General features: G+C 66.6%; 418 protein-coding genes, 7 tRNA genes and 13 pseudogenes (2 of these 438 running past the window's edge). 259 read left to right on the top strand and 179 right to left on the bottom strand.

The features are described 5' to 3' along the window. The 6 genes and pseudogenes from QP512_RS12530 to QP512_RS12505 all read left to right on the top strand — a co-directional run. A protein-coding gene (locus QP512_RS12530) for a type IV secretion system protein (protein WP_286072040.1) crosses the window boundary here: on the top strand, positions 1-127 show its 3' portion. Its footprint begins 1016 nt before the window's first position; the window shows 127 of its 1143 coding nt (coding positions 1017-1143); its start codon lies off the left edge, out of view; the stop codon is at positions 125-127. Between the two features lie 1056 nt (positions 128-1183). Then, positions 1184-1489: pseudogene (locus tag QP512_RS12525) on the top strand (type VI secretion protein); the annotation flags it as partial. Between the two features lie 760 nt (positions 1490-2249). Then, positions 2250-2783, top strand: a complete 534-nt coding sequence (locus tag QP512_RS12520) for a DUF4189 domain-containing protein (protein WP_345783087.1) — start codon at positions 2250-2252, stop codon at positions 2781-2783. A 591-nt stretch (positions 2784-3374) separates the two neighbouring features. After that, positions 3375-3911, top strand: a complete 537-nt coding sequence (locus tag QP512_RS12515; RefSeq protein WP_286068891.1) for a hypothetical protein — start codon at positions 3375-3377, stop codon at positions 3909-3911. Positions 3912-3968: 57 nt separating this feature from the next. Next, positions 3969-4976, top strand: a complete 1008-nt coding sequence (locus QP512_RS12510; RefSeq protein WP_286068890.1) for an XVIPCD domain-containing protein — start codon at positions 3969-3971, stop codon at positions 4974-4976. 466 nt (positions 4977-5442) lie between these two features. After that, positions 5443-6333, top strand: a complete 891-nt coding sequence (locus QP512_RS12505; protein ID WP_286068889.1) for a hypothetical protein — start codon at positions 5443-5445, stop codon at positions 6331-6333. A gap of 54 nt (positions 6334-6387) precedes the next feature. Here QP512_RS12505 and QP512_RS12500 read toward each other — a convergent pair whose 3' ends face one another. Genes QP512_RS12500 through QP512_RS12490 form a run of 3 tightly spaced genes read right to left on the bottom strand, consistent with a single transcriptional unit; the run spans position 6388 to position 9084 of the window. Continuing rightward, entirely contained in the window at positions 6388-7716 is a 1329-nt protein-coding gene (locus tag QP512_RS12500; protein ID WP_286068888.1) for an XVIPCD domain-containing protein, read from the bottom strand. Next, entirely contained in the window at positions 7713-8366 is a 654-nt protein-coding gene (locus QP512_RS12495; protein ID WP_286068887.1) for a hypothetical protein, read from the bottom strand. The genes QP512_RS12500 and QP512_RS12495 overlap by 4 nt, the downstream gene beginning before the upstream one ends. A 43-nt stretch (positions 8367-8409) precedes the next feature. Further along, entirely contained in the window at positions 8410-9084 is a 675-nt protein-coding gene (locus tag QP512_RS12490) for a hypothetical protein (protein WP_286068886.1), read from the bottom strand. A 259-nt stretch (positions 9085-9343) separates the two neighbouring features. On the opposite strand from QP512_RS12490, the gene QP512_RS12485 reads away from it, so the two are divergent. Further along, positions 9344-9850, top strand: coding sequence for an N-acetyltransferase (locus QP512_RS12485; protein ID WP_286068885.1), 507 nt, complete (start codon positions 9344-9346; stop codon positions 9848-9850). Positions 9851-9899: 49 nt separating this feature from the next. Here QP512_RS12485 and QP512_RS12480 read toward each other — a convergent pair whose 3' ends face one another. Further along, positions 9900-10337, bottom strand: a complete 438-nt coding sequence (locus QP512_RS12480; protein ID WP_286068883.1) for an acetyltransferase — start codon at positions 10335-10337, stop codon at positions 9900-9902. A 198-nt stretch (positions 10338-10535) separates the two neighbouring features. Between QP512_RS12480 and tadA the strand changes: the two genes are divergently transcribed. The 4 genes from tadA to QP512_RS12460 all read left to right on the top strand — a co-directional run bounded on the left by tadA (position 10536) and on the right by QP512_RS12460 (position 13969). Beyond that, positions 10536-11060 carry a tRNA adenosine(34) deaminase TadA gene (gene tadA, locus QP512_RS12475; protein WP_099551013.1) on the top strand — a complete coding sequence of 175 codons (525 nt, stop codon included), beginning with the start codon at positions 10536-10538 and terminating at the stop codon, positions 11058-11060. A gap of 75 nt (positions 11061-11135) precedes the next feature. After that, positions 11136-11708 (top strand): oligoribonuclease, encoded by a 573-nt coding sequence (gene orn, locus QP512_RS12470; RefSeq protein ID WP_106549108.1) that lies wholly within the window; start codon positions 11136-11138, stop codon positions 11706-11708. 65 nt (positions 11709-11773) lie between these two features. Then, positions 11774-12646: an EcsC family protein gene (locus QP512_RS12465; protein WP_014647556.1), complete on the top strand. Its 873-nt coding sequence runs from the start codon at positions 11774-11776 to the stop codon at positions 12644-12646. A 207-nt stretch (positions 12647-12853) separates the two neighbouring features. After that, on the top strand, positions 12854-13969 hold the full coding sequence (locus QP512_RS12460; protein WP_286068882.1) for an alkene reductase: 1116 nt from the start codon (positions 12854-12856) through the stop codon (positions 13967-13969). A 46-nt stretch (positions 13970-14015) separates the two neighbouring features. Here the strand turns inward: QP512_RS12460 and QP512_RS12455 are convergent, their stop codons facing one another. Together QP512_RS12455 and ppsA are read right to left on the bottom strand one after the other, a co-directional pair. Beyond that, positions 14016-14912, bottom strand: a complete 897-nt coding sequence (locus tag QP512_RS12455; RefSeq protein WP_286068880.1) for a mechanosensitive ion channel domain-containing protein — start codon at positions 14910-14912, stop codon at positions 14016-14018. A 137-nt stretch (positions 14913-15049) separates the two neighbouring features. Then, complete coding sequence (gene ppsA, locus QP512_RS12450) at positions 15050-17428, bottom strand: phosphoenolpyruvate synthase (protein WP_286068878.1); 2379 nt, start codon at positions 17426-17428, stop codon at positions 15050-15052. 144 nt (positions 17429-17572) lie between these two features. On the opposite strand from ppsA, the gene QP512_RS12445 reads away from it, so the two are divergent. The 5 genes from QP512_RS12445 (at position 17573) to QP512_RS12425 (ending at position 21912) form a co-directional block, all read left to right on the top strand. Further along, positions 17573-18394 carry a pyruvate, water dikinase regulatory protein gene (locus QP512_RS12445; protein WP_006452040.1) on the top strand — a complete coding sequence of 274 codons (822 nt, stop codon included), beginning with the start codon at positions 17573-17575 and terminating at the stop codon, positions 18392-18394. A gap of 206 nt (positions 18395-18600) precedes the next feature. After that, entirely contained in the window at positions 18601-19110 is a 510-nt protein-coding gene (locus QP512_RS12440) for a DUF1249 domain-containing protein (protein ID WP_286068876.1), read from the top strand. 42 nt (positions 19111-19152) lie between these two features. After that, positions 19153-19641 carry an 8-oxo-dGTP diphosphatase gene (locus QP512_RS12435; RefSeq protein WP_286068874.1) on the top strand — a complete coding sequence of 163 codons (489 nt, stop codon included), beginning with the start codon at positions 19153-19155 and terminating at the stop codon, positions 19639-19641. A 143-nt stretch (positions 19642-19784) separates the two neighbouring features. Further along, a complete protein-coding gene (locus QP512_RS12430; protein ID WP_286068873.1) occupies positions 19785-20411 on the top strand; it encodes a DUF2239 family protein in 627 nt (208 codons plus the stop codon). Positions 20412-20544: 133 nt separating this feature from the next. Beyond that, entirely contained in the window at positions 20545-21912 is a 1368-nt protein-coding gene (locus QP512_RS12425) for an MATE family efflux transporter (protein ID WP_286068872.1), read from the top strand. Positions 21913-21984: 72 nt separating this feature from the next. Here the strand turns inward: QP512_RS12425 and QP512_RS12420 are convergent, their stop codons facing one another. Next, entirely contained in the window at positions 21985-22635 is a 651-nt protein-coding gene (locus QP512_RS12420) for a class I SAM-dependent methyltransferase (protein WP_286072039.1), read from the bottom strand. 343 nt (positions 22636-22978) lie between these two features. Between QP512_RS12420 and QP512_RS12415 the strand changes: the two genes are divergently transcribed. The 15 genes from QP512_RS12415 to QP512_RS12345 all read left to right on the top strand — a co-directional run bounded on the left by QP512_RS12415 (position 22979) and on the right by QP512_RS12345 (position 41533). After that, positions 22979-23593 carry a phosphatidylcholine/phosphatidylserine synthase gene (locus tag QP512_RS12415; protein WP_100442258.1) on the top strand — a complete coding sequence of 205 codons (615 nt, stop codon included), beginning with the start codon at positions 22979-22981 and terminating at the stop codon, positions 23591-23593. A 22-nt stretch (positions 23594-23615) separates the two neighbouring features. Further along, positions 23616-24680, top strand: a complete 1065-nt coding sequence (phaE, locus tag QP512_RS12410) for a class III poly(R)-hydroxyalkanoic acid synthase subunit PhaE (protein WP_286068871.1) — start codon at positions 23616-23618, stop codon at positions 24678-24680. Beyond that, positions 24677-25744 carry a class III poly(R)-hydroxyalkanoic acid synthase subunit PhaC gene (gene phaC / locus QP512_RS12405; RefSeq protein WP_286068869.1) on the top strand — a complete coding sequence of 356 codons (1068 nt, stop codon included), beginning with the start codon at positions 24677-24679 and terminating at the stop codon, positions 25742-25744. The genes phaE and phaC overlap by 4 nt, the downstream gene beginning before the upstream one ends. A gap of 33 nt (positions 25745-25777) precedes the next feature. After that, positions 25778-26146, top strand: a complete 369-nt coding sequence (locus QP512_RS12400) for a YfeK family protein (protein ID WP_286068868.1) — start codon at positions 25778-25780, stop codon at positions 26144-26146. A gap of 65 nt (positions 26147-26211) precedes the next feature. Continuing rightward, entirely contained in the window at positions 26212-26415 is a 204-nt protein-coding gene (locus QP512_RS12395) for a PspC domain-containing protein (protein ID WP_286068867.1), read from the top strand. After that, positions 26412-26864: a hypothetical protein gene (locus QP512_RS12390; protein WP_286068866.1), complete on the top strand. Its 453-nt coding sequence runs from the start codon at positions 26412-26414 to the stop codon at positions 26862-26864. The genes QP512_RS12395 and QP512_RS12390 overlap by 4 nt, the downstream gene beginning before the upstream one ends. A gap of 599 nt (positions 26865-27463) precedes the next feature. Continuing rightward, positions 27464-27679 (top strand): hypothetical protein, encoded by a 216-nt coding sequence (locus tag QP512_RS12385; RefSeq protein ID WP_005417149.1) that lies wholly within the window; start codon positions 27464-27466, stop codon positions 27677-27679. Between the two features lie 206 nt (positions 27680-27885). After that, complete coding sequence (locus QP512_RS12380; protein WP_286068865.1) at positions 27886-30273, top strand: Tex family protein; 2388 nt, start codon at positions 27886-27888, stop codon at positions 30271-30273. A gap of 207 nt (positions 30274-30480) precedes the next feature. Further along, the gene (locus QP512_RS12375; RefSeq protein ID WP_286068864.1) at positions 30481-32664 is read left to right on the top strand and encodes a PAS domain S-box protein; all 2184 of its coding nucleotides are present in this window, start codon (positions 30481-30483) and stop codon (positions 32662-32664) included. Between the two features lie 96 nt (positions 32665-32760). Next, on the top strand, positions 32761-33444 hold the full coding sequence (locus QP512_RS12370) for a response regulator transcription factor (protein WP_286068863.1): 684 nt from the start codon (positions 32761-32763) through the stop codon (positions 33442-33444). Continuing rightward, positions 33422-34801, top strand: a complete 1380-nt coding sequence (locus tag QP512_RS12365; protein ID WP_286068862.1) for an ATP-binding protein — start codon at positions 33422-33424, stop codon at positions 34799-34801. The genes QP512_RS12370 and QP512_RS12365 overlap by 23 nt, the downstream gene beginning before the upstream one ends. A 598-nt stretch (positions 34802-35399) precedes the next feature. Continuing rightward, entirely contained in the window at positions 35400-38618 is a 3219-nt protein-coding gene (locus QP512_RS12360) for an efflux RND transporter permease subunit (RefSeq protein WP_286068861.1), read from the top strand. Further along, positions 38611-39774, top strand: a complete 1164-nt coding sequence (locus tag QP512_RS12355; RefSeq protein WP_286068860.1) for an efflux RND transporter periplasmic adaptor subunit — start codon at positions 38611-38613, stop codon at positions 39772-39774. Before QP512_RS12360 ends, QP512_RS12355 begins: the two co-directional genes overlap by 8 nt. Next, entirely contained in the window at positions 39761-41152 is a 1392-nt protein-coding gene (locus QP512_RS12350; RefSeq protein ID WP_286068859.1) for an efflux transporter outer membrane subunit, read from the top strand. Before QP512_RS12355 ends, QP512_RS12350 begins: the two co-directional genes overlap by 14 nt. Before the next feature lie 78 nt (positions 41153-41230). Continuing rightward, entirely contained in the window at positions 41231-41533 is a 303-nt protein-coding gene (locus tag QP512_RS12345; protein WP_286068858.1) for a hypothetical protein, read from the top strand. Here the strand turns inward: QP512_RS12345 and QP512_RS12340 are convergent. Further along, a complete protein-coding gene (locus QP512_RS12340; RefSeq protein ID WP_286068857.1) occupies positions 41475-41765 on the bottom strand; it encodes a putative quinol monooxygenase in 291 nt (96 codons plus the stop codon). The genes QP512_RS12345 and QP512_RS12340 overlap by 59 nt on opposite strands. Positions 41766-41819: 54 nt before the next feature. Beyond that, positions 41820-42513: pseudogene (locus QP512_RS12335) on the bottom strand (hypothetical protein). A gap of 444 nt (positions 42514-42957) precedes the next feature. Between QP512_RS12335 and QP512_RS12330 the strand changes: the two are divergent. Further along, positions 42958-44784, top strand: a complete 1827-nt coding sequence (locus tag QP512_RS12330) for a methyl-accepting chemotaxis protein (RefSeq protein WP_286068856.1) — start codon at positions 42958-42960, stop codon at positions 44782-44784. Here the strand turns inward: QP512_RS12330 and QP512_RS12325 are convergent. Then, the gene (locus QP512_RS12325) at positions 44781-46220 is read right to left on the bottom strand and encodes a GGDEF domain-containing protein (protein ID WP_286068855.1); all 1440 of its coding nucleotides are present in this window, start codon (positions 46218-46220) and stop codon (positions 44781-44783) included. The genes QP512_RS12330 and QP512_RS12325 overlap by 4 nt on opposite strands. Positions 46221-46621: 401 nt before the next feature. Between QP512_RS12325 and QP512_RS12320 the strand changes: the two genes are divergently transcribed. After that, positions 46622-47584 carry a site-specific integrase gene (locus QP512_RS12320; protein ID WP_286068854.1) on the top strand — a complete coding sequence of 321 codons (963 nt, stop codon included), beginning with the start codon at positions 46622-46624 and terminating at the stop codon, positions 47582-47584. Positions 47585-47779: 195 nt separating this feature from the next. Here QP512_RS12320 and QP512_RS12315 read toward each other — a convergent pair whose 3' ends face one another. The 13 genes from QP512_RS12315 to QP512_RS12255 all read right to left on the bottom strand — a co-directional run bounded on the left by QP512_RS12315 (position 47780) and on the right by QP512_RS12255 (position 55447). Further along, positions 47780-48088, bottom strand: coding sequence for a hypothetical protein (locus QP512_RS12315; RefSeq protein WP_286068852.1), 309 nt, complete (start codon positions 48086-48088; stop codon positions 47780-47782). 3 nt (positions 48089-48091) lie between these two features. After that, positions 48092-48631, bottom strand: coding sequence for a hypothetical protein (locus QP512_RS12310; protein ID WP_286068851.1), 540 nt, complete (start codon positions 48629-48631; stop codon positions 48092-48094). After that, positions 48628-48822, bottom strand: a complete 195-nt coding sequence (locus QP512_RS12305) for a hypothetical protein (protein WP_286068850.1) — start codon at positions 48820-48822, stop codon at positions 48628-48630. Before QP512_RS12305 ends, QP512_RS12310 begins: the two co-directional genes overlap by 4 nt. Continuing rightward, positions 48819-50912 carry a DNA cytosine methyltransferase gene (locus QP512_RS12300; protein ID WP_286068849.1) on the bottom strand — a complete coding sequence of 698 codons (2094 nt, stop codon included), beginning with the start codon at positions 50910-50912 and terminating at the stop codon, positions 48819-48821. The genes QP512_RS12305 and QP512_RS12300 overlap by 4 nt, the downstream gene beginning before the upstream one ends. Further along, on the bottom strand, positions 50905-51225 hold the full coding sequence (locus QP512_RS12295) for a hypothetical protein (RefSeq protein ID WP_286068848.1): 321 nt from the start codon (positions 51223-51225) through the stop codon (positions 50905-50907). The genes QP512_RS12300 and QP512_RS12295 overlap by 8 nt, the downstream gene beginning before the upstream one ends. Beyond that, positions 51218-52804, bottom strand: coding sequence for a hypothetical protein (locus QP512_RS12290; protein ID WP_286068846.1), 1587 nt, complete (start codon positions 52802-52804; stop codon positions 51218-51220). Before QP512_RS12290 ends, QP512_RS12295 begins: the two co-directional genes overlap by 8 nt. Then, positions 52801-53010 carry a hypothetical protein gene (locus QP512_RS12285; RefSeq protein ID WP_286068845.1) on the bottom strand — a complete coding sequence of 70 codons (210 nt, stop codon included), beginning with the start codon at positions 53008-53010 and terminating at the stop codon, positions 52801-52803. Before QP512_RS12285 ends, QP512_RS12290 begins: the two co-directional genes overlap by 4 nt. Before the next feature lie 77 nt (positions 53011-53087). Next, complete coding sequence (locus tag QP512_RS12280) at positions 53088-53330, bottom strand: hypothetical protein (protein WP_286068844.1); 243 nt, start codon at positions 53328-53330, stop codon at positions 53088-53090. Between the two features lie 109 nt (positions 53331-53439). After that, positions 53440-53679 carry a hypothetical protein gene (locus QP512_RS12275; RefSeq protein ID WP_286068842.1) on the bottom strand — a complete coding sequence of 80 codons (240 nt, stop codon included), beginning with the start codon at positions 53677-53679 and terminating at the stop codon, positions 53440-53442. Continuing rightward, positions 53676-53915 (bottom strand): hypothetical protein, encoded by a 240-nt coding sequence (locus QP512_RS12270; protein WP_286068841.1) that lies wholly within the window; start codon positions 53913-53915, stop codon positions 53676-53678. The genes QP512_RS12275 and QP512_RS12270 overlap by 4 nt, the downstream gene beginning before the upstream one ends. Further along, the gene (locus tag QP512_RS12265) at positions 53912-54148 is read right to left on the bottom strand and encodes a hypothetical protein (protein ID WP_286068840.1); all 237 of its coding nucleotides are present in this window, start codon (positions 54146-54148) and stop codon (positions 53912-53914) included. The genes QP512_RS12270 and QP512_RS12265 overlap by 4 nt, the downstream gene beginning before the upstream one ends. Before the next feature lie 271 nt (positions 54149-54419). After that, positions 54420-54875, bottom strand: coding sequence for a hypothetical protein (locus tag QP512_RS12260; protein WP_286068839.1), 456 nt, complete (start codon positions 54873-54875; stop codon positions 54420-54422). After that, positions 54875-55447 (bottom strand): S24 family peptidase, encoded by a 573-nt coding sequence (locus QP512_RS12255; protein ID WP_235650343.1) that lies wholly within the window; start codon positions 55445-55447, stop codon positions 54875-54877. The genes QP512_RS12260 and QP512_RS12255 overlap by 1 nt, the downstream gene beginning before the upstream one ends. A gap of 204 nt (positions 55448-55651) precedes the next feature. Between QP512_RS12255 and QP512_RS12250 the strand changes: the two are divergent. Beyond that, positions 55652-55792: pseudogene (locus QP512_RS12250) on the top strand (YdaS family helix-turn-helix protein); the annotation flags it as partial. Between the two features lie 108 nt (positions 55793-55900). Then, positions 55901-56125 (top strand): hypothetical protein, encoded by a 225-nt coding sequence (locus tag QP512_RS12245; protein WP_286072078.1) that lies wholly within the window; start codon positions 55901-55903, stop codon positions 56123-56125. Positions 56126-56322: 197 nt separating this feature from the next. On the opposite strand, the gene QP512_RS12240 is transcribed toward QP512_RS12245, so the two are convergent. Then, on the bottom strand, positions 56323-56580 hold the full coding sequence (locus QP512_RS12240; RefSeq protein WP_136638166.1) for a hypothetical protein: 258 nt from the start codon (positions 56578-56580) through the stop codon (positions 56323-56325). 122 nt (positions 56581-56702) lie between these two features. On the opposite strand from QP512_RS12240, the gene QP512_RS12235 reads away from it, so the two are divergent. From QP512_RS12235 to QP512_RS12070, 34 genes are all read left to right on the top strand, one after another. Continuing rightward, positions 56703-57290: a hypothetical protein gene (locus QP512_RS12235; protein ID WP_286068837.1), complete on the top strand. Its 588-nt coding sequence runs from the start codon at positions 56703-56705 to the stop codon at positions 57288-57290. A gap of 330 nt (positions 57291-57620) precedes the next feature. After that, positions 57621-58496, top strand: a complete 876-nt coding sequence (locus QP512_RS12230; RefSeq protein ID WP_286068835.1) for a helix-turn-helix domain-containing protein — start codon at positions 57621-57623, stop codon at positions 58494-58496. After that, positions 58462-59064, top strand: a complete 603-nt coding sequence (locus QP512_RS12225; RefSeq protein ID WP_286068834.1) for a hypothetical protein — start codon at positions 58462-58464, stop codon at positions 59062-59064. The genes QP512_RS12230 and QP512_RS12225 overlap by 35 nt, the downstream gene beginning before the upstream one ends. Before the next feature lie 189 nt (positions 59065-59253). Beyond that, positions 59254-59472, top strand: a complete 219-nt coding sequence (locus QP512_RS12220; RefSeq protein WP_286068833.1) for a hypothetical protein — start codon at positions 59254-59256, stop codon at positions 59470-59472. Between the two features lie 53 nt (positions 59473-59525). Continuing rightward, complete coding sequence (locus tag QP512_RS12215) at positions 59526-59855, top strand: Ref family recombination enhancement nuclease (protein WP_286068831.1); 330 nt, start codon at positions 59526-59528, stop codon at positions 59853-59855. Continuing rightward, the gene (locus QP512_RS12210) at positions 59848-60351 is read left to right on the top strand and encodes a hypothetical protein (RefSeq protein WP_286068830.1); all 504 of its coding nucleotides are present in this window, start codon (positions 59848-59850) and stop codon (positions 60349-60351) included. The genes QP512_RS12215 and QP512_RS12210 overlap by 8 nt, the downstream gene beginning before the upstream one ends. Continuing rightward, positions 60348-60725 carry a hypothetical protein gene (locus tag QP512_RS12205; RefSeq protein ID WP_286068829.1) on the top strand — a complete coding sequence of 126 codons (378 nt, stop codon included), beginning with the start codon at positions 60348-60350 and terminating at the stop codon, positions 60723-60725. Before QP512_RS12210 ends, QP512_RS12205 begins: the two co-directional genes overlap by 4 nt. Beyond that, complete coding sequence (locus tag QP512_RS12200) at positions 60725-60934, top strand: hypothetical protein (protein ID WP_164166349.1); 210 nt, start codon at positions 60725-60727, stop codon at positions 60932-60934. Before QP512_RS12205 ends, QP512_RS12200 begins: the two co-directional genes overlap by 1 nt. After that, positions 60934-61212, top strand: a complete 279-nt coding sequence (locus QP512_RS12195; protein WP_286068827.1) for a hypothetical protein — start codon at positions 60934-60936, stop codon at positions 61210-61212. Before QP512_RS12200 ends, QP512_RS12195 begins: the two co-directional genes overlap by 1 nt. Then, positions 61209-61442 carry a hypothetical protein gene (locus tag QP512_RS12190; RefSeq protein ID WP_286068826.1) on the top strand — a complete coding sequence of 78 codons (234 nt, stop codon included), beginning with the start codon at positions 61209-61211 and terminating at the stop codon, positions 61440-61442. The genes QP512_RS12195 and QP512_RS12190 overlap by 4 nt, the downstream gene beginning before the upstream one ends. Continuing rightward, a complete protein-coding gene (locus QP512_RS12185) occupies positions 61432-61845 on the top strand; it encodes a hypothetical protein (protein ID WP_286068825.1) in 414 nt (137 codons plus the stop codon). Before QP512_RS12190 ends, QP512_RS12185 begins: the two co-directional genes overlap by 11 nt. Next, on the top strand, positions 61842-62537 hold the full coding sequence (locus QP512_RS12180) for a hypothetical protein (protein WP_286068824.1): 696 nt from the start codon (positions 61842-61844) through the stop codon (positions 62535-62537). Before QP512_RS12185 ends, QP512_RS12180 begins: the two co-directional genes overlap by 4 nt. Before the next feature lie 62 nt (positions 62538-62599). Then, positions 62600-63133 carry a YfbU family protein gene (locus QP512_RS12175; protein WP_286068823.1) on the top strand — a complete coding sequence of 178 codons (534 nt, stop codon included), beginning with the start codon at positions 62600-62602 and terminating at the stop codon, positions 63131-63133. A 104-nt stretch (positions 63134-63237) separates the two neighbouring features. Beyond that, complete coding sequence (locus QP512_RS12170) at positions 63238-63903, top strand: glycoside hydrolase family 19 protein (RefSeq protein WP_286068821.1); 666 nt, start codon at positions 63238-63240, stop codon at positions 63901-63903. Then, the gene (locus tag QP512_RS12165) at positions 63900-64217 is read left to right on the top strand and encodes a hypothetical protein (RefSeq protein ID WP_286068819.1); all 318 of its coding nucleotides are present in this window, start codon (positions 63900-63902) and stop codon (positions 64215-64217) included. The genes QP512_RS12170 and QP512_RS12165 overlap by 4 nt, the downstream gene beginning before the upstream one ends. Beyond that, positions 64214-64453, top strand: coding sequence for a hypothetical protein (locus QP512_RS12160; protein WP_088497117.1), 240 nt, complete (start codon positions 64214-64216; stop codon positions 64451-64453). Before QP512_RS12165 ends, QP512_RS12160 begins: the two co-directional genes overlap by 4 nt. Beyond that, positions 64450-64830, top strand: a complete 381-nt coding sequence (locus tag QP512_RS12155) for a Gp49 family protein (RefSeq protein ID WP_286068818.1) — start codon at positions 64450-64452, stop codon at positions 64828-64830. The genes QP512_RS12160 and QP512_RS12155 overlap by 4 nt, the downstream gene beginning before the upstream one ends. Continuing rightward, complete coding sequence (locus QP512_RS12150) at positions 64817-65251, top strand: hypothetical protein (RefSeq protein WP_286068817.1); 435 nt, start codon at positions 64817-64819, stop codon at positions 65249-65251. Before QP512_RS12155 ends, QP512_RS12150 begins: the two co-directional genes overlap by 14 nt. After that, complete coding sequence (locus QP512_RS12145; protein ID WP_286068816.1) at positions 65227-65529, top strand: hypothetical protein; 303 nt, start codon at positions 65227-65229, stop codon at positions 65527-65529. Before QP512_RS12150 ends, QP512_RS12145 begins: the two co-directional genes overlap by 25 nt. Next, entirely contained in the window at positions 65526-65903 is a 378-nt protein-coding gene (locus QP512_RS12140; protein ID WP_147416494.1) for a hypothetical protein, read from the top strand. Before QP512_RS12145 ends, QP512_RS12140 begins: the two co-directional genes overlap by 4 nt. Beyond that, positions 65890-66090 carry a hypothetical protein gene (locus QP512_RS12135; protein WP_286068815.1) on the top strand — a complete coding sequence of 67 codons (201 nt, stop codon included), beginning with the start codon at positions 65890-65892 and terminating at the stop codon, positions 66088-66090. The genes QP512_RS12140 and QP512_RS12135 overlap by 14 nt, the downstream gene beginning before the upstream one ends. A 29-nt stretch (positions 66091-66119) precedes the next feature. Continuing rightward, positions 66120-66431, top strand: coding sequence for an HNH endonuclease signature motif containing protein (locus QP512_RS12130; protein WP_286068814.1), 312 nt, complete (start codon positions 66120-66122; stop codon positions 66429-66431). A 128-nt stretch (positions 66432-66559) separates the two neighbouring features. Continuing rightward, on the top strand, positions 66560-66985 hold the full coding sequence (locus QP512_RS12125; protein ID WP_286068812.1) for a hypothetical protein: 426 nt from the start codon (positions 66560-66562) through the stop codon (positions 66983-66985). Continuing rightward, positions 66918-68675, top strand: coding sequence for a terminase TerL endonuclease subunit (locus QP512_RS12120; protein ID WP_286068811.1), 1758 nt, complete (start codon positions 66918-66920; stop codon positions 68673-68675). Before QP512_RS12125 ends, QP512_RS12120 begins: the two co-directional genes overlap by 68 nt. After that, entirely contained in the window at positions 68672-69955 is a 1284-nt protein-coding gene (locus tag QP512_RS12115) for a phage portal protein (protein WP_286068810.1), read from the top strand. Before QP512_RS12120 ends, QP512_RS12115 begins: the two co-directional genes overlap by 4 nt. Positions 69956-69959: 4 nt before the next feature. Beyond that, positions 69960-70823 carry a head maturation protease, ClpP-related gene (locus QP512_RS12110; RefSeq protein WP_053092058.1) on the top strand — a complete coding sequence of 288 codons (864 nt, stop codon included), beginning with the start codon at positions 69960-69962 and terminating at the stop codon, positions 70821-70823. A gap of 11 nt (positions 70824-70834) precedes the next feature. Beyond that, the gene (locus QP512_RS12105) at positions 70835-72238 is read left to right on the top strand and encodes a phage major capsid protein (protein WP_286068809.1); all 1404 of its coding nucleotides are present in this window, start codon (positions 70835-70837) and stop codon (positions 72236-72238) included. Positions 72239-72295: 57 nt separating this feature from the next. Then, positions 72296-72538: a hypothetical protein gene (locus QP512_RS12100; protein ID WP_286068808.1), complete on the top strand. Its 243-nt coding sequence runs from the start codon at positions 72296-72298 to the stop codon at positions 72536-72538. Between the two features lie 2 nt (positions 72539-72540). After that, positions 72541-72885 (top strand): head-tail connector protein, encoded by a 345-nt coding sequence (locus QP512_RS12095; RefSeq protein WP_286068807.1) that lies wholly within the window; start codon positions 72541-72543, stop codon positions 72883-72885. 1 nt (position 72886) lies between these two features. Next, positions 72887-73225, top strand: a complete 339-nt coding sequence (locus QP512_RS12090; RefSeq protein WP_286068806.1) for a phage head closure protein — start codon at positions 72887-72889, stop codon at positions 73223-73225. Next, on the top strand, positions 73225-73719 hold the full coding sequence (locus QP512_RS12085) for a hypothetical protein (protein ID WP_286068805.1): 495 nt from the start codon (positions 73225-73227) through the stop codon (positions 73717-73719). The genes QP512_RS12090 and QP512_RS12085 overlap by 1 nt, the downstream gene beginning before the upstream one ends. Next, a complete protein-coding gene (locus QP512_RS12080) occupies positions 73719-74081 on the top strand; it encodes a DUF3168 domain-containing protein (RefSeq protein ID WP_286068804.1) in 363 nt (120 codons plus the stop codon). The genes QP512_RS12085 and QP512_RS12080 overlap by 1 nt, the downstream gene beginning before the upstream one ends. A 62-nt stretch (positions 74082-74143) precedes the next feature. After that, complete coding sequence (locus QP512_RS12075; RefSeq protein ID WP_286068803.1) at positions 74144-74647, top strand: phage tail tube protein; 504 nt, start codon at positions 74144-74146, stop codon at positions 74645-74647. Between the two features lie 83 nt (positions 74648-74730). Continuing rightward, positions 74731-75087 (top strand): hypothetical protein, encoded by a 357-nt coding sequence (locus QP512_RS12070; RefSeq protein WP_286068802.1) that lies wholly within the window; start codon positions 74731-74733, stop codon positions 75085-75087. On the opposite strand, the gene QP512_RS12065 is transcribed toward QP512_RS12070, so the two are convergent. Further along, positions 75084-75353 (bottom strand): hypothetical protein, encoded by a 270-nt coding sequence (locus QP512_RS12065; protein WP_286068801.1) that lies wholly within the window; start codon positions 75351-75353, stop codon positions 75084-75086. The two genes, QP512_RS12070 and QP512_RS12065, sit on opposite strands and share 4 nt — an antisense overlap. Between QP512_RS12065 and QP512_RS12060 the strand changes: the two genes are divergently transcribed. The 11 genes from QP512_RS12060 to QP512_RS12010 all read left to right on the top strand — a co-directional run bounded on the left by QP512_RS12060 (position 75352) and on the right by QP512_RS12010 (position 87275). Further along, positions 75352-77517: a phage tail tape measure protein gene (locus tag QP512_RS12060; protein WP_286068800.1), complete on the top strand. Its 2166-nt coding sequence runs from the start codon at positions 75352-75354 to the stop codon at positions 77515-77517. The genes QP512_RS12065 and QP512_RS12060 overlap by 2 nt on opposite strands. Continuing rightward, complete coding sequence (locus QP512_RS12055) at positions 77517-77852, top strand: phage tail protein (protein WP_286068799.1); 336 nt, start codon at positions 77517-77519, stop codon at positions 77850-77852. The genes QP512_RS12060 and QP512_RS12055 overlap by 1 nt, the downstream gene beginning before the upstream one ends. Positions 77853-77860: 8 nt before the next feature. Beyond that, the gene (locus tag QP512_RS12050) at positions 77861-78763 is read left to right on the top strand and encodes a hypothetical protein (RefSeq protein ID WP_286068798.1); all 903 of its coding nucleotides are present in this window, start codon (positions 77861-77863) and stop codon (positions 78761-78763) included. Position 78764: 1 nt separating this feature from the next. Beyond that, positions 78765-79241 (top strand): hypothetical protein, encoded by a 477-nt coding sequence (locus QP512_RS12045; RefSeq protein WP_286068797.1) that lies wholly within the window; start codon positions 78765-78767, stop codon positions 79239-79241. Beyond that, positions 79238-80479, top strand: coding sequence for a phage minor tail protein L (locus QP512_RS12040; protein WP_286068796.1), 1242 nt, complete (start codon positions 79238-79240; stop codon positions 80477-80479). The genes QP512_RS12045 and QP512_RS12040 overlap by 4 nt, the downstream gene beginning before the upstream one ends. A gap of 63 nt (positions 80480-80542) precedes the next feature. Then, positions 80543-81283, top strand: a complete 741-nt coding sequence (locus tag QP512_RS12035; protein ID WP_286068795.1) for a C40 family peptidase — start codon at positions 80543-80545, stop codon at positions 81281-81283. Continuing rightward, positions 81276-81887 carry a tail assembly protein gene (locus QP512_RS12030; RefSeq protein ID WP_286068793.1) on the top strand — a complete coding sequence of 204 codons (612 nt, stop codon included), beginning with the start codon at positions 81276-81278 and terminating at the stop codon, positions 81885-81887. The genes QP512_RS12035 and QP512_RS12030 overlap by 8 nt, the downstream gene beginning before the upstream one ends. Before the next feature lie 2 nt (positions 81888-81889). Beyond that, positions 81890-85450, top strand: coding sequence for a host specificity protein J (locus tag QP512_RS12025; RefSeq protein WP_286068792.1), 3561 nt, complete (start codon positions 81890-81892; stop codon positions 85448-85450). Next, positions 85450-85839 carry a hypothetical protein gene (locus QP512_RS12020; RefSeq protein WP_286068790.1) on the top strand — a complete coding sequence of 130 codons (390 nt, stop codon included), beginning with the start codon at positions 85450-85452 and terminating at the stop codon, positions 85837-85839. The genes QP512_RS12025 and QP512_RS12020 overlap by 1 nt, the downstream gene beginning before the upstream one ends. After that, positions 85839-86576: a hypothetical protein gene (locus tag QP512_RS12015; protein WP_286068789.1), complete on the top strand. Its 738-nt coding sequence runs from the start codon at positions 85839-85841 to the stop codon at positions 86574-86576. The genes QP512_RS12020 and QP512_RS12015 overlap by 1 nt, the downstream gene beginning before the upstream one ends. Before the next feature lie 123 nt (positions 86577-86699). Continuing rightward, on the top strand, positions 86700-87275 hold the full coding sequence (locus QP512_RS12010; protein WP_286068787.1) for a hypothetical protein: 576 nt from the start codon (positions 86700-86702) through the stop codon (positions 87273-87275). 32 nt (positions 87276-87307) lie between these two features. Here QP512_RS12010 and QP512_RS12005 read toward each other — a convergent pair whose 3' ends face one another. After that, positions 87308-87973 carry an SOS response-associated peptidase gene (locus tag QP512_RS12005; RefSeq protein ID WP_286068786.1) on the bottom strand — a complete coding sequence of 222 codons (666 nt, stop codon included), beginning with the start codon at positions 87971-87973 and terminating at the stop codon, positions 87308-87310. A gap of 444 nt (positions 87974-88417) precedes the next feature. Between QP512_RS12005 and QP512_RS12000 the strand changes: the two genes are divergently transcribed. The 3 genes from QP512_RS12000 to QP512_RS11990 all read left to right on the top strand — a co-directional run bounded on the left by QP512_RS12000 (position 88418) and on the right by QP512_RS11990 (position 89684). Beyond that, on the top strand, positions 88418-88783 hold the full coding sequence (locus QP512_RS12000; RefSeq protein ID WP_286068785.1) for a hypothetical protein: 366 nt from the start codon (positions 88418-88420) through the stop codon (positions 88781-88783). 42 nt (positions 88784-88825) lie between these two features. Beyond that, the gene (locus tag QP512_RS11995) at positions 88826-88993 is read left to right on the top strand and encodes a hypothetical protein (RefSeq protein ID WP_286068784.1); all 168 of its coding nucleotides are present in this window, start codon (positions 88826-88828) and stop codon (positions 88991-88993) included. A 178-nt stretch (positions 88994-89171) separates the two neighbouring features. Next, positions 89172-89684: a hypothetical protein gene (locus QP512_RS11990; protein ID WP_286068783.1), complete on the top strand. Its 513-nt coding sequence runs from the start codon at positions 89172-89174 to the stop codon at positions 89682-89684. Positions 89685-89773: 89 nt separating this feature from the next. Here QP512_RS11990 and QP512_RS11985 read toward each other — a convergent pair. Further along, a tRNA-Leu gene (locus QP512_RS11985) sits at positions 89774-89859 on the bottom strand. A gap of 132 nt (positions 89860-89991) precedes the next feature. Here QP512_RS11985 and QP512_RS11980 point away from each other — a divergent pair. Together QP512_RS11980 and QP512_RS11975 are read left to right on the top strand one after the other, a co-directional pair. Then, the gene (locus tag QP512_RS11980) at positions 89992-90372 is read left to right on the top strand and encodes a response regulator (RefSeq protein ID WP_286068782.1); all 381 of its coding nucleotides are present in this window, start codon (positions 89992-89994) and stop codon (positions 90370-90372) included. Positions 90373-90441: 69 nt separating this feature from the next. Further along, positions 90442-90639: a hypothetical protein gene (locus QP512_RS11975; RefSeq protein ID WP_006461763.1), complete on the top strand. Its 198-nt coding sequence runs from the start codon at positions 90442-90444 to the stop codon at positions 90637-90639. 45 nt (positions 90640-90684) lie between these two features. Here the strand turns inward: QP512_RS11975 and QP512_RS11970 are convergent, their stop codons facing one another. Further along, the gene (locus QP512_RS11970; RefSeq protein ID WP_286068780.1) at positions 90685-91641 is read right to left on the bottom strand and encodes an SOS response-associated peptidase family protein; all 957 of its coding nucleotides are present in this window, start codon (positions 91639-91641) and stop codon (positions 90685-90687) included. Positions 91642-91718: 77 nt separating this feature from the next. On the opposite strand from QP512_RS11970, the gene QP512_RS11965 reads away from it, so the two are divergent. After that, a complete protein-coding gene (locus tag QP512_RS11965) occupies positions 91719-92135 on the top strand; it encodes a GNAT family N-acetyltransferase (protein ID WP_286068778.1) in 417 nt (138 codons plus the stop codon). Positions 92136-92235: 100 nt separating this feature from the next. On the opposite strand, the gene QP512_RS11960 is transcribed toward QP512_RS11965, so the two are convergent. From QP512_RS11960 to QP512_RS11930, 7 genes are all read right to left on the bottom strand, one after another. Beyond that, positions 92236-92311 (bottom strand) — tRNA-Glu (locus tag QP512_RS11960). Between the two features lie 47 nt (positions 92312-92358). Continuing rightward, positions 92359-92434, bottom strand: a tRNA-Ala gene (locus QP512_RS11955). Between the two features lie 45 nt (positions 92435-92479). Next, positions 92480-92555: transfer RNA gene (locus QP512_RS11950), tRNA-Glu, on the bottom strand. A 49-nt stretch (positions 92556-92604) separates the two neighbouring features. Beyond that, positions 92605-92680, bottom strand: a tRNA-Ala gene (locus QP512_RS11945). Positions 92681-92864: 184 nt separating this feature from the next. Continuing rightward, a tRNA-Glu gene (locus QP512_RS11940) sits at positions 92865-92940 on the bottom strand. A 53-nt stretch (positions 92941-92993) separates the two neighbouring features. Further along, a tRNA-Ala gene (locus QP512_RS11935) sits at positions 92994-93069 on the bottom strand. A gap of 103 nt (positions 93070-93172) precedes the next feature. Continuing rightward, the gene (locus QP512_RS11930) at positions 93173-93571 is read right to left on the bottom strand and encodes a heavy metal-responsive transcriptional regulator (protein WP_286068777.1); all 399 of its coding nucleotides are present in this window, start codon (positions 93569-93571) and stop codon (positions 93173-93175) included. A gap of 187 nt (positions 93572-93758) precedes the next feature. Here QP512_RS11930 and QP512_RS11925 point away from each other — a divergent pair, with 187 nt between their 5' ends. The 7 genes from QP512_RS11925 (at position 93759) to QP512_RS11895 (ending at position 103208) form a co-directional block, all read left to right on the top strand. Continuing rightward, the gene (locus QP512_RS11925; RefSeq protein WP_286068776.1) at positions 93759-94826 is read left to right on the top strand and encodes a helix-turn-helix domain-containing protein; all 1068 of its coding nucleotides are present in this window, start codon (positions 93759-93761) and stop codon (positions 94824-94826) included. 80 nt (positions 94827-94906) lie between these two features. Next, on the top strand, positions 94907-95710 hold the full coding sequence (locus QP512_RS11920) for a TlpA disulfide reductase family protein (protein WP_286068774.1): 804 nt from the start codon (positions 94907-94909) through the stop codon (positions 95708-95710). Positions 95711-95740: 30 nt separating this feature from the next. Further along, positions 95741-96583 carry a thiol:disulfide interchange protein DsbG gene (dsbG, locus tag QP512_RS11915; protein WP_286068772.1) on the top strand — a complete coding sequence of 281 codons (843 nt, stop codon included), beginning with the start codon at positions 95741-95743 and terminating at the stop codon, positions 96581-96583. 513 nt (positions 96584-97096) lie between these two features. After that, positions 97097-98539: a DcaP family trimeric outer membrane transporter gene (locus tag QP512_RS11910; RefSeq protein ID WP_286068771.1), complete on the top strand. Its 1443-nt coding sequence runs from the start codon at positions 97097-97099 to the stop codon at positions 98537-98539. Positions 98540-98615: 76 nt separating this feature from the next. Next, positions 98616-99968 carry an arginine/agmatine antiporter gene (gene adiC / locus QP512_RS11905; RefSeq protein ID WP_049433663.1) on the top strand — a complete coding sequence of 451 codons (1353 nt, stop codon included), beginning with the start codon at positions 98616-98618 and terminating at the stop codon, positions 99966-99968. Positions 99969-99988: 20 nt separating this feature from the next. After that, complete coding sequence (locus tag QP512_RS11900; RefSeq protein WP_286068769.1) at positions 99989-102277, top strand: Orn/Lys/Arg decarboxylase N-terminal domain-containing protein; 2289 nt, start codon at positions 99989-99991, stop codon at positions 102275-102277. A 28-nt stretch (positions 102278-102305) separates the two neighbouring features. Further along, on the top strand, positions 102306-103208 hold the full coding sequence (locus QP512_RS11895) for a cation diffusion facilitator family transporter (RefSeq protein WP_286068767.1): 903 nt from the start codon (positions 102306-102308) through the stop codon (positions 103206-103208). A gap of 260 nt (positions 103209-103468) precedes the next feature. Here QP512_RS11895 and QP512_RS11890 read toward each other — a convergent pair whose 3' ends face one another. The 8 genes from QP512_RS11890 to QP512_RS11855 form a co-directional block, all read right to left on the bottom strand. Continuing rightward, positions 103469-104182: an energy transducer TonB gene (locus tag QP512_RS11890; protein ID WP_286068765.1), complete on the bottom strand. Its 714-nt coding sequence runs from the start codon at positions 104180-104182 to the stop codon at positions 103469-103471. Continuing rightward, positions 104175-104975, bottom strand: a complete 801-nt coding sequence (locus QP512_RS11885) for a ChaN family lipoprotein (protein ID WP_286068764.1) — start codon at positions 104973-104975, stop codon at positions 104175-104177. Before QP512_RS11885 ends, QP512_RS11890 begins: the two co-directional genes overlap by 8 nt. After that, the gene (locus QP512_RS11880) at positions 104962-107433 is read right to left on the bottom strand and encodes a TonB-dependent receptor (RefSeq protein ID WP_286068763.1); all 2472 of its coding nucleotides are present in this window, start codon (positions 107431-107433) and stop codon (positions 104962-104964) included. Before QP512_RS11880 ends, QP512_RS11885 begins: the two co-directional genes overlap by 14 nt. A 64-nt stretch (positions 107434-107497) precedes the next feature. Next, entirely contained in the window at positions 107498-108424 is a 927-nt protein-coding gene (locus QP512_RS11875) for a FecR domain-containing protein (protein WP_286068762.1), read from the bottom strand. Beyond that, positions 108421-108930: an RNA polymerase sigma factor gene (locus QP512_RS11870; protein ID WP_286068760.1), complete on the bottom strand. Its 510-nt coding sequence runs from the start codon at positions 108928-108930 to the stop codon at positions 108421-108423. The genes QP512_RS11875 and QP512_RS11870 overlap by 4 nt, the downstream gene beginning before the upstream one ends. Before the next feature lie 179 nt (positions 108931-109109). After that, the gene (locus QP512_RS11865; protein WP_286068759.1) at positions 109110-109334 is read right to left on the bottom strand and encodes a hypothetical protein; all 225 of its coding nucleotides are present in this window, start codon (positions 109332-109334) and stop codon (positions 109110-109112) included. Continuing rightward, positions 109331-110032, bottom strand: a complete 702-nt coding sequence (locus QP512_RS11860; protein ID WP_286068758.1) for a glutamine amidotransferase — start codon at positions 110030-110032, stop codon at positions 109331-109333. The genes QP512_RS11865 and QP512_RS11860 overlap by 4 nt, the downstream gene beginning before the upstream one ends. Next, positions 110029-110802 carry a YggS family pyridoxal phosphate-dependent enzyme gene (locus QP512_RS11855; RefSeq protein WP_286068757.1) on the bottom strand — a complete coding sequence of 258 codons (774 nt, stop codon included), beginning with the start codon at positions 110800-110802 and terminating at the stop codon, positions 110029-110031. The genes QP512_RS11860 and QP512_RS11855 overlap by 4 nt, the downstream gene beginning before the upstream one ends. Positions 110803-110878: 76 nt before the next feature. On the opposite strand from QP512_RS11855, the gene ptsJ reads away from it, so the two are divergent. Then, positions 110879-112165, top strand: coding sequence for a transcriptional regulator PtsJ (gene ptsJ, locus QP512_RS11850; RefSeq protein WP_286068756.1), 1287 nt, complete (start codon positions 110879-110881; stop codon positions 112163-112165). Between the two features lie 134 nt (positions 112166-112299). Here ptsJ and QP512_RS11845 read toward each other — a convergent pair whose 3' ends face one another. From QP512_RS11845 to QP512_RS11815, 7 genes are all read right to left on the bottom strand, one after another. After that, the gene (locus QP512_RS11845) at positions 112300-112806 is read right to left on the bottom strand and encodes a hypothetical protein (RefSeq protein WP_286068755.1); all 507 of its coding nucleotides are present in this window, start codon (positions 112804-112806) and stop codon (positions 112300-112302) included. A gap of 239 nt (positions 112807-113045) precedes the next feature. After that, positions 113046-116156, bottom strand: coding sequence for an error-prone DNA polymerase (locus QP512_RS11840; protein WP_286068754.1), 3111 nt, complete (start codon positions 116154-116156; stop codon positions 113046-113048). A 6-nt stretch (positions 116157-116162) separates the two neighbouring features. Then, positions 116163-117572 carry a DNA polymerase Y family protein gene (locus QP512_RS11835; RefSeq protein WP_286068753.1) on the bottom strand — a complete coding sequence of 470 codons (1410 nt, stop codon included), beginning with the start codon at positions 117570-117572 and terminating at the stop codon, positions 116163-116165. A gap of 9 nt (positions 117573-117581) precedes the next feature. Continuing rightward, positions 117582-118196: a translesion DNA synthesis-associated protein ImuA gene (imuA, locus tag QP512_RS11830; protein WP_286068752.1), complete on the bottom strand. Its 615-nt coding sequence runs from the start codon at positions 118194-118196 to the stop codon at positions 117582-117584. A 220-nt stretch (positions 118197-118416) separates the two neighbouring features. Next, on the bottom strand, positions 118417-119424 hold the full coding sequence (locus QP512_RS11825) for a cyclase family protein (protein ID WP_286068751.1): 1008 nt from the start codon (positions 119422-119424) through the stop codon (positions 118417-118419). A gap of 35 nt (positions 119425-119459) precedes the next feature. Then, entirely contained in the window at positions 119460-120110 is a 651-nt protein-coding gene (locus QP512_RS11820; protein ID WP_286068749.1) for a DsbA family protein, read from the bottom strand. 92 nt (positions 120111-120202) lie between these two features. Next, positions 120203-121108, bottom strand: coding sequence for a LysR family transcriptional regulator (locus QP512_RS11815; protein ID WP_286068747.1), 906 nt, complete (start codon positions 121106-121108; stop codon positions 120203-120205). 211 nt (positions 121109-121319) lie between these two features. On the opposite strand from QP512_RS11815, the gene QP512_RS11810 reads away from it, so the two are divergent. Then, on the top strand, positions 121320-122198 hold the full coding sequence (locus QP512_RS11810; RefSeq protein WP_286068746.1) for a sterol desaturase family protein: 879 nt from the start codon (positions 121320-121322) through the stop codon (positions 122196-122198). Positions 122199-122207: 9 nt separating this feature from the next. Here the strand turns inward: QP512_RS11810 and QP512_RS11805 are convergent, their stop codons facing one another. Beyond that, the gene (locus QP512_RS11805; RefSeq protein ID WP_345783086.1) at positions 122208-122912 is read right to left on the bottom strand and encodes an AraC family transcriptional regulator; all 705 of its coding nucleotides are present in this window, start codon (positions 122910-122912) and stop codon (positions 122208-122210) included. Positions 122913-123182: 270 nt separating this feature from the next. Further along, positions 123183-123617 carry a VOC family protein gene (locus QP512_RS11800; RefSeq protein ID WP_286068742.1) on the bottom strand — a complete coding sequence of 145 codons (435 nt, stop codon included), beginning with the start codon at positions 123615-123617 and terminating at the stop codon, positions 123183-123185. A gap of 336 nt (positions 123618-123953) precedes the next feature. Between QP512_RS11800 and QP512_RS11795 the strand changes: the two genes are divergently transcribed. Continuing rightward, positions 123954-126749, top strand: a complete 2796-nt coding sequence (locus QP512_RS11795) for a glycoside hydrolase family 3 C-terminal domain-containing protein (RefSeq protein WP_286068740.1) — start codon at positions 123954-123956, stop codon at positions 126747-126749. Between the two features lie 180 nt (positions 126750-126929). On the opposite strand, the gene QP512_RS11790 is transcribed toward QP512_RS11795, so the two are convergent. Continuing rightward, positions 126930-127835 carry a LysR family transcriptional regulator gene (locus QP512_RS11790; RefSeq protein ID WP_286068739.1) on the bottom strand — a complete coding sequence of 302 codons (906 nt, stop codon included), beginning with the start codon at positions 127833-127835 and terminating at the stop codon, positions 126930-126932. A 104-nt stretch (positions 127836-127939) separates the two neighbouring features. Here QP512_RS11790 and QP512_RS11785 point away from each other — a divergent pair, with 104 nt between their 5' ends. From QP512_RS11785 to QP512_RS11775, 3 genes are all read left to right on the top strand, one after another. Further along, on the top strand, positions 127940-129298 hold the full coding sequence (locus QP512_RS11785; RefSeq protein ID WP_286068738.1) for an MFS transporter: 1359 nt from the start codon (positions 127940-127942) through the stop codon (positions 129296-129298). After that, positions 129298-129684, top strand: coding sequence for a DUF4440 domain-containing protein (locus tag QP512_RS11780; protein ID WP_286068736.1), 387 nt, complete (start codon positions 129298-129300; stop codon positions 129682-129684). The genes QP512_RS11785 and QP512_RS11780 overlap by 1 nt, the downstream gene beginning before the upstream one ends. A 222-nt stretch (positions 129685-129906) precedes the next feature. Further along, positions 129907-131817 (top strand): CocE/NonD family hydrolase, encoded by a 1911-nt coding sequence (locus QP512_RS11775; RefSeq protein ID WP_286068734.1) that lies wholly within the window; start codon positions 129907-129909, stop codon positions 131815-131817. Between the two features lie 122 nt (positions 131818-131939). On the opposite strand, the gene QP512_RS11770 is transcribed toward QP512_RS11775, so the two are convergent. After that, complete coding sequence (locus tag QP512_RS11770) at positions 131940-132893, bottom strand: AraC family transcriptional regulator (protein WP_286068732.1); 954 nt, start codon at positions 132891-132893, stop codon at positions 131940-131942. A gap of 440 nt (positions 132894-133333) precedes the next feature. On the opposite strand from QP512_RS11770, the gene QP512_RS11765 reads away from it, so the two are divergent. The 7 genes from QP512_RS11765 to QP512_RS11735 all read left to right on the top strand — a co-directional run bounded on the left by QP512_RS11765 (position 133334) and on the right by QP512_RS11735 (position 141180). Then, positions 133334-134092 carry an SDR family NAD(P)-dependent oxidoreductase gene (locus tag QP512_RS11765; RefSeq protein ID WP_286068730.1) on the top strand — a complete coding sequence of 253 codons (759 nt, stop codon included), beginning with the start codon at positions 133334-133336 and terminating at the stop codon, positions 134090-134092. Positions 134093-134218: 126 nt separating this feature from the next. Beyond that, positions 134219-134671 carry an MgtC/SapB family protein gene (locus QP512_RS11760; RefSeq protein WP_005410036.1) on the top strand — a complete coding sequence of 151 codons (453 nt, stop codon included), beginning with the start codon at positions 134219-134221 and terminating at the stop codon, positions 134669-134671. Positions 134672-134866: 195 nt separating this feature from the next. Beyond that, positions 134867-136525 (top strand): L-lactate permease, encoded by a 1659-nt coding sequence (lldP, locus tag QP512_RS11755; RefSeq protein WP_286068723.1) that lies wholly within the window; start codon positions 134867-134869, stop codon positions 136523-136525. Between the two features lie 53 nt (positions 136526-136578). Beyond that, positions 136579-137343, top strand: coding sequence for a transcriptional regulator LldR (lldR, locus tag QP512_RS11750; protein ID WP_286068721.1), 765 nt, complete (start codon positions 136579-136581; stop codon positions 137341-137343). Positions 137344-137347: 4 nt separating this feature from the next. After that, positions 137348-138487, top strand: a complete 1140-nt coding sequence (gene lldD / locus QP512_RS11745; protein ID WP_088026305.1) for an FMN-dependent L-lactate dehydrogenase LldD — start codon at positions 137348-137350, stop codon at positions 138485-138487. Beyond that, positions 138484-140184, top strand: coding sequence for a D-lactate dehydrogenase (gene dld / locus QP512_RS11740; protein ID WP_286068717.1), 1701 nt, complete (start codon positions 138484-138486; stop codon positions 140182-140184). Before lldD ends, dld begins: the two co-directional genes overlap by 4 nt. A 111-nt stretch (positions 140185-140295) precedes the next feature. Beyond that, positions 140296-141180: a hypothetical protein gene (locus QP512_RS11735; protein ID WP_286068715.1), complete on the top strand. Its 885-nt coding sequence runs from the start codon at positions 140296-140298 to the stop codon at positions 141178-141180. A 116-nt stretch (positions 141181-141296) separates the two neighbouring features. Here the strand turns inward: QP512_RS11735 and QP512_RS11730 are convergent, their stop codons facing one another. Further along, positions 141297-141593 carry a hypothetical protein gene (locus tag QP512_RS11730; RefSeq protein WP_286068713.1) on the bottom strand — a complete coding sequence of 99 codons (297 nt, stop codon included), beginning with the start codon at positions 141591-141593 and terminating at the stop codon, positions 141297-141299. Positions 141594-141763: 170 nt separating this feature from the next. On the opposite strand from QP512_RS11730, the gene QP512_RS11725 reads away from it, so the two are divergent. Together QP512_RS11725 and QP512_RS11720 are read left to right on the top strand one after the other, a co-directional pair. Next, a complete protein-coding gene (locus QP512_RS11725; protein ID WP_286068711.1) occupies positions 141764-142420 on the top strand; it encodes a decarboxylase in 657 nt (218 codons plus the stop codon). 68 nt (positions 142421-142488) lie between these two features. After that, the gene (locus QP512_RS11720) at positions 142489-143265 is read left to right on the top strand and encodes a CDP-diacylglycerol diphosphatase (RefSeq protein ID WP_286068709.1); all 777 of its coding nucleotides are present in this window, start codon (positions 142489-142491) and stop codon (positions 143263-143265) included. Here QP512_RS11720 and QP512_RS11715 read toward each other — a convergent pair. Beyond that, on the bottom strand, positions 143262-143861 hold the full coding sequence (locus QP512_RS11715) for a GNAT family protein (protein WP_286068708.1): 600 nt from the start codon (positions 143859-143861) through the stop codon (positions 143262-143264). The genes QP512_RS11720 and QP512_RS11715 overlap by 4 nt on opposite strands. Before the next feature lie 216 nt (positions 143862-144077). Here QP512_RS11715 and QP512_RS11710 point away from each other — a divergent pair, with 216 nt between their 5' ends. Beyond that, complete coding sequence (locus tag QP512_RS11710) at positions 144078-146804, top strand: TonB-dependent receptor (protein ID WP_286068707.1); 2727 nt, start codon at positions 144078-144080, stop codon at positions 146802-146804. 57 nt (positions 146805-146861) lie between these two features. Here QP512_RS11710 and QP512_RS11705 read toward each other — a convergent pair whose 3' ends face one another. After that, positions 146862-148241: a GlcNAc-transferase family protein gene (locus QP512_RS11705; protein WP_286068705.1), complete on the bottom strand. Its 1380-nt coding sequence runs from the start codon at positions 148239-148241 to the stop codon at positions 146862-146864. Positions 148242-149025: 784 nt separating this feature from the next. Here QP512_RS11705 and QP512_RS11700 point away from each other — a divergent pair. Then, a complete protein-coding gene (locus QP512_RS11700; RefSeq protein WP_286068703.1) occupies positions 149026-149463 on the top strand; it encodes a hypothetical protein in 438 nt (145 codons plus the stop codon). Positions 149464-149510: 47 nt separating this feature from the next. Here QP512_RS11700 and QP512_RS11695 read toward each other — a convergent pair whose 3' ends face one another. Further along, positions 149511-150152 carry a hypothetical protein gene (locus QP512_RS11695; protein ID WP_295568818.1) on the bottom strand — a complete coding sequence of 214 codons (642 nt, stop codon included), beginning with the start codon at positions 150150-150152 and terminating at the stop codon, positions 149511-149513. A gap of 183 nt (positions 150153-150335) precedes the next feature. Between QP512_RS11695 and QP512_RS11690 the strand changes: the two genes are divergently transcribed. Then, positions 150336-151496 (top strand): amidohydrolase family protein, encoded by a 1161-nt coding sequence (locus QP512_RS11690; RefSeq protein ID WP_286068699.1) that lies wholly within the window; start codon positions 150336-150338, stop codon positions 151494-151496. Between the two features lie 49 nt (positions 151497-151545). Here QP512_RS11690 and QP512_RS11685 read toward each other — a convergent pair whose 3' ends face one another. Both QP512_RS11685 and QP512_RS11680 read right to left on the bottom strand, forming a co-directional pair. Beyond that, positions 151546-151983: a DUF3806 domain-containing protein gene (locus tag QP512_RS11685; RefSeq protein WP_286068698.1), complete on the bottom strand. Its 438-nt coding sequence runs from the start codon at positions 151981-151983 to the stop codon at positions 151546-151548. Between the two features lie 216 nt (positions 151984-152199). Then, entirely contained in the window at positions 152200-153081 is an 882-nt protein-coding gene (locus QP512_RS11680) for a LysR substrate-binding domain-containing protein (RefSeq protein WP_286068697.1), read from the bottom strand. A 122-nt stretch (positions 153082-153203) separates the two neighbouring features. On the opposite strand from QP512_RS11680, the gene QP512_RS11675 reads away from it, so the two are divergent. Further along, a complete protein-coding gene (locus QP512_RS11675; RefSeq protein ID WP_286068695.1) occupies positions 153204-153905 on the top strand; it encodes an ankyrin repeat domain-containing protein in 702 nt (233 codons plus the stop codon). Positions 153906-153956: 51 nt separating this feature from the next. Beyond that, the gene (locus QP512_RS11670; RefSeq protein WP_286068694.1) at positions 153957-155414 is read left to right on the top strand and encodes an amidohydrolase family protein; all 1458 of its coding nucleotides are present in this window, start codon (positions 153957-153959) and stop codon (positions 155412-155414) included. A 16-nt stretch (positions 155415-155430) separates the two neighbouring features. Here the strand turns inward: QP512_RS11670 and QP512_RS11665 are convergent, their stop codons facing one another. Next, positions 155431-156360: a LysR family transcriptional regulator gene (locus QP512_RS11665; RefSeq protein WP_286068693.1), complete on the bottom strand. Its 930-nt coding sequence runs from the start codon at positions 156358-156360 to the stop codon at positions 155431-155433. A gap of 92 nt (positions 156361-156452) precedes the next feature. Here QP512_RS11665 and QP512_RS11660 point away from each other — a divergent pair, with 92 nt between their 5' ends. Beyond that, a complete protein-coding gene (locus tag QP512_RS11660) occupies positions 156453-157646 on the top strand; it encodes an MFS transporter (protein WP_286068692.1) in 1194 nt (397 codons plus the stop codon). 227 nt (positions 157647-157873) lie between these two features. On the opposite strand, the gene QP512_RS11655 is transcribed toward QP512_RS11660, so the two are convergent. Both QP512_RS11655 and QP512_RS11650 read right to left on the bottom strand, forming a co-directional pair. Further along, positions 157874-158527 (bottom strand): response regulator transcription factor, encoded by a 654-nt coding sequence (locus QP512_RS11655; RefSeq protein WP_286068690.1) that lies wholly within the window; start codon positions 158525-158527, stop codon positions 157874-157876. Continuing rightward, a complete protein-coding gene (locus QP512_RS11650) occupies positions 158520-161555 on the bottom strand; it encodes a sensor histidine kinase (RefSeq protein ID WP_286068688.1) in 3036 nt (1011 codons plus the stop codon). The genes QP512_RS11655 and QP512_RS11650 overlap by 8 nt, the downstream gene beginning before the upstream one ends. A 96-nt stretch (positions 161556-161651) precedes the next feature. Between QP512_RS11650 and QP512_RS11645 the strand changes: the two genes are divergently transcribed. The 7 genes from QP512_RS11645 (at position 161652) to QP512_RS11615 (ending at position 168431) form a co-directional block, all read left to right on the top strand. Beyond that, positions 161652-161984, top strand: a complete 333-nt coding sequence (locus QP512_RS11645; protein WP_286068687.1) for a hypothetical protein — start codon at positions 161652-161654, stop codon at positions 161982-161984. 50 nt (positions 161985-162034) lie between these two features. Then, positions 162035-162478, top strand: a complete 444-nt coding sequence (locus QP512_RS11640) for an AraC family transcriptional regulator (RefSeq protein WP_286068686.1) — start codon at positions 162035-162037, stop codon at positions 162476-162478. Then, positions 162475-163131, top strand: a complete 657-nt coding sequence (locus QP512_RS11635) for a hydrolase (RefSeq protein ID WP_286068684.1) — start codon at positions 162475-162477, stop codon at positions 163129-163131. The genes QP512_RS11640 and QP512_RS11635 overlap by 4 nt, the downstream gene beginning before the upstream one ends. Positions 163132-163133: 2 nt before the next feature. Continuing rightward, the gene (locus tag QP512_RS11630; RefSeq protein WP_286068682.1) at positions 163134-163559 is read left to right on the top strand and encodes a DoxX family protein; all 426 of its coding nucleotides are present in this window, start codon (positions 163134-163136) and stop codon (positions 163557-163559) included. A gap of 119 nt (positions 163560-163678) precedes the next feature. Further along, entirely contained in the window at positions 163679-165526 is a 1848-nt protein-coding gene (locus tag QP512_RS11625) for an amidohydrolase (RefSeq protein WP_286072038.1), read from the top strand. Then, complete coding sequence (locus QP512_RS11620; RefSeq protein WP_286068680.1) at positions 165505-166788, top strand: alginate export family protein; 1284 nt, start codon at positions 165505-165507, stop codon at positions 166786-166788. The genes QP512_RS11625 and QP512_RS11620 overlap by 22 nt, the downstream gene beginning before the upstream one ends. Beyond that, entirely contained in the window at positions 166782-168431 is a 1650-nt protein-coding gene (locus QP512_RS11615; protein ID WP_286068678.1) for an MFS transporter, read from the top strand. The genes QP512_RS11620 and QP512_RS11615 overlap by 7 nt, the downstream gene beginning before the upstream one ends. 54 nt (positions 168432-168485) lie before the next feature. Here the strand turns inward: QP512_RS11615 and QP512_RS11610 are convergent, their stop codons facing one another. Then, on the bottom strand, positions 168486-169310 hold the full coding sequence (locus QP512_RS11610) for an alpha/beta hydrolase (protein WP_286068676.1): 825 nt from the start codon (positions 169308-169310) through the stop codon (positions 168486-168488). A 186-nt stretch (positions 169311-169496) separates the two neighbouring features. Between QP512_RS11610 and QP512_RS11605 the strand changes: the two genes are divergently transcribed. Then, entirely contained in the window at positions 169497-169892 is a 396-nt protein-coding gene (locus QP512_RS11605) for a hypothetical protein (RefSeq protein WP_286068674.1), read from the top strand. A 74-nt stretch (positions 169893-169966) separates the two neighbouring features. Here the strand turns inward: QP512_RS11605 and QP512_RS11600 are convergent, their stop codons facing one another. The 13 genes from QP512_RS11600 to QP512_RS11540 form a co-directional block, all read right to left on the bottom strand. Then, positions 169967-170680, bottom strand: a complete 714-nt coding sequence (locus QP512_RS11600; protein WP_286068672.1) for a DUF2968 domain-containing protein — start codon at positions 170678-170680, stop codon at positions 169967-169969. A gap of 99 nt (positions 170681-170779) precedes the next feature. Then, a complete protein-coding gene (locus QP512_RS11595) occupies positions 170780-172930 on the bottom strand; it encodes a TadG family pilus assembly protein (RefSeq protein WP_286068671.1) in 2151 nt (716 codons plus the stop codon). An 8-nt stretch (positions 172931-172938) separates the two neighbouring features. Then, positions 172939-173397 carry a DUF3613 domain-containing protein gene (locus QP512_RS11590; RefSeq protein WP_286068669.1) on the bottom strand — a complete coding sequence of 153 codons (459 nt, stop codon included), beginning with the start codon at positions 173395-173397 and terminating at the stop codon, positions 172939-172941. Beyond that, a complete protein-coding gene (locus tag QP512_RS11585) occupies positions 173394-174284 on the bottom strand; it encodes a Flp pilus assembly protein TadD (RefSeq protein WP_286068668.1) in 891 nt (296 codons plus the stop codon). Before QP512_RS11585 ends, QP512_RS11590 begins: the two co-directional genes overlap by 4 nt. Further along, the gene (locus QP512_RS11580; RefSeq protein WP_286068667.1) at positions 174284-175219 is read right to left on the bottom strand and encodes a type II secretion system F family protein; all 936 of its coding nucleotides are present in this window, start codon (positions 175217-175219) and stop codon (positions 174284-174286) included. Before QP512_RS11580 ends, QP512_RS11585 begins: the two co-directional genes overlap by 1 nt. Before the next feature lie 28 nt (positions 175220-175247). Next, on the bottom strand, positions 175248-176204 hold the full coding sequence (locus QP512_RS11575; RefSeq protein ID WP_286068666.1) for a type II secretion system F family protein: 957 nt from the start codon (positions 176202-176204) through the stop codon (positions 175248-175250). A 2-nt stretch (positions 176205-176206) separates the two neighbouring features. Next, positions 176207-177556, bottom strand: coding sequence for a CpaF family protein (locus QP512_RS11570; protein WP_286068665.1), 1350 nt, complete (start codon positions 177554-177556; stop codon positions 176207-176209). After that, on the bottom strand, positions 177541-178797 hold the full coding sequence (locus tag QP512_RS11565; RefSeq protein WP_343229537.1) for a fimbrial protein: 1257 nt from the start codon (positions 178795-178797) through the stop codon (positions 177541-177543). The genes QP512_RS11570 and QP512_RS11565 overlap by 16 nt, the downstream gene beginning before the upstream one ends. Before the next feature lie 27 nt (positions 178798-178824). After that, a complete protein-coding gene (locus tag QP512_RS11560) occupies positions 178825-180183 on the bottom strand; it encodes a type II and III secretion system protein family protein (protein ID WP_286068662.1) in 1359 nt (452 codons plus the stop codon). A gap of 18 nt (positions 180184-180201) precedes the next feature. Then, on the bottom strand, positions 180202-181239 hold the full coding sequence (cpaB, locus tag QP512_RS11555) for a Flp pilus assembly protein CpaB (protein WP_286068661.1): 1038 nt from the start codon (positions 181237-181239) through the stop codon (positions 180202-180204). Between the two features lie 23 nt (positions 181240-181262). Continuing rightward, entirely contained in the window at positions 181263-181739 is a 477-nt protein-coding gene (locus QP512_RS11550; RefSeq protein WP_286068659.1) for a TadE/TadG family type IV pilus assembly protein, read from the bottom strand. Continuing rightward, a complete protein-coding gene (locus tag QP512_RS11545; protein ID WP_286068658.1) occupies positions 181736-182281 on the bottom strand; it encodes a prepilin peptidase in 546 nt (181 codons plus the stop codon). Before QP512_RS11545 ends, QP512_RS11550 begins: the two co-directional genes overlap by 4 nt. An 88-nt stretch (positions 182282-182369) precedes the next feature. Continuing rightward, positions 182370-182570: a Flp family type IVb pilin gene (locus QP512_RS11540; RefSeq protein WP_049426692.1), complete on the bottom strand. Its 201-nt coding sequence runs from the start codon at positions 182568-182570 to the stop codon at positions 182370-182372. Between the two features lie 690 nt (positions 182571-183260). Between QP512_RS11540 and QP512_RS11535 the strand changes: the two genes are divergently transcribed. The 4 genes from QP512_RS11535 (at position 183261) to QP512_RS11520 (ending at position 191216) form a co-directional block, all read left to right on the top strand. Then, complete coding sequence (locus tag QP512_RS11535) at positions 183261-184241, top strand: helix-turn-helix domain-containing protein (RefSeq protein WP_343229543.1); 981 nt, start codon at positions 183261-183263, stop codon at positions 184239-184241. A 235-nt stretch (positions 184242-184476) separates the two neighbouring features. Further along, the gene (locus QP512_RS11530) at positions 184477-189900 is read left to right on the top strand and encodes an ESPR-type extended signal peptide-containing protein (protein WP_286068656.1); all 5424 of its coding nucleotides are present in this window, start codon (positions 184477-184479) and stop codon (positions 189898-189900) included. 61 nt (positions 189901-189961) lie between these two features. Next, complete coding sequence (locus tag QP512_RS11525) at positions 189962-190804, top strand: OmpA family protein (RefSeq protein WP_286068655.1); 843 nt, start codon at positions 189962-189964, stop codon at positions 190802-190804. A gap of 148 nt (positions 190805-190952) precedes the next feature. Further along, positions 190953-191216 (top strand): hypothetical protein, encoded by a 264-nt coding sequence (locus QP512_RS11520; protein WP_223224455.1) that lies wholly within the window; start codon positions 190953-190955, stop codon positions 191214-191216. Positions 191217-191306: 90 nt separating this feature from the next. Here the strand turns inward: QP512_RS11520 and QP512_RS11515 are convergent, their stop codons facing one another. Further along, positions 191307-192134, bottom strand: coding sequence for a class I SAM-dependent methyltransferase (locus QP512_RS11515; protein WP_286068654.1), 828 nt, complete (start codon positions 192132-192134; stop codon positions 191307-191309). A gap of 63 nt (positions 192135-192197) precedes the next feature. Between QP512_RS11515 and QP512_RS11510 the strand changes: the two genes are divergently transcribed. Continuing rightward, a complete protein-coding gene (locus tag QP512_RS11510; protein WP_286068653.1) occupies positions 192198-192602 on the top strand; it encodes a MerR family transcriptional regulator in 405 nt (134 codons plus the stop codon). 15 nt (positions 192603-192617) lie between these two features. Here QP512_RS11510 and QP512_RS11505 read toward each other — a convergent pair whose 3' ends face one another. The 3 genes from QP512_RS11505 to QP512_RS11495 form a co-directional block, all read right to left on the bottom strand. Continuing rightward, positions 192618-193334: an MgtC/SapB family protein gene (locus QP512_RS11505; protein WP_286068652.1), complete on the bottom strand. Its 717-nt coding sequence runs from the start codon at positions 193332-193334 to the stop codon at positions 192618-192620. Positions 193335-193433: 99 nt separating this feature from the next. After that, the gene (locus QP512_RS11500; RefSeq protein WP_286068651.1) at positions 193434-195206 is read right to left on the bottom strand and encodes a chloride channel protein; all 1773 of its coding nucleotides are present in this window, start codon (positions 195204-195206) and stop codon (positions 193434-193436) included. 62 nt (positions 195207-195268) lie between these two features. Then, positions 195269-197350, bottom strand: a complete 2082-nt coding sequence (locus tag QP512_RS11495) for a TonB-dependent siderophore receptor (RefSeq protein WP_286068650.1) — start codon at positions 197348-197350, stop codon at positions 195269-195271. Between the two features lie 131 nt (positions 197351-197481). Here QP512_RS11495 and QP512_RS11490 point away from each other — a divergent pair, with 131 nt between their 5' ends. After that, a complete protein-coding gene (locus QP512_RS11490) occupies positions 197482-198402 on the top strand; it encodes a M14 family metallocarboxypeptidase (protein WP_286068649.1) in 921 nt (306 codons plus the stop codon). Between the two features lie 38 nt (positions 198403-198440). Here QP512_RS11490 and QP512_RS11485 read toward each other — a convergent pair whose 3' ends face one another. Continuing rightward, positions 198441-199292, bottom strand: a complete 852-nt coding sequence (locus QP512_RS11485) for a LysR family transcriptional regulator (RefSeq protein WP_286068648.1) — start codon at positions 199290-199292, stop codon at positions 198441-198443. 161 nt (positions 199293-199453) lie between these two features. Here QP512_RS11485 and QP512_RS11480 point away from each other — a divergent pair, with 161 nt between their 5' ends. From QP512_RS11480 to betT, 4 genes are all read left to right on the top strand, one after another. Continuing rightward, on the top strand, positions 199454-199807 hold the full coding sequence (locus QP512_RS11480) for an SMR family transporter (protein WP_286068647.1): 354 nt from the start codon (positions 199454-199456) through the stop codon (positions 199805-199807). Continuing rightward, positions 199807-200130: an SMR family transporter gene (locus QP512_RS11475; protein ID WP_286068646.1), complete on the top strand. Its 324-nt coding sequence runs from the start codon at positions 199807-199809 to the stop codon at positions 200128-200130. Before QP512_RS11480 ends, QP512_RS11475 begins: the two co-directional genes overlap by 1 nt. Before the next feature lie 96 nt (positions 200131-200226). Further along, the gene (locus QP512_RS11470) at positions 200227-200607 is read left to right on the top strand and encodes a VOC family protein (RefSeq protein ID WP_286068645.1); all 381 of its coding nucleotides are present in this window, start codon (positions 200227-200229) and stop codon (positions 200605-200607) included. A gap of 183 nt (positions 200608-200790) precedes the next feature. Then, positions 200791-202770, top strand: a complete 1980-nt coding sequence (gene betT / locus QP512_RS11465; protein ID WP_286068643.1) for a choline BCCT transporter BetT — start codon at positions 200791-200793, stop codon at positions 202768-202770. Positions 202771-202842: 72 nt separating this feature from the next. Here the strand turns inward: betT and QP512_RS11460 are convergent, their stop codons facing one another. Then, entirely contained in the window at positions 202843-203820 is a 978-nt protein-coding gene (locus tag QP512_RS11460; RefSeq protein ID WP_286068642.1) for a zinc-binding dehydrogenase, read from the bottom strand. A gap of 433 nt (positions 203821-204253) precedes the next feature. On the opposite strand from QP512_RS11460, the gene QP512_RS11455 reads away from it, so the two are divergent. From QP512_RS11455 to QP512_RS11440, 4 genes are all read left to right on the top strand, one after another. Next, positions 204254-206617, top strand: coding sequence for a ribonucleoside-diphosphate reductase subunit alpha (locus QP512_RS11455; protein WP_286068641.1), 2364 nt, complete (start codon positions 204254-204256; stop codon positions 206615-206617). A 108-nt stretch (positions 206618-206725) separates the two neighbouring features. Then, positions 206726-207766: a ribonucleotide-diphosphate reductase subunit beta gene (locus QP512_RS11450; protein WP_286068640.1), complete on the top strand. Its 1041-nt coding sequence runs from the start codon at positions 206726-206728 to the stop codon at positions 207764-207766. A 10-nt stretch (positions 207767-207776) separates the two neighbouring features. Next, positions 207777-208259 carry a flavodoxin gene (locus QP512_RS11445; protein ID WP_286068639.1) on the top strand — a complete coding sequence of 161 codons (483 nt, stop codon included), beginning with the start codon at positions 207777-207779 and terminating at the stop codon, positions 208257-208259. Beyond that, positions 208231-208557 carry a thioredoxin family protein gene (locus tag QP512_RS11440; RefSeq protein WP_286068638.1) on the top strand — a complete coding sequence of 109 codons (327 nt, stop codon included), beginning with the start codon at positions 208231-208233 and terminating at the stop codon, positions 208555-208557. The genes QP512_RS11445 and QP512_RS11440 overlap by 29 nt, the downstream gene beginning before the upstream one ends. A gap of 127 nt (positions 208558-208684) precedes the next feature. Here QP512_RS11440 and QP512_RS11435 read toward each other — a convergent pair whose 3' ends face one another. Next, positions 208685-210016, bottom strand: a complete 1332-nt coding sequence (locus tag QP512_RS11435; protein WP_286068636.1) for an Nramp family divalent metal transporter — start codon at positions 210014-210016, stop codon at positions 208685-208687. A gap of 117 nt (positions 210017-210133) precedes the next feature. Between QP512_RS11435 and mntR the strand changes: the two genes are divergently transcribed. Further along, positions 210134-210598: a manganese-binding transcriptional regulator MntR gene (gene mntR / locus QP512_RS11430; protein WP_286068635.1), complete on the top strand. Its 465-nt coding sequence runs from the start codon at positions 210134-210136 to the stop codon at positions 210596-210598. Positions 210599-210725: 127 nt separating this feature from the next. On the opposite strand, the gene QP512_RS11425 is transcribed toward mntR, so the two are convergent. The 3 genes from QP512_RS11425 to fabR form a co-directional block, all read right to left on the bottom strand. Beyond that, complete coding sequence (locus tag QP512_RS11425) at positions 210726-211274, bottom strand: thioredoxin-like domain-containing protein (RefSeq protein WP_286068634.1); 549 nt, start codon at positions 211272-211274, stop codon at positions 210726-210728. Beyond that, a complete protein-coding gene (locus QP512_RS11420) occupies positions 211264-213417 on the bottom strand; it encodes a TonB-dependent receptor (protein WP_286068633.1) in 2154 nt (717 codons plus the stop codon). The genes QP512_RS11425 and QP512_RS11420 overlap by 11 nt, the downstream gene beginning before the upstream one ends. A 275-nt stretch (positions 213418-213692) precedes the next feature. Further along, the gene (gene fabR / locus QP512_RS11415) at positions 213693-214349 is read right to left on the bottom strand and encodes an HTH-type transcriptional repressor FabR (RefSeq protein ID WP_005409961.1); all 657 of its coding nucleotides are present in this window, start codon (positions 214347-214349) and stop codon (positions 213693-213695) included. 92 nt (positions 214350-214441) lie between these two features. Here fabR and QP512_RS11410 point away from each other — a divergent pair, with 92 nt between their 5' ends. Further along, positions 214442-215512, top strand: coding sequence for a ferredoxin reductase (locus QP512_RS11410; protein ID WP_286068631.1), 1071 nt, complete (start codon positions 214442-214444; stop codon positions 215510-215512). Between the two features lie 11 nt (positions 215513-215523). Beyond that, a complete protein-coding gene (locus tag QP512_RS11405; RefSeq protein ID WP_286068630.1) occupies positions 215524-216672 on the top strand; it encodes an acyl-CoA desaturase in 1149 nt (382 codons plus the stop codon). A gap of 5 nt (positions 216673-216677) precedes the next feature. Here the strand turns inward: QP512_RS11405 and QP512_RS11400 are convergent, their stop codons facing one another. From QP512_RS11400 to QP512_RS11380, 5 genes are all read right to left on the bottom strand, one after another. Further along, positions 216678-217013, bottom strand: a complete 336-nt coding sequence (locus QP512_RS11400; RefSeq protein ID WP_286068629.1) for a tetratricopeptide repeat protein — start codon at positions 217011-217013, stop codon at positions 216678-216680. After that, positions 217010-217588 (bottom strand): flavin reductase family protein, encoded by a 579-nt coding sequence (locus tag QP512_RS11395; RefSeq protein ID WP_286068628.1) that lies wholly within the window; start codon positions 217586-217588, stop codon positions 217010-217012. Before QP512_RS11395 ends, QP512_RS11400 begins: the two co-directional genes overlap by 4 nt. After that, complete coding sequence (locus QP512_RS11390) at positions 217585-218214, bottom strand: superoxide dismutase (RefSeq protein WP_286068627.1); 630 nt, start codon at positions 218212-218214, stop codon at positions 217585-217587. Before QP512_RS11390 ends, QP512_RS11395 begins: the two co-directional genes overlap by 4 nt. Before the next feature lie 394 nt (positions 218215-218608). Beyond that, positions 218609-220132 (bottom strand): thioredoxin family protein, encoded by a 1524-nt coding sequence (locus QP512_RS11385; RefSeq protein ID WP_286068625.1) that lies wholly within the window; start codon positions 220130-220132, stop codon positions 218609-218611. 106 nt (positions 220133-220238) lie between these two features. Beyond that, the gene (locus tag QP512_RS11380) at positions 220239-221213 is read right to left on the bottom strand and encodes a LysR family transcriptional regulator (RefSeq protein ID WP_286072037.1); all 975 of its coding nucleotides are present in this window, start codon (positions 221211-221213) and stop codon (positions 220239-220241) included. Positions 221214-221251: 38 nt separating this feature from the next. Between QP512_RS11380 and QP512_RS11375 the strand changes: the two genes are divergently transcribed. Continuing rightward, positions 221252-222013 carry an SDR family oxidoreductase gene (locus QP512_RS11375; protein ID WP_286068623.1) on the top strand — a complete coding sequence of 254 codons (762 nt, stop codon included), beginning with the start codon at positions 221252-221254 and terminating at the stop codon, positions 222011-222013. A gap of 12 nt (positions 222014-222025) precedes the next feature. On the opposite strand, the gene QP512_RS11370 is transcribed toward QP512_RS11375, so the two are convergent. Then, the gene (locus QP512_RS11370; RefSeq protein WP_286068622.1) at positions 222026-222475 is read right to left on the bottom strand and encodes a GNAT family N-acetyltransferase; all 450 of its coding nucleotides are present in this window, start codon (positions 222473-222475) and stop codon (positions 222026-222028) included. A gap of 66 nt (positions 222476-222541) precedes the next feature. Between QP512_RS11370 and QP512_RS11365 the strand changes: the two genes are divergently transcribed. The 9 genes from QP512_RS11365 (at position 222542) to QP512_RS11325 (ending at position 233625) form a co-directional block, all read left to right on the top strand. After that, positions 222542-223477: a TIGR03571 family LLM class oxidoreductase gene (locus QP512_RS11365; protein ID WP_286068620.1), complete on the top strand. Its 936-nt coding sequence runs from the start codon at positions 222542-222544 to the stop codon at positions 223475-223477. 125 nt (positions 223478-223602) lie between these two features. Continuing rightward, positions 223603-223914: a DUF3817 domain-containing protein gene (locus tag QP512_RS11360; protein WP_032129991.1), complete on the top strand. Its 312-nt coding sequence runs from the start codon at positions 223603-223605 to the stop codon at positions 223912-223914. A gap of 153 nt (positions 223915-224067) precedes the next feature. Then, positions 224068-225264 carry an MFS transporter gene (locus QP512_RS11355; protein WP_286068619.1) on the top strand — a complete coding sequence of 399 codons (1197 nt, stop codon included), beginning with the start codon at positions 224068-224070 and terminating at the stop codon, positions 225262-225264. Then, the gene (locus tag QP512_RS11350) at positions 225261-226454 is read left to right on the top strand and encodes an isochorismate synthase (RefSeq protein ID WP_286068618.1); all 1194 of its coding nucleotides are present in this window, start codon (positions 225261-225263) and stop codon (positions 226452-226454) included. The genes QP512_RS11355 and QP512_RS11350 overlap by 4 nt, the downstream gene beginning before the upstream one ends. Then, positions 226451-228103 (top strand): AMP-binding protein, encoded by a 1653-nt coding sequence (locus QP512_RS11345; RefSeq protein ID WP_286068617.1) that lies wholly within the window; start codon positions 226451-226453, stop codon positions 228101-228103. The genes QP512_RS11350 and QP512_RS11345 overlap by 4 nt, the downstream gene beginning before the upstream one ends. Continuing rightward, entirely contained in the window at positions 228103-228735 is a 633-nt protein-coding gene (locus QP512_RS11340; protein ID WP_286068616.1) for an isochorismatase family protein, read from the top strand. Before QP512_RS11345 ends, QP512_RS11340 begins: the two co-directional genes overlap by 1 nt. After that, positions 228735-228992 (top strand): phosphopantetheine-binding protein, encoded by a 258-nt coding sequence (locus QP512_RS11335; protein ID WP_286068615.1) that lies wholly within the window; start codon positions 228735-228737, stop codon positions 228990-228992. The genes QP512_RS11340 and QP512_RS11335 overlap by 1 nt, the downstream gene beginning before the upstream one ends. Next, on the top strand, positions 228989-232876 hold the full coding sequence (locus tag QP512_RS11330) for an amino acid adenylation domain-containing protein (RefSeq protein WP_286068614.1): 3888 nt from the start codon (positions 228989-228991) through the stop codon (positions 232874-232876). Before QP512_RS11335 ends, QP512_RS11330 begins: the two co-directional genes overlap by 4 nt. After that, positions 232867-233625 (top strand): 2,3-dihydro-2,3-dihydroxybenzoate dehydrogenase, encoded by a 759-nt coding sequence (locus QP512_RS11325; RefSeq protein WP_197599184.1) that lies wholly within the window; start codon positions 232867-232869, stop codon positions 233623-233625. The genes QP512_RS11330 and QP512_RS11325 overlap by 10 nt, the downstream gene beginning before the upstream one ends. Positions 233626-233726: 101 nt before the next feature. On the opposite strand, the gene QP512_RS11320 is transcribed toward QP512_RS11325, so the two are convergent. The 5 genes from QP512_RS11320 to QP512_RS11300 form a co-directional block, all read right to left on the bottom strand. Continuing rightward, positions 233727-234191: a YrhA family protein gene (locus QP512_RS11320; protein WP_286068612.1), complete on the bottom strand. Its 465-nt coding sequence runs from the start codon at positions 234189-234191 to the stop codon at positions 233727-233729. A 243-nt stretch (positions 234192-234434) separates the two neighbouring features. Then, positions 234435-234884: a DUF2894 domain-containing protein gene (locus QP512_RS11315; RefSeq protein WP_286068611.1), complete on the bottom strand. Its 450-nt coding sequence runs from the start codon at positions 234882-234884 to the stop codon at positions 234435-234437. Further along, on the bottom strand, positions 234802-235440 hold the full coding sequence (locus QP512_RS11310; RefSeq protein WP_286068610.1) for an OmpA family protein: 639 nt from the start codon (positions 235438-235440) through the stop codon (positions 234802-234804). The genes QP512_RS11315 and QP512_RS11310 overlap by 83 nt, the downstream gene beginning before the upstream one ends. Continuing rightward, entirely contained in the window at positions 235437-237701 is a 2265-nt protein-coding gene (locus QP512_RS11305) for a DUF802 domain-containing protein (protein ID WP_286068609.1), read from the bottom strand. The genes QP512_RS11310 and QP512_RS11305 overlap by 4 nt, the downstream gene beginning before the upstream one ends. 10 nt (positions 237702-237711) lie before the next feature. After that, entirely contained in the window at positions 237712-238365 is a 654-nt protein-coding gene (locus tag QP512_RS11300; protein WP_286068607.1) for a DUF3348 family protein, read from the bottom strand. Positions 238366-238510: 145 nt separating this feature from the next. Here QP512_RS11300 and QP512_RS11295 point away from each other — a divergent pair, with 145 nt between their 5' ends. After that, the gene (locus QP512_RS11295) at positions 238511-239434 is read left to right on the top strand and encodes a M14 family metallocarboxypeptidase (protein WP_286068606.1); all 924 of its coding nucleotides are present in this window, start codon (positions 238511-238513) and stop codon (positions 239432-239434) included. On the opposite strand, the gene eptA is transcribed toward QP512_RS11295, so the two are convergent. The 10 genes from eptA to QP512_RS11245 all read right to left on the bottom strand — a co-directional run bounded on the left by eptA (position 239338) and on the right by QP512_RS11245 (position 249263). Further along, positions 239338-241149 (bottom strand): phosphoethanolamine transferase EptA, encoded by a 1812-nt coding sequence (eptA, locus tag QP512_RS11290; protein ID WP_286068605.1) that lies wholly within the window; start codon positions 241147-241149, stop codon positions 239338-239340. The genes QP512_RS11295 and eptA overlap by 97 nt on opposite strands. Before the next feature lie 73 nt (positions 241150-241222). Then, the gene (locus QP512_RS11285; protein ID WP_286068604.1) at positions 241223-241609 is read right to left on the bottom strand and encodes a diacylglycerol kinase; all 387 of its coding nucleotides are present in this window, start codon (positions 241607-241609) and stop codon (positions 241223-241225) included. A gap of 58 nt (positions 241610-241667) precedes the next feature. Continuing rightward, positions 241668-242900: a HAMP domain-containing sensor histidine kinase gene (locus QP512_RS11280; protein WP_286068602.1), complete on the bottom strand. Its 1233-nt coding sequence runs from the start codon at positions 242898-242900 to the stop codon at positions 241668-241670. Continuing rightward, complete coding sequence (locus QP512_RS11275; protein ID WP_286068601.1) at positions 242897-243571, bottom strand: response regulator transcription factor; 675 nt, start codon at positions 243569-243571, stop codon at positions 242897-242899. Before QP512_RS11275 ends, QP512_RS11280 begins: the two co-directional genes overlap by 4 nt. 104 nt (positions 243572-243675) lie before the next feature. Further along, on the bottom strand, positions 243676-244206 hold the full coding sequence (locus QP512_RS11270) for a nuclear transport factor 2 family protein (protein WP_286068599.1): 531 nt from the start codon (positions 244204-244206) through the stop codon (positions 243676-243678). A gap of 72 nt (positions 244207-244278) precedes the next feature. After that, positions 244279-244626: an RcnB family protein gene (locus QP512_RS11265; protein WP_286068598.1), complete on the bottom strand. Its 348-nt coding sequence runs from the start codon at positions 244624-244626 to the stop codon at positions 244279-244281. A 133-nt stretch (positions 244627-244759) separates the two neighbouring features. Beyond that, the gene (locus QP512_RS11260; protein ID WP_286068597.1) at positions 244760-246196 is read right to left on the bottom strand and encodes an efflux transporter outer membrane subunit; all 1437 of its coding nucleotides are present in this window, start codon (positions 246194-246196) and stop codon (positions 244760-244762) included. Continuing rightward, a complete protein-coding gene (locus tag QP512_RS11255; RefSeq protein WP_286068596.1) occupies positions 246193-247077 on the bottom strand; it encodes a biotin/lipoyl-binding protein in 885 nt (294 codons plus the stop codon). The genes QP512_RS11260 and QP512_RS11255 overlap by 4 nt, the downstream gene beginning before the upstream one ends. A 1-nt stretch (position 247078) precedes the next feature. Further along, on the bottom strand, positions 247079-247288 hold the full coding sequence (locus QP512_RS11250; protein WP_286068595.1) for a DUF1656 domain-containing protein: 210 nt from the start codon (positions 247286-247288) through the stop codon (positions 247079-247081). A gap of 4 nt (positions 247289-247292) precedes the next feature. Continuing rightward, positions 247293-249263, bottom strand: a complete 1971-nt coding sequence (locus tag QP512_RS11245) for an FUSC family protein (RefSeq protein ID WP_286068594.1) — start codon at positions 249261-249263, stop codon at positions 247293-247295. 70 nt (positions 249264-249333) lie between these two features. On the opposite strand from QP512_RS11245, the gene QP512_RS11240 reads away from it, so the two are divergent. After that, positions 249334-250128, top strand: a complete 795-nt coding sequence (locus tag QP512_RS11240; RefSeq protein WP_071305333.1) for a helix-turn-helix transcriptional regulator — start codon at positions 249334-249336, stop codon at positions 250126-250128. A gap of 35 nt (positions 250129-250163) precedes the next feature. Here the strand turns inward: QP512_RS11240 and QP512_RS11235 are convergent. Then, positions 250164-250298 (bottom strand): annotated as a pseudogene (locus tag QP512_RS11235) (alpha/beta hydrolase); the annotation flags it as partial. 12 nt (positions 250299-250310) lie between these two features. On the opposite strand from QP512_RS11235, the pseudogene QP512_RS11230 reads away from it, so the two are divergent. Together QP512_RS11230 and QP512_RS11225 are read left to right on the top strand one after the other, a co-directional pair. Next, a pseudogene (locus QP512_RS11230) lies at positions 250311-250610 on the top strand (RHS repeat-associated core domain-containing protein); the annotation flags it as partial. A 777-nt stretch (positions 250611-251387) separates the two neighbouring features. Next, a complete protein-coding gene (locus tag QP512_RS11225) occupies positions 251388-251723 on the top strand; it encodes a hypothetical protein (protein WP_286068591.1) in 336 nt (111 codons plus the stop codon). Between the two features lie 45 nt (positions 251724-251768). Here the strand turns inward: QP512_RS11225 and QP512_RS11220 are convergent. After that, a pseudogene (locus QP512_RS11220) lies at positions 251769-252142 on the bottom strand (hypothetical protein). A gap of 525 nt (positions 252143-252667) precedes the next feature. Between QP512_RS11220 and moaA the strand changes: the two are divergent. From moaA to QP512_RS11165, 11 genes are all read left to right on the top strand, one after another. Continuing rightward, a complete protein-coding gene (gene moaA, locus QP512_RS11215) occupies positions 252668-253648 on the top strand; it encodes a GTP 3',8-cyclase MoaA (protein WP_286068588.1) in 981 nt (326 codons plus the stop codon). An 8-nt stretch (positions 253649-253656) separates the two neighbouring features. Beyond that, a complete protein-coding gene (gene moaCB, locus QP512_RS11210) occupies positions 253657-254655 on the top strand; it encodes a bifunctional molybdenum cofactor biosynthesis protein MoaC/MoaB (RefSeq protein ID WP_286072036.1) in 999 nt (332 codons plus the stop codon). Then, the gene (gene glp, locus QP512_RS11205; protein WP_286068587.1) at positions 254652-255905 is read left to right on the top strand and encodes a gephyrin-like molybdotransferase Glp; all 1254 of its coding nucleotides are present in this window, start codon (positions 254652-254654) and stop codon (positions 255903-255905) included. Before moaCB ends, glp begins: the two co-directional genes overlap by 4 nt. Continuing rightward, on the top strand, positions 255905-256165 hold the full coding sequence (locus QP512_RS11200) for a MoaD/ThiS family protein (RefSeq protein ID WP_286068585.1): 261 nt from the start codon (positions 255905-255907) through the stop codon (positions 256163-256165). The genes glp and QP512_RS11200 overlap by 1 nt, the downstream gene beginning before the upstream one ends. A 3-nt stretch (positions 256166-256168) precedes the next feature. Then, a complete protein-coding gene (locus QP512_RS11195) occupies positions 256169-256669 on the top strand; it encodes a molybdenum cofactor biosynthesis protein MoaE (protein ID WP_286068584.1) in 501 nt (166 codons plus the stop codon). 36 nt (positions 256670-256705) lie between these two features. Next, positions 256706-257248 (top strand): molybdenum cofactor guanylyltransferase, encoded by a 543-nt coding sequence (locus tag QP512_RS11190; RefSeq protein WP_286068583.1) that lies wholly within the window; start codon positions 256706-256708, stop codon positions 257246-257248. Beyond that, a complete protein-coding gene (locus QP512_RS11185; RefSeq protein WP_197592920.1) occupies positions 257245-257610 on the top strand; it encodes a hypothetical protein in 366 nt (121 codons plus the stop codon). The genes QP512_RS11190 and QP512_RS11185 overlap by 4 nt, the downstream gene beginning before the upstream one ends. Before the next feature lie 68 nt (positions 257611-257678). Continuing rightward, positions 257679-258455, top strand: a complete 777-nt coding sequence (locus QP512_RS11180) for a helix-turn-helix domain-containing protein (RefSeq protein ID WP_286068580.1) — start codon at positions 257679-257681, stop codon at positions 258453-258455. 23 nt (positions 258456-258478) lie between these two features. Beyond that, positions 258479-259222 carry a molybdate ABC transporter substrate-binding protein gene (gene modA / locus QP512_RS11175; RefSeq protein ID WP_286068578.1) on the top strand — a complete coding sequence of 248 codons (744 nt, stop codon included), beginning with the start codon at positions 258479-258481 and terminating at the stop codon, positions 259220-259222. 3 nt (positions 259223-259225) lie between these two features. Then, positions 259226-259909: a molybdate ABC transporter permease subunit gene (gene modB / locus QP512_RS11170; RefSeq protein ID WP_286068577.1), complete on the top strand. Its 684-nt coding sequence runs from the start codon at positions 259226-259228 to the stop codon at positions 259907-259909. Next, positions 259899-260567, top strand: coding sequence for an ATP-binding cassette domain-containing protein (locus tag QP512_RS11165; RefSeq protein WP_286068576.1), 669 nt, complete (start codon positions 259899-259901; stop codon positions 260565-260567). The genes modB and QP512_RS11165 overlap by 11 nt, the downstream gene beginning before the upstream one ends. A 92-nt stretch (positions 260568-260659) precedes the next feature. On the opposite strand, the gene QP512_RS11160 is transcribed toward QP512_RS11165, so the two are convergent. Both QP512_RS11160 and QP512_RS11155 read right to left on the bottom strand, forming a co-directional pair. Further along, positions 260660-262189, bottom strand: a complete 1530-nt coding sequence (locus QP512_RS11160; protein WP_286068574.1) for a sulfite reductase flavoprotein subunit alpha — start codon at positions 262187-262189, stop codon at positions 260660-260662. Next, positions 262186-262575: a PAS domain-containing protein gene (locus QP512_RS11155; RefSeq protein ID WP_286068573.1), complete on the bottom strand. Its 390-nt coding sequence runs from the start codon at positions 262573-262575 to the stop codon at positions 262186-262188. Before QP512_RS11155 ends, QP512_RS11160 begins: the two co-directional genes overlap by 4 nt. Before the next feature lie 411 nt (positions 262576-262986). On the opposite strand from QP512_RS11155, the gene glgA reads away from it, so the two are divergent. The 7 genes from glgA to glgX are packed head-to-tail and all read left to right on the top strand — an operon-like array spanning position 262987 to position 275116. Beyond that, entirely contained in the window at positions 262987-264513 is a 1527-nt protein-coding gene (glgA, locus tag QP512_RS11150; protein ID WP_286068571.1) for a glycogen synthase GlgA, read from the top strand. Further along, entirely contained in the window at positions 264510-266744 is a 2235-nt protein-coding gene (locus QP512_RS11145) for a 1,4-alpha-glucan branching enzyme (protein ID WP_286068569.1), read from the top strand. The genes glgA and QP512_RS11145 overlap by 4 nt, the downstream gene beginning before the upstream one ends. Then, positions 266741-268459 carry a malto-oligosyltrehalose trehalohydrolase gene (gene treZ, locus QP512_RS11140; protein WP_286068568.1) on the top strand — a complete coding sequence of 573 codons (1719 nt, stop codon included), beginning with the start codon at positions 266741-266743 and terminating at the stop codon, positions 268457-268459. The genes QP512_RS11145 and treZ overlap by 4 nt, the downstream gene beginning before the upstream one ends. Further along, entirely contained in the window at positions 268456-270300 is a 1845-nt protein-coding gene (locus tag QP512_RS11135) for a 4-alpha-glucanotransferase (protein ID WP_286068567.1), read from the top strand. The genes treZ and QP512_RS11135 overlap by 4 nt, the downstream gene beginning before the upstream one ends. Then, positions 270297-272870 (top strand): malto-oligosyltrehalose synthase, encoded by a 2574-nt coding sequence (gene treY / locus QP512_RS11130; RefSeq protein ID WP_286068566.1) that lies wholly within the window; start codon positions 270297-270299, stop codon positions 272868-272870. The genes QP512_RS11135 and treY overlap by 4 nt, the downstream gene beginning before the upstream one ends. After that, on the top strand, positions 272839-273009 hold the full coding sequence (locus QP512_RS11125) for a DUF2934 domain-containing protein (RefSeq protein WP_080352942.1): 171 nt from the start codon (positions 272839-272841) through the stop codon (positions 273007-273009). Before treY ends, QP512_RS11125 begins: the two co-directional genes overlap by 32 nt. Next, the gene (glgX, locus tag QP512_RS11120; RefSeq protein ID WP_286068565.1) at positions 272996-275116 is read left to right on the top strand and encodes a glycogen debranching protein GlgX; all 2121 of its coding nucleotides are present in this window, start codon (positions 272996-272998) and stop codon (positions 275114-275116) included. The genes QP512_RS11125 and glgX overlap by 14 nt, the downstream gene beginning before the upstream one ends. A 52-nt stretch (positions 275117-275168) precedes the next feature. Here glgX and QP512_RS11115 read toward each other — a convergent pair whose 3' ends face one another. Then, entirely contained in the window at positions 275169-275483 is a 315-nt protein-coding gene (locus tag QP512_RS11115; RefSeq protein WP_069138383.1) for an AzlD family protein, read from the bottom strand. Next, complete coding sequence (locus QP512_RS11110) at positions 275480-276211, bottom strand: AzlC family ABC transporter permease (RefSeq protein ID WP_286068564.1); 732 nt, start codon at positions 276209-276211, stop codon at positions 275480-275482. Before QP512_RS11110 ends, QP512_RS11115 begins: the two co-directional genes overlap by 4 nt. A gap of 74 nt (positions 276212-276285) precedes the next feature. Here QP512_RS11110 and QP512_RS11105 point away from each other — a divergent pair. The 15 genes and pseudogenes from QP512_RS11105 to QP512_RS11035 all read left to right on the top strand — a co-directional run. Continuing rightward, positions 276286-276489, top strand: a pseudogene (locus tag QP512_RS11105) (Lrp/AsnC ligand binding domain-containing protein); the annotation flags it as partial. 497 nt (positions 276490-276986) lie between these two features. After that, the gene (locus tag QP512_RS11100) at positions 276987-277667 is read left to right on the top strand and encodes a TonB C-terminal domain-containing protein (protein WP_286068562.1); all 681 of its coding nucleotides are present in this window, start codon (positions 276987-276989) and stop codon (positions 277665-277667) included. Positions 277668-277683: 16 nt separating this feature from the next. After that, entirely contained in the window at positions 277684-278214 is a 531-nt protein-coding gene (locus tag QP512_RS11095) for a sigma-70 family RNA polymerase sigma factor (RefSeq protein WP_286068561.1), read from the top strand. Positions 278215-278283: 69 nt separating this feature from the next. Continuing rightward, positions 278284-279264 carry a DUF4880 domain-containing protein gene (locus QP512_RS11090; protein WP_286068560.1) on the top strand — a complete coding sequence of 327 codons (981 nt, stop codon included), beginning with the start codon at positions 278284-278286 and terminating at the stop codon, positions 279262-279264. Between the two features lie 58 nt (positions 279265-279322). Further along, positions 279323-279874: a hypothetical protein gene (locus tag QP512_RS11085; RefSeq protein ID WP_286068558.1), complete on the top strand. Its 552-nt coding sequence runs from the start codon at positions 279323-279325 to the stop codon at positions 279872-279874. Between the two features lie 144 nt (positions 279875-280018). Then, complete coding sequence (locus QP512_RS11080) at positions 280019-280576, top strand: hypothetical protein (protein ID WP_286068556.1); 558 nt, start codon at positions 280019-280021, stop codon at positions 280574-280576. Positions 280577-280633: 57 nt separating this feature from the next. Then, complete coding sequence (gene gspG, locus QP512_RS11075; RefSeq protein ID WP_286068555.1) at positions 280634-281071, top strand: type II secretion system major pseudopilin GspG; 438 nt, start codon at positions 280634-280636, stop codon at positions 281069-281071. Between the two features lie 9 nt (positions 281072-281080). Then, the gene (gene gspK, locus QP512_RS11070) at positions 281081-281986 is read left to right on the top strand and encodes a type II secretion system minor pseudopilin GspK (protein ID WP_286068553.1); all 906 of its coding nucleotides are present in this window, start codon (positions 281081-281083) and stop codon (positions 281984-281986) included. Then, complete coding sequence (gspL, locus tag QP512_RS11065; protein WP_286068552.1) at positions 281983-283146, top strand: type II secretion system protein GspL; 1164 nt, start codon at positions 281983-281985, stop codon at positions 283144-283146. The genes gspK and gspL overlap by 4 nt, the downstream gene beginning before the upstream one ends. After that, the gene (gene gspM, locus QP512_RS11060; protein WP_286068551.1) at positions 283143-283670 is read left to right on the top strand and encodes a type II secretion system protein GspM; all 528 of its coding nucleotides are present in this window, start codon (positions 283143-283145) and stop codon (positions 283668-283670) included. Before gspL ends, gspM begins: the two co-directional genes overlap by 4 nt. Beyond that, positions 283667-286048: a type II secretion system secretin GspD gene (gene gspD, locus QP512_RS11055; protein ID WP_345783085.1), complete on the top strand. Its 2382-nt coding sequence runs from the start codon at positions 283667-283669 to the stop codon at positions 286046-286048. Before gspM ends, gspD begins: the two co-directional genes overlap by 4 nt. Then, positions 286045-287478 carry a type II secretion system ATPase GspE gene (gene gspE / locus QP512_RS11050; protein ID WP_286068549.1) on the top strand — a complete coding sequence of 478 codons (1434 nt, stop codon included), beginning with the start codon at positions 286045-286047 and terminating at the stop codon, positions 287476-287478. Before gspD ends, gspE begins: the two co-directional genes overlap by 4 nt. A gap of 7 nt (positions 287479-287485) precedes the next feature. Further along, on the top strand, positions 287486-288685 hold the full coding sequence (gene gspF / locus QP512_RS11045) for a type II secretion system inner membrane protein GspF (RefSeq protein WP_286068548.1): 1200 nt from the start codon (positions 287486-287488) through the stop codon (positions 288683-288685). 250 nt (positions 288686-288935) lie between these two features. Beyond that, positions 288936-290132: a substrate-binding domain-containing protein gene (locus tag QP512_RS11040; RefSeq protein WP_286068546.1), complete on the top strand. Its 1197-nt coding sequence runs from the start codon at positions 288936-288938 to the stop codon at positions 290130-290132. A 204-nt stretch (positions 290133-290336) separates the two neighbouring features. Continuing rightward, positions 290337-302720 carry a filamentous haemagglutinin family protein gene (locus QP512_RS11035; RefSeq protein ID WP_286068545.1) on the top strand — a complete coding sequence of 4128 codons (12384 nt, stop codon included), beginning with the start codon at positions 290337-290339 and terminating at the stop codon, positions 302718-302720. A gap of 274 nt (positions 302721-302994) precedes the next feature. On the opposite strand, the gene QP512_RS11030 is transcribed toward QP512_RS11035, so the two are convergent. Genes QP512_RS11030 through gspH form a run of 3 tightly spaced genes read right to left on the bottom strand, consistent with a single transcriptional unit; the run spans position 302995 to position 304411 of the window. Next, complete coding sequence (locus tag QP512_RS11030; protein ID WP_286068544.1) at positions 302995-303609, bottom strand: prepilin-type N-terminal cleavage/methylation domain-containing protein; 615 nt, start codon at positions 303607-303609, stop codon at positions 302995-302997. Beyond that, complete coding sequence (gene gspI / locus QP512_RS11025) at positions 303606-303968, bottom strand: type II secretion system minor pseudopilin GspI (protein ID WP_286068543.1); 363 nt, start codon at positions 303966-303968, stop codon at positions 303606-303608. Before gspI ends, QP512_RS11030 begins: the two co-directional genes overlap by 4 nt. Then, positions 303965-304411 carry a type II secretion system minor pseudopilin GspH gene (gene gspH / locus QP512_RS11020; protein WP_286068542.1) on the bottom strand — a complete coding sequence of 149 codons (447 nt, stop codon included), beginning with the start codon at positions 304409-304411 and terminating at the stop codon, positions 303965-303967. The genes gspI and gspH overlap by 4 nt, the downstream gene beginning before the upstream one ends. A gap of 103 nt (positions 304412-304514) precedes the next feature. On the opposite strand from gspH, the gene QP512_RS11015 reads away from it, so the two are divergent. Continuing rightward, positions 304515-304976 (top strand): general secretion pathway protein, encoded by a 462-nt coding sequence (locus QP512_RS11015; protein ID WP_286068541.1) that lies wholly within the window; start codon positions 304515-304517, stop codon positions 304974-304976. 90 nt (positions 304977-305066) lie between these two features. Here QP512_RS11015 and QP512_RS11010 read toward each other — a convergent pair whose 3' ends face one another. Beyond that, positions 305067-305402: a hypothetical protein gene (locus tag QP512_RS11010; RefSeq protein WP_286072035.1), complete on the bottom strand. Its 336-nt coding sequence runs from the start codon at positions 305400-305402 to the stop codon at positions 305067-305069. A 201-nt stretch (positions 305403-305603) separates the two neighbouring features. Here QP512_RS11010 and QP512_RS11005 point away from each other — a divergent pair, with 201 nt between their 5' ends. The 6 genes from QP512_RS11005 to QP512_RS10980 all read left to right on the top strand — a co-directional run bounded on the left by QP512_RS11005 (position 305604) and on the right by QP512_RS10980 (position 312388). Continuing rightward, positions 305604-307220: a ShlB/FhaC/HecB family hemolysin secretion/activation protein gene (locus QP512_RS11005; protein ID WP_286068539.1), complete on the top strand. Its 1617-nt coding sequence runs from the start codon at positions 305604-305606 to the stop codon at positions 307218-307220. Positions 307221-307258: 38 nt separating this feature from the next. Further along, positions 307259-309043, top strand: a complete 1785-nt coding sequence (locus QP512_RS11000) for a MotA/TolQ/ExbB proton channel family protein (protein WP_286068537.1) — start codon at positions 307259-307261, stop codon at positions 309041-309043. 10 nt (positions 309044-309053) lie between these two features. Then, positions 309054-309467: a biopolymer transporter ExbD gene (locus tag QP512_RS10995; protein ID WP_069138399.1), complete on the top strand. Its 414-nt coding sequence runs from the start codon at positions 309054-309056 to the stop codon at positions 309465-309467. 39 nt (positions 309468-309506) lie between these two features. Continuing rightward, entirely contained in the window at positions 309507-310172 is a 666-nt protein-coding gene (locus QP512_RS10990) for a cell envelope integrity protein TolA (protein WP_286068536.1), read from the top strand. A gap of 42 nt (positions 310173-310214) precedes the next feature. After that, complete coding sequence (locus tag QP512_RS10985) at positions 310215-311960, top strand: putative porin (RefSeq protein ID WP_286068535.1); 1746 nt, start codon at positions 310215-310217, stop codon at positions 311958-311960. 98 nt (positions 311961-312058) lie between these two features. Continuing rightward, positions 312059-312388, top strand: coding sequence for a hypothetical protein (locus QP512_RS10980; RefSeq protein ID WP_286068534.1), 330 nt, complete (start codon positions 312059-312061; stop codon positions 312386-312388). 94 nt (positions 312389-312482) lie between these two features. Here the strand turns inward: QP512_RS10980 and QP512_RS10975 are convergent, their stop codons facing one another. Continuing rightward, complete coding sequence (locus tag QP512_RS10975) at positions 312483-312881, bottom strand: OsmC family protein (protein WP_286068533.1); 399 nt, start codon at positions 312879-312881, stop codon at positions 312483-312485. Between the two features lie 277 nt (positions 312882-313158). Between QP512_RS10975 and QP512_RS10970 the strand changes: the two genes are divergently transcribed. The 9 genes from QP512_RS10970 (at position 313159) to QP512_RS10930 (ending at position 323549) form a co-directional block, all read left to right on the top strand. Further along, positions 313159-313662, top strand: coding sequence for an RNA polymerase sigma factor (locus QP512_RS10970; protein ID WP_286068532.1), 504 nt, complete (start codon positions 313159-313161; stop codon positions 313660-313662). An 82-nt stretch (positions 313663-313744) separates the two neighbouring features. After that, complete coding sequence (locus QP512_RS10965; RefSeq protein WP_286068531.1) at positions 313745-314701, top strand: FecR domain-containing protein; 957 nt, start codon at positions 313745-313747, stop codon at positions 314699-314701. A 182-nt stretch (positions 314702-314883) separates the two neighbouring features. Further along, on the top strand, positions 314884-318006 hold the full coding sequence (locus QP512_RS10960) for a TonB-dependent receptor (protein WP_286068529.1): 3123 nt from the start codon (positions 314884-314886) through the stop codon (positions 318004-318006). Between the two features lie 54 nt (positions 318007-318060). Next, the gene (locus QP512_RS10955) at positions 318061-318825 is read left to right on the top strand and encodes a Slam-dependent surface lipoprotein (protein WP_286068528.1); all 765 of its coding nucleotides are present in this window, start codon (positions 318061-318063) and stop codon (positions 318823-318825) included. 90 nt (positions 318826-318915) lie between these two features. After that, entirely contained in the window at positions 318916-320370 is a 1455-nt protein-coding gene (locus QP512_RS10950) for a surface lipoprotein assembly modifier (RefSeq protein WP_286068527.1), read from the top strand. Positions 320371-320506: 136 nt separating this feature from the next. Further along, the gene (locus tag QP512_RS10945) at positions 320507-320911 is read left to right on the top strand and encodes a response regulator (protein WP_019337750.1); all 405 of its coding nucleotides are present in this window, start codon (positions 320507-320509) and stop codon (positions 320909-320911) included. A 9-nt stretch (positions 320912-320920) separates the two neighbouring features. Further along, positions 320921-322507 carry a PAS domain-containing protein gene (locus tag QP512_RS10940; RefSeq protein WP_286068525.1) on the top strand — a complete coding sequence of 529 codons (1587 nt, stop codon included), beginning with the start codon at positions 320921-320923 and terminating at the stop codon, positions 322505-322507. 70 nt (positions 322508-322577) lie between these two features. Then, positions 322578-322919 carry a type II toxin-antitoxin system prevent-host-death family antitoxin gene (locus QP512_RS10935; RefSeq protein ID WP_286068523.1) on the top strand — a complete coding sequence of 114 codons (342 nt, stop codon included), beginning with the start codon at positions 322578-322580 and terminating at the stop codon, positions 322917-322919. A 3-nt stretch (positions 322920-322922) separates the two neighbouring features. Beyond that, on the top strand, positions 322923-323549 hold the full coding sequence (locus QP512_RS10930; protein ID WP_286068522.1) for an AAA family ATPase: 627 nt from the start codon (positions 322923-322925) through the stop codon (positions 323547-323549). A gap of 97 nt (positions 323550-323646) precedes the next feature. Here the strand turns inward: QP512_RS10930 and proP are convergent, their stop codons facing one another. Continuing rightward, positions 323647-325134 carry a glycine betaine/L-proline transporter ProP gene (gene proP / locus QP512_RS10925; protein WP_286068521.1) on the bottom strand — a complete coding sequence of 496 codons (1488 nt, stop codon included), beginning with the start codon at positions 325132-325134 and terminating at the stop codon, positions 323647-323649. Positions 325135-325744: 610 nt separating this feature from the next. Between proP and QP512_RS10920 the strand changes: the two genes are divergently transcribed. Beyond that, a complete protein-coding gene (locus QP512_RS10920; protein ID WP_286068519.1) occupies positions 325745-326161 on the top strand; it encodes a host attachment family protein in 417 nt (138 codons plus the stop codon). 5 nt (positions 326162-326166) lie between these two features. Continuing rightward, positions 326167-326490, top strand: a complete 324-nt coding sequence (locus QP512_RS10915; protein WP_286068517.1) for a thioredoxin family protein — start codon at positions 326167-326169, stop codon at positions 326488-326490. Between the two features lie 87 nt (positions 326491-326577). Here the strand turns inward: QP512_RS10915 and QP512_RS10910 are convergent, their stop codons facing one another. Continuing rightward, on the bottom strand, positions 326578-328932 hold the full coding sequence (locus QP512_RS10910) for an autotransporter outer membrane beta-barrel domain-containing protein (protein ID WP_286068515.1): 2355 nt from the start codon (positions 328930-328932) through the stop codon (positions 326578-326580). A 631-nt stretch (positions 328933-329563) separates the two neighbouring features. Here QP512_RS10910 and QP512_RS10905 point away from each other — a divergent pair. Next, positions 329564-331918 (top strand): GH92 family glycosyl hydrolase, encoded by a 2355-nt coding sequence (locus tag QP512_RS10905; RefSeq protein WP_286068514.1) that lies wholly within the window; start codon positions 329564-329566, stop codon positions 331916-331918. Between the two features lie 97 nt (positions 331919-332015). Here the strand turns inward: QP512_RS10905 and QP512_RS10900 are convergent, their stop codons facing one another. After that, entirely contained in the window at positions 332016-333395 is a 1380-nt protein-coding gene (locus QP512_RS10900) for a sensor histidine kinase (RefSeq protein ID WP_286068513.1), read from the bottom strand. Then, positions 333388-334062, bottom strand: a complete 675-nt coding sequence (locus QP512_RS10895; protein WP_286068511.1) for a response regulator — start codon at positions 334060-334062, stop codon at positions 333388-333390. The genes QP512_RS10900 and QP512_RS10895 overlap by 8 nt, the downstream gene beginning before the upstream one ends. Positions 334063-334124: 62 nt before the next feature. On the opposite strand from QP512_RS10895, the gene QP512_RS10890 reads away from it, so the two are divergent. Genes QP512_RS10890 through QP512_RS10880 form a run of 3 tightly spaced genes read left to right on the top strand, consistent with a single transcriptional unit; the run spans position 334125 to position 339615 of the window. Beyond that, positions 334125-335372: a TolC family protein gene (locus QP512_RS10890; protein ID WP_286068509.1), complete on the top strand. Its 1248-nt coding sequence runs from the start codon at positions 334125-334127 to the stop codon at positions 335370-335372. Next, positions 335369-336541 (top strand): efflux RND transporter periplasmic adaptor subunit, encoded by a 1173-nt coding sequence (locus QP512_RS10885; RefSeq protein ID WP_286068507.1) that lies wholly within the window; start codon positions 335369-335371, stop codon positions 336539-336541. The genes QP512_RS10890 and QP512_RS10885 overlap by 4 nt, the downstream gene beginning before the upstream one ends. After that, on the top strand, positions 336538-339615 hold the full coding sequence (locus QP512_RS10880) for a CusA/CzcA family heavy metal efflux RND transporter (protein ID WP_286068506.1): 3078 nt from the start codon (positions 336538-336540) through the stop codon (positions 339613-339615). Before QP512_RS10885 ends, QP512_RS10880 begins: the two co-directional genes overlap by 4 nt. Before the next feature lie 91 nt (positions 339616-339706). Here QP512_RS10880 and QP512_RS10875 read toward each other — a convergent pair whose 3' ends face one another. After that, positions 339707-340183, bottom strand: a complete 477-nt coding sequence (locus QP512_RS10875) for a MerC domain-containing protein (RefSeq protein ID WP_286068505.1) — start codon at positions 340181-340183, stop codon at positions 339707-339709. 33 nt (positions 340184-340216) lie between these two features. On the opposite strand from QP512_RS10875, the gene QP512_RS10870 reads away from it, so the two are divergent. The 8 genes from QP512_RS10870 to QP512_RS10835 all read left to right on the top strand — a co-directional run bounded on the left by QP512_RS10870 (position 340217) and on the right by QP512_RS10835 (position 346847). Continuing rightward, a complete protein-coding gene (locus QP512_RS10870) occupies positions 340217-340750 on the top strand; it encodes a DUF2796 domain-containing protein (RefSeq protein ID WP_286068504.1) in 534 nt (177 codons plus the stop codon). Next, positions 340747-341442, top strand: coding sequence for an ATP-binding cassette domain-containing protein (locus QP512_RS10865; RefSeq protein ID WP_286068502.1), 696 nt, complete (start codon positions 340747-340749; stop codon positions 341440-341442). Before QP512_RS10870 ends, QP512_RS10865 begins: the two co-directional genes overlap by 4 nt. Beyond that, positions 341435-342688, top strand: coding sequence for an FtsX-like permease family protein (locus QP512_RS10860; RefSeq protein WP_286068500.1), 1254 nt, complete (start codon positions 341435-341437; stop codon positions 342686-342688). The genes QP512_RS10865 and QP512_RS10860 overlap by 8 nt, the downstream gene beginning before the upstream one ends. Positions 342689-342690: 2 nt before the next feature. Beyond that, a complete protein-coding gene (locus QP512_RS10855; protein WP_286068498.1) occupies positions 342691-343242 on the top strand; it encodes a DUF3299 domain-containing protein in 552 nt (183 codons plus the stop codon). Further along, entirely contained in the window at positions 343232-343852 is a 621-nt protein-coding gene (locus QP512_RS10850) for a DUF3299 domain-containing protein (protein WP_286068496.1), read from the top strand. The genes QP512_RS10855 and QP512_RS10850 overlap by 11 nt, the downstream gene beginning before the upstream one ends. Beyond that, positions 343852-344598, top strand: a complete 747-nt coding sequence (locus QP512_RS10845; RefSeq protein WP_286068494.1) for a hypothetical protein — start codon at positions 343852-343854, stop codon at positions 344596-344598. The genes QP512_RS10850 and QP512_RS10845 overlap by 1 nt, the downstream gene beginning before the upstream one ends. A 151-nt stretch (positions 344599-344749) precedes the next feature. Further along, complete coding sequence (locus QP512_RS10840) at positions 344750-346282, top strand: MFS transporter (RefSeq protein WP_286068492.1); 1533 nt, start codon at positions 344750-344752, stop codon at positions 346280-346282. 4 nt (positions 346283-346286) lie between these two features. Next, positions 346287-346847: a TetR/AcrR family transcriptional regulator gene (locus tag QP512_RS10835; RefSeq protein ID WP_286068490.1), complete on the top strand. Its 561-nt coding sequence runs from the start codon at positions 346287-346289 to the stop codon at positions 346845-346847. 124 nt (positions 346848-346971) lie between these two features. Here QP512_RS10835 and fdhD read toward each other — a convergent pair whose 3' ends face one another. Then, positions 346972-347811 carry a formate dehydrogenase accessory sulfurtransferase FdhD gene (gene fdhD / locus QP512_RS10830; RefSeq protein ID WP_286068488.1) on the bottom strand — a complete coding sequence of 280 codons (840 nt, stop codon included), beginning with the start codon at positions 347809-347811 and terminating at the stop codon, positions 346972-346974. A 243-nt stretch (positions 347812-348054) separates the two neighbouring features. Between fdhD and QP512_RS10825 the strand changes: the two genes are divergently transcribed. The 3 genes from QP512_RS10825 to QP512_RS10815 all read left to right on the top strand — a co-directional run bounded on the left by QP512_RS10825 (position 348055) and on the right by QP512_RS10815 (position 351362). Then, positions 348055-350340, top strand: a complete 2286-nt coding sequence (locus QP512_RS10825; RefSeq protein WP_286068486.1) for an FdhF/YdeP family oxidoreductase — start codon at positions 348055-348057, stop codon at positions 350338-350340. A 225-nt stretch (positions 350341-350565) separates the two neighbouring features. Further along, the gene (locus QP512_RS10820) at positions 350566-350826 is read left to right on the top strand and encodes a hypothetical protein (protein WP_286068484.1); all 261 of its coding nucleotides are present in this window, start codon (positions 350566-350568) and stop codon (positions 350824-350826) included. Next, positions 350823-351362, top strand: a complete 540-nt coding sequence (locus QP512_RS10815; RefSeq protein WP_286068483.1) for a DUF411 domain-containing protein — start codon at positions 350823-350825, stop codon at positions 351360-351362. The genes QP512_RS10820 and QP512_RS10815 overlap by 4 nt, the downstream gene beginning before the upstream one ends. A 115-nt stretch (positions 351363-351477) precedes the next feature. Here the strand turns inward: QP512_RS10815 and blaL1 are convergent, their stop codons facing one another. Together blaL1 and QP512_RS10805 are read right to left on the bottom strand one after the other, a co-directional pair. Then, positions 351478-352350: a L1 family subclass B3 metallo-beta-lactamase gene (gene blaL1 / locus QP512_RS10810; RefSeq protein WP_286068482.1), complete on the bottom strand. Its 873-nt coding sequence runs from the start codon at positions 352348-352350 to the stop codon at positions 351478-351480. A 245-nt stretch (positions 352351-352595) separates the two neighbouring features. Beyond that, positions 352596-352718, bottom strand: a pseudogene (locus tag QP512_RS10805) (RNA polymerase sigma factor); the annotation flags it as partial. A 205-nt stretch (positions 352719-352923) separates the two neighbouring features. On the opposite strand from QP512_RS10805, the gene QP512_RS10800 reads away from it, so the two are divergent. The 3 genes and pseudogenes from QP512_RS10800 to QP512_RS10790 all read left to right on the top strand — a co-directional run bounded on the left by QP512_RS10800 (position 352924) and on the right by QP512_RS10790 (position 354894). Then, positions 352924-353190 carry a hypothetical protein gene (locus QP512_RS10800; RefSeq protein WP_286068481.1) on the top strand — a complete coding sequence of 89 codons (267 nt, stop codon included), beginning with the start codon at positions 352924-352926 and terminating at the stop codon, positions 353188-353190. A gap of 9 nt (positions 353191-353199) precedes the next feature. Next, positions 353200-354372 carry a low temperature requirement protein A gene (locus QP512_RS10795; protein WP_286068480.1) on the top strand — a complete coding sequence of 391 codons (1173 nt, stop codon included), beginning with the start codon at positions 353200-353202 and terminating at the stop codon, positions 354370-354372. Between the two features lie 88 nt (positions 354373-354460). After that, positions 354461-354894: pseudogene (locus tag QP512_RS10790) on the top strand (EamA family transporter). Between the two features lie 61 nt (positions 354895-354955). On the opposite strand, the gene QP512_RS10785 reads toward QP512_RS10790, so the two are convergent. The 7 genes from QP512_RS10785 to pip form a co-directional block, all read right to left on the bottom strand. Beyond that, on the bottom strand, positions 354956-355597 hold the full coding sequence (locus QP512_RS10785; protein WP_286068479.1) for a response regulator transcription factor: 642 nt from the start codon (positions 355595-355597) through the stop codon (positions 354956-354958). Then, positions 355590-356645: an ATP-binding protein gene (locus QP512_RS10780; protein WP_286068478.1), complete on the bottom strand. Its 1056-nt coding sequence runs from the start codon at positions 356643-356645 to the stop codon at positions 355590-355592. Before QP512_RS10780 ends, QP512_RS10785 begins: the two co-directional genes overlap by 8 nt. A gap of 72 nt (positions 356646-356717) precedes the next feature. After that, complete coding sequence (locus tag QP512_RS10775; RefSeq protein WP_286068477.1) at positions 356718-357455, bottom strand: MgtC/SapB family protein; 738 nt, start codon at positions 357453-357455, stop codon at positions 356718-356720. A gap of 30 nt (positions 357456-357485) precedes the next feature. Beyond that, on the bottom strand, positions 357486-360245 hold the full coding sequence (gene mgtA / locus QP512_RS10770; protein ID WP_286068476.1) for a magnesium-translocating P-type ATPase: 2760 nt from the start codon (positions 360243-360245) through the stop codon (positions 357486-357488). Between the two features lie 63 nt (positions 360246-360308). Then, positions 360309-360608 carry a hypothetical protein gene (locus QP512_RS10765; protein ID WP_005413574.1) on the bottom strand — a complete coding sequence of 100 codons (300 nt, stop codon included), beginning with the start codon at positions 360606-360608 and terminating at the stop codon, positions 360309-360311. A gap of 292 nt (positions 360609-360900) precedes the next feature. Next, entirely contained in the window at positions 360901-361200 is a 300-nt protein-coding gene (locus QP512_RS10760) for a hypothetical protein (RefSeq protein ID WP_019337231.1), read from the bottom strand. A gap of 206 nt (positions 361201-361406) precedes the next feature. Beyond that, positions 361407-362354: a prolyl aminopeptidase gene (pip, locus tag QP512_RS10755; protein ID WP_197601398.1), complete on the bottom strand. Its 948-nt coding sequence runs from the start codon at positions 362352-362354 to the stop codon at positions 361407-361409. A gap of 114 nt (positions 362355-362468) precedes the next feature. Here pip and QP512_RS10750 point away from each other — a divergent pair, with 114 nt between their 5' ends. Then, positions 362469-363134: a TraX family protein gene (locus tag QP512_RS10750; protein ID WP_049455156.1), complete on the top strand. Its 666-nt coding sequence runs from the start codon at positions 362469-362471 to the stop codon at positions 363132-363134. Positions 363135-363384: 250 nt separating this feature from the next. Here QP512_RS10750 and QP512_RS10745 read toward each other — a convergent pair whose 3' ends face one another. Beyond that, complete coding sequence (locus QP512_RS10745; RefSeq protein ID WP_286068470.1) at positions 363385-365580, bottom strand: TonB-dependent siderophore receptor; 2196 nt, start codon at positions 365578-365580, stop codon at positions 363385-363387. A gap of 229 nt (positions 365581-365809) precedes the next feature. On the opposite strand from QP512_RS10745, the gene QP512_RS10740 reads away from it, so the two are divergent. The 3 genes from QP512_RS10740 (at position 365810) to QP512_RS10730 (ending at position 368662) form a co-directional block, all read left to right on the top strand. Further along, the gene (locus QP512_RS10740) at positions 365810-366394 is read left to right on the top strand and encodes a TetR/AcrR family transcriptional regulator (protein ID WP_286068468.1); all 585 of its coding nucleotides are present in this window, start codon (positions 365810-365812) and stop codon (positions 366392-366394) included. 104 nt (positions 366395-366498) lie between these two features. Next, positions 366499-367587 (top strand): crosslink repair DNA glycosylase YcaQ family protein, encoded by a 1089-nt coding sequence (locus QP512_RS10735; RefSeq protein WP_286068467.1) that lies wholly within the window; start codon positions 366499-366501, stop codon positions 367585-367587. A 283-nt stretch (positions 367588-367870) separates the two neighbouring features. Continuing rightward, positions 367871-368662: an exodeoxyribonuclease III gene (locus QP512_RS10730; protein WP_286068465.1), complete on the top strand. Its 792-nt coding sequence runs from the start codon at positions 367871-367873 to the stop codon at positions 368660-368662. On the opposite strand, the gene QP512_RS10725 is transcribed toward QP512_RS10730, so the two are convergent. From QP512_RS10725 to QP512_RS10655, 15 genes are all read right to left on the bottom strand, one after another. Continuing rightward, positions 368663-370381 (bottom strand): PAS domain S-box protein, encoded by a 1719-nt coding sequence (locus QP512_RS10725; protein WP_286068464.1) that lies wholly within the window; start codon positions 370379-370381, stop codon positions 368663-368665. Between the two features lie 120 nt (positions 370382-370501). Further along, entirely contained in the window at positions 370502-370696 is a 195-nt protein-coding gene (locus QP512_RS10720) for a hypothetical protein (protein WP_286068462.1), read from the bottom strand. Further along, positions 370696-371331, bottom strand: coding sequence for a DNA-3-methyladenine glycosylase (locus tag QP512_RS10715; RefSeq protein WP_286072034.1), 636 nt, complete (start codon positions 371329-371331; stop codon positions 370696-370698). Before QP512_RS10715 ends, QP512_RS10720 begins: the two co-directional genes overlap by 1 nt. Before the next feature lie 72 nt (positions 371332-371403). Then, positions 371404-372363, bottom strand: coding sequence for a cation diffusion facilitator family transporter (locus QP512_RS10710; RefSeq protein WP_286068461.1), 960 nt, complete (start codon positions 372361-372363; stop codon positions 371404-371406). 69 nt (positions 372364-372432) lie between these two features. Beyond that, positions 372433-372861 carry an AprI/Inh family metalloprotease inhibitor gene (locus QP512_RS10705; protein WP_286068459.1) on the bottom strand — a complete coding sequence of 143 codons (429 nt, stop codon included), beginning with the start codon at positions 372859-372861 and terminating at the stop codon, positions 372433-372435. A gap of 362 nt (positions 372862-373223) precedes the next feature. Then, complete coding sequence (locus QP512_RS10700) at positions 373224-373481, bottom strand: hypothetical protein (RefSeq protein WP_286068458.1); 258 nt, start codon at positions 373479-373481, stop codon at positions 373224-373226. After that, positions 373478-374830 carry a TFIIB-type zinc ribbon-containing protein gene (locus QP512_RS10695; protein ID WP_286068457.1) on the bottom strand — a complete coding sequence of 451 codons (1353 nt, stop codon included), beginning with the start codon at positions 374828-374830 and terminating at the stop codon, positions 373478-373480. Before QP512_RS10695 ends, QP512_RS10700 begins: the two co-directional genes overlap by 4 nt. A gap of 20 nt (positions 374831-374850) precedes the next feature. Next, positions 374851-375990, bottom strand: a complete 1140-nt coding sequence (locus QP512_RS10690) for an SPFH domain-containing protein (protein ID WP_286068456.1) — start codon at positions 375988-375990, stop codon at positions 374851-374853. Positions 375991-376091: 101 nt separating this feature from the next. Continuing rightward, a complete protein-coding gene (locus tag QP512_RS10685; RefSeq protein WP_345783084.1) occupies positions 376092-376934 on the bottom strand; it encodes an NAD(P)-dependent oxidoreductase in 843 nt (280 codons plus the stop codon). A 93-nt stretch (positions 376935-377027) separates the two neighbouring features. Beyond that, positions 377028-378344, bottom strand: a complete 1317-nt coding sequence (locus QP512_RS10680) for a transporter (protein ID WP_286068455.1) — start codon at positions 378342-378344, stop codon at positions 377028-377030. Between the two features lie 48 nt (positions 378345-378392). After that, positions 378393-379142 (bottom strand): hypothetical protein, encoded by a 750-nt coding sequence (locus QP512_RS10675; protein WP_286068454.1) that lies wholly within the window; start codon positions 379140-379142, stop codon positions 378393-378395. Between the two features lie 13 nt (positions 379143-379155). After that, entirely contained in the window at positions 379156-379860 is a 705-nt protein-coding gene (locus QP512_RS10670) for a C39 family peptidase (RefSeq protein WP_286068452.1), read from the bottom strand. 98 nt (positions 379861-379958) lie between these two features. Continuing rightward, on the bottom strand, positions 379959-381275 hold the full coding sequence (locus QP512_RS10665; RefSeq protein ID WP_286068451.1) for an adhesin: 1317 nt from the start codon (positions 381273-381275) through the stop codon (positions 379959-379961). A 43-nt stretch (positions 381276-381318) separates the two neighbouring features. Next, on the bottom strand, positions 381319-381936 hold the full coding sequence (locus tag QP512_RS10660) for a hypothetical protein (RefSeq protein ID WP_286068450.1): 618 nt from the start codon (positions 381934-381936) through the stop codon (positions 381319-381321). Continuing rightward, positions 381933-382463 carry a hypothetical protein gene (locus QP512_RS10655; protein ID WP_286068449.1) on the bottom strand — a complete coding sequence of 177 codons (531 nt, stop codon included), beginning with the start codon at positions 382461-382463 and terminating at the stop codon, positions 381933-381935. Before QP512_RS10655 ends, QP512_RS10660 begins: the two co-directional genes overlap by 4 nt. A 396-nt stretch (positions 382464-382859) precedes the next feature. On the opposite strand from QP512_RS10655, the gene QP512_RS10650 reads away from it, so the two are divergent. Both QP512_RS10650 and QP512_RS10645 read left to right on the top strand, forming a co-directional pair. After that, the gene (locus tag QP512_RS10650) at positions 382860-384215 is read left to right on the top strand and encodes a sigma-54 dependent transcriptional regulator (protein WP_286068448.1); all 1356 of its coding nucleotides are present in this window, start codon (positions 382860-382862) and stop codon (positions 384213-384215) included. Positions 384216-384284: 69 nt separating this feature from the next. After that, a pseudogene (locus QP512_RS10645) lies at positions 384285-384458 on the top strand (helix-turn-helix transcriptional regulator); the annotation flags it as partial. A gap of 91 nt (positions 384459-384549) precedes the next feature. Here the strand turns inward: QP512_RS10645 and QP512_RS10640 are convergent. Beyond that, on the bottom strand, positions 384550-385245 hold the full coding sequence (locus tag QP512_RS10640) for an HAD family phosphatase (RefSeq protein ID WP_286068447.1): 696 nt from the start codon (positions 385243-385245) through the stop codon (positions 384550-384552). A 131-nt stretch (positions 385246-385376) separates the two neighbouring features. Between QP512_RS10640 and QP512_RS10635 the strand changes: the two genes are divergently transcribed. Further along, a complete protein-coding gene (locus QP512_RS10635; RefSeq protein WP_286068446.1) occupies positions 385377-386282 on the top strand; it encodes a hypothetical protein in 906 nt (301 codons plus the stop codon). An 18-nt stretch (positions 386283-386300) separates the two neighbouring features. Here the strand turns inward: QP512_RS10635 and QP512_RS10630 are convergent, their stop codons facing one another. Further along, the gene (locus QP512_RS10630; RefSeq protein ID WP_286068445.1) at positions 386301-387041 is read right to left on the bottom strand and encodes a DNA/RNA non-specific endonuclease; all 741 of its coding nucleotides are present in this window, start codon (positions 387039-387041) and stop codon (positions 386301-386303) included. A gap of 312 nt (positions 387042-387353) precedes the next feature. After that, entirely contained in the window at positions 387354-388367 is a 1014-nt protein-coding gene (locus QP512_RS10625; RefSeq protein ID WP_286068444.1) for a hypothetical protein, read from the bottom strand. Positions 388368-388529: 162 nt separating this feature from the next. Here QP512_RS10625 and QP512_RS10620 point away from each other — a divergent pair, with 162 nt between their 5' ends. Next, positions 388530-390104: an alpha/beta fold hydrolase gene (locus tag QP512_RS10620; protein ID WP_286068443.1), complete on the top strand. Its 1575-nt coding sequence runs from the start codon at positions 388530-388532 to the stop codon at positions 390102-390104. Positions 390105-390164: 60 nt separating this feature from the next. Here the strand turns inward: QP512_RS10620 and QP512_RS10615 are convergent, their stop codons facing one another. After that, positions 390165-390347, bottom strand: coding sequence for a hypothetical protein (locus tag QP512_RS10615; protein WP_286068442.1), 183 nt, complete (start codon positions 390345-390347; stop codon positions 390165-390167). A gap of 187 nt (positions 390348-390534) precedes the next feature. On the opposite strand from QP512_RS10615, the gene QP512_RS10610 reads away from it, so the two are divergent. Together QP512_RS10610 and QP512_RS10605 are read left to right on the top strand one after the other, a co-directional pair. Beyond that, positions 390535-391986, top strand: a complete 1452-nt coding sequence (locus tag QP512_RS10610) for a hypothetical protein (protein WP_286068441.1) — start codon at positions 390535-390537, stop codon at positions 391984-391986. 144 nt (positions 391987-392130) lie between these two features. Beyond that, a complete protein-coding gene (locus QP512_RS10605) occupies positions 392131-392940 on the top strand; it encodes a hypothetical protein (RefSeq protein WP_286068440.1) in 810 nt (269 codons plus the stop codon). A 135-nt stretch (positions 392941-393075) separates the two neighbouring features. Here QP512_RS10605 and QP512_RS10600 read toward each other — a convergent pair whose 3' ends face one another. Genes QP512_RS10600 through QP512_RS10575 form a run of 6 tightly spaced genes read right to left on the bottom strand, consistent with a single transcriptional unit; the run spans position 393076 to position 401028 of the window. Beyond that, positions 393076-394095, bottom strand: coding sequence for a sugar kinase (locus QP512_RS10600; protein WP_286068439.1), 1020 nt, complete (start codon positions 394093-394095; stop codon positions 393076-393078). A gap of 10 nt (positions 394096-394105) precedes the next feature. Then, positions 394106-395296, bottom strand: coding sequence for a GDSL-type esterase/lipase family protein (locus tag QP512_RS10595; RefSeq protein ID WP_286068438.1), 1191 nt, complete (start codon positions 395294-395296; stop codon positions 394106-394108). Between the two features lie 19 nt (positions 395297-395315). Beyond that, positions 395316-396068: a glucose 1-dehydrogenase gene (locus QP512_RS10590; RefSeq protein WP_286068437.1), complete on the bottom strand. Its 753-nt coding sequence runs from the start codon at positions 396066-396068 to the stop codon at positions 395316-395318. A 60-nt stretch (positions 396069-396128) separates the two neighbouring features. After that, entirely contained in the window at positions 396129-397433 is a 1305-nt protein-coding gene (locus tag QP512_RS10585) for an MFS transporter (RefSeq protein ID WP_286068436.1), read from the bottom strand. Next, positions 397430-399658, bottom strand: a complete 2229-nt coding sequence (locus tag QP512_RS10580; protein WP_286068435.1) for an oligoalginate lyase — start codon at positions 399656-399658, stop codon at positions 397430-397432. Before QP512_RS10580 ends, QP512_RS10585 begins: the two co-directional genes overlap by 4 nt. Beyond that, positions 399655-401028, bottom strand: coding sequence for a polysaccharide lyase 6 family protein (locus tag QP512_RS10575; protein ID WP_286068434.1), 1374 nt, complete (start codon positions 401026-401028; stop codon positions 399655-399657). Before QP512_RS10575 ends, QP512_RS10580 begins: the two co-directional genes overlap by 4 nt. A gap of 307 nt (positions 401029-401335) precedes the next feature. On the opposite strand from QP512_RS10575, the gene QP512_RS10570 reads away from it, so the two are divergent. From QP512_RS10570 to QP512_RS10560, 3 genes are all read left to right on the top strand, one after another. Next, positions 401336-404227, top strand: coding sequence for a TonB-dependent receptor (locus QP512_RS10570; RefSeq protein ID WP_345783083.1), 2892 nt, complete (start codon positions 401336-401338; stop codon positions 404225-404227). A 102-nt stretch (positions 404228-404329) separates the two neighbouring features. Further along, positions 404330-405073 carry a FadR/GntR family transcriptional regulator gene (locus QP512_RS10565; protein ID WP_286068432.1) on the top strand — a complete coding sequence of 248 codons (744 nt, stop codon included), beginning with the start codon at positions 404330-404332 and terminating at the stop codon, positions 405071-405073. 366 nt (positions 405074-405439) lie between these two features. Then, the gene (locus tag QP512_RS10560; protein ID WP_343229541.1) at positions 405440-405964 is read left to right on the top strand and encodes a hypothetical protein; all 525 of its coding nucleotides are present in this window, start codon (positions 405440-405442) and stop codon (positions 405962-405964) included. Here QP512_RS10560 and QP512_RS10555 read toward each other — a convergent pair. From QP512_RS10555 to msuE, 3 genes are read right to left on the bottom strand one after another with little or no spacing between them, the layout of a single operon-like run. Then, positions 405921-406955, bottom strand: a complete 1035-nt coding sequence (locus tag QP512_RS10555; RefSeq protein WP_286068430.1) for a methionine synthase — start codon at positions 406953-406955, stop codon at positions 405921-405923. The genes QP512_RS10560 and QP512_RS10555 overlap by 44 nt on opposite strands. A 37-nt stretch (positions 406956-406992) precedes the next feature. Then, a complete protein-coding gene (locus QP512_RS10550) occupies positions 406993-407970 on the bottom strand; it encodes a DUF1852 domain-containing protein (protein ID WP_286068428.1) in 978 nt (325 codons plus the stop codon). A 56-nt stretch (positions 407971-408026) separates the two neighbouring features. Next, positions 408027-408614, bottom strand: a complete 588-nt coding sequence (msuE, locus tag QP512_RS10545; RefSeq protein ID WP_286068427.1) for an FMN reductase — start codon at positions 408612-408614, stop codon at positions 408027-408029. 75 nt (positions 408615-408689) lie between these two features. Between msuE and QP512_RS10540 the strand changes: the two genes are divergently transcribed. From QP512_RS10540 to QP512_RS10530, 3 genes are read left to right on the top strand one after another with little or no spacing between them, the layout of a single operon-like run. Further along, on the top strand, positions 408690-409604 hold the full coding sequence (locus QP512_RS10540; protein WP_286068426.1) for a LysR family transcriptional regulator: 915 nt from the start codon (positions 408690-408692) through the stop codon (positions 409602-409604). Then, complete coding sequence (locus QP512_RS10535) at positions 409604-410488, top strand: methylenetetrahydrofolate reductase (protein ID WP_286068425.1); 885 nt, start codon at positions 409604-409606, stop codon at positions 410486-410488. The genes QP512_RS10540 and QP512_RS10535 overlap by 1 nt, the downstream gene beginning before the upstream one ends. A gap of 23 nt (positions 410489-410511) precedes the next feature. Continuing rightward, the gene (locus QP512_RS10530) at positions 410512-410805 is read left to right on the top strand and encodes a hypothetical protein (RefSeq protein ID WP_286068424.1); all 294 of its coding nucleotides are present in this window, start codon (positions 410512-410514) and stop codon (positions 410803-410805) included. Between the two features lie 35 nt (positions 410806-410840). Here the strand turns inward: QP512_RS10530 and QP512_RS10525 are convergent, their stop codons facing one another. Together QP512_RS10525 and QP512_RS10520 are read right to left on the bottom strand one after the other, a co-directional pair. After that, positions 410841-411092 carry a hypothetical protein gene (locus tag QP512_RS10525; protein ID WP_286068423.1) on the bottom strand — a complete coding sequence of 84 codons (252 nt, stop codon included), beginning with the start codon at positions 411090-411092 and terminating at the stop codon, positions 410841-410843. Positions 411093-411181: 89 nt separating this feature from the next. Next, complete coding sequence (locus tag QP512_RS10520) at positions 411182-411427, bottom strand: hypothetical protein (RefSeq protein ID WP_286068422.1); 246 nt, start codon at positions 411425-411427, stop codon at positions 411182-411184. Between the two features lie 171 nt (positions 411428-411598). Between QP512_RS10520 and QP512_RS10515 the strand changes: the two genes are divergently transcribed. The 3 genes from QP512_RS10515 to QP512_RS10505 all read left to right on the top strand — a co-directional run bounded on the left by QP512_RS10515 (position 411599) and on the right by QP512_RS10505 (position 415368). Beyond that, a complete protein-coding gene (locus tag QP512_RS10515; RefSeq protein ID WP_049430846.1) occupies positions 411599-412030 on the top strand; it encodes a BLUF domain-containing protein in 432 nt (143 codons plus the stop codon). A 40-nt stretch (positions 412031-412070) separates the two neighbouring features. Then, positions 412071-412586 carry a hypothetical protein gene (locus QP512_RS10510; protein WP_286068421.1) on the top strand — a complete coding sequence of 172 codons (516 nt, stop codon included), beginning with the start codon at positions 412071-412073 and terminating at the stop codon, positions 412584-412586. Between the two features lie 133 nt (positions 412587-412719). Next, a complete protein-coding gene (locus QP512_RS10505) occupies positions 412720-415368 on the top strand; it encodes an excinuclease ABC subunit UvrA (RefSeq protein WP_286068420.1) in 2649 nt (882 codons plus the stop codon). A gap of 65 nt (positions 415369-415433) precedes the next feature. On the opposite strand, the gene QP512_RS10500 is transcribed toward QP512_RS10505, so the two are convergent. Beyond that, a complete protein-coding gene (locus tag QP512_RS10500; protein ID WP_286068419.1) occupies positions 415434-416336 on the bottom strand; it encodes a LysR family transcriptional regulator in 903 nt (300 codons plus the stop codon). Positions 416337-416445: 109 nt separating this feature from the next. On the opposite strand from QP512_RS10500, the gene QP512_RS10495 reads away from it, so the two are divergent. The 5 genes from QP512_RS10495 to QP512_RS10475 all read left to right on the top strand — a co-directional run bounded on the left by QP512_RS10495 (position 416446) and on the right by QP512_RS10475 (position 421884). Beyond that, positions 416446-417567, top strand: a complete 1122-nt coding sequence (locus QP512_RS10495) for a 4-oxalomesaconate tautomerase (protein WP_286072031.1) — start codon at positions 416446-416448, stop codon at positions 417565-417567. A gap of 76 nt (positions 417568-417643) precedes the next feature. Further along, positions 417644-418702: an ABC transporter substrate-binding protein gene (locus tag QP512_RS10490; protein ID WP_286068418.1), complete on the top strand. Its 1059-nt coding sequence runs from the start codon at positions 417644-417646 to the stop codon at positions 418700-418702. A 14-nt stretch (positions 418703-418716) separates the two neighbouring features. Next, complete coding sequence (locus tag QP512_RS10485; protein WP_286068417.1) at positions 418717-419550, top strand: ABC transporter ATP-binding protein; 834 nt, start codon at positions 418717-418719, stop codon at positions 419548-419550. Next, a complete protein-coding gene (locus QP512_RS10480) occupies positions 419534-420310 on the top strand; it encodes an ABC transporter permease (protein ID WP_286068416.1) in 777 nt (258 codons plus the stop codon). The genes QP512_RS10485 and QP512_RS10480 overlap by 17 nt, the downstream gene beginning before the upstream one ends. A 134-nt stretch (positions 420311-420444) precedes the next feature. After that, the gene (locus QP512_RS10475; protein ID WP_286068415.1) at positions 420445-421884 is read left to right on the top strand and encodes a porin; all 1440 of its coding nucleotides are present in this window, start codon (positions 420445-420447) and stop codon (positions 421882-421884) included. 25 nt (positions 421885-421909) lie between these two features. Here the strand turns inward: QP512_RS10475 and QP512_RS10470 are convergent, their stop codons facing one another. Together QP512_RS10470 and QP512_RS10465 are read right to left on the bottom strand one after the other, a co-directional pair. Then, on the bottom strand, positions 421910-423157 hold the full coding sequence (locus QP512_RS10470; protein ID WP_286068414.1) for an arsenic transporter: 1248 nt from the start codon (positions 423155-423157) through the stop codon (positions 421910-421912). A 190-nt stretch (positions 423158-423347) separates the two neighbouring features. After that, entirely contained in the window at positions 423348-425924 is a 2577-nt protein-coding gene (locus tag QP512_RS10465; RefSeq protein WP_286068413.1) for a glycoside hydrolase family 3 protein, read from the bottom strand. Positions 425925-426140: 216 nt separating this feature from the next. Between QP512_RS10465 and QP512_RS10460 the strand changes: the two genes are divergently transcribed. Then, positions 426141-427187 (top strand): LacI family DNA-binding transcriptional regulator, encoded by a 1047-nt coding sequence (locus QP512_RS10460; RefSeq protein ID WP_286068411.1) that lies wholly within the window; start codon positions 426141-426143, stop codon positions 427185-427187. A gap of 61 nt (positions 427188-427248) precedes the next feature. On the opposite strand, the gene QP512_RS10455 is transcribed toward QP512_RS10460, so the two are convergent. Beyond that, positions 427249-428709 carry an MFS transporter gene (locus QP512_RS10455; RefSeq protein ID WP_286068410.1) on the bottom strand — a complete coding sequence of 487 codons (1461 nt, stop codon included), beginning with the start codon at positions 428707-428709 and terminating at the stop codon, positions 427249-427251. Between the two features lie 114 nt (positions 428710-428823). Next, positions 428824-431490 carry a TonB-dependent receptor gene (locus QP512_RS10450; protein ID WP_286068408.1) on the bottom strand — a complete coding sequence of 889 codons (2667 nt, stop codon included), beginning with the start codon at positions 431488-431490 and terminating at the stop codon, positions 428824-428826. A 415-nt stretch (positions 431491-431905) separates the two neighbouring features. Between QP512_RS10450 and QP512_RS10445 the strand changes: the two genes are divergently transcribed. Beyond that, positions 431906-433105, top strand: coding sequence for a serine hydrolase domain-containing protein (locus QP512_RS10445; RefSeq protein ID WP_286068407.1), 1200 nt, complete (start codon positions 431906-431908; stop codon positions 433103-433105). 263 nt (positions 433106-433368) lie between these two features. On the opposite strand, the gene QP512_RS10440 is transcribed toward QP512_RS10445, so the two are convergent. The 4 genes from QP512_RS10440 to ptsP all read right to left on the bottom strand — a co-directional run bounded on the left by QP512_RS10440 (position 433369) and on the right by ptsP (position 439960). Further along, a complete protein-coding gene (locus QP512_RS10440) occupies positions 433369-434622 on the bottom strand; it encodes a carbohydrate porin (RefSeq protein WP_286068406.1) in 1254 nt (417 codons plus the stop codon). An 83-nt stretch (positions 434623-434705) separates the two neighbouring features. After that, complete coding sequence (locus QP512_RS10435) at positions 434706-436409, bottom strand: fructose-specific PTS transporter subunit EIIC (protein ID WP_286068405.1); 1704 nt, start codon at positions 436407-436409, stop codon at positions 434706-434708. 87 nt (positions 436410-436496) lie between these two features. Then, positions 436497-437453 (bottom strand): 1-phosphofructokinase family hexose kinase, encoded by a 957-nt coding sequence (locus QP512_RS10430; RefSeq protein ID WP_286068404.1) that lies wholly within the window; start codon positions 437451-437453, stop codon positions 436497-436499. Then, a complete protein-coding gene (gene ptsP / locus QP512_RS10425) occupies positions 437450-439960 on the bottom strand; it encodes a phosphoenolpyruvate--protein phosphotransferase (RefSeq protein ID WP_286068403.1) in 2511 nt (836 codons plus the stop codon). Before ptsP ends, QP512_RS10430 begins: the two co-directional genes overlap by 4 nt. 156 nt (positions 439961-440116) lie before the next feature. On the opposite strand from ptsP, the gene QP512_RS10420 reads away from it, so the two are divergent. The 4 genes from QP512_RS10420 (at position 440117) to QP512_RS10405 (ending at position 442677) form a co-directional block, all read left to right on the top strand. After that, complete coding sequence (locus QP512_RS10420; protein WP_286068401.1) at positions 440117-441100, top strand: LacI family DNA-binding transcriptional regulator; 984 nt, start codon at positions 440117-440119, stop codon at positions 441098-441100. Between the two features lie 98 nt (positions 441101-441198). Continuing rightward, entirely contained in the window at positions 441199-441828 is a 630-nt protein-coding gene (locus tag QP512_RS10415; protein WP_286068400.1) for a hypothetical protein, read from the top strand. Positions 441829-441853: 25 nt separating this feature from the next. Continuing rightward, the gene (locus QP512_RS10410; protein WP_286068399.1) at positions 441854-442321 is read left to right on the top strand and encodes a Rap1a/Tai family immunity protein; all 468 of its coding nucleotides are present in this window, start codon (positions 441854-441856) and stop codon (positions 442319-442321) included. A gap of 122 nt (positions 442322-442443) precedes the next feature. Then, positions 442444-442677 carry a hypothetical protein gene (locus tag QP512_RS10405; protein WP_286068398.1) on the top strand — a complete coding sequence of 78 codons (234 nt, stop codon included), beginning with the start codon at positions 442444-442446 and terminating at the stop codon, positions 442675-442677. On the opposite strand, the gene QP512_RS10400 is transcribed toward QP512_RS10405, so the two are convergent. The 3 genes and pseudogenes from QP512_RS10400 to QP512_RS10395 form a co-directional block, all read right to left on the bottom strand. Further along, a complete protein-coding gene (locus QP512_RS10400) occupies positions 442660-443247 on the bottom strand; it encodes a cysteine hydrolase (protein WP_286068397.1) in 588 nt (195 codons plus the stop codon). The two genes, QP512_RS10405 and QP512_RS10400, sit on opposite strands and share 18 nt — an antisense overlap. Positions 443248-443250: 3 nt before the next feature. Then, positions 443251-443394: pseudogene (locus QP512_RS20345) on the bottom strand (DUF6766 family protein); the annotation flags it as partial. A 9-nt stretch (positions 443395-443403) separates the two neighbouring features. Further along, positions 443404-443592, bottom strand: coding sequence for a hypothetical protein (locus tag QP512_RS10395; protein ID WP_286068395.1), 189 nt, complete (start codon positions 443590-443592; stop codon positions 443404-443406). Between the two features lie 147 nt (positions 443593-443739). Here QP512_RS10395 and QP512_RS10390 point away from each other — a divergent pair. Further along, a pseudogene (locus tag QP512_RS10390) lies at positions 443740-444189 on the top strand (alcohol dehydrogenase catalytic domain-containing protein); the annotation flags it as partial. A gap of 96 nt (positions 444190-444285) precedes the next feature. On the opposite strand, the gene QP512_RS10385 reads toward QP512_RS10390, so the two are convergent. Further along, entirely contained in the window at positions 444286-444678 is a 393-nt protein-coding gene (locus tag QP512_RS10385) for a response regulator (RefSeq protein WP_286072030.1), read from the bottom strand. 205 nt (positions 444679-444883) lie between these two features. Here QP512_RS10385 and QP512_RS10380 point away from each other — a divergent pair, with 205 nt between their 5' ends. The 3 genes from QP512_RS10380 (at position 444884) to QP512_RS10370 (ending at position 446853) form a co-directional block, all read left to right on the top strand. Further along, entirely contained in the window at positions 444884-445228 is a 345-nt protein-coding gene (locus tag QP512_RS10380) for a hypothetical protein (protein WP_286068393.1), read from the top strand. Between the two features lie 157 nt (positions 445229-445385). Continuing rightward, positions 445386-445907, top strand: coding sequence for a ferritin-like domain-containing protein (locus tag QP512_RS10375; protein ID WP_286068391.1), 522 nt, complete (start codon positions 445386-445388; stop codon positions 445905-445907). A 61-nt stretch (positions 445908-445968) separates the two neighbouring features. Beyond that, positions 445969-446853, top strand: coding sequence for a manganese catalase family protein (locus QP512_RS10370; protein ID WP_286068389.1), 885 nt, complete (start codon positions 445969-445971; stop codon positions 446851-446853). Positions 446854-446974: 121 nt separating this feature from the next. Here QP512_RS10370 and QP512_RS10365 read toward each other — a convergent pair whose 3' ends face one another. Beyond that, the gene (locus QP512_RS10365) at positions 446975-447298 is read right to left on the bottom strand and encodes a KGG domain-containing protein (RefSeq protein WP_286068388.1); all 324 of its coding nucleotides are present in this window, start codon (positions 447296-447298) and stop codon (positions 446975-446977) included. Positions 447299-447600: 302 nt separating this feature from the next. Here QP512_RS10365 and QP512_RS10360 point away from each other — a divergent pair, with 302 nt between their 5' ends. From QP512_RS10360 to QP512_RS10350, 3 genes and pseudogenes are all read left to right on the top strand, one after another. Then, positions 447601-448068 carry a BLUF domain-containing protein gene (locus QP512_RS10360; protein ID WP_286068387.1) on the top strand — a complete coding sequence of 156 codons (468 nt, stop codon included), beginning with the start codon at positions 447601-447603 and terminating at the stop codon, positions 448066-448068. Beyond that, on the top strand, positions 448065-448832 hold the full coding sequence (locus tag QP512_RS10355; RefSeq protein WP_286068386.1) for a DUF72 domain-containing protein: 768 nt from the start codon (positions 448065-448067) through the stop codon (positions 448830-448832). The genes QP512_RS10360 and QP512_RS10355 overlap by 4 nt, the downstream gene beginning before the upstream one ends. Then, positions 448825-449060 (top strand): annotated as a pseudogene (locus QP512_RS10350) (DNA-formamidopyrimidine glycosylase family protein); its annotated part runs 276 nt beyond the window's last position; the annotation flags it as partial. The gene QP512_RS10355 and the pseudogene QP512_RS10350, both read left to right, overlap by 8 nt.

Raw genomic sequence — 449060 nt, 5'->3', positions numbered from 1 at the left:
TCCCACCAATTCGAGGGCCTCAAGTCAGGTTCCGGTTCAAGATACGATGCCTAGATTTGGAGGCGCGACCACTGAATCTCCGATTCAGAGTGGGCAGCGCGGCAATGCTGGAACAATGAATTCGTAACTCTTCGGGAATTGGAGGCCATGATGCGAACGACTTTGACCTACATAGTTCTCGTTGTATTGTTGTTATGCGTACACTCCGCATCAGGAGAAGGTGGGTGCCCCCCAGGGTCGTATCCGATTGGTGGGCAGGGTGTCCAGGGTTGCGCGCCAATTCCTGGTGCAGTTGGTGGAACGGCATCGCCCTCTGCTCCCGCTCCTGCTCAGCCGTTGGGGGAGTGGTTGACGAGATGGGGAGCCGTGGCTGAATCGCCTACGTCAAATCTCGTCGGCACCGCAGCCAATGAGTCCAGCGAGCGGCGTGCGGTGGATGTGGCGATCAAGAAGTGCGCCGCAGAGGGTGCAAAGGACTGCAAGTCTTCGGTCACCTATTACAACCAATGCGTTGCATTCGCTGTACCGTCCTCAGGAAAGGGGCAGGGCTCCTTGGATACGGCGGTAGATGCAGAGACCGTCGCTGGAAATGCAATTGGTCATTGTCGGGATACCGGAGGCGGAAAGTGCGCCGTCGTCTATTCCGAATGCTCCTTGCCCGTCTTCCGGAAGTACTGATAAGACTTCGGATAGGTCAACGGCGCAGAACGGGAAGCTGTGCAAGCGTGCGCCGCCTTTTGGGCGCGTGATCAGGGGCGGCATGACTTCCTTCAGTTGGTGCGCTTTCTGGATCACCCTGAGCGGGGGAAGTACATAGTCCCTGTCCGGCATGGATACGGTCTGGCGCAGGCGGAGGCTACGGGGGCGCCTCAAGGGAGGTGCTGGAACCAACCGTCGTGAGCACGTACAGCATCTTACGCAGATTGCACTGAGCCTCTGTTCAATGTTTAGAAGGTGCTGATCCATCGATGCTTCAGCTGGGTGTTCGGCATGCGAACCAGGATAGCCACGCTGTACAAGGTGTCCGTAGCGAATGCTCACGCGAACGACTAAGCAATCATTCACGATAACCGTGCTTTTTGTATGATCAAGTCCGTTTTTCGCTCTAGACCCCTTCGACGACCGAAATCTCCACGCAGTAAGCTGCGTGCGCGAAAGAAGTCCGGCGCATCGGGGCCATTGGCAGCAGGGCGGCATGGGCCTGATCCTGACGACACTGATCCTGACTGCGCCCCCAATGGCCGCGATGTTCTTCCAGGGCACCCTGGGTACCTTCATGGCATGTTCGCAGATAGGTGGTAGCCCGGTAGCGCAGGCGCCCAGCTCAAACGGCCAGCCGCCGGGTAGTTACATGCCGCCTCAGACTTCTAATGCGGAGAAGCATGTTTCACCACCAGTAACCTATGCAACCAGTGGAAGGTCTATAGGTGAAGGCGGGTCTAGCGGAAGTCTTGGGCCTGGTACGCATGGCAAGGCTGCTGGAAGTTAGTTGAGGCTTGATCAGCGCATGATTCAGGGATTGGAGTAAACACTATGATCAAGTTCTTTCTTGCGGCCGCGCTGCTGATAGCCCCTTTTTCCGCTCTGGCGGAGGGGAGATGTCCCCCTGGGCAGTACCCTGTTGGAGGGCAGGGCGTCGGCGGGTGTGCGCCTATTCCTGGCGGAAGCAGCTCTCCCTCCACTGGATCTTCTGCGCCGGTTCCGGCCGGGAAATGGGAGACGCGCTGGGGAGCCATCGCTGAGGACAAAAAACCAGCAACTGGTGGCTTGATGGCAACTGGTGTTTCCGTATCCCAGAAATCGAAGCGAGCTGCGGAAGCGGCGGCGATCGACGGATGTGTCCGGCGAGGAGGGAGCAAGTGTGAGATTCGTCTGAGCTATCACGATCAATGCGCCGCGATCGCCGATCCGTCGCCCCGCTCGGGCGGAGAGGCTGCCGGAAATTCAATCGTTGCCAGCGCTGAAACACTTGACGAAGCTCAATCGCTCGCGATGAAGGAATGCGCCTCTGTGAATGGTGGAGGCGCGTGCGAAGTGGCCTACTCGGCCTGCAGTATGTCGGAGTTCAGGGCGTATCGTTGATCGCCAGGTTCTGCATGATGGCTGTCAGCAGACATGCATGCCGCGTCGGAAGGGGGGCACTATGCGTGACAGCGTCTGATATGACTTGGGCTTTTTCCAGCGTGCCCCGGAGACTTCATGCATGTTCGCAGATGGTTGGAAATTGTATCGGACGCGAGTGAGTGACAATGACTAGTCGTTTGATTCAAGTGGTCGTAGCAGCAATGCTCTGGCTGGCATTCTCGTCCGCAAGCGCGGAGGGCAACTGCCCCCCTGGTATGTATCCGATCGGAGGACAGGGAGTACAGGGCTGTGCGCCTATCCCGGGAGCAAACAATGGCGGGATGACCGCTCCCGTTTCGTCGCCACAACCGTCTGGAGAATGGATCACCACCTGGGGTGCAATTGCCACATCCAAGCGAACTTCGGATGCAGGTGTGTCGACAGGGCAGCGAAGGAAGAGTGGAGCGGAGCAGGAAGCCCTTGGCAAATGTTCTTCCGCGGGTGCGAACGATTGCGAGGTTGTGCTTGCCTACTTCAATCAGTGTGCGGCATGGGTAGTTCCCAGCGGCCGGACAGGTCAGGGTGGCTCTGGCATTGGACGAGGGCCGACACTCGACGTGGCAGAGCGCGAAGCTCAGAAAGGCTGCACGAATGATCAAGCAGGGGCATGCGAGGTTTTCTACTCGGATTGCACAAAGCCGATCTTCAAGGCGTATTGATGCTGCGGCCTCTCCGCTGTGCCACTGAATCAGGAGGCTGGGATGATGAAATGCGGTCTGGCCGGGGTGTTGGTTGCTGCTGCCGCCGGGTTTGTTTGCGGTGTCAGTTCCGCACAGTCGCGTTGGGAGGGGTGAGGCTCGCGCTTTGGGTCCTACAGTGGGTGGGCTGCCAGGAGCCCATGCGGCGATGGTAGCGTGCGCCGAGCCGTGACCCACCTCGCCGGGTCCGCACGAACAATTGCCGGGCGCTGACGGATGGTGCATCCCGAACCGGGATCCATCAGCGCCACTCCCGCTTTTATGTGATCAAGTCCGCTTTTCGCTGCGTTCCCCCTTCGACGACTGAAGCCTCCTCGAAGTAAGCTGCGTGCGCGTCAAAATTCCGGCGCATCGGTGCCATCGAACGCAGGAGCTTTCCCGTCCATGAGGACGCTGACGACCCGCGGTGCGGGTGACGCACACCCAAAACACCACCACCGCAGGGCCGGGGCTATCATCCGCTCTGGCGGACACCGGGGCCTGCGGCGCATTGCGCGGTATCCCGGCCGGCGCACGCGTACTGGCAGGACGGGATTGAAGGAGTGGCAGCGGATGCAGAAGGGGAGCGGCACGAACATGGACAATGCCCTGGCGTTCGTGCCGTCCGGCGCGAACCTGCTGGAAGCCGTGCGCGGTGATCTGACCGGCAATGGCATCGACGACCAGTTGCTGGTCATCGATCAGCCCGCCCCCGATGGCCTGGTGCCCGGAGAGCACGGTCCCAACCGGGTGCTGTTGCTGCTGCTGGGCGATGCCGCGGGACAATGGCAGCTGGCGGCGCGCAACGACAAGCTGGTGCCGTGCTCTACCCGCGGCGGCATTGCCGGTGATCCCTTCGCCTACGTGACGATCGAGGATGGCGCTTTCAGCGTGATCACCAACGGCGGCAGCCGCGAGCGCTGGAGCAGCACCTATACGTTCCGCTACGCGCCGTCCGAGCAGGTCTGTTGGGTCCATGGCGTGCAGCGACGGGTGGTCGACACCGAGACCGAGGCAACCCACACCCGTGACTTCTCGGTGGCCGAACTGGGCAGGGTGCGGTTTGAGGACTTCGATCCGTCCGTGGTTGCCGACGTGAGCTTGCCTTGAGTGCCGCGCCTGTGAGGAGGCAGGAGGACCCCACGATGATCGAGCAGGAGTTTGACCGTGTCGCAGGATAGAGAGTCGCAGTTGTTGCGACAGGCCACGGAGGCCGGCATCACCTCGTCCCGGGAACTGGCCAACTTCATGGCGCAGGCCGGACACGAGTCGCGTGGCCTGAGCCGGCTCAATGAAAGCTTCAACTTCACCCGGGGCATCTCGCAGATCCCGGTCGAGGCCGCGTGGCGTAATGGCAATGGTGCGCTGGAGAGCGCCCGCCAGGAGGCGCTGCGTGGCCGGCCGGAGAACCTGGCCGAGCTGATGTACGGCGGGCGGATGGGCAATGACGCGCCGGGCGACGCTTTGAAGTATCACGGCCGCGGCTACCTGCCGCTGGTTGGCAAGGAGAATTACGAGCGTGCCGGCAAGGCGCTGGACCTGGACCTGGTGAACCATCCGGAACTGGCTGCGCAGCCCGAGCACGCCGGCCGCATCGCGGTCTGGCAATGGCAGACACGCGTGCCGGAGGCGGCGCGCGAGGATGTGCGCGAGGCCACGCGTGCGATCAATGGCGCGCTCAACGGCATCGAGGCCCGGCAGCAGCGCTTCGAGGTCTGGCAGCAGAAGCTGACGCCGGACGTGATGGTGCGGCTGGATAGAGGCGAAGTCGGGGCGCCGGCGCAGCAGGCCGGTGCACGGGACATGTCGCAGCCGGGCGAGCCGGGACACGTCCTGTTCCAGAACGCACGCCAGCACCTGCAGCAGATGGGGCCGCAGAGCGGGCTGCGCAGTGCGCAGGAACTGGACAATGCGGCCGGCGCACTGGCGCTGAGCGCACAGAAGGCCGGGATGTCGCGCATTGACCATCTGCTGGCGGGCAACGACGGACGCACGTTGTTTGCGGTGCAGGGCGCGTTGGGTGATCCGGCGATGCTGCGCGCGTCCATAGACAGGGAACAGGCCGCCCAGCAGCCGTTGGCGCAAAGCAGCCAGCAGATGGCGGCCAGTGTTTCGCAACAGGATCAGGCAGCTTCGGTTGCCCGTGAGCAGGAGCAGCGCTCGCGCTCAATATGATTCAAGGGGGGCGCTTGCGGGGTGGAGGCCCGCAGGCGCTGGACGCACGACGCGTGGCGCTTATCGGCGCCGATAGGGAAACCCAACGTAAGGACACCACATGCGAACCGTACTTCCAGTGTTCCGGCACGCCGTTGCCAGCTTCACGCCTGTCCGGCCGAGCCCGTCACCGGTCTGGCTCCTGTCATTGAGTCTGGCGGCCTCATTGGCGCAGGCCCAGGACGCGCCACCACCGCTGCCGGAGGCTCCGCCGGTGACCGAGCTGGCAGCCGCGCCTGCATTGGCCGCGCCGACGGTGGTTGATGCCACCGGAGTGCCGGATGCACCGGCTCCGGTGGCTCAGGCGTCGGCGATGCGCTCTCCTGCATCCGCTGCGGCGCAAGACCCGGCCCCTGCATCCGAGCCAACCCAGACCCAAGCGGCAGCGCCCACGTCCGCGCCGTCTGCGGCGTCCGAATCACCCTCCGTGGTGGGCGCCCCCAATCCGCCGCCGCCTCCTGCACTCGCCATCGTGCCGTTGCCGCCGGAACAGGCCACCGAGCGCGCGCTGGGCGCCCGCTGCCCGGTTGATCTGGCCGGACGTCTGGCCGCACAGGGTGATTTGCTGATCGGTGCCTGTGAGGGGCAGATGCCGGCGCACCTGGCGGCCGTGCTGGTCGCACTGCCTGAGCAGGACATTCACCTGCCGCGCAGCTGGCGCGAGCGTGAGGTGCGCCAGAAGGTGTGGTTCAAGGCGGTACCGGGCTTTGGCCAGCGTCCGGACTTCATTGCGCGGATGGGGGATGTCTGGGTGCGTTCGCTGGAGGGCCGTGACGCCGAAAGCACGTTCTATCTGGTGTCGGCGCCTTTCCTCTGCAGCAATCCGGCGGCCGGGACCACGGTGCAGGCGCAGGAGCCGGTGCGCGTGCCGGCCGGTGAGTGCCGCGAGGCTTACATCGCCCAGCGCGTATACCAGGTGCGCGGCGATGCTGCACCGAGGGAGGTAACGGCCGAGATCATGCCGGCCATGCCACCGTTGACGGAAGCCGATCGTGCGCGCCAGCTGGCTCGCGAAGGCAGGATCACGCTGGATCACAGCAAGCTGCAGTTCGGCCCGGCCATGCGCTGGTTCGTGCAGTACCCGGAAACCGCCCAGAAGGGTGGCCCGCGTGCGTTCAGTGACTGGAACCGCGAGCACCTCGCCTTCCTGGTCTGGACCGGTGATCGCTTCGAGCTGCGCGAGAAGATCCCGCGCAGCCAGTGGCCCTGCGACCCGGTGGCACCGGGAGATCGGGCCTGCGGCGGCTTCCCGGATTCCGGCCCGGATCTGTTTGTGACGGCCGGTACCTCCGCGCCGATGGCTGCCTCCGGTCCCTGAGCGGGAGTGCCGACGTGCAGCGGGAGCCGGGATGACCGGCTCCCGCGCCATCCATCAGGCCTGCATGCTGCGGGTCTGGTTCTGCTGCTGTTCCAGTTGCTGGTCGCGCTCCAGCGCAAGGCGCTGACCGGCGGCCTGCTGGTCGATGCGCTGGCTGCTCTGCTCCAGCGGCGTGTTCATCGCCACCGCGGTATCCACCGACACGCGCAGGTGTGCCGGGTCGCCGCCCTGGCCCTGCACCGCGAAGCTGCGCGATGCATCGGCATTCATCACGACTTCGTCGATGCGCTTGCCACCTGCGGCATGCATTTCGGCCGCCAGGCTGCCGGCCAGCTGCGTACTCATCACGTCCGGCACGCGCCCGACCCGCACGTCCTGCGCATGCACGCCGCGGATCGCGTCGTTGAACAATGGGTTGCCCAGGTGGTTGGCATCGTCCATGCGCAGCATGCTGGTGTGATGGCCGTTCTTCTCCGCCTCGCGGCGTGCCGGCTCACCGGGCTGCAGCGGGCCGCGGATGTGGTCGTACAGATCGATGGCGCCGCCCGGGATGCCTCGCGCTGCACGGGTAACGCCACGGCGCAGTGACTCTACGTCGTCGCGGTACTCCTCGATCATCTTGGCGTTGTCTTTGGCCAGCGTCTGCGTTTCCGGGTGCTTGAGTGCCGAGCCGTCGCCGAGGAAGTTGCCCAGTTTGTGCGCACCGAACGAGCTGCCTGCTGCAATGAGCGGGCTGTCCGGGATCAGGGCGCGCATCGGATGGTTGCTGAAGCCGTTTGCGGCGAGTGTCTTGATTTCATCCGGCTTCGCATAGATGCGCACCTGGCCGAAATGCGGCGACGCGGCGCTGACCGGATCGGAGGCCATGACGTGGTTGATCATGGTGTTGCCGCCTTCCGGGATGCGGTAGCTGAGGCTGACCGCGCCATAGGCATTGAAGGTCTCGCCCTTGACGTTGAAATGGTGCGAGGTGATCTGGGCGAGGGCGCCGCCGAGGGAGTGGCCAGTGACGGTGACTTCGGGTGGACGCTGCCCGAGATCCTGCCCCTCCTTCTTGGCGTAAGCGATGGCGCGTTGAGTCAGCGCGATGGCGTCTGGAGCCTGCACATTGGTGCGGGCAACGACCATGCCGCCATCGGTCAGAATCGCATCGCGTGCGATTTGTTCGGTTCCGCGATGTGCGACGACAATTTCATTGGTGTCGACTCGCTGGTAGATCGTTCCCTGATAACCGTTCAGTCGATTATCAACGTGCTCGAGAATCTTGTATTTGTGCCCGTTGATCGGGACGATTTCTTCTTGGCCAGGTGCACGACGACCGACTGCATAATCCTTGTATGCATCTTCGGATAGCGCAGCATAGTCTTGGCTGTTGAGGCTCATTGGCGGACCTCGCTGGCTTCAAGCGAAGCGGAGAACAGCGCATTCCGCAGTTCAGGGCGGAACTTGGTGGGATCTTCCTGGCCGCTTGCGCCGTAATCAGGAATCTCATTCACGCGCGGATAGTCTGCGCGAGGATAGTGGCGAGTCTCGGTCTCGCCTTTGACGAAGGGCGCTGCCTCAATGAACGACAGGAAGCGGGTCTCACCCTCGGCGCCGGTGGCTTTCAACATCGCGCCGGCGCCGCTGAATGCCCATTTGCAGACGCCACGACCGTAGTAGTCCTCATCCAGCATCCGGTCGAGGTACACGGTGCCGCGATACTCGCCCTCAGCGACCCTGCGCAGCTCCACAGGTTCCTGGCTTGTGATGCGGGCGGCGGTGCCGGTTGCCGGCTCGATGTGGCCGCACTGATCCTCGTTGGTGACGTCGTACTGCGCCACGCCTTCGACCACCGCGAAATCGCCGGGAGCGTCCTTCAGGCGCAATACCAGTTCATAAGCCTTGCGCGGGCTGGGGTTTAGCTTGGCGAGGCCGCGCCCACCCTGGGCGACATCGGCTTCGGCAGCGGCACGTTCCTGGTTCATGGCGGTCTCCGGGTTGCAGGCGGTCAATAGAAGCAGAGCAAGGCACGGGATCATCTTGTGGCGCAATGTCGGCCTCCTTGGGGGTAGAGGTGAATATGACCCTGGCAGTTCATGGCGCGAGCTTCTGCACAGTGGTGGTGGTTGAGAACAGCGCGTCGCGTAGATCTTCTTTGTAACCTGAAGGATCTTCTTTGCCACTTGCAGGATAGTTGGCAGCAAGTTCTGCGCGAGGATAGGCAATCTTCGGGTAGTAGAGAGTCAATGGCGATCCAGCGTTCACGCGTTCCTTTTTGAGGTACGTCAGGAATCTCGTATCTGCCTCGCCGTTCGTAGCGCGCAACATCGCACCGACACCCGTTAGCGTCCAATGGCAGGCGCCACGCCCGTAGTAGTCCTCGTCCTGCATGCGGTCGAGGTAGAACGTGCCGCGGTATTCGTTCTCACCGACCTTGCGTAGCTCGACGGGTTCCTGGCTGGTGATGCGCCCTGCAGTGCCGGTCGCGGACAGGATTCGGCCACAGCTTTCATGATTGCTGACGTCGTACTGCGCGACACCCTCCGCAACTACGAACGGGCCCGGCGCGTCCTTCAGTGTGAGCACCAGCTCATAGGCCTGCTTCGGTGCGGGATTGAGCTTGGCCAGGCCGCGTCCGCCCGCGGCGACATCGCGCTCTGCGTCTGCGTAAGGCGAGCACGCCGCCAGTGCCAGCAACAACAGGGTCGCCGGCAGCCAGCATCGTGCAGTGCGCGATGGCGTTGCCGTGCTCAAGGCGTGTTCCTGCATCGTGCATCCATGTCCATATATCCTTCCCTGGTGACAGGTTTCCCGATTATGGGGTGCCCGGGAAACCCGGCGCCACCCGAGAGCGGGCATGAGTGCCAGAAATTTGACGCATTCAGGATTGGGTGGTGTCGCGGAAGCGCTTGCGGCACAGTCGATCTGCCGGCATCGGAACGACCGCGTACCGCCTTCGACATTCTGCTGTCGTTCTGTGACATCGATCATTAATTCACGCGATCATCACCAGGCGAAGTCTTCCACCATGAACTACACGATCCGCCCCGAATCCGCTGCCGATCACGCCGTGATTCATGCGCTCACTGAAGCCGCCTTCCGCGAAGCCCCGCACAGCAGCCACACCGAGCAGTTCATCGTCGATGCGCTGCGTTCGCGTGGGGAACTGAGCATTTCGCTGGTCGCCGAAGCTCAGGGCCAGGTGGTGGGCCACATTGCGCTGTCGCCGGTCACCATCAGCGATGGAAGCACAGGCTGGTTCGGCCTTGGCCCGATCTCGGTGCTGCCCGCGTGGCAGGGGCAGGGTACTGGCGTGGCGCTGATGGGCGCGGCACTCGACGCGCTGCGTGGACTGGGCGCACAGGGTTGCGTGCTGCTGGGCGAGCCGGCGTATTACGGCCGCTTCGGCTTCCGTGCCGAGCCAGGCCTGGTGCTGCCGGGTGTGCCTGCGGAGTACTTCCAGGCGCTCTGCCTGCAGCCTCCGCTGGCGCAGGGCGAGGTGCAGTACTCGCCGGCCTTCGAGGCGACGGCCTGATCCACGGCGAGCGCGTGCCCGTCAGGGCGCGCGTCAGACCCGACAGATGTCAGCCGTTATGCCGAAGATGGATCAGCGGATACGGACGCCCCTGCGAATCGAGCGGTGAGCGACCGGTTTCGACGAAACCCATGCGCAGGTAGAAACCAACCGCCTGCGCGTTCTGTGCGTTGACGTCGGTGCTCAGCTGTGGGGACAGGGTCAACGCGTGCTGCAACAGCTGGCGACCAACCCCGGTGCCACGCACGTCCGGATCGATGAACAGTGCTTCCATGTGGGTGCCGTCGATCAGCATGAAGCCTACGGGCCGATCCTGCGCATCGACGGCAACGGTCATCTGCGCCTGCGGCAGGAAACCAGCCACTTCGGCATCGATGGCCTGGCGGTCTTCGGCACTGAGGAAATCGTGGGTGGCGTCGACGGCGCGACGCCAGAGGTCGACGAGGGCGGCGCCGTCGTCGGCGCGCGAGGGGCGCAGGGTGGTCATGGGTTCACCAAGGTGCTTCGGAAGAACACGAAGTATGAGGCTTTCCGGTAACGCCTGCAGGCGAAGATTCATCCCGCGTCGCGGTTGCAGGACGCGGCCCGCGAGCGCTTCGACGCACGCTGGCGCCGCCTGCACGACGCGGGGCGTACAATGCGACCCCGGCGGCCATCCTGGCCCAGTTGAAACGCGAGAACCGCCATGACCGATGTCCTGGGTGTACCGGTGCACGACGCCGATGAACACTGGATGCGCCATGCGCTGGCCTTGGCCGAGCGCGCACAGCGTGAGTTCGACGAGATTCCGGTCGGGGCCGTGCTGGTTAGCGCCGACGGCCAGCTGCTGGGCGAAGGCTGGAACCTCAACATTGCCTCGCATGATCCCAGCGCGCATGCCGAGATCGTGGCCATGCGGGCTGGGGGTAAGCTGCTGGCCAACCATCGCCTGCTGGGCAGCACCCTGTACGTGACGCTGGAACCGTGCGCGATGTGTGCGATGGCGGTCGTGCATGCACGGGTATCGCGCTTGGTCTACGGCGCCAGTGATCCAAAGACCGGAGCGTGCGGCAGTGTGTTCGACCTGCTCGGTGATGCCCGCCACAACCACCGGGTCGAGATCCACGGCGGAGTGCTGGCCAAGGAAGCCAGCACGCGCCTGACCAATTACTTCCGCGCCAAGCGCGGCAAGCCGCCGCTGCTGCTGGAAGACCACGTCGGCGAGGGCTGAGGGGCGAACGGGTATGATGGGCGCCTCTTTCCTTCACCGGTAGGCCGCGCGCCTGCCCAGCAACGAGGCGACACAATGGCGGACACCGGCGCGGCCAACGAGCGACTGATCTGGATCGACCTGGAGATGACCGGGTTGGACACCGACAACGATTCGATCATCGAGATCGCGACCGTGGTCACCGACGCCCAGCTCAACGTGCTGGCCGAAGGTCCGGAATTCGCCATCCACCATCCGCTGGAAACGCTGGAGGCGATGGATGAGTGGAACCGCAACCAGCACCGCCGCTCGGGCCTGTGGCAGCGCGTGGTGGACAGCACCACGACGCTCGGCCAGGCCGAGGCGCAGACAGTGAACTTCCTGGCCCAGTGGATTCCGGCCGGCCTGTCGCCGATGTGCGGCAACTCGATCTGCCAGGATCGTCGCTTCCTGCACCGCCAGATGCCGCGGCTGGAGAAGTACTTCCACTACCGCAACCTGGACGTGTCCACGGTGAAGGAACTGGCCAAGCGCTGGGCGCCGACTGTGGCTGCCGGTGTCGGCAAGAACAGCAACCATACTGCCCTCAGCGACGTGCACGATTCGATCGCCGAGCTGCGCCATTACCGCCAGTTCATGGGGGCGTTGTCGGGGTTGCCGGCTGCTTGAACGCCGCCGCCGGGCATGGACCGGCGCTACCCTCCGTTCAACTCCCGGGCGCTAAGATCGGCGCCATGAACGAGCCCATCCTGCTCCCCCGCGACATCGCCCACGACGCCCGCGACTGGTCCGACCTGCAGCGGGCGGTGGCCCTGCTGGAAGCGCCGACCCTGACCGCGCGCATGGCCAACCTGGTCGGCACGCCGCTGGAGTTCGCGGTGAAGGCGCTGCCCAGCTCGGTCTCCAATCGCATCCATGGCGCCGTGCAGGCGGCACTGTCCAAGTCCGCGCAGGCCGCGCTATGGAGCATGGACAACACCCCGGGCAAAGGCGCCTCCACCCGTTGGCACAAGCTGGCGGCGGCCACCTCCGGCGCGGTCGGTGGGGCGTTCGGCTTTGCGGCCTTGTTCATCGAGCTCCCGGTATCGACCACCATCATGATGCGCGCCGTGGCCGACGTGGCCCGCAGCGAGGGCTTCGACCTGTCCGAGTTCAGCACCCGCCAGGCTTGCCTGGAAGTGTTCGCGCTGGGCGGCAATTCGCCCCGTGATGACGCCAGCGAGACCGGCTACTACCTGGCCCGCGGTTTCACCACCGATGTGATGCGCCACCTGTCGGCCGAACTGGCCGGGCGCGTGGTGACCGGCCGTGACCTGACCCTGGGCGTGGCGCCGAAGGAGGCCGGCAAGCTGCTGGCGAAGATGGTGGAGAAGGTGGCGGCGCGGTTCGGCGTGGTGGTTACCGAGAAGTTCGCCGCGCAGGCGGTGCCGATTGTCGGTGCCGCTGCCGGTGCAACGCTCAATACCATGTTCACCGACTACTACCAGGACATGGCGCGTGGCCACTTCATCGTGCGCCGGCTGGAGTTGAAGTACGGGGAAGATGTGGTGCGCACCTGCTATGACCGGGTGGCGCATGGCGGGGTATTGATCGAGCCGACGCTGTAACCGGGTTTGGGGTCAGAGCCCTTTGCATTGCAAAGGGATCCGACCCGGCAGCGCGCGGTGTCGCATCCCGTTCCGGATGAAGGGGCTCTGGCCCTTGGCCACGCCATCCTTGCCTGCCGGGCACAACTGTTTTGCCACGGCACGCCTGTTGCCTTTCGCAGGCGGTCCCCATCCTTGCAGGTACTCCCCCCGCAAGAGATGTCCGCCATGTTGTTCACCTCCCACCGTCTGGGCCCGCTGACCCTGCCCAACCGCATCGTGATGCCACCGATGACCCGCTCGCGTGCCGCCGATGGCAACGTCGCCACCGCGGAGATGGCCGCCTACTACGCGCAGCGCGCCAGCGCGGGCCTGATCGTCAGCGAAGGTACCCAGATCAGCCCGCAGGGCCAGGGCTATGCCTGGACCCCGGGCATCCACAGCCCGGAACAGGTAAAGGGCTGGCGCCAGGTGACCGATGCGGTGCACGCCGCCGGTGGTCGCATCTACGCCCAGCTGTGGCATGTCGGCCGGGTCTCGCATGTGGCGCTGCAGCCGGGTGGTGCGGCGCCGGTGTCGTCGTCGGCGTTGTTGGCGGAAGGCGTGAAGGTATTCGTCGACCCGACCGGGGCAGGTCCCGAAGCCGGAGTGGGCGAAATGATCCAGCATTCGATGCCGCGCGCGCTGCGCGAGGACGAGATTCCGGGCATCGTCGCCGATTACGCGCAGGCCGCCCGCAATGCGCTGGCGGCGGGCTTCGACGGCGTTGAACTGCATGGTGCCAATGGCTACCTGATCAACCAGTTCATCGACTCGCAGGCCAACCAGCGTACCGATGGCTATGGCGGTTCGCTGCAGAACCGGCTGCGCTTCCTGCGCGAGGTGGTACAGGCGGTAGTGGCAGTGGCCGGCGGTGATCGCGTTGGCGTGCGCCTGGCGCCGCTGACCACGCTGCAGGGCGCGGTGGACGATACGCCGCAGGCGACCTATCTGGCGGCTGCACACCTGCTCGGTGAGCTGGGTGTGGGCTACCTGCACATTGCCGAGGCCGATTGGGATGATGCGCCGCTGATGCCGGTGGCCTTCAAGCAAGCGCTGCGCATGGTCTACCCGGGCACGCTGATCTACGCGGGCAAGTATACCGCCGAGCGCGCCGGGCAGGCGTTGGCTGAAGGTTGGGCCGACCTGATCGGGTTCGGCCGGCCGTTCATCGCAAACCCGGATCTGCCTGAGCGCCTGCGCACGGGTGCAGCGCTGAATCCGCCGGATCGCGCCACATTTTTCGGTGGTGGTGCCGAGGGTTTCACCGATTACCCGGCGCTGGAAGAGGCTGTCGAGGCCTGATGCCCCTCGGTGGGTGCCGACCGTTGGTCGGCACTACCGGGATGGATCAGGGCTTGTCGCGCACCAGCGCGTCGGCTTCGACCACGCCACCATCCTTGCCGTGCAGGTACAGGTGCATGTCCTGCTGCGGATACGGAATGTTGATACCGGCCTTGTCGTAGCCCAGCTTCAGCTGCTCCAGCAGCGTCACCTTGGTGCCGAACCAGTCGGCCGACTTCACGTAGCAGCGGATGCCGAGGTTGATCGCATGCGCGCCGAGTTCGTACACCACCACGTCCGGTGCTGGCGTCTGCAGCACGCGCGGGTCGGCCTTCATCAGCGCCAGTGCGGTATCGCGTGCCAGCTGGATGTTGTCCTCGTAGCCGATGCCGATCACCAGCTCGACGCGGCGCGTCGGTTCGGCGGTCAGGTTGATGATCGGCGCGGCGGTGATCAGCGTGTTGGGAAGGGTAGTGTGCTGGTTGTCGGCGCCGGTAAGCACCGTCTGGAAGATGCGGACTTCACGCACCGTGCCGGTCTGCCCGGCGATGGTGACCACGTCGCCGACACGGAATGGACGCAGCGTCACCAGCATCACGCCCGAGGCGATGTTGGACAGCGAATCCTTCAGGGCCAGGCCAACAGCGAGGCCAGCGGTGCCGAGTACAGCCAGCAGCGGCGAGATCGGCACGCCAAGCGTGGCGATCGCCAGCACCACCACGATCACCAGGGCCGCGGCGTAGACCACGTTGCGAAGGAAACTGCCCAGCATCGGATCCACGCCCATGCGCGAGGTTGCACGCGGCATTGCGTTGGAAATGCGGCGAGCGATCCACAGGCCGATCAGCAGTACGACGACCGCGGCCAGCAACGGGAGGCCGTAGGTTTCCAGCAGGCGTTCCCAGTCGAGTGAGTGGAACCAGGGGGGTGCGGCGGGAGTGGCGGGTGCTGCGGCGACGATCATGCGGACATCCTTTGCTGCGAAGGGCAGAGCGTCCTTGGACGCCAGAAACACGAAGCCCCGCAGCGGCGGGGCTTGCGTGCAGCAGCAGTATGGGCAGACGCCGATGAACACGACGTCAGCCCGCGGCCTTCACTGCATCAGCCGTTGGCCTTCAGCTTGGCCAGGCGCAGCCAGGTATCGACCACGGTGTCCGGGTTCAGCGACACCGACTCGATGCCTTCCTGCATCAGCCATTCGGCCAGATCCGGATGGTCGGACGGGCCCTGGCCGCAGATGCCGACGTACTTGCCCTTGGCACGTGCCGACTTGATCGCCATCGACAGCAGCTTCTTCACCGCCGGGTTACGTTCGTCGAACAGGTGGGCGACGATCGACGAGTCGCGATCCAGGCCCAGGCTCAGCTGGGTCAGGTCGTTGGAGCCGATCGAGAAGCCGTCGAAGATTTCCAGGAACTCATCGGCGAGCAGTGCGTTGGACGGCACTTCGCACATCATGATGATCTTCAGGCCGTTCTCGCCCTGCTTCAGGCCGTTCTGTTCCAGCACCTCGATGACCTTGCGGCCTTCTTCCAGCGTGCGCACGAACGGAATCATGACCCACAGGTTGTCCAGGCCCATTTCGTTGCGCACGCGCAGCACGGCCTTGCACTCCAGCGCGAAGGCGGCCGAGAAGCTCGGGTCGACGTAACGGCTGGCGCCGCGGAAGCCGATCATCGGGTTCTCTTCGTGCGGCTCGTAGTTGCTGCCGCCGATCAGGTTGGCGTACTCGTTGGACTTGAAGTCCGACAGGCGCACGATCACGGCATTCGGTGCGACCGAGGCGGTGAGGGTGGCGATGCCCTCGGCCAGGCGGTCCACGTAGAAGCTGACCGGATCACCGTAACCGGCGATCTTCTCGTCGATCTTCTTCTTGGTCGCCGCGTCCTGGCGGTCGTATTCCAGCAGCGCGTTCGGGTGGATGCCGATGTGGCTGGCGATGATCATTTCCAGGCGGGCCAGGCCGATGCCGGCGTTCGGCAGCTGGCCGAAGTCGAAGGCACGTTCCGGGTTGGCCACGTTCATCATGATCTTCAGCGGTGCCGGCGGCATGTTGCCCAGATCGGTGGTGGTGCGCTCGAAGCCGAGCTTGCCCTCGTAGATGAAACCGGTATCGCCTTCAGCGCAGCTGACGGTGACCAGCTGACCATCTTCGATGACCTTGGTGGCGTTGCCCGAACCGACCACGGCCGGCACGCCCAGCTCGCGCGCGATGATCGCAGCGTGGCAGGTACGGCCACCGCGGTTGGTGACGATGGCCGAGGCGCGCTTCATCACCGGTTCCCAGTCCGGGTCGGTCATGTCGGCGATCAGCACGTCGCCCGGCTGCACGCGGTTCATGTCGTCCAGCGTCTTCACCACGCGGGCCACGCCCGAGCCGATCTTGGCACCGACGGCACGGCCTTCGGCCAGTACGTTGCCGCCCTTTTCGGTCAGCGCGAAACGCTCGATCTGGGTGGCGTGGCTGCGCGACTTCACCGTTTCCGGGCGCGCCTGCACGATGAACAGCTTGCCGCTGACACCGTCCTTGGCCCACTCGATGTCCATCGGGCGGCCGTAGTGCTTTTCGATGACCAGCGCCTGCTTGGACAGTTCCTGCACGTCCTCGTCGCTGATCGAGAAGGTGTTGCGCAGTTCGGCCGGGGTGTCCTCGATCTTCACGCGCTCGCCGGGGACGTCCGAATACACCATGCGGATCGCCTTGCTGCCGAGCGAGCGGCGCAAGATCGCCGGCTTGCCGGCCTGCAGGGTGGGCTTGTAGACGTAGTACTCGTCCGGGTTGACCGCGCCCTGCACGACCATTTCGCCCAGGCCGAACGAGGAGGTGACGAACACCACGTCGCGGAAGCCGGATTCGGTGTCCAGGGTGAACAGCACGCCGGAGGAACCGACGCCCGAACGCACCATCAGCTGCACGCCGGCGGACAGGAACACGTCCTCGTGCTTGAAGCCGTGGTGCACGCGGTAGGCGATGGCGCGGTCGTTGTACAGCGAGGCAAACACTTCCTTGACCTTGTGCACGACGTCGTCGGCGCCGGTGACGTTGAGGAAGGTTTCCTGCTGGCCGGCGAAGGACGCGTCCGGCAGATCCTCGGCGGTGGCCGACGAACGCACGGCAACGGCCACGTCGCCACCGCCGTTGTCGGCGCTCAGCTTGGCGTAGGCGGTGCGGATGTCCTGGTCCAGCTGCGGCTGCAGCGGGGCATCGATCACCCAGGTGCGGATTTCCTTGCCGGCAACGGTCAGCGCGTTGACGTCTTCGACGTCCAGCGTGGCCAGCTTGTCGAAGATGCGCTTGGACAGGTCGTTGTGCGCGATGAAGTCCTTGAAGGCTTCAGCGGTGGTGGCATAACCGCCCGGCACCGAAACGCCCAGACCGGCCAGGTTGCCGATCATCTCGCCCAGCGACGAATTCTTGCCGCCTACGCGGGCCAGATCGGCCAGACGCAGTTCGTGCAACCACAGGATGTTCTCGTTCAAGCGCGATGCTCCGTTTGGCCATCGCCCGAGGCGGGCTGAGTGGCCGCGTCCGTAGGAAGAAGCCGATATGATGCCGGGCAGAGCACCGTCGGCACAAGCTTGTGCTGGCGGCCTTTTTAAGCTTCGTAGGGGGTAAAAGCGCGCATGTCGACCATCCGTCCGGTGTTCTACGTTTCCGATGGAACCGGTATCACCGCTGAAACCATTGGGCATAGCCTGTTGACCCAGTTCTCCGGGTTCAGCTTCATTACCGACCGGATGTCGTTTGTCGACGACCCCGAAAAAGCGCGTGAAGCCTGTGCCCGGATCCAGGCGGCGGGGGAGCGGTACCAGGTCCGGCCGATCGTGGTGAACTCCTGCGTGGACCAGAGCCTGAGCCTGATCCTGGCCGACAGCGGCGCGCTGATGCTGGATGTGTTTGCGCCGTTCATCGAGCCGCTGGAGCGTGAACTGGCCAGCCCGCGCCTGGCCCGGGTCGGCCAGGCCCACGGCATGGTTGATTTCGACACCTACCACCGCCGCATCAACGCGATGAACTTCGCCTTGACCCACGATGACGGCATCGCAGTGAACTACGACGACGCCGACGTGATCCTGGTGGCGGTGTCACGCGCCGGCAAGACGCCGACCTGCATCTACCTGGCCCTGCATTACGGGGTGCGCGCAGCCAATTACCCGTTGACTGACGAAGACCTGGAAAGCGACCGCCTGCCGCCGCGCCTGCGCAACTACCGGCGCAAGCTGTTCGGCCTGACCATCGATCCCGACCGCCTGCAGCAGATCCGCCAGGAGCGCCGCCCGAACTCGCGCTACGCCAACCTGGATACCTGCAAGCGCGAGGTGGCCGCGGCCGAGGTGATGTTCCAGATGGAGCGCATCCCGACCCTGAGCACCACCCATACCTCGATCGAGGAGATCTCCAGCAAAGTGCTGGCCACGCTGGGGCTGCAGCGCGAGCTGTATTGAGGCGCGCGCCACGTACGCCGGGCATCGCCCGGCGCTACCCGTGGATGCTGCGCCCTTTAGAGCCGAGCCCACGCTCGGCTGCTCTTCGGCCAGAACCCGGTGGCCCAGCCGAGCATGGGCTCGGCGCAACAGGGGGATCACAGTCGGTGGGTTGGCTGTGGCGCGGACCGCCCCCACGTTGAAGCACCAACGTGTAGGATCGACCCATGGCCCGAGCCTTGCCCCGTACCGAACGCATTCCCAGACTGAGCCGGCTGAGCTGGCTGATGGGTCTGTACGCGGAGAACTATCGCCATCTGGTACGCCTGTTCGAGCCGGCCGGACTGGTGGCGGGCAGCTACATTTCCTCGATCGGCGACGGCCTGGATGTGCGCCTGGACGTGATCGAATGCCACCGCTACACGGTGGAACTGCGCCTGACCTACGACCTGGCCGACCCGGTCACCGGCGAACCGGATCCGTCGGCCTATGTGCGCCTCTACCGTGACGCGCGCCAGGCCGAGACCACCCATTGCTACGTCGGCCGCCGCTGGCAGGACACCATGGGCCTGTACCCGCCGCCGGCGGAGCTGATCAGCCACCGCATGCGGATGAACACCTTCCTCGGCAAGTGGCTGGAATACCTGGCCGAGCGCGGCCACGGTGTCGCCACCCTGCGCCGCGCCCCTGAGGGTGCCGTCGCGCCTGCCGAACGCCGCCTGTCGCTGGTGCGCTGATCGGCCATAATCCATGGCTGACCTGCCGCTGGATGCTGCCCCATGCCGTATACCCCGATCGTCGCCACCCTGGGCTACGTGCTGTCGCCTGATCGTCGCCAGGTGCTGATGATCCATCGCAATACCCGCCCCGGTGACCATCACCTGGGCAAGTACAACGGACTGGGCGGCAAGATCGAAGCGGACGAGGACGTGGCCGCCAGCATGCGCCGCGAGATCCAGGAAGAGGCCGGCATCAACTGCACTGCCATGCGCCTGCGCGGCACCCTGAGCTGGCCGGGTTTCGGCAAGCACGGCGAGGACTGGCTGGGCTTCGTGTTCGTCATCGATACCTTCGAAGGCACCCCGCACGGTGGCAACCACGAAGGCACGCTGGAGTGGGTGGACCTGGACAAGCTGGACACGCTGCCGATGTGGGAGGGCGACCGCAACTTCCTGCCGCTGGTGTTCGACGCCGACCCGCGCCCGTTCCATGGGGTGATGCCGTACAAGGACGGGCGCATGGTGAGCTGGTCCTACAGCCGGCTGTGACCCGACGAATCGGATGGGTGCCAACCATTCCGGTGGGTGCCAACCTTGGTTGGCACGCTCTCCCGGTCAATTAATACCCGGGTGATATTGACGAGCGCAAATTACCCGGGCAATATTTGCACATCGCCCCCGATGCCGATGCCATGCCTGCGTTCCGACTGCCCCCCTTCAGCTGTTTCGACGGCCATCGCCTGGTCGTTTCCGGTACGCCGGAAGTGGCCGCGCTGGCGCTCAAACAGCTGCGCGCCGACAACGCCGCAGGTCCGTTGCTGGTATTCGACAATGCCACTGGCCGCACCCGCGATTTCGATACGCGAGGCAGCGACGCGGAACTGCTGGCGCGGGTCGCCGAAGCGTTTCCGGCGCCGCTGCAGACGGATGTTGAAACCCACGCCGATGACACCGAAGATGCACCGTCACCCCCACGTGGCCGCGGTCGCCCGAAGCTGGGCGTGGTTGCGCGCGAAGTGACGCTGCTGCCGCGCCATTGGGCGTGGCTGGCCGAACAGCCGGGCGGGGCCTCCGTGGTCCTGCGCAGGCTGGTGGAAGCGGCCAGCCGTGCGGGTGCCGACAAGGACCGGCAGCGCCGCGATACGGAGCGTGCCTATCACTTCCTGCAGGCCATTGCGGGTGATCTGCCCGGCTTCGAGGAAGCCATCCGCCTCCTGTTCGCGCATGACCGCGCGGGCTTGGAAGCGGCGTTGCACCGCTGGCCCGGGGACGTGCGCGATCACGCCCTGCGGCTGGCCTTCTATATCCCACCTGCTTAAGTACTGACGACCGACCCAGGGCGCCGTGGATGAACGACGGCGCCGCTTGATCGCGGGCGACTGCCCGCTTCCCACGTGCTTGCTTTGCTGGCGGAAACGCCGGGCAGGGCAGCGCCTTGCCCAGAGAAACCCCATGAGCCTTTCCGCACACGCGACACCTCCGGTTGCGCCGCCGCTGTCGCGCACCTACCTGGCCCTGCTGCTGCCCATGCTGATGACCAATGCACTGCAGCTGGCCGCCGGCACGCTGGACAACGTCTACCTGGGCCATCTGCTTGGCACGCAGGCGGTGGCTGCCGCCGCCGCGTTCTTTCCGGTGTTCTTCCTGCTGATGGCCTTGGTAATGGGCCTGGCGACGGGCGCGATGGTGTTGATCGGCCAGGCCTGGGGCGCGGGCCGACCGCAGCAGGCGCGCGCCGTGGCCGGCAGCGCCGTGGCCCTCGCGCTGCTGCTGTCGCTGCTGGTGATGGGCGTCGGTGGGGTGTTCGCGCCTCAGCTGCTGGCGGCGCTGGGGACGCCGGCGCCGGTCCTCGGCGAGGCCATCGTCTATGCGCGGGTGTTGCTGTTGAGTGCGCCGGCGTTCTTCCTGCTGTGGCTGGCGACGGCCGTAAGCCGCGCGGTGGGTGACGCAAAGACGCCGCTGCATGCACTGCTGCTGGCGACCGTGGTCGGCCTGCTGTGCACGCCGCTGCTGATCCTCGGCTGGGGCGGCCTGCCGCAGCTGGGCGCGACCAGTGCCGCGGTGTCGGCGGCATTTGCCTCGCTGCTGGCGCTGCTCTGGTTGCTGTGGCGCTGGCATCGGCTGGGGCATCCGCTGGCACCGGGCCATGAGCTGCTGCGGGCCATCCGTTTCGATGGCGCGATCATTCGTTCGATGCTGCGCATCGGTGTGCCGTCCTCGCTGCAGATGCTCAGCCTGGCCATTGCCGAGATCGTGTTGCTCGGCTGGATCAACCGCTACGGCTATACCGCCACGGCGGCCTACGGTGCGGTCAACCAGTTGATGAGCTGGGTTCAGTTGCCCGCGATGTCGTTGGGCATCACCGCCACCATCCTCGCCGCGCATGCGATGGGGGCAGGGCGTGCGGCACGATTGCCCGCCATTGCCCGCACCGGCGTGATGCTGGGTCTGGCGATGCTGACGGTCGTGGTGCTGCTGGTGTTGGCGCTGGCGCCATGGCTGACCGGCCTGATCCTGGCGGCGCCGGAGGTGCGTGAACTGGCCGCATTGCAGCTGCGCACGGTGGCGTGGGGCGTGCTGGCAATGGGAGGCACCGCGGTGCTGGTCGGGGTGATGCGTGGCAGCGGTACCGTGCTGCTGCCGGCCTTGCTGGGCATGGCGGCCGTGTTGCTGCTGGAGCTGCCGCTGGCGATGTGGCTGCAGGCGCGGCACGGACTGACTGGCCTGTGGTGGGCCTGGCCGCTGGGACTGGTGGCGATGCTGCTGTTGCAGATGATGTGTTTCGCCAGGTGGCGCAGCCGGTTGCCGGCGGCGGCCTGACCGCGGCGCCATTGCCGGGGCAGCCGGCCAGCGGCCGACGCTACCGATCGGTTGGATCGCGTCCGGCGAAAATCAACGCCGATGCGCCAGCAATAGATGGAAATGCTTCTCCCGCGCCTGCCCATCATTGCCGGGCGCGGTTTCCCGATGGCTGCGCCAGGCCGAGAGGCTGAACCCGGATAGACGCAGCGCCAGCTCCACGGCGTCCAGTTCATGCAGCTGGAAATCGGCGGCAAAGGGCAGGCTGCGCATGAAGGCCGCATCGCCAAAGGCCAAGCACAGGCGGCCACCGCGGCGCAGCACGCGTCCCAGTTCATCCAGCACCGGGGCCAGGTTCGGCCAGAAGTACAGGGTGTTGACCGCCAACGCTGCATCCATCGAGGCATCGCCGACGGGCAGGGCGTGGGCATCGCCGTGGCGCATCACGGCACGGTCGGACACGCCAGCGCCGGCCAGCCGCCGGTTGCCGGCTTCAACCATGGCAGGGGACAGCTCGATGCCGAGGTAGTGGCTGCCCGCGGCCCGCAGAAGTTCGGGCGCGAACGCCGCATTGCCGGGGCCGATCTCCAGAATCCCTTCGCCGGCCCTCACCGCCAGCAGCCCGATCGCGGCCAGGTTCAGGGCGCCGTTGCTGCGGTTCATCGAGTCGGCCACGGCCAGCGCGGCCTCGCCATGGGGCTGCCGCAGCTGCGCGGCCAGGGTGGAAGCATCCAGCATCGTCATCGTCCGTGGAAAAATTCGGACGTGGCGGCGGCGGGTCCGCCGGTGACCATAGCGCCGACCTGGTGGCTTGGGAAGTAGGGAAACCCCGCTGCGGGGTGATGAGGAAATGTCCAGCGTCGCAGTCGGTGAGATCTGGTTGTCCACAGGGGGTGTGGATTACGCGTGGGCAACTTTGTGGATAAGCCGCGACAGGCGCCATCCCCCTAGGCTGTCAAGATGGGTGGCGAAAAATTCACCGCTGGTGAGGACAGGTGAGGGAGCGGTGAAGAATCGTCTCGGCCGGCGCTGTCACCCACGGCAGCGCTCGCGGTAACCTGTGGGCCTTGATGCTCCGTGAGACCCCATGAAACGTCACTTCTCGATGCTGCGCGAATTCCAGCTGGCCGACTGGTTCACCCTGGCCAATGCGTTCTGCGGCACCGGTGCGGTCTTTGCCGCGATGCGCTTCCTGCAGGACGGCGAACGTGGCTACCTGCTGTTCGGCATGGCGCTGATCCCGCTCGCCTTCATTTTCGATGCCCTCGACGGGCGCATCGCGCGCTGGCGCAAGTCCAGCTCCACCCTGGGCCGCGAGCTGGATTCGCTGTCCGACGTGATCTCCTTCGGCGTGGCCCCGGCGGCGCTGGCCTACGCCTGCGGCATGCAGGGCGGCTGGGACTGGCTGGTGCTGAGCTACTTCGTCTGCTGCGGCGTCAGCCGCCTGGCCCGCTACAACGTCACCGCCGAGGCGCTGGCCGGCGACGAGGGTAAGGTCAAGTACTTCGAGGGCACTCCGATCCCGACCAGCCTGGTGCTGGTGATCGTGCTGGCGATCGCCGCCGGCACCGATGCCATCGGCCAGAACATCTGGTTCGGCCAGTGGCAGATCGGTCCCTGGCAGCTGCATCCGATGGTGCTGCTGTTCGCGTTGTCCGGATCACTGATGATCAGCAAGACCCTGCGCATCCCCAAGCCATGAGCCAGCCCAGCGGAGACCTGCGATGACCAGCTCGGCCCACGACGCCGGCAGCAGCGATTTCGAAGCCCTGGCCCGGCAGTACTTCGGTGCCTGGGGAGATGCCCTGCGCCATGCATCCACGCCGGGTGCACCGGCCGGTGACGCCCCCGGCAGCTGGCAACGGCTGTTCGACTGGTGGGGCCAACTGCTGCCCGAACAGGGGCAGGGCGCGCCGGAAGATGCCGTGCGCCGGTTCCGCGAACAGGCGGGCAGCTGGTACGGCACGATGCAGGAGGTGGCCGCACGTTTCGCTGGCCGCGACGCCAGCAGCGCCGAAGTCGCACAGGCCTGGCGAGAGGCGGTGCAGAGGCAGGGCGACGGCATGGTGCAGTGGATGCTGCAGGGCGCGCGGGGCAGCACCCACGCCGGCGCCGCCGTGCCCGAGTTCGCCGCCTGGCTGCAACAGTTCCAGCTGCAGGCCGGCCCCTGGCTGCAGAGCCCGGCGTTCGGGCCCGGCCGTGAGCATCAGGCGCGCTGGCAGGCCCTGCTGCGCGCGCAGGAGGACTACCAGCAACATTCGCGCGCCTACGTCGAGCAGATCAAGCAGGCGCTGGACGAAGCCTTCGCGCTGTTCGAGCAGCGCCTGGCCCAGCACGAGCAGCCCGGCAGCCAGCTGACCAGCGCCCGCGCGATGTTCGACCTGTGGATCGAAGTGGCCGAGGAGGCCTACGCCAAGGTCGCCATGTCCGAGCCGTTCCAGCAGGTGTATGCCTCGCTGGGCAACGCACAGATGCGCCTGCGTGCCGGCCTGCAGCGCGAGGTGGAACAGATGAGCGAACGCATCGGCCTGCCGACGCGCAGCGAGATGGACGCCGCACACCGACGCATCGCCGAGCTGGAGCGCAGCCTGCGCCGCCTGCAGGCGCAGGTGGCGGTGCTGGCGGGCACTGCTGCGGTGGATCCGGTGTCACAGCCGGCACCGGCGAAGGTGAAGCCGGCAGCGCGCAAAGCTGCGAAGAAGGCTGCGCCGGTGAAGAAACCGGCGGCGAAGAAGGCACCGGCGAAGAAAGCCGCCGCCCCCACCACCCCACGGGCGCGTGACCGATGAAAGGACCGCTGGGCTTCAACGCCGATGACCTGATGCAGGAAACCCTCGCCATGCAGCGCAAGCTGATGGAAGGGCTGAAGCTGCTGCCGCAGGTGGAAGACGTGGACTATGGCGTGACCGCCCGCGAGGAAGTCTGGCGCGACGGCAAGGTGGTGCTGTACCGCTTCGTCGGCGAGCAGGCCCCGACCCGGCGCACGCCATTGCTGATCGTCTACGCGCTGGTCAACCGGCCGTACATGGTCGACCTGCAGGCTGACCGTTCGCTGGTGCAGAAGCTGCTGGCGCTGGGCCAGGACGTCTACGTGCTGGACTGGGGCTACCCGGACCGCTCCGAGCGCTTCCAGACCCTGGAAGATTACCTGCTGCGCTACATCGATGGCGCGGTGGATGCGCTGCGCGCGCGCAGTGGTGGCCCGGTGGACCTGCTGGGCATCTGCCAGGGCGGTGTGTTCGCGCTGTGCTATGCGGCACTGCGCCGGCAGAAGCTGGGCAAGCTGATCACCATGGTCACGCCGGTTGATTTCCAGACCGCCGATAACATGCTCTCGCACTGGGCACGGCAGGTGGATGTGGATCTGCTGGTGGACACGCTGGGCAACATCCCGGCCGATCTGATGAATGCCAGCTACCTGATGCTCAAGCCGTTCCGGCTGAACGTGCAGAAGTACGTCGGCCTGCTCGACATCCTGGATGACAAGGCCGCGCTGGAGGATTTCCTGCGCATGGAGAAATGGATCTTCGATTCGCCGGATCTGGCGGGCGAGGCGTTCCGTGACTTCATCAAGCAGTTCTACCAAGGCAACGGGCTGATGAAGGGCACGGTGCGGATCGGTGAAGAAGCGGTGGACCTGTCGCAGGTGACCCTGCCGGTGCTGAACATCTATGCCGAGCAGGACCATCTGGTACCGCCGGATGCCTCGCGCGCGATGCGCGGGCGGCTGGGTACGGAGGACTACACCGAGTCCAGTTTCCGTGGCGGCCACATCGGCATTTACGTGTCCGGGCGCGCGCAGCGCGAAGTGCCGGCCACGATCGATGGCTGGCTGAAGGCACGCGACGTGTAGAGTCGAGCCACGCTCGACTACACGGACGCTCCGATGTTCCGACGAAATCTGCTCATCTTTGCCGCGCTGCTGACCGCGCCGCTCGCCCACGCCGCCCCCGGTCCGCAGGCACAGCGCGAGATTGCCCAGTTGATTGCCAGCCTGGACGGTTCGCAGTGCCGGTTTCAGCGCAATGGCAGCTGGTACGACGGCAGCGACGCGCGCGCGCACCTGCAGCGCAAGTACGACTACCTGCTGAAGAAGGACATGGTGGACAGCGCCGAGCAGTTCATCGAGCGCGCTGCCAGCCAGAGCAGCATGAGCGGCAAGCCGTACCGTATCCAGTGCCCGGGGCAGCCTGAACAGACTGCTGCCACCTGGTTCGGCGCACGCCTGAAGGCGCTGCGCCAACGCACGCCGTAGACACGAGCCCGGTGTAGAGTCGAGCCACGCTCGACCGCCTTTGCGCATTCCCAGGAGACACCGCCATGAACACCACGCCCAAGACGCTGTCGCGTTCGCTGAACGACCGCATGATCGCCGGCGTGATGGGGGGCATCGCCCATCGCTTCGGCTGGAATGCCGCCCTGGTGCGAATCGTGTTCGTGCTGGTATCGATCGGTTCGGCCGCCTTCCCGGGCATTCTGGTCTACCTGATCCTGTGGCTGCTGATGCCGAACGAGGCCGATTGAAGACTGCCTTGACGCCCTCGCCGATCTGGCTGCGCGCGCTGCAGGTGCTGGGCGCGGTGTGGACGTCACCCAATTCCCTGATCGGCGTGGTCGGCGGCTTGGCCGGCATGCTCGGCGGCGCGACATTGCGCTGGAGCGGCCGTGATTGCGCATTGGTGTTCGATCGCTGGCCGTGGGGGCCGGGTGGGGCGATCACGCTGGGCAATGTGATCCTGCATACCGGTCACGATCTGGGCATTTCGTGCCGGACCTATGCGCATCAGGCGGGGTGGGGCGTGGAGCCGCTGATCCGGCTGGATGATCACGAACGCGCACACATCTACCAGTACATGGTGCTGGGGCCGCTGTACCTGCCGGTGTACCTGCTGTGTGGCGGGGTGAGTGCGCGGAATCCATTCGAGCGCGCGGCGGATCATTACGCCCGGTTCGGGCACGGCTGGTGGCCGTAGTTTCCAGCCAACGCCGCAGCCCCTCGTGGGTGGTGATGCCTGGTCGCCAAATGCAAAACCCTCGCGCTGGTCGGTCGGGGTGGGTTCGCGGGGGACGCCGTGAACCCGTCCATGGGGGCTTGGCCGCGGCATCCATGCCGCGGACACCCCCGCGAACCCACCCCGACCGCCCTCTGACAGATGGCTGAGACCTGTACCACCCACGGAAAAGAAACAGAACAGCAGAAGCGGGTCGCGCGCTGCGCTTGCTCGTGTAGAGCCGAGCCCACGCTCGGCTGCTTTCAGGCCAGTCCGCGAAGCCCAGCGCAGGCTCGGCTCCACAACAGAAAGCAGCCAGCCCACAGGAAACCGGCTTTTCGCGACCAGCCAGTCCACCCACGAGCGGCTCCGCCGTCGGCTGGAATCGCCACGATTCGTTAGCTGGAAGTTAAGGATCCGTAAGCATTCTGCTGCGATCCCGCAGTCATCTGCACGCAACCGATCGTCATTAGCCTTCGTGACGTTCCAGTCAGGTTCGACGCGGTAAGCTCTCCCCCGATGAGCTCGCAGCATCGCTCATCGAGTGCAGTACGCAGTAGCAATTTGGAGGAAGACATCACATGGCAATCGTTCTTTATGTCGGTGGTAGCAAGGATGGCGAGAAGGGCGTGGTGCCCTACGGCTTCAGCAAATCCCGCGCCGACACCGCGCTGGGGCCGGAGTTCTACACGGAGCGGTTCATGGAACTGCAGGGTGTCGGCAAGGTTCGCCTGATGGCCCTGGAAGGCATGCGTGACGACATCGTCATGCAGCGCGCCGCCCGCCACTACCGCTGACCTTCGCAACACGCGGCAGGGCGCGCTCCACCATCGCGCGCCCGCGCCGGCATCCCAGCCGCGGGCCAGTCCGAGCCTATCCGCCAGGATGCCGGCGTCCAATCCGGCCGCCGCCGCTGAACCTCGCCCCGTGTCAATGCCTTGTCCGGCTCCGTCGTGGATTGCCAGAATGGGGTCTTCCCGTAACGCGGCACAGACCTGAAGCAATGCACGACGCCAAGAACGCCCAGAGCGCGCTCGCCCAGCAGATCGCCCAGACCATCGCCGACGAGATCGGTGCCCAGTCCGCCCAGGTACGTGCCGCCGTCGGCCTGCTCGACGAGGGCGCCAGCGTTCCGTTCATCGCGCGCTACCGCAAGGAAGTGACCGGCGGCCTGGATGACACCCAGCTGCGCAACCTGGAAGTGCGCCTGACCTACCTGCGCGAGCTGGAAGACCGCCGCGCCGCAGTGCTGGCCAGCATCGGCGAGCAGGGCAAGCTCAGCGACGAACTGCGCAACGACATCCTGGCCGCCGATACCAAGAGCCGCCTGGAAGACCTGTACCTGCCTTACAAGCCCAAGCGCCGCACCCGCGCCCAGATCGCCCGCGAGGCCGGCCTGGAGCCGCTGGCCGATGGCCTGCTGGCCGACCCGACGCAGGACCCGCAGGTCTTCGCCGCCACCTTTGTCGATACCGGCAAGGGCGTGGCCGACGCCAAGGCCGCGCTGGAAGGCGCGCGCGCGATCCTGATGGAGCGGTGGGGCGAAGACGCCGCGCTGGTCGGCGAACTGCGCACCTGGCTGGGCGACACCGGGGTCATCCGTGCCCGCGTCGTCGAGGGCAAGGAAACCGAAGGCGCCAAGTACCGCGACTATTTCGAGCACGCCGAAGCGCTGGCGAAGATTCCCTCGCATCGGCTGCTGGCACTGTTCCGTGCGCGCCGCGAGGAGATCCTGTTCCTGGAACTGGACCCGGGCAGCGATGCCGAAGCGGGCCACCAGTACGCCGAGGGGCGCGTGGCGCGCAAGGCTGGCATCGCCGACCAGGGGCGTGCCGCCGACCGCTGGCTGCTGGATGCCTGCCGTCTGACCTGGCGCGCCAAGCTGCACACCCATCTGCTGCTGGACCTGTTCAACCAGGCCCGCGAAAAGGCCGAAGCCGAAGCCATCGCGGTGTTCGGTGACAACCTGAAGGACCTGCTGCTGGCGGCACCCGCCGGCCCGAAGACCGTGCTGGGGCTCGACCCGGGCATCCGTACCGGCTGCAAGATCGCGGTGGTGGATGCCACCGGCAAGCTGGTGGCCACCGACACTATCTACCCGCACGAGCCGCGCCGACAGTGGGAGCAGTCGCTGCAGACGATCAAGCAGCTGTGTGCCAAGCACAACGTTGAGCTGATCGCGATCGGCAACGGTACCGCCAGCCGTGAAACCGACAAGCTGGCCGGTGAAGCGATCAAGGCCGCTGGCAACCCGAAGCTGCAGAAGGTGGTGGTCAGCGAGGCTGGCGCCTCTGTGTACTCGGCGTCCGAATTCGCGGCCAAGGAATTCCCGGGGCTGGACGTGTCGCTGCGAGGCGCGGTTTCGATCGCGCGCCGCCTGCAGGATCCGCTGGCCGAGCTGGTCAAGATCGAGCCCAAGGCGATCGGTGTGGGCCAGTACCAGCATGATGTTGACCAGTACCGCCTGGCGCGGGCGCTGGACGCACGGGTGGAGGACTGCGTGAACGCGGTGGGCGTCTACGTGAATACCGCGTCGGCCGCGCTGCTGTCGCGCGTGTCCGGCCTTTCGCCCACGGTGGCCGAGAACATCGTGCGCCACCGCGATGACAACGGCCCGTTCAAGCGCCGCAAGGACCTGCTGAAGGTCGCGCGCCTGGGCGAGAAGACCTTCGAGCAATGCGCCGGCTTCCTGCGCATCGCCGACGGTGACCAGCCGCTGGATGCCTCGGCCGTGCACCCGGAAGCCTACCCGGTGGTCGAGCGCATCGTCGCCAGCACCGCGCGCCCGATCAAGGCGCTGATCGGCGACGGCAGTTTCCTGCGCGGACTGAAGGCCGAACAGTTCACCGATGACACCTTCGGCGTGCCGACCGTGCGCGACATCCTGAAGGAGCTGGAGAAGCCGGGCCGCGACCCGCGTCCGGAGTTCAAGGCGGCGCGCTTCGCCGAGGGCGTAGAGGACATCAAGGACCTGCGCGAGGGCATGGTGCTGGAAGGCGTGGTGAGCAATGTGGCGGCGTTCGGCGCATTCGTCGATATCGGCGTGCACCAGGACGGCCTGATCCACATCTCGGCGCTGTCCGATACCTTCGTGAAGGACCCGCGTGACGTGGTCAAGGCCGGCGACATCGTCAAGGTGAAGGTGCTGGAGGTGGACGTGGCGCGCAAGCGCATTGCCCTGACCCGGCGCCTGGATGACACCCCGGGACAGGCCACCAGCCGCCCCGGCCAGCGGGAGGAGCGTGGCCAGGGCCAGGGGCCGCGCCGCGAGGCAGGTGGCCAGAACCGCGGACCGAACCGGGGCCCGGGCCATGGCGGCCGGGCCGGCCAGGCCGCGCCGCCGGCCAACAATGCCCTGGCCGAGGCCTTCGCCCGCGCCAAGCGCAGCTGAGGATCGTGCCCCCCGTCACGGTTGATCCGTAGCGGGGGACTTGTCGGTTTTCCCCGTGATTGCGCACACTTGCGCCTGAGGGGGGCGTTCGGCCTCCCCGCTGTCGCTGGGGAGGGCCATGACGCCAGCACGACCCGCCGTCTTCGTCGCAGGCTGCAGCGCTTCGCTGCGGTCGGCGCCTGCCCGTGCCGGCAGGGGACCGGAGTGATGGCGGGCCAGGGAAACAACGGCAACGGTCTGCTTGAACGGCGCCTGCAGGAGCTGGCCGAAGAGCGCCGCCGGCTGGCGATGATCATCGACGGCACCGCCGCCGGCACCTGGGAATGGAACGTGCAGACCGGCCAGATGCGGGTCAATGCGCGTTGGGCCGAAATTGTCGGCTATCGCCTGGACGAACTGGAGCCGGTCTGCCAGAAGACCTTCCTGAAGCTGGTCCATCCCGACGACATCGCAGTGTCCGATGCGGCACTGGATGAACATTTCGACGGGCGCACCGACAACTACGCCTGCCTGCTGCGGATGCGCCACAAGAACGGCCAGTGGATCTGGATCCAGGACCGTGGCCGGGTCTTCGAGTGGGATGGCCAGGGCCGTCCGCTGTGGATGGCCGGTGCGCATGCCGATGTGACCGAGCTGCAGCAGGCCCGCCACGATGCGGCCGAGACCCGTCAACGCCTGCAGGCGGTGGTCGATGCGTCCGATGAGGTGGCGGTGATCGCCACCGATACCGATGGCACCATCACCCTGTTCAATACCGGCGCGCAGCGCCTGCTGGGCTACAGCGCGGCCGAGGTGGTCGGGCAGCGCAGGCTCGATGCCTTCCACGACCCACAGGAACTCAATGCCTGGCTGCGACCGCTGGCCGATGCCGATGGCCATCTGCCAGGCGTGTTCGAGGCGCTCAGTGCGCGTGCCGACGGCCAGACCTATTCGCGGCAGTGGACCTTGCTGCGCAAGGACCGCCAGCCACGCCAGGTACGCTTGTCGATCAGCCGCATGGACGGTGCCGATGGGGCGCGCATCGGCTATGTCGGCATGGCCATCGACATCACCGAGATCCTGCAGGCGCGCGCCGAGGCACGCCTGTCGGCGGAGAAGTTCGCCGGTGCATTCACGTCGGCTGCGCTGGGCATGGCGCTGGTGTCGCTGGAGGGGCGCTGGCTGGACGTCAACGACGCGCTGTGCCGGATCCTTGGTTATCCGCGCGAGGAACTGCTGCAGGTCGATTTCCAGCGTCTGACCCACGCCGATGACCTGCAGGCCGATCTGGCCCTGGTACAGGACCTGCTGGCGGGCCGGCGCAGCCACTACCATCTGGAAAAGCGCTACCTGGACCGCGATGGCCGCATCATCTGGGCGCGCCTGTCGGTCTCGCTGGTGCGCAACGAGCATGGCGAACCGCTGCATTTCGTCTCGCAGATCCAGGACATCACCGCCCAGCGCAGCAGTGAGCAGCGCCTGTTCGAGAGCGAACAGCGCAGCCGCATCACGCTGGATGCGGTGGCCGACCTGGTGCTCAGTGTCAGCCTGGACGGCCGCATCGACTACGCCAATGCTGCAGCGGTACGCACGCTGGCCGGTGATGGCGCGTTGTCGCTGGCCGGGCACAAAGTGCAGGACGTGCTGGCGCTGACCACCGAGTACGCGCCAGGTTCGGTGCTGGACGTGTCGGTGCTGCTCGACCCGGAAAGCAATGCAGTGGACCTGCATGCCGATCTGCTGCTGCGGCTGGGCACCGCCACGGTGCCGGTGGATCTGACCCGCGCCTGGTTGCGCGATGACGAAGGCCACGTGCGCGGCGCGGTATGGGTGCTGCGCGACGATACCCAGCAGCGCGCACGCCAACGCGAGGCGCGGCACCTGGCCGAGATCGATCCGCTGACCGAACTGAGCAACCGCCGTGGCTTCGAGGCGCATCTGCAGCAGGCGATCACCCGTGTGGAACGCACCGGCCAGGCTGCATCGCTGATGTTCATCGACCTGGACCGTTTCAAGCCCATCAACGATACCTGGGGCCATCTGGCCGGCGACGCCGTGCTGTGGGCGGTGGCCAGTGTGCTGCGTCACGGCGTGCGCGATTCGGATGTGGTGGCGCGGCTGGGCGGCGATGAGTTCGCGGTAATCCTGTCGGGCTGCACGCCACGCCGCGCCGCCCGCATCGGTGGCGAGCTGCTGAACACCCTGGCTGCGCTGTCGATTCCGTGGGACCAGGGCCGGCTGCGGGTCGGCGCCAGCATCGGCATCGCGCCGCTGGCCGGCGGCATGAGCGTGGACCAGGCGGTGGCCGCAGCCGATGCCCAGTGCTACCGGGCCAAGGCGATGGGCCGCAACAACGTGCAGGTGCAGGGCGAGCTGTCCGAACTACCGACCGACGACGGCGAGCCGGCCTGAACCGGCCCGCACCCGCGGGCGCGGATGAAGGATGTTTCATTTGCCCGCGTCGGCCGATTTGGCGAGCATGGGCCAGCCTGGACTTCCGAAGTGCCCATGTCGCGCGTATTGACCATCGAGGATGACGCCATTACCGCTCAGGAAATCGTGGCGGAACTGGGCAGCCATGGACTGCAGGTGGACTGGGTGGCCGACGGCCGCGAAGGCTTGGTGCGCGCGGCCAGTGGCGACTACGACGCGATCACGCTGGACCGTATGTTGCCCGGGCTGGATGGTCTGGCCATCGTCACCACGCTGCGACGGATCGGCATCGACACGCCGGTGCTGATGCTCAGCGCGCTGTCGGACGTGGACGAGCGGGTACGCGGGCTGCGTGCCGGTGGCGATGACTACCTGACCAAGCCATTCGCCTCCGACGAGATGGCCGCGCGGGTGGAGGTGCTGCTGCGCCGCCGTCAGCGCCCGGCCAGCAACGAGACCCTGCTGTGCGTGGGCGACCTGCAGCTGGACCTGCTGGCACGCACGGCGCATCGTGGCGGCCGCAGCCTGAGCCTGCTGCCGACCGAATTCAAGCTGCTGGAGTACCTGATGCGCAACGCGGGCCAGGTGCTGACCAGGATGATGCTGTTCGAGGAAGTGTGGGGCTATCACTTCGATCCCGGCACCAACCTGATCGACGTTCACATCGGCCGCCTGCGGCGCAAACTGGACCAACCCGACACGCCCTCGTTGATCCGTACCGTACGCGGCAGCGGCTATGTCCTCAGCGAAACTGTCTGACGGCTGGCGTTCTTCCAGCAGCCGCCTGCTGGGCCTGTACAGCCTGCTGTTCGTGGCCTGGTCGTGCGTGCTGCTGGGCGTGCTGTACTGGCGGGTCTCGCTGTACCTGGACGAGCTGGCACAGTCGGCGGTGCTGCAACGCGCCCATCTGTTCGAGCATTTCAGCGGAGACGGGCTGACCGCCGCGCTGCGCGAGAACCGCCGCTACGACCTTCACGGCATCGATGCCTACGGGCTTTTTACGCCCGACGGAAAACCGCTCGCCGGCATGTTGAAGTCGTTGCCGGCGCAGCTGCCGCTTGATGGCAGCGCGCATCCGGTGTCTGGCCTGCCGATCACCGATGCCTATGCGCGCGGAAAGCGTGGTTTCGGCCTGGCGATGCCCACCCGCGATGGCCGCATCCTGGTACTGGTGCGTTACAGCGGGCCGCTGAACGAGGTGAACCATCTGATCCTTGATGCGCTGCTGTGGGGCGTGTCGCTGACCCTGCTGCCGGGCCTGCTGGGCTGGCATCTGCTGCGGCAACGCCCGTTGCGGCGCATCCAGGCAATCGAGCAGGCGACGGCCAATATCGTTGCTGGCGATCTTGGCCAGCGCCTGCCGCTGTCCAACCGCCGCGATGAGCTGGACATGCTGGCCGCCATCGTCAACGCCATGTTGGACCGCATCGAACAGTTGATGACCGAAGTCAAAGGTGTGTGTGACAACATCGCCCACGACCTGCGCACGCCCCTCACACGGATGCGCGCGCAGCTCTACCGCATGCGCCAGCAGCTGGTCGATGGCGATCCGCAGGCACTGGCACTGGAGCAGGTGCTGGAGGAAACCGATACGCTGATGGCGCGTTTCCGCGCACTGCTGCGCATTTCCGAGCTGGAAGACCATCAGCGCCGCTCCGGTTTCAGCACGCTGGCGCCGGACGCGCTGCTGCAGGAGATCCATGCCTTCTATGCGCCGCTGGCAGAAGAGAAGGGGCAGCTGTTGCTGCTTGAACTGGCCCCTGATCTGCCGGGCGTGATGGGGGATCGCGGCCTGATGTTCGAAGCGATCGGGAACCTGCTGGACAACGCGATCCGGTTTGCGCCGGAGGGAGGGCGTGTGCAGTTGTCTGCCCGGGTGGAGGAGGGCGCCACGTGCATCGTGGTGAAGGATTCCGGTCCGGGTATTCCCGAGGGCGAGCGCAGCCTGGTGTTCCAGCGTTTCCATCGCGCGGAGGCCAGCAAGGGTGGTGGCTTCGGGCTTGGCCTGTCGATCGTGGCGGCGATTGCCGGGTTGCACGGATTCCGCCTGCAGGTGGCGCAGTCCACGCTGGGTGGCGCCCGATTCAGCCTGCTGTGCCGGCCGCAGGTGCTGTAGGAGGGTGTTCTTTTGCAGGGCTTGCAGCCCTGCACCCGCCGAAGCAACGTCAATGTCGAAAGCCGGGTTTCCTGCGGGTAGGCGGGATGGATCCGGTTGCGGGGGGGCGCCGTGAATCCGTCCATGAAGTGACCCCCCGCAACCGGACCCACCCCGCCTTCGCAGATTCCCGCGATCTGCCGGAACTTCCATTTGGGTCGGATCCCGTTGCTGCGCAACGGGCTCTGACCCCCATGCTTGATTGTCGATACCGGATGGATTTCATCCACGCATGGCGTGGATCTACTGGCCACCGGGAAACTGTCAGAGGTGGGGCACTGTGGGTTTGCGGGGTGTCCGCGGCATGGATGCCGCGGCCAAGCCCCAATGGATGGGTTTACGGCGTCCCCGCAAACCCACAGTGCCCCGCCAACCCCCAGCAAACCGCTCTGGCTTTTGATGTTGACGTTGCTTCGGCGGGTGCAGGGCGCCGCCCTGCCGAACCCACCCCTTTCATGAAATATGTTTCATCCGCGGCACAGCGTTGTTTTAGCCGGCAGCGCCGATACTTGCCGGCCTGCGCTGCCCGCGGTGGGCAGTGGCATCGCTGGAGAGCCGCATGCTCGGGTTGGTCAGGACCGCGCTCAACAAGCCTTACACCTTCGTGGTGATGGCCATTTTCATCTGCATCGTCGGTCCGCTCAGCGCGCTGCGCACCCCCACCGATGTGTTTCCCGATATCGGCATCCCGGTCATCGCGGTGGTGTGGCAATACACCGGGCTGTCGCCCGATGCGATGGCCGGCCGCGTGATCTCGCCCTACGAGCGTGCGCTCAGCACCACCGTCAACGACATCGAGCACATCGAATCGCAGTCGCTGGCCGGCATGGGCGTGGTCAAGGTGTTCTTCCAGCCCGGCGTCGATATCCGTACCGCCAACGCACAGATCACCGCCATCTCGCAGACCATCGTCAAGCAGATGCCGGCCGGCATGACGCCGCCGCTGATCCTCAACTACAGCGCCTCCACCGTGCCGGTACTGCAGATGGCGTTCTCCAGCCCGACCCTGGGTGAATCACAGATCCGCGATCTGGCGCAGAACACCGTGCGGCCGCCACTGACCTCGATCCCGGGCCTGGCCATTCCCGCCCCCTACGGTGGCAAGCAGCGCCAGATCACCCTCGACCTTGATCCGCAGGCAATGGCGGCCAAGGGCCTGTCCGCGCAGGACGTCGGCAATGCGCTGGCCGCACAGAACCAGATCACCCCGGTCGGTACCGCCAAGCTGGGCAGCAACGAATTCACGGTGCTGCTCAACAACAGCCCCAGCGAGATTGAAGCCCTCAACGACCTGCCGATCCGTACCGTCAATGGCGCGGTGGTCACCATCGGCCAGGTCGCCCACGTCCGCGATGGTTCACCGCCGCAGACCAACATCGTGCGCGTCAATGGCGGTCATTCGGTGTTGATGGCCGCGCTGAAGAACGGCGATGCCTCCACGCTGACCCTGGTCAGCCGCATCCGCAGCATGCTGCCGCAGATCGGCGAGACGCTGCCGCCGTCGCTGAAGATCTCGCTGCTCGGCGATGCCTCCACCTTCGTGCGCGAATCGATCAGCAGCGTGGCCCGCGAGGGCATCATCGCCGCGCTGCTGACCAGCGTGATGATTCTGGTGTTCCTCGGCAGCTGGCGCTCGACGGTGATCATCGCAGCGTCGATTCCGCTGGCGGTGCTCTCGGCCATCGCGCTGCTGTCGGCTGCAGGGCAGACGCTCAATGTGATGACCCTCGGCGGCCTGGCACTGGCGGTGGGCATCCTGGTCGACGATGCCACCGTCACCATCGAGAACGTCAACTGGCACCTGGAGCAGGGCAAGGGCGTACGCGAGGCGATCCTCGATGGTGCCGCGCAGATCGTCGGCCCGGCGTTCGTGTCGTTGCTGTGCATCTGCATCGTGTTCGTACCAATGTTCCTGCTTGATGGCATTGCCGGTTATCTTTTCCGGCCGATGGCGCTGGCGGTGATCTTCGCCATGGCCAGTTCGTTCGTGCTCTCGCGCACGCTGGTGCCGACCATGGCGCTGTATCTGTTGAAGCCGCATCGTGTGGAGCGGGGCACCGGGCATCATCCCGAAGATGCCTTTCTCAACCATCATGAGGGCGATCATCCTCAGCCGCGCCGCGCACGCATTACCGCTACGCTGGTGCGCTGGCAGCAGCGCTTCGAGGCCGGTTTCTCCGCAACCCGCGACCGCTACCACGCGCTGCTCGGCCTGGCGCTGGCCCATCGCGGACGTTTCCTGGTCGGCTTCATGGCCTGCGTGCTGCTGTCCTTTGCGCTGTTGCCGACGCTGGGCCAGGACTTCTTCCCGGCCACCGAGGCCAGCGCGTTGTCGCTGCACGTGCGCCTGCCGCTGGGCACGCGCATCGAGGAAACCGCTGCGGCCTTCGATCGCATCGAGGCACGCATCCGCCAGGAGATCCCGCCGCACGAGATCGATGCCGTCGTCGATAACCTCGGCCTGCCGATGACCGGCATCAACATGGCCTACAGCGCCAGCGGCACCATCGGCCCGCAGGACGGCGACATCCAGGTCTCGCTGAAGCCGGGGCACGGCGATGCGGCCGAGTATGAGAAGCGCCTGCGCGAGGTGCTGGCGGCCGCATTCCCGGGCGCCACCTTCGCCTTCCTGCCGGCCGACACAAGCAGCCAGATCCTCAACTTCGGTTCACCGGCGCCGCTGGATATCCGCATCGCCGGACCGGACGCCGCCGGCAACCGCGCCTATGCGCAGGAGCTGCAGCGTCGCCTGCGCCACGTGCCGGGCCTGGTCGACCTGCGCCTGCAGCAGCCTGATGGTTATCCGACCCTGAAGGTGGATGTCGACCGCCTGCGCGCCAATGGCCTGGGTATCACCGAGCGCGATGTCACCAATAGCATGGTGGCGTCGCTGGCCGGCAGCGGCCAGGTTGCACCGACCTTCTGGCTGAGCCCGAAGAATGGCATTTCCTACAGCGTCGTGGCGGCCACGCCGCAATACCGCATGGACAGCCTGGCCGCACTGCAGGCGCTGCCGGTGACCGGCAGCAGCGGCACGCCGCAGGTGCTGGGCGGCCTGGCTGACATCCAGCGCGGCTCCAGTTCCGCGGTGGTCACCCACTACAACGTGCAGCCCACGCTGGATCTGTTTGCCAGCGTGCAGGGCCGCGACCTGGGCGCGGTGGCGGCGGACGTGCAGAAGGTCATCGACGGTATGGCGGGCCAGCGTCCGCGCGGCACCGAGGTCGGCCTGCACGGGCAGATCGACGCGCTGCATGTGGCGTTCACCGGCCTCGGCTACGGCCTGCTGGCGGCGATCGTGCTGATCTACCTGCTGATCGTCATCAACTTCCAGTCCTGGACCGACCCGTTCGTGATCATCACCGCGTTGCCGGCCGGGCTGGCCGGTGTGGTCTGGATGCTGTTCCTGACCCACACCACGCTGTCGGTGCCGGCGCTGACCGGCGCCATCCTGTGCATGGGCGTGGCCACCGCCAATTCGATCCTGGTGGTCAGCTTCTGCCGCGAGCGCCTGGCCGAACACGGAGATGCCCCCAAAGCCGCGCTGGAAGCCGGGTTCACCCGGTTCCGACCCGTGTGCATGACCGCGTTGGCGATGATCCTCGGCATGTTGCCGACCGCGCTGTCCACCGAGCAGAACGCGCCGCTGGGTCGCGCGGTGATTGGTGGTCTGCTGCTGGCGACCTGCGCCACGCTGATCTTTGTGCCTGTGGTGTTCGCGCTGGCCCATTCCCGTAAAACCCGTACTGCTCCTGCCGGAGAAGCCCTGCATGTCTGAGTCTTTGCTGCCGCAGCGTTCGCTGCGCCGTCCCCTGGTCCTGGCCGCTGCGGTGGCGCTGGCGCTGGTGGCCGCCGGTCTGGCCCTGCGCGCACAGCAGGCGCACGCGGTGGTCGACTGGACCGAACGCCAAGCGGTTCCTTCGGTGCAGGTGGTCACTGCTGGAGAGCAGGGCGCTGCCGGTACCTTGACCTTGCCGGCGCATCTGAGTGCCTGGACCGAAGCGCCGATCCATGCCCGCGTGGGCGGCTACCTGAAGTCCTGGAGTGCCGACATCGGCCAGCCAGTGAAGGCCGGGCAGGTATTGGCGGTGATCGACAGCCCAGAGCTGGACCAACAGATCGCCCAGGCTCACGCGCATCTGCTGCAGGTGCAGGCCGATGCAGCGTTGGCCAAGGTCAGCGCCGAGCGCTGGCAGGGCATGCTGGGCAGTCACTCGGTGTCGCGCCAGGAGGCCGACGAGAAGCAGGCCAATGCGGTGGCCGCGCAGGCCACCGTGGAAGCGGCGCAGGCCGACTATGCACGGCTGCAGGAACTGGGGCGCTACCGTACGTTGCGCGCGCCCTTCGACGGTACGGTCACCTCGCGGCAGACCGACGTCGGCCAGCTGATCCGCGCCGATGACAGCGGTCGCGAACTGTTCAACATTGCCGATACCCGGCGCTTGCGCCTGATGGTGCCGGTGCCGCAGAACAGCGCGGCCAGCATCCGCCCTGGCCTGCAGGCCACGCTGCAGGTGCCGGGGCAGGACGCGCGCCACTTCACTGCCACGTTGCAGGGCGATTCCAGCGCGATCGATCGCAGCTCGGGTACGTTGCTCGCGCAGTTCGTGGTCGACAATACCGACGGCGCATTGTTGCCCGGCAGCTATGCGGAAGTGACGTTGCCGCTGCAGGGCGGGGGGGCGGGTGTGAGCGTGCCAGCGGACGTGTTGATCTTCCGTGCCAAGGGCACGCAGGTGGCGGTGGTCGATGCCAACGACATCGTGCACCTGCGGGACATCCACATCGCCAGTGACCTCGGCAGCACCCTGCGGGTGGATCGTGGCCTGAAAGCGGGCGACAGGGTCATTCCCAATCCGCCGGACGCGTTGCGCGAGGGCGATCATGTGCGCGTGGTCGCTGGCAACGCGGAGCCTACGCATGTCCGCAGTTGAGCGCACAGCGACACTGGCGGTGATCGGCCTGCTGCTGGGGGGCTGCTCGCTGGCGCCGACTTACCAGACGCCGGTGGTGGCGATGCCCGCCCGCTATGAGCACGCGGAGGCAGCAACCCCAGCGCCCTTGCCTCAGGCGTGGTGGCGCGCCTTCCAGGATCCGGTACTGAACCAGTTGCAGCAGCGGTTGATCGCCGCCAGCCCGAGCCTGGCATTGGCCGTGGCGCACTACGATGCGGCGCGCGCGGCCGCCGGTGAGGTAGCGGCGGCACGCTTGCCGCAGATCGGCTTCAGCACCGGCCCGGTGCGTCAGCGCCAATCCGATGACAAGCCCCTGCGCAGTGCCACCCAGCCGGCGATCTATGACAGCAACACCGCGACGTTCTCGTTGTCGTTCGACCTCGATCTGTGGGGGCGCCTGCGCAACGCTGCTGCCGCGGGCAAGGCGCGCGCCGAGGCCAGTGGCGATGATCTGGCTGCCGCACGGCTGAGCCTGTCGCAGCAGTTGGCCGGGCTCTATCTGCAGCTGCGCGGTGCCCAGGCACAGCAGGCGACCCTGCGTGGCAGCATCGAGGATTACCGGCAAGCGTTGACGTTGACCGAGGACCGCTTCCGCGGCGAGATCGCTTCGGAACTGGACGTGTCCCGCGCGCGGCACCAGCTGGCCAGCGCGCAGGCCGACCTGGACGCGCTCGACGGACGCTGCGCGCTGCTGCGGCATGCCATCGCCGAGCTGGTCGGTGCGCCCGCCAGCGGCTTCGCCGTCGCCGATGCGGGCCTGCCGTCGCTGCCATCGGTGCCGGCCGATCTGCCCAGCAGCCTGCTGCGGCGACGGCCGGACATCGCCGCCGCCGAACGCCGGGTGTTCGCCGCCAACGCAGGTATCGGCGTGGCGCGTGCAGCGTGGTTTCCGCAGCTCAGCGTGAGCGGCCTGCTGGGGGGGCAGACCTCGGGTGGCAGCGCGCTGCTCGACGCAGGCAACCGCTATTGGGCCCTGGGCCCATTAGCGGCGCTGCCGGTGTTTGATGGCGGCCGGCGCAAGGCAGCCAAGGCCGAGGCTTATGCGGAGTTCGACGCAGCGTCGGCACAGTACCGCGCCACCGTGCTCGCTGCGATCCGCCAGGTGGAAGACCAATTGACCCTGCTGCGCCAGCTCGACGCCCAGCGCGGCCACGAGCAGGATGCGGTGGCCGCCGCGCGGCGTGCCGAGCAGATCGCACATGATCGCTATACCAGCGGCGCGATCAGCTATCTGGACGTGGTCAGTGCGCAGACCGATGCACGCCAGGCTCAGCTCGGTCTGCAGGACATCCAGAGCCGGCAGTTGCAGGCCAGCGCGGCCCTCATGGCCGCGCTCGGTGGTGGCTGGTCGCAGTAGCAGCGGCAGGCGGTCTCAGCCTGTGAGAGGGCGGGGCGGAACAATCGCCGCAACCCCATCTGGAAGCGAGAACGCAGGATGATCACCTGGAATCGGAATGCCGTTGCCGCCTACGCGCCGGCCATGGTGGGCTGGTGCCTGGCACTGGCCAGTGGCCTGCGTCTGGAACAATTGCGCGACGACCGGCTTGCCCAGGCGATGCTGCCGCTGCTGCACGGCGGCGTGGTGGCGTCGCTGCTATTGACGCTGGCCTGCACGGTGGCGGCCAGCGTGCTGCTGTGGCGAGGTGGCCACCGCAATCGTGGTGGCATCGATGCGGGCACTACAGCGGCGCGGCATCCATCAGCAGGAACCGGCACGGTGCACGCTGGAAGGCGTTGATCCGGGGCACAAGGCGCTGGAAATGTTCGCTGGCGCAGTGCAGGTCGAGCGCCGCGCGGTCCGGCCACCGTTCGATGAAGATGAAATGACCCGGATCCTTCTGGTCCACGAACAGTTCATAGCCGAGGCAGAGCGGCTCGCGCTGCGTGCACGCGACCAGCTCACGATACAGCGGCAGCACGGTGTCCACGGCATCGGGACGGATGAAATCCTCGGCGATCACTTTCAGCATGTCCGGCACCTGCAGATCGGGCCCTGCAGGATAGTGCCGGCGCGTGGCCGGCACCTATCCCCGTCGCCGCAATACTGCGTCCGCGTTGACCAGGTGCACATCGTGCATCTGGTTGAGGTAGGCCTCGTAGTAGCCCCTGTGCGAGGCACCGACGATGGTCAGCATGCGGCTACCCGGGTGCTGGCCCAGCACGTCGTGCGATGGAGCGCAAGCAGGTCATCGGGTTTGCTTAGGTTGGCCTTCATCGGCTCGTCCGCGGTGAAGCGCGCCGCACTTGCCGGGTTGTCCCAGGCTGCTTGCAGGGCCGCGCTGCAGGCATTTTTCTGTGCTTCCGGGATGGGAGCGTCGCCGGTGAGGTCATCGACCGACCGTAAGCGCTCCAGGTCTAGGCGTGGCGAGCACGCCGGCGATCATGCCCACCTCGTAACGCTTGGCCGTGCGCTTGTCGAGGAACGGCACCAGTTCCGGTGTCAGGCTGTCGGCGGTGCGACGTTCGTCCTTGGGCAGGCGCAGCCATTGCACCACCGCCGAAGCAGGGCCTCGAGCAGCGGCTGCAGAATGTCCGGCGTGAAGGTCTTCGGCAGCCCGGAAAGATGGGGCGTGCCGAGGACCAGAACTTCGTTAGGGCGCCCGGCGGGTGGCCCCTTCACTGGTCTGGCTGGAAGGCGGGGCGATAGCCGGCATCGGTGGCAAACGCGCAAGTGCTGCACAGGCCAAGGAGGATGAGGCCGTCCAACCGAACGAACATGTGATCTCCTTGTCGATGTACCTCCTGCAGATGGCTGCACGTCGCCATTTTCACGTGGCGGGGTATCTCCCGTGGGTCATGCAGACATCACCGGCTCGAACTGCACCCGCTTCCGCAGCGCGTGAGTACGCCGTGAAGTACACCGCAGCGTCGGCGGAAGTTGAGACGGAAGTCGCGGAATTCCGCTAAAGCCGCCGCCGGCATCGCCGATATCCCCTCTGGATCCCGCTCCAGTCGCCCGCTGCAGGACCCCAGGCTGCCCCCGATGGGCGGCCCGCGCTGTGTGTTCCGCCGCTCCCAGATGCCGATCGCACCCGCACCAGATGTTCTTGCCAGCCGCTCGAGGGGTGCCTGCCGGTACCTGTAGTCCTTAGCAACTGAAGTTGCCGCCGGGCATCCCGCCCGTCGGGTCGCAACCCTTTGTCGGACACCGAGGATCAGACAATGCTCATTCCAGGCTTCACGGCAGGCGCGCAGGCGCCAGCCGAGCTGCATACCCGTTGGTCGCCGTGGCGCGCGCTGCTGGGCGTCCTCGCCCCGCAGCACCGCGCCAGCGCCATGCCGGCAGCGAACGATCGCTCCGAACTTGAGGCCCAGGTTGCGGCGCTGCATCGGGTGCAGGCTGTCATCGAATTCGCGCTCGACGGCACCATCCTGCAGGCCAATGACAATTTCCTGCAGGCGGTGGGCTATCGGCTGGAGGAGATCCAGGGAAAGCACCATTCCCTTTTCGTCGATCCGGAGCAGGCGCGCAGCGTCGAATACCGCGATTTCTGGGCGCGGCTGGGGCGTGGCGAGTACGACGCCGGGCAGTATCGCCGCTTCGGCAAGGGCCAGCGCGAGATCTGGATACAGGCCTCGTACAACCCGGTGCTGGACCGCCAGGGGCGGCCATACAAAGTGGTCAAGTTCGCTACCGACATCACCGCGCAGAAGTTGCAGGCGGCTGATTCGGCCGGGCAGCTGGCGGCGATCGGCAAGTCGCAGGCGGTGATCGAGTTCAGCATGGACGGGCGCATTCTGTCGGCCAACGACAATTTCCTCGCCACCACCGGTTACAGCCTCGACGAGGTGCGCGGACAGCACCACTCGCTGTTCGTCGAGCCTGGCCATCGTGGCAGTGATGAGTACCGCCGGTTCTGGGAAAAGCTTGGCCGCGGCGAATACGACGCCGGGCAGTATCGGCGCCTGGGCAAGGGCGGCCGCGAGGTCTGGATCCAGGCGTCCTACAACCCCATCCTCGACCTCAACGGCAAGCCGTTCAAGGTCGTCAAGTACGCCACCGACATCACCGCGCAGGTGCATGAAAACCAGGCGATGCAGCGCGCCGTGGCGCAGACCCGCGAAGTCGTGGCCGCGGCCAAGCAGGGCGACCTGACCCGCCGCGTTGCCACGGCCGACAAGCAGGGCGCGATCGCCGAGCTGTGCGAAGGCGTGAATGCGCTGGTCGAGGCGATGGCAGCGATCATTGGTCAGATCAAGTTGGCTGCCGACACCATTGCGGTGGGGGCGACCGAGATCGCACAGGGCAACAGTGACCTGTCGCAGCGCACCGAGCAGCAGGCGGCCTCGCTGGAGGAAACCGCGGTATCGATGAAGGGGCTGGCCGAGACCGTGCAGCGCACTGCCACCAACGCGCGCCAGGCCAGCCAGCTGGCCGGCGGTGCCGCTGACGTCGCTGCGCGCGGCGGTAGCGTGGTGCATGAGGTGGTCGAGACGATGGCGGTGATCAATGCCTCCTCGCGGCGCATCGTCGACATCATCGGGGTAATCGACGGCATCGCGTTCCAGACCAACATCCTCGCACTGAACGCAGCGGTGGAAGCCGCACGCGCCGGCGAGCATGGGCGTGGATTTGCCGTGGTCGCCACCGAGATCCGCGAGCTGTCGCAGCGCTCGGCCAGCGCAGCGAAGGAGATCAAGCAGCTGATCGATGAGTCGGTGGCCAACGTCGGGGCCGGCACCGCCCAGGTCGAGAGCGCCGGCCGCACCATGGACGAGATCGTGACCAATGTCCGCCGGGTCAGCGACCTGATGACCGAGATCAGCACCGCCTCGCAGCAGCAGAGCGACGACATCCAGCAGATGAACCAGGCGGTCGACCTGATCGACCAGGGCACCCAGCAGAATGCTGCCCTGGTCGAAGAGGCGTCGGCAGCAGCGCGCAGCATGGAGGAGCAGTCGGCACAGCTGCTGCAGACCGTGGCCGGTTTCCGTGTCCAGGACGGGGCAGGGCATCCGCATGGCGGCGCAACCCTGCGGGTGGTCTAGGCGCGCGGGGCAGCGGGTGCGTCCCGGGCCTGCAGGGCCGGGGCAAGATGCACGCGGTTTCGCCCGGCATGCTTGGCGCGGTACAGGGCCTGGTCGGCACGGTCGACCAGGTCACCCGGCTCGTACGGATCACTGGCGGCCTGCCAGGCCACGCCCACGCTGATGGTCACATGGCCCTCGGCAGCGGGTAGTGCAGCGCTTTCGACCGCAGCACGCAGGCGTTCTCCCAGATGCAGCGCGTGCATCGCCTCGGGCGATGGCAGGGCCGCGATGAACTCCTCGCCCCCGTAGCGGGCCAGCAGGTCATCTCCTCGCTGCAGACAGCCATCGAGGATGCCGGCGACGGCACGCAGGCGGCGGTCACCTTCCGGGTGCCCGTAGGTGTCGTTGAGCCGCTTGAAGTGGTCGATGTCGATCATCAGCACGGCCAGGCCCTGCCCCTGGCGGCGCGCGCGGCGGTGGGCGGCACCCAGCGACTCATCGAAGCTGCGCCGGTTGCCCAGCCCGGTGAGGGGATCACGTCGTGCCAGTGTTTCCAGTTCATCGCGCTGGCGCTGGACCTCGACCTGGCTCAGCACGCTGCGCAGCGCGTAGGCGAGCATGGCGCCGATGAATCCGGCCATGGCCAGGCCCGGTTGCAGGCGGGCGACCAGCAGCGCCACCATCATCAGCAGCAAGGGCAGCATGAGTGGTACGCCGGCATCGACGATGCGCCGCAGGCTGCGGGATACTGCCACTGGCGGGCGGCGGCGGCGACTGCCTGCCATGACCGCCAGCAGCACGAACAGTGCACTGATCAGCAGGTCCGCCCAGCTGCCGTCAGGTATCTGCGGCTGGTAGGTATTGATGTAGAGCGCCAGCAGGAAGTATCCCAGCGCGTAGATCGAGAGCGTCCGGAAGAAATCGCGGCGGTCGGGATTGTCCTCGGCCAGGAAACGGATCAGCGCGAAACAGAACACCAGGCTGTTCTGTACGCTGCTCATCGTGTGCAGGCATTGCGTCCACAGCGCTGTGTTGAGGGGCGCCATGGCCCGCATATGCAGGTAGTACAGCAGCCACAGCAGGGCAATGACTGCAAGGTCCACCGTGCGGATGCTGCGGTTGCCACCTCCGGGGCTGGCGGCCACGTAGGTCAGGGGGACCCGGTAGAACACATACAGGATCAATGACGATGCCGTCATCTGCGCCGGCGCGAGGCCGGCCACGTTCCGGTACAGCAGTGCCAGCAGGGCGAGCGAGAACAAACCGACGGCCGCGCCGAGCAGCCGCCATTTGCAGGCTGCCTGTCTGCCGCGTGCCCGCCGCACGCACGCCAGTGCGGCCAGCGAGGGGGCGGTGATCAGCAACAGGTAGGAACCGACAGGGTCCTGCGGGCCGATCAAGGCAATGACGAGAGCGTGCGTGACCAGAAAAAACAGTGCAGCACGTAGCGTCATGCATTCCCCCGCCCCCGGATCCGGCGGGATCACGATAGGCAGATGTACGTGAGGCTGGCAAGAAAAGTGTGCGCTGCGTCTAGTGTCAACCTTGTCAGCAGTCGCGGTTGTGGCGCACTGGGCTCCGGAGCCCCTCGGCGCTGCCCAGGACGACCGCCTGGACGCGGCGTGCAGTTCAGCCCCGGAAATGCAAAAGGCCAGGTCGGGGACCTGGCCTTTGATGCAGTGGTGCCGGTGAAAGGCACTGCGGCAGGTTTTACGCTCAATCCCCATCAAGCCCGAACAGACTCTATATCCAACGGATTCAATGTCTTGCGCGCGCTGCAAAGATCACCTTAATCACGTGCTAGCCCGTGTCTGCCCGATAGCGTTACGCCAGAATTACGCCGAACATTGGCGGCATGGCATCTATCCAACGACGCGGCACCTCTTGGCGTGCCGAGATCTACAAGGACGGTCGACGCGAGTCGAACACGCTCCCCACTAAGGCCCAGGCCGTGCAGTGGGCGCTCATGCGCGAGGCGGAACTGACCGGCGCCCGCTTGCCTGAGAATACTGTCAAGGACGCCCTGCGGCGCTATGCAAGCGAGGTGGCGCCGAAGCACAAGGGCGTGCGGTGGGAGCTGGCGCGGCTGGGTTTGCTGGAGCGGGATCCACTGGCGCTCGTGCGCCTGCCCACTCTGCGGCCGATCCACCTGGCCGAATGGCGCGAGCGCCGCTTGGGCCAGGTCGCACCCGCCTCCGTCCGGCGCGAGATGAACCTGTTGCAGTCGGTTTTCAAATCCTGCCGGAAGGATTGGGGGTGGCTGAATGGTGACCCGATCAAGGACGTGGACCGGCCGCAGGCGCCGGCCAGCCGCAAGCGCAGAGTGGCCCAGGAGGAGATCGACAGGCTGACGCTTGCCCTCGGATACGACGGTGGCGTGCCAGAGACGGCTCAGCACCGGGTCGCGTTGTGCTTCCTGTTCGCCCTGGAGACGGCAATGCGCGCCGGCGAGATCCTGGGCATGACCTGGTCCGATGTGTCGGCCAAATCCGTGACCCTGCCGAAGACCAAGAATGGCGACGTGCGCCGTGTGCCAATGTCAGCTCGTGCGCGGGAGATCATCAGCCTGCTGCCGCAGGCCGCGGAATCCGTGTTCAACCTGGACCCGGGAACTCGCGACACCCTCTTCCGTAGGGCTCGGGATGCCGCTCAGATCGAGAACCTGCACTTCCACGACAGCCGCGCAGAGGCAATCTGGCGGCTTTCGAAGAAGCTGGACGTGATGGAGCTGGCCCGGGTTATTGGACACCGGGACCTGAAGAGCCTCTTGATTTACTACCAGACCGACGCCGACGAGCTGGCTGACCGGCTCGGTTAGCTTGGCGCCATGCCAGCACCTCTCCGGCAATCCACGTGGCCGGGCGCATGCTGATCCGGACGGGGAAGTCAGGTCGGCATGCAACGGTCTCCAGAACCGTTCGCGCGGCCAGGCCGAGCAAGGTGCCGACTTCTTCGGCACCGATGGCTCGCAGCTCAAACGGGATGTTCTCGGCGGCTCCCATGATTCCCTCCTTCAGATCGACGCCAGCGCCGCGCGCTGGGTCTTGGGTTTGCGCTCGGCCAGGCCGAGCTGGAACTGCAGGACGTTGTCGGCCGCCGCAGCAGCCGCGGCCGGCCGCGCGCTGCGCGCCGGGCGGTTGAGGCGGCGCCACGCTGCAATGGCTGCATCAGGATCGGAATGCTTGCTGGTCGACCTGCAGGCGCACTCGACCAGGTGGCCGCCGCCGGCAGACGCGCAGCGCTTGTCGTGGATGTGGCGCGCTCGGTGGCCGGCGGCGCAGCTCGGCAACCCTTCCGGGTGGCTGATATGTTCCTGGGTCATGTGTCAGCTCCGATGGAAATGCGGGGAATGGCTGGCGCTACACTGGGGTGCATGAGTCAATATGCGAATTCGACGCATGCGGAGTTGTGGCTCCGCGCCAAGGCTGAGGCGGGCGCTCTTCGACAGAGCGCTGACGTTCAGGACTTGGTATTGGCCAAGAGGCCGACGACGCATTGGCAGCGGCAGCAGATCCGAGCCGCCATGGCTCCTGGCGCTGACCGATCGCTGGCCGATCTCTTGGAGGCACTGGCCAGGCAGGTTCACCATGGTGAGCACCTGGAGGGCGATGCGGCGCAACAGCTTCTGGAGCCGGGCGCGACGCTGCTGACTGTGTTCGGCCCGCGGCTCGCGATTGGGCAGAGGAATGCTCGCCACCATGTAGTTCTGGAAGCGGCAAACCTGGTGCTTCGGACGCGAGCGAAGGAATGGCTCAATGCGGGAAAGCCCGGGGAGACCCGGCATGATCGAGCTATTGCCAGCAATCGCGGCCTGGCGGCCGTGCTGGGGGAGCTTGAGGCGGAGCGGAAGCGATAGAGCGGTCATGGGAATAGGTCCAGTTGGGCCGGCAGTGCCGGTGCGCGTGGCGATGCAGGCAGTGGTGCGGGAGCGGTCGCGCGCATGCGCGCGCGCTGTGCAGCGTTGAAGGCGAACCAGAAGCCGAGGCCGTGTCGGCGCGCCCGGCATTCGGTCAGCAGCACGCGGGCGACGTGCTTGGCCAAGGCAGCGCCGGTCATGCCGCCACCGCCATGTCGGCCGGGACCCGGTCAAGATTCGCCTCGGCCAGGGCACGCAGCGGTGGCGGGCTCACGCTGTTGCCGACCATGCGCACGGCGGCGCTGGTGCTGAGCGGCGTGCCGTTGGCCGTGCGATCGATGATGTAGCCGGGCGGGAAGCCCTGGGCGCGGTACAGCTCGTGCGGCTTGAGCATGCGCAGGCCGATATCCACGATCACGTATGGCGTGCCTTGAATGTGGACGGTCACCAGCGCCAAGCGATCCTTGGTGGTCACCGTGTCCACGGGGTCGTGCAGATCCACGGCGATCCCGCTGCCGTAGTACTTCACCAGGAAGGCTGCGACGCGCAGCGCGCCTTCCTGGTGCTCCGGCGACAGCTGCGCCAGGTCTGCGGTTACCAGCTGCTGCTGGCTGCCGGTGGCTGTGATCGTGCTGACCGGGTTGCGCGCATCGCGCCCGCCGCCCTCGTAGAAGCCACCGTTGGCTTGCTCCAGGAATGCAGTAGCCAGCGCGTGGTGCTCACCCTGCGCGGCAATGGTCGACAGCGGCTCTTGCGGGTCCGCGCCGGCCATGTTGTTGCGCAGGGTGACCAGCGTAGCGGCAGACACGCCCAACGCGTGCGCCGCGCCAGCCGGGCGCGCGGCACCGGCACCAGAGGTGATCGTCGGCACTGGCTCAGTTGCCGGCGTGCCGATGCTGTCGCCTCGGAACTTCACGAGGTGCGGCGCGGCGACCGCGTGCTTGACGCCACCGGCCACCACCGTGCCCAGCGGTCGCTGCAGGTCCAATGCGCGCGGTGCCTGGCCCTCGCGTTCGCCGTAGCCGGTCTGCACCAGGACCGGCGCGACCAGCGCGGTATCTGCCTTCGCGGTCATCGTATACAGCGGGTCGTCACCGGAGCGCGGCTCCGACTGGCCGGCCCGGCCTCCCACACCGGCAAGGATCGGAGTGACCACGGAGAAGTGGCCGCCCTTCACCTCGGCACAGAGCGTGCGCAGGGGTTCGTCCACAGCCATCGTGCGCTGGGTGCTGGCATTGGCGTGCTCGGTGATGAAGGGTGCCAGTTCCGGCGCTGCCAGCATCAGCTCGCCGCGGTTGGCGGCAGTGATCGTGCGCATCGGATCCCGCACGTCGTGCACGCGGTCGCCGCCCTGGTGCGTCACCGGGACAATGAACGGATCGGCCGAGTTGATGACGTGGCGCATGACGCCCTTTGCGATGCGGCGCATGGTGGCGTCGGCCAGCGGCCGGGAACGGGTGAAGATGGACGGGCAGGGGATGGAGAAGTCCAGGCAGTCGGCGGCGGTGACGCGCGGCGTCTGGCCGGGCGCGGGGCCGTGGCTGGCCTCTGGCCACACGATCTGCTCGCCATCGCGGCGGCCGAGCAGGAACAGGCGTTCGCGGCTGGTGCCGGCGCCATAGTCGCTGGCCACCAGCTTGCGCCATTCGACCGCGTAGCCCAGCGCCCGCAGTGCGGCCACGAACTGCTGCCAGGTGCGACCGCTGTGGCGTTTGTCCGGGACCAGCTGCTGGTTCTCGACCGGAACGCGCTCGCCGCGCGCTGCTACGGTGCCATCCATCTTGATGACGCGGCCGCTGGTCTTGCAGCGCTTGGCCACCAGCGGGCCCCAGGTCAGGATCTGCCAGACGTTCTCCATGGAGATGATGCGCGGCGCGGTGTTGGTGCCGTGCAGGCGATCCGCGCGAAGCAGCTGGCCAACCCACTTCAGCACCACCCACGACAGGGCACGGGTCTTCCGGCTGCGCGGCTGGCCGCCCTTGGCCTGGCTGAAGTGCGTGCAGTCCGGCGAGGCATGGAACCAGCCGATGGGCCGGCCGGCCACGTCCACGCGAGGGTCGGCGTGCCAGATATCCTCGCGGTGGTGTTGGGTCAGCGGGTGGTTGGCGGCGTGCATGCCGATGGCCAGCTCGTCGTGGTTGTAGGCCAGGGCGGGATCGATGCCAAGGGCCTGCTTGAGCCCTTCCGATGCCCCGCCACCGCCGGCGAACAGATCCACGACGATCTCGCCGGGGCGCAGGCGGGAGCGCTGCGGCATAGGGAAGTTGAAAGCGCGGGAGCCGTCAGCCATTGGAGGAATCCTTGGGTGCGATGGGGCCGGTGTGGCGGTAGTCACGCAGCGGGTCGGTCGTGAACCTGCCGCGCTCTTGGCGCTGCACGGTGTAGTCGGGGAAAGCCTCGGCGGGCAGGTGGGCGTGTGCTTCGTCCATCAGCGCGACGAAGCGCTGCTGCCATTCCAGCGGCATGGACTGGAGCGTTCTGCGAGGAACGACCAGGTATGCGGCGCGGGTCAGGCCGAAGGCATCCCACACCGGGCCATGGGCGTAGGCGGACTGGGGCGACTCAGCCCGATCCATTGCAGCGGTGAGCAGCTGGTCAGCCATTGCCCACCGCCTTGCCGTCGATCACGGCCAGAAGCTTTTTAAGTTCGGCATCGACCTCGCTTCCTGGCAGGGCAACGCTAAACGCCTTGCGAGCAATGTCACGAACCGCGCCCAGGTCCACGGCCTGCGCTGAGTCGATCATCGGCAGCCAGCCGACTGGCGTGCCCTTACCCTCAGTGAAGTGGTCGTGCGTCCAGCACCAGCCAGCGAACTGCCAGCCGATACGTTCATCCTCGCCCACGTTATCGTCGTTGCACGCGCCGATGGTCCACGTTGGTTCGGAGGTGTCCTCGGTGGCGTTCTCTTTGAACTGCACCAGCAGGCGCACCATGGTTCCGTCGTGAGGGGCCGTTGCCATCGGGCGCGGGGCCAGGTCCACGGCCTGCGCGGGCTGCTCAGCGAGCTGGTAGCGCACCATCTGCAGCACGGTAGTCGCGCCACTCTCGCCGTCCGACTCATGCCCGAACACTTGCGTATGCAGAGCCTCGGCCAGTTCTTCAATCTCGTTTACGCATGCAATCGCATCGGGGAACCCACCGGGGAACCGGTCGTCCACGGCCTGCGCGGGCTTGTACTCCTCAGCAGCCTCGATTGCGTTCCGCCAAGGGCAGTTGGCGCTGCTGTGCTCGCCGATATCTACGCCAGTGATGGTTGCGATGTGGCCGGCCAGGTCGTCGGCCATTTCGTGGTATCGGTCGCGCTCGTCGATGACACATCCCAGGGCACGATCCAAACTCTCCAGATATTCCTGATCGGCCTGCGCGGGCGGGGTGGCGGCATTGCCCGGCAGCGGCGTGTCGAAGTGAAGGGCGTTCTTCGCTTCCTGCTTGGCCCGGATCTTCGCCATCACCTCGGGCTGGGTGATCCGAGCCAGCTCAGCATCGCCAGCAGCGTGCATGTCCAGGCCCGCCACCCAGCAATAGCCGGCCAGGGTGACCATGACGCCGCCGACTTCCTGCGCAGGATCGCCGACCGGACGACCGAACACGTAATCGACCAGCGTGGGCACGCGCGCCTTGTCGTAGCCGTGGGCCTGCAGCAGCTCCAGCACCTCTTCCAGCAGGCGGTCGCCGCGCTCGGTCATGTTGCTGTAGAGCGATGGGAGGAAGCACTGGCCCATCCATTCGGCTACGCCGGACTGGAAGGTCTCCCCCACCGGCTGGCGGGCGGCGAGGGCGGCGCGTGCATAGCCCTGCATCTGCTCGGCGGTGTAGCCGTAGATTCGAACGCCTGTCGGAAGGTGCGTATCAACTACGTCCTTTGGCGGCAGCGGCGGCAGCGCCTCCCCCTGACCACCCGGGGAGGGCTCAGTATCGAGGTAGTCCAGATAGTCCGGAGAGCCGAAGCGCATTTCGGGCGGAAGGGTTTCGCCCGTGGAGGTCTGGGCGGAGAGGGCGGCTTCGGATTCTCGTGCAATATCCAGCGCATCCTCACGACTGATTCCGCGCTGCGCGAGTTCGCAGGGACTGGCTTCAACGTAGTAGCGCAGGTCGTCATATGCCTTCTGCAAAAGCCCATCCCCCAGCCTCACCCTCCCACCGGGCTGCACGTCCGCCAGGGTCTTGTTGTCGTTGCTCATGCCTGCATGTCCTTGCTGTTGGTGGAGCGCGCGCTGTGCGCGGCGAGGTGTTCCCAGCGTTCGGCTTCGCTCACGTAGTAGTCGTGGCGCTCCTGGCGCACGGCGGCGGTGAACTGCACATCGGTCAGGGCGTGCTCGGCTGCGGCGCGGTTTACCGCGGCCATGCGGGCTGGGTCGTGGTCGAAGATGTCGAGCTGGTTACGCACGCTGGACTCCTGGAATGGGTTGCCGACTTGTGGAAGTCCGGTCGGCACGGAGCCCGGTGCCGCGGGCGGGCGGTTGCTCAGTGGGTGTCGTCGGCGGCGAGCGGCGCGCGCTGTCGTTCATCGCTGCGGCGCTGCATCTCGGCCTTGAACGCCGGCCAGCTGGTGCGGAGGTCTTCCCAGCAGCGCCACGCGAAGAACACGGCGCCGATGGCGCAGGCCAGTGCGACCTGGTCGAGGTGGTTGCGCAGCGCCCAAGCGAGCAGGCCGAGGAGCAGGCCGACGACGACGGCGCAGAAGAAGGGCAGGGCCAGGTGGCGCATTACTCGGTCTCCTGTTCGGCAGTGGGCTCGGCCGGCGAGGGCGCCGGGCCGGCGGGCGGGGTGATGGGCGGGATGCCGACGGCCATGGCGGCGAAGAAGTCGTGGTCGGTCACGCCGCACCGCCTTTGACGCTCGCCAACTCGGAACGCAGCTCGGCGATGCGGCGACGGTCTTTCGCGGCGTCACCCTGGTAGCCGGCGGCGACGCGGGCAGATGCGGCGCGGTTCGGATTGCGGGGATTGTTTGCTCGGCGCTCGAAGTACCGAGCCCGGCGGCTGGCGCCGCGCTCCAGCCGCAAGTGCCAGGCAAGGGCGTCACGCAGGCGCTGCACATCGACAGGGGCGGTCACGCGGCACCGCCTTTGACGCGCATATGACGCATGGCGGCGCCGAGTTGGTCGACCATTTCGCTGACGGCGCGCGCGGCGCTGTATCGGCCGCTGAGGAAGTCCTTGCGGGCGATGGCGGCGGCTACATCGGCGTTGTGCGGGTGGTATCCGAAGCGCAGCGCGGCGAGGCGCACGGCGTCGGCTACTGCCTTGGCGCGGACGCGCCGGGTCGGGAACTGCAGGATGACGGCGCTCACGCGGCCACCGCCTGCCGGAGAGCCAGCGGCTGGGAGCGGGCAATGGTGGCGACTTCGGTCGCGCCTTCGTCGATCGCGTGGGCGCACACGGCCAGGTGCTCGGCCAGCTCGCGGGCCTCGGCCGATGTCAGGCTGAGCAGCGCGGTGCCACCGACCTTGACGACGATGGTTCCGGCGTGAGCCCGGGTTTCGGCGCTGGCTGCGCCACGGCTGGTGGTGGTGATCGCGGCCATGGCTCAGGCCTTCCTGCTGCTGACGCAGCTGCTGAAGGCCTCGCCGAACGCGGCCGCGAAGGCGGCGGCGATGGGGCGTAGGGTGGCCCAGAGGGGCCGGTTTGCGGTGCGCATGCTGGTCTCCGGCGCCCTGCCTCTGCTGAGAGGCTTCGTGGGCGGCTGGAGGCAAAATTAGGCCAAACCTAATATAGCGTCAATAGGTTGAGCCTAATATATTTATGAACTTGTTCATCAAGGTCCTTGCCGCTGAATGAGCCGTCTTAGCTGTGGCTCACTGGCTTTGCTTGACGCAGGTCAGAAACGCTTCGTTCTCGAAATCCCGTACCGCGGTCTCGCGGTTGCGTTCAACCGCCATCCTAGGCCTGTCGTATGCATCAACGACCATCTTGGTCAGTAGGGGTGCTATGGCCGGATCCGCTTCCTTAGCCAAGTCCATGACTCGTGACATTGCGACACCATGCTGCCGCCCATCCATGATGCTACGGGCGTAGTCTGCGGCAACCTTGCAGACTTCAGTCTTCTCAGTCTCTCGCGAGGCTTGGCCAGGCCCGACATCGTGCGCCTGGTCTTTACCGCGTGCCACCGAGGCATTCTCATCCACACGCAATGGCGTGCCCTGATCAGCCGCAGGTCTTGGCCAGATGGACGCAGCGCCTACCGCGGTTACGACAACGCCGGCTATGAATGAAATCAGGATCTTCCCGATGCTCGCAGGGTCGGTGCTCATCAGTCGGCCCAACCGCCAATCCAATGGACTCGCCCAACGACCGTGATCGGCTCGCGTTTTGAGTCCATTCTTCTAGGCTTTTGCCAATGGTGGTCGCCCTTGGGATTGTCGCTACTGAAGAAGACTGTGCCGTCTAGGACCAGCGCTCTTTTCACGTAGTACTCCGGGTTAGCCGCGCCGTGTACCTGGATAACGTACAGGCAACCGTCAACGACTCGGGTATCAGACACGTCGAACAAGATCGCATCGCCATCTTCGATGGTGGGTTCCATGGAGTCGCCCTTGCCATAGTAGATAGCAAGGTTGCGACCATAGATACCACGACGCCTGAGGCTGGTCTTTTTGAACTTGAGGCTATGGGTCTCGGCGTACTCCTCGGCCTCTGCGCCGGCGGCGCCCAAGCCAACAGCCTGAGAGTAGCCAACAACGTCGGTGTAGTCCTGATCGCTTGGTGCTGCCCTATCGGTGCCGAAGTAGAGTTCGTCGAAGTCAGCCCCATGGTCAACCGCGATCTGGCGGGCGGTATCAATCTCGGGGCGGAACTTTCCATTCAGCCAGTCGTTCGCGGTCACATTGGAAACACGATAGGTCCTCTGCAGGTACGCACCGGCGCCGCGGCGGGGGATTCCCCGCGCTGCAAGAAGCTGAACAAGTCGCCGACCGAACTCAGGCGCGTAGTTGTCAGGTGGTCTCTTAGGCATAGCCTAAATGATGCCTCTTAGAAAATTAGGTTTGCCCTGTTGACCGGCATATTAGGTTGGGCCTAATATGCGTCCATGGACGAGAACCAGCCCCTACTTAGAGCCATCGACGCTGCTGGTAGTCAGCAGCGTCTCGCCGAGTTTCTTGGGATCCGCTCCGCTTCAATCAGCGAGTGGAAGGCGAGGGGCAGAGTTCCCGCCGAAAGAGTCTTAGCGGTGGAGGAATGCACCGGCATTTCTCGGCACGACCTTCGGCCAGACGTTTATGGCCCAGCGCCATCGTCTCATTCGATCCGATCCTTGAGGTCGGAAATCGACAGCCGTATGAGCAAGCGCGCGCTGCGCGCCCGGCTGGGCCTGTCGACGGACAAGCTGCTGGCCAAGGTGCTGAAGCTGCCGATCGAGCAGGTTGAGGGCTGGCCGGAAGAGGGCGCCTTGCCGGCGCTGCCGGAGATCCAGCGGTTGCTGGGCGTCCAGGAACATCCGCAGGCGCAGCCGGCGCCGCACGACCCCGACGAGAACCGTTACGCCCCCCTGGAGGTGGCCTGATATGCGCGCGCTGTCCGATAGGTGGAATCCCCGGCTCTGGCTGCGCGATTGGCTGGCCAAGCCTTCCGAAGAGGAAGTGAGGCAGGCGGAGCGAATCAAAGCCGGTATGCGAGAAACCACCAGGCTTTGGCATGCGAATCGCAGTCGATCTGACGAAATCGCCCGAAGGATGATTGAGTCCAACTTGGACAGTTTTCTCAGTCCTGTGGCAGCACGCTCCGAGCGTAATCCATCCATCCCTGAGCCTTCTGATCGAACTTCGTGTGGGCAATGCGGCCCATCAGATCTGTCGCCCTTGTCGAGCTCAGTGAGCGAAGCAGTCCCAACTGCTGCTCCATTTCGGAAAGAAGTTTCTCCGGCTCTGGGTGCGCCCTGATGGCAGCCATACAGACCATCTCCAGCACTTGTACCTGTGCGAACAGGTCGGCGAAAGCCGGGTTGTCCTTGAGTTCCATGTCGCCCTCCTTGCGGGCTGTTCGTGTGGAAACGCCAGCGTAGCGCAAGGAGGGCGACGCCCGTCGCCCATGAGTTTCCGATGTCCATGGCGCACATGTTGTGCCGCCCCTGAGAGCCTGTCATGAAGCCCAAGCCCCATTTCCTGCCGAAGCGCCAGACGGTGATCTACGGATTCACCGAGCAGATGCTGCGCGACACCGGCTCCAATCGCCGCAGTTTTGCGATGGCCGTGGCCGACACGTACCTGTCGATGTATGCCCAGGACGACCGAGAGGTTCCGTTCCGAATCACGCTGGGCGGTGAGGGTGATGCGGACGGGGACAAGAAGCATAACGGCCAGATTCTGGGCCGCTATCTCGATGGCGTGGTCAAGACGCTTCCGGCAGATCTCGAAGATGCCTGGGTGATCAGCCTCCCCGAACCTTACCGCGGCAACTGCGAGCGTGAGCTTGCGCGCCGGCGCGGAATCCTGCCGATCCGGATGGATGCGATCGACACCGCGGCCGACACGGTTGGGGTGGGGCAGTTGATGAAGGACTTCGGCGACCTCTGCTCTGCAGTGAGCCCGGCGGTCGCGGACGGCGTGATTGACGAGCAAGACCGCCCCCACGGCCAGAAGATCATCAACGAGGCGACGGACCTGGTCATCAGCGTGCTGACGTTCCGCAAGGCGGTGGTCCGTGCGATGGGTCTGGAGCCGACTGTATGAGCGCTCTTGCTAGGACTACCGATCCTACGGGCAGCCATGTGGCGGCTGCCGATCTGCTTGCTAGTGGCCGGCTTCACGACCAGCAGTCGAAGGCTGAGGCCGCGGTGAGGCTTCATCCCGGGCATAGCAGCCTGCACCTGGCAACGTTGACCGGTCTTGACCGCCACATGCTTGGCCGTCGCCTGCCGGAACTGGCTCGACAGGGCCGCATCTGGCGAGGCCCGTCGGCACCGTGCGCTACGGCCGGGAAGCCGGCCTGCACCTGGTGGCCGGTCGCGCCGGGCCAGAACCTGGCATTGGGGATCTGACGTGAGCGCACGAGTTACAGGCATGGTCTTCGACCGCTACCCGAACGGCGGAGGCGAGATGCTGCTGGCGCTGGCGCTGGCTGACCACGCGCACGACGACGGCACGCACATCTTCCCGTCCATCGCCCGCCTGGCGGAGAAGACCCGGCAGTCCGAGCGTTCTGTGCAGTACCAGCTGCGCCGGATGGAGCAGTCCGGGTGGCTGGTGCTGGTCAACGCCGGCATCGGTGGCCGTCGCAGCGGGTTCGGTGAAGGCGGGCGCACCCGGCAGTACCGGATCAACCCCGAATGGATGAAGGGTGCAGAAATTGCACCCTTTGCAAAGGGTGCAAAAAAGGCCTCCGAAGGGTGCAAAACGACGCAGGAAAGGGTGCAAAACGGCGTCGAAAAGGGTGCAACAGCTATTGCACCCGAACCAAGAGCAACCAAAAGCAACCAAGAGCAACCCTCACACCGCGAGTGTGAGCGCGAGGCCGATCCGCTGGCGCTGACCGCCGAGCAGGTCGACCGCGAACTGGCCGGATTCGGCAGCACGCCGCCCGGCGTCGACCGTGAGCAGCTGGCCCGGTTCGTCCGGCACCGTGCCGCGATCCGCCGCCCGCTGTCTGTCCAGGGCTGGCTGCAGGTCCGACAGCAGCTGCTGGACCTGATCGCCGCCGGCCACGACCCCAACGAATCCCTGAAGCAGACCATGGCCGCCGGCTTGGCGCTGCCCGTGATCCCTGTCGCCCAGCCATCCGCAGGAGCAACCCATGCAAGCCCTCAACACGGTTCTGCCGACCGCACCGAGCAGCTCGAACAGCAGTTCTACGCCCAACGCCGAGGCGGTGGCCAGGGTGGCGGCGCTGGGTTCGAGCCAGGCGATGTCGTCGACGCCGAGTTCGCCGTCATCGGCTGAGCCGCTGAGCGAGTCGCAGTCGGCCTACCTGTGGGAGTTCTGGAAGCAGATGACGGCCATGTTCCCGGGGAAGTGGGAGCGCGAGAACGGGGCGGCGCCGTTCAAGAAGGACGGCAGCCTGACCATCGCCGCCGGCACGTGGTTCCAGGTGCTGAAGGGTCGCAGCCGGGCCCAGCACGCGCGCGGCATGGCCTGCTGCCTGACCGAGGGCCGGGAGTGGCCGCCGAACCCGCCGCGGTTCCTGACGATGTGCCTGGACATCCCGGTCATGGCGGCGGTCGAGCGGGAGATGGCACCGGGCCGGCCGCAGAGCGGCTTCACGGTGCTGGTGCGGTCGCTGCTGGACCTGCACGTCTACGCCTCGGCCGACCACGGATCGCAGCAGCGGCGGATGTTGGAGGAGGCCTACACGCGCGCTGTCCAGCACGTGGTCGACGGCAAGCCGTTGCCGCAGCCGGTGCTGGCGATCGAGCAGGAGAAGCACGGGGTGCGGCCGGTGCGTGACCGGGAGTCGGCGCGCGCTGCGATGGAGCGGGCAGCGGCCGAGCTGAACTTCGATGGTGACTGAAGCGGAGCTGGCCCAGGCCGAGCAGGCCGGACGCTGGGCGCGGGATGCCTGCCGCAACCGGGAATCAGCACCGAGGTACGAGATGGGGCAGGACGGTGTGACGCGGCGCCGCCGCTGGCAGGCCGGGTGGGACAGGCGGGACCAAGAACTGAGCGCGGCACGCCGCAGCACGACGAGGAACAGACGCTGATGGACTTCACCAAGTACAGCACGCGCAGCAAGTTCGCCAAGGAGATCAACGCCGGTTACTCGGCGCGGCTCACCGACGGGCAGTGGTGGGAAAACCCACACCTGGTCTGGATCGAATGCGAGACCGAGGACGGCGCCAACCGCAGGGCGGGGCCGCTGAGCGAGAAGGCGGAAGCCTGGCAGCACGGCTGGTGGCTGGCCGCCCAGGGCGCGCGCTGATGTGGTGGTCGCTTTCGCTTGGCCCGCCCCCTACCCAGGAGGAAAGGGCCCGGATGGAGCTGGCCAAGACGGGCCCGTGCATGGCCTGCCTGGTGCTACAGATGCAGGAGGTGCTGGACCCGGAGCTAGTGGTCTACGGCTGCGACTACAACCACGCCAAGAGCGGGAACCTGCGGCGCGGCCACATGTTCGGCTACGCCCTGTGCAAATGGCACCACATGCGGCATCCGATGGAGGGGAACACCTTCGCGACGATGCGCCAGATCTACGGTCCGAGCTTGTTGGACGGCTCGCGGACCTTCCACGAGACGTACGGCTCCGATGACGAGCTGATCGCAAACCAGACGTACATCAACGAACTGAGGAGTGGCACCAATGGCTAAGCCGACAGGCCTGTCCGACGAGGTCAGGACCATTTTCGAAGAGAGGAAGGGCCAGTCGCTCGGCCACCAGCAGGTGTTCGAGTTGATGGACGTGACCGGCGTCGACAAGACGAAGGAGCGCAACGGCGTCCGCGATGTGCTGACGTGGCTGGTGAGCTGCGGCTACCTGGTGAAGACCGGCGCCCGGGCCACCGCCGCGTACCGCTACAGCGGGCAGGGCATGCGCTTCCACAAGGCGACGGCGGAGGAACTCCGCGAGCGGCGCATCGAGCGCGGTCGAGCCTACCGTGCGCGCAACGGCGCACAGCCGAAGGCGCCACGCGTGGACAAGATGACCATCAACCGGGATCGGGTGGAGCGGCTGTCAGGCCTGGCGCCGGCGAAGGCGTGGGGCAAGGAGAAGGACGGCCAGCGTCCGGCCGAGACGGTGGAGCAGTTCGAGGCACGAGGCGGGCAGGTGCAGCGCCTGACGGCCAGCTGGGAGCAGCGAGTATGAGCAAGCGGAAGATCATCGCTGCCGCCAAACGCCGTGGCCTGTCTGTCGTCAACGCGGCGTGGGAATGGACGGTGGGTGGTGGCGAGCGCTATCCCCACTGGGTTGTCGACTTCGGACCGGAGATCGATCAGCTATACGGCGAAAGCGAGGAACAGTTCTTCGAGGACACCGACGCAGCCCTGCAGTGGCTGAAGGACCTGATCGCGCTTCCGCCGAGGCCCGAGTGGCTTCCTATCGCCGAGGCGCCGCAGGACGGCACGCGGCTGATGCTGTGGGACTGGGTAAGCAAGCGGCCGGTGTTCGGCAGCTGGCGGGGTGACAACCCGGCAATCACGCACTATGCGGCCGAGCCGGCCGGCCCGGAGGTGGCCTGATGGACACCGCTTTCCACGTAGGCCAGCTGGTCATGGTGAAGGAAGATCCGGACGTGTTCCCGTTTTGTGGCGAGATCGCGCGTGTTTCCGTTCTCGATGTCCCTTGTATGGATGGGATCGGAATGGAAGTGGTCAGCGATCATCTGGGCAGGTTCAAGGGCACCTACGAGCAGTTTGAGCCGATTCCTGAAATCAAAGGGAGGCACTGATGGACGCCATCGAGAAGCGGGCGCGTGAGCTGTTGGCTGTGGAATACGAGAGGTTCGACCTGCCCAGCACTGCGGCGGGGGCTCGGGCGGGCGCGTATGACCTCAACCCGTCTATGCGCGCCGTGGTCGCCGCCCTCACGCCGCCCGAGGGCTACGTCCTGGTGCCGGTGGATCTGTCGAGTTCGATGGCGGAAGCCGCCTGGGCGGCTTTGGCCGCGGACGGATCCTTTGAGGAGATATGGACGGCCATGCTCGCTGCCCGCCCGGAGGTGCCATGAATCGCCAGCCAACTGATAACCACCACAACCGCGAGCCCGGCTGGCCGAACTGGGGCCGCCAGAACCTGACGCTGACGGCAGCCCTGCGGATGGTCCGCATGTACGGCGACCGCCTCCCATCGGTTGCGCAGCTGCGGGCCGACTTCGGCGTCAGCCGGGCTACGGCGTTCCGGTGGCGCGCGGCCTTCCGCGATGCCATCGAGCAGAACGAGGCTGCCCATGCAGGTTGACCGCGCGCTGGAGCTGGTTCTGCCCTGGCCGAGCAAGGACCTGTCGCCGAATGGCCGGGTGCACTGGAGCAGGAAGGCCCGGGCCACGAAGCATGCCCGACAGACTGCCGTGGTGCTGGCGCACGAGGCGGGTTGGCGCGCGCTGCAGCTGCCGGCGGGGAAGCTGCACCTGTGGGTGAGCTTCCATCAAGCGCCTGGCAAGGCGCTTCCGGACGACGACAACATGCTGGGGCGGTTCAAGGCGTACCGGGACGGCATCGCCCAGGTGCTGGGCATCGACGACAAGCGGTTCATCAGCCACCCGCTCGTGAGTAGCGAGCGGCGGCCGGGCGGCCAGGTGGTGGTGCGGATTACGGGCGGGCCGGCGGCGGCCGGCCACTCAACGACAGGGGAACGGGCATGAATCCACGAGAGACGATGGCGCGGCTGGGGCCGAGCACGGTGAAGTTCGACATCGGGCGGGGAGGCGGCAAGCCCGACCTGACGAACCAGGACATTGCCGCGGCGCTGGGCATGGTGCCGGCCGGGCTGGGCCGGGAGCTGCTGGAGGCGTGCTGGTGGCCGGATGGCGCCGCGCTGCGCCGACACAAGCTGCGGGACGCGGTGATTGCGCTGGTGACGCCCGAGCTGCAGCGCCAGCAGCGCCGGCTTGCCGAGGCCCGGACGGATCTCGGCCTGGCCGAGGTGTGCATTGGCTGGGGCGGCGCGGCGACGGCGGAGCAGCGGGCGAACCGTGACGCCGCCCAGCAGCGGCTGGGCCGGGTGAAGGCTCAATGCTGGCCGATCAGCACGCTGGAGTCGCTGCCGACCCTAGCAGCGGCGGTGATCAGCGAGATCGCCAAGCGGCCGCACTGTGCGGCCTGCGAGGGCAGGGGTCAGGCGATGGTTGGGGAGCTGCTGGTGCCGTGCAAGGTGTGCGGCGGATCAGGCCTCGGCCCGGTCAGCGACCGGCGTCGGGCTGCCGCTATCGGGCGGGACGAGTCGACCTATCGGGCAAAGTGGCGCGGGGTCTACGAGTGGCTGTTGCAGAAGATGACCGAGGCGGAGCAGGAAGCGTGCTGGGCGCTCTCCAACGCGTTGAATCGGGCCGCCTGAAGGCTACAGGGCATAGAATCGGCGCAAGGCGTGCCAGGGGGCGCGCCAGTCACGGAGGAATAATGAAGTTCACTGATGAGCAACGCCTGATTGTCCTGATGCTCGCTGACATTCAGAAGGCGCTGAAGGTTCGAGGTGAGTTTGATCCAAGCTTCATCTCGAAGGTCACGGCTTACAAGGAAGAGTTCGCGATACCGTTCGAGCATGGGTTGCTTTTCGACGATCAGGACCTGCCGGACAGTTTTAAGTTCGTCATCGACGTTCTAGATATGTGGTCATTCATTGAGCGGGCCGTCAAGGACCTGGATGAGGGGCAGCGTCAGGAACTGATCGACCGTGTTGGACTGCGTGGGGATAATCCTCAGTTCCGCGGTTTTGACGGCAACAATGAAACAGAGTTGATGGCACATTGCCGCCTTCTGGTGAATGACCTGCATCGCTTCACTGAGTTCAAGGATAGAGACTTCAATTCGCATAGCCCAACGGCCGAGCTCTACCGAGAGATGTATGAGCTGTTTGAGCCAATGAGGCGCCAGCTGCTGGACCGCCGTCGGCTCAGCTTGGATGACCTGGAGGCGCTGCTTTCGACCCGATGAGGATGCGGGAGTGACACTCCCGCACATTCGGGGGTAGATTCACTACCATCGCGCACGATCTGACCCCGGCCAACCAGCCGGGGTTTTTCATTTCCGGACTCGTCATGATCCTGACCGCCTCGACAATCCAGCAGGTGGTTGGCTGCAGTGCCGCCGTTGCCGCCCAGTGGGCTCAGCCCCTGACCGACGCCTGCACTGCGTACGGCATCAGCACCCCGAAGCGGGTGGCCGCGTTCCTGGCGCAGGTCGGTCACGAGTCGGCGAGCCTGACCCGCACCGTCGAGAACCTGAACTACGGTGCGCAGGGCATGGCCGATACCTGGCCCAGCCGCTACGCCGTTGACCCCAGGGCCAAGCCGAGGAAGCCGAACGACCTGGCGCGCGCGCTGGAACGGAAGCCGGTTGCGATCGGCAACAACGCGTATGCCAACCGGCTGGGCAATGGCTCGGAGGCGAGCGGCGACGGATACCGCTACCGCGGCCGTGGTCCTATCCAGAACACCGGCCGGGCCAACTATGCCGCCATCCGCGACGCTCTGCGGGCGAAGGGCGTCAAGGGCGTCCCTGACTTCGAGGCCAAACCCGAGGAGCTGGAGCAGCCGAAGTGGGGCGCTTTGGCAGCAGCGACGTTCTGGGATTCTCGGAACCTCAGCAGGCTGGCGGATGCCGGCCGATTCGACGAGATCACGGCCCGGGTGAACGGCGGCCAGGTTGGAGCGGCGGACCGGCGTTCGCGCTACTACCGCGCGCTGAAGGTGCTTGGGGCATGACGATGGAAGCCCAGCCGAGCCAGGACGGCCGCACCCGCATTTCGCTAGGCCCCGTCGAGAAATGGATCGTGGGGGCCTTCGCTGGCTTCATGGTCGCCGGCGGTTACTGGCTGATCAGCTCCATGCAGGCGGTGCTGACCCAGCAGCAGGTCACCAACCAGCAGATGACCACGGTCCAGCAGCAGCTGCAGACCTTCAACACGCAGCTGGCCGACGTACCGGCGCTGAAGCTCGAACTGGCCAAGCAGGCCGTGCAGGTCGAGCAGAACAAGCAGGACATCAAGGAGCTGAAGCAGCTCAGGGGGCTGAAGTGAAGGACCGATTCAACTGGCAGGGAGTGGCCGGTCGCGCCAGCACATGGCTGGCCACCCTCGCAGCCGCTGCCGCCGCTGCACTCGGCGCCTACGCGCTGATGCCGGAGCGGGCGCAGAACCTGTTCCCCGAGTGGGGCCTGATCGTGCTGGGCGGCCTGGCCGTCGGCGGCGCCTTCCTGGTCCCCGTGGCCACCAGCTTCAAGCAGAAACCCAAGCGCCCGAAGGAGGGCCTGTGAACGACAAGACCATCGAGCAGGAAATCCAGTCCAAGGGCCTGAACGCCCCGCGCGTGACGCCGGATCAGGTAAGTGCCGAGATCGTTGGCGAGACCTTCACGGTGCTGCCCAACGGGCGCACGACCGTGTGCCAACTGACGCTGCGCAACGGCTTCACGGTGGAAGGGATCTCGGCCGCAGTCAGTATCGAGAACTTCGACGCTGAGATCGGGAACAAGGTTGCACGCCAGAACGCGGTCGGCAAGGTATGGGAGCTGCTGGGCTTCCGCCTGCGCGATGACCTGGTGCGCTCGGCGCTGACTGATGCCGATGCGCAGGCCGATCTGACTGGAACCAGCCGGCCGGATCACCCGAGACACTCCGTTGCTAATCCCTGACCCGCTGCGGCCCTACGTTGGCCTGATCCGCGCGGGGCTGTGGGTTGCCGCGGTGGTCGCTGTCCTGCTGATGGGCGCCCGGCTCGGGTCGGACTACCGGGCGAAGAAGGACCAGACACTGATCGCCGCCGCCGAGAAGCGGCGTGATAAGGCCCAGGCAGCCGCGGACGAGAACCTGCGCGCCGCCAACGCCTGCGGCCAGCTGCTGCAGGAGGTGAACCGGCAGACCCAGCTGGCCATCGACGAATCCGCCCGCCAGCAGCAGGCAGCCAAGGAGGCCGCACGGCAGGCCGAAGCAGCTGCAGCCCAGAGCCAGCGTCGCGCTACCCAAGCCGAGCAGGCCCTGCAGGCGGCCAAGACCCAGCCGGGATGCCGGCAGCAGTTGGAGCAGAACCTATGCGACGCCATTCCGTTGCTGTGATCCTGGCTGCGGCCCTGCCACTGTGCGGGTTCGGCAGCTGCAGCAAGGCCGAGAAGCCTGACCTGCCCAAGGTGGTGTATGTCCCGGTCGAGCGCACGGTGGCTGTGCCGGCGGCGCTGACCGCCCGCTGCCCGGCGAAGCGCGCCACCTCCCGCACCGTGGAAGCCGTCGTCGCTGCATACAACGCCAACCTCCTGACTCTGGAGGACTGCGATAGCCGGATGAGCGCCATCGAGAAGCTGGCCCCGGCCGGCGAGCAGAAGCAGGTGAAACCGTGAACGTCGACCGATTCAACCCGCGTGTGTGGCTGCGCAACTGGCTGCTGAAGCCGACGGCGGCGGAAGCCTCGCTCGGTCAGGAACTGCCGAACCGCCTGACCCTGACGGCAGAGCGCTTTGCCGTGGTGGACACCGATGCGCAGGGGAAGCCAGTCTCTCAGCCGTTTGGATGCGCAGATGCTCAGGCGTCTTTGGATCTGGCGTTTGCTGAGAAGATCGAAAAGGCGGCCGCCGCTTGGGCTGAACGTGAGTCCCGCCCAGGTGGCGTGCTCCATGGCCGTGGTCCTGACACGTCGTGGACGCTGAGGAAGGACGGCAACTTCAAGATCCAAGGCATGGGGCCGAGCGAGGGGCAGACCGATGAGCCTGTCTGATCGGCTGCGCCGGATCGAGCTGCAGCAGGAAGAGCAGCGCCAGGCCACCGCCAGGCTAGAAGGGAAGGTTGATGCATTGTTGGCCGCGCTGGCAGCTGAGGGCGAGGAAGAGCAGGAAGAGGCAGCCCGCAGCCTGGACGGTGAGCTGGTGCCAGGCGAGCGCGACCAGTCGCAGAGCCTGGGCTGATGGCCAGCTTCCCTCGTCGACATAGACCGATGCCGCAGCTGGCTCCGGTACACGTCGCGCAAGCACCGCAGGAGAACTACGGCAAAGGCCGAGGCGGCAGGCCGTGGCGTCGCAAGCGCGATGCGGTGATGGCACGTGACCTGTACCTCTGTCAGCCATGCCGTGCAGCCGGTCGCATCCGCCAGGCAGAAGAGGTTGACCACGTTGTGCCGCAGGCGGAAGGCGGCACGGATGCCTTGGACAACCTGCAGGCGATCTGCTGCGAGTGCCACGGCACGAAGACGAAGGCAGAGGCCGCGCGAGGCGCGAATCGTTCTCATCCGTTCCTCTCGAAGCGGTGAATGTGAGTGATTCTCATCAAATGCCCCGGGGGGAGGGGAAAAAGTTCGAATCCTTCCTCTCGGACACCGGCCGCTCAGTCGTTTTTTCGCACCGTCAATTCAGAAAATTCAGTTTTTGAGGCCCGTCTATGTCCCGCCCCCGCAAGCCGACGGCGCTGAAGGTGGTGGCCGGCACCGACCGGCCTGACCGCGAAGCGCCTGCTGCGGCTGAACTCCCCCTGGTGTCCGATGTGCCACCGGCACCGGACTGGATGCCCAACGCACACGCACGTAAGGAATGGGAGCGCCTAGCTCCGATCCTCCACGCAAACAAGCTCCTCACCGAGGCCGGCCTGTCGGCGCTCGGCCAGCTCTGCGCTCTTCATGGAAAGACCGTTCAGCTGTACGCCGCCGGCGAGGCGCCGGTTGCATCGATGGTTGCCCAGCTGCGTGGACTGATGAACGACTTTGGCCTGACGCCAGTGGCGCAGGGAAAGGTGAAACCGAATGGCGACACGGAAAAGCCGGGCAACGCGTTCGCTGCGCTCGGAAAGCCCCGCGCCACCGGAAAATGACCACGTCGATGTCGCGATCGGGTATGCGAAGGCGGCTGCGGCTGATAGGGGTGGAAGGTTCGGTCGGCTGATCAAGCTGGCGGCGAAACGGTTCCTGGACGATCTGAAGCGGGCGAAGAAGAAGGGAGCGCCATTCTCCTTCTCACGCGATCACGCCAATCACGCTTGCAGCTGGATCGAGCTTCTCCCGCACGTTGAGGGGAAGTGGGAGACGCCGGAAATTCGGCTTCACCCGTCCCACGTGTGGTTCGTGGTCCAGCTGTTCGGGTTCCGCAAGCCGGATGGAACACGCCGCTTCACGTCCGCATTGTTCGCGGTGGCGCGCAAGAACGCGAAGTCGACCCTGTCGGCGGCCATCCTGCTCTACTGCGAATGCTGCGAAGAGGAAGAGGGTGCGCAGGTCATTTCCGCCGCTACCACTGGCAGCCAGGCGCGCATCATCTTCAACGTAGCCAAGCGGATGGCCGAGAAGAAGGCCGATCTGCGGGATGCCTACGGGCTGGAGTGCTGGGCGAATGCGATCAGCCGGGTCGAGACCGGCGCGACGTTCAAGCCGATCAACGCCAAGGCATCGACGCAGGACGGTCTGAACCCGTCCCACGTTGGGCTCGATGAGATCCATGCGCACAAGACGCCTGATCTGCTGAACGTGTTGCAGTCGGCGGCTGGTGCTCGGCGTAATCCGCTCTGGTTGTTCACGACCACAGAGGGGTACGCGAACCCCGGTCCCTGGTCGGAGATTCGGCAGTTCGCCACGCAGCTGCTGGAGGGGGTGTTTGGCGACGCCGCCGACCACTTCCTGGCCATCTTCTTCGCGGTGGACAAGGACGACGGGGACTTCGACGAGAAGGCCTGGCATAAGGCCAACCCGTTGATGGACGTGAACCCCCACCTGCTGGCGGCGATCAGGAAGGAGTCGATTGAAGCGAAGGCGATGCCTTCGAAGCTTGCTGAGTTCCAGATCAAACGGCTGAACCGGCCTGCTGCAGCGGCAAACGGCTTCATCCTGTTGCCGAAGTGGAATGCCTGCCATGGCGTAGTCGATCTGGAGGCGCTGAAGGACGTTCCCTGCTGGGGTGGGCTTGATCTGGCCAGCACGCGCGACCTTGCATCGCTGCGGCTGGTCTGGCGCTTGGACGACAAGATCATCACTTGGGGACGGCGCTGGGTGCCCGAGTCCGCAGTGGCGCAGCGAACCGAGCGCGGCACTGTCCCGTATGCGGGCTGGGTCGCGGCCGGGCTGCTGGAGCAGACCGAGGGCGAGGTCACCGACTACGCGGTGATTGAGCAAGCGGTTCTGGACGTGCACGAGCGCTTCAACCTGCAGTCGCTTGCATTCGACCGCTGGAACGCTACCGAGATGGTCAGCCGCCTTGTTGCGGCTGAAGTTCCACTGGTGGAGTTCATCCAGGGCACGAAGTCGTACCACCCCGCGATGGTAGAGCTGGAGCGCGCCTACATCGGCAAGCGGTTGGTGCACGACGGCGACCCTGTACTGGCCTGGTGCGCGGCCAACCTGGTCGCGCGCAAGGACGTGAATCTGAACATGGCGCCGGACAAGCGCCGGTCCGCGGACAAGATCGACGACATCACCGCGCTGCTGATGGCCATTGGGGTATCTCTCACGAGCGAGGCGACAGGCGGGATGGACGACTGGTTGAGTAACCCTATTTTGGCGGGATCCGCATGAAGACGAAGCATCAGACCGGATTTCTGGGACGGGTCCGAGCGGCGGTTGACGGGTGGGTTCGCTCATTCACGACCCGCGACGCCGAGCTCTACATCGACCGCGAGATGGCCAATGAGGCCGGCGTAGCCGTCACAGCAAAGGCGGTTCTCCAAGTCGACGCAGCCTGGGCGTGTGTCCGCTTGATCTCTGAGACGATCGCCACATTGCCCCTGTCGATGTATGAGAGGACGAAGACCGGAAAGCGCGTCGCGAGCCAGCACCCGCTGCATTTTGTTGTTCACGACCAGCCAAACATCGACTCGACTGCGGCGGTGTTCTGGGAGGCCATGGTTGTCGCGATGCTTCTTCGTGGCAACGCTTTCGCTGAGAAGCTCTACGCCGGCGAACGCCTGATCGGCTTGCAGTTCCTTGATCCAGCCAGGCTCACCATCAATCGTGACCTGAACGGCAACAAGGTGTATCGCTACCTGCGCGCCAATGGTGCTCCCAGGATCATCGCGCCGGCGAGGATCTGGCGCATTCCAGGGTTCACGCTGGATGGCGAGAGCGGCGTGTCCGTGATCGCCTACGGTGCCAAAGTGTTCGGCAACGCCATCGCGGCAGACCGAGCAGCGGCTCGCACGTTCCGAAACGGTCTGCTCCAGACGATCTACTACAAGGTCCAGGCGTTTCTGAAGCCTGAGCAGCGGACGGAGTTCAAGAAGAACCTGATGGGTTCCATTGAGCGCGGTGAAACCCCGCTGCTCGAAGGTGGCACGGAGGCCGGTACGCTTGGCATCAAGCCATCCGACGCGCAGCTCTTGGAGTCGCGGGCGTTCTCCGTGGAGTCGATCTGCCGCTGGTTCCGCGTGCCGCCGTGGATGGTTGGCCATACGGAGAAGTCGACAAGCTGGGGAACCGGCATCGAGCAGCAAATGATCGGCTTCCTGACGTTCACGCTGGGGCCGTGGCTCCGACGCATCGAGCAGGCCATCAGCAAGGACCTGCTGACGCCAGCCGAGCGCCTGCGCTACTACCCGAAGTTCACCGTGGAAGGCCTTCTGCGCGCCGACAGCGCCGGACGCGCTGCGTTCTACGGGGTGATGGTGGACAAGGGGATTCTCACCCGCGACGAAGTGCGCGAGTTGGAAGACCGGGAGCCGATGGGCGGTAATGCCGCCGTGCTCACCGTGCAAACCGCGATGACCACGCTGGATGCCATCGGCGCTGGTTCAGATGCCGACCAGGCCCGGGCCGCTATCCGCGCGTTCCTGGGCTTCTCCGAAGACAAGAAGGACTGACCACATGACGATCAAGACGCTGCCGGGTGTACCGGAGGGCCGCCCCTGCGCCGCTGTCAGCAGCCAGATCCAGCCACGCGCACTTGACCGCTGGGAGGCTGGCGTCAGGGCGGCTTCCGACACCGATGCGGAACGATCCATCAGCATCTACGACGTGATCGGGTACGACTATTGGACCGGCGAAGGCGTGACCGCCAAGCGCATCGCGGCATCCCTGCGCGGGATGGGGAAAGGCCCGGTCACGGTCAACATCAACAGCCCCGGCGGAGACATGTTCGAAGGCCTGGCGATCTACAACCTCCTGCGCGAGCACGACGGCGAGGTCACGGTGAAGGTACTGGGCTTGGCCGCATCGGCTGCTTCCGTCATCGCCATGGCCGGTGACACAGTCCAGATCGCGCGCGCTGGCTTCCTGATGATCCACAACGCTTGGGTCGTTGCCGTAGGCAATCGCCACGACCTTGCTGACGTGGCTGCGACGCTCAAGCCCTTCGACGACGCGATGGCTAGCATCTACGCCGCGCGCACCGGTGCCGAGCAGAAGGCCATGTCCAAGCTGATGGATGCCGAGACTTGGATCGGTGGCGCCTCCGCAGTGGAGGACGGCTTTGCAGATGAACTTCTGGCCTCCGATCAGGTGGAGAAGGGCGCAAGCAAAGAGAACGCCTCAGCGGTGCGCCGTGTGGAGGCCGGCTTGCGTGCCACAGGCATGCCGAAGTCAGAAGCGATGCGCTTGATCAGCGAAATCAAGTCCAGTCGGGGCGATCCCACTGGCAGCGGTGAGGGCGATCCCACCGATAGCGGCCGAAAGGCCATCCGGGTGCAGGCAGATCCGCTGCCGCGTCTTTCTTTCAATCTCCCGCAATAGGAGCTTTGCACATGAAGTCCATGAAACTCTCCGCGACGTTCTACCTGGTCGTCCTCGCTATCGCAGCGGCGATTCCCCTGGCGGTTGGCGCATTCGCAAAGGTCGGCCCGTCCGTCCTTGCCATGAGCCTGCTCGGCAGTGCAGGCGTAGTCGCCATGGCGGCGATGCTGATCAAGCCCAGCGACATCCCCCAGTTCCGCCGCCATGCCCAGTTCGGCGACGTGGGCGAGGACGTCGAGAAGCAGTACAAGCAGGTCAGTGCGGACCTGAAGACCGTAGGCGACCAGCTGAAGTCCTACGCCGAGGTGGCCGCAAAGAACACTGAGCTGTCCGCTGAAACCCGGGCCAAAGTCGATGAAGCCCTCATGAAGCAGGGCGAGCTGCAGGCCAACCTCCAGGCCGCCGAGCAGCGGCTGGCCAAGATCGAGGCCAACGGCGCGGGCGGCGACGTGCAGCACCAGTCGTTCGGCCAGCAGTTCGTCAACAGTGACGAGTTCCAGGCATTCGCCAGCAAGACCACCCCGCGTGGTCGCGTCGACATGACGTTCAGTGCTGCGATCACCTCGGTCACGACCGACACCGACGGCGCGGCGGGCGACCTGGTCACCCCCACCCGTCTGCCGGGTGTCATCGCGCCGCCTGACCGCCGCCTGACGGTACGCGACCTGATCACGCCGGGCCGAATGGACGGCAACACGCTGGAGTACGTGAAGGAAACTGGCTTCACCAACAATGCCGCGCCGGTGGCAGAAACTGCGAAGAAGCCCGAGTCCAGCCTGAAGTTCGACCTGGTGAGCACCACCGCCAAGGTGATCGCGCACTACATGAAGGCATCGCGCCAGATCCTCAGCGATGCCTCGCAGCTCGCCAGCTACATCGATGGCCGCCTGCGCTACGGCCTGGCGTTCAAGGAAGAGCAGCAGCTTCTCAATGGTGACGGCACCGGCCAGAACCTGCTGGGCATCATCCCGCAGGCGACGGCTTACGCTGCACCTTTCGAGCCGGCTGATGCCACGGTAATCGACAAGATCCGCCTGGCAATGCTGCAGGCGCAGCTGGCAGAGTTCCCGGCCAGCGGCATCGTGCTCAACCCGATCGACTGGGCACGCGTCGAGCTGCTGAAGGACACCACCGGTCGCTACATCATCGGCAATCCGCAGGGCGTTATCGGCGCCACGCTGTGGAACCTGCCGGTCGTCGCAACCCAGGCGATCGCTGAGGACAAGTTCCTCACCGGCGCATTCAAGCTGGGGGCTCAGCTGTTCGATCGCTGGCAGGCGCGCGTCGAAGTGGCCACCGAGAACGAAGACGACTTCGTGAAGAACCTGGTGACCATCCTGGCTGAAGAGCGGCTGGCGCTGGCGGTGTACCGCCCGCAGGCCTTCATCTACGGCGACCTCGGTAACGTCGCCTAATCCACCGTTCCAGGCTATCCCGGCCTGCCACAGTGCAGGCCGGGTTCGGAGAGGATCATGCTGATCAAGTTCAAAGAGCCGGACCCGCGGGCCGGCACCACCGTTCGAATGGACAGCAGCCGCGGACAGTACTTCATCGACACCGGCTCCGCCGACGCCGTGAGCGAGCAGCCCCAGGCGGAACAACCGGATCCGGTGACGGAAGAAACCGCTGACACTGAAGTCGCTGGGCAAACCGCCGACGCCGTGAGCGAACAGCCAGCTGGCAGGAAGGCACGGCAAGGCAAGCCCAGGGCCTGACCATGGAGCTGATCACTCTGGAACAGGCCCGAGCACATTGCCGTGTCGATACGGACGATGACGCGCTATTGGAGCTTTATGGGACCGCGTCAGAAGGCGCGGCTCAGCAGTTCCTCAATCGCCGTGTGTTCAAAGACACTGAATCCATGGCTGCCGCAGTCCTGGATGGTACGGCGGGCGTCGATCCTATACTGGCCAACGACTCAATCAGGGCGGCCATCCTCCTGATGATGGGGCACCTGTACCGCACGCGTGAAGACGTGCAAGGCAGCGACGGGGCGACCATCCAAGTCCCGATGGGCGCGCACAGCCTGCTATGGCCGTATCGCATCGGCCTCGGGGTCTGACATGAGCCTGCCGGCAGGAAAGCTCCGCCACCGCGTGTTGATACAGCAGCAGGTGACTACCAGGGACGGAGATGGTGTCGAGCAGACGGCGTGGGTCGACGTGGCCACCGTATGGGCGTCTATCGAGCCGCTGTCCGCCCGAGAGTTCATCCAGTCAGGGCAGACGCAATCGGCGGCCACGGCACGCATCACCATGCGCTACCGCGGCGGTCTGCTGCCGTCGATGCGCCTGGTCCATCGCGGCGAGATCTTCAACATTGCCGGCCTGCTGCCCGACAAGGTGTCTGGGCTGGAGTACATCACGATCCCGGTTTCGGTCGGCGTCAACGACGGGCAGTAGTGAACATGAAGGTCGAGTTAAACATCACAGGCATCCCCGGGATCATCCGGACGCTGAGCAGCCTCCCGGCCGAGGTCGTGAGCAAGAAGGGTGGGCCGGTGAAGCAGGCGCTGGCCAAAGGCGCGCGGTTTCTGCGTGACAAGGAACGACAGAACCTGCAGGCAGTGCTCGAACCGGGCGACGAGTCCACCGGCCTGCTGGCGCAGAACATCATCGCCACGCGCGGTAAGGCGCCCAGCGACGGCAACGGCGAGCGCTATCTGGTCCGGATCAAGCGGAGGATGTATCCGGGCCGCAAGGGTGAGCAGGTCAGCACTCTGAAGTCGGCACAGCTGAAGGAGTACGGATCGGTGCACCAGCCTGCGCGCTCATTCATCCGTCGAACGTTGAACGAGCGCGGCGAGGAAACGATCAACCTGGTGGTCGGCGATCTGACCGTGAGGATTGATCGCCTGGTGGCGAAGCTGGCCCAGCAGAACCGGGGAGGCCGCTGATGTTCCCGAAGGTGTACCGGACTATACACACGCCGGCTGTCGAGGCGATCGTCGGTGACCGAATCGGCCGGCACGGGTTCGTCAAACAGACGGAGAAGAGGCCCTACATCACTTGGCAGATCATTTCTGGCCAGCCCTTCGACAATCTCAGCAGTGCGCCCACTAGTGACTTCACAATGGTTCAGATCGACTGCTACTGCGGCGGCGTTAACGCCGACGGTCAAGTGGAGGCGCTGGCAGCCGCCGTGAGGGCTGCCCTCGATGCGGAACTGATCTGCAATCGACTTGTGGTCAACAACCGCGACCCTGACACGGGACTTTTCCGCGTCGGCATGGAGGCCGACTTCATCGACCAGCGCTGAGCCGCTGGCATCACCCCAACAGCCGCCGAAAGGCGGTTTTTCTTTGACCAGAGGACTTTGCAATGACCGATGGCGTCATCAAAACCCAGGGGTCCGAGCTCTTCACCGTGGACAAGCTGAGTTCCAGCACCGCCTCGGTCCTGAAGTTCGAGTGCCCGACTGGCATCACCGGCCTGGGCGGCGCTGCCGAACAGATCGAATCCACCTGCCTGAGCACTGTCGGTGACAAGGAGTTCGAGGGCGGCCTGGGCAATCCGGGGCAGGTCAGCGTCCCGTTCAACTTCATCCCGCGCAGCCAGTCGCACCAGATCTTGTTCGATCTGAAGGAATCGCGCGAGGTCATCGACTGGCTGATCGGCCTGAGCGACGGCGTAGCTGCGCCCACCTTGGGCGCCGGCGATGTCTTGGTGCCCCCGGCATCGCCCCTGCGCACCTCGATCGGCTTCCGTGGCTACGTCGCGGACCTGAACATCGACATCGCCACCAACGAGATCGTGCGCGGCACGCTGACGATCCAGCGCAGTGGCAGCGTCGTCCCCCACTGGAACGGGCCGTACTCGGCCTGACGGCTCACGCATAGACCTTCGGGGTGTCCGGCTCTGCGCGCCCAGCCGTCGCGTATCCGGCCCCCACCTACTGAGAACGGCTGATGGACAAGAGCAAGATCCTGACGAGCAATGCGCCGGTCGCGCGCGAGGTGAAATTCAGCGACGGCACGAGCGAGACCGTGCACTTCCGCCAGGTCAGCGCTGGCCAGATGCGCCGCTGGCGCGCGGCGGAAGCTTCCGGCAACGAAGACGAGACCTGCTTTGCAATGCAGCGCCTGGTAGCGGCCAGCCTGTGTGACGCCGACGGGACGCTGGTGCTGAGCGAAGCCGAGTCGCAGAACCTGACGGCGAATGGCCTCACCGACCTGTTCCCCCACGTCATGGCCGTGGCCGGGATCGGTGAAGACGCAAAAAAGTCATCGCCGAGCGTGGACGCGAGTACTTCAGCTGCATCCTAGGCCTCGCGCTCGGCAAGACGCTCGGGGAGATCGACGATCTGCCCGAGCCTGAATTTCAGCGATGGCTGGCGTTCTATCAGCTGTACCCGTTTGACGATCTGCATCGCTACCACCGACCAGCAGCGCTTATCGGCGCCAGTTTTGGCGGGTCGATCCAGAAGAACCTCGACTTCCTGCAGCCGACGCCGGTTGCCCATGAGTTCCCCGACGCCGACCTGCGAACCCTTGCAGCATTCGGCTTGAAACCCCCGAGAGGCTGATCGCATGGCAACTGCCGGCTCCATCGTCATCGACCTGTTGATGAAAACCGGGTCGTTCGTTACGGACACCCAGCGGGCCGAGAAGTCCATGAAATCCATGGGCCAGACTGCGGCGGGTGTCAGCAAGGGCATCGTGGCCGGGTTTACCGCCATCGGCAGCGTTATCGGCGGTGCCATCGCTGCATTCGCGAGCGTGGACGCAGCGATCACCGGCCTGAGCAATGCGATCAATGCTGCCGATCGCATCGACGAACTGTCGGCCAGGTTCAGCATCTCGACGGAGACGCTGTCAGGTTGGGGCTACGCCGCCAAGATGACAGGCTCGGACCTGGAAGGGCTGGTCGGCATCATTCCCAAGTTCAGCAAGAACATCGCCGATGCGTCGAAGGCCGGCAGCGACGCGGACAAGACGTTCAAGGCACTGGGGATCTCGGTCAAGGACCAGGCAGGGAACCTTCGGAGCTTTGAGGACCTGCTGCCCGAAGTGCAGAATCGGTTCGCTGGAATCAGCAACGAGACCACGAAGACCGCGCTGGCGATGCAGCTGTTCGGTAAGTCCGGCTCGGAATTCCTGGAATTCCTCAGTCTCGGTGCCGACGGCATGCGGACCATGGAGGAACGGGCGCGTTCGCTCGGTATCGTCATCGACTCGGACACCGCAGGGGCTGCGGCCGAGTTCAACGACCGCCTAGACGACTTACGTGCGGCAACACAGGGTTGGTTTACCCAGTTGGCCAGCGAGCTGTTGCCGACCCTGACCGACCTGACCACGCAGCTGGTTAACGTTTCTAAAGAGGGCGGCGGCGTCCGCGATGTCGCCCATGGGATCGCTTCGGCCTTTCGCGAGATCGGCAAGGCTGCTGAGATCTTCGGCGTCGTCGAGAGCTGGCTGGACCGCCTGCGGGGTGGCCTGGTTGCAGTCGAGAAGCAGGGAAACGCTGTGATCCGACTCGCCACCGGTCAGTACAGCGGTCTCTTCGGGTCGCAGGGAGGCGGATGGGACGCTTTCGCCAAGGACTATCTGACTGGCACTGCCTATGCAGACAAGGGCTGGGCATCGATGCAGGGCGGCGGATCAGGCATCCCCGATGGAGCGAGAAGCGGTCCCCGCGGTAGACGCACCCGGGCCACCGCGGATGAGATTCAGGCGACGAAGGACCAGACAGAGCAGCTTCGCCGGGCAGCGGAGTGGGAATCTAAGCTGCAAGCCACTTGGGCTGAGGGCGAGAAAAAGAAGTCGGCAGCAGCCTCGCGGCAGGATAAGGAGGCGAAGAAGCTGCAGGACTCCTACCGGTCTACCAACGACCAGCTGGAGCGGCAGATTGCCCTGTTCGGCGACAGCTCCGAACTGAGCCGGGTCAACTACGAAATCCAGTCGGGTGGCCTGAAGGGCATCGACGCAGCCGCGCAGGCCGCGCTCCGATCCAGTGCGTCGCTGCTGGACATGCTCGGCAACATCGACGAGGCCGATTCGATCATGGCCGAGAGTGCCCAGAAGTTCGCCGATGCCTTCGAAGGCATGTTCGGGATCGATGACGACTCCAGCTCGGTGGTCGAGGACAAGTTCAATCAGTGGACGGCCTACGCCGACCAGGCCGCCCGCAACATGCAGGACGCCTTTGCCGACTTCCTCTTCGATCCCTTCTCCGAAGGCCTGGGGGGCATGGCTTCCAACTTCGCCAAGACCCTGCAAAAGATGGCCGCACAGGTGGCTGCGTCCAAGATCTTCGAGTTGGTCGGCGGCTGGGCCAACGGCTACACCGGCGGCGGATCAGGCTGGATCAACGCGATCGGTCGTGCCATCGGTGGAACCTCGGGCGGCCGCGCAGGTGGCGGCCCGGTGGCTGCCGGAAGCATGTACCGCGTGGGCGAGGGTGGCAGGCCGGAGCTGTTCGACCAGGGCGGCAAGACCTATCTGATCCCGGGCGACGCCGGGTCGGTGCGCCCGATCACGGCCGGCATGCCCGCCTCGTCAATGGCCGGAGGTGGTGCCGCGGGCAACGTGTTCAACACCACGCTGAAGATTACCCAGGATGGCACCAGCAGCAGCCAGCAGGGTTCTGGTGCGCAGGGGCAGCAGCTGCAGCAGTCCCTGACCCAGTGGATGAACCGCTGGGCGGTCGACAACCTGCGGCCTGGCGGCCTCCTGTACCGACAAGGGGGCCGCTGATGGCCGATGTATTCACCTGGTGCGTTCGCACGGAGATCACTGGCACCGGCGACTTCCTAGTCAAGGATGCGCGGTTCGGCGATGGCTATCGGCAGACATCTGCTGACGGCCTCAACAACGAGAGCCAGCAGTGGCCGGTTTCGATGGTTGGGCGTGAATCCAAGATCGGCCCCGCGCTGGCTTTCCTGCGGGCGAGGAAAGGCGCCGTGTCGTTCCTGTGGACGCCTCCCTTGGGCGTGCAGGGCTACTACCTGTGCAAGACCTACACCCTGACCCCACACGGCAACGGCGTTTACACGCTGACGGCCACCTTTGAACAGACGTTCCAGCCGTAGGAGAGGCCATGGCCCGCCAGATCATCGACACCACAACCGACCATGGGACCTACAAGGGCGATCCGGCGAAGGTTGCCTTCGAAAAGGTCAATGCCAACGACGCCGAACTTTATGGGATGGTCACCGGCGTAGCAGCGCTGGGCGGCAGCAACATGCTCATCAACTGTGGCTTGCCGATCAACCAGCGTGCTTTCGCTGGCGGCGCGCTGTCGGCCGGAGCGTATGGATACGACCGATGGAAGGCCGGCGCGGGTGGCTGCAATGTCACCATCAACGCGACCACGGGTGTTTTCACCCACACCAGCGGACCGCTGCAGCAGATCGTAGAGGCGCCGCAGCTTGCCTGGGGGCAGCCGTTGACGATCAGCGTGGAGAATCCGAGCGGCAGCATCAGCGTGAGTGTTGGCGGGGCGACAGGGACGATCACCGCCGGCAGTGGGCGTCGAGGCGTGACGCTCACGCCGTCCGGCAGCGGCAACATGACAGTTCAGCTGAGCGCGACCGGTGTCACCTACAGTCGACCGAAGCTCGAACGCGGAAGTGCCGCGACGCCTTTCGAACACCGGCCAGTCGCGCTCGAACAGCTGCTCTGCCAGCGCTACTACTGGCGTTCTGGAACCTTCGCCTCAGCAAACTACCTGGGTGTTGTGTATGGGGTCATTCCCAATGGTGGTGAAACACGGGCCACCGTCTGCCTGTTTTTCCCCGTGGCGATGCGAGTCAAGCCAGCCATGACAACTTTCAATCCGAATGACTCCAGCTCCAGCACTGGCCTTCTGATCGGAATCGCGAACGTCGCTTATCAGTCCATCGACTACGACAGCGCTGGCATCTACCAGGTGAACTTCGCCTCGGCACAGGTGGCTGGTAGGTCGTTCATCTTCAAGGTCGGCCTGGACGCGGAGCTGTGACATGTACCAACTGACGACGAATCCCAACCTTGTGAAGTGCCTGGAGACTGGCGCCACGATCCCCACCAATGCAGACACCTGGCAGGGACGGCAGTATCAGGACTGGCTGGATGCTGGCAACAGACCGGATCCCGCGCCCCCGCCGTATCAGCTCTACAGCGCCGAGCACTTCGCCGCCATCCGGGCGAGTGCTTGGGCATGGATGAGCAGCTGGGTCGCCAAGCGCCGCTACGACAGCATTGAGTCGTGCTGCAGCTACATCGGTAGCAGCGTGGAACGCTATCGGCTGGAGGCTACCGCGATGGTGGCCTGGCGCGATTCGATCAGCCAGGCACTGGAGCAGCTGGTGATGGCCCCTCCGGCCGGTATCCAGACTTGGGAGCAGGTTCAGGCACTGCTGCCGCAGCCGGAAGACTTCAACTGGCCTGACGAGGTGTCGCTACCGCTGGGCACTGGTGAAACGGCGGTGCTGGAATGATCACCGCAGATGTCCAGCAGCTGGAGCCCGGCGGCCGTGTGACGGTCTTTGAGCTGGATGCCAGCAGCATCGGCGCGGACCAGCTCTGGTTCCACCAGCACCTGCAGGCTGGCGTGATCTGGTGGCAGGGCCAGCAGTACGGTGCATGGCCGATCGAGGCTACCGGCTTCGCCCGCACCAGCGATCAGCAGCCGGCGCCGCGTCTGCGCGTCGGCAACGGCGACGGCCGGATCGGGGTCATGTGCCAACTGTACGGCGACTTGGTCGGAGCCCGGATCATCCGCCGGCAGACTCTGGTGAAGTATCTGGATGGGAAGAACTTCCCCCCGCTGCGGAACAAACTGCTGAACAGCAGCATGGACTTGGCACCGTCGGGGGCAACCACACCAACCAATTGGCTGGCTTCCTCATCTGGCGGTACAGGTTTCACGCGGCTTCTGGTTCCGTCGAACCTGGCCAACAGCACACGGGCTTGGCGTTGGACCTTGGAGAACGTCGCAGCCAATCGCTATTGCGAGGGTTACAGCAGCGCAATTGCCATTGAGCCGGGCGTTCCCCTGACGGTGTCAGCCTATGTGCGTGGAAGCGTGGGGGCTCGAGTCTTCTTTCAGCTCCAGCTTCTGGACTCATCCGGCGCCACGGTCGGATGGCCTGGCACGCCGGCCGGTGGCGATTTGGTTGTTGGATCCGCCGACTTCACCCGCAAGTCTTTCACGTTCTCGAACATTCCGGCCAGCGTAGCGTCGTGCAGGGTTTTCGTCCGCGTTTATGGCAACAACACGCCAACACAGTGGTTCGATGTGGACAATGTTCAGGCCGAGGCTGGGACGCAAGTGACGGAGTACCAGTACACGGGCACCAATCTTGACGATGGCCGCAATCCCACCGCCGATCCCAACGAGCACTTCCGGGACGAGATCTGGTTCATCGAGCGCAAGGTGGCCGAGACCAAGGAGATGGTCGAGTTCGAGCTGGCCACTGCCATCGACCTCAACGGCGAGGTGCTGCCAGGCCGGCAGATCATGTCCAACGTCTGCACCTGGCTACTGCGCGGCGGCTACCGTGGGCCTTACTGCAGCTATACCGGGCCGGCCTACTTCGATATCAACGACAACCCCGTGAGTGATCCGGGACAGGACGTGTGCGCCGGCCTTGTGCGCAGCTGCAAACGCAGGTTCGGAGAGAACAACGAGCTGCCCTACGGCGGGTTCCCAGCTTCGGGACTGGTTCGCACCTGATCCAGCGGGACATCGACAGCAAACCCACAGCCCGCCTCGCGCGGGCTTTTTCGTGAGCGATCCATGGAACAGACCACTCTGCAGGCCATCCAGGCGCACGCCATCGCCGAGTACCCGCGCGAGTGCTGCGGCCTAGTCGTGGCCGGCGCCCACGGCGAGATCTATGTGGCCTGCACCAACGCCGCGGCCAAACCCTCCGACCAGTTCCGCATGCCTGCCGAGGACTATGCCGCCGCAGAGGACCTGGGCGAGGTGCTGGCCGTCGTGCACAGCCACCCGAACGCGTCTGCCGCTGCATCCGATGCCGACCGGGTCATGTGCGAGGCCAGCGGCCTGCCGTGGCACATCGTCAGCGTGGGGCAGGTGGCAGGCCAGGCCCCGGCCTGCCACGAAATCCAGTCCATCGAGCCATGCGGCTACCTGGCCCCGTTGGAGGGCCGCCAGTTCGCCCACGGCATCCTCGACTGCTACAGCTTGGTGCGGGACTTCTATGCGCGCGAGCTGGGCATCACGCTCAGCCAGTACGAGCGCGACGACAACTGGTGGGACAACGGCCAGGACCTCTACAGCTTGGACCGGCTGCGCGCCGAGGGCTTCGAGCTGATCGACGGCGAGCCACAGCGAGGCGACATGATCCTGATGCAGGTTCGTTCGCCCGTGCCGAACCACGCCGGCGTCTACCTGGGCGACGACTTGATGCTGCACCACCTCTACGGCCGGCTCTCCGAGAAGACCGTCTACGGCGGCATGTGGGCAGAGCGTACCCGCTACATCGTCAGGCACCGCGAGGCACGCCATGACTGAGCGCCTGCGCAAGATCCGCCTGTATGGCGTCCTGGGCAAGCGCTTCGGCCGCGAGCATCTGCTGGCCGTGGCCAACGTTGCCGAGGCCGTGCGTGCGCTTGGCGTCCTGTTCGACGGCTTTCAGCAGTACCTGCTGGAGGCTGAAGGGAAGGGCGTTCGGTTCGCGATCTTCCTCGGTCCGGAGAACCTGAGCCGCGACCAGCTGCTGGATCCTCCTGGAGACGAGGTGATCCGCATCGCCCCGATCCTGATGGGCGCCAAGAGCGGCGCCCTGCAGACCATCGTGGGCGGCGTGCTGTGGGGTGTGGCCACCTTCATGAGCATCGGCGCCACCGGCTTCGCGCTGGCTGCGTGGTCGGCCGCGGCCAACGTGGGCATGGCGCTGACGCTCGGCGGCGTGTCGCAGATGCTGGCGCCGCCACCGAAGACGGTGGGCAGCAAGGAGAAGCCCGAGAACACGCCGAACTACAGCATGAACGGCACGGTCAACACGCAGGCCGCTGGCGGCCCGGTGCCGCTGGCCTACGGCGGCCACGACACCAAGGGCCTGATGGTGGGCTCGGCAATCATCAGTGGCGGCATCTACGCGGAGGACCAGCTGTGACCATGATCAACCCGAGCGCGGCGGTCATGCGCCAGCTGCCCATCGTCGGCGCCATCCGCAACGAGCTGACCACGGCCAAGCCCAGCCATCTGCAACTGGTTGGCGCCAAGAAGGGCCAGAGCAAGTCGCGCGAGCCGGTCGAAGGTCCTGACACCCTGCGATCGCGCTCGTTCGCGCGCGTGCTCGACCTGATCAGCGAGGGCGAGATCCGTGGCCTGGTCGCGGGAAATCAGTCGATCTACCTTGACCAGGTGCCGGTGCAGAACGCCGACGGCACGTTCAACTTCCAGGGCGTCAGCATCGAGACGCGCTCGGGCACCCAGGACCAACCCCACATCGCTGGCTTCCCCTCGGTAGAGAACGAGGTGGGCGTGGGCGTGGAGCTGCGCAGCAACACGCCGGTCACCCGCACCGTTTCGGGTGCCAGCCTGTCAGCTGTGCGGGTGCGCCTGGCCGTGCCGCAGCTCCAGAAGGTGAACACCGACAACGGCGACACCGAGGGCTATGCCATCGACTACGCCATCGACCTGTCCACGGACAACGGGCCGTTCAACACGGTGCTGACCGCGGCGTTCTCGGGCAAGACCACGACCGAGTACCAGCGCAGCCACCGCATCGAGCTTCCGGCCGGGAATCAGTGGCAGGTGCGCGTTCGCCGCCTCACCCCAAACGCCAACAGCGCCACCATCGCGGACACCACAACGGTCGTATCCCTGACCGAGGTGATTGACGCCAAGCTCCGCTACCCGAACTGCGCGCTTGCCGCGATCCAGGTGGATGGCAGCCAGTTCCAGGGCAAGCCGAGCACGGCCTATCGCATCTGGGCCCGCATCGTGCGGGTGCCGTCGAATTACGACCCGCTGACCCACACCTATTCCGGCGTGTGGGATGGCACGTTCAAGTCGGCATGGACGAACAACCCGGCATGGGTGTTCTACGACATCGTGACCAACGACCGGTTCGGCCTTGGCCACCGGATCCCGCAGGCCTACGTCGACAAGTGGAACCTGTACGCGATCGCGCGCTACTGCGACCAGCTGGTCAGCGATGGCGTGGGCGGGATGGAGCCGCGGTTCACCTGCAGCCTGTACCTGCAGACCGAGGCCGATGCCTTCCGCGTCCTGCAGGATATGGCTTCCATCTTCCGCGGCATCAGCTTCTACGCGGCCGGTCAGGTGATCGCCTCGGCGGACATGCCGAAGGATCCGACGTTCACCTACACCCAGGCCAACGTGGTGGAGGGGCGCTTCACCTACGAGGGCACCGGGCGAAAGGCGCGGCATACCGTCGCCCAGGTGTCGTGGACGGATCCGGACGACTTCGGCCGACAGAAGGTTGAGACGGTGCAGCTGCGCAGCGGCATTGCCCGCTACGGCATCAACAGCACCAGCGTGACCGCATTCGGCTGCGACCGCCGCAGCCAGGCCCAGCGGATCGGCAACCACATCCTCTACAGCGAGAACCTGGAGACCGAGACGGTTGCCTTCGCGGTGGGTCTGGATTCCCTGCGGGTCACCGTCGGGGACATCATCCGGGTAGCCGATCCGGACCGGGCAGGGCGGCGCATGGGTGGGCGCATCCGCAGCGCCACGGCCAGCGCGCTGGTGCTGGATCGGGTGCCGGAGGCGACCGCTGCCGGGCAGACGATCCATGCGACGCTGCCCAGCGGCGTTACCGAGACCCGCACCATCCAGTCGGTCACCGGCAACGAGGTGCGCGTCACGGTGCCGTGGTCCACCGTGCCGGTGGCCCAGTCGGTTTGGGCCATCGAATCGTCCGAGCTGGCACTGCAGCTGTTCCGGGTGATGTCTATCACCGAGCGCCCGATCACCGGTGAGGACGGCATCACCTACGACGTGGTCGGCCTGAAGCACGTGCCGGGCAAGTTCGCGGCGATCGATGACGGCACGCGGATCGAGCAGCCGCCGATCAGCATCATTCCACCGAGCGTGCAGCCGCCGCCGGCAAACGTGCACCTGTCCTCGCATTCGGTGATCGACCAGGGCATCGCCACCCACGTGCTGACCATCGCGTGGGATCAAGCCGACAAGGCCATCGCCTACGACGTGGAGTGGAAGCGCGGTGACCTGGACTGGGTGCGGGCGGGCCGCGTGTCCACCCAGAGCATCGATATTCCGGGCATCTACACCGGGCAGTACCTCGCGCGTGTGCGGGCGATCAATGCAGTGGGCGCGGTGTCGCAGCCCGCGCTGAGCCCGCTGACCAACATCGAGGGCAAGACTACGCCGCCGCCGGCGCTGACCTCGCTGACGGCCACACCGCTGCCGTTCGCCATCGCGCTGGCCTGGGGCTTCCCGCAGGGGGCGACGGATACCCAGCGCACCGAGATCTGGCGTGGCACGGGCCCGAACCGGGAAAACGCGGTAAAGCTGGGCGATTACGCCTATCCGCAGAACCGCCTGCAGCTGGACGGCCTGGCCGCCGGCGCCCGGTTCTACTTCTGGGGCCGGCTGGTCGATCGCAGCGGGAACATCGGTCCCTGGTATCCGGTGGGCGCTGGCGTCATGGGCGAGTCCAGCACCAATCAGTCGGACTACGACGCCTACCTCTCGGGACGGATCACCGAGAGCGCGCTGGGCCAGGACCTGCTGGCCAAGATCGAGAGCATCGACCAGATCGTGCCGCTGATCTGGGAGGCAGGTGCGACCTACAGCCCCGGCCAGACCGTAATCCACAACGGGAAGATCTGGCTGTGGAACGACAGCGCCGCGGGCAATGAGGAGCCGCCGGGCACGAAATGGAAGGACGTGGGCGACGCGGTCGCTCAGGCGGGCGCGGTCGCCGGCCGGGTGAACATCCTGGAGCTGCAGGTCAACGACCCAGAGACCGGCCTGCAGGCCATTGGCCAGAAGACGGATGGCCTGTTCGCGCAGCTCGACGTGCAGGCCGCCGGCGACAGCGACTGGGGCGCAGGCGACACCACGGTGTTCGCGGGAACGCTCACCATCCAGACCGTTATTGCGGAGGGTGACTATTCCTTGGCGCGCCGGCAGGACACGGTTGAGGCCAGCGTTGGCGAGACTCAGGCGATGGGGCAGCAGACATTCCAAGCACTGGTCGACTTGGATGGCAAGATCAGCGTTTCGTACAGCTTGAAGCTGCAAATCGCAGCCAATGGCCAGTACTACGCCGCCGGGATGGGCATCGGCATCGAGAACCAGCCAGACGGCAGCTTCCAGAGCCAGATTCTGTTCCAGGCAGACCGATTCGCGGTGATCAACGTGGTGAACGGGAACATCACGTCACCCTTTGTGATTCAGGGCGGTCAGACCTTCATCAGCCAGGCGCTGATCGGCACCGCGTGGATCACCAGCGCCAAGATTGCCGATGCGGCGATCACCAACGCGAAGATCAGTGGGGTGATCCAGTCCGATGACTATTCGCCGGGACAGACGGGCTGGCGAATCAACAAGGCTGCAGGCGGCGGGTTCGAGTTCAACGGGACGGTGGCCGGCGGTTACCGCCTGAACATCACGAACCAGGGCGTGTACGTGTACTACCAGAACGGGGTCCCCGCAGTCGAACTGGGAGTGTTGCTGTAATGGCAGACGTCGGCCTTCGAGTCAGGAACGAGAACGGCTACGTGGAGACCTCGGTCACCACCAAGCTGTCGAAGATGATTGGGTCATATACGTTCCCGCTCTACAGCCCGGTCAGCTCCAACAACAAGTGGGTGGCCCCGCCGCAGGCAAATGGTGGGCTCGTCGTCAATGACTTCTCTGGTGGCGAGCCCTTCTACTACTTCACCTGTGAGGGGCAGCGGTCTGCATACGGGATGCTGGTTCCTTCGGTGACGATCTCAGGCAACACCATCAGCTGGAACTGGGATCCTGACGTGGTGAACTATCACGTCCGGATGGAGACGTTCCCGAGCCGTCCCACCACAGAAACGGTCGGCGGCATCACCCTTCACTACGGGATCTACAGCTGATGGCCGTCGGACTACGCATTCGGAACCAAGGCACCGGGCAGATCCAGATCGGGGCCGGCTATCGGAACCTGCAGCTGGCCAAGTCGGGAACGCTCAATACCGGAACCTTCGCCGGCGGCGGAACCGGCGGATCGCCGCCATTCGCATCATGGTCTCCGCGCGGCGCCTTGGCATCAACGAACGGGACAACGAATCTCCATGTTTGCCGCTACATCAACGATTCCGTGTCGACCAATACGGGATTCACTCTGGTGCAGAGCGGGGTGACATGTGACGTGTACGCCTCCAACGCGGCTCCGAACAAGACGCTGGAGTACTACACATTCAGTGCCGCTGAGCGAGCGGCGAGTGGGCCGGTCGGTCTGCGCATGCGTGGCGAGGATGGCTCGGTGTTCTACGACTCCAGGCGGAAGGGCATTCGCGTGCTGCAGGTGGTGGCACTTCCGTCGGTGGCCGGGCCACCCATAGAGATCGGCCAGTTTTTCCCAGGCGTAAAAATCGGCATCGCCATCCCGTCACCGCGGTTCTACTACAGCTCGTCGTCGCAGGATCGCTGCACGATGACGGCCGACTACTTCCACATGACGAGCGACAACCGCATCTTCATCTCCCGGCTGCAGACCGTCCAGCAGACCCTGACCACCAACACCTTCCCGGTGGGCGGGGTGACGATGGGGCCGCAGAACGCCACGATCTTCATCGTGGACCTGACCGAGGTTCCGCTGGGGTTTGGTTGAAGAGTCAGTCAGGGCCGAATTTCAATTCAATGCTATCTGTCTAAAGCCTGATTGAAGGAAATCGATGTGAGCGTTGTCACTTTGTGGCCTCGCAAGATTGGATAGGATCAAGCGGCGAGCAAGATGTTCGCGTTCGAAGAAATGGAGCATTTCGTGAAATCGAGTCTTCTGAGTATTTCTTTGCTTCTCGCAGTTGGCAGCGCGTCCGTCGCCCATGCAAGCGGGACTGACCTTGCATCCGTGGCGAATGCGGCGGTGCAGATGGATCCCAGTCTCGCTGTGCCAGCAGGCGTCACGCTGGCAGAACTGCATCGTCTTTATCACCCCAGGAACAACTCGCACATGATCATTCACTACGACATTGCGTCGTGGTTGCGATCGGGTTATGTCGACGAAGGTGTCATTGGATTTGTCTCCTCGACTCCTTTTGAGGGTGGTCATGCGATCAGGGCGTGTTTGAGTCACACGCCGTATGACGATTTCACCTCAACTGACATGAACTGCGAGGGGCAGGTCATTCCTCCCTATCGAGGGATTATCGGCTATCTTTCGACGGTCCAGTTGCCAGGCACCGCGCCACTGTATCGATGCGCTTATGCCTGGAAGGGAAAGCTGCGTCATTTCGACACCCGCGATATCGGTTGCGAAGGAATCTCGGGCGCCCATAACGACGGGCCGCAAGGCTACGTCTTCATGTGATTGAGTGGCCGCCTAGCTGTTGGCTGGGCGGCTCACCCCGCAGGCGAAAGCAATTTCTCGCTGTTGTTCCGCGGCGTGTTCACCGCGCGGCTGACGCGGTAGGCCTCCATCGCCGGCGGCTCGCTGGCCAGCAGCATTGCCATGGCATCGTCGGGACCGGCCGCCATCCACTCATCGATCTGGCCGAGCTGCAGCCATACCGGCATGCGGTCGTGGATGTCGGCCGACACGCCGCTGCTGTCGCCGGTGATGATGGTGAAGGTGCCCAGGTTGCCGTCTGGCAGCAGTGGACTGGCGTCCTCCCAAAGGCCGGCGGCCAGCAGCGGCCCGGCTGCGTGGATGAACCACGGATCCTTCTTGCCGTCCTCGGGGCTGACCGACCACTCGTAGTACCCGGCCATGGGGATCACGCACCGGCGCTTCTTGAACGCCGACCGGAAGGCGGGCTTGGTGGCCACGGTCTCTATGCGGGCATTGATGGTCGAGCCCTGCAGGCCCTTGGCCTTGGCCCAGAACGGCAGCAGGCCCCACGCCAGCCGGGTGACCTGCCGGCCTTCGCCGCGGTCCAGGATCACCGAGGCGCGCTGCGTCGGCGCTAGGTTGTAGCTGGCCTGGATCTCGGCCAGGCTGGGGGCAAGGTCAGCCAGCCCCGGCTGGCCGAAGTCGATCACGGGGAGCTGGACGAATCGGCCGCACATGGCCGGAGGGTAGCCCGGCCGGCCGTGCCCGGGGCGTGTAGGCAGCGGCAGAAGCAATTGCGTGCGAAGGCTGTGGCAGCGGGCGAACCTGAACCGATGGCCAGGGACCTGGCGACAAGGTATGCGGCGTCCCCCTTGGGATCTCAGTATCAGCCCGATTGAGACGCAAATGGCTGCTCGCAGAGCCATCACTCACGCTGAACTCAACGGTTCATTTATGTGATCTCCCGGGCTAGGTTTCAATAAGCCATTGTTTTTTATGGATCTTTAGCTCCATTGAACCTTGTCGCATGGCGTGGTATGGCCATTCCCCTAATTTCCACTAGTCAAGGCCAAATTTCTTAGGCAACATCCGCGGCCAAGCCGGTCAATGGGAGTTGACCAAGCGACGCAAGATTTCGTAGACGCGGCCGTTACGGTTGTTAGCACAGGATGCTTAAGCGGATGAGTGATGGAACAGGGGGACCTGCTGGTCCGAAGGTTGATCTGCAAGAAGTACTTTCGCAGGTCTGGCACCGGGTTGTAGGGCAGGCGAACAAGCTGCTCGAAGCCCATGAGAGTTTTGGGTTCGTTCATTTCAATGCAAAACTGAACCCCAGTTTGGCCGATATTTTGCAGGCATTTGCAACTATCGATTTCGTCCTCAATAAGTTGGTAGAGAGCGGAAAGCTCGAGCCAGAGGAGGCTTTGATAGCGATCAATTCGCGTCAGTGCATCCTGAAAATGAAGGCCCTGTCATTTGCACTTTCAGCCAATGATCAGGGCGAATATGAAAGAGTTATCGGTGAGTTGCGCCAGCACTCCCGGTGATCACCTTCCCCGCACCACGACGTACCTAATGGAGAAATGAAGATGAACGGCGCCCACCTGAACTTTGATCTGTACGCGCTAGCGCAGCCGAAGAACAGGACTGATCTGGCTGCTCTGGCACTTGAAGTGATCGCAGAGCTTGACATCATCGATGCGCATCTGGATGCAGCGATTGCTCGCTGCGCGGCGGAGTCAGCCGTAGCGGCCTGATATTTTGGCCCGCGCTTTGCACGCAAGGCCCCGCAAAAGCGGGGCCTTTTCATTTCGGGTGACTTGACCAGTTTCGCAAACTGCCGTTGCAAGCCTTAACAGTTCCTTGGCCGAACCATTCAGGCAGATGCCGGCCGCGTTCGCAGGATCTGCGACGGCCGGTCGTATCCTTCCGGCCATGCTTCCCTCGCACGGCTACCAAGGTTTCCGCACCGCCCCGATTCCGGCTGGCTGGGTCCAGACCGGTGAGCGCTGGGCGCTCTGGTACAACGGCCGCGAGACGGCCAGCGTCACGCCTGATGGCGGTCCCGGGGTCCGGCTATGGATGGAAGGCCAGAAGATGTGGCAGGTGAAGGAAGTGCGCGCCGCCAACGCTCGACAGGCGAAGCGCTATGCCGAGCGCTGGTGCGCGGCCAGGCTCTATCCCGAGCTGCCGCTGCGTGAGGCCGTTGCCCGGCTGACCGACAGCACGCCGATCCAGTTGCCCCCGCCACTGCCCGGCCTGCCGCCCACCAGGGAGCAGCAGCAACAGGCCCGGCGCCTGGCTGAGGCTGGGGCGAAGGAGATCGAGCGGATCAAGGCGGCGCTGGAGCCGCGCAAGCCGCCGGCGGAGACGAAACCCCGAGCGAGGGACATCCGCAGCAAGGCGCGGTTGAGGGCAGGGCTGGAGCAGATGCGCCGGGGTGTGTAGCGAGAGAGAATGAAGAAAAAAGGCGGAGCCGGAAGATTCACGACTCCATTACGCCATTTTCTTTGAAACCCTTATGCCGCAAGGGTCTTTGGTGCCGGTGAAAGGACTCGAACCTTCATGGGGTCACCCCCGGCTGATTTTGAGTCAGCTGCGTATACCATTCCGCCACACCGGCAGGCAGCGTGCGAGTGTAACCGAGGTGGGCAGGGCTTTCATAGGGGCAAGGCAGATCGAGGCGTTTCCTGTCGGCATCAGCCTTGTGATGGCTATACTGCGGCGGCTTGAATACCTCCAGGAGCGGTAGCCGATGACAGTGTTGCAGGACCTGAGGGTGCTGGTGGTCGAGAACGACGAGATGAGCGCGGCCCTGCTGCAGATGCAGCTGGTGCATGCCGGAGCCACCGTGGTCGGGTTGGCGGCGAGCGTGGCTGAAGCACTGCGCCTGCTGGAGGAGACGTCTCCGGATGTGGCCCTGCTGGACTATCGCCTGGCCCGCAACGAGACCAGCGAACCGGTGGCGGCAGCGTTGTCGGCGCGCCGTGTACCGTTCGTGCTCGCCACCGGGATGCTGGCCGAACAACTGCCGGATGCGATGCTGACCGGCATCCTGCTGGTCAAGCCGTACCTGTCGGCGGATCTGAGCGAGGCGCTGGTTCGCGCAGTGGGTCGCTCCCGCGTCAAGGCCTGACTGGCCCACGTGGAGACGGCCGGCGTATGCTGCCCGGGCCTGAATGCTCAGGCCTACAAGGAGAGTGGCATGAAGAAGTGGATCAAGCGCATGGTTGCTGCGGGTGTCCTTTCGATGGCGGTCTTCGGTGGTACGGCAACTGCCGCGTGGTGCGGCCAGCCCTGTTTCCAGCTCTACAAGAGCTGCATCGCACGCGGCGGTGAGGTTGAGCAGTGCCTGCAGGAACAAGCTTTCTGCGAAGAGGCGATGTGCGGCGGCAATCCCTGATCCAGGAACCCCGCCTCGGCGGGGTTTTTCATCTGCGCAAGGCGCTCAGCCCGCTTCTTCATGTACGTAGCGGATGTCCTCGCGGTCGTCGAGGATGCGGTACTGCTCGGCCAGGTTGTCCGGGTCGGGCGTGAGCCAGGCATCCAGGTGCTCCCTGCGGATCGGTATCACGCCGCGGTCGTGGCCTGCCGCGGCGACATCGCGTGGTGGGGTGTCGGTGATCGTGGCGAACGAGAGCAGGCGGCCTTCCGGGCCCTCCCATTCCGCCCACAGGCAGGCCAGCAACAGGTCGCGGGGCGGCTCTGGACGGAACTCCAGCACCACATCCTGCTCTTTCTCGTCCGTGCCCAGTGTGCGACCGGCAATCGCGTGCCGGGGCACGTGCTCATAGAACGCGCTGACCACCACCACGCCGTGGCGCAGGCCGAACGCGCCTCGCCAATACCCTTCCAGGCTGTCGCGCCGCGCGTTGTAGGTGCCCGGGTAGAGCACGTCGTTACGTGCGGGCTTGTCGGGGAGGCGGCACTGGTAGCGCATCGGCTTGATCACTCGCTGGCCTTTCTCAGTGACCATCACCGGCGCGTAGGTGCCGGGGAAAATGCGGTTGTCGCGCGGCAGCAGCTGCACCCGGTGCAGATCCTCCAGTCGGGCCTGGGCGCGCTCGATGCGGTTCCCGGCCACGCGCAGGTCGTTGCGTGCCTTCTGGGTGGGGCGGGTTGCCAGCGTGGCTTGGGCAATATCCCGGCGCTCGCGCTGGCGGGCCAGCTCCGCTTCCAGATCCTGGCGTTCCTGCGCATGCCACTGCTGGATTTTCGCGACGATGTCGCGGCCCTGTTCGGTGCGGGCGCCGGCAAAGCCGTCATCCATTGCTTTCGGAGTTTTCGGCCGCTTCTTGCCGGGGTCGTGCGCGTACAGTTCCGCGAATTCCTCCAGTGACAGGATGGCGCCGAACTCGCGCACCAGCTTGGCGTAGTCGGCGCGGATCAGGGCGGAATAGCACATAGGGACTCTGCTGGAGGTGGGTCGCAGCGGCTGCGACGCGGATGCGGCAGGATAGCCTGACCCTTTGGAGAGAGTGTATGAACGATTCTGTCACCTGCCAGTTCCGCGAGGCCGTGCCCACGGTGGAAGACTACTGCCAGCTGCGTGTGCTTGCCGGCCTCAGCGCCAAGAGCCGGGAAGCGGCTGAACGCGCGCTGCCCAACACCCTGTTCGGCGTGTGCGCCTATCAAAGGGCTGAGCTGGTGGCGATGGGGCGCATCGTCGGCGATGGCGGATGCCATCTGCAGGTCTGCGATATCGCTGTGCTGCCGCGGTTGCAGGGGCAGGGCCTGGGCAAGGAGGTGATGCGGCGTCTCGATGCATGGATGCAGGCGAACCTGCCGCCGTCGGCGTACGTCAGTCTGCTGGCTGATGGTGAAGCACATCGCCTGTACGCACAGTTTGGTTTCGCGCCGACCGCGCCGGCCTCGATCGGGATGTATCGCCGGTTCTGAAGAGGGGTGGCGGTGAGGTCATCCACGCATGCGTGGATAGGGCCTTCCCTGGAATCGCAGGCAAAGAAAAACCCCGGCCGAAACCGGGGTTTTCAAGAATTGGCGTCCCCACGGGGATTCGAACCCCGGTCGCCACCGTGAAAGGGTGATGTCCTAGGCCTCTAGACGATGGGGACGCACGAAAACTTCAAGTTGTAGATCCTTCGACGGCCTAATGTCGAAGTGGTGGAGCCAAGCGGGATCGAACCGCTGACCTCCTGCATGCCATGCAGGCGCTCTCCCAGCTGAGCTATGGCCCCATGAAACTCCGGATGATCTGCCGGGAGCAGAGTCCGTTTTGAAACTGGCGTCCCCACGGGGATTCGAACCCCGGTCGCCACCGTGAAAGGGTGATGTCCTAGGCCTCTAGACGATGGGGACGCACGAAAAACTTCAAGTTGTAGAACCTTCGACGGCCTAATGTCGAAAGTGGTGGAGCCAAGCGGGATCGAACCGCTGACCTCCTGCATGCCATGCAGGCGCTCTCCCAGCTGAGCTATGGCCCCGTGTTACCGAGCCGCCTATCATACCTGCGTGTTCACGTTTGTGGAAGTCTTTTTTGAACTTTTTTCGTTCCGGTTCAACCATCGCCACAAGGGCGGGGGAACCGCAACGCCACAACCTGAATGCCGGTAGGCGGTGAACAAAAAAGACCCGGTTATCGGCCGGGTCCTCGTTGTTCGTGATGAGTGGCGTCCCCACGGGGATTCGAACCCCGGTCGCCACCGTGAAAGGGTGATGTCCTAGGCCTCTAGACGATGGGGACGCAATTCTCATCAATGTTCTTCGCGACCTTTCGACGGCCTAATGCCGAAAGATTGGTGGAGCCAAGCGGGATCGAACCGCTGACCTCCTGCATGCCATGCAGGCGCTCTCCCAGCTGAGCTATGGCCCCACGTCGCTGAGGAGCGAAATAATAGCCTTGCCCCAGGGGGTTGGCAAGCATTTGTTGCACTTTTCTTCACGTGCGCTGCGACGCTGCTGTCCGTCGCCTGTGGTCAGGCATTGTCCTCGGTCAGTGCCGCCAGGATCGGGCACTGATCCCGTGTTCCGTGTCCCGGGCAGGCGTCGACCAGCTGCGAAAGTGCCGTGTGCATGCGCTGCAGCTCGACCATTCGTTGCGCGATGTCCTGCAGGCGCGCCTGGGCGGTGTCACGCACGCTGCCCATGTCCTGCGAGTGGTGGTCGCTCAAGGCGAGCAGCTCGCCGACCTCTTCCAGGCTGAAGCCCAGCGCCTTGGCGCGTCGGATGAAGCGAAGGCGGCGCAGGTCCTGTTCGCCGAAGATGCGGTACCCGCCGGCCGTGCGGGCTGCCGTCCGCAGCAGCTGCTGCCGCTCGTAGTAGCGCACGGTATCGATGGGCACGCCCGCCTGGCGGGCCAGTTGTCCAATGTTCATGGCGGATTCCTGCGGATGCTGCGGGCCATTGTGAAGCCTGGAGCCGGCTCGAGGGTCAAGGCCGGACGCTCGCGCCGCGTATTCAGCGTACTTTGCAACTTTCTTCATAGCCCCGCTGATGGGCCAGTTCCTACGCTTCGCCTGAACCGGCCACCCGATGGCCTGCAACGAAGCGAGGAGGTGGTCTGTGGATGGAATCAGCAACGAAGGATTCGTCGAGGTCGCAGTGGTCGAGTATCCGGGGGGCGACCCCTCCGCCGCGTCGGTACTGGCCGAGATGACTCATGTCGCCAACCGCCTTGCACAGCAGCAGCGTCGGCCATTCAAGCGCGTGGTGGTCACGCGATGGATCGTACCCGCCAGCCAGACCGGCGTGCATCGCATTGCCGGTGCGGAGATGCTGGAAGCCGCCATTCCCGCGGTGATCGCGGTCCCTGGCCAGATCAGCCCGGGAACCTGCCTGCGCGCCGAGGAAGTCCTGCTGGACTGGCTGCGGGCCCATTACGACGGCGGCAGCCTGCTGGCAGCCGCCAGTGACGGAGTGGGTGTGCTGGCGCGGGCCGGCCTGCTGGCGGGCCGAACGGTCAGCGGGCCCGATCTTGGGCGGCATCCCGGTTTGCAGGCCCAGGCGGTGAGCTGGGTGCCCAGCGAACGTGCGCTGGTCGACGACGGCGATCTGCTGACGGTCGGTGGCTCGCAGGCCTGGCGGTTCCTGGCCCTGCGGCTGCTGTACCGGTTGCACGGGCAAGGCGTGGCCAGTGCGGTCGCACAGCAGTTGGGAATCGCCGTACCCGCCGGGATCCAGCAGGATCTGGAGCGCTTCAGTGCGAACTTCGCCCATGGTGATCGTGATGTGCTGAAGGCGCAGCGCTGGCTGCATACCACTGCAGCACGAGGTGCCACCCTGGCTGCCATCTGCGAGGTTTCCGGATTGGAGCCGCGGACGCTGCAGCGACGCTTCCTCAGGGCCACCGGCCTGCGACCGATCGAGTACTGCCAGCGGCTTCGTATTGCCAAGGCGCAGACGCTGCTGCAGCAGGGCGCCGGGATCGACGAGGTGGCCTGGGGTGTGGGCTACGCCGACCAGAGTGCATTCCGACGCCTGTTCCTTCGCATCGTGGGCATGACGCCGGCCAACTATCGCCGCCATGTCAGTTGCAAGCGGCGCGAGCGACCGCTGATGCCGTCGGTGGCCGGAAGCCTGCGCGGGCTGCAGGCGCCGTCGGGTGTGCAATTGGGACGAAGTGCCGCGTGATGCGTGGTGGTGGGGAGTGCTTGCAACCTGGGGGCGAGGCTTCGACCATGCAGGCAGTGGACGATTGAGCGGGTGGGCTGATGTCGAGCGTAGGGCCGGTACCGATGCCGGTGGTGTTGATCCTTGCATGTGCGTTGCTCGCAATGGGTATTGCCCGCCTGTGGCCACGCGGGAAGGGCGAAATGCCGGTGCCCTCGGCAGCCAGCATGGTGCTGGACATGTTGCTGATCGGCCTGCTGTGCGGGCGCATCAGCTTTGTCGCGCTGAATGTTGCACTCTATCGCCAGGCACCCTGGAGCATCCTGCAGATCACCGACGGCGGCTACCACCTGGGGGTGGTGCTGGTATCAGGGCTGGCCTGGGCACTGTGGCGCCTGCGGCCGTGGCGCGCACTGCGTGTACCGGTGTTGGCCAGTGCGCTGGTCGGCGTGCTGCTCTGGGCCGGTGGTGGCGCGTTGTTGTCTGCCTGGCAGGAGCGGCAGATGCCGCTGCCAATGCTGCAGGTGGAAGACCTGAAGGGCGGCAAGGTCGATCTGCAGCAGTTTCGCGGCAAGCCACTGGTGCTGAATCTGTGGGCCACGTGGTGCGGGCCCTGCCGCCGTGAGATGCCGGTGCTGGCGACGGCTCAGCAGGTCCATGCCGATGTGCAGGTCGCATTCCTCAACCAGGGCGAAACCCTGGATGAGGTCCAGGGTTTCCTGGCCAGCCAACGACTGGAGCTGGGCAATGTGCTGCTGGACGATGAGGCTGCCGCTTCAACCGTGCTGGGCGTGCAGGCCTATCCTTCGACGCTCTTCTTCGACGCCGATGGGCGCCTGCGTGAACTGCACCTGGGCGAACTGACGGCGGCCGGTCTTGAACACAAACTGCGCCGGCTGCGGTAGCCTGCGCGGGCATCTCACTACGGAGTTCCCATGTTGTCGACTTCCCTGCGCACTGCTCCGGCGGTGCTCTTGCTGCCGGTCATGCTGGCATTGGCCGCCTGCAGCCAGGCACAGACGCCACCGGGCAAGGCCGCCACGGCGCCGACGGCCGGCGCACCGGCCACGACTGCCCAGGGCGATCGCCCGGCGGTGCTGAAGGGCATCGAGAAGCACGGCTTCGAGGTCGTTGCCGAGTTTGATGCGCCGGGTGGCCTGCGTGGCTTTGCCGGCGTGGTAGGTGGCCAGCAGCCTGCAGCGGCCTATGTCACGGCCGATGGCAAGCATGTGCTGGTGGGCAGCCTGTTCGATGCCGAGGGCAATGATGTGGCCGCCGAGGCGGTCGAAAAGCTGGTCGCCGCACCGATGTCGGCCAAGATGTGGACCAAGCTGGAAGCCAGTGCCTGGGTGCGCGATGGCAAGGCCGACGCGCCGCGCGTGGTCTACACCTTCAGTGACGCCAACTGCCCCTACTGCCACAAATTCTGGGAGGCAGCGCGGCCGTGGGTCGATGCCGGCAAGGTGCAGCTGCGTCACATCATGGTTGGCGTGATCCGCGAGGACAGCCCGGCCAAGGCCGCCGCCATCCTCGCCGCGCGTGATCCGAGCGCGGCGCTGCTGGAGAACGAGCACCAGTTCGACCGTGGCGGCATCAAGGCGCTGCCGAACATCAGCCGCGAGATCGCAGGCAAGCTTGATGCCAACCAGGTCCTGATGCTGGAGATGGGCTTCCAGGGCACGCCAGGCATCCTGTTCCAGGATTCACAGGGTCAGGTGCAGCGCCGCGCCGGACTGCCGCAGGGCGACGACCTGACGACGGTGCTCGGCCCGCGCTGACCCGTGTCGACATGATGACGTAGCCCACAGGCCCGCATGGCGACATGCGGGCCTGTCGCGTTCTGTGCCCCAGGCGGACACAACCGCTTGCGCATGACCTGTTCAAGGTCACGTCTGAATCGTGACTGAGATCAAGCATCGCGCCTTGATTCCAATCAAGGCCAAAAACGACAGGCGGATTAGCCTTTGACGCATGGAATACAGCGTCAACGCGCCATGGATGCCGCGCCACGGCTGCCCCGATTCGGGCAGTGTGGCACCGCTATTCACGACACTCTCACTCCCTGCTTGTTACGCAGACCGCTGCGGTCGCCACCTCTCTGGCAGCGCGGCCTTGATGGAAGCGACATGGGTACAGGCAGGGCAATGTCATCGTCCTGTTGTCTGCCGCGCGCAGGCTGACCGGTGTCGTCGACGCAGTACCCGCATTTCCAGCAACGGCAACGCGAAGCCAGGGCGGCGCATGCGTGCGCTCCAGGACCGTGATGCGAGTGTTCGTCCGGGGAGGATGCAATGCGTTTGGCGGTACTGAGTCTGGCGTGTATGGGGGCACTGGCGATCTCGCCAGCGTATGCGCAACAGGGCGATGCGGAGGATGCGCAGGCATTGCGGCGTGAGATTGCCGCCATGCGTCAGGCGCTGGAAGGCATGCAGCAACGGTTGGATCGGCTGGAGGCGCGCGATGATGCGCCGGTGCAGGCACGGACGACGGCAGCGCCTGCAACGACGCCTTTGGTTTCGGCACCTGTCCCTTCCGATGTGATTCATGGCACGCAGGTCCCGGGTGTCGCACAGCCGGTGTTGCCACAACGCGACTCCGTGGCCGATCCATCCACAGCGGCATCGCGTCCGGACAGTGCCGCGGGCCCGACCGATCCCGACCTCAAGGGCTTCTTCGCCATTCCCGGCACCGACACCGTGATCCGCATCGGCGGCTACGCCAAGCTTGATGCCATCGCCGACTCGCGCGCGGCCGGTGACGAGGACCAGTTCATCCCGTCGTCGATGCCGGTCGGCGGCAGCCACCGTGATGTGTCCAACTTCAACATCCATGCCAAGCAGACGCGCTTCAGCTTCGAGGCGCGACGCCCGACCACGCACGGCAACCTGCGCTTCTACCTGGAGAACGACTTCTTCGGCAGCAGCGACGGCTACGAGTTCCGCCTGCGTCATGCGTATGGCCAGCTCGGCAATACCTATGCCGGTTATGGTTATTCCAGCTTCATGGACCCGGACAGCCTGCCCGACACGCTGGATTTCGCCGGGCCCGGCGGCGCGGGCTATCTGCTGGTGGCGGGCATCCACCACAGCTTTGCGATGGGCAAGGGCAACACCCTGACCGTCGCCGCCGAAGACCCGAAGACCGAACTGGCCGGTGCCAGTGATGAGCGGGCCGCGGTGAACCGTCTGCCGGACGTAACCGTGACCGCGCGCATGGAGCGCGACTGGGGCCACCTGCAGCTGGGCGCGGTGGCGCGCAGCCTGGCCTACGACGGCGAGGACGAGCGCGACCGGCGCATGGCCGGCGGCCTGCAGCTGAGTGGCTCGGCCTCGGTAGGCGAGCGCGACCTGCTGCTGTTCGGTGCACTCGGTGGCCGCGGTCTCAGCCGCTACACCGCCGACCTGACCGGCTCCGGGCTGGACGCGGTGGTCGGTGCCGATGGCCGTCTCGACGCGCTGGACCTGCACGGCGGCTTCGTTGGCTACACCCATTACTGGTCCGAGCTATGGCGGTCGAACCTGATCTTTGGCCAGCTGACCCTGGAGCGGAACGCGGCACTGGCCGCCGACGCGTTCCGGCAAAGCCGCTACGGCGTGTTCAACCTGATCTGGAGCCCGGCGCCCTCGTGGACCATGGGCATGGAGCTGCTGTACGGCCGCCTGGAACAGCAGGGCGGCGCGCGCGGCGACACGGTCCGGGTGCAGGGCAGCCTGCAATACAACTTCATCAAGTAAGCGCGAGCAGTCGTACGCCAGCGTAACCGTCCCCACGCCCGGTCAAGCCGGGCTCATGCCAGTACAGGAGATTGTCATGGCAGAAGCAAAGAAAATCGGGGTGGTCGGAGCCACCTTCCTCGTTGCGGGCAACATGATGGGCTCAGGCGTGTTCCTGTTGCCATCCAGCCTGGCCAAGATCGGCACCGCCTCGATCTGGGGCTGGCTGATCACCACCGCAGGTGCGCTGCTGCTGGCGTTCGTGTTCGCCAAGCTGGGCAAGCTGGCGCCCAAGGCGGGCGGTCCGTACGCCTATGCGCGTGACTGGTTCGGGCCGTACATGGGCTTCCAGACCAACACGATCTACTGGTTCGCCAACTGGATCGGCAACGTCGCCATCCCGATTGCGGCGGTCGGCTACTTCAGCTACTTCTTCCCGATCCTGTCCGAGCCGCTGGTGCGCTGCATCGCGGTGCTGGTGCTGGTGTGGGCGCTGAGCTTCGCCAACGTGATCGGCCCAGCCTTCGTCAGCCGCGTGCAGACGGTTACCACCAGCTTTGCGCTGGTACCGATCCTGGGCATCGCCATCTTCGGCTGGTTCTTCTTCGATGCCGACATCTTCAAGGGCGCCTACAACGTGTCCGGTGAATCCAATTTCGGCGCGATCTCCAGCGCCGCGGCGCTGACCCTGTGGGCCTTCATCGGTGTCGAGTCGGCCTCGGTGACGGCCGGTGTGGTCGAGAACCCGGAAAAGAACGTGGCCCGTGCCACCCTGGCCGGCGTGTTCCTGGCCGCAATCGCCTACATCGCCAGCTCCTCGGTGATCATGGGCATGGTGCCCAATGGCGAACTTCAGACGTCCGATGCGCCGTTCGCACTGGCCGCGGCCAAGGCAGTGGGCGGTTGGGGCGGTGCGCTGGTCAGCCTGTGTGCCTTCATCGGTGCGGCCGGTTCGCTGGGCGGCTGGATCCTGCTGACCGCACAGAGCGCCAAGGCCGCTTCCGACGACGGCCTGTTCCCGAGCATCTTCAGCAAGACCAACAAGGATGACGTGCCGGTCAAGGGCGTGCTGATCGTGGCCGTGCTGATGACCCTGGCCGTGCTGGTCACTTCCACTTCGGAAACCGCTTCGGCCCAGTTCGACGTGATCACGTCGGCGGCGGTGGTACTGACCCTGCTGCCCTACATCTACTCGTGCGTGGCCTGCTACTTCGTGGTCGAGCGCTCGCACACGATCATTCATACCGGTGCGTTCTGGACCCTGACCAGCCTGACCGTCGTGTACTGCCTGTGGGCGATCTACGGCTCGTCCGGAACCATCGTGCAGTACGCGTTCCTGTTCGTGCTGTTCATCACCGTGTTCTATCCCTTCTTCAGCGAGGAGCGCCGCCAGCAGCGGCAGCGCGCCCGCGAGGCTTCGGCGATCAGTGCCGGCGCCCAGCGTTCCTGAGTTAGACAAGGAGAATCAACGTGTACTTCAAGTCCCTGGACTATCCGGTCATTGTCATCGACAACGACTACGAGTCGCCGCGCATCGGCGGCATCCTGATCCGCGCCCTGGTGGAGGAGCTGCGCAGCAACGACCAGCGCGTGCTGTGTGGCCTGAACCTGGATGATGCCCGCGCCGGTGCCCGTACCTACGTGGCGGCGTCGGCGGTGCTGATCTCGATCGATGGCAGCGAGGAGGTGGATGGCGAGTTCCAGCGCCTGACCGCCTTCCTGCGCGAGCAGAGCGCGCGCCGCGCCAACCTGCCGGTGTTCCTGTACGGCGAGCGCCGCACCATCGAGAAGGTGCCGAGCAAGCTGCTCAAGTACATCCACGGCTTCATCTTCCTGTTCGAAGACACCAAGAGCTTCATCTCGCGGCAGGTGATGCGCGCAGCCGAAGACTACATGAAGAACCTGCTGCCGCCGTTCTTCAAGGCGCTGATCCATCATGCGGCCGAGTCGAACTATTCCTGGCACACGCCGGGCCATGCCGGTGGCGTGGCGTTCACCAAGTCGCCGGTGGGGCGTGCATTCCACCAGTTCTACGGCGAGAACACCCTGCGCAGCGACCTGTCGATCTCGGTGCCGGAGCTGGGCTCGCTGCTCGACCATACCGGCCCGATCAAGGATGCCGAGGAAGAAGCGGCGCGCAACTTCGGTGCCGACCATACCTTCTTCGTCACCAACGGCACCTCCACTGCCAACAAGATCGTCTGGCACGGCACGGTGGCCCGCGGCGACGTGGTGTTCGTCGACCGCAACTGCCACAAGTCGCTGCTGCACGCGCTGATCATGACCGGCGCGGTGCCGGTGTACTTCACCCCCAGCCGCAACGCGCACGGCATCATCGGCCCGATCAGCCTGGACCAGTTCACGCCCGAGTCGCTGCAGCAGCGCATCGCCGCCAACCCGCTGGCCAGCAAGGCCTACCAGGCCGGTTCCAAGCCGCGCATCGCAGTGGTGACCAATTCCACCTACGATGGCCTGTGCTACAACGCGGAGAAGATCGCCGACGAGATCGGCAGCACGGTCGACTTCCTGCACTTCGATGAAGCCTGGTACGCCTATGCCGCCTTCCATCCGTTCTACGAGAACCACTACGGCATGGCCAAGGGCAAGCCGCGAGAGCAGGATGCGATCATCTTCACCACGCATTCCACCCACAAGCTGCTGGCCGCGTTCTCGCAGGCATCGATGATCCACGTGCGCAATTCGGCGCAGCGCGACCTGGATGCCGAGCGCTTCAACGAGTCGTTCATGATGCACACCTCGACGAGCCCGCATTACGGGATGATCGCGGCCTGTGATGTGGCGTCGAAGATGATGGAGGGCGAGGCCGGCCGTTCGCTGGTGCAGGAGATGCATGACGAAGCCATCGCGTTCCGTCGCGCGATGCTGCACGTGCGTGACGATCTCGGCCGCGACGACTGGTGGTTCAGCGTGTGGCAGCCCACCAAGGTCGAGCGCAGCCTGGACAAGGGTGACACGCCGGCACCGCTGGTGGCCAAGCGCGAGGAGTGGTACCTGCAGCCGGACGCGCATTGGCACGGCTTCGAAAATCTGGTCGACGACTACGTGCTGATCGACCCGATCAAGGTGACCCTGCTGAGCCCGGGCCTGGCGATGGACGGCAGCATGGGCAGGCTGGGCATTCCGGCGGCGGTGCTCAGCAAGTTCCTGTGGGGCCGCGGCATCACCGTGGAGAAGACCAACCTGTACTCGGTGCTGTTCCTGTTCTCGATGGGCATCACCAAGGGCAAGTGGAGCACGCTGGTCACCGAACTGATGGCATTCAAGGAGCTGTACGACCGCAACGCGCCGCTCAGCCAGGCACTGCCGTCGCTGGCGGCCGACTATCCCAATGCCTACGCTGGTTGGGGCCTGCGTGACCTGTGCGACGCGTTGCATGCGTTCAACCAGGAATTCTCGGTGGCCAAGGTGATGCGCGAGATGTACGTGGACCTGCCAACGCCGGTGATGACCCCGGCCGATGCCTACAACCATCTGGTCAAGGGCGAGATCGAGCGGGTGGACATCGAGGAGCTCAGCGGCCGCGTCGCGGCGACCATGCTGGTGCCGTACCCGCCGGGCATTCCCACCATCATGCCGGGTGAGCGTTTCGGCGACAGCGACGAGCCGATCATCCAGTCGCTGCGCATCGCACGCGAGCAGAACGCCCGCTTCCCGGGCTTCGAGTCGGACGTGCACGGGCTGATCATCGAGCAGGACGGCGATGTGACCTCGTACAGGGTGGAGGTGCTGAAGGCCTGACCGGCGACGGTCGGCCCTTTGGCGAACGATGGATACCGCGCGCGAGCAACGCATCCTGAAGTTCTCCATCGGGGTAACCATCGCAGTCAGCGCGGTTGGCTTCAGTGGTGGCCTGCTGGTGGGATCGCAGGCCATCCTGTTCGACGGCGTGTACAGCCTGGTCGACGTTGCCTTGACCCTGGTGTCGTTGTCGGTGCTGCGGCTGGTTGCGCGGGAACAGAGTCCGCGCTTCCAGTACGGCTACTGGCACCTGGAGCCGATGGTCGAGGCACTCGGCGGGGTGATCCTGTCGCTGGCCTGCGTGTATGCGCTGGCCAACGCAGTGATCGGCTTGACCACGGGCGGGCACGAAGTGAAATTCGGGCCTGCGCTGTGGTGGGCGGCATTGCTGAGCGCCAGCAACCTGGCGATGGCGGCATTCGTCGCGCAGCGTGCGCGGCGCCTGCGCTCGGCGTTGTTGTGGCTGGACGTGCGAGGTTGGCTGCTGGGGGGGCTGATGAGCCTGGCGGTGGTGCTGGCCTTCGTGCTGGCACTGGCGTTGCACGGCGGCGACTGGCACCACTGGGTGCCGTACCTGGATTCGATCGTGCTGGCGCTGATCAGCCTGGCGGTGCTGCCGGTGCCTGCGCGCAGCGCGTGGAAGGCGATGCGCGAGGTACTGCAGGTGGCCCCGGATGATCTGGACCGGCGCGTGCAGCAGGTCATGCAGGCGTTCGTGGCAGAGCGCGGCTATGCCGGTTTTACCAGCCACGTGGCGAAGATGGGGCGGATGCGCTTCATCGAGATCCACGTACTGGCCGATCCGACGACGCCGTTGGGTTCGGTGGGCCAGGTCGATGCGATGCGCGATGAGATCGCGGTACGCCTGGATGCCCGTGGCAGCACGTTCTGGCTGACCATCGATTTCACCGCCGACCCGGCGTGGACGTAGCCCTGCTTCTTTGGCGCCGGGGCCTTGCCGGGCCGGGTTCTGCTCCCCTGTAGAGCGGAGCTCATGCTCGGCTGCCGTTCGCGTGGCGCAGCCGAGCATGGGCTGGGCTCCACAACTGCGGATCGCGTGCAGTAGCAAAGCGCTGGCGTGGCGACGCAACATGCCGCGTTCGTTGCGCACGGCGGACTGCTCTGTTGCGTCGGATGTATTTGACCTCAACCCGGGTTGAGGTCGCAGACTGCGTCGCAGTTCCAACGCGCCTAGCGCAGGTAGTACTCCACCGGCACCACCAGCTCCTGCGGTGCCTTCAGTTCATCGGGAATGGGGGGGAGTGGCTGGGCGCGACGGAAGGTCTGCAGAGCTGCGTCATCGAGCATCCGCTGGCCACTGGACTGCTCCAGCCGCAGTGCCAGCAGGCGACCCCCGCGGTCGATGCTGGCCCTGACCCAGGCAGTGCCCTGCTGCCGGCGCGAGCGCGCGGCAGCGGGGTAGTAGCGGTAACGTTCCAGCCGCGCCATCAGGCGGGCTTCCCACTGGTCGCTGGCGGCGCCGGCCTGGAAGTCTGCCGGTGGCGCGTCCGGAGCGGGCGGCGCGGCCGTGATCGATGCCGGTGCGGGACTTGCATCGGTCGCGGCCGCAGGCGGGGCGACCGGAAGTGGCTGGCGGCCCGTGCCACCCGGTTCGCTGGCGGCCTGCTCTCCCTCGCGCGCCGCCGTAGGCTTGGGCGGCGGCGGTGACTTCGTGGGCTGCGAGGCGCGGGCCTGCTGCGCCTGGCTGGGGGTTTCGGCCTGGCGCTCCTCTACCGGCCGTGGCGGCGTGGCCGGTGCCAGCAGGCGCAGGCTGATGCGCACGTCCTGCTCCGGCGGCGGCAGCATCGGCGGCATCGCGACCCAGTGCATCAACAGCAGCAGTGGCAGCAGGTGCAGGACGACGGTGATCGCGATCGCCTGCCAGTGTTGGCCGCGCTCACTCATCGTCCAGCACCCACAGCAGATCGGCATCAGCTGCATCGACGGTTTCACCCGGTGAAGCCAATGCGATCACCAGCGCAGGCGTGTCCGGTGACAGGTAGCCCGGTACCCCGGTACCGCGCAGTACATGCCAGCGACCTGCTACCAGCAGCGCCGGTGCGGGCGCATCGAGCAGCACCTGGGCCATGCGCGTGTCGCGGGCCTGTTGTACGGCCAGCATCCCTTCCAGCATCGGTGCCGCGTCTGCGTGCTGGGCCAGCACCACCGCCGACAGGCGCTGGCGGGCAGCGGCCACTGGGAATCGCACGCCCTCGGTCGAGGCCAGCAGCGCATTGACCTCGGCACGCGCCAGGTTGCCACCGAACAACGGCGTGCCTGCATCGGCAGCCTCCCGTACCAGCCCGCCATACGCTGCCCACGGCCAGCGCGCATCCCAGTCCAGCAGTTCCTGCAGGCGTGCACCCTCGGCATGGTTGCCCTTGGCCAGCCAGCGCTGCACCCCTTGCAGGCGTGGCTGGCGCGCGCTGGCGATCATTTCCATCACCAGGGCGCCCTGCGGGCGTTCCCGCAGCAGAGCGTGCAGCAGCCAGCGCTGGGCGGCATGGTCTCCGGCGAGGTCATGGCGTTCACCCAGCAGCAGCCGCTGCGCACTGGCCGCACGCTGCACGAATGCGGCCTCGTCCATGCGCTGGCCATTGGCCAGATCGATCACCGAGCCCGGCATCGGCTGCGCGCCAACCATGCTCGCCAGCGCCAGCAGGCACAGTGGCAGCCAGCGACGGCTAGAACGCCACATTGATTCCCATCGAGACGGTACGGCCGCGGCCGTTGCCGCGGTCCAGGATCGGGCTGAAGATGCTGTCGATCGAGGCATTGTTGTCATAGGCCTTGTTCTGCAGGTTTTCGATGTTCAGCCACAGCGTGGTGTTGGCCTGGGGCTTGAAGCTCGCGTAGAAATCCAGCAGCACACCGGTGCCGCCGGTCTTGCGGGTCTGGAAGAAGTCGTAGCCCTCCTCGGTCGGGCCCGAGTACTCGGCGCGCAGGCCGGCCTGCACACGCTGCTGCCACCAGCGGCCACCCACATCCAGCGTCCAGTAGCGGTCGGGCAGGGCGGTGATGTCTTCCAGGTTGACGAACTCGATGGACGGCGCGCTGGTACGTGAGCGGGTCCAGCTCAGCGTGGCGTGGTAGTGCTCGCTGGCGTAGTGCGCTTCCAGCTCGAGACCGCGCATGCGAACCACGCCCGGGTGGTTCATCCAGCGCGTGGTGGTGCTGAAGTCGTCCACGTCCAGCGCATCGGTCCAGGCAGTGAGCTGCGGATCGCTGTCGATCGGTACCACGAATGGTTCCACTTCCAGCGGGTGCACGATCAGCAGGTACTGCGGCTTGACGTAGTCGCGGATGCGGTTGTCGAAGCGGGTGACGCGCAGCTGCGCCAGATCACCGTCGGTCAGCAGCGAGGAGGTGCTGAGGTTGGCGCCGAACTGGAGGTTGCGCGAGCGTTCGCGACGCAGGAACGGGTTGGCGCCGACGCCATCGGCATCGCTCATGCCTTCCAGCGGGATCTTCTCGAAGAACATCTCCTGCACACGCGGCGGGCGGGAGGTACGGGAGACTTCGGCGAACAGCTGCAGCCAGTCGGTGGCCTGCCACGAAACCGTCAGGCTGGGGCTGAGTGCGCGCTGCGTGCGGCGCACATCGATGCCGCCGCCGCTGATATCGGCACACTGGCCCGGGACATCCGAGCAGATCGGCACGTGGCCACGGATGCCATAGCGATCCTGGCGCAGGCCGGCAGTCAGCGCGTAGACGTCGTACCGCAGTTCCAACGTGCTGAACACACTGTCCAGCTGGCTGCGACCCTGCGGGTTGGCACCGCGCAGGATGGGCGTATCGGCCACATAGATGTCCGACTGGTGCTTGACGCCGGTGTTCCAGCGCGCCTGCACGGCGCCGATATCGAAGCGGCTGGTGTTGTCGACGGTCCAGCTGCTCAGGCTGCTGTGGGTGCGGCGGCCGATGTAGCTTGAATCTTCCACCGGCGGATAGAACAGCCGGGTCTTGTTGCTGGCGAACGTCGCACGCAGGTCGATCCACGGCGTGTAGGGCGTGTAGTGATAGCTGGCGCGCTGGTTGCGCGCGGAAATCTGCCACGGGTAGTTGTGGTAGAAGTCGTTTTCGTAACGCATGTGGCTCAGGTCGAGCCGATGCTGGTCGCTGGGCTGCAGGCGCGCTTTCAGCAGCCAGCTGCTGGGCTGCTGGCTGCCCGGGTCGGCATCGTTCTTCTGCCCACGCGCGGTCGCGTATTCGCTGCTGCGGCTGCTGCTGGCAGCGGCCAGCAGGCCGAACTGGCGGTCACCGCCGTCGTCGCTGTGGCGCCAGGCACCGGCGAAGGTACGGCCACTGCCGTAGCCGTTGTTACCGTGGCGGTAGCCTGCACGAAGGCCCCAGTCGCGGCCCTCGCCAAGCAGATCGTCGATATCCAGGGTGCGGAAGTTGGCACTGCCGGCCAGCGTACCGGCGCCGTCACCGCCAGCGACCGCACCGCGCTGCACGTCCACGCCTGCCAGCAGGAAGGGGTCAACATAGGCGAACGGACCGCCCGAGCCATGCCCGGCATTGTTGCGGAAGGTCTGGGTGACACCGTCGATCATGGTGTTGACCCGGCCGGCACCGGTCATGCCGCGGATGTTGACCTGCAGGCCCGGCTGGCTGCGCGAATGGAAGCTGTGGGTGCCGGGCATCGAGCGCAGGAGGCTGTTGCCGTCCTGGCGTTCGGCCATTGCCACGCGTTCGCTGCCGACCGTGGGTGCGAAGCCATTACGGGTGGCCGGCACGTACTGGCTGGCACCGGTGCCGGGTGCGTGGCCGTGCGCGCTATCGCCCTGCACACGGAGGGGCACGGTGCGTCGGCTGCCGTCGCTGCGCTCGGCCGGCGCCGGTTCCAGAGTGGCGCGGCGCGCATCGATGAAGCGTGGGCGCAGGCCACTGCCGGCCAGCAGGCGCGACAGGGCCTGCGCATCGTCGAAGTTGCCGCGCAGCGCCGGCGCTGCATGGCCGGTGGGAAGCGCCGCGCCAACGATCAGGTCGATGCCGGTCAGGCGGCTGTAGGCATCCAGTGCGGCAGCCAACGGTTGGGCGGGCAGGTCATAGGTACGCGTGGCGGCCTGCGCGTGGGCGCTGGAGGGCAGCAGCGGAACGGTGCCGGCGCAGGCCAGCGACAGGGCAAGGACAAGAGGGCGAGGGCACAGCATCGGGGGCTCCAGGGGCTGACGCAGAGCGTCGTCATCCTGGGTAGACGCAGCCATGGGCTGGTTGTCAGGGTCCATCACGATGCTCCGCACGCGGCGGCAACCACACCTGTACGCCGTTGCCAAGGCGCAGTACGCGCACGTGCAGCTGCGCGGCCAGCTGGTCGCGGTTGCCGGCGGCGCCGTCTGCGCTGCCCAACAGAGTGGCCGGCTGTTGCCGCAGTCGCGCCCCGATGATCCAGGTGTGCCCACCGTGCCAGCGGTCGAGACCCTGGGTGACCTCGGTCAGCGGCGCCGATACCCAGTGCAGCCGTCGCTCGCGCCAGGCCAGTGCACCTGCATCGGCGGCGCGCGGCAGGGCCCGCGTCTTTCCGTCGAAACGCATCTGCTGCCCCTCGGACGCTTGGACGGTGCTGCTGCCGGACACCACGCTGACGCGATGGTCGGTGACTGTGACCACGCTGCCATCACGCTGTACCGCCAGATCGAAGGCGGTACCCAACGCGGTGACGGTACCGTGCGGGGTATGCACCTGGAACGGTCGCGCAGCGTCGACGCTGACCTGGAACCAGGCCTGGCCGCGCTCCAGCTGGAGCTGGCGACGCTGTGCGTCGATGCGCACGTGCACTTCGCTGCCCGGCGAGAGCAGCACATGTGAACCGTCCGTCAGAGTTTCGTCGCGGATCTCGCCGGACGCCGTACGCAGTACCTGTGCGGCGGGTGGCGAAGCATGCCGGCTGTATAGGCCGAGCGCGCACAGCAGCAGCACCGCAAGGCCGGCTTCACCCAGGCGGCGGCGCTGCCGTCGTCGCTGCTGCCGCTGCAGGCTGGGCGTCGCCGCGCCGGCCTGCCACAGCTCCTGCAGGTGCAGGTACTGCGCCGCATGGCGTGGATCTGCCCGGCACCATTGCTCGAACGCGTTCTCATCACGGTCGCCATCGTGCGCATCCAGCCACCAGCGCGCAGCTTCGCGTGCAATGGTCTCCTGGCTCATGCGCCCGGCACCTGCTGCAACGCGACCAGGGCGCGCAGCAGATGGCCGTGCGCGGTCTGGCGGCTGATGCCGAGCTGCCGGCCGATCTCGGCCAATGCCATCTGCTCCACACGGGCCAGCAGGAACACCTGGCGCGAGCGTGGCGGCAGCGCGGCGATGATGGCATCGAGGTGGCGCAGCTGTTCGGCATCAAGCAGGCGCTGTTCGGGCAGGGGCGCGGGATCGGCGATGGCATGCAGTTGCGCGTCCTCCAGCGCCTCTTCGCGACGGCGCTGGCGTTGCCGGTAGTGATCGGCGATCAGGTTGTGGGCGACGCGGTACAGGTACGCGCGGCCGTTGCTCAGCAGACCGCTGGCGGCAACTTTGACGACGCGCAGCCAGGTTTCCTGGACGACGTCATCGGCATCGCTGCGTTGCGGGAGTTTACGGCGGACATGGGCGTGCAGCGGCCGGTAATGGGCCGCGCACAGCTGCGCGACATCCGTCGGTTCGACAGGCGTGGACACGGGGCGGGCGACAACTGGGAAAGGGAACAGCCCGCGGCGGCAAGGGCAGCGGCTGCACCTTACAGCAAAAGAGAATCATTTGCATCCATATGCGATGTGCGTCGACGGGTGGTGGTTGCCGCGTGGCAAGGTCAGCAGGGTGGAAGATTGGCATGCGGCCAGCACTACCGTGACGATCGTCAGAGATCGCGGTACTGGATCTGCGCGGCCAGCACACGCAGTCCGTCGGCATTGCTGGACAGGATGCGCTCCTCGCCGACACCCTTTTGCCGCTTCAACTGGAAGCCCTGGTCGGCAGGCAGCTGTGCGGCGATGCCGTCCAAGCGCTGCAGTGCATCGGGGCCGCTGCAATCGAAATGGCCCCAGTAGGCGCCATCGCGGTGAATCTGCAATCGGTAGTTCATCGCGGTATCTCCTGCAGGTCCTGCAGCCAGTGGTCGAACATCGCAGTGGCGGCTGCGGCCAGTGGTGCGCCATAGCGGCGCGCCTGCGCGCGTAGATCGTTGGGGTCGATACCGGCCTGGGCCAGCTCCAGCGTGTGGCCGATCAGCCAGCGCTCGAACTGGCGTGCATCCAGTTCCGGGTGGCATTGCAGCGCCAGTGCGTGGTGGCCAATGGCAAAGGCCTGGTGGCGACAGGCCGGCGTGCTGGCCAGGCGACGTGCATCGACTGGTAGTTCGAACGCCTCGCCGTGCCAGTGCAGCACCGGAATGCCCTGCAGTGCCTGCAGCGGTGAGCGCTGGCCATCATCGGTAAGCAGAAGCGGCGCGAAACCGATCTCCTTGCCGCCACTGGGCACAACGCTGGCACCCAGCGCACGCGCCATCAGCTGCGCGCCAAGGCAGATGCCAAGGGTGGGGCGCTGCTGCTGCAAACGCCCTTGCAACAGCGCGATGCTATCGTTGAGGAACGGGTAAAGATCAACATCGTTGACGCTGATCGGGCCACCCAGCACCACCAGCAGGTCAGCCGCTTCGGCCGGATCGAGTGCATCTACACCCGCCTGCAGCACCTGCAGCTGCCAGCCCTGGGCCAGCAGCAACGGTTGCAGGGTGCCAAGGTCCTCGAAGGCAACGTGTTGCAGGACAACCGCGTGCTTCATGCCGGGGCTCCGCTGTTCGGCCAGTAGATGCTGTCCGGAGTGGCGCGGGCGCCGAAGATGGCCTGGCCGACACGGACCACGGTGGCGCCTTCCTCGATGGCCACTTCGAAGTCGCCGGACATGCCCATCGACAGCTGCGGCAGGTCGATGCCGGGCGGGGCGGTATGCTGCAGCTGGTCGCGCAGTTCACGCAGGCGCACGAAGCACGCTCGCACACGTTCGACTTCGGGAGTGAAGATGGCCAGGGTCATCAGGCCACGCACGCGTAGCCGGTCGAAGGCTGGCAGCTGCTGCACGAATGCCTCCACGGCATCGGGTTCCAGACCGTACTTGCTGGGTTCGGCAGACGTGTTGACCTGGACGAATACATCCAGTGTGCGGTCTTCCAGCTGCAGGCGCTGCTGCAGCGCTTCAGCCACGCGCAGGCTGTCCAGCGCCTGGAATTCGCTGGCGAAGCGCGCCACGTAGCGCGCCTTGTTGGTTTGCAGATGGCCGATGACCGACCAGTGAACGTCCAGGTCGGCCATTGTCTCGGCCTTGCGCTGTGCCTCCTGCACCTTGTTCTCGCCCAGTTCGTGGCAACCGGCGGCCACCGCCATGCGGATGCGGGCGTCATCGACAGTCTTGCTGACTGGCAGCAGGCGCACGCTGGCCGGATCCCGGCCGACGCGGGCACAGGCATCGGCGATGCGTTGTCGCACCGTGACCAGGTTGGCGGCGATCTGTTCAACAGACTGGGCGACGGGCCAGTCGGCGGCGGCAAGGGGCATGCGGGTACCTCCAATGCAGGGCGGCCAGGGTGGGATACACTGGCACAGGACAATAATTATTTTGGCATAGGACAAAATGAAAATCACCGGGCATAGCGCCGAGTCGATCTTCGACAGCATCCGCGATGGCATCGGCAAGGGCCGTCTGCCAGCCGGCAGCGTGCTGCCGCCGGTGCGCGATCTGGCCGATCAGCTGGGGGTCAATCGCAACACCGTGGCTGCCGCCTACAAGCGATTGGACGCGGCGGGCCTGGCCAGCACCGCGGGCCGGCGCGGCACGGTGGTGCGTGGCCTGCCGCCGATGCTGGCGCGCGAGGGCAGTACGCCGGGGTTGGCGTTGCAGGACCTGGCCGGTGGCAACCCGGATCCGCGCCTGCTGCCCAGCCTGCGCCTGGCCGCAGCGGCACCGCGGCTGTATGGCGTGGGTACAGTCGACCCGCGACTGCAGGCGTTGGCACGCGCTTCGCTGGATGTGGACTGCCCTGATGGGTACGCGCTGGAGCTGACCCATGGCGCGGTCGATGGCATCGAACGCCTGCTGGCGGCGTGGCTGCTGCCGGGCGATCGCATCGCGGTGGAAGATCCGTGCTTTCTTGGCAGCCTGAATGTGCTCAACGCCGTGGGCCACGCGCCGTTGCCGGTGGCGGTGGATGAACACGGTATGCAGGTCGAATCGCTGCGGCAGGCACTGGAGAGCGGCGCACGCGCGGTGCTGTTGACCCCACGGGCGCACAATCCGACCGGGGCCAGCCTGGATGCGAAGCGGGCACGCGCATTGCGCCAGCTGCTGGCCGCCTATCCGCAGGTGGCGGTGTTGATCGACGATCACTACGCACTGCTCTCGCAGCAGGCCTATCACTCGGTGCTGCCGCTGGATGGCCGGCGCTGGGCGCTGCTGCGCTCGCTGTCCAAGCCGCTGGGCCCGGACCTGCGGCTGGCCTGGCTGGCCTGCGATGAAGAGACTGCGATGCGGCTGCGGTTGCGGTTGGCGTCCGGTACTGGCTGGGTCAGTCACCTGCTGCAGGATGCGGCGACGTCGGTACTGGCGTCGGCGTCGCAACGGGCGAAGATCGCCTCGGCGGGGGAGTGTTACCAGCAGCGGCTGCAGTCATTGCAGACGCTGCTGCATGCGCGTGGCCTGCCGACGGCACAGCCGATGGAAGGATTGAACCTGTGGCTGCCGTTGCAGGCCGACAGCCATCCCCAGGTGCTGGCACTGGCTTCGCGCGGATGGCATGTGCGCGCGGGTGAGGTGTTCGCGGTGGCGGCGCCGGGGCATGGCCTGCGCATCACCTGCGCGGCACTGGGGGCGGCGCAGTTGCGGCACTTGGCCGATGACCTCGCGGCGGTGTGTGGGGTGTAGCGTCGAGCCATGCTCGACTGCCCGTCATGTAGAGTCGAGCCATGCTCGACTGCTTCTAGCAACAGCAGCCGAGCATGGCTCGGCTCTACAAAGATGAAGCAAAGCCGAGCATGGCTCGGCTCTACAGAAGAAGATCAGGGCGCGGCGTTGGCACCCGGGCGCACGTAGTAGGCCTGGCCGCTGTCATCGAGGAACATCAGTTCCGGCTTGCCCTGCCAGGAGGTGAGCATGGCGCCGGTGTTGTTCTGGTGCTTGACCATCAGGCTGGCGCCACGGTCCGGGTTGGCGACGACCTTGAAGACTTCGGTGGTGCCGGTGGCATCGTCGAGGGTGAGCAGGGCTTCGCCGCCGCGGTCGCTGGTGCCATAACCGCCGCGCTCGGAACCATCGGGGCCAAGCAGGATCAGGCCGGACAGCGCGGTGGCGCGCGGGCCTTGGGTGCGGCCCTGGCTGAGCGGATCGGGGACCGGTGCGCCGAGGATCACCCGCGGCTGGCCGCTTGCATCGTGGATGACCAGCCCGCGCGCTTCGATGATCCGCTCTGGCGATTGGCTGCGATGCAGGCTCCAGGCGGTCCAGCCGGAAACGAGCAGGGCAAGGGTCGAGACCATCAACGTGGTCAGCAGCAGTGCGCGGGGCATCGGATCGTCCTTCCTTGGATGTGCCGACGATAGCGGATGCAAAAGAGGATGGGTAGAGCCGACTGGGCAGAGTCGACTGTTAGTCGACTGCTGTTCGATCAGGCCGCGGAAATCCCCGCGCTGACGCGCTGGTCGACTGACAGTCGACTCTACCCAGTGGCCATCATTCAGTCGCCATCATCCAGGCGACATCACGCAGCAGCCATCGCTCACTAGCCCTTGCGCCGTCATTCCCGGTATCAGTGAAAATCGCGGCTGTGGCTGCGCAGGCCCTGCAGCAGCTCATCCAGGCAGTGCATGCGCTGCACGATGACATGCTGCACGCCATCAACGCGTTCCAGGCGGCCGTCGATCTGCATCAGCTGGGTGTCGACCAGCACCCGGTGCTGGCGGTCGGCCAGATGCCGCCAGACCACCGCATTGACCATGCCGGTCTCGTCTTCGAGGGTGAGGAAGGTCACGCCGCTGGCGGTCTGCGGGCGCTGGCGCATGCGTACCAGGCCGGCGATGCGCACGCGGCGGCCATGGCCGTGCCCCGCCAGTTGTGCGGCATCCAGGCAACCGCGACTGCGCAGTTGCACACGCAGGAACGAGATCGGATGGCGGCCGAGGGTGGTGCCGGTGCTGCGGTAATCGGCCTGCATGTCGTCCCATGCGCTGGGCAGTGGCAACGGCACGCGGGCTTCGGTGGTGGCGTGGGTCTGGTCGAACAGTGGCAGCCGGTGTTCTACACCGGAGATATCCCAGCGTGCGCGATGGCGATGGCCGCTGAGCCCGCGCAGCGCACCGGCATCGGCCAGCAGGCCCTGATGGCGGCGGTCCAGGGCGGTACGCTGGCACAGGTCACCGACATCGTCGAACGGGCGCCGCGCACGCTCGCGCGTGATGGCCTGCACGGCCGCTTCGTTGCAGCCGTCGATCAGGCGCAGGCCGAGCCGGATCGCCGCCGGTCCCTTGCTGAAATCCAGGGTGCAGTCCCAGTCGCTGTGGCGCACGTCCACCGGCAGCACGCGGATGCCATGGCGGCGTGCATCCTGCAGCAGCTGGTCGGGGCTGTAGAACCCCAGCGGTTGGCTGTTGATCAGGCTGGCGGTGAACGCGGCGGGGTGATGGCACTTCAGCCAGCAGCTGTTATAGGTCAGCAGGGCGAAGCTGGCAGCATGGCTTTCCGGGAAACCGTAATCACCGAAGCCCTTGATCTGCTCGAACAGGTGCTCGCCGTACTCGCGGCTGAAGCCGTTCTTGAGCATGCCGGCCAGCAGCTTCTCACGATGCGGCTCCAGGCCGCCACGGCGCTTCCACGCCGCCATCGAACGGCGCAGGGCATCGGCCTGGCCCGGCGTGTAGCCGGCCGCTTCCACCGCCAGCTGCATCACCTGTTCCTGGAACAGCGGAACGCCCAGCGTGCGTGCGAAAACGCGTTCCAGTTGCGGTGGATAGAGCGGGTTGTCCGGGTCGTTCAGTGCATCCGGGCCTCGCTCGCGTAGGATCCTCCGCCGCTCCAGATAGGGGTGCACCATGTCGCCCTGGATCGGGCCAGGGCGCACGATCGCCACCTCGATCACCAGGTCATAGAACGTGCGTGGCTGCATGCGCGGCAGCATCGCCATCTGTGCGCGCGATTCGATCTGGAACACGCCGATGGTGTCGGCGGCGCAGATCATGTCGAAGGTCTTTGCATCCTTGGGCGGGATCGCATCCATGCGTCCTTCATGCAGGCCGTGCTGCTTCAGCATCGCCAGGCATTTGCGGATGGCGGTGAGCATGCCCAGCGCCAGGCAGTCGACCTTCATCAGGCCAGTGGCATCCAGATCGTCCTTGTCCCACTGGATGACGGTGCGGTCGGCCATCGCCGCGTTTTCCACCGGCACCAGGGTCGACAGCGGATGCTCGGAGATGACGAAACCGCCCGGATGCTGAGACAGGTGGCGCGGAAAGTCGATCAGCTCATCGGTCAGTGACAGCAGCCGCCGCATCAGCGGCGTGCCGGGGTCGAAGCCGCGCTCGCGCAGGGTGTCCGGCAGCGGGATGCTGCCACCCCAGTGGTCCATCGCAGCGCCAAGTTCGTTGACCTGGTCCATCGGCAGGCCGAGCGCACGGGCCACGTCGCGGATCGCGCTGCGGCCACGGTAGCTGATTGCTACTGCGGTCAGTGCGGCGCGCTCACGGCCATAGCGCTTGAACACGTACTGCAGCACTTCCTCGCGGCGCTCGTGCTCGAAGTCGATGTCGATGTCCGGCGGCTCATTGCGCTCGGCGGAGATGAAGCGTTCAAACAACAGATTGCTGCGCGCAGGATCGATCTCGGTCACGCCCAGCACAAAGCACACCGTCGAATTGGCCGCCGAGCCACGCCCCTGGCAGAGGATGTCCTGGCTGCGGGCGAAGCGCACGATGTCATGCACAGTAAGGAAGTAGGAGGCGTAGTTTTTCTCGCGGATCAACGCCAGCTCATGTTCGATCTGCTTGCGCTGCGCGTCCTTGACGCCTTCTGGCCAACGCCATGGAATCTTTTCTTCGACCAGCTCGCGCAGCCAGCTGTCCGGGTCGTGGCCCTCCGGCACCAGTTCGCGCGGGTAGGTGTACTGCAGCTGCTCGAGGGTGAAGTGGCAGCGCTCGGCGATGCGCAGGGTCTCGGCCAGCAGTTCGGGCGGATACAGCTGGGCCAGCGCGGTACGCGGGCGCAGGTGGCGCTCGCCGTTGGGAAACAGGCGCCAACCGGCTTCGGCCACGCTGCAGCGGTGGCGGATCGCGGTCAGCGTGTCCTGCAGGGCGCGGCGGCGGCGTACATGCATGTGCACATCACCACTGGCCACCAGCGGCAGGCGATGGCGTTCGCCGAAGGACTGCAGCTGCTGCAGGCGGCGCGCATCGTCGTGTTCGTGATGCAGCTCCACTGCCAGCCACAGGCGATCATCGAAGCCGGCACGCAGCAGTTCCAGCTCGGTGGCCGCCGGTTGCCGGTCCAGCCACAGGCACAGCAGGCCGTCGGGCAGGCCGAGCAGATCGTCGCGCAGGCAGCGGTACTCGCCCTTGGCCGCCCGTCGCCGGCAGGTGGTGATCAACTGGCAGAGCCCGGCATAGGCGGTTTGGTCGGTGCACAGCAGGGCCAGTTTCGGCCCATCCTCGACCTGGAATTCGGCGCCGACGATCAGCGCCACGCCATGCGTCTTCGCGGCCTGCCAGGCGCGCACGATGCCCGCCAGCGAGCATTCGTCGGTGATCGCCAACGCGCGGTAGCCCTGGCCGGCGGCGCGCGCGAACAGTTCTTCGGCGATCGAGGCGCCACGCTGGAAGCTGAAGGCCGACAGGCAGTGCAGTTCGGCGTAGCCGGGCAGTTCACTGTGCATGGCGGCTCAGCCGAACCAGCCGTGCAGCATCCACGGCGCATGCGGATCGTTGCGCTCACGGAACGCCCAGCCGCGCTGGCCGTGCGCGGTTTCCACCACGTAGTAGTCGCGCCGTGCGTCGGCCTGGTCCCACCAGCCCGATTCGATCCGCTCCGGCCCGGCGATGATGCGCAGGCGCGGGTCACGCAGTGGTTGCGGGGTGTCCAGCAGCCAGCCTGGGCGCAGTGGCCAGTAAGCGGGCGGCTTGGTCGGGGGCTGGATACCACTGGCGCGCTCGGGGCGATGGTCGGCCTGTACCGCCAGCGGCTGTACGGCGTCATCGCCCAGCCGCGCGCGCAGGCGCTCGCGCAGCTGGTTCCAGGGCATCGCCTGTGCCGGCCGGGTGTCGAACAGGTCGCGCGCGGCCGGTACGAACGGCGGCAGCTGCTCGGCCTGCAGGCGCAGTGCACGGCTGCCGGCAGGCAGGGCGAAGGCCTCCATGCGGTTGCGTGCGATTTCGAACAGCAACGCAGCATCGCGTTCGGGGGCCAGCAGGCCGATGGTCAGCACGCTGGCCGGGAGCAGGTCATGCTCGAAATGCAGGTCGAAGCGCTGCACGCCGCCATCGCGCGAACACAGGAACGCTGCCAGGTCCAGTAGCAGTCGACGCAGCGGGAACAACAGGGCCTGACTGGATTCGATCTCGTACTCGAATTCGATGCGCGCATCGAACCGGTCCGGTGGCTGGTAGTAGCGCAGGGGCGCGGTGGGCAGGCCACGCAGTGCGTCCAGCTGCTGCAGCACGTCCGGTGCGAAGCGCCGGGCCAGGCTGTCGCGCGGCAGTTCGAGCACCGCACCCAGCGTGCGCAGGCCGGAGCGGCCGAGCACCGTCACCGCTTCGCTGGGCAGGCCGCAGCGCGGCAACGGCAGTTGTGCCAGCGCCGCCGGCAGCTGCTGCGCATCGATGCCGAGGCCATCGTGGACGTTGGCCAGCACGCGCGCGGCATGCGCGGTGGGTGCAGCCACCAGGCGATGGCGGAAACCGAGTTCATGCAGTTCGTTGCGCAGGCGCTTTTCGATTGTCAGCCAGTCGCCGAACAGGGCGCGGCTGGCGCCGATCTCCAGCACCAGTGCATGCGGGAAATCGAGGCTGACCTGCGAGCTGTAGGCGTAGGCCCAGCTGGCCAGCAGCTGCCGGGTGTGCTGTTCGGCGTTCGGGTCGTAGTCGTGCAGGTGTATGTCCTGCACCAGCACCTGCGCAGCCGACAGCAGCATGCCCGGGCGCAGCCCCGCTGCGCGTGCCGACGGGCTGACCGCACGCAGGACGCGACGCTGTGCCGGCCCCTGCAGCAGCACCAGTGGCCGCTGCGGGTCCGGCTGCAGGCGCAGCACGCTGTCCAGCGCCAGCTGCGGCAACAACAGGCAGGCCCAGTGCATGGCGCGACCTCAGTGGACGATGGCCAGCGGCAACGGCTGCGCCGGCGGCAGGCCGCCTCGGCACTTCAGCACCCGCACCTGGCCATGGTCGAGCTGCAGGCGCAGGCTGGCCGGAGAAGGGTTGCGCGCCGCCTGCGCCTCGCGGAACACGAAGCCCAGGCACTGGCCGCTTTCGGCGGCGACCTGCAGGCGGCGCAGGGCGCGGTCATCGGCCTGGTGTGGCCAGCACAGCACCGCCGCGCAGGCGGCAGAGCGCAGGCATTGTTCTGCGGCCCACAGCGCCTGCTTCGGCGCAGCATGGATGATCTGCAGCTGGGCCAGGTCCAGCCCGGCTGCGGCCCAGGCCGGGGCATGCGGGCGGTAGGGGGGGGCGACCAGCACGATCGGGCGGTCGCGCTGGCTCAGCTTCGCCAGTGCGGGCCAGACCAGCGCCAGCTCACCGCCGCCGGGCGCCACCTGCAGTACCTCGCACAGCCCGCTGGCCGGCCAGCCGCCGCCGGGCAAGCGCGCGTCCAGCGCCGGATGGCCGCTGGCCAGATGGTCGCTGGCGGGCCCTTGGCGGGCCGGGCCGCGCCACAGCTGGCGGCCGTCAAGCAGCCGGTCGAGGGCGACGACGGCGCCCATCAGCCGATCCTCCAAGGGAGGCGCCGGGCGGGCTGGAAGCGGCAGGGATGGGCGAAAACGGCGGGCATGGCGCGAGTATCGACGGGCCGGTATCAGGGGCTGAGACCGGACATGCTACTCGCGTTGTGAGTAGAATTACTAATGAAATCGGCGGACTGGGTTTCAGGTTGCTGAAGGGTAAAAAGGAGTGCCGACCAAGGTCGGCACCCACAGCTCCCGGTTACAGGCGCACTGGCAATGCCACCGGGCGCAGCGGTGCGGCATCGCCGCCACGGATCTTCAGCGGGCCGCCGATGAAGGCGAACTCGTAGACCTTGTCGCGAGCCAGTTCGTCCAGCGCCACCAGCTCGATGATCGGCGCACCCTGCTGGGCCAGCAGGTAGGTATGCAGCGGCACGTAGTCGTCGGACACCTCCGAGGGGAAGGTCTCGAAGCTGAGGTTGTCGGCACCGACGATCATCGCGCCGCTGTCCTCCACCAGGAAGCGTGCCGCGTCCAGGCCCATGCCCGGCGGGTTGGCCATGTACGCCCTGGGCTGCTCGAACAGGCGCATGCGGCCGGTGCGGATCAGCACCACGTCACCCTGCTGCAGTTTCACCTTCTGGCGTGCCAGCGCATCCTTCAGGTCCTGGCGGGTGACGCGGTAGCTGTCCGGCAGCATGTCCACGCCCTTGGCGCCGGCCACGTCGATCAGCACGCCACGCGCGATCAGCGGCGGGAATTTCTCGATGCCGGTGACATTCCAGCCGCGGTCGCCGAGGTGCTTGTCGGCCTCGAAGCCGTTCCAGATCTTTCCATGGATGCCGAAGTGGTTCAGGGCATCGATGTGGGTGCCGGTGTGGCTGTACATCGAGAACGCGGTGCCGGTGTAGCTGCGGGTGAGGTTCATGGTCTCGCCCACGCCCATCGGATCATCCATCACCGTGCCGCGCGGGGTGTGGGTCATCCAGAACTGGTAGTGCGGGTCGCCGGCGTCCTGCCAGCTGGGCATGCCGACGTAGTACTCGGTGGCCAGGTCATAGGCCTTGCCGCCGCTGACCCGCGACAGGATCGCCGCACGCGAGGCCTCGGTGATCAGGTTGAGGCGGCCGATCTCATCCTTCGGTCCCCAGGGGCTGGTGCCGACCTGCTGGCCGGAGGGAACGCGTTCGTGCGCGGACACCGTGGTGGAAGCGGCGGTGGTGGCCACCAGCAGGGCCAGCGCGGTGGCCAGGGTACGTGGGGTCATGGGAAATCTCCTTGCAGGGTGGGGGAGGGGGCGGCTCAGGCCGCGACCAGGGGCGCCAGGGCCTGGCGCAGGTGTGGCAGCGGCAGGGTCTGCAGGCGCAGGCCGTTGTCGCCGATCACGGTGGGTATGGAACGGATGCCGAGGGCAGCGGCTTCGGCGCGATCGGCCTGCACGCGCTGGCGCACTGCGTCGCTGTGCATGTGGTCAGCGAAGGCGCCACGTCGATGGCCCAGCGATTCGGCGATATCCAGCAGGACTTCGGCATCGCCGATGTTGCGGTGCTGGTGCAGGTGCGCCCACTGCACGGCATCGAACATCGCGCCATGGGCATCGTTGCCGCCCATCAGCCCGGCGGCCTGGCAGGCCAGTGCGCCAAGCCAGCCAGAGGGATATTCGAAGTCCTGTGCGCGCATGCCTTCGATATCGATGCGCGCGGTGTCTTCATGCGCGGCGCAGTCGGTCCAGTGGCGCAGGATGACTGCCTTGGCACGCGCCATCGAGCCGAACACCTCGACCATCTGCGCGCGCGAGTCCTGCAGCACGAAACTGCGGTGGCGCACCTGGATGCCGAGTTCGGCGGAGACCTGCTGCAGGCGTGGGGCCAGCACGAAGCACCAGCCGCAGACCACGTCGTGGAAGAAATCGACCACCGGCGCGGCGGTGGTGGGGGACGGAACGGAAGACATCTGCCTGCCATCGGTGAGAGGGGAGGCGGCAGAGTAGGCAGCGCGGCGGGGCCGAAACAGCACGCCGCGGGCAGCTCAGTTTTCGCTGGCGGTTACGAATCCAGGCCGGCGCAGCCGGGCAGCTCGGCGTGCAGGAAATCGATGAAGGCGCGTACCTTGGGCTGCAGGTGGCGCGAGGTGGGATAGACCGCATGCACGAAGCGCGGCGGATAGCGGTGGTCGGGCAGCACCTGCTGCAGTTCGCCCCGCACCATTGCCGGAGCGGCCAGGAACGAAGGCAGCGCGCCGATGCCCATGCCGGCCACCAGCAGGTCGCGCAGCAGCAGGCTGTTGTTGACGGTCACGCGCGCCGGCAGGGTGATGGTGACCTGTCCATCGGGGCCGAGCAGCGGCCAGCTGCCGGGCGAGTCGGACAGGCTGTAGGCCAGCACGCTGTGGACCTGCAGGTCGTCCACTGCCTGAGGTGCCGGGTGCTGCTGCAGGTAGGACGGGGCCGCGCACAGCACCTGCTGCAGCGACGCCAGCCGGCGCGCCACCAGGCGTGAATCATCCAGCTCGGCACGCAGCCGCAGCGACACATCGAAACCTTCGCCGACTGCATCGAGCAGGCGATCTTCCATCACCAGGTCCAACGACAGCTGCGGATGCTGCTGCAGGAAGCGTGGCAGCAACGGCGACAGCGTGCTCAGCGCGAACGACTGTGGCGCATTGACGCGCAGGCGCCCGGCCACCTCACCGCGCTGTTCGGCGATGCCGCGTTCCAGCGCGTCCAGTTCGTCGAGCAGGCGGCAGCATTCGCGGTAATAGGCATGGCCGGTCTCGGTCAGGCTCATGCGCCGCGTGGTCCGTTGCAGCAGGACCACGCCCAGGTGCGCTTCCAGTGTGCGCAGCTGCTTGCTCAGGCCGGCAGGCGACATGCCCAGGTCTTCGGCGGCGCGGGCCAGCCCGCCGCGTTCGACGATGCGGCGGAAGGCGCGCATCAGGTTGAAGGAATCCATGCCGTTCCCGGTGCGATGAAGGTGCCATTGTAGATCCATGCCATGCACCGGGTCGTAGAACCACGCCGTGCGTGGATGTGGCAACCGCGGTGTCGACCAAGGTCGGCGTTCACCAAGGGGGCGCCGGTTGCGCCGTTTGTTCAAGCCAGTAACCCGCATCCCACGCCAGCATGCAGGCCCCTCACTTACCGGGTTGCCCATGAAGCACTGGATGCTCCGCCTGTACGCCCCGTTGTTCCTGCTGGGTTTCGTTGCTGTTGCCGTCGTCTGGGTCGGCCGCTGCCACGGTGATCCGCTATGGTTGCTGGCCTTGCTGGCGGTCGCCAGCGCGGTCTCGTTCGCCGCCGAGCGTGCTTGGCCCTACGACCCTGTGTTCAACCATGATCAGGACGACAGCGTGCGCGACACCCTGCACGCACTGGTCAACGAAGGCCTGAACCTGCTGTCGATCGCCACCGTGCCGTTGCTGGCGGCGATCATTCCGTGGCAGGTCTGGCCCGTGCAGTGGCCGTTTGCGCTGCAGATACTGATGGCCATCATCGCTGCCGATCTCGGCATCACGCTGGTGCACTATGCAAGCCATCGCATCGGCTGGCTATGGCGCCTGCATGCCGTGCATCACAGCGTCACCCGCATGTATGGCTTCAACGGCCTGATGAAACACCCGCTGCACCAGGCGGCCGAAGCGGTGGGCGGCGTGTTGCCGCTGCTGCTGCTGGGCCTGCCGATGCCGGTGGCCGCGGTACTGGCCTTCGCCATCGCCATCCAGTTGTTGTTGCAGCACTCCAACGTGGACATGCGCCCGGGCATGCTGGGCCGGGTGATGGCGTGGGCGCCGCTGCACCGTTTCCATCACATGCGTTATGGCACCGCCGGCGACGTCAATTTCGGCCTGTTCCTGACCGTCTGGGATCACCTGCTGGGGACCGCCTTCGATGCGCCGGGCTATCGGCTGCAGCAGCACGACCTCGGCATCGGCAGCCAGCCGGACTATCCGCGTGATTACCCCGGGCAGCTGCTGGCGCCGTTCCGCGAGCTTCCGCATGGTGAAGTGCCGGAATTGCCGGAAGGCCTGCGCAGGCGCGGATGACCGAACATGTCAGGCCGCGTGGAGCTGCAGGCCCTGCAGCTGTGCGGCACCGATGCCGAACATGCGGCGCAGGCTGCGCGAGAGATGGGCCAGGTCGGCGAAGCCGGCGGCATGCGCGCTGGCGGTCAGGCTGTGCCCCTGCAGGTGGTGCGCGAGCGCGGCACGCAAGCGTTGCCACAGCACCCAGCCGCGCAGGGTCACCGCCAGGTCGGACTGGAAACGACGGTGCAGCTGGCTGGTCGACAGATGTGCCGCCTTGGCGATGTCGGCGGCCGGCACCGGGCCGGGCAGGTGCTGGGTGATGCGTTCCAGCGCCATCTGCACGCGGCGGTCCAGCGCCTGCGCACGGCTCAGCTGCGGCAGCCGTTCCCGCAGGGCGGTGATGGCGGTGGGCAGCGTGGGCAGCTGCTGCTGGATCTGCTCGAGATCAGCGTGGGTCGGTTCCAGGAACAGCGTGCAGCCGTCCTGTGGCGCCGAAACGATGGCGTGCGGTACGAAGGAGGGCAGCCAAAGGCGCTGTCCGTGCCGTGCCACGCCGTCGATTTCCACCTGCCAGGGTGCGCCATCGCTGATCAGCAGCTGGTGGGCATAGTGCGCGTGCGTGCCGCTGTCACCGGCGTGGCCCTGCAGCAGGGCCGTGTGTGCATCCAGCAGCAGGGTGCCGGTCCAGGGCAGGGCGGGGTGGGGCATGGCGCAATTGTAGATCCATGCCATGCGTGGATGGATCTCCACCGGAATCGAATATCGCGTGTTGATTTGAAAAGCATCCACGCATGGCGTGGATCTACTGGCCACCAGCGAGCTGTCGAAGGCGGGGCACTGTGGGTGTGCGGGGTGTGAGCCGCATGGATGCGGCGACCAAGGCTACATGGACGTACTTGCGCCGTCCCCGCAGACCCACAGTGCCCCGGCATCCCACGGAATGCAGGCTTTTGACGTTGACGTTGACGTCAGCGGGTGCCGGGCGGCAGCCCGGCCGTCCCCTCACCGGCCGTGCGGGTCCGGGCGATGGTGCACGTACTCCACCACCGTGCCATCGGGATGCACCGCATTGAATGCCGCACCGGTGGGCACGACCTGCAGCGGGAAGATGATCTCGGCCCCGGCCGCCACCAACCGGTCGTGATAGGGCCGCACATCATCGACCAGCAGGGTGCCGGTGGTGGAGGTGAACGGCGCCAGCGCATCGTCGCTGCCTTCGATCAGCAGGAACGCACCCACCATCGCCAGGCGAAGCCCGGCCTCCGGGAATGGAAACCCGGCATCGGCCACCAGTCCCTGCAACTGCTCGTAGAAGGCCACGCTGCGCTCCAGCTCACCGGGCGCCACGAACACGCGGATCAGCACGCGCGGCGCGCGCTGGCTGGAGGTATCACAGCGGTCGCGCCAGAGATGGTCGAAGTCGCGATGTACGGTCATGGGCTCGGTTCGTGGCCAGGGACCCTCATTATCGGCAGCCCCGCACGGCGCGCTGATGACCGCCGGTGATGGCCTGATAACCAGCCGCGGGATACGCCTGTGACTTAGGTCCTGTTGACAGGTGTGAACGCCCTCCCACAATCTTCACAGGATTGGGTCGCCCTGCGCGGCCCGGACAGGCAGGTTGTCACGCCGGGAGGAGGGTCCCGCGCGCAGACCGGCCCGTCCTTCGGCCTGCGGGAGGTTGCCTGGCAACCCCTGCGCGGCATGAACGCTGCACCCTTCGGCGGCACTTTCCCTGGACCGATTGCCTTGGCAACGGAATTACGCCTGCCGATGAAAACGTTTACAAAGCCGCTCGCTCTCTCCCTTGCCCTGTCTGCCGCACTGGCCGCCCCGGCTTGGGCCGATCCCGCAGCCTTCACTGTCTTGACCCTGGAACAGGCACCCGACGCCGAGGCGATGCCGGCCCTGGCCGCGCAGCTGAAAAGCCTGAAGGTGGACGCGGTGAGCGTGCGTCAGGTGCAGCGCGGCATCGGCCAGGTCGATCCGCTGCAGGTGCTGGCCGATGGCCTGGGTTACGAATACCGCTTCGTCGCCGCCGGCAAGGACGATGGCCAGACCCAGCGCGGCCAAGCCGTGCTGACCCGGCTGCCGATTGCTGCCGAGTCCGGTCCTGACCAGCCAGGCTTGAACTACCTGCGCCTGGACGATGGCCGCCACACGGTGGCGGTCTATACCGATGCCGGCGCAGGTGCCGCGCAGCTGCCAGCGCTGGTCACCCGTTCGCGGCTGGGTGCACCGGCGGTGCTGCTCGGCGCGGTGGCCGGTGAATCGGCCAAGGCCGCCGGCTTCGATCCGGCGCGTGTGGCGCTGGAAGCTGACGCCAGCTACTTCAGCGACGGCTTCCAGGCGGCCAGCAGTTCACCGTTCAAGGTGGAAGGCAGCACGCTGCGTGCCACCCTGCTGACCCTGGCCTATGCCGCCGACAAACATGGCGACAGGCCGTGGATGGACACCACCCTCAACGCCGATGCGCGCGCTGCGCTGCTGCTGAAGGCGATGACCGAGGACGAGAAATTCCAGATGCTGCACAGCTACTTCGGGCTGGGCAAGGACGGTGGTCCGTTGCCGGAGGGCGCGGTCGGTTCGGCCGGCTTCGTGCCGGCAGTGCCGCGCCTGGGCATCCCGTCGCAGCAGTCGGCCGATGCCGGCGTCGGCGTGACCAATCCCGGTGGTATCCGTCCGGGTGACTTCGCCACCGCCATGCCGTCCGGCCCGTCCACCGCCTCCAGCTGGAACCGCGAAGTGGCCTTCGCCGGTGGCGCCACGATGGGCCGCGAGGCATGGCAGCAGCGCTTCAACATCCTGCTGTCAGGCAGCGTCAACCTGCAGCGCGACCCGCGCAACGGCCGCAATTTCGAATACGCCGGTGAAGACCCGCTGCTGGCCGGTTCGATGGTCGGCGCGCTGATCCAGGGCGTGCAGAGCCAGCACGTGATCTCCTCGATGAAGCACTTCGCGCTGAACGACATGGAGACCCGCCGAAACTTCCACGACGTGCGCATCGGCGAACAGGCCATGCACGAGTCGGACCTGCTGGCCTTCGAGATCGCGCTGGAAGCCGGCCGCCCCGGCGTGGCGATGTGCTCGTACAACAAGATCAACGGCACCTACGGCTGCGAGAACGGCTACCTGATGAACCAGGTGCTGAAGCAGGAATGGAAGTTCCCTGGTTTCGTGATGTCCGACTGGGGTGGCGTGCACAGTGGTTCGAAGGCCGCGCTGGCCGGCCTCGACCAGCAGTCGGCCGGTGAAGTGTTCGATGCGGCGGTGTTCTTCGATGAGCCGCTGCGCCTGGCCGTGCACGGTGGCGTGGTGCCGCAGGCGCGCCTGAACGACATGGTCGCGCGCATCCTGCGCACGATGTTCCTGCATGGCAACTTCGACAACCCGCCGCAGCACCAGAAGGTCGATGCCGAGGCCGGCTTCGCCGTGGCCCAGCGCACGGTGGAAGAGGGCAGCGTGCTGCTGCGCAATGAAGGCAACCTGCTGCCGCTGGCCGACACGGTGAAGCGCATCGTCATCATCGGTGGCCACGCCGACAAGGGCGTGATCGGTGGCGGTGGTTCGTCGATGGTGGGCGTGACCGCCAAGGGCACCAATGCGGTGCCGGGCGTGCTGCCGACCACCTGGCCGGGCCCGGTGATCTTCCACCCGTCCTCGCCGCTGGAATCGCTGCGTGCGGCGCGCCCGGACGCGACCATCGAGTACGTGGACGGCACCAACGCCGCTGCGGCGGCCAAGGCGGCCGCGCAGGCCGACGTCGCCATCGTGTTCGCCACCCAGTGGGCGGCCGAATCGGTGGACCTGCCGGACATGCAGCTGCCCGACAACCAGGACGCCCTGATCTCGGCGGTGGCCAAGGCCAATCCGAAGACCGTGCTGGTGCTGGAAACCAACGGCCCGGTGCGCACGCCGTGGCTGGCGCAGGTGCCGGCGATGCTGCAGGCCTGGTACCCGGGCATCCGCGGTGGTGAAGGCATCGCCGCGCTGCTGACCGGCCAGGCAAACCCGTCCGGTCGCCTGCCGGTGACCTGGGTGGTGGACGAATCGCAGCTGCCGCGCCCGCATATCGACGGCCTCGGTTTCAAGCCAGCCAAGCCGTTCGGTGATGTGTTCGATTTCGATATCGAAGGCGCCAACGTTGGCTACAAGTGGATGGCGGCCAAGGGCCTGACCCCGACCTTCGCCTTCGGTCATGGTCTGTCCTACACCTCGTTCGCCTATAAGAACCTGAAAGTCAGCGTGGAAGGTTCGCGCCTGGTCGCCAGCGTCGACATCCGCAACACCGGCAAGCGCGCCGGTGCCGACGTGGCCCAGCTGTACCTGAAGCTGCCGGCCGGCAGCGCCACGCCGATCCGTCTGATCGGCTACGACAAGGTGAGCCTGCAGCCGGGCGAACAGCGCCGCATCCGCATCGAAGCCGAGCCTAAGACCCTGGCCCACTACGATGCGCAGGCCCGCCAGTGGAAGATCGACGGCGGTACCTACCAGGTGCAGCTGTCGCGCAATGCCGCCGAACCGCTGCAGAGCGTGGACGTGCAGCTGGTGGAGCAGGTGCTGCGCTGATGCTTGAAGACACGGCCCCGTAAGGGGCCGTGTCCGTTTGTAGATCGCCGCTGCGCTCGCCGGGCACGGCCCGGCGCTACCGGATATCTACTGTGGCGCCGAGCCCATGCTCGGCTGTTGTAGAACGGCGCCGAGCGTGGGCTCGGCTCTACAGAACGCCGCGCCCGGCGGACGCCGTCATCACCCGGGCGCGCTGCCAAACCACCCGCGCAGGAAATCGATCAGTTGACGCACCTTCGGCGAGGGCTGCGTGCTGTGCGGGTAGACCGCGTACACGCTCTGCTGCGGGAAGCGGTGCTGGCGCAGCACCGGGCGCAGGCGGTCCTGGGCCAGGTCGTCCTCGATCAGCCAACGTGGCAGCACGGTGACCCCGGCGCCGGCCAGGGCGAAGGCACGCAGGCTGCTGGCACCATCCACGCGCACCACTGCATTGCCCGGGTTGGTGGCAAACAAGGCGTCGCTGCCGTCGGGCGCGACCACCGGCACATCGGCCAGGCGCGGATAGCCGAGGCGGGGCAGGGTGCCCAGCTGGGCCGGGTCATCGGCCGCATCGGTAGAGGGCAGGCGTGCCAGCAGGGATGGAGCCGCCACCGCGCACAATGGATGGCGTTCCAGCTCGCTGGCATGCAGCCCTGAATCCGGAAGGCGGCCGAGGCGGATGGCCAGGTCGAACCGTTCAGGAATCAGGTCTGCCGGTGCCGGTGAGGTCGACAGGTGCAGCTGAAGGGCCGGGTGCCGCGTCCGAAACGCCTCCAGCGCCGGGATCAGGCGCAGTTGGGCGTACTCCGCCGTGGTCGTCAGGCGCAGCACGCCCTGCAGCTGGTGCTGGTCGCGGCGCGCGGCATCGATCGCCGCCTGGGCGGCGTCCAGCGCCTGCACGCAGTGCTGCAGGAACTGTTCACCCGCCTCGGTCAGGGCCAGGTGGCGGGTACTGCGCAGCAGCAGGGTCACGCCCAGTTCCTGCTCCAGCCGCTTCAGGTTGAAGCTGACCACCGCGCGGCTCAGGCCCAGGCGGTCGGCGGCCGCGGTAAGGCTGCCGGCCTCGACCACGGCGCGGAAGATGTCGAAGCGATCGAGGCTGACCATGGGGCTCATTGTCAAACTATGTTTGACAGTGTTGCAGCTGTCGTCGTGTTTTTCAAACAAGGCCAACTCGGCATGCTGGCCGCTTCTCTGATGGAGCGCCGTCGATGCCGTCCCCCCGCCTGCGCCATGAGGCGATCTTCCTGCTGGTATTCGCCCTGGACCTGGTCAACATGTTCATCGCCACGGTTGCCTATCCGGCGCTGGCGGCAGAGCTGCAGGCCGACATCGGCGGCCTGGCCTGGGTCGGTACCGCCTACATGTTGGGCCTGAGCGTGGTGATTCCGCTGGCGCCGTGGCTGGCCGCACGCTGCGGCGAACGGCGCCTGCTGCTGGTGGCGCTGCTGGTTTTCGCCGTCGCCGCCATGCTGGCCGGTGCTGCGCCAGGCATTGGCTGGCTGCTGGGCTGGCGCCTGCTGCAGGGGTTGGCGGGTGGCCTGCTGATTCCGGTGGCGCAGGCCGCGGCCTACCGGCAATGCACGCCTGACCAGCGTGGCGCGCTGACCCGGCGCATCCTGCTGGTGGCGCTGCTGGTGCCGGCCCTGGCGCCAGCCCTGGGCGGATTGCTGGTGCAGTGGCTGTCCTGGCGCGGTGTGCTTTGGGCCAGCCTGCCGTTGGCGGCGGTGGCGATCGGCCTGGTGCTGGCCTGGATGCCGACCGATGGCACACGAGGTGCGCCGCGGCTGCAGGCCTATGCGCTGACCACCGCGATGCTGGCGCTGGGCGCGCTGCTGCTGGCGCTGACCTGGCTGGGCGAACCCGGCCATCGGGCCGCCGGTGCCGCATTGCTGCTGATCGCATTGCTGCTGGCGGCATTCCACCTGCGGCATGCACGACGGCAGGCGCACCCGTTGCTGCGCTGGTCGCTGCTGTCCCATCGCGGGCTGCGGCTGGCAATGCTGGTGTATCTGGCAGTGCCCGGCGTGTTCATCGGCAGTCAGCTGGTCAGCACGCTGCAGCTGCACCAGGCCGGTTACAGCGCCGCGCGCATCGGCGCATTGATGCTGCCGTGGGCGCTGGCCTCGGCCGTGGCGATTACTGCCAGCAAACGCCTGCTGGCCCGTTTCGGCCCGGCCACGGTACTGCGCGTGGGCATGCTGCTTCAGGCCAGCGGCCTGCTGCTGATGGCGCTGCTGCCACAGCCGGCCTTTACCTTGGCTGCGTTGTTGTTCGCACTGATGGGCGCCGGTGGCAGCCTGTGCAGCAGCACCGCGCAGACGCTGGCGTTCAATGGTGTCGAGGGCGAGGCGCTGGGCGACGCCAGCGCGCTATGGAACCTCAACCGCCAGCTCAGCTTCTGCCTGGGTACCGCCGCCATCGCGCTGCTGCTGGCGCTGGCCATGCAGTGGCTGCCGGCACAAGCCACCAGCGTGGCGCTGGGCCTTGCCGCCGCAATGACGCTGTTGCCGATGGCGCTGTTGCGCCGCTCGCACTCTGTTTCCCTTTCGCAACCCGGGAATGCCTGATGGACACCACTGCAGAACATGAAATCCACCTCCTGCACGACACGCTGCAGGCCTGGCTCCGTGCCGACGTCGGCACCGATGCGCTGGAGGATCTGATGGCGCACTTCAGTGCGGACTTCAGCATGGTCGGCATCGCGGGGCGGCGGCTGGATCGCGATGCCGTGCAGGCGCTGTTCGTGGGAGGCCATGGCGCGCGCGCCGGGTTGCGGATCAGCATCGAGGCCGTGCAGGCCGTGGACGCGCCGTCACCGTTGGCGGTGCTGCGTTATCGCGAGGGCCATTCGATCGATGGCGGCACGCCTGCTTGGCGGGAGTCGCTGGCGGTGCTGCGGCAGGAAGCCGGACGCTGGCGCTGGCTGGCGCTGCATGAAGTGACGGCGGCCTGATGTTGTAGAGCCGAGCCCACGCTCGGCTGGGGCCGCCGCAATCTGCGTGAAAAGCAGCCGAGCGTGGGCTCGGCTCTACAACGGTCAGATCGGTGGGTGCCCGTCGGGCAGCACATGTGCCATCAGTCCTGCCTGCTCCCGCCGCAGAATGCAAAGCCTGCACACACTTCACGGCACAGCGCAGGAGTAGGCTTGAGGCTTTCCTGCCGGGAGGGGTTGTCCATGCGTGTGCGTGCCGTCGCTGTAGCCATTGCCCTTTGCCTGTCCAGCAGCGTGCTGGCCGCCGATACCCCGCCGATGACCCCGGACATCAGCGGCAAGCCCTTCGTCGCCCCGGATGTCGGCCGCGACTACGACAAGCGCGTGGTGATGGTGCCGATGCGTGATGGAACCAGGCTGTATACGGTGATCGTGGTGCCCAAGGGCGCACGTAATGCGCCGATCCTGCTGACCCGTACGCCCTACGATGCTGCCGGTCGCGCCAGCCGCAGTGATTCGCCGCGCATGCGCGACCTGTTGCCACAGGGTGACGAGGTGTTCGTCGATGGCGGCTATATCCGTGTGTTCCAGGACATCCGTGGCAAGTACGGCTCCGAAGGCGATTACGTGATGACCCGGCCCTTGCGCGGGCCGTTGAACAACACCCAGGTCGACCATTCCACCGACGCCTGGGACACCATCGATTGGCTGGTGAAGAACGTGCCGGAGAGCAACGGCAAGGTCGGCATGCTGGGCTCGTCCTATGAAGGTTTCACCGTGGTGATGGCGTTGACCGACCCGCATCCGGCGTTGAAGGTGGCGGCACCGCAGAGCCCGATGGTCGATGGCTGGATGGGGGACGATTGGCTCAACTACGGCGCGTTCCGCCAGGTCAACTTCAACTATTTCGCGATGCAGACCGAGAAGCGCGGCAAGGGTACGCCGCTGCCCAGCCTCGGCTACGACGACTACAGCACGTTCCTGCGGATCGGTTCGGCTGGCGACTATGCGCGCTTCACCGGCGTGGACCAGCTGACCTGGTGGAAGAAGCTGGTCGAGCACCCGGCCTATGACGGCTTCTGGCAGGGCCAGGCGCTGGACGCGGTGATGGCGAAAACGCCGTTGAAGGTGCCGACCATGTGGCTGCAGGGCCTGTGGGACCAGGAGGACATGTGGGGTGCCAACCACGCCTACCAGGCCATGGAAGGGCGCGACAGTGGCAACAACCGCAATTACCTGGTGATGGGCCCGTGGCGACACAGCCAGGTGAACTACAGCGCCAGCGAGCTGGGCGCGCTGAAGTTCGACGGCGATACCGCGCTGCAGTTCCGCCGTGATGTACTCAAGCCGTTCTTCGACCAGTACCTGGTGGACGGTGCGCCGAAGGCCGACACGCCGCCGGTGCTGATCTACAACACCGGCGAAAACCACTGGGATCGCTTGAAGGGCTGGCCGCGCAGCTGCGACAAGGGCTGTGCCGCCAGCAGCAAGCCGCTGTACCTGCGCGCCGGCGGCAAGCTGGCATTCCAGGCGCCGGCGACGGGCGAGGGTGACTTCGAGGAGTACGTGTCCGACCCGGCCAAGCCGGTGCCGTTCGTGCCGCGTCCGGTCCGCTTCGGTGACCGGGACATGTGGACCACCTGGCTGGTCAAGGACCAGCGCTTTGTCGATGGTCGCCCGGACGTATTGACCTTCATCACCGAACCGCTGACCGCGCCGCTGCGCATCGGCGGCGCGCCAGTGGTGCATCTGCAGGCCTCGACCAGTGGCACCGACAGCGACTGGGTGGTGAAGCTGATCGACGTGTATCCGGACCAGGAAGCGTCGACGCCGGAGATGGGGGGCTATGAGCTGCCGGTGTCGTTGGCGATCTTCCGCGGCCGCTACCGCGAGAGCTTCAGCGATCCGAAGCCGCTGGCGGCCAACCAGGTGCTGCCGTATCGCTTCGACCTGCCCAACGCCAACCACACGTTCCAGAAGGGGCATCGGGTGATGGTGCAGGTGCAGTCCAGCCTGTTCCCGCTGTATGACCGCAATCCGCAGACCTACGTGCCGAACATCTACCTGGCCAAGCCGGGCGATTACCAGAAGGCCACGCAGCGGGTCTGGCACAGCGCAGCGCAGGCGAGCTACATCGATCTGCCGGTGTATTGAGGCGCCGGGGGAGGGGGCGCCGGGCCATGCCCGGCGGCGCGTGGTGGTGCCGGCCGCTGGCCGGCATCGGACATGGTGCCGAAGCGTGTCGACCAAGGTCGACACCCACCGTGCACAGGCTTTCAGCCGATCTTCGACGGGCCGGTGCGCCAGCGACTGGGCACCAGACCGAAGCGCTTGCGGAACGCCGCCGCGAAATTGCTGGGATGACGGTAGCCACTGGCGGCAGCGGCCTGCTCGACCGTCCAGCCATCTTCGCGCAGGCCCTGCTCGGCATGGCGCATGCGCTGTTCGTGCAGGTAGTCGAATACCGAACAGCCGTACTGCTGGGCGAAATGGCGGCGCAGCGAGCTTGGGCTCATGCAGGCCAACTGGGCCAGTTCGACCAGGCTGTGGGCGTGGCTGGGATCATCGTGCAGGTAGGCACGTACACGCTCCAGCCGTTCGCGCTGGCCGGCGCGCAGCGTGCGCACAGGCTCGGTCTGCAGATCCTCGGCCTGCAGGCCGACGGCCAGCAGCTGAAGGGCAACGCCTTCGCGCCACAGCGCGTCGATGCCGTCCTGCCAGGGACTGTCGAACAACTGGCCCAGCACCGGCAGCAGCGTGTGCGGAATCGCCCAGTGGCGGCATTCCAGGTGAGTGCTGAGCGCCGTGTGCAGCTGCGGCAGCTGGAACAGATCCGGATCGATCTCCGCCGGTACCATCACGCTGACGCCGCGCATGCGCGTTTCGCCGGGATGCGCGCCGGTCATTTCGACCTGTTCGCGGTGGTGCGCGGTCATCGCAGTGCCCGCGCGCAGGGTGAAGCCACTGCGCTGGGGAATGCGTACATCCACCTGGCCCTGCAGCATCACGCGGATGGCCAGCCCGGGACTCTGCTGGGCCGTGGCGACGTACGGGAAACGATTATGCACGTCGGACGCGATCAGGCTCATGCCACCACGCAGGAACTGCTCGTTGACCTCGCCATGGCCGGCCCACTGGTCGTCACGCAGGTGTTCCGGGTCGGCGCGGTAATCAAAGCCGTGGCGGTGACCGAAGCGGCGGTAATCGGCAAAAGTGAAATATCGGGACATTGCTCGGCACATGCGCAGGAGGTGGACGCTGGCGGTGCCTTGCGGATGCGCACTGCAATGCAGGCGCAGCTCCGACCGTTACCCGCCGCGATGCGGGCGGCAACGGGATGCCGGAGAGCTGGGGAAACGCCAGGTTGGGATGAGTGTGTGTCGAAGTAGCTGGAAACGTTTCCCATTGTCGCCTTGATTCACCCGTATTTGATTTCAATATGGTCAAAACGATTGGTAAATACGGCCAAATTGAAATATCCGGAAAACATACGGAAGCGTTTTGCACGCATATCCGTACGCAATTCCATACATCAACATGAGTTGAGGTTTTATCAGTGGAACGATCGCATGCGTGCGCGATGTCAGCCCGGTCGTCACGTGCAGGCGCGTAGCGTGATCGGTTGGCGGCTGCATGCCGCACCGAGACCCCCCACTGATGGAGAACACAGATGATTGATTACCAGCTCACCGGCAAGACCGCGATCGTGACCGGCGGCGTATCCGGCATCGGCCTGGCGGTGGCGCAGACATTGGCGGCATCCGGCGCCCGCATTTCGGTCTGGGACCTGAAGCAGGACGCGGTGGACGCCACCGTGGCGACGCTGCAGGCTGGTGGCACGCAGGCGATCGGCATTGCCCTGGACGTCACCGACGAGGCCGCGGTGGAGGCGGCGGTGACGCGCACGGTGAAGGAGCTGGGCGGCGTGCATATCGCGGTCAACAACGCCGGCATCAGCGGGCCGGCAGCCAGCAGTGGCGATTATCCGATTGATGGCTGGCAGCGCGTGATCGACGTCAATCTGACCAGCGTATTCCTGTGCCAGCGTGCACAGATCCAGGCGATGCGCGCGGCCGGCACGGGTGGCAGCATCATCAACATGGCCTCGATCCTGGGCCAGGTGGGGTATGCCGGGTCCACGGCCTATGTGGCGGCCAAGCACGGCGTTGTCGGGCTGACCCAGACCGCAGCCTGGGAGCATGCGGGCGACGGCATCCGTGTCAATGCGGTCGGCCCGGGCTTCATCAGCACGCCGCTGCTGGACAAGATGGACCCGAAGGTCCGCATGACGCTGGAAGGGCGCCACGCACTGAAGCGCCTGGGCACGGCCGAGGAAGTGGCGGCGCTGGTGGCCTGGCTGGCCAGCGATGATGCCTCGTTCGCGACCGGCGCCTACTACGCCATCGATGGTGGGTATCTGGCGCAGTGAGCGGATGCGGTCAGTGGATCCACGGCATGCGTGGATGAGCGCATGCGGTGAAGAAGGCGTGCCATCGCCTTCACCCCCGTCCCACGATCGCCACGCGACGCTCCGGGAAACTCCCGGAGCCTGCCCATGGAACTCACCCAGGATGTCTCGATCCTGCTGCGCGTGGCCGCAGCGATGCTGTTCGGCGGTGTGCTCGGTGTCGAGCGCGAAATGGGCAAGCACGCCGCCGGCCTGCGCACGCACATGCTGATCGCCGGGGCCGCTGCGCTGATCGTCGGCCTCGGCGACTCGGTCGCCGAACATTTCCAGCAGGAGCGCTATCGCGACCTGCTGCAGGTCGACCCGGTCCGTCTGATCGAAGCGGTGGTGGCCTGTGTCGGCTTCGTTGCCGCCGGCACCATCCTGCGCGGCTCGCGCGAAGACCAGGTCAGCGGATTGACCACTGCCAGCTCGTTGATCATGGCCGCGGCCATCGGCATCGCCGTGGGTATCGGCAAATACGTGATTGCGATCGGCGTCAGCGTGCTGTGCGTGCTGGTGCTGGCGGTGATGCGGCGGTTGGAGAAACGGATCTCGTGAGGAATCTCGAGTTTCTGGAATGGTAAGACCAATATGGCATCTAGCGCTATGGTCTAATAGGCTCTTCGTCGGAGTAACGGTTAAATCCGTTGCGAGTGGTCTGATCGAAACCCTTATTGGTAAGACCAATATTCGTCAGTCACGGCGACCCACCGCCTGCGGTGGGGCACCTTCCGCATCCAGTCGAGAGTCTTCATGCAGCCCTGGCAACACCTGTACGACCCCGCCGGCAACCTGTGGTTGTCGAGCCTGATCGCGCTGCTGCCGATCGCGTTCTTCTTCGTTGCCCTGGCCGTGCTGCGCATGAAGGGCTGGCTGGCCGGCACCATCACCGTGGCCATCGCACTTGGCGTTGCGCTGCTGTTCTACCGCATGCCGCTGACCCAGGCACTGGGTGCGGCCGGCTTCGGCTTCGTCTATGGGCTGTGGCCGATCGCCTGGATCATCATCGGCGCGGTGTTCCTGTACAAGGTCTCGGTCAAGACCGGGCAGTTCGACATCATCCGCGCCTCGATCCTGTCGGTCACCGAAGACCAGCGCCTGCAGATGCTGATGGTCGGCTTCGCCTTCGGTGCCTTCCTGGAAGGTGCCGCCGGTTTCGGCGCACCGGTGGCGATCACCGCGGCGCTGCTGGTCGGGTTGGGCTTCAAGCCGCTGTATGCAGCTGGCCTGTGCCTGATCGTCAACACCGCGCCCGTGGCCTTTGGTGCCATGGGCATTCCGATCATCGTGGCCGGGCAGGTCACGGGGCTGGATGCGTTCGAGATTGGCCAGATGGCGGGCCGCCAGTTGCCCTTCCTCACCATCATCGTGCTGTTCTGGATCATGGCGATCATGGATGGCTGGCGCGGCATCAAGGAAACCTGGCCGGCGGTGCTGGTTGCGGGCGGCTCGTTCGCCATCGCCCAGTACCTGACCTCCAATTTCATCGGCCCGGAACTGCCGGACATCACCGCGTCGCTGGCGTCGCTGGTGTGCCTGACCCTGTTCCTGCGCCGCTGGAAGCCGGTGCGGATCTTCCGCTTCGACACTGAAACCAGCGCCGAGGCGGCCGCCCAGGCACTGGAAGCGCCGCGCTACAGCGTTGGCCAGATCGCCAAGGCGTGGTCGCCGTTCCTGATCCTCACTGCAATGGTCACCCTGTGGAGCATCAAGCCGTTCAAGTCGCTGTTCGCGGCCGGCGGCCCGCTGGAAAGCTGGGTGCTGAAGATTCCGGTGCCGGGGCTGGACCAGCTGGTGCAGAAGATGCCGCCGATCGTGGACGCGCCGCTCAGCTATGAGGCGGTCTATAAATTCGACTGGTTCTCTGCCACCGGCACCTCGATCATCCTCGCGGCGGTGATCGCGATCATCGCGCTGCGCATGCCGGCCCGTTCGGCGGTGCAGACCTTCGGCGAGACCGTGCGCGAGCTGCGCATGCCGATCTACTCGATCGGCATGGTGCTCGCGTTCGCCTTCATCGCCAACTATTCGGGCCTGTCGGCCACGCTCGCCCTCGCGCTGGCGCACACCGGCGATGCGTTCCCGTTCTTCTCGCCGTTCCTGGGCTGGCTGGGCGTGTTCCTGACCGGTTCGGACACCTCGTCCAATGCGTTGTTCTCGGCACTGCAGGCCACCACCGCGCAGCAGATCGGCGTGTCCGACGTGCTGCTGGTCGCGGCCAACACCACCGGCGGTGTCACCGGCAAGATGATCTCGCCGCAGTCGATCGCCATTGCCTGTGCGGCGGTCGGCCTGGCCGGCAAGGAATCGGACCTGTTCCGCTTCACGGTGAAGCACAGCCTGGTCTTCACCACGATGGTCGGCCTGATCACCCTGGCCCAGGCCTACTGGCTGACCTGGATGATTCCCTGAGCCATGCCACGCCGGCCATCCCTCTGCCGCGTGCTTCGGGCCACAATGGCGCCATGAGCATGCAACGCATTTCCGACAAGGTGGCCGCACAGCTGCGCGGCCTGGTGCAGGAACAACGGCTGCAGCCCGGTGACCGGCTGCCGGCCGAGCGCACCCTGGCGGTGCAGCTGGGGGTCTCGCGCACGGCGTTGCGCGAAGCGATCGCGCAGCTGGCCAGCCAAGGCCTGCTGACCGCACGCGTCGGTGGCGGCACCTATGTAGCCGAACCTGCGGCGCGCGCGCGGCAGGCGCTGGATGAACCGCTGGCGCCGTACCTGCCGCTGTTCCAGGGCGACCCGGAATACCGCTTCGACGTGCTGGAGATCCGCCACGCGCTGGAAGGTGCCACCGCCTGGCATGCGGCGCTGCGTGCCACCGACGAGGATCGCACGCGCATCGCGCAGGCCTTCCAGACCATGATGGACGCGCACGGCAAGGACGACCCGACCAGTGAAGCGCAGGCCGACGCGGCCTTCCACCTGTCCATCGCCGAAGCCTCGCATAACCTGGTGCTGCTGCAGGTGATGCGTGGCCTGTTCGAGCTGCTGCAGACCAACATCTCGCAGAGCCGCGAGAAGCTCTATACCTCGGCGAGGACCTTCTCGCCGCTGTCCGACCAGCACCGCGAGATGATGGATGCGGTGCTGGCCGGCGACCCGGAACGCGCGCGCGCCGCCGCGCATGCCCACCTCGAGTTCGTGCACACCACGCTGCGCACCCTCGATGACAACGAGGCCCGGCGTGCGCGGGCCTCACGTCTGCCTTCCCCACACGGTTGACCCCATGATCATTTCCGCCTCCACCGATTACCGTGCCGCAGCGCAACGCCGGCTGCCGCCGTTCCTGTTCCACTACATCGATGGCGGCGCGTATGCCGAGCACACGCTGAAGCGCAACGTTTCCGACCTGTCCGACATCGCGCTGCGCCAGCGCATCCTGCGCAACATGTCCGACCTGAGCCTGGAAACCGAGCTGTTCGGCGAAAAACTGGCGATGCCGGTGGCGCTGGCGCCGGTCGGCCTGACCGGCATGTATGCCCGGCGCGGTGAAGTACAGGCAGCGCGCGCGGCCGACAGCCGCGGCATCCCGTTCACCCTGTCCACGGTGTCGGTCTGCCCGATCGAGGAAGTGGCCCCCGCCATCCAGCGGCCGATGTGGTTCCAGCTGTATGTGCTGCGCGACCGTGGCTTCATGCGCAACGCGCTGGAGCGCGCACAGGCCGCGGGCGTGACCACGCTGGTGTTCACCGTGGACATGCCGGTGCCGGGCGCGCGCTATCGTGATGCGCACTCCGGCATGAGCGGCCCGAACGCCTCGCTGCGCCGCATCGGCCAGGCCATCACCCATCCCCACTGGGCGTGGGACGTGGGCCTGTTCGGGCGTCCGCATGACCTGGGCAACATCTCCACCTATCGTGGCAACCCGACCGGGCTGGAGGACTACATCGGCTGGCTGGGCAGCAACTTCGATCCGTCCATTTCGTGGAAGGACCTGGAGTGGATCCGCGAGTTCTGGAAGGGCCCGATGGTGATCAAGGGCATCCTCGACCCGGACGACGCGCGTGATGCGGTGAAGTTCGGTGCCGATGGCATCGTGGTCTCCAACCACGGCGGTCGCCAGCTCGACGGCGTGCTGTCCACCGCACGCGCCCTGCCGGCGATTGCCGACGCGGTGCAGGGCGATCTGAAGATCCTCGCAGATTCCGGCATCCGCACCGGGCTGGACGTGGTGCGCATGCTGGCGCTGGGGGCCGATACCGTGTTGCTGGGCCGTGCCTTCGTCTATGCGCTCGCCGCACAGGGCGAGGCGGGCGTAGCCAATCTGCTGGACCTGATCGCCAAGGAAATGCGCGTGGCGATGACACTGACTGGTGCGCACCGTATTGCCGACATCGGCCGCGATTCACTGGTCAGCCTGCCGTGAGCAGTCACGACACGGTGCTGGCGCAGTTGCGCGACGCGGTCGGCAGCCGCCATGTACTGACCGGTGACAAGGCCACGCGGCGCTTCCGTCGCGGCTACCGTTTCGGCGATGGCCCGGTGCTGGCCGTGGTGCGCCCGGGCACGCTGCTGGAACTGTGGCGCGTGCTGCAGGCGGCGGTGCAGGGTGGGGCGGCGATCATCCTGCAGGCAGCCAATACCGGGCTGACCGGTGGTTCGACTCCGGATGGCAACGACTACGGTCGCCCGGTCGTGCTGGTCAGCACGCTGCGCCTGACCGGCATCCAGTTGTTGAACGAAGGCCGCCAGGTGCTGTGCCTGCCCGGCGCCACGCTGGACCGGCTGGAGCAGACCCTGGCGCCGCTCGGCCGCGAACCGCATTCGGTGATCGGCTCGTCCTGCATCGGCGCCTCGGTACTGGGCGGCATCTGCAACAACTCCGGCGGTGCGCTGGTGCGCCGTGGCCCGGCCTATACCGAACTGGCGCTGTACGCGCAGGTCGACGCGCAGGGCCAGCTGCAGCTGGTCAACCATCTGGGTATCGCGCTGGGTGATACGCCCGAGCAGATCCTGCAGCGCCTGCAGGCCGGTGACTACACGGCCGCCGACGTAGGCGATGGCGACGGCCGTGCGGCTTCCGATCCACGCTATGCCGAGGAAGTACGCAAGGTCGATGCCGATACCCCCGCACGCTTCAACGCCGATCCCAGTCGTCACTACGAAGCCGCGGGTTCGGCCGGCAAGCTGGCGGTGTTCGCGGTGCGCCTGGACACCTTCGAAAAGGAGGCCGCCGAGGTCTTCTACATTGGCAGCAACCGCGCCGGCAGCCTCACCGCGATCCGTCGCCAGCTGCTGACCGGCTTCGAGCGGCTGCCGATTGCCGGCGAGTACATCCACCGGGATGCCTATGACATCGGCGAGCGCTACGGCAAGGACAGCTTCCTGCTGATCGACCGCCTTGGCACTTCCCGCGTGCCGGCCGCGTTTGCGCTGAAGAGCCGCATTGATGGCTGGTTCGAGCGGTTGGGCCTGCGCGGCGTGACCGATCGGGTGATGCAGGTGCTGACGGGCCTGCTGCCCTCGCACCTGCCCAAGCGCATGGGTGAGTTCCGCCAGCGCTATGAGCATCACCTGCTGTTGAAGGTGTCCGCGCAGGACGCAGCGCAAACCGAAGCCTGGCTGCGCGATTTCTTCGCTGGCCACGAAGGCGGCTATTTCCACTGCACGGCGGAGGAGGGACGCAAGGCGTTCCTGCATCGCTTTGCCGTGGCCGGTGCCGCAGTGCGCTACCGTGAAGTGCATCGTGACCAGGTGCAGGACATCGTCGCGCTGGACATCGCGCTGCGGCGTGACGACGCCGACTGGTTCGAGCAGCTGCCGGCGGATATCGACGGCCGCCTGCTGCACAAGCTGTATTACGGGCACTTCCTCTGCCACGTGTTCCATCAGGACTACATCGCGCGCAAGGGTGAAGACCCGATGGCGATCGAGCATGCGATGTGGGCATTGCTGGACAAGCGTGGTGCCGAGTACCCGGCCGAGCACAATGTCGGCCATCTGTATCCGGCCAAGCCGGCGCTGGCGGGCTTCTACCGGCAGCTTGATCCGAGCAATACATTCAACCCGGGCATCGGCCAGACCTCGAAGGCCAAGGGGTGGGGTGGCTGCGACTGCGGATGATGTAGAGCCGAACCGGTGCTCGGCTGGTGCTTGTGGTGACAAGCGGTCGAGCATGGCTCGACGCCGCCCGGGCAGCGCTTACCATCGGAAGCCCATACGGAGGAGCCGTCCATGCCCACCGCTATCGCCCGCGCCACCCTGTGCGCTGCATTGCTGGCGACCCCGTTGCTGGCGCTGGCCCAGAGCGCGATCCTGCCGCAGCAGCGCGATGCCGCCGGCAACGTGATGGAGCCGCTGGGGCAGGTGCTGATCGCGAATGAGACCGGACCGTCAGGGCTTTATGACTGCACGCGGGACGGCCATTGGTGCGTGCGCGTGCAGCCCGCAGCCGAGGAGGGTGATCGGCCCACCCTGCTTGAAGTGCTTGAAAAAGTGCAGGGCCAAGGCAAGCCCCACAGCTATCACGTCAGCATTGATGTGCCGCAGGAAAGCGAGCTGAAGCTCTGGCCCTGGATCGTGCGCCTGGCCCCGGGCGTGGGCAGCGATGAAACAGTGACCGACCCGCAGCAGCGCGTCCGCCAGAATGTGCTGGTGGGCGGCATCGTCACGTTCAGCACCATGTATTCCGGTGGAGGTGCCGACGCGTCCACGCTGCAACTGGCACGCGTGCGCCACCTGCAGGACGACATCCAGGTGGACGACGACGTGCTGACCGTGCCATGGCTGGGCAATGCGATGATCCGCGCCTGTTTCAGCGAGCAGGACAGCAAGCATCGCGCAGGCGCCTGCCACGATGAATACAGCTTTTCGGCGAAGCTGGCGCTGGATCCAGCAGGGCAGGGCATGCCCGTGCTGCGCTACCAGACCGTGGCGACCCGGTTCCCGGCCGGCGTCTCACGTTTCGAGGATTCGCTGGCCAAAGGGCCGCTGAAGCAGAAGGACCTGCGCACCGAGCAGGATCCGGCATGCACCTATACGCGGCTGTTCCGCTTCCGCGAGGGCATGTTCCACCCCGACCAGGCATTGCCGGACTGCGCCGGCTATACCGAACCCTGAGCCCTGGAAAGCCGAGCCATGCTCGACCCGCGTTTTCTGTAGAGCCGAGCCTACGCTCGGCTGTCACGGAAGCGCAGCCGAGCGTAGGCTCGGCTCTACAAAAACCGAAGCGGCGCTTACTCGCAGCGGGTGGCGGTGATGATGTTGTCCTTGTCCACGTACACGCGCAGGCGATCCTGGCGGATGTCCTTGGTGGTGATGGTGCTGGGGCCGATCGGGTTGACCAGGCCGGCGCCGCTTTCGGCAGACAAGCGGCGGATGTTGGGTTCGTTGGCCGGCTCGCCGATTGCCCAGCCCAGCTGGCTGGCATCGCACCGGCCGCTGCCCTTTACCTGCGGGCCGGGCGTACTGACGCAGGCCGACAGCAGCAGGGCCGAGGCCGGCAGCAACAGGAACAGACGGAGGGTGGACATGCGAGCGCTCCTGCGCAGGGGAGATGGCGGGAACGATAGCACCCGGCGTGCGAAAGGCGTCAGCATCACGGTCATTGCCGGCAGAGCGTGGCCATTGCATAGTGGGAGGAATGGCTGGCAGTGCGCCAGCGGGCAGGCCGGGCCATTCCGGCGCAGGTGTTGGACACGGTATGACGGCAGGCAGTTTCCGCGACAAGGGCAGGACGACGATGGCACGGGTGCTGTCCATGCTGGGCGTGGCGTTTGCCGCCTCCGCTGCCGATCCGGAACCCGCGCCGGTCGATCCCCCGGTGTTCGGGGCCTGGCGCAACCTGCAGACCGAAGCGGGCTACGCGCCTGCGCAGCGCAATCTGGCCTTTGCCATGTTGCCGCAGGCGGCGACCCGTGGCGACCGTTTCGCCATCCTCGACCGCGAAGGCAAGCGCACGGTGTGCTGCCTGCAGGTGGCCAGTCCATCGCTGGGCGTGGCCGCGCTGCGTGAGCAGTACCACCTGCCGCAGGCCTGGGTGACCGACCTGAGCAATGGCCGCAGCCCGGCACGTCCCTATGTTCCGCACGTCTACGCGATGCAGCGGGTGGACGAGCTGGCCGACTACAGCTTCGCCGATGTACCGGGTGCCTACAGCGATCTGGGGGGACTGCTGATCCCCGAAGGCGCCGCCCTGGACGCCGATGGCAGCGCGGTGCGCCTGGGCGACAGCCGCTATCCGCTGCATTTCCAGCGCCAGCCGCATGCCGACGACGATGGTGCGCTGGATCGCTACACCCTGCAGGCAGGCGAGGGCGCCGCCCCGATCGTGGTTGAAGTGCCGTTCGGCACTTATTGATTGCAGCACTCCACTGGCTAGAATGCGGCGCGGCGCCGTCTGCCGTGTCTGTTCCGTGAGCCGTTGCCGTGTCCCTGCGCCCCTTCCTGCTGTCGTCCCTGCTGCTGTTGTCCGCCTGTGCCAGCGCGCCTCCGCCGCCGGCGCATTCCGATGCGCTGTGGCGATTGATCGAGCGTGACTGCCGTGGCGCCGAAGGCCCACGGGGTGATTGCCTGCGGGTTGACGCTGCGGCGGACCGCCGCGATGTGCTGGTCAAGGACGCGCACGGTGACTACCAGTTCCTGCTGATGCCGCTGGACAAGGTCAGCGGAATCGAGAACCTCGCGCTGTACCAGCGCGGAGCGCCGAATTACTTTGCCGCAGCCTGGCAGGCCCGCAGCCATACCGAACGGGCTCTGGGCCAACCACTGCCACGCAGCGTTGCCAGCCTGGCGCTGAATTCACCCCACGGCCGCTCTCAGCACCAGCTGCACATCCACGTCGACTGCCTGCGTGCGGATGTGCTGCAGGCCCTGGATGCACATGCCGGTGCTCTGGGGGCGCGGTGGACGCCATTGCCGGTGCTGCTGCGCGGCCATCAGTACCAGGCCCGGCTGCTGCCGGGCGCGGAGTTGACCGCCAATCCGCTCAACCTGCTCGCCTATGACCTGAGCGGCGTGGACGATGTCGGCCAATGGAGCCTGGTGGTGGCTGGCCGGGACAACGTGCAGGCTGGACCGGGCTTCATCCTGCTCGCCACCCGCGTCGACGCGGGTAGCGGCAACGAGGCCAGCGGCGAAGAGCTGCAGGACCATGCCTGCACGGTGCTGACCGGTGCCGGCGACGCGCTGGAGCGGGTGCGCTAATCCCCCGCCTGGTGCTGGCTGCGCCAGATCGGTGCGGTCAGCGCCAGCAGCTGGCGATCCTGCCAGCCATCCGGCCCAAGGTGCTGATCGCGCAACACGCCTTCCTGCTGGAAGCCACTGGCGCGAAGCGCGTGGGCAAAGGGCGCGCCGCAGTACGGCGGCAGCATCACGAACAGGCGGTGCAGGCCAACGTCCTCGAACAGGAACGGGCACAGGGCCTGCAGCGTCGCATCGGTGTGGGGATGCCAATGCTGCAGTGACAGCAGCTCGGCGCAGCGTGAATGCAGCGAATGCAGGCGGACGTGCAACTGGTCCAGCACGGTGCCGTGTTCGTCATCGAATACGCCCAGCATCAGCTGGTCGTTGTCCTGCTCCAGGCGTGAGCGGTGCATGTGCGCCAGGAAGCGGGCTTCTTCGTCGATGCCGGGCTGAAGATGCCGGCCGCGGCGGCGGCGGTCGTCGAACAGGCGCCAGCTCGGCAGGTCGGTTCGCTGGAACGGGCGAAGGGTGACCGGAGCCACCCGCAGCTGCAGCAGATGGCGGCGCGACACAGGTCGGAGAACGGGGAGCTCGGATGTGGGATACGGGGTCATCATCCCTGGAACGATGGCAATGCCCGGTTCGCCAGACCATTCAAAAGATTGCAAAAACGGGGCGATCACCGGACGGAGCCTGATTCGGTTCAGGCATAAGCCCATCAGGGCTGGTCATTTCCGTTGAAACCACCCACTCAGGACAATTTCGTTACGGGATCGTTATGCGCCGCACAGGCCTCCGGCCCCGTACCACCCGCCCAACTTCCCAGGAAGCCCATGTCCGCCTCCCCCAAGGCGCTGCGCCCGCGTCCGCTGGTGCTCGCGCTGTCGTCCCTGATGCTGGTCTCGTTGCCGGCCTTCGCGCAGGAAAGCGCACCCACGTCGTTGCAGGAAGTGAAGGTCACCGGCTCGCGCATTCCGCGCGCCAGCGTCGAAGGGCCGTCGCCGGTGACGGTGATCAGCCGCGAGCAGATCGACGCGCAGGGCTACCGCAATGCGTTCGATGCGCTGAGCGCACTGACCGAGAACACCGGCAACGTGCAGGGTGAGGACTTCGGCAACACCTTCACGCCCGCGGCCAACACCATCAACCTGCGCGGGCTGGGCCCGAACCGCACGCTGGTGCTGGTCAACGGCCGCCGCCAGGCCGATTACCCGCTGGCCTACGAAGGCTCGGTGAACGTGGTCAACCTCGCCAACATTCCCAGTGCGCTGATCGAACGCATCGAGGTACTGGCTGCCGGCGCGTCGGCGGTGTACGGCTCCGATGCCATTGCCGGTGTGGTCAACATCATCCTCAAGGATCGCTTTGAAGGTGTGGATGTGAACGTGCGCGCCGGCGGCACCCAGCAAGGCGGTGGCGACAACCAACGCGTGCAGGTGGTCGGTGGCAGTTCCGGCGAGCGCTGGGATGCGCTGTTCGGCTTCGAGTTCGACGTGCGCAAGGCGATCCATGCGCGTCAGCGCGACTTCATGGATTCGCTGGAGGACGATCCGACCGGCAAGGCGCCGCAGGCGACGGCGATCGCATATCGCCGCAACGCCGCCACCGGCCGCAACATCGATCCGGGCGCCAATGGCTGTGACGCGGCGTCGGACATCTATGGCGGCAGCGTGTTCCGCGCCTTCAACCCGCGCCAGGGCTGGTACTGCGGCAGCAACGAGGCCGCCGCCAGCTACTGGACGGTGCAGACCGAGAAGCGCAACCTCAACGGCTACGGCCTGCTGACCTTCCACGTCAACGAGACCACCGACCTGTTCGCCGATCTGGCCGTGGGCAGCGCACGCATCACCAACAACACCCGTGCGCCCACCTGGACCTCGGCCCGTAATTACTTCTACAACCAGACCACCGGCAACCTGGAAAGCTGGTACCGCCGCTTCGCGCCCGAGGAAATCGGCGGCCTGCCGCGCAATGCCAATCGTTTCCTGGAAAACTCGTGGTCGTTCAACGTCGGCGCGCGCGGCCAGATCGGTGACAGTGGCTGGGATTATGAAGCGGTCTACAGCCGCTCACGCTACGAGAACCGCACCCGGCGCCCGGTGCTGCTGGCCGGCATCAATGAATACCTGCTGGGCCCGAAGCTGGGCGTACGCAATGGCGTGGAGGTCTATGCGCCGGACCCGGCACGGCTGTTCAAGCCGCTGACGCCGGACGAGTACCAGGGCCTGTCCGGCTACCAGGAAAGCCGCAATGCGGCGTGGTTGCAGACCTTCAGCGCCAGCGTCAATGGCCGCCTGTTTGCGCTGCCCGGTGGTGATGCCGCGCTGGCCGCGGTGGTCGAGGCCGGCAGCCAGGGCTACCGCAATCGCCCGGACCCGCGACTGGGCACCGGCGAGTTCTGGAACACCAGCGCCGGCATCGGTGCCGGTGGCGAGCGCGACCGCTATGCCGCCGGCGTGGAGCTGCAGCTGCCGCTGCTGCAGTCGCTGACCACCACCCTGGCCGGTCGCTATGACCAGTACCGTGCCGGCGGCGAGCACATCGGCAAGGCGACCTGGAGTTTCGGCGTCGAGTTCCGCCCGATCGAGAGCCTGTTGATCCGCGGCTCTGCTGCGACCAGCTTCCGGGCGCCGGACATGAACTACGTGTTCGCGACCGAGACCCGCGGCTACAACCCGGGCATGACCGACTACTGGCGCTGCCGCACCGCAGGCCAGTCGTACGACAACTGCGACTACAACGGCCTGTCGATCGACTACAGCAACCGCGCCAACGCGCAGCTGCAGCCGGAAACCGCGAAATCCTATGGTTTCGGCGTGGTCTGGTCGCCGCTGTCCGGGCTGGATTTCAGTGCCGACTACTACGACATCCGCATCGACAACGAGGTGACCAGCCTCGATACCAGCCGCATCCTGCGCGACGAGGCCGATTGCCGTCTGGGTCGCACGCTGGGGGGCGAAGCACGCGATATCGGTTCACCACTGTGCCAGGACGCGCTGTCGCGGGTGATCCGCAATCCGTCCAATGCAACCGTACAGCCGGACCAGGTGACCCGTGTGCTGATCAATCCGATCAACGCCGCCTCTGAATCGGTGCGCGGCCTGGACCTGAAGGGCAACTGGCGTTTCGATGCCGGTCGCTATGGCCGATTCACCACGCGCCTGGCCTACACGGTGGTGCTGGAGCACAAATACCGGCAGTTCTCCGATGATCCGGAGCGTGACATCCGCAATTCGCTCGATGACTACCAGTGGCGCAGCAAGGCCAATGGCAGCATCACCTGGAACCAGGGTGACTGGACCACCACGCTGTACGGCAATCGCTTCGGCTCGCTGCCGAAGACCGATGGCAGTGGCCGCATCGCGCCGTACATGACGTACAACGCCAGCGTGTTCCGTCAGTTCTGCGAGAATCTGTCGGTGGGCGTGATCGTCAACAACCTGCGCGACAGCCGCCCGCCGGCGGACAGGAACGGAGGCGGCTGGCCGTTCTACCCGGTCGGCAATTACGACCCCTACGGCCGTCAGTACTGGGTGCAGCTGGATTACCGGTTCCGTTGATCCAGCAGGCGAACGAAAGGCCCGGCAATGCCGGGCTTTTCGTCAGGAACCAAGCGCTCAGGCCATCAGGTCTTCCTCGATTTCCCTCACGATCACCTGGAATCGGTTGGCATCATCCCGGGAATTGCCGCCAACCTGCATCTGGTAGCAGACAGGGAGACGCGAAGGGCAGCTGCTGAAGTGGTCGATGCAGATGTATTCACCCCGGGCGATCAGTTGCTGGAGATCTTCCGGTGACAACTCGCGTCGGCCGACGGTGGTGCCGTCCTCGGCCTGGGCGGTCAGGACCAGCGACTCGAGATCATCGGCAGCGCCGATTTCTGCGCCCAACCGCTTGACCTGCACCTGAAAGACGCGTCGGCAGATCAGTTTGTCCAGCCAGTGCTGCTCATCCGTCGCGAAATGAGTGTTGTTAGGCTCGGTTGCACGTGTCGCCTCCTCGTGCACACCCCGGTGAGTAAAGCTCAGCCCGGCGTAGCGCTCGTATTGTTGCAGGGAGCGCTTGCAGCCGAGCCCGTGCATGGCCAGTGCGGTCGCATCTCCTGATCCGGCTGCTGCAAGCATGTTCACTGCCTTGCTCGACGCTCTCAGCGAGCGATCGAAGGCACTGGCTTCGATTTCACCGCGTGACCGGCGCTCGTCGGAGTGATCATCCCACACCCTGTTCGCATCCGAGTTGTACTGGTGCCACAGCAGCGGTCGATGGGGGTGGAAGAAGTCGTAACCATGCGTATACGCCCTGACCGCCATGACGATCTCTTCCGTCGAGAAGAAATGGTCTGCATCGTTCATGACGTCCCGCACGAACTCTCCGTCGGAGAACAGGAACCCGCCACTGATGAATCGAGCTCGCATCGGTTCGTTGCGTAGGGGATCCTTGGGCATGCGCACTGCTTTGTAGCTGACCACGCCGACACTGTTGAAGCCGCGGACCAGCATCTGGCCGACATGGTTCTGCCGGGTATCAGGATAGCTCTCGGGTTGAAACGCGGGCGGGTATCCGGTCAGCAGTGGTTTGCATGAACGTGTCCGCAGGGATTCCAGCATCTCCACCAGTAAACCGTCCCATGCATCCGAGAAACGGTGGTGCGAGTCGATCTGCAGGTTGTAGCGCTCGTCGCGATAGCGCTCCTGCGCCAGCCTTCGTGCCCACCCACAGCCGCGGGCGTGCATGAAGCCCACCTCGATCAGTTCAACTTCGGCCCCGTTCATGTGCAGGCGGTGAATCGGATGCTGATTGCCGATGCAGCTCGACTCCAGCTGGAAGCCCGCAGCCAGGAAATCCTGGAGGGTTGCTTCGTCACCATGCTGCCAGCACACCACCACGTGAAGTGCGGCCGGCGCGGCCGCGCGCCGCACGAGATCGATGAGTGTTGGGATCAGTTGCGGATCGCGATAACTGGGTATTTGGACGAACAGGCTTGCTGGAAGATCCATCTTCTATTTTCTCGGGCCGGTCAGACAAGGAAATGCGAATGACCGGCATCATGCACGACGCAAGGGGTGCATTGGAAACGCAATTATCGAAAGTATTATCGACAGGCATGTTTCGATATCGGGCCTGATGAAATCGAAAGATTTATTCGAGGGTTTCTTTGCATTTCAATGGCGGTTGCCAATTAGCATTTATGTAATTGACCGGTGCATTAACCGCTGCTAGTTTCCAGCTGCTGGAGTGACCCAGCATTGCAAACCGCCAGAGTCAAGGAGAGATCAATGAAGGCAAGCCTCATCGTAAGTCCGATCCTGTTGGGTGGACTCGCCATGGCCAGTGGAACGGCATCGGCGGGAGATTCGGTAACCGTCAATGGTGCGCGCTATACCTGCACGTCAAGCTGCGTCGTGCAGACCAATGGCAACGGTGGCTACACCGTGACGGACTGTTGTGGCGGGCGCGTAACCCGCGTGATCCGAACGCCTCCGCCCGAGGAGTAACTGCGGCCTGCGCGGCAGGTAGTACCGGTTTGAATCCGGCCTCTACGGGGGCCGGACAACGAGCGTGAAGGAGAAGCGGAACATGGATGCACGAGTACTTTTGATCACGATGGCAGCCGTATGTGTAGCGGGGTGCGCGCAGGAAGATGTGGCAGCGGGTGGAACCGCACAGGCGAACGCCGGGTCGTCATCTGCCGCCGTACGGAACGCGGGCAGTGGCCAGGAGGTGGCGCCTGCAACGGCTACAAGCGCGCGCGGAACGATTCCGTCATCTGCTGGGGGAGGCATGTCCGCTGGGGATTCGCCTTATCTGGCTGCAGAAAGTGCAATGCTGCAGGACGGTGCACTGTCCGTGGAGCAGAGTGATGCCATCCTCGCATCCGACAAGGTCTTCGAAAAGACAGTCCGGGCGTTTGCCGATGATGCCGGGAAGCGTCCTGAAGCGCAGGACCTGACCGCCCACTACAGGCAGGCGATTGCACGCAGCCTCGGCAAGGACGAATCCCTGGGTGAATTTGCGTGTGGGTACAGTCTGTGCATCGGTTCGGTGCGTACCCGATCGGCTGAAGCGTACGAAGCCTGGACCGAAAAGTTTGGATTGGACGCTGCTGCGCCCACCTACAGTTTCTCGGGCCTGAGCAAGAAGCTCGACCAGCGGAACCATGAGGGAAGGTTCGTGTTTTCCACCGATCCTGCTGCCCGTTCGATGATCACCAACCAATAGGCTGGCATGGTTGGGCAGCGCCCGCGTCTGGGCCGGCGCTGCCTCGGTCAAGGCAGCACTTGCACCAGGTACGACTCGATGACGTAGCTGAAAGGCTGCTGCTGGCGGTCGCGCAGCAGGGCGCGCACTTCCAGGATCACGCCGTGATCGCCTTCGCCCCGCGGAGGCCAGAACGTCTGGTCAGCCAGGGTCTGGCGCTGGAAACCGAGCGGGCCGACCACGCGACCGAACGGTTCGTCGGTGCTGTCCAGCACCTGGTTCATGGCCGGGCTGAGGTGGCCAGGCAGGTACCAGTTGTCGGCCTCGGACAGCACGCGGCTGCCGCAGACCAGCTGTACGCGGCGATAGCGCAGTTCGGTACCCGGCTTCGCGCCCAGCGCCTGCAGAACGTCGGCGGGGGCAGGCTTGTCCTGGCCGTGCACGCGCACCGCGCGCACCCGGGCTTGTTCGGCCAGCCCATGTTCGGCGCACCAGTGTTCCAGCGTGGCGGTGGCGCTCTGCCCGGACAGCACGCGCTGGTGCAGGCGCTCGACCAGTGCAGCCGGTGCGATGCGCTGCTGGCCCGGCGGCGACTGCAGCGGTGCAGCGGCCGCAGCATCAGTGGCGGACAAGCTGGCGATCGGGGCGGCGGCAAGCAGGGATGCGGCCTGCCAGCGGCGGAGGCGATCGTGGCGGTCGGACGGGCCCATGCGGCATCACAACGGAAACAGGCGCCCATGTTACCTGTTCAGGGGTGTGCACGGCGTGGCTGCGACCGGTTGTCGCAGGCGCAATCATCGTCCTGGTGAATGCGTGCCATCCAGATATTTCGTTGGTCGATGGGTGCAGCGGGGCGCACGATGGCGGCAGTCTTGGCATTCCGGGAGTTCCCGATGACCCTCCAGTTCGTCCATGGCGGTGTCGACCGCAACGGTGCGCCGCTGCATTTCCATATCCGTGATGGCCGCATCAGCGGCCTCAATGGCGAGGCCGCGCCGGCGGACGGGACGGAATGCGTGGATCTGGAGGGCTTCGCGGTGCTGCCCGGCCTGGTCGACGGCCACATCCACCTCGACAAGAGCTTTGTCGGCGACCGTTGGCACCCGCACCAGCCGGTGAACACCCTGCGTGAGCGGCTGGCGGTGGAGAAGGCGGCTGTGGCGGGTGCGTCACCGATGGTTGACCGTGCCGAGGCGCTGATCCGCCAATGCAGTGCTTTCGGTACCGTGGCGATGCGCTGTCACGTCGATATCGATGGCAGCACCGGCGTGCGCCACCTTGAAGCGGTACGCGAGGCCGCACTGCGCTGTGCCGACATCATGCGCATCCAACTGGTGGCGTTCCCGCAGGCGGGCGTGATTTCCTGTGCGGGCACCGCCGCGGTGCTGGAGCAGGCCCTCGCCGCTGGCGTGGAAGTGCTGGGCGGCATCGATCCGACGACCCTGGACGGCGATGCCGAAGGCCAGCTGGCGCTGCTGTTCGGCCTGGCCGAGCGCTACGGTGTGCAGCTGGACATCCATCTGCACGAGCCGGGCGAAACCGGCCTGGCCCAGCTGCTGCGCATCGCCGCGCGGACACGGGCCGCCGGCCTGCAGGGGCGCGTTGCGGTCAGCCATGCCTATGCGCTGGGCGACGTGCCACTGGCGCGCGCGCTACAGGCGGGCGAAGCACTGGCCACGGCGGGTGTGGCGATCATGAGCAACGCGCCGGGCGATCATCCGTTCCCGCCGCTGCGTGCGCTGCATGATGCCGGTGTGCGCGTGTTCGCCGGCAACGACAACATCCGTGACTGCTGGTGGCCGTATGGCAATGGCGACCTGCTGCAGCGGGCGATGCTGCTGGGCTACCGGTCCGGCTTCTACACCGACGCCGACCTGATGCTGGCGCTGGACATGGTCACCACCCATGCCGCGCAGGCGATCGGCCTGCCGCAGCATGGTATTGCCGAAGGCCAGCCAGCCACTTTCGTGGCGGTGCGTGCCGACCACGGCCCGGCCGCGGTGGCGGCGGTGCCGGTGGAGCGCCGCGTGGTGGTTGATGGTCGCTGGCTGTAGATCCACGCCGCGCCACCCCCTGTAGTGCCGAGCCATGCTTGGCGGCTTTTCAGGCGTAATCGTCAGCGCGGGTAGCGACGAATTCCTCAAGCCACGCCAGTAGATGGGCGATGTCGATGACCTCGCCCTGTTCGACGCGCTTGAGCAGCAGCGTGCTGGCGCCGATCTGCAGGCTGCTGTCGGCATAGCGCAGTACCGCGTCGATGCCCCAGGCATCGGTCACCTGCATCCAGGCCAGGCCCGGCACGCGCTGGGCCAGGGTGTCACCGAACGCCACGCCCAGCGCTTCCCAGCCGGCACAATCGTCACGATCGATCAGCTCGGCGTCGACCACCCGTTGCAATGTGCTGGCGGTCAGCGGCCACTGTACCGGCAACGTCGGGAAGCTGGCAGCCACGCGTGCGGCGATCAGTCCACGCTGGTGCTGCAGATGCGTCTGCAGGGCAGCGGGCAGGGGATCGAAACGGGTGGGAACTTCGTCGGACATGGCAAGGCGCCGTGGAGCACGGAAACAACAGGCACTCTACGAGGCGACGTTGCCGGCCGTGCAGCCGGATTGATCAGATATCGATGATCAATGCGCGAGATCCACGCACGTCGGGGTCAGATCCGTTCTCCTATGGAAAGCGGATCTGACCCCACGCCGGGCAATGCAGCGGTCGAGGTTGCGGGCCAGCGGCCGGCACCACCTCAGGTGCGGTGGTCAATCCGGTTCGCGTTGCACCTGCCGCCACAGCTCGCTGGCCAGTGCGCGCACGGCCTCATCGGCATCGGCACGATGCAGCAGGCCGATTTCGTAGTTGTCGATCACCGGCAGCTCACGCTCGCCATCGATGATGCGGTGCTCGCGGCTGACCGCGCGGCGCGGCAGCAGGCTGATGCCGATGCCATCGGCCACCGCGCCCTGGATGCCGCTCAGCGACGAGCTGGTGAAGGCGATGCGCCAGCGCAGGCCCAGCGCTTCCACGGCGTGGATCATCTCGTCGCGGTACAACCCTCGCGGAGGAAACGTGACCAGCGGCAGCGGCTCCTGCTGCAGGCAGCTGCTGCGCAGGCTGTCGATCCAGTGCATCGGCTCGCGCCGGCAATGCACCGCCTGGCGGCTGTTGCGGCGCTGCTTGACCAGCACCAGGTCCAGCTCGCCGTGGTCGAAGCCCTGCGCCAGGTCACGGCTGAGGCCGCTGCTGATCTCCAGCTTCACCTGCGGGTGGCGACGGCTGAAGGCGGCCAGCATGCGCGTGGTCTGCGGGTTGACGAAATCCTCGGGCACACCGATGCGGACGGCGGTCTCCACCATCGCACCGGCCAACGCCTGTGCCATTTCCTCGTTCAGGTCGAGCATGCGCCGCGCGTAGCCGAGCAGGGTGTGGCCGGCGTCGGTGGGGTGAACGTCGCGGTGGCCGCGTTCAAGCAGGCGATGCCCGGCCAGTTCCTCCAGCCGCCGCACCTTCTGGCTGACTGTGGACTGGGTCGAATGCAGGCGCGTGGCCGCCGTGGTGAAGCTGCCGCAGTCGGCCACCATCACCAGCGCCCGCAGCAGGTCCAGTTCGAACAGGGTTCTATTCGATTTGGCACTGTCTTGCATTTGAACATTTCACTTCTGGATACCCAGGCCGACTTCTACCATGCAGGGCAGAGGCCGGCAATGCGCGGCTGTTGCTACCGTCACCCCGTGCTCCGTGGTGACGGACATGAGGAGACACTGCCATGCGCGTCCATCGTTCCCCTGGCTGGCCTGCACCGTTCGCGCGCGTGCTGCTGTTGTGCCTGCTGGCCATGGTCACCCCGGCCTGCACCGCAACGTCCAACGCCGACGTCGATGGCCGCCTGCGTGATGCTGCCAGCCGCGGTGACGCTGCTGCGGTGCGACAGGCGATCGAGGAGGGCGCCACGCTGGAGGCGCGCGATGGACAGGGCCGCACCGCGCTGCTGCTGGCCACGCATGGCAACAACGTGGATGCCGCGCGTGAGCTGATCGAAGCCGGCGCCGACGTCAATGCCAAGGATGCGTTGCAGGACAGCGCCTACCTGTATGCCGGTGCGCGCGGCCTGGATGAGATCCTGGCGATGACCCTGGTGCATGGCGCTGATCTGCGCAGCACCAACCGCTATGGTGGCACCGCACTGATTCCAGCCGCCGAGCGCGGCCACGTCGCCACGGTACGTACGCTGCTGCGCGCGGGCGTAGCGGTAGACCATGTCAACCGGCTGCACTGGACCGCGCTGCTGGAAGCGATCCTGCTCGGCGATGGCGGTGCGCGCCACGTGCAGATCGTGCAGCTGCTGCTGGATGCCGGCGCCGACCCGGAACTGGCCGACGGCGACGGCGTGACGCCGCTGGCGCACGCGCGCCAGCGCGGCTACACCGGAATCGAAACCCTGCTCCGCCAGCACGGCGCGGTGCGCTGAACCGCAACCCCTTCCACCCGCACGCTGGGCGTGCCCACCAGGATGCTGTCCATGTTCCGTTCCCGTCCGTTGTCCCTCGCCATCCTCCTTGCGGTGGCGCCACTGTCGGCCGCTGCCGCCGAGCGCGCCGACCTGCTGATCCGCAATGCCACCGTGGTCGACGTCGAGCACGCCAGCACCCTGGCCAGGCAGAGCGTGGTGATCCGCGGCGAGGACATCGTCGCTGTCGGCCCGGATGCACAACTGCGCAGCCAGTGGAGCGCAACCCGCCAGATCGATGCCAAGGGCAAGTACCTGATCCCGGGGCTGTGGGACATGCACGTGCATTTCGGCGGTGGCCCGGCGCTGATCGAGGAAAACAAGGCACTGCTGCCGCTGTACATCGCGCACGGCATCACCACGGTGCGTGACTGTTCCGGCGATCTGCCCGAGCAGGTGCTGCAGTGGCGTGGCGAGATCGCCAAGGGCACCCTGTTCGGCCCGCGCCTGCTCAGTTCCGGAGCGAAGATCGAAGGCATCAAGCCGGTCTGGAAGGGCACGATCGAAGTGGGCAGCGAGGCCGACGCCGACAAGGCAATCGCCCGCCTGCAGCACGACAAGGTCGATTTCGTGAAGATCACCGACAGCACGCTGAGGCCGGAACTGTTCCTGTACTCGGCCAGTGCCGCGCGCAAGGCCGGATTCAAGGCGTCGGGCCACATCCCGATGGCGCTGACCGTGGAGCAGGCGGTCGATGCAGGCCTGGCCTCGATCGAGCATCTGGACTATGCATTCAAGGCCGGCAGCAAGGACGAAGCGAAGATCGCCGCCGACTTCGGTGCCGGGCGCATCGACCGCGCCGAAGCCAACCGCCGCCTCGACGCCAGCTTCGACCGTGACACGGCGATGCCTGCCTACCGTGATTTCGCCAAGCGTGGCGTGTTCGTGACCCCGACCCTCAACGGTGGCCGCATCCTCGACTTCCTTGACCAGGATGACCACGCCAACGACCCGTACCTGGCCTACATCGGCCCCGGCCTGCGTGCGACCTACCAGTGGCGCGTGGACCGCGCGGCGAAGGCGACGCCGGCGCAGATCGAAGCGCGCCATGCGCAGTACCACCAGGTAGCTGCAGTGCTGCCGATGCTGCAGGAGGCCGGCGTGACCATCATTGCCGGCACCGATGCGGGCTTCCTCAATTCGTTCAACTTCCCGGGGATCGCCCTGCACCAGGAACTGCAGCTGTTCGTGAAGGAGGGCCTGAGCGCGCCGCAGGCGCTGTCGGCCGCAACCCGTTCCGGCCCGGCCTGGTTCGGCCAGATGGACCGTTACGGTGGTGTCGCGCGGGGCAAGGCCGCCGACCTGGTCCTGTTGACCGCCAACCCGCTGCAGGACATCGCCGCCACCGAGAAGATCGACAGCGTGATCCTGCGCGGCAACGTGTATGACCGCGCCGCGCTGGACAAGATGCTGGCCGATACCAAGGCCAAGGTCGCGGCGTGGAATGCCGAGGCGGCGAAGGCCAATTGATGATGCGGCCGGTGACCTAGCGCGGCGCCGGCCGCATTCCGTGCAGCTGCGGCAGTGCGGCCTTCATCGCATCGATGAAGGCGCGCAGCCGCGGCGGCTGCTGGCGCGCGGCCGGAAATACCACGTGTACCGGCAGTGCCGGTGCCTGCCAGTCCGGCAGCAGCTGCACCAGCCGCCCCTGTGCAAGGTCGTCGGCCACCAGCCAGGCCGAGACCACCGCTGCGCCCAGCCCGGCGCGTGCAGCCTGCTGTACCACGAACAGGTTGTCGCTGAGCAGGCGTGGGCTGATTGACAGCGTATGCGCCCGGCCCTGCGCATCATGCAGCAGCAGGCGTTCGCGGTAGTAGGTGACCAGCGAGATCCACGGCAGCGACTGTGCCTGTTCCGGCGTACTGACCGCCGTGGCGTCCGCCAGCGAGGGCGCTGCCACGACGATGCGCGGCACTTCTGCCAGCGGCAGTGCGACCATGCGCGGCTCATCCACCGGGCCGACCCGCACCGCGCAGTCGATGCCTTCGGCGATGAAATCCGGGCGCCGATCTTCCAGGATCCACTCCAGGCTCAGCTGTGGGTGCTGGGCGAGGAACGCGAGCATGGTCGGCAGCAGCTGCGCCTGGCCGAAGGCGTGCGGCACCATCACCCGCAGGCGTCCGCGCAGCGTTTCCGGTCCGCCGTTCAGTTCGGCCTGCAGCGACTCCCATTCGTCAACCACACGCTGCGCATGACGCTGGCAGCGCAGGCCGTCCTCGGTCAGTTGCAGGCCGTGGGTGGAGCGCTGCAGCAGGCGCAGACCGAGCTGCCGCTCCAGGGCCTGCAGGCGGCGGCTGACCGTTGGCTGGGTGGTGCCCAGTTGCACGGCGGCGGCAGACAGGCTGCCCGCATCGACGATGCGCAGGAAGGTGCGCAGCAGATCCAGTCGATCTGCGCCAGCGGTGAGGTCGGTCATGCGTATAACGTATGAAGGATATGCATTTCAGCCTACTACAGGCGTAAGGCGAATACCGGCAGGATACGTCCACTTTCTTCAGTGGACGCCCCATGTCGACTCCCTCGCTTTCCGTGGCCACCAACCCGGCGACAGCCCCCTCCACCCCGCTGGTGCTGGCAATGGCGGGCGGTGCCGGGTTCTCGGTCGCATCGCTGTACTACTGCCAGCCGATGCTGGGCCTGATTGCCCAGGACCTTGGCGCCGGTGAACGCGCCGCGGGCCTGGTGCCAACCTTGACCCAGCTCGGCTACGCACTGGGCATCCTGCTGCTGGCACCGCTGGGTGATCGCTTCGACCGCCGCCATCTGATCCTGTTGAAGTCCGCGCTGCTGGCGCTGGCACTGGGCGCCGCCGCGATGGCTGGGCACCTGCCAGGCCTGCTGATGGCCAGCCTGCTGGTCGGATTGATGGCCACGCTGGCGCAGGACATCGTACCCGCCGCTGCGGTGCTGGCACCGGATGCGCAGCGCGGGCAGATCGTCGGCCGGGTGATGACCGGCCTGTTGCTGGGCATCCTGTTGTCGCGGGTGGTCAGCGGCGTGGTGGCTGAAGCCTGGGGCTGGCGCACGCAGTTCGTGCTGGCCGCGGTATCGGTGGCGTTGATGGGTGCGGTGCTGTCACGCGCACTGCCGCGTTTCACGCCGACCAGCACACTGCGCTATCCCGCACTGCTAGGCTCGCTGCTGGCGCTATGGCGCGAGCAGCCGCAGCTGCGCCTTGCCGTGGCAAGCCAGTCGCTGCTCGCGGTCGGTTTCGGCGCGTTCTGGTCGACGCTTGCATTGATGCTGCATGCACGCCTCGGCCTGGGCAGTGCGGCGGCGGGTGCGTTCGGTATTGCCGGTGCAGCCGGCGCACTGGCCGCACCGTTCGCAGGTCGCTTCGCCGATCGATTGGGCAGCCATGCGGTGGCACGGTTGGCAATCGCGGTGGCGCTGCTGGGCTTCGGGTTGCTGCTGGCCGAGGCCTGGCTGCCAGCCGTCGCGCTGCTGCCGCTGCTGGTAGTGAGTGCGCTGCTGTTCGACTTCGGCTTCCAATCGGCGCTGGTGGCACACCAGACCCTGGTCTACGGCCTGGTGCCACCCGCACGCAGCCGGCTCAATGCGCTGCTGTTCACTGGTATGTTCATCGGCATGGCCGCGGGAGGGGCGCTGGGCAGCCTGGCGCTGGCGCAGTGGGGGTGGCACGGCGTGGCCTGGCTGGCGGTGATGTGTGCCGGCGGCAGCCTGCTGCTGCGTTTGAAGTAGGAGTGGGCAGGGCTTGCAGCCCTGCACCTGCTGGAGGCAACAGCTACAGCAACAGCAACATCAACGGCGGGGTTCCTGTAGGTGGGCGGGGTAGGTCCGGTTGCGGCGTCCCCGCACTCCGACACCGCCCCGCCATCCCCAGGAAAGCCCGCTTTTGCTGTTGAGGTTGCCGGCCAGCGGCCGGCACTGACGCAGGTGCAGGGCCGCAGGCCCTGCCGAACAACCGCCTAATCGTGATCGCTGTCGTCCAGGCTGATGATGCCGCGCCGCAGCGCCTGGGTGACCGCATGCGTGCGATCGCCCACGCCGAGCTTGTCCATCAGGCTCTTCATGTGCGCCTTCACCGTCTGCTCGGAAATCTGCATGCGCTCGCCAATGCGCTTGTTGGACAGACCGCTGGCAACGTGGCGCAATACCTCGGTCTCGCGCGGCGACAGGCGATCTTCCACCACGTGCGCGGCGATGCTGGCGGCCACCGCTGGGGGAATCGGCGCGCGGCGACCGCCGGCCACCATGCGGATGGTGTCGACCAGTTCATGGCGCAGCATGTCCTTCAGCAGGTACGCGCTGGCGCCGGCCTGCAGCGCACGCACTGCGCGCACGTCGCCGCGGTAGGTGGTCAGCACGATGATGCGCGCACGCGGGTCGAGTGCACGGATCCGCACGATCGCTTCCACGCCATCCAGGCGCGGCATCTGCAGGTCCATCAACACCACGTCGGGTCGCAGCTGCTGGTAGCGCGCGATGGCTTCCTCGCCATCGGCGGCTTCGCCCAGCAGGCGCAGGTCAGGCTGGGCGCCGAGCAGCGCGGCCAGGCCATCGCGCAGCAGCGGGTGGTCGTCGACCACCAGCACGCCGATCGGGGTACGGGACTCAGTCATGGTTCGGTCTGCTCCAGGGCCAGCGCCAGCGCCAGCGCGACGGACGGCGGTGATACAGGCGCCGGGCAGGGACCGCCAGCGCCACTTCGGTACCCAGGCCTGGGCGGGTCCACAGCTGCAGCTCCGCGCCAAGCCGTTGCGCCCGCTCGCGCATGCCCTGCAGGCCCCAGTGCCCGTAGCCGGCATTATCGTCCGCGATGCCGACGCCATCGTCGCGCACGTGCAGCAGGAAACAGCGCGTGCCGTAGGACAGTTCCACTTCGATGGCGCCCGCATTGGCGTGGCGCAGTGCGTTGCGTATCGCCTCGCGGCCGATCAGGAACACCTCTTCTGCGGCATCGGCCTGCAAGGGGGGCGTCGCGCCCTCGACGGTCAGGCGCAGGGGGTTAGTGCCGTGGCCGGCATACTCGGCATGCACGTCGGCCAGTGCCGAGGCCAGGTCGCGCCCGGCGAACGGACCGTCGCGCAGCGCGTTGACCCGCTCGCGGCCCTCGGCCAGGTTGCGTTCGGCCAGCTGCATGGCCGCTTCCAGCTGGCTGCGCACCGGCTCCGGGGTCTGGGGTGACTGGCTGATCGCATGCAGGCGCAGGATCAGCCCCTGGCTGCCCTGCAGCAGGGTGTCATGCAGGTCGCGCGCGATGCGTTCGCGCTCACCATTGCGTTCCTGCAGGCGCGCGCGGAACAGTGCCGCCAGCTGGCTACTGCGGATGCGCACTGCCACCACCAGCAGCGCCAGCACGGCAATCGTGCACAGCAGCTTGAACCAGACCGTCTGCATGAAGGTGGGTGCGATGCGGAAGCTGCGGCTGGCTGGCGTGGCGCTCCAGATGCCGTCTTCGTTGGCGGCCTCCACTTCGAAGCGATAGCTGCCTGGCGCCAGGTTGGTGTAGTAGGCACGCGTGCTGCTGCCGGCATCCTGCCAGCGGTCATCGACGCCGGACAGGCGATAGCGGTAACGGTTGCGCTCCGGGCGTGCCAGCGACAGCGCGACGTAGTCGATCTGCAGCTGGCTGGTGCCCGCCGGCAGGCGCAGGCCGTCATGCAACGGCAGGTGTTTGCTGCCGTACAGGACGTCACCGATGCGCACGCTGGGCGGCGTGATGTTGACGTGCGAACGCGTGGTATCCAGCCACGCCAGGCCCTGGTTGGTGGCCAGCCACAGCAGGCCGTCATCGGCCAGCGCGGCGGTGGGGATGGGGCCGCTCTGCAGGGCAATGCCCGGCATGCCATCCACGGCATCGAACAGGCGCGGCGTCACCGGGGATCCCGCGCGCAGTGCGCGCCGCAGCTGGCTGCTCTCGAGCCTTACCAGGCCACGGCTGCCATTGAGCCACAGATGCCCTTCCGCATCGGCGACCATGCCGGTGATGCCTTCGAGGACGCCGGCCATGTCGGTGCGCACGGCAACGAACGGCCCCTCGCCGACGCGCGCGGCCAGCCCGGCTTCGCCGGCTACCAGCAACAGGTCCCGGTGCTGCAGCAGGGCGGTCACCGGCCCTGCCGAAAGGCCCTGCGCTGCGCCAAAGGTCTCGATGGCCGCAGTGCCCATCCGGCGCACGCGACCATCGGCGTAGCCGAGCAGCAGTTGGCCATGGGCGTCCAGCGCCAGCGACGAGCAGGCCTGCTCGGGCAGGCGGCCAGCGCGCTGCCATTGGTTGTCCCGGTAATGCAGTACACCGCGTTCGCCGGCGCATACCCAGGCCTGCGCCTGGTCGGGAAACAGCAGGGCGTGCAGGGGTTGCCCGGTGAAGGGTGCGGGCAGCGGAATCAGCGTGGTGCGGCCTTCGACAGTGCGCGCCAGGTTGACCCAATCGAACTGCCAGATCGGTGCAGGTGCCTGCCGTGCCGCGGCCTGCAGCTGCGCGGCGCTGCCTTCCAGCAGTGGGCGCCGCAGGTCGTAGGGCTTGAGGTCTTCGCCGTAGCCGTACACCCGCCCGTCAGTGGTGCGCACCAGCGAGCGGTACGGATCAGCGGGGCCGGCCGCCAGGGTGTGCACGCTGCGCGCGCGGAAGCGGTTGAGGCCAAGATTGGTACCGACCCAGAGGTTGCCTTCGCGGTCGGCGATGATCGGCACCGCCGAGGTGGCAGTCAGGCCGTGCGGTGAATCGAAGCGCTCCATGCGCACGGCACGGGTGCCGTCGAATGTGACCCGGGCGACGCCTCCATGCGGGCTCATCGTCGCCCACAGTGTGCCGTCGGTGGTGAACTGCATGCGGGCAGCGACCAGGTCGGGCAGGCGCCGCGCCTCACGTTCGGGCTCGGCCAGCAGCCCCTGTGCGTTTGCCAGCGGCGAGGCGCCACGGACGCGGTCAGCCAGCCACACCTCGCCCTGCGGGTTCTCCGCCAGTGTTGCCATCTGGGAGACGGCGATGCCGGTATCGGTGAACGCTGCCTGGTGCGGCCCGCGCATCCAGATCTTCAGATCGGCCAGTACCCAGAATGTGCCACGGCTGTCATGCAACACCCATTGCACGCGGTGTTCCGGCAGCCCGGCGGAGGCCGGCGGGGGCTGCCAACGCCGGCCATCGAACCAGCGCAGTCCACCATTGACCGCCGCCCAGAGGCGGCCCTCGCGGTCCTGGCTGAAGTGCGGCACCACGCCGACCGGTACGCCTTGTTGCCGGCCATAGTTGTACAGTTGGCCGCGTGCGAGTTGGCTGATGCCGGCCTGGAAGTAGCCGATCCACATTGCGTCATCGCGCCCGACTGCCAGGGTGACCATGTTGGTGGACGGCAAGCTGCTGCCCGCTGGCGGCGCCTGGCGTTCAAAACGGCGGCCGTCGAAGCGGTACAGGCCTGAACCGGTCGCCAGCCACAGCAGTCCATCACGGTCCTGCGCAATGTCCCAGATATCGCCAGGCGCACCCTGGCCGACCCGCCACGCGGTGTGCTCGTAGCCAGGCAGTCCGCTGCTCAGCACGGGACGCTGCACGGCGAGCGCGGGCAGGGCGGTCATCAACATCAGGCACGTCAGCAGCGCAGGCAGGCGACGCAGGAACGGGAAGGGGCGGCCACGCATGGCGCGCATTCTGGCAGGTGCGGGGCAGGCCCGGGTGACCCGAACGGGGTAGGCGCCCCGCGTCACCGTCGGCTATCACGCCGGCATGTTCCCCGGAGCCCGGCCATGCAGCGCCTGTTCGTGATGTTTCCCGACCGCGGCCCGGGCGTCGGCCTGCTGTGGCTGCGGCTGTGCGTTGCGGCCGCTCTTTGTGCGCCCGGTATGCCAGGTGGCTGGTTGTCGGCCTTGTGCCTGCTGGCCGTGGCGATGCTCGCACTCGGCGTGCTGACCCCCCTGGCGGCGGTGATGGCGGCCACAGGACTGTCCGCGCTGCCCGGGCCATGGCCATTGGCGCTGCTGCCTCTGGCCCTGCTGGTGCTGGGGCCGGGCGCCTATTCGCTGGACGCGCGGTTGTTCGGTCGCCGCGTGATCGGGCGCCGGCCTCCCCCATTCGGGTAGGTGCTGGCCTCGACCGACGGGGGTAGGGCATCGCGCGCACGCGCCGCACCATGGGCCATCCCCCCGCGGCGTCCTCGATGGCCACCGTCCTTCCGCATGCCCCCCCCGCCGCGTCGCTGGCACCGCAGCAAGCCGCCGCGTTGCAGCGGGCACTGCGCTATGTCGATGAACACCTGTCACAGCCGCTGCGGGTGACCGAACTGGCGGCCGCTGCTTGTGTCAGCCGTTTCCATCTGGTGCGCCTGTTCCGCACCGGTACCGGCGCCAGTCCGCTGCGCTACGTCCGCCGGCGCCGTATCGAACGTGCGCGCCAGCTGTTGTCGATCCAGCAGCTGCCCATGTCCAGCCTGGCGCAGCAGCTGGGCTTCTTCGACCAGAGCCATTTCGTCCGCAGCTTCCGTGCGGAGACGGGCTGCAGTCCCGGCCAGTACCTGGCCGGTGATGCCGCCCTCCTGCTTCCCCCAGACCTTGATTCCAACGGAGTCCACGCATGAACCCTGCCACCGCCACGCCCGCCCCGTCCCTGCTGTCACCGACCGACCATGCGCTGGTACTGATCGATTTCCAGTCGCAGATGGCATTTGCCACTCACACCATCGACATCTCCGCGCTGCGCAACAACGTGTCGTTGATCGGCAAGGGCGCCAAGGGCTTCAACGTGCCGGTGCTGCTGACCACGGTGGCGGAGGCCTCGTTCTCCGGCCCGATGTTCCCGGAGCTGCCGGTGATCTTCCCGGGCCAGCCGGTGTTCGACCGCACCTCGATGAACACCTGGGAAGACCAGCCTGTGATCGATGAGATCAACCGTATCGGCAAGCGCCGGCTGGTGATGGCCGGCCTGTGGACCAGCGTCTGCATCGTCGGCCCGGCGCTGTCGGCACTGGCGCAGGGCTTCGAGGTCTATGTGATCACCGATGCCTGTGGTGATGTCAGCGAGGAAGCACACGAGTGCGCGATCACCCGCATGGTGCAGGCCGGTGCGGTACCGATGACCAGCGTGCAGTACCTGCTGGAGCTGCAGCGCGACTGGGCGCGTGGTGAGACCTACGACCTGACCACCGGCATCGCGCGCGATCACGCGGGTGGCTACGGCATCGGCATCCAGTACGCCAAGCGCATGTTCGGCGCGCAGGAAGGCGGGCACTGAGCATGCTGGCTGGCCATGGCCTCGACCTAGCCCTGCTGATGCTGCGCGTGGCCGCCGGCGGATTCCTGCTGCCGCATGCGCTGGGCAAGCTGTTCGGCTGGTTCGGTGGCCCGGGGCTGCCCGGGTTCGCCACCGAGTTGCGCGGCTTCGGGTTGCCGGCGGCAGCGCCGTTGCCGCTGCTGCTTGCCCTGCTGCAGGTGCTGTCCGGGCTGGCCGTGCTGCTGGGCTGGCAGACCCGCATCGCCGCGCTCGTGGCAGCGGCTTTCATTGGCTTCACCGTACTGTTGGCCCTGCCCAAGGGCTGGTTCTGGATGCGCGGGGGCAGCGAGTACCCGTTGATGTGGACCACGGTACTGCTGGCCCTCGCGCTGGCCGGTCCCGGTGCCTGGGCGCTGGACGGCCAACGCCTTCCGGGAGATATCGCATGAGTCACGATCCACTCGACCACGGCCGCCGCAACGTGATGCTGGCCAGCGGCGCAGCCGTGGCGCTGGGCTTGGCCGGCCGCGCCGGTGCCGCACTCGATTCCACTTCCAAGGAGCGTCGCATGAGCACGCTGGTCATCCGCAATGCCCGCATCACCACGCTCGATCCGCAGCAGCCGCATGCACAGGCGTTGGCCGTGCAGGAAGGACGCATCGTCGCGGTCGGCAGCGACGCGGAGATCATGCGCGATTGGGGCAATGAAGCGACCCTGGTCGACGCGCAGGGCCGGCGCCTGCTGCCGGGGCTCAACGACAGCCATACGCATCTGATCCGCGGTGGCCTGAACTACAACCTGGAACTGCGCTGGGATGGACTGCGCTCGCTGGCTGACGCGATGGCGATGCTGAAGGCACAGGTCGACCGCACCCCGGCGCCGCAATGGGTCCGCGTGGTCGGTGGCTTCACTGCCGCGCAGTTCAACGAGAAGCGCCTGCCCACGCTGCAGGAGCTCAACGACATCGCGCCGGATACGCCGGTGTTCCTGCTGCACCTGTACGACCGCGCGCTGCTCAATCGCGCCGCGCTGCGCGCCTGTGGCTACACCAAGGACACGCCGGATCCGCCGGGCGGGCAGATCGTGCGTGATTCGCTGGGCAACCCGACCGGGCTGCTGCTGGCCAAGCCCAATGCGCTGATTCTGTACGCGACGCTGGCGAAGGGCCCGCGCCTGCCGATCGAGTACCAGGCGAACTCGACGCGACATTTCATGCGTGAACTGAACCGGCTCGGCATCACCTCGGTGATCGACGCCGGCGGTGGCTTCCAGAACTATCCCGAGGACTACCAGGTCATCGAGCAGCTGCACCGCGATGACCAGCTGACAGTGCGCATCGCCTACAACCTGTTCACCCAGAACAAGGGCAAGGAGGTGGATGACTTCCGTGGCTGGAGCGAGATCCTGCAGCCGCGCCAGGGCGATGACCTGCTGCGCCACAACGGTGCCGGGGAGATGCTGGTGTTCTCCGCGGCCGACTTCGAGTTGTTCAACGAACCGCGACCAGAGCTGCCGCCGGAGCTGGAGCCGGAACTGCACGACGTGGTGAAGCTGCTGGTCGAGAAGCGCTGGCCGTTCCGCATCCACGCCACCTACGACGAGAGCATCAGCCGCATTCTCGATGTCTACGAACAGGTGAACCGTGAGGTGCCGTTCGATGGCCTGCACTGGTTCATCGACCACGCCGAGACCATCACCCCGCGCAACATCGAGCGCATCCGCGCGCTGGGTGGCGGCATCGCCGTGCAGCACCGCATGGCCTACCAGGGCGAAGCCTTTGTCGAGCGCTACGGCGTGCAGGCCGCACGGCAGACGCCGCCGGTGAAGCGGATGCTGTCCGAGGGCGTACCGGTGGGCGCGGGTACCGATGCCACCCGCGTGGCCAGCTACAACCCATGGGTGGCGCTGTCGTGGCTGGTGACCGGGCGTACCGTCGGTGGCCTGGCCCTGTATGGCGACGAGAATCTGCTGGAGCGCGAACAGGCGCTGCGCCTGTGGACCCAGGGCAGCGCCTGGTTCTCCGGCGACGAGGCGGTGAAGGGCACCCTGAAAGCCGGCCAGCTGGCCGACTTCATCCTGCTCTCGGCCGACTTCTTCCGCGTTGACGATGCGCAGATCGCCGACATCACCAGCGTGCTGACCGTGGTCGGTGGACGCATCGTGCATGCCGACGGCGACTATGCGGGGCTTGCGCCGCAGCTGCCGCCGGCGATGCCGGACTGGTCACCGGTCAACCGTTTCGGTGGCTACCATGTCGGGGGCGCCGCCACCGGATTGGCGGCCGCCCATCGCCACCATCACGGCGTGGCCTGCAGTACCCACGGCGTGCACGGGCATGCCGCGCAGCATGCGGCGCCCACCGATGACCTGACCGCGTTCTGGGGCGCGATGGGATGTTCGTGCTTCGCGTTCTGAGCCTGGCGGTGTTGGCTGTGCCAACGCTTGCACTGGCCTGCGAGGGTGGCCGTTGCACTGACGCCGGTGACGACCAATTGCGATGGGACGCCTCACTGCGCTTGCGCGGCCTGTACTACGACCCGGCCCGGTTTGGCATCGGCGGCGGCGAAGATAGCTATGGCCTGCTGCGTGCGCTGGCCTCGGCTACCTATGTGGAGGATGCCTGGCAGGCGAAGCTGCAGCTGGGCGTGCATGCTGAGAATGGCAAGGCAGGCGGCCCCGGCCGCACGGACCGCAGCGCGCTGGACGTGCAGCAGGCCTACTGGCGGTGGCAGCGTGGCAGCTTCCACCTGCAGCTGGGACGGCAGGAAGCAGGCTATGGCAGTTCGCGGCTGCTGTCGGTGCGCGATGGGCCGAATATCCGCCTGGCCTTCGATGGTGCACGCTTGGGATGGAAGGGTAGCCTCGGCACGCTTGATCTGATGGCGCTGCGGCCGGTGCAGAATCGACCGGGAGCCTTCGATGATCGCGGCGAGCACGGTGCCCACCTGTGGGGTGCCTATGCCACCACGGCACGCGCGCAGGGCGCAGGACAGTGGGATCTGTACCTGCTGGACTACCGCCGGGAAGGCGCACGCTTCTCGGCGGGTGTCGGCACCGAGCGTCGGCAGACCGTAGGTGCTCGCTGGTTCGGCCAGTCCGGTGCACTGGACTGGAACAGTGAACTGGTGGCGCAGGGCGGTGAACTGCGCACCTCGGCAGCGACGCTCGACATCCGTGCCTGGACGCTGGCCACCGATACCGGCTGGCGCTGGACGCACCTGCCGCTGCAACCGCGGCTGGGGCTGAAGGCGGACATCGCCAGTGGCGATGGCAATCCACGAGACGGCCGCCTGGGAACCTTCAATGCACTGTTCCCGAAATCGGCCTACTTCAGCGAGGCCAGCCTGCTGGCGCCGGCCAACCTGATGGACCTCCAGCCGACCCTGACCCTGCGCCTGCACGACGCGGTGACGACGGAGCTGGGCGTACAGATGGCCTGGAAGCATCGTCGCGCCGATGCGGTGTACACCACGCCGGCACCGCAGGTGGCGTTGCCGGGCAGCGCCGGTGGCGCTCGCCGCATCGGCACTCAGTACAAATCCGAAACCCGCTGGCAGGCCAGCGAACACTGGCAATGGCAGCTGCCGCTGGCCTGGGTCGATGCCGGTCCTGCACTGAAGCAGGCCGGTGGCCAGGACACGCTGTTCGCCTCGATCGTTGGAGCATGGCAATGGTGAACGCAACCGCGTCGCAACCCCCCGCACAGGCCGCAGGTGCCTGGTCCCCGCTGAGGATCCGGATGTTCCGTTCGATCTGGCTGGCGATCCTGGCCAGCAACATCGGCACCTGGGTCAACGACGTGGCCGCCGCCTGGGTGATGGCCGAGCGTACCGGCTCGCCACTGATGGTGGCCCTGGTGCAGTCGGCGACTACCGTACCGATCGTGCTGCTGGCGCTGGCCGCTGGAACGCTGGCCGACATTGTCGATCGCCGCAGGTACCTGCTGGCGACCCAGGGCTGGATGCTGCTGGTGGCGGCAGTGATGGCGGCGCTGACGGCGATGGACATGCTGAGCCCACAGCTGCTGGTGTTGCTGACCTTCTGCATGGGGTGCGGTGCCGCGATGGCGATGCCGGCGCAGGCCGCTATCGTGTCCGAACTGGTGCCGCAGCCGATGCTGGCCTCGGCGGTGGCGCTGAACTCGATCGGCATCAACATCGCACGCTCGATCGGCCCGGCCATCGGCGGTGTGATCGTCGCTCAGCTCGGTGCGGTCTGGGCGTTCGGTTTCAACGCCATCACCTTCGCCGCGATGCTGTTCGTGGTGTGGGGCTGGAAGCGCGACCCGAAGCAGTCGAGCCTGCCACCGGAAGGTTTCGGTGCAGGCCTGAAGGCGGGCCTGCGCTACGCCAGCCGCGCGTGGCGGCTGCAGGCGGTATTGATCAAGTCGGTCGGCTTCTTCTTCTTCGCCGCCGCGATGAACGCGCTGCTGCCGGTGGTGGTGCGTGGGCAGATGCACGGCGGGGCGGGGCAGTACGGCATGCTGCTGGGCTGCATCGGTATCGGTGCAGTGGGCGGTGCCTTGCTGCTGCCGAAGCTGCGCGCACAGCTGGACCGCGACCTGCTGGTGCTGCTGGCCACGCTGTCGCTGGCGCTGAGCCTGGTCGGCCTGGCGCTGACCCGTAGCTGGTACGTGCTGCCGCTGGTGATGCTGGTCAATGGTTTCGCGTGGATCACCGTACTGTCATCGCTGCAGATCGCCGCGCAGACCGCGGTGCCGGCATGGGTACGTGCGCGAGCGCTGGCGCTGTACATCATGGTGTTCTCGGCCGGCATGGCGGCCGGTGGCCTGAGCTGGGGCGCGCTGGCGCAGCGTACCTCGCCGGAGCTGGCGCTGCTGGTGGCCGCCGCAGGTGCGGTGATCGGTGGCCTGCTGGTGTGGCGCGTGCGCATCGCCGGTACCGAAGACCTGAACCTGCGTCCGGCCGGGCACTGGCCGGCACCGGAGCTGTCGGTGCCGGTGTCGAACGATCGTGGCCCGGTGCTGGTCACGATCGAGTACCGCATCGACGATGCTGATCGTGCCGCGTTCCAGGCACAGATGCGCGCTCTGGGCACCATCCGTCGTCGCGATGGTGCCGTGGTCTGGGGCGTGGTCGAGGATGTGGCCACCCCGGGCATCCACCTGGAGTATTTCGTGACCCCGTCGTGGCTGGAGCACCTGCGCCAGCACGAACGCATCACCGCCGACGACAGGGCGATCCAGGAGGCGCTGCGGGAGCTGCATCGCGGTGAGCGTGCCCCTGTGGTGCGTCATTTCGTAGGCGGGCACGACCCGCTGCCGAAGACCGGCGTGCCGCATCACCACAGCGATATCTGACCTGCCGGCTCTACCGAAGGTGCGGCGGCACCGTTACGGTACCGCCGCAGCACATCAACTGCGTGCGAACGCCAGCAGATCGGCGTTGAACTGCTCGGCGTGGGTGATGGTCAGGCCGTGCGCGGCACCGGGATACACCTTCAGCTCGGCATCCCTGATGATCTGCGAGGACAGCTTGGCCGAAGCATCGAACGGCACGATCTGGTCGTCATCACCGTGCACGACCAGCGCCGGCACGTCGATCTTCTTCAGGTCGTCGGTGTAGTCGACTTCCGAGAACTCATGGATGCAGTCGTACTGGCCCTTGACGCCGCCGAGCATGCCCTGCAGCCAGAACGCGTCACGCATGCCCTGGGTGACGCTGTTGCCATCGCGGTTGGCGCCGAAGAACGGCGTGGTCAGATCCTTGAAGAACTGCGAGCGGTCGCCACCGGTACCCTTGCGGATGCCGTCGAAGACTTCCAGCGGGGTGCCGGCCGGGTTCGCCTCGGTCTTCAGCATCAGCGGCGGCACGGCGCCGACCAGCACCACCTTGGCCACGCGGCTGCTGCCATGGCGGCCGATGTAGTGCGCGACTTCGCCACCCCCGGTGGAGTGGCCGACCAGGATCGCGTCCTTCAGGTCCAGGGCCTCGATCACCGCCGCCAGGTCATCGGCGTAGGTGTCCATGTTGTTGCCGTCCCAGGTCTGGCTGGAGCGGCCGTGGCTGCGCCGGTCATGGGCGATCACGCGGTAGCCGTTCTGGCCCATGAACAGCATCTGCGGGTCCCAGGCATCGGAGGACAGCGGCCAGCCGTGGGCGAACACGATCGGCTGGCCGGTGCCCCAGTCCTTGTAGAAGATGCGCGCGCCGTCGGCGACGGTGACGAAGTTGCTCATTGCGGTTTCCTTGGCGGAAGGGAGGGATGGCGCTGACGAACGTGCCAGTGCCGCCGCCAGTACAGCGCACGGCCCGGCAGCCGGCTTGCACGGCTGTGCTTGAATGCCGCTGTTGTGACGCGTCTCGCTCTGGTCTCCGGCGGCTTCCGCGCTGACGATGATGGCCTTCCTGTCGAGGCGCCTGCGATGTCGAGAGTGCGATGCAGCCCGCTGTTGGGCCTGCTGCTGGCCACGGCGGTCCACGCGCAGACCAACGTCTACAAGTGCGTGGATGGGCCACATCCGGTCTATCAGCAGACACCCTGCCAGGGACGCGCGGAATGGCGCTGGGAGGTGCCGGAGGAGCAGTCGCTGTCGCGCGGACCGGTGCCAAGGACGACCCGGTCGGGCAACGCGTTGCGGACGTCGCCGCGTACCGCGCGCTCGGGGCGGCCGCAGGCCGCGCTGATACCCATCAGTAGGGACCCCGGAGCTTGTGAGCGCGCACGCCAGCACCGCGGGAACGTGCTGGCCAGGAACGAGCGACTGGACTTCCTGCAACGCCGTCAGCTGGACGACGCCGTGTACGACGCCTGCCGCTGAGCGCGGCTCACGAAAGGCCAAAACGGCAACGGCGCCCTGAGGCGCCGTTGTGCGTGGATACGGATGGCGGGGCCTCAGCGGCCGTCGCTGGCGGCAGCCGGTGCCGGCGAAGGCACGCTGTCCGGCTTGGGCAGGCTCAGTTCCGGGTTGCCCTGTTCGGCCTGCAGGATCTGGATGCGGCGCTGCAGGGCATCCAGCTGGCTGTTGGTGCTCTGCACGTCGGTGCTGAGGCTGACGGCCTGCTGCTGTGCCTGCTGCAGGGCGGCGCTGACCTGGGCCGACTGTGCCTGCTGCTGTTCCATTTCCTGCTGCAGGGTGCGCAGGCGTTCCTCGTTGTAGGCCACCAGGCGCTCGGTGTAGCGCTTGCCGGCTTCCAGGCGGATGGTATCGATGTAGACCTGGGCCAGCTGTTCGGACTGTTGCGCAAACGTACGGTAGACCCGCTCGGCGTTGTCGACGGCATCGGTCTTGATCACCCTCCAGAAGTTCTTCTCCTGGAACAGGGCGACGTAGTAGGTCAGGGTGTTGGCGTTGAACAGCAGGCTGGCGCCGTAGTTGCCGTTGTAGGTCGTGCGCAGCTCGGTCAGCTGGCGCGAATCCATCAGCTGCTTGAGCTCGTCAACGGTGTTGCGCACCACCGGCGCGCTGCGGGCGGCCGGCTCGGCGGCTGCCTCACGGTCGCCACGGGCAGCCATCGCCGCCGGTGCCACCAGCATCATGGCCACGGCCAGCAGTGCCGCGCCGCGCGCGTGCCGGGCGAAGACCGCGCCCCCTGAAGTTTCTCGCATGTCTAGACCATCCACGGATGAGTGTGGGTTGAGATGAAGGTGGTTCCCCGCCGGGAGTCTAGCATGGGCGCGGGCGCCGCCAAGGCCGCCCGTCACGGGTCAGTAGACCAGCTGCGCCGCGCTGCACTGGATCGACTGCACGTTGACGTCGGTGCGGCCGAGTTCCAGGCCCAGCACGCTTGCCAGCAGGTTGGTCAGCAGGGTGCCGACGCTGTTGAGCACCGGCCGAAGGGCGGCCAGGATCGGCTTGAGCAGCGTGCACAGCAGGCCACTGCAGCTCACGCTGCCATCCGGATTGGTGACGCCGGTTCCACCGGTACCATCGAGGAAGCCGGCCGGCGCGGTCTGGATGTACGAGGCGAGGTTGTTGCGTACGCAGCCGTTGTAGTCGATCAGGTTGCCGAGCAGGCTGTCGCAGCGGTTGATCAGGAGGCCGCCGACCAGTGAACCCAGCAGGCCATCGAGAAGGCCCAGGCCCTGTCCGGTGACGGTTGTCTTGTAGCCGGTCCACACCGAGCCATCTTCCCAGCACGTGGTCAGGCCCAGCAGGCAAGGCTTGGGTACACCATTCTTCACCGTCCAGTTGCCCAGCGGCGCCAGGTTGCGCGACGGATCGCCATCGCGCAGCAACGGGATGACCTGATCGACGTTGTAGCGCCCCCCCGTGGGAAAGGCCGCCAGCAGATAGCGGTCGGCCAGTGCCTTGGCAGTGTCGTTGGCGCTCATGCCCTGCTTGGGCGAGCTGAGCATGCCCGCCAGCACGCGCAGCAGTTCATTGACCAGGTCCGACACTGCGTTGCCCACAGCCAGTGGATTGATCCGGGTCGAGGCGGTTTCGCCGGCAGCCAGGGTCAGGCTCTGCGAGCCGGTCAGGGCCGGCAGGGTGATCTTGTCATTGATCAAGGGCTGCCCGAGCAGTTTCAGTAGTTGCTCGTTCTTCAGGGTGGCGTCGCAGACATTGCTCCTGGAAAAGCGCTGCGCCGGGTCGACGTTGCCGACACAGGCGCGCAGCACCGACGAATCGACCTGGATGGTGGCCTTCTGTGGGCTGGCGCCGCATTGGATGCCGGTCAGCGTGCCCATCGCATTGGCGACATCGACATGCAATGGCAGGTGCAGTCGCGTGCCCAGCAGGTTCAGCAGCGGGCCCACCGCGAACAGGTTGTTGCTGTCCACGTCGACCATCAGCCGCACCTGCGCGTTGTACGCGCGTGTGCCGACACCGCCGATGGCGATCGAGGGTGGTTCGACCACGCCGGCCTGGATGTTGATGCCCAGCAGGTCCAATCCCTTGACCGCCACGCCGTTGCCGTCGTTGGCGATGGAGATGGCGGTGCTGATCAGGTTGAGGACATTGACCTTCGTTTCCAGCGCGCTGCCGACGGTGCCATCCGGCGAGACGACTTCGGCGAACAGGCCGCCGCCGCCGGACTGGCTGCCCAGCACGATATTGAGCTTGTTGATGTCCAGTTGGGTGGCGACCAGATCGGACAGTGCGCGCAGCTGTACGCCTACGGCGGTATCGCGGCCGACCACGGTGGCAGTGGCATCGACCAGCTGTGCCAGCGAGATCTTGTTGACCGACAGCAGCCGGTTGAAGTCGGCCACGCTGAGGTTGGCGCTGACCGGGATGTTCAAGGCCTTGAGCAGGCCCGATGGGGTGACATTGGCCTGGGCCAGGCCGTCATAGGACAGGACGGTGGCATTGGTGACATCCAGGCCGACCAGGCGCAGGGTCGACAGCAGGACCGAGTCGCCATTGGTGCGCAGCAGCTGCGAACCGACCGCGAACACCGCAGTCGGTTCGGAACGTCGGGCCACCGCCTCCACGCTGACGGTGGGCAGGCGGGTGTTCTGGCCGAAGAACGGCAGCACGCTGCGCTGCGCGACCACCTGCACGGCATTGCGTGGGTTGCTGGCATCGATGGTGGTGACGAAGCGGTTCGACGTGCTGCGTGCGGCGCTCCAGTTGCCGCAGCGGATCTGCAGGGTGCCTGCAAACTTGTTCTGGGTGACCGCGCTCTGCCGTGCTGCGCTGTTGTCGCTGTTGTCGGACGCGCACAGCTCCAGCCGCTGTGCACCGGCCAGTGCCGCGAGGTCGGCGACTTTCTGTGCGTCGCGCTTGGCCCAGAACAGGTAGCCGATCTCGATCAGGCCCAACATCGCCAGCAATGCCAGCATGACCAGCATCATGGTGATCGACATGCCGCCGCGTGGGCGGCTGAAACTGAACTGGCGTGGGCGTTTCATGGCCTACCTCAGCGTTCGGATGAGGATGTTCCCTTGGACTTGGCGACATCGGTTTCGAAGAAGTCCGGGATCTCGTGTTCGAAGCTCTTCAAATAGCGGGCATAGCTCAGCGTGGCCTGGTCGCCGAGGATCGGCAGGCGCTGCCCGGCCTGCTGCCCCGATGCCTGCAGGCGGAACAGGTCGCGCGCGGTATCGCCGATCTGTGTGCGAACAGGGCGGGCCACGGGTGCGACGTGATCGGTGGCAGCGATCGCCGGGGCAGCGATCGGTGATGCCGATGGAGCAGGGGCGGCAAGGTCCACCGTGGCCAATGCCTCGGACTGCAGTGGTTGCGGGGCCGCTGCGACCGGCGCATTGCCGCCGAGCATCTGCCCGGTCAAGGGTTGCTGCTGCGCCTGCGCGACACCGGTCATCAGCAGGCAGGCCAGTGCAGGCAACAGAGGTCGAGTCAGGGGCATCGCGCTCATGGAGTATTCCCGTTCGGCTGATCGGAGGTGCTGAAACGTTCCAGCATCGAGGGCGGCAGACGTTGCGGGTCGCGCGCATCGCGGGCGTCGCGACGTGGTTCGGCGGCGAGGCGCGTGGTGCTTTGCTGCACGCGGCTGGTGGCACCGGCGTTGGCGCGGGCATACGGGGACGCAGGAGCAACCTGCGCCGCGGCGGCCTGGCGCTGCTGCAGGCGCGTGCGGATCTGCGCGGCCTGTTGCTGGATGCTGTGCTGGGTGTCCTCGTTGAGGTTGGCCTGCTGGACCAGGCGCTCGGCGGTGGCGACATCCCCGCGCAGTACCGCCCACAAGGCAAGGTTCGCGGTGGCCTTGGCATTGCCCGGCGACAGTTCCAGTGCCTTGGCAAGTGGCTCGCGCGCCTGCTCGAAGCGGCCGGCGCGCAGGCGTGCGTAGCCAAGATCACCCAGGTAATCGGTGTTCAAGGGCTGCAGCTGCGTCGCCCGCGCCAGTGCCTCCTCACTGCCGCGGTCGTCATCACGTCGCGCAGCGATCAGGCCCAGGCCGTGCGCGGCTGCAGCGGCCTGCGGGCTGCTGGAAAGTTCCCGGTACAGGGCGATGGCCGCGTCGGCCTGGCCGGTCTCGCGCAGGGCGTCGGCCTGCAGCAGGCGCAGCGCCGGCGGATCGCCGTAGCGCTGGCGGAAGGCGTCGACGTGGGCCAGCGAGGCATACCACGCACCCTGCTGCTGCATGCGCCCGATCAGTTCCAGGTAGGCATTGCGGCTGTCCTGCGGTGCCGGTTCGGGCGCGGCCAGGCTGGGCGCGCGCAGGTACTTCGGCGTGGTCGATGCGCAACCACTTGCGACGGCGGCGAGGGCAAGCAACAGGCAGGAGGTACGCAGGGCAGGCATCAGGGCGATCCCATCTTGGACATGGTGGTGGCCAGCGCGACCAGCGCCGGGCCGGCAAGAACCAGCATCAGCGCTGGCAGCAGGGTCAGCATCATCACCACGGTCATCTTCACCGAGAGCTTGCCGACCTTTTCCTTCAGGGTGTTGCGGCGCTGTTCGCGCAACCGGATGCTGAACTGCCGCAGCGGTTCCTGCACCGCGCCGCCATGCGCGTGGACCTGCAGGATCAACTGCATCAGGCTGGTCAGGTCGTCATCCGCATAGACCTCACTCAGGCGACGCAGGGACTGCGCGCGGGTACGGCCATGGGTGTAGGCGACGTTGGCTTCCTGCAGCTCGCCGCCGAGCACCGGCAACGCATCGCGCAGCTTGTCGCCCAGCGTCTGCAGGCTCTGGTCCATGCTGAACCCCACGCCCTGCAGCAGGCGCAGCAGGTCGATAAAAAGGGGCAGCTCGTTGTCGACCGCGCGTCGCCGCCGCTTCACCCACGAAGAGAGGATGAACTTCGGCAGCAGCAGGCCTGCTGCGAGCGCACCGATCACGACCATCATCTTGGCCAGCCCCTGGGCGCTGCTGAATGCCAGGGCCAGCGCCAGCACCAGCACGCCCAGCAGCAGGCGCAGGCCAAGATAGATGGCGGTGCCACGCCGTGTGTTCCAACCCGCCAGGTCCAACAGCAGCCGGTCTTCATTGGCCAGCAGCGCGGATTCCAGGCGGCCGCCACTGAGCGCGCGCCCGAAGCGTTCCAGCCAACCCAGCGAATCACGGCGCGCGGCCTCCGTGTCGCGCATCTCATCCCGGGGTTGCAGTGCGGTCTTCAAGGTGGCCGAGGTGCGCTGTTCGCGGTGGCTGCGGACCCATCCGGCGATGCCCAGCAGGGCAACACCGGCGGCCAGCACCAGCAGGGACAGCGCAAACCAGGTGCTGGCACTCATCGGGCACCTCCGTGGTGGATTCGGGTGGTCATAGCGATTTGGCCAGGCGATAGAGGAGGAAGGCGCCAAGCAGCTCCAGCCCAAGCGCGATCAGCAGGATCTTGTGACCCAGCGGATCGTGCAGCACCGGCTGGAAGAACTCAGGGCTGGAAATCGCCATCAGCACCGCGCTGGCCGGTGGCAGCAGGCCCAGCACCCAGGCGGACATGCGCGTTTCCGACGTGGTCGCGGCCAGCTCCTGCTGGGCCTGCTCCAGGTCGCGCATGAAGTCGCCCATGCGCTGCAGGATCTGATCGGAGCGTCCGCCGATGCGGACGCTGACGCCGATCACCACGGACAGTACCTTGAGCACGTCCATCCGGTAGGGCTGTGCCGCCAGGCCGAGGGCACGGTCCAGGTCCATGCCGCTGCGTGCGTAGCGCACGGTGGTGTCCAGCAGTCCACGCAGCGGCGCGCTGGTCTGCATTGATGCCACCTGGAACGCCGCCTGCAGGCTGTTGCCGAGTGCGGTCAGCCGCACCAGGTTGTCGAGGAAGTCGGGCAGCTGGTGCAGCAGCTGTGCACGCAGTTTCGTGGTGCGGCGCATGACCCACAGCCAGCAGCCCAACAGGTACAGCAGCAGGGTCAGGGGGAACATCCACGCAGTGCCGAGCCTGAGTGTCGCCACGACCGAGAGCACCAGCCCTGGCACCAGCATCATGATGGGCAGCTTCCAGCCCGTCTGCAGGCCCGCACGTTGCAGCAGGCCATCCAGCGGCAACACCCGGCGCCCGGCACTTGCCGGTCGCGCCGCGTCGTTGGCGGCGGCCACGGATGCCCCGGCCGGCGCGCCACCACTGGCACTGCCGCGCGCCAGCTGCTGCTCGGCGTGCTGCAGCGAGGCCAGGCGCTGTTCGCGGTTGCTGGCGGTGCCCCACAGCCACACCGCCAGCGCCAGCAGCACCGAAATGATGCTCAGTACACCCAGCAGCAGGCCTGTGCCCATGCTCAGAAGTCTCCGTACAACGATTCGCGCAACTGCTGGCGGAACGGTTCCAGCTTGTGCGAATGCGGATGGAAGCCCAGTCCGATCCAGCGATCGGTTTCCTTGCCGTTGCCGTCGATCTGCAGTTCGTGACGGAACATCTCCTGGGTCGTGATCAGGTTGTCGCTGACACCGGTGATTTCCGTGATCGAGACCAGCACGCGCCGGCCGCTGCCCAGCCGCGAGATCTGCACGATGAAGTCGATGGCGCTGGCGATCTGCCGGCGCAGGCTGTCCTCGCTGCCCTGGAACCCGGCGAAACCGGCCAGCATCTCGATGCGGTAGAGGCAGTCACGGGGCGAGTTGGCGTGGATGGTCGCCATCGATCCATCGTGGCCGGTGTTCATGGCCTGCAGCATCTCCAGCACTTCGGCACCACGCACCTCACCGACCACGATGCGGTCGGGGCGCATGCGCAGGCTGTTGCGGACCAGGTCGCGGATGCTCACCGCGCCATGGCCTTCTGCACCACCGATGCGGCTTTCCAGGCGGACCACGTGCGGGTGGTTGAGTGACAGCTCGGCGGTGTCTTCGACCGTGATCACGCGCTCGTTGGGCGGCACGTAGCTGGCCAGGGCGTTCAGCAGCGATGTTTTGCCCGAGCTGGTGCCGCCGGACACCAGGATGTTGCAGCGTCCCAGCACCATCGCCTTCAGCAGCGCCTGCATCGGCGCATCGAAGGTGCCCTTGGCCAGCAGCTCGTCGGGGGTGAACGGGTCCTTGCGGAACTTGCGGATGGAGACCATCGGCCCATCCACCGCCAGCGGCGAGATGATCGCGTTGAGGCGGCCGCCGTTGGGCAGGCGCGCGTCGACCATCGGATTGGAGTCATCGAGGCGGCGGCCCAACGGCGCGAGGATGCGGCGCAGGATGCGCAGCAGATGGGTGTCGTCGGTGAAACGCTGGGTGGCGCGCTTGAGCTGCCCGCCCTGCGAGACGTGCACATCCTTGAATCCGTTGATCAGGATGTCTTCGATGGTCGGGTCATGCAGCAGGTCGTCAAGCGGGCCGAAGCCGGTCAGCTCCTTGACCAGTCCTTCGGCCACCACCTGCATCTCCTCTTCGTTGATCGGGATGCGCCATTCCTGGATGAAGTCCACCGTCTGCACCTGCACCCAGCGGGCGATGGTGTCAGGCGCCCAGGAATCGATGTCGATGCGCTCGTCTTCGATGCTGTTGAGCAGGTGCTCATGCGCGGCCGACAGCACCTTCTGGTACTGCTCGGTCTGCGCGAACGGCAGGTGGCCCGGGGCACTGTCGGGCAGCGCCGGGCGGGTGGCGGCATGCGGGAACGGGGTTACCTTGTCTTCCATTGCGATCCACCCAGGGCAAGGGAGAGTCTTTCCCGCAGGCCATGGGCCTGGACCGGGACGGCAGCCGGATCCAGGCGCGACACGAGCGGGGCGAGGGCACGCAGGTAGGGGTCGCGCGGTGCGTCCTGCAGCAGCAGATGTCCCTGGCTGGCGGCCAGGCGTACGCGCGGGCGTTCGGGCAGCGTGGCCAGCAGTGGCACTTCGAATCGGCGTGCGATCTGTTCGGGGCTCATGCCGCTGCTGTCGTCGTGGCGGTTGATCACCAGCTGCAGGCGCTTCTCGCGTTCACGCTGGCCGGCCAGGTGCTTCAAGGCCTGGTCGAGCGATACCAGCGTGGCGATCGAGGGGTCCGTGACCAGCCAGATCTCGTCGGCCTGGTCCAGCAGCAGGGGCGGCAACTGCCGCAGCGGGCAGCCACCGGCATCGCACAGCACGCTGGCGAACACGCTGCGCAGGCGCTGCAGCAGTGCACCCGGGTCCGAGGGCGGCACAGCATCACTGCCGCTGGCGCGGTCGAGCAGCACCAGGCCGGTGTCATGGCGGGCCATCGCGGTGCGGGCAAGGGTGGCGTCGATGCGGCTGGCGTTGCGCAGGGCATCTTCGTAGTGGAAGCGGCTGTCCAGGTTGAGGTACAGCGCCAGGTCGCCGGACGGCTGCGCCAGTTCCATCAACAGGCCGTCCTGCTGCAGAGCCTCGCCCTGGGCCAGCGTGCGGGTCTGCTGGGCCAGTACCGAAAGATGCGCGGCAAGGGTGCTGGTGCCGACCCCGGCACGCACGCCGAGCAGGACGATCAGGCGCGCCTTGTGCGCATGCTGCGCGGTGGCGGCGGGACGCGGCGACAGGGCCCGTCGCAGCGCCGCTTCGATACCGATGTTGTCGCTGTCCAGATCCAGCACATCGCGCAGGCCGGCGCGCAGGGCGATCACCACGCCCTCGACCTGGCCGACGCTGGTGGCGCCGACCGCGACCAGGGGCAGGTCCGGCTGGGTCTGCTGCAGCTGCTGCGCCAGCAGGCCGGAGGCTGCCGCGTGTTCCGGACGGAAGTCGAGCAGCACCAGGCTCTGTGGGCCGCGCTGCAGATCCTGTGCGGAGGTCGGCATGCTGCTGTCCTGCCAGTGCAGGATGGTGGTCGGCGGCAGTTTCGCCGCCAACCGGGGCAGCAGTTCTCGATCCATTCCGTACAGGACCAGATTCATCGGCGGTCCTTGCGGATGCAGCGGCTGGGCGGTGGCGTAGGGCATGGGCGTGGTATCGCAGGCATCATGGAATCAGCGTGAGAAGCCAGGTACCGGGTCCTGGCTGATCGGGCCAAGCAGCCAGGACCCCCACTCGGGAAGGTTCGGCCTGGCCTCGCGTTCGCCGGGCAACGGCAGCTCGGTGTTGCGTGCCAGCGGCTGCACCAGCCGCGGCGTGACGATGATCACCAGCTCCTTGTCCTGTCGCTTGTAGTCGAAGTTGCGGAAGAATGAACCGATGATCGGCAGGTCGCCAAGCAGGGGGATCTTGCCGACGTTGGAGACGACATTGGAGCTGACCAGGCCACCGATCACGAAGCTCTCGCCGTCGCCCAGTTCGACCGTGGTATCGGCACGGCGCGTGGTGATCGATGGGATCTGCACGCCATTGAGGGCAATGGCGTTGCTGTAGTCCAGATCACTGGCTTCCGGTGCAACCTTCAGCGCGATGCGGTTGGGGGCCAGCACCGTCGGGGTCACCGTCAGGCCGATGCCGAACGGCTTGTAGGTGATGGTGGTGGTGCCCAGTCCCTGCGGCTCGAGGATCGGCAGTTCGCCGCCGGCCAGGAAGCTGGCGCTCTGGCCGGACAATGCGACGAGGGTGGGTTCGGCCAGCACGCGCGCCATGCCGTTGCTCTGCAGCAGGTCGACATCGGCGTTCCACAGGCCCTTGGTCGAGCCGAACACCAGCCGGAACGCTGAAGAAATGGGCGATTCGGCCTCATTGCCGGAGTTGCCTTCCTGCATGCCGGGCAGGATGCCGGTATTGCCCGGCAGCTGGCCACCCGGGCGGGCGAAGCCATAGGCGAAGTTGCCGTTGCGGTTCTGGAAGCTGATGCCGATCTGCTTCAGCGCCGTCTTGTTGAACTCGACCACCTTGACCTCGACCTGGACCACGCCGCCGCTGCTGACCGTCGACGCATCGGCCAGCAGCCCGTCCTTGCCCAGCGCCATGGCGGCGGTCTTCTGTTCCTGCATGTGCGAGAGCATGCTGTCGGTGCTTCCCTGCAACAGGCCCTGGTTGTCCTGCTGGGTGAACACCAGCCCATTCGCGCTCGCGTCTGCTGCGCCCTGCACGGCACTCTGTACGCGCACCTGCATGCGTTGCGGCTCGGGCTGCTTGCGGTGCCAGAGCAGGAGGGTGGTCGTACCCGGTGCCTTTCCGACCAGCAGCGCCTGGCGCTGCCCACGCAGCATCACGATGTCGGCGACGCCCGGATCGGCGATGGCCACCCGTTCCAGGTCGGCCGGGAGGGTCCATGGGCGCTGCTCACGCGCCTGCAGCACCAGATCGTCGGCGGCCACGCCTGTCGCCGGAGCCAGCAGCACCAGCAGCAGGGCCAGCCAGCGCTGGCGGGGGGAGGGGCGTGGACGGCGGCGGCGTTCGGTCATGGATGCACTCGATGCAGGTCAAAGGGAACCACGAGGGGCGGAGCTGTCGCCACGGATGATCTCGATGCCCGACGCACGCGGTGCGCTGCGTCGAGCCGCCGGCGCACGCGCCGGAGTCTCCGGGTTGCTGCGGGCCGGCGTGTTGCCGCGGCCGGCCAGAGCATCGCCATCGATGCCGGCGAAGGCATGGTTCTCCGGCCGCTGCAGCGCGAGCTGCTGTTCGGCGTCTAGGCCACGCAGGGGATCGATCACCCCACGCGCCTGTGGAAACAGTGCAAGGTCGGGTTGCCCCGTGTCAGCCGGGTTGCGCAGGGCCAGGAACAGCTTTCCCTGCTGCGCACCCAGCAGCAGCCGGTTGGCATCGGCCACCGGCACTGCCAGCACCGCGCTGCGTGCCGGCTGGGTGGCCTCGTTGCCCGAGGCATGGCTGCTGCCATTGCCGGTGATGTCGGCGGCGCGGGGGTCGTTGCGGGTATCGCCTTCGTTGCCGGCGATGGCATCGCCGGTGACCGGCGCGATGTCCTGTTGGCCGTAGCTGAGCACGCGCAGCCGTGACAGCAGCAGTCGGGTCTGCGCCGCCTCTGCCGGACCGCTGGCGTTGGGCTGGGCATTGCGCAGGTTGAGGAAGACATCCACGAAATCACCCGGCAGGATGCGGTTTCCGGCGCCGACCAGTTCGTCCACCGGCACGGCCAGGGCGCGCTCACCCGCACGCAGCTGCAGCGAGAAGCCTTGGGCCAGCGCGCTGCTGCTGATGGCGGTGCCTTCGGCAATGTCCTGCACCGGGACCTTGCCGACCACGGCGGAGATGCTGGTGGCGGCACCTGCCACTGGCGTGGTCCGCTGCGCCAGGCGCAAGCCGTTGGCGGTGATCGGTTCACCCGCAGGCAGGCGGGCGACAGCCTCGACCACGGTGATCGCCTGGGCTTCGCTGTGGGCGACGGGGGCGGCCGTCGCTGGCGCGGCCGGTTTGCGCCCTATCATCAGGGCGATCACGGCCAGCAGCACGGCCAGCCCGATCAGGGCGACGGCAGCGATGCGGGTCAACTTGAGCATGGAACCGTCTCCTGTACCGATCGTCAGTTGCCGCTGCCGAGGTCGAGCTGGGCGACCGCGACACTACGGATGGGAGCCTGCATCACCCACTTGTAAAGCGTGGCGGTGCCAGGCAGGAAGGGATGGCTGGCGTAGTCATAGCTGACCGTCACCGTCATGCACTGGGCCGTGGCCAGGCCGACGCAGGGAGACTGGGCAGAGACCACGATGGCGTTGCTGCCGCCGTTGCTGCAGTCCACACCCTGACCAGAGAAGTTCAACAGCCACTGCATCGAGCTGCGGGCGGCGACGCAGGCGGCGGTGCGCCGTTCATTGGCGCTGCCATAGCGCAATGAAGCGCGCGCGCCCTCGGCCGAGGCCGTCGCCAAGGTCTGTTGTGCGGCCATGATCATCACGCCGGAGAACGTGAACAACAGCAGTGGCAGCAGGCCCAGCATCAGCATCAGCGCGAATTCGATGCTGGCCACGCCCCGTTGGTGCCGTGGATTGCGGATGTTCATGCCATGCCTCCATAGACGCTTGCCAGGACCCAGCCGATGCCGGCGATGGCCAGGTAAGCGGCATAGGGGATGCCGCGCCGGCCTTGGCGGGCCGCCTGCATGTCACGCAGGGCCGGGTGCGATTGCCACAGGCTGCTGGCGCGGTTGACCTGCATCTGAAGGCCACCGGGCAGCATCACGCCCAAGCGGCGGCCAGCAATGATCAGCGCTGCGTGCAGTCCCGCCGCCAGGCTGGCCACTACCCAGATCGGCAGCAGCGCCTTCCAGCCCAGCAGCAGGCCCAGCACCGCGAAGAACTTGACGTCGCCGGCGCCCATCCAGCGGATGGCGTAGAACGGCAGCAGCGCCACCAGCCCGAGCGCCGCGCCGGCTGCGTGGGCACGCCACGGCTGGCGCGGCGCGCTGAACTGCCCCGCGATGATCAATGCGATGGCAATCACGGCCGCAGACAACAGCCAGGTATTGGGCACCCGGCGGGCATACAGATCGCTGATGGCGATCCGCAGGCACAGGCCGATGGCCAATAGTCCCAGCACAGTCATCGCACACTCCGTCGCCCGTCACTGGACGCTCTGCTGTTGCCCCGTGCAGGCCCCCCGCATTGCGACAGGGAAGTGCCTGCGTACCGGCTCAGCCGCCGGTTGCCGGCGCGGACCCGGAGGCCTTGGTGGCAAGGTCGGAGAGATTCTTGAACAGCGTTTCGAAGAACCCCTTGATCTCCTTGTTGCCAACCGCGATGAGGATGCCGGCGATGACGGCGGCCAGCAGCCCGTACTCGAGTGCGGTGACACCATCTTCTTCCTTCAGGAACTTGCGGATGGATGCGTTCATGGCCTTGTCTCCCTCTACTTGTTGCCTGCAGATGCAGGACACCTGTTGGGCGTTGGCCCGGCTCCGCCGGGATCGTCCGTGGGCCCCGCACGTCCTGGCGGGGAGGCATGACGGGTCATGACCCGCCATACTCATGCTGGGCGATCAAATCCGGGGAAAGTGCCGGCCGCAATATCGCAACCACGCGGCGTGGCGCCGGTGATCGATTCGTGCTGCGATACGGTCGTGGTCATGCGCTCCCCCAGGTGTGGCCGTTTTCGCTGGCCGGATCACCGTGTTATCGACTTTGCCTGAATGGCGGTTGGCTGCAACCGGAACCTATATGCAAATTCGGCAGAATTCGCCGAACCCTTAAGTGGTCAGGCGGTTTCTGTGACGCATGGCCGTTTGAAGGCAAAACGATTCATCGAGGTGCAGATAATGTGATGCTGCAAATGCCGCATGCGAAAGCCGTGCCACTGGCAACCACATTTTCTTCACCTGTGTATCTATTTTCTTCAGTCCAGTAAGTGGGTTTACCGTGAGGGATTATCGGGCATACTCGCTTTCAAGCTGTGGCTTTTACCAGGTCTGGTCGCGGGGCATCGGTCGCACCCAGCCGGGCGACGGCGCAGGTTTCTGGAGTGGTGTGGCCCTGTAAGGCAGTGGGGGCCACGGCATGTGGCGGATCAACGGGGGGACGACACTGTCATGGTCGATGGTGGGGTGGGAGACAGCGACGACGGCGGCCTGCGATCAATCGATCTGGCGACGCTGAGCGGCGTATTGCGCGTGTGCGATGTCGAACTGCTGCTGCTCGATGGCAATGGGCCGCGCGCGGCATTCGCTTCACGCGTGCATGAGGAGGCCTTGTTCTGCAGTATCAGCTGCGGTTTCCATTGCCGCGGCCGTTTCATGCTGCCGCCTGACTGGGCGATGCTCGGTTACCTGCACGCGACCGATGAAACGCTGAGCTGGTGCCACGGCGTGCCACTCACGCCGGGGATGGCATTGACCGTGATGCCCGAAGGCATCAGCGAGTTCACACTGAGCCCGGGTACGCACATGACCCTGATGCTGGTGCCGGTCGCGCGCGTGCAGCGCAAGCTGACCGAACTGAGCCTGCGCAGCACGCCACCTGCGGGCCAGGCGCTTTCCCTGTTCAATCTGGCGAATGATTCGGCGCCACTCGCCCAGCATTATCAGCAGCTGCACCTCCAGCTTGGGCGGGGAGCTAGTCTGCAGACTGAAGAAACCGAACAACTGCTGCATGAGCACGTGCAGGCCCTGCTCGGTGCAGGGGCTGCGGATCGTCCCGGCTGCAGCCGTGCGCGGCGCACGCATTATCTCATCGCGCAGCGGGCGGAAAACTTCATGCGGCTCAACCTGCGCCGGAACATCTACATGAACGAGATATGTGATGCCGCTGGTGTCAGCGAACGTGGCCTGCGTTATGCCTTCGAGGATCTGTTTGGAACCTCGCCCAACCGTTACCTGTCCATGCTGCGCCTGTGCGCAGCCTGCCGCAGCCTGTCGATGGCCGACTCCAGCCGTCGTTCGGTGAAGGCGATCGCCCTCAGTTGTGGCCTCTGGGACCTCTCTCGTTTCGCCGACAACTACCGCAAGGTCTTCGGCGAACTGCCCCGCGATACGCTGATGCGCGCCCCCGCGCAGATTGGGCAGCCGGCCTGAGCCAAGCGCCGCAAGGCTTCCGGTGCGGTTTCTGCCGGAATTGCCTATCCGCTTGCCGATATCGTTGCCGCTTCTGCATAGCCCGCTGCCGAATCCGGCCGTGGATTTGCCGGAATGCGCGATTGCTGTGCCGGAATGAAGTGCGCCACCGCTGCTGCGAGCGTTGAAATGTCAGTCACCTGCCAAACGGCAAGTCCACTGACATTCCAGTTGTTCGCCTACGGGGGAAGTGCTCATGAATCGCATCTACCGGCGTGTATGGAACCGCCAGCTCAATGCTCTGGTCGTGGCCTCGGAACTGGCCACCGGCGACAGCGGTGGCAGTGCCGCGCGTGATCCGCGCGCCTTCCTGCTGATGCCCACCACTCTGGCCCTGGCCCTGCTGTGCGGGCTGGCCAGCGGCCACGCAGGCGCCTCGGAATCCAATCAGTCGCTGCGGGACCTGCAGGCCCTGGCTGCGAAGTACGCGCAGCCGATGCCGGTCAAGGTCGATGCCGAGGTGGCCCTGGCCGCTGCCGCAAGCCAGGCCCAGAGCAGCCCGGCAATCAGCGCGGATGCGCGCGTCGGCCTGCAGTTGAGCACCGCGTCGTTGCCGTTGGTGCGTGACGTGCTGCCAGCTACGGTGCAGGTAAAGGTGGCCGCAAACGCGGCGCCGAAGCAGGTCGCCGTCCCAGGGCTTGCTGCCGATGTCCGCGCGAAAGCCAACATCGGCCTTGGCGGTGCGCAGGTGGCTTCAATTGATACCGGTGCAAAGGCGGCCGCCGGGATCAGCGGCGCGCCGGCAGGTGCACTGCGGGGCCTGCAGGCTTCGGTCGATGGGGCGCTGGATTCGAAGCTGAAGGTGGCAGGCCATCAGATCGACGCCCAGGGCCAGGCCAAGGCGACGGCAGCGGTCACGCTGCCCGCCAAGGAGGAGCTGCCGGGTGAAATCCATGATCGTGCGATCACGGCTGCCTTCGATACCGGGGTCGCCGGCAAGGTGCGCGTGCAGGCACCGGATGGGCAGGAGGTGGTCGCCGACCGCAACCTGAAGCTGGCAGGCCAGGCGACGATTGCGGCACAGAACAGCGCGCTGGGTGTCGGTGGCCTGGTGGGCGGGGTGGTCGGTTCTGCAGGGAACGCAGTGGGCGGTGCACTGAATGGCACGGTCGGCACGGTCGGTGGCGCAGCCGGCGGAACCCTCAATGGCGCAGTGGGTGCCGTCGGTGGCACGGTCAACAACACCGTCGCTGCGGTGGGCGGCACCGTCGGGACCATCGGTGCTGCAGTTGGTGGCGTGCTCAACGGCGCGACGGGCGTGGTTGGCGGCGCAGGCGGTGCCCTGGGTGGCACGCTCAACACGGCCGTCGGCGCAGTGGGCGGAACCGTCGGCACGGTCGGTGGCGCAGTCGGCGGAACCCTCAACGGCGCAGTGGGTGCCGTCGGTGGCACGGTCAACAACACCGTCGCTGCGGTGGGCGGCACCGTCGGGACCATCGGTGGTGCAGCTGGTGGTGTGCTCAACGGCGCGACGGGCGCAGTCGGGGGAACTCTCAATGGCGCAGTGGGTGCCGTCGGTGGCACGGTCAACAACACCGTCGCCACGGTGGGTGGCACTGTCGGGACTGTCGGTAGTGTGGTTGGTGGTGCGCTCAACGGTGCGACGGGCGCAGTCAGCGGCGTGAGCGGAGCCGTCGGCACGGTCGGTGGCGCAGTCGGCGGAACGCTCAACGGTGCAGTTGGCGCCGTGGGTGGCACGGTCGGTGCAGTAGGCGGCACCGTTGGCGGCGCGCTCAATGGCACGGTCGGCAACGTAGGGACCGCCGTGGGCGGTACGCTCAACCCTGCTGTCGGTGCGGTTGGCGGAACACTCAACGGTGCAGTTGGCGCCGCGGGTGGCGCGGTCGGTGCAGTGGGCGGCACCGTTGGCGGCGCGCTCAATGGCACGGTCGGCAACGTAGGGACCGCCGTGGGCGGTACCCTCAACAACACCGTCGGTACCGTCGGCACGGCGGTGGGCGGCCTGCTCAATGGCGGCACGGGTACCGGCACCGGCCTGGGCGGCCTGCTCGGCAACACGCTTGGCAATGTCGGCAGCGCCGTGGGCAACCTGCTCAACGGCAACCTCAATGGCACCCTTGGCAACCTGGGCACTGCGGTGGGTGGCCTGGTCAGCGGCACGCTGGGCGGCCTCGGCCTGACCAAACCGTCGGCCATTCCGCCGACCAGCCCGAAGGCGCCGGCGGCGGCTGATCCGAATGCGGGCCTGATCATCGGCACTGGCGGCCTGGTCGGCAATGTCGGCCAGCTGATCGGGCCGACCACCACCAGCCTGTTTGGTGGCGATGGCTACCTGAGCAACGGCAACCTCAAGCTCAGCAACGCCAATGTGATGCAGACCTATTCGACGGTCAACGTGCTGGGCCTTCCGGTGGTCAATCTGTCGCCGGTCGGCAGCACCCTCAATGGCCTCGGCGGCGCCGCCACCGGCGGCAGCTCGCACCTGACACTGATTGGTGGCGTCACCTCCGACAGCTACATCTACAACATCAACAACGGCAACCCGGGTGGCCTGCTGGGCCTGCTGCTGCCGAAGGATTCGCCCGCCTGGGCGGCCAAGTGCCTGGACATCGCCCTGGCCGACATCTCGTGCTGGGCGGTCAACGCCGCACAGGACTACCAGGTGCTGATGGGTGACGGCGCGTTCGCCAACGGTTCGAAGGAAGTGGTGATCGGCGCCAATGCGCGTCACGAGCTGCCGAAGGTTGACGCCAACGTCGCCTTCCCGGGTGATGGGGTCAACGACCCGAGCAACCCGACCGGTGTGCCGACCGCCGACTACGCTGCGCGCATGGGCCACTCGGTGATCGTCGGTGACAGTGCCGTGGGTACCGCCAACGGCCAGACCCTGCTGGGTGCTGAAGCCACCTCCAACCAGGCCAATTCGGTGGCCCTGGGTTACCGTTCGGCGGCACTGCGTGGCGCACAGGCCAGCTACACCGCGTACGGCCTCACTGCACCGCAGGTCTCGGCCGGTGAAGTCTCGGTGGGCACCGCCGGTGGCGGCGAGCGCCAGATCACCAACGTCGCGGCCGGCAGCGTCAACACCGATGCGGTCAACGTGGCGCAGTTGAAGGGCGCGATCAGCCTGATCAACGGCGTGGCCGATGCTGCGGTGACCTACGACCTGGATGCCGGCGGCAATCCGGATTATCGCCGCGTCACCCTCGGCGCCGGCACAGGCACCACCACCATCGGCAACCTCGCTGCCGGTGCGGTTACCGCAGGCAGCCTGGAAGCGGTCAACGGTGGGCAGCTTGCGGCGACCAACACGGCCATCGCCAGCTTCTTCGGCGGCCGCGCGGCCTTCGATCCGGCCAGCGGCGCCTTCACCGCACCGCTGTTCGAGATCAGCGCGATCTCCACCACCGGTGCCATTGCCAAGGGCCTGTACGAGAACGCCACCGATGCGTTCGCTGCGGTTGATGGCTCGCTGGTCAATCTCAACACGCAGATCACCGACATCCGCAATGGTGGAACCAAGTACCTGCGGGTGAACTCGACCGGTACCGAAGCGTTGGCGACCGGTACCGATTCGATCGCGGTCGGTACCAATGCCCGCGCCACTGCCGCCAACAGCATCGCAGTGGGCGCCGGCAGCCTTGCCGATCGTGCCAACAGTGTGTCCATCGGTGCGGCCGGTACCGAGCGCCAGGTCACCAACCTGGCCGCCGGCACCGCGGCCACCGATGCGGTCAACGTTGGCCAGCTGCAGGCATCGGAGCAGGGCGCGCTGCGCTATGACCTCAACGGCGATGGCAGCGTCAACTACGCCAGCGCCACGCTGGGCCAGAGCGGCACCGCCACCACCCTGCGCAACCTCGGCCCCGGCCAGGTCAGTGCCACCAGCAGCGAAGCGATCAACGGTGCCCAGCTGTTCGCGGCCAACCAGGCCGTGGCCACCCACCTGGGCGGTGGCGCGGCGGTCGACGCCAGCGGTGTGCTGATGGCGCCGACCTATTCGATCAACAACATCGCCGCCAACGGTACGATCACCAAGGGCAGCTACAACGACGTCGGCACTGCCTTCGACGCGGTCAGCAATTCGCTGGCCAACGTCGCCGACCAGGCCGGTGAGATCGACAAGCTGGCCGTGAAGTACGACGTCGATGGCAGTGGGAACGTGATCAACAGTGTCTCGCTGAAGGGTACCGGCACCGGTGCGGTGAAGGTGACCAACGTCGCCGCCGGCAGCATCCTGGCCGGCAGCAGCGATGCCATCACCGGCGACCAGCTGTTCAGCACGAACAGCACCGTCGCCAACTACTTCGGTGGCAGCACCGCCTACAACGGCACCACCAACCTGTGGACCGCACCGACGTTCAGCATCTCCAGCATCGCCACCGATGGCACCTTCACCAGTGGCGACTACAACAATGTCACCGCTGCATTCACTGCGGTGGACGGCTCGCTGAAGGTCCTCAACCAGCGCATCTCCAACGGCGGTGGCAGTGCCTACCTGGCGGTGAACTCGACCGCGGCGGCGGCGACTGCCGCTGGCGCCGAAGCGGTGGCGGTCGGCCCGCAGGCCAGCGCGGCCGGTGCCAACAGCGTGGCGGTCGGCAACGGCGCCAGCAGCAGTGCCGGCAACAGCGTGGCGCTGGGTGCCGGTTCGGTGGCCAGCGTCGGTGCGCAGGCAGGCTACACCGGCGCCTATGGGCAGACCGGTGCCAGCAACTCGGCAGGTGAGGTGTCGGTGGGCCGCACCGGCAGCGAGCGCAAGATCACCCATGTTGCTGATGGCTCCGACGACCACGATGCGACCAATGTCGGGCAGCTGAAGAACGGCGTGAACTACGCCATCGACCAGTCCAAGTCCTACACCGACCAGAAGATCCAGAACATCACCAATGTGGCCGGCAGCTTCCGCGCCAACAACACCAACAACCTGGCCGATCCGTCGGCAAGTGGTGCCAACTCGGCCGCCGGTGGCGCGGGTTCCGCCGCGGCGGGTGCCAACTCGACCGCGCTGGGCAATGGGTCGCAGGCACAGGCCGACAACTCGGTGGCGCTGGGTGCGGGCTCGGTGGCGAACCGTGCCAATACGGTGTCGGTGGGTGCCAGCGGTGCAGAGCGCCAGGTGGTCAACGTGGCCGATGGCACGCAAGCGACCGATGCGGTCAATGTACGGCAGCTGCAGGCGTCGCAGCAGGGCACCATCCGCTACGACACCACCACCAACGGTGCCACCAACTTCAACAGCGTCACCCTTGGCAGCACCACCAGTGGCCCGACCACGGTGCGCAACGTCGCCGCCGGCACCGCCGGTACCGACGCGGTCAACGTGGACCAGTTGAAGTCGGGCATGGCGCAGACCCTGGATTGGTCGAAGGCCTACACCGACGAGCGCATGGGTGGCTTCGAGCGCGACCTGCGCAAGACCGACAACCGTGCCTCGGCCGGTATCGCTTCGGCGATGGCCACTGCCGCGCTGCCGCAGCCCAGCGAAGCCGGCCGCAGCATGGCCTCGATCGCTGCGGGCAGCTACAACGGTGAATCCGGCGTCGCACTCGGTATCTCCGGCGTCTCCGAGGGAGGCCGCTGGATCTACAAGTTCAGCGGCTCCACCAACAGCCGTGGCGAGGCCGGCGTAGCCGTCGGTGCTGGTATCCAGTGGTGATCCCCGCCGCCGGGCCGAAGGTGCGGCCCGGCATCGCGGAAACGTCTACAGGGGGAACGACATGAAACAGCATCGCATCGCCTGCGCCGGCCAGTTGGCCGCCACGCTGGGCCTGGTTCTGGGGATGGGCCTGCTGGCCGCCTGCCGCAGTCATGCGCCGGCCGCCGAAGGACCCGCCGAAGCCACCGCCGTGCGCTTCCCGGAGGCCTCGAAGGCTTCGCTGAAGGAAGGCATCTATCCCGACGTCGCCGACCTGCGCCGCTTCGCGCCCGGGATGAGCAAGCGCCAGCTGTACACGCTGCTGGGCACGCCGCATTTCAACGAGGGCATGTGGGGCGTGCGCGAGTGGAACTACCTGTTCAACTTCCGCACCGCGCAGGGCGCGGAGTACTTCACCTGCCAGTTCCAGGTGCGTTTCGACAGCAAAGGGATCGCGCAGGCAGGCTATTGGAAGCCGGAATCGTGCGCGGCCGTGCTGGAGCCGCCGCGGCCGCCAGCTCCGCCGCCGCCGCCGCCGGCACCGCTGCCGGAACAACCGCTGCGACTGTCTGCCGATGCACTGTTCGGTTTTGACAGTGCCGTGCTCAGCGCGGAAGGCCAGCATGCGGTGCAGGGAGTGTTGGCGCAGGTGCGCGAGGCCGCGCAGGTGCAGTCGATCCGGGTGACCGGGTACACCGATCGCATCGGCAGCGCCAGTTACAACCAGGCGTTGTCGCAGCGTCGCGCCGAGGCCGTGCGGAATGCCCTGGTGCAGGGCGGGGTGCCCGCCACCGCCATCAGTGCCGAGGGGCGTGGCGCGTCCGAGCCGATCGTGCAGTGCGAGCAACGCAACCGCCGCGAGCTGATCGCCTGCCTGGCACCGAACCGGCGCGTGCAGATCGCCGGGATGGCCCAGTCGCGCTGATGTTCCTGCGCCGGGAAAGCGCCCCGGTAATCCGAGTCCCCCCTGACCGTCGGCAGGACGTGGTTACGTCTCCCCCGTCGACCATGCCTGCCGACGGCTCAGGTTTTCCATGGTGCACGCGATGAATGCCCAATTCCTGCCTCTTTCCATGAAGACGGAAGCCACACTGAGTGTGTACGGCCAGCTCGGCAACCACGCCGTGGTGCGCATTCCCGGGCGGCGCCTGCCGGGGTTGATCCTGCAGGCCGATACCGTGGCCGGGTTCCTGGCGCAGTTGCAGGAGGCCCAAGCCTGCCTGCGGAGCGGTCGCGCGCAGCGCACCGATGCCGAGCTGGATATGCTGATCGATGTGCTGCAGCAGTGGTATGCGCTGATCGAATCGCGCCTGGCCGATGCCGGCGAGGCGTTGTAGCGCCCGACACATTCTCATCCATGCCATGCGTGGATGGCCATCTGGTGCGCGGGAATCCTGTAGATCCACGCCATGCGGGCATGGTTCCGCTCATGCGCGTGCGCGGATCAACCAGCAGGCAGCATCCACGCGCACCTGATCGCCTTCGATGAACGGCGTGAATGCCGACAGCGCCCTGGACTGCAGCTGATCGGCGCGCTCGGCAGGTATCGAGCGCAGCGCCAAGCCGACGGGGCCCAGCTGGCCCACATAGGTGGGCAGCGCCTCGCGAGGAAGCGTGCAGGGCAGGTCCACCGCCATCACCTCCACCTCCTTCCAGCCCGCCGCCTGCAGCCGGCGGCGCACACGCTCGCCGTCGGCGAAGGCGAACTGCCCCGGCGCGCCGGGTATCCGGGCTGGCAGATCCAACGCAGGCCCGATCGCGCGCTCGGCGGTGGTCATGAACGGGTTTTCCTCGGCACTGCGCCAGGCGATGAAACGCAGCCCGGCACCGGGCGTGGCGGCGCGGTGCAGGTTGCTGAAGGCGGCTTGGCTGTCCTCGAAGAACATCACCCCCAGCCGTGACTGGATCCAGTCGAAGTGCGCGGAAGGCAGAGGGTGCCGTTGCGCGTCGGCGACGAAGAAGTCGGCATCGAGCCCTGCTGACTCAGCGCGCCCGCGGGCCATTGCCAGCATCGGTGCGGAAATGTCCACGCCCGTGCAATGCGCGGAAGGGCGTGCCGCCGCCGCTGCAAGGAGGCTCGCGCCCGTGCCGCACCCGATGTCGAGCAGTTGCGTGACGGTTTCTGGCAACTCGGCGACCAGCAGGTCGGCCATCGGCTGGAACAGGCCATCGAGGATGGCCTGCTGGGCGACCCAGATCTGGCCGCCGTGGCCATTCCAGAGGGTGTTCTGATCAACGGGGGATGTGCTCGCCATAGCCTTGCCTTGTCAGGAAGTGGCCCATAGGTTGCTGCTTGAAGACGACTTGAGGTCAAGCCCATGCGTGAACTGGATATCGGCGAGGTGGTGAAGCGCAGCGGGGTGCCGGCCTCGACCCTGCGCTACTACGAACAGCTGGGGCTGCTGCAGGCGCTTGGGCGCCGTGGCCTGCGCCGCCAGTACGACGAGCAGGTGCTGGAACGGTTGGCGCTGATAGGGCTTGGCCAGGCGGCGGGGTTGTCGTTGCAACAGATCGGGCTGTCGTTGCCCAGGCAGAGCTGTATCACCCTGGATCGCGAGGCGCTGCTGGCGCAGGCCGAGGTGCTGCAGCGGCAGATCACCCAGCTGCAGCGGGTACGGCGGAATCTGCAGCGGGCTGCGGCATGCCCGCAGGCAGAGGATGCCCGGAAGTGCGCTTCATTCCGCAAACTGATGCGGGCACAGCAGCGCATGGCGGGTGGGTGAGTTGCCGGAACCGCCTCAATCGCGGGTACTGACTTCCCAGGTGGCGTGCAGCACGCCCGGCACGTGCTCCATCCGCGCCAGCACCACATCCAGCTCGTCGGCACTCACGGCGGTGCTGACCAGCACCGCGATCACATCGGTGGGTGCATCGGCATGCTCGACCACCTGCACATCACCCACCGGATACTGCGCTGCTTCCAGCGCATCGACCAACCGCTCGCGAACCCGCGGCACGGCTTCGGCATCCACGCTCAGGCGCACTTCGTAGGTCGCCTCGGTGGCGGTCTCATTGATCGGAATGCGGTTGATCGCATTCACCAGCGGCCGCAGCAGGGTATTGCCGGCGATGATCAGCACCGCCAGCAGCACGCCTTCGGCCAGCATGTCCGCGCCGGTGCAGCTGCCGACCGCCGCCGAGCACCATAGGGTGGCGGCGGTGTTCAGGCCGCGCACGTTCATGCCTTCCTTCATGATCACGCCGGCGCCGAGGAAGCCGACGCCGGAGACCACGTAGGAGATCACCCGAACCGCTTCGGCGCTGCCAGCAATGCGCATGCCCAGGTCCACGAAGGCAGCGGCGCCCACCGCCACCAGCACGTTGGTGCGCAGGCCGGCGGTGCGCTGCCGGTACTGGCGCTCGGCGCCGATCAGCGTGCCCAGTACGAAAGCGGCCAGCAGGCTGACCACGGTGTCGGCGAAGGGGCCGGCCTGGAAGGTTTCAATGAAGCGCATGGCCGGAGTCTATCGCGTCGAAGTGACAGTAGATCCACGCCATGCGTGGATTTCGCGGGTGCGAGAGACGACTTGATCCCCTCCGTCCCTTTTTCCGGATCAGTCGGTGTCCTCGACCCGCTCGCCCATCAGCTCGCGCTGGCGTTTGTCCAGTTCTTCGGCGTAGCGCTTGCGCACGAAGGCTTCGGAGACGACGCCCAGCACCTGGCCGTCGGCGCTGACCACCGCCAGTTCGTCGGCCTGGGTCTGGTCGAAACGCTGCATCACGCTGACTACGTCGGAGGATGGTGCCAGCGAGACGTCGCGGTTCTCGGCCAGGTCGCCGATCAGGGTTTCCGGCTTCACGCCATCGCCGTAGACCCGTGGAATCTGCACGATGCCGGCGTAGTGGCCCTCGCTGTCGATCAGGATCACCCGGCTGCCCGAGCCCAGCGGGAAGCGTTGGCGGAAGGTGGCGGCATCGAGATCGGCCGGAGTAGTGGCCACGCCCTTGCGCATCATCCGGCCGGCGTTGAGGTTCTGCACCCAGCCCACGTCGCGGGCGCTCTTGATGGTCTCGCCACGCAGGTGCATGCGCCAGGTCGAGAACGAATAGCCGAACCACTGCCGCACCAGCGTGCTGGAGACCAGCACCGCGCTCATCACCACGCTGGTCAGCAGGAAGTCGTGGGTGCCTTCCAGCACCAGCATGGCCATGGTCATCGGTGCGCCGACCACGGCAGCGGCCAGTGCGGCCATGCCGGCCAGTGCGGCAGACGTGGCGTCGACCATCGGAACGCCGGTGGCCATGCCCAGCAGCCCGGCGAACAGCGCGCCGACCAGGGTGCCCATGAACAGCGAGGCGAAGAACAGGCCGCCGCGGAAACCGAAGCCCAGCGAAATGCCCGAGGCCAGGCACTTCAGCGTGAGCAGGCCGCCGATCCAGATCAGCGGCAGGTGGGTAGTCAGGTCCAGATGCAGCGCGCCGTGACCGGACGACAGCACCTGCGGGCTGGCCAGTGCCAGGGGAATCAGCAGCAGTCCACCCACCACGGGCCGTCCCCACGCGGGCAGGGGACTGCGCTTGACGGTGCCTTCGATCGAGGCGATCAGCCGCATGATGGCAATGCCGACCATCGCGCAGCAGCAGCCGAGCAGGCCGTAGATGGCGTAGTCGGCGGCGCGCACGTCGATGGTCGAGGCGGCAGGCAGCAGATAGGCCTCGATGCCGGCCTGGTCGGCCACGAAGGCGCCTGCCAGCGCAGCGACCGCCACCGGGGCAAGTGCAGCCGGGGTGTAGGCACCGATGACGATTTCGAACGCATAGAAGGCACCGGCCAGCGGTGCACCGAACGCGGCGGCAATGGCACCGGCAGCACCAGCGCCGACCAGGATGCGCACGTCGTTGCGACGCAGGCGCATCACCCGGCCCAGCTGCGAGCCGCTGCCGGCGCCCATCTGTGTGTATGAGGCCTCCAGCCCGACCGACGCTCCGCAGCCGTTGGACAGCAGGGTCTGGGTCAGCACGATCAGGTTGTCGCGCATCGACATGCGGCCGCCGTGCAGCGCATTGGCTTCCACCGCATCGAGCAGTGGCCGTTTCAGCCGCGTCGCCGCAAGGCTGACCAGGCCGACCAGCAGCCCGCCCAGTGGCAGCACCAGCAGCGCGGTCCATGTCAGCGAGGGCAGGGAGCTCAGCCGCATGCCGTCGTCCAGGCCGTACAACGTGCCCTGCAGCCAGCGCGCGATGCCTGACTGCAGCAGGGTCAGGTAGCCGGCGATCAGGCCAACCAGCAGCGCCAGCGCGATGAACCACAGGTCGCTGCCACGCAGGCGCAGGCGCAGGCCCTGGAAGGCCAGATGCAGGCGCGATGGCGAAACGGGCGAAGACATGGTGGCGGCATGATACGCCGCCACCGTGAGCGCCACCGTCACCGCATCGGGCGGCTACCGGCTCAGAAGCGGTAGCGGCCCTGCAGGTAGAAGGTGCGCGGCGCGGCCACCATGCGGCCAGCGTTGCCATCGACGTTGCGGGTGTACCAGCGCTTGTCGGCCAGGTTGTTCACGCCCAGCGCGATCTCGCTGTCACCCAGCCCCGGCACCTGCCAGGCCACCTGGGCATTCCACAGGCGTACGCCCGGCACGCGGCCCACGCGCGCATCGGCGCTCTCGGCCCAGGTGTTGGCGGCGTCGGAGAACTGGCCGCTCTGGTGGGTGCTGGAGACGTTGAAGGTCCAGCCGGCCAGCGCGTAGCGGGCGCCGATGCTGTCGGTGTCGCGCGAGTAGAACGGCACGTCCAGGCCGCGGTTGTCACCGGACTGCTGGATCGCCTTGGTCCAGGTGTAGTTGGCGTACAGCTCCAGCCCGGCCAGCGCGCTGTCCTCGGCGAAGTGGTACTCAAGTGCGCTCTCCACACCCTTGTGGTCGGTGGCACCAATGTTCTGGAAGGTGGGCGGGGTGATGCCCGGCACCTGCAGGATCTGGTTGTCGAAGCGCATCTTGAACACGGTCACTTCCGCGCGCAGTGCCCCATCCTGCCAGCGTGCGCCCAGCTCGGTGGTCTTCGCCACTTCCGGGTTCAGCGGGTTGCTGGCGCTCTGCGAATTGAGCTGGATGTTCTGCACCGGCCCGAACGAGGTGGTGTAGTTGCCGAACACGGTCAGCTTCGGGGTCAGCAGGTAGGCAACGTTGATCGAGGGCAGCGCCTTGTCGTTGCGGCTGCTGAAGGTGGCCGTGCCACCGGCCTGGCGGCGGTCCATGTCGATCCATTCCATGCGCACGCCCGGAGTGATGCGCCACTGGCCGATGGCGATGCGGTCGTCGATGTAGAAGGAGTGCGCATCGGTGACGTTGTCGAAGCGGGTGATGGCACTGGCCGCGCCGGTCCGGCGGGCGACGGTGTAGCTGCGGTCGTTGCCGCGCTCGCGCAGGAAGCGGTAGCCGGCGGTGATGTCATGCACCGTGCTGCCCCAGTGCAGGCGCTGGGTATAGCGCGGCTCGATGCCAAGCACGCGGTAGTCGCGCGGCTGCACGGTCAACTGGGTATTGGCGGCGTTGATCAGCGAGCTGGCACGGGTGCTCTCGTTGTAATAGGCCAGCACCTCGAACTCACTGTTGGCCGACAGGGTGTTGGTGTAGCCCAGGTCGATGCCGGTGCGATGGCCCTTCCAGAAATCGGTCGGCCGGGTGTTCTGGAACGGATCGGCCTCGTACTGGGCACGGGTCAGGCCGCCCGGCGTCAGCGAGCGCACGTCGTAGTAGGACAGCTTGGCGCGCAGCTCCTGCTGCTCGTCGATGGCGTAGGCGAACTTCAGTGCGAGATCGTTGAAGCGGTCATCGCTGCCCTGGCGCCAGCCGCGGCCATCCTGGCCGGAGTAGAGCAGGGCGGCGCCCAGACCGTTGTCGCCGGTACCGCCGAGGAAGGCGTTGTACTGGGTGCTGTCACCGCCGCCATGGTCGTAGGCGGTGTAGCGCACGCCAGCTTCGCCGTGCAGGCCGGCCCCGGTGGGAATGGCGCGGGTGCTGAAGTTGATGATGCCGCCCACGTTCTGCGGCCCGTAGCGCACCGCACCGCCGCCGCGCACCACGTCGATCGATTCGATGTTGGACAGACTGGTCGGCGCGAACGACAGCTGCGGCTGGCCATACGGCGCGACCGCCAGCGGGACGCCATCGAGCAGTACCGTCGAGCGCGGCGAGTAGCGACCGGTGAGGCCGCGCACGCCGATGTTCAGCGACACCGAACTGCCTGCGGTGCCGGAGTTGTCGGTGACCTGCACACCCGGAACACGGCGCATGGCATCGCCGATGCTGGCCGCGCCGCTGGCCTCGATGCGCTGGCGGTCGACCACCGTACGTGCGCCGGCGAAGCTCTTGACGCTGTCATGCAGGCCGGTACCCAGCCAGCTGCCGGAGACCTGGATGCTGCCCAGCGTGGTAGCGCTGTCCTGGGCGAAGGCGGTGGCGGCCGGGAGCAGGCACATGGTGAGGGCGGCGGCCAGCGGCAGGCGGGCCGGGTGCAGGGCGCGGGAGGGCATCGGTGCGGGCTGTGGAGGGTGGTAAATGAGAATTATTGCTGATTCCATTCGCCAATGGAATGCGCCGGCGGTTCACGCTGTTCCCCCGGTGGTAGAGTGGGCGATTGCTTCCTGACTCGCTGAGATCCGCCATGTCCCAAGCCGCCTTCTACCCCGTCGGAACCCCTGGCCAGCCGTGGGGGGCGGCGGAACGGGAGGTGTGGCGTGGCCGCCAGCAGCGCCTGCGTCACTACGACGAAGAGGTGCTGCCGCGCATCGAGGCGCTGGCCTCGCGCTTCGACAAGGTGGCCTATGGCCAGCTCGACTACGCCGGCGAGACCTACACCCTGTTCGCCCTGCGCAGCCGCGACTGGAACCCGGCGTTGCCGGCCGCGCTGGTCACCGGCGGTGTGCACGGCTACGAAACCAGCGGCGTGATGGGCGCGCTGGAGTTCCTTGAGAAGCACGCCGCCGACTACGCCGGCAAGGCCAACCTGCTGGTGGCGCCGTGCGTGAACCCGTGGGGCTTCGAGCGCATCAACCGCTGGAATTTCGATGCGATCGATCCGAACCGCAATTTCCGCGTCGATGGCCCGGCACGCGAATCGACCGCTGTCATCGAGCTGATCGCGCCGTACAAAGGCCAGTTCGTGCTGCATATCGACCTGCACGAAACCACCGACAGCGACGAGAGCGAGTTCCGCCCGGCGCTGGCCGCGCGTGACGGCAAGCCGTTCGAACCGGGGCTGATTCCCGATGGCTTCTACCTGGTGGACGACAGCGAGAACCCGCAGCCGGCCTTCCAGCAGGCAGTGATCGCTGCCGTGGAGAAGGTGACTCACATTGCGCCGGCCGACGACAAGGGCGAGATCATCGGTTCGCCGGTGGTGGCCCACGGCGTGATCGAGTACCCGCTGGTGAAGCTGGGCCTGTGTGCCGGCATCACCGGTGCGACCTACACCACCACCACCGAGGTCTACCCGGACAGCCCGCGCGCGACACCGCAGCAGTGCAACGACGCCCAGGTGGCAGCGGTGTGCGCGTCGCTGGATTACGCGCTGGCCCATCGTTGATCGGATAACCGGCTGCCCATCCACGCATGGTGGGCGTGTCACCCCAACGCGTCGGCCCACCACAGCGCCGCCGGCCCCGGCGGCGCATCGCGGCGCCACAGCAGGTCGCTGTGGATGCGACGTGGCCACCCTGGCAGGGTCAGTTCCACCAGCTTCCCGCGGTCGTAGCGCTGTACCAGCCCCCGTGGCAGCTCGGCCCAGCCGATGCCGTCCTCGGCCATCTCCATCACCATCAGGTAATCGGTGGCGGTCCACGCCAGCCCGGTAGCCGCCCGCGCAGGGTCGACCTCCGCGCTCAACCGCACCTGCCGGTGCCGCGCTAGCTGGGAAGCGGCGCGACGGCCGGCGTCGGCCAGCGGATGGTCGCGCGCCACATACACCGACAGCTCGCTGTGATGGGCCAACGGCCGTGCCACAAGTGCATCCGGATAGCTTTCCTGGCGCGGGAGCAAACCCAGCGCGGCACGGCCGCTGCCGACCAGCTCCAGCACGTCCTCGCCTTCGGCATCCAGCCATTCCAGTTCGATCTCCGGGAATGCTTCGGCAAAGCGCTGCAACGCACGCTGGTCCGGATCGAGCTGATACACGTCGGAGAACACCACGGTCAGCCGCGCTTCGACCGGGGCGGCCAGCCGTACGCTCAGCTGCTGCAGGCGGGTATCGGCGGCGAGGATTTCCTGGGCATGGCCGAGGACCTGGCGTCCGGCTTCGGTCAGCTGCGGGTAGCGGCCGCTGCGGTCGAAGAGGCTGACGCCGAGGTCGGCCTCCAGATGGGCGATGGCGGTGCTGACCGTCGATTGGGTCTTGCGCAGGCGTCGGGCCGCCGCCGAGAACGAGCCCAGCGCCGCGGCTTCCACGAAGGCCTGCAGGGATTCAGGGGAATAGGGCATCTATCCATCGCTCCTATCGATGGTTTATATTTTGAATCGACCGTAAAAGGCGATGATACTGGCCGCCGTCGCCCCTGTCTGGGCGGGTGTTCCGGCTCATCCGCGCCTGGCGTGGATCTACTGAGGGCGGGGCGCTGTCCCCATCCCGCAAGGAGTTTCACATGTCCCGTACTGTTCCCGCCCGTGGCGCGCTGGTCGCCTGGGCCTGCCTGACCATGGCGATCGTCGCCGAAGTGGTCGGCACCTCGTTCATGGCCCATGCCGCCCGCGATGGTGGCTGGACGGGTTACCTGATCATGGCCGGCGCGCTGGCGCTGTCCTACTTCTTCCTGGCGCAGTCGGTGCGCCGCATCGCGGTCGGTGTCGCCTATGCGGTATGGGAAGGCCTTGGCCTGACCCTGCTGACCGTGGTCGGTCTCAGCGTGTTCGGCGAGAGCCTGTCGCTGCAGCAGCTGGCCGGCCTGGTACTGGCGGTGGTCGGCATCGTCTGTGTCACCCTCGGGGAGGCGCACTGATGAATACCCTGGCCCTGTTTTTCGTGATCTGTTCTGCACTGATCGATGTCGCCGCCAACATGATGGTGGCCAAGTCGGAAGGTTTCCGCCGCTGGCGCTGGGGTGTCGGCGCGATCGTCATGGTCTGGATCGCCTTCGTCCTGCTTGGCCAGGCGGTGCGTTACATGGACCTGGCCACCGCCTATGCGATGTGGGGTGCGATCGGCGTGATCGGTACCGCCACCTGCGGCCGCCTGCTGTTCGGCAACCGCCTGCGCCCGATGGGCTGGATCGGCATCGGCCTGGTGACCGTGGCGGTGCTGCTGCTCAGTACCGCCAAGTAGCAGCAGGCCTTATCGTGAGCCGGGCGGCGATGGTGCAGCGATTTGCGAAGTCGCCCTTGCTCATCGACACTGCAGTTTTCCACACGGAGTGCCCGCATGTTCAGCCACATCACCGTAGGAACGAACGACATGGAGGCCGCGCGTCGCTTCTACGACGCCCTGTTCGCCGCGATGGGGGCACGAGCGGGCATATTCGACGAAAAGGGCCGACTGCTGTACTTCAAGGATGGGCGGATGTTCGGTGTAACCGCGCCGATCGATGGGCAGCCAGCGTGCCATGCCAACGGTGGCACCATCGGTTTCAGTCTGGGCAGTGCAGAGGCCGTGCGTGCCTGGCAGGAAGCTGGGGTGGCTCACGGTGGTACCGCAATCGAAGATCCGCCCGGCGTCCGCAACATGTCCGGCCGGCAGGTGTTCCTGGCCTATCTGCGCGACCCGGATGGCAACAAGCTGTGTGCGGTGCATGTGATGTCGTGATCGGACAGGATGCGCGCGGCCGCACCGCAACCCGCGCAGGCAAGGTTGCGCTCCGCCGCGCGCGTGATACCACGGAATGAGCGGACGGGATTGCGACGGCAGGCCGCAACTTCATGCTCTGTCCACTGCGGTTCAGCCAGAATCAGCCGGCTAACCCTTTGATCTACCGGAGAACGCCGCCCCATGGAAGTACTGGAGCCGCAACAATCCCCGGTGCGCACCCTTCGGCCTGTGTTCGCCTTCGCGGCGATCGTTGTCGTGGCGTTCGCGCTGTTCGTCAGCCTGTTCCCGCTGGGGGCAGGTCGCCTCCTGCTGAAGGCGCAGGACTGGGCCGCACTCAACGTCGGCTGGTACTACCTGCTGGCGATGACCCTGTACCTGGTGTTCGTGGTCGGCGTGGCGCTGTCCAAGTACGGTGGCATCAAGCTGGGTGCCGACCATGACGAGCCGGAGTTCAGTTACCTCTCGTGGGCCGGCATGCTGTTTGCCGCCGGCATCAGCATCACCCTGTTCTTCTTCTGCGTCTCCGAACCGCTCACCCATTACCTGCAGCCGCCACAGGGCGATGCGGCCGCCGGCGAGGCCGGCGCGCGGCAGGCCATGCAGCTGCTGTTCCTGCACTGGGGCCTGCACGGCTGGGGCGTGTTCGCACTCGCTGCGATGGCAATGGCTTACTTCGCCTACCGCCACAACCTGCCGCTGGCGCTGCGCTCGGCGCTGTATCCGTTGATCGGCAAGCGCATCAACGGACCGATCGGCTACACCGTGGACGCGCTGGGCATCGTCGCCACCGTGTTCGGCATCGGTGCCGACATGGGCTTCGGCGTACTGCACCTCAATGCCGGCCTGGCGCACCTGTTCAACATCCCGCATTCCAACCTGGTGCAGATCATCCTGGTGGTGGCGATGATGGGCGCGGCAGTGGCCGTGGCCGTCTCCGGCGTGGAGAAAGGCGTGCGCTGGATGGCCAACATCAACATGCTGCTGGCGATCGCGCTGGTGCTGTTCATGCTGTTTGCCGGGCCGACGCAGTACCTGTTCAGCACCTTGATGCAGAACCTGGGCGACTACCTGGGCAGCGTGGTCGGCAAGAGTTTCGATGTGTATGCCTACGGCGGCCGCCCCGAATGGCTGGGCGGCTGGACGGTGTTCTACTGGGCCTGGTGGATCGGCTGGGCACCGTTCGTTGGCCTGTTCATCGCGCGCATCTCGCGTGGTCGCACCATCCGCGAATTCGTGTTCGGCGTGCTGCTGATCCCGCTGGGCTTCACCCTGGCCTGGCTTTCGATCTTCGGCAACAGCGCGCTGGACCAGGTGCTGCACCACGGCCAGCAACAGCTGGCGCAGCTGGCGGTGGACGACCCGCCCACCGTGCTGTATGCGCTGCTGGACGGCTACCCCTGGAGCCGCGCGGTGATCGCGGTGACGGTGCTGGTCAGCTTCATCTTCTTCGTGACTTCCGCTGACTCGGGCGCGGTGGTGCTGTCCACCCTGTCATCGCATGGTGGATCGCCCGAGGACGACGGCCCGCGCTGGCTGCGCGTGTTCTGGGGCACGGTGATCGCGGTGCTGACCGCGGGCCTGTTGCTGGCCGGCAGTATCGACGCATTGAAATCCGCGGTGGTGCTGGCATCACTGCCGTTCTCGGCAATCCTGCTGCTCATGATGTGGGGCCTCACCCGCGCCTTCAGTGACGAATCGCACCGCAAGCGCGCGCTGCAGTACAGGCCGTCGCCGCTGATCGGCGACGACCGCCACCACCAGGGCTGGCGCCAGCGCCTGAGCCAGGCGATGCATTTCCCGGTGCGCGACCAGGTCTACCGCTTCATGGACGACACGGTGAAGCCAGCGATGGAAGCGGTGGCCGAGCAGCTGCGCGGTCAGGGCTGGGACGTGGCCACGCGCTTCGAGGCCGGCGACATGGAGCTGACGGTGAACCATGGCGAGCAGCAGGACTTCCTGTACCGGGTGATCCTGAGCGGTTACCTGACCCCGTCGTTCGCCGCACAGCAGCTGCGCAACCAGCGCTACTACCGCGCTGAAGTGCACCTGTTCGAAGGCAGCCAGGACTACGATCTGGTGGGGTACAGCCGCAAGCAGATCATCAACGACATCATCAGCCAGTACGAACGGCACCTGCAGTTCCTGCATCTGAGTCGTTGATGGGTGGGTGCGGACCGTTGGTCCGCACCTCCGTGTAGAGCCGAGCCCACGGTCGGCTCTACCCTCTGGCGATCAGACCCGCAGCAGCACCTTGCCGCCACGCCCCGACTGCGCGCTGGCGGTCGCGGCGGCCTTGATGTCGTCCAGCGAGAAGATGCCGTCCACCGGCAGCGTCAGTTCGCCGCTGGCCGCGCGCTGCAGCAGTTCGCCCACCAGGCGGCGCTTGTCTTCCACCGCCATCGCCTGGCTGACCTTGCTGCCCCAGAAGCCCTTCACCGTGGCTTCCTTGTAGATCAGGCCGCCTGCAGGAATGCGCATCGGCTCGCCGCTCATCACCCCGAACGACACCAGCGTGCCGTGCAGGCCGAGCAGGTCGACCAGGTCGGCGCTGGCTTCGCCGCCGATGGAATCGACGGCGGCTGCTGCCTGCGCTTCACCGGTGGCTGCACGCACTCGATCCTTCCAGCCGTCCTGCGAGGTGTCGAACACATGCTCGATGCCCAGCGCCTGCAGCTGCGCCACCGCCTTGCCATTGCGCACCAGGTTGGCCACGTTGACGCCGCGCGCGCGGGCCAGCATCGCCAGCGATTTGCCCACCGCACCGTTGGCGGTGTTCTGCACGATCCACTGGCCGGCGTCCACTTTCAGGAATTCCAGCAGCATCAGCGCGCTCAGCGGCATCGCGATCAGCTGCGCGGCCATTTCGTCGGGGATCGCCTCCGGCATCGGAATCACCATGCGTGCCGGTGCGATGAACGCCTCGGCCCAGGTGCCGTGTACCGAAGCTGCGGCGACGCGCTGGCCGATCTGCAGGCCGTCGACACCTTCTCCAAGAGCATCGATCACCCCCAGCGCTTCACTGCCCGCGATTGCCGGCAGCGTCGGCTTGTAGCCGTACAGGCCGCGCACGGTCAGCAGATCGTGGTTGTGGATCGAGGCCAGCACGGTGCGGATGCGCACCTCGCCGGGGCCGGGCTCGGGCAGCGGCGCATCGGCAATGGCAAGGACGTCGGCCGGGTTGCCGAAGGAGGGGTACTGGGCAGCGCGCATGGTCGGTGTTCCGGGGAAAGTGGGTGTTGTACCGAACTGGGGGCGCGCGTGATGTCGACAAGGCGCTGCAGGTGCAACACGGCATCCTGCGACTGATCGTCGCGACAGGTGCTGATTACTGCATCTTGTGTTGACGGTTCGAGATATCCCCACTATGTTGTGGCCGTCACTCCCGGTCAGCCGCCGCCGCCGGACATGCAGCAAACGTCCCGCGGCCCGCCCCTGAAGGCTTGCCGCGTCGACGCGGCCGCCATCGCGCGGACCCAGATCGTCCCCACGGCCCGGATACCGGCCGCAGGCGCAGGCAATGGCCGACGACCTGGTGTTCCCGCGCCATGGCATCCCACCCCGACCGCCCCGTGCGCCGGTATCGCGTGCAGGGCCGCCACGGCATCGACCGCCAACGCGCGTGCGAGCCTGGAGTTCCACCACCATGACTGAGAGTACCTTCCGCGTGGCCGATCTGGCCGGCGCCGGCGACGCCTTGCGCGCCGGTGGCGAGCGTGTGCCGACCTGGATCACCAAGGAGGCCGGCAACCGCCGCCTGCCGTTCGACGCCGAGCGCCTGCAACGCAGCATCGATACCGTGCATGCCGAGTTCCCGCAGCTGGATGTGAGCGACTACCGCCGCGTGGTGCAGGCGATGGTCGAGCGCAAGCCCAGCCTCAGTGCCGATGATCTGGTCGACCTGCTGATCCGCGAGGCCGAGTCGCGCGTGGACCTGGTCGCGCCGGAGTGGGAACAGTTTGCCGCGCGCATCTACCTGCGGCGTCTGTACAAGCGCGCCAGCCGCAACCGCTTCTACGATGTCAGCCTGAAGTACGGTTCGTATGTCGGCCTGCAGGAGAGCCTGGCTGACCGCGGCATCTACAGCAACGACATCCTGCGTTGTTACTCCAAGGAGGAGCTGCAGCAGGCCGGCGAGATGATCGACCCGGAGCGTGATCGCCTGTTCGCGTACAACGGCCTGTACCTGCTGGCCACGCGCTACCTGGCCAGCGATCGCAGCCGCGAGGTCTACGAACTGCCGCAGGAGCGCTGGCTGACCATTGCGCTGTACCTGATGCAGGAGGAAAAGCCGCGCGAACGGCGCATGCAGCTGGTCGGCGAGGCGTACTGGGCGCTGTCCAACCTGTACATGACGGTGGCCACACCGACCCTGGCCAATGCCGGCAAGGTGGGCGGGCAGTTGTCCAGCTGCTTCATCGACACGATGGATGACAGCCTGCAGGGCATCTATGACTCGAACACCGATATCGCCCGTGTGTCCAAGCATGGCGGCGGCGTGGGTGCCTACCTGGGCTATGTGCGCAGCAGCGGTGCGCCGATCCGTGGCGTGCCCAATTCGTCCGGTGGCGTGGTGCCGTGGATCAAGCAGCTCAACAACACCGCCGTATCGGTCGACCAGCTCGGCCAGCGCAAGGGCGCGGTGGCCGTGTACCTGGATATCTGGCATCGCGACATCGAAGCCTTCATGGACCTGCGCCTCAACAACGGCGACCAGCGCCTGCGCGCGCACGATGTGTTCACCTCGGTCTGCGTGCCTGACCTGTTCATGGAAGCGGTCGAACGCCGCGCCGACTGGTACCTGTTCGATCCGCACGAAGTGAAGAGCGCCAAGGGCTGGTACCTGCAGGACTTCTACGATGAGACGCGCGGCGCGGGCAGCTTCCGCGACCGCTACGCCGAACTGGTGGCCGATGAGCGCATCAGCCGCCGAACGGTGAAGGCCATCGATCTGTTCAAGCGGATCATGCTCAGCCAGCTGGAGACCGGCAACCCGTTCCTGTTCTACCGCGACGAGGTCAACCGCAGGAATCCGAACAAGCACGCGGGCATGATCTATTCCAGCAACCTGTGCACCGAGATCCTGCAGAACATGAGTCCGACGCGGATGATCCAGGAGATCGTCAGCGGCGACCAGATCGTCACCACCCGTCGCGCCGGTGACTTCGTAGTCTGCAACCTGTCCTCGATCAACCTCGGCCGGGCGATCAGCGCACCGGATGACCTGCTGGCCACCGATGTGCTGGAGCGCCTGATTCCGATCCAGGTGCGCATGCTCGACAATGTGATCGACCTCAACGCGTTGCCGGTGCCGCAGGCCACCATCACCAACCGCAAGTACCGCGCCATCGGCCTGGGGACGTTCGGCTGGCACCACCTGCTGGCACAGCAGGCGATCCAGTGGGAATCGCCGGACGCCGAGGCGCTGGCCGACCGCCTGTATGAGCGCATCAATTTCCTGACGATCCAGGCCAGCGCGCAACTGGCGAAGGAGAAGGGCAGTTACCCGATGTTCGCGGGCAGCGACTGGCACAACGGGCGCTACTTCCGTGACCGCGACTACACTGGCGCCGCATGGGACAGCTTGGCCCACGAGGTCGCCACGCACGGCCTGCGCAACGGCTGGTTGCTGGCCGTCGCGCCGAACATGAGTACCGCGCAGATTGCCGGTTCCACCGCATCGATCGACCCGATCTACAGCGCGTTCTACTACGAGGAAAAGAAGGACTTCCGGCGGCCGGTGGCGGCGCCGGGCCTGTCGCTGGAAACCTGGCCGTACTACGAGAAGGGGGCGTACAAGGTCGACCAGTTTGCCAGCGTGCGCCAGAACGCACGCCGCCAGCGCCATGTCGACCAGTCGATCAGCTTCAACCTGTACGTGCCCAGCACGATCCGTGCCAGCACGCTGTTGGAGCTGCACCTGACAGCCTGGCGCGAAGGTCTGAAGACCACCTACTACGTGCGCTCCAACGACATCGACATCAGCGAATGCGAGTGGTGCGCCAGCTGATTGCTGCGTCCCTTGCAGAGCCGAGCCCACGCTCGGCTCAGACGCGAAGAGCAGCCGAACATGGACTCGGCTCTACATCCGCAACGCGCAATACGAAGGCAAACGACCATGGTAACCCCCCTCGACCGCATCAAGATCCTGGAACCGCGCCACCCCAACCGCAGTACCGGCATCATCAACGGCCGTACCAGCGGCATCCTCAACTGGAACGACATCCCGTACCCGTCGTTCTATCGGGCCTACAAGGAGCTGTCGACCAACTTCTGGATCCCCGACGAGGTGGACATGAAGCTGGATGCGCGCCAGTACGGCGAGCTGTCCGGGCGCGAGAAGAATGCCTATGACTCGATCATCGGCCTGCTCGCCACACTGGACTCTCCGCAGACCCGCTTCATCTACAACGTGGCCGAGTACATCACCGACCCGGCGGCGCACGCCAACGCGGCGATCATCGGCCAGCAGGAGGTGATCCACAACGAGAGCTACAGTTACGTGCTGGCCTCGATCACCGACCTGCCGAACCAGAACCGGATCTTCGAGATCGCCCGCACGCACCCGACCATCATCAAGCGCAACGCGCCGATCATGGGGGCGTATGACGATTTCATGCGCGAGAAGACCGCCGAGACGCTGCTGAAGTCACTGATCCAGTCGTCGATCCTGGAGGGCATCAACTTCTATTCCGGGTTTGCCTACTTCTACAACATGGTGCGGCAGAACCGCATGACCGGCACCGGCAAGATCATCAGCTTCATCAACCGTGACGAGCTGGCCCATACCAAGTTCATCAGCGAGCTGATCCGCGCCATCATCGGCGAGAACCCGGCGCTGCAGACCGATGAACTGACCGCGTACGTGCACCAGGCGTTCGAGCATGCGATCGAACTGGAGACGCAGTGGTCCTCGGAAGTGCTGGACGGCATCGACGGCATCGATGTCGAAGAGATGACGCGCTACGTGAAGTACCGGGCCAACAAGATGGCCGGCATGCTGGGCATCGAGCGCCTGTACAGCGACACCACCGACAACGTGATGCCGTGGATCAAGGCCTACGCCGACAACTTCACCGAGACCAAGACCGACTTCTTCGAGATGCGCAATGCAAGCTACAAGAAGACCAACGTCGACAACGGCTTCGACGACCTCTGAGCCGGGCGCGATGCTGCGCATCCTGCTGGTGGTGGCCTCGCTGAGCGGCAACACCCGCGAGCTGGGCCGCCAGATCGCCGAGCGCTGTCGTGCCGCCGGCCACGCGGTGCACTGGCACGAGGCCGACGACCTGCGCCAGGCGCCGCCATTGGCCGCCGACGAGGCCGACCTGGTGCTGCTGGGCTGCTGGACCGACAACGCCGGACGTACGCCTGCGGAGATGAAGGCATGGGTGGCCGGCATCGCCGAACGGGGCGAACGGCCGCGGCAGCTGGCCGTGTTCGGCACCGGTGAAACGCAATGGGGGCAGGAGTACTTCTGCGGCGCCGTGCATCGGCTGATCCGCTACTTCCGCAGCGACTACCCGCCATTGGAGATCGAACAGATGCCGCATGGCGTTCGCCATGCCGAGGCCATCAGTGCCTGGACCGATGCGGTCCTGGCCCACTACTGGAGCAACACCGATGGAGATCATCGACGCCACCACGCCTGAGCAGTTCCACCAGTTGCTGGCCGAACACCCGCGGGTGCTGGTGGATTTCCACAAGGACCAGTGCCCCGGGTGCCGGATGCTGGAGATGTCATTGCATCGCGTGGCCAACAGCGTGGCGGGGCAGGGCACGACCCTGCTGCGCGTACAGCTGGAAGTGCTGGGTGAGGCGTTCTTCAGGGAGCTGGGGCTGCGGCAGACGCCGACGCTGTCCCTGTTCCGTGATGGTGATGAACGCACACGCCTGGCCGGGTTCCAGTCGCCGCAGCAGATCGAGGCCGCGATCGCGTTGCATCTGTAGAGCCGAGCCCATGCCCGGCTGCCGTTTGCGCGATGAAATGCATCCACGCATGGCGTGGATCTACTGGCCCTGATGACCGGGGCAGAGCCCTTGCCTGCGGCAAGGGATCCGAGCCCAGTGTTCCGAATTACGCGCCGGCGAAGGTATCCACCAGCAGCTTCACGTTCAACACCACGATCACCAGCGCGATCACCCAGGCGATCGCGCCCAGCCAGCGCGGCGCCACCAGCGCACCCATCGTCACCTTGTCGGTCACGATCCGCACCAGCGGGATGATCGCGAACGGCAGCTGCATCGACAGCACGACCTGGCTCAGCACCAGCAGCTTCACCGCGCCCTGGTCGCCGAACAGCAGGATCACCACCACCACCGGAATGATCGCCAGTGCGCGTGTGATCAACCGCCGCAGCCACGGCGGCAGGCGCAGGTGCAGGAAGCCTTCCATCACGATCTGGCCGGCCAGCGTGGCGGTCACTGTCGAATTCAGGCCCGAGGCAAGCAGGGCGACGGCAAACAGTGTTGCGGCCGCGCCCACACCCAGCATCGGTGCCAGCAGCTGGTGCGCCTGCTCGATGTCTTCCACATCGAAACGTCCATTGGCATGGAACACGGCTGCGGCCAGGATCAGGATGCTGGCGTTGATGAACAGTGCCAGGGTCAGCGCGAGGGTGCTGTCGGTCACTGCCCAGCGCAGGGCGCTGCTACGGCCCTCATCGGTGCGCGGGTAGGCGCGGGTCTGCACGATGGACGAATGCAGGTAGAGATTGTGCGGCATCACCGTGGCACCAATGATGCCGATGGCGATGTACAGCGCGTGCGGATCGGTTACCACCTGCGCGCGCGGGATGAAGCCGCCGAGCACTGCCATCACCGGCGGCGCCGCCATGGCGATCTGCACCACGAAGCAGCCGAAGATCACCATCAGCAGCGCGATCACGAAGGCTTCCAGTGCGCGGAAGCCGCGGTTCATCAGCAGCAGCACCAGTAGCGTGTCCAGCGCGGTGATCACCGCACCCCACAGCAGTGGCAGATCAAACAGCAGCTTCAGCGCGATCGCGGTGCCGATCACTTCGGCCAGGTCGCAGGCAATGATCGCCGCCTCGCACAGCGCCCACAGTGCCAGGTTCACCGGCTTCGGGTAGCGCGCGCGGCAGGCCTGGGCCAGGTCCATGCCGGTGGCGATGCCCAGCCGCGCCGACAGCGCCTGCAGGATCACCGCCATCAGGTTGGAAATGAGGATGACCGACAGCAGCAGGTAGCCGAAGCGCGATCCGCCGGCGAGGTCGGTGGCCCAGTTGCCCGGGTCCATGTAGCCCACCGAGATCATGTAGCCCGGGCCGAGGAAGGCCAGCAGGCGGAACCACCAGTGGCCCTTGTCGGGCACAGCGACCGAGGCGTTGAGCGCGCCCAGGCTGGCCGGGGTGGGGGCCGAAGGGTCGCGGGGCGCCAGGGTGTTCATGGGTCCGAATATAGCTCCTGCTATAGTCATTAGCAATGTGAAACAATCGTCTTTATCGCGTTACTGGTCCAGAATTCAGTTTCAAACCCAAAGTAGACCGGAAGGACAGGCGCAGGCGTGGGCAATACCGACGATTCGACATCGCTGAAAGGCACCCCCTTGATCGAGGCCGAGCGCCAGGTCGAGAGCTTCCGGCAAGTGCGCGAGGCGCACCGGATGGAGCTGGTGGAGGACTATGTCGAGCTGATCTCGGACCTGCTGACCGACGGCGGCGAGGCCCGCCAGGTCGATATCGCGACCCGCCTGGGCGTGGCTCAGCCTACGGTGGCAAAGATGCTGCGGCGGTTGGCCCGCGATGGTTGGGTGGTGCAGCGGCCGTACCGCGGCGTGTTCCTGACCCCGGAAGGCGAGGCGCTGGCCCATGCCAGCCGCCAGCGCCACCAGACCGTGGAGCGTTTCCTGCTGGCGCTGGGCGTGGACGCAGATACCGCGCGGCGTGATGCCGAGGGCATCGAGCACCATGTCAGCGAGCAGACGCTGGCTCTCTTCGAGGCATTCGTGCGCAAGGCCGAGGGCGGTTGAGCGGCGCGCTAGTGCCGGGGCATACCCGGCGGGAATCCGAGTGGCGGCGGAATCAGGTGTTCTGTAGAGCCGAGCCATGCTCGGCTGCCGTTCGCGCGGTGCGCAATGAGTCGAGCATGGCTCGACTCTACAATCCGGGCGGGCAGTGGGCCTGTTCCTGCGCGCAGGCCCGTTTCGTCCATTCCTTGAGCACCGGCTGCAGACCGTCGTAGCGACGTCCATGCCAGCCATTGGCCAGCACCGTGCCGTCGGCATCGATCAGCACCAGGTTGGGTGGTGCCAATCCGGCCAATGCCTGCAGTGCCGGCATGCGCGCGGCGCGGCGCGGGTCCAGTACCGGCCAAGGCATCTCCTGCGCGTGCATGTAGCGCCGCAGCGCGCTCTTGCTCTCATCCAGGCTGACGTACACCACTTCGGTATCGGCGCCGGCCCCGCGCAACGCGTCGCGCACACTGCGCAGCGTGGGTACGAAGGCATGGCACGGCGCACACCAGTCGGCGCCGAAGTACAGCGCCACCAGCTTCGGCGGCGGCGACCATTGCATGGGCCGCAGCGACCGCTGTTCCGGCCTCATCAACGAGGCCGAGACCTGCGCGTGCAGGTCCGTGGCCATTGCCGGTGGGCCCAGCAGCAGGGCACCCACCAGCAATAGCGTCCGCATCTGCTCAGAACGCATAGCGCAGGTTGACGTACCACGAACGCGCGAAACGCGGGCCGTAGACATAGTCGCTGTCGCGCAGCGCACCCACTTCCAGATCCTTCTGGCGCTGGTCGAACACGTTCTTGACGCCGGCGGCCACCGACACTTCCTGCTGCGCCTGCGCACCGAGGTGGTGGTGCCAGCGTGCGCCCAGATCAGTGACCAGGAACGCACGCGTGCGATGCAGCTCGCCCAGCCGGTTGTTCAGCACCGACATCGGCCCGGTGTGGCGTAACGCCACGAAGGTTTCCCACGGCTCGGCGGGCATCCAGCTGAGCTGCGCCAGGCCAGTCCAGCGCGGGGTCTTCAGGTAGTTGCGGCTTTCGATGAGGGTGTCGCCACCGTCGCCGGTGTCGTCGAAGATGCGCTGCGGTTCGCGGAAGCGCGAGCGGTACCACGAAGCACCGGCCGTCAGGCGCCACTGCGGCGACGGCTGCCAGCCGAGATTGGTTTCCGCGCCCAGTACGTTGGAGCCGGAAGCGTTGTAGCGCAGTTGGCTCAGTTGGCCATCGTCACCGCGCTGGATCTCGCCCAGTGCGAAGGTGTCGCGGATGCGTGCATAGGAGGCGGTGGCATCCCAGCTCCACACCGGATTGGCCGGGTCCGATCGCCAGTCGAAGCCGAACAGGGTGGTCAACGCCCGCTCTTCCTTGAGGCCGTCGGTGTTGCGCACGCGCACCTGTTCACCCCCCAGCGTATCGACATGCACGTCTTCGACGAAGATCTCCGGGGCACGGAAGCCGGTGGCGATGCCGGCCCGCCATTTCAAGTTCGGCGTGGCCTGCCAGGCCAGCGCGATGCGTGGCGAGAATACCGCGTTGTCCAGCTCGGAGCTCTTGTCCACGCGTGCACCCAGCACCAGGTCGACGTTGTCGCGCAGGCTCCACTCGTCCTGGATGAAGGCGCCCAGGTTGTGGAAGGCTGCATCTTCCAGCACCGCCAGGCGCTGCCCGTCACCGGTGCGGTTGTCGTCGCGCAGCGCCTCGTGCTTGTACTGCACACCAAGGGCCAGCGCGTGCGCACCCAATCGCCAGTTCAACTGACTGTCGATGTAGTGCAGCGGGTTGTGGGTGCGGCCGTACTGGCGCCACGAACGCGAGGCCGCGCTGCCAGCCACGTTGTGGTCCAGCTGCGACGGGTCGTATCCGGGCGCTGAAGGATCGGTGACGACGTCGCCCAGGCCGCCGTAGAAGCTGTCGCGGTCGATGTCGGCGAAGGCGTAGGCCAGGCGGAAATCGACGTCGGCATTGATTTCCTGGTCCCACGACACGCTGCCGCGGCGGTATTTCGTATCCAGCGACTCGGCGATGTTGGCCAGGTATTCGGGCTGATCCAGTCGGTTGCCGCCGCGGCGGGTTTCATCGGTCACCTGCAGGTCCAGGCGCAGCCGCGTGCCCGGCGTGGGCGCATACCAGGCCTGCAGCCCGCCTACCTTGAGGTTCTTGCGGGTGATTTCGGTGTAGCCGTCACCGTTGTAGTCGATGCCACTGTTCCAGTTCCGCTGGACAATCACTGAAAGCCCGGCGTCGGCGTCCTTGGCCACCAGGTCCAGCCGCACGTCGGCGTTCTTCTGCGGCGTGCCCTCCAGCACGTCCACGCCGGCCTGCACGTGGCCGCCGCTACGTGCAGGCAGCGGCGGGATAAGGTTGATCACCCCGGCCACCGCACCTGGGCCATACAGCGCCGAGCCGCCGCCCTTGACCACTTCGATGTGGTCGACGAACCCGGCCGGAATCTGCTCCAGGCCATAGACGCTGCCCAGCGTGGACAGCAGCGGGATGCCGTCGAACAACAGCTGGTTGTAGGCGCCGGGCAGGCCCAGCAACTGCACTTCGCTGGTGTTGCAGTTCTGGCAGTTGCTCTCCACGCGCAGGCCGTTGATCAGCTCGGCGGCGCGCGAGAAGTCGGTGGCCGAGCGCAGCGCGATGTCTTCCTTGCGCAGGACTTCGGTGCGGATCGGCACGTCCGACAGCAGGCGTTCGCTCCGGGTGGCGGTGCTGACCTTGACCTGCACGCGGTCCAGTTCGGTCGGTTGCGGTGGGGCGGCCAGTGCAGGCAGCGGCAGGATGAGCGCGATGGCGGTTGCCAGTGGCACGCGGCGAAGAAGGGAAACGGGCATGGGGGGCGTCCTCCTTGGAGAGGGAAGGCGGGGGTGAATTGGCGGGCGCACATGAAAGCAATGGCTTATCAAGATAGCAAGTGCTATATAACGAAGCTGCGGCAATTCCGGGTGGGGCGTTGGCCGGGTCAGATCATGCGGGTGTTATAACATTACATTAGACGACCACAACCCTTCCGGTGGTCATGCGCGGAGGATGGAATTGCCGTGCGGGAAGGGGAGACAGGATCAGAGCCCTTTCCTCTGGAAAGGGATCCGACCCCCGGGGCCGATCGTCAGCCGCGACGGAACGCGGCGGGGGTACGGGCGCCGACGATGATCATGCGGATCATCGTGGAAATCTGTTCGACCAGTTCAGGATCCTTCTCCGGCGGCAGGTCCATGGCGGTGGCGCCCATCGCGAACACCAGCCGGGTGATGGCCTTGGCCACCAGTTCCGGTGCGTGCAGCACCGCGCCATCCAGGGCGGCCAGGCGCACCAGGTCGTGCTGCAGCTCTTCTTCGAAGTAGTGCAGCTCGCGCTCGACCGCGTGCTTGAAGTCGTCCGAGCCGACCGCGCCTTCGCGCAGCAGCACGTGCAGCAGCTTGTCGTCGGCGCGCAGCTGCTCCATGAAGGTCTCCACCGAGACCCGCACCACGCTGGTAGCGGTGGAGGTGGCGCGCTGGCGGGCTTCGCCGATGATCGTGCGCAGCGAGCGGCCGGCCGCGTCGATCAGCGCCACAGCCAGTTCGTCCATGTCGCGGAACTGCCGGTAGAAGCTGTTCGGCGCGATGCCGGCCTCACGTGCGACTTCGCGCAGGCTGAGCGTGGACAGGCTGCGGTGCGGCCCGATCAGCTTCAGGGCGGCGGCCAACAGATCCTCGCGGCTCACCGTACGGCGGGCCGGGCTGTTGGCATCTTCGGGCGTCGACAAGGCGGTGGCGGCGGCCATGGGGGTTCCGGCGGGGCGAGGCTGAATCATACCCAATCCGGTTCAATATACACATGTATACACAGGTGTATGTGCGCCCGTATAGTTCACTTATGAGCGCTGTCGTCCGTCCGTCCCTGTTCTCTCCGTACCGCTGGGTCTCGCCGTCGCTGTTCGATTTCTGGGCGGGCCAGCTCAATCCCCTGTGGACCCTGCGCGAGCCGGTGGCCCGCCTGGTCCGGCGCGAGCCGGCCGGCGAGGGCGCGGCGACCCTGGTCCTGCGCACCAACCAGCACTGGGCCGGCATGCGTGCCGGACAGCACGTCACCCTTGGCGTGGAGATTGAAGGACGCCTGTGGCAGCGCAGCTACAGCCCCACCGCACTGGGCCGGCGCGAGCTGGCCATTACCGTCAAGGCGGTCGACGGCGGCCGGGTCAGCCAGCATCTTGTCCACCATGCGCGGCCGGGCGAACTGTTCCGCCTCGATGCCGCCTTCGGCGAGTTCCATATGCCGGCCGCAGCGCCGGTGCTGCTGCTGGCGGCCGGCAGTGGCATCACGCCGATGCGTGGCCTGTTGCGCGAAGCCTGCCAGCGCCCGCTGGCAGCGCCGGTGGACCTGTTCTATTGGGAACGCACGGCTGCCCATCTGCAGTTCCGTGATGAACTGCAGGCACTGGCTGCTGCGCAGCCGAATCTGCGCGTGCACCTGCTGACTACGCGCGAGGGCGTGGCGCCGGCCGCGCGCATCGATACCCACGATCTGCAGGTGGCCGGCGATGACACGCCGCTGGCGCAGCGCCATGTGCTGGCCTGCGGCCCGGATGGGTTCGTTGCCGCCGCCCGCACGCGCCTGGCGCACCAGGTGGCCGGCTTCCAGGCCGAAGCCTTTACACCGCCTGCGCCGCTGTGTGATGCCCGCAGTGAGGGCGAAGTGTCGCTGACCCTGGCCCGCAGTGGCCGCCAGCTGAGCGTGCCACGTGGCCGCTCGCTGCTGGAAAGCCTGGAAGCGCACGGCATCAAGCCCAAGCACGGTTGCCGCATGGGCATCTGCAACACCTGCACCTGTGATCGCGTCAGTGGCGCCACCCGCCACCTGCGCACCGGCGACCTGCAGTCCGAATCGGCACAGCCGGTGCGGATCTGCGTGAGCGCACCGACCACCGACCTGACCCTGGATCTCTGAGGACGCCTGCCATGACCCGCGCTACCGACCGTGCCCTGAGTACTGCCGAGATGCATGCCTTCGGCGAGGAACTCGACGCGATCCGCGACCGTGTGATCGGCAGCCTTGGCGCCTCCGATACCCGTTACATCCGCCGCGTGGCCGCCGCCGTGCGCTGGTTCGGCGTGGGTGGCCGTGGCCTGCTGTTCCTGGCGGCGTTCTCGCCGCTGTTCTGGATGCCGCTGCTGTGGCCGGCCGCGATCACCGGCACGCTGCTGCTGGCGCTGTCGAAGATCCTGGAAAACATGGAGCTGGGCCACAACGTGATGCACGGCCAGTTCGACTGGACCGGCGACCCCAAGCTCAATGGCAACACCTACGAGTGGGACATCGTGGCCACCGCCGACAACTGGCGCAAAACCCACAATTTTCGCCACCACACCTACACCAACGTGCGCGGCATGGACGATGACATCGGCTACGGCCTGCTGCGCATCTTCCCGGAACAGCGCTGGAAGCCGTTCTACCTGCTGCAACCTATCATCGCGCCGATCTTCGCGCTGCTGTTCCAGTGGGGTGTGGCCGCGCAGGACCTGCGCCTGGGCCGTTGGCTGAAGGGCCGCATCAGCGCCCGTGCGATGTGGCTGCAGACCCGCCCGGTGGCGCGCAAGATGGCCCGCCAGGTGCTGAAGGACTACGTGTTCTTCCCGCTGCTGGCCGGCCCGTTCTTCCTTACCGTGATGCTGGGCAACATGGTGGCCAATGGGCTGCGCAACATCTGGACCTACGTGATCATCTTCTGCGGCCACTTCACCGCCGAATCGGAAACGTTCCCGAAGGAGTGCCTGCGCAATGAATCGCGTGGCCACTGGTACCTGCGCCAGCTGCGCGGTTCGTCCAACATCAGCGGCGGCTTCCTGATCAACGTGCTGTCGGGCAACCTCAGCCACCAGATCGAGCACCACTTCTACCCGGACCTGCCGGCCAACCGGTATGCGGCCATTGCCAAGGAAGTGAAGGACATCTGCCGCCGTTACGGCCAGCACTACAACAACGGTTCGCTGCCGCGCCAGTTCGGCCAGGTGGTCTGGCGCATCCTGCGCCACGCGTTCCCGAGCAAGCCGCGCCGCCTGCCGATGTCGGACATCATGTCCGCACCGGCATCGGCCAACGCGGGCTGATCGACTCAGCCCGCCTTCGCCAGGTCCGCGTGCTCGCGGTCCAGGCGTCGCAGGAACACCTGCATCTCCTTGCGCGCCTGCTGGTCGCCCTTGCTACCGGCCACGCTCAAACCGCGCTGCCATGCTTCGCGCGCCGCCTGCGGCTGGCCACTGGCCAGCCAGGCTTTGCCCAGCAGCTTCCAGGCGGCCGAGTACTGTGGATCAAGCACCACGCAACGGCCCAGATGGGTCGCTGCGCGGACTGGGTTGCCCGCGTCCAGCCAGCCCTTGCCCAGGCCGAAGCGCAGCAGTGCGCCGTCCCTGCCCTTGGCAAGCATGCGTTCCAGGGCTTCGATGTTCATCCGCGCACCTCCACCAGCAGTTGGGTGGGGCCGGGCTGGAAGCGGCCGCGATGAAACAGCAGCGGCGCGCCGCCGTTCTCGTGCACCTCGATGATGCGTCCGGCCAGCAGCAGGTGATCGCCCACTGGCCACATCGCGTGGCGGGTACAGGTGAGATGGGCGACCGCACCGGCGATGCGGGGTGGGGTGCTCTGGTCATCATCCATCAATGCCAGGCCGTCGAAGCGGTTGCGCACCTGTGGATCGGCGAAGCGCCGGGCCAGCGCTTCCTGGTTGGCTGCCAGCACGCTGATTGCAAAGCGGGTGGCGCGCTGGAAGGTGGACAGGCTCTGCGCGTGCAACGCCAGGTTCCACAGCACCAGTGGCGGCTGCAATGACACAGGCACGAACGAATTGATGGTCAGGCCGATGGGATTGCCCTGCGCATCGCGCGCGCAGACGATGGCCACGCCGGTGGGGAAGTGACCGAGCAGCCGCCGCAGTGCACGCGGCGGCATCTCGACCGACGGCACCGGGGCCGGGGCGGGGAATACCCCCGCCCACGGCCCGGCGTACGGTAATGTCTCGCCGCTCATGAGGCCCGGGCCTGGCGGTAGCGCCGGCCGACCTCGGCCCAGTTGATGATGTTGAAGAATGCACCGATGTAGTCCGGGCGGCGGTTCTGGTAGTGCAGGTAGTAGGCGTGTTCCCAGACATCCAGTGCGAGGATCGGGGTGTTGCCGGACAGGCCAACGGTTGCACCCATCAGCGGGCTGTCCTGGTTGGCGCTGCTTTCCACTTTCAGTCGGCCATCGCGATCGCTGGTCAGCCAGGCCCAGCCGCTGCCGAACCGGGTCTGCGCGGCCTTGGTGAAGGCGTCCTTGAAGGCATCGAAACCGCCGAGGTCGCGGTCGATGGCCGCTGCCAGTTCATCATCGGGTACGCCACCGCTGGCGCTGAGCACGGTCCAGAACAGGCTGTGGTTGGCGTGGCCGCCGCCGTTGTTGCGGATCGCGCTGCGCTGCGGCCCGGGCACGGCATCAAGGTTGGCAATCAGCGCCTCGACCGGTTGTACGGCCAGGCCAGCCTGCTCGAGGGCCGCATTGAGGTTGTTGACGTAGGTCTGGTGGTGCTTGCTGTGGTGGATCTCCATCGTGCGCGCATCGAAATGCGGCTCGAGGGCGTCGTAGGCGTAGGGGAGGGGGGGAAGCGAGTACGACATCGAAGCAATCTCCGTGGGGAAGGCCAGAGAGGCTGGCCGCGGGGAGATCGTTATCGCACCTCAACATTGGTTGAGGTCAAGGGTCATGGATGGAAGGCGTGCGCTCCCGGCGCTTTGACTGTTCAGCGAGGGCGCGGGCGGATGTGCGTAGCCGGGACACGCCGTGAACCCATCCATGGGGGCTCGATGGCGCCATCCATGGTGCCAACGGTCCCGGCTACGCACACCCACCCACGCTGGATAGCTCCCTGCGCTGGCGCGGAGACGGAGTCAAAGGCAAGAGCAGGAGCAAAAGCAAAAGCAAAAGCGGAATGGTAGTGCCGGCCGCTGGCCGGCATACAAGCAGGGTCGGGTTGCCGGCCAGCGGCCGGCACTACCAGAACCCGAGCCTTCATCAACTCAACCAATCCCTGCAGGCACCGTCGACTTGATCCCCGCACGCCTGCTGCATCCGCTGCTGCAACCGCGCCAGCGTTTCCGCGCCCTGGTGCTTTCCACTCCACGTCTTCAGCTGCCCGGCCAGGCGCTCGAAGCGCTGGCGGGTGCGCTGGTGGTAGCCCGACGGCTGCGCCTCCAGTTCGGCGATCAGCGAGGCGGTGGCCTGCTCGATGCGTGGTGCATCGTCCGGTGCCAGCTTCAGCAGGCCTTCCACATACAGCACGCCCCACTGCACGCGGGTGGCCGGGCCCTGCGCGCCATCGTAGGCACGCTTCAACCACTCCAGCGCACCGGCGGTGTCGCCGCGCTGCACGGCCAGTTCAGCCAGTTCGGGCATGTAGTAGTACGGCTGCTCGCTGCGCTTCAGCTCCGCCAGCAACAGCGACTCGGCGCCCGCGTCGTCACCGACCTGCCGCAGTGCATGGACCGCGCTGCTGATCGTGGCCTGGCGCGCATGCGCATCGGTGGCAGCGGCATCGGCAGCAGCCACGCGCTGCTTCACCCGATCGACCAGTGCGGCGGGCAATGCGCCCTCCGGCTGCTGCTGGCGGCCAAGCGATACTTCGGTCAGCGCACGCGACAATGCGTCGTCGGCGCGGTCGCCGCGCTCTGCATCTGCGCGCTCCAGCGCGACCAGCAGCTGCTGTCCCAGCGTGTTGCTGGTCGCCGGCCCAGCACTGGCCTGCTTGACCAGCTGCGCGCCTGCATAGCCCAGCAACTCACGGTTGCGGCGCACTTCGGCGGGCTGCGCCAGCACGGCCTGCAGCAGCTCGCGCACCTCGGTGGGCGATGCGTCCGGCTTTTCCGCAGTGGCCAGCGCCAGCAGGGCGAAGCGGCGCTGCTGGGCGGCATCCGGTGCCGACCTGGACAGCTGGCGCAACACATCCTGGCTCTTGCGATCGCCGGCCAGGCGGTTGGCGTCGACTTCCCAGCCGTAGTCACCCAGCACCTGCCAGTCTTCGGCGGCCAGTCTGTCCGGCGTGGCCAGGGCGGTCGCCAGGGTGGCGGCGATTGCGCTGCGGCGCCCGGCGGCGACGGTCAGCGCTCGGGTCAATTCGGCAGCGTCGTTGCCACCGGCCGCGCGGGTCAGTTCATTGCGCTGTGGGTCCAGCACGATCAGGGTCGGATAGCCGCGTACCCCGAAGCGCTCGCCCCAGGCCTGCGCACCTTCCTCGTCGCCATCCAGGTAAACCGGCACGAACTTGCCGGTCAGCGCGATGAAGGCCGGGTCCTTGAACAGGCCCGCCTTGAGCTGGTTGCACGGCGGGCACCAGACGGCGCCCCAGTACAGCAGCACCGGCTTGCCGCTGTCGGCGGCTTCGGCGAAGGCATCATCGACGTCGCCCTGGCGCCAGGCGATGGCCTTGGCAGGTGCAGCTTCGGCAGCCTTCGCCGCAGCCAGAGGCGCCTGGGCCGGGGAACAGGCGCTCAGCGCGGTGGCCAGCAGCAACAGGGGGAGGGCAGCGCGCATCGGCAGCATCTCGAAGAGGCAGGGTAAGCCGGCATTGTAGGAAGACCGGCCCCCATCGCTGATTCAGTTTGCTCATGAGCGGGATGAAGCGCGGCATGTGCGCCCCGCGCGGCGCTCAGTCCAGGCGCTCCATCTCTGCCGCCAGCAATCCGGCCAACCAGGTCATGAAGGCTTCGACCCGGCGTGGCAGGTGGCGGCGCTGCGCATAGACCAGATTGACCGGCATCGGTTCTGCCACGCAGTCGGGCAGCACCTCCACCAGGCTGCCGGTGCGCAGCGCTTCGCGGGCGCCCAGTTCCGGCACCTGGATGATGCCCAGCCCAGCCAGCGCCGCGGCACTGTAGCCATCGGCGCTGTTGACGGTCAGCGCGCCGCGCATCGGCCAGCTCTGGTAGTGCAGGCCGTCGAAGTACTCGAAACCGGGCGAGCGCTGGCCCAGCGTGCCGACGTAGTGAACAAGGTCGTGGTGGTCGAGGTCCGCAAGGACCTGCGGCACTCCGCGCGCAGCCAGGTAGCCGGGGCTGGCCACGTTGACGATGCGCATCTGCCCGAGCGGACGGGCGACCAGGCTGCTGTCGTCCAGCGTTCCCACCCGCAGCACGCAGTCGAATCCTTCGCGTACCAGGTCGACGCGGCGGTCGGTCGCGCTCAGTTCCACTTCCAGGCCAGGATGCAGGGCGAGGAAGGCCGGCAGCTGCGGAATCACCACGTTGCGGGCCATGCCACCAGGCATGTCCACCCGCAGCCGGCCGCTCAGTTCGCTGGGCTGGTGGCGGAACAGGTTCTGCAGAGCGTCCATGTCGTCCAGCAGGTCGTGTGCGCGCTGCTGCAGCTGGGTGCCGTCGGCGGTGAGGTGGACACGGCGGGTGGTCCGGTGCAGCAGCTGCGTGCCCAGCTCGCCCTCCAGGCGCGCAATGGCCTGCGACACGCTGGCCTTGGGCAGGCCCAGGTTGTCTGCCGCGCGGGTGAACGAGCCCAGCTCGGCAACACGCAGGAAGACACGCAGGGTGTCGAGGCGATCCATGGATTGTTCGCTTGATTTGAACAGTAAAATCAGCATCGCGCGATTTATGCGCGGCGGCAATCCCAATAGTCTGGCCACACCTTCTCCTTTCCAGGTGCGTGGCCATGACTGCTTCCTCTCGTGTCGTCCTCATCACTGGCGGCAGCCGCGGCCTCGGCCGCAATGTTGCCCTCGCGCTGGCCGCCGACGGCGCCGATATCGTGATCACTTACCGCGCCCAGGCCGAGGCGGCCGCCGAGGTGGTGCAGCAGGTGCAGGCGCTGGGCCGTCGCGCGCAGGCGCTGCCGCTGGACGTGGCCGACAGCGCGGCCTTTCCGGAATTCGCCCAGCGCTTGCGCGACGCGCTGCAGGCGTGGGGTACCGACACGCTGCAGGGCCTGATGAACAATGCCGGCGAAGGCCTGTACGCACCCATTGCCGACACCACGGAGGCGCAGTTCGATCACGCCGTGGCCGTGCATCTGAAGGGGCCGTACTTCCTGACCCAGGCCCTGCTGCCGCTGGTTGCCGACGGTGGCCGTATCCTCAATGTGTCCAGCGGGCTGGCGCGCTTCTCGCTGCCAGGCAGTTCGGCCTACGCGATGATGAAAGGTGGCATTGAAGTGTTCACCCGTTACCTGGCCAGGGAGCTGGGGGCACGTGGCATCAGCGCCAACACGCTGGCACCGGGCGCCATCGAGACCGACTTCGGCGGTGGTCGCGTGCGTGACGATGCGCAGGTCAATGCGATGGTGTCGTCGATCACCGCGCTGGGTCGTGCCGGCCGGCCCGATGACATCGGCCCGGTGGTGGTGGCGCTGCTGTCGCCGTCCACGGGCTGGGTCAATGGCCAGCGCGTGGAAGCCTCCGGTGGAATGTTTGTCTGATCGCCGCCGCCGCTAGTGCGCGGCGTAGCGGAGGGGCTGGTACAGCAGGCCGTTGAACTCGCCGACCTCGCCGTCCAGCACGAAGCCGTAGCGCTGGTAGGTGGCTACGGCATTCAATGACGCGCGCACGCTCATCGTCGGCGTGCGCAGCTGCGGCAGCACGGCCTGGAACAGGGCATGGCCGATGCCCTGGCCCTGGCAGCCGGGATCGACGAACAGCATGGCCAAGTGCCGCCCTTCCGTCAGTTCGACCACGCCGACGATGCGGTTTTCGTGCTCGGCCACCAGGATGTGGTTGTCGCCCAGCAGGCGCGCGCCGAACGCATCTGCCGCAGCCACACTGCCGAAGGTGGCAACGCCGGTTGCACTGAGCGAGGGTGCCACCGCCGCGTTGAAGGCGGCCAGGCATACCGCGCTGATAGCGGGCAGGTCATCGGCGTGGGCAGGGCGGATCCTCGGCATGCAGTGTTCTTCCGGTGGTGGGCGGCGCGTCATCGTTGCCCCATGCCTGCACGCTAAGCTGCGCGCATGAGTGATTTCAATCCTGCTAACGCTGCCTTGTTTCCGCAACGGGGCCTTAGCCTGGGCCTGATGACGCCGGTGGCAGCGCACGGGCTGGCCGACCTGGGTGAAGCGAGGCGCATTGCGCGGCTGGCCGATGACCTCGGCTTTGCCGCGCTGTGGACGCGCGACGTGCCGTTGATGGTGCCGCAGGGACCAGATGCGACAGCCAGCGCGCTGGATGACCCGTTCCTGTGGCTGGGCATGCTGGCTGCCGCAACCGACCGCATCGCCGTTGGCAGTGCCGCCATTGTGCTGCCATTGCGGCAGCCGCTGCAGGTGGCGAAGTCGGCGTTGAGCCTGGACCGGATCAGCGACGGGCGCTTTGTGCTGGGCCTGGGGTCGGGCGATCGGCCGGAAGAGTTCGCGGCATTCGGCGAAGACCTGGAGGGCAGGGCGGCGACGTTCCGTGAGCGTTGGTCGCTGTTGCGTGCCGCGCTGTCCCCCGATGCGGAGAAACGGGCTTCGGTGCGGCAGGCCACGGGTGGCTTCGATGTATTGCCAGCGCCCACCACGCGCATTCCGATGCTGGTGGTGGGTACCGCGCGACAGAGCCTTCAGTGGATCGCGCGCGAGGCCGAAGGCTGGGCCACCTATCACCGCGAAGAGACCGCGCAGGAGGGACGCATCGGCCTGTGGCAGCAGGCGCTGGTGCAGCGTGGTGGGCCAGGCAAGCCGTTCGTGCAGTCGATGCTGCTGGACCTGCAGGCCGATCCGCAGGCGCCAGCCGAGCCGCTGCCGCTGGGCCTGAAGGTCGGCCGCGATGGCCTGCGTGACTATCTGCTGCGCGTGCATGCGCAGGGCGTGGCGCACGTGATGTTCAACCTGGTCGACAACGGGCGGCCGATGGACGCGGTGTTGCGCGAGATCGGGGAGCATGTTCTGCCATACACGCTACGGTAGTTGTCCACCTTGGTGGACACGCTCCAGCAGTCGAGCATGGCTCGACTCTACATGGAGCGTGCATCTGCGTATCATTCGCATTTGATATGCCGATGCCGGAGCCCCGCGTGACCCAACGTTCCCCCATGCACCCGACCGGACGCCTGTTCGCGGCGGTCGCTTTCATCGAGGCCGTGACCTGGGCCGGCCTGCTCATCGGCATGTGGATGAAATACGGCCCCATGGCCAACGTGGCGTTGGTGAAGCTGTTCGGGCCTCTGCACGGCGTGGCTTTCCTGGTATACGTGGCGGTCACTCTGTTCGCAGCGGTGCGCCTGCGCTGGCCGTGGTGGGCCAGCGCCCTGGCCCTGCTGGCGGCTATCCCGCCGCTGGTGACGCTGCCGCTGGAATGGTGGTTCAAGCGTCGCGGTCTGCTCGGCCTGCGTGCAATGCGCTGAACCCACTGTTGCACGCCCATTCAAGAGAATGGGTATCAAATGCAAATACGAGCCGTTATCATTTGAGGGTGGCATCCGGTCCTGAACGGGACGGATGCCGGGCAGGGCTCGCAGACGCGTCCGCTCATCCTTTCCTGTTACGGCTGGTGTTCCATGCACGCACGTCCCGTCGTTCCCGGTTTGCCGGCGCTGGTGTTGGCTGCCCTGATCGGCACCATGGCGATGATGTCCTTCGTCGCGGTGATCGGCCCGGTGGTCCGCATGCTCGGCCTGTCCGAATGGCATGCGGGCCTGTCGGTCACTGCCGCAGGCGTGTTGTGGATGCTGGCCGCGCGCCCGTGGGGCCAGCTCAGCGACCGCATCGGCCGGAAGCGCGTGCTGATGCTGGCGATGGGTGCCTACACCGTGGTCTACATCGCGCTGGCCGTGTTCATCGACGTTGCCCTGCAGGCGGTGCCGCCGGTGCTGGTATCGGTGCTGGTGCTGGTGGGGGCGCGTGGCCTGATCGGCCTGTTCTACGCCGCCGTGCCGCCCACGGCTGCGGCGCTGATTGCCGACAAGGCGCCGACTGGACAGCGCGCCAGTTTCCTTGCGCGGCTGGGCAGCGCAAATGCGCTGGGCATGGTGCTGGGCCCGGCGGCCGCGGGCTGGCTGGCCTATACGAATCTCTCGCTGGCGCTGTATGTCGCCGCACTGCTGCCGCTGCTGGCGCTGGCATTGCTTGCGTGGCGGCTACCGGCGACGCCACCGGTGGTGGGCACCAACGCGCAGCGTCGCGCGCCGATGAGCCGCCTCGACCGGCGCCTGCGCCTGCCGCAGCTGGCCGCCTTCATCGCGATGGTCTCGGTGACCATCGCGCAGGTCACGGTGGGCTTTTTCGCGATTGATCGGCTGGGGCTCGATGCGGTGGCCGGCGCTCGCATGGCTGGCATCGCGCTGACTGCGGTTGGCGTCGGCCTGATCCTGGCGCAGACGCTGGTGATGAAGCTGGACGTGCATCCACGCCGCTGGATCGTTTTCGGTGCACTGATTTCCGGCATCGGTTTCGCATCGGTGGCGGGCGTGCAGCAGGCCTGGCAGTTGCCGGCGGCCTACGCACTGGCCGCCTTCGGCATGGGTTTCGTGTTTCCGTCGTTCCAGGCGCTGGCCGCCGATGCTGTGGAAGCGCATGAGCAGGGCGCCACCGCTGGCACCGTTGCTGCCGCGCAGGGGATGGGCATGGTGGCCGGGCCGATGCTCGGCACGCTGTTGTATCGCGGCGGGCCCAGCCTGCCTTACCTGCTGGTGGGTGCGCTGCTGCTGTTGCTGTGCGCGCTGGCCGCAGCGCATCGGATGAAGGAGACCCCATGAACGATTCCCTGATGCAGGGGGCGTGGCCGGAGGCTGCGCCATCGACGCTGGAGAGCGTGGACGACGCGTCGCTGTTCCTGCTGCAGCACGCCGGGCAGCATGTGCACGCACGTGGTTGCCGCGCGGCGTTGCCCGCAGGCGCACTGGCGACGTTGGCCGGGCGTGTCGCCGCGTTCTTCGCGCAGCAGCGCGGCGGCCCCGGCCTGCTGGTCGGGGCGGTGCCGTTCGAACCGCGCGCCGATGATGCGCTGTACCAGCCCGAGCGGCTGCTGCCTGCACTGCCGCTGCAACCACAGGCAGCGCCCCCGCTGGAAGGTGACCCACAGGCCGAGCCCGCGCCCCAGGACTATGCCGCCGCAGTGGCCACGGCGGTGCAGGCGCTGCGCGCGCCCGGGCACGACCTGCGCAAGGTGGTGCTGGCGCGCAGCCTGCTGGCACGCACGCGCCAGGTGTTGTCTCCGGAACGGTTGTTGGCACGTCTTGGCGCCGATCCCTCGGTGGCCACCTATGCAGTGCCGCTTCCGGTGGAGCCCGGCCAGGCACCGGCCTGGCTGGTCGGTGCCACGCCGGAGCTGCTGCTGCGCAAGCGCGGCGCCGAACTGCTGTCGCACCCGCTGGCGGGCTCCGCCCGGCGCAGCGCCGATGCCGCAGAGGACGAGCATGCCGCGCAGGCGCTGCTGGCCTCCACCAAGGACCATGACGAGCATCGCCACGTGGTAGAGGCCATCGTCGATGGCCTTTCGCCGTACTGCAGCCACATCGATGCACAGTCGCGCCCGGTGCTGCATGCCACTGCAAGCATGTGGCACCTCGGTACCCGCATCCACGCGACCCTGAAGGATCCGCAGACCCCTGCGGCCGAACTGCTGGCCCAGCTGCATCCCACACCGGCGGTCTGCGGGACGCCGAGAATGGCGGCACTGCAGCGCATCCGCGAGCTTGAGCCGGTTCCGCGTGGCTTCTACGCCGGCGCCGTGGGGTGGCTGGATGCGCAGGGCGACGGCGACTGGTATGTGGCGATCCGTTGTGCGCGGATGCAGGGCACGCAGTTGCGCCTGTATGCCGGTGCCGGCATCGTCGCCGACTCGCTACCAGAAGCCGAGGTGGCCGAAACCGCAGCGAAGTTCGCTGCCCTGTTGAATGCGCTGGGCGTCCACTCGTCCGCGCCTTCGATCGAGCCTGCCGCATGAACACGTCCCACGTTTCTTCCCGTCTGCCCCTGCAGCAGGTGTGGCCCGATGAACTGGCTGCGCGCTATCGCGAAGCAGGCCACTGGCGCGGCGAGACCTTCCCGTTGTTCCTGCGCGAACGCGCGGAACGCTACGCCGACGACATCGCGGTGGTCGCCGGCGATGTGCGCCTGAGCTATGCGCAGCTCTGGCATGAGGCCGGACGCATCGGCGCGGGCCTGCTGGCACTCGGCCTGGAGCCGGGCGAGCGGGTGCTGGTGCAGCTGGGCAACAGCGCAGGGTTCATCACTACGGTCTGCGGCCTGTTCCGCGCTGGGCTGGTGCCGGTGTACGCGCTGCCTGCGCACCGCATCACCGAACTGGTGCATTTCGCCAACAAGGCCGAGGCCAGTGCCTACATCACCACCGACCTGCATGACGGCTTCGATCACCTTACGTTGGCGCGGGCGCTGCAGGCTGAAGTGCCCGCGATACGCAAGGTGGTGATCGATGGCGATGCACAGGAGTTCACCGCGCTGGAGACGCTGCAGGGCGACCGCGGCCAGTTGCCGGCCGATCCGGACCCGCAGTCGGTGGCGTTCCTGCAGATATCCGGTGGCAGCACCGGGCTGTCCAAGCTGATTCCACGCACGCACGACGACTACATCTACTCGTTCTGTGCCAGCAACGCGATCTGCGGCATCGACCGCGACAGCGTCTATCTGGTCGCGTTGCCGGCCGCGCACAACTTCCCGATGAGCTCGCCGGGCTTCTTCGGTGCGCTGTACGCCGGTGCCCGCGTGGTACTCAGCCCCGGTCCCGGCCCGGACGCAGCCTTCCCGCTGATCGCGCGGGAGCGGGTGACCTGCTGTGGCCTGGTGCCGCCGCTGGCGTTGCTTTGGGCGCAGGCGGCTGCAACCAGCAAGCACGATCTGTCCAGCCTGCAGGTACTGCAGGTGGGTGGGGCCAAGCTGGTGCCGGAAGCCGCGCGACGCGTGATCGACGGCCTGGGCTGCACCCTGCAGCAGGTATTCGGCATGGCCGAGGGCCTGGTGAACTACACCCGGCTGGACGATCCGGAAGACCTGATCGTGGCCTGCCAGGGGCGACCGATCAGTCCGGATGATGAGGTGCGCGTGGTCGATGACCATGACCAGCCGGTGGCGGAGGGCGAGGTCGGGCACCTGCTGACGCGTGGCCCGTACACCATCCGTGGCTACCACAACGATGCGGCGGCCAACGCGCGCTCGTTCACCGATGACGGCTTCTATCGTACCGGCGACCGCGTGCAGCAGCTGCCCGGTGGCTACCTGGTGGTACAGGGCCGGGCGGGCGACCACATCAACCGCGCCGGCGAAAAGGTCTCCGCCGAAGAGATCGAGGACCACCTGCTGGCGCACCCCGGCGTGTTCGATGCCGCCGTGGTCTCCATTCCCGATGAATACCTGGGCGAGCGCAGCTGTGCCTTCGTGATCCCGCAGGGCGAACCGTTCAAGGCACCCGCACTGAAGGCCTGGATGCGCACGCGTGGCCTGGCCGCGTTCAAGGTGCCCGACCAGGTCGTGTTCGTCGACAGTTTCGATACCACTGCGGTCGGCAAGATCAGCCGCCGCGAACTGCGCGCGCAGCTGCGCGCGCGTCATCTGCAACAGACAGGAGGAACGCGCTGATGGCGCTGCCCCGTATCACCGATTATCCCTTGCCGACCGCCGCCGAACTCCCGCACGCGCGTGGGCCGTGGCGCCCGCACCGCGATCGTGTCGCGCTGCTGGTGCACGACATGCAGCGCTATTTCCTGGCCGCATTCGACGCCGGTAATGCACCACTGCGCCCGGCCGTGGACAACATCGCACGCCTGCTGGCGCATTGCCGCGCGCACAGCATTCCGGTGTTCTACACCGCCCAGCACGGCGACCAGGACCGCCGCGACCGTGGCCTGCAGGCCGACCTGTGGGGGCCGGGCATGCGCCGCAGTGCCGACCACGAACCGATCATCGAGGCGCTGGCACCGCAGCCAGGCGAGCACGTGCTGGTGAAGCATCGCTACAGCGCATTCCAGCGCAGCAACCTGGAAACGCTGATGCGGGTGCGTGGGCGCGACCAGCTGCTGGTGACCGGCGTGTACGCCCATATCGGCTGCACCGCGACCGTGGTCGAGGCGTTCCAGCGTGATATCGAGGCCTTCATCGCCGCCGATGCGGTAGCGGACTTCTCGCGCGCCGATCACGATCAGGCGCTGCACTGGATCGCGCGCACCAGCGGGGTGCCGATGACCACCGACCAGCTGCTGGAGGTGCTGTGATGGCCGCCACGGGTGAGGTGCTGGATCTGGAGCGGATGCGAGCCGACGTGGCGCGCGTTCTGGAATGTTCGCCGGCCGAGATCGGTGACGACGACAACCTGATCGACCTGGACCTGGATTCGATGCGCATGCTCGGCCTGGTCCTGGCCTGGGGCAACACCGGCCTTCCGCTGGAGTTCTCGCAGTTGGCCGAGCACACCACGCTGCGCCAGTGGTGGGGCGTTGTGCAGGCGCTACAGGCCGCGCAGAGCGCATGAACGCCGTCGCGCTGGCCATGCCGGTGGCGCTGACCGAGGCCCAGTCCGGACTGTGGTTCGCACAGCGGCTGGCGCCGGACAATCCGTCATTCAATACCGCGCATGCGGTGTGGATCGACGGCCCGTTGGACGTGGCGGGGTTCGTTGCGGCGGCAGACCAGGCGGCGGTCGAAGCCGAGGCCTTCGCGCTGCGCTTTGCCGAGGGTGCCGATGGCCAGCCCGTGCAGTGGCATGAGCCGGCGCACGTGCCACGGCTTTCGGTACGTGATGTTTCCGCCGAGGCGGATCCCGCAGCTGCGGCGCGCAGCCTGATGCTGGCCGACCGGCTGAGCCCGGTGGATCCCACCCGCGACCGGATCAGCCAGCAGCTGCTGCTTGATCTGGGCGAGCAGCGCTGGGTCTGGTACCTGCGTGTGCACCATCTGGCCGCCGATGGCTACGGCATGGCGCTGTTCACCGATCGTGTGTGCGCGTTGTATGCCGGTCGTACAGGTGAGCCGCTGCCAGGGCTGGCGGGCGTGCTGGCCGATGACGTCGCCTACCGGGCCGATCGGCGCCGTGCAGCAACTGGGCAGTGGTGGCGCGAACAGATGCAGGGCGCACCGGCCGGCGCTGGCGTGGCGGGAACGCTGGAGTCAAGCAACGACGCGCTGCGCTGGGTGCAGCCGCTTGATGCGGCGTTCCGCGAGCGCCTGCTGCAGGTATCGACAGGCTGGCTGCAACCCTGGCCGGATGTGCTGGCTGCGCTGTCGGCCGAGTACCTGCGGCGGATGAGTGCCGCCGATGAAGTGGTGCTGGGCGTGCCCTACATGGGGCGGCTGGGCAATGCGTCGGCGCGGGTGCCGGCGATGGTCATGAATGTGTTGCCGCTGCGCGTGGCGGCCGGCGAGGGCAGCGTCGAGGCCTTTGCCCGGGGCCTGGGTCGCCAGCTCAGCCAGGGGCGCAAGCATGGCCGTTACCGAGGCGAGCAACTGCGCCGGGATCTGGGCCTGGTGGGCGCGCAGCAGCGCCTGCACGGTCCGATGGTGAATGTGCAGCCGTTCTACAGGCCACTGGCCCTGCCAGGCTTACAGGCGACCCTGGAGGTGCTGTGCACCGGGCCTGTGGATGACCTGACGCTGGGCTTCCGTGGTGATGGCCAGAGCCTGCTGGATCTGGAGATCGAGGCCAACCCCGCGCGGTACAGTCGCGGGGATGTGCAGGCGCATGCGGCGCGGCTGCTGCATTTCGTGTCGGCGGCACTGCAGGCTGAAGACATCGCGGCCGTGCCGTTGGCCACCGCCGAAGAAGCGCAGCAGGTGGTGCATGGTTTCAATGCCACCGCGCATGCGCTGCCACCGACCACGTTGGTCGAGCTGCTGCAGCAGGGCATGGACCGTGATCCGCACGCACCCGCGCTGGTCTCCGGTGTTTCCACGCTGGACTACGCGACATTGGAAGCGCGCAGCTTCGCGCTGGCAGCACAGCTGCGCGCGATGGGCGTCCGCCCGGGCAGCGTGGTGGCGGTGGCATTGCCGCGCTCGCTGGAGCTGGTGATGGCGCTGGTCGCGGTGCTGCGTGCCGGAGCCGCCTATCTGCCGTTGGACCTTGCTCATCCCGACGATCGCCTGGCGCGTATTCTGGCCTCGGCACAGCCGGTGTGCGTACTGGCAGCGGCGGACGTCTCGGCGCGTGTGGCCGATGTGCCGGTGCTTGCGCCGGAGCAGTGGACTGCGCTGAGTTTTGCCGCGCCGTGGGCCGATCCTGCACCTGACGATGCGGCCTACGTGATCTACACTTCCGGCTCGACCGGGGAACCCAAGGGCGTGGTCATCGAACACCGCGCCATCGTCAACCGCCTGCTGTGGATGCGCGAGCACTATGGATTCAAGGCAGACGACTGCGTGCTGCAGAAGACCCCGGCCACCTTCGATGTGTCGGTCTGGGAGTTCTTCCTGCCGCTGCTGTGCGGGGCCACGCTGGTGGTCGCCGGACCGGACGCGCATCGTGACCCCACCGAACTGGCGCGGCTGATCCGCGAGCATGGCATCACCACGGTGCATTTCGTGCCGTCGATGCTTGATGCCTTCCTCGCTGCACCGGCCTCTGAAGGCCTGCAGCTGCGACGGGTCTTCACCAGTGGCGAGGCGCTGGATGCAGCGTTGCGTGATCGCTTCCATGCGCGCATGCACGCCGACCTGCACAACCTGTATGGCCCGACCGAAGCGGCAGTGGATGTGAGCTACTGGCCCGCCCCGGCCCAGGATCGCTCGCGACCGGTACCGATCGGCTTCCCGGTCTGGAACACCCGCCTGTACGTGCTGGACGCCCGGATGCAGCCGCTGCCGGTGGGCGTGGCAGGCGATCTCTACCTCGGTGGCGTGCAGCTGGCGCGTGGCTATCTGGGCCGCGACGACCTGACCGCGGAGCGTTTCCTTGCCGACCCGTTCCTGCCTGGCGAGCGCATCTATCGCACCGGTGACGTGGCGCGCTGGCGTGGCGATGGCGCGGTCGAATACCTGGGCCGCAGCGACCATCAGGTGAAGCTTCGCGGCCTGCGCATCGAACTGGGCGAGATCGAGGCGGCACTGCGCGAACTGCCCGGCATGGAGCGGGTGGAAGTGCTGCTGCGCCAGGACGCGCCCGGCGATGCCCGGCTGGTCGCCTATGTGCCAACCGCGCGTGCCGATGCTGTGTTGCTGCGAAGCCACCTGGCCACGCGCGTACCGGACTATATGGTGCCCTCGGCGTTTGTCGGTGTGGACCACTGGCCGGTGACGGCCAACGGCAAGCTCGACCGCAACGCGCTGCCGAAGCCGCCGCAGCAGGTGCTGGCAGGGATGGCCGCGCGCACACCGCTGGAGCGGGAGCTGGCGGGCCTGTTCGCTCAGGCCCTGGGCCTCGCCGAGCCGGTGGCGGTCGACGCCGACTTCTTCAGCCTAGGCGGCGATTCGCTGTCTGCGGTGCACCTGCTGCTGGCCATTGAGCAGCGCTGGCGCTGCGATCTCGGCCTGGGGGCGCTGTTCGCACAACCCACGGTGGCTGCGCTTGCGGTACGCATTGCTGAGCCGCCTGCGCTCGCTGATCACGCATTGGGCCCGGTGATCGCATTGGCTGCGCCCGAGGCCGACACCGTGCCGCTGTTCGTGCTGCACCCGGCCGGTGGCATTGCCTGGAACTACCGTGCCCTGGCCCGGGCATTGCAGCCGGCGCGTGCGGTCTATGGCCTGCAGTCGCCGGCACTCGATCCGAAGCAGCCGTTGCCGCCCAGTATCGAGGCAATGGCCAATGATTACGTGCAGCGGGTGGTCGCACTACAGCCGAAGGGGCCGGTGCACCTGCTGGGCTGGTCGGTGGGTGGCATCCTCGCCCAGGCGATGGCGGTGCGACTGCATGAGATCGGGCGCGAGGTCGGCGAACTTGTACTGCTGGACGCCTATCCCTGCGAGTGCTGGCGGGCCGAGCCGGAGCCCGATGCCATCGCCGCATTGCGGGCACTGCTGGCGATTGCCGGTCATGACCCGGATGCGCATCCGGAACTGGACAGCCGGGAACGCATTCTCGCGTTCCTGCGTCGTGGCGGCAGTGCGCTCGGCAGTCTGCCGGATGTGGTGCTGGACGGCGTGGTGCGCGCCGTGACCGGCACCAATCGACTGATCCGCGAACACATTCACCAGCCGTTCGACGGCACCCTGGTGCACGTCCGCGCGGGCCACGATCATCAGGCACGGCCACAGCTGCAGTCGGCGTTGTGGCGGGCGCATGCGCGCAGGGTGCAGGCGCTGGAACTGCCGTTCCTGCATGCCGAGCTGACCGGCCGCGACGCAGTGGCGCAGCTGGCACCGTGGTTGTCGGCACGCTTGCGCCAATGGGACGAACAACAGGAGATCGCAACATGCAGTTGACCGGTTTCAAAGGCCGCGTGGCGTTGGTGACCGGCGCTGCCGGTGGCATCGGCGAGACACTGGTGCGGTTGCTGGCCGAGGCCGGTTGCACCGTAGTGGCGACCGATCGCGAGGCGCCTGTTACGGCAGATGTGCGTGTGCACACCTTTGCGCTCGACGTGACCGACAGTGCCGCCGTGGACGGCCTGGTGGATCAGGTCGAGTCCAGCATCGGGCCGATCATGCTGGCCGCCAGCGTAGCCGGTGTGCTGCATGTGGGCGGCGTGACCGAGACCGGCGATGACGACTGGCGCCGGGTGTTCGCGGTGAACACCGACGGGGTGTTCCATGTCGGGCGTGCCCTGGCGCGGGTGATGTCGCCGCGCGGGCAGGGCGCGATGGTTACCGTCAGCTCGAATGCGGCCGGTGTGCCGAGGCATGGCATGGCCGCCTATGCGGCATCCAAGGCCGCCGCCACGATGTTCACCCGCTGCCTCGGGCTGGAGCTGGCGCCGTTGGGCATCCGCTGCAACATCGTCGCCCCGGGGTCCACGCTGACCCCGATGCAGACCGGCATGTGGCAGGACGAGCACGGCGCCGAACGGGTGATCGCCGGCAACCTGGAGACCTACAAGGCCGGCATCCCACTGCGCAAGCTGGCCACCCCCGAGGACATCGCGCAGTCGGTGATGTTCCTGCTCTCCGAGCAGGCCGGGCACGTAGCGATGAGCGACCTGTACGTGGACGGTGGCGCCACCCTGCGCGGCTGAGTTCCTCAGAGCCGAACCCATGACTCGGCTGATTCAGAAGGCAGCCGGTGTGGCTGTGAATGCCAACCCGGCGTGGCATGGGCATTCTTGAACCTGTTTGTTCAGCAATGCTGTTCGATCAGACCGATGATGTGACCGAGTAGGCCATCTAATGAAGTGAGTTCTTCGTAGACATTATCGAACGCTACTTTGTCACGGACCTGGTACCGCCCTGTTGCGAATTCAAAGACGTAGCAATCCATATCGCTCTCTCCGAGTTCTACATAGCCGCCCATGGATCCCTGGTCGCAAGCGAGAAGGTTCATTTCCACAAAAGCAAGCGCTGACCCGCCATCGCGGTATGAGCGTGAAGTGCTCGAGTAGAGGAAGACTCCTGCTGCTGCCAAGCCATCGTGGCGCGAAAGAATGCCCAGATAGGACTCCGGCAGGGTGATACCTAGCGTAGAAAGCACCAAGCTCTGGAGCGCGTCGACGTCAGAACGTCCAAGTGGAGGGCCAAGGTACATCTCGGCTTCGTTGAGATTCGCGCGGAGCTTGAGAAGTCTGGCTTCTACTGAAGGCTGCATTTGTTGAGATTGAATTCGTGTGCAATGAGGGCAGTAAGACACTGTGGAATTCGTCATTCGACGTCAATGGCAGTCGCCCTAAGCTGTTCAAGTTGGTCAACCATTGACGTGGTTGGCTCGCGGTAGCGATTGGACAGCAGCGCTGCTGGGAGTCGATAAGCGCCAAGCAATGTTGGCGTAACCAGCAGCGTGGATCAGGATTGTCGTGTCCAAGGGGCGCCGAACGAGGTCGGCGTAATGTGTTCAACCCGCGCTGCGCGGCTTGCGTGTCCGTTTCGGCTTTGCGGTCTCACCGCCGCTGGCGGCGCCATCCTGCAGCGCCTGCAGCCAGGACAAGGTGTCGACGTAGTCGATGAAATGGCGCAGGTAGCCAGGGCTGGTCGCCTGCATCGTATCGAGCATGCGCTGCACCAGCACCGCCGAGTTCAGCGGGCCGCCATCGGCGGGGGCCTCGGCGCGCAGCGAGCGGCGCACCTGCAGTTCGCTGCGCAGCTCCGACCATTCGCGCTGCACCTGCTGCAGCATCGGCACCTGCGGGTAATGCGGCAGCGAGCGCGACCCCGCATCGAGGTCACGCACCAATGCGCGCAGGCCTTCCAGGGCGGGCGGTTTACTTGCCATCCGGGGCCTTGGGCTTGGGAATCGGCGCGATTTCCACGCGGCGGTTTCGTGCGCGGCCTTCTTCACTGGCATTGGAGCTGACCGGCTGCTCACTGCCGAACGCGGCGGCGAACACGGCGTCAGCCGGTACGCCATCGGCGATCAGGGTGCGGGTCACGGTCAGCGAACGCTGCGCGGACAGCTCCCAGTTGTCGGCAAAGCGGCGGTTGCCTTCGCGCACCGGCGCATCATCGGTAAAGCCGCTGACCATCAGGATCTCTTCGCGACTGCCCAGGTAGGCGGCCAGCGGCGCGGCCAGGCTGCGCAGCAGCTCCTGGCCTTCCGGCTGCAGCTGGTCGGAGTTCAGCGCGAACAGCACGCTGCCGCTGATGCCGATGCGGCCATCCACCAGCGTCACGCGGCCGGCCGCCAGCGGTCCAGCCAACGCCTGTTCCAGCGTCTGCAGGCGCTTGGCCTCGGCCTGGCGCTGTTTCACTTCCTGGTCCAGCCGCTGCGACAGCTCCAGCTGCACCGCGACCACGCCGACCAGGATCAGCACGAATGCGCCCAGCAGCACCGACATCAGGTCGCCGAAGGCGGCCCAGATCGGGGCGTGCGAGCCGCCATCGACCTCCAGCTCGTCGCTCATGCGTTGCCGCTCTTGCCGCGGCGCGCGGCCAGATGCTGCAGTTCTTCCATCACCTGCTTCTGCGACAGCAGGCTGAGGTCGACCACCTCGCGCGCTTGCGCCACGTAGTAGGCCAGCTGTTCATCGCTGCGCGCCAGCGATGCATCCAGTGCACCGCCGATCTGTTCCAGGCGGCCGGACAGCTCGGTGGCGGTGGCGCCGAACTGCGCGACCGCTTCGCCGAAGGTGCCGGCCAGCTGGCCCACCTCGGCAGCACTTCCGTTGAGCGCGGCGGCGATGCCGTCCAGCTTGCCGGTCTCGGCAGCGATATGGTCGGTGAAGCGGTTGCCGACGCGTTCCAGCAACTCGGCCGAGCCACCGACCAGCGCGTCCACCGCCGTGCGCTGCTCGTGCGACGCATGGTTGATCGCATCGAGCAGGGTCTGCACGGTGGCCAGCAGGCGGCCGCGTTCTTCCAGCATTGCGTTGTCGCGCACCAGGCTCTCGGACAGCGTGCTGCGCAGCTCATTGATGACGTCGGCAGCGGCCTTCGGTGCGGCGGCAGCGGTCTGCAGCAGGGTGGAGACTTCGGCCAGCGTGGCGCTGGCCTGGGCGCGGCCGTTCTCGCCGATCTGCTGTGCGGTCGTCGCCAGCGTGTCGCAGACCTGCTGCTGCTGCGCAGCCAGGCGCTCGCCGTTGGCCTGCAGGCGCTCGGCCAGATCGGTGGAAACGTGCTGCAGGGTATCGCTCCACCGCTGCAGGCGCTGTTCGTCGCCGGCCTGCAGCTGCGCCTGCAGCGCGGCGTGGGCCTGCTGCAGTTCGGCGCTGACCGCGTCCCAGCGCGCCTGGCGTTGCTGTTCGCGGCGGTCCAGGCTGGCCTGCAGCTCGGCGTGCGCGGTGGCAGCAGCTGCCTGCGCGGCCTGCCAATCCTGCAAGCGCTGCTGTTCGTGGTCCTGGAAGAGCGACTGATTGGCGCTGTGCTGCTGTTCCAGTGCCTGCAGCAGCGCCTGCGCACGCGCGTCCAGATGCTCGCTGGCGGCGATCAACGCCTGCTGCTGGCGCTCGACCAGCGCGCTGTTCAGGGCCTGCTGCTGCTCGGCGGCGGTACGCAAGGCCTCCGCATTGCCCTGTGCATCGGCCTGCAGGCGCTCGCCGATGCACGCGACCAGTGCTTCGGCCTGCGTGCCCTGACCATCGCTGAACGCCTGCAGGTGCTGGCGCAGATCGTGTACCAGTGCCTGCTGTGCCTGGCTCTGTTCACCCACTACCTTGGCCCAGCTCGCTTCGGTCGCAACGCGGCTGCGCTCGAAGCCGTCGCTCAGGCCGGCCAGCTGCTGCTGAACGGCCTGCTCGATGCGGGCGTGCAGTGCTTCGCCATGGTGAGCCAGACCGGTCAGAGTGGTTTCGGCCATCGGCTGCAGCGCGCCACCGATGGCAGCGGCGCTGGCTTCAGCCCCCTCGCGCAGCGACTCCTGCAGCGACACCGCCAGGCGTTCCTGCAGCGCCTGGCTCTGGGTCAGGAACTCGGCCTGGCCGGCCAGCAGGCGCTCGTTGGCGGCCGTGCTGTGTTGTTCAAACGTCTGCGTCATCGCCTGCAGGCGGTCGACCAGCGCCGGCAGGGCGGCGGACTGTGCCTGCAGGAGGCGCAGCGATTCGGTACGTTGCCAGGCCTGCGAATACGGGTGCAGGTCGCTGGCAATGGCGCGGTCCAGCTGCTGCACGGCCTGCAGGCGGTCACGACGCAGCAGTGCCGCCAGCAGGCCGAGCATGGCCGAGCTGGCCACACCGGCGATCGAGGTGCCGAATGCCACCGCCAGGCCCTGCACCGGCGAGGCCAGCGAGCCGCGGATCGCGGCCATGTCGGTCGCACTCTGCAGCGCCAGCCCGGTGCCGCGCAGGGTGTCCATCATGCCCAGCAGCGTGCCGAGCATGCCCAGCAGCACCAGCAGCCCCACCAGGTACGGGGTCAGTACCGGTGCGGGCAGGGCGGTGCGCTCGCCTTCCACGCGCAGGCGCACGGCGTTGCGCAGGCCCACCGGCACGCGCTCCAGCCAGGGGGCGAGGCTTGCCTTCGCACTGGACAGGTCGTTCAGCGCGCTGCGCAGGCCATTGCTGGCCTGGCGGTAACGGTACAGCTCTACGCCACCGGCGATGTAGCAGGCCGCGATGATTGCCGCTACCGCTGCACCCAGCGGATGCACCGAAACGTAGCCAATGCCGATCCAGCACACGGCCAGCAGGCCGACAAGGAAAACAACGACATGGAAAGCAGTTCTGGACATGGTGTTCCGGTCAGTAGGAGCGCAGGGCGTCTTGCAGCCCTTCGATCGGGTGGAAGCGCAGCTGCAGTTCGGCGAGCAGCAGCGTGCGCATGTCATGGCGGAAGGCCGCGCGCCAGCCAGGCTGGCCGTGCACGCGTTCAAAACGGGCGCCGAGCACCGCCGGCGCAGTGGCCAGCAGGCTGTGCTCGCGCGGGGTGAGGGTCTGCTCCATCACCGCATCGACCTCGGCCAGCCGCGCCAGTTCCGGCGACGCCTGTACCAACTGGTCGCGCAGGCGGCCGCGCAGGCGCCCGGTGGCGGTCTGGATGGCCTGCTGCAGCACCCGGTAGCGCTGGCGCAGCGAGGCAAAGTTGGGCGCAGCGGCGGCTTCCGCCAGGTCGAGCAGGCGCTCGGCCTCGGCATCCTCGCGGATCGAGGCCAGCAGGCTGGCGCGGGCCTGGGCGCAGTCGGCCAACACATCCTCGACCGCTTCGGTGGCCTCGCCTGCCTCGGGCAGGCGCCCGCCGAGCGCCCCGGACAGCGCCACGGCGCGGCTCCAGTCCACCCACTGGCCGAGGCGATCGGTCAGGGCGGGACTGGTGGCCGGCATCGCGCCGTCGCTGAGACGGGCGAGCAGGCGGAGGAACTCCGGTCCACCCAGGACCGGCTGCGCTGCGTTCGCCATCAAGGGGTGAGGGGCCAAAAACCGTTGATTTTACAACCAGATGACCCCGGCTGGATGAAGGCGAGGGCGGGGCGGGGGCGCCCGCAGGCGCGACAAGGCTTAGAATGTCCGGCTGCACCCATCGTTCGACCCCCTGGAGTTCCCCATGACTGTTGCGCAGTTCTACCCGATCGGCACCCCCGGACAGCCCTGGGGCGACGCGGAACGTGCACAGTGGCGGGCCCGCCAGCAGCGCCAGCGCAGCTACCAGGACGACGTGGTGGCCGCGCTTGAGCGCCTGGACGACAGCATCTTCGACGTGATCCAGTACGGCCAGCTGGACTATGCGCCGGACCACTATCCGCTGTTCGCCGTGGTCAACCACGACTGGAACCCGGCGCTGCCGACCGCGCTGATCACCGGTGGCGTGCATGGCTACGAGACCAGCGGTGTGCACGGTGCCCTGCAGTTCCTGGAACAGCAGGCTGAGCGTTACCTGGGCCGGCTGAACCTGATCGTGGCGCCGTGCGTCAGCCCTTGGGGCTACGAGCGCATCCAGCGCTGGAACCCGGATGCCATCGACCCGAACCGCAGCTTCCGTGACGGCGGCCAGATCGAGGAGGCGGCCGCGCTGATGGCCTGGGTGGCCGAGCGCAAGCCGAACCTGCTGGTGCACCTGGATCTGCACGAGACCACCGACAGCGATCTGCACGAGTTCGATCCGGCCCGTTGCGCCCGCGACGGCAAGCCATTCGAGCGCGACACCATTCCAGATGGCTTCTATGTAATCGGCAACAGCGAAGATCCGCAGGCCGAGTTCCAGAAGGCATTGATCACCGCGGTCGCGCCGGTCACCCATATCGCCCCGGCCGACGCCGAGGGCAACCTGGTCGGCCTGCCGCTGCAGTCGCCGGGCGTGGTCTGGGGCGAGTCGCGTTCGATCGGCGCCTGCGCTGGCTTCACCGACGCGCGTTTTGCCACCACGACCGAGGTCTACCCGGACAGCCCGCGCACCAACCCGCAGGAATGCAACGACGCCCAGGTGGCAGCGGTGTGTGCAGGCCTGGATTTCGCCCTGGCGGCGCAGTAACGCGCCACGTTCCGGGCAGCGACCGGCATCAGCCGGCGCTGTTTTCTCGTCGGCGAGGCGGCCACCGATGGCGTGGCCGACGCCCGGCATCCGGCGAACACATCCAGATCGCGCTGGTACACCGCGCTGCTGACGCCGAACAGGCCCAGCAGTGAATGGAAGACGTTGTCATGGCTGTGTGCCTCGTGCAGCGCAGTAGTGCTCAGGCACGCCATATCAAGGCCGACGTTGCGGCCGAAGTCCGGCGAGAACCACATCACAATAGGTACCTGGGTCTGCTCGCGCGGGGCGATGAAGTAGGGCGTGCCATGCAGGTACATGCCGCGTTCGCCCAGTGACTCACCGTGGTCGGAGACGTAGATCAGGGCTACATCGCGCTGGTCCGAATAGCCCTGCAGCAGATCGATGGCCTGGCCCAGCACGAGGTCGGTATGCACCAGGGTGTTGTCATAGGTGTTGACCAGCGCCTCGTTGCTGCAACGCTGGATCTGGTTGCTGTCGCAGGTCGGGACGAATGCCCGCGATGTGGCAGGGTAGCGCTCGAAGTAGGTCGGGCCGTGGCTGCCCAGCTGGTGCAGCACGACCAGGGCGTCACCGTTCATGGCGTCAATGCGTGTGCCGAGCTGATGCAGCAGCACCTCGTCGTAGCAGGTGCCGTCGGCATTGACACATTGGCCGGCCACCTTCAGCGCGGGCATGTCCTCGGTGGGCACGCGTTCGCACACGCCTTTGCAGCCGCCATTGTTGTTGTTGCGCCAAAGCACGCTGATGCCGGTGCGCTGCAGGATGTCGAGCACGTTCTCCTCGGTCGCTGCGCGTACATCGTCGTACTGGCGGCGGGTCATCTGCGAGAACATGCACGGCACCGAGATCGCCGTTGCGGTTCCGCATGAGGAAACATCACTGAAGCTGATGACGCCCTCCTTGCGCGAGAGTCGGGGATTGGTCGCGCGTAGGTAGCCATTGAGCTGGAAGTTCTGTGATCGCGCGGTCTCGCCGATGACCATTATCACAAGCTTCGGTCGCGGGCCCGGTACGCGCCTCGCGTCCTCGCCGATCGGGCGCAAGGGTTGCTGGCGGGTGCTGTAGAGGCTTTTCAGATAACCGTGTGTATGGCGCACGACGTTCAACGGCAGCACCTGGTCACGGATGTAGCGGTTGTTGCGCAACAGCGAGGAATAGTCCTTGTAGAACGCGAAGCCGATCGCCAGCAGCACCAGCAACGACGCCAGGACGCTGGCCGGCCACACCAGCAGCGAACGTATCGAACCCGCTCCGCTGGTGGTGCGTACCCAAGCCAGCCCGGCAGCGGGCAGCACGCCCAGCATCAGCAGGCTCAGCAGCAGCGGCAGCGAGAGGTAGGCGTTCAGTTCGGCCTGGTTGGTCTCGAACACGTTCTGCACCATGCTGCGATCGATCAGCACGTTGTAGTGCAGCATGAAATAGCTGCAGGCGGCGCTGGTGACGATGAGTACGGCCAGCAGCGGCCTGCGCAGGACTGGCAGTGCCAGCAGTGGCGTCAGCACCAGGTTGAACAGGCAGAACAGCACCACCGGCAAGCTGGCCAGGAACAGCACGCTGCGCAGGCTGTTGAGGTCGGTCAGGCCCCACAGCGTCTTCCAGAGGGCGATGTTTCCAAACGTGGTGAAGAACAGTGCGGCGGCCCAGACCAGAACGATCGGATGGGGCCGTGGAAAACGGAGGCATTGACGCACGAGCAGGTTCCGCGGTACGGGAGTGCGCGCAGTATCGAAACGGCTTTATCAGGAAGTTGTCAGGATGGGTGGACTAGCCCAGCAGGATCACGCCCCACACCGCGCCCACCATCAACAGTGCGGTGGTCTGCGCAGCGCTGCCCATGTCCTTGGCATTCTTGGACAGCGGATGCTGTTCCAGTGATATGCGATCAACCACCGCTTCGATCGCCGAGTTGAGCAGCTCCACCAGCAGGCTGATGAAGCAGACCGCCAGCACCAGTGCCCGCTCGACCGTGCTGATGTCCAGCACGAAGGCCGCCACCATCAGCAGCGCGTGCAGCAGCAACAGCTGGCGAAAGGCGGCCTCGCCACGGAAGGTGGCGATGAAGCCGTCGCGTGAGTGGATCAGGGTATGCAGGATGCGGCGCAGGCCGGTCTTGCCGTGCGGGTACTTGCTGCTGTCCTTGGGATGCTGCATGCGGGCTCCGCCGTGAAGTGAGTCGTCCCAGCATGTGTACGCGCGCGTCAGGAAACCGTCAGAGGGGCCACTCCAGGCTGAACCGGCATCCCTGCTGCGAGGAGTGCACCGTCATCCTCCAGCCCAGATGCTCGACGATGCGCTGCACGATCGACAGCCCCAGTCCCTCGCCACTGTGCGGGTTGCCGGGCAGGAAACGCTCGAACTGCTGTGGGTCGATACTGGAAGGCAGGCCGGGGCCTGTATCGGCGACGATGAGTGCGGAGTCGTGGAGGGTGATCCGCACTTCGCCGCATTCGGTGTACTGGCAGGCGTTGCGCAGCAGGTTCCAGATCACGCTGTGCGCCAGATCCGCGTTGGTGTCCAGCACGGCGTCATGCCGGGCATCAAACACAACGATTACCGGCTTTCCGGAAATCCAGGGCTGGCAGCGCTCCATGCAGGATTCGATCAGCGGACGCAGGGCCACCTCGTTGCGCGGCACGGTACTGGGCGCGCGTGACAGCAGCAGCAGGCAGGTCAGCTGGCGCTGCATCTCCCGGGTGGTGCGCATGATGCGCTCGGCGCTGGGAACCAGGTGGCTGTCGGCCGGAAGCTGGCAGGCGAGCGTCTCCGCAGCGCCGCCGATGATCGCCAGCGGCGTGCGCAGTTCGTGACTGGCGTCGCCGCTGAAGCACTGTTCGCGATGCAGGAACCGTTCGAGCTCGTCACTGTGCTGGGCGAAGGCGCGGGCGAGTACACCGATCTCGTCGCGGGCGTTCTGGTAGGGAAAGGGCTTCTGGCCGTCCTGCACCGCGTCCGCCAATCGCGTGATGGGCGCGATGACGTGCGTCGCTACCTTGCGGCCGATCAGGAAGGCGCCGAGCACGCAGATCGAAATTACCAGTGCCGCGAAGGCATTGATCAGGTGTTCCAGATAGCCGTAGTGCGCCGCGTCCTGCAGCAGGTAGTAGCGCTGGCCGCCGTTGTCGAAGACGCTCAGGTGCCACTCATTTGGCGCCTCTTCGCCGTGGTAGCCCGGGCCGTACTGGCGCAGCACGACAGGCACGTCCTGGGCATCGAACAGCTGGGTCCCTGGTGGCAGGACTGGGCGTTGGCCACGATCCAGCAAGGCCTGCAGCCTTTGCACTTCGCCGTGCTGGGTGCGCGCGACCACAGCGGCCCTGACCTGGTCGTAGTCGACCTGTTCGGCCAGTATGATGAAACCCATGGCGCCGGCCATCGACAGCACGAACGAGATCGTGATGCGGGTACGCAGGCTCAGGCGGCGGTAGAGGGACGCAGGGCTCACGCCAGCATGCGCCAGCCGACGCTATGCACCGTGGTGATCAGTGCGGTGTCGAAGCAGCGGTCCACCTGCAGGCGCAGCTCATGAATGTGTGTTCGCAGCGCGCCGCTGTCCGGTGGTTCATCGCCCCAGACCAGGTATTCCATTTCCTGCTTGCGCACCACGGCAGGCGCGGCGCGCACCAGGCACATCAGCAGCTTGTGCGACGTAGGCGTCAGGGCAATGCAGCGGCCTTGGCGCCAGGCCTGTGGCGAGCGCGTGTCCACCTGCAGGTCCTTCCACGCCAGCACGTTCTGGACCTGGCGACCCTGTGCCCGGCGGACCAGGGCCTTGATCCGCGCATCCAGCTCCTTCAGGGAGCACGGCTTGACCAGGTAGTCATCCGCGCCCAAGGCAAGGCCCTGCACCCGGTCATCCACCGGGTCGCGCGCGGTCAGCATCAGGATCGGCACCGGATTCTGGAATTCCTGGCGCAGCTTCTGGCACAGCGTCATGCCGTCCAGGCGCGGCAGCATCAGGTCCAGCAGGATGGCGTCGTAATCGTGCTGCGTTGCCCAGCGTAGTCCGCTGGCGCCGTCGCGGGCGTCGTCCAGGACGTAGCCGAGAGGCTCAAAGAAAGCGTACAGGTTGGCTACGAGCTCGGGGTTGTCTTCGATGATCAGCAGGCGGGTCATGGCGTGCGTCCTTGCGCGTGGCCGAACTGTGCCCGATCCCTGACTGATTGCCAATGCGCATGCTGAATGGATCGCGGCCTGGGTTCGGCCGCGTCAAGCGACGTTCAATCGGCCGGGCTGCGTGAATCGCGGATCGAATAGATCACCGAGAAGATCTTCCAGCCCTGTTCGGTGCGGATCAGCTGCCACATCTCCTTGCCCCAGTTGGTCTTCACCCCCTCGTCGTGGAAGCTGTAGTCGAACGACACCGAGGCCACATCGCCATCCGTTTCGATCTTCGTGCTGGAGAATTTCTCCTCCTTCGGCTTCGGCGAGGCCACCGCACCGTCGATCAGCGCGACGAAGTTGTTGGCCGGGATCTGCCGCGCCTTGATTGCATCGGGCTTGGCCTTGCGGATGTCCTGCAGGCGCACATCCTCGGAAACGAACTGCCAGCCGATGTCTTCCGGTTTGTCGGAGAAGAACAGGCCCATGTAGGTCGGCTTGTCCTTGTTGATCAACGAGGTGCGGAACGATTCGACCACCTGTTCGATGGCCTTCACATCAGCTGAGGATGGGGGCTGACTTGCCTGGGCCGGCACGCCTGTGGTGAGACACGCAGCGAGAAGCGCGCTCTGGATTCCGGTGGTTCGCATCGTTCATGACGGCCTTCGTAGGGTGGAAGCGCCGCCGGGGCCACGGCTACAGGGCCCCGGCACGCTCCGCATTCAACGATGCAGCGCGTCAACAATCAAGCCGGTGGCGATTTCCACCAGCAGGTACTCGCTATCGGACTGGCGCACCCAGCGCCGGTCGCGGCCCGGCTCACGCAGGTGATAGCGCGCATAGTCGTCGACCCAGTAGCGGCGATCCACTTCGGCCCACGGCAGGCGCTCACCACGTCGCCAGGCCTTCTTCTGCCAGCCGGGCGGCGGCGCATCACGGTGGTGGGGGCCGCCGGCATGCGGCGGCGGGCCGTTGCCGCGGGCGTGATGCGGCGGATCAGCGAAGGCGGGAGCTACGGCGAGCGCTGCGGCCGTACTTACGGTAATGGCAAGCAGACGTATGGATGTCATCGGGATGCCTCCGTCATGGCCGCGGCATGCGGCGCTGTTAACGCAAATATAGGGCGGGCCATGTGAATGAATAAGGGTGTAGGCATGCCGTTCATGAACAGATCGGTTGGCGCCTGCTGCTGCGAAGATGATCTCAGCGTGTCGCACCATCGGCCGTGTCGCCCGCAGCCCAACCGCCGCCCAGTGACAGGAACAGTTCCATCTGGCGGTCGACCCGCTCCGCGCGCGAGGTGGCCAACGCGGATTCCGCATCTGCCAGCGCGGCCTGCGCCGAAAGCAGGTCGAGAAAATCAATCCTGCCAAAACGGTAGAGCTGCTGCGCCTGCCCGGCGGCGCGCGCTGCATCCCCACGCGCCTGCGCCAGGCTGCGCTCGCGTTCAAGCTCCTGCGTGCAGGCAAAAAGCGCGGTCTCGGTCTGGCGCAGTGCCTGCAGCACGATGCCGTCAAAGGAAGCAAGAGCGGCATCCACATTGGCGCCGGCCGCCGCGATGCGGGCCTTGGCCACGCGGCGGTTGGGCCAGTGCCATGACAGCACGGGACCGATGTTCGCACCAAAGCTGTTGGCCGACAGTAGATGCGCCGGCGTGCCAGCCACGCCCGAAGAGGCGCCCAGGGTGATCTGCGGATAGAGACCGGCCGTCTCGACGCCGATCAAGGCAGTCGCGGCAGCCAGGCTGCGTTCTGCTGCGCGTATGTCAGGGCGCCGCTGGAGCAGCTGCCAGCCCTCTCCGACTGGCAATGCCTGCTCCAGCTCCGGGGGGCGCGGGCACGCTTCGGCCTCCCTGGGATAGTCTGCCGGGAGCCTGCCCATCAATGCGGCCAGTTCGAACAGTGCGGCCTGGCGTTCTGCCAGCAGGTGCGGTACTGCCGCCGCGCTGTGGTTGACGGCGGCACCGGCACGGCTGACATCGAAGTCCGTTCCTCGACCGCCTGCGGCGAGGCGGCGGGTTGCCTCCAGCGTGGCGTGCTGGATCGCCAGCACCTGCCGGGTTGCGGCGAGCGTGTGATTGCGGGTGCACACCTGGAGATAGGCACGTGTGACGGCCGCAGCGACGACCACGCGGACCTGGTCCCGTGCCGCAGCGACAGCCTCCGCGTCCGCGTTGGCGGCCTCGATGCCGCGGCGGATGCCGCCTGCAAGATCCAGTGGATAGGAGAGCTGAAGGCCCAGCGCATAGGACTGCGGAGCGGCCGGCGCCTGGGTGTAGCCACCGGCATGGGTGAGCGTGCCTGATGCATCCACGTCGGCCTGCACGGCACCGCGCGCGCGATACTCCAGAACGGTAGCGCTGGCGCGCCGAAGGTTGGCATCGGCGGCGCGCAGGTCGGTGTTGGCCGCCAGTGCTTCGCGGACGTAGGCGTCAAGCCGGGCATCGCCATACAGGTGCCACCACCGATCCGGCGGTGCGTCATGGCTGAACGAAGCCTCCTGGCCCGAGACGAAGGCCTGCGCCGCCCGGGGAGAGACTGCGACAGCATCGGCAGGCAGGTGATAGTCGGGGCCTGACACGCAGGCCGTCATCGGCAGCAGCAGGGCGAGCAGCCCACCACGTACTGTTCGCACGCTCACTTGCAGGCTCCCTGTGCCGAGGGCGTGATCGTCACACTCGCAGTGCGGCCCACGATCAGGCGGGTATCCGGCCGCGCATCATCAATGCGGATGCGTACCGGGATCCGCTGTGCCAGCCTCACCCAGGTATAAGTTGGCGCCACAGCGGGGAGCAGGTTGTGCGTGCTTGAGCGCTGATCGTCGGCAATGCCGGCGGCGATGGTATCCACGTGCCCGCGCACGTCGTGGTCGTCGCCCATCAGCCGGGACACGGCGGCATCGCCCTCGGTGATGCAGCCCAGCTTGGTTTCCTCGAAATAGCCCTCGATGCGCAGGCTGCCGGTGTCGATCAGCGCCAGCGCCTGTGCACCCGGCTGCAGGTAGTCGCCCGCGTGCAGGTCCAGGTTGGTGACGATGCCATCGGTGGTCGCGCGCACCTCGGTGCGTTGCACATTGAGCCGGGCAACGCGCTGTTCGGCCCGCGCCTGCGCCAGGGCGGCCAGCTCGGTATCGACCTTGGCGGCATTGCGTTCGCGGGTTTCCGAAGCGACCAGGTTGCCCAGTGCGTTGTCCCGCGCCGATTCGCGGCGGGCCAGGGCCAGCGTGGCGCCTGCGCTGCTGACCGCTGCGTCGGCCTTCTCAAGCGCGGCAGCGAAGCGCGGCTGGTCCAGCACCAGCAGCAGTTGTCCGGCGCTGACTCGCTGGTTGTCGTGCACCAGCACCTGGGTCACCAGCCCCCCCATGTCCGATGCAACGCGCACCACATCGGCGCGCACCCGCCCATCGCGCGTCCACGGGTGTGTTTCGTAGCGATGCCAGATGGCCAGTGCGGCGACGACGGCAATTGCGAACACCACCAGGGTTGCGCTCCAGCGCCCGATGACAGCAAGCGTGTGTTTCATCTCATTTCTCGAACAGGGGCGCGAGCCGGATCATCAGCTCCGCCAGGATCACGAACAGGGACAGGCCCACCAGTGGCCACGCGGCGAACAACCGGTACAGACCGAGGCTGGCGAGGAGACGTGAGGTCAGTACCGACAGCGCCAGCGCGGCGACGGCCACCGCAAGCAGGCCGGGAATCAGCACGCCATCAATCGAAAGATCAGGAAGCATGAGGTCAGCGCCGGTGGGTGAGCAAAGGTACGAGAAGGTCGCGGCGCAACCCGCAGAGAAGGTGCGACAGATGCTTCCGATCAGCCCCGCTGCTGGTAACCACTGCTTCACGCATTCGGTCCAGCACTTCCAGAAGAGGGGTGTCGATACGGCGCGGCGGGTGGGCACGAACCCTGAAATGCTCGGCGATGCGTTCGATCAGCAGTGCATGAAGCGCCCGGGCCTGCGGATTGTCCAGGCACCTTTCCAGTGCCCGGAGTTGGCTGGATGCACGTGCCGCACGAACGTCTGCAAACAATGCCCGCAGGTCGTGTCCCGCGCTGGAACGGCCCTGCAGCCTGGGAGCAAGCAGCCCGATGCGATCCAGCATGCGGCTGAGCCAGGCGCGTGTCACATCACCTCGTCCGGCGGCGTGTCGTGCGACGTCCCGGCGGATCGAACGCTCCAGCCGAGCGCGGTTACGGCCCGTATCGGCGGTCTGGAACAGTTGCATGCTGCACAGTGCCACCGTCGTACCGACGAACAACGCAACGCTGTTGTTGAGTGCGCCGACGACGTTGATCGCATTGGTCGCACCCAGGCCGGCGATGAGCGGGAAGGTCAGCACCACACCCAGGGCGGCCATGATGAAGGGCGGCCGGGCCAGGAACGATCCGCACAGCAGCAGTACCGGCGCCAGCGCGGCGACCAGGCCGGCAATACCCGACAGCGAAGGGATGATCACCAGGGCGTACACAAGACCGACGGCGACACCGATGGCGGAGCCGACCAGGTAGCGCATGACATGCGGCGCTGGCGCTTCGATCGTGCCGAACAGCACGCACGCCGTGCCGATGATGGACACCGCCGTGGCGCCCTCCGACCAGCCGGTGACGATCCACAGAACGCAGCTCAGCAGGATGCCGACGAACGCGCCCAGCGCGCTGCGCAGCGCGAGCCGATGATCCCGGTGAAGTGCCGCACCCTGCACATGCCGCGCAAGGCGGGCAGGTACATGCCAGCGCCAGTCGGGCCGGGCGGTGTGCAGTTGTGCCTGCAGCACGCGGCAGTCGGCGTGGGCGAGGTCGAGCTCGGCCTGTTGCGCGGCAAGGCCGGTCTGCATCAGCTCGCGCCAGCCAAGTGGGTCCATTGTGCTGGCCTGCGGTGAACGCAGCCGGTCGACGGAGTCCTCCTCCGCGCTGGACAGCATCAGGACGTCCAGCATCCGGTCATGCAAAGCACGCAGGATCTGCACCTGGGCCACGCCGTGGGCGCTGTCGAAGGGCAGGTGGATCGATAGCACATGCAGCTCAAGCAGGTCGGCTGCCACTTTCGAGCGGTCGGTCGCCAGCACCGTGTCCGATGCACCGGCGCGCATGTCGCGTGTCCATCGTTCGGCATCATCCAGCACGGCAGCAACCCGCGCGTGCACGCGCATCGAGACCCGGCGCGGCAGCACCAACGCATGTACCAGCGTGGCGGCGATGATGCCGATGGCGATTTCCTGCACCCGCGTGATGGCAATGGTGAACACGTCCTCCGGCACCATCACCGCAGGAAACCCGATCAGGCTGGTGGTATAGCCGGCCAGCAGGAACGCATAGGCACGTGGGGTGCGGTCGATCATCGCCAGATACAGGCACAGCGCCATCCAGGTGGCGAGTGCGGCGCTCAGCACCAGGGGGGCATTGGCGAAGCGTGGCACCAGCACAACGGTGGCGACGGCCCCGCCCACGGTGCCGAGCAGACGGAACAGGCCGCGGCTGAGTGTCGCCCCGGAAAGGGGCTGCGACACCAGATAAACCGTGCCGATTACCCAGAACGGGCGATTCAGGCCGATCCGCAGGGAGACATACAGCCCCAGCGACGCGGCGAGCAGGCATTTGAGCGAGAACAGCACCGCCTCCTGGTCGGTCCGGAGGGCAGGGCTCTTCAACCGTGCAAACGCCTGGAGCACGTGGGGGAGGAGTGGGATGGGGAAGTGCATGCGGCTCATGCTAGTGATCGGCCGCCATGGCGAATTTCGCTACAATGACAATCAATCGCTAAAACCGGTCAATGTGAGAATGGCTCGCATTTCGCTCCCCGGCTTTGACCTGGACCCGGACGAGACCGATCGCCCGGCGGTTGCCAGCCGCCTGCAGGTGGCCGAGCACGATGCGGAGATTCCCGTGCATGAGCACCGGAAGGGCCAGCTTATTCTTGCGCTGCATGGGGCGGTGACCTGCGAAGTGGCCAACGCACTGTGGATCGTGCCGCCCCAGTGTGGCGTCTGGATTCCCGGTGGCATGCCCCACAGCAACCGCGCCACCGCCAACGCGCGCCTGTGCTACCTGTTCGTCGAGCCCGGCATCGTCGATCTGCCCATGCAATGCGTGACGCTGGCGATCTCCCCGATGCTGCGCGAGATGATCCTGCACCTGGCCGACGCGCCGCTGGACTACCCGCATGGCAGCCACACCGACCGGCTGGCGCGCGTATTGCTGGACGAGCTGGTACAGATGCCGGCCGAGCACCTGTCGTTGCCGGTCAGCCATCACCCGAAGGTGCGTGCGCTGGCTGCGGCGCTGTCGGCGGATCCGGCAGACCGCAGCACCATCGGCCAGTGGGCCGTGCGCCTGGCCCTGGGCGAGCGCACGTTGACCCGGCTCATCGAACGGGAAACGGGCTTGTCCTTCGGGCGCTGGCGGCAGCAGCTGCACCTGCTCATCGCCATTCGTGAACTTGCCGCGGGTGCACCGGTACAACGCGTTTCCGAGACGCTGGGCTATGAGTCGGTGACGGCCTTCATCACGATGTTCAAGAAAGCGCTTGGCCTTTCCCCGGCGCGGTACTTCGCGGTGCGCCTGCGAGGGCAGTAGAGGGGAACAACGGGCGAAGCCGTTGCCCGGAACGGCTACTTCGCTGTGTCGGAGACCGATTGAATCGCGGCGACCACCGCAGCAGGATCCTCGCGCTGGAGGGTGTGGCCGGTTGCCAGGTAGCGGTGCGAGCCACGCGTGAAGCCCGAGAAGAGCAGGGCGTGTGCGGCAGATTGTGCCGGCAGCCGGATCATCTGGGCACACCGCGCGTGGTGATCGATCCGGTACGGAATGTCTCGATCTGGGAGTGGAGCAACAAGAGCGAGGTGTTCGGCAACCAGATTCCGAGTGCAGGCCCGGACGGGGATGGTGTGGCGTTCGAACTGGCGCTGCGCTTCCCGGGCCAGCAGGCGACGGATGCGAGTGGGCTGTTCTACAACTACCAGCGGGAGTATGACCCTGCGGTGGGTCGTTATTCGCAGAGTGATCCGATTGGGCTCGCAGCGGGGCCAAATACCTTTGGCTACGTGATGGGAAATCCGATGAGTTGGATTGGCCCTGAGGGCTTGGAAGTACTTGTATGTAGTCAGCCGGCCTTTGGAGTATCCAACAATCCAATTGATCACCAATGGATTCGTACGGATACAGTTGAGGCAGGCATGGGTCGCACTCGTGGAAACGTACCTTGTAACGACAGTGGAGACATGCCGGGCGATCCCGTGCAGGTGACCAACCATGTCGGTCGTAGCAATGAGCCTGGAGCATCATGCAAAGTGGTTAAAAATATCGACGAAGCGAGAGTCAATTCCCAGCTTCAGATAGGGAGATCACTTGGTAGGTGGGGGCCTGCCAACCATTGCCAATCATTTGTAGCCAAGACACTTTGGAATGCTAGTACAGTCGAACTGCAGCAAGAGCAGAACAAACGATTGCTCAACTCGAAGGTTCCTGGGCTGAGGTAGGTATGAAGAGATACATGACATGCGTCCTGCTGGCGTCACTTTCTTCGGCATGTGCGGATCAGAAGCAGGGCGCAACGACGAATTCGTTCGACGATGAGCGGATAGAATGTGTTGAGCCCGCTCGACTGAAGACCGAGCCGTGGGGAAAAGCGGGCTCTTTGAAGGGGTGCGAGATTGCTGATGGTCCATTTTTCGCCGCAGATGATGGGTATATTCGTATGCGTGGACAGTTTAAGAATGGGCATAAGGCCGGTGTGTGGCGATGGTACGACCGAAGTGGAAATGTCACTAAAGAAGTCAATTACTCACAGTAGTCTTTGCGGGGGAGGCAGGATGCAGTGCCCTGAAGGACATCCCGTGCCCAGATTCCTCACCCCCGACGAGGTCTCCCTCATCCACAGGCTGCTGCCCGAGACGAACGAGCTGTGCGAACGGTTGTTGAAGGATCTGGCGCTCGCCCAGGTGGAGGACGTGGAGGTCGTCGGATTCGGAGGCGTGGTGTTCCTGTCCAGCACGACCCAGGTCTTCGGAAGCGACATTGCCACTGCAATGCTTGCCGATGCCGACGGCGTGCCGGTGAGAGTCACCCTGTGCCTGGACAATCACGATCAGCTCTTCGAGCTGGAGCTGTGCAAAGTGGACTTCTCACCGATCATCGGGGTCGATCTGAGGAGCGCTTTCAGCGAGCACTGACACCTGCTGAAAGTGGTCCTCGCCGAAGGGCGTGGCGCATCGCGTTCACCCTTCGGGCTGCAACCGCCCCACCGCCTGCGCGCACAACGACTGGCAGGCCATGACCAACCCCTCCATCACCCGGTCACCCACGTACTGCCCGGGTTCGCCGTTCTGCCGGGTGCGTTCGGCTGCCCGCAGCATTTCCAGCACTACCCGCAACCCGTTCAACGCACAATCGGCATCGGCCAGGGCCAGGCAGCGCCCGGGCAGCTGATGCCGCTCCGGCCAGGGTTGTCCGTCGGCCGCCGCACCGGAGCCGATGCGGTGGAGATTGGCAGTGAAGGTGTTCCTGTCCACTGTTGGCTTAGCCTGTGGCGAACCGTCGCCGCCGGCGGCGCTGCGTAGGCGTGCAGATGGGGGAAGTCCGATTCGTTCATGGCAAGGCTCCGTGCAGGGCAATCGGTAGCCGCCACCCATAAAAGTGGCGGGCGGTACGTGGTTCGAACACCGGGTTGATGTCAGTCCGGCGGGCCCGAAGGCCCCCACGCACCGCCCGCCATAGCCGGCTGGCAAGCGCATACATCAACATCAACTCGGGTGTTCGAAGCCCGGCCACCGTTTTCCGGTGGCATGCCATCTGAGCCCCTGACGCTGTGCAATGCCAATCAGAAGAGTTGCAGGAATCACTCGATTGGAGACGCTTTCGGCATTCTCCCACGCTGTTAAGCCCCGCCAGCGCTCGCTGGCGTGGTGATCCGCCCGCAGCCTGCAATCTGCGACAGGCGTCGAGTTTGTCACGGCGAACGGGACGGGCGGGGCGGGCCTATCACGACAGGCGGCGCCAATTCAGGCTGCGTGCCTCCCGGGTTGACGCTTTCAACGCCCCAGCGCACTCTGCGGGCTGGGGTCGACAACCCGTTCAGGGGCAGGGCTGCAGGGTGGTACCAGGAGGCGGAACAGCCATGAGCCAACTCACCGACAGCTTCGGACGCAGCTTTCCGTACCTGCGCTTGTCGCTCACCGAAGCCTGCAACTTCCGGTGCAGCTACTGCCTGCCCGACGGGTACCAGGCCGATGGCCACCCGCGTTTCCTGCAGGTGGAGGAGATCGGCCGCTTGGTGCGGGCCTTTGCAGCGCTGGGGATGAGCAAGATCCGCCTGACCGGTGGCGAGCCCAGCCTGCGCAAGGATCTGGACGAGATCATCGCCACCGTGGCGGCGGTGCCGGGCATCCGCAAGGTGGCCATCACCACCAACGGCACGCTGCTGCCGCGGCGCCTGCCGGGATGGCACCGGGCAGGCCTGACTGCGCTGAACGTGAGCATGGACAGCCTGCAGCGCGAACGCTTCAAGACCATCACCGGCCATGACCGCCTGCCGGAGATCCAGCAGGGCCTGGCCCTGGCGCAGGCGTTGGGCCTGCCGGCGATCAAGCTCAACGCGGTGCTGCTGCGTGGCCTGAACGACGACGAGCTGCCGCAGTGGATGGACTACCTGCGCGATCGACCCTTCAGCGTGCGCTTCATCGAACTGATGCGCACCGGCGACAACGAAGCCTATTTCCAGCGCCACCACCTGCGTGCCGACGTGGTGATCGAGCAGCTGCTGGCCGCTGGCTGGCACGAGCGCCCGCGCGCCGCCGATGCCGGCCCGGCGCGCGAGTTCGGCCACCCCGACCATCGCGGCAGCATCGGCATCATCGCGCCGTACTCGCGTGACTTCTGCAAGGGCTGCAACCGCCTGCGGGTGACCGCCAAGGGCGACCTGCGGCTGTGCCTGTTCGGCGAGTTCGGCGTGCCGCTGCGCCCGCTGCTGCAACGCGACGAGGACCATGACGCGCTTTTGGCACGCATCACCACCCAGCTTGGCCTGAAAGCGGCCGGGCACGGACTGCACCAGGGCCAGACCGGGTTGACCCCGCACCTGGCCTCGATCGGAGGATGAGCAACACGATGAGTGGGGAATTGAACGCGGCCTTCCATATGGCCGATGTCCGCAACAAGCGCATCAGCCGCCGTCGTGCGGTGGCGGTGGGCGAGCTTCATGCCGGTCCGGTGGCGTATCCGCTGATTGTCGAGCGCCGCCTGCCCAAGGGCGATGCGCTGGTGATGGCCGAGATTGCCGGCCTGCAGGGCGCCAAGATGGCGTCGATGCTGATGCCGCTGTGCCATCCCCTGCCGCTGGAGCTGGTGCAGGTGTTCTGCGCGCCGGTGCCGGAACGGCAGGCGATCCGCGTGTGGTGCGAGTGCGCCAGCGAGGCGCGCACCGGCGTGGAGATGGAGGCACTGGCCGGCGTCAATGCGGCGCTGCTGACGTTGTATGACCTGAGCAAGCCGGTGGAGCCGGCGCTGCGCATCGAAGGCATCCGCCTGCTGTTCAAGGAAGGCGGCAAGCGCGGTGTCTGGCTGCACCCGGATGGCATGGACGAGGCCGAGCGTGAGCGTTTCAAGCCGCGTGCGCCGAAGGGCCTGGAAGGCGCGGCCTGCGCGGTGATCACGCTGAGTGATCGCGCCAGCGACGGCACCTATGAGGATATCTCTGGCCCGACCCTGGTGTCTGGCGTGGAAAAACTGGGTGGCGAAGTGGTAGCCGCCGAGGTCTTGCCTGATGGCATCGAGCCGTTGGCCACCCGCCTGCAGGCCTTGGCGGCCGAGGGCGTGCGCCTGTGCCTGTGTACCGGCGGTACCGGGCTGGGCCCGCGTGACCTGACCCCGGAGGCGCTGCGTTCGTTGAATGCGCGGCCGGTGCATGGGCTGGCGCAGATGGTGCGGGCCTTGAGCGCGCAGCACACGCCGATGGCCTGGCTGAGCCGCGCCGAGGTGGTGCAGCTGGGCAACATGCTGGTGTTCGCGCTGCCCGGCAGCCCAAAGGCGGCGGCGCAGTGCCTGGACATCCTGGCGCCGGTGCTGGGCCACGCCTTGGCGATGGTCAAGGGGGCTGGCCACGCATGATTGCCTACAGCGAGGCCTTGCAGCACCTGCTGGAGGCGGCCACGCCGCTGCCGGCCGAACATCTGCCGCTGCATGAGGCCGGCGGCCGCACTCTGGCCAGTGACATCATCAGTGGGCAGTCGTTGCCGCCGTTCGACAATTCGGCAATGGACGGCTTCGCGCTTCGCGCCAACGGCGCGGCGCTCGGGGCCGGTACCGAATTCGGCGTGCAGGGCTGGCAGGCGGCCGGCGATGCCGGTGCCGAAGGCGGCGAGGGCGCCTGGGAAATCATGACAGGTGCGCGCATGCCGGTCGGGCTGGATACGGTGGTGCCGGTCGAGAACGTGGAGATCCTCGCCAGCGAGGAAGGACGCCCGACCCGCATTGCCCTGAAGGGCACGGTAAAGCCGGGCCAGAACGTGCGCCTGCGTGGCGAAGACGTTAGCGACGGCGAGCGCGTGCTGCAGGCCGGGCAGGTGCTGGACATCAACGCGCGCACTCTGCTGCATGCCATCGGCGTGGGCGAGGTGGCGGTGGTGGCGCGGCCAAAAGCGGCGGTGATTGCCACCGGCAAGGAGCTGGTGACCGAGGCGGCGCAGACGCTGGCATCCGGGCAGATTCGTGACAGCAACCGGCCGTATCTGGTCGGCCGCCTGCAGGCCGCCGGTGCCGAGGTGGTCTGGCAGGGCACGGTGGGCGACGACGTGGCCGCCTTCAATGCCGTGCTGGATGAAGCGCTGGACGCGGGTGCGCAGCTGTTGATCAGCACCGGCGCGGTGTCGGCCGGCCGCTACGATTTTGTTCCCGACGCGCTGCGCGGCCGGGGTGCGCGCATCGTGTTCCACAAGGTGGCGATCCGCCCCGGCAAGCCGTTGCTGTTCGCGGTGCTGCCCAATGGCGTGCTGTATTTCGGCCTGCCGGGCAACCCGGTCTCCGCTGCCGTCGGCCAGCGCTTCTTTGTCGAGCCGGTGCTGCGCCGCCTGCTGGGGCTGGCACCCGAGCGGGTGCTGACGTTGCCGCTGCAGGCCGACGTGCGCACGCCGCCGGGCCTGCGCTTCCATGCGCGGGCGCGGGTGGAAGTGGACGCGCAGGGCCGCCTGAGTGCGCGCGTGCTGGCTGGGCAGGAGTCGTTCCGTTTGATGTCCATGCTGCAGGCCAACGCCTGGGTGGTGCTGGAAGCCGAGGGCGGTCTCGCCCCTGCCGGCACGCCAGTGCGCGTGCAGGGCTGGGGTCATCAGGACCCGGTGCAGCTGGCGAGGCAGGAGCCGTGATGAGACAGGTGAATCTGCAGTTGTTCGGTGCGTTTTCCGAACTGGATGCCAGCCGTGAAATCGCGGTGGAGGTGGCCGGTGGCACCGTGGCCGACCTGCGCCAGGCGCTGCGCGAGCTTCTGCCACTGCGTTGGCCGGGTTTCCGTGCCGGCCTGCTGGATTACTCGGCATTCGCCGACCAGCAACGCGTACTGCGCGACCACGAGGCGCTGCCCGACGATGGCCGGGTGGCGATCCTGCCGCCGGTGAGCGGGGGCTGATCGATGAGCGAGACGATCATCGCGAAGGTGGTGGATCGCGCGCAGGCGGCGATCGATCCGGCCGATGGCATCGCCGCGGTGTCCGATCCGGGCTTCGGGGGCATCGATGTGTTCATCGGCAAGGTGCGCGACGTCAATGTGGGCCGGCCGGTGACCGGGATCACCTACGACCTGTTCGAGCCGTTGGTGTTGAACGAATTCAAGCGTCTGGCGGCAGAGGTCGAAGCCACGTTCGGGCCGAAGCTGAAGCTGTATGTGGCCCATGCCAAGGGCCGGCTCGGCATCGGCGATGTGGCGGTGGTGGCGGCGGCGGGCAGCCCGCACCGTGACGAGGCGTTCCGCGCCTGCCGGCAGTTGATCGAGGTGGTGAAGCACCAGTGCCCGATCTGGAAGCAGGAGCATTACGAGGACGGCGACAGCCAGTGGAGCGAAGGTTGCAGCCTGTGCCATGCGGACAGCGAACCCGCCGATGCCCATGACCACCCGCACGATCACCCGCATTGACGTCGGTACAGCCACGCATGTCGTGGCTCTACTGCGATGACCATCGACGGCATCGTGCTGGCCGGTGGCCTGTCCAGCCGGATGGGGCGCGACAAGGCGCTGCTGCCCTGGCAGGGCCGCACCCTGCTGGAACACATGCGCGGCGTGTTGAAGCAGGCGGGCGCCGGGCGGGTGTGGGTGAGCGGTGACTACCCGGCGTTTGGCGGCGTGCCGGACCGCGTGGCACGTTGTGGGCCGCTGGGCGGGCTCTACAGCGTGGCGATGCAGATGACTGGTGGCCCCGCTTGGGTGGTGCCTGTCGATACGCCGCGGATGACGCCCGCGCTGTTGCTACTTCTGCAGGCCGATCAAGGGCGCGCCTGCACGGTATTCGACGATGAACCGTTGCCGATGCGGTTGCAGATCGATGATCATTGCCGCCGCGTGCTGCGGGACTTGATTGATGATCCGATGGCGCGACGTTCACTGCGCGCCCTGCAGGAACGCCTGGGCGTGACCCGGTTGCCATTGGCACCCGAGGATCAGGCGTTGCTGCTCAACTGCAATACGCCATCAGAGTGGGAATCCATCACAGCATGAAAGTCCAGCTGCAACAGCAATCGATGCGCCTGCGCGTGGATGAGGAAGATCTGGCACGCTTGCTGGCCGGAGAGTCAGTCGAGAACCTGACCCGCTTCGGCGGCAGCGGCGGCTGGGGCGTAGCGCTGTCGCTGCATGCCGGCGATCAGGCGGTGCTGCTCGATGGCGGGACGTTCTGCCGGTTGGTACTGCCTCGCCAAGCCGTTGAGTCGCTGGCGGGCAGGCTGCCCTGCCGGGATGGGCTGAGCTTCGGTATCGCCTTGGATGACGACAGCATGCTGCAGCTGCAGTTCGACGTGGACGTGCGCGACAGCATGCGGCAGCGTGGCCCTCAGCGACGTGCTGAACCTGCGCCGGAGTAGCCGCATGATGCGCAGGGCCGGGTGGCGCGCTGACGTATGATGGAGGCCTTCGTTCCTGCGTTGCTGCAATGCCCCTGAACCCCTCCGCTCCCTCTGCGTCCCGACCGGCCACGCCCAATCCGGCGGCGGCCGATGACGGCGACGCGCTGCACTTCTGCAGTACCTGTGCGTTCTCGGACGCCTGCATGTCGCAGGGCTACGACAAGGCTGCGTTGGGCGAGCTGCATGTGCTGGTTGACCACGTGGGGCCGTTCCAGGCCGGTGACTACCTGTTCCGTGCCGGCGATCCGTTCGATTCGATCGCAGCGGTCCGCGCGGGCATGGTAAAGACCTTCGTCGATGACAGCCAGGGCAACGAGCAGGTACTGGGGTTCAGCCTGCCCGGCGAGGTGATCGGGCTCAACGCCATCCATGGCGCGCGCTTCCCCTGCAATGCGGTGGCACTGGATACGGTCTACCTGTGCCGGATCCCGTTTCCGCGATTGAGCCTGCTGGCCACGCGCATGCCGGGGTTGCAGGCGCGGCTGTTCAGCCTGCTCAGTGCCGAAATCGGCAAGGTCGCCACGCTGGCGGCCAACCATCGCACCGAGGAACGCATGGCGGCGTTCCTGCTCGATCTTTCCGAGCGCTATGCCCGGCGCGGATTCTCGGCCACCTGCTTCAACCTGAGCATGGCCCGTACCGAGATCGCCAACTACCTGCGGATGGCCCCGGAAACGGTGAGCCGGGTGCTGCGCCGGTTGAGCGACGAGGGTGTGATTGCGGTCAATCAACGTGAGATGCTGTTGCTGCAACCCGAGCGGCTGGCGGCGATGGCCGTGGCCCGGGAATCCGGACTGGACTGATCAGGCAAGCGAGGGGCCGACCCATGATGCGAGCGGGGCTGTTGTTGCTGGGACTGCTGGCCACGGTGCCAGCCTGGGCGGCCGAGCTGACGGTGTCGGCGGCATCGAGCCTGACCGAGAGCTTCCGCGAACTGGGCACCGCCTATGAGAAGGCACACCCGGGCGCCAGGGTTGATTTCAACTTCGCCGCCTCTGGTGTGCTGCTGCAGCAGATCAGCCGTGGTGCGCCGGTGGACGTATTCGCATCGGCCGACGAAACCACGATGGACCAGGCCCAGCAGCAGGATCTGCTGGCGGCGGGTACCCGCGAGGTGTTCGCGGTGAACGCGCTGTGGGTGGTGGTGCCGCCGCACGCCAAGGCCGCGCCGCGCACCTTGAAGGAGCTGGCCGGTGCTGGCGTGCAGCGCATCGCACTGGGCACCCCGGACAGCGTACCGGTGGGCCGCTATGCCAAAGGTGCACTGGAAGCGGCGGGCCTGTGGCCGTCGGTGCAGAGCAAGGCCATCACCACGCAGAATGTTCGCCAGTCGCTGGACTACGTGGCGCGCGGTGAAGTGGATGCCGGCTTCGTCTATGCCACCGATGCGCAGGCGATGCCTGACCGGGTGCGTCGCGCCTTTGCGGTGCCGGTGTCTGGGCGCATTGCCTATCCGCTGGCCGTGATCAAGGCCAGCCCACAGCAGGCGGAGGCCAAGCGCTTCACTGCCTTCGTGCGCTCGGCACAGGGCCAGGCGATCCTGGCCAAACACGGGTTCGGCACGCCCTGAGGCATGGATCTGGACTGGAGCGCGCTGGGGTTGTCGCTGAAGGTGGCCGGCTGGGCCACCGCGATCAACCTCGTGCTGGGCGTAGCATTGGGCGCGTTGCTGGCGCGTCGCCGCTTTCCCGGCCGCGAGCTGCTCGATTCGCTGCTGACCCTGCCGATGGTGCTGCCGCCGACGGTGCTGGGTTACTACCTGCTGGTACTGATCGGCCGCAATGGCCCGGTCGGGGCATGGTTGCAATCGTGGTTCGGCATCAACCTGGTGTTCACCTGGCAGGCTGCAGTGATCGCGGCGGCGGTGGCCTCGTTTCCGTTGGTGTTCAAGCCGGCACGCGCCGCGTTCGAGAATGTGGACGGGCAGCTCGAGCAGGCCGCGCGCACGCTTGGCGTGTCCGAAGCAGCCGTGTTCTTCCGCGTCACGCTGCCGCTGGCGTGGCGTGGCATTCTTGCCGGCCTGCTGCTGGCGTTTGCGCGCGCGATGGGCGAATTCGGCGCGACGCTGATGGTGGCCGGCAGCATTCCGGGTCGAACGCAGACGCTGTCGATCGCCATCTACGAGGCGGTGCAGGCCGGTCAGGATGGGAAGGCCAATGCGCTGGTGATCCTCACCTCGGTGGTCTGCATCGTGATCCTGTTGCTGGCTGCGCGGCTGGTGGGCGGACGTCGCCGGGAGCTGCGCGATGTGGCTTGACCTGCAGGTGCAGCGCCGCCTGCAGGCAGCCGGCCAGGATTTCGTGTTGGACGTATCGCTGCAGTGCACGCAGCAGCAGGTGGTGCTGTTCGGTCCCTCCGGTGCCGGCAAGAGCCTGACCCTGAAGGCGGTGGCCGGGTTGCTGCGGCCTGGCCAAGGGTATGTTCGGCTGCAGGGGCAGACCCTGTTCGATGCGGCCACCGGCGTGAACCTGCCGCCGCAGCGTCGGCGGCTGGGCTATGTGTTCCAGGACTACGCGTTGTTCCCGCACCTGAGCGTGCGCCAGAACGTGGCATTTGGATTGCACAAGGGCTTGCTCAATCCGCGTCCCGGGCAACGCTTCGACGCGGTGGAGCAGTGGCTGCACGCATTCCGCATTGACACAGTGGGCGATCTGCTGCCTTCACAGGTCTCCGGTGGCCAGCGCCAGCGCACGGCGTTGGCCCGTGCGCTGGTAACGCAGCCACAGGCGCTGCTGCTGGATGAACCGTTCTCCGCGCTGGACCACGACCTGCGCCAGCACCTTCGCCAGGAGCTGGAGGCGGTGCTGGACAAGACCGGCATTCCGCTGCTGTTGATCAGCCACGACCCCCAGGACGTGGCGATGTTCGGCCAGCAGGTGGCGCGCGTGGTGGACGGCCGCATTGTCGGTGGTTGAGCTGCGGTTGTAGAGCCGAGTCCATACCCGGCTGCTTTCGCGTTGCCGCCAACGGGAGCGGAGCGTGGGCTCGGCTCTACAGGATCAGTGGATCAATACAGCTCGCAGTGGATGCGGCCTTCACCCCGTAGCGTGTCCCAGTGGCCTTTGCCGCCGATGGCATCGATGGCCTGGCGCACCGCGCTTTCCAGGTGGCGCTTGTTGCCGCACAGGTAAAGGTGCCCGCCACGGGCCAGCACATCACGCATCTCGCTGGCGCGCTGCTGCAGCACGTGCTGCACATAGACCTTTTCGACACCATCGCGCGAGAACGCGGTATGCAGGCCGGCCAGCACGCCACGCGTGTGCCAGTCCTGCAGTTGTTCGCGGTAGAGGTAGTCGTGCTGGCGGTGCTTCTCGCCGAACACCAGGTGCACTTCGCGTTCGCAGCCGGTGGCCTGCAGTTCCTGCATCAGGCCCATCAACGGTGCAATGCCGGTACCGGTGCCGACCAGCAGCAGCGGTGCCTCGCCGGTATCGGGCAGGTGGAAGCCGGGGTTGGAGCGGCAGTACACACGGGCATGGTCGCCGCCATGCAGCAGGCTGCCGGTGGCAGTACCGAAGCGCTCGCGGCCGCGCAGGCTGTAGCGCACTTCGCGCACGCACAGGCTCAGCTGGTCGTCGCGCGGGTGCGAGGCGATGGAATAGGCGCGCGGCAGCCGCGGTGACAGCAGTTCACGCAGTCGGGCCAGCGGCACGCTGTCCGGCGTGGCGTGGTCCTGCAGCACGTCCAGCAGGTCCAGGCCGTGCAGGTAGGCTTCCAGCTCGCGCTTCTGGCTGACCTTCAGCAGGCCCTTCAGCAGCTCGCTGCCACCGAGCCTGGCCAGTTCGCGAAGCACGCCCTTGCTCAGCAGGCGCAGCTCGCGGTCGTGCAGGGCGGCCACGGCGGCCGTGTCGCCGTACCAGGTGGTCAATGCCTGCAGCAGGGCAGGGTCGTTCTCGGGTACTACGTGCAGGGTGTCGCCCGCGCGGTAGGCCATGCCACTGCCGGCAATGTCCAACTGCAGATGCCATGCGGCCGGGTCGCTGCTGTTCAAGCGGCGACGTTCGAGAATGGGGGCGGCAAAGGCATTGTCTTCGCCATAGGCGGTGACCTGCAGGTGCAGGTCTTGGCCAGCGTTGAGGTCGCCATCCAGCACCTGGCCGAGCACCGGCTGCCATTGCTGGAAGAACTGCTCGTAGCCCAGGTCGGCGTCCACCCGATGCAGCAGTGGCTGCGCCTGGCGCTCGCTCAGCGCAGCATCCAGCGCCTTGGTGAAGCCGCAGAAGCTGGGGTAGCCGGTGTCACCAAGGCCGAACACCGCATAGCGCAGGCCGCTCAGCGTCGGGGTCTGGCGCAGTGTTTCGAAGAACCGCTCGCCGTTGGCCGGCGGTTCGCCATCGCCGAACGAGCTGGAAATCGCCAGCAGCACATCGCCTTGGCCGAGACTGGCCACGTCGATGTCGTTGAACGGGAGCACCTGCGGCCCGTGCGGCTGCAGGTCCGCGCCCAGTCGCTGGGCCAGGGCGCGGGCATTGCCCGACTCGGACGCGAAGCCCACCAGCAGGCGGCTGACGGGCGTACTGGTCGGGAGGGCGTTCACGCGGCCGCGTAGAAGTCGTCGAACTTTTCCTTGCTGAACTCGACCAGGTCGTAGTTCTGCATCAGGTCGTTCACCACGCGGCGGATGCTGATGTACGAGGTGATGTTGCCGTCGGCGTCGAACAGCGGCTGCACGGTGGTATCGACCACATAGAGCACACCGCCCTTGCCGAGGTTGGGCACGATGCCGGTCCAGGTCTTGCCGGCCTTGATGGTGTCCCACATGTCCTTGTAGACCGCCTTGGGCACATCCGGGTGGCGCACGATGCTGTGCGGCTGGCCGATCAGCTCTTCGCGGGCGAAGCCGGTGAGCGCGCAGAACAGGTCGTTGGCGTAGGTGATGTTGCCCTGCAGGTCGGTGGTGGAGATCACCATGACGTTCTGCATGGCGTTTTCGGGTCCTGCATAGAGATACGCCCGCACGGCAGCGGGCGGTTTGACATTGGTCAAGCGGGTGGCGCGCTGGCCTGCGACCGGGTGTCGCAGGGTGAGTCTCTTGAGAAATCAACCCAGTTCGGCTCACGTTGCACGCGGGATTGCCGGCAGCCGGGCATGGGCTCGGCCCCATGGCAGGAGACACGGCCAGGAGGCGGGCGCCTGTCATGTGTACTGAGCTCATGACGCCTTGTCACAAAGAAATCGCCATGGCTTCACGGTTGATTGATCGCATGCAGGGCTATTGTCGTCCTGAGCCTCTCGCTGACGTCCCCCACGTCCTGCGTCGACTTCCTTCCCAGCATTAGCGCCCGTCCGGGCGCCGCTGGCGTCTGTCTGCCTGAAGCATCCGAGATCATCCCCATGGCCCGCGCCGCCCAGTCCGCTTCACCCGTTGCGATCTCTCCGGTCACGCCCGTGCCGATCGGCACCCGCCGTGGCCACTCGCAACCACTGCAGCTGCCGGAACTGGTACAGCGTGTGTTGTTCGTCGCGACCGAGATGGCCGACTTCATCAAGGCCGGAGGCCTGGGCGACGTGGCCGCAGCCCTGCCGCGTGCGGTGCGCGGCGCCTGTGATTCGCGCGTGCTGCTGCCCGGCTACCCGGAAGTACTGCAGCGCCTGCCACAGCTGCGGCGGGTGGGACAGGTCAGCGCGAGAGCGGGCCTGCCTGCGTGCGGGATCGGCATGGCAGTGCAGGCAGACGGCCTACCGATCTACGTGCTGCTCTCGCCAGAGCTGTACGAGCGCGAAGGTTCGCCTTACGTCGATGGGCAGGGCCAGGAGTGGAAGGACAATGCGGTTCGCTTCGCCACGCTCTCACACGCAGCGGCGGAGATTGCGGCCGGGCGTGCCGGGCTGGACTGGTCGCCGCAGCTTCTGCACCTGAATGATTGGCCTGTGGCCATGGCGGCCGCCTACGTGCGTTGGGACCGGACCACCGTGCCGACCCTGCTGACCATCCACAACCTGGCGTACCAGGGGTTGTTTCCGTACGCGCTTGCACCTGTGCTGGGCGTACCGGCCGAACACCTGGATGAACTGCACTTCCACGGGCAGATGTCGTTCCTGCAGGGCGGGATCACCAACGCCACGCGCCTGAACACGGTCAGCCTGCGCTACGCGCAGCAGATCACCGCCCCGGATGACGGCTGCGGGCTGCATGATCTGTTGGCGCGTCGCGCGGCCGGCGGACACCTGAGTGGCATCGTCAACGGCATCGACGCCAGCTGGGACCCGCGCCGCGATATCCATCTCAAGGCCCACTTCGGCATTGGTGAGTGGACCGGGCGCGCCACCAATGCGCATGCGGTGCGCAAGGCGTTCGGTCTGGCGCCGTCGACCGGCCCGCTGTTCGCGGTGGTCTCCCGCCTGGTGCACCAGAAAGGCCTGGACATCACATGCGACGTGGCGCCACAGATCGTGGCGGCCGGCGGCCAGCTGGTCATCATCGGTGGCGGCGAGCCGCAGGTGGAAGCGCAGGTGCAGGCGCTGGCCCGGCGCTACCCCGGACGGGTGGGCGCATTCATCGGCTTCGAAGAGGCGCTGGCCCGCCAGATGTTTGCTGGCGCCGATTTCCTGCTGATGCCTTCGCGTTTCGAACCCTGTGGGTTGAGCCAGATGTACGCGCAGCGCTTCGGCTGCCTGCCGATCGCGCACGCGACCGGCGGGCTGGTCGATACCGTCGAGGATGGCGTGACCGGATTCCTGTTCCACGGCGCCAATGCCGATGGCCTGCGCCGCTGCGTGGAACGGGCGATGCGCACCTTCCGCCTGCCCGGCCTGCTGCAGGCCATGCGCCGCGCGGCCATGCTGCGGCCGGGCGGTTGGGATGCGGCGGGGCGCGCCTATCTGGCCCTGTACCAGCAGACCTGCCAGGTGGCCGCATGAGTCACGACAGCCTGCATCTGGCCGCCCTGGAGGATGAAACGATCCCGGAGACGGGATTGGATCAGCGCATCGCGTCGGCGCTGGAGGACCTGGTCCATGCGCGGCCGGCCGATGCGTTTGCCTGGCTCGGGCCGCACCAACAGCCCGATGGCCAGCGCCAGCTGCGCGTTCTGGTGCCCCACGCGCGTCGCGTGGAGGTGATTGCGGGCCCGGATCGGCGCTGGGACCTGCAACCGGGCCCCTTGCCCGGCCTGTTCGAAGGTGCAGCAGGTGAAGCGCCCGTACCGCTGCTCGCCCTGCATTTCGAGCAGGGTGTGGAGCAGGTGCACGATGCCTATTCCTTCGGTCCGCTGCTGGATGAGGCGCTGCTGGAGCATTTCCATGCCGGTGATGCTGATGCAGCGCGGCAGTTGGGCGCAGTAGCGATGCAGGTACAGGGGATCGACGGGGTGCGCTTCGCGGTGTGGGCCCCCAACGCACGGAGGGTTGCCGTGGTCGGCGATTTCAACGGGTGGGATGGCCGGCGCCATCCGATGCGGCTGCGCCACACCGCCGGGGTGTGGGAGCTGTTCCTGCCTGGCGTGCAGGCCGGTGCCCATTACAAGTTCCGCATTGTCGGCGCCGACGGCCGGGTGATGCCCGACAAGTTCGACCCGATGGCGCGCTGGGCCGAGCGGCCACCGGCCACCGCCTCGCGGGTGCCCCTGGCCGAGCCGATGCAGTGGCACGATGATGCATGGCTGGCGGCCCGGCGGCAGGCGGGAACCTGCACGCCGCTGTCCATCTACGAAGTGCATGCGGGCTCTTGGCAGCGCAGCGACGATGGTTCGCCGCTGGACTGGGATACCTTGGCCGACCGGTTGATTCCGTACGTGGTAGGGCTTGGCTTCACCCACATCGAGCTGCTGCCGGTCAGCGAGCATCCCTTTGGTGGTTCCTGGGGCTATCAGCCACTCGGGATCTACGCGCCGACGGCGCGCCATGGCACGCCACAGGCCTTCGCACGCTTCGTGGACCGCTGTCATCAGGCCGGCGTGGGGGTGATCGTGGACTGGGTGAGCGCGCACTTCCCGAACGATGCGCATGGCCTGGCCGGGTTCGATGGCACCGCGCTGTACGAGCATGCCGACCCGCGCGAAGGGGTGCATGCCGACTGGGACACGCTGATCTACAACTATGGCCGCAACGAAGTGGCCGCCTACCTGATCGGCAGTGCGTTGGAGTGGGTGGAGCGGTTCCACATCGACGGTCTGCGCGTGGATGCCGTGGCGTCGATGCTGTACCGGGATTACAGCCGTGCCGAGGGCCAGTGGATACCCAACGAGCAGGGTGGGCGCGAGAACCTGCAGGCGGTCGCTTTTCTACGGCGGATGAACCGGACACTGAGGGAGCGCTTCCCGGACGTGCTGGTGATCGCCGAGGAATCCACTGCATGGCCGGGGGTGACCGCGCCGGTGGAGCAGGGCGGGCTTGGTTTCACCCACAAATGGAACATGGGCTGGATGCACGACACCCTGCAGTACCTGGGGCGCGATCCGGTTCATCGCCAGCATCACCATAGTGAGATCAGCTTCGGCCTGGTCTACGCCTTCTCCGAACGGTTCGTGCTTCCGCTTTCGCATGACGAGGTGGTGCACGGCAAGGGAGCGCTGCTGGCCAAGATGGCGGGCGAGCCGGCGCAGCGGCTGGCCCAGCTCCGGGCGTACTACGGTTTCATGTGGGCGCACCCGGGCAGCAAACTGCTGTTCATGGGCGGCGAGTTCGGCCAGGCACAGGAGTGGTCGCACGATGCGGCACTGGACTGGGTACGGGCGGCCAGCAGTGAGGGCCAGGGCCTGTCACGCCTGGTGGGCGACCTCAATGCCGTGCTGCGTTCCGAACCTGCGTTGCATCGCGACGAACGCGACGAACGCGGTTTCGACTGGAGCGTGGCCGACGACAGCCGCAACAGCGTCTACGCGTTCATCCGCCGGGATCCTGCTGGTAGCGGCCGCACCCTTCTGGTGGTGAGCAACTTCACTCCGGTGCGTCGCGACGGCTACCGGGTCGGCGTGCCGCAACCGGGGTGTTGGATCGAACGGCTCAACACCGACAGCGGTTACTACGGTGGCGGCAATGCGGGAAACCTCGGTGCAGTGCATGCCGAGCCGAGGCCGATGCATGGTCACGCCCAGTCGCTGCGGCTGACCCTGCCGCCGCTGTCCACGCTGTATCTGCAGGTTGACGCATGACCACAGTGGCTCCGCGCCTGGGCGCTTGGCCGGTGGACGGTGAAGGTGTCGAGTTCCGTGTGTGGGCACCGGACGCAGACACCATGGCGCTGCGCCTGGAGGGCGTGCTGCGGCCGATGCACCGCGACCCGGACGGCTGCCATTGGCTGCAGACACAGGCGTCGCATGGTGACCGCTACCGGTTCCGCCTGCCGTCCGGCCAGGACGTGCCCGACCCGGCCTCGCGCTGGCAACCGGACGGCGTCGTTGGTGACAGCGCGGTCGTGCTTGGCACGGATGGAGCACAGCCCACGTGGCAGGGGCATACCTGGCAGGACCTGGTGATCTATGAAGTGCACATCGAGGCCGGCGGCGGCTTCGCGGCGTTGACCGCGCAGCTGCCGATGCTGGCGGCCCTGGGCATCACCGCCATTGAACTGATGCCGGTCGCGCAGTTTCCCGGTGGCCGCAATTGGGGCTACGACGGCGTGTTCGCGTATGCACCCGCGCAGGCCTATGGCGGTCCGTCCGCGCTGAAGGCCTTTGTCGACGCGGCGCACGATGCAGGGCTCTCGGTGCTGCTGGATGTGGTCTACAACCACTTCGGGCCGCAGGGGAACCGTCTGCGCGACTATGCACGGGGGTTCTTTCGTGACGACCGCACCACCCCTTGGGGCGAGGCCATCGACTTCCGCCAGCCATGGGTGCGGCGCTTCTTCGTCGACAATGCGTTGATGTGGTTGCGCGATTACGGCTTCGACGGCCTGCGCCTGGATGCGGTGCACGCCATTGACGATGACCGATTCCTGCAGCAGCTGGCCGATGAGGTACGCGCTGCGGTGCCGCGGGCGCACCTGGTTCTGGAGAACGAACGCAACCAGGCGCGTTGGCTGCGGGGCGCCTATCAGGGGCAGTGGAACGACGACTTCCACAACGCGCTGCATGTGATGCTGACCGGCGAGCAGGAAGGTTATTACGCGGCCTATGCCGGGCGCGCCGAAACACTCCTGGCGCGCTGCCTGTCCGAAGGATTCGCCTGGCAGGGCGAGCCGGACCTGCACGGCCATCCCCGTGGCGAGCCCAGCGTCGACCTGTCGCCCGCGCGTTTTGTGGTATTCGCGCAGAACCACGACCAGGTGGGCAACCGCGCCTTCGGTGAGCGCCTGTCGATGCTGACCGATCCTGCGCCGCTGCGCGCGGCGCTGGCCCTGACCCTGCTGACGCCGATGGTCCCCCTGATGTTCATGGGCGAACCGTGGCAGGCGCAATCGCCATTCCTGTTCTTCACCGACTACGCGCCACCGCTGGACGAGGCCGTGCGCGAGGGACGTCGCCGCGAATTCGCGGGTTTCAGCGCCTTTGCCGATCCCGCCTCGCGCGCGCGCATTCCGGACCCGAACGACCCGGCGACCCTGCAGGCCTCGTACACGCTGCCACCCGGCGATGATCCCTGGTCGCAGCACTGGCTTCGCTGCACGGGTGAGTTCCTCGCCCTGCGCAGGCGCTATCTGCAGCCCGGCCTGCTGCAGGCGCGGTCGCTGGGCGCGCGCGTGCTGGGCCAGGGCGCGGTGCAGGCGGGCTGGCAGTTGCCAACGGGCCAGTGGTGGATCGCGATCAATGTGGGTCCGTCGCCGGTGGCCCACGCGATGCCGGCCGGCGAGTGCGTCGTGGGGCCGGATGCGGCCGCGATGCTGCCGTCGGGCGGCGGTGCGCTTGCGCGCTGGATCGCCGCATGAATACGGATGCGGCCCTGCGGGAGGTGGCTCGCCGTGCGGGCCTGCTGGTCCGCTGGAGCGACGTGGCCGGAGCAGAGCGCGAGGTTGCGCCCGACGTGCTGCGCGCCGTGCTGTCGGAGCTCGCGTGCGACGGTACGCCGGTGTCCCGCCCGTTGCTCACTGCCTGCTGTGGTCAGCTCCTGGCCATGCCTGAGGCAACGGGCGCGGCGTGCTGGGTGGATGAGCAGGGCGCAGCGTTGCCTGCACGTGAGGACGCGCAAGGGCGCTGGCGGGTTCCGGATCAGCCAGGCTACTGGCAGTGGCGGCAGGGCGGTCAGCAACAGGCGGTTGCGGTGGCACCGCAGCGTGCCTGGTGGCCGCAGGGCATGCTGCGCGGTTGGGGTCTGTCGGCGCAGGTCTACAGCCTGCGCGCGCCCGGTGATGCCGGCATCGGTGACAGCGCCGGCTGTGCGCGGTGGCGCGAGCTGCTGCACCGTTACGGCGGCGATGCACTGGCGTTGAGTCCGCTGCACGCCGGCCTGCCACCGCGCCCGGGCTACAGTCCGTACTCGCCCAGCGACCGCCGCTGGCTCGACCCGCTGCAGGTGTCGCTGCCGCAGGTTTTGCCGGAGGTCGCCAGCAGCGTGTTGCGCGAGGACGAAGCACTGGCGATGGCCGTTGAAGCGGCTACCGCAGCACGCCGCATCGACTGGCCGCACTCGGCGGCGGTGAAGTGGCGCTGGCTGCGCCAAGTGCGCCAATGGCTGCGGCAGCAGGCGCCGGCACAGTACGAACAGATGCAGACGTGGTGCGATGCGCAGGGCGGACCCCTGCTGCAGTATTGCCAGCACGCCGCCGACCGATTCACTGGAAGCGCCGACGACCATGCGTTTGCCCAGTGGTTGGCGCGGCAAGGCTGGACGCAGGTGCAGGCGGGACTGCGCGACGACGGCGCGTCGATCGGACTGATCGCGGATCTGGCAGTGGGTTGCGCACCGCAGGGCGTCGAGGCCCGGACCGGCGGCGATCGCCTGCTGCAGGGCCTCGAGCTGGGCGCGCCGCCGGATGCGTTCAATCCGCTGGGCCAGGCCTGGGGGATCACCAGCTGGTCACCCTCTGCGTTGCTGCGCGAGGGGTTTGAACCGTTCATCCGCGTGTTGCGCGCCGTGATGGCGGGTCGCGGCGGATTGCGCATCGACCACATCCTGGGCCTGCAGCGGCTGTGGGTGCTGCCTCGTGGCGCGGGCGCAGGGGAGGGGGTGTACCTGCGCTATCCGTTCGATGATCTGATCAACCTGCTGGTGCTGGAATCGTGGCGCCATCGCTGCGTGCTGATTGGCGAAGACCTGGGCGTGGTTCCTCCGGGTATCCGCCAGCGACTGGCAGCCCGTGGCGTGCTGGGGCTTGAGGTGCTCCCGTTCGCCCGCAGCGGTGAGCGCTTCCTGCCGGCGCCACGGTGGCGCCGCGATGCGGTGGCCATGCCCTCCACCCATGATCTGCCGCCGCTGGCAGGCTGGCTGCGCGGGCGCGACCTGCGCTGGCGTGCACGCCTGGGTGAGCTGACGGGGCTTCCCGCGGCGCTGCACGCGCGTGCCAGCGAGGTACAGGCGCTGGCCGCAGTCGCCCGGGGCGAGGGCGCGACGCTGGAAGCGCGTGCGCTGTCACTGGTGGCGCACGCACCTTCACGGTTGGCGCTGCTGCCGCTGGAAGATGCGCTGGGCAGCCGCGCGCAGGTGAACCTGCCGGGTACCGTCAACGGTCACCCGAACTGGCGCCGACGCTTGCCGCTTGCGTGGGATACGGACGCGGCCGACGCGCGTATTGCCCGATTCAGCGCCACGCGACGCAAGGCGGGACGATGACCCGGTTGCGTGCCACCGCACGCCTGCAGCTGCATGCAGGCTTCAACTTCGAGGCTGCCGCTGCCCAGCTGCCGTACTACGCCGTGCTGGGCGTCAGCCACCTTTACCTTTCGCCGATCAGCGCTGCGATGCCCGGGTCCACGCATGGCTATGATGGCATCCACCCGGCCCGCATCAACCCGGAACTGGGCGGCGAAGAAGCCTTCCAGCGACTGGCGACTGCGGCGCGCGCGCATGGCCTGGGACTGATCCTGGATATCGTACCCAACCATCTTGCGGCATCCACGCGGACGCCCTGGTGGAACGACGTGCTGATGCACGGGCCTCGAAGCCCGCACGCAGCATGGTTTGACATCGAGTGGGAGGCGCCGGGCTGCGAGGGCCGGCTCTGGCTGCCTGTACTGGACCGGCCGTTGCACGACGCCGTGCGTGATGGCGTGTTGCGCGTGGCAGTGGATGATGAGCGGCCGACGCTGCGTCATCACGGGCTGGCATTGCCGCTGTCTCCGCGCGGCCATCCGCTGGCACCCGCGCAGTGGCCGGCATGGGCGGAACGCTGCAACCGCAGCGTCGAACGGTTGCACACGCTGCTGCAGCGACAGCACTACCGGCTGGCCTGGTGGCGCACGGCGGGCGATCAGGTGAACTACCGGCGCTTTTTCGATATCAACGAACTGGCCGCGCTGCGGGTGGAGCGCGAGGATGTGTTCGAGGCAGTGCATGCGCTGCCGCTGCGGCTGGTACGCGAGGGATGGGTGGACGGCCTGCGCATCGACCACGTGGATGGCCTGTCGTCACCCGGTGCCTATCTGCAACACCTGCGGGCGTCGCTCGACGCGGCCTGCGCGGCCGGCGGTCGTGACCCGCAGGCCGTCAGCCTGCATGTGGAGAAGATACTGGCGGAGGACGAACAGCTGCCCGATGGCTGGGTCTGCGACGGCACGACGGGCTATGACTTCATGGACCAGGTTGGCGCGTGGCTGCATGATCCGTCGGCTGCGCCCGCGCTCTCCCGCGCCTGGCAAGCGGCGAGTGGCGACGCGCGCGCTTTTGACAAGGTGCAGCAGGATGCCCGCGGCATGCTGCTGCGCACATCGCTTCACGCCGACTTCCAGCGACTATTGCGCAGCGCGCAGCGGGTCCTGCAGCCCCGACTGGCCGAGGCCGATATCGGAGCCGCTGCGCTGGCCCGTGCATTGGCCGCGCTGCTGCGGCACTACCGTACCTACCGCCCCTATTCGCTGCAGGATGCGGGTGAACGGAAGGCCTTGGTGGACGCTGCCGTGGCAGCACGCGAGGCACTGGACGGCACGGCACGCGCGGCACTGGATCTGCTGCTGCGGGCACTTCCCGGCGAGGCGGAGGCCGAGCGCGCGCTGCGGGTGAGATTCGGGCAATTGGCCGCGCCGTTGAATGCCAAGTCGGTGGAAGACACAGGCTTCTATCGTTACTTCAGGCTGCTGTCGCGCAACGAAGTCGGAAGTGATCCGCAGCGGCTGGGCATGGAGGGGCGCGAGCTGCTGGAACACGCAGTGGGACGCCTGCAGCGCCATCCGCGGGCATTGCTTGCGCTGGCAACCCACGATCACAAGCGCGGAGCCGACAGCCGGGCGCGTCTTGCGGTTCTCAGCACCTGCACGGTCGAGTGGCGGGACGCGGTGCGGCGCTGGAGCCGGATGTCGACCCGCGCTGGCGCGCCGATGCCGTTGCCGGGTGCCGAGGCCTATGCGCTATGGCAGGCGCTCGTGGCCGCGTGGCCGATGCACGGTAACCCGGACGCCGACTTCGCATCGAGGATGGTGCAATGGCTGACCAAGGCGTTGCGCGAGGGCAAACGGGTCAGCAGCTGGTCCGATCCTGACGTGGCGGTGGAGGAGGCCGCCGCGCAGTGGCTGCACGCGCTGCTGGATGGAGCGCCATTGCAGCCGGTGCGGGAGGCGCTGGCGACGTTCGTGGCGCGCATTGCGCCGGCGGGCGCCTGCAACGGCCTGGCACAGCTGTGCCTGCAGCACTGCCTGCCCGGCGTGCCCGACCTCTACCAGGGCGGAGAAGGCTGGGACCTGAGCCTGGTGGACCCGGACAACCGGCGTGCCGTGGACTATCCAGTGCGGCAGGCGTGGCTGCGCGATACGCGCGGTTGGCCCGCCCTGCTGGAGGACTGGCGGGACGGTGGCATCAAGGCATTTCTGCTCAGGCGCTTGCTGGAGTGCCGCCGCAGGCACCCGCAGCTGTTCCTGCACGGCCAACTGCAGCCGCTGTCTGCACCGGCGTGTTCGCCCTGGCTGGCATTCGCGCGCAGGCATCAGGCGCAGGTGCTGCTGGTGATCGTGCGGCGTGGCTCGCCCACCGCCGTGCCTGGGCCCGGCCTGCGCGCAGCATACGACGTCGGCGCTGGGGTGACGCTGCACGGGCTGCCGACAGGACCCATGCGCAACCTGCTGGACGGGCGCATCGAACAATTCAAGGCAACCGAGGACGCGGCACGGCTTCTGGCTGGCAGCCCGTTGGCGGTATGGATCAACGAGGAGACGGACAGGAATGGACAGCAGGGAACGACGGCAGAGGATTGAGGCATTGGCCCATCAGATATGGGAAGCGGAAGGGCGGCCGGACGACCAGCAGCAGCGGCATTGGCACATGGCCGAGCGCCTGGTGGAAGCCGAGATTGCTGCTGCGCGCGGGGAGGAGGGCACCGATGGCGAGCCGTAAGTGGACGCAGACCTCACGGGTGCGCGAAGGCCGGCCATTCCCGCTGGGGGCGACCTGGGACGGGTTGGGCGTGAACTTCGCGCTGTACTCGCGGCATGCCACCCGGGTGGAACTCTGCCTGTTCGACGCGCGCAACCGTGAAGTCGAGCGTATCGCGCTGCCCGAGTACACCAACGAGATCTGGCACGGCTACCTGCCGGACGTGCGGCCCGGCCAGCGCTATGGCTACCGAGTGCATGGTCCCTATGCTCCGGAGGAAGGCCATCGCTTCAATCCCAACAAGTTGCTGCTGGACCCCTACGCCAAGCAGATTGTCGGCGAACTGAAGTGGGCCCCACACCTGTTCGGCTACACCCTGGGCCACCGCGATGGTGACCTCAGCTTCGACCGTCGCGACAGCGCCGCCTACATGCCGCGCTGCGCCGTGATCGACCCGGCCTTCAGCTGGGGTGTCGAGCGTGCACCTGCCACGCCCTGGGACCGGACCGTGATCTACGAAGCCCACGTGCGCGGACTGACCATGCAGCATCCCGACGTCCCGCAGGCCGAGCGCGGTACCTTCTCTGCCCTGCGTCATGACGCAGTGGTCGATCACCTCAGCCAGCTGGGGGTGACCGCCATCGAGCTGCTGCCAGTGCATGCCTACGTGGATGACCAGCAGCTGCTCGAGCGCGGGCTGCGCAACTACTGGGGATACAACACCATCGGCTTCTTCGCGCCGCAGGCACGCTATCTGTCGCTGGGCACCGTGGCCGAGTTCAAGCAGATGGTCGCGCGCCTGCACAACGCGGGCATCGAGGTCATCCTGGACGTGGTCTACAACCACACGGCCGAAGGCAACGAGCTGGGCCCTACGCTGTCCTTCAAGGGCATCGACAACGCCAGCTACTACCGCCTGGCCGATGATCGCCGCTACTACATCAACGATACTGGCACCGGAAACACGTTCGACCTGACCAATGCCGGTGCGCTGCGCATGGTCATGGACTCTCTGCGCTACTGGGTGACCGAGATGCGGGTGGATGGGTTCCGCTTCGACCTGGCAACCATCCTCGGCCGCGAACGGCATGGCTTCGACGCTTCGGGCAGCTTCCTCGATGCGGTACGCCAGGACCCGATCCTGAGCCAGGTGAAGCTGATTGCCGAGCCCTGGGACATCGGCCCGGGCGGCTATCAGCTGGGCCAGTTTCCGCCGGGCTGGGCCGAATGGAACGACCGCTTCCGCGATACGGTGCGCGCGCTGTGGCGCGGCGATGGCGGCCAGCTGGCGGAGTTTGCCACGCGCTTCACCGGCTCGGCCGACCTGTTCGAACACCACGGCAGGCGGCCGTCGGCCAGCATCAATCTGGTGACGGCGCATGATGGATTCACCCTGCACGATCTGGTCAGCTACAACGATCGCCACAACGAGGCCAACGGCGAGGACAACCGTGATGGCCATTCCCACAACCTTTCCAGCAACCATGGCGTGGAGGGTGAGACCGATGATCCGGAGATTCTCTCCATCCGTGCGCGGCAGATGCGCAACCTGCTGGCCACGCTGCTGCTGGCGCAGGGCACTCCGATGCTGCTCGCCGGGGATGAGTTCGGCCATTCGCAGCAGGGCAACAACAACGCCTACTGCCAGGACAATCCACTGAGCTGGATCGACTGGGAGCGTGCGGCGCAGCCGGCAGCCCAGGCGCAGGTGGCGTTCGTGCGGCGGGCGCTGTCGCTGCGCCGTCGTTATGGCCTGCTGCGCCGGAACCGGTTCCTGCGCGGTGAATACGATGAAGCGCTGGGCCTGCGCGATATCGACTGGCGGCATCCTGACGGCCGCAGCATGGAAGAGGCGGACTGGCATGACCCGGCACTGCGTGCGCTGCTGATCGTGCTGGACGGTCGCAGTCCGGACAGCGGCCTGCGCGAGCCCGGGCGGCATGTCAGCCTGGCCCTGCTGTTGAACGCCGGGGACCAGCCGCAGCGGTTCTGCGCATCGGATGAAGCGTTGTCGTTCCGCCGCGTACTCCTGCAGACAGAGGAAACGTCGCTGGAACCGGATGGGGAAGGCGCCTGGACGCTGCAGCCGCGCAGCCTGTGCCTGCTGGCGGCAAGCAGCAGCACGTGATTGCACTGCGGCGCCACTACAGTGCGCCGGGCGTTGCCCGGCGTACCGGTAGCTACCCCATCAGATAGCGCAGCACACCCGCCGAGACCACGCCGATCAGCACCGTCGGCAGCATCGACAGCCGCGTGGCGGCCAGCAGGGTGATCGCCAGTGCGGCCAGGTCGGCCGGCTTGTCGGCGACGAAGTCCGGGGCGATCACCGAGATCAGCACGCAGCCCGGTGCGGCTTCCATCACGGTCACGGCGCGTTTGCTCAACGTGCGGTTGCGCAGCGCGAGGAAGCCGACGATGCGGGTCAGGTAGGTGGCGGCAGCCATCAGCACGATGGTCAGCACCGAGGTCCAGTGGATCAGGCCGTTGAAGGTCATGCGCCGTCCTCCGCCAGCAGCCAGGCAGCCGCCAGGCCGGCCAATGCGCCGCTGGCCACGTACCACGCACCTGGCACCAGCAGGTAGGTCGCAGCGGCAACCACCAGGCTGACCAGCCACGGACGTGCGGCCTTCATGCCCTGCCACATGCCACGCAGCAGCACCAGGAACACGGCGGGGAAGGCCATGTCGAAGCCGTAGGCGTGGATGTCGCCCAGCATCGGGCCAACGATCGCGCCGAGTGCCGTACAGGCTACCCAGACCGTGTACAGGCCGGCCGAGACGCCCAGGTAGTAGGCCAGGCTGAAGCCAAGCGCGCGTCGGCGCGCATCGGCCACGCCCATCGCCCAGCTTTCGTCGCACATGAAGAACAGGGCCGGCAGCACGCGGCGGCGCGGCAGGTGCTGCAGCAGCGGGGCCAGGCTGGCGCCCATCAGCAGGTGACGGCTGTTGACCAGCGCGGTGATGGCCACGATCAGTGCAATGTGCGGTGGCGAGGTCCACAGTTCGACGGCGGCGAACTCCGAGCCGCCAGCGAAGTTGAGGCCGGTCATCAGTGGCACTTCCAGTGCGCTCAGGCCTTTCTGGGCGGCCTGGGCGCCAAGCACCAGGGCGAAGGGAATGAAGCCGATCATCACGGGCACGGCGGCGCGCAGGCCGCGCAGGAATTCGGCACGTGGCGCGGTATCGCAGGTGTCGGGCAGGGGGAGGGTGGTACGGGCGTCCATGGAACGGCACAACGAGGTGGGGATGGCCCACGCTAGCGCTCCGATCGCGAAATCGGGTTGCGTTGATGCCATTCAACAGCATCAAGTCTTTCCCGGAAGTGCTTGAATGCCATCTGATGGCTGGTGTCTGCGATTTCCTGCTGCGGGTGGCGGTGGCCGATCTTGATGCCTACCGGCAGTTCCAGATGCAGCACCTGAACCGGATTGCCGGGGTGCAGAACACCAAGACCGAGATTCCGATGCAGCGGATCAAGCAGACGACCCAGCTGCCGCTTTGAGGAATGGGGTTTGCGGCCGGGTTGCACCCGGCGCCCGCGGGTAGTGCCGGCCGCTGGCCGGCAACCTTCAGGAGCGACAGCAACAGCAACGGCGATACTGCCTGGGGCGGCGGGGCGGTATGGTCAGGCAGGACACGCCGTAAACCCGTCCTTGGGGGCTCGATGGCGCCATCCATGGCGCCAACGGTCCTGCCTGGCCATACCGCCACGCCGCCTTTCAGCTTCCCGCGATCTGCCGGAACGGCATGCGTTGTTCTTGGTGGGTGTCGACCTTGGTCGACACGGTGGGGTCGGCACGGGGCCGGATCCCGTGGCTGCGCAACGGGCTCTCACCCCAGGAGCAGATGAACATGTCTGTTCGATTCGTTGACTCCTGATTCGTGACTGGCTCCAGCGAACCTGGCCCGTCCGTTGGCAGTGCGCGGCAGTCATCGCAATGACATGTGCTCCCGGTACGGTTTGATCCGCTTGCAGCTGCTGTCGCTGCCGAGGGTCATGTGTTCGACGTCAGGGGGCTGAATGGACACCATGCGATCAGAACGTGGAGGCTGGCCATCGCTGGATGGCTGCTGCTGGCCTTTGCCGCGGCAGCCCAGGACGGTGTCCATGCCTACGACATCCCCGCGCAGCCGCTGGAACAGGCGATCGAGCGCTTCAGCGTCATCAGTGGCTGGTCGGTGATGTACCCGGGCGAGCTTGCCGCGGGCCGCAACAGTCACGCGCTTCGCGAAAGCCTTGCGCCGCTGCCGGCCTTGCAGGTTCTGTTGCAGGATTCCGGCATCAAGGCCGAGGTAATCGGCGACCAGCGGGTGGTGCTGCGTCGGAGCACGTCCTCCACGGCCAAACCCGGCGTTGGCCCGGAACTTCCCGATGCCGAGCGGCGCCGTCGCTACGGTGGCCTGCAGCAACGCCTGCGGGCTGCGTTCTGTAACGATCCCGAGCTGGCTCCAGGTCGCTATGCCGCGACCCTGCGTTTCAGCGTTGGTAGTGACGGCCAGGTGCATTCCCCCGAACTGCTTTCCGGCAGTGGCAATGCCCGTCGCGATGCACGCCTGCTGCAGGCGCTGCAGGCGCTGACGGTGGCAGCCGATGCCGCCGCGCTGCCGCAGCCGGTGACGCTGCAGATCCGCCCTTCCGGCGCCGACCACGACTGTGGCCGGCGCGCCCCCCTTCCATGACTTCAAGGATTCGAACATGAGCAACGGTACGGCTGGGGCAGTTGACCTGATGGACCACCTTCTGGGTGCCTATGACGAGCTGAAGCGCCGGCTGGTGCGCAAGCTGGGTTCGGAGGAGCTGGCCGGCGATGCATTGCAGGACACCTGGATGCGCCTGAGTGCGCGTCGTGACCGCTTGGACGCCGTGCAGAATCCAGCGGCCTACCTGCTGCGCATGGCCATGAACACCGTGATAGACCGCCAACGTGCCGACCACCGGCTGCTGAGCCTGGAGGAGGTGGACACGCTGATGGACATGGCCGACCCGTCACCGGGCCCGGCACAGGCTGCCGAACTGGAGTTCGCGCTGGAGGACATGGTCGGGCTGCTGAAGCGCATGCCCGAGCGCCGCCGGCGCATCCTGCTGGCAATCCGTGTGGATGGCCTGCAGCAGCGGGACGTGGCCGATCACCTCGGTGTGTCGCTGCGGCTGGTGCAGCGCGAACTGAAGGCGGCCCAGGACTACCTGGCCGAGCGCAGCGGTCAGGGACGCCAGGTGCGGTTCTGAGCGGCGGCATCCGTCTACACTTTGACGCCGAGCAGAACCCCGCAGCGTGCGGGACCGGCATGAGCCCTCATGGATCCTGACGATCGCCCGCAACGCCCGCTGGATGCCGTCGAGCGTCAGGCCCACGCGTGGGTGGTGCGGTTGACCTCGGGCGAAGCCACCGCCGCCGATGGAGACAGGTTCCGCGCATGGTGTGAGGCGGACCCGCATCATCGCGAGGCGTTCGGCCGTGCGCGCCGGCAATGGGAGCAGGTACGCCTGGCGGGCGAGCAGCTACCTGCAGAGGCACGGCAGCCTGTCGCGCCGACGCCCGCCCAGCGCTGGAGCCGCCGTGCCTTCCTCGGTGCCGCCATCGCGGCGCCGGCCAGCCTGGCCGTAGTGGCAGCGATCCGCCCACCGCTGGGGATGTGGCCGTCGGTGGCGGCGATGGCGGCCGATTTCCATACCGGAACCGGTGAACGGCTGCAGATCGCGCCTTCGCCGCAACTGAAGATCGAACTGGATACGCAGAGCAGCCTGCGCCGGCGCGCTGACGCGCAGGGTGAAGGTTTCGAACTGGTGCAGGGCCAGGCCGCGATCGAGACCCGCGCCGGCCTGCGCCTGGCGCTGTTTGCGGGTACAGGCTGCGTGATCGCCGATGAAGGTGCGGTGCGCCTGGACGTGCGCAACACCCAGGGGCAGGTGCGGGTGACCTGCCTGCACGGCAGCGCCCGCATCGAGCACCCGCAGGGCCGGCTGCAGCTGCAGGCCGGCCAGCAGACCCGGTACGACGAGCGTCTCAGTGGCGTGGTGGCCGAGGCCGTGGCCTCGGAAGTGAGCGCCTGGACCGAAGGCATGCTGGTGTTCCGCCGCGCACCGCTGCGCGAGGTGGTCGACGAAATCAATCGCTACCGGCGTGGACAGGTGTTGCTGGGTGAATCGGCGCTGGCGCGCGCCCCGGTGAGCGGGCGCTTCCGCATTGATGATCCGGATGCGGCGCTGGAGCAGCTTCGGTTGACGATGTCGCTGGCGTTGCGTCGCTTTCCCGGTGGCATTGCCGTCCTTGGTTAGATGAAGACGCTGGCCGTGCGCACCGCGCAGGGCTGTTGCAAGCAAGGAGAAGCCAGGGATGCGCAACGAGACCATCGGCGTGCTGGATCTGCGCCGCAATCTGTCGGCGTTGCTGGAAACCACGCAGCGGCGCCCCCTGATGGTGCACCGGTACGGCTCGCCGTGGGTGTGCGTGGTGTCCGACGCGCAGTGGCGGCAGCAGGCCGTGCTGCTGGAATTCGACCCGCAGTCGCATCCGTTGGCGATGCTGCTGCGGCTGCAGCAGCAGCTGTTGCCGTTGCCTGAAAGCGGGGCACTGCCACCTGCGGCGCTTGCGCGCGCGTTGCTGCTGATGGACATGCATGGCGTTGACGATCTCGTGCAGCTGCACGAGCAGGTGCTGCACCACCGGCTGTGGCACTGGTTCGTGGCAGGCAGCCACGGCCTGATGGAGGGCTGGCAGCTGCCGGCGCTGTGCGTCGCGATGGCGTCATGGTGCGATGACGTGGACATGACCGATGCATGGGTCGCATTCGCCGCGCGCAGCGACGTGGCGATGTTAGCCCGCCGCTGCGGCGGTGACGCGCCACGCCTGCAGCGTGAAGCCTGCAAGCGGATGGCGCTGCGATGACGTTGCCGATGAAGCACCAACCAGCGCACAGCGTTACGTTCCCGGTGTCGCTTCACCTGCCTTGCTGACGTCTTCTCCAGAGTACGACGCACCACGCGTCGCGGAGCATGGGCGGCGCCGATGGCAGACAGTCGCAGGATCAGCATGCTGGAGCTGGATCGCCACCTGAGCCAGTCGCTGGAGCAGGCGCGGCACGCCCCACTGAACGTGCAACGCTATGGACATTCATGGGTCTGGATGCTGTCCAGCGATGCCTGGGCGGACGCGGCGCGTTGGGCTGCGCTGGACAGCAGTGCGCATCCACTGGCGGCATTGCGGAGCGCCCTCGATCTGCACCTGCGCCCCTGGCCCGACCCGGCCATGGGCGCGCTGCCGCTTGATGCCGGCGATACGCGGCTGCTGCAACGTGCGGCCCTGCTGGTGGTCGTGCGTGATCTCAGCGGCGCGCAGCGCGTGTACGACGACCTGCGCTACCACCAGGCATACAGGATGTTCATTGGCCTCGACCACGGTACCGCGTGGTCGCCGATGCAGTGCGTGCGCCTGCTGCAGGCGTGCGTGCATCCGTTGCTGCGGGCTTGCATCGACGAAACGCTGGCCAGCGTGCCGCCGCAACTGATCGAGGCGGCACGGGTACGGGCCGCACGAGCGTCTGCTCAGGCGCCCGCGCAGCGAATTGCACGCGGATGTTTATCGTACTGACACATGCACCGCTGACCATGGCGCAGCGGTCTCTCCCAGGATGACGAGGGCGGAACAATGGCAAGGCAGGTTCGCGGTTGCAGGGCTCGGCAGCAGGGCTTCAGCCTGATCGAGATCATGGTGGTGGTAGTGATCATCGGCATCCTCGCCGCGTTGATCGTGCCACGGTTGATGGATCGCCCCGACCAGGCACGCGTGGTCGCGGCGCGACAGGACATCGCGGCGCTGATGCAGGCGTTGAAGTTGTTCAAGCTCGACAATGGGCGCTATCCCAGCGCCGAGCAAGGGCTGCAGGCACTGGTGAAGCCCCCGCAGGGCAGTGGTGCGATGCCGGTCACGCCCTATCTGGACCGCCTCCCGAATGATCCGTGGGGCCATCCTTACCAGTACCAGATTCCCGGCACCCACGGCGACATCGATGTGTTCTCGCTGGGTGCGGACAGCAAGCCCGGGGGCGACGCCGGGAACGCGGACATCGGCTCCTGGCAGCTGTGAGGCAGGCCGATGTCAGCCCGGATGCCTTCTGTTTCAAGTGTCCGTCAACGTGGCATGGCGGTGATCGTCGCCCTGCTGGTGGTGGCGCTGGTGGCGGTGATTGCCACGGCACTGCTGACCCGGCAGTCGGCCCAGCTGCGCGCGCTGCGGGGCGACCAGCTGCGCGCGCAGGTGCGCATGGCGGTGGACGCAACGCTGGAGCGTGCGGCCCAGCAGCTGCGTGAGGATGTAAAGGAACAGCTGACCACGGTGCGCAGCGGCCGCTGGGCGCGTCCCTTGCAGCTTCAGGCACCGCTGCCGGTGCAGCTGCAACTGGTCGATGCCCAGTCGATGTTCAACCTGCGCAATCTGCTGGCCCATGGCCAGCCGGACCCTGAGGCGCGGCGCGCGTTCATCGCGTTGTGCGCCGGGCAGGGGATGGGACAGGGTGCCTGTGCCTCGGCGGCGGACCATATCCAGGCACGCCTGCGCGATGGCGACATCCCGGCGCAGGCGCCGCTGCCGCGTGAATCACTGATCGAACAGGCGCTGCCGGGTGCCGATCCATTGGCGTTGCAGGCGCTGGCGCGTCGCACCGTGGTGCTGCCGGCGCAGACCCTGGTCAACGCCAACACCAGCGACCTGCGCGTTCTGCAGGCGGTGACGCCTGCGGTCGATCCGGCACGGCTGCAGGCGCTGCTCGGTGAGCGCGACGCTGGTCATTGGCTGCTCAATCGCGGCGACATCGCCAACCGACTCCAACTGAGCAACGAACAGATGGCCGTGCTTCCCCTGGGTATCCATAGCGAGTGGTTCCTGGCCGTCGGCCAGGTGCAGGCTGACGGCAGCGCGGTTGATTTTCGCGCGCTGCTCTGGCGCGAGTACCGCGACGATGGCGTGCGTGTGCAACGCGTGTGGACGAGGATCGGCGCATGACCGTGCAGCTTCGGGTGCGCCTGCCGGCGCTTGAGCGTCTGCGCGGTGAAAGCGCGGTGGACTGGGCGCAGCTGCACAAGGGCGAGGTGCTGGCGCACGGGCGCGACACGCTGGCGGCGCTGGGCCTGCGGCATCCGCAGGCCGTGGTGCATGCCTGCCTCGATCCGAATGACCTGATCATGCTGGAACTGCAGCTGCCACCGTTGTCCGGGCGCCGCCTGCAGTCGGCGCTGCAGGGTGAGGTGGAGGCGATGCTTCTGGATGACCTGCAGGAGGTGGTGCTGGCCCACGGTGCGCAGGCGGCGGACGGCACGGTTCCTGTGGCCTGGCTGGGCCAGCAGGCGATCCTGCAGGCCCAGCAGCTGCTGGCTTCGTGTGCACTGCGGTTGCAGGCGCTGTATCCGACGCCGCTGCTGCTGCCCTGGCAGGACGGCCATGCCACGCTGCAGGTCAGCGGCGAGCACCTGCTGGTACGCAGCGGGCGCGATCGGGGTTTCGTTCAATGGTATGGCGGACGTGATGCCTGTGCGGTGATGCAGGCGCTGGCCGTGCGCCTGCAACAGGCCGGCATGCAGGCCGTGCAGTGGATCGATGGTGTACCGCCGACATGGCCGGAACGTCTGCCCGCCACGGCCATCCCCCATGAACGGCAGGCCTCTGGCCCCTTGCCAGGCTGGTCATTGCCGCTGCCCAGGGTGGGCCAGAAAGCGCCGCGGCTTGCGATCGGGCTGGCATTGGCGGCGATGTTGCTGGCCGCGCTCGGTCTGCAATTGCAGGTCTTGCGGTGGCGAAGTGAGGGCGAGGCCTTGCAACAGGACATGGCACGCCAGTTCAGCGCACGCTTCCCGGAGATCACCGACGTGGTGGACCCGGTGCTGCAGGCAAGGCGAGCACTGGCCGTGCCACTGCCGGCGCCGCCGTTGCCGCCGCTGCAGCGTCAGGTAGCCGGCATGCTGCAGGCGGTTCCCGCGCTGGCGGGACAGGTGCGCAGCCTGCATTACCAGCCCGGGCAGCTGGACATGGAGCTGGATGCCGACGCCCAGGCATTGGCCGACGATCCGCAGCGGCTTGAGCATTGGCAGCAAGCGGTCCAGGCGCAGGGACTGCAGTTGGCGCGCGAAGCCGGCGGACGCCTGCGGGTGAGCGGAGCTGGACAGTGACGACCCGGACCCTGCGGCTGGTCGCGGGAATGACGGGCGTGCAGCAGCGCTGGCAACGCCTGCCACCGCGCGACCGGCTGATGCTGTGGGTGATGGTGGTGGCGCTGCTGGCGGCGGGTCTTTGGATGTTGTGGCTGGAGCCGCTGCTGAAGCAGCGCACGCACTGGCAGGCCGAGCTGCCGCGGCTGCAGGCGCAGGCGCGTGTCCTGGCGCCACTGCTGCAGGCACGCGAGCGCCAGCAGCAGGCGCAGGGGCAGCGCCCGACGATGGCCAGGTTGCGTGACGGAATCAGGTCGGCCGGACTCGCCGACGGACTGCATATCGAAGCGCGCGACGGGCGTTGGCACCTGCAGGTTCAGGCGGTGCCCGCTGACGCGCTGTGGAACTGGCTGCTGCCCGTGCTGGCCGATCCGGCCATCGAACTGCAGCAGCTGCAACTGACACGCACAGGGGATGCGAACATGCCGGCTGCACGGATTTCCGGAAACATCGTGATGGCGCTCAACGTGGGTGCGCATCCATGAGGGTGATGCGCAGCCTTGCCTGCAGTACCGCACTGGCCCTGATCGTGTGCATGGCCCACGCACCGGCGCCGGTGCTGGCGCAGGACGCCCGCGATGAGCCGGTGCAGTTGAACCTGGTGGATACCGATATCGGTGGCGTGTTGCGCATGGCGGCACGCTTCACCGGACGCCAGTTCCTGGTCGACCCACGGGTGACCGGCAAGATGACAGTGGTTTCCGACGGCCCGGTCAGCCGTACCCAGGCCTACCAGTTGCTGCTGGGCGCACTGCGCATGCGTGGCTTCGCGGTGGTCGAGAACGGAGGCGTCAGCCGGGTGGTGCCGCAGGCCGATGCCAAGCTGCTCGGTGGCCGGGTCGGTAGCGGTGGTGCAGGGGGCGAGGTCGCCACGCGCACTTTCGCGCTGCGCTACGAGAATGCGGCCGCACTGGTAGCGCTGCTGCGGCCGATGATCAGCCCGGACAATCCGATCACTGCCAATCCAGGCAACAACACCCTGGTGATCACCGACTACGCCGACAACCTGGAGCGCATCGCGCGGGTGATCGCCAGCGCCGATACACCGGCTGGCATGGACACCGATGTGGTGAAGCTGCAGCAGGGCATTGCCGTTGACGTCGCGGCGATGGTGGCGCCACTGCTGGATGCGCAGGGCGCCGAGCCCAGCCAGAAGGTGGTAGTGATGGCCGACCCGCGCAGCAACAGCGTGCTGCTGCGTTCGAGCAGTCCCGGCCGCACCCGCCTGGCGCGGCAGCTGGTGGAGAAGCTGGACCGTGCCCAGGACGAGTCCGGCAACCTGCATGTGGTCTACCTGCGCAATGCCCAGGCCAACCAGCTGGCCGGTGTGCTGCGGGGCGTGGTGGCCGGGCAGAGCGATGCACCGGCAATGGGCAGCAATGAAGGCATCACACCACTGCCGGGTGACGCCAATCGTTCCACGCCCGCGCAGCCTTCGCAGCCACAGCAGGCCAAGACCGGAGGCAATGCGCTGGAATCGCAGCGCCTGGACCCGGGCCGTCGTGACCCGATCGATGCGGGAAGCACCGGCTTCAGCCAGAACGGCATCTCGGTGCAGGCGGACGTGGCCACCAACACGCTGCTGATCTCGGCGCCGGAGCCGGTGTACCGCAACCTGCGGCGGGTGATCGACCAGCTCGACCAGCGCCGGGCACAGGTGCTGGTCGAGAGCCTGATCGTAGAGGTCAACCAGACCGATGCGGCCGAGCTGGGCGTGCAGTGGATGCTGGGCAATGGCCGCACCTTTGGCGGCACCCACTTCGGTGGTGCCACCGGCGGCAGCGGGCTGAACACCACCGCGCGCACCACGCTGGACGTGCTGCCCAAGGATGGCCTGAAGATCGGCGTAATCGACGGCACCATCAACCTGCCCGGTGTCGGCCAGATCCTCAACATGAAAGCGCTGGCCAACGCGCTGCAGAGCAAGGGCGGCGCCAACATCCTGTCCACGCCGAACCTGATGACGCTGGACAACGAGGCGGCCAGCATCATGGTCGGCCAGACCGTGCCGTTCGTCAGCGGCCGCTACGTAACCGACGGCGGTGGCGGCAGCAACAACCCGTTCCAGACCATCGTGCGCGAGGACGTGGGCCTGAAGCTCAGAGTGCGACCGCAGATTTCCGAAGGTGGCACGGTGAAGCTGGACATCTACCAGGAGGTCAGCAGCATCGAAGCGCAGAGCGCCAACAGTGCCGCAGGCATCATCACCAACAAGCGCGCACTGGACACAAGCGTGCTGCTGGATGATGGCCAGATCATGGTCCTGGGTGGCCTGCTGGAGGACAACGTCAGCCACGGTCGTGATGCGGTGCCGGGGTTGGGCAAGCTCCCGGTGCTGGGGGCGCTGTTCCGCAGTGATACGCGCAAGCGCTCCAAGACCAACCTGATGGTGTTCCTGCGCCCGCACGTAGTGCGTGACCCCGCCGCCGGCCAGCGCCTGACCCGCGACCGCTACGACTACATGCGCAACGCGCAGGCCGGCGCGCAGCCGGTACAGAGCTGGGCATTGCCGGCGCTGTCCGCACCGCAGCTGCCGCCGCGGGACCTGTCTGTACTCGGCCAGGGCAATGCGCGCGACGGGCAGGGCCAGCCGCTGCAGAACACCAGCCTGGCCGCGTTGTATCCGGCCGGTGAGGGCGATGCGCAGCTGGTGCAGTTCGCGCAGGGGCTGGACCCGGCACGTGCCAGCCAGGGCGTGGCGCAGGTGCGGGCTCTGGGCCTGCAGGCCTATGCCGAGGCGACACCGGGCGGGAGCGGGCAGCGCCTTCGCGTGCGACTGCCGCGCGATCCGGCGACGTTGGACCCGGCACTGCAGCAGCTGCGCGGGCTGGGTTACACGCCGGAACTGGTGATCGGGCCGTGAGCGCCGCGGCGCCGCTGCCGTACGCCTGGGTGCGCAGCCATGGCGTGATGCTGTGCGACGCGGGCGGCGAGCCCGTGTTGCTGGGCACCGCCGACACCGCGGCGTGGGCCGTGGCCGAACTGCGCCGCCGGCATGGCCCGCTGCCCTTCCAGGCGCTGGACGCCGCGACCTGGCAGCAGCGGTTGGGTGAACAGTATCGTGACGGCGGCGATGCCGCTGCCGTGGTCGGTGCCGCCGAAAGCGAAGTCGATCTGGACCGGCTGATGCAGGACATGCCGGAGGTCACCGATCTGCTGGATGCGCAGGACGATGCGCCGGTGATCCGCATGATCAACGCGCTGCTCGCCCAGGCCGCACGCGATGGCGCCAGCGATCTGCACATCGAGCCGTTCGAGACCCATTCGGTGGTGCGCTACCGCGTGGACGGCACCTTGCGCGACATGGTGCAGCCACGCCGCGCGCTGCACGCAGCGCTGGTGTCGCGTATCAAGATCATGGCCCACCTGGATATTGCCGAGAAGCGCCTGCCGCAGGACGGGCGCATTGCGATACGCGTGGGCGGGCGTCCGTTGGATATCCGTGTTTCCACGGTGCCGACGGGGCACGGTGAGCGTGCTGTGCTGCGCCTGCTGGAAAAGGATGCCGGCCGGCTGCAGCTGCAGCGCCTCGGCATGGCCGATGACACCCTGGCGACGTTCACCGGATTGATCCGGCAGCCGCATGGCATCGTGCTGGTCACCGGGCCGACCGGCAGCGGCAAGACCACGTCGCTGTATGCGGCACTGGGTCAGCTCGACAGCAGCACCAGCAACATCCTCACCGTGGAAGACCCGGTGGAGTATGACTTCGCTGGCATCGGCCAGATCCAGGTCAACGCGCGCATCGGCATGAGCTTCGGCACCGCGTTGCGGGCGATCCTGCGCCAGGATCCGGACACCATCATGATCGGCGAGATCCGAGATCTGGAAACCGCGCAGATCGCCGTGCAGTCGTCGCTGACCGGCCATGGCGTGCTCGCTTCGCTGCATACCAACGATGCGATCTCGGCGGTAACCCGTCTGGCCGATATGGGGGTGGAGCCGTTCCTGCTGGCCTCTTCGTTGCGCGGCGTGCTGGCGCAGCGGCTGGTGCGGCGGCTGTGCACGCAGTGTCGGCGCGCCGAGATGGATGGCGAGGGCCGAACCGTGTGGCGCGCGGTCGGTTGCGCGGCCTGCGCCAACAGCGGCTATCGGGGGCGAACCGGCATCCATGAACTGTTCGTAGTCGACGACCGCGTGCGCGCGTTGATCCATGAAGGGCAGGGCGAGCCTGCGCTGCGCGAGGCGGCCCGGCGTGCCGGCATGCGGACCTTGCGGCAGGACGGCCAGCGCTGGGTCGACAGCGGAGTGACTACGCTGGAAGAGATCCTGCGCGTCACCGGCGACGATTGAGGCCCGCGTGGCATTGTTCGACTACCAGGCTGCCAACGCGCAGGGCCGCATCGAGAAGGGCCAGTTGGATGCCGACAGCCCGCGCGGTGCGCGCCAGCTGCTGCGTGGGCGCGGGCTGACCCCTGTGCAGGTGAGTGCGGCTCGCAGTGCCGGCAGTGGCTGGGGCGCTCGTCGGCTGTCCGCCAGCGAGCTGGCCTGGGCCACCCGCCAGCTGGCCAGCCTGCTGGCCGCCAGCCTGCCGTTGGAAGGCGCATTGAGTGCGGTGATCGAGCAGGCCGAGCGCCCGCATGTTGCCCAGGCACTCACCGCGGTACGCGCCGACGTGCGTGCCGGCCAGCGCCTGACCGTGGCCCTGGCCGCACGGCCGCGCGATTTCCCACCGATCTATCGGGCACTGGTGGGTGCGGGTGAAGACTCAGGCGACCTGGCACGGGTGATGGAGCGTTTGGCCGACTACATCGAAGAACGCAATGCGCTGCAGGCCAAGGTGCTGACCGCCTTCATATACCCTGCGGCGATCAGCCTGGTGTCGGTGGCGATCGTGATCTTCCTGCTCAGCTACGTGGTGCCACAGGTGGTGACAGCGTTCGTACAGGCGCGGCAGACGCTGCCGATGCTGACCCAGGTGATGCTGGCGGCCAGCGCCTTCGTGCGCAGCTGGGGCGTGTGGGTGGGGCTGGGCATCGCTGCGCTGGTGGTGGCCTGGCGGTTGGCCCTGCGCAAGCCCGAGCTGCGCCTGCGCTGGGACGCCATGCTGCTGCGGGTGCCGATGGTCGGGCGTTTCGTGCTGGGCGTGGACAGTGCGCGCTTCGCCTCGACGCTGGCGATCCTGCTGGATGCCGGCGTGCCGCTGCTGCGCGCGTTGGAAGCTGCCCGGCAGACCGTGGGCAATGCGCTGCTGGCGCGTTGTGCCGATGACGTGTCCGCGCGCGTACGCGAAGGCGCTGCATTGGGCTCTGCATTGAAAGTGCAGAAGGTGTATCCGCCGATTCTGGTGCATCTGGTGGCCAGTGGCGAAAAGACCGGTTCGCTGGCGCTGTTGCTGGATCGCGCCGCGCAGACGATCTCGCGGGAGATCGAGCGTCGCGCGATGGCGCTGACCGCGCTGCTGGAACCCACCATGATCCTGGTGATGGGCGGCGTGGTGCTGACGATCGTGCTGGCCGTGCTGATGCCGATCATGGAAATGAACCAGTTGGTGCAGTGATGCGCAACGCGCATCACGGGTAGGGTCGACTGACAGTCGACTCTACCCGGTCGGCGACTTCGATTCTCCACACAATCCTCCACACCTTTTTTCGATCTTCCACAGGTTTCTTAAGCGGCCTGTCATCGGTGCGGACCAGCATGGACACGTCGCCGCAGAGTGGGCTGGGAGGCCCTCGGCGGCAGCAGGCGTGTAGTGACCGTTCCTCCCTTGGCGTTTCCCTTCGCAGTAAACCCTTCAGGAGAAGATCATGAACAAGTACAAGACCCTGGCCGCGCTGGTTGCTACCGCGCTGCTGGCCACTGCTGGTGCCGCTTCGGCCCAGACCGCCGTCACCGGCGGCGGCGCTTCGCTGCCGGCCGACCTGTACAAGGGCCAGGCCGACAGCATCCTGCCGGCCAACTTCAGCTATGCCGTGACCGGTTCGGGCACTGGCAAGAAGGCCTTCCTGGAAAACAATTCGGCGCTGTTCTCCACCACCGGCACCGTGCACTTCGCCGGTAGCGATTCGGTGCTGAACAGCACCGAGCTGAGCACCTACAACAGCACCTACAACGTGTCCGGCGACGCCAACCGCTATGGCGCACTGGTGCAGATCCCGTCGGTCGCCACCTCGGTCACCATTCCGTTCAACAAGGCCGGTTCGGCGGTTGACCTGTCGGTCACCCAGATCTGCGGCATCTTCTCCGGCAAGATCAACAACTGGAGCCAGCTGGCGGGCCTGGGCCGTACCGGCGCCATCCAGGTCGTCTACCGCGGCGAAAGCAGCGGCACCAGCGAACTGCTGACCCGCTTCCTGACCAGCGCCTGCCAGCCGGCTGACGTGTCGGGTACCAACCTGAAGCTGACCAACGGCGTGCCGGCATTCTCGGTGCAGTCGACCTTCGCCAACCTGTTCACCAGCGTGCCGTCGAACTTCATCGCTGCCCCGGCCACCGGTGGCACCGCGCTGTACAACGCCGTCTATGCCGTTGACGGCCGCGTCGGCTATGTCGGTCCGGACGTGATCCCGAGCCTGACCGATGCCACCAAGATCGCCAAGGTCAAGGGCTTCTCGCCGGATGAAGTGAGTGTGCAGGCCACGCTGGAAACCGCTGCACCGCCGACCGGTGCCGCCGCCGAGAACCCGGCGAACTGGGTGCCGGTGTTCGGCAACCCGAACGCGGGCTATCCGATTGCCGGTTACACCAACTTCGTGTTCGGCCAGTGCTACAAGAATGGCACTGTGGGCGCCAACGTGCGTGCCTTCCTGGCACGTCACTACGGCAGTGTCGTCGATGCAAACGGCGTCGAGAAGGGTCCGAACGACGACGCAATCCGCGCGCACAAGTTCATTCCGCTGACCAAGACCTGGCGTGATGCGGTCCGTACCCGCTTCGCCACCGCCAGCAATGCCGGTGCGGTGAACAATCCGAGCACCTGCTCGGGCATCGGTCGTCCGCTGTAACTGCCATTGCTTCTGTAGTTGCAGGAGATGCACAAGGGCGCCGGCAGCAATGCCGGCGCCTTCTGCGTATGTCCGCTGCATGACCGGGATGTGCCTGTCGTCTTCACGCCGCCGCCACCGTCTATGAGGTGCAGGGCGTGTCTCGCGCAGGCCCATCCGTACACGCCGCCGCCAGCGCGGCCCATCAGGTTGACGAGGTCCCCGATGTCGCACCCGCATTCGCCCGCCGCCCGCTTCCCTGCCGCCCTGTGGCGCAGCCACCCGATGGCCTGGGCCGTCGCCGTGGCCTTGGGCAGCATGGTGGCCCCGGCCAGCCAGGCCCAGCAGGCATTCAGCCCCGGCTGGTTTGCCGAGCGCGGTGCGGCGCAGGGTGCGGCGGCCCAGAGCGGGCGCATGCCCAACGGCGTGGCGATCCAGTTCCAGCTGCCCGCACAGCAGCAGGATGCGGCGCGGCAGAAACTGCAGCAGTCCATCGACAACCTCGGCACGGCCGCGCAGGCCATCGCCCTGCAGCAGCGCCTGCAGGAGCAGGCACGGCAGGCGCGCCGCGAGGCGGGCTTCGTTGTGGCCGATGGCCTGGGCAAGGATGGCCTGAAGGTCGACGAGAATCCGCTGACCCGTGGCTGGATCAACGCCCGTGAGGCCATCCAGTCGCAGACCACCGAGGGGCGGGTGCTGGTCAACATCGAGCAGACCGCCGACCAGGCGATCCTGAACTGGGAAACCTTCAACATTGGTGGCAACACCACGCTGAACTTCCTGCAGAACCCCGACTGGGCCGTGTTGAACCGGGTCAATGATCCCGCCGCAAGGCCCAGCCAGATTCTCGGCCAGCTGAAGGCCGATGGCACGGTGTTCGTGGCCAACCGCAACGGTGTGCTATTCGGCAACAACAGCCAGGTCAATGTCCGCAACCTGGTCGCGGCGGCGGCGCGCATCAGCGATGTGCAGTTCCGCGAGCAGGGCCTGTACAGTGCCGACGCGAACACCTCGGCGCTGACCGACGCCGTGGGCAAGGTCATGGTTGAACGCGGTGCGCGCATCACCACGCACGAACCGACCACGGCGACACGGGGCGGCGGCTACGTGCTGCTGGCTGGCCACAGCGTGGAAAACGCGGGCCAGATTGAAACCCGCAAGGGGCAGGCCCAGCTGGCCGCCGGTGACAGTTTCGTGATCCGTCGCGGCGTGGGCACGGCGCAGAACACTGCATCGACCACCCGTGGCAACGAGATCGCGCCGCGCTTCGTCGCTGACAGCACGGCCGGCAGCGTTCGCAACAGTGGCCTGATCCAGGCGCGCGAAGGCGATGTCACGCTGGCCGGCCGCACCGTCGAGCAGGCTGGAGTGGCCGTTGCGACCACCTCATTGAACCAGCGCGGTACGGTGCACCTGTTGAACTCGGCGTCCGATGCGGCCGGCAGCGTGACCCTGGCTGCCGGCTCGACCACGGCAGTGCTGCTGGAAGACGATGGCAAGAGCACGGCGCTGGACAGCCAGCGCAACGCGCTCATCAAGGAATCGGCCGAGCAGGACAAGCTTCGCGGTGCCAGCAACAGTGGCACCTTCGATAATCTCTCGCGCCTGCAGGACCGCCGCGAGCAATCGCGCATCGAAGTCGTCTCCGGCGGCGATGTGAACTTCCAGGCCGGCTCGCTGGCAGTGGCCACCGGCGGCCAGGTGATCGCCGACGCCAGCCGGCGCAGCTATCTGGACGATGGCGCGCGCGTGGACGTCTCCGGTGCGGTGGGTGTGCAGGTGGCGATGGAAAGCAACAACGTCAAGGTGAAGGTGCAGGGCAACGAGCTGCGCGACTCGCCGGACAATCGTGACAGTGGCAGGCTGATCAGCAGCGAGGTGTGGATCGACCGCCGCCAGTTGACCGAAGTTGCCGCCGGTACCGGTGGCTACGAAGGCACGCGCTGGTATGCCGGCGGCGGCCTGCTGGAAGTGGGTGGCTACCTGGACAATCAGGGGCATTCGATCAGCGAATGGGCAGCGCAGGGCGGTACCGTCCAGTTGGCAGGCAAGGAAGTCGTCAGTCACGCCGGTTCGCGCATCAATCTGGCCGGGGGCAGCCTGGATGTGCAGTCCGGCGCGGTGCAGCAGAGCTGGCTGCGCGGCCGCGATGGCCAGTTGTACCGCCTTGACGATGCGCCGGCGGAGATGCTGTACGACGGCCTGTACCAGGGCTATGAACTGAAGCAGGAACGTTGGGGGGTGACCGAATCGTTCCGCAATCCGCTGGTTGCCCCGGGCCAGCGCTTCGACAATGGCTACACCGTGGGACGCGATGCTGGCCGCCTGTTGATCTCGGCGCCCACGGCCGCCCTGGAGGGCCAGGTGGATACGGTGGCCTTCCAGGGCACACAGCAGACGCGCCGGCCCGATCAGGGGCAGGACGGCTATGCGCAGGCACAGACGGCGGCGGCCCGCAACGCCCAGCTGTGGCTCGGGCGTTTTGACAACAGCGGGCGCAGCGCGGTGTTCGACTCGAATGTCCGCATTGGAGCGCTCAAGGCCGACCCCCGGCCGTGGACGCTGCAGGCGCCGGTCGGGGACGCACAGCGCAATACCGTGTGGCTGGACAGTGAGGTGCTGAGCGCGCAGCGATGGGGGCAGGTGGACCTCGCTTCGGCCGGCCGTATCGATCTCGATGGCACGCTCAGGTTGCAGGAGGGCGGCCGGCTTGGGCTCACCGCAAGCCGCGTCAGCTTCGGTGGAACGGTGCAGATTGCCGGCGGGCAGGTGGAAGCCGGAAATCTGCTTGCGGCGCTTGGCGGGCCCACGGCATTGCTGACGTCCGGACGTGGTGCGGTGGATGTCGCGGCCGGCGCGCGGATCGATCTTGGCGGTGGCTGGAGCAACGCGCTTGCAGCGCCGGAGGGCGGTCCCGTACAGGCGTGGATCGACGGCGGACAGGTGCGCTTCAACAGCAGCCACGATATCGGCGTGGGCGAGGGAGCAGCGATTCTGGTTGATGCCGGCGGTGCGATCGATGCCAACGGCAAGGGGCGCGTCGGCAAGGGCGGCAGCGTCAGTCTGCTCGCAGCCAGCACCGAGGTCGCCACCGACGGCAGCGGCCGGCTGGGCTTCGGCGAGGGCGCGCGCTTCAGCGCGCTCGGCAATGGCAGCGGCAACTTCATATTGGCAACCGGCGGTGCGGTGTCCATCGGCGCGCCCGGCACGGAAGCATCGGCAGCCTCGCTGCGATTGCAGGCAGCGCTGTTCAACAGCGGCTTCGCCGGCTATGACATCGCCGGTCACAACGGTTTGACGGTTGAAGAGGGCACCCCGCTGCAGGTGCAACGTCCCGCGCTGCGCTTGGCCGACGGCGCAGGGCAGGCTCTGGTCCGCGAGCAGGGCGTGCAGGCCTGGATGCCACCGTTGTACGAGGCCGATCCGAGCAGTGGTCGCGTGTCGCAGCGTGGCGGCGCGAGCCTGACACTGCGCGCGGGGCATCTGCTGTCCACGGCCGACCTGCGCGTTGGCAAGGGGGCCAGGATCGAGGTCGACCCGGGCCAGTCGATCGAACTGTCCAGCGCCGGCAACCTGAGCGTGGCCGGTCATCTGAAGGCAGCCGGCGGCCGCATCCGCCTGGATGAGGCATTTGATCCATCCGGTGTACGTGGTGATGCACGCCGCGAGCGTCAGTGGACGATCGCCGATGGCGCGCTGTTGGACGTGAGTGGCGATACCGTTTCGCTGCGCGACGCGCGCGGGACGTTGCGCGGGCAGGTGCGCAAGGGCGGAACGATCGAGATCGGGGGCGCGCTGGACTGGGAAGACCAGGACAACGTACGCCACCTTCCACCCGATACCTTCGTGGTGGTGGAGCGTGGGGCGCGGCTGGATGCCTCCGGTGCATCGGCGCTGCTCGATATCGATGGCAGCGGGCGCACCCGCGTGGACAGCGATGGCGGCAGCATCGTGCTGCGCAGCGGCAATGCCTTGTACCTGCAGGGTGAACTGGACGCAGCGGCCGGCGGCGACGGCGCGCGCGGCGGCACCCTGGGGGTTGCCTTCGGTGGCGGCACCTACGGCAGGACGGCAAACGGCAAGGACGTGTTGGCACCGCGCGTGATCTCACTGACCCAGCACGCCGCGCAGACGGCGGACCTGCCTGCGCGCCTCGAGTACGGCCATGCCGGACTGTCGGTGGAGCAGATCGAGGCCGGTGGTTTCGATCATCTGGCCCTGTTCGGTGACGTCCGTGCGCAGGGGGACGTCAATCTGCGCATGGACCAGAGCCTGCGCCTCCAGGGCTTGAGCGAGCGTTACCTCGGCTTCGTCCCGGGTGGCAGCGAGGGCGGTCACCTGCAACTGGCCGCGCCGTATGTCCGCCTTGCGCAGGGCCGCTGGTGGCAACCGGCCGGCGAAGGCACGTTGCGCCCGCTGGAGGCGCCCCTCGACGCCGGCCGGCAGCATCGCCTGGAGGTGGGCGCCGATCTGATCGACCTGCGCGATGTGAACTGGCTGGCGGGCTTTGATCAGGTCGCGCTGCGCAGCCGCGGTGACATCCGCTTGCTGGCCCCGGTCGCCAGCAGTTCGCTGGTCTCCACGCTGGCAAGCCCGGGTTCCATCGACATCAGCGCCGCACGCCTGTACCCGGCAGCCCGGGCCAAGGGACGCATCGTGGCCGGCGTCCCCGACATCGGACCTTCAGGCGAGCCGTTCTGGCAGAACCCCGACGCCGTGCTGCGCATTCATGGCATTGCAGGCGGCGCGCAACCGGCACCGGACTCTGCGTTCGGCAGCCTGGAGCTGGTGGCGGCGACGGTGGTGCAGGGCGGCAATGTGCAGGTGCCGTGGGGCCATGTGCAGCTCGGCGGCCGGAAGTTCAACGCCGATGTGGCCGGCCGCGTCGACCTGCTTGCAGGCAGTGTGACGTCGGTGAGCGGAGCGGGCCTGCAGCTGCCGTTTGGCGGCACCGTGGATGGTGTGGGCTGGCGCCGCAACGGTGCCGACTTCGATGTGCTGGGCCCCGGCTCGAACAACATCCCGATCGGTATCGACATCGTGGCCAACGCCTTCAATGGCGTGGCGGGCAGCGTGCTGGACGTGTCCGGCAGCGGTGAACTGTCCGGCGCTGCATTCGTGGCCGGGCGGGGCGGTTCGGTGGACGTCCTGCGGCATGCGCTGGCGGATGCGAACCCGCGCTACCGTTTCAGCGACAGTGACAATGCGGTCTACGCGATCATGCCCGGACGCTCGGGCACGGAGGCGCCGCAGGCGCTCGCTGACGGCAGCACCGATCCGCGCGTTGGCCAGCAGATTGTCATCCCTGCCGGGGTTCCCGGCCTGCCCGCGGGAACCTACACGCTGCTGCCGGCCAGCTACGCACTGCAGAAGGGCGCATTCCGTGTCGAAGTCGGGACTGAAAGCGCCGTCGGCAGCCGACAGCCAGTGGCGACCGGCACCGGCTCCTGGCGCGTCAGTGGACACCAGGCGCAGAGCCTGGGGGGTGGAGTCTCACCGCTGCTCACTGATCTGGTGCTGACGTCGGCGGATGTGGTGCGCCGCCATGCCAGCTACAACGAGAGCTCCTACAGCGCGTTCGTACAGGGCGTGGCCGAGCGGCGTGGTGAAGCGCTGCGCTGGCGGCCAACGGATGCCGGCAACCTCAACCTGGTGCTGGGTGATGGCGCCGGACGTTCGAGCGTGCCAGCCGCGACCTTCCAGGGCGTGTCACGCTTCAACGCCGGCAGCAATGACGGACGGGGCGGCACGCTTTCGGTCAATCTGCTCGCTTCCAATGAGGCGATGCTGGAGATTGCTACCCAGGGCGGTAGTACCGGCAGCGGCAGCGGTGCCACCCTGTTCGATTCGGCGCTCAATGCGTTCCGCCCGGAAACGATGCTGATCGGCGGCGTGCTGCGACGTGACGCGACGACTTATTCGCTGGAGGGCAGCGCGCAGCACATCGTGGTGCGCAACGGCGTCACCCTGACGGCGCAGGAGGTGCTGTTGTCGGCTGCGTTCGGGGGCAAGGGGATCCTGGTCGAGCAGGGCGCTTCGATCGATACCTTGGCCGGAGCCGATCCCTCGCGCGTGGCTCAGCCCACGGTGCCCTATCTGGTGTCGGGCGGCCTGCTTGCCGTGTCCAACCAGCGCTTGACGGCGCTCAGTGCGCAGGGCGGCAGTGCCGCCGGTCCGGTGGCGATCGACATCGGCGGATGCGAGGTGGACTGCAATGGCCAGACCCGGTTGCTGTCGGCAGGCAGCATCAATGTGGTCACCGACGGCGCCTTGAACATTGGCGACGCGGTGAGCTATGGCACGCGCCAGCTCGGCCTGGGCATGTCGGCCCTCAACCTCGGTAGTGCCGAAGCCATTGCGGCAGCAACGGCGGCTGGTGGCCTGCCGGCCGGCATGACCATGAACCAGGAGGTGCTGCAGCGGTTGCTGCGCGGAAACACCGCCACCGGCGCGCCGGCGCTGGAGGCGCTCAGCCTGACTGCGCGCGATGCCATCAACGTCTTCGGCAGCGTGGACCTGGACACTCGTGAGGGCGCAACCGGTCGCAGCAGCCTGGTGCTGGGCGCACCGGCCATTCACGGCTACGGCAGCGCTACCGATCGCGCGCGCATCTTCGCCGATACGCTGGTCTGGGACGGTACGCTGGCCGGCACCGCATTGGCCGGCGGTGAGCAGACCCAACCGGCCGGCGAGGCGATGGTGGGGCGGCTGGGCCAAGGGCAGCTGGAGATCAGTACGCGGGTGCTGGAGCTGGGGCGTGCGCCCTTCACCCGGCCCAGCTCGTCGGTGGCCGCGGATCGCCAGGTGCTCGGCTTCGCCGGCGTTACGCTGGCGGCGTCGGATCGCATGCTGTTCTCCGGCAAGGGCAGCCTGGACGTCTTCCAGCGCCAGGGCGACTACGTGGCAGGCAGCGGCTGGCAGTTCAGTGGCGGCGCGCTGGATATCGTCACCCCGCTGCTGACCGGCAACGCGGGTGCGCAGCTGGCCATCCGCAATGGCGGAACGGTGCAGCTGCGCGGTGCTGCGGCGACCACGGGCAGCGATGCGTTGGGTGCAGAGTTGTCGATCACGGCCGAACGGATCGGCATCGACAGCCGGGTGGCGCTGGCGTCCGGCCGGTTCGAAGCCAAAGCCCGCCAGGGCATTACGCTTGGCAGCAACGCGGTGCTGGACATGGCCGGCCGCAAGGTCAGCCTGTTCGACGTGGACAAGTACAGCTGGGGCGGCGACGTGGCGCTGACGAGCCGCGAAGGTGATGTCGTTGCCGACGCCGGGTCGCGTATCGATCTTTCCGCCCGTAACAACCGCGGCGGCCGCTTGACCGTTGCAGCGCTGGGCCCACAGGGCGGCCGTGTCGATCTGGCCGGGACCCTGCTGGGCGGCGCCAGCGGTCGCTACGACGCCGGTGGAATCGAAGTGCCTTACGACGGCGGCGAGCTGGTGGTGCGTGCACGCCAGTTGCAGGACTTCTCCGGCCTGAACACTCGGCTTACCGCCGGCGGCATCACCGGTGGCCGGACCTTCCAGTTGAGCGAAGGCGACCTGGTGATCGGCGATGAAGTGAAGGCACGCAACGTTGATATCAGCGTCGATGGCGGCAGCCTGCAGGTCAAGGGCCGCATCGATGCCAGTGGCGAACAGGTCGGCAGCATCCGCCTGTCGGCCCGCGATGTGCTGCGTATCGATGGCACATTGGATGCGCATGGCAGCGGCCTGCGCGTGGACAGCTACGGCAAGATCATCGACAGCCCGAACCGGGCCATGATTGAACTGACCTCGGCCAACGGCAGCCTGCAGCTGGGTGCCGCTGCCTCGATGGACCTGCGCGCCGGCACGTCGGTGGCGACCGGTAGCGGCCCGGGCCAGAACGACGGCCGCGCGCGCGGCAGCGTCAAGCTCAACGTGCCCCGCGTGGGCAGCAACGATGCAGCAATCGAAGTGGCCAGCGGCATCCGCATTGCCGGCGCCGGCGACCTCCAGGTCAACGCCTTCCGCAGCTACGATTCGGCGCCGCTGGCCAGCGCTCCAGACGTGCACGGCCATCGTCCGCAGGTGATCAACCAGCAATGGCTGGATACGGTGGTGGACCCGGACAACAGCCTGTGGATGAACGCCGCGCTGGCCAATACGGGATTGCAGCAGCGCACCGCCGCCCTGGGCAGTTACCGCCTGCGCCCCGGCGTGCAGCTGGTGGCGCGGAGCAGCACTGACAATCCGCGTGGCGACATGGTGGTGGCCGGTGATATCGATCTGTCCGGCTACCGCTACGGACCGCAGTCGAACCGGACTGATCCAGCGCGCCGTGGCTTCGGTGAATCGGCCGCGCTGGTACTGCGCGCCGAGGGCGATATCAACGTCTACGGCAGCATCAACGACGGTTTTGCGCCGCCGCCTGCCAACCCGGACGAGGACGGCTGGGTGCTGCTGGAAGGGCGGAGCGCGGGCTCGCCGAACACCGCATTTGGTGGCGACCTGATCGTGCCCGGCGAGGGCGTCAAGCTTCAGATCGGCACTGAGTTCCGCGCCGGTGCGACACTGAATTACGACCTGCCGTTCCAGGCGCTGACCTTGCCGTCGGGTACGGTGCTGCCGGTGGCCATGACTCTGTCGGCAGAGCTCACGCTGCCCGCCGGCAGTGTGCTGGGGGCGGCGGTGACCACCGATGGCGGCCAGGTGCTGGCAGCAGGCACCGTGCTGGCCCAGGCGCTCACCCTCCAGGCAGGCGCACGGCTGGGCGCCGGCTTCCGCCTGCGCAATCCGGCACCGGTGGCGGCCCAGGTGTGGCCTGCCGGAGTGGCGTTGCCGATGGTGATGCGGCTCTCCGGCGCGCTGGATCTGCACGCCGGTGCCATCATCCCCTCGATGACCAGGGTGGAACTGGCCGGCGACGCTCCGGTGAAGCTGCGGGTGGCCGACGCCAGCGGCCGACAGGGGCGCAATTGGGCGTTGGCCTCGATGCTGCCAGAAGGGACCACGTCATGGGACCTGACTGCGGTGGCCGGTGCAGATACAGCGTCTGCCGATCCGCGCACGCGTCGCTGGGGCAGTGACGGCAGCATCGTGCTCGCCGACAGCCACTACAGCACCATCGGTACGGTGACCACCACAACGGAATGGAAAGGCGATCGTGTCGTCAACCTGGAAGGTTCGCTGTTCTGGTGGGGGGACGACAGTCTGGTCGGCAAGTCGCCCCGGGAGGCGGCTGAAATGCTGGGTGTCGCCGAAGGTGACATCTGTGAACTGGGACCGTTCTGCGGCGCGGCGCCGCGCCTGGTGGACAAGGAAGGTTCGCTGATGTGGTGGGGGGATGAGTCCTGGGTCGGCAGGCCTGCATCGGAACTTGGCGCCGAGATGGGCATGTCAGAGGAAGATATCTGTGCAGTCACCGGCTACTGCTACGGCGGCGGTACGCTTACCGAAGTCACCACCTACGGCAAGCGCCTGGGCTCGCCGGCCTGGAGCGTGTTGCGTACAGGCAAGGGAGACCTGGCGCTGCTGGCGGCGCAGGACGTGCGCATGAAATCCGGCTTCGGTGTCTACACCGCAGGTACGCCCACCCATCTGGGTGATGGCAGTGATCCGCGCTTCAACGCGGCGCGTGCGCCGAAGCCGGAGAACACCTTGCTGCTTGGTTCGAGCCAGGCCTCCGGGGCCTACGACGCGGCCCTCGCCAGCTATCAGGCGTGGTATCCGGACCAGGGCGGCAATCTGCGCATCGAGGCGGGGCGCGACATCATCGGCGATACATGGAGCTTCCGCGCGGAATCGGGTACGGTCCAGCGCGACCAGGCTGGCCACTCAAGCGCAGCGGTGGGCAACTGGTTGTGGCGGCAGGGATCGGGCACCACCGGCGGTGTCGTGCAGACGCCGACCAGTTGGTGGATCAATTTCGGAACCTACAGCACGGTGAGGCCTGAACTGGATGCAACCCCCCGCCTGGTGGGTTTTACCGGGTTCGGGACGTTGGGGGGCGGCAATCTGAGCCTGGACGCAGGCCGCCATATGGGCATGCTGGACAGCATGGGCAACGCGCTGGGATACGAGATCTCGCCGCATTCGAGTGCGCTTTCGGTCGCGGTCGGATCAACCGGGCGCGTGGTCGACGGCCAGTTGCATGTCACCGGCGGTGGTGATATGGCCCTGCGCAGCGGGGGGGCACTGAATCCGGGCCTGCGTGCCAGCAGTCGTGGCAGCACATCGGATCAGCAGGACCTGGACGTCAATGGCGTGCTGACCAATATTCGTGGCAATACCCGCATCGACGCTGCGCGCATTGGAGGCCTCAGTGCAGTCCAGGCCAGCTATGGGCAACTGGGCCTGAAGGATCCGCTGGTGGCCGACAGCCCGGTTGCGATGGCCGGACCGGTGCTGGTGCTGGGCGACTCAACCGCGCAGTTGCAGGCACGCGGCGACGTGGTGCTGGGTAGTGCCGCCGATCCAGGCCGGGTTCCCGTGGCCAATTTCAACACGATCGTGCTGGATGATGGCAGCCGCGCGTCTGGCACGAGCTGGTTCTCGCTATGGACGCCGCGCACCGCGCTGGACCTGTTCTCCGCCGGCGGGAACCTGTCGCCGGGCCTGGTGGGCACGCAGCATGTGAGCGGCAGCAATCAGGCCAGGGAGGTGGTCGAAAACAACGCCAGCAATGGCGACATCTATCTCAACTACTGGTTGTATCCCTCCCGGTTCACCGCCATTGCAGCCTCCGGCAACATCAATCTCGCCAATCTGCGCAGCGGCAGTGTGCCTGATGCCCAGGACGTCATCCTGCTGGCGCCCTCGGCGTCGGGACGGCTGGATGTGTTGGCGGGAGGATCGATCCTGGCCGCCAACCGAGCGACACAGATCGCGCGCTCCAGCAGTGATGCCCGCATCCCTGGTCCGTTCGATCCCGGCTTCATCGCGCAGGGGCCAGGAAACGCGGGAACGGTGCGCAGCAATGTATCCGTCGATGGGAACGCCGCCAGCCCTGGCACCGTGCTGCCGTATTTCGCGTTCGGTCCCAATACCGCGCTTGGTGCGTCGTTGCTGGCTACGCCGACGGCGGTCAGCCGGTTCTATGCCGTGGCCGGCGATATCATCGGACTGGGCAGCGGCAGCAGGCGGCAGCTCTCGCGCAATGGCCAGAATGGCGGACGTACCGTATTTGACTGGTTTGAGGCGGGCTCGGCGGTACGGCTGCGCGCCGGCCGCGATGTCATCAGCGCCGATGTCACCGCGCTCAACACCCGCGGTACCGATATCAGCGGGATCGAGGCGGGCCGGGACATCATCCGCAGCAATCTGACGGTGGCCGGCCCGGGCAATGTCGAGGTCAGCGCCGGTCGCCAGCTGCGCCAGGAAGAGGCGGGAAGCATCGTCAGCCTGGGCGGCATCGTGCAGGGCGATACGCGCCCGGGCGCAAGCATTGCCTTGACGGCGGGCAATCAGGCCATTGATTTCGATGCACTGCGCACGCGCTACCTGGATCCGGCCAACCTCGCCGATGCCTCGCAGTCGCTGGCATCGCAGCCCGGCAAGGCAGTGAAGATCTACGACAAGGAGTTGAAGCAATGGCTGCAGCAGCGCTTCGGTTCGGTTGTCGAGGGTGCCGAGGCCCTGGCGGCCTTCGACCGGCTGCCGAAGGAACAGCAGCGCATCTTCCTGCGCCAGGTCTACTACGCCGAACTGCGTGAAGGCGGCCGCGAGTACACCGATGCCGAAGGCCCGCGTTTCGGTTCGTACCTCCGTGGGCGCGAGGCGATCGCCACGCTGATGCCGGACAAGGATGCTGCCGGAACGGCCATCGACCGCACCGGCGACATCGTGATGTACGGCGGTTCGGGCGTGCGTACCGAAGCCGGCGGCAACATCGAGCTGATGGTGCCGGGCGGACAGATCGTGGTGGGTGTACAGGGCGTGGTGCCACCGGCCAGTGCCGGGCTGGTGACCCAAGGGCAGGGTGACATCCGCCTGTTCAGCCAGGACAGCGTGCTGCTCGGGCTGTCGCGGGTGATGACAACGTTCGGTGGAGACATACTGGCCTGGTCGGAGCAGGGTGACATCAATGCCGGTCGTGGGTCGCAGACTACGTTGTTGTACACGCCACCGCGGCGCGTCTATGACGGCTGGGGCAACGTGATCCTGTCGCCGCAGGCCCCGGCCAACGGTGCAGGCATCGCAACGTTGAACCCGATTGCCGAAGTGCCGCCGGGCGACGTCGACCTGATCGCGCCGTTGGGAACCATCGATGCGGGCGAGGCTGGCATCCGGGTGTCGGGCAACATCAACCTTGCTGCGCTGCAGGTACTCAACGCCGCCAACATCCAGGTACAGGGCGAAAGCAAGGGCCTGCCGGTGCTGGCCACGGTGAACGTCAACGCGCTGGCCTCGGCCAGTGCAGCGGCCAACAGCGCCAGCCAGGCCGCACAGGACGTGATGCGCAAGAGCCAGGATGATGCGCGGCGCAACCAGCCGTCAGTGATCAGTGTGCAGATCCTCGGCTTCGGCAGCGGCACCAGCAGCATCAACCCGCCGGCGCGTGGCAACACTGCCAACGCTGCCTATGACGCCAACAGTGCCTTCCAGTTCCCGCAGGCAAGTCGCGACGAGGGCACGCAGCGCCGGTAGCCCGCTTGCAACCGTGCCGACCAACGGTCGGCACCCAGCTGAACTGCAGGAACGGACAGCATCGGGCCAGCTGCCACGGAGCGGTGGCGGCCCCAGCCAGGACGGCACGGAGGGCAGGGAGCCGCCATCAGCGGTGAGGACCACCGACACGGCGCCGCCGGGTGCAGGAGCGCGCCCGGCGGCAGGCGCGACGCGCGAATGCGTCACGGTAGATGCCGACCTTGGTCGCCAGTAGATCCACGCCATGCGTGGATGCGTTGCCTTGGGAAGCAGCCTAAAGCTCCAGCACCCGCCGGTAATTCAACGGCCCACGTCCGTCGCGCAGGCCCAGCCGCAGTTCAAGGCCGGTGGCCGGCATTACCTCGCCCTCGCTCGGCAACTCGGCCCATCCCGTTCCTGGCTGCCAGGCCCGCACCTCGAACCGCTGCACCCCGCGCGCCACAGCGATGCCCTTCGACAGTTCCGCCGCCGGCAACGGGTACTGGTCCGTAGCCGTACCACTGGCCCGCCACAGCGTATCGCCTTGCCGCCACCAGCGTACCCGTTGCCAGTGCAGCCCGTCGCTGCCGACACTGCGGGTGATCTCCAGCGAGAAGCTCCCATCCGGGCGCCGCTCGCTTACCAGCGAAGGAGGCAGCAGCCGCTGCGGTTGATCGGCCGGCCGCACTGCACCATTCATCAATGCATCGTCTGCCCGCATTTCGATATCACGCTGGAACTGCTGCAGCACGCGCAGCGCCGTCATGGTCTCGGCGTCGGCCTGGCGCAGGCGCTGGTCGCTGTTGGTCACGCTGTCGAGCGCCCGCCAGCAGATCAGTGCCAGTACGCCCATGATGGTGATCGCAATCATCACCTCGATCAGGGTGAAACCACGCACGGCGCGCGTCATTGCGCCGCCGTCCATGGCAACTGCATCCGCGCCAGCGACTGCCGAGGAGCATCCTCGGCAACCACACTCAGTTCCAACTGCGGCTGGCCGTCGCTGCCGGTGCCCAGATGCTGAAGCACCAGGAAGCTGCTGCGCCCCTGCACGCAGCGCTGCCGGGCATGCTGCGGTGCCTGCCCGCTCAGGCGCAGTTCCTGCCAGCGGTCCTGTACACATATCAGTGCCAGGCGACGGTCACGCAGCCGTGACTGATCGTCGGTCGCCACTGCCACCGAGCGCATCACCGCCGCCAGTGCAATCGATACGATCGCCAATGCGATCAGCACTTCGATCAGGGTGAATCCGCGTGCCGCCTGCTTCATTGCACGACCTGCAACTGTCCGCTGCCATCATCACGAAGACGCAGTGTGCGACCTTCCAGCGACAATCCAAGCTCCCAGGCGATGCCGATCCACTCCGGGCTCAGCTCAACAGGGCTGGCGGGCTGCACCGCAATGCCCGTTGCCTGCCACTTCTGCGGACGCAACAGATCATCGCGTTCAACGGTCACCCACCCGCTGCCTTCGCGTCGGCTGAAGCGATAGCCGGTGGCGTCGGCCTGCCAACGCAGGGGGCGGCCATCGATGCGCGCCTCATCGCGCGCCACCTGCAGGCGCTGCGCCAACCGCTCGGCTTCCTGTCGCAGCTGCCGGCCCGGGTCGAGCAGGCTGCCAAGGCCCAGCCCGATTCCGGCCGTGCAGATGCCGATGATCACCAGCACCACCATCAGTTCCAGCAGGGTGAAACCACGCGGCATGCGCTGCATCGACGTTGCCTCCTGTGCTGGCCGATGCCTCCCAGCCTAGGCGTGCATGATGAAACAAAAGCGTCAGCGGCAGCTGCTAGCGTGGGCGGGGACGAACGTGGCGATGGTGCGGAACATGGATGGCAGGCGCTGGGATCGCAATCGCATACTGACCCTGCTGGCGGCAACGCTGCTGCTGGCCGTGGTGGCCTACTGGGGCGTCACTCTGTCTGCGGTAGCGCCCGTGGCGGCCGCCAGCGAAGCGCATGCCGATGCGCCGGCAAGGCCGATGTTCGATGCGGCGGCCACCCTGCCGCTTGTACGGCTGCTGTCTCCCGGGGCAGTGCAGACGGAGGTGGTCGTACTGGGCGTGATGGCCGGTGACCATGCGCCATTGGCCCTGCTCTCGGTGGATGGGCGCCCGGCGGAAGCGTATGCGCCCGGCCAACGGCTCGGACCCTGCACGGTGCTGGCCAGCATCAGTGCCAGTGCGGTCGAATTGAACCAGGCCGGGCAATCGCGCAGCCTGCCGGTGCCTGAGCTGCCGCCGTTGCCAAGCGATGGCATCGTGCCGGTTGCACTGTAGAGCCGAGCCTACGCTCGGCTGCTCCTGCGCGGCATCGCCGATGAATGCAAAGACAGCCGAGCATGGGCTCGGCTCTACAAGGGCGCAGGCTCAGCGCGCCGGACGCTGCGGTACCACCGAACGACCAAAGGCATCGCCCATGCGCTGTCGCGTGCCTTCCAGATTGTACTGCATCAGCTGGTTGCCGGGCTGCCGCATGAGCCGTTCGGCCTCGGAGAGTGCCGGTGATTTCGCCGCTTTCGATGCCGGCGCAAGTTTGCGCTGCAGGCAGTCCCACGCCGGAATGCGCTCGCCATTGACCTGTACTTCGATGCAGGGCGCGGTGTCTTCCTGCTTCTTCGTCTCGACAGCGCGCACCGGGGGCAACACCAGCAACAGCGCAAGGATGAGGGCAGCGCGCAGGCCCGCCATCAACGATTCACGCATCCCGGATCTCCCGCAGCAATCGACGTTCTGCAATGAAGACGCGTGGCAAAGGCAGGATCCGCCTGCATGCGTTGCCGCGCTCTCAAAAGATGACAGTGCTGTCACAAAACTGTTGGCGGCTTTGACGCGACGTACACGTCCTGTTGATAGACCCACGCGCCGCTCCCTGGCCACTCCCTTCGATACGACGCGATGCCTTCGATGAATGCTGTTCCGTGCCGAGCCGTCCGCCTTCCCTTGCGCCTGCATCCACTGGTGCTGGCCCTGACGGCGATGCCGCTGCCATTGTTAGCGCAGGAGGCGGCGCCTGCGCCCAGCGTGAACATCAATGAATACATCGTGCGCGGCAACACCGTGCTCGATCCGCGCCAGATCGAGCGCGCGGTGGAGCCGCTCCTCGGCCCGGGCAAGACCCTGGCCGATGTCGAGAAGGCACGCGATGCTGTCAATGCGCTGTACCAGCAGGCGGGCTACCAGTCGGTCTACGTGGAGCTTCCCGAGCAGCAGGTCAGTGGTGGCGTGGTGCTGCTGAAGGTGCAGCAGACACCGATCGGCCAGCTGCGGGTCGTGGGAACGAAGCACGAATCGCCAGAGCGCATCCGCCAACGCGTGCCGGCACTTGCCGAGGGCAAGGTGCCGGACTTCGACCAGGCGCAGAAGGAACTGACTGCGCTGAATGAAGGCGGGCGCCGCCAGGTGATGCCGCTGGTTCGCGAGGGCCAGGTGCCAGGCACGATGGATGTGGACCTGCAGGTCGAAGAGAAGTCGCCGTGGCGAGCCAGCGCGTCACTCAACAACGACCACAGCGCCGACACCGAGAAGCTGCGCCTGAGCGCGTCGCTGGCGTACGACAACCTGTGGAAGCGGGGGCACAGCGCCAACATCGGCGTCTATCTTGCGCCGGAAGATACCAGGCAGGCCAAGGTGTTCTCGGCCTCGTACATGGCGCCGTTTGAAGGCACGCCATGGAGCCTGGAAGCGTCCGGCTACAAATCCGACAGCCGCGTGCTCAATGCGGGCAGCCAGGTCGGTACCGGCACCGGCACCAATGTGATCGGCAACGGCCATTCGATCGGCCTCAAGCTCAACTACCGCCTGGCAGGCAGCAGCCAGTGGTGGCGCCAGCTCGGCCTCGGCGTGGATTTCAAGGACACCGAGGAAGACACGCAGATGGGCAAGGAGAGCCTGAAGACGCCGCTGAAGTACGCACCGATCACCCTGACCTTCGTCGGCGTACGCCAGGGCGAGCAGGACCAGTTGAGCATCAACACCCAGCTGGTGGCCGGCACCCGCCGCCTGTTCGGGTATGGCAGCGATGCCACCGCATTCGGCCAGAAGCGCTACTGGGCCGATCCGAGTTTCGTGGCGTTCAAGGCCGACGTGGCGAACACCCACACCTTCGGCAATGACTGGCAATGGTATGCGCGCGGCTCGCTGCAGGTGACCGATGCGCCGCTGGTGTCGGCCGAGCAGTTCGCCGCCGGTGGCATGTACACCGTGCGTGGCTATCTGTCGGCAGAGGCGATCGGCGACTACGGCGGCCTGGCGAGCCTGGAATGGCGCACCCCGGCGTGGTCGCCGTGGAACGGCACCGACTTGCGTGCCTACACCTTTGCCGATGCGGCCTATCTGCGTCTGCGCCAGCCGCTGCCCGAACAGCGTGACAAGTACAACCTGGCATCGGTCGGCCTGGGCGCGCAGCTGCGCCTCGGCGAACACCTGCAACTGCGCCTGGACTACGCCTGGCCCTACGCCGATGGCCCGGTCACGCGCAAGGACGACCCGCGGCTGCATTTCAACATCAGCACCAGCTACTGACCCTTTCCTTGAACATGCGTTCCCCGGAGACCCTTCGCATGGACCGTTTGCTTTCCCGAGTGTTGCTGCTGCTGGCCGCGCTGGTTGCGTTGCCCGCCGCTGCGGCCGATGCCAATTGGTGGCAGGCCGAATGGAAGTACCGCAAGCCGATCACCGTCGACGCTGGCCCGCAGGGCGCTGGCCTGACCGGCGACCCGGGCCGCACGCCGCTGCTGCTGCGCCTGCATACCGGCAACTTCGGTTTCGATGGTACCCAGGATGCGGGCAACGACCTGCGTTTCGTCTCGGGTGATGGCCGCACCGTGCTGGCCCACCAGATCGAACAGTTCGATCCCAAGCTTGGCCTGGCCCTGGTCTGGGTGGATGTACCGGCGGTCAGCGCCGCAGCACCGCAGACCATCTGGATGTACTACGGCAACGAGAAGGCGCCGGCCAGCGGCAACGGTCAGCAGGTGTTCGACCCGGACTACACGCTGGTCTACCACTTTGCCGAGGCCAACGCGCCGGCACGCGACACCACCGCCTATGGAAACAACGCCGGGGCCGTGGCACCGCCGTTGGAAGGCTCGGTGATCGGCCGCGGCGTTCAGTTGGGCGCAGCCCCGCTGCTGCTGCCCGCAAGCGCTTCGCTGGCGCAGGAAGCGGGCGCACCGCTGACCGTCTCGGCCTGGATCAAGCCGGGCAGCAACAACGCCGCACAGGCGATCTACGCACGCCGCGATGGCGCTTCCGAGCTGGTGCTGGGCATCGAGAACCGTGTGCCGTTCGTGCAGCTCAATGGCCAGCGCAGCACGCCAGCGCAGCCGATACCGGAAGGGCAGTGGGCACATGTGGCACTCACCGCCGAGAAGGGAGCAGTGCAGCTGTACCTCAACGGTCGCGTGGTCGCGCAGTTGAGTGGTGAGTTGCCGGCACTGCGCACCGCGCCCGTGGTGGGCGCCGATGCGCCGGGTGCAGCGCAGCCGCTGGCCAATTTCGAGGGCGCACTGGATGAGCTGCGCATCTCGCGCGTGGCACGTCCCGCGGCGCTGCTGCTGGCCGATGCCACCGCACAGGGGGCCGACTCGCGCCTGATCAGCTACGGTGCCGACGAGCAGTCCGCCGGTCAGAGCCACTTCGCCTTCATCCTGAAGGCCATGCCGTTCGACGCCTGGGTGGTGGTGGCGATCCTCGGCCTGATGATGCTGCTGTCGTGGGCCATCATGATCGCCAAGGGGCGTCACTTCGGCCGCACCAGCAAGGCCAACGCGATGTTCACCGAGAGCTTCGGCAGGTTGTCCGGCGTGCCGCTGCGTACCCTGTCCGACATGGACCGCGAGGGCAAGGCGCCGACCGCGATGCACGACGGCTCGCTGTGGCGGATCTACCAGGTGGCCATCGATGAAATGCAGCAGCGGCACCAGCGCGACGGCAACAGTGGCTACCTGAGCGGCGCGACCATCGCCGCCATCCGTGCCTCGATGGATGCGGTGATGGTGCGGGAGCAGGAGGCAATGGCGCGGCGCATGAACTGGCTGTCGACCACGATTGAGGGCGCGCCGTATGTGGGCCTGTTCGGTACCGTGATCGGCATCATGCTGGTGTTCGTGGTGGCAGCGATGGCCGGCGCGGTGGACATCAACTCGGTGGCACCGGGCATGGCCGCGGCGCTGCTGTGTACGGCGGCTGGCCTCGGCGTCGCGATTCCAGCGCTGTTCGGCTACAACTACCTGGGGGCACGTGCCGAGGCGATCAGCGCCGACATGGCGGTGTTCATCGACGAGTTCGCCGCACGCCTGGCCGAAGAGCAGGACGGGCGCGGCCCGTCCACGGTCCAGGGCTGAGGGGCGCGCCATGGGCCAGAAGGCGAAGTTCGGCATCAAGAAGCGCGAGAAGGGCATCAACGTGACGCCCTTCGTCGACGTGCTGCTGGTGGTGCTGGTGATCTTCATCCTGACCAGCAACGCCTCCATTCCCGGTATCGAGGTCAACCTGCCGAAGGCCAGCAACAGCATCGCGCTGGAGAAGCCGAAGACCAAGGCGATCACCATCGACCCCAGCGGCCAGGTGTTCCTGGATGCCTACCCGGTGACGATGGCCGAGCTGGAAGACCGCCTGCGCACCGAGCGCGCGACCACGCCGGATTTCCCGGTGATCGTGCGGGGTGATGCGCAGGTCCAGTACGCGCGCGTGGTCGAGGTGCTGGACCTGCTGCGGCGGCTGGAGCTGGCCCAGGTCGGGCTCGTCACCGGCAAGGCGCAGGGCTGAGGCATGACGGCCCATCAACCCCCTCGGCCGGAGCCCGGCATGCGCGGCCGCCAGCTGTTGGTGACCGTCGCGCTGGTGCTAGCTGCGCTGTTGGTGCTTGGCTTTGCCGTGTGGTGGCTGCTGTTCAAGGACACCGCCAGCACCCGCCGGCCGGTGGTGCAGCCGCCGATGCTGGCGCTGCCACCACCCCCTCCGCCGCCGCCACCGCCGCCGGAAAAGCCACCCGAGCCGGAGACGCCACCGGAAGAGGCGATGCCAGAGCCGGAACCTCTGGATCAACCGACGCCGGCTGAAGAGCCGACGCCAACGCCGGACAACGCCGACCCGGTAACGATGAATGCTGATGCGCAGGCCGGCGGTGACAACTTCGGCATCCAGTCGGGCAGTGGCGGCGGCGCGTCCGGCGTCGGCCGCGGTGGTGCCGGCAACGCCACCTACGGGCGCTACCTCGGCTATCTGATGCAGCAGGCAATCTCGCGCGACGACAAGGTCAAGCGACTGGCGTTCCAGCTGCAGGTGAACGTGTGGCTGGCCAACGATGGACGCCTGGAGAAGGTCGAGCTGGTGCGCGGCAGTGGCAACGAAGAAGCCGATGCGGCCGTGCTTGATGCGTTGCGTCGCATCGGCAAGGTCGATCAGGCACCGCCGCCGTCGCTCGATTTCCCTGCCCGCGTGCTGATCCAGGGCCGCCGTCCCGGCGCCTGATTCCCGACTTCCGTGATTTCCCTCCCTTGGATGAGAACCGTGATGAACGACCACGACCGCGCACGAATCGATTCCCGCCGCCCGCGGCCGGCCCGACGGGCGCTGCTGTGCTGCGCCGTGCTGCTCAGCCTGGCCGCCCCGGCGGGGGCGATGGCCGCCGAAACCACCATGGTCAAGCTGATCAAGGGCCTGATCGCCAGCGGTGCGCTGAAGCCGGAAGACGGCCAGGCGCTGCTGTTGCAGGCCGAGGCTGAAGCAGCGGCCGCATCGCGCACCGCGACCACCGCACCTTCGGCCGCCAGCGGTGGCGTGGCCCTGGAGGCCGGCGACGTGCGCGTGCCGTACGTGCCGCAGAGCGTGCGCGACGGCATTCGGGACGAAGTACGCCAGGATGTGATGGCGCAGGCCAGGTCCGAGGGCTGGGCGGCACCGAACGAAGTGGCTGAGTGGACCAAGCGCATCAAGGTCACCGGTGACATGCGCGTGCGCAGCGAGTCGCGCTTCTACTCCGAGCGCAACAGCGACATCGTGAGCAACTGGGCGTCGATCAACGCCGGCAATGGCTTTGACACCAACACCAACACCAACCTGCAGTTGCCGCCCCTGCTGAACACCCGCCAGGACCGCCGAAACCTGTGGCGCATCCGTGCCCGCCTCGGCATCGAGGCCACCATCGGCCAGCACACCACGGCCGGCGTGCGCCTGGCCAGCGGCAGCAGCAATGGCCCGGTGTCGACCACCGAGCAGCTGGGGGGTGGCCTGAGCAAGAAGGACGTGTGGCTGGACCAGGCGTGGCTGGCCTACAGCCCGGCCGACTGGGTAACGGTGCGCGGTGGTCGCTTCGGCAATCCGTTCTGGACCAGCGACACGCTGTTCTCCAATGACCTGAACTTCGACGGTCTGGCCGCCAACCTGAAGTACGGCTTCGACGGCGGTGATCTCGATGTGTTCGGCAACCTTGCGGTGGTGCCGCTGGAGTACACCTCCGACAACGCACCCAGCCAGAGCCAGATCAAGACCCCGAACGAGAACAAGTGGCTGTCCGGCGCACAGGTGGGTGTGAACTGGCGCTTCAACGATGACAATGCACTGCGTGCGGCGCTGGGTTACTACGACTTCAAGAACATCAGCGGCCGTCTGTCCTCGCCGTGTGCGCTGTACGCCGGCGCAGTCGGCTGTGACACCGACTGGTCGCGCCCGGTGTTCATGCAGAAGGGCAACACCCTGATGCTGATCCGCGACATCGCGCGCAATCCGCTGGACCCGGCCAACACGCCGACCCCGCAGTACGTCGGCCTGGCTTCGGCATTCCGCCTGGTCACGCTGAACCTGCGCTGGGATACGCAACTGGCCCAGGGCATTGGCCTGCGCCTGGATGGCGACTACGTCCGCAACCTCGCTTACGACAAGCAGGCCATGTTCAGTCGCGCCAACAACGGCATCGTCAACAACTATGGCGCTGGCGGTACCGCCAGCATCGATACCTTCCGCAGTGGTGACACGGCATGGATGGTGCAGGCCACCTTCGGCGCCACCGACCTCAAGGAGAAGGGCCAGTGGCAGGCGCTGCTGGGCTACAAGCACATCGAGGCCGATGCGCTGCCGGACGCCTACAACGATCCGAACTTCCACCTCGGCGGCACCAACGCCCGCGGCTACTACGTGGGCGGCGCCTACGCGCTGGACGCGCGCAGCTGGATCAGCGGCAAGTGGATGGCGGCCAAGGAAGTGTCTGGTGCACCGCTGTCGATTGATGTGTTCCAGCTGGAGTTCAACACCGGGTTCTGAGTGGCGGGCGTGATGCGGGTCACGTCGTGCGTGGCGGGGGCGCAGCGATGCGCCCGTCTAGGGAAAGGAGACCACGCGTTGTTCAAAAGGAGGAGTGGATGAGCCGTCGCAAGCTGTTCGAGAGTCCCGAATCGTCCAGCCAGGTGCTGGGTGTTGGACCGGCCTATGTTTCAGTGGAGGGCCTGCGCCAGCACCTGGCGGAGTTCCTGCTGTATGCGGGCCGGCCGGTTGTGATCATGCGCGGACGCAGCGAAGTGGGCTATTTCCTGCCGGCGCGCTGCTGGCGCCAGCGTGACGACGATCCGCTGGCGGCGGCTGCCGCCGACCAGCTGCTGGACGCGGCCGGTTTCCAGGCCGAGGACATCCAGCAGGTGGAGCAGGAATTCAACGCCATGCGCCAGCGCACCGTGCTGCATTCGCGGCGCTGAGCGGAATGTGGAGCCGAGCCCACGCTCGGCCGCATGCTGCGGAGCCGAGCATGGGCTCGGCTCTACAGTAGATCCACGCCATGCATCGATGGGGTTACGCTGCAGCCCCGCGCTCACTGGTGATGCGTGCACCCTCACGCATCACCAGCGTCACCGGTGTTTTCTCCACCACCTCCAGCAACCGCTGCCACTGCGCATCGCTCAGCTCGGCGCCGGCATGCAGCACGCGGTGCACGTGGAAGCGTCCATCCTCGTCACGGTCCGAACGCAGCTCGGCATGGAACTCGCCCAGCTCCCAACCCTTGCGCTGCGCGTACATGCGCAGGGTGATGGCAGTGCAGGCCGCCAACGACGCCAGGTACAGATCGAACGGCGCAAAACCCTTGCCCTGGCCGCCCAGTGAGGCGGGCTCGTCCGCCTCCACATCGAAGCTGCCATTACTGATGTGGTGCAGGTAGTCGTCGGCGGTCGAAACAATGCGTGCGTAGGCCATCGGGATCTCCTTTTGTGTGTAGGGCCGAGTCATGTTCGGCCAATCCCACCGCAGCGTCGAGCCACGCTCGCAGGCCAGTGCGCGTGTTGATCGATTACCTCGCTGAGTGTTTCGAGGCGTTGGACGAGCCGTAGGCCGCCATCCACGCATGGCGCGGATCTGCCCTGCATGGATCATGTGCGGGGCGGCGGCTTGCCGCCTGCGGCCCGGCAGCCCACAATCCACGTCCGGACCGTCGCCATCACGCCCATCATTCCCCGGTCCGGCCTTGGCACCTATGTCTCCCAATGCCCTGGCGCTGGTCGAACTGCTGATCCGCGAGCGCCGTGCGCTGTCTCGCTTCATCGCGCGCTACCTCGACCCGGCCAGTACCGAGGACACGCTGCAGAACCTGTACCTGAAGGCCAGCAGCGTACCCGGCGATCCACCCATCCTGGAGCCGCGTGGCTATCTGTACCGGATGGCCTATCACCACGCGCTCAACCGCAGCCAGGCCGACGCCCGCGAGCGGCGCGCCATGGCGGAGTACGTCACCGACATGGCTGATTCAGGCCACGACGGTGAGGCGCAGGCGCTGGACCAGGCGCAGCTGCGCGAGATTGCCCAGACCATCCTCGCGCTGCCAACGCAGGTACGCGAATGCTTCGTGCTCAACCGGTATCTGGGCCTGAGTGAACGCGAGATCGCCACCCGCCTCGGCATCTCCAAGAGCGTGGTGGGCAAATACGTGCTGCGCGCGGCGCTGCTGATCCAGCAGCACCAGCAGGGAACACGCCGATGAGCTGCGATTGCCGTGGGCAGATCGCGCCCGCCGTTGTCACAACAGGAAAGCGCACCCGTTCGCGGTGCGGCAGGCCACAACCATGATCACGTCCGAACCCTCGCCGCGTCAGGCCAGGCAGGCCTTGCGCTGGGTGATACGGTGCAGTGCAGGCCCGCTGCCCGGACGCCAGCACCGAACCCTGCAGCGCTGGCTGCGGGCCGATCCGCAGCATGTGCTGGCCTGGCACCAGCAGCAGGCATTCTGGCGGGGGCTGGATGCCGCCGGGCCGGAGGTGCTGGCCGCGCTGCCCGAACTGACCGAAGATCGCCAAGGGCTGCGCGCGATCGCGCCACGACGCCGACTGCCGTGGATGCTGGCCAGTGCTGCCGCCGTTGTCCTGATGGTTGCCGCTGCGCCGCACGCGCTGTTGCTGGCACGCAGCGATCTGCGCAGCAGCGAAGCGCCGCGCGTGGTGCAGCTGGAGGACGGCAGCACGGCGGTGCTGGATGCAGGCACCGCGCTGGCAGTTGCATTCAATGGCCACCAGCGGCAGCTGCGCCTGCTGCGCGGCCAGGCGTGGTTCCGGGTGGCGCACGAGGCGCGGCCGTTCCAGGTCGAGGCTGCTGGCGGCCAGATCCGCGATATCGGCACGGCCTTCAGCGTGTCCCTGCAGGACGGCATGGTCACAACGGAAGTGAGCGAGGGCGTGGTCGATGTGCGGCCCGGCGCGGGCAACGTTCAGCGGCTCTACGCAGGCCAGGCACGAAGCTTCCGTGACGGTCTCTGGGTGCAGCCGGCACGCCGGGCCGACCCCGAGGCCCTGGCGCCCTGGCGCCGCGGTGAAGTGGCGATCGACAATCTGCCTGCTGCCGAGGCCATCGCCGACCTGGCGCGTTACCGCCACGCTCCGGTGTGGGTGCTGGGCGGGCAGGCGGCGCAGGTGCGGGTGAGTGGCCTGTTCCACCTGCAGCAACCGGACACCGCCATCGATGCCGTGGCTGCGCAGGCGGGACTGCGTGTGCAGCGCCTGCCGGGCGGCGCCATGGTGCTGTGGTGACGCGGCTTTGGCGCATGGACGAACCGGCCAGATGAAAAAAACATGAAAGAACCGTGGGCAGTCACTGTGCCCCGTTGTCTATAGAGGTATAGCCAGAGCGAAACACCGTTTCTCCTCAAGCCAGACACGCCACCGGCACCGGATGTGCCCGTGGTTCCGCCCCGCTTGAGGAGTTCCCGTCCATGCCGTCCACGGCATCTGCCTGCCATCCCCGCGCCACCGTTCTGGCCCTGGCCATCTCCACCGCTCTGCTTCCGCTGGCCTGGGTGCCGGCCGTGCAGGCGCAGACGGCGATCGTCGCGCCGGTGCGCCAGTACGCCATCCCGGAGCAACCGCTGGCCGACGCCGTGCGAGCCTTTGGACGCCAGGCCGACGTGCAGGTGGCGTTCCGCAGCAACCTGGTGGAAGGCCGCCGCTCCAGCGCAGTGCATGGTGAGTACAGCCAGATGCAGGCGCTGCAGCAGCTGCTCCGCGGCAGCGGGGTGCGTGCCCAGCGCGGCATCGACGGTACCTGGAGCCTGCGGGCCGCAGCGGAGGCGGGTGAGGGGGAAGGGGTGCGGGTGACCGAGACACTGGACGTGGCCGGTCGCCTGCAATCGGAAGGGGGCGAGGCCCGCGACCGGCGTGGCTACGATGATGTGTTCGCACTGGACCTGACCACGGCGTACTCGGGACGCGACCGGGTGGAGCGCTACCGCGGCTCCAGCCCAGCCGACGTGGTCAAGGATCTGGTCGGGGTGTTCAGTGGCGACGCGCGCAACAGCGGTGCGCTGGACATCAACATCCGCGGCATCCAGGGGCCGGGGCGGGTGCCGGTCAGCATCGACGGCGGCGAGCAGGCGTTGACGGTCTGGCGGGGCTACAACGGCGTCAGCAACCGCAACTACATCGATCCCAACCTGATTGGTGGCATCCAGGTCATCAAGGGGCCAGGGCTGGTGCGCGATGTGCACAGCGGGATCGGTGGCGCGCTGGTGATCAGGACCATCGACGTCGATGACATCGTTGCCGCAGACGAGCGCTTCGGCGGGGAGCTGAAGATCGAAGGCAGCAGCAATGCGGTGGCGCCGCGCCTGCCACGCCTGCACACCGGCGAGGACTACCGCACCGTCCCGGGCTTCCCGCAGGGCTCGCCGAGCTCGCCCTATGACGACCGCACCCTGGTGGTGCCGGTGAAGTCGCGCAGCGGCAACAATCCCTTCGACGGCGAGGACCAGGCCTGGCGTCTGGCACTGGGCTACCGCGGCGACAGCGTCGACCTGATGGCCGCCTACGCCTGGCGCAAGCGTGGCAACTACTTCTCCGGGACCAAGGGCAGCGATTACTACGACCAGGACCCGCGCGAGCAGTTCGAGTACCAGGGGGTCGACTACATCACCACGCTGGCGCGCTACTTCAAGCCTGGCGACGAAGTACCCAATACCTCCAGCGAGCAGGCGTCTTGGCTGCTGAAGGGAAGCTGGCAGATCAACGACGACCAGCAGTTGAAGGCCACCTGGCGGCGCACGCTGTCTCACTATGGCGAGATCATGCCCTCGCGCATCCTGTCCGCGCCGGATTACGGGCGCATCCAATGGCCGCTCAGCCGCGTCGCCTCCGATGCCTGGAACCTGGAGTACCGCTTCCAGCCAGCCGACAGCCGTTGGCTGGACCTGCATGCCAATCTATGGCGCACCGAGACGGACAGCGACACCTACACCGCAGGCGGCTTTCCGAACTTCGCGCCAGGCAACCCGGCGTGGGACCCGGACGCCAGCCCGATCCTGCGCAACACCGCGTTGGCCAATGCGCGCAACGACCGCACCGGCCTGACCCTGAGCAACCGCTTCGCGCTGCAGTCCACCCTCGACCTGACCGTGGGTGGCAACTGGCAATACGAAAAGCTCGGCTCGCGTGACCCGTACTTCGGTCCCTCCGATGGCTGGCGCATGTACCCACGCGCCGGCCGCCGCCAGGAAGGCGAGGGCTATCTGGACCTGGAATGGCGCCCGGTCGATTTCCTCACCCTCAATGCCGGCGTGCGCTACAGCCGGTACTGGGCGGTCGACGACTTTCTTCAGGCGCATCCGGAGCTGCTGGCCAAGGGCGTGGGCAGCAGGGAGGCGACCTACCGGACCAACGAGCTGCCCGAGCGGCCGGCCAGTCTCCAGGCGGAGATCGACGCGCTCGAGGCCGAACGTGAGTTCTGGGAGAGTATCGGCATGGGTTCGGTGATCGACGATGCATTGCATGGCCTGCTGGCGTACTACGAGACGCCGCAGGCGGTGGAACACCGCATCGCCTGGCAGCCTGATGCCAGCGGCAATTACAGCCGTGCCACCAACCCCTGCCTCAATGGCCATGTGGCGGCGATTCCCGGTGCGCTGCCGCTCTACGCGGGCAGCGACCTGCTCTGCAGCATCGGCAGCGCTCTGCAGTCGCGACCGGTGGATGGACGCAATGAACGCCGTCGTGACCATGCCTGGCTTCCCAGTTTCTCGGCCACGGTGAGCCTGTCGCCGGCCGCACGCGTCTACCTGCGCTACAGCGAGGCGGTGCGCTTCCCGAGCATGTTCGAAAGCACCATCGCCTTCTCCAGCAGCCTCAACCCGCTGTATGCGCTCAAGCCGGAACACGCCTACAACTACGAACTGGGCTACGTGCACAACCTTTCCGGCCTGTTCGGCAACACCGCCGATGCCGACGTCAAGCTGGCCTATTACGTGCACAAGACCCGCAACGTGATCGAGCGTGATGCGTATTTCCTGTTCGACAACATCGACAAGCAGACCATTCGCGGCATCGAGCTGCAGGCGCGCTTCGACAACCGGCGCTTCTTCACCGACCTGGGCATCGCCCGCACGCTGGAAAACGAGGTGTGCGACGAAAGCACGGCCGTGCTGCTGGACGCCAATCGTGGCCTGGTCCCGAACTGCGTGCAGGACGGCTTCGTCAGTGGCTACCTGCTGACCCAAGCGATTCCGAAGCTGTCGGTGAACCTGTCGCTGGGCGCGCGCCTGGTCGATGAGCAGTTGGAACTGGGCAGCCGCATCGTCCACTACCAGCGCCACGAGAACCCCGATCTGCAGGCGTACCGCGACCGGCTGCTGGCCGGTGGCAGCAGCCTGCTGTGGCAGAACGTGCCGTTCACCTGGGGCAACATCACCACCGTCGACGCCTATGCGCGCTGGCGCTTCAACGAGCACGCCAGCGTCGAGCTGGTCGGCAGCAACCTCGGCAACCGCTACTACGTCGACCCGGCCACGCGCTCCACGCTGCCGGCGCCGGGCCGCACGATCAAGCTCGGCGTCACCGCGCGCTTCTGATGTATCCGTTTCACGTGCTGTACCCGTAGTTCCCTCAACCCAAGGAGCAATACCATGAAGATGATTTCCCGTTCGGTTCTCGCCGTTGCGGCAACCCTCGCCCTGGCCGGTGCCGCGCAGGCAGCCGATATCGTGGGCGCAGCCAGCCCGGTGACCGATGCCGAGCTGTACGTCGCCGTCGGTGAATCGCAGGTCAACGGCGGCCCGCACCAGGCTGGCAAGGCCGGCATCGGCGTCGGCACCGTCTCCGGCGCCCGCCGTGTCGACTTCCAGGGCCTGTCGGCGTACTCGGTGCCGACCACGGTCAACGGCACCACCGTGCGCACCGTGGCCATGCCGATCACCGGCGCGCCGGGCAGCCATTCGGGCATGGGCCACTTCAACTTCGTCAAGGTCGGCAGCGGCGATGTGTGGTTCGGCGAGTGGTCCAAGGATGGCGCCGCCGGTGGTTTCAACAACCGGCAGGTCTACTTCGTCGGTGATCGCGCCGGCACCACGCTGCCGGCCGGTGTGGCCACCTACAGCGTGGCGGGCCTGAACAAGTTCAACGGCAGCAACCTGCTGTCGGGCACCTTCCGCGCCAACTTCGGAAACGGCACGCTGCTCGGTGGCCTGACCGGTGGTGGCCTGGCGATCAGCGTCAACGCCAACATCAGCAGCGCCAACGCCTCGTTCGCGGGCACCGCCACCGCCAATGGCAGCGTTGCCGGCATCACCCAGGGCCAGTTCTTCGGCGCCAACGCGGCCACCCTGGCCGGTATTGCCACCTTCAGCGGCAACAGCCAGTACGACACCGCCTTCGGCGGCAGCAAGAACTGATCGCCACGCCCCTGACGGGGCAGGGCAGGGACAAGCCGCGATCCGCCAGTCCCTGCTTCGGCCCGTTGTACGCCCCACCACGGATCGACCATGCGCCACCCCATCTTCCTGGTCGTTCTGCTGCTGGCCGCCGCCGATGTGCGCGCCCAGCAGGACGACCTGCGCCGTGTGCTGGAACAGGGCAGCGAACTACGCCGCCAGCGGCAGGACCAGCAACGCCTGCAGCAGGCCGAATCGCAACGGCCGACCATCACCATCGACGGCCAGACCCTGCGCGTGGAGCGCACCGTGGATGACCTCGGCCAGGCCCTGTACCTGTCGTTGCAGCACCAGCAATGGCAGGCCGCCGCCGCGTTCCTGGACGAATACATCGAGCTTCCCGGCCATGACCCGCTTCTGCGCCACTATGCGCAGGGCGCGCTGGCCCGGGTGACCGGCGATCATCATCGTGCGGCCCGTGAGTACGGGGCGCTGTTGACCGCGCAGCCGGACTTTCTGCCAGCGCGACTGGAACTGGCGCGTGTCTTTGCCGAAGACCAGCGCGACCGCGAGGCCACGGCGCTGTTTCGCGCGATCGTCTCTGGCATCGATGGCGACGACCCTGCCACGGCCGGCGTGCGTGCGCGCGTCGACGGCTATCTGGCGGCGCTGCAGGCACGGCAACGCTGGAAGGGAGCGGTCGCGGCCGGGCCCGCCTGGAGCGACAACATCAACCGCAGCTCGGCCAGTCGCACCTGCCTGTTCGGCGTGGGCGACGCCTGCATCATCGAACGGAAACTGCCCGACGCCCAGCGCGCGGGGGGCCTCGACTACGACGCCAGCCTGGAACGGCGCTGGGTGCTGGGCGGGCATCATGGACTGTACGTACGCGGTCTCGCCTTCGGTCAGGCATGGCGCGGGCACAGTGCGTACAACGAGCTCAATGCCAACGTGCAGGCGGGTTACAGCTGGCGTAGTGCACGGCAGACCGTGATGCTCGCCCCCAGCTATGACTACCAGGGCCTGGGCAACCATGCGCTGCAGGGCGGCAGTGGCGTGCACGCGGAATGGCAGTACGCCCTGGATGCACGCAGCCTGCTCAAGCTGGAGGCTGACTGGAAGCGCCAGCGCTATCGCCAGCACGGCCTGGCCAGCAACTACGACGGCGAGCTGGCATCGGTGTATGCCACCTGGTTCCGGGCGCTCAATCCACGCTGGACGGTCTTCGCCGGGTTGGATGTGACCGACAGCAACGCTGCCGACCCGGCCAACGGCTACCGCCAACGCGGTCTTCGGCTGGGCGTGGCACGCCAGTGGAGCGGCACCACCGCCACCGTGTTCGCCTCGTTGCGCGAGCGCGACTATGACGCGTGGAGCCCGCTGCTGGAAGCGCGTCGCCAGGACAGCGAGCAGAACCTGATCGCCATCGTCCGCAGCGAGCGCCTGGCCGTGGCCGGGCTGGTACCCAGCCTGAGCCTGCGCTACGCGCGCGTCGACAGCAACGTCGGCTGGCTGTACAGCCACGAGCGCAGCCTGCTGAGCCTGAAGTGGGAACGGGCCTTCTGAACGCGCCGTTGCAACGCGGCGGTGAACGTGCCGTGGTCGCGATCTTCATCCATCATCACGCGCTCTTGTAGCCCTGTTCGCGCATCCTGCGGGCGTTGCGGCAGAGGTGGGCCGCGTGTATCGAGGAGCGCCGGTCGTGCTGGAAGCGGGCAACAAGCCAGAGGGCCTGAAAGGGCTGCGTGTACTGGTGGCGGAGGATGAATTCGCCATCGCGATGTTCCTGGTCGACTATCTGGAGCTTAAAGGCGCACAGGTGGTGGGGCCTGCCGGTGACCTGCAGGCGCTGGGGCAGCTGGTCGATACCCATCCCATCGATGTGGCATTGCTGGACATCAACCTGGGCGGTGAGCAGGTGTATCCGCTGGCCGATCGGCTGGCCGAGGCCGGTACGCCCTTCCTGCTGACCTCCGGTTACGACGACAACCTGCCCAGCCGCTTCGCCAGCGCGCCGCGCTGTACCAAGCCCTATCACATCGAAACCCTGGTGCAGCAGCTGGCCGGGCTGGTGGCGGCGCCGCAGGTCTCTGCGGGCATCGCCTGATTGCGCGGCATGTCGCGCCGTCCCGAAGGCATCCACGCCGCCAAGCTGCGTGGCGGGGGGCCACCTGCGCCGCGCCTGCATGCGCGCCACGATGGCATGGCCGCCCGCATTGCCCGCCACGACTGGTCAGCCACGCCACTGGGTGCGATCGACCGATGGCCGCCGCACCTGCGCGCCACCGTCGACCTGATGCTGGCCCACGGCTTCCCGATGATCGTGCTGTGGGGCGAGCAGCTGGTGCAGCTCTACAACGACGGCTATGCCGAGATCCTTGCCGACAAGCATCCTGGAGGTCTTGGCCAGCCCACGCGCGAATGCTGGCCCGAGGTCTGGCACATCAACGGCCCGATCTACCAGCGTGTGTGGCAGGGCGAGACCATCACCTATGAGGACAAGCTCTATCCGCTGGCGCGGCGGGGGCGGTTGGAGGATGTCTGGTTCACCATCACCTACAGCCCGATCCGTGGAGAAGAGGGTTGCATCAACGGCGTGCTGGTAACCATGTTCGAGACAACGGCCGCGCATGTCGCGCAGGCAGCCCGCGAGCGCGAGGAGCAGAAGCGCCGCGAGAGTGACCACCGCTTGGCGCTGGCCTTCAAGGTACTGCCGGTGGGTGTCTGCATTGTCGACGCCGACGGCCGACTGCAGCTGTCCAACGACCGGATGCGGACCTATCTTCCCACCGGCAAGGTGCCCTCCACCGATCTGCCGAACCACTACCGCTGGCAGGGTACGCATCCGGACGGTTCGCGCATCGAATCCCACGACTTCGCCATTGCCCGCGCCCTGCGGGGGGAGACGGTGGTCCCCGGCCTCGAATTCCAGTTCATCCATGACGATGGGCGCGCCCGTTGGACCCGCGTCGCCGCTGCGCCGCTGCGCGATGCCGAGGGCGAGGTGACCGGGGTGTTCGCCATTGCGGTGGATATCGACGATCTCAAGCGTGCGACCGAGCGCCAGGCGGTACTGCTGGCCGAACTGCAGCATCGCGTTCGCAACATCATGTCCACCATCCACGCCATTGCCTGGCGCACGCGTGCGACCGTCGGCAGCGTGGACGAGTATGCCGAGCGCCTGTGCGGACGGCTGATGTCACTGGCACGCACGCAGAGCCTGCTGACCCGCGGCGCCAATGCAGGGGTCTGCCTGCGCGGCATGCTCGACCAGGAAATCGCGGCACAGGCTCCGGCGGGCGCCGTCTATCAGCTGCGGGGCGAGGACGTGCTGTTGCCACCGAAGGCGGCTGAAGTGCTGTCGCTGGCCATCCATGAGCTGGTCGCCAACGCACTCCGGCATGGCGCATTGACCTGCGAGGACGGCCGGATCGAGGTCTGCTGGCAGCTGCAGGTGCAGGACGGGCAGCCGTGGCTGGGCCTGCACTGGTGCGAGCGCCATGCCGAGGTGGAGGGCTGGGAGATGCCGCGGCAGCGTGGCCTGGGCCGGGCGTTGATCGAGCAGCGCATTTCGTATGAACTGGCCGGCAGCGGCGAGCTGCGCTTTGCCCCGCAAGGGCTGGATGCCTGGATCCGCTTTCCGCTGCGCGAGCGCGACAGCCTGCTGCAGACCGACGCCCCGGACGCTGGGGCGCCGGGGTGAAAAGGGATTTATCCCCAATTTGGCCAAATTGGGTATAGTGGCCGTCATCCACCCTGCCTGGAGCCGTGCCATGACCCTGCCGCTGGATCTACCTGGCCTCGAAAAGGCCCCGGCCTCGTCGGTGAAGACCCGCGGCTGGCCGAGCCTGATGCGAACCGTGCGCGAGAAGCAGGCGTTGGTCATCACCAACCACAATCACCCCGAAGCGGTGATCGTGGACATCCGCACCTACCAGGAGCTGCTGGCCAAAGCCGCCGGCAGTGATGCCGGTGAGCGCAGCGAAGAGCTGCTGCGCCTGCGCGGTGAATTCGACCAGACCCTGGCCGGCCTGCAGCGCGGGGAGGGGCTGGGCAAGGTGTTGGGCGGGCCGATCCGCCGCGGTCGCAAGGTCACCCTCGGCCGTCCGCTCTGACCGATGGGAAGGATCCTGGTGCTTGCCGGCGTCAACGGCGCCGGCAAGAGTTCGTTGCTCGGTACCTGGCTGGAAGCCGAAGGGCTGAGCTGGTTCAATCCTGATTCCTTTACCCGTCGCCTGGTGGAGACCGGCTGGCCGCTGCCCGAGGCCAATGCCGAGGCGTGGCAGGAAGGCACCCGCCGCCTGCGCCAGGCCATGGCCGATGGCACCGACTTCGCGTTCGAGACCACGCTGGGCGGAAACACCATTCCGCGCCTGCTGCGTGAGGCCTGTGAACACCATCACGTGGCGATCTGGTTCTGCGGCCTGGCTACGGTGGACCTGCATATCGCCCGTGTTGCAGCGCGGGTGGCCGCCGGTGGCCATGATATTCCGGTGGACAAGATCCACGCCCGCTTCGATTCGGCGCGCGAGAACCTGCTGGAACTGTTGCCGCACCTGGCCGAGCTTCACGTCTACGACAACAGCGCGCCGGCTGACGCCGCCGGGTGCGCCGAGCCACTGCCGGTACTGGCGATGGCGCATGGCCAGCTGCAGTATCCGGTGTCGGTGGCCGAACTGCTGCACACGCCGGACTGGGCCAAGCCCATCGTCATGCGCGCGATGGCGTTGGACACCGCCCGGTAGTCCAACGCCATGCGTGGATGCGGTATCGCCGCTTGCTTGCAGCGACGAGTCCATGCTCGGCTCAATGCCGGGAATGCAGCCGAGCGCGGGCTCGGCTCTACACGGAACGTTCCGCCTGCGGTTCGCCATCTTCCGGCAGCGGCGGCAATGCGGGGTCCACTGTCACCGGCACATCGCTCTTCAGCAACGCCGCTGCTTCCTTCTCGCTGCCCACCGCCGGCGGTGAGCCGCGCAGCGGCAGGCCGGCGGTCTCCTTCACGAACAGCATGGTCACCAGCCCGACCACCGCCGCGCCCATCAGGTAGTACGCCGGCACCAGTGGATCGCTGGTACGCTCCACCAGCCATGCGGTGACCAGTGGCGTCGTGCCACCGAACAACGACACTGACACATTGAACGCAATCGACAGCGCGCTGTAGCGCACCGGCGTATAGAACAACGCCGGCAGCGTGGACGGCATCGAACTGGTGAAGCACACCAGCGCCAGGCCCAGCAACATCAGGCCCAGGAAGATCAGCCAGTCATTACCGCTGCCCACCAGCAGCAGGCACGGCACGGCCAGCACCAGCAGCGCGATGCAGGCGCCGATGATCATCGGGCGGCGGCCGAGCCGGTCACTGAACAGCCCGCCGACGATGTTCAACGGCATCATCACCAGCATCACGATGATGATCAGCAGCAGCCCCTTGCTCTCGGCATAGCCCATGGTGACGCTGAGGTAGCTGGGCATGTAGGTCAGCAGCATGTAGTCGGTGACGTTGAACACCAGCACCAGGCCCATGCACACCAGCAGCTGGCGGCCATGCACCTGGAACAGCGCAGCCAACCCGGGGCGATCATGTTCGCGCTTCTCGGCTTCTTCGGCGAAGGCGCGGAATGCCGGCGTCTCTTCCAGCTTCATGCGCATGTACAGGCCCAGCAGGCCCAGCGGACCGGCCACCAGGAACGGAATGCGCCAGCCCCAGTCCAGCATCTGCCCGCTGCTCAGCAACATGTGCAGTGCGGTCACGGTGCCGGCGCCGGCGATGTAGCCGCCCAGCGTGCCGAATTCGAGCCAGCTGCCCATCAACCCGCGGTTGCGGTCGGTGGAGTACTCGGCGATGAAGGTCGCCGCGCCACCATATTCACCGCCGGTGGAAAAGCCCTGCACCACGCGCGCCAGCAGCAACAGCACCGGGGCCCAGATGCCGATGCGCTCGTACGAAGGAATGAGGCCGATGGAGAAGGTGCCGAGCGCCATCAGGATCATGGTGAACGCCAGTACCTTCTGCCGCCCGTAGCGGTCGCCCAGCGGGCCGAAGACCAGTCCACCCAGCGGCCGCACCAGGAATGCCACGGTGAACGTGGCGAACGCTGCAATCACCTGTGCAGTGGGGTTGCTGGACGGGAAGAACACCTGGCCGATGGTGACGGCCAGATAGCCGTAGACACCGAAGTCGAACCACTCCATGGCATTGCCCAGTGCGGCAGCGCCGACGGCGCGCTTGAGCATGGGCTTGTCGACAACGGTGATCTCGTCGACCTTCAGGTGGCGGCGGCGCTTGAACCAGCCGAAATGGGCGTGTGCCTCGGGTGTGTCCTGCATGGGGGCTCCCTTGGTAGCGTGGTGTGTGGGGAATGGGGCGGTGTGGTGTGTCCCGGAAATCGGAAACGGCGATGCTGGCGCAACAGGCGCAGGGCATCGGAGTGGTGGGCCATCACGGCCGGAAATGCGCGCCGGCGGACGCCGGGCACGGCCAGGCACTGCCTGCGCAGTGAAAACGCGCGATGCCATGCTCCGGCACCGCTGGCAGTGGCGCGGCAGGCGCTGCAGTCAGCTGCAGTCAGGAGAGTGCGGGGCAGGTGCGCCGAGGGGTCAGGCGGACCAAGGCCCTGCGGGTGTCATCCGCCAGGATCCAGTGCGCGGCAGTGGAGTTCCAGGGCGGGTGCAGGCGTGGAAAGCGAAGCGCCGGTCGGCAGTGCTTCCCACGCAACTGGTACACCCGGTACGTAGTGCTTCGTGTCGATCATCACGCCATCATACCGGCACCGCCGTGAGCGTGCAGCGAAGCGGGCGCGACCGGACCCGGTGTTCCGCGCGGTTTTCCACGTGTTTCGCCCGCAGGATGAACACGATGACGCCGCATCCACGGCGCGTGGTCACGCTGATGACAAACGCGCTTCTACGGTTGACCTGCACACCACAGGAGCAGACCATGACCCAACGCATTCCAGAAGGTACCTTGATCATCGTGGCCGACGGCGGCTCTGCGCGTGTCTTCACCAACGTCGGCAGCGACCACACGCTGACCCTCAAGCAGCAGGGCGAGCTGACGCTGCAGGACCTGAGCGCCGAAAGCGTGTCGGGCCAGGGCCCATCGGGCTCGGTACCGCCGGACATGTCACCGTCGCAGTTGAACGAGGCCACGTTTGCAAAGCAGGTGGCCGAGCAGATCAACGACGACGCACTGCATGGCCGCTATGCGCATTTCGTGCTGGTGGCCGACCCGACCACGCTGGGCCGCATTCGTCCGCTGCTGCACAAGGAAGCGCAGGCACGTTTGTTGCACGATCTGGCCAAGGATCTGACCAACGCCCCGCTGGATGATATCCAGCGCGCTCTGGCCGCCTGACGGCCATGCCGTTCCAGCGCGACCACGCCGCCGTTGAGCCGCCGCTGGCGGATGTCGAGGGCATCCCGGGGTGGTTGCTGCTGGAATTCGGCGCCCCGTGGTGCGGTCACTGTCAGGCCGCACAGCCGGCACTGCAGCAGTTCGTGGATGCACACGAACTGCTGCACCTGAAGATTGAGGACGGCAAAGGCCGGCCGCTGGGTCGCGCATTCAAGGTCAAGCTGTGGCCTACGGCCGTGCTGCTGCATGACGGTACCGAAGTCGCCCGTGTAGTGAGGCCGCAGACCATGGCCGACCTCCAGAGCCTGGCGGCCGCGCTCCCGGATTGAAACAGGGAGTGCCGGCCATTGGCCGGCACCACATGCAGGCCTTCCACCGGCCGCCGCCTCCGTGCGACGGCCCGATGTCCATACGCCTCACCAGCGGTAATTCACCCCCAGCTGCGCGCTGGTCTGGTGGTAGCCCTGGCCCTGCTGCCGCGCGATCCCGGCCCAGATGCCCACACCGCTGCCGAACTTCACCGAAGCACCGAAACTGAACTCGCCGCGGCTGCGCGGGATGCGTGCATCCACCACCTCGCCGTCCATGCTGATCTGCGACTCGGCGCGGGTATGCAGCCAATTGGCGGCCAAGTAGGGCTGCACTTCGGCAACACCATTGCCCCAGTGGGTCACGCCGGACAGGCGCACGCCGGCGCGCCCGAACAGGCCATCGGCATTCTCGGCACCGACCACGGTGCCGTTGGTTTCGGTGTGGCGATAGTCATCCCAGCGGCTGTAGCCCACCTGCAACTGCGGTTCCAGATAGATGCCGCCGTTGCTGGCACCGCCCACGCGGAAGGCATAGCCGGTCTCCACCGCACCCTGCCAGGCGCGGCTGTCGTAGCGTTCGGTGGCCAGACCGATGCCTTCCACACGGTTGCGGAACTGCGCACGCTGCACAGAGCCATCCACGTAGAATCCCGCATACGGATCGGCGCCATTGCCGCCGCGCCACGTGCCATACAGGCCCAGCGCCTCGCCCTTCACCTTGCCGCGGGCGTAGTAGCCGGTCAGCTCGTTGGTGGAGGTGCTGCTGGCGTTGCCGGTGGACAGCATCACGCCGACGCTGCTGCCAGTGTCGGCGCGCCACAGATCGGCGCCGACGGTCAGGGCCTGGCTGTTGCCGCGGATGTCCAGCTGCTGGCTGACCGCATCGAAGCCGTTGCGCGAACCGTCCACGCGGGCCCACGCGCGCCCCGCATTCTGTCCAGCATGGCGATCGTGGTAGCCGAGGCGGAACATCGTCTGCGCGGCCTGCAGGTTGGCCAGGTAGGCGCCGGGCTCGGGGCGCAGCACCGGGTCGGGATCCGGGCCCGGGCCCGGCAGTACCGGGTTGCACTCGGGCAGGCTCGGATCGACCTCGCACGGGTCCGGCGCGGTGGGCAGCACCGAACGCAGGTACCAGTTGCCATCGGTGCCGGAGCCCTTGTGCAGGAAGTACTCATACTGGCCACCCACGGCGCGCCCTGCCAGGTTGAACTGGCCGTTGGAGGCGCCGCCTACGGTGATCAGCTGGATGCCGTTGACCGTCTGCGCACCTGCGCCGCCGACGTTGTTGACGCGCACGTTGGCGGTGCCGCTGGTGTCGCCGCCGATGATCAGCTTGTCGCTGGCAGCATCGTCGCCGGCCAGCACGGTGTTGAACAGGAGGGTGCCGTCGTTGCCGGTGAAGCTGCCGGACACGTTGAGGGTGTGGAAGGCGGAGCCGTCGCCCAGCACCAGTTCGCTGCCACTGCCCAGAGACAGGCTGCCGGTGCTGCTGTTGTCAGAAAGCTGCCAGCGGGCGCTGTCCAGTGCCATCGAGGTGATGTCGCGCGTGGTGCCGGTCAGGCTGGCACCGTTGCGCAAAGCAACCTCGATCGTGCTACCGACGGTGTTGATGATGTTTCCGGTCAGGCGTGAATTGTCGACGTTCAGGCCGATCGTCGCGTCAGACGCTTCGACGGAGAGCAGGTTGCCATCTCCACCGACCAGTTGGCTGTTGTTGCGTACATTGAAGACCACGTTCGAGGGCGGATAACCTGCACCACGCGAGGGAGCAACGTGGATGGCGGCCGCAGTACGGCCCTCTACCCGGGAGCTGTCGATGTTCATTTCCGAGGCGCCGCCCACGTCGGTATCAATGGCGTAGATGCCATTCTGGGCGCCGATGACCGTGCTGCCGTTCTGGATGTCGATATCGGCAGTTCCGATCAGCAGCAGACCATTGCCGGCCAGTGGCCCGACGTTGCCGACGTCGGCCAGTCCCTCGGCACGCGTTGCGTCCAGGACAAGAACTGCCCGTTGAGTGGGACCATCCGAAGTGACGCTCGCCCCCAGACCCAGCCCCGTCAGCGTGCTGCGCCGGATCGTCGCCGTGGAAGCTGGTGGTGACCCGCCGACGCCGAGGTGGCCCAGCGAAAGCGCGCGACCCACGCTGTTCGCAATCGTCGTATCACTGATTTCAGCGTTGCTGTTGAGCAGGTCAACAGCAATGTCGGGTCCTGAGGAAGAAACCTGCGCTCCATCCAGAATCACGTTCGAAGAACTTTGTGCAACGATCTGCAGCGTCTGCCCGCCGGGGCGCACCTCAAGACGGGCGCCATTCATGGTCCACGTCTGGGCGGCATCGCCTGGCTGCACCGTTGCGGATTGGCCAGGGCCCAGTGAGGCGCCGTGGCCAGCACCGGCTACCAGCAGCAGGCTGGCCGAAATGGCGATGGAGAGGGTGTTGGCGGTAGTAGGCATCATTGGAGAACTCCAGTAGGGATGGATTCCAGATGGGAGGCGTGCGTGCACGACGACGCGTCGCGGCATCGAAAGGCACAAGAGGGCAGACGTCGGCGGCCGGTCCGCCACCAAGACGTGCAGTGGGCCGCGGATCAGTCCGGCTGGGGGACGATAGCGGCGCTGCCGTCCGTACGGGCGACGGGGTCGGTGCGCGGGGCACGCTGCATGAGCCTGGCCGTAAGGCACGCGCACGGCCAGGGAGTGATTGACAGCAGGGCGCCAGTGGCGCGTTGACGGAGGGCACTGCGAACGGCGGTCTGCATGACAGACTCCTTTGAGGGGAAACTCCAGGAACTGCGCATTCACTTCGTCAGCGTTAGCAACATGCGGATCCGCCGTGAAATGAGCGTGAAACGTAAAGGCGTTTAGCGACGGGGAATCGACTCCATTGCGTCAATCAGTGGCGCCACAAAGCATTGCTGTCGCTTACGGCAGGGCGACAGTTTCGTCCGCTCCCGGGCTGTATTCCATTCAATTAATTGCATTCCGCAGCCGACGCGCCGCCGCGCGACGGCGTTCATTCAGCTGCACCGCAACATGCGGCCACGCCGGTTCGGGCGCTACGATCCCGACACCACCTGAATCGATCCAAATGCCGATGCCTACGCTGGACCGTCGTCTCCTTATCGCTGTCGCCGCCGGGGCGATGCTCGCCACCGGCGTCGCCGCTGCCGCTCCCGCCAAGACCGCCGCCGACAAGGCCTATGCCGCGGTCGATCCCTTCATCGGCACCGGCGGGGAAGGGCATACCTACCCGGGCGCAACCGTGCCGTTCGGCATGGTCCAGCTCAGCCCGGACACGCGCATCCAGCCGCGCGAGAAGGCCTATGGCTGGGCAGCCGGGTACCGCTACGACGACAGCAGCATCGTCGGCTTCTCGCACACGCATTTCTCCGGCACCGGCCACTCGGATCTGGGCGACATCCTGGTGATGCCGTTCACGGGCGAGCCCGGCCTGGAACGCGGCGATCCGGAAAAGCCGCGCAGCGGCTATGCCTCGCGCTTCCGCCATGACGACGAGAAGGCCGAGCCGGGCTACTACGCTGTCACCCTCGACGATTACAAGGTGCGCGCCGAGTTGACCACCAGCGCCCGCGTCGGCGTGCATCGCTATACCTTCCCCAAGGGTGCCGACGCGAAGATGCTGCTGGACATGCGCACCAGCATGTACGACTACCCGGGCAAGATCCTGTGGTCGCGGGTGCGCGTTCGCGACGACGGCACGGTCACCGGTTTCCGCGAAACGCGCGGCTGGGCGGCCGGCCGCCAGCTGTATTTCGCGATGCGCTTCTCGCGGCCGCTGGCCAGCCACGCGCTGCACAGCACCGAGCAGGACATCGTCTACAAGGGCTTCGCGCCACCGGGTGAGAAGGACCCGAAGCAGCGGGCACAGATCGAGGGCCGGCAGCTGGTCGGCACCTTCGATTTCGGCAAGCTGGACGCGCCGCTGATCGTGAAGGTCGCGATCTCGCCGGCCAGCGAGGCCGGCGCCATCGCCAATCTCGACGCAGAAGTGGCCGACTTCGACTTCGACCATGTGCGTGCGCAGGCGAAGCAGGAGTGGACCAAGGCGCTGTCGGCGCTCGACATCGACGCACCCGAACATGCGCGCCGCAGCGCCTACACCGCGCTGTACCATACTCTGCTGGGGCCGACGCTGTTCATGGATGCCGACGGCCAGTATCGCGGCGCCGACAATGCCGTGCACAAGGCCGAGGGCTACACCAACTACTCGACCTTCTCGCTGTGGGATACCTACCGCGCCCTGCATCCCTTGCTGACCCTGGTACAGCCTGAGAAGCGCAACAGCGATTTCATCAACTCGATGCTGGCCCACCACCACCACAGCCCCTACGGCATGCTGCCGGTGTGGTCGTTCCACGGCCTGGAAGACTGGTGCATGATCGGCTACCACGCGGTGCCGGTGATCGCCGATGCCTACGTCAAGGGCATCCGTGGCTTCGACGCCGACAAGGCGCTGAAGGCCATGGTCGAGACGGCCAACTACGGTCCCTACGACGGCATCGCGCAGTATCGCGAGCTGGGCTACGTGCCGATCGACGAGGAGGGCGAGGCCGCCAGCAAGACGCTGGAATATGCCTTCGATGACTGGACCATCGCGCGCATGGCGCAGGCGATGGGCAAGACCGACGTCGCCACCACCTTCGACAAGCGTGCCGGCAACTGGCGCAATGCGTTCGACAAGGACACCGGCTTCATGCGCGCGCGCAAGCGCGATGGCAGCTTCCGCACGCCGTTCGACCCGAGTGCCAGCGGTTACGGCACCGACTACACCGAAGGCAATGCCTGGCAGTATTCCTGGTACGTGCCGCAGGACGTGGCCGGGCTGGCCGCAGCGCACGGCGGCAGCGACAAGCTGCTGGCGCGACTCGACGAGGTGTTCAACGCCAAAGTCGATCCGTCCATCTTCGAGCACATGGAAGACATCACCGGCCTGATCGGCTGGTACGCGCACGGCAACGAGCCCAGCCACCACGTGGCCTACCTGTACTCGTACGCTGGCCAGCCGTGGCGCACGCAGGCACGCCTGAAGCAGATCATGGACACCCAGTACGCCGATCGCCCCGATGGCCTGGCCGGCAATGATGACGTGGGCCAGATGTCGGCGTGGTACGTGTTCACCGCGCTGGGCTTCTACCCGGTGGCGCCGGGTTCGGGCGAATACATCCTGGGCCGCCCGTTCCTGCCGAAGGCCACCATGCGCCTGCCCAACGGCAAGACCTTCACCATCGTGGCCGATGGGCTGGACGAAGCGCACACCTATGTCGGCAGTGTGAGCCTCAACGGCAAGCCGCTGCAGCGCACCTTCCTGCGCCACGACGAGATCATGGCCGGTGGCGAACTGCGTTTCAGCATGCAGGCCGAGCCCAACAAGGATTGGCCGGGGCAGGGCGCACAGGCACCGTATTCGATGTCAACGCCGTAACGGTAGCGCCGGGCCACGTCCGGCGGCGGGATCTGTAGAGCCGAGCCCACGCTCGGCTCAGGCACTGCGCCAGAAGCAGCCGAGCATGGGCTCGGCTCTACAGGGCGCGGAACCGCAATCCCACCCGCGCGCCGCCGATGGGGGCGGTACCGATCGCCAACGCCGCGCCATGCCGTTGCGCGATCTCGGCCACGATCGCCAGTCCCAACCCACAGCCGTCGCCTTCGCTGCTGGCGCGGTAGAAGCGTTCCGTGACGCGCGCGCGTTCGGCTTCGGCGATGCCGGGGCCCTCATCGTCCACCCACACCTGCACGCCGCCGGCATCCTGCTGCAGCCCCAGCGTAATCACGCCGCGCACGGCGCCATAGCGCAACGCGTTGTCCAGCAGGTTGCCCAGCGCCTCGCGCAACAGCTGCGGATCACCCCGCACCAGTATACCCTCGTCCGGGCCGTCGTAACCGAGGTCCACGCCTGCGGCCAGCGCGCGGTCGGCATAGCGTTCGACCACGCCCCGGGCAAGCGTGGCGAGGTCCACTGGTTGCAGCGACAGCACGCTGCCCTGCGAATCCTCGGAACGGCTCAGCATCAGCAACTGGTTGACGAGGTGTTGCAGCCGTGCCAACCCAGCCAGGGTGCCGGACAGGGCCAGCTGCTGCGCCTGCGGATCGTGCTGGCGCAGCGAACTTTCCAGCTCCACCTGCATGGCTGCCAACGGCGTGCGCAGCTGGTGCGCGGCATTGCTGACGAAGCGCCGCTGCGCCGCCTGCATTGCATCCAGCCGCTGCAGCAGGGCGTTGTAGGCCTCCACCGCGGGCCACAGCTCGCGCGGTGCCTCCTGCTGCGGGTCCAGAGGTGCAAGCGGGTCCGGTCGCGGGCTGGCCAGTCGCCGGGCGACCTGATTGGCGTGGCGCGCTGCCGCGCCGGTGCCGGACCAGGCCAGCCATGCAGCGAGTGCCAGAATCGCGGCCTGGAAGGGAATGCTGGTCATCAACAGTTTGCGTTCGAGCCGATGGCGCTTGCGCAATGTCTCGGCCACGCGCAGGCGGATCTCATGGCCGGGCCCGGCGCTGACCACCACTTCCACCATGCGTACCGCCTGGCCGCGCAGGCGTGCATCATAGTAGACCGCGTCGTTGCCATCGGCGGCGACCGCTGGACGCGGCAAGGCCTCGGGCAGATCGCCATACAGCCGCCCGCCCGTGGCATCGACCACCTCGCCATGCACTTCGTCGGCGGTATCCCAGGTGAACATGCGCGAGACCGCTGGGGTGATCTCGATGGACGCGTGGCCGTCCTGGACTTTAACCAGCTCGGACAAGGACATCGCCGAGTCCAGCAGCCAGCGGTCGTAGACCTGGCCGGCGTAGAAGCGGGCCAGCGCGAACGAGCCGACCGCGCTGCACAGCATCAACACCAGCAGCGGCAACCACAGGCGGCGCAGCAGCAGGCCACGCAGGCTGTGCACGCGCTCAGTCACTGCCGGCCTCCAGGCGATAGCCGAGGCCGCGCAGCATGCGGATGCCCACGCCAGCGCGAGCCTGCTCCAGCTTGCGGCGCAGGCGGCTTACATGCACCTCGATCACCGACAGGTTGGCATCGTGGTCCCAGCTGTACAACGCGTCGAACAGGCGCTGCTTGGTGACGGTGCGACCGGGGTGCTGCATCAGCGACTCCACCAGCGCCAGCTCACGCGCAGTCAGCTCGACGCGCTGCCCCTCCACCTGCACTTCGTTGCGGATGCTGTCGAAGCACAAGCGGCCCAGCCGCTTCTGTGCCGGTGCGTCGCTGCGCCGGCGTGACAGCGCCCGCAGGCGCGCTTCCAGTTCGCCGAGCGCGAAGGGCTTTGCGAGGTAATCGTCGCCACCGCGGTCAAGCCCAAGAATGCGGTCTTCCACGCCGTCGCGTGCGGTAAGGATCAACACCGGCAGGGTGACGCCATCGTTGCGCAGCCGCGACAGCAGATCGAGCCCGTCCACGTCGGGCAGCGAGAGGTCCAGCACCATCACATCATACGGCGCACTAGCCAATGCCGCAGGTGCATGCAGCCCGCGCGAGAGGTGGTCGCAGAGATGACCGGCGCCCTGCAGGGCGCGGCTCAGTCCATCGGCCAGGGCAGCATCGTCTTCGATCAGCAGGATTCGCATTGCAAGCTTCGTGCAAGGTTGGGGCAAGTTTGGCGCAAGTGCGTCACCTTACCGTGACGCGCATGAATTTCTCCCTTCGTCCTGCGGCCGTGTTGGCCGCCCTTCTGTGCGCGCCCGCGGCTTCGGCGCTGTCCCTGCAGGAAGCGCAGCGCGCAATGGAAGCGCACAACCCGGACCTGCGCGCGGCAGCGCTGGAGCTGCGCGGCGTGCAGGGTGACGCGCAGACAGCGGCGTTGCGCCCGGCCACCGAGCTGTCGATCGGCACCAGCAAGGTCAGTCCCAGGCATGGCGTCGGCCCCGGACGCTGGCAGGACAAACGGGTGGACAGCACGCTGGGGCTGGGCTGGACCTGGGAGCGTGGCGGCAAGCGCGCACTGCGCATCCGCCAGGCTGACGCACTGCTGGAAGTGGCGGGACTGGAAATGCTTGACGCCCGGCGCCGCAAACAGGTGGCACTGCACGAGGCCTATTTCGGGCTGAAGGGTGCGCAGGAGCGTGTGCGGATTGCCGAGGCCAACCGTCAGAGTTCGGCGGAACAGATGGCGGCGGCCGACAAGCAGGTGGCCACCGGGGCGATGGCGCCGGTGGATCGTGCGCGGCTGGCGGTGGACGATCTGGCCGTCGCCGACGCCGCGCGCGAGGCAGCGCTGGAACTGCGCGACGCGCGGCACATGCTGGGCCTGCTGCTGGGCCGCGATGACAGCCGTGACCTCAGTGCCGATGATCCGTGGCCCCAGACCGGCGTCGCGTTGGCTGCTGTGGCGTTCGATCCGCAGCAGCGCGCCGACCTGCGTGCTGCACGGTCACGCCTTGCCGCCGCCGACGCCGGTGTGGATCTGGCGCGCAGCGAGCGCCACCGCGACATCCAGCTGGGCGTGGAGGCCGAACGGGAGCCGACCGACATCAGCGGTGTCACCTGGGGCGTTTCGTTGACCCTTCCACTCGGTGGCCCGTCGCGAGCGCGCGGCGCGATCCAGCGTGCGGAGGCTGACCGCGACAGCGCGGCACTCGAGCTGCAAGTGCTGCAGCGCGAAGCGCGCGCCGAGCTGGACCAGCTGCAGGCCAGCGTGCAATCCGCGGCGCGGCGCCGCGACGACTACGAAGGGCTGCATGCCGACGCCGCGCGCAAGGCGTTGCAGGGTATTGAACTGGCTTACCGCCGCGGTGCCGCCAGCCTGACCGACCTGCTGGACGCGCGCCGCAGCTGGCGCGACTTCGAGGCCGCGCTGATCGAAGCACGCGCCGACCATGCTGTTGCCCTGGCGCGCTGGGAAGCGGCCACATCCCTTGCTGAAGGAGAATCCCGATGAAATCCACCGTCGTCCGCCGCCTGCTGGCGCGACACGCCGTGCTGCCGGCAATGCTGGCGCTGGCCCTGCTGAGCGGCTGCGGCCGCGAACCGGCCTCGTACACCGAGGATGCGCCGAAGGTCAGTGCAGGGCAGATCCAGTTCCCGGCCGACAGCCGCCAGCTGGATGTGCTGCGCAGCGAGGCGGTGAGCGCGGGTGCCAGCGCCAGCCTGCAGCTGCCGGGCCGGGTGGTCTGGGATGAGACGCGCTCCAGCATGCTGCGCACACCGCTGCCGGGCCAGGTCGCACGTATCGAGGCGCAGCCCGGGCAGAAAGTGAAGGCTGGCCAGGTGATTGCCTGGATCACCTCGCCTGAGTTTGGCCAGGCCCAGGCCGAGGGGGTGCGCGGCCGCGCCGAACTGCAGCAGGCGCGAAGGGAGCTGGAGCGAACCCGCGAACTGCATGCCGCCGGCGTGGCATCCGGCCGGGAACTGGACGAGGCCGAGGCCAACTTCGCGGGCAGCCAGGCTGATCATGCGCGTGCGACCGCTTTCGCCAAGGCCTATGGCAATGGCCAGCGCGTGGACCAGCGCCTGCCGTTGCGCGCGCCGATCGATGGCGTGCTGGTGGAGCGGCGGATGAGCCCGGGCATGGCAGTCAGCCCCGACAGCGAACAGCCGTTGGCGGTGATTGGTGATCCAGACCGGTTGTGGTTGCTGCTGGACATTCCCGAGAGCCTGGCCGGACGCCTGAAGGCCGGCATGCAGGTAAACGTGCCGGGTGCCGACGGCCAACCCCTGCAGGCCACCCTGCAGCACGTGGATGACTTCGTCGACAGCGAGCGCCGCGTGGTGCAGGCGCGTGCCGAGCTGGACAACCGTGCGCGCGGATTCAAGGCGGGACAGTACGTGCGCGCGCAGGTAGCGTTGCCGGCCGAGGGCGGCGTCACGCTGCCGGATGCGGCGGTGCTGCTGATCGATGGCAGGCAGGTGGTGTTCGTGGAAGAGGGCAAGGGCCGCTTCATGCGCCACGCCGTGCAGGCGGAGGAACTGGGCGATGGCCGCCTGTGGGTGCGTGAGGGCCTGGCCGCGGGCAGCAGGGTGGTGGTGGAGGGCGGGCTGCTGCTGCAGCAGCTGGTGGACAGCGCTCCGGCCGCGGCCGCCACCGGAACCGGGCACGCCGCGCCATGATCGATCGCCTGATTGCCTATTGCCTGCGACAGCCATTGATGGTGATGCTGGCGTTGCTGCTGTTCATCGGCGCCGGCATCGCGGCGTTCCGTGTGCTGCCGGTGGAAGCCTTCCCCGATGTGTCCGATACCCAGGTGACGGTGGTGTCGCTGCACCCGGGGCGCGCGGCCGAAGAGGTGGAACGCGAGGTGACGATGCCGTTGGAGGTGGCGCTGTCCGGCATTCCGCATTCGGTGCGGGTGTTCTCGCATACGCAGTTCGGTCTGTCGATGATCATCCTGACCTTCGACGACAAGGCCGATGACTATTTCGCGCGGCAGCAGGTACTGGAGCGCCTGCAGGGCGTGGAACTGCCGGAAGGGGTGACCCCGGAACTGGAGGCGATGAGCTCGGCGGTGGGCGAGATCTACCGCTACGTGCTGAAGGGTCCGCACCTGACCCCGACCCAACTGCGCACCACGCAGGAATGGGTGATGGAGCGTGGCCTGCGCACGGTGCCCGGCGTGGCCGATGTGATCAGTTTTGGTGGCTTCGCGCGGACGTTCCAGGTCAAGCCGGACCTGGACAAGCTGCGCGACCGTGGCATCAGTCTCGGTCAGTTCGCCGAAGCCCTGGAAAAGGGCAGCTCGAACGCGGGTGGGGGCTATGTGGAGCGTGGCCAGCAGCAGTTCCTGATCCGCGGCGTCGGCCTGATGCGTTCGCCGACCGACATCGGCAACGTGGTGGTGGAACAGCGCGGTGGTACACCGATCCTGGTACGCGACCTGGCCAGCATCGCCGATACCGGCCTGCCGCGCCAGGGCCTGGTCGGGCAGGACGACAACGATGATGCGGTGTTCGGCATGGTGCTGATGCGCAAGGGCGAGAATCCGTCCGACGTGCTCGATGCATTGCACCAGCGTGTGGCCGAGATCGAGGCGAACCAGTTACCGGCCGGGGTCAGCATCGAGCCGTTCTACGATCGCTCGTGGCTGGTCTCGACCACGTTGAAGACCGTGTTCCGCAACCTGCTGGAAGGTGCGGTGCTGGTGTTCCTGGTGCTGTGGCTGTTCCTCTACAACGCCCGCGCGGCGCTGATCGTGGCGGCGATGATGCCGCTTGCGCTGCTGTCGACCTTCCTCGGCCTGCACCTCTGGGGCGTGCCGGCCAACCTGCTGTCGCTGGGGGCGATGGACTTCGGCATCATCATTGATGGTGCGGTGATCGTGACCGAGCATATCGTTTCGCGACTATCGAAACTGCCGCCCAACGCCGACAGGAAGACGCGCTTCTCGACCATCCTGTCGGCAGCATCCGAAGTGGGGCGGCCGACGTTCTTCTCGATGCTGATCATCATCGCCGCGCACATCCCGATCTTCACCCTGCAGCGCCAGGAAGGCCGCATGTTCGCGCCGATGGCCTATTCGGTGACCTCAGCGCTGATCGGTGCGCTGATCCTGGCGCTGACTGTGGTGCCACTGTTCTGCTACTGGTGGCTGCGGCGCGACCGCATGCGCGGCGAGAACCCGTTGATGGACCGCCTGACCGGCTGGTACAAGCCGGTGCTGGAGCGCGCCCTGGCGCGACCACGTGCGGTGGTGCTGACCGCGTTGGCGCTGCTGGTCGCTACGCTGGCGCTGGGCACGCGGCTGGGCTCGGAGTTCCTGCCGGAGCTGGACGAGGGTTCGATCTGGCTGACCGCCACGCTCGACCCCAGCACCAGCCTGGCCGAAGCCCAGCAGCAGTCGGGGCGCATCCGCGAGCTGGTCGGCACGTTCCCGCAGGTGTCCACGGTGGTGGCCAAACTGGGTCGTCCCGAGGATGGTTCGGATGCCAAGGGCGCCAACCAGATCGAGGCGCTGGTGGCGCTGACGCCGGAGAAGGAGTGGCCGAAGGGCGTGGACAAGCGGCAGCTCGTGAGTGATCTGCAACGTACCCTGGAGCAACGCATTCCGGGACCGGAGTTCTCGATCTCGCAGCCGGTGCGCGACAACATCCTGGAGAGCATTTCGCAGATCAAGGGCCAGGTGGTGATCAAGGTCAGCGGCTCGGACCTGGAGGTGCTGAACCGTCAGGCGCAGGCCATCCTGGCCCAGGTGCGCGGCGTGGAGGGCGTGGAGAGCGCCTTCATCGACCGTGACGGCTCCCTGCCGCAGCTGCAGATCGAGATCGACCGCGACCGTGCCGCGCGCTACGGCCTGAACGTGCGCGATATCGACGAGGTGATCGAGACCGCGCTGGGCGGCCGCCAGGTCGGCGAGCTCTGGGACGGCGACCGCAAGTTCCCGATCACACTGCGCCTGGACGATGCCGACCGTGATCTGCAACGCCTGCGCACGGTGCCGGTGGGCATCGGTGATGGCCATGCGGTGACGCTGTCCGACGTGGCCGATTTCCACATGGCCAGTGGCGCGATCAATATCTCGCGTGAGAACGCGCAACGGGTAAAGGCGGTCAGCATCTTCATCGCCGGACGTGACATGGGCAGCGTGGTGGCCGACATGCGCAAGCGCGTGGATGCCAGCGTGCAGCTACCGGAGGGCTATCGGCTGGAGTGGTCCGGTGAATTCGAGAACCAGCAGCGCGCGATGAAGCGGCTGGGCTGGGTGATTCCGTTGTCGGTGCTGATCATTTTCGTGCTGCTGTTTGATGCCTTCAAGGACATCAGCAGTGCAGCCCTGATCCTGGCCAACGTGCCGCTGGCGATGATCGGCGGCATCCTTGCCCTGTGGCTGACCGGCATTCCGCTGTCGGTGTCGGCAGCGATCGGCTTCATCGCGTTGTTCGGGCAGGCGGTATTGAACGGGGTGGTGATGCTCAGCCGTTTTGCCCAGCTGCGTGAGCAGGGCATGGATCTGCTGCAGTCGGTGGTGCAGGGCTCGCTGCAGCGCCTGCGCACGGTGCTGATGACGGCGCTGCTGGCGATGTTCGGCCTGCTGCCGATGGCCACCTCGCACGCGATCGGTGCCGAGACCCAGAAGCCGCTGGCGGTGGTGGTGATCGGCGGTCTGCTGTCGGCGATGCTGCTGACCCTGCTGGTGCTGCCCACGTTGTACTACTGGGTACACCGCCGCCGAGAGGCCCGCGCGGGGTGACCACAGTGTAGAGCCGAGCCCTATGCTCGGCCCTACAGTAGATCCATGCCGGGCGTGGATGACGAAATGCCATGGCGGGCATGGCCCGGCGCTAGCGGCGCTGGCGCAATGCGCGGCGGTTGCTGATGTGCGCTGCCGCCAGCAGCACGCCGCCGCAGGCGGTCGCCACGCCATGCCAGAGCAGTGATTCCTTCAGTGGCAGGTACAGCGAGGCGGACAGCAACAGGCCGGCGCCGACGCTGGCGAGCCGTACCGAGCGCCAGCGGCCATGCCGGTGCAGCCCGGCCGCTGTACTGGCCATCGCCAACGCCGAGGCCAGCAGCGCGAACAGCCATTCCCAGCGCGACATCACCAGCAGCAGGGTCATTGCTCCATGTCCGGGATGCTGGAACGAGCGCAGCGCCATCATTGCCGCGGGCACGAAGGCAAGCAGCAGGGGCAGGGCGATGCAGTGCGCGGCGCAGCCCAGTGACAGCCAGGCGCCAGCCAGGTCGATGTGGGGGTGCCAGCGTGCCGACGTTGGCGGCTGGGCCAAGGCCCTTGCGGGCGTGGTGGGGATGTGGTCCATAATGTTACATAGTAACAATGTGGAGTCCACGTCATGAAGCTTCCTGCTGCTCTCTTCCTGCTGCTGGGCGCCAGCGCTGCGCATGCACACGATATCCGCCAGCATGCACCGCACATGCATGGCCAGGCCACGCTCGACCTGGCGCTGGATCGAGGCACGCTGGAGGTTGCCCTGCAGGCACCGGGCATCGGCATCCTGGACTTCGAGCGAGCGCCAGGCAGCGCAGCGGAGCAGGCCGCGCTGGCGCGTGCCACCGTGTTGTTGAAGGGGGGAAGCTGGGTCACCCTGCCCACCGCTGCAGGGTGCCGCGTGGCCAGCAGCCACGCCACGGCGGAGGGTTTCGACGCGACGGTCGCCCCGCCATCGGCAGCACAGCATCGACACGCCGGTTTCACTGCCACGCTCCAGTACCGCTGCGCGAATCCGGCCGCATTGCGCGCCATCGTCGTGCGCCTGCCGGTACTGTTCCCCGGGTTGCACGAAGTCATCGTCAACAGCACCACGGCCAACGGCCAGGGGCGCAACGTGCTGACACCCGGCAACCTGCGCGTGGTGCTGGCACCGTGAGCGCGGTACCAGTGATCGCACTCGAAGACGTGCAGTTCGGCTATGGCGTGCGCCGGGTGCTGGATATTCCGCGACTGTCGATCGAGCAGGGCAGCAGCGTGCTGCTGCGAGGCGCCAGTGGGGGCGGCAAGAGTACCCTGCTGGGCCTGTTGGCCGGCGTGCTGCTGCCGAGCAGGGGGCATGTCGAGGTCGCGGGGCGCCCGCTGCACACAATGCGCGGTGCGGCGCGGGATCGATTCCGTGCCGACCACCTGGGCGTGATTTTCCAGCAGTTCAACCTGCTGCCGTTCCTCAGCGTGCGCGACAACATCGCGCTGGGCCTGCGCTTTTCGCGCTTGCGCAGCGAGCGCGTCAGCGGGCCGCTGGATGGCGAGATCGCGCGGCTGTTGTCCGCCCTGCAGCTGGACCCGGCGCTGATGCAGCGGCGCGCTGGCACGCTCAGTGTCGGCCAGCAGCAACGCGTGGCCGCGGCGCGAGCATTGATCGGTCGACCGGCCCTGCTGTTGGCTGACGAACCTACTTCGGCGCTGGATCGCGATGCGGCCACCGCCTTCCTGCGGCTGATGTCAGCGCAGGGCCAGGCGGCAGGCACAACGGTGGTGGTGGTCAGCCATGACGACAGCCTGCAACCCTTGTTCGACCGCACCCTTGCCTTGTCGCAGATCAACCTTGCAGGTGGCGACCATGCTTGAGCTTGCCTGGGCCAGCCTGCGCAGCCGTGCGCTGAGCGTGGGCCTGACCATCCTGGTCATCACCCTCAGCGTGGTACTGCTGCTGGGCGTCGAACGCATACGCAACCAGGCGCACGAAGGCTTCGCCAGTACCGTGTCGGGCACCGACCTGATCGTCGGTGCGCGCTCTGGACCGGTGAATCTGCTGCTGTACTCGGTGTTCCATATCGGCGATCCCACCAACAATGTGTCCTGGCAGTCCTACCAGGAGCTGTCCACGCTACCGCAGGTGAAGTGGGCGGTGCCGTTGTCGCTCGGTGATTCCTGGCGCGGCTTCCGTGTGATCGGTACCAGTGGCGGCTACTTCGAACACTATCGCTACGGTGCCGGGCACACGCTCGGGTTTGCGCAGGGACGGCCGTTCGATGATCTGTATGACGCGGTGATCGGCGCGGAGGTGGCACATGCGCAGAAGGTGGGTGTCGGCAGCGAGATCGTGCTGGCCCATGGCACCGGGGCGGTCGCCCTGGCGACGCATGCCGACAAGCCGTTCCGTGTTTCCGGCATCCTGAAGCGCACCGGCACGCCGGTCGATTCATCGGTGCTGGTTTCGTTGCCGGCGATCGAAGCGATCCACGTCGACTGGCGTTCGGGCGTGCAGCTGCGCAGCCAGAGCGTCAGTGCCGAGCAGGCGCGCCACCTGGACCTGACTCCGACCAGCATCACCGCCTTCATGCTCGGCCTGAACTCGCGCATCGCAACGTTCTCGGTGCAGCGCAGGATCAACGAGTATCCAGACGAGGCGATGCTGGCGATCCTGCCGGGCGTGACGTTGCAGCAGCTGTGGCAGTCGCTGGGTGCCGCCGAGCGCGCCCTGCAGCTGATCAGTGCGATGGTGGTGCTGCTGGGCATGGTCTCGCTGGTGGCGCTGCTGGTCTCGACCCTGCAGGAGCGGCGTCGCGAGATGGCGGTGCTGCGCGCCACCGGCGCGCGACCAGGCGACATCGCGTGCCTGCTGGTGGTGGAGGCAGTGGCGACCAGCGCGGCCGCCTGCGCATTGGCGCTGTCGCTGCTGGTCCTGGCCAGCCTGGCGGGGCGTGGTTGGGTGCTGGCGACGTTCGGCCTGTCCATTACCCATGTATGGCCCGACGGCCGTGAGCTGGGCTGGGTGGCGGCGGTGCTGGGGATCAGCGCACTGGCCGGGCTGGTGCCGGCCGTTCTGGCCTACCGCCGCACTGTGGCCGACGGCCTGTCGCCGGGAGCCTGAGCATGCGCGGGATCGGGTTGCTGACGATGATGCTCGCGCTGGTGGCGTGCGAGCGGCCGGTCGATACCGGCGTGCAGGCCTTGCCGCCCTCGTCGGTGGTCGACCGCGCGGGTACGGTCGCAGCCGGGGAGCAGGAGCTGGACTGGCTGCAGATGATGCCCAGGGACGAACTGGCGGCGCTGGAGCGGGGCGAAGGGCCAGAGGTCGAGCACAATGGCAATCGCCGCATGCCGCAGTTCGGCACCTTCCGCACCGTGGATACGGTGCTGCGGCGTCCGGTACGACTGCCCGGTTACGTGGTGCCGCTGGCCAATGCGCAGGACGGGCGCCTGACCGAATTCCTGTTCGTGCCGTACTACGGCGCCTGCATCCACGTGCCACCGCCGCCGCCGAACCAGATCGTGCACGTGGTGCTGCCGCGGCCGATCGAGATGCCGGACATGTACTCGCCCTTCTTCCTGGTCGGGACGCTGCAGGCCGAGCGGCTGGACGACGAACTGGCCGGTTCGGCCTACACCATGCGTGATGCGCAGCTGAGGACGTATGAACCGTAGCCACCTGTTGCTGGCGTTGGGATGCCTGTGGTTGGCGGGCTGCACGGCGCCGGGCGGCGATGCCGTGATGGTCAAGCCGCAGGACAAGCCGGCATGCTCCGGCTCGGCCGAAGCCCCCATCGACCGTTGGGACGCGTTGCGGCCCGACGAAGTGACCTACCAGCGCCCGCGCCCGCAGATCGGCCTGTCACGCAATGGGATGGACGGCGTGGGCGGCCTGATCGACGACACCGGCGCGGGCACGCCCCCGGGGCTGGAGATCGATCATTCCAGCCCGGACCGCGCCAGGCAGTTCGGCTCTTCGCGCGTGGTCGACGCAGCTGATGGCCGCGCCGTGGATCTGGACGGTTTCGTGGTGCCGCTGGGGACCACGGATGCGGGCCTGGTGGATGAACTGCTGTTCGTGCCGTTCTACGGCGCATGCATCCACGTGCCACCGCCGCCGCCGAACCAGATCATCCATGTCACCCTGGCCACGCCGATCGCGCTGGGCAACCTGTGGGATCCCTATCGGCTTGCCGGCCGCCTGCAGGTGAAGCGGTTCAATGCGGATATCGCCAGCGCATCCTACGATGCAGCGTCGGCGACGCTGACGGCGATCGGCAACTGATGCGCAGGCGTTGGCTCATCGCTGCGGGCGTGCTGGCAACCGCAATCGCGCTGGTGGCGGGATGGCATCGGCGTGTTGTCGTCTCCAAGCCGCCCGCGATTGTGTTTCCCGCACCTGCGGCCGTGGCGCGCCAGCGCATCGAACGGCACATGGTGGAGGAACCGCCCTTTCGCAACGATGTGCTGTTCCTGCTGGCGGCAACGCTGCGTGACCGCTGCCAGCCGGCGCAGGCCGGGCTGCTGGCACGCATGGCCAATCGTGCCTCGCTGCCGGTGCTGGCGGCGGTCAGTGCGGTGACCCAGCAGGATCCAACACTGGATCGGCCGATCTACCAGTACATCCAGCATCGCGCCGATGGCATGCGGTGTGGTGAGCGCCTGCGCATGCCGTTGGCCGGCGGGCGCGTCATGGATGTGGACGTTGAACAGTACGCGCGAACCTTCCCGGACAGCTATTTCGACCCGGAGCACAGCAGCGAGCCACGGGACTTCGATGGTCTGTCGCTGCAGCAGCGCGCCGGCAACGCCTGCAACAGCGTGGTGTACTCGGTATTGCCGTTGGGGGGCACCGACTGGCGCTGCAGCAGCCTGCGGGCGAACGCGCGCTCGCGCGTGCGCAGGCTGTGCGAGGACGAACTGCGGCGCCAGCACGGCGGCACCGGCGGCGAGCTGGACATGGCTGTGGGCCAGGGCATGCAGGGTGCGGTAGTGGCGGCGATCGCGGCGTTGCCAGAAGGCTGCCGGTAGACATTGACCGGTCGAGCCCGGCCATGCCTGCCCGGCCGTTCCGTCGAGCAAGCTCGCCTCTACAAAGGCTGAACCGGCTGGTCCGGAAGGCCATAACTATACCGGATGTCCGGTATAGTTATGGCCGTACTTCACCCCATCAGGTTGTCCCATGGCTCTGTCCCAGCCCTTGGCCGGTACTCCGGCCCTGTCGCGTGCCCGTCGCTGGGCACTGTTGTTCACCGTCGCTGCCGGCCTCTTGCTGGTCACGCTCGACAACTCCGTGCTCTACACCGCACTGCCCACGCTCACCGAGGAACTCTCGGCCAGTGCGGGCCAGGCGTTGTGGATCATCAATGCCTATCCGCTGGTGATGGCTGGCCTGCTGCTGGGCGCGGGTACGCTGGGCGACCGCATCGGCCATCGCCGCATGTTCCTGATCGGCCTGGTGGTGTTCGGCATCGCCTCGCTGGCGGCGGCGTTCGCCGGCAGCGCCCCCCAGCTGATTGCCGCGCGTGCCTTCCTGGCAGTGGGTGCGGCGGCAATGATGCCGGCCACGCTGGCGCTGATCGGGCTGAGCTTCCATGAGGAGCGCGAGCGCAATATCGCCATTGCGATCTGGGGTTCCGTCGCCATCGTCGGCGCAGCACTGGGACCGATCATCGGCGGCTGGCTGCTGCAGCACTTCTGGTGGGGCTCGGTGTTCCTGATCAATGTGCCGGTGGTGGTGGTCGCGTTCGCGGCCACGCTGCTGCTGGCGCCGGAAGGCCAGCGCGATACGTCGCGACCCTGGGACCTCGTTTCGTCGCTGCTGGCACTCGCTGCGCTTTCCGGCCTGGTGCTGGCGATCAAGTCGCTGATCGCCACGCCGCCGTCGTATGCGCTGGGCGTTGCTGCGCTGCTGTTGGCCGTGGTGACCGGCGCGGCGTTCGCGCGTCGCCAGCAACAGCTGCCGTATCCGTTGCTGGACTTCGCGATCTTCCGCAATCCGGCGTTCCTGGCCGGCACGCTGTCTGCGGTGTTCACCCTGTTCGCGATGGCCGGCCTGCAGCTGGTCACCACCCAGCGTTTCCAGCTGGTTGCAGGCTTCACGCCGCTGCAGGCGGGCCTGCTGGTGTCGGTGGCAGCGCTGGGCAGCCTGCCGAGTGCACTGCTGGGCGGCAGCATCCTGCATCGGGTTGGCCTGCGTCCGTTGATCTGCGGTGGCCTGGCTGCGGGCGCACTGGGTGTCGGCGTGGTGGCATTCGGCTTCCCGCACGGGCTCGGCTGGGTGGTGGCGGGCATGGCGATCACCGGTTTCGGCATGGGTTCGGCCATCTCGGTGGCCTCCACCGCCATCCTCAACAACGTACCGGCGCACCGCGCGGGCATGGCGTCGTCGGTGGAGGAAGTGTCCTACGAGTTCGGTGGCCTGCTGGCAGTGGCGATGCTGGGCAGCTTGAGCGCTGCGATGTACAGCGCGTTCCTGCCGGCCTCTGCCGACATGCCGGCGCTTGCACGCGAAGGTTTCACCCAGGCGCTGCACGTGGCACGCGAAAGCGGGCAGGGCGAGTGGTTCGCGCTGGCCGCGGCGGCCTACGATCGCGGCTACCAGATCGTGCTGCTGGTGATCACGGTGGTGCTGGCGGTGGGTGCCGCGCTCATCGCACGCCTGTTGCGTGGCCGTGTTGGTGGCCGCGAGGGCGCCGCCGATCGCGTAAAATGAGCCCATGAGAACCAGCAAGCGCGACCGCATCCTCGACGCCGCCGTCAACGTGATCAATCGTGACGGCGTGCGTGCGGTGACCTTCGAGTCGGTGGCGGCCGAGGCCCAATTGACCCGTGGTGGCCTGCTGTACCACTTCCCGTCCCGCGAGGCGCTGCTGCGGGGTATCGACGAACACCTGGTGCGTGCCTGGGAGACGTCGATGGAAGCGTTGCTGGGCAAGACCGCCGAGCAGGCCACGGCGCTGGAGCGCTACCAGACCTTCGTGCGCGTGTCGGCCCAGAGCGCCACGCGTGCCGAGCTGATGTTCATGCTTGAATCGGCCGACCCGGAGGCTGGCGAACGTCCGTGGGGGCCGGCAGTACGACGCTGGGCGCCATCCGCGCCGGAGGCAGGCAGCGACGATCCGGCCACGCTCGACAATTTCGTTGCACGGCTGGCGGCCGATGGCCTGTGGATCTACGAGGCGATGTACGAAGGGCAGCTGGATGAAGATGTGCGTGCCCAGGTTGCCGAGCGCATCGCCGGGTTGCTGGCGAAGCCGGACGGGTCGCCGCACTTGTAGAGTCGACTGTCAGTCGACTATCGCACGCAGCGCGGGGGTTTTTGGGGGATCTGAGCGAAGAGCAGTCGACTGACAGTCGACTCTACCCAGTCGACGCTACGCCGCCGTCTCTACCCGGTCGGCGCTACCTGTCATCCGCCTGCAGCCGTTCCGGATGGGTATACACATTGAATCCGCTTTCTCGCGCGAACCCCACCAGGCACAGGCCGCCGCCGCGGGCCAGATCGATCGCCAGTGCGGTCGGCGCCGACACGGCGGCCAGCATGCTGGCGCCGGCACGCACCGCCTTGCTGACCATCTCGTAGCTGGCACGGCTGGAAATCACCAGCAGGCCGCCATCGACGGTGTGCTCGTTGTGGTGCAGGGCACCGATCAACTTGTCCAGTGCATTGTGGCGGCCGACGTCCTCGCGCACCCAGCCGATCCGGCCGCTGGCATCCGCCCAGGCGGCAGCATGTGTGGAGCCGCTTGCCGCGTTCATCGGCTGGTGCTGTGCCAACGTGGCCAGTGCTCGTCGCAGGGCGGCTGGCGCGTAGGTACGACGTTCGCGGATCTGCGGCAGCGGCCGCAGCACGTCCTCCAGTTGCCGGGTGCCGCATAGCCCACAGCCACCCCGACCGGGTAGCAGGCGCGCATTTGCCGGGTCCAGCTGGGCAGCGGGTGCATCCTCGCACACGGTCATCTGCAGCTCGATCCCTTCCAGCTGCGGCCGCACCTCGATGGCCAGCAGCTGCGCCGGCGCCGTGACCAGGCCCTCGCTGAGCGAAAAGCCCAGCGCGAAGTCTTCCAGGTCACAGGGCGTGGCCATCATCACCGCGAAGGTGGCGCCGTTGTAGCGCAGTGCGATGGGTACTTCTTCGGCCACCACATCGATCTGTTGCTGGCGTCCTTCGCCGCGCCAGCGCTGCAACGGGCGCTGGGCCGTGCCGGCGGGGGGGGTGTGGGGCGGAATCGAATCAGGCATGCAGCGCGTCCGGGCAAGGGGAATGCGCAGGTGGTGGACAACCTACGGCTTTGAGAATAGCGCAGCGGCCTGCTGCTGACGCGGGTGTAACCGGTGTCATGGCAGGCTGCGCGAAAATCGGTTGCCACCTCTGGCGCAGTGCCGTGTGCCGTGCTTGACTGTGGCGCTGGGCGGGGTGCCGACAGGGCCGCCGATCAGCCGAGCACCGTACGTCGTTGCGTTCGTCCCGCCAGGTTCCCGAACATGTCCGAGCAGAAGCCACCGCGTTACAAACCCTACAACCAGCCCGCCGGTGGCTGGGGTGCCGCCGGCGCCACCGCCAAGGTGCTGCTGCAGCAGAGCGTGATCGGCAAGGGATCGAAGGCGCTGCTGGCGATGAACCAGCCGGGCGGCTTCAAGTGCCCCAGCTGTGCGTTCCCCGACGCCGACGAACGCAAAAAGCTGGAGTTCTGCGAGAACGGCGCGAAGGCACTGGCCTGGGAAGCCACTCAGTTCCGTGCGGGGCGCGAACTGTTCGCCCAGTACTCCGTCACTGAACTGATGGCGCAGACCGACTATTGGCTGGAGATGCAGGGCCGGTTGACCGAGCCGATGCGCTACGACGCGTCCACCGATCATTACGTGCCGTGCAGCTGGGACGACGCCTTCGCGCTGATCGGCCGCCACCTGCAGGCGCTGGACAGCCCTCACCAGGCCGAGTTCTATACCTCCGGCCGTACGCCCAACGAAGCCGCGTTCCTGTATTCGATCTTCGTGCGCGAGTTCGGCACCAACAATTTCCCGGACTGCTCGAACATGTGCCACGAGCCGACCAGCCGGGGCCTGCCGCCGGCCATCGGGGTGGGCAAGGGCACCATCGTGCTGCAGGACTTCGAGCACGCAGAGGCGATCTTCGTGATCGGCCAGAACACCGGCACCAATTCGCCGCGGATGATGAGCAACCTGGTGGAAGCGCGCAAACGCGGTATTCCGATCGTGGCGGTCAACCCGATGCCCGAGCGCGCGCTGATCCGCTTTGCCGAGCCGCAGGACGTGGTGCAGATGGCCACTTTCGGTTCAACCGAGATCACCAGCGAGTTCGTGCACATCCGCATCGGCGGCGACCTGGCCCTGATCAAGGGCATGATGAAGGTGATGTTCGAGCGCGAGGCACAGGGCGAGCGCGTGCTCGACCATGATTTCCTGTCAGAACACACGGTGGGCCTGGAGGCGCTGCGCGAGGACGTGATGGCGCAGGACTGGGACGAGATCGTACAGGTGTCCGGCATTTCGCAGGCGCAGATCCGCCGATGCGCGGAGATCTACATCCGCTCCAACGCGACCGTGATCTGTTACGGAATGGGGCTGACCCAGCACCAGTATGGCTCGCGCCTGCTGCAACAGGTCGCCAACCTGTTGATGCTGCGCGGCAACTTCGGCAAGCCCGGCGCCGGCATCGGGCCGATCCGCGGGCATTCCAATGTGCAGGGCGACCGTACCGTCGGCATCGACGAGAAGCCCAAGCCGGCCTACCTGGACCGCGTGCAGCAGGTGTTCGGCTTCGACCCGCCGCGCGAGCATGGCCACCATGTGGTCGAATCCATCGAGGCGATGCTGGACGGCAGCGCCAAGGTGTTCATTGGCCTGGGTGGCAACTTCATCCATGCGGTGCCCGATACGCCGCGTGCGTACGAAGCCATGCGTGGCCTGGACCTGACCGTGGGCATCGCCACCAAGCTCAATCGAGGTCATCTGGTTCATGGCCGCGATGCGCTGATCCTGCCGGTGGTGGCGCGCTCGGAGCGCATCGTCACGCCTTCAGGCGAGCAGTTCGTCACCATTGAAGATGCGATGTCGAATGTGACCGCCTCGCGCGGCGTGCTTGAGCCAGTCAGTGCCGATGTGTTGCCCGAGGTCGAGATCGTCTGTCGCATGGCGATGGCCGCGCTGCCACGCAGCAGGGTCGACTGGGCAGGCTGCATGCACGACTACGCACTCATCCGTGAGCTGATCGCGGCCGTGTACCCGGAGATCTACACCGGTTTCAACGAGCGCATCCAGCAGCCGCATGGCTTCCACCTGGACATTCCGCCGCGCCGCCGCGTCTGGCCCACGCCAAACGGCAAGGCCAACATCCTGGTGATGCCTGGCCTGGACGTGGACGATCCCGTACACGATCCGGACATGCTGCGGCTGGCCACGGTGCGCTCGCATGACCAGTACAACACCACCATCTACAGCTACAACGACCGCTATCGCGGCGTGTACAACGACCGCATGGTGCTGTTCATGAACATCGAGGACCGGCTGGCGCGCGGGCTGGAAAAGGAAGCGCGGGTCAGCCTGGAGACGATCAGCGGCGATGGCGTGCAGCGGCGCATCGAGGGCCTGACCGTGCTGGACTACCCGATGCCACGTGGCGCGCTGGCTGGTTACTACCCCGAACTGAACCCATTGCTGCCGCTGGACTATTACGATCGCATCAGCGGCACGCCAGCCGCCAAGTCGATCCCGGTGCGGATGAGCGCGATGGCGGCGGCGACTGCATGACGCGCGCATCGGCTATCATCGGCATGTGAACCTGCCTGGCCTGCTGCTGCGATGGATGCTGCTCGTTGCCCTGGTGCTGGATGCGCCGGCGCCGGCGCTCGCCGCACCTTCGTACGGCGGGCCGGCCAGCCAGGACCCGTGCACGGCACCGCATTCGTCCGCAATGGCGGTGGCCGGCTGTTGCGATGATGCTGCCCCGGCGGCCTGCCAGAGCGGTGAGTGCGAATGTCCGCCGGCCTGTCTTGCCATGCTGTCGACGTTGAACGGAACACCGGCCTCGCCCTGGCGCGAGGCGCCTGCTCCGACCACGACGCAGCAACGCGCGCCGCCGCCAACGCCGGACCCGATGCGGCCGCCGATCGTGTGATTTCCTGCAGGCCCCACGCGCCTGCCATGACTGTTCGACTCAATCTCGACTTGGCCTGCGCCATCGATGCGCGGGCGGCGGGCGCTGGTGCCCGCATCTGCAAAGGAATCATTCAATGAACCGTTCTTTCTCCCTGGGCGTGCTGCTGGGCACCGTTCTGGCCACTGCCGCCTGCGCGCGGGCCGCCGAAGAATCGTCGGCAACGCCGGTTGCCAGTGAGGCGCCGGCGGCGCCGGCCAAGGTCAGCGCGGCCGAGATCGATCCGGCGTTGCCGCTGGCCATCGTGCACAAGACCGCCAGCTGCGGCTGCTGCAGCGTCTGGGTCGATCACCTCAAGGCCGCCGGCTTCCAGGTGGATGTGCGCGACACCGACGACATGAACCCGATCAAGGTCCGCCTGGGTGTACCGGTCGGCAAGGCGTCCTGCCATACCGCCGAGATCGGCGGTTATGTAGTCGAGGGCCACATCCCGGCCGAGGACATCAAGCGCCTGCTGGCCGAACGACCGGCGGCGCGCGGGCTGGTGCTGCCGGGCATGCCCGCTGGTTCGCCGGGCATGGAAATGCCGGATGGCTATGTGCAGCCGTACACGGTCGAGCTGGTACGCGCCGATGGCAGTACCGAGCCGTTTGCCCAGCACGGGCAGGAAGGCTGACAGGCGGAGGTGCCGGTCGTTCTGACCGGCACCCTTCGATGCGCTCTCTGTAGAGCCGAGCCCATGCTCGGCTTGCCGGCAGAAAGCAGCCGAACGTTGGCTCGGCTCTACAGAATCAGCGTACCCCGGCCGTCTCCCTGGCCAGCTGGACGTCGAATTTCTTCTCGGCGTCATCGGCGTAGGCCTTGCAGCTCAACACATCCACGCCGGCCTTGCTGCCAGCGGCATAGTTCCAGTGGCTGGCACCCGGATGCGGGGTCAGCAGCAGGTCACAGGGCAGGCCACGCACCGTGGTGAAGCTGCGCTTGTAGTCTTCGATCAGGCGCGGATAGCGGGGGTTGTCCTGCAGCTGGTAACCCGGTGCGCTCAGGCTGTCGGCATAGGCGATGCGCACCGGCTTGCCGTTGCGGGTGTCGGTCCAGGTCCACGCGGTGCTGCCGGGGGTGTGCCCCGGCATGAAGTGCGCGGTGAAGTCGATGCCACCGATGGAGACCACTTCGCCATCCATGATGATGCGGTCGGCGCTGGCCGGCGGATAGGTGATGCCATCGCCGAAGTGCAGGTCATCGCTGCCGCCGCGTGCCAGCAACACCGCCGACTCGGCGTTGGCCGCCACATGGGCAGCGGTGCGCCGCTTGATCTCGGCCACCGGCCCTGCGTGGTCGGCATGGGCATGACTGAGCAGGATCAACCGCAGATCCTGCGGCGCCACTCCGCGAGCCTTCATGTTGGCCAGCAGATGGTCGGCCATCTGCGGCATGCCACCATCCAGCAGCACCGCGCCCTCGGCGGTCTGCACCAGCAGCGCGGTCAGGTCCTGCGTGCCGATCTGCCAGGTATGGTCGGCAATCTGCAGCGGCGCCATCGGCTGCAGCCATGAGGCGTCAACGGTGTAGGCACGCAGCTGGGGCAGGGGGGCATCAGCGGCCGTCGCGTGGGCGATCGGCAGCACTGCGGCAAGCGTGAGGGCGAGCATGGAGCTGCGCATGTTGCACGTCCGTTTGAAGGAGGCCCAGAAACTAGCACGGGCCTCCTCCATCAACTCGCGCATAGATTTCATGGCTCCCATAAGGGCGCCGTGGATCAGTAGCGGTACTGCCATCCCAGGGTCAGCACCCGGCCGCGGCCGGAGAAGCAGCTCGGGTTTGACCGCGCGGTCTGCGAGTAGTAGCTGATGTACTGCGTGATAGCGCCCTTCGAAATCCACCGCGAAGGCCTGAGCCTGGAAGCGGCCACCGACCGCGCCGGACCGGGTGAGCGGAAGCGGCGACGCAGGTGGTCGACCAGCTCCTCGTAGTGGCGCACCAGGGCATGCGGCAGCGGCAAGGCGGGCAGCGACGGGGGCGATTCGGGCATCCGGACGGGCACAGGGAAAAGACAGGGCAGCGCGCAGCGAGGGTCGCTGCGTGGCGGCTGGATATTAATGGGAACTGTTCGCATGTGCTATCGGTTGCCCGGCCAGTGGATTGTTCGCGGTGGCTGGAGGGTGAAACCACGATCATCGTCTGGAGCGCAGAATCGGCCCGGGCTAGCCTGCGCCCAGGCCAATGGGGATCGACACATGCATGTGCTTCTGGTGATCGGCGGCGGGGTCCTGCTGCTCGGGGTGTTCCTGCTGTTCGGCCGTCTGTGGAGCGTCGGCAACTCGCTGATGCCCGCGGTCCTGCTGGCCTTCATCGCCACCTGGCTGCTGGTGGCCGTGGCCAACATGTGGGTGGGCGTCAGCCGCGCCGGCTATGCGGTGCGCGAGGAACTGCCGATCCTGCTGCTGGTGTTCGCAGTGCCGGCCCTGCTGGCCGGGCTGCTGTACTGGCGCCTGGCGCGCTGAGGGCGGCCCATGAGCACTCGACTGCGCCTGCCGGCACTGCGCCATCGCGATGGCCACCATGCACGCGTGACCTACGAAGAGCTGTTCTTCGACCTGGTCTACGTGTTCGCGGTCACCCAGCTCAGCCACCACCTGCTGCACCACCTGGGCCTGGCTGGCGTGCTGCAGACGCTGGTGCTGTGGTTCGCGGTGTGGCTGGGCTGGCAGTACGCGTGCTGGGTCAGCAACTGGTTCGATCCGGAAGCACCGCGCATCCGCGCGCTGCTGTTCGTCACCATGCTGCTGGCGCTGTTGATGTCTTCGTCCATTCCCGAGGCGTTCGGCGATCGCGCGTGGGTGTTCGCCGGTGCCTATGCGACGATGCAGGTGGGGCGTACCGCCTTCGTCCTGTTCGAGGTGGGAGGCAGGCATCCACTGGCGCCCAACTTCCGCCGCATGCTGGCTTGGGTCTGCGTGTCGGCCTGTTTCTGGCTGGCCGGCGCTGCGGCCGATGGGAATGCACGGCTTGCGCTGTGGGCGGTAGCGGTGGCGTGCGAGTACATCTCGCCGATGTTCGGCTTTGCGTTCCCGGGCATGGGGCGCTCGCATACCCGCGACTGGACCATCGAAGGCGGGCATCTGGCCGAGCGCTGCCAGCTGTTCGTCATTGTCGCGCTGGGTGAGATGCTGCTGGCGACCGGCGGCGTGCTCAGCGAAGTCGAGCAGTGGAGCGGGGCGGTGGTGTCGGCGGTGCTGGCCACCTTTGCCGGCACGATCGCCATGTGGTGGCTGTACTTCGGCATCTCCAGCCGGGACGCCACCGAGGCCATCAGCCACGCCCAGGACCCGGGGCGAATAGGCGCGAACTTCCATTACGTGCACGCGTTGTTGATCGCCGGCATCATCGCCACCGCGGTGGGCAACGATCTGGTGATGGACCATCCGGGCGCGGCGGTCACGCCGGTGTATGCCGCAGTGCTGGTGGCCGGCCCGCTGATCTACCTGCTGGGAAGTGCGCTCTACAAGCGTGTGGTCTACGGGCACGCACCGCATTCGCACCTGTTCGGTGCGATGGCACTGGGTGCGCTGGGCGCGCTGTTGCCGCACACCCACCTGCTGGCCGCGGGCTGGCTGACCAGCGCGGTGCTGCTGGTCGTCGGACTGATGGACACGCAGTTGAAGCGACGCCTGCAGCGTGCCTGAGCCGTGGTGTGCGCCGCAGTACCTGCGCACGACACCGGTGAGTGTAGCGTTGTCGGTACCACCCCCTTTGGACCGGGAGAAACGCGGCATGCAGAATCTACCGCAATGGCTGTTGTGGGCTGGACTGTCTGCCGTGTTCGCGGCGCTGACGGCGCTGTTTGCCAAGGTTGGCGTCAAGGGCGTGGACTCGGACCTGGCCATGGCCATCCGCACGCTGGTGGTGGCGGCGGTGATCCTGCCGCTGGTGGTGGTCACCGGCAAGTGGTCCAACCCGTTGCTGTTGCCGGGGCGCACGCAGCTGTTCCTGGTGTTGTCGGCACTCGCCACGGGGCTTCCTGGCTGTTCTATTTCCGCGCGCTGCAGAGCGGCGAGCTGGCCAAGCTGGCGGTGGTGGACAAGTTCAGCGTTGTGCTGGTGATCGTGCTGGCCTACCTGCTGCTGGGCGAGCGCCCCAGCCTGCGGGAATGGAGTGGCATCGGCCTGGTGGTGGCCGGGGTGATCGTGCTGGCCACGAAGAAGTAGCAGCGTCAAACCCATGTGCAGGGTCGACTCTACAGGCTCTACCGCGCAGTGACGTGGACGTTCACGCAGTACCCGCCTGCAGACGGTCGTACATGCGCACCAGGTCCACGAGGGTGCGCGCCCCCATCTTGCGCATTACCTGTGCGCGCCGCACCTTCACCGTGATCTCGCTGACCCCCAGGTCGCCTGCGATCTGCTTGTTGAGGCGGCCGCGAACCACGCCGTCGACCACCTCGCGCTCGCCGGTGTTCAGTGACTCCCAGCGCTGCTGCAGCGCGCCCAGCACGTCGCCCTCGCGGCGGCGCTGGCGGTCGAGCTCGATGCCCCTGTGGATTGCATCAAGCAGTTCCTGGTCGCGGAAGGGTTTGGTCAGGAACTCGATGGCCCCGTCCTTGATTGCGTTGACGCCCATGGCGATGTCGCCGTGGCCGGTGATGAACACCACCGGCAGCTGCAGGCCGAGGCTGCTCATGCTGCGCTGGAACTCCAGACCGCTCTGGCCAGGCATGCGTACGTCCAGCACCAGGCAGGCCGGTGCGTCTTCCAGGTCATGATCCAGGAACGCCTGGGTGGAGGCGAACGCTCGCACCTGCAGGCCCATCGAGGCCAGTAGATCTTCCAGTGCGGCGCGCACCGACGGATCATCGTCGACCACGTAGACGATGGGGGCTGGCTCGGCTGCAGCGGCGGTTGGCTTACGCATGGTCGGGATCCGTGGCAATGGGCAGGTCGAAGACAAAGCAGGCGCCACCGCCCGCCGGGCGTTCGGCGCGGATCTGGCCGTCATTGGCTTCGATCATCGAACGGCTCAGGCTGAGTCCAAGACCCAGCCCGTGCGACTTGGTGGTCCAGAACGCATCGAATACACGGTCGGGATGATCGGTGGGCAGGCCGACGCCACGGTCACGCACGCTTAGGCTGACCCGCGAACCGTCACGCCGGCTCAGCAGTGACAGGCGACGGTCGGCGGTGGGCACGGCTTCCATGGCGTCCACCGCATTGAGGATGAGGTTGCCGATCACCTGCTGCACCTGTACGCGGTCGGCCTGCACCGGTGGCAGGTCGGCATCCAGCAGCAGCGCCACGGTCACGCCGTGCCGGTCCAGTTCGCTGCGCGACAGTGCCAGCATTTCCTCCACCGCCTGGTTCAGATCAAAGGCACGCCGCTCGGGCGCGGCACCCTGGGTCAGGCCACGGATGCGGGCAATCACGTCACCCGCACGGTGCGCATCGGCCAGGATGCGGGCCACTGTCTGCCGTGCCTTGTCCACGTTCGGTGGGTCCTGTGCCAGCCAGCGCTGGCAGGCTTCGGCGCTGCTGGCGATGGCCGCCAGCGGCTGGTTTACTTCATGCGCGATGGACGTGGTCAGCTCGCCGACGGTGGAAGCGCGGGCCACCCGCAGCAGGCGACCCTGTGCTTCCTGGACAGCGGCCTTGGCCGCTTCCATGTTCAGGGCAAGGTAGGTGGTGATGCCGATCACCAGCATGCCGATCACCGAATTGACCAGGCCGATGCGGTAGGTGCCGAAGCGGGTCAGGAAGAAGCTCAGCCCGGTCAGGGCGATGCAGGCGATGGCCAGCGTGATCAGCCCGCGCGCGCCGAGCACGCGCGACGCAGCGAGAATGACTGCCGCGTAGAAACAGGCCGCGGCGACAGCGTAATCGGTGACGGTGTCGATCAGGAAGATCGTCGCCATCACGACGATCAGGGCCAGCAGCACCAGTGGGCGGCGGGGCGACAGCGATGGCATCGGGACGGCTCCCTGGCGTGGGGGGAAAGGATAGCAAAGCGTTGTCCGGTCGTTGCCGACTCGCGGCCGGCACTACTCTTCCAGGCTGGCGTTCCAGAACCCTTGCAGTACCCCCGGCGTGGTCGACAGCGTCGCCAGTACTGCGTCCAGCTCGCCGGCATCGACCGTGGTGGCATACAGCACCGCTTCGATCTCCACGTCATGCTCGCCGAATGGCCGCTGGTCCACCGCGCGGACCGGGTATTGTGCCTGTTCCAGCAGCAGCAACAGCTGGTCCAGTACCTCGGCCTGTTGTTCACGCAGGCAGACCACGTTGATCGCATACGTCGCTTCACTGAACGCTTCCGGCAGCGGTCGCCGCTGGATGCGGTTCACCACTGGCCGCAGCAGGGTGTTGGCGGCCAGCACGAAGACCGCAGCCAGCACCGCTTCCGGCAGCAGCTTGATGCCTGCGCATGCGCCCACCGCCGCCGACCCCCACAGCGTGGCGGCGGTGTTCAGGCCGGACACCTGCGCGCCCTCCTTCATGATCGCGCCGGCACCCAGGAAGCCGACGCCGGAGATAACATAGGCCACCACATGCAGTGGCGATGGCGGCCCACCGTACAGGTCATGGAAGCGCACGGCGAGGTCGACGAACACCGCCGCGCCCACCGCCACCAGCGTGTTGGTGCGCAGGCCGGCAGTGCGCTGGCGCAACTGCCGCTCCAGACCGATGATCGTACCCAGCACGAAGGCCACCGACAGGCTGATCAGCGAGCTGAGGGTCGCGCCAGCATTGAACGCTGGCAGGTTTGGATTGATGTCCATTGTGTTCTCCCTGGACAAGGCGGCAGGCCGTTACTGCCAGCCGTAGCGACGGATATAGAAGCGCTTCAGCGCGGTGGTCAGCACCGCATAGCCGAACAGGATCGCCACGAGGAACGGCCAGTAGCCGGCCGGCAGCGCCTGCAGCTTGAAGTAGCCGGCCAGCGGGCTCATCGGCAGGGCCACGCCGATGGCCATGATCAGGCCGGTCATCAGCAGCAGCGGCGGTGCAGCGATGCTCTGCAGGAACGGTACTTTCGGCGTACGGATCATGTGCACGATCAGGGTCTGGGTCAGCAGGCCGACCACGAACCAGCCGGACTGGAACAGACTCTGATCGGCGGCGGTGCGCGCATCGAACACGTACCACATCAGCGCGAAGCAGGTCAGGTCGAAGATCGAGCTGATCGGTCCGAAGAACACCATGAAGCGGCCGATGTCCGCCGGGTTCCACTTCAGTGGCTTGCGCACCAGCTCCTCGTCCACGTTGTCGAAGGGAATGGCGATCTGCGAGATGTCGTACAGCAGGTTCTGCACCAGCAGCTGCAGCGGCAGCATCGGCAGGAACGGCAGGAAGGCCGAGGCCACCAGCACCGAGAACACATTGCCGAAGTTGGAACTGGCGGTCATGCGGATGTACTTCAGCATGTTGTTGAACGTGCGCCGGCCCTGGATGACACCTTCTTCCAGCACTATCAGGTTCTTTTCCAGCAGGATGATGTCGGCGGCCTCCTTGGCGATGTCCACCGCGCTGTCCACGCTGATGCCGATGTCCGCCGCACGCAGCGCCGGCGCGTCGTTGATGCCATCGCCGAGGAAACCCACCACCTTGCCCTGCGCACGCAGCTCGCGCACAAGGCGCTCCTTGTGCAGCGGGGTCAGGCGGGCGTACACACGGTGGTGGTGCAGGGCACGCGACAGCGCGCCGTCATCCATGCGCTCGATCTGCGGCCCGGTCAGGATCGTGTCCGCGTCCAGTCCGACCTGGGCGCAGACGCGGGCGGTGACCAGCTCGTTGTCACCGGTGAACACCTTCACCTCCACGCCATGCGCGGCCAGCGCCTGCAGCGCCTGTGCCGCCGATTCCTTCGGCGGGTCCAGGAAGGCCACGTAGCCGACCAGGGTCAGGCTACATTCGTCGGCCTGCGAATAGGTGGTCTGGCTGGCGGCGGTCTCCTTCATCGCCACTGCCACCACGCGCAGACCCTGTTCGTTGAGCTCTTCGGTGGTCTGCCGCACGCGGGCCAGGCGATGTTCGTCCAGCGGCATGTCCTGGCCGTCCTCGCGCACCGTGCTGCATACCGCCAGCATCTCCTCGACCGCACCCTTGCAGATCAGTTCATGGTGATCCTCGCGCTCGGACACCACCACCGACATGCGGCGGCGCTCGAAGTCGAACGGAATCTCGTCCACCTTGTGGTAGTCCTGCGAAAGCCGCAGCGAGCTCTGAATCTCGACGTGCTCGAGCACCGCGCGGTCTAGCAGGTTGATCAGGCCGGTCTGGAAGTGGCTGTTGAGGTAGGCAAACTTCAGTACGTCCTCCGAATCGTGCCCGAACACATCGGTATGCCGCTCCAGCGCGATCTTGTCCTGGGTGAGGGTGCCGGTCTTGTCGGTGCACAGCACTTCCATCGCGCCGAAGTTCTGGATCGCGTCCAGGCGCTTGACGATCACCTTGCGCCGCGACAGCAGCACCGCGCCCTTGGCCAGGGTGGAGGTGACAATCATCGGCAGCATTTCCGGGGTCAGGCCCACCGCCACCGACAGCGCGAACAGGAACGCCTCGGTCCAGTCGCCCTTGGTCCAGCCGTTGATCAGCAGCACGAACGGCACCATCACCAGCGCAAAGCGGATCAGCAGCCAGCTGACACTGTTGACCCCCGCCTGGAAAGCGGTCGGCGCGCGGTCGGTGGCGGTGCTGCGCTGCGCCAACGTACCGAAGTAGGTGCGGTTGCCGGTGGCCAGCACGATGGCCGTGGCCGTGCCGGACACCACATTGGTACCCATGAACAGCAGGTTGTGCTGTTCCAGCAGGCCGGCCAGTCCGTCGCCGGGGTGCGCGAACTTCTCCACCGGCAGCGACTCACCGGTCATCGCCGCCTGCGCCACGAACAGGTCCTTGGCGGTCAGCACGCGGCAATCGGCCGGAATCATGTCGCCGGCTGACAGCACGATATGGTCGCCGGGCACCAGCTCGCGGATCGGCAGGTCCAGCAGACGCGCCGGACGACGGCTGTGCAGGTGCGCGCCGAAGTACTGGTCGGCCACATCGGCGGCTTCGGTACCGGGATTGCGCCGCAGTACGCGCGCGGTGTTGCCCACCAATGCCTTCAAGCGTTCGGCAGCGCGGTTGGAGCGGCCCTCCTGCACGAAGCGGATCAGCGTGGACAGCAGCACCATCGCACCAATCACGATCGTCGCCTTGATGTCCTCGGTCAGCCAGGACACCGCGGCAAGCACGGTCAGCAGCAGGTTGAACGGATTGCGGTAGCACTGCCAAAGGTGCCGCCACCACGGCAGCGGCTTTTCGTGATCCACCTCGTTGGGACCGAGCGCGGCCAGGCGCTCCTCGGCCTCATGCGGGCTGAGACCATCGGCATGCGATTCCAGCGTGGCCAGCAGCTCGGTTTCGCCCTGCTGGGCGAGGGTGACCAGGCCGGTGGTGAGTGCGAACGGCGCCGCTTCGGCACTGCCCGGGCCGAAGCCGGCCTCGGGCATCGCGCGGCGGCGGAACAGGTTGCCTGCGCGACGGCTGCGCAGGAAGGCATTGAACCAGGCGTTGAGCAGGCTCATGGGACTCTCCTCGAATGTCAGAGCCGGCCGGGGCCGGAACACGAACGGAACGGATGCAACCGATCAGGCGTGGCGCATCGCCAGCACCGCCGGCGACCACGGCTGCATGTGCAGGCGCTGGCTGCCGCCGATGCACAGCGGCTTCATCGCATCACGCAGCGGATAGGGCAGATGACGCAGCACGGTGATGCGCTCGCTGATCGGCAGCAGCGACAAGGCGTCGGCCACCACGCGTGGCGAACCGAGTGACAGCGAACGGGCAAACATCACGGGGCCGTGCTGCAGCAGCTGGCTGCGCAGCGCGGCAACATCGCGCTCGCCGATCAGGCGGCGCAGGGTGATGTAGAGGATCTTGTAGGACATGGGGGTGCTCTCCAGGCAAACGGCGCCTGGCGGCCCCCCGTCACTCAGGCAGGCGGGGGCCGGCGGGCAGGCGCCAGGAACAGGCAACAAGCGGTCATCCGGGGCGCGGTGCGCCCGGCAGGGTCGGGGTCCATCTGCGTCTCCATGAGGGGAGGGGGCCGGCCAGGATTGCCCTGGCCAGTGGCGCTATTGTCCGCCCCTGAATGGGACGGGCCTAGAGGCTCGTGGGTTAGCCCGGCTATACCTTGGTATAGCCGGCATGCGCAGCGCCAGTCGAGGGCTCAATGATGGATCAATGCGAAGCGCTGGTCTGCTTGCATACGTCGTACTCGCCGCGGCTCAGCGTCTTGTTGCGGTCGGTGTCGCAGGCGTGCAGTCGTTCGGCCCAGTCTGGTGCCACGGCATCCACCTCGGCCAGCGTGACGATGCCGTCCTTGTCCTTGTCCAGCGATTCGTAGGCAGGGATGAGCCTTACTTCTGTCACGTCCTCGGCGGCGGTGGCCTTGCTGGCCTCCTGCGGATTGGAACAGGCGCCCAGCAGCAGGCCCGCAGATAGCGAGAGAGCGATGGGAAGGCAGCGATAACCGGTCATGGCGTGCTCCTTGGGAAAGGGCGAACCACCGGTGCGGTGGTCACCGCCGGATCTTCTGCGCGGAGCTGTAAGCGGGCTGCGAAGAATGGGGCCGTGGACCGTTGCCGGTGGGTCGCCATTCACCTGGCCGCACAGCAGCGATTGCGCGGAGTCGACGCTACCCTCGAACGGTGGGATGCCGGCCAGCGGCCGGCACCACCATCTGCTCAGAAACGGTCGGCAAAGGCGTCCGTCGCCCGCACCAGCGCATCCACCGTGGCCGGCTCGTTCGCGCTGTGGCCGGAGGTCACCATCTCCAGCCGGGCTTCCGGCCAGGCCTTGGCCAGATCCCACGCACTGCGCGGCGGGCAGATGATGTCGTAGCGCCCCTGCACGATCACGCAGGGCAGGTGTCGGATGCGATCGATATCGCGCAGCAGCTGGTCCGGCTCCAGGAAGATGCTGTTGCGGAAGTAATGCGCTTCAATGCGGGCCTTTGCCAATGTGTCCAGCGGGTCGTCGGTGGATTGCGCATCCACGTCGTGCTGCAGGGTGGCGGCGTTGTCTTCCCAGCCCAGCCAAGCCTGCGCGGCTTCGATGCGGGTCGCTTCATCCGGGCCATCCATGCGCGTCCAGTAGGCCGCGATCATGTCGCCACGCTCGGCTTCCGGTATGTAGGCCTCATAGCGTTCCCAGCGTTCCGGGAAGATCCAGCGCGCACCGCCGTTGGCCTCGGCGAACCAGCGGTTCTCGATCTCGCGGCCGAGGAACACGCCACGCACGATCAGGCCGGTGGCGCGTTCGGGATGCGCTTGCGCATAGGCCAGCGACAACGTCGAACCCCATGAGCCGCCGTAGACCAGCCAACGCTCGATGCCCAGGTGCTCACGCACCTTCTCGATATCGGCCACCAGATCCTGCGTGGTGTTGTCGCGCAGTTCGCCGAACGGTGTGGAGCGGCCGCTGCCGCGCTGGTCGATCAGCACGATGCGGTACCGCGCCGGATCGAAGAAGCGGCGGTGGGTGGGCGAGATGCCAGCACCCGGGCCGCCGTGCAGGTACACCACCGGAATGCCCTCTGGCGTGCCGCACTCTTCGATGTGCAGCGTGTGCAGATCGCTCACCTTCAGGGTGAACTCGCGGTACGGCTCGATGGCGGGGTATAGGGTTCGCACGGCGGACGTCTCACAAGCAGGGGCGGCCAGCATAGCGCCCCCGCCTGCTGCCTGCAGCGTCGTGCTCCTGCGCGGCGCTGGAAATGGGCTGGCCGATGCGCATAAGCTTCCGCGATGCAAGCGACCACGACCGGGACGTCAACCTTCAACTTCACCCTCCGCAGCGGCGCGCGTGAGCTGCTGAAGTGGATCGCACTGCTGGCCATGACGGGTGACCACGTGGCCAAGGTGGTCTTCGGCGGCTACGTGCCGGTGGTCAGCGAACTGGGGCGCATCGCCTTCCCGCTGTTCGCGCTGGTGATGGCCTGCAATCTCGCCCAGCCCGGGGCCGACCTGCGCAAGTCGATGCGCCGGCTCGCGCTGTGGGGGCTGATCGCACAGCCATTGCACGCATTCGCGTTTGGTTCCTGGCTGCCGCTCAACATCCTGCTCACCTTTACATTTGCAGCAGTAGCCGTACATGCGCTGGCGAACAATCGGCCGGTGCAGCTGTTGCTGGCTGCCGGCGTGCTGCCTATGTTCGTGGACTATCAGTGGGCCGGGGTTGGCAGCGTGCTGCTGGCCTGGATCGCGTTCCGGCACCGGGCGTGGTGGCTGTTGCTGGTTGCGCTTGCAGCGGTGTGCTGGGCCAACCACAACGGCTGGGCACTGCTGGCCATTCCGGTAGTGCTGCTGGCGGCGCGGGTGCCGTGGCAGCTGCCGCGCTGGCGGTGGGCGTTCTACGGGTATTACGTGGGGCATCTGGCGGTGCTGGCGTTGGTTGCCCATCTGCTTGTGTAATGTCGGAACTGGCATGTCGAGTGTCTTGAATGCCGGATGCGGTCAAGGAATGCGCGTCGCAGGTGGGGGTGAAGCATGCCGCCATCGGCGTGTGTAGAGTCGAGCCATGCCCGACTCAGCGGGCGAACCGGAGCCGAGCATGGCTCGGCTCTACACGTTCTGGGAAATCCACGCCATGCGTGACCGGCAAAGCGAGCCGAGCATGGCTCGGCTCTACAGGTGATGCATGTCTGGCGTGGAGGAGCCTGCCTCAGAAGTCCATCGTCGCCGACACCAGCACCGTCCTCGGTGCACCCAGCGCCAGGCTCGACAACAACGGCATGCCCCAATACACCTTGTTGGTCACGTTGTTCACACTGGCTCTCAGCGCAAGCGGTCGACCCGCCACGGTGGTGCTGTAGCGCGCCCCGACATCGAACAACGTGCGGCCCGGCACCGACAGGCTATTGTCGGCACTTATGTACTGCTTCGACATCGCCGTGGCATTGCCGGTCAAGGTCAGGCCCTGCAAGGTCGGTACATCCCATTCCACCCCCAGCTTGGCCTGCCGTTGCGCTACGGCGGTGGCGATGCGTCCCTCATTCACGCCACCGGCCGTGCGGGTCAGTTTCGGCTGCACGTAGGCCACGCCACCGAGCAGGCGCACGCCATCCAGTGGCGTGCCGAAGAAGCCCAATTCCACGCCGCGATTTCGTTGCTCGCCACCGAACGAGAAGATATTCGTGACCGGGTCGGTATAGCTGCTCGGTCGCTTGATTTCATACACACTGAAGGTGTGCGCGAAGCTGCCGAGGTCCAGCTTCAGGCCCAGCTCCTTCTGCCTGGTGCGGAACGGTGCGAACACATCACCGGCATTGGCAGCGGTCATCGGCGCGGTGGCGCCCTGGCTGAGGCCTTCGATGTAGTTGGTGTAGATGGAGACCCTTCCGGTGGCCTTCACCAGCAGCGCCGCTGCCGGCGTGTTAGCGCTCTCGTCGTAGCGCGAGGTGCGCGCACCGCTGGCGACATTGAAGGTCTCACTGACCACCTGCTGACGGCGCACGCCCAGCGTCAGCAGCACGCGGTCATCGGCGAAGGCGAGGGTGTCGGCGAAACCGAGGCTGTCCAGCCGCAGCTCGGTGTGCGAGATGTGCGGCGCTACGAACGGTGCCGCCGGGCCCCATGCCGGGTTGTACAGATTGGTGGTCCAGTCCCAGCCCGGCACGCTGCGGCGGCCGTAATCGTTCTGGGTGTGCTGGTAGTGGGTCACGTTGGCGGCCCACTGATGGCTGACGCTGCCGGTGTGGAACGAGCCGCGCAGGCCGGCATCTGCGGACTGCTTCCTGATATCGAAGGCGAGCTGGCCGATCACTGTGGTGAAGTCGGCGGCTGGATTGAGGATCTGAGCGCTGATCGAACCATTGTAGCGGTAGTCGGTCCTGCTGATGCCGTATGCCAGGTGGGCCATCAGGGTGTCATTGATGTCCACCTCGCCCCGCAGCATCACGCCCTTGTCCTGGCTGTCCACGTAGGCCCAGTCCGGGTTGATCAGCGTATCGCCACGCGGCGGCCGCGGAATGGCCACGCCCGGTGCCAGACCGACGCCGCGTGCCGGGCCGTCCACGCGGTCATCGGCGCTGTACAGATCGGCCGACAGCCGCGCACGTTCGCCGCGCCAGTCCACTGCCAGTGCGCCGAGCTGCACCTTCTTGCTCTGCTTGCCGACCGCGCCATCACCATCACGGTACGCGCCGTTGAAGCGGATGCCGAACTGCTTGTCCGCGCCCAGGCGACGCCCCGCATCCACATGGGCGCCAAACTGCGCATCGGAGGCGAAGTTGGCACTGACCCGCAGCAGCGGTTGATCGCCGGCACGCTTGGGGACCAGGTTGACGCTGCCACCGACCGAGCCGCCCGGCGGCATGCCGTTGAGCAGCGCGGAGGGGCCCTTCAGCACCTCGATGCGTTCGAACATTTCCGGCGAAGTGCGGTAGTACGGCGCCATGCCGCTGAGGCCATTGAAGGTGGTATCGCTGGTGTTGGAGGCAAAGCCTCGGATCGCGTAGTTCTCGCTCCACGAACCGGTGACGCCGTTGCTGAACACCGTGGGGTCGGTGGCGGCGATGACGTCGGTGAGGTCCTTGGCCTGGCGGTCGCGGATGAAGGACTCGGTGTAGCTGACCGTATTGAACGGCGTGTCCATGAAGTCCTTGTCGCCGAGCAGGCCGACGCGGCTGCCAGCGGCCACTTGCCCGCCCGCATAGTCTGCAGTGACCCGGCGCTGTTCCTGCACCTGCACCGAGGGCAGGGTGGACGGCGCGGAGTCGGCCAGCGCGGCAAACGAGGCCAGCAGCCCTAGCGCGAGGGCCGACATCCGGTAGCGCCGGGCGATGCCTGGTGGATGCATCAGGCCGGAAGATGCGGCGGCAGCGCGATGCTGCAGAGAAGAGAAGTTGTACACGGTCATGCCAGATTCCTGTGAATCGCAGGCGCGAGCGCGCCTGGCGCGCTGCCGACGGCAAGCACGGGGAGAGGGCGCAGCGCAGGGTTGTTGGCTGGGTGGGGACCTGGCGGAAGGTGAGCCATGGGCTCGACTACGGGCAGCGTGCTGGACGCATTCCGAATTAGTTGAGTAAATTAAACTAAATCAATCGAAGCGGACAAGAGGGTCCCTTTGCTGGCACCCTCAGCAGGGTATGAGCACGCACCCCGATCCAACGGCGCCGACCCGTGGCCGCCCACCCACCATCACCCCGGAGCGCCTGGCCGACATCGGCATCCGCCTGGGCCTGCCCAACCTGACCATGGCCAACGTGGCCGCCGAACTGGCGGTGACCCAGGCGGCGCTGTACAAGCGCGTGGCCAACCTGGAGGCGTTGAAACGCCTGGTGGCCGAGGCGGTGTTCCAGCGCTGGCAGATTCCGCGCGCGTCGGTCGACGCACCGGGTGGGCTGGAGGCCTACCTGATGCGGTTCGTGGAGTCACTGTGCGAGGTGGTGAAGGCACATCCCGGGCTGCCACCGTACCTGTTGCGGCGCACGGTGGCGACCGCGCCGATGCTGGAAAAGATCGCCTCGCACCAGGCACACGTGGCTGATGTGTTCGGCCTGCCGGTGGACAAGGCGCGCTGGCTGCTGGCCACGATCGCGTTCTATTGCATCGCCGGCGCCGATACGATCTATGCGATTGCGGACGATGAGGAAGGACAGGTGATCACCGAGTTCAAGCAGGGCATGCGGGCGCTGGTGATCGGTTCGCTGGAGGTATCGCGGCTTCGGTAGATGCATGCGATGCGTGGACGATCCTGGCCGTTCACCCTGATGCCAGCCAGGCATGGCCTGGCTCTACTGGACGGATCGCGTGGTGTCGAGAATACAATGCGGCCATGCCTGCCACGCCTACTCTCGATGATCTTCGCCGCTACGCGGTGGCGCGCACCCTGTTCAAGCCGACTACGCTGCTGACCGCGATACGACGGCTGGGCTTCGTGCAGGCCGACCCGATCAGGGCACCGGCGCGAGCACAGGACCTGACCCTGCGCCACCGGGTGAAGGACTACCGCGCAGGTGATCTTGAGCGCCGGTATACCCGCCTGCCGGTGGAAGAGGATTGCCTGGTGAACTACGGTTTCCTGCCGTGCGAGCATTTGGCACTGATGCACCCGCGCGTGTCCAAGCGCGAATGGGACGCCGAGACCCATCGCCGCGCGGCCGACGTGCTGGCCTTCGTGCACGAGCGCGGCACCGTGCACCCGCGTGAGGTGGACCAGGCGTTCGCGCATGGGCGGGTGACCAATTACTGGGGCGGCACCAGCAACGCAAGCACGCATCTGCTTGACGGCATGCACTACCGTGGCCTGCTGCGGGTGCAGCGGCGCGACAGTGGCACCCGCATCTATGCAGTGGCCGAGCACGCCGAGCCGGACGCCAGCGAGCAGGCGCAGGTTGAACGGGCCGCCGCCCTGATCGACCTGGTGGTGCGCAAGTATGCGCCGCTGCCCTCGGCCAGCCTGACCTATCTGGTGCGCCTGCTGGGCTATGGTGCTCCGCATCTGACCGAGCAGACCCGGCAGGCGTTGGCGTTGGCCAAGCAACAACTGGCCAGCTGCACGCTGGAGGGCACCACCTGGTACTGGCCGGCGGATGAGAATCCGCGTTCGCGCCGCCATGCACCGGACGAACAGGTGCGCCTGCTGGCCCCGTTCGACCCGGTGGTGTGGGACCGCCGCCGCTTCGAGCTGCTGTGGGGCTGGGTGTACAAGTTCGAGGCCTACACGCCTGCGCCCAAGCGCCAGTATGGCTACTATGCGCTGCCGATGCTGTGGCACGATCAGGTGGTGGGCTGGGCCAATCTCAGCGTGCGCGACGGCGCACTGGCATCGAACGTCGGCTACGCCGGCAAGTCACTGGTCCGTGACAAGGTGTTTCGTGGCGCGCTGGACGATGAGCTGCAACGCATGTCCGATTTCCTGTAGGGCCGAGCGCAACTGCGCCCACCACGGTGGGCATCTGCCGGTCACGCAGCATCCGTGCGCGTCGCTGTCGCGGAACAGGTAGGGGTCGATCTGGTAGATGGCGCGCAGCGGACGCACCGCCATGGGGCTTCTCCGTCACTGTCCAAGGATGACCAGCCTGCTGTCGCGCGTGGCATCGGTTCGTGAAACGGATGGCACCCTGCCGTGACATGGCATCCACGGACTCTGCATGCGCGGACGCGCACAGTGAATGCTCATTCCCGGCGCCGAGGAGGCTTCCTGCATGGCCCGTCGCAAGACGCTTCGCATTGCCACGTTCAACGTCAACGGCATCGGCACGCGCCTGCCACAGCTGCTGGACTGGCTGCACAGGGAATCGCCGGACGTGGTTGCCCTGCAGGAACTGAAAGCGACCGACGCCGCGTTTCCGGCTGCGTCATTGGAGGAGGCTGGGTACGGTGCGCTCTGGCAAGGTGAGGGGCGCTGGAACGGCGTGGCGCTGCTGGCACGGGGGGCCATGCCGGTCGAGAGCCGCCGCCGATTGCCCGGCGAGCCCAGCGACACGCAGAGCCGCTATCTGGAGGCGGCGGTGCACGGGGTGATCGTGGGTGCCCTCTATCTGCCCAACGGCAACCCGCAGCCCGGGCCCAAGTTCGACTACAAGCTGCGCTGGATGGCGCGCCTGATCCGGCATGCGCGCAGCCTGGTCGAGTTGCCGCATCCGGCGCTGCTGCTGGGTGATTTCAACGTGATTCCCACCGAAGCCGACGTCTACGACCCCAAGGCCTGGCGCCGCGACGCGCTGTTCCAGCCAGAGGTGAGCCTGGCCTTTGAACGGCTGCTGGCGCAGGGCTGGACCGATGCGTTGCGAAAGGTGCACGGCAACGCCACGATCTACACCTTCTGGGATTATTTCCGCCAGCATGCCGAGCGCGACCGTGGGTTGCGCATCGATCATCTGCTGTTGAACCCCGTACTGGCGGAGCGACTGAAGGACGCTGGCGTCGACCGCTGGGTACGCCTGCAGGCAAAGGCCAGCGACCACGCGCCGGCGTGGGTGACGGTAAGGGCGTGATCAACGCGCGGCTGGGTCTTCGCGTCGCTCGCGGCGTACCCGTGCGCGGGTACGGTACAGGCGGCTGTCCGCTTTCTGGATGGTGTCGGCCACCGGCTCGCCGGGCGTATTGATGGCCGCACCCATCGAGAACGCGCTGGGCGAGAGCGCGGCGTGGTCCTGGTACCAATGCTCCAGTTCGCTCAGCCGGCCGTCCGCAGGCGCGACCAGTACCACCATGAATTCGTCGCCGCCCAGTCGCACCACCGTCTCCTCCTTGCCCAGCGGTGAGCGCAGGAACGTGGCGAAGTCGACCAGGACGGCGTCGCCACGCCTGTGGCCCTGGGTGTCGTTGATGTGCTTGAAATGGTCCAGATCGAACATCACGCAGGCCCAGCGCTCGTCAATCAGTTCATCCAGCCGGTGCAGGTAACGCCGGTTGTAGCACTGCGTGAGCGGATCCTTGAAGGACATTTCGCGCAGCAGCTGCTCCTGCATCCGCAGCGCGGTGACGTCCTGAGCATGTCCCAGCACGTAAGGCGGGCTGGCTTCGTTGTCGAGCACGTTGTGATACGCCCAGTAGTGGCGCGTTCCGTCCGCGGCGATCAGCTCGATCACGCCAGCGTCGGTGTGGTTTGCCTGGATCCGAGCGAGGTAGGCCTTGAAGCCATCGCGTTTTCCCGGCGGCATCAGGTCACACAGGCTGCGCCCGATCATCTGGCTTTCCTCGAAACCCAGCGATTGCACGGCCGCCGGATTCACCGAGGTCAATGTCCCGTCCAGCGTGTGGGTGCAGATCAGGCCCAGGCTGTAGTGGAACAGTCGCCGGTAGCGGGTTTCGCTCGCTTCCAGCGCGTCGAGCGCGGCTCGCTCGTCCGTGATGTCCTGGATCGCCCCGACCAGGCGCGGATGCCCGTCGATCTGTTGCCGGCTGCCGACCACCCGGGTCCAGATCGCGCGCCCGTCGGCGGTGGTCATTGGCAGCTGCACCTCCCAGGACGTGCCTTCGTCGATGCAACGCTGCACTGCTGCCCGGATGATGTTGCGGCTGTCCTCGCGATAGAACGACAGCGCGGTGTCGAGCGTCGGTTCAAAGTTGCTGCGCACGCCGTGCAACTGCTTGGTTTCGCGGGTCCAGCGCACTACGTTGGTCACCAGGTCCATCTCCCAGCCGCCCACCCGGGCAGCACGGTTGGTGCGCTCCAGGAAGTCCTCGCTGCGTTTCAGCTCACGATGCAGCGCCTTGGCCTGACCCACTTGCGCCATCAGCGTGCTGCGCTGCTCCAGCACCTGGGTGGTGACCCGGGCAAGGTGCACCATCAGCTCGCGCTGGGACGGAGACAGCACGCCGGGCATCGGATCGAGCAGGCACAGCGTGCCGATACGTGCGCCGTGCGCCGAGCCCAGGGGGATGCCAGCGTAGTGGCGGATGCGCGGCCCATCCGTCACCAGCGGATTGGTGGAGAAGCGTGGGTCTTGGCGCGCATCGGGTATCTCGAACAGCTCGTCCTGGCGTATGGCATGGCTGCAGAAGGAAATTTCGCGGGCCGTTTCGCTGACGCCGTCAAGGCCGATGTTGGCCTTGAACCACTGGCGGTCCTCGGCCACCACGCTGATCAGGCCCATGGTCATGCCGGTTGCGGCGCGGGCGGCGGCGGCGATGGCATCGAACACCGGCTCCGGCGGCGTATCCAACAGGTGCAGTCGTTCGATTTCGAGCAGTCGTTCGGCTTCGTCCATGGCGCTTTTCAGGGCTGGGTGGCGAGGGCGCTTGCGGCGGCTGTCTGGGGCTACGCTAGCGCGCACGGCGTTATGTATCGCCATGGCTGGGTGATGCCGATGTGAGGTGGCCGCGCCAGTTCAGTGCTCGCGCAGCGACGCCTGCAATGCGGTTGCCAGCGCCGCGTCTCCCGACACCAGATCCTGCCAGCGCAACGTAATGCCCTTGCGTCGCCCCTTCTCCACCAGCTTCAGGCCGTCTGGGTCTACAGTCAGGGTGTAGGGCTGGCCATCGATCTCCAGTTCGCGTCGCAACGGCTTGTCGAGAGGTGTCATCATCGTTTCCTTTCGGCGGCGGAGATGCGACGTCGCCGCACCGATACGTGACGGTGGTCGCGGACGTGCCATCGCCAAGGGAAATCGACGGCGCGCGTGATTCCGATCCGTGGACCAACCTCCGGGTCGGACGGAGGCGGGGTGCCATCGCTGGTGATCACGATGCCATGGTTGCCTGTCACCAGATCGGCGCCGTCGAAGCTGCGGTCCAGCCCGAAGGCCTGCGAGAGCTTGCCGGGGCCGCTGGCCAGATCGTGGTCGCGGCGCGCGGCGGGACGCAGCCTCTGCATGCGCTCCAGGCCCGCCAGCGGCTCGACGGCCCGCAGCAGCACCGCCACGCCTTCACCGACCTCTCCGCAGACCACGTTGCTGCCCCAGTGCATGCCGTAGGTGAAGTAGACATAGAGGTGGCCGGCCTCACCGAACATGCTGGCCGTGCGCGGCGTTGGCCCGCGATAGGAGTGCGCGGCGGGATCGTCGCTGCCGGCATAGGCTTCAACCTCGACGATGCGGCCAGCGCGACCATCGTCGCGCACCAGCAGCTTGTTGAGCAGCTCCGGCGCAACGTCGGTCGATGGACGCCGGTAGAAGCTGCGCGGCAGGATCTTCAGGGAGGCGGGCAACCAGTCCGGCACGGTGGTGGCAGGCTCGGGTGAAAGACCGTGGCACTGTGGCATCGATCAGGTGAAACGAGCGCAGACGCCGCGTCATTCCGGCGCAGGCGGTGCGGCCAATGCAGCGCGCCGGGCGGCATACACCTCCGGCGTCTGCGGCTTGATGAACAGTGCCACCAGTTCCGGATACTCGCGCTTCACCGCCGTTTCGATGCGGGTGATGCAGGCTTCGATCTGCGGCGTGCGCCGGTCATCCTCGAATTCCGCGCTGAGCATGGCGACGACCTGTTCCGGGCCCATCTGCATGGTGGTCACGCCATTGGCCCGGCGCAGGTCCGGATCGGTTTCGGCCACTGCCATGAGGCGCACAGCCACCGCCGGATGGGCGGGCTCTCCGACCAGCAGTCCCTTGGTCTCACGGGCCAGAAGGAAGGCAGTCGCGGCCAGCACGCCGGCGATGCAGAGCGACGCAACGCCATCAAGCACCGGCATGTCCAGCAGCTGTGCGGCCACGAGCCCGATCAGTGCGAAACCCAAGCCCAGCAGGGCCGCGCTATCCTCCAGCAGCACGGTGAAGGTGGACGGGTCCTTGCTCCGACGGAAGGCTTCGAAGTAGCCCAGTCTGCCCTTGGTACGCCGGAACTCCCGCAGCGCGACCCACCATGACGCCCCCTCGAACAGGATGGAAATGCCCAGCACGCTGTAGCTCAACGCGTGGTTTGTGGCCGGCTCCGGCCGGCGGATGTGCTGGAAGCCCTCGTAGGCCGAAACGCCGGCACCAGCAGCGAACACCAGCAGGGCGACGATGAAGCTCCAGAAGTACAACTCGCGGCCATAGCCGAATGGATGCAGGGAATCCGGCGCCTTGCCGGCGCGGCGCAGCCCGTACAGCAGCAGAAGCTCATTCAATGTGTCGACCAGCGAATGCACGCCCTCGCTGAGCATGGCCGAGCTGCCGGAGATGCCGGCGGCGATGAACTTGGCGATGGCAATGGCCAGGTTGCCGGCGAGGGCGGCGTAGATGACCAGACGGGAACCGGTGGGAGCGGACATGTCGGCGGCGGCGCGAGGCGGATGCCCGATCTTCCCGATCAGCGCGTGCCTACTGTGTGCACGGTGCGATCAGCGCCCCTCGGGATTGAGATACAAACGCGCCCCATCCGGTTCACGGTACCCCGTCCAACGCCCGCCTCCCGACGCGTGGAAGCGCCCGAAGACCGTATTGCTGGTATCGGTCAGCAGCAGTTGGTTGCCCGACAGTACCCAGCGGTTGGCCGAGAAGAAGCCCTCCGGGCAGCCGGCTGGCACATAGGCGCTGTAGCCGCCGAACCACGCCATGTTCTTCAGCTCGATGGTGCAGGTGTTGCCGTTCTCCTGGCCCAGCGTCCAGCTGCCGAACAGATCGCTGTCGCGCACATCGCGGCCGCCGCGCTGGCGGTCGTGGTGCCAGTCATCGTTGTTGTCGTGCAAGCCGAAGTCCACGCCGATCTCGTTGCTCTCGGTCCGTGATTCGGACTGCGAGCTGCCGCTGGTGGTGACCTGGGTGGTCACCGCGCTGCTGCTCTGGGTCTGGGTGGTGCTGGATTGCGTGGTCTGGTCGGTGCGGGTGGCCTATTCGCCGAAGCCAAGCGAGGGGGGCTGCGCAAGGGCAGGCAGGGCCAGGAAGCACAGCGCCGACAGGCAGCTACGGGCAAGCAGGGCAGCCATCGCGGGATCCTCGGAAGAGTGGATCCCGCGAGTATCGAACCGGTGGGGTGGGAGACGGTGTGAGGGTGCGCCGTGGGGCAGGCCAGCCAAGAGTATGCGCTGTCCGCTGGCGGCTACTGTTGGCCATTGGCCGGCTGCTCGTTGACGCCGGGAGAAGGAATGCCGGCCAGCGCCCGGTACCACCCGCAGCCAGGCATGGCCTTGCTCTATCCTTCGGGCTTCACCCTTACCACCCGTTTCCGGTACTCGTACACGTTGTCACCGCGGATGCGCTTCTCCTCGGTGCCGGTAACACGTCCCACCTGCTGGTCCGAGCCGGTGACCGGCTTGGCCTCGATCTCGGTCTCGTGCTCGAAGGAATGCGATTTGTCCGTGTTGCGGTAATAGCGGTACAGCGCCCAGTACAGCGCAGTCGCGCCGGCCGGACCTGCCGCCAACAGCCAGAGGCCACTGTCGTCGCTCATGTCGATGCCACCAGGAAGGCTATTGCGAGGGCTTCAATGACGGTGCCGGTGGCCAGTGCCGCCAGCAGCATCTTCCATTGCTGCACGGGCACACTGCCCATGGTTTCGCCGGTACGGCCGTTCACTGCGATGTAGTGCAGCATGCCACCGTTCTTCCCGGGCTGGTGGTAGGAGTACAGCCACACCGGCAGGTACATCGACACCCAGCGGGTGCCATGCACCTCCAGCTGTTCCTGTTCCCAGCGCACGCCACGGTTGTAGCGCCTCACCGAACCTTCCACCTGGGAGCGGGCGATCGACAGCAACTGGTCTTCCAGTCGCGGTCGCAGCTTCTCCACGTCCAGGTTGCGTTTCTCGGACGTGAAGCCGGCCAGGTACGAGGCGTTCCACTTCACCGCGTTCTTGGTATCGAACGGCAGGATGGTGTTGATGATGTTGTTGGTGTTGGCGCGCGTATCGAGATTCCCGCGCTCGGCCGAAGATTCCAGTGGCAGGTCATCAACGGTGAAGTCGACCTGGCGCTCGACCTGATAGACATCGGCATCGTACAGGGTGCGCTTGTTCTTCTCGCTGCCCACCGTGTATTCGCGTGTCTTGATCTCGCCCTTTCCGGCCACCGCCGCACTGACATTGCTGTCGACGATCATGTAGGGCAGGAACACGCCCACCACGTTTTCCGGGGTGAACTGGTCCTTGAAGGCCTTCAGCGCGAACATGCGGCGCTTGTCGACGAACTGGCGGATGCGCGCGACCGCATCGTCTTTCCTGATATGGAACGGCAGCACCGCATCGGGCACTGCGCCATTGGCGATCTGCTCGTTGACGCCGAATACATGCCGGCACCAGTGGCAGCGTGCCGTCATGGTGCTTTCGGTATTGACCGTGACCTCGGCACCGCAGCCGGTGCATTTGAAGGTCATCAGTGCCGAGGTGTCGGTATCGATGTCACGCGCACCCGAGGCGATGATCGTACCGCGCAGCTGGTCGATCGCCTCGCCCAGCCCGAACTCCTCCTCGACCCGCGCGCCGTGCCATTCGTGACGGCAGTACAGGCAGACCAGGATATCGGTGCCGGCTTTCGGCCGGATGTCGGTGGCCCCGCACTTGGGGCAGCGGTTGAGACCGTCCTTCAGCTCGCCGGCCGAGGTATCGATGGCAACCGGGTCGGGGGCTTCCACTTCATCGCGGATCGCCTGCGGCAGTTTCGACGTGTCCAGCGGGAAACTGCCGGGCAGGGGAGGGACGTCCTGCGGCGAACCCGGGCCATCCAGCGACGCCGCCGGCAAGGGCAGCGGCGTCGTGGGCGCGGATCCGGGCAGCGGCGGTGGGCCGTTTCGGGGATCGGACATGTTCGTTGTGCGTCCTGCTGTTACAGGCCCAATGCCTTGGCTTTCAGGGCGTCATAGTCGCCCTGGGTGATCAGGCCCAGGTCCAGCATTTCCTTGGCCTTCTTCAGCTTGGCCACCGGGTCGTCCGCCGCCGGGGCGACCGGCTGCTGCATGCCACCGACACCGAACATGCCCGAGGCCATGCCGACACCGACCAGGCCCGCTGCACCGCCGTTCTCGCCGGCCGACTGGATGCCCTGGGCGACGCTGGCCTGCAGGTTGGAATTGCCGCGCGAACCGGCCAGCGCGTCGGCGCGCTGCACGGTCTTCAGCAGTTCGCGGGTGTTGGCGTCGTATTCGATCGAAACGATGGCGGTCTTGACGATGGCCAGGCCACGGTCGGACTTCCACTGGTAGCTCTGCTCAACTGCCGCCGACAGGCTCTGCGCGAAGCCCAGCGAATCCTGCTGCAGCTTGGTGATACGGTTGCCCTTGCCCGGGTCGTTCGTGTACAGGCTGAAGGCGGGGGCCAGCGAGCCGACCACTTCATTGAACAGCTGGCTGGCGGCGGCATTGTCCAGGTCGGTGAAGTCGAACACCTGGCCCGGCTGCAGGTAGCTGGCCGGCACGAAGTTCTTCACGAACAGGATCGGGTCGACGATCTTCAGCGTGTACGAGCCACGCGTGACCGCACCGACCTGGGTGTTGAGGAAGCCGTCGTCCCAGTAGATTTCCGACTGGGTGCCGAAGCGGTTGTCCGGCAGTTCCTTCAGCGACACGAAATACGCCGCCTGCTGCGAGCCCGGCTGGCCGCCGAACTTGAAGCGCTCCCAGCTCTGCTTGATGAAGGTGCTGACCAGGCCGTCACCGGCGAAGATCGACTGCGAGTTCAGATCATCCGAGCGCCATTCGTAGCCGCCCGGCTCGGCGACGAACGCGGTGATCGCGCCGTCCTGCAACAGCAGCAGGCCGTAGCCCTCCGGCACGATGATCTTCGAACCGTTGGTGATGATGTTGGACGAACCGCTGGTGTTGGAGCCGCGGCCGGCATTGGTGCCGCGCGGCACCGCTGCGAACAGCGCAGCGGTGGACGGCAGGCCCGTCGGCACGGTGTAGAAGTCCTTCCACTGGTCGGCCAGTACACCGCCCACCGCACCTTTCACCGCCTGTACCAGACCCATGTCCAACTCCCTGTGATTCGAGGGCAGGCACCATGCCTGCCGAACGGGACTGAATATAGCAGCGGCGGAGGGCGGCAGTAGTGCCGGAAGATGAATCCGGATCAGCTCCGGCCAATGCCGCCTGGACCGGCCCGTACGGCCTGCAGCACGGCCGCCATGTCCAGCGTGCCCAATCCCGCCTGCAGCGCCTGTGCGAACAGGGCGTCGCTGGCGTTGATCAAGGGGGCATGCATGCCCACCTCACGGGCAGCTGCGGCTACCAGTCCGCTGTTCTTGTGGACATCGGTGATCGACGCCTGTACGGCGAAATCCCCGCGAACCATCTTGTCCAGCTTGATGCGCGAGACATCGCTGGCCATCGGGCCTGCGTTGACCACCTGCGCGAAGCGGTCCAGCGGGATGCCATGCGCTTCGGCGAAATGCACAGCCTCGGCCAGCCCGGTGACCAGCGTGATCAGGTACAGGTTCACCGCCAGCTTCATGCGCAACGCGGACGGCACTGCGCCACAGCACACCGTCTGCCGGCCCATGGGTGTGACCAGCGGGGCGGCCGCCGCAAGGTCGGCCTCGGCACCCGCCAGCAGGATCACCAGTTGCGCCGCTTCGGCCTGCACGCGTGAGCCGGAGACCGGCGCCTCCACGTAGCGGCCGCCCGCGACACGGATCTCATCGGACAGCGCCTGCGAGTACGCTGCCGAGCTGGTACCCATGTTGATCAGCAGGCGGCCTTCAACGCGCTCGCCAAACGCCGCGCCATGCCGATCGAGCACGCTGTCGATGGCATCGTCATTGGCCAGCATCAGGATGAGGCTGTCACAGGTCGCGAATACCTCGCCCACTGCCTTGCAGACGTCGACGCCTGCGGCGCGCGCGGCAGCATTGTTGCGCTGGGAGCGCGACCAGCCGCATACCTCGTAACCTGCGCGAGCCAGATGGGCCGCCATGGGCGTACCCATCACTCCAAGTCCCAGGAATCCGATGCGCATGATGGACGTCCGCTGGCCGCAGAGCGCCCATCATGCCATGGGCAGTGGCGGCTAGAGCATGTACGGAATCTTGAACGCCAGGGTGAAGTCCGGCGCATCCGGGGTCAGTCCGATGCCGAGCAGGGTCACCAGCGTGGTGTGCGGGTTCAGCGCGTAGGTCACGCCCAGATTCAGGGACGCCGCATTGGCATCGCTGCCGATTACCTTCATCCACCTGCCCCCCTGGAAGCGGGTGGAGGCACGGGCACTGATGCGGTCGCTGAAGGACAGGCTGAGGCTGGTGCGTTCGTTGAAGGCAAACGCCACGCCTGCGCCGAAATACACTGAACCCCCCAGCTTCACCTCGCCCGGATTGACGGTGTCGGGGTTGCTGTCAATGTCATTGAAGCCACGCGGGAAGGAGTGCACGTAGCCCAGGTTGGCGAACAGGATCGCCGGGTCTGCCGTCTTCACCATCGACAGGCCGACATTGGCCTGCCACACACCGTTGCCGGTGGGCTGCTCTTTCGGCACGGCGAAGCGGATGTAATCGTCGTTGTCGCGCTCGATCACCTTCCAGTCCAGCCCGTAGGGCGCGCGCCCGGTCGGCGCGGTCACGCCTGCGGTCAGCACCGTCTCGGGGCGCCAGCCGCGCTCGCTGAACAGACGGTAGTTCGCACTCACGCCGATGTCGCCCAGGCCATTGCCATTGGTTTCCTCCTGCGCGATCGCCGCTGCGGCACCGCCGGCACCGCCCTTCTGGTAGACCGTGCGTCGCGCAAGGTAGGGCACGTCCAGATTCAGGGTCAGGTTCGGGCTCACCCCCCAACGTGCCGCCAGGTTGTAGGTGAGTGAATCGGACTCCACGTTCTCGATGGCGATGTTGCCAAGGAAGATCGCGTCCAGCGCCAGAAAGCCGTTGAGAGTGAGCTGCTTGCGGTCGTAGCGGGCGTAGGTGAGGCTGTTCTCGATGGTGAAGCGGCGCGAGAACAGGGCCGATTGCTGCTGCTTCACATCGTCCACGCTGCGTCGCGATTCCTGCCTGGCCTGCTGTGCCTCGGCCGCCGTGCTGGCGTAGCCCTCGCCATTGGGCGGCACGGCCGCCCCTCCCTGAAGCGTCGAGCCAGGCTCGACCGCCGTACCCGTTGCCGCCGCCGTTGCCGGCCCGGTGGCCCCCGTGCGTCCACTCAATCGCGCCTGCATCGCCTGGACCTGCATGTCCAGCTCGCGCAGCCGCCGTACTTCCTGTGCGTAGTTGCTCTTCAACTGTTCCAGTTGGTTTGCCAAGGCCTGCATATCGGCGTTGTCGTCGGCCGTCGGAGGCGCGGCGAGGGCGGTGCCCGCCAGCGCCGCCAGCGCCAACGGGGTGATCCTCAGAAGGGTATGCATGTTCGTGTCCTGCGTTGTGGAACGCGTCCCCCAAATGCCGCGCCGGTGTTACTGGCCCGGCCCCATGCCGCGGTTCAGCGCAATCGCCTGGGCCACGTTCTGGCTCAACGGCAGGTTGCCGCCCGCGGAACCACGCACCAGCTCCAGCCGCAGCTGGTTGCTGGCTGCCTGGCCGTCACCGGCCAGGGCAATGCCCTGGCCGACGCTGCCATTGCGTATCCATTGCTGCACCAGCCCCTGGCCGTCCACCTGCAACAGCAGGCGTGCCTGGTTGCCCACCAGCACGGCACTGGCACTGACGCCGGCCCGCTGCGCGCTGGCCGAGTGCTGGCCATCCGCCTGTGCCTCGGGCACGGTGCCGTCACGCACCACCAGCGTGGTGGTATTGCGTGCCACGTTGCCATCGCCGGCGACCTGCACGCTCTGCACCAGACCACTGGCGTTGGCCAGGCCGCCGCTGTCGATGCTGCGGCCGTGTGTATCCGGCATCGGTGCGTCGGCGGCGGTGACATGCACGCTGGGCTGGAAGCTCAATTTCGGCGTGCCGCCGCCGCGGAAATCCATGCCCAGCGTCAGTGTGCCCTGCAGGGCCGCGCCGTTGCTGGCCTGCCATTGCGACACCATGGTCACCCCGAACCAGGCCACGGTATTGCCGCCCACCGTATAGCGGCCACGCATCAGGTTCAGTTCGGAGTCCGGAATTTCCTTCAGGCCGTGCCCGGGGGTGCCGTCCGCTGCGTGCACGGGCAGAGCAGGGGTGGCAAGCAACAGGACCATCAGCAAGGGGCGGCGGAACATGGCGGAGCCTCCTTCAGAACAGGTCGGCATGGCTGAAGCCGAAGTCGACCAGCTCGGCATCGGTGATCGGCCCCTGTCGCGCGAAGAGCGCGCGGGCACTGGGCCTCTCGCTGGGTTGCAGCAAGGCCGTGTTGCGATCGAAATCACTGCCGATCACCACGAACACGGCGCGTGACGGCCACGCCGCCAGGAACTCCGGTAGGGTCAGGCTGCGGTTGCCGAGGATCGGATCGGCCACTTCAACGAAGCCCTGGTGGACCTGCTTGAGCACCACGAAATGGCGGAAGCCGCGCACATCCATCAGCACCAGGCCGGGAACGCGCAGCGTGCGCAGGCGCTGTTCGTCGATGCGATAGCCGCGTCCTCGCATGCCCAGCGATTCCACGTAGCGCTTGATGTCGAGCAGCGAGAAGCCGCGCTCGGCGACCAGCGCCGGGTCGGATACCCCCATCATCCCTTCGATCACCGTCGCCTCGTCGGTGTCCAGGTGGTACGCGTGGCGCAGGATAGTCGCCAACGCCGCAGCCCCGCAGCTGTAATCGGTGTGCTGGCGCACCACGTTGCGATAGCGCCGCTCCTGCATGCTTTCCACCTTCTGCGGCAGCAGCGCGCCATTGGGCAGCACGCCACTGAAGCGCACCTCGCCGGCCCACGCCGACGCGGCGACCAGTACCAGCAGGCAGGACAGCAGGCGCATCGAAAGACGGCAACGGCTCATCACGGTCTCCGGCAGCAGGGGGGAGCCCCTGTTCCAGGGGGAGGAGGAACAGGGGCTCCCGGGAACCCGGCCATTGGCGGACGGCCGGGGTGTTGCGCTTACTCGCCGCTGCCACCACCGCCGCCGGTGCTGGGCTGGGCGACTGCCAGGGCCAGGCTGTTGGCCTGCAGGTTGCCGGTACCGGAGGCCACGTTCACGCCGATGTTGCCGGAGGCGCCGGAGAAGGCGCTGCCGGACAATGCCGAGGTATTGGTGGCATCCACGTTCACCCAGCGCGTGGTGCTGACCGTGCCGCTCAGGCTGGCATACAGGTCGGCCACGCCCAGTTCGACGAACTGGCTGGTGCCGCTTTCACGCGTATCGAAGCCCAGGCCGCCCACCCCCGGCCGGTTGGGGTTCATCGTGGCGTTCTGGATCCCGCTGTCCAGGTCGATGTGGCCGGTGCTGTTGCCACCCGGATGCGGCAGTTCGCCGTTCCACGTATCCAGGTAGTAATTGGCCATCTGGTAGGCGTTGCCGGTGCCGCGGTAGGTGCCGGCGCCATAGGCCAGGGTCAGGCCGCTGACGCCACCATGCATGCCCACCTGCACGGTATCGGTGTAGGACCGCACGAAGCCGGCGTTGCTGACCGAGTTGCCGGTGGAGACCTGGTTGGAGCTGATGCTGGACTGCGCCACAGCGGTGGTGGCCACCGAGGCGGCGAGCGCGTTCTTCTGCTCGTTGTTGTTGCCCGAGGCGATGTTCACCCCGATGTTGCCGGATGCGCCGCCGAAGGCATTGCCACCGAGGCTGGCGGCGTTGGTGACGCCCGCGTTCTGGGTGACGTTACCGAACCCGGCCTGGTTGACGAACACCTCGGCGTCGGCCATGCCGAAGCTGAAGGAGGCGTCGGCCGCGGACAGCGATGCGGCATTGTCCTGTGCGTTGTTGTCGCCGGACACCACGTTGAAGCCGAGGTTGCCCGATGCACCGGCGCCTACGCTGTCACCGATCGAAGCACGGTTGGTGACCAGGCTGTTGCTGGTGGCGTTGTTGCTGATCGACTGGCGGTTGTCGATCACCGCGATGGCTGCAGAGTCCAGATCGATGTCGCCGGAGATGGTGGGATCACCCGAGAAGTTGACATCGCTGCTCAGGCGCAGGTCCTTCTCCAGGTTCACGTCCACGCCGTGATTGTTCTTCTCCTTGCGTTCGTCGGCCTGGATGGTGCTGTGCTTCTGCACGTTGACGTTGACGGTGCGGTTGCGCACGTCGTTGTCGGTGTGGTTGTGCGTGTCGTTGCGGGTCTCGCTGACGGTGTGGTTGTGGTTGATGTTCGCGTTGGCGTTCTGGTTGTCCCAGCCATTGGCCGCAGCGGCGGTCGAGGCAGTGGCAATCGCCATGGCGAGCATGGTCCGTTTGACGGTCGCTTTCATGGTGCCCTCTCTCTCATCAGGTGGTACATCGGTTGGGTGGTTGTCACGGGCGGTCCTGCACGACCAGGCCCAGCACATTGGCCGTGTCGTTGCCGCTGCCCGCGATCTGATTGAGTTGCAGGACCCCGTCGAATCCCCGCAGCGCGGTGCTGGCTACACCGACGCTGCGGGTCCCCGTCGCAACGCCGCGACCGGCGTCGTCCCGCCCCCCTGCCAACGCGGAACCTTCGGCGGCCAAGGCCACGTCGTCGGTTTCGCGTATGCCCTGTCGGGCCAGCGTCGCGCTGACGACGTTGAGCGTCGTGTTGGCGATGCCGCTGGCCTGGTTGATGGATGCAATGCCGCTGGCGCCGGCCAGTGCTTCACCGTCGATGACGGCGGTGGCCTGCAGCGGTGCGCCCAGCACCCGGTTGCCACGCTGCAGTTGCTGGGCGTTGATCGCCACGTCGGCACGCTCGCCATTGGCGATACCGCGCAGGTTGGCCTGCACGTTGAGGTCGCCGGCGGCCTGGTTCACGGCGATGGCACCCGTCGCCCCGGCCAGTGCGCGGCCGTCGATGCGGGCCACGTCCAGATAGGCGAGCATACCGCTGTAGTCATCGGCCATCGCCATCCACGGCGTGGCGATGAACGCCAGCAGCGGCCAGTGCAGGCACTTCATTTGCCACCGGCCGGGGCAGTGCCCTGCAGCGGGAACTGGGCAAGGGCGCCGCGCACCGTATCGCTGATGCCACGGGTGCTGCTGCCAACCGCGCCGAGCGGGCCACCCATGGCAGCACCGAGGCTGCTGCCGACCATGCCATCGCCGCTGCGCCCAACCGTGCCACCAAGTGCCTGCTGCGTTACGCGCTCTACCGTGGTGCCCTGGGGCGCTGCGGGTGTGCCGGCGTGGCCCGCTCCCATGCCGGCATAGTCCTCATCGCTCAATTCGTCCATGCCGTTCGTCGTGCCGCCGGCGCCCAATGCGGTGGCGATCTCGCGCTGTGGCTTCGGGTCGGCAATCAGCGCCATGCCCGGTGGTGCCATGCGATAGGCTGGCCGCGCGGGTACGTCCCGCAACAGAACGATTTCGCCCGGCTGCGCCTTCACGCCCTGGCGGGCGCCGGACGCGGATGCGCCCGTGGCAATCGACAGCAGGGCTATTGCCAATGCTGCGGCCAGGCCGCGAATCAGGGTGGTACCGTCCATGCCGATCTCCCGCGATGGGTGCGGCGGAACCACGCATCAACCGTGCCAACTTGAAAGTGCCCACCCGCCAATGTCGGGACCGTGCAGCACCTGACCGCGGTGCTGCCACGGTGTTACAGGCAGGTCGGGGAATCGTTGGGATTTCGAAGCCCGAAGCGCCGCAGGGCAAGGGCGGGAGGCCACTGTCGCACCGGTGTTACAGGTGGCGCCGCCGTCTGCAACGGTGCCGGTTCAGCCACAGATTTCTTGACGCATTGCTCATTGCGCCGCCGTTTAGGGAAGCGCTAGGATCCGCCCAACAAGGGCCGCCCCGGTGGCCGTAGAGGTCCCGGCGGGGGGCGGCACGCCGGCGATTGCCTGACAGTCCGCCGACGGTGTCCGGATGCTGGGGGAAGCATGGCGGCGGTCCCGGAGGCTTCTACGTCACGATGCGTGCTCTGGTTCGGTGAGCCGCTGGACGGCGAGCGCAGTGCGCTGGCGGCGGCGGGCTGGCATGTGCGCAGCATCCGTCCAGACCCCGCCATGGCAATTGGCCTGCGTGGTCGCGACCGCCTGCTCGCCGTGCTTGATCTTCGCCAGTTTGATGCATCGGCACTGCAGTTGCTTGCGCCGTGGATCGAGCAGCACCAGCATCTGCCCTGGCTGGCGGTGCTTCCGCCCGGCGCAGGGCCGACCCCCGCCGCGTGGTTGCCACTGCTGCAGGCCTGCGTGGCACGATTCACGCTGCCGTTCGGCCTGCAGGATCTCGTGGCTGCCATGCGGCAGCAGTTCGAAGCGGACGATCCACCCGCCAATGCAGCCTGCACGGCGCAGGGGCCGCGCGCCTTGATCGGCGAAAGCCCGGCACTGCACGCAGTGCGCACGGTGCTGCACAAGTTCGCGCCGGTTGAACTGCCGGTGCTGGTTACAGGTGAGACCGGCACGGGCAAGGAACTGGCCGCGCATGCCCTGCACGCGCTGTCCGGTCGCGCTGGCAAGCCGTTCATCGCCATCAACTGCGGCGCCATTCCTGCCAACCTGGTGCAGTCCGAACTGTTCGGCCACGAACGTGGTGCGTTCACCGGGGCCGACAAGCGCCAGATCGGCGTCTTCGAATCGGCCCATGGCGGCACTGTCTTCCTGGACGAAGTGGGCGACCTGCCTGCGGAGGCGCAGACCAGCCTGCTGCGCGTGCTGCAGGAGGGCACCTTCGAACGCGTTGGCAGCAGCCAACCGTTGCGTGCGGATGTAAGGGTGCTGGCTGCCACCCACGTGGAGCTGGAGCATGCGGTGGCGCAGGGGCGTTTCCGCAGTGACCTCTATTACCGCTTGAATGTGCTGCGCCTGCTGATGCCACCGTTGCGCGAACGGGGTGCCGACGTACAGTTGCTGGCCGAACACTTCCTGCGCTGCTTCCGGTTGCGCTACAGCGTGCGTGCACGGGGATTCTCGCCAACGGCGATACAGGTCATGCGGCGCTTCGGATGGCCCGGCAATGTGCGCGAACTGCTCAACCGCGTGCAGCGGGCAGCGATCATGGCCGAAGGCGAGCTGATCAGCGAGCGTGACCTGGAGCTGGGCGAGCCCGTGCACGCGCTGCCCGGTGCGATGCTGCATGACGCGCGTGGCCAGGCCGAGCGCGATGTGCTGCTGCAGACCCTGCGACAGACCGGGTACAACGTGTCCGAGTGTGCACGGCAGATGCAGATTTCGCGGGTGACGGTGTACCGGCTGTGCCGCAAGCACCGGCTGGACCTGCCTGCGCAGCGCTGAGACGGGTTGATGGCGGCCGCCGCCCCACCCACGCTTCGTCCAATGCCCTCGTGTGCTGCAGTGCCTGACATGAGCCCGAGCCCCGAACTGGTGCGACGCCTGCTGCGCGCCAAGGACCGGATGGACCGGATGGACCGGAGCAGCCATGAGGATTGGCCGGTGGGCCGCCTGGCAGAGGTCAGTGCGGTGTCGCCGGCGCACTTCGCGCGTTCGTTCAAGCAGGCCTTCGGTCTTCCGCCACACCTGTAGCTGTTTACCGGGCTGCGCCTGTTTGCGCCGCATTACGCCGGGAAATGCCGCAGCACCGGGGTGGGTGCCGCGGGTTGACCCAGGGTCAGGCGACCGCATCGGCGGCGTAGGCCGCCAGCAGCGCAGGAAGATCTTCCATGCGCTGGAAGATCACCTGGGCTCCCGCCGCGCGCAGCGCCCCGGGCGTACTGTGGTGCGGGCCACCTTCACTGAAGCCGAACACGGTGGCACCTGCAGCAACTCCCGCAGTGGCACCGGTGACAGTGTCTTCAATGACCGCGCAACGCTTCGGGTCCACGCCCAGCGCCGCCGCAGCAGCCAGATAGACGTCCGGATGCGGCTTGGTGTTCGGCATGTCCTGGCCGCTGAACACATGGCCATTGAATGCGTCGAGAATGCCGACCTTGCCCAGCTGCAGCCGCACCTTGTGCAGATCGGCGCCGGAGGCGCAGGCAATGCGACCACCGGTCGCCACGGCGATCGCACGCACCGCCTCCGGCGCGCCGCGGATCGCCTGCAGGTCACGTTCCAGCGCACGATTGCGCTGCTGGCGGAACTGCTCCAGCCATTCCTCGGTGAACGGCTTGCCGGTGCGCTCTTCGATCAGCCCGGCCAGATGGGCCACGGACTGGCCGAGAAAGACTTCGCCGGCCTGTGCCGGGGTCAGCGGCCAGCCGCGTTCGGTCAGCATCTCCGAGAGCACGCGAGCCACCAGCGGCTCGGAATCGACCAGTACGCCGTCGCAGTCGAACAGCACGGCATCAAAGGGGAAACGGGACATCTACTACTCCGGGCACAGCCAAAGGGACGACGTGGCCGCTATTTTCCCATAGCGGGGCGGGCAGGGCACGCGGGTTGGACGGGCGCTAGACTGCCGGGACAACCCGCCCAGCGGCTGGACCGGAATACGCCTTGAACCGATTGCGATCATTCCTCCATGCCTACCCCATCCAGTTCGCGATGGCCGCCATGCTCTATGTCCTCTGCCTGCACCTGCCCGTCACCCTTCGCGTGGTCGAATTCGCGTACCGCCTGGGGCCGCCGGAGACGTCACGTGACGCTGGCTACGCGCTGGCTGAACTCGGTTTCAGGCTGAGTCTCTTCTCGGGGGCCGCGGTACTGGTGTCGACGCTGCTGTTCGGGCGTCGCGGCGCGCTGCAGATCCGGCGCCCGGTGATCGCTTCGGTCGCCTTTTTCGGGGCGCTCATCGCGCTGGATCGCGCGATGCGCATTCCGTTGGCGCAGTTGCGGTTTCCCATCTACAGCGTCGCCGCCATCAGCCTGATGGAACTTGTGCATGCACTCGTCCTCACGCTGCTGGCATTGATGCCAGCACTGCTGATGCAGCGGCGCACAGGTACCGAGGGCGTGCACCATCACCTCATCCACGCCAGCATGGCCGCTGCGTTGACGCTGGTGGCCGGCAACTGCCTGCTCCCGATCCTGGCGATGCAGCTGCCCATGGGAATCCCGCATGGCGAGTTCATCATGCCCGTTGCCGACGGCGCTGCGCAGCTGGCGATTGCAGGCCTGGCCCTGCTGGTGGCCTGCGCACTGGCCGCGTTTGCCGGCCTGTGGGCCAGCCCACCGTCGCCGGAAGCGGCATCGACGGTGCGCAGGATGATGGTGTCCCTGATCCTGCTTGCCACAGCCCTGTTGATCAGCCTGGCCAGTCTGGCGTACCTGCTGGGTGCGCTGTCGGCTGCGGCACCGACGATATGGCGCGGGCTGGTCCTGGCCCTGGTCGTCGGCACCGCATTGCAGTTCCTGTCTGCCAGAGTGCTGGCGTCACGGGTGCTGCGCGTGCAGGTACCGTGATGTTGTTCCGCCCAGCGATCAGCCCAGGTCGCAGCCGGCCGGTTGCGGCCAGGTGGTGGCCGGCAGCATGTTCTTCAGCGATGCCGGGGCGTTGATCGCCACGTAGCTGGCACCCAGCAGTTCCTCCAGATCGGCGATGGTGACCAGGTAGCTGTCCAGGCTGCCGAGGTTCGCTTCATTGGGGATGATCCAGCTGATCGCCTTGGCGGTACCGGTATTCGGGTCGCGGGTGATGATCGTTTTCCAGAAGAACTCCGGCGTCGGGATGCCGTGGCTGGAAAGGAAGTAGTCGTTGGAGGCGTCGCCGTAGACCACACCACCATAGACATCCACCGGCGCGATGTCGCGGTAGCACTCTGCCACGTTCTCGGCCTTCACCCAGATGCCCTGGTTGAAGCTGGAGACCTGCGGAACGATGTTGGTCATGTAGTTGGCGCGGCGGATGTAGGTCGCGTTGTAATCCATGTGATTGGAGGTCACCAGATGGCCCCGGTCATAGCCGGACTTGATGCTGGCGTAGGAGGCGGTGCTGTTCTGCCCGAGGCAGCCGGCCGGCAGGTCCGGGTCCTTGTAGAAGCTGGACGGCCGCGCGGCCGAACCAGTGTCTGCCGTCAGGGTGTACTCGTAGCGGGTGGCGCTGTGGATGCTGCAGTCGTAGGTGAGCACGAAGCCGCCCTTGTTGAGGGTGACGACCTGGGCCTGGGCAGCGCCGGCGACGGCACTGAGGACGAACGCGAGGAAGAAGCTTGCAAGGCGCATTGCGGTTCTCCAGCAGAAGTTCAGGGCGCAGCCGTCCACCACGACCGTGCCGAAGCGGGGTCATGTGGAGACGGTGCGGAGTCGGGTACTGCGGATTGCGGTAGGACGTGACCGCGTTGTTGGGCTGCTGAGGCCCTGCGGTGTCGTAAGCGTCACAAGCTGTCGTCTTTCGGTCAACGACGAAAAGACGAAGCTGTGACCGCCCGCAAGCACTGGAGAGGTGTCAGATCACACGGCGCGTGGATGACACGTGCGCGTGCTAAGCGTCCGGAAGGTGTGTCACCTGCATGCCCGACGCTGCGGCGGCGAGCATTACAAGGACGCTTCCTGCCCTTCGTCCGACGCAAGGCATGCGGCCTTGCTCTGCTCGGTCGAGTCCGCAATGACCGCCTCGCCGAAACCGCTGCGGCTTAACCACAGGCGATTCCAGCGGACCAGTGCATCGCCGTCGCGTGCCCAGCAGGCAAAGCGGGTGATCGTCTCCAGGTTGTCGACAGTCGGGTAGCGCTGCGCGATGTCGTCCAGGCCCTGGCGCATCAGCGGCCAATCGGGCTTTGCGTTGCGGAAGTCATGGGCCGAGTATGCGGTCGATGACCAGTACAGTCGCGCATAGCGCATGGCGCGCTTCTTCTTCGGCGCACTGGCCATCGAGTGCCGGGCGAATGCTTCCATCTTCTGCGCGCTGCCACCCCAGGCCGGCGTGAAGTGCTGCATGGCAATCAAGTGAAGTGGCTCGTAGTCGGGGAACGCCTTCGCTGCGCGATCGACGAGCGCCAGTAGTTCGTCGTCTTCAGCGTTCTCGCGCAATGCGATCAGTACGCTCATTTCGTGCCAGAACGGGTCGCCGCCGGCAACACCCTCATGCGACTGCAGGTAGGCCTGCGATACAGCGTTGTACTCATGGAACCGAGCCCAGTCTTCGGCCTTGACGGCATTGGAATATCCGTCGCCACGGTAGCTCCAGGCCAGATTGAGCGGAATCCGCGCGGTCATCAGGTGGGCCGTCGGAGACGCTGGCGCATGCTGGACCCAACGCGCTGCCCAGGCAGACCAGTCGTTCCAGGCCTGTATCTCCTGCCGCGCCGTGCCGATCGCACGCGACATGCAGATGTAGAAGCGACCCAGCCGGGATTCGCCGGCGGCGTCGAGCTCGCCCGTGCGCAAGCGAGAGGCCATCGCATCGAGTGCGGAGAAGTCGTCGTTGGCCATCAACTGCGCAATTCCGGCGCAGTCGTTCGTCGATTCGGGCGCATCCCCCGCCAGCGCTGAATGGGCGAACAGACAGGTCACGCTGGAGAGCGTGCCGACGAAGAGCATCGTGCGCATCGGGGGGGCGTCCTTGGCTTTGATGGGCGTCTGCGGAAGATCTGCAGTGCTGTAAAGCATAGCAAGCGGCGCTTTGCGCCATGCTGCGTCGCAAGGTGCCAGCCACCATTCGCACTGGTACGGTCCAACCCGTTGCATCACCACCGACGGGGAGAGACGACGATGCGCAAGGTATTGCTGCTGTTGATCCTGCTGACCGGGCTGGCGCCCACCGCCTGGGCGGCCACGGTCAAGACCACCCATCGCACCCTCCCGGGCTGGGACGGCACGCCCCTTGGGGCCTTCGTCATCGAGCCACAGGACGCAGGCAGCGGTCGCTATCCGTTGCTGGTGATGCCCAGCAGCTGGGCGGTGCCGAGTGTGGAATATGTGGGGGTCGCGCAGACCCTGGCCCGGCGCGGCTATGTGGTCATCAGCTACAGCTCGCGCGGCTTCTGGGAATCCGGCGGCAGCATCGACATCGCCGGGCCGGCCACGGTCGAGGACGTCAGTGCGCTGATTGACTGGGCGCTGGACAATACCCGCGCCGACCCGTCACGAATCGGCGTTTCGGGCATCTCCTACGGCGCCGGCACCAGCCTGCTGGCGGCAGCGCGCGACCCGCGCATCAAGGCGGTGGCCGCACTGAGCGGCTGGGCCGACCTGCAGGCCTCGCTGTACAGCAACGACACCCCCAGCGCGCAGGGCATCGCGCTGCTGGTGGCTGCAGGGTTGGCGACCGGTCGCTCGGGACCGGAACTGACGACCATCAATCGCAATGTGCTGGTCGGCAACTACCAGAGCGCGGTGGACTCGCTGTTGCCGGTGGCGGCCCAGCGCAGCCCTGCGTCCAGCATCGATGAGATCAATGCCAACCAGCCGGCGGTGTTCCTGGCCAACGCCTTCAACGACAGCCTGTTCCCGCCCGGCCAGCTGGTTGACTTCTTCAACCGGCTGAAGGGCCCCAAACAACTGCAGCTGCGCCATGGTGATCACGCGCTCAACGAAGCCTTTGGCGCATTGGGTATTCCCAACGAGGTCTACGATTCGGTGGGGGACTGGTTTGACCATTACCTCAAGGGTGAGGCCAATGGCATCGACCGGCAGCCTGCGGTGCAGCTGAAGTCGCAGAAGGGCAGCTGGAGCACCTACCCGAACTGGCAGGCAACCAATGCCGGCGCCATCAGCTACGCGCTGACCGCACCAACCGGGCTGCTGCTGCCCACCGGCGGGCTGGCCGAGAACGGTGTCGGCACCGGTTGGAACTACCGCATCGGCAGCGGGCTGCTGACCGCCGCCAGTTCCGGTGTGGCGATGGCCTCCGGTGCGTTGCAGATGATCAATCTGCCGCCGGGTGCGTACGTGCCGTTCGTCGGGCGTGGCGCTGCCGGTGTCTGGCAGGGGCCGATCCAGTGGAGTGCCAAGCGCCTGGATGGAGCCCCGGAAGTGCGCCTGACGGTCACGCCCAGCCGCGCCAACACCACGCTGTACGCCTACCTGTACGCCGAGGATGTGCTGGGCAATGGCCAGTTGATCAGCCACAAGCCGTACACGCTGCGCGGCGCCACGCCGGGCCAGCCGAAGACGCTTGACCTCCGGCTGGAAGCGAGCAGCTGGAACATTCCAGCCGGCAGCCGCCTGACCCTGGTGGTTGATACGGTGGATCTGCGCTATGCGGGCATCAGCCAGCTGGGTGGCACGGTGACTTTCAGTTCGCCGGCCAATGCGCCTTCGGTGTTGAAGGTGCCGTTGCACTGAGCGCGGACCGAAGGGCCGTCGCTCGAAACAGGGTCGATCGACGGCTGCTTCCCGGGTGGGTCAGTTGCTACGCCCCCGGGCTGCTGCAGCGTTCGCGCGATTGATGCGATCCAGTCGTTCCTGCTTGTCGTACGCGTCCTTCGCGTCCATCACACCACTGGCGGCATGCAACCAACCGCTGGAGGTGCATCCAGAAAGCAGAAGCACGGAGGTGAGTGCGGAGGCGGCGAGGGTGATATTCATCTGGATTCCTTGAAGTAGCGGATGCCCACATGCTCGTAGCGCCTGGCGTGCAGAATGGAGCAGCGTCAGGTTACTTCACGATGGCTTAACTTGATGCGACCAACGCATTGATTCTATTTGTATATTCAAATAGGGGGGCGCTGCTTCGCAGTTTCCCGGAGTAGAGAGCGTTTCAGGGGAGCACGACATGTTTGCAGGGACAATGCTGATCGGAGCGCTGGTGGCCGCGCCCATAACGGAGGTGAAGGCACGGGATTGGCCGCACGTGCTGCTTGAAGATCTGGCTGCGGCCGACGCGGCCATGCGCGGCAGCCACCCCGGTGCCGTTGATCATCTGAACCCGGGGTTCGGCTCTCAGTTGCATGGCGCACTGGCGCTTGCCCGCTCGCGCGCGGGCAAGGTCGACAGCTTCGCGGGTTACTGGTGGGCCATGAAGGGCTATGCGGCCTCATTCAATGATGGTCATGTCAGCCTCAATGCGCTTGCCGGCGCCCCCGAGCTGCCTACGCGGTGGCCCGGCTTCCTGACGGGCTTCGACGGCGACGCACAGGTGGTCATGACCGTGGAGGGCGGTCCGGGCCATCCGCCGCTGGGGGCACGCATGCTTTCCTGTGATGGCATGGATGCGAAAACCCTTGCCGCACGCCGGGTCGGTGACTTCAGCGGCCGTTGGAACCTGCAGGCCAGTCGTATCCATGGCGGCGGTGAAGTGCTGCTGGAACAGGGCAATCCCTTCGTGCAGGCACTGCAGGCCTGTGTGTTCGCAGTGGATGGACGTGAGACATCCTATGCGCTGCAGTGGGCGCCGCTCGATACAGTGCAGTTGAAGAAGCGTCTGGCCGATACCCGGCGCAGCTTCCGGCCGGCCAACGGCTGGCACACGATGCCGGGGGGTGGCTACTGGATCACCACCAGCAGTTTCAATGCCGATCCGACGGAACCGAACTTCAATGAACTTACCCGGCTGATTGAGCAGCTGGCTGCAGAGGCTGAAGGACTGCAACGTTCACCGCTGGTGGTGCTGGATGTGCGGGGCAACAGTGGCGGTGCCTCGCAATGGAGCCTTGCATTGGCGCGGTTGATCTGGGGGCGCACTGCCGTGGATGCGCTGCCTGACAGCAGTTGGGTGGAATGGCGGACCTCCGAGGCCAACATCGCACAGCTTCGCAGCTTCCTGCTGAAGCTGGAAACGGCGCCAGACGCCTCTCCTGAACTGCTGCGCATGCTGCAGACCGTGACATCGGGAATGGCGCAGGCGCGTGCAGATGGGGTGGCATTGTGGCGTGAACCCTCACAACCAACGGCGGAGGCAGCGCCGGCCGGCGGTCAACGTGCACCTGCGCACACGGGCAGGGTCGTGATCGTCGCAGACGCAGCCTGCGGTTCCGCCTGCCTGGATGCACTGGACCTGTGGAAGCGGCTGGGCGCAATCCAGGTGGGTGTGGAAACCTCGGCTGATAGTCTCTACATGGATGTGCGGCCCGAGCGGCTTCCAGGCGGCATGACCCGGATCTCGGTGCCGATGAAGGTCTTCCGGGGGCGGGCACGTGGTTCGAATGAACCGCACGCGCCGGATCATCGCTACGCGGGGGATATGCGTGACACCAAGGCACTGGAAGCGTGGCTGATCGCGCTGTGAGTGCGCGCCGGACCATGGCGCGGGACCAATGCCGCAGAGGATGACCGTATGAGTACCGCATCCCCTGATCCCGCTGCACGGCCAGCGAAGCGCGGAGCGCTCCCACGCGGGTCCCTCGTGCTTGGTGCGTTGCTTGGCGCGGCAGTGCTGGTCTACCTGGTCAGCGCACTGCTGCCACTGGCCAGGCCACAGGGCCTGTACGCAGGGATGGGTGCGATGATGATGCTTCCGATCCTGCTGCTGTGCGCGGCATTGGCAGCATTCGTCGGCGGTGCCGTGGTCGCTGCGGTTGCGTGGTGGGCAGGACTTCGGCGGTCTGGGCTCATCCTTGTGGTTCTGGTGGCGGCATTCATCTGCGCTGCCAGTTTCTTTGCTGGTTTCGATTCGCCGCTGTTCGACCCCTTGGCGATATCGCGTCATGAGCTCACCGCGATGGAGGCGGAGCGCGAGGCGATGAGCGCACATCGAGAGCGCCTGCAACCGGCTATCGAACAGGGCAATCTGCCCGCGATGCAGGCGGCATTGAGCACTGACGACCCGACGCTGACGCCGGCTCAGCTGCTCTGCCTGGTGCGGCGCGATGTCATCGAGGGGCGCGGCGGCGAAAGCCTGCCTACGGTAAGCGAGCAACGCTACCGGTTCCTGCAGGACGTAGCGGTGGCTGCCTGGAACAAGGCAGATACACCGCAAGGTCGACGTGCAATCGGCCTGCTGGCAATGGATGCCTCACTGCGCCACGGTACAACCCGGGACGTGGCGCAGTGGCTTGAACGCGGCGTTGATCCCAGGAACCCAGACTGGGCCAGGGACGTCTCCGCGCAGACCGAGCCCGCCGGACGCTGTGCGACCTTCGTACGCTGGCCGCTGAGTACCCTGGAACACAATGAGCACGATGCCGATGGCAAACGTGACCTGCTGTTCAAGATCGGCGTCGAAGCGATTCCCGCGTGGTAGCGCGGGACGCGGCCGGTCCAACCGCAATGACGACCGCCCGCGCCAGAGCGATGAGGGCGCGTGAGCCGCACCGGCTTCCTGCTGCCCGGATCCTTTCCTCTCCGGATTCCAGCCAGCGTCTGCCCGTCCTTTCCATCAGCGTCGAACGTCGAACTGTTCACTCTCCAGCAGCACCCAGACGTCGGCCTCGCGCGCAGGACTGAAGTCTCCGGGGATGGAGTGCTTCAGTGCCCCCGACGCCAGGCCGAAGCGTACGCTGCTCTCTGCATCTAACCCGGACAGCAGCCCATGCAGCACGCCGGCCGCGAACGCGTCGCCACCACCGATCCGGTCAACGATGCCGGGCAGTGGCCGCGAGGGAGCCTGCGCACGGGTCCCGTCGCGCCCCAGCAGCAACGCGCCCAGCACATGATGGTCGGCACTGACCACCTCGCGTTGGGTGCAGGCCAGCCACTGCAGTTGCGGAAACGCGGCGAAGGCGGCTGCGGCAGCGGCGTCGGTTCGCGCGGAGGCGCTGTCCTGGGTGAAGCTCAGCCCCAGTACCAGTTCGATATCGCGATGGTCGGCGAAGACGATGTCCGCCTCGGCGAACAGCTCATGCAGGATGGCCGGTGCGTTGCCGCCCCAGCGTTGCCAGAGCGACGGGCGGTAATTACCGTCGAACGACACGCGCACGCCTGCCTTCCGGGCAGCGCGCGAGGCGGCCAGCACCGATGCGGCGACATTGGCACCCAGCGCCGGGCTCACCCCCGAGACATGCAGCCACTGTGCCCCCTCCAGCAGGGCTGGCCAATCATGGTCATCGACGTTGCCGTTGGCGAAGGCTGAGCCGCCCCGGTCGTAGATCACTTCGCTGGCACGCAGCAGCGCGCCGGTGGCCAGGAAGTACAGTCCCATCCGGTCGCGGTCCACGTACTGCACGCCTTGCGTGTCCACGCCGTTCCGGCGCAGCTCGGCCACCGCATGCCGTCCCAGTACGTTGTCGGGCACCGTGCTGACCATCTGCACGTCGTGGCCAAGGCAGGCCAGCGAGACGGCGACATTGGCCTCGGCACCACCGACATGGACCTGCAGATGCGGTGTCTGCAACAACAGCTCGCGACCAGGCGCACCCAGCCGCAGCAACAACTCACCGAAGCAGACAATACGGCTCATGACTCTCCCTTCATCGCGTGGCCGCACAGCCCAGCATGCCCAGATCGATGGCATCGGCCATGCGCCGGTAGCCTTCGTCGTTGGGGTGCAGGTGGTCGCGGGTGATGTCCGCCGGTAGTGACTCGGGCAGCTTCGGATCGCGCAGCGTGGCATCGAAATCGATGATTCCGTCAAAACCGGTCCTGCCGCTGCGCGCCCACTGGTTGATCGAGGCCCGCGTGGTGGCCGACACCGGCTCATAGCGTTCGGAGCCGCCGAACGGAGTCAGCGTGCCCAGCCAGGCGCGGATGCCGTGCGCGTGCAGGCGCGTGGCCACCTGTTGATAGCCCAGCAGCATGTCGGCGGCATTGCGGCCGGGAACGGGGTGCGTACCGCCGCCATGACGGATGTCATTGATGCCTTCGAACAGGATCACCTGATCCGCACCGGCCACCGCAATCACATCGCGATCCAGGCGCGACAGCGCGCTGTGACTGCGGCCATGGTCGAGCAGCTTGTTGCCGCTGATGCCCTGGTTGAGTACCACGAAGCGGTCCGGGCAGGCCTGCTGCAGCCGCTGCGCCAGGCGCTCGGGCCACTGGTTGAAGGTGCCGCGACGTGCCGTGGCACCTTCCGTGATGGAATCGCCCAGCGCGACGATCACCTGCGGGCGCTCGTCGCGTTGCACCTGCACCGCCGAGAATACATTCTGCTGGTAGCTCAGCCGAATGCTGCCCGGCACATCCGCCTGCCTGCCATCCACCACGCGCAGTTCGGTACGGCGGACTGCCGGCCGGGTCGGCTGCGGGAAGTAGGCACTGACACTGATCTCCTGCAGTGCCGACACGGGCAAGCGTACCGGGTCGCTCAGCAAGGCAGCGCCGACTGGCACATCGATGGCGGATCGGCCGTCGACGGTCACCGGCAATGCGGCGACCTTGCCATCCTTCAGCCGCACGCGGACGTCCTCAATGTGCAGTGGCGCAGCGCCGAGCTCGTTGCTGATGCGCAGCCGCAGCGCATCGCCGCGGCTGCCGACGCGGATGTCCTGCCGCACGGTCTGCGCGGCGAACTGCACCGGCGCATCGGGCGGGCCATCCTTGCGGTCGGGGGCCGGTGAAGCGGTCCAGGCCGTGACCCAGACCGGTGCGGCCCGGGCGGCAGGGGCGGCGGCCACGGCAGCGCCGAAGGCCAGCGAAAGCAGGGGAATCCAGCGCTGCATGGGTAGGTGTCCGCTCAGGTCAGGAGAAGTAGGTGCCGCCGTTGACGTCCAGGTTCGCACCGGTGATGAACGCTGCCCCGTCCGAAGCGAGGTAGACCGCTGCGTCCGCGGCTTCTTCCGGCAGGCCCTGGCGGCGCAACGGCGTGGCGCCGGCAACCGCCGTGCGTACTTCCGGCTTGGTGAACTGGTCGTGGAAGCGGGTGGCGATCATGCCGCAGCACAGTGCATTCACGCGGATGCCCTTCGGACCCAGCTCCTTCGCCATTGCACGGGTGAAGGTCATCACCGCCGCCTTGGCGGTGGCGTAGATCGATGCGCCCGGGCCGCCGCCGTCGCGACCGGCCTGTGAGGCAAAATTGACGATGGCCGCACCTTCGCCCATGTGTGGAACCACCGCGCGGGTCGTGAGATAGGTGGAGGTGATGTTGAGGTCCATCACCGTGCGGAAGAATGCCGGATCGATCTCGGTCAGCGGACGACGCTCGACCATGCCGCCGGCCACGTTCACCAGCACGTCGATGCGTTCGCCGAACGCAGCCTGGGTGGCGGCGACGAGGCCGGCCACGGCGGCGGCATCGGTCACGTCGGCGCGATGCACGATGGCTTGGCCACCGGCGGCCTGGATCTGCGCCAGCGTTTCGTTGGCGCTGGCCTCATCGTTGGCGTAGTTGATGCAGACGCGTGCGCCGGCAGCGGCCAGCTTGATCGAAACGGCGCGACCGATATCGCGGCCACCGCCGGTGACAATGGCCACCTTGTCCTGGAACGGCATGCGGAAAACTCCTTGGTTTGCGCGGGAATGGATGTACTTGGAAAAGAAGGTGACCCAGGCTCAGCCGCCACGGCGGTCAAGCTTGTGGATCGGTCCGGTCCACCACCACAGCGCGGCCAGCGACAGCGGCACCAGCGCGGCGACGAGGATGAAGATCGGGGCGTAGGAATGGCGGGTCAGCACCGGCACCAGCCAGGTGGTGATCAGCGTGCCGGCCACCGCTGCCAGGCCACCGAGGCCGGCGAGGGTGCCGACCGAGCGGCCATCGAACAGATCACCCGGCAGTGTCTGGATGTTGCCGATGGCGACCTGGAAACCGAACAGCACGGCGGCAATTGCCAGCACGGCAAACAAGGGCTGGTTGGCCAGCACCGCGCCCAGCAGGGCAGGGGCCATGATCACGCAGCCCAGGGTGATGGACAGCTTGCGTGCGCGGTCCACGCTGTGCCCGGCACGGATCAGGCGCCCGGACAGCCAGCCCCCACTGAGGCTGCCGAGCATCGCGCCCACGAAGGGCACCCAGGCGAACAGGCCGATCTGCTTGATGTCGAAGCCGAAGGTCTCGGCCAGATAGATTGGCAGCCAGGACACAAACAGCCACCAGATCGGGTCCAGAAGGAAGCGGCAGGCGAGCATGCCCCAGCTCTGCCGGTGGGCCAGCAGCGAACGCACACTCACCTTCGGCGCTACCGCAGCCTGCTGTCCCGCCTGGTCTTCAAGGATCAACCGGCGTTCGGCATCGCTCACCCAAGGATGCTTGTCCGGGCCGGCGCGGTAGACGAACAGCCACGGCAGCAGCCACAGGAAGCCGATCGCACCGACCAGCACGAAGGTGCCGCGCCAGCCCAGCCACAGGTACAGGCCGGCGATGGCCGGTGCGGACACGATCGCGCCGATCGACGCACCTGCGTTGAACACGCCCTGCGCCAATGCGCGCTCGCGCGCCGGGAACCACTCGGCGTTCGCCTTCACCGCGCCCGGCCACGCCCCGGCCTCGCTGATGCCGAGCATCGCCCGCACCAGGCTGAAGGACAGCATCGAATGGGTGATCGAATGCAGGGCGATGGAGATCGACCACACGCTGATCGACAGCGCGAAGCCCAGGCGCGTGCCGATCATGTCGAACAGGCGCCCGAACAGGAACTGGCCGGCGGCGTAGAACAGCATGAACACCGTCACCAGCAGGGCGTAGTCATCCTTGGTCGCCCCCACTTCCTTGGCGATTTCCGGCCACATCACCGCCAGTGCATTGCGGTCGATGTAGTTGATGACCGTGGCGACGGCGATCAGGCCGACGATCAGCCAGCGCACCGCCGAACGCACCGGCACCTTGCGCAGGCTGGACACCACCGCAGGGCCGTTCATCGCACGTCACCCTTGCTGCGGTCCCTGCGCGCGTGGCTGCCGCTCCAGCGGTAGGCATGGCCATCGACGGTCACGCTGTGCTCGCCCCTGGCGTTGCTGTCATCGGCCACGCCCAGGGCGATGCGGGAGCCACTGGCCAGGCGCAGCTCGATCACCTCGGCATCGCTGCCGCGGGTGCGCACGATGTCCTTGATGCGGCTGTCGGCGCCGTGCACGTACTCGGCGGTGCCGTTGTACTCGCCATGAGGCTCCAGCACGCTGAAGAAGGTCACGTCCTTCTGGCCTTCCACGCGCTGCAGCAGCGCCGGTTCGCGGCGCAGGTTGAATTCCGGGTCGTTGGCGCCGCTTTCCACCAGCAGGGCCTGTGAGGGCGCACTGCTACCGAAGCGGTAGGTGTAGAAGCGGCCATCCAGCAGCCAGGCCAGCATGCGCGGCTCGCTGCCGGGCTTGCTGCGTGCGTCCAGCCACAGGTGCTGGTAGCCGTTTTCGTTGCCCAGCACCGGGCGCTGGCTGGGGAAGTGTTCGGCCTCGAAGCCGGTGGTGACGATGTGGCCGTTGAAGTGCAGCGGCAGGTCGTAGCGCGCGGCCTTGTCGCCGTGAACCTGCAGCAGGTCCAGTACCACCGGCAGGCTCAGTTCGGGGTGGCGCAGCAATGCCTGGGTGCGGGTGAACACTACGCCAGGGTAAGCATCGTGCATGGTTGCCGAGGCGACCTGGGTATCGGCATCGGCCTGGAAGAAGCGCACCTGCGGCGCGTGTTCCTCGCCGCGCTTCCAGTCGCCCTTGAAGTGGCTTTGCTCGTCCACTACCAGGGTATTGTGGGCCACGGTCTGCTTGGCCCAGCTGCGGTTCTCGGCCAGGTAGATGCCGCCGCGCTTGGCTTCCACGTTGAGGAAGCGGGCCGCGCCGTAGTCGGTCACCACCGGATTGCCGTTGTCGTAGAACAGCCAGTTGAGCTTGTCGAAGTGGCCGTGGCCCATGCCCTGCATGGTGTCCTTCTGCACCAGCGCCTGGCCGCGCTCCCCGTTCATGCGCAGGATGGCCAGGCCGCCGCGGTCGCCGTCCGGGCCGTCGCGCAGCAGCATCGGCCTGTAGTCGAAAGGCGTGGCCTTGTTCGCCGCCAGCGCCTGCGCCACCTCCAGCCCTTCGGGCGAAAGCAGCAGGCGTTTCTGCTGCTGGGCCACCGTAAGCAGGCGGTCATCACCGGTGCGCGCATAGGCAATGCCGATGCCGGCCACCAGTTCTTCGGTGTCGATGCCCTTGTCCAGGATGGCATCGTTGATCGGGAAGAACAGGCCGTTGTAACTGGTCTGTACCAGCACGTCGACGGCCTTCAACAGCACGCCGTCGCGGCGCGCGAAGATCTTCCGTTGTGGCTCGTTGCGTTCGATGGCGTTGGCGAACAGCAGGAACGGCGCCAGTGCGTAGCGCTGGTAGTAGGGGCCTTCCTCGTAGTACCCATCGGGCGAGAACAGCAGGTCGATCTGCCGCAGGAAGCCGAACTGATCGTCCTTGCGGCTGCCGCGCAGCGATTTCTCCACCAGCTCCTGGTCGCGCAGCACGTAGCCGGTCATGCCGGTGGCGGCCACGGCCCAGGTGGCGTGGTTGTGGATCTGGTCGTAGTTCTTCGGCTCGCTGATGAGGAACTCGGCCATCGGCCGGAACACCTGCGATTCGATGGTGTTGCGGTCCTGCGCGGACAGCGCATCGCGGATCGCGTCGTAGCCCTGGATGGCATTGACCAGCCACACCGAATCATTCAACACCTGCCAGAACACGCGGCCGGGAATCTGTCCGCGGCCTTCCGGGTGCGGGCCCAGCGTGGGGTAAAGCTGGGCGTACTGCAGCAGCATGTCGCGCGAGTACGCGGCATAGGCCTTGTCGCCGGTCAGCCGGTACAGCGTGCCGGCCGCCAGCAGCGCCTGGTAATTGCGCTTGTGCTGCTCATGCGTGCGGCCGCCGCCCTTGTCCTTGGGCACGGGCACGTCGATGCCGGCCTTCATCATCTTCTTCAGCGACTGTTCCGTGCGCGCCTGTTCCTTGGCGAACCACGGGTAGCGGCTGCCTTCGCTGGCCATCTGCTGCCACTGGGCGGCGGTGATCAGCACCGGTGCGGCATCGGCCTGACGCGCGGCGGAGGCCGGGGCCGCCAGCAGCTGCGCGGCCGGCAGCAGGGCAACGGGAAGGGACAGGGCCAGGGAAACGAACAGCGGCTGCAACCTCATCGATCAACTCCGGTGCTGGTGCGTGACAAGGCAACCTCGCCTGCCTTGGGATACCAGTCCACGCCCGTTGCCTCGCGAGCAGTCATCGCCAGCGCGGGATCGGCGCCGGTAGCGGGCAGGGCAGGGTTGGCCACCCACAATCCGCTGGCGGCCTGCTGGAGGGTGACGGTGCGGCTTTCGACGCCGCTGGGGAACACACTACTGGCCTGCGGCGACTGCACATTGCCGCTGAAGCTGATGCCGGTCAGGGAACTGGCGGCCGTTGGGGGGTTCCTGCTGGTGCGGTTGACGATCAGGTTGTCACTGAAGCGACTGCTGCTGGCGGCCACATCGATGCCCTTGGTCGCGTCATGGCCCACCCCGAAGCTGATCTTCGCCACGTCCACGAAGGTGTTGCGGCTGATGGTGGCGTTGACCACCGGCGCATAGCCGGACAGCGGCGGGTTGGACTGGCCATCCATCACCGCCAGCGCCGAGCGGTTGCTGGACCCGGCGAGGCGCTCGAAGTAGTTGTTGCTGACGGTCTGGTCGGCATTGATGATCCTCACGCCGCCAGTGCCGGCCTTGTCATCGCCCAGGAAGACGTTGTCGATCACGCGGTTACCGTTGCCATGGCGCAGCGTGAGCGCACCGGCCGAACGGTAGAACACGTTTCCGCGATAGGTATTGCCGCCGGATTTGCTGGAAATGATCTCGGTTTCGCCGTCGCAGCCCTCAAACCAGTTGTTTTCCACCGTGCTGTTGGAATTGCTCAGCGAGGTGTCGCTGGTGCCGACGCGGATCGTTTCGCCGCCGTTGACGCCCAGTGCCGGGCGCGGACCGAACCAGTTGTGGTCGATGCGGTGCTGGTTGTCCAGGCCCTGGGTGGCATCGCGCACCACCACCACGGTCGGCCCGGCATTGGTCTTGCCGCGCAGCTGGCTGTGGTCGAGGCGGTTGTGGTTGCCGTACAGCGATACCCAGTAGTCCTGGTCGCTGGCATCGGGGTTGGTGTAGTCATCGATGACCAGCCCGGTGACGCGGCTGTGGCTGGCGACGGCCCTGCTCGACTCGCGGAACGCCACCACCGCATCACCCGGTGTATAGCCGTTGCGGAACACCAGGTTGGACACCTGCAGGTAGCTCCCCGCCAGGCGCAGGTCCGAGCGTCCGCTGAGGACGACCTTGCCGGCGGTCTGCGCGCGCAGCGTGATCGGCGCTGCCGCTGTGCCCTGACCTTTCAGCAGGAGACGGGCGTCGATCCAGATGCCATCGGCCAGCACGATTTCATCGCCGGGCTGCAGCGCTGACGCAGCGGTGGTGTACTCAGCGACATCGTGGACGAGCCAGCTGGCTGCACTTGCCGCAGAAGTGGTCAGGCAGATTACCAAGCCAGTGGTCAGGCAAAACAGTGATGAATTGGTGGGTGAATGACGCGACAGCCAGCAAATGCGCATGAAATCCTTCCAGGGACGGCCGGGCCGTCATTTCAGGGTGGGCCTGCATACCACTTCCGGGCCTTTTGTAAGCCAGCTTATGCGCAAAGTCATGCTGCAGTAGCACATTAAATTGCGATCAACTGGTATGGATAAAAGGCATTTGCATGAGAGCATACCAATTGGTTGACATTTTCATGCTGCCGTGCCGAAGCTGCGTCCCACGCCTGCGGTGCAGGCGATCCTTTGGGAGGAGGAAACCATGCGGCGACCCGCCGGAGCAGTGCACAGCATCTCGTTGTCCCCCACACCCCTGATCGTGGCGCTTGTTGCCGCATTGGCGGGCATGCCCGCTGCCCAGGCGCAATCCAGCAAGGACGCGGCAGGGCAGGATCCCACCACGCTGGACCAGGTGCAGGTCACCGGCATCCGCGAATCGATGCAGAGTTCGATCAACAAGAAGCGCGACGACACGGTCATCGCAGACGTGCTTTCCGCAGATGACATCGGTGATCTTCCGGCGCCGTCGCTGGCCGACGCGATCGAGACCCTGACCGGTGCCGCTTCGACCCGCGACAAGACCGGTGCGTCGGAGATCTCGATCCGTGGCCTGGGCGCCTTCCTCAGCAGCACCAACTTCAACGGCCGCGAAATCACCAATGGCAGCGGCGACCGCTCGGTGAACTTCAACATGTTCCCGGCCGAGCTGATCAACACGGTGGCCATCTACAAGACCCAGCGTGCCGACATCATCGAAGGCGGCGTGGCCGGTACCATCGGCCTGGAAACGGTACGGCCGCTGGAATACGGCAAGCGCTCGGTGCAGTTCGACCTGCGTGGCAGCTGGGCCGAGTATGACAGGAAGTACCACGACGACGACGGCATCGGCTACCGTGGCACCGCCAGCTACATCGACCAGTTCGAGTTCGGCAACGGACAGAAGCTGGGCGTTTCGCTGGGTTTCCAACGCCTCGACGGTACCGACCCGGAAGAAAGCATCACCAGTGGTTCCACCTGGTATGCCTGCGACGGCACGCAGAACGTGGCCAATGCCAACTGCAACGAGGTCAGCGCACAGGCCATTGCCAATGGCGCGCCTTACTACCTGGTGCCGAGCAGTCGCATCTACCGCCTCAAGCAGGAACGCAACGATCGCCAGAGCGAGTTTGCCGCACTGCAGTGGCGGCCCAATGACGTGGTCGAACTGAATGTCGATTTCGAGCATACCCAGCGCAACTGGTACGAGAACCGCAGTGACCTGAGCCTGTCCAACGCCCGCCGTGGCATCACCCAGCGCCAGGTTGACGAGGACGGTATCGTGCGCCACCTGCACGGCAGCACCTCGATTGATTCGACCTCAAACCGCTACTGGCGTGGGGAGGAGTACACCGGTGGCGGCTTGAACCTGATCCTGCGCCCGACCCCAGCGTGGGAGCTGTCCACCGATCTCTCGTACTCACACACCAATCGCCTCGACAGCGAACGGATGACGCGGCTGCGCGCCAACCAGCGTGATGTCAACAATGCCATCGTGCCCGGCATCAGCAGCGGGACGACGGGGTATGTCGACTACGACTGGGACTGGCACGGCGAGGTGCCGAGCGTTGCCCTGGCGCGGAATTTCGATCCCGGCAACTGGGACGCCTACACGGGCGCGGCGCGGGCGACTTCCAGCGCCACCGAGAATGATCACAAGATCAAGGCTGGCCGCTTCGATGCCAGCTTCATGCCGGAGTCCGGCTTCTTCACCCGCATCAAGGGCGGCGTGCGCGCGAGCCAGGCCGACTACCGCCTGCGCGACAACACTCTGGTAACCGACTACGACCAGCGCGTGGCGGCCGACAAGGCGAAGATCATCGCTGCCAATCAAGCCTGCCGCGCACCCTTCCCCCAGGATGACTTCATGGACGCCGCGAGCGGCAACACGATTTCGTCCTGGGCGTACTTCGATCCGAACTGCCTGTACCAGTCGTTCCGTGGCAGCCTCGACAGCGGGTTGGATCCGGGTTTCCAGGACCCAAACAATGTCGACATCACCGAGAAGAGCAGAGCGCTCTACCTCATGGGGGAGTTCAGCAGCAGCCTGTTTGGTTTGCCGGTGACCGGCAACCTCGGCCTGCGCTGGGTCAAGACCGATGTTCGCTCCGAAGGCGTGCGTACCGGCCTGCGTCTCGAGGACAACGGTGACGGGACGATCCGCCTGCAACCCACCGGCGAGTACAGCACGCAGGTGTTCAAGGCGGGCAACGACAAGCTGCTGCCCAGCCTCAACGCAGCCTTCGAGCTGCGCCCGGACGTGTTGCTGCGGGTCGGTGCGTACCGCGCGATGTCCCGCCCGGACATTTCGGCACTGGGAGCGGGGCGCACCATCAACGTGAGCAGTGATGCCACCTACGGCAATCTGGCCGACGCGCTCGATGACATCAGTGCCAGTGGCAACCCCGCTGCGCAGCCGCTGATGTCCTGGAATGGCGACCTCTCCCTGGAGTGGTACCCGAACCCGGACACGATGCTGGCCGGCGCGGTGTACTGGAAGCAGTTCAACGGCGGCACCGCCACTGCGCTGGTGCCGGAGACCTACACCATCGACGGCCAGAGCGTGACCGTGCCGGTGCGGCAGCAGGTGACCACCGACGAGGACAGCACGCTGACCGGCTTCGAGCTGACCGCCACCCATCGACTGTCGTACCTGCCCAAGCCGTTCGACGGACTGGGCTTCAAGGTCAGCTACAACTATGCCGACGCCGACTACCGGACCCAGGATTCACGGCTGGGTGAGCAGCTGGCCAGTGATGGCACGATCATTCCGGCGATCGTGCCGCCGGCGGGTCTCAGCGGCTTCTCGCGGCACGTCCTGTCCGGCTCGATCTACTGGGACGTCGGGCGCTTCAACATCCAGGCCGTCGGCAAGTTCCGCTCGCACTACTACCAGGACTTCACCGGCAACACCGCGCAGCAGAACCGCTACTACGATGACAACACCAGCGTGGACCTGCGCCTGCGCTACCGGGTGAACAAGCAGTTGTCGCTGTCGCTGGAGCTGATGAACCTGACCAACGAGCCGCGCGTGGCCTACCAGCCGCTCTATGGGAACTTCCGCGAAGTGGTGACCTACGGGCGGCGTGCGTATTTCGGTGTACGATACAAGTTCTGAACAGGGCGGCGCGGCCAGTGGTCGCGCCGTCGCTCCAACCGGACCCTTGCCGGCCGCGGTGGCAGGGCAGGGACCCGGAGGGAATCGCCAAGGGTCAGCCGCATGTCCGCCAACCGCCTTTACCAGACCATTGCTGCCAAGCTCCGCAAGCTGATCGAGGACGGCGAATTTCCGCCGGGCTCGCGGCTGCCGGGCGAGCGTGAGCTGGCCGAGCGGTTCGGTGTCAGCCGGGTCACCATCCGCGAGGCTGAAATCGCTCTGGAGGCCCAGGGCTGGATTGCGATCCGCATCGGCTCGGGCGTGCATGTGAAGCCGCGCCCGACGCAGGCGTCCGGCGGACTGCCGGATGTCAGTGCCTTCGACCTTACCGCCGCGCGCGCGGTGTTCGAGGCCGAGGCTGCCGCCCTGGCCGCCAGCAACCTGGATGATGCCGGTATCGCTGAACTGCAGGTACTGGCCGAGGCGCTGTGCCGTCGCGACCTGAGCGATGAGGAGGCCGGCGAGTACGATCGCCGCTTCCATCTGACCATTGCGCGGCTATCCGGCAATCCGGTCGTGGAGTACTTCGTGCAGCAGATCTGGCGAATGCGCAGCGAGCTGCCGCGGGTGACCGAGGTCTATGCGCGTGTCTGCCATGACGACGGCGCCAGTCGGGCCGACGAGCACATGGCGATCTTCGAAGCCTTGCGTGCGCGTGATCCGGTGGCCGCGCGCAATGCGATGCGCCATCACTTCCAGCGCCTGTTCGAAGCCATGCTGCAGGCGACCGAAAGCCAGGCGCTGGAGGAGATCCGCCGCCGCACGCAGCAGGATCGCGAGCGGTTCATGGCTACGACGCGGATCTGAAGGGCGTTTTCTGCAGGTTCGGCAACGGCGTGACGTTCAGTTCGCCGGCCATTGCGCATTCGGTGTTGAAGGTGCCGTTGCACTGAAGCGGAGAGGGGCGGAATCCCTGAAAGATTTCGTACCTCTTCGCCCGGCAGGACCATTTTCTGATTCTCGCGATGACTGGCGCGATGTCTGCCGCCGATACCTACAACGTCCGCGTATCGTGCTGCATAGAGTGGATCCAAAGCATCAGCTGTGACACGTTACGTTAACTGCCTTTCGTGAAGGCGTAGCAGTGCAGGGTGGTCTGCCCGGGTCTCAGCCGGTGCGACGGGCGTTCGTATGCTTCCCATCATGGGCTCATCATTTCACCGTCCAGATTTCATGAACGCTACCCGACCATCCGGCTGGGTGCAGAACGGTGAACGCTGGGATCTGTGGTGGAACGGTCGCTCGGTGGCCAATGTCGTGCCACATCCCGTACTCGGTTTCCGACTGTGCCTGGATGCTCGCAGGGCGGCGCCGGGCAAGACCGTGGTGGTCGCCAGCGCTCGCCAGGCCAAGCGCTATGCAGAGCGCTGGTGTGCTGTCAGGCTTTACCCGCAGCTGAGGCTGCGCGATGCGGTGGCACGGCTGGTGAATGCCACGCCCGCCACGCATGGCGCTGTGCCGCCGGCGCTCACCCGCGAGCAGCGGCAGCAGGCCCGCCGCCTGGCCGAGGCGGGGGCGGGGGAGATGAGGCGGATCAAGGAGGCGCTCGCGCCTCGACGGCCGTTGATGGCGGTGCGGCCTGATGTGCGGGAGAACGGCGGAGCCTGGTCGACCACAGGCCAGGCTCCACTCGCGCGCCCGCCGGGCGGCCGCGCTACGCCGAAAGCTCCTCACGCACGATCCGGGCCCCTTCGCTGAGCGCACGCAGCTTGCCCCGTGCCACCTCGCGCGGCAGTGGTGCCATGCCGCAGTTGGTGCTCGGATAGAGCTTGTCGGCATCCACGAACTGCAACGCCTTGCGCAGGGTATTGGCCACGTCTTCCGGCGTTTCAATGGTATGAGATGCCACGTTGATGGCGCCCACCATCACCTTCTTGCCGCGCACCAGTTCGATCAGATCGATCGGCACGTGCGAGTTCTGGCATTCCAGCGAGATGATGTCGATGCTCGAGGTCTGCAGCTTCGGGAACGATTCTTCGTACTGGCGCCATTCCGATCCCAGCGTCTGCTTCCAGTCGGTGTTGGCCTTGATGCCATAGCCATAGCAGATGTGCACCGCCGTCTGGCACTTCAGGCCTTCAACCGCACGCTCCAGTGCGGCTACACCCCAGTCGTTCACCTCATCGAAGAATACATTGAAGGCAGGTTCGTCGAACTGGATGATGTCCACGCCAGCGGCCTCCAGTTCCTTGGCTTCCTCGTTGAGGATCTTCGCGAACTCCCAGGCCAGCTTCTCGCGGCTCTTGTAGTGCGCGTCATACAGCGTGTCGATCATGGTCATCGGGCCAGGCAGGGCCCACTTGATCGGCTGCGTGGTCTGCCGGCGCAGGAACTTTGCATCCTCCACGAACACCGGCCTGGGGCGGCTGACCGCACCAACCACGGTTGGCACACTGGCGTCATAGCGGTTGCGGATGCGGACCGTTTCGCGCTTCTCGAAATCGACACCGCTGAGGTGCTCGATGAAGGTGGTGACGAAGTGCTGCCGGGTCTGCTCGCCGTCGCTGACGATATCGATGCCGGCATGCTGCTGTTCCTGCAGGGACAGGCGCAGCGCGTCCTGCTTTCCTTCAATCAGGCCGTCGTCCTGCAGCTTCCAGGGTGACCAGAGCTTCTCGGGCTCGGCCAGCCAGGAGGGCTTGGGCAGGCTGCCTGCGGTGGAGGTGGGAAGCAGTTTCTTCGTCGACATTGCGTCTTGTTTCCTGGGGCGAATGGGGAATCGGTGATCAGCGGGCAGCCCACTGCTCAAGCACGGCGCCGTACGGCTTGATGAAGTGCTCTTCGGTGAACCGGCCCTGCTTGACCGCGAGCTGGCTGCGCTCCTCGCGGTCATAGACGATGCGGGTGGAGGAGTAATCCTGGTGCTTCAGGCTGGGCTGGTAGACCTTGCCTGCCCCGGAGTTGGCGTTGTAGATCTCCGGGCGGTAGATCTTCTGGAAAGCCTCCATCGTGCTGATGGTGGCGATCAGCTCCAGGTTCGAGTAGTCACCCAGCAGGTCGCCCTGGAAGTAGAACGCCAGCGGTGCGACGCTGCCCGGCGGCATGAAGTAGCGCACCTGCAGGCCCATCTTGTCGAAGTACTGGTCAGTGGGAGAGAACTCACCCTGGCGATATTCCACGCCCAGGATCGGGTGGTGGTTCTCGGTGCGGTGGTAGGTCTTGCTGCTGGACACGCTGATGCAGATCACCGGCCCCTTGCTGAAGTTGGCACGGTAGGCGTCAGACTCCAGGAAATGCCTGAACAGCTTGCCATGCAGGTCGCCAAAGCCTTCCGGAATGCCAAAGGTGGCCTTGCCTTCGTTGCTGGCCGGCAGTACCACGCTGAAATCGTAGTCGCGCACATAGGACGAGAAGTTGTTGCCCACGATGCCTTCGGTACGCACACCGGTGCGGGTGTCGACGATGGTCGGGCGCAGCACCTCGATCAACGGGAACGGATCGCCGCCATCGCTGTCGTCGATATGCATCTCCACCGAGATGATGTCCAGCTCGACCGCGTAACGGTCCGCGCTGGGGTTGTCCCAGTGCGCCAGATCGTTGAAGCGGTTGTTGATCATGCTGATCGTGTTGCGCAGGTTCTCCTGGCGCGACTCGCCGCGTGCGAGGTTGGCGAAATTGGTGGTGATGCGCGTCCCCTCTGCGGGCTGGTAATCCTCGTTGAAGGGGATGCGCGTGATGCTGAAGGTGAAGGTGTCGGTCGTCATGGGCGGCGTTCCGTGTTGCGGGGTGACATCCGGATGCGGGCGAGGGCATCCGGCATTCAAAGAGCTGCGGCGGCCTCAAGGGCGGTGGCACGATGGCGGGGCAGCGCCAGCAGCGGCATGGCCCGCCGTACCGCCAGTCGCGCCCGCTCGATCAGGGCGTCGTTGTGCACGCGGCCGTCGGCGAAATCGCGGTCGGTGGCGTAGACACCCAGCGGCAGGGTGCGTGCCTGGAAGAAGCTGAAGAGCGGGCGCAGCTGATGGTCGATCACCAGCGAGTGGCGCTCGCTGCCACCGGTGGCGGCCAGCAGGATGGGGGTGTCGACCAGTGCGTCCTGGTGGATGAAGTCGAAGAAGTGCTTGAACAGCCCTGTATACGAGCCGCGATAGACCGGCGTGCTCACCACCAGCACATCGGCCTGCTCAACAGCGGCCAACTGGCGTTCCACGGTGTCGGGCAGCTGCGAACGCCAGAGCGCGCCCGCCAGCTGCGGGGCCAGTTCGCCCAGTTCAACCAGGTGCTGCTCGCCGTGGATGTCCTCGCCGATCAGGCCCAGCAGATGCTCGGCCAGCGTGGCGGCCCTAGAAGGGCGTTGCAGTCCGCCGGAGACGGCGACGATTCGAAGGGGGCGGGCAGGTGAAAGCATGACACGATCCTAGTCAGTGCCTTCCATGACGTAAAATGGTATTACTTCACCAATCCATGAGCGGGATTCATCATCATGCTGGAGCGGATCCACCTCAGCATCGTGCAGCAGGTCGAGCAGCAGGGCTCGCTCACCGCTGCCGCCGGCGTGCTCAACCTGACCCAGTCTGCCCTGAGCCACAGCATGAAGAAGCTGGAGCAGCAGCTGGGCACCGACGTCTGGCTGCGCGAAGGCCGCAGCCTGCGGCTGACCCAGGCCGGGCAGTACCTGCTGGCCGTGGCCAACCGGGTGCTGCCACAGTTGGCCCTGGCCGAGGAACGACTGGGCCAGTTCGCGCAGGGCGAGCGCGGTGCGCTGCGCATCGGCATGGAGTGCCATCCCTGCTACCAGTGGCTGCTGAAGATCGTCTCGCCGTACCTGGCCGCGTGGCCGGATGTGGACGTGGACGTCAAGCAGAAGTTCCAGTTCGGCGGTATCGGCGCCTTGTTCGGCTACGAGATCGACCTGCTGGTCACCCCCGACCCGCTGCTGAAGCCAGGCCTGACGTTCATCCCGGTGTTCGACTACGAGCAGGTGCTGGTGGTGGCCAGCAACCATGCGCTGGCAAAGCTCGACCATGTAAAGCCACGCCAGCTGGCCCAGGAAGTGCTGATCAGCTACCCGGTGCCGTTCGAGCGCCTGGACATCTACAACCAGTTCCTGCTTCCGGCCGGCATCACGCCACGGCGGCACAAGGCCATTGAAACCACCGACATCATGATGCAGATGGTGGCCAGCGGCCGTGGCGTGGCCGCCATGCCGCGCTGGCTGGTGGAGGAGTATGCCGCGCGCATGGACGTGGTGCCGGTACGCCTCGGCGCGAAGGGCATTCCCAAGCAGATCTATCTGGGTGCGCGCGAGGCCGATACCAGCATCGACTACCTGCAGGCTTTCATCGAACTGGCGCGGAACAGTTCGCCCCTGGCGAGTAGTGCAGGCGTGGGCGCGTGATGTCCGCGCCTACGTCGCTGCAGGTGCAGGCCTTCCTTGATGCCTTTTCGCTGGAGGTAAGCGCCAAGGCCATGCCGGCGCTGGGTGCCGAAGCCACCCGCATTCCGCGCGGCACCACGATTTCCATTCCCTGGCTGGCCAGCGAGGACGACGACGCACGCCTGGCAGCGGCGCGCAGGGTGCGTGAGCTGGGCTTCGAGCCGATGCCGCATCTCTCGGCGCGGCGCATCGGGTCGCGTGCGGTGCTTGAGCGCTTCCTGCAGCGTGCCGCCAACGAGGCCGGTGTCGCCCAGTGCCTGGTGATCGCCGGCGACCTGGCCTCGCCCGCCGGACCGTTTGCTGACAGCGCCTGCATCATCAAAACCGGTCTTCTGGAGACGTCCGGCATCAGGATCGTCGCCATCGGTGGTCACCCCGAAGGGCATCCGGCAATGCGCGCTGAAGAACGCTGGCAGGTGCTGGAACACAAGTGCCGGGCCATCGAAGCGCGCGGCATGGCGCCGATGATCATCACCCAGTTCGCGTTCGATGCCGGTATCGTTCTGGACTGGCTGCATGCATTGCGCGCTCGCGGCATCGTGGTTCCGGTGCTGGTGGGTGTGCCCGGTCCGGCAAGCATTGCGCGGTTGCTGCGCTACGCCGCGATGTGCGGGGTGGGCGCCAGTGCCTCGATGCTGGCAAGGTACGGCATCTCGATCGGGCGGCTGCTTGGAACGGCGGGGCCGGAGGTGTTCATGGATCGCATGGCAGCTGGACTGACCGAGGACCATGGCTTGGTCAGCCCGCACTTCTTCCCGTTCGGGGGCATCGCGCAGTCGTTGGACTGGATCGGGCATTATCGTGCGCAGGCCTCTGCAGCCTGCCGCTCACAGGTCATCCAGTGAATCCACGCGAAGGAGGATGGCCATTGAACAGGAAATCAAGCCAACTGGCCACGATCGTGGGATGGACCCTGGGTGCAGCGGCAACAGCAGGGGCGGTTGCTTCCTATTTCATCAGCACCTGGAAACTGCAGCATGCGCCTCTGGCGCCTTATCCAGCCGCAGGTGAAATCCATCCGTACTTCATCCGTGGCACGACGATCTACCTGAACAGTCTCGATCTTGCCGTCGAAAGCTGGCTGCTGCCTTCGATGATCGTACTCGGCCTGCTTGCGGGCTCGATCCTGGCGTGGGTGCAGCGAAACCGGGGATCCAGCTAGTACGGAACGCGGTCGCGATGGAGTGCAGTTTCCGCTCACCCCTGGTGGCGGCGTATCCCGGACGGGCTGCTGATCAGGCCCGCGTTGCTGATGGCCTGGCGCGTACCGCACGCGCGACACGCAAGCACGGTGCCTCCTCGCACATGCTCCATCTCCTGCTCGCCCCATATGCTGGTTGTGCCGCAGGCCGTGCAGGTGGCTTCGATCTGCAGGGCCCGGGCCAGGTCGCCCTCTGCGCCCGGCCTGTAGGTGAGGTCGGTGATCTTGAATATGCCGGTATGACTCATCGGAACGCCGTTGTGGGTCTACTACGGGAAGATAGCGGTGCGACGGTGTCGGCCGCGTTGGCGCAGTGTTGAGAAAGGGTGCGCTTCGCTCATGGATCAGTACGCAGCATGAATTCCTGCAGCCGCGCCCGGCTGACGGACTGGTGGTTGCCGCATCCCGGGCAGCTGAGCGAAGCGGCGCCGTTGAGGTCGACGAGGCCGTGGCCAGGGATGGCCCGGAACTGCCTTGAGCACTTCAGGCACGAACAATCCATGCGAGTGACCTGCAGCAGGGTGCCATCCTCACGCGCCACTCCTTCGACGCTGATTACATAGAACTGTCCGATGTCGCGCATGAAGATGAATAAAGCCCTGAACGTGTGGGGGCGCTCATCATGCCGTCTGTCGCGTCGCAAGGCGCGACCCGTATTCTGAAGAATTAAGAATACGCATCACGGCCCGGGCTTGTACCGGATGCTAGAGTGTGAATAGGTGCCGACGTGGCGCCACATTCAAGGCTGATGTCCATGCCCATCAGGGCCGTTGTATACGCAAGCCAGGCCGCCGAAGGTCTTTCGATTGATCGCCTGAAGGCGCTCGTGGCCGATGCCGCAAGGTTCAACAAGCTTGCAGGGGTGACAGGCGTGCTGCTGCACGATGGAACGCGATTCGTGCAGTACTTCGAAGGGCCCGAAGATGGCGTGGCCAGCGTCTACGAGCGCGTGCTGCAATCGGCCAGCCACACGGATGTCGTGGAGCTGGCGCGCGGGCGCGTTTCTACCCGCCAGTTTCCCTATTGGTCGATGCACCAGCTTCCTGCCGATCAGCTACTGGTCGGCCGACTTGCCAGGGCCGACTGGTCACGCTTCAAGAGAAGCCAGCCCGAGGAAATCGCAGGCTCCGCGTGGGGAATCGATGTGCTTGCTGCGGCAGTAGCGCCCTACGTACACGCCGCTTAGTTTCCGCTTCGGCGGCCACCTGATCGAGGTGTGCAGTGAAATGAAGGCTCTCATCACGCTCGTCGCTGCACTGGCTGCGGGCCCGGCGCTTGCCGATGCCCCGCTGCCGCCGCCGGAGAGGTTCACGGCATGCTCCCCCGCGCGGAATCTCTGTGCGGATTCCGATCCGGCCTTGAATTCAACACGGGTAACACCGCACGCATCGGGTCAGGAAGCCTGGCTGATACCCGGCTGGCATCGCTGGCTGTTCCCGTCGGACGATGGGGAGTCGGTCGTGGTCGGCTACGAGGGCATGAACCTGGTTCCGGTTGACGTGACGTTGAGCGAGCCGGTGCTGCTTTTCTACCATCGTGGCCGCTTGGTCCGCACCGTCACCCTGGGTCAACTGTATCGCCGCACATCGCAGCTCAGGCGTACCGACTCGCACTTCGCCTGGGTGAGCACCATCGGCTTCAATCACTCCAACCAGCTCGTAGTCGAGCTGGTCAATGGAGACAAGGTGGCGTTTGCCGCCGGTACGGGCGTCCGCGAGCCGGTGCGGCCGGATGGCCGCTGACAGGCCGTCACGGGTGTTCGGGGAATCACGCGCGGCGTGACCGAACCATCACCCGCATTCACTCCACAACAGCGAAAATGCACTGTCGGGCGCGCCCATGCGCGCGCCGCTCACTGCCTGCAGGATCGTGAAGATGTCCAAGTCCGCCTTTGGTGAATCGTCATGTGCCGCCGCTGCCAGCGGTTGCGTCGAGGTGCGCGGTGCGCGCGAGCACAACCTCAAGAATGTCGACGTCTCCATCCCGCGCAACGCATTGGTGGTGTTTTCCGGTGTTTCGGGCTCCGGCAAGTCATCGCTGGCCTTCGGCACCGTCTTCGCCGAAGCGCAGCGGCGCTACTTCGAATCGGTTGCGCCGTATGCACGGCGCCTGATCGACCAGGCCGGCGTGCCCGATGTGGACGCCATCGACGGGCTGCCGCCGGCAGTGGCGTTGCAGCAGCAGCGCGGCGCCAGCAATGCGCGTTCATCGGTGGGCAGTGTCACCACGCTCTCCAGCCTGGTGCGCATGATGTACTCGCGTGCAGGCGCCTACCCGGCCGACCAGCCGATGCTCTACGCCGAGGACTTCTCGCCCAACACGCCGCAGGGCGCCTGCAGTACCTGCCACGGGCTGGGGCATGTCTACGAAGTGACCGAAGCCTTGATGGTGCCGGACCCGTCGCTGAGCATCCGCGAGCGCGCCATCGCCTCCTGGCCGCCGGCCTGGCATGGCCAGAACCTACGCGACATCCTGGTCACGCTCGGCTACGACATCGACGTGCCGTGGAAGAAGCTGCCGAAGAAGGACCGGGAGTGGATCCTGTTCACCGAGGAAACGCCCACCGTGCCGGTCTATGCCGGCTTCACGCCTGCCGAAACCCGGGCAGCACTCAAGCGCAAACTCGAGCCGAGCTACATGGGCACGTATACCGGCGCGCGTCGCTACGTGCTGCATACCTTTGCCAATACCCAGAGCGCGCTGATGCGCAAGCGGGTTTCCCGCTACATGGAAGGCAAGCTGTGCCCGGCCTGCCACGGGAAACGCCTGAAGCCGGAAGCGCTCTCGGTCACCTTCGCGGGCGTGGATATCGGCGAGTTCATGCGGCTGCCCCTGGATCAGCTGGCAGATCTGCTGGAGCCCATCGCGCAGGGTGATTTCAGCGCACACAGCAGGGGCGAACGCACCCGCAGGAACACCACGCGCCGCGACCGCAGCCAGCGGGCGGCCAGCGGGCGCGCCGTCCATGCTTCAGCCCCGGATGTCCGCCTGACCTCGGCCCTGTCGGAAGAGAAGCGGCTGGCTGCACAGCGACTGGCGAGTGGGGTCATGGCGCGTGTACGGCAGCTGCGTGAGCTGGGCCTGGGCTACCTCTCGCTGGACCGCGCCACGCCCACGCTGTCCGCCGGCGAACTGCAGCGCCTGCGGCTGGCCACCCAGCTCAGCTCGCTGCTGTTCGGTGTGCTGTACGTGCTCGACGAACCTTCGGCTGGCCTGCACCCGGCCGACAGCCAGGCGCTGTACGACGCGTTGGACCGGCTGCGTGATGGCGGAAACTCGGTGTTCGTGGTCGAGCACGATCTGGAGCTGATGCGCCGCGCGCAATGGCTGGTGGACGTGGGCCCGGAGGCCGGCGAGCGGGGAGGGCGGGTGCTCTACAGCGGCGAGCCCGGTGGCCTGCGCCAGGTGCAGGATTCGCGCACCGCCCGGTATCTGTTCGACCAGGTGCCAGCGCCTGCCAGCCGCCAGCGAAGCGCCGCGAACTGGCTGGAACTGAAGGGCATCCATCGCCACAACCTGCACGGTGTGGACGCGCAGGTGCCGCTGGGGTTGCTGACGGCAGTGACCGGCATTTCCGGCTCGGGCAAGTCCAGCCTGATGGCGCAGGCGCTGCCGGAGCTGATGCTGCTGCATCTGGGGCACGAACCCGCGGACGATGGTGCCGAGGTCTCACCCACGGACGGGCCGACCGTGATCGAAACCACCCGGGGCCAACTGGCCGGTGATGTGGACGCCATCCAGCGCGTGGTGCAGGTGGACCAGAAGCCGATCGGCCGCACACCGCGCTCCAACCTCGCCACCTATACCGGGCTGTTCGATCACGTACGCAAACTGTTCGCGGCGACGCCGGCCGCACGTCGTCGCCGGTTCGATGCGGGCCGTTTCTCGTTCAACGTGGCCAAGGGCCGATGCGAGACCTGCGAAGGCGAGGGTTTCGTGAGCGTCGAGCTGCTGTTCATGCCCAGCATCTACGCCCCGTGCCCCACCTGCCACGGCGCGCGTTACAACGAAGCCACGCTGAAGGTATTGTGGAACGACCGCAACATCGCCGAGGTCGTGAAGATGACGGTGGACCAGGCGCATGCGTTCTTCAGCGGGGAGGAGCCCATCGCCCGACCGCTGCAGCTGCTGCAGGAAATCGGCCTGGGTTACCTGCGGCTGGGCCAGCCGGCCACCGAGCTTTCAGGCGGTGAGGCCCAGCGCATCAAGCTGGCCACCGAACTGCAGCGCAGCCAGCACGGGCGCACGCTCTACGTGCTGGACGAACCCACCACCGGCCTGCATGCCTCCGATGCGGACAGGCTGCTGGTACAGCTGCAGCGGCTGGTCGACGCAGGAAACACAGTGATCATGATCGAGCATGACATGCGTGCGGTCGCGCAGGCGGACTGGGTGATTGACGTTGGCCCGGGCGCAGGCAGTGCCGGTGGCACGATCGTGGCGAAGGGAACGCCGCATCAGGTGGCGCGTGCCAAGGGCAGCCGGACGGCGCCGTTCCTGGCGCGCGAGCTGGCGCCCCTGTAGGGCCGAGCCATGCCCGGCCATCACGATCCGCCAGATCTCGGGTCCGCCTGTCCATCAAACGATGTTCAGCTCTCCCCGCGCCACTGGCTCATCAACATCTGAAGAAAGCGTTCCGCAGTAGGCGAGAGCAGGGCGCCTCGGCGACGGACGATCCCGATCGTGCGCGACACCACAGGGTTGCCTATCGAGCGCGTCACCAGGGTGGGGTGATCCCCGTCCGGCGTCGCCATTTTCGGCAGGACAGAAACGCCGATGCCGGCCTCGACCATGCCCAGTGACGTCGACAGGTGGGTCACTTCGTAGTGCCAGCTCAGTTTGAGGTTCTCGCGCGCCAGGGCGCCGTCCAGCAGCGTGCGATTGCCGCTGGTGCGATGCACGGTGATCAGCTGATGCTCGGCGAGGTCGGCCCACTCCACCCTGCGCTTGCGGGCCAGCGGGTGGTCGCGTCGGCAAGCCAGCACGAACGGGTCTTCGGCCAGTACGTCGAAGTCGAGATTCGGATCGTTGGCGCCCATGAAGTTGATGCCGAACTCGACTTCGCCACGCTCCACCGCCTGCAGGCCCTCGGTCGCCGGGATATCCAGGATCCGGAAGCGCACGTTGGGATGCGCTTCGTGGAAGCGCGCCATCACGCTTGGCAGGAAATAGAACGCGGCCGTAGGCAGGCAGGCGATGGTGACAGTAGCACCGCGGGTGTCTTCGCGGCCGCGCAGTGAGAACAGTGATCCATCGAATTCCTCCAGCATGCGACGCACCAGCGGCAGCAGGTTCTCGCCGACTGCGGTCGTGCTGACGCTGCGCGTGGTGCGCTCCAGCAGAGGCGAACCCACGGCCTGCTCCAGCTTCTGTATCCGTCGGCTGAGTGCCGGCTGGGAGACGTGCAGGATCTCCGCGGCCCGATGGAAGCTGCGTGTCTCCGATACAAGCAGGAACGCGCGGAGATCGAGGATTTCACAATTGATGCTCATAATGTATCAATAATCCAAAAAGCAGCAATTCACAGATCAATTGGGGTCATGCCAGTATCGAATCACAGAGGGGCCATTCATCCCCTATACGCATCAATCTAGCACACGTATGTCCAACGATCTGCTCAGCATTCCCTGCGTGCTCATGCGAGGCGGCACCTCCAAGGGCCCGTTCTTCCTGGCCAGCGACCTTCCGGCGAACACCGCCGAACGCGATCGCCTGCTGGTGGAAGTGATGGGGTCGGGTCATCCGCTGCAGATCGACGGCATCGGTGGAGGCAACGCGCTGACCAGCAAAGTGGCCATCATCGACCGATCCAGCCGGGCAGACGCCGACGTGGACTATCTGTTCGCCCAGGTAAGGGTGGAACAGCAGGTGGTGGACACGTCCCCCAACTGCGGCAACATGCTGGCGGCAGTGGGCCCGTATGCCATTGAGCGGGGGCTGGTGCAGGCCCAGGATCCGCAGACCGAGGTGCGCATCCACAACGTCAATACCGGCAAGCTGATCATCGCGACGGTGGAAACGCCTGGCGGCAAGGTGGTCTATCGCGGTGATACGCGCATTGCCGGTGCGCCCGGTTCGGCCTCGCCGGTCAGACTCTCCTTCCTTGATGCCGCGGGCGCCCGCACCGGCAAGCTGCTGCCCAGCGGGCACGCGCAGGAGTCCATCGATGGCGTCCCGGTCAGCCTGGTGGACTGCGCCATGCCGATGATGCTGGTGCGTGCCGAAGATCTGGGCGTACGAGGTGATGCTTCGCCCGCCGAACTGAACGCGGATGCGACATTCATGCGCCGGCTGGAAGCGCTGCGCATCCAGGCAGGCGCCCGCATGGGCATCGCCGACGCCGGCAACAAGGTCATTCCCAAGCCGGTGCTGCTGTCGGCGCCGCAACAGGGGGGCGATCTGCAGGTGCGCTATTTCATGCCGCACCAATGCCACACTGCACTGGCCATTACCGGCGCGGTCGGCCTGGCCACCGCCGCCGTCACGCCGGGCACGCTGGCCCACACTTTGGTCGGATGCCTGTCCGTTCCCGGCAGCATTACCCTCGAACATCCGAGCGGGGCCCTGGAGGTGGGTCTCAGTCGCAGTTCGGACGATACGCCGGTGATTGCCAGCGTGATCCGCACCGCGCGCAGACTGTTCGACGGTCGGGTATATGCAACGTCGCCCGCGCACGCCACGACCAGTACCACCCAAGACCGCCAATGGACGTCAGCGGCATGATCTGAAACCGGCCGGGTCGGCACAGGCGTGCCTGCCCCGCCACCACAACGTAGATGCTTCACTCCTGGGAGGGATGATGTACAAGCAGTTCCTGATGGTCGCGCTGTGCGCGGCCGGCCTGGCCGCGGCCGGGTGCAGCAACAGCGGCCGCGCCGAAGGTGCGACCACAGGCAGCGCCGACAACGCACCGGTGCGCATCAGCGTCGGCTCCTACAACCTCAACAACCTGCCGTTCTTCATCGCCGACGCCAAGGGGTACTTCAAGGACGTCGGCCTGCAGGTGAAGACAGAGAACTTCGCCCAGGGCGGCTCCAAGGTACTGCAGGCGCTGGTGGCCAATTCCACCGATGTGGCCGTCGGCTTCTACGATCACACCATCCAGATGCAGGCCAAGGGCAAGGACGTGGTCGCCTTTGTGCTGCTCTCGCGCAATTCCGGGCTGGTGATGGCCGGCCGCGAAGACGCCACCTTCGATCCGGCCCGGCCGGAAACCATCAAGGGCCAGAAGGTCGGGATCACCGCGCCGGGCTCCTCGTCAGACTTCTTCGTCCGTCACTTCCTCGCCCAGCATGATATTCCGGCCGACAGCATCTCGCTGATCGGTGTCGGCTCCGGCGCCGCAGCGGTTGCTGCCCTTGAGCAGGGCAAGATCGACCTGCTGGTCAACTACGACCCGGCTGCCACCCTCATCACCGAGCGCAAGGTCGGCAAGATCCTCCTCGACGCGCGCAGCGACGACGGCGCCCGCCAGGTCTATGGCGGCCTGTATCCGACCTCGGTGATGTATGCCAACCAGAGCTTCCTGGACAAGCGCCCCGAAGCGGCCGAGAAGATCGCCCGTGCCGAGCAGATGGCATTGAAGTTCATCGCTGACAACAGTGCCGAAGAGATCGTTGCCGCGCTGCCGGACAGCTACGTCTCCGGCGATCGCGCCACCTATGCCCGCGCTGTGGAGAACGCCCGCGCGATCTTTACCAGGGACGGTCACTTCACGCCGTCCGACCTGGAAACCCCACTGAAGGTGCTGCGCGAGTTCAACACGGATGTGGCCAAGGCCAACATCGATCTGTCCAGGACCTACACCAATGCCTTCGTCGAGCGTGCCAACGCTGCGGCGCCGGCTGCCCAACCGTAAGCGGAGGTAACCCCATGGCCCTCAATGCCACCGTGCGCCAGTTCAATGGCGCACCGCAGCTGGATCCTGCACAGACCATGGTCGCCATCAACAAGGTGACCATGTCCTTCGGCGAATTCACCGCCGTGCGTGATGTCGACATCCAGGTGGGTGACGGCGAGTTCCTTGCCATCGTCGGCCCGACCGGCTGCGGCAAGAGCACCATCCTCAATTCCGTGGCGGGCCTGCTGAAGCCGTCTTCCGGGCAGGTGAGCATCGACGGCCGCGCCGTCAGCGGTGTGCAGGAGTCGGTCGGCTACCTGTTCCAGCAGGATGCGCTGCTGCCGTGGAAGACGGCTTACCAGAATGTTGAACTCGGCCTGCGCTTCCGCGGCGTGCCCGAAGCCGAACGCAAGGCCAAGGCCAACGCGTGGCTGGCGAAGGTCGGCCTGGCCGGTTTCGAGCACCGCTACCCGCACCAGCTGTCCGGTGGCCAGCGCAAGCGGGTGCAGATGGCGCAGGCGCTGATCGTCGAGCCGAAGGTGATCCTGATGGATGAACCGTTCTCGGCGCTGGACATCCACACCCGCCACCTGATGCAGAACGAGCTGCTGCGTCTTTGGCAGGAGGACCGGCGCTCGGTGATCCTGATCACCCATGACCTGGAAGAAGCGATCGCCCTGGGGGATCGCGTGGTGGTGCTGTCCTCCGGCCCAGCCAGCCGGGTGGTGCGCAGCTTCGACGTGGGCCTGGAACGTCCGCGCAACGTGGCCGAGATCAAGCTGGATGACCGTTTCACCGACCTGTACCGCGACATCTGGGCCTGCCTGCGCGGCGAAGTGGAGAAGAGCTATGCACGCCAAGACTGACAAATTCATCCAGCTGGCCCTGGTAGTCGCCGTTTTCGGCGGCTGGGAAGGCGGTATCGCGCTGGGCGTGATCGATCCGTTCTTCTTCCCTTCGCCGACGGCGATCGTGCAGCAGGCCTGGACCTGGTTGTCCGATACCTCGTTCTACCAGCATGTCTACATCACCCTTACCGAAACCGCGCTGGGCTACATCATCGGCACCGGCCTGGGTGTGGCTGGCGGTGTCTGGCTGGGCCTGAGCCGCCGTTCGGCGCGCATCCTCGATCCCTTCATCAAAGGCTTCAACGCAATTCCGCGCGTAGTGCTGGCGCCGATTTTCGTGTTGTGGCTGGGGCTGGGCCTGTGGTCGAAGGTGGCGCTGGCGGTCACCCTGGTGTTCTTCACTACGTTCTTCAATGCCATGCAGGGCGTGCGTGAGGTGAATCCGGTGGTACTGGCCAATGCCCGCATCCTGGGCGCAAGCCGCAGCGACCTGCTGCGCCACGTCTACTTCCCGGCAGCAGCCAGCTGGATCCTGTCCTCGCTGCGCACTTCGGTGGGCTTCGCGGTGGTCGGCGCGATCATCGGTGAGTACCTTGGCGCCTCGGCGGGCCTGGGTTACCTGATCGCGCAGGCCGAGGGCAACTTCAATGCGGTGGGCGTCTTTGCCGGCATCATCATTCTGGCCGCCTTCGTGCTGGTCATCGACGCCATGCTGGACGTGGTCGAGAACAAGCTGATCACCTGGCGTCCCAACGCACAGGCACAGGCCACCAGCTGAACTGGCCGCGCTGAGCCGGCCTGCCGCGCCGCCGGACCGATCCGGCGGCGCGCACTTCTTCCCCCGATCTTCCCCCGCACCACCGCAACAGGCCAGCGCCGGGCCAGGGGGCCGGCTGGCCGGAGAGAGAGTCCATGAACCATTCCACCGTGCTGCCGCTGGCAGCGCTGTCGGTCGCGCTCGGCCTGCTGTTGGCCAGTGGCCATGCTGGCGCCCAGGCTGTTTCGTCCCCGCCCGCACCACTGAGCCAGGCCGAACTGTCACGCCTGGTGCAGCAGCAGGCGCTGCAGATCCAGCAATTGGAAGCGCGCCTGCGCGCCGTCGAGGGCGGGCAGGGCATGGCGGCCGGGCCTCCCGCTCCGCCCGCGCCCGGGCCTGCGCTGGAGACGCGCGTGGCCACACTGGAATCGGGACAGTCCAAGCTGCCCAAGGTCTCCTGGGCCAAGGGCGCACCGGAGTTCAGCAGTGCCGACGGCAATACGGTGTTCCGTCCCCGCGGCCGCCTGTTCGTCGATGCCTCCAGTACTGACGGTTCCGCGGTCGCCGGCCGCAACGTTTCGGGTACCGAGATCCGTTCGGTGCGCCTTGGGGCAGAGGGACGCTACGGAACCCTGGGCTGGGTGGTGGAGGGTGACTTCGCCGACAACGCGGTGGCCTGGAAGTCGGTCTACGCCACGCTGGATCACGCCCTGTTCGGGCTGTCGGCCGATCTCACAGTTGGCAATCGCTTGAATGATCGCGGTATCGATGGTTCCAGCAGCACCTCCAACACGCCGTTCCAGGAGCGCAACGTGGTCGGCACGCTGATGCTGCCACAGCGCGGCCTGTTTGGTGTCGGGTTGACCGAGCGCATCTATGGAAAGGGGTGGCATGCCAGCCTGTCGGTGGCCGGCAACGATCTCAACAACGCCGGCACCGACAACGACAGCCAGACCTGGGCCACGCGCGTGCATTGGAACCCGGTGGCCAACGACGCGGTCACCGTACACCTGGGGGCCTGGGCCTTCCACGAGGAGATCGCTGCAGGCGCCAGCGGCGTCGTCCGCAGTTCGGCCATCGCTGGGCACTTCAACGACCTGGTCAAGATCGCGCCGGGCACACTGCTGGGCGCCGAGCGCAGTACGGCCTATGGCGCGGAACTGGCCGGCTTCGTCGGGCCGGCGTGGGCGACCGGCGAATGGGGCACCCGCAACCTGCGGGGGAGCGACGACAGCGGCCGTTACGATCGTGACCACGAGGCCTGGGCGATCTCGGCCGGCTGGTTCCTGGCCGGCGCACGCCCGTCCTACACCGGCAGGACCGGTACCTGGGGGCGCGTGAAGGTGGCTGACCCGGTGACCCGTGGTGGTCGCGGTGCATGGGAGCTGAAGGGCCGCTATGAAGACGTGGACTATGCCGAGTTGCCCAGTGGCGGCACCGGCCACGCATGGACCCTGGGCGCGAACTGGTATCTCAACGATTTCAGCCGCGTGATGTTCGAAGCCGTCCGTTGGCAGACCCGCCACCGCAGTGGCAGTGCAGCAGGCAGCGATGAAGGCACCACCTTCAATACCCGCCTGCAGCTGGCGTTCTGACACCGACGCGCCGCCCGCGCGCCGATCAGAGCAGCAGCAGCGCTCCGATCAGCGCGGGCGGCATCACCAGCGCGCCGACGCGCAGGAAGTCGAGTGCGCTGACATGCACGCCCTCGCGACGCAACGCCACCAGCCACAGCATCGTGGCCAGCGAGCCGGTCACCGAGAGGTTCGGCCCAAGGTCCACGCCGATCAGCAGCGCGGCGCGGGTCTGTGCCGGCAGGTCGGCCATCTGCCCCAGCGAACCGGCCGCCAGCCCGACCGGCAGATTGTTGGCCAGGTTGCTGAGCAACGCCGCCGCACCACCGGCCAGCCAGCTGGACTGCTGCGGGGAAGCCTTCGCCACGGACTGCAGCGCGCTGGCCGCAGTCTGGATGACACCGGTCTGGGCCACCGCTTCCACCAGCACGAACAGGCCGGCCACCAGCGGCAACACGCCCCAGGATACGTGGCGCAGCAGCGGTAGCGGGCTGCGGCGCTGGCGAACCACCACGGCCGCCACGCTCAGTGCACCGGCGCAGAACGTGGCCACGCCGAGCGGTCCGTCAAGTGCAGAGGTCACCAGCAGAACGCCGCCGGTGAACAGCACGCCCAGCGCACTCAGGCGCCCGCCCTCGGTCAGCGGGCGATGCTGCGGCGCGGCCACCAGCGGCTGTGCGATCTCGCGCCGGTGCACCCAGCGCAGCACCAGATAGGTCGCACCGATCGCCGCCAGCGAGGGCAGGGCGAACTGCGCCAGCCACTGCAGCAGCGGCGGCATGTGCTGGCCGTACACCACCAGGTTGGCCGGGTTGGAGATGGGCAACACGAAGCTGGCCGCATTGGCGATGAAGGCACAGACGAACAGGTAGGGCAGAGGATTGGCGCGGGCCGCCTTGCAGGCTGCGTAGACAGCCGGGGTCAACACCACGGCTGTCGCATCATTGGAAAGAAACACCGTTACCAGCGTGCCGACCAGGAACACGAGGTCGAACAGGCGCCGCCCCGAGCCGCCCGCATGCCGCACCGCATACAGCGCCAGCCAGTCGAACAGCCCTTCGCGGCGGGCAAGCTCGGCCAGCACCATCATGCCAACCAGGAAAAGGTAGACGTCGCGGCCTTCTGCGACTGCGTGCCAGGTCGTGCCGAACGACAGGGTGCCGCTGAGCGGAAGCAACGCGGCGGCGCCGAGCGCCCACGCGTACTCCGGGATGCGGAACGGGCGGAACAGAAGGCCGACAGTGGCAACGGCCACCGCCATCCAGATGATGAGCGAAGAATGGGAAGCGAGCATGGAGTAGGGCGTGCGCGGTGCCGTCCATCGACCCTGTCGCCGGTTCTCCGGCGCATGTGATCGGCGTGCGGGCGCCCGCTGCGATCAGTGCAAGTGCCGGGGTTGCGGCATCATACCGTGCTGGCTGCCCAGCGAATGCCATGGCGCGGCGCGTTCCGTGACGGCCGCGCCAAGGCATTCAACACGGCGCCTACTGCGTCGCGCATTCCACCTTGCGATCGAACTCGGTGCCCAGTACCACCGAGGTGATCGCAAGCGTTGTGCCCTTTCCGGCGCGCAGCGCAAACGGTACGTTCAAGCGGCTCATGTCTGCCCCGGCCTTGGCCAGGCACTTGAGGGGAACGCCCAGCCTGACCCACTCGTTCCGCGGCGCCGCCGACAGCGCAGGGCCCAATGCGACCTCGGCAGCACACGCCGCACCGCAGGCGGTAGCGAGTGTCACCGCGGATTCCGCCGGGAGCTGTTCGACACGCACGGTCGCTACCACGGAGAGCTCGCCGTTGGTTTCGCGCGACCAGTCCAGCGGCGTATTGGCCTGCAATGCCACCGTGGCCGGCGCCCGGAAACTGAACCGGCGCGCACCCTCCTGCACATCGGTGTTGATCGCGACCATCGCCAGTGACTGGTCGGCAGTGGTTGCATTGGGATGCACGACATCGGTCGATTCGCCATTGGCGGCAGTCAGGCGAAGCATCAGGCCGGTGCCGGCCACGCCACGCTCGAACAGGGTGCCGCTACCTGCGGCGTCCGGATCAATGCCGAGGTCCTCGGAAAGCGCAGGCAGGTTTCCCTTGTCGGCATAGGTCAGGCCGTAGCCGTAGGCGAACTGCGGGTCGTAGTCCTTCTGCCCCACGTTGTTCTGGTACTGGTTGGCGCGGCGTGGCCAGGAGAAGCTCAGCTTTCCGCGGAAGTCGTGTTGCACGCGCCCATCGGCGCCACGCAGGAGCACATCGGCCACGCCCCCACCTTCCGAGCCAGGCAGCCACGCAGCCACGAAGGCATCGGCGGCGTTGATTTCGCGGTTCAGCCACAGCGGTCGCCCGCTCAGGAACACCCCCACGACCGGAATGCCGTCTGCCTTCAGGCGTCGCATCAGCTCCAGGTCTCCGGACTTGCCGTTCTTGAACATCAGGTTGGGCAGGTCACCCTGGAATTCGGCGTAGGGATCTTCGCCGAACACCACGATGGCCACATCGGGACGGTTGCGGTAACGGCCATCGATCGCCAGTTCGGCCTGGCCACCGCCTGACTTGACCTGTGCCTGCAGACCTTCCCAGATCGTTTCCGCATTCGGGAAGTCCTCGCGCCGCGTGCCGTCGCCCTGCCAGCTGAGCGTCCAGCCGCCCGCCTGACGGCTCATGTCGTTGGCGCCATCGCCCGCAACCAGTACCCGCTGTTTCGGCGACAGTGGCAGCAGGTGGTTCTGGTTCTTGAGCAGCACCAGCGATTCACGCACGGCCTGCCGCGCCACCTGGCGATGCGTTGGCGCCCCGAGCAGCTCGAACTTGCCGCCCAATGCGCGCTCGGAAGGCTTGGGCTTGTCGAACAGGCCCATGCGCATCTTCACCCGCAGGATGCGGCGGACGGCATCGTCCAGCCGCGCCTCCGGCAGGGTGCCGTCCTTCACGTGGGCCAGCGTGCTCTCGTACATCCCCTTCCAGCTGTCCGGTGCCATGGCCATGTCCAGGCCGGCGACGTAGGTCTTCGCGCAGTCGGTGTTGCTGCAGCCCTTGATCTGGCCATGGCCGTTCCAGTCACCGACCACGAAGCCGCCGAAACCCATCCGGTCCTTCAGCACATCGGTCAACAGTGGCTTGTGCCCGTGCATCTTCTCGCCATGGAAGCTGTTGAACGACGCCATCACCGACTGCGCGCCCGCATTGATCGCCGGCAGGTATCCGGCGGCGTGGATGTCACGCAATTCGGCCTCGCTGACCGTGGTGTTGCCCTGATCCTTTCCGTTGTCCGTGCCGCCATCGCCGAGGAAATGCTTGACCGTGGTCATCACGTGGTGGTCGTCGAGGAAGTCAGCGGCCCCCGCCTTGCCCTGCAGGCCCTCGACGAATGCCCCTGCATAGCTGGCCACCAGTGCCGGATCTTCCGAGTAGCCCTCGTACGTGCGCCCCCAGCGGTCATCCTGCGGGACGGCCACGGTCGGCGCGAACGTCCATTCCATGCCGGTCACGCGGGTTTCGGCCGCGGTGATCCTTGCGATCTCGCGCAGCAATTCCGGGTTGCGCGCTGCACCCAGGCCGATGTTGTGCGGGAACAGGGTGGCACCCACCACGTTGCTCTGGCCATGCATCGCATCAATGCCCCAGACGATGGGAATGGCCTTGCCACCGTTGCGCGTGTCCATCGAGGCTTCCCAGAACGCGTCGGCCAGCGCAAGCCATTCGGCGGGCTTTGCGTTGTACCGGCCACCTGGGTCGGATGCGCCGCCTGCCAGTATTGAACCCAATCGATATCTGCGCACGTCATCGGGCGTGATGCTGGCGATATCACCCTGCACGATCTGGCCCACCTTTTCTTCCAGCGTCATTGATGCGATCAGCGCGTCGATGCGTCGTTCCATGGCCGGATCGTTGGCCAGCGGCCAGGTTGCCCTGGGCCAGTGCGCGGGCGTGATGGTGCCTGCGTCGTTCACCGGGGCAGGGGCCGCACCGGCCGCAGGTACCAGCGCCATGGCAAGCGCCGCAGCCAGCATCAGGCGGTGGGGACGGAAAACGGGGTTGCGCTTCGCACGATCGGAATGACGGACGTTCATCGGAACAATCATCTCGGAAGGGTGGCTTGGGTGGGCTCGGCGGCCAGAAAGCAACCTGACAGCGTTGTCAGTCAGAACCGAGCATACCCAGCCCGTGGGACGAATGCTTGCTGCACAGCGGCATGGGATTTGAGGATAAAGTTGCATCTGTATCCACATCCCGTGGTGCAGGATTCCGGTAAAGATGGTGAGGCTATGACGGGCAGAGGGCGGGGGATGCCGGGAGCTGAGCAGGTGCTCGCAGGCAGGCCGGGACGGGTGCGGATCGAGGATGTCGCGGCAACGGCCGGGGTCTCGATGAAGACCGTCTCGCGGGTGCTCAACAACGAGCCGAACGTCTCCAAGAGCACCCGGGCCCGGGTGGAGGCGGCGGTGGAAAAACTGCGCTACCGCCCCTTGCCCTCGGCACGGGTCCTCGCTGGCCGGCGCTCCTACCTCATTGCGATGCTCTTCGATAACCCGTCTTCGAACTATCTGATGGAGATCGAGATGGGGGTGCTGGACGCGTGCATGGAACAGCACTACAACCTGATGCTCGCTCCGCTGATCTACGACGCGGCCGATATCGTGGAAAAGGTCGAGTCATTGATCATGCAGTCGCAGCTCGACGGCGTGGTGCTGACGCCGCCGCTGACAGACGACACCGCCCTGCTCGAGCGCCTGGTCGACCTGGGGATCCCGTATTCCAGCATTTCGGCGAAGGAACAGAACCGGAACGTGGGCGTCGTCGTGGATGAGATCGGCGCGGTGGTGGCGCTGATCGCACACCTGGCCTCGCTGGGCCATACCCGGATCGCCCATATCAAGGGACACGCCGCGCATGGCGCAAGCATGTGGCGCCTGGCGGGCTATCGCGAAGGCCTGCGCAGGGCAGGCCTGCGCTACGACCCCAGCCTGGTGCTGGAAGGCGAATTCTCATACGAATCCGGCTACATCGGCGCCAACGCGCTGCTTGATCGGCCTGATCGGCCGACCGCCATCTTCGCCGCCAACGATGATATGGCGGCAGGCGTCATCTGTGCGGTGTTCGAACACGGCCTGTCGGTGCCATCCGACATCTCGGTCTGCGGTTTCGATGACACGCCGATCGCCCGCCAGATCTATCCGGCACTGACCACCGTCTGCCAGCCCACCCGTGAGATGGGCCGGCGCGCGGCCATGGAGCTGATCAAGGAAGTGCGCGAGCTCGGCAGCGGTGGCGTGGTCGATATTGCTTATGCCCTGCAGGTCCGGCGATCCACGGGACCGGCCCGTCACGATTGAACGCAGGTGCGATGGCGTGCCGACGCGGCCGGCACGCCATGCTGGCAGGCAGGGGCGCGGCTCAGTGGCCGCCTTCGGTGGCCAATCGCTCCAGATCTACGCCCTGACGACGCAGCGTACGGCCGGCCGCCCACGCGTAGAACGCCAGATAGCAGAAACACAGCACGCCAATGATGAAGCTGTAGTGCACGCCGACCTTGTCGGCCAGTGCACCCTGCGCCCAACTGACGATGCCGCCGCCCATGATCATCATGATCAGCAGGCTGCTTGCCTGGTTGGTGTGGCGGCCCAAGCCGGTGATGGCCAGGGTGAAAATGCAGGGCCACATCGTGCTGCAGAACAGCCCAACACTGATGAAGGCGATCACACTGGTCATCCCGGTGGTGAACATGCCGACCAGCTGCGCCGCGATGCCACACACGGCAAAGTACAGCAGCATGCGCGATGGATTGCCCTTGCTGGCCAGGGTGGCGATGATCATCAGGGCGATCACCGGCGCGTAGTGGAAGAACTGTGCGGAGTTGTGGCCAGAGATCGCGTTGACGGCAAGGTAGATGGCAAATGCAATGAACGGCAACACCAGCATCAGCAGCTTCTGCGCGCCTGCGCGCACGTCGAAGGCTCCGGCGGCCCCTCCCCAGCGACCGATCATCAGGCTGGCCCAGTACAGCGAGACGAACGGGGCGATCACCGAGGTTTCCAGGCCCAGCCCACCCTTGCTCAGGGGTTGCTCAAGGTAGGCTGGAAGATTGTCGATGGTCGACACCTCTACGCCGACGTAAAGGAAGATCGCGACCATGCCCATCGCCAGCTGCGGGTAGGAGAGCGCAGATCCGCGATCCGCCTGGTGATCCGACCCGGTTCCACCTGCGGGGACCGTCGCGCGCAGCTCGACATGATTGGGCACGCTCGAGAACCGCAGCAGCACGGCGACCAGTACGAAGGCGGCGCCCAGCACCAGGTAGGGGATCTTTACGCTCTCGATGCTCGCCTCTGTGTTGCCGGCTGACACGCTGCCAAAGATGGCAATGCTCACCAGCAGCGGGCCTACCGTCGCGCCCAGGTTGTTGACACCGCCGGCCATGGTGAGGCGCTGCGATCCGGTGGCCGGATCACCCATGATCACCGCCAGCGTATTGGCCGCGATCTGCTGGAGCGAGAAGCCCAGGCCCACGATGAACAGGCCGGACAGCATCAGTGCAAACGAGCCGGTATTGGCCGCCGGATAGAAGAGCAGGGCACCCAGTGCCGACACCAGCAGGCCAAGGCAGATGCCGTTGCGATAGCCCACCCGATGCAGCAGGTCGTTGCCGATGGCGCGGGAGATGGCGATGTAGATCAGCGAACCGGCGGTGTAGGCAACGTAGAACGCCATCGCCACGTACATGCTCTGTGCCTGGCTGAGATGGAACGCTTTCTTGAACACCGGAATGAGGATGCCGTTGCTTGCAGCGACGAAGCCCCAGAAGAAAAAGACGGTGATGAGTACACCGAACTGCGACCAGCGGGTTGTGTGTTTCATGATTCTCGTGTCATCACGGGCAGGACGACGCCCCGTGCGTTGTCGCACAGGGCAGGACGTGGTGATTGCGCGCGGAGGGCCGGCGAAACCGGCCCTCCCTCAAGGCTGCGTTGCTCAGAACTGGTAACGCAGGCGCAGGCCGTAACTGCGCGGGTCGTTCAGGAATCGGACGTTGATGCCGGAACCCACCAAGGCCTTCTGCGAGACGTCGTTGCCCAGCAGATTGTTGCCCCAGGCCTCCACGCGCCAGCTGCCGCTCAGTGAGGTGAAGCCGATGCCCGCGTTCAAGGTGGTCTCGCCCTTCTGGCGGTCAGGGAAGCCGGCCGCAGCGGCGCTTTCGGTGCGGTCATGGACCAGCTCACCACTGGCTGGATCCTGTCGGATGAATTCCACGTCCCGGTTGTTGTACTGGGTGAGGTAGAAGGCCGAGCGGTACGAGGCCAGCAGCTGCCAGTCGAAGGTGCCAAAGCGCAGCTCGGTCGTATGCTGCAGCCTCACGTTGAAGGTAAGCTTCGACGCCAGCGGCAGTTCGTTGCCGGACAGGTCGATCAGCGAGGTGGCACCACCGGCGTCGTAGTTCTGGCTGCGGACATCGGCGACGGTGCCGCGCTTGATCTCGCTGTCCATCCACAGCGCGTTGATGTTGACCATGAAATTGTGCGGGAAGCGCAAGGTGCTTTCCGCCTCCAGGCCGTACACCGCGGACTTGCCGACGTTGCGGTTGACCAGGGCATAGCCGGTGGCTTCACCGGTGGTCGGGTTGGTGGCGATCACCGCCAGGTCCTGGAACACCTGGTCACTGTAGTCGTAATAGAACCCGCTGACGTTGAAGGTCGAGGTGCGACCCAGCATCTGGAAGGTGTTCTTGCTGCCGATTTCGTAGGCAATGATCGATTCGGGCTTGAAGGTCTCAGGAATCTCCTTCGGATCAAACGTGTCGTTGAAGCCACCCGCCTTGTGGCCGGTCGACACCAGGCCGTACAGCAGGCTGTCGTCGCTCACGTCGTACTCGAAACCCGCGCGCCAGTCGGTAAAGCTGAACTTGCTCTTGCCGAACTGCTGGGCCGGAATCGCGCTGACCTGGGCCCAGCTCTGGTAGGGGCAATCGACGGTATCGCCACCGATGTCGGGGCGATCCACGCAGCCGAATGGGCCCCCATCGGGCACCGCGCCGATCTGTTGCAGCAAGGTGTCGTTGCGACCATGTCGCAGCACGCCCTGCAGCAGGAAGCGGGCCATCTCCGCCTGCGAGGTGATGTTGCTGACATCAAAGTTTGGGCGGCTCATGAAGGCGGGTTCGAAGCCGGGCGTACCGAGGCGCGTGGCAAAGTCCCCGCCCTGGCCGGGCAGGCCCAGCGACCAGTTGCCGCCAATGCCGTAACGCGACTTCTTCTCCTCGGAGTAGCGCAGGCCGCCCTTCAGGCGCAGGCGATCGTTGACGTCGAATGTGCCGTCGGCGAAAACTGCGGACGACTTGCCATTGACCTTGGGCATGGTGAACTCAGTGCCCGAATACCAGCGCCCTTTGTCCACCAGCGAGAGGTACCCCACCCGCTGGTCCTCGTTGAAGTGGAACAGGCCGGTGGTCCAGCGCAGCCGTTCGTCCTGGTCGGACGTGAACCGCAGCTCGTGTACCTGCGACTCCGACTCGGTCAGCCAATACTGCGTGGAGTAGTTGTCGTAGTCGATACCGCCCGGGTTGCTGGGTGATACCGGGTCGATGTTGCGGCCCGGCCAGAGGATGCCTTCGCTCTGCGCATTGGTCTGGCGGTAATCCACGTTGCGGTAGCTGCCGTTGTACTCCACCGCCACCTTGCCGAAGTCATAGGAAATGCTGGTCTGCGCCCCCCAGTTGGTGCTGTCGAGCTTGCCCTGGGCGCCTCGGTAGATGATCTTTCGCAGGTCGACATCGTCCGGCAGGTAGCCGGCCCTGGCGGCGGTGTAGACGTTGGCGCCGGGATAGCCCGTACCGCCTTCCTTGCCGATGTCGGCCATGGCGAAGATCGACAGCTTGTCATCCGGCTGGTAGAGGAACGACAGGCGTGCGCCGCGGTCGTCCTGCACGCCAGCCGGTTCCAGGTCCTGCGCGCGCCCAGCATTCTTGAACGGAGAGTCTTTCTCCACCTTGTAGCCCGCCACGCGGAAGGCTGCGCCACCCCCGATCGGGAGATTCAGGGCGAACTCGCCACCGCGATGGTCACGATTGCCGGCCTCGGCCTGAACGTACCCGCCAAACGCTTCCAGGTCGGGGCGCTTGGTGATGATGTTCAGCGTGCCGGCCAGCGCATTGCGGCCGCGCAGCGTGCCCTGCGGGCCCTTGTTGATTTCCACCCGCTCGACATCGTAGAACATGCCGCCCAGACCACGAGGTCGTGCAATGTAGGCCCCGTTGATGTGAGGCGCGGCGCCCGGATCACCCAGCTCGGTGTTGTTCGAAGAACCCACGCCGCGGATGAAGATCTCCAGGTTGCCTTCCTGGTTGGCCATGCTCATGCCCGGCACCAGCGCCTGGATGTTGCGTAGCTCATTGTTGATCCCCAGCGCACGCGTATCGTCCGCGGAAATTGCCTGGGCGGTACCTGCATATTTCTGCAGGTCCTGTTCCCGACGTTCGACAGTGACGATGACGGCGTCCAGCGTCGAGGCCTCCCGTGCCTCGCTGGTGGTGGTGGAACTGCTTTCCTTGGCTGATTGCGCCGCAACCGGCAGCGCCGCAGTGGCGGTGACGATGGCGGCAAGTACTGCCTGTGCGAGTGTGCTCTTCCTGAAATGGCCGGTCATAGGGTCCCTCTCTCCCCATTGATGATGTCTGGACGTTCCCGCGCCACGCGCCGGACGTGGGCTCTTGTAAGCGGCGCCTGACAACGCTGTCAATCAGAATGAACAATGGATGACCAGAAGCTCGGGAAATCAGGTAGTTGAGCGATCACCCGTGCCGCGTGGCACGGCGCATTTGCTGCAGTGCGAAACGAAATCGAGCGGTGATGCGCTCGACTTGCGCCTGTACCGGCCGGAACGGAACGCGCAGAACGCGGGCCGGCAGCAAGTGCCATCGGCTTCGCGTATTGCCTGGGGCTGCGGGGCCACGCAGGTGGTGTCGTGATGAGGCCATCACCAGGTCAGACATGACTTCAGGCACTCGGTGTTGACTACATCTGTAGTCAATGTGGGCAGGCGTTCACTGGAGGAGATGCGCATGAAAACGGCACGATGGTTGTCCAGCTTCGCGGCCTTGATGCTGGCCGTTCCTGTACTGGCCAGCACGACCACCACGGCCGACGCCGTCGCGACAATCGAACGCAACGCCCGCGCCGCGCATTCGGACGCGGTACTTGTCTGGAAGGATGGAAAAACACTGCTGGAGCCCCGGCCAGGGACGGGCGAAGAACCGGTTCACCTCATGTCAGCCACCAAATCGGTGGTGGCGCTGGCCATCGTACTTCTGCTGGACGAGGGAAAACTGGCCTCGCTCGACGAGCCGGTAAGCAACATCTTCGCCGAGTGGAAGCAGGGGCGGAAACGGGACATCACGGTACGCATGCTGCTGGACCATACCTCTGGGCTGCAGAACGTGGCCAACGCGGGGGAAGAGCTGGAAGTTGCGCCGGACCTGGTCAAGCTGGCGCTGGCTGCGGAGCTGAGCAGCGATCCAGGCGCCACGTTCTCCTACAACAACAAGGCTACCAATCTGCTGCCCGGCATTGTCGAGCGCCTGGCAGGGGAACGCATGGATGCCTACCTTGAGGCGCGTCTTTTCAAGCCGCTGGGCATTGTGCGGTATACGTGGTTGAAGGACGGTGCGGGCACGCCCTTGGGCATGGCCGGATTGTCGCTGAGCGCCCGTGATCTGGCGACCATCGGGCAGCTGCTGCTTGATGGCGGCGTCACCCCCGGGGGGACGCGCGTGTTGAGTGAGCGGTCGGTGGCGCTGCTGACGGAAGCAAGTGCCCGCTCGCCGGAGGTTGGTCTGCTGTGGTGGCGCATTCCAGCATGGGAGCGTTATGAGCTGAAAGGCCAGATCGCCGGCTTTCTGGCGCAGCATGAAGTCAGCGACCCCGTCCAGCAGGCCTTGCTGGCCACCGAGGGCAGGGCATTCGACAGCAAGAGCGCACTGATTGCGTACATGGCCGAGCGACTTGGGGCGGACTGGCCGCAGCACTATGGCAGAGAGATCACCGGTCGTGGACTGAAGCTCTCCGACATGTTCGACATCCAGCGCGGTCCAACCGTTGCCTACGCGGCAAACGGCTACCTCGGCCAGCACCTGGTCATCGTTCCGCAACAGCGGGTGGTTGCCGTGCGCCTCATCCACCGACGCGACAGCCATCGCGCTCCATTGGATGACTACGCGACGTTCCCGGCGGATGTACTCAACCTGGCCCAGGCGCTTCCGTGAAAGAAGGGGCCGGGCCTGCACCTGGATCCTCGTCCGTTGACGTCGGCGATGCTGATGCCTGCTTTGCCACCTTGGGCGTCGATCACCCGCAACATGCAGTCATGACGTGCCTCGCCCAGGGAAGGCGCGACTCCTGGAGCCTGGACGGGACGTTCAATGCCAGCATTGGCGTGAAGCTGGAGGGTGCCGACGACTGGCTGAACGCCCAGTTCGAGGCTTGACGAGCGGCTGAGTGGCAATCGGGCGGACGAAAACGGATTCTCCTACAGGCTCCAATCGACCCGCATGCCCGCAATCAGCGCGTTCGGCAGATCATGCTGGCGTGCGGGTTCGTTGAGCTGGTCCGGATGCACGATGTAGTGCAGGTTCGGTGCGACCCGAAGCTGCGGGGTGACCTGGATGCCATAGCTCAGTTCCATCATCACCTGGCTCCCGTGCGGGGTACCGCTGCCGCCCGCCGCGGCACGGGCGAGGCGCAGGTTCTCCAGCGCGATGCGACTGTACTTCTGCTGGGTCACGACGAAGGCGATGCTGTCCTGCGGTCGGCTGACGAACGTGCCTTTCTGCACCAGGCCGGCCTGCAGGAAGTGATCCTCGATCAACTGGCCGGAGGTGCCCTTGAGTGCGGCACCGAAGAGGATCAGGCCACGACCGCTGCCATCGCTGCTGAGCTGCTGCTCGAAGCGGGCGAATGCCCCGGAGCGACCGTGACGTTTCGCGTACTCCTGGCCACTGAGCAGCGCCGGCATGCCGTTGGCATCGCGCAGCGGGTCGTGGTAGTTCGAATTGTCCTGCCAGCCACCCAGTTCGTAGCGGGCCTTCAAGCGCGCCGACGCGGGGCTGCGCCAGCCGATCGTGTAGGGCACGACCCAGCCGGTGGCCTGGTTCGTGCTCCATTTCAGGCCGTGCTGGCCATCTTCGGCCTGGCTCGGGTCGACCTGGTACGCGCCCACGCGTACGTAGACATCCGGCGTCACCCATGCCGTGGCATCAGCCATCCAGCTCGATACCGGCCACCATGTGAAGCTGCTGGTGCGGAAGACATAGGTCGGGTTGCCGCAGGCCGAGTTGCCCTGGAAGTACTGGCACAACTCCGAACCGAGATGATGGATGTTGGCGACGCTTCGCCCTGCTTCCAGCACCAGTCGGTCGTTGAGCAGTTTCTGCTCGAGCGTCAGGTTGGCCAGGCGCATTCCCTGGCCACCGTAGATCTCCTGCACCGAGGTGCTGTTGCCCGTGCTGCTGTTGGCGAGATTGGTGCCGTGGCGATTGATGCCGTAGGCCTTGATCGTCGCACCACGCCAGCCAAGTGCAGCGTCCAGGTCGACATCGGCGCCGAACATCAGCTGGCCGGCATAGGCCGTGCCGCTGCGCTTGCCGCCGTCGAGCGTGGCGGCCGCCTCGCCGGTGTAGGCGAGCCTGGGAGTGAAGACGTCGCTCGCGTCTGCGGTGGCGGCCAGGGATGGCAGGGCAAGCGCGATCGCCATCGGCAACATGTGTCGGGAAGAGCGGGTCATGGGCGAGGGTCCTTGTGCAGGGCGTAGGTCGCTGCGCCCCTGCATGCGCAGGGGAGGTGGAAGGGGCTTGGCGATGCGGTGGATCAGGCCGGCGTGGTGACCGGCTTCTTGAGGATGCGCAACGCGACTGCAGTAACGGCCACGCCGGCCAGCAGTGCCAGCAGGTAGATGCCGAGGTGAGTGACTGCGTTCGGGATCGGCAGCACGAACACGCCACCGTGCGGCACCTTCAGCTCGACGCCAGCGGCCATCGAGATTGCACCTGCCACGGCAGAACCAAGAATCAGCGCCGGAATGGTGCGCAGCGGATCACGCGCCGCGTAGGGGATCGCGCCTTCGGTCACGAAACTGAGGCCAAGCACGCCGGCGGCACCGGCCGTGCCGCGCTCCTCGGCGGTGAAGCGGTTGCTGAACAGCCATGTCGCCAGTGCGATGCCCAGCGGCGGCGTCATGCCGCCGATCATCGTCGCCGCCATCGGCGTGTAGACCTGGCTGGAAATCAATGCAGTAGAGAACGCGTAGGACGCCTTGTTGACCGGCCCGCCCATGTCCACCGCCATCATTCCGCCCAGCAGGAGGCCAAGCAGGATCGCGCTGCCGCCCTGCATACCGCGCAGCCAGTCGGTCAGCCAGGCCAGCAGCCCGGCGACCGGCGTGCCGATCACGTACATCATCAACAGGCCGACCAGCAGCGTGCCGAGGACCGGCAGGATCAGCACCGGCTTGAGGCCTTCCAGGCTGCGCGGCAGGCGCAGCGCACGGTTGATCCAGTGCACGCCATAACCGGCGATGAAACCAGCCAGGATGCCGCCGATGAAGCCCGCATCCATGTTCACTGCCACCAGTCCGCCGATCATGCCGGGCGCAATGCCGGGGCGGTCGGCGATGGAGTAAGCGATGTACCCCGCCAGCGCGGGCACCATCAACATGAAGCCGGACTTGGCGCCGATCTGGAACAGCGACCAGGCCAGCGTGCCCTTGTGGGCATCGTCGAAGGCATAGATGCCGCCGAGCGCGAATGCCAGTGCGATCAGCAGGCCGCCGGCAGTGACGAACGGCAGCATGAACGACACGCCGGTCATCAGGTGCTTGTAGGGCCCGGAGGCCTTGGTCTTTTCGGTCGAGCGGCCCGTAGTCGCCGTACCTGCCTGCACGCCTGCCTCGGCCAGCGCCTTGCGGATCAGGTTCTGCCCATCGTTGATCGCCGGTTTGGTGCCGCTCTTGAACAGGCGTTTGCCAGCGAAGCGCGAGACGTCCACTTCGCGGTCTGCGGCGATCAGGACGAGGTCAGCAGCGGCGATTTCCTCGTCGCTCAAAGCGTCCTGCGCGCCGACCGAGCCCTGGGTTTCGACCCGGATTGCATGGCCCAGCGCCTTGGCGGCCTGTTGCAGCCCCTCCGCCGCCATGAAGGTGTGAGCAATGCCGGTGGGGCAGGAGGTAACGGCGACGATGCGCTTGCCGGCATTCGTACCGGCGTCGCTCGACAGTGCGGCTGCGAGCGGTGCGAGCGCCGCAATCGGGTCGTCCAGTACCTCGCCCAAGCTGGCATGCGCGATCTCAGCATTGGCGAAGCGCGCGATGTCCGCCTCACCATCACCCACCAGCAGCAGGTGCGTCGCGGCGGCGACGTTCGATGCAGGCAGTGCGCCGGTCACGCCCTGGTCGCTGCGGATCTCGATCATCAGCTCGAGCCCGCGCTGGCGGGCGGCGCGGCGCAGCGCTTCGGCGGCAAGAACCGCCTCGATGCTGCGCTCGCCAGCGGCGATGACTACGGTGAAAGCGTGCATGGGAACTCCTGGAATTCTTCGGGTTCGTCCTTGCCGAAGGCGCTGCGGTCGGCGTGAAGCTAGCCGCCGTGCCTCCGGCAGACGGGGTCAATCCAACCGCTCGATCAGTACATCGCCGGCCCATGCGCGTACCTGCGCCGGGTCCAGCCGTCGTGCATCACCGCTTTGCAGCCGGCTCATCGAGAACGCGGTCGCCAGCCGCGCGCAACCGGCCAGATCGAGGGAGGCCTCCAGCATCGCAGCTGCGATGCCGGCGACCATGGCGTCGCCCGCACCGACCGTGCTGCCCTGGGCCAGTCGCGGCGGTCGTGCAACCAAGGCGCCGCTGCGATCAATGAACAGCGCGCCATCGGTGCCCATCGAGATCGCTACGAGCGCAACCCCGCGTTCGACCAGGGCCTGGCCAGCAACGCGCAGAGCGCTGCGATCCGGCAGCTGCGTACCGGTCCAGGCCTCCAGCTCTTGGCGGTTGGGCTTGACCGCGCAGGGCAGTGCACGCGCGGTGTCGCCCAAGGCAGCGGCAAGCGCATCGCCACTGGTGTCCAGCAGCACGCGCGCACCGGCGGCGCCGGCCTGCGCCTGCAGTCGCGCCCATGCATCGGCCGGCAGTCCGGACGGCAGGCTCCCGGACAGCACCACAGGCAGGCCCGGCAGCAGCAGGGCACCGAGCCGGCGCGACACGGCGTCCAGATCGGCGCCGTCGAGTGCCAGGCCGGGCAGGTTGATGTCGGTGGTTTCGCCGGTGTCCTCGTCAACCAGCTTGATGTTGGTGCGGGTGCTGCCTGGAACACGCAGGCAGCCATCCACAATGCCGCGTGCCGAGAACAACGTACCGAACACACCGTCGTTGCCGCTACCGAGCACACCGAGTGCGGTGGTCGGCACGCCCCAGTCGGCCAGGCAGGCGGCCACGTTGATGCCCTTGCCACCCGCATCGTCGCGGCTGCTGCGCGCGCGGTGCACATGGCCCGGCCGCAGGCTGGCCAGCCGCACGGTCTGGTCGATCGCCGGGTTCAGGGTGACAGTGATGGCGCGGGATGTCATGCGCGCGCTCCATCAAGGGCGCGCACCTGCTCGGCGGTTTCGCAGTCCAGCGCGGCGTTGGCCAGCGCCTGCAGATCGGACAGTGCGGCGCTGCGCAGGCGTGCCTTCACCGACGGGATGTCGTTCGGGGTCATCGACAGCTCGTCCACGCCCAACCCCGCCAGCAGCATCGCACCAAACGGATCGCCGGCCAGGCCGCCGCAGACACCCACCCAGCGCCCCTGCGTGCGTGCACCGTCCACCGTGGCGCGGATCGCGCGCAGCACGGCCGGATGCAGGCTGTCGGCTTCCGCGGCCAGCTCTGGGTTCTGGCGGTCGATGGCCAGCACGTACTGTGTCAGGTCGTTGGTACCGATCGAGAAGAAGTCAGCGTGACGTGCCAGCACGTCGCTCTGGGCTGCGGCGGCCGGTACTTCGATCATGATGCCGATCGGCACGTCGGGTGCCTCGAGTTCAGTGCGCAGGCGCTCGCAGATGGCGCGCAGAGCGACCAGCTCGGGCACCGAGGTGATCATCGGAAACATGATGGACAGGCGTGCGCCGTCCTTGGCTGCGCGATAAAGCGCACGCAGTTGCGGCTCCAGAAGATCCGGGCGGCGCAGCAGCAGGCGCGCGCCGCGCACGCCGAGGAACGGGTTTTCCTCATGCGGCAGCTCCAGGTGGGCGACCTGCTTGTCGCCACCGATATCGAGCGCGCGCACGATCAACGGGCGGCCGTCCAGCGCTTTGGCCATCGCCATGTAGGTTGCGTACTGCTCTTCCTCGCTGGGCGTGCTGCCACGTTCGAGGAACAGGAATTCGGTGCGCATCAGGCCGACGCCTTCCGCGCCCTGTTCCAGCGCCAATGGCACCTGCTCCGGCAGGTTCACGTTGGCGCCGATGTCGATGCGATGGCCATCTGTGGTCTGCGCCGGCTGTGCACGGTGTGCGGCTTCGCGCGCGCGGATCTGCTGCTGCTCGGTGATCCAGGCGCGTGCCGAAGCAAGATCCGCGGCGGAGGGGGACAGGTAGAGCCGCCCGCTGCTGCCGTCGATGATCGCCTCGCGGCCGGCCTGGATCGCCAGCAGTTCGGGGCCACCGGCAACCAGCGCCGGCAGGCCGAGCGTGCGCGAGAGGATTGCGGTGTGCGACGTGGGGCCGCCCTGTGCCGTGGCGAGGCCAAGCACGCGGCGGGTGTCGAGATTGGCGGTATCCGAGGGCGACAGGTCGGCGGCAAGCAGGATGCACGGCTGCGCCGGCAGATCGGCCAGGCCGCCACCGGCCGCAGAGGGGTCAAGCTGCGCCAGTACGCGCCGACCCACATCGCGCAGGTCGGCAGCGCGCCCGGCCAGCACGGGATTGCCCAGCGCCGCCAGCCCGGAGGCGATCTGCTCGATGGCCTGGTGCCAGGACCATGCGACGCCATGGCCCTCAACCATCAGCTGGCAGGCACGGGTAATCAGGTCGGTGTCGTCAAGCAGCGCAGCCTGCGCCTTGAAGATCGCCGCATCCGAGGCGCCAAGGCGGCGCTGGGTGTCGTCCTGCAGCGCGGCCAGCTGCTGGCGCGTGCGGCTGAGCGCATCCTGCAGGCGTGCGCCGCCCTCGCCAAGCGGGGCAGGGCGATCGGCAACGTCGGCCTGCGCGCTGGCCAGTACATGCACCGGGCCGATGGCCAGCCCGGGGCTGGCGCCGATGCCGACGATCGCCGCCTGCGCTTCGGGCGGATTCCAGCCCGCGACCGGCGCCGCTTTTCGCTGTGCTGCACGCTCCGCATCGGCCTTTTCCTGCGCCACCAGCCCGTCCATGGCCTTGCGCAGTGCGGCCAGCAGTGCAGGGGCGTCGGCGCCTTCGGCAGAAACACTCACGACATCGCCCTCGCGAAGCCCGAGCTGCAGCAGTGCTACCAGGCTCTTGGCATCGGCTGCCTGATCGCCCGCGCGCACCTGGGCGCGGGCCGTGAAACCCCGCGCCGTCTCGGCCCAGCGCGTGGCCGGACGCGCGTGCAGTCCGCTGGGGTAAGCAATGGTCCAGTCGAAACGCTCGGCCAGGTCCGCCACCGGCACGTGAGTGGCAGACACTGCGACATCACTGGCCAGCGCATTGACGATTTCGCTTGCATCGGGGGTGGTGAACAACCGCTGCAGCGCGGCCTCGTCCTGGATCAGACGGGTCAGCCTGCGCAGCAGGGTGATGTGGGTATCGGACTGGGCAGCAATGCCAACCACAAGGCGGGTGACCTGGCCCGGGTTCCATTCCACGCCTTCCGGCAACTGCAGCACCGCAATGCCGTCGTGGCGTACCAGATGGCGGTCCTCGCCGAGCCCATGCGGAATCGCCACGCCATGGCCGAGGAAGGTGTTCGCCAGCGCTTCGCGGCGTCCCATGCTGGCCTCGTAGCCCGGCGCCACGCAGCCGGCTGCGACCAGCATCTGGGCCACCTGGGCGATCGCGTCGGTCTTGTCCTGGGCCCGGGCGTCGAGGCGGATCAGCTCCCGGCTGACGGGGGAGGGGGAGGTCGGGGGCGACAAGGCGGGCTCCGTAAAGGGGTGGCTGGGATGTATTGGGAACGTTCCCAGTCGGTATTTCAATGTGCACTGCACAAAAAGCCAATAGTCCTTTGGCGTTAGCATTGTCCTGAACGGCCATAGCGCCATGAAAAACCCACGTTTCCGGGAACGTTTCCAATGAGCATCAGCATCAACGACGTCGCACGCGTGGCGGGGGTATCCAAATCCACGGTGTCACGGGTGCTCGGGGGCGGCCCAGTCAGCGAGGACGTCCGCGGCAGGGTCGAGCTGGCGATCCGCCAGACCGGCTATCGCCCCAACCTGCAGGCCCGGCGGCTGCGCTCGCGGCACACCGGCATCATCGGCCTGATCGTCGCGGACATCCGCAACCCGTTCTTCACCGCGCTGATCCGCGCGGTGGAGGAGGTGGCCTATCGCGAAGGATTGCGCGTGACTCTCTGCAACACCGACGAGGACCCGGAGCGGGAGGCGCTGTATCTGCAACTGATGCACGAAGAGCGCATCAGTGGCTTGATCTTCGCGCCTACCCGGACCACGGTGGGCCGGCTCGAGCGGCTCACGCTGGACTATCCGACCGTGCTGGTGGACCGCGCTGCGCCCGGCGGGTCGATCGACAGCGTGGTACTCGACAATCCGGCGGCGATGGCAGGCCTGGTCGAACATCTGGTCGAACGCGGCTATCGCCGTATCGGCGGAGTGTTCGGCAGCACCAGTACCACGGCGGCCGAGCGTCGTGACGGTTATCTGGCTGCGATGCGCATCCATGGATTGGAGCCTGACTACCGGGAGGTTGAACCCACGGCCGAAGCTGCCATCGCGACAGTCGAGCAGTGGCTCGCTGGGCCATCGCGCCCCGAGGCCCTGGTCACCAGCAACAGCCTGCTGCTGATGGGTGCGTTGAAAGCCGCCCGCAGCGCTGGGCTGGCGATTCCCGAGGCGTTGGCGCTGGCCGGCTTCGACAACGAGCGCTGGACCGAGCTGGTCGAGCCGGGCATCACAGTGATCGAGCAACCTGTTGAGGAGATGGGGCGGGCCGCGATGTCGATGCTGCTTGAACGCCTGCGCACGCCAGCGCTGCCTGTGCGCCGACTGGTGATGACGGGTCGGTGCGTGGCCAGAGGGTCGACGGCTGCGCGATAGCTCGACGCCCCGTTGCGGCCACCCCTCAGAGCGCCGTGCGGGTGTTGGCGAGCCGACCGTCGTCTGTTACAAGCCATCTGTACACGCAGACACCATGGATGATCGCCTTGTCAGAGCCTTATTCAGCGCTGCTCCGCCTGCAGTTGTGCCCCGAAGATCTCTCCAGGTGGCTGGCGGCGCCCGTGCCCGCAGTATCCCGATGGTCCGACTGGCGACACATCGCCGGGCAGTGGCACCTGGGCGGCGGTGAATGCCTGGCCTCTTCAAGCGACGAGGCGTTGGATCGCCTGCTTGCGGACTGCCAGGCGCTGCTGGCCCGCTACCCCGACAATCGCGCCGCATTGGACGCCTTCCTGGCCTCTGCACAGGCTGAGAACATCCGGGTTGCCGCCTATGACCGCAGCAGCACGCACTTTGTTGCAGGATCGCTGACCTATTCGGAAAGCCTCTACGATCTCATCGCATTTCTTGCGGTGGCACGAAGCGCCGCCGACTTCCTGAAGGCAGGCGACCAGGGTTTGGCGCTGATCCACGACTATCTCTGGGCCGAGGACGGTGAGCGGGAGACCGTTGCCGCGATTGCGCTGGTCGGCCAGGGGGAATCGAGCTTTCTGTCTTCCACGGACCTGGATGCCGCCGCCGCGTCCTTCGAAACACTGGTGGAGGCCATGCTGGAAGACCAGGACGACCCGGAGTTTCATCCGCGCAACCAGCTCGATCAACGTTGACCCACGCTGTGTGTATCCCACAGGCATGACCGCCAAGGACCCCGACATGAAAGGACACCACGAACTCCACGCGCGTCGCCTCCTGCGTCGGCTCCTCGCACTTGGCCTCTGCGCCCTGGCGGGATCCGCCCTCGCTGGAACAACGCAACCGGCACGCACCTGGCTTGTCAGTGGCGCCGAACTCATCACCCTGCTGCAGGGCAAAGGCGCTGATGGGTTCTGCGACGGCGAGCAGTGCCGGACCCTGTCCAGCGCTCGCGCCAGCGCCTATATCCAAGGCGTTGCCGATGCCAGCCACGGCCAGTGGTGTGGCCAAGGCAGGATGCTTCCGCATGAGCTGGTCGACCACGTGTCTTCCCATCTCCGGCAGTTGCCCCGCGAGCGATTGCAGCAGGATGCGTCTTCACTGGTTGCCGAAGGGCTGCGGACCGCATTTCCCTGTGGCGGCGGCGCGTCACGTGGTGGCAGTGCCGAGCCCGGCAAAGACGAATAGGACAGACCGCGCCCAACGCGTGAGGACGTGAACCTCCTACACCCTCGCGACACGGTGGATTCACGGCCTCCGACACCCGCGCTGTCCACACTGCATGTTCCTTCCACAGCACGAGGTGCCCCATGGCCACCTGTGATGTCTGCGGCAACAACTACGACAAGAGCTTCACCCTCCAGCAGGGCGGGCGCAGCGGCACGTTCGACTCGTTCGAATGCGCGATACACACATTCGCACCGCGCTGCGTACACTGCGAATGCGCTGTCATCGGGCATGGTGTTGAAGGAAACGGCCAGATCTTCTGCTGCGCACACTGCGCCGCTCATTCAGGTGTAACGGGGTCAGCCGACCAGACCTGAGTCAACCCCATCCCGCTCCTGCCCAGAGACAAGCGAAGAAACCCGCGCGACCCGCGCTGCGCCTGAACCAGCGAGCAGCGCCAGCGCGCGTCGCTTCTGCGCTGGCATCCCCGCCACGGCCTCCGACGCCAACACCACGTGGAATTCCCTGGCGTTGGCGCCCAACGCTGTAGCCAGGACACACGACTCGGCCGTCATGCCACACAGGCAAAGGTGGCGCACTCCCAGTTTGGCCAGCAGAATTGGCAAAGGGCTGGCCAGAAAGGCCGAGTGCTTGGGCTTGAGCACGAAGTAGTGACAAGGCAAAGGCGAGAGAAGGCGGGCGATTCGCCACGCCGGGCCACCGTCGCGCCGGCACTGTTCCACCTGCTGGCGGAAGTCGCGCTTCCAATCCGAAAAATTGTCATTGGCATAGATGACCGGCCAACCGCGTTCATCGGAGTGATCCCTCAGGCGCCGGATCTGCCGGGCCGCCCACTCTGCCGCCGGCGCCAGTTTTTGAGCGCCGGGGAAGTCGAATCGGCTGAACATGTCGATGATCAGCAGGGCCGTGGATGGGTTATTTCGCATGGCTCAATCACCTGTCTGCGCACGTGGGGCCTCAACCGCCTTGGATCGCGGTGAATCTTTCTGGCGCAGGAAAATCGTCAGCGCCACCAGGGACAGCACGGCCAGGAATTCGCTCTGCCAGATCTACATGGATCCGAACCAGAATGTGAGGCGGACTCAACGCTTGCCTGTCGGGTCAGGATCAGGACGTTCGTAGTCGTCCGGTACGGCCTTGGGGCCATCACCGCCGTCGGGCATGTCGTGCTCCTTCCACTTGGCGCGATCGTTGCGCCGCTTGTCCGGCGTGTGCGCCCTCGACTGATCGTCCACGTCCGTCGTCGGATTGAAGGGCAGCTTGTCGTTCATGGGCAGCTCCTGCGGCGAAAGACCGAAGACTGCACCGGGCCGGGTTAACACCATGACCCCAAAGAATGAACGCCGTGCACACCGGGATGTCACCGAAGCGGGGTGGCGGCCTTGCGATGCTGGCGTCCCGAGTCCTGGAGAAGCACGATGCAGGCATTGACCTATCACGGCCGCAAGGATGTGCGAGTCGAGACTGTACCGGACCCGGTACTGGCGGCCGAAGATGATCTGATCCTGAGGGTAACCGCCACCGCCATCTGTGGATCGGACCTGCACTTGTATCGCGGCAAGATTCCGGATCTGCACGATGGCGATGTACTCGGCCACGAGTTCATGGGCGTGGTGGAAGAGGTCGGCAGCGGCGTGACCCAGGTGCAGCCGGGCGATCGTGTGGTGATCCCTTTCGTGATCGCCCGTGGAGAGTGCTTCCATTGCCGCCTGGCCGAGTATGCCGCCTGCGAAACCACCAATACCGGCAAGGGTGCCGCGCTGAATCAGAAGGGCATGCTGCCTCCGGCGGCATTGTTCGGCTACAGCCATCTGTATGGCGGCGTGGCCGGGGGGCAGGCCGAATTCGTGCGCGTGCCGAAGGCGAATGGCACGCAGCAACTGGGATGGGCTCTCCCGTGGCGGCGCGCTGCGCCAGCTGAGCGTGGTGGTGGCCCCGCACCTCAGCTGACCCTCCCATGGCAATCAATGCGCGGGCGGCTGCACGCAGACGTCTCCCATGACGCGCCTCACTGTCTCCTGCAACTCACCGACGTGGAAGGGTTTGGCCACGAAGGCGGCGCGGCGGTGACGCTGCGGCACCAACTGGTCATAGACCGCGGATACGAACAGGAACGGGATGCCGAGTTCGGTCAGGCGATCAGCCACCGGGAAGACCACGCCGTCCCGAAGCTCGACATCGAGCACGGCGCCGTCGAACCGCTGGTAGTCCAGCAGCCCCAGCGCATCGAACACGCTGTAGGCATGGGTCACCTGGTCACCTGCGTCCTCCAGCGCCTGTTCCATCAGCGCAGCCAGGTCGAGCTGGTCTTCCACCAGCAGCAGGTTGCATCTGCGCTGGCTCATTCCGGATTGCATGCGTTCACGCCTGTATCGTCCTGGGGACTGCAGTCTGTGCTGTGCTGCATCAACGCCATGCGTGTGCATTGTCAGGCCGGCGCGAAGCCGTGAGAGCATGTCGCCAACCGGGTGGAGGGGTGTGGAAGGCGCCCTGGATTTCATTGACGGCGTCTTGGCACGCGCTGTGGATACTGCCGCCGTCCCCTGCATCGGAGATTCTGTCATGTCGCTATCCCGAACCGATTCTGCCGCTCCAGGCGTCCTGCGTGTCGAGTGCATGCCGCTCGACTGCGGCGGTGCCGCCATCGTCGTGGAGCTGGACCGCGCGCCTGAACGGGCCTGGATGAAGTCGCTGAAGCGAGCACTGCTGGCCGACGACGCCATGGAGGGCGCACAGGCCAAGTTTGATGGGCGCTTCGTCTACGTCGTGGGCGTGGACGGTGGCGGGCATCGTGCTCAGCACCGGGTAATACAGGCGGTGATGGCGGCGGGCAGCGCGTGCGCCTCGAACGCCGGTCGCCAGCGACCTGCAGCCGGCGTGAGCGTATCCAGCGCATTGGCGACCTGAGAGCGCCCATCGGTCCAACACAGGGCGGCGGATGTTATCGCCGCATCACCACTGCGTGCAGCGCCCACCTTCGGCGGCTCACATCGGCCGACAGGCGGTGATTGCCGGCGCTCCACCATGGTCTCCGGAGGCATGTCGCCCCGCACCGGAGATCGAAATGGCAGACCAGAACAACGCCAGAAGCGAGCGTCTGTTGAAGTGGCTTCAGGACGCCTACGCCATGGAGCAGGAGGCGGAGACCATGATGAAGGCCATGGCTTCGCGGATCCAGAACTATCCCCACCTCGCCGCACGGATCGCCCAGCACGTCCAGGAAACGCGGGGGCAGGCAGCCTCGCTGCGCCAGTGCATTGAAGCGCTTGGAGGAAGCGTGCCGACCGCCAAGGGACTGTTCGCGAGCGTGACTGCAGCTCTCCATGCGGCCGGCACAAGCCTGATGGAAGACGAGGTAGTCAAGAGCGTAGGGCTCTCGTTCGGCTTCGGAAACACCGAGATCGCCAGCTATCGGGCGCTGGTGATCGCTGCCGAGCGTGCCGCAGCACCGGACATCGCCGCGGTCTGTGGCCAGATCCTGCAGGAAGAGATCGCCATGGCGCGCTGGCTGGAGGACCACCAGGATGGCCTGGTCGGTGCGTTCCTCAATCGTGACGAAACACCGGGCGCGCAAGCCAAGCGCTGACCCCGAAGCCAGCACAGCCAGCCATTGGAGAAACCCCATGTTCCTTCATCACTAGAAGCTGATGTACACCGTGCGCGTGCGCGAATCCTACCCGCAGCTCGCCAGCCTCATGCTTGAACAGTTCGGCGGCCCGCAGGGCGAACTGGCTGCCGCCATGCGCTACTTCACCCAGGGACTCGGCGAATGCGATCCAGGCCGCAAGGACCTGCTGATGGATATCGCCACCGAAGAGATCAGCCATCTGGAGATCATCGGCACCATCATCGCAATGCTCAACCGCGGGCCGAAGGCCATTCACTCCGAAGGGCTTGCCAAGGCCGAGGATATGCGGCCGCTGGGGCAGAACAGCACCAGCCATACCGAGCAGATCCTGTACGGTGGCGGGCCGGCACTGGTCAATTCCAGCGGCGTGCCGTGGACAGCGGCCTACATCGACTCGATCGGGGAACCTACCGCCGACCTGCGCTCGAACATCGCGGCCGAAGCGCGCGCCAAGCTGGTGTATGAGCGGCTGATCAGCGTCACCGATGACCCCGGCATCAAGGATGCGCTGCGCTTTCTGATGACGCGCGAGATCGCGCACATGAAGTCGTTCGAGAAGGCGCTGCACAGCATCCAGCCCAACTTCCCGCCGGGCAAGCTGCCGGGGGACCCTGCGTTCACCGATCTGTACATGGACACGTCGCAGGGCGACGGCGCCGACGACCTGCAGGGCAGCTGGAACAGCGGAGAGCTGTGGGAGCGGGTCAGCGACCGCGAGGCACAGACCGCTGTGGATGGTGGCGACGGCGGCGGCACGGTGGACCTGGGCGCACGCGAACAAGCGGCGGTGCAGGCCATGAGCCTGCGTACACTCTCCGACCCGAAAGCGCGGCCGACCACCGGCACCGAGCTGGGGGCCGGCCCGGGCGCGGGCGCACTGGACCTGCCACCACGCGAGCAATGAAAGAGCTGGGGCGCCCATCTGCGGCGCCCCAGTGGCGAAGCCCTTGACCAGCGTCAAGGCGTACGAAAGTGGGCGGACATCACGTCCGCCCACGAAGCGGTGCAACTGGCTTCAGGCGCGATCAGCGCTGCTGGCCAACGCGGTTGTTGCCACCGCCGCGTTCCTGCTGTTGCTGCCCGCCGCTCTGGTTACCGCCCTGGTTTCCACCCCTGCGGCTGTTCTGGCCGCCTTCGCGGCCGATGTCCGCCATGTGCTGGCGATCCTGGCTCACTGCTTCGCCGCCCTTGCGGCCGGCTTCGCGTGCTTCTTCCGAGCTGAATTCATGGGCGTTGCCAGATTCGTGCGCGGCACGTCCACCCTTGGCGGCGATCCCGCGCTGCTTGTCCTCGTCCATCGAAGCGAAACCGCGGTTGCTGTTGCCCTGGTACTGGTTCTGGTTGGCCATGGAACGTCTCCTTGGGTTGAGCCGCCTGATTGGCGGCAGGAACCATCTTCCAGATCCGGCGCTAGACGGCGGTGGCATGACCGCCAACGTGGCGTCATCCGGAAGCCCACGATTCCTCATCCGGTCTCCACGAAATGTCGTGTGCGCGCGTGTGCGCCCGCAGGCGCGCCTGCGGCGCTCGATCACGTGTCAAGGCCAGGCGGCGGGCCCGCACCTCAACTCGACGCAGTTTCTACGCGGGCCTCACTGCGCATACGACCCGCGTCGCTAAGGTAGAGCTGTCTGCAACAACGGGTGGTGCCATGCCTTTTCGTGCGATTGCCTATGTGAGTGAAGCTTCCCGAAGCCTGACCGAAGAGCGGCTGCAACAGCTTGTAGCCGAAGCGGTGCAGTTCAACGCATCTGTCGATGTCACCGGCACGTTGCTGTTCGACGGTGCGCGGTTCCTGCAGTATCTGGAGGGCCCGGCGGACGGAGTCAACGCTGCGTACACGCGCATTCTGGCGGCGAGCAGCCACGGCGGAATCGTCGAACTCAACCGGGGCAGGGTGGGGCGCCGGCAGTTTCCGCGCTGGCGGATGCGCAGCGTGCGGGTAGACGAGCTGGCGCTGGGAAAGATTGCCATCTCCGATTGGACCGGCTTCGTGCGCAGCGCGTCGACGCTGGAATCGGGCACCAGTGCCCTGGACCGACTGCTGTCGGTTTCGCAGTCGCAGACGGATGCAGGTGCGGGCGACGGCGTGGAACCGCAGGGACACTGGGTACGGTGAAGACGGCAGCCGCCCCGGGCGCACCCGCGCCAATACGGGTTGGCTGTGCGGGGTGGTCGCTGTCGCGGTCGGATCAGGACGCGTTCGGTGCGGGCGACAGCGCACTGCAGCGCTACGCCACACGCCTGCCGATGGTGGAGATCAACTCATCTTTCTATCGACCGCACCAGGCCAGAACCTATGCGCGATGGGCGGCAAGCGTGCCGGAGGGCTTCCGGTTTGCGGTGAAACTGCCGCGAGAGATCAGCCACGAGCGTCGGCTGCGCGACGCAATGCAGCCGCTTGAGCGGTTCCTTGAAGGCGTGCTGGAGCTGGGTGAAAGGCTCGGCCCGTTACTGCTGCAATTGCCGCCGAGCCTGGTGTATGACACGGCCACGGCAGAAGCATTCATGCGGGGCCTGCGCACACGCACCCAGGCCGATGTGGCGTGCGAGCCGCGCCACCCGAGTTGGTTCACGCCGGAAGTGGATGCGCTTCTGAGCGCGCATGGCGTGGCACGGGTTGCCGCGGATCCGGCACGTGTGCCGGCGGCGGCGACTCCCGGCGGTGACCGCGCGTGGAGCTACTGGCGCTGGCACGGCCAGCCGCAGATCTATCGCAGTTGTTACGGCGAACCGACCGTTGCCCACCTGGCGCGGCAGCTGCGGGCCGAGGCCGACGCGATACGACCCGCCTGGTTCGTACTGGACAATACCGCACTGGGTCACGCCACCGGCAACGCCCTGCAGCTGCAGGCGCTGCTGCAGGAAAACGAACATGCCTGAGGGCCCTTCGATCGTCCTGCTGCGCGAAGCAGCAAGTCACTTCAAGGGGCACGTGGTCCGCGCCGTCTCTGGGAACAGCCGTGTCGACCTGTCGCCGCTGCAGGGCCGGAGGGTCAAGGCGGTCCGCAGTTGGGGCAAGCACTTCCTGCTGGAATTCAGCCGCCACACGCTGCGCATCCACCCGATGATGTTCGGCAGCTGGCGCATCGACGATCGGAAGCCAACCGC

It is taken from the genome of Stenotrophomonas sp. 57, assembly GCF_030291075.1.
Lineage (GTDB): Bacteria > Pseudomonadota > Gammaproteobacteria > Xanthomonadales > Xanthomonadaceae > Stenotrophomonas.
Note: the sequence above shows the minus strand (reverse complement) of the source record. Positions and strands in the feature narration are given on the sequence as shown.

Excerpts from the sequence above, each read along its gene's own strand:
- QP512_RS12345 (WP_286068858.1), top strand. The coding sequence starts at position 41,231 with ATGATCACCTGGAATCGGAATGCCGTTGCCGCCTACGCGCCGGCCATG.
- QP512_RS10410 (WP_286068399.1), top strand. The coding sequence starts at position 441,854 with ATGACCGCCAAGGACCCCGACATGAAAGGACACCACGAACTCCACGCG.
- QP512_RS10590 (WP_286068437.1), bottom strand. The coding sequence starts at position 396,068 with ATGCCGTTCCAGGACAAGGTGGCCATTGTCACCGGCGGTGGCCGCGAT.
- QP512_RS11810 (WP_286068746.1), top strand. The coding sequence starts at position 121,320 with ATGCTCCGCCTGTACGCCCCGTTGTTCCTGCTGGGTTTCGTTGCTGTT.
- QP512_RS11185 (WP_197592920.1), top strand. The coding sequence starts at position 257,245 with ATGAAAGTCCAGCTGCAACAGCAATCGATGCGCCTGCGCGTGGATGAG.
- QP512_RS12065 (WP_286068801.1), bottom strand. The coding sequence starts at position 75,353 with ATGCGATCAGCCTCTCGGGGGTTTCAAGCCGAATGCTGCAAGGGTTCG.
- QP512_RS11845 (WP_286068755.1), bottom strand. The coding sequence starts at position 112,806 with ATGCCCCGCGCACTGCTGCTGACCACGTTGATGGTCTCGACCCTTGCC.
- QP512_RS11975 (WP_006461763.1), top strand. The coding sequence starts at position 90,442 with ATGAAGAAGTGGATCAAGCGCATGGTTGCTGCGGGTGTCCTTTCGATG.
- QP512_RS12015 (WP_286068789.1), top strand. The coding sequence starts at position 85,839 with ATGGCCGTCGGACTACGCATTCGGAACCAAGGCACCGGGCAGATCCAG.
- QP512_RS10610 (WP_286068441.1), top strand. The coding sequence starts at position 390,535 with ATGTTTGCAGGGACAATGCTGATCGGAGCGCTGGTGGCCGCGCCCATA.
- QP512_RS11340 (WP_286068616.1), top strand. The coding sequence starts at position 228,103 with ATGGCGCTGCCCCGTATCACCGATTATCCCTTGCCGACCGCCGCCGAA.
- phaE (WP_286068871.1), top strand. The coding sequence starts at position 23,616 with ATGACCAGCTCGGCCCACGACGCCGGCAGCAGCGATTTCGAAGCCCTG.
- QP512_RS11535 (WP_343229543.1), top strand. The coding sequence starts at position 183,261 with ATGGTCGATGGTGGGGTGGGAGACAGCGACGACGGCGGCCTGCGATCA.
- QP512_RS11660 (WP_286068692.1), top strand. The coding sequence starts at position 156,453 with ATGTCGACTCCCTCGCTTTCCGTGGCCACCAACCCGGCGACAGCCCCC.
- QP512_RS12440 (WP_286068876.1), top strand. The coding sequence starts at position 18,601 with ATGGCCCGAGCCTTGCCCCGTACCGAACGCATTCCCAGACTGAGCCGG.
- QP512_RS12200 (WP_164166349.1), top strand. The coding sequence starts at position 60,725 with ATGGACACCGCTTTCCACGTAGGCCAGCTGGTCATGGTGAAGGAAGAT.
- QP512_RS10970 (WP_286068532.1), top strand. The coding sequence starts at position 313,159 with ATGTCTCCCAATGCCCTGGCGCTGGTCGAACTGCTGATCCGCGAGCGC.
- QP512_RS10665 (WP_286068451.1), bottom strand. The coding sequence starts at position 381,275 with ATGAAAGCGACCGTCAAACGGACCATGCTCGCCATGGCGATTGCCACT.
- QP512_RS11805 (WP_345783086.1), bottom strand. The coding sequence starts at position 122,912 with ATGGCATGGATCTACAATTGCGCCATGCCCCACCCCGCCCTGCCCTGG.
- QP512_RS11490 (WP_286068649.1), top strand. The coding sequence starts at position 197,482 with ATGTCCCAAGCCGCCTTCTACCCCGTCGGAACCCCTGGCCAGCCGTGG.
- QP512_RS10485 (WP_286068417.1), top strand. The coding sequence starts at position 418,717 with ATGGCCCTCAATGCCACCGTGCGCCAGTTCAATGGCGCACCGCAGCTG.
- QP512_RS11400 (WP_286068629.1), bottom strand. The coding sequence starts at position 217,013 with ATGAACATCGAAGCCCTGGAACGCATGCTTGCCAAGGGCAGGGACGGC.
- QP512_RS12375 (WP_286068864.1), top strand. The coding sequence starts at position 30,481 with ATGGCGGGCCAGGGAAACAACGGCAACGGTCTGCTTGAACGGCGCCTG.
- QP512_RS11010 (WP_286072035.1), bottom strand. The coding sequence starts at position 305,402 with ATGCGTGAATCGTTGATGGCGGGCCTGCGCGCTGCCCTCATCCTTGCG.
- QP512_RS10935 (WP_286068523.1), top strand. The coding sequence starts at position 322,578 with ATGACCCTGCCGCTGGATCTACCTGGCCTCGAAAAGGCCCCGGCCTCG.
- QP512_RS12230 (WP_286068835.1), top strand. The coding sequence starts at position 57,621 with ATGGTCTTCGACCGCTACCCGAACGGCGGAGGCGAGATGCTGCTGGCG.
- QP512_RS11530 (WP_286068656.1), top strand. The coding sequence starts at position 184,477 with ATGAATCGCATCTACCGGCGTGTATGGAACCGCCAGCTCAATGCTCTG.
- QP512_RS12520 (WP_345783087.1), top strand. The coding sequence starts at position 2,250 with ATGACTAGTCGTTTGATTCAAGTGGTCGTAGCAGCAATGCTCTGGCTG.
- QP512_RS12185 (WP_286068825.1), top strand. The coding sequence starts at position 61,432 with ATGCAGGTTGACCGCGCGCTGGAGCTGGTTCTGCCCTGGCCGAGCAAG.
- QP512_RS11255 (WP_286068596.1), bottom strand. The coding sequence starts at position 247,077 with ATGAAACACACGCTTGCTGTCATCGGGCGCTGGAGCGCAACCCTGGTG.
- QP512_RS10640 (WP_286068447.1), bottom strand. The coding sequence starts at position 385,245 with ATGTCCCGTTTCCCCTTTGATGCCGTGCTGTTCGACTGCGACGGCGTA.
- QP512_RS11200 (WP_286068585.1), top strand. The coding sequence starts at position 255,905 with ATGAGACAGGTGAATCTGCAGTTGTTCGGTGCGTTTTCCGAACTGGAT.
- QP512_RS10890 (WP_286068509.1), top strand. The coding sequence starts at position 334,125 with ATGAATTTCTCCCTTCGTCCTGCGGCCGTGTTGGCCGCCCTTCTGTGC.
- QP512_RS12465 (WP_014647556.1), top strand. The coding sequence starts at position 11,774 with ATGAACGAGCCCATCCTGCTCCCCCGCGACATCGCCCACGACGCCCGC.
- QP512_RS11590 (WP_286068669.1), bottom strand. The coding sequence starts at position 173,397 with ATGAGCGCGATGCCCCTGACTCGACCTCTGTTGCCTGCACTGGCCTGC.
- QP512_RS11910 (WP_286068771.1), top strand. The coding sequence starts at position 97,097 with ATGCGTTTGGCGGTACTGAGTCTGGCGTGTATGGGGGCACTGGCGATC.
- QP512_RS11470 (WP_286068645.1), top strand. The coding sequence starts at position 200,227 with ATGTTCAGCCACATCACCGTAGGAACGAACGACATGGAGGCCGCGCGT.
- QP512_RS10735 (WP_286068467.1), top strand. The coding sequence starts at position 366,499 with ATGCCTGCCACGCCTACTCTCGATGATCTTCGCCGCTACGCGGTGGCG.
- QP512_RS10650 (WP_286068448.1), top strand. The coding sequence starts at position 382,860 with ATGGCGGCGGTCCCGGAGGCTTCTACGTCACGATGCGTGCTCTGGTTC.
- QP512_RS10975 (WP_286068533.1), bottom strand. The coding sequence starts at position 312,881 with ATGGCCTACGCACGCATTGTTTCGACCGCCGACGACTACCTGCACCAC.
- QP512_RS12400 (WP_286068868.1), top strand. The coding sequence starts at position 25,778 with ATGTTCCGACGAAATCTGCTCATCTTTGCCGCGCTGCTGACCGCGCCG.
- QP512_RS12005 (WP_286068786.1), bottom strand. The coding sequence starts at position 87,973 with ATGTGCGGCCGATTCGTCCAGCTCCCCGTGATCGACTTCGGCCAGCCG.
- msuE (WP_286068427.1), bottom strand. The coding sequence starts at position 408,614 with ATGCTTTCACCTGCCCGCCCCCTTCGAATCGTCGCCGTCTCCGGCGGA.
- QP512_RS11030 (WP_286068544.1), bottom strand. The coding sequence starts at position 303,609 with ATGACGCGCGCCGTGCGTGGTTTCACCCTGATCGAGGTGATGATTGCG.
- QP512_RS11690 (WP_286068699.1), top strand. The coding sequence starts at position 150,336 with ATGACCCTCCAGTTCGTCCATGGCGGTGTCGACCGCAACGGTGCGCCG.
- QP512_RS11545 (WP_286068658.1), bottom strand. The coding sequence starts at position 182,281 with ATGACTGTGCTGGGACTATTGGCCATCGGCCTGTGCCTGCGGATCGCC.
- QP512_RS12010 (WP_286068787.1), top strand. The coding sequence starts at position 86,700 with ATGTTCGCGTTCGAAGAAATGGAGCATTTCGTGAAATCGAGTCTTCTG.
- QP512_RS10660 (WP_286068450.1), bottom strand. The coding sequence starts at position 381,936 with ATGAAGTGCCTGCACTGGCCGCTGCTGGCGTTCATCGCCACGCCGTGG.
- QP512_RS10565 (WP_286068432.1), top strand. The coding sequence starts at position 404,330 with ATGTCCGCCAACCGCCTTTACCAGACCATTGCTGCCAAGCTCCGCAAG.
- QP512_RS10675 (WP_286068454.1), bottom strand. The coding sequence starts at position 379,142 with ATGTTCCGCCGCCCCTTGCTGATGGTCCTGTTGCTTGCCACCCCTGCT.
- QP512_RS12110 (WP_053092058.1), top strand. The coding sequence starts at position 69,960 with ATGACGATCAAGACGCTGCCGGGTGTACCGGAGGGCCGCCCCTGCGCC.
- QP512_RS12100 (WP_286068808.1), top strand. The coding sequence starts at position 72,296 with ATGCTGATCAAGTTCAAAGAGCCGGACCCGCGGGCCGGCACCACCGTT.
- QP512_RS10880 (WP_286068506.1), top strand. The coding sequence starts at position 336,538 with ATGATCGATCGCCTGATTGCCTATTGCCTGCGACAGCCATTGATGGTG.
- QP512_RS11135 (WP_286068567.1), top strand. The coding sequence starts at position 268,456 with ATGAATACGGATGCGGCCCTGCGGGAGGTGGCTCGCCGTGCGGGCCTG.
- QP512_RS11865 (WP_286068759.1), bottom strand. The coding sequence starts at position 109,334 with ATGAACTACCGATTGCAGATTCACCGCGATGGCGCCTACTGGGGCCAT.
- QP512_RS10875 (WP_286068505.1), bottom strand. The coding sequence starts at position 340,183 with ATGGACCACATCCCCACCACGCCCGCAAGGGCCTTGGCCCAGCCGCCA.
- QP512_RS12340 (WP_286068857.1), bottom strand. The coding sequence starts at position 41,765 with ATGCTGAAAGTGATCGCCGAGGATTTCATCCGTCCCGATGCCGTGGAC.
- QP512_RS11080 (WP_286068556.1), top strand. The coding sequence starts at position 280,019 with ATGCTGGAGCTGGATCGCCACCTGAGCCAGTCGCTGGAGCAGGCGCGG.
- QP512_RS11040 (WP_286068546.1), top strand. The coding sequence starts at position 288,936 with ATGAACAAGTACAAGACCCTGGCCGCGCTGGTTGCTACCGCGCTGCTG.
- QP512_RS12295 (WP_286068848.1), bottom strand. The coding sequence starts at position 51,225 with ATGGCTGACCAGCTGCTCACCGCTGCAATGGATCGGGCTGAGTCGCCC.
- QP512_RS11310 (WP_286068610.1), bottom strand. The coding sequence starts at position 235,440 with ATGAGCGACGAGCTGGAGGTCGATGGCGGCTCGCACGCCCCGATCTGG.
- QP512_RS11610 (WP_286068676.1), bottom strand. The coding sequence starts at position 169,310 with ATGAGCAACTTCGTCACCGTCGCCGACGGCGCGCGCATCTTCTACAAG.
- QP512_RS10785 (WP_286068479.1), bottom strand. The coding sequence starts at position 355,597 with ATGCGTAAGCCAACCGCCGCTGCAGCCGAGCCAGCCCCCATCGTCTAC.
- QP512_RS12420 (WP_286072039.1), bottom strand. The coding sequence starts at position 22,635 with ATGACGATGCTGGATGCTTCCACCCTGGCCGCGCAGCTGCGGCAGCCC.
- QP512_RS10795 (WP_286068480.1), top strand. The coding sequence starts at position 353,200 with ATGAGCACTCGACTGCGCCTGCCGGCACTGCGCCATCGCGATGGCCAC.
- glgA (WP_286068571.1), top strand. The coding sequence starts at position 262,987 with ATGGCCCGCGCCGCCCAGTCCGCTTCACCCGTTGCGATCTCTCCGGTC.
- QP512_RS10855 (WP_286068498.1), top strand. The coding sequence starts at position 342,691 with ATGCGCGGGATCGGGTTGCTGACGATGATGCTCGCGCTGGTGGCGTGC.
- QP512_RS12070 (WP_286068802.1), top strand. The coding sequence starts at position 74,731 with ATGGACAAGAGCAAGATCCTGACGAGCAATGCGCCGGTCGCGCGCGAG.
- QP512_RS11600 (WP_286068672.1), bottom strand. The coding sequence starts at position 170,680 with ATGCGAGAAACTTCAGGGGGCGCGGTCTTCGCCCGGCACGCGCGCGGC.
- QP512_RS12300 (WP_286068849.1), bottom strand. The coding sequence starts at position 50,912 with ATGGCTGACGGCTCCCGCGCTTTCAACTTCCCTATGCCGCAGCGCTCC.
- QP512_RS11880 (WP_286068763.1), bottom strand. The coding sequence starts at position 107,433 with ATGCTGTGCCCTCGCCCTCTTGTCCTTGCCCTGTCGCTGGCCTGCGCC.
- QP512_RS11510 (WP_286068653.1), top strand. The coding sequence starts at position 192,198 with ATGCGTGAACTGGATATCGGCGAGGTGGTGAAGCGCAGCGGGGTGCCG.
- QP512_RS11305 (WP_286068609.1), bottom strand. The coding sequence starts at position 237,701 with ATGTCCAGAACTGCTTTCCATGTCGTTGTTTTCCTTGTCGGCCTGCTG.
- QP512_RS12350 (WP_286068859.1), top strand. The coding sequence starts at position 39,761 with ATGTCCGCAGTTGAGCGCACAGCGACACTGGCGGTGATCGGCCTGCTG.
- QP512_RS12360 (WP_286068861.1), top strand. The coding sequence starts at position 35,400 with ATGCTCGGGTTGGTCAGGACCGCGCTCAACAAGCCTTACACCTTCGTG.
- gspK (WP_286068553.1), top strand. The coding sequence starts at position 281,081 with ATGTCAGCCCGGATGCCTTCTGTTTCAAGTGTCCGTCAACGTGGCATG.
- QP512_RS10775 (WP_286068477.1), bottom strand. The coding sequence starts at position 357,455 with ATGGACATCAATCCAAACCTGCCAGCGTTCAATGCTGGCGCGACCCTC.
- QP512_RS10620 (WP_286068443.1), top strand. The coding sequence starts at position 388,530 with ATGCGCAAGGTATTGCTGCTGTTGATCCTGCTGACCGGGCTGGCGCCC.
- QP512_RS11330 (WP_286068614.1), top strand. The coding sequence starts at position 228,989 with ATGAACGCCGTCGCGCTGGCCATGCCGGTGGCGCTGACCGAGGCCCAG.
- QP512_RS10750 (WP_049455156.1), top strand. The coding sequence starts at position 362,469 with ATGCAAGCGACCACGACCGGGACGTCAACCTTCAACTTCACCCTCCGC.
- QP512_RS11825 (WP_286068751.1), bottom strand. The coding sequence starts at position 119,424 with ATGACCCCACGTACCCTGGCCACCGCGCTGGCCCTGCTGGTGGCCACC.
- QP512_RS11570 (WP_286068665.1), bottom strand. The coding sequence starts at position 177,556 with ATGGAAGACAAGGTAACCCCGTTCCCGCATGCCGCCACCCGCCCGGCG.
- QP512_RS10700 (WP_286068458.1), bottom strand. The coding sequence starts at position 373,481 with ATGAGCGACGACAGTGGCCTCTGGCTGTTGGCGGCAGGTCCGGCCGGC.
- QP512_RS11295 (WP_286068606.1), top strand. The coding sequence starts at position 238,511 with ATGACTGTTGCGCAGTTCTACCCGATCGGCACCCCCGGACAGCCCTGG.
- QP512_RS11675 (WP_286068695.1), top strand. The coding sequence starts at position 153,204 with ATGCGCGTCCATCGTTCCCCTGGCTGGCCTGCACCGTTCGCGCGCGTG.
- QP512_RS12235 (WP_286068837.1), top strand. The coding sequence starts at position 56,703 with ATGAAGCCCAAGCCCCATTTCCTGCCGAAGCGCCAGACGGTGATCTAC.
- QP512_RS10685 (WP_345783084.1), bottom strand. The coding sequence starts at position 376,934 with ATGGCGGCCCATCTGGCTCGCGCAGGTTACGAGGTATGCGGCTGGTCG.
- QP512_RS11035 (WP_286068545.1), top strand. The coding sequence starts at position 290,337 with ATGTCGCACCCGCATTCGCCCGCCGCCCGCTTCCCTGCCGCCCTGTGG.
- lldR (WP_286068721.1), top strand. The coding sequence starts at position 136,579 with ATGAGCATGCAACGCATTTCCGACAAGGTGGCCGCACAGCTGCGCGGC.
- QP512_RS12030 (WP_286068793.1), top strand. The coding sequence starts at position 81,276 with ATGACTGAGCGCCTGCGCAAGATCCGCCTGTATGGCGTCCTGGGCAAG.
- QP512_RS10400 (WP_286068397.1), bottom strand. The coding sequence starts at position 443,247 with ATGCGAAATAACCCATCCACGGCCCTGCTGATCATCGACATGTTCAGC.
- QP512_RS10560 (WP_343229541.1), top strand. The coding sequence starts at position 405,440 with ATGAACGCTACCCGACCATCCGGCTGGGTGCAGAACGGTGAACGCTGG.
- QP512_RS12430 (WP_286068873.1), top strand. The coding sequence starts at position 19,785 with ATGCCTGCGTTCCGACTGCCCCCCTTCAGCTGTTTCGACGGCCATCGC.
- QP512_RS11355 (WP_286068619.1), top strand. The coding sequence starts at position 224,068 with ATGCACGCACGTCCCGTCGTTCCCGGTTTGCCGGCGCTGGTGTTGGCT.
- QP512_RS10555 (WP_286068430.1), bottom strand. The coding sequence starts at position 406,955 with ATGTCGACGAAGAAACTGCTTCCCACCTCCACCGCAGGCAGCCTGCCC.
- QP512_RS11665 (WP_286068693.1), bottom strand. The coding sequence starts at position 156,360 with ATGACCGACCTCACCGCTGGCGCAGATCGACTGGATCTGCTGCGCACC.
- QP512_RS10570 (WP_345783083.1), top strand. The coding sequence starts at position 401,336 with ATGCGGCGACCCGCCGGAGCAGTGCACAGCATCTCGTTGTCCCCCACA.
- proP (WP_286068521.1), bottom strand. The coding sequence starts at position 325,134 with ATGCAGGACACACCCGAGGCACACGCCCATTTCGGCTGGTTCAAGCGC.
- QP512_RS10960 (WP_286068529.1), top strand. The coding sequence starts at position 314,884 with ATGCCGTCCACGGCATCTGCCTGCCATCCCCGCGCCACCGTTCTGGCC.
- QP512_RS10710 (WP_286068461.1), bottom strand. The coding sequence starts at position 372,363 with ATGTCCGCTCCCACCGGTTCCCGTCTGGTCATCTACGCCGCCCTCGCC.
- QP512_RS12455 (WP_286068880.1), bottom strand. The coding sequence starts at position 14,912 with ATGATCGTCGCCGCAGCACCCGCCACTCCCGCCGCACCCCCCTGGTTC.
- QP512_RS10420 (WP_286068401.1), top strand. The coding sequence starts at position 440,117 with ATGAGCATCAGCATCAACGACGTCGCACGCGTGGCGGGGGTATCCAAA.
- QP512_RS10955 (WP_286068528.1), top strand. The coding sequence starts at position 318,061 with ATGAAGATGATTTCCCGTTCGGTTCTCGCCGTTGCGGCAACCCTCGCC.
- QP512_RS11385 (WP_286068625.1), bottom strand. The coding sequence starts at position 220,132 with ATGCTGCCGATGCGCGCTGCCCTCCCCCTGTTGCTGCTGGCCACCGCG.
- QP512_RS11815 (WP_286068747.1), bottom strand. The coding sequence starts at position 121,108 with ATGGATTCCTTCAACCTGATGCGCGCCTTCCGCCGCATCGTCGAACGC.
- QP512_RS12210 (WP_286068830.1), top strand. The coding sequence starts at position 59,848 with ATGGCTAAGCCGACAGGCCTGTCCGACGAGGTCAGGACCATTTTCGAA.
- QP512_RS11265 (WP_286068598.1), bottom strand. The coding sequence starts at position 244,626 with ATGACATCCATACGTCTGCTTGCCATTACCGTAAGTACGGCCGCAGCG.
- treZ (WP_286068568.1), top strand. The coding sequence starts at position 266,741 with ATGACCACAGTGGCTCCGCGCCTGGGCGCTTGGCCGGTGGACGGTGAA.
- QP512_RS12035 (WP_286068795.1), top strand. The coding sequence starts at position 80,543 with ATGGAACAGACCACTCTGCAGGCCATCCAGGCGCACGCCATCGCCGAG.
- QP512_RS11145 (WP_286068569.1), top strand. The coding sequence starts at position 264,510 with ATGAGTCACGACAGCCTGCATCTGGCCGCCCTGGAGGATGAAACGATC.
- QP512_RS10870 (WP_286068504.1), top strand. The coding sequence starts at position 340,217 with ATGAAGCTTCCTGCTGCTCTCTTCCTGCTGCTGGGCGCCAGCGCTGCG.
- QP512_RS12380 (WP_286068865.1), top strand. The coding sequence starts at position 27,886 with ATGCACGACGCCAAGAACGCCCAGAGCGCGCTCGCCCAGCAGATCGCC.
- QP512_RS11770 (WP_286068732.1), bottom strand. The coding sequence starts at position 132,893 with ATGTCCCGATATTTCACTTTTGCCGATTACCGCCGCTTCGGTCACCGC.
- QP512_RS11425 (WP_286068634.1), bottom strand. The coding sequence starts at position 211,274 with ATGCGTTCTGAGCAGATGCGGACGCTATTGCTGGTGGGTGCCCTGCTG.
- QP512_RS11875 (WP_286068762.1), bottom strand. The coding sequence starts at position 108,424 with ATGAGCCAGGAGACCATTGCACGCGAAGCTGCGCGCTGGTGGCTGGAT.
- cpaB (WP_286068661.1), bottom strand. The coding sequence starts at position 181,239 with ATGCTCAAGTTGACCCGCATCGCTGCCGTCGCCCTGATCGGGCTGGCC.
- QP512_RS11540 (WP_049426692.1), bottom strand. The coding sequence starts at position 182,570 with ATGAACGCATCCATCCGCAAGTTCCTGAAGGAAGAAGATGGTGTCACC.
- treY (WP_286068566.1), top strand. The coding sequence starts at position 270,297 with ATGACCCGGTTGCGTGCCACCGCACGCCTGCAGCTGCATGCAGGCTTC.
- QP512_RS11630 (WP_286068682.1), top strand. The coding sequence starts at position 163,134 with ATGCTGGCTGGCCATGGCCTCGACCTAGCCCTGCTGATGCTGCGCGTG.
- QP512_RS10405 (WP_286068398.1), top strand. The coding sequence starts at position 442,444 with ATGGCCACCTGTGATGTCTGCGGCAACAACTACGACAAGAGCTTCACC.
- QP512_RS10885 (WP_286068507.1), top strand. The coding sequence starts at position 335,369 with ATGAAATCCACCGTCGTCCGCCGCCTGCTGGCGCGACACGCCGTGCTG.
- QP512_RS11455 (WP_286068641.1), top strand. The coding sequence starts at position 204,254 with ATGACTGAGAGTACCTTCCGCGTGGCCGATCTGGCCGGCGCCGGCGAC.
- QP512_RS11110 (WP_286068564.1), bottom strand. The coding sequence starts at position 276,211 with ATGGACGCCCGTACCACCCTCCCCCTGCCCGACACCTGCGATACCGCG.
- QP512_RS10550 (WP_286068428.1), bottom strand. The coding sequence starts at position 407,970 with ATGACGACCGACACCTTCACCTTCAGCATCACGCGCATCCCCTTCAAC.
- QP512_RS11180 (WP_286068580.1), top strand. The coding sequence starts at position 257,679 with ATGCCCCTGAACCCCTCCGCTCCCTCTGCGTCCCGACCGGCCACGCCC.
- gspL (WP_286068552.1), top strand. The coding sequence starts at position 281,983 with ATGACCGTGCAGCTTCGGGTGCGCCTGCCGGCGCTTGAGCGTCTGCGC.
- QP512_RS12080 (WP_286068804.1), top strand. The coding sequence starts at position 73,719 with ATGTTCCCGAAGGTGTACCGGACTATACACACGCCGGCTGTCGAGGCG.
- QP512_RS12220 (WP_286068833.1), top strand. The coding sequence starts at position 59,254 with ATGGACTTCACCAAGTACAGCACGCGCAGCAAGTTCGCCAAGGAGATC.
- QP512_RS10860 (WP_286068500.1), top strand. The coding sequence starts at position 341,435 with ATGCTTGAGCTTGCCTGGGCCAGCCTGCGCAGCCGTGCGCTGAGCGTG.
- QP512_RS11575 (WP_286068666.1), bottom strand. The coding sequence starts at position 176,204 with ATGGGCACAGGCCTGCTGCTGGGTGTACTGAGCATCATTTCGGTGCTG.
- QP512_RS10505 (WP_286068420.1), top strand. The coding sequence starts at position 412,720 with ATGTCCAAGTCCGCCTTTGGTGAATCGTCATGTGCCGCCGCTGCCAGC.
- tadA (WP_099551013.1), top strand. The coding sequence starts at position 10,536 with ATGACCGATGTCCTGGGTGTACCGGTGCACGACGCCGATGAACACTGG.
- QP512_RS10615 (WP_286068442.1), bottom strand. The coding sequence starts at position 390,347 with ATGAATATCACCCTCGCCGCCTCCGCACTCACCTCCGTGCTTCTGCTT.
- QP512_RS10445 (WP_286068407.1), top strand. The coding sequence starts at position 431,906 with ATGAAAACGGCACGATGGTTGTCCAGCTTCGCGGCCTTGATGCTGGCC.
- QP512_RS10430 (WP_286068404.1), bottom strand. The coding sequence starts at position 437,453 with ATGACATCCCGCGCCATCACTGTCACCCTGAACCCGGCGATCGACCAG.
- QP512_RS11615 (WP_286068678.1), top strand. The coding sequence starts at position 166,782 with ATGGTGAACGCAACCGCGTCGCAACCCCCCGCACAGGCCGCAGGTGCC.
- QP512_RS10440 (WP_286068406.1), bottom strand. The coding sequence starts at position 434,622 with ATGACCCGCTCTTCCCGACACATGTTGCCGATGGCGATCGCGCTTGCC.
- QP512_RS11650 (WP_286068688.1), bottom strand. The coding sequence starts at position 161,555 with ATGCGCGCCATGCGTGGCCGCCCCTTCCCGTTCCTGCGTCGCCTGCCT.
- QP512_RS10385 (WP_286072030.1), bottom strand. The coding sequence starts at position 444,678 with ATGCAATCCGGAATGAGCCAGCGCAGATGCAACCTGCTGCTGGTGGAA.
- QP512_RS10490 (WP_286068418.1), top strand. The coding sequence starts at position 417,644 with ATGTACAAGCAGTTCCTGATGGTCGCGCTGTGCGCGGCCGGCCTGGCC.
- QP512_RS11645 (WP_286068687.1), top strand. The coding sequence starts at position 161,652 with ATGCAGCGCCTGTTCGTGATGTTTCCCGACCGCGGCCCGGGCGTCGGC.
- QP512_RS12050 (WP_286068798.1), top strand. The coding sequence starts at position 77,861 with ATGGCCCGCCAGATCATCGACACCACAACCGACCATGGGACCTACAAG.
- QP512_RS10655 (WP_286068449.1), bottom strand. The coding sequence starts at position 382,463 with ATGGACGGTACCACCCTGATTCGCGGCCTGGCCGCAGCATTGGCAATA.
- QP512_RS10730 (WP_286068465.1), top strand. The coding sequence starts at position 367,871 with ATGGCCCGTCGCAAGACGCTTCGCATTGCCACGTTCAACGTCAACGGC.
- QP512_RS11890 (WP_286068765.1), bottom strand. The coding sequence starts at position 104,182 with ATGAGTGAGCGCGGCCAACACTGGCAGGCGATCGCGATCACCGTCGTC.
- QP512_RS11765 (WP_286068730.1), top strand. The coding sequence starts at position 133,334 with ATGATTGATTACCAGCTCACCGGCAAGACCGCGATCGTGACCGGCGGC.
- QP512_RS11375 (WP_286068623.1), top strand. The coding sequence starts at position 221,252 with ATGACTGCTTCCTCTCGTGTCGTCCTCATCACTGGCGGCAGCCGCGGC.
- QP512_RS12205 (WP_286068829.1), top strand. The coding sequence starts at position 60,348 with ATGAGCAAGCGGAAGATCATCGCTGCCGCCAAACGCCGTGGCCTGTCT.
- QP512_RS11485 (WP_286068648.1), bottom strand. The coding sequence starts at position 199,292 with ATGCCCTATTCCCCTGAATCCCTGCAGGCCTTCGTGGAAGCCGCGGCG.
- QP512_RS10765 (WP_005413574.1), bottom strand. The coding sequence starts at position 360,608 with ATGTCCTACAAGATCCTCTACATCACCCTGCGCCGCCTGATCGGCGAG.
- QP512_RS12500 (WP_286068888.1), bottom strand. The coding sequence starts at position 7,716 with ATGAGCCTCAACAGCCAAGACTATGCTGCGCTATCCGAAGATGCATAC.
- QP512_RS11390 (WP_286068627.1), bottom strand. The coding sequence starts at position 218,214 with ATGTCGTACTCGCTTCCCCCCCTCCCCTACGCCTACGACGCCCTCGAG.
- QP512_RS10670 (WP_286068452.1), bottom strand. The coding sequence starts at position 379,860 with ATGAGCCGTTGCCGTCTTTCGATGCGCCTGCTGTCCTGCCTGCTGGTA.
- QP512_RS11410 (WP_286068631.1), top strand. The coding sequence starts at position 214,442 with ATGAGCGCTGTCGTCCGTCCGTCCCTGTTCTCTCCGTACCGCTGGGTC.
- QP512_RS10525 (WP_286068423.1), bottom strand. The coding sequence starts at position 411,092 with ATGAGTCATACCGGCATATTCAAGATCACCGACCTCACCTACAGGCCG.
- QP512_RS12115 (WP_286068810.1), top strand. The coding sequence starts at position 68,672 with ATGAAGACGAAGCATCAGACCGGATTTCTGGGACGGGTCCGAGCGGCG.
- QP512_RS12075 (WP_286068803.1), top strand. The coding sequence starts at position 74,144 with ATGACCGATGGCGTCATCAAAACCCAGGGGTCCGAGCTCTTCACCGTG.
- QP512_RS12145 (WP_286068816.1), top strand. The coding sequence starts at position 65,227 with ATGCGACGCCATTCCGTTGCTGTGATCCTGGCTGCGGCCCTGCCACTG.
- QP512_RS10540 (WP_286068426.1), top strand. The coding sequence starts at position 408,690 with ATGCTGGAGCGGATCCACCTCAGCATCGTGCAGCAGGTCGAGCAGCAG.
- lldP (WP_286068723.1), top strand. The coding sequence starts at position 134,867 with ATGCAGCCCTGGCAACACCTGTACGACCCCGCCGGCAACCTGTGGTTG.
- QP512_RS11780 (WP_286068736.1), top strand. The coding sequence starts at position 129,298 with ATGGACACCACTGCAGAACATGAAATCCACCTCCTGCACGACACGCTG.
- QP512_RS10965 (WP_286068531.1), top strand. The coding sequence starts at position 313,745 with ATGATCACGTCCGAACCCTCGCCGCGTCAGGCCAGGCAGGCCTTGCGC.
- modA (WP_286068578.1), top strand. The coding sequence starts at position 258,479 with ATGATGCGAGCGGGGCTGTTGTTGCTGGGACTGCTGGCCACGGTGCCA.
- QP512_RS11370 (WP_286068622.1), bottom strand. The coding sequence starts at position 222,475 with ATGCCGAGGATCCGCCCTGCCCACGCCGATGACCTGCCCGCTATCAGC.
- gspG (WP_286068555.1), top strand. The coding sequence starts at position 280,634 with ATGGCAAGGCAGGTTCGCGGTTGCAGGGCTCGGCAGCAGGGCTTCAGC.
- QP512_RS10840 (WP_286068492.1), top strand. The coding sequence starts at position 344,750 with ATGGCTCTGTCCCAGCCCTTGGCCGGTACTCCGGCCCTGTCGCGTGCC.
- QP512_RS12310 (WP_286068851.1), bottom strand. The coding sequence starts at position 48,631 with ATGACCGCTCTATCGCTTCCGCTCCGCCTCAAGCTCCCCCAGCACGGC.
- QP512_RS10475 (WP_286068415.1), top strand. The coding sequence starts at position 420,445 with ATGAACCATTCCACCGTGCTGCCGCTGGCAGCGCTGTCGGTCGCGCTC.
- QP512_RS12315 (WP_286068852.1), bottom strand. The coding sequence starts at position 48,088 with ATGACCCAGGAACATATCAGCCACCCGGAAGGGTTGCCGAGCTGCGCC.
- QP512_RS10820 (WP_286068484.1), top strand. The coding sequence starts at position 350,566 with ATGTCCGCCGGCCTGTCTTGCCATGCTGTCGACGTTGAACGGAACACC.
- QP512_RS11800 (WP_286068742.1), bottom strand. The coding sequence starts at position 123,617 with ATGACCGTACATCGCGACTTCGACCATCTCTGGCGCGACCGCTGTGAT.
- QP512_RS10920 (WP_286068519.1), top strand. The coding sequence starts at position 325,745 with ATGACCCAACGCATTCCAGAAGGTACCTTGATCATCGTGGCCGACGGC.
- QP512_RS11440 (WP_286068638.1), top strand. The coding sequence starts at position 208,231 with ATGGAGATCATCGACGCCACCACGCCTGAGCAGTTCCACCAGTTGCTG.
- QP512_RS11495 (WP_286068650.1), bottom strand. The coding sequence starts at position 197,350 with ATGCCCTCCCGCGCCCTGCACCCGGCCCGCCTGCCGCTGGCCGCCGCC.
- QP512_RS11995 (WP_286068784.1), top strand. The coding sequence starts at position 88,826 with ATGAACGGCGCCCACCTGAACTTTGATCTGTACGCGCTAGCGCAGCCG.
- QP512_RS10695 (WP_286068457.1), bottom strand. The coding sequence starts at position 374,830 with ATGTCCGATCCCCGAAACGGCCCACCGCCGCTGCCCGGATCCGCGCCC.
- QP512_RS11250 (WP_286068595.1), bottom strand. The coding sequence starts at position 247,288 with ATGCTTCCTGATCTTTCGATTGATGGCGTGCTGATTCCCGGCCTGCTT.
- QP512_RS11190 (WP_286068583.1), top strand. The coding sequence starts at position 256,706 with ATGACCATCGACGGCATCGTGCTGGCCGGTGGCCTGTCCAGCCGGATG.
- QP512_RS11165 (WP_286068576.1), top strand. The coding sequence starts at position 259,899 with ATGTGGCTTGACCTGCAGGTGCAGCGCCGCCTGCAGGCAGCCGGCCAG.
- QP512_RS11990 (WP_286068783.1), top strand. The coding sequence starts at position 89,172 with ATGCTTCCCTCGCACGGCTACCAAGGTTTCCGCACCGCCCCGATTCCG.
- moaA (WP_286068588.1), top strand. The coding sequence starts at position 252,668 with ATGAGCCAACTCACCGACAGCTTCGGACGCAGCTTTCCGTACCTGCGC.
- QP512_RS11125 (WP_080352942.1), top strand. The coding sequence starts at position 272,839 with ATGGACAGCAGGGAACGACGGCAGAGGATTGAGGCATTGGCCCATCAG.
- QP512_RS12320 (WP_286068854.1), top strand. The coding sequence starts at position 46,622 with ATGGCATCTATCCAACGACGCGGCACCTCTTGGCGTGCCGAGATCTAC.
- gspH (WP_286068542.1), bottom strand. The coding sequence starts at position 304,411 with ATGCAGCGCATGCCGCGTGGTTTCACCCTGCTGGAACTGATGGTGGTG.
- QP512_RS10450 (WP_286068408.1), bottom strand. The coding sequence starts at position 431,490 with ATGACCGGCCATTTCAGGAAGAGCACACTCGCACAGGCAGTACTTGCC.
- QP512_RS11460 (WP_286068642.1), bottom strand. The coding sequence starts at position 203,820 with ATGCGCGCTGCCCAGTACCCCTCCTTCGGCAACCCGGCCGACGTCCTT.
- QP512_RS10950 (WP_286068527.1), top strand. The coding sequence starts at position 318,916 with ATGCGCCACCCCATCTTCCTGGTCGTTCTGCTGCTGGCCGCCGCCGAT.
- QP512_RS11700 (WP_286068703.1), top strand. The coding sequence starts at position 149,026 with ATGTCCGCTGGGGATTCGCCTTATCTGGCTGCAGAAAGTGCAATGCTG.
- QP512_RS12180 (WP_286068824.1), top strand. The coding sequence starts at position 61,842 with ATGAATCCACGAGAGACGATGGCGCGGCTGGGGCCGAGCACGGTGAAG.
- QP512_RS11620 (WP_286068680.1), top strand. The coding sequence starts at position 165,505 with ATGTTCGTGCTTCGCGTTCTGAGCCTGGCGGTGTTGGCTGTGCCAACG.
- QP512_RS10370 (WP_286068389.1), top strand. The coding sequence starts at position 445,969 with ATGTACACCGTGCGCGTGCGCGAATCCTACCCGCAGCTCGCCAGCCTC.
- QP512_RS11480 (WP_286068647.1), top strand. The coding sequence starts at position 199,454 with ATGTCCCGTACTGTTCCCGCCCGTGGCGCGCTGGTCGCCTGGGCCTGC.
- QP512_RS12020 (WP_286068790.1), top strand. The coding sequence starts at position 85,450 with ATGGCAGACGTCGGCCTTCGAGTCAGGAACGAGAACGGCTACGTGGAG.
- lldD (WP_088026305.1), top strand. The coding sequence starts at position 137,348 with ATGATCATTTCCGCCTCCACCGATTACCGTGCCGCAGCGCAACGCCGG.
- QP512_RS12480 (WP_286068883.1), bottom strand. The coding sequence starts at position 10,337 with ATGACCACCCTGCGCCCCTCGCGCGCCGACGACGGCGCCGCCCTCGTC.
- QP512_RS11680 (WP_286068697.1), bottom strand. The coding sequence starts at position 153,081 with ATGCAAGACAGTGCCAAATCGAATAGAACCCTGTTCGAACTGGACCTG.
- QP512_RS11835 (WP_286068753.1), bottom strand. The coding sequence starts at position 117,572 with ATGCACTGGGCCTGCCTGTTGTTGCCGCAGCTGGCGCTGGACAGCGTG.
- QP512_RS11405 (WP_286068630.1), top strand. The coding sequence starts at position 215,524 with ATGACCCGCGCTACCGACCGTGCCCTGAGTACTGCCGAGATGCATGCC.
- QP512_RS10930 (WP_286068522.1), top strand. The coding sequence starts at position 322,923 with ATGGGAAGGATCCTGGTGCTTGCCGGCGTCAACGGCGCCGGCAAGAGT.
- QP512_RS11315 (WP_286068611.1), bottom strand. The coding sequence starts at position 234,884 with ATGCCAGTGAAGAAGGCCGCGCACGAAACCGCCGCGTGGAAATCGCGC.
- QP512_RS10980 (WP_286068534.1), top strand. The coding sequence starts at position 312,059 with ATGAGCCGTCGCAAGCTGTTCGAGAGTCCCGAATCGTCCAGCCAGGTG.
- QP512_RS10815 (WP_286068483.1), top strand. The coding sequence starts at position 350,823 with ATGAACCGTTCTTTCTCCCTGGGCGTGCTGCTGGGCACCGTTCTGGCC.
- QP512_RS11435 (WP_286068636.1), bottom strand. The coding sequence starts at position 210,016 with ATGAACACCCTGGCGCCCCGCGACCCTTCGGCCCCCACCCCGGCCAGC.
- QP512_RS11195 (WP_286068584.1), top strand. The coding sequence starts at position 256,169 with ATGAGCGAGACGATCATCGCGAAGGTGGTGGATCGCGCGCAGGCGGCG.
- QP512_RS12445 (WP_006452040.1), top strand. The coding sequence starts at position 17,573 with ATGTCGACCATCCGTCCGGTGTTCTACGTTTCCGATGGAACCGGTATC.
- betT (WP_286068643.1), top strand. The coding sequence starts at position 200,791 with ATGGAAGTACTGGAGCCGCAACAATCCCCGGTGCGCACCCTTCGGCCT.
- QP512_RS11285 (WP_286068604.1), bottom strand. The coding sequence starts at position 241,609 with ATGCAGCATCCCAAGGACAGCAGCAAGTACCCGCACGGCAAGACCGGC.
- QP512_RS11820 (WP_286068749.1), bottom strand. The coding sequence starts at position 120,110 with ATGTCTTCCGTTCCGTCCCCCACCACCGCCGCGCCGGTGGTCGATTTC.
- QP512_RS11450 (WP_286068640.1), top strand. The coding sequence starts at position 206,726 with ATGGTAACCCCCCTCGACCGCATCAAGATCCTGGAACCGCGCCACCCC.
- modB (WP_286068577.1), top strand. The coding sequence starts at position 259,226 with ATGGATCTGGACTGGAGCGCGCTGGGGTTGTCGCTGAAGGTGGCCGGC.
- QP512_RS10535 (WP_286068425.1), top strand. The coding sequence starts at position 409,604 with ATGTCCGCGCCTACGTCGCTGCAGGTGCAGGCCTTCCTTGATGCCTTT.
- QP512_RS10520 (WP_286068422.1), bottom strand. The coding sequence starts at position 411,427 with ATGCGCGACATCGGACAGTTCTATGTAATCAGCGTCGAAGGAGTGGCG.
- QP512_RS11760 (WP_005410036.1), top strand. The coding sequence starts at position 134,219 with ATGGAACTCACCCAGGATGTCTCGATCCTGCTGCGCGTGGCCGCAGCG.
- QP512_RS11860 (WP_286068758.1), bottom strand. The coding sequence starts at position 110,032 with ATGAAGCACGCGGTTGTCCTGCAACACGTTGCCTTCGAGGACCTTGGC.
- QP512_RS11005 (WP_286068539.1), top strand. The coding sequence starts at position 305,604 with ATGAATGCTGTTCCGTGCCGAGCCGTCCGCCTTCCCTTGCGCCTGCAT.
- QP512_RS10580 (WP_286068435.1), bottom strand. The coding sequence starts at position 399,658 with ATGAGGTTGCAGCCGCTGTTCGTTTCCCTGGCCCTGTCCCTTCCCGTT.
- QP512_RS12330 (WP_286068856.1), top strand. The coding sequence starts at position 42,958 with ATGCTCATTCCAGGCTTCACGGCAGGCGCGCAGGCGCCAGCCGAGCTG.
- QP512_RS11240 (WP_071305333.1), top strand. The coding sequence starts at position 249,334 with ATGGCTCGCATTTCGCTCCCCGGCTTTGACCTGGACCCGGACGAGACC.
- QP512_RS10500 (WP_286068419.1), bottom strand. The coding sequence starts at position 416,336 with ATGAGCATCAATTGTGAAATCCTCGATCTCCGCGCGTTCCTGCTTGTA.
- QP512_RS10365 (WP_286068388.1), bottom strand. The coding sequence starts at position 447,298 with ATGGCCAACCAGAACCAGTACCAGGGCAACAGCAACCGCGGTTTCGCT.
- QP512_RS12175 (WP_286068823.1), top strand. The coding sequence starts at position 62,600 with ATGAAGTTCACTGATGAGCAACGCCTGATTGTCCTGATGCTCGCTGAC.
- QP512_RS11515 (WP_286068654.1), bottom strand. The coding sequence starts at position 192,134 with ATGGCGAGCACATCCCCCGTTGATCAGAACACCCTCTGGAATGGCCAC.
- QP512_RS11520 (WP_223224455.1), top strand. The coding sequence starts at position 190,953 with ATGAAGACGGAAGCCACACTGAGTGTGTACGGCCAGCTCGGCAACCAC.
- blaL1 (WP_286068482.1), bottom strand. The coding sequence starts at position 352,350 with ATGCGCAGCTCCATGCTCGCCCTCACGCTTGCCGCAGTGCTGCCGATC.
- QP512_RS10595 (WP_286068438.1), bottom strand. The coding sequence starts at position 395,296 with ATGCAGCGCTGGATTCCCCTGCTTTCGCTGGCCTTCGGCGCTGCCGTG.
- QP512_RS10690 (WP_286068456.1), bottom strand. The coding sequence starts at position 375,990 with ATGGGTCTGGTACAGGCGGTGAAAGGTGCGGTGGGCGGTGTACTGGCC.
- QP512_RS11095 (WP_286068561.1), top strand. The coding sequence starts at position 277,684 with ATGAGCAACGGTACGGCTGGGGCAGTTGACCTGATGGACCACCTTCTG.
- QP512_RS10745 (WP_286068470.1), bottom strand. The coding sequence starts at position 365,580 with ATGACCGTGTACAACTTCTCTTCTCTGCAGCATCGCGCTGCCGCCGCA.
- phaC (WP_286068869.1), top strand. The coding sequence starts at position 24,677 with ATGAAAGGACCGCTGGGCTTCAACGCCGATGACCTGATGCAGGAAACC.
- QP512_RS10905 (WP_286068514.1), top strand. The coding sequence starts at position 329,564 with ATGCCGATGCCTACGCTGGACCGTCGTCTCCTTATCGCTGTCGCCGCC.
- QP512_RS11625 (WP_286072038.1), top strand. The coding sequence starts at position 163,679 with ATGAGCACGCTGGTCATCCGCAATGCCCGCATCACCACGCTCGATCCG.
- QP512_RS10515 (WP_049430846.1), top strand. The coding sequence starts at position 411,599 with ATGCCCATCAGGGCCGTTGTATACGCAAGCCAGGCCGCCGAAGGTCTT.
- QP512_RS11155 (WP_286068573.1), bottom strand. The coding sequence starts at position 262,575 with ATGCAGAACGTCATGGTGATCTCCACCACCGACCTGCAGGGCAACATC.
- QP512_RS11790 (WP_286068739.1), bottom strand. The coding sequence starts at position 127,835 with ATGGTCAGCCTCGATCGCTTCGACATCTTCCGCGCCGTGGTCGAGGCC.
- QP512_RS11000 (WP_286068537.1), top strand. The coding sequence starts at position 307,259 with ATGGACCGTTTGCTTTCCCGAGTGTTGCTGCTGCTGGCCGCGCTGGTT.
- QP512_RS10600 (WP_286068439.1), bottom strand. The coding sequence starts at position 394,095 with ATGAGCCGTATTGTCTGCTTCGGTGAGTTGTTGCTGCGGCTGGGTGCG.
- QP512_RS12265 (WP_286068840.1), bottom strand. The coding sequence starts at position 54,148 with ATGGCCGCGATCACCACCACCAGCCGTGGCGCAGCCAGCGCCGAAACC.
- QP512_RS11475 (WP_286068646.1), top strand. The coding sequence starts at position 199,807 with ATGAATACCCTGGCCCTGTTTTTCGTGATCTGTTCTGCACTGATCGAT.
- QP512_RS11670 (WP_286068694.1), top strand. The coding sequence starts at position 153,957 with ATGTTCCGTTCCCGTCCGTTGTCCCTCGCCATCCTCCTTGCGGTGGCG.
- QP512_RS11360 (WP_032129991.1), top strand. The coding sequence starts at position 223,603 with ATGCACCCGACCGGACGCCTGTTCGCGGCGGTCGCTTTCATCGAGGCC.
- QP512_RS11445 (WP_286068639.1), top strand. The coding sequence starts at position 207,777 with ATGCTGCGCATCCTGCTGGTGGTGGCCTCGCTGAGCGGCAACACCCGC.
- QP512_RS10995 (WP_069138399.1), top strand. The coding sequence starts at position 309,054 with ATGGGCCAGAAGGCGAAGTTCGGCATCAAGAAGCGCGAGAAGGGCATC.
- gspD (WP_345783085.1), top strand. The coding sequence starts at position 283,667 with ATGAGGGTGATGCGCAGCCTTGCCTGCAGTACCGCACTGGCCCTGATC.
- QP512_RS12395 (WP_286068867.1), top strand. The coding sequence starts at position 26,212 with ATGAACACCACGCCCAAGACGCTGTCGCGTTCGCTGAACGACCGCATG.
- QP512_RS12215 (WP_286068831.1), top strand. The coding sequence starts at position 59,526 with ATGGAGCTGGCCAAGACGGGCCCGTGCATGGCCTGCCTGGTGCTACAG.
- QP512_RS12305 (WP_286068850.1), bottom strand. The coding sequence starts at position 48,822 with ATGACCGGCGCTGCCTTGGCCAAGCACGTCGCCCGCGTGCTGCTGACC.
- QP512_RS11895 (WP_286068767.1), top strand. The coding sequence starts at position 102,306 with ATGGATACCGCGCGCGAGCAACGCATCCTGAAGTTCTCCATCGGGGTA.
- QP512_RS12190 (WP_286068826.1), top strand. The coding sequence starts at position 61,209 with ATGAATCGCCAGCCAACTGATAACCACCACAACCGCGAGCCCGGCTGG.
- QP512_RS12435 (WP_286068874.1), top strand. The coding sequence starts at position 19,153 with ATGCCGTATACCCCGATCGTCGCCACCCTGGGCTACGTGCTGTCGCCT.
- QP512_RS11500 (WP_286068651.1), bottom strand. The coding sequence starts at position 195,206 with ATGTCTTCGCCCGTTTCGCCATCGCGCCTGCATCTGGCCTTCCAGGGC.
- QP512_RS11350 (WP_286068618.1), top strand. The coding sequence starts at position 225,261 with ATGAACGATTCCCTGATGCAGGGGGCGTGGCCGGAGGCTGCGCCATCG.
- QP512_RS10740 (WP_286068468.1), top strand. The coding sequence starts at position 365,810 with ATGAGCACGCACCCCGATCCAACGGCGCCGACCCGTGGCCGCCCACCC.
- QP512_RS10375 (WP_286068391.1), top strand. The coding sequence starts at position 445,386 with ATGGCAGACCAGAACAACGCCAGAAGCGAGCGTCTGTTGAAGTGGCTT.
- fdhD (WP_286068488.1), bottom strand. The coding sequence starts at position 347,811 with ATGCCTGATTCGATTCCGCCCCACACCCCCCCCGCCGGCACGGCCCAG.
- QP512_RS12245 (WP_286072078.1), top strand. The coding sequence starts at position 55,901 with ATGAGCAAGCGCGCGCTGCGCGCCCGGCTGGGCCTGTCGACGGACAAG.
- QP512_RS10850 (WP_286068496.1), top strand. The coding sequence starts at position 343,232 with ATGAACCGTAGCCACCTGTTGCTGGCGTTGGGATGCCTGTGGTTGGCG.
- adiC (WP_049433663.1), top strand. The coding sequence starts at position 98,616 with ATGGCAGAAGCAAAGAAAATCGGGGTGGTCGGAGCCACCTTCCTCGTT.
- QP512_RS12385 (WP_005417149.1), top strand. The coding sequence starts at position 27,464 with ATGGCAATCGTTCTTTATGTCGGTGGTAGCAAGGATGGCGAGAAGGGC.
- QP512_RS10435 (WP_286068405.1), bottom strand. The coding sequence starts at position 436,409 with ATGCACGCTTTCACCGTAGTCATCGCCGCTGGCGAGCGCAGCATCGAG.
- QP512_RS10415 (WP_286068400.1), top strand. The coding sequence starts at position 441,199 with ATGATCGCCTTGTCAGAGCCTTATTCAGCGCTGCTCCGCCTGCAGTTG.
- QP512_RS11085 (WP_286068558.1), top strand. The coding sequence starts at position 279,323 with ATGCGCAACGAGACCATCGGCGTGCTGGATCTGCGCCGCAATCTGTCG.
- mgtA (WP_286068476.1), bottom strand. The coding sequence starts at position 360,245 with ATGAGCCTGCTCAACGCCTGGTTCAATGCCTTCCTGCGCAGCCGTCGC.
- fabR (WP_005409961.1), bottom strand. The coding sequence starts at position 214,349 with ATGGCCGCCGCCACCGCCTTGTCGACGCCCGAAGATGCCAACAGCCCG.
- QP512_RS11930 (WP_286068777.1), bottom strand. The coding sequence starts at position 93,571 with ATGAACATTGGACAACTGGCCCGCCAGGCGGGCGTGCCCATCGATACC.
- QP512_RS10725 (WP_286068464.1), bottom strand. The coding sequence starts at position 370,381 with ATGGACGAAGCCGAACGACTGCTCGAAATCGAACGACTGCACCTGTTG.
- QP512_RS11270 (WP_286068599.1), bottom strand. The coding sequence starts at position 244,206 with ATGCGAACCACCGGAATCCAGAGCGCGCTTCTCGCTGCGTGTCTCACC.
- QP512_RS10990 (WP_286068536.1), top strand. The coding sequence starts at position 309,507 with ATGCGCGGCCGCCAGCTGTTGGTGACCGTCGCGCTGGTGCTAGCTGCG.
- QP512_RS10895 (WP_286068511.1), bottom strand. The coding sequence starts at position 334,062 with ATGCGAATCCTGCTGATCGAAGACGATGCTGCCCTGGCCGATGGACTG.
- QP512_RS12260 (WP_286068839.1), bottom strand. The coding sequence starts at position 54,875 with ATGAGCACCGACCCTGCGAGCATCGGGAAGATCCTGATTTCATTCATA.
- QP512_RS11775 (WP_286068734.1), top strand. The coding sequence starts at position 129,907 with ATGCGTGTGCGTGCCGTCGCTGTAGCCATTGCCCTTTGCCTGTCCAGC.
- QP512_RS10915 (WP_286068517.1), top strand. The coding sequence starts at position 326,167 with ATGCCGTTCCAGCGCGACCACGCCGCCGTTGAGCCGCCGCTGGCGGAT.
- QP512_RS11970 (WP_286068780.1), bottom strand. The coding sequence starts at position 91,641 with ATGTGCTATTCCGCCCTGATCCGCGCCGACTACGCCAAGCTGGTGCGC.
- QP512_RS11655 (WP_286068690.1), bottom strand. The coding sequence starts at position 158,527 with ATGACTGAGTCCCGTACCCCGATCGGCGTGCTGGTGGTCGACGACCAC.
- QP512_RS12170 (WP_286068821.1), top strand. The coding sequence starts at position 63,238 with ATGATCCTGACCGCCTCGACAATCCAGCAGGTGGTTGGCTGCAGTGCC.
- QP512_RS10680 (WP_286068455.1), bottom strand. The coding sequence starts at position 378,344 with ATGCATACCCTTCTGAGGATCACCCCGTTGGCGCTGGCGGCGCTGGCG.
- QP512_RS10800 (WP_286068481.1), top strand. The coding sequence starts at position 352,924 with ATGCATGTGCTTCTGGTGATCGGCGGCGGGGTCCTGCTGCTCGGGGTG.
- QP512_RS11795 (WP_286068740.1), top strand. The coding sequence starts at position 123,954 with ATGAAAACGTTTACAAAGCCGCTCGCTCTCTCCCTTGCCCTGTCTGCC.
- QP512_RS11725 (WP_286068711.1), top strand. The coding sequence starts at position 141,764 with ATGACGGCAGGCAGTTTCCGCGACAAGGGCAGGACGACGATGGCACGG.
- dsbG (WP_286068772.1), top strand. The coding sequence starts at position 95,741 with ATGTTGTCGACTTCCCTGCGCACTGCTCCGGCGGTGCTCTTGCTGCCG.
- QP512_RS10470 (WP_286068414.1), bottom strand. The coding sequence starts at position 423,157 with ATGCTCGCTTCCCATTCTTCGCTCATCATCTGGATGGCGGTGGCCGTT.
- QP512_RS12325 (WP_286068855.1), bottom strand. The coding sequence starts at position 46,220 with ATGACGCTACGTGCTGCACTGTTTTTTCTGGTCACGCACGCTCTCGTC.
- QP512_RS11365 (WP_286068620.1), top strand. The coding sequence starts at position 222,542 with ATGAGTGATTTCAATCCTGCTAACGCTGCCTTGTTTCCGCAACGGGGC.
- QP512_RS11550 (WP_286068659.1), bottom strand. The coding sequence starts at position 181,739 with ATGAACATCCGCAATCCACGGCACCAACGGGGCGTGGCCAGCATCGAA.
- moaCB (WP_286072036.1), top strand. The coding sequence starts at position 253,657 with ATGAGTGGGGAATTGAACGCGGCCTTCCATATGGCCGATGTCCGCAAC.
- QP512_RS10780 (WP_286068478.1), bottom strand. The coding sequence starts at position 356,645 with ATGCCATCGCTGTCGCCCCGCCGCCCACTGGTGCTGCTGGCCCTGATC.
- glgX (WP_286068565.1), top strand. The coding sequence starts at position 272,996 with ATGGCGAGCCGTAAGTGGACGCAGACCTCACGGGTGCGCGAAGGCCGG.
- imuA (WP_286068752.1), bottom strand. The coding sequence starts at position 118,196 with ATGGGCGCCGTCGTCGCCCTCGACCGGCTGCTTGACGGCCGCCAGCTG.
- glp (WP_286068587.1), top strand. The coding sequence starts at position 254,652 with ATGATTGCCTACAGCGAGGCCTTGCAGCACCTGCTGGAGGCGGCCACG.
- QP512_RS11300 (WP_286068607.1), bottom strand. The coding sequence starts at position 238,365 with ATGGCGAACGCAGCGCAGCCGGTCCTGGGTGGACCGGAGTTCCTCCGC.
- QP512_RS12370 (WP_286068863.1), top strand. The coding sequence starts at position 32,761 with ATGTCGCGCGTATTGACCATCGAGGATGACGCCATTACCGCTCAGGAA.
- QP512_RS12195 (WP_286068827.1), top strand. The coding sequence starts at position 60,934 with ATGGACGCCATCGAGAAGCGGGCGCGTGAGCTGTTGGCTGTGGAATAC.
- QP512_RS10585 (WP_286068436.1), bottom strand. The coding sequence starts at position 397,433 with ATGAACGGCCCTGCGGTGGTGTCCAGCCTGCGCAAGGTGCCGGTGCGT.
- QP512_RS12125 (WP_286068812.1), top strand. The coding sequence starts at position 66,560 with ATGTCCCGCCCCCGCAAGCCGACGGCGCTGAAGGTGGTGGCCGGCACC.
- ptsJ (WP_286068756.1), top strand. The coding sequence starts at position 110,879 with ATGAAAATCACCGGGCATAGCGCCGAGTCGATCTTCGACAGCATCCGC.
- QP512_RS12280 (WP_286068844.1), bottom strand. The coding sequence starts at position 53,330 with ATGCGCCACCTGGCCCTGCCCTTCTTCTGCGCCGTCGTCGTCGGCCTG.
- QP512_RS11605 (WP_286068674.1), top strand. The coding sequence starts at position 169,497 with ATGTCGAGAGTGCGATGCAGCCCGCTGTTGGGCCTGCTGCTGGCCACG.
- QP512_RS12515 (WP_286068891.1), top strand. The coding sequence starts at position 3,375 with ATGCAGAAGGGGAGCGGCACGAACATGGACAATGCCCTGGCGTTCGTG.
- QP512_RS10380 (WP_286068393.1), top strand. The coding sequence starts at position 444,884 with ATGTCGCTATCCCGAACCGATTCTGCCGCTCCAGGCGTCCTGCGTGTC.
- QP512_RS11840 (WP_286068754.1), bottom strand. The coding sequence starts at position 116,156 with ATGCACAGTGAACTGCCCGGCTACGCCGAACTGCACTGCCTGTCGGCC.
- QP512_RS10940 (WP_286068525.1), top strand. The coding sequence starts at position 320,921 with ATGTCGCGCCGTCCCGAAGGCATCCACGCCGCCAAGCTGCGTGGCGGG.
- QP512_RS11325 (WP_197599184.1), top strand. The coding sequence starts at position 232,867 with ATGCAGTTGACCGGTTTCAAAGGCCGCGTGGCGTTGGTGACCGGCGCT.
- orn (WP_106549108.1), top strand. The coding sequence starts at position 11,136 with ATGGCGGACACCGGCGCGGCCAACGAGCGACTGATCTGGATCGACCTG.
- QP512_RS10460 (WP_286068411.1), top strand. The coding sequence starts at position 426,141 with ATGCCGGGAGCTGAGCAGGTGCTCGCAGGCAGGCCGGGACGGGTGCGG.
- QP512_RS12060 (WP_286068800.1), top strand. The coding sequence starts at position 75,352 with ATGGCAACTGCCGGCTCCATCGTCATCGACCTGTTGATGAAAACCGGG.
- QP512_RS10465 (WP_286068413.1), bottom strand. The coding sequence starts at position 425,924 with ATGAACGTCCGTCATTCCGATCGTGCGAAGCGCAACCCCGTTTTCCGT.
- QP512_RS11980 (WP_286068782.1), top strand. The coding sequence starts at position 89,992 with ATGACAGTGTTGCAGGACCTGAGGGTGCTGGTGGTCGAGAACGACGAG.
- QP512_RS12365 (WP_286068862.1), top strand. The coding sequence starts at position 33,422 with ATGTCCTCAGCGAAACTGTCTGACGGCTGGCGTTCTTCCAGCAGCCGC.
- QP512_RS11320 (WP_286068612.1), bottom strand. The coding sequence starts at position 234,191 with ATGCAGCCTTCAGTAGAAGCCAGACTTCTCAAGCTCCGCGCGAATCTC.
- QP512_RS12240 (WP_136638166.1), bottom strand. The coding sequence starts at position 56,580 with ATGGAACTCAAGGACAACCCGGCTTTCGCCGACCTGTTCGCACAGGTA.
- QP512_RS12290 (WP_286068846.1), bottom strand. The coding sequence starts at position 52,804 with ATGAGCAACGACAACAAGACCCTGGCGGACGTGCAGCCCGGTGGGAGG.
- QP512_RS11710 (WP_286068707.1), top strand. The coding sequence starts at position 144,078 with ATGTCCGCCTCCCCCAAGGCGCTGCGCCCGCGTCCGCTGGTGCTCGCG.
- QP512_RS11735 (WP_286068715.1), top strand. The coding sequence starts at position 140,296 with ATGCCCACCGCTATCGCCCGCGCCACCCTGTGCGCTGCATTGCTGGCG.
- QP512_RS12425 (WP_286068872.1), top strand. The coding sequence starts at position 20,545 with ATGAGCCTTTCCGCACACGCGACACCTCCGGTTGCGCCGCCGCTGTCG.
- QP512_RS12130 (WP_286068814.1), top strand. The coding sequence starts at position 66,120 with ATGCCGCAGCTGGCTCCGGTACACGTCGCGCAAGCACCGCAGGAGAAC.
- QP512_RS11920 (WP_286068774.1), top strand. The coding sequence starts at position 94,907 with ATGTCGAGCGTAGGGCCGGTACCGATGCCGGTGGTGTTGATCCTTGCA.
- QP512_RS12105 (WP_286068809.1), top strand. The coding sequence starts at position 70,835 with ATGAAGTCCATGAAACTCTCCGCGACGTTCTACCTGGTCGTCCTCGCT.
- QP512_RS10835 (WP_286068490.1), top strand. The coding sequence starts at position 346,287 with ATGAGAACCAGCAAGCGCGACCGCATCCTCGACGCCGCCGTCAACGTG.
- QP512_RS12490 (WP_286068886.1), bottom strand. The coding sequence starts at position 9,084 with ATGCAGGAACACGCCTTGAGCACGGCAACGCCATCGCGCACTGCACGA.
- QP512_RS11505 (WP_286068652.1), bottom strand. The coding sequence starts at position 193,334 with ATGCGCTTCATTGAAACCTTCCAGGCCGGCCCCTTCGCCGACACCGTG.
- QP512_RS12460 (WP_286068882.1), top strand. The coding sequence starts at position 12,854 with ATGTTGTTCACCTCCCACCGTCTGGGCCCGCTGACCCTGCCCAACCGC.
- QP512_RS10480 (WP_286068416.1), top strand. The coding sequence starts at position 419,534 with ATGCACGCCAAGACTGACAAATTCATCCAGCTGGCCCTGGTAGTCGCC.
- QP512_RS10985 (WP_286068535.1), top strand. The coding sequence starts at position 310,215 with ATGAACGACCACGACCGCGCACGAATCGATTCCCGCCGCCCGCGGCCG.
- QP512_RS11785 (WP_286068738.1), top strand. The coding sequence starts at position 127,940 with ATGCCGTCCCCCCGCCTGCGCCATGAGGCGATCTTCCTGCTGGTATTC.
- QP512_RS10825 (WP_286068486.1), top strand. The coding sequence starts at position 348,055 with ATGTCCGAGCAGAAGCCACCGCGTTACAAACCCTACAACCAGCCCGCC.
- QP512_RS11090 (WP_286068560.1), top strand. The coding sequence starts at position 278,284 with ATGGATCCTGACGATCGCCCGCAACGCCCGCTGGATGCCGTCGAGCGT.
- QP512_RS11705 (WP_286068705.1), bottom strand. The coding sequence starts at position 148,241 with ATGGATCTTCCAGCAAGCCTGTTCGTCCAAATACCCAGTTATCGCGAT.
- QP512_RS10630 (WP_286068445.1), bottom strand. The coding sequence starts at position 387,041 with ATGCGCCTTGCAAGCTTCTTCCTCGCGTTCGTCCTCAGTGCCGTCGCC.
- QP512_RS11115 (WP_069138383.1), bottom strand. The coding sequence starts at position 275,483 with ATGACCTTCAACGGCCTGATCCACTGGACCTCGGTGCTGACCATCGTG.
- QP512_RS11560 (WP_286068662.1), bottom strand. The coding sequence starts at position 180,183 with ATGACCGAACGCCGCCGCCGTCCACGCCCCTCCCCCCGCCAGCGCTGG.
- QP512_RS11420 (WP_286068633.1), bottom strand. The coding sequence starts at position 213,417 with ATGCCCGTTTCCCTTCTTCGCCGCGTGCCACTGGCAACCGCCATCGCG.
- QP512_RS11345 (WP_286068617.1), top strand. The coding sequence starts at position 226,451 with ATGAACACGTCCCACGTTTCTTCCCGTCTGCCCCTGCAGCAGGTGTGG.
- QP512_RS12045 (WP_286068797.1), top strand. The coding sequence starts at position 78,765 with ATGTACCAACTGACGACGAATCCCAACCTTGTGAAGTGCCTGGAGACT.
- QP512_RS12165 (WP_286068819.1), top strand. The coding sequence starts at position 63,900 with ATGACGATGGAAGCCCAGCCGAGCCAGGACGGCCGCACCCGCATTTCG.
- QP512_RS11715 (WP_286068708.1), bottom strand. The coding sequence starts at position 143,861 with ATGATGACCCCGTATCCCACATCCGAGCTCCCCGTTCTCCGACCTGTG.
- QP512_RS10360 (WP_286068387.1), top strand. The coding sequence starts at position 447,601 with ATGCCTTTTCGTGCGATTGCCTATGTGAGTGAAGCTTCCCGAAGCCTG.
- QP512_RS11335 (WP_286068615.1), top strand. The coding sequence starts at position 228,735 with ATGGCCGCCACGGGTGAGGTGCTGGATCTGGAGCGGATGCGAGCCGAC.
- QP512_RS12095 (WP_286068807.1), top strand. The coding sequence starts at position 72,541 with ATGGAGCTGATCACTCTGGAACAGGCCCGAGCACATTGCCGTGTCGAT.
- QP512_RS11635 (WP_286068684.1), top strand. The coding sequence starts at position 162,475 with ATGAACCCTGCCACCGCCACGCCCGCCCCGTCCCTGCTGTCACCGACC.
- QP512_RS12225 (WP_286068834.1), top strand. The coding sequence starts at position 58,462 with ATGTCGTCGACGCCGAGTTCGCCGTCATCGGCTGAGCCGCTGAGCGAG.
- QP512_RS11855 (WP_286068757.1), bottom strand. The coding sequence starts at position 110,802 with ATGCCCCTTGCCGCCGCCGACTGGCCCGTCGCCCAGTCTGTTGAACAG.
- QP512_RS11595 (WP_286068671.1), bottom strand. The coding sequence starts at position 172,930 with ATGAAACGCCCACGCCAGTTCAGTTTCAGCCGCCCACGCGGCGGCATG.
- QP512_RS10910 (WP_286068515.1), bottom strand. The coding sequence starts at position 328,932 with ATGATGCCTACTACCGCCAACACCCTCTCCATCGCCATTTCGGCCAGC.
- QP512_RS11585 (WP_286068668.1), bottom strand. The coding sequence starts at position 174,284 with ATGCCTGCCCTGCGTACCTCCTGCCTGTTGCTTGCCCTCGCCGCCGTC.
- QP512_RS10510 (WP_286068421.1), top strand. The coding sequence starts at position 412,071 with ATGAAGGCTCTCATCACGCTCGTCGCTGCACTGGCTGCGGGCCCGGCG.
- QP512_RS10845 (WP_286068494.1), top strand. The coding sequence starts at position 343,852 with ATGCGCAGGCGTTGGCTCATCGCTGCGGGCGTGCTGGCAACCGCAATC.
- QP512_RS11685 (WP_286068698.1), bottom strand. The coding sequence starts at position 151,983 with ATGTCCGACGAAGTTCCCACCCGTTTCGATCCCCTGCCCGCTGCCCTG.
- QP512_RS12025 (WP_286068792.1), top strand. The coding sequence starts at position 81,890 with ATGATCAACCCGAGCGCGGCGGTCATGCGCCAGCTGCCCATCGTCGGC.
- QP512_RS10760 (WP_019337231.1), bottom strand. The coding sequence starts at position 361,200 with ATGACCGGTTATCGCTGCCTTCCCATCGCTCTCTCGCTATCTGCGGGC.
- QP512_RS11015 (WP_286068541.1), top strand. The coding sequence starts at position 304,515 with ATGGTGCGGAACATGGATGGCAGGCGCTGGGATCGCAATCGCATACTG.
- QP512_RS12415 (WP_100442258.1), top strand. The coding sequence starts at position 22,979 with ATGAAACGTCACTTCTCGATGCTGCGCGAATTCCAGCTGGCCGACTGG.
- QP512_RS11395 (WP_286068628.1), bottom strand. The coding sequence starts at position 217,588 with ATGAGCGGCGAGACATTACCGTACGCCGGGCCGTGGGCGGGGGTATTC.
- QP512_RS12120 (WP_286068811.1), top strand. The coding sequence starts at position 66,918 with ATGGCGACACGGAAAAGCCGGGCAACGCGTTCGCTGCGCTCGGAAAGC.
- QP512_RS12485 (WP_286068885.1), top strand. The coding sequence starts at position 9,344 with ATGAACTACACGATCCGCCCCGAATCCGCTGCCGATCACGCCGTGATT.
- QP512_RS10625 (WP_286068444.1), bottom strand. The coding sequence starts at position 388,367 with ATGCGCACGATGCTCTTCGTCGGCACGCTCTCCAGCGTGACCTGTCTG.
- QP512_RS10495 (WP_286072031.1), top strand. The coding sequence starts at position 416,446 with ATGTCCAACGATCTGCTCAGCATTCCCTGCGTGCTCATGCGAGGCGGC.
- QP512_RS11640 (WP_286068686.1), top strand. The coding sequence starts at position 162,035 with ATGGGCCATCCCCCCGCGGCGTCCTCGATGGCCACCGTCCTTCCGCAT.
- QP512_RS11965 (WP_286068778.1), top strand. The coding sequence starts at position 91,719 with ATGAACGATTCTGTCACCTGCCAGTTCCGCGAGGCCGTGCCCACGGTG.
- QP512_RS10455 (WP_286068410.1), bottom strand. The coding sequence starts at position 428,709 with ATGAAACACACAACCCGCTGGTCGCAGTTCGGTGTACTCATCACCGTC.
- QP512_RS11525 (WP_286068655.1), top strand. The coding sequence starts at position 189,962 with ATGAAACAGCATCGCATCGCCTGCGCCGGCCAGTTGGCCGCCACGCTG.
- QP512_RS12040 (WP_286068796.1), top strand. The coding sequence starts at position 79,238 with ATGATCACCGCAGATGTCCAGCAGCTGGAGCCCGGCGGCCGTGTGACG.
- QP512_RS11245 (WP_286068594.1), bottom strand. The coding sequence starts at position 249,263 with ATGAGCCGCATGCACTTCCCCATCCCACTCCTCCCCCACGTGCTCCAG.
- QP512_RS11695 (WP_295568818.1), bottom strand. The coding sequence starts at position 150,152 with ATGGGCCCGTCCGACCGCCACGATCGCCTCCGCCGCTGGCAGGCCGCA.
- QP512_RS12090 (WP_286068806.1), top strand. The coding sequence starts at position 72,887 with ATGAGCCTGCCGGCAGGAAAGCTCCGCCACCGCGTGTTGATACAGCAG.
- QP512_RS11565 (WP_343229537.1), bottom strand. The coding sequence starts at position 178,797 with ATGCCCTACGCCACCGCCCAGCCGCTGCATCCGCAAGGACCGCCGATG.
- QP512_RS11730 (WP_286068713.1), bottom strand. The coding sequence starts at position 141,593 with ATGTCCACCCTCCGTCTGTTCCTGTTGCTGCCGGCCTCGGCCCTGCTG.
- QP512_RS10395 (WP_286068395.1), bottom strand. The coding sequence starts at position 443,592 with ATGAACGACAAGCTGCCCTTCAATCCGACGACGGACGTGGACGATCAG.
- QP512_RS12355 (WP_286068860.1), top strand. The coding sequence starts at position 38,611 with ATGTCTGAGTCTTTGCTGCCGCAGCGTTCGCTGCGCCGTCCCCTGGTC.
- QP512_RS12055 (WP_286068799.1), top strand. The coding sequence starts at position 77,517 with ATGGCCGATGTATTCACCTGGTGCGTTCGCACGGAGATCACTGGCACC.
- gspI (WP_286068543.1), bottom strand. The coding sequence starts at position 303,968 with ATGAAGCAGGCGGCACGCGGATTCACCCTGATCGAAGTGCTGATCGCA.
- QP512_RS12000 (WP_286068785.1), top strand. The coding sequence starts at position 88,418 with ATGAGTGATGGAACAGGGGGACCTGCTGGTCCGAAGGTTGATCTGCAA.
- QP512_RS12135 (WP_286068815.1), top strand. The coding sequence starts at position 65,890 with ATGAGCCTGTCTGATCGGCTGCGCCGGATCGAGCTGCAGCAGGAAGAG.
- QP512_RS11580 (WP_286068667.1), bottom strand. The coding sequence starts at position 175,219 with ATGAGTGCCAGCACCTGGTTTGCGCTGTCCCTGCTGGTGCTGGCCGCC.
- QP512_RS11885 (WP_286068764.1), bottom strand. The coding sequence starts at position 104,975 with ATGTGGCGTTCTAGCCGTCGCTGGCTGCCACTGTGCCTGCTGGCGCTG.
- QP512_RS11275 (WP_286068601.1), bottom strand. The coding sequence starts at position 243,571 with ATGACCCGCCTGCTGATCATCGAAGACAACCCCGAGCTCGTAGCCAAC.
- QP512_RS10720 (WP_286068462.1), bottom strand. The coding sequence starts at position 370,696 with ATGACACCTCTCGACAAGCCGTTGCGACGCGAACTGGAGATCGATGGC.